This window comes from Kitasatospora sp. CM 4170 (assembly GCF_032110285.1).
Classification (GTDB): Bacteria; Actinomycetota; Actinomycetes; order Streptomycetales; family Streptomycetaceae; genus Kitasatospora; species Kitasatospora aburaviensis.
This window is the reverse complement of sequence record NZ_CP134877.1, coordinates 1,536,490-1,997,862: the sequence shown is the minus strand read 5'-3', so window position 1 is coordinate 1,997,862 and position 461,373 is coordinate 1,536,490. Positions and strand designations below refer to the sequence as shown.

The 461,373-nt window shown below is 74.2% G+C and carries 336 protein-coding genes and 6 pseudogenes (2 of these 342 cut by a window edge); 161 read left to right on the top strand and 181 right to left on the bottom strand.

Annotated features, from left to right (window positions below; all coding sequences use genetic code 11):
* Positions 1-4,189: the 5' portion of an RHS repeat-associated core domain-containing protein gene (locus tag RMN57_RS07920; RefSeq protein ID WP_313762676.1), read on the bottom strand. 2,915 nt of this gene lie to the left of the window's left edge; only the first 4,189 of its 7,104 coding nucleotides appear in the window; the start codon lies at positions 4,187-4,189; its stop codon lies beyond the left edge, outside the window.
* 485 nt (positions 4,190-4,674) lie between these two features.
* Between RMN57_RS07920 and RMN57_RS07915 the strand changes: the two genes are divergently transcribed.
* Positions 4,675-9,069, top strand: coding sequence for a LamG-like jellyroll fold domain-containing protein (locus tag RMN57_RS07915; protein WP_313762675.1), 4,395 nt, complete (start codon positions 4,675-4,677; stop codon positions 9,067-9,069).
* Between the two features lie 229 nt (positions 9,070-9,298).
* Positions 9,299-10,192 (top strand): CHAD domain-containing protein, encoded by an 894-nt coding sequence (locus tag RMN57_RS07910; RefSeq protein WP_313762674.1) that lies wholly within the window; start codon positions 9,299-9,301, stop codon positions 10,190-10,192.
* A gap of 39 nt (positions 10,193-10,231) precedes the next feature.
* Here the strand turns inward: RMN57_RS07910 and RMN57_RS07905 are convergent, their stop codons facing one another.
* Entirely contained in the window at positions 10,232-11,083 is an 852-nt protein-coding gene (locus RMN57_RS07905; RefSeq protein WP_313762673.1) for a uracil-DNA glycosylase, read from the bottom strand.
* Positions 11,084-11,315: 232 nt separating this feature from the next.
* Between RMN57_RS07905 and RMN57_RS07900 the strand changes: the two genes are divergently transcribed.
* Together RMN57_RS07900 and RMN57_RS07895 are read left to right on the top strand one after the other, a co-directional pair.
* Positions 11,316-12,419, top strand: a complete 1,104-nt coding sequence (locus tag RMN57_RS07900; protein ID WP_313762672.1) for a slipin family protein — start codon at positions 11,316-11,318, stop codon at positions 12,417-12,419.
* Positions 12,420-12,544: 125 nt separating this feature from the next.
* Entirely contained in the window at positions 12,545-13,015 is a 471-nt protein-coding gene (locus RMN57_RS07895) for a CBS domain-containing protein (RefSeq protein WP_313762671.1), read from the top strand.
* A gap of 52 nt (positions 13,016-13,067) precedes the next feature.
* Here the strand turns inward: RMN57_RS07895 and RMN57_RS07890 are convergent, their stop codons facing one another.
* The 4 genes from RMN57_RS07890 to RMN57_RS07875 form a co-directional block, all read right to left on the bottom strand.
* Positions 13,068-13,478, bottom strand: coding sequence for a PaaI family thioesterase (locus tag RMN57_RS07890; protein WP_313762670.1), 411 nt, complete (start codon positions 13,476-13,478; stop codon positions 13,068-13,070).
* A 138-nt stretch (positions 13,479-13,616) separates the two neighbouring features.
* Complete coding sequence (gene fxsT / locus RMN57_RS07885) at positions 13,617-17,456, bottom strand: FxSxx-COOH system tetratricopeptide repeat protein (RefSeq protein ID WP_313762669.1); 3,840 nt, start codon at positions 17,454-17,456, stop codon at positions 13,617-13,619.
* Between the two features lie 104 nt (positions 17,457-17,560).
* Positions 17,561-18,106, bottom strand: a complete 546-nt coding sequence (locus RMN57_RS07880; protein WP_380233820.1) for a hypothetical protein — start codon at positions 18,104-18,106, stop codon at positions 17,561-17,563.
* A gap of 193 nt (positions 18,107-18,299) precedes the next feature.
* Positions 18,300-21,269, bottom strand: coding sequence for an FAD-binding and (Fe-S)-binding domain-containing protein (locus RMN57_RS07875; protein ID WP_313762667.1), 2,970 nt, complete (start codon positions 21,267-21,269; stop codon positions 18,300-18,302).
* Between the two features lie 198 nt (positions 21,270-21,467).
* Here RMN57_RS07875 and RMN57_RS07870 point away from each other — a divergent pair, with 198 nt between their 5' ends.
* Positions 21,468-22,091, top strand: coding sequence for a hypothetical protein (locus RMN57_RS07870; RefSeq protein ID WP_313762666.1), 624 nt, complete (start codon positions 21,468-21,470; stop codon positions 22,089-22,091).
* A gap of 54 nt (positions 22,092-22,145) precedes the next feature.
* On the opposite strand, the gene RMN57_RS07865 is transcribed toward RMN57_RS07870, so the two are convergent.
* Both RMN57_RS07865 and RMN57_RS07860 read right to left on the bottom strand, forming a co-directional pair.
* Complete coding sequence (locus RMN57_RS07865; RefSeq protein ID WP_313762665.1) at positions 22,146-23,162, bottom strand: glycosyltransferase family 2 protein; 1,017 nt, start codon at positions 23,160-23,162, stop codon at positions 22,146-22,148.
* 219 nt (positions 23,163-23,381) lie between these two features.
* Positions 23,382-25,091: an MFS transporter gene (locus RMN57_RS07860; RefSeq protein WP_313762664.1), complete on the bottom strand. Its 1,710-nt coding sequence runs from the start codon at positions 25,089-25,091 to the stop codon at positions 23,382-23,384.
* 108 nt (positions 25,092-25,199) lie between these two features.
* Between RMN57_RS07860 and RMN57_RS07855 the strand changes: the two genes are divergently transcribed.
* Positions 25,200-25,817 carry a TetR family transcriptional regulator gene (locus RMN57_RS07855; protein ID WP_313762663.1) on the top strand — a complete coding sequence of 206 codons (618 nt, stop codon included), beginning with the start codon at positions 25,200-25,202 and terminating at the stop codon, positions 25,815-25,817.
* Between the two features lie 168 nt (positions 25,818-25,985).
* On the opposite strand, the gene RMN57_RS07850 is transcribed toward RMN57_RS07855, so the two are convergent.
* The 3 genes from RMN57_RS07850 to RMN57_RS07840 form a co-directional block, all read right to left on the bottom strand.
* Positions 25,986-26,696 carry a transglycosylase SLT domain-containing protein gene (locus RMN57_RS07850; RefSeq protein ID WP_313762662.1) on the bottom strand — a complete coding sequence of 237 codons (711 nt, stop codon included), beginning with the start codon at positions 26,694-26,696 and terminating at the stop codon, positions 25,986-25,988.
* 567 nt (positions 26,697-27,263) lie between these two features.
* Entirely contained in the window at positions 27,264-28,274 is a 1,011-nt protein-coding gene (locus RMN57_RS07845; RefSeq protein ID WP_380233785.1) for an EI24 domain-containing protein, read from the bottom strand.
* Between the two features lie 195 nt (positions 28,275-28,469).
* Complete coding sequence (locus RMN57_RS07840; RefSeq protein ID WP_313762661.1) at positions 28,470-29,930, bottom strand: amino acid permease; 1,461 nt, start codon at positions 29,928-29,930, stop codon at positions 28,470-28,472.
* Positions 29,931-30,295: 365 nt separating this feature from the next.
* On the opposite strand from RMN57_RS07840, the gene RMN57_RS07835 reads away from it, so the two are divergent.
* On the top strand, positions 30,296-31,498 hold the full coding sequence (locus tag RMN57_RS07835) for a metallophosphoesterase (RefSeq protein WP_313762660.1): 1,203 nt from the start codon (positions 30,296-30,298) through the stop codon (positions 31,496-31,498).
* Between the two features lie 86 nt (positions 31,499-31,584).
* Here RMN57_RS07835 and RMN57_RS07830 read toward each other — a convergent pair whose 3' ends face one another.
* Positions 31,585-31,809 carry a hypothetical protein gene (locus RMN57_RS07830; protein ID WP_313762659.1) on the bottom strand — a complete coding sequence of 75 codons (225 nt, stop codon included), beginning with the start codon at positions 31,807-31,809 and terminating at the stop codon, positions 31,585-31,587.
* A 192-nt stretch (positions 31,810-32,001) separates the two neighbouring features.
* Here RMN57_RS07830 and RMN57_RS07825 point away from each other — a divergent pair, with 192 nt between their 5' ends.
* Together RMN57_RS07825 and RMN57_RS07820 are read left to right on the top strand one after the other, a co-directional pair.
* Positions 32,002-33,087, top strand: a complete 1,086-nt coding sequence (locus RMN57_RS07825) for a Ku protein (RefSeq protein ID WP_313762658.1) — start codon at positions 32,002-32,004, stop codon at positions 33,085-33,087.
* 53 nt (positions 33,088-33,140) lie between these two features.
* A complete protein-coding gene (locus tag RMN57_RS07820) occupies positions 33,141-33,422 on the top strand; it encodes a hypothetical protein (protein WP_313762657.1) in 282 nt (93 codons plus the stop codon).
* 96 nt (positions 33,423-33,518) lie between these two features.
* On the opposite strand, the gene RMN57_RS07815 is transcribed toward RMN57_RS07820, so the two are convergent.
* Positions 33,519-34,907, bottom strand: coding sequence for an NADP-dependent succinic semialdehyde dehydrogenase (locus tag RMN57_RS07815; RefSeq protein ID WP_313762656.1), 1,389 nt, complete (start codon positions 34,905-34,907; stop codon positions 33,519-33,521).
* A gap of 284 nt (positions 34,908-35,191) precedes the next feature.
* A complete protein-coding gene (locus tag RMN57_RS07810) occupies positions 35,192-35,476 on the bottom strand; it encodes a DUF6158 family protein (RefSeq protein WP_313762655.1) in 285 nt (94 codons plus the stop codon).
* Between the two features lie 327 nt (positions 35,477-35,803).
* Between RMN57_RS07810 and RMN57_RS07805 the strand changes: the two genes are divergently transcribed.
* Positions 35,804-36,901 (top strand): hypothetical protein, encoded by a 1,098-nt coding sequence (locus tag RMN57_RS07805; protein ID WP_313762654.1) that lies wholly within the window; start codon positions 35,804-35,806, stop codon positions 36,899-36,901.
* Here RMN57_RS07805 and RMN57_RS07800 read toward each other — a convergent pair.
* From RMN57_RS07800 to RMN57_RS07780, 5 genes are all read right to left on the bottom strand, one after another.
* Positions 36,853-37,446: a dihydrofolate reductase family protein gene (locus tag RMN57_RS07800; RefSeq protein WP_313762653.1), complete on the bottom strand. Its 594-nt coding sequence runs from the start codon at positions 37,444-37,446 to the stop codon at positions 36,853-36,855. The two genes, RMN57_RS07805 and RMN57_RS07800, sit on opposite strands and share 49 nt — an antisense overlap.
* A gap of 59 nt (positions 37,447-37,505) precedes the next feature.
* A complete protein-coding gene (locus RMN57_RS07795) occupies positions 37,506-38,147 on the bottom strand; it encodes a vitamin K epoxide reductase family protein (protein ID WP_313762652.1) in 642 nt (213 codons plus the stop codon).
* Complete coding sequence (locus RMN57_RS07790; RefSeq protein ID WP_313762651.1) at positions 38,144-38,938, bottom strand: thioredoxin domain-containing protein; 795 nt, start codon at positions 38,936-38,938, stop codon at positions 38,144-38,146. Before RMN57_RS07790 ends, RMN57_RS07795 begins: the two co-directional genes overlap by 4 nt.
* A gap of 144 nt (positions 38,939-39,082) precedes the next feature.
* Positions 39,083-39,745 (bottom strand): hypothetical protein, encoded by a 663-nt coding sequence (locus tag RMN57_RS07785; RefSeq protein WP_313762650.1) that lies wholly within the window; start codon positions 39,743-39,745, stop codon positions 39,083-39,085.
* A gap of 154 nt (positions 39,746-39,899) precedes the next feature.
* Positions 39,900-40,382, bottom strand: a complete 483-nt coding sequence (locus tag RMN57_RS07780) for an SRPBCC family protein (RefSeq protein WP_313762649.1) — start codon at positions 40,380-40,382, stop codon at positions 39,900-39,902.
* A gap of 215 nt (positions 40,383-40,597) precedes the next feature.
* Here RMN57_RS07780 and RMN57_RS07775 point away from each other — a divergent pair, with 215 nt between their 5' ends.
* Positions 40,598-41,467 carry a DNA-formamidopyrimidine glycosylase family protein gene (locus RMN57_RS07775; protein ID WP_313762648.1) on the top strand — a complete coding sequence of 290 codons (870 nt, stop codon included), beginning with the start codon at positions 40,598-40,600 and terminating at the stop codon, positions 41,465-41,467.
* Between the two features lie 124 nt (positions 41,468-41,591).
* Here RMN57_RS07775 and RMN57_RS07770 read toward each other — a convergent pair whose 3' ends face one another.
* Complete coding sequence (locus tag RMN57_RS07770) at positions 41,592-42,446, bottom strand: SAM-dependent methyltransferase (protein WP_313762647.1); 855 nt, start codon at positions 42,444-42,446, stop codon at positions 41,592-41,594.
* Between the two features lie 555 nt (positions 42,447-43,001).
* Between RMN57_RS07770 and RMN57_RS07765 the strand changes: the two genes are divergently transcribed.
* The 5 genes from RMN57_RS07765 (at position 43,002) to RMN57_RS07745 (ending at position 48,342) form a co-directional block, all read left to right on the top strand.
* On the top strand, positions 43,002-43,625 hold the full coding sequence (locus RMN57_RS07765; protein WP_313762646.1) for a polysaccharide deacetylase family protein: 624 nt from the start codon (positions 43,002-43,004) through the stop codon (positions 43,623-43,625).
* A gap of 160 nt (positions 43,626-43,785) precedes the next feature.
* The gene (locus tag RMN57_RS07760) at positions 43,786-44,112 is read left to right on the top strand and encodes a hypothetical protein (RefSeq protein WP_313762645.1); all 327 of its coding nucleotides are present in this window, start codon (positions 43,786-43,788) and stop codon (positions 44,110-44,112) included.
* A gap of 450 nt (positions 44,113-44,562) precedes the next feature.
* Positions 44,563-45,642 carry a methyltransferase domain-containing protein gene (locus RMN57_RS07755; protein WP_313762644.1) on the top strand — a complete coding sequence of 360 codons (1,080 nt, stop codon included), beginning with the start codon at positions 44,563-44,565 and terminating at the stop codon, positions 45,640-45,642.
* Between the two features lie 130 nt (positions 45,643-45,772).
* Positions 45,773-46,645, top strand: coding sequence for a sulfurtransferase (locus RMN57_RS07750; RefSeq protein WP_313762643.1), 873 nt, complete (start codon positions 45,773-45,775; stop codon positions 46,643-46,645).
* Between the two features lie 155 nt (positions 46,646-46,800).
* Complete coding sequence (locus RMN57_RS07745; RefSeq protein ID WP_313762642.1) at positions 46,801-48,342, top strand: M1 family metallopeptidase; 1,542 nt, start codon at positions 46,801-46,803, stop codon at positions 48,340-48,342.
* Between the two features lie 67 nt (positions 48,343-48,409).
* Here RMN57_RS07745 and RMN57_RS07740 read toward each other — a convergent pair whose 3' ends face one another.
* Positions 48,410-49,789, bottom strand: a complete 1,380-nt coding sequence (locus tag RMN57_RS07740; RefSeq protein WP_313762641.1) for a condensation domain-containing protein — start codon at positions 49,787-49,789, stop codon at positions 48,410-48,412.
* A 122-nt stretch (positions 49,790-49,911) separates the two neighbouring features.
* Complete coding sequence (locus RMN57_RS07735; RefSeq protein WP_313762640.1) at positions 49,912-50,868, bottom strand: hypothetical protein; 957 nt, start codon at positions 50,866-50,868, stop codon at positions 49,912-49,914.
* A gap of 151 nt (positions 50,869-51,019) precedes the next feature.
* Here RMN57_RS07735 and RMN57_RS07730 point away from each other — a divergent pair, with 151 nt between their 5' ends.
* Positions 51,020-51,598, top strand: a complete 579-nt coding sequence (locus tag RMN57_RS07730; RefSeq protein WP_313762639.1) for a hypothetical protein — start codon at positions 51,020-51,022, stop codon at positions 51,596-51,598.
* 17 nt (positions 51,599-51,615) lie between these two features.
* Here RMN57_RS07730 and RMN57_RS07725 read toward each other — a convergent pair whose 3' ends face one another.
* From RMN57_RS07725 to RMN57_RS07715, 3 genes are all read right to left on the bottom strand, one after another.
* On the bottom strand, positions 51,616-52,428 hold the full coding sequence (locus RMN57_RS07725; protein WP_313762638.1) for a class I SAM-dependent methyltransferase: 813 nt from the start codon (positions 52,426-52,428) through the stop codon (positions 51,616-51,618).
* 112 nt (positions 52,429-52,540) lie between these two features.
* Positions 52,541-53,953, bottom strand: a complete 1,413-nt coding sequence (locus tag RMN57_RS07720) for an MFS transporter (RefSeq protein ID WP_313762637.1) — start codon at positions 53,951-53,953, stop codon at positions 52,541-52,543.
* A gap of 156 nt (positions 53,954-54,109) precedes the next feature.
* A complete protein-coding gene (locus RMN57_RS07715) occupies positions 54,110-55,135 on the bottom strand; it encodes a hypothetical protein (RefSeq protein ID WP_313762636.1) in 1,026 nt (341 codons plus the stop codon).
* 423 nt (positions 55,136-55,558) lie between these two features.
* On the opposite strand from RMN57_RS07715, the gene RMN57_RS07710 reads away from it, so the two are divergent.
* Positions 55,559-58,660, top strand: a complete 3,102-nt coding sequence (locus RMN57_RS07710) for a BTAD domain-containing putative transcriptional regulator (RefSeq protein ID WP_313762635.1) — start codon at positions 55,559-55,561, stop codon at positions 58,658-58,660.
* A 172-nt stretch (positions 58,661-58,832) separates the two neighbouring features.
* Here RMN57_RS07710 and RMN57_RS07705 read toward each other — a convergent pair whose 3' ends face one another.
* From RMN57_RS07705 to RMN57_RS07630, 16 genes are all read right to left on the bottom strand, one after another.
* Entirely contained in the window at positions 58,833-59,072 is a 240-nt protein-coding gene (locus RMN57_RS07705) for a hypothetical protein (protein WP_313762634.1), read from the bottom strand.
* Between the two features lie 198 nt (positions 59,073-59,270).
* Positions 59,271-60,173, bottom strand: a complete 903-nt coding sequence (ddaH, locus tag RMN57_RS07700; protein WP_345330168.1) for a dimethylargininase — start codon at positions 60,171-60,173, stop codon at positions 59,271-59,273.
* Between the two features lie 35 nt (positions 60,174-60,208).
* Positions 60,209-61,495, bottom strand: a complete 1,287-nt coding sequence (locus tag RMN57_RS07695; protein WP_313762633.1) for an MFS transporter — start codon at positions 61,493-61,495, stop codon at positions 60,209-60,211.
* 6 nt (positions 61,496-61,501) lie between these two features.
* Positions 61,502-74,893 carry a non-ribosomal peptide synthetase gene (locus tag RMN57_RS07690; RefSeq protein WP_313762632.1) on the bottom strand — a complete coding sequence of 4,464 codons (13,392 nt, stop codon included), beginning with the start codon at positions 74,891-74,893 and terminating at the stop codon, positions 61,502-61,504.
* Positions 74,894-74,937: 44 nt separating this feature from the next.
* Complete coding sequence (locus RMN57_RS07685; RefSeq protein ID WP_313762631.1) at positions 74,938-75,933, bottom strand: TauD/TfdA family dioxygenase; 996 nt, start codon at positions 75,931-75,933, stop codon at positions 74,938-74,940.
* 7 nt (positions 75,934-75,940) lie between these two features.
* Positions 75,941-76,150, bottom strand: coding sequence for an MbtH family protein (locus tag RMN57_RS07680; protein WP_313762630.1), 210 nt, complete (start codon positions 76,148-76,150; stop codon positions 75,941-75,943).
* Positions 76,151-76,284: 134 nt separating this feature from the next.
* Positions 76,285-77,472, bottom strand: coding sequence for a cytochrome P450 (locus tag RMN57_RS07675; RefSeq protein WP_313762629.1), 1,188 nt, complete (start codon positions 77,470-77,472; stop codon positions 76,285-76,287).
* A gap of 82 nt (positions 77,473-77,554) precedes the next feature.
* Entirely contained in the window at positions 77,555-78,385 is an 831-nt protein-coding gene (locus RMN57_RS07670) for a thioesterase domain-containing protein (protein WP_313762628.1), read from the bottom strand.
* Positions 78,382-80,211: a non-ribosomal peptide synthetase gene (locus RMN57_RS07665; protein ID WP_313762627.1), complete on the bottom strand. Its 1,830-nt coding sequence runs from the start codon at positions 80,209-80,211 to the stop codon at positions 78,382-78,384. The genes RMN57_RS07670 and RMN57_RS07665 overlap by 4 nt, the downstream gene beginning before the upstream one ends.
* A 133-nt stretch (positions 80,212-80,344) precedes the next feature.
* Positions 80,345-84,790, bottom strand: a complete 4,446-nt coding sequence (locus RMN57_RS07660; RefSeq protein WP_345330163.1) for an amino acid adenylation domain-containing protein — start codon at positions 84,788-84,790, stop codon at positions 80,345-80,347.
* Positions 84,791-84,825: 35 nt separating this feature from the next.
* Complete coding sequence (locus RMN57_RS07655; protein ID WP_313762625.1) at positions 84,826-89,637, bottom strand: non-ribosomal peptide synthetase; 4,812 nt, start codon at positions 89,635-89,637, stop codon at positions 84,826-84,828.
* Positions 89,638-89,847: 210 nt separating this feature from the next.
* Positions 89,848-91,134, bottom strand: coding sequence for a glutamate synthase-related protein (locus tag RMN57_RS07650; protein WP_313762624.1), 1,287 nt, complete (start codon positions 91,132-91,134; stop codon positions 89,848-89,850).
* Between the two features lie 124 nt (positions 91,135-91,258).
* On the bottom strand, positions 91,259-92,290 hold the full coding sequence (locus RMN57_RS07645; protein WP_313762623.1) for an asparagine synthetase A: 1,032 nt from the start codon (positions 92,288-92,290) through the stop codon (positions 91,259-91,261).
* Positions 92,291-92,483: 193 nt separating this feature from the next.
* Complete coding sequence (locus RMN57_RS07640; RefSeq protein ID WP_313762622.1) at positions 92,484-93,788, bottom strand: methylaspartate mutase; 1,305 nt, start codon at positions 93,786-93,788, stop codon at positions 92,484-92,486.
* Positions 93,785-94,231 carry a cobalamin-dependent protein gene (locus tag RMN57_RS07635; RefSeq protein WP_313767739.1) on the bottom strand — a complete coding sequence of 149 codons (447 nt, stop codon included), beginning with the start codon at positions 94,229-94,231 and terminating at the stop codon, positions 93,785-93,787. The genes RMN57_RS07640 and RMN57_RS07635 overlap by 4 nt, the downstream gene beginning before the upstream one ends.
* A 308-nt stretch (positions 94,232-94,539) precedes the next feature.
* A complete protein-coding gene (locus RMN57_RS07630) occupies positions 94,540-95,877 on the bottom strand; it encodes a helix-turn-helix domain-containing protein (protein ID WP_313762621.1) in 1,338 nt (445 codons plus the stop codon).
* 420 nt (positions 95,878-96,297) lie between these two features.
* On the opposite strand from RMN57_RS07630, the gene RMN57_RS07625 reads away from it, so the two are divergent.
* From RMN57_RS07625 to RMN57_RS07565, 13 genes are read left to right on the top strand one after another with little or no spacing between them, the layout of a single operon-like run.
* A complete protein-coding gene (locus RMN57_RS07625; protein ID WP_313762620.1) occupies positions 96,298-96,933 on the top strand; it encodes a hypothetical protein in 636 nt (211 codons plus the stop codon).
* Positions 96,930-97,217: a LysM domain-containing protein gene (locus RMN57_RS07620; protein WP_313762619.1), complete on the top strand. Its 288-nt coding sequence runs from the start codon at positions 96,930-96,932 to the stop codon at positions 97,215-97,217. The genes RMN57_RS07625 and RMN57_RS07620 overlap by 4 nt, the downstream gene beginning before the upstream one ends.
* A 5-nt stretch (positions 97,218-97,222) precedes the next feature.
* Positions 97,223-98,425 carry a hypothetical protein gene (locus RMN57_RS07615; RefSeq protein WP_313762618.1) on the top strand — a complete coding sequence of 401 codons (1,203 nt, stop codon included), beginning with the start codon at positions 97,223-97,225 and terminating at the stop codon, positions 98,423-98,425.
* A gap of 6 nt (positions 98,426-98,431) precedes the next feature.
* Entirely contained in the window at positions 98,432-99,139 is a 708-nt protein-coding gene (locus RMN57_RS07610; RefSeq protein ID WP_313762617.1) for a phage baseplate assembly protein V, read from the top strand.
* Positions 99,140-99,553 carry a GPW/gp25 family protein gene (locus RMN57_RS07605; protein ID WP_313762616.1) on the top strand — a complete coding sequence of 138 codons (414 nt, stop codon included), beginning with the start codon at positions 99,140-99,142 and terminating at the stop codon, positions 99,551-99,553. It abuts the gene before it with no gap.
* Complete coding sequence (locus RMN57_RS07600; protein WP_313762615.1) at positions 99,550-102,243, top strand: hypothetical protein; 2,694 nt, start codon at positions 99,550-99,552, stop codon at positions 102,241-102,243. Before RMN57_RS07605 ends, RMN57_RS07600 begins: the two co-directional genes overlap by 4 nt.
* Positions 102,243-104,987: a baseplate J/gp47 family protein gene (locus RMN57_RS07595; RefSeq protein WP_313762614.1), complete on the top strand. Its 2,745-nt coding sequence runs from the start codon at positions 102,243-102,245 to the stop codon at positions 104,985-104,987. Before RMN57_RS07600 ends, RMN57_RS07595 begins: the two co-directional genes overlap by 1 nt.
* Positions 104,984-108,517, top strand: coding sequence for a hypothetical protein (locus tag RMN57_RS07590; protein WP_313762613.1), 3,534 nt, complete (start codon positions 104,984-104,986; stop codon positions 108,515-108,517). The genes RMN57_RS07595 and RMN57_RS07590 overlap by 4 nt, the downstream gene beginning before the upstream one ends.
* Positions 108,518-108,530: 13 nt before the next feature.
* Complete coding sequence (locus tag RMN57_RS07585) at positions 108,531-112,832, top strand: kelch repeat-containing protein (RefSeq protein ID WP_313762612.1); 4,302 nt, start codon at positions 108,531-108,533, stop codon at positions 112,830-112,832.
* A 5-nt stretch (positions 112,833-112,837) separates the two neighbouring features.
* The gene (locus tag RMN57_RS07580) at positions 112,838-113,656 is read left to right on the top strand and encodes an aminoglycoside adenylyltransferase domain-containing protein (protein ID WP_313762611.1); all 819 of its coding nucleotides are present in this window, start codon (positions 112,838-112,840) and stop codon (positions 113,654-113,656) included.
* Positions 113,650-115,407 carry a glycosyltransferase family 2 protein gene (locus RMN57_RS07575; protein WP_313762610.1) on the top strand — a complete coding sequence of 586 codons (1,758 nt, stop codon included), beginning with the start codon at positions 113,650-113,652 and terminating at the stop codon, positions 115,405-115,407. The genes RMN57_RS07580 and RMN57_RS07575 overlap by 7 nt, the downstream gene beginning before the upstream one ends.
* Positions 115,397-116,230, top strand: coding sequence for a glycosyltransferase family 2 protein (locus RMN57_RS07570; protein ID WP_313762609.1), 834 nt, complete (start codon positions 115,397-115,399; stop codon positions 116,228-116,230). Before RMN57_RS07575 ends, RMN57_RS07570 begins: the two co-directional genes overlap by 11 nt.
* Positions 116,227-121,899: a DUF4157 domain-containing protein gene (locus tag RMN57_RS07565; RefSeq protein WP_313762608.1), complete on the top strand. Its 5,673-nt coding sequence runs from the start codon at positions 116,227-116,229 to the stop codon at positions 121,897-121,899. Before RMN57_RS07570 ends, RMN57_RS07565 begins: the two co-directional genes overlap by 4 nt.
* Positions 121,900-121,956: 57 nt before the next feature.
* Here the strand turns inward: RMN57_RS07565 and RMN57_RS07560 are convergent, their stop codons facing one another.
* The 7 genes from RMN57_RS07560 to RMN57_RS07530 all read right to left on the bottom strand — a co-directional run bounded on the left by RMN57_RS07560 (position 121,957) and on the right by RMN57_RS07530 (position 130,736).
* On the bottom strand, positions 121,957-122,238 hold the full coding sequence (locus RMN57_RS07560; RefSeq protein ID WP_313762607.1) for a hypothetical protein: 282 nt from the start codon (positions 122,236-122,238) through the stop codon (positions 121,957-121,959).
* Positions 122,235-124,514, bottom strand: a complete 2,280-nt coding sequence (locus RMN57_RS07555; RefSeq protein ID WP_313762606.1) for an ATP-binding protein — start codon at positions 124,512-124,514, stop codon at positions 122,235-122,237. The genes RMN57_RS07560 and RMN57_RS07555 overlap by 4 nt, the downstream gene beginning before the upstream one ends.
* Positions 124,511-125,956 carry a DUF4255 domain-containing protein gene (locus tag RMN57_RS07550; protein WP_313762605.1) on the bottom strand — a complete coding sequence of 482 codons (1,446 nt, stop codon included), beginning with the start codon at positions 125,954-125,956 and terminating at the stop codon, positions 124,511-124,513. The genes RMN57_RS07555 and RMN57_RS07550 overlap by 4 nt, the downstream gene beginning before the upstream one ends.
* A gap of 1 nt (position 125,957) precedes the next feature.
* Positions 125,958-126,497 (bottom strand): hypothetical protein, encoded by a 540-nt coding sequence (locus RMN57_RS07545; RefSeq protein WP_313762604.1) that lies wholly within the window; start codon positions 126,495-126,497, stop codon positions 125,958-125,960.
* 758 nt (positions 126,498-127,255) lie between these two features.
* A complete protein-coding gene (locus RMN57_RS07540; RefSeq protein WP_313762603.1) occupies positions 127,256-128,116 on the bottom strand; it encodes a hypothetical protein in 861 nt (286 codons plus the stop codon).
* Positions 128,117-128,215: 99 nt separating this feature from the next.
* Positions 128,216-128,725 carry a phage tail protein gene (locus tag RMN57_RS07535; protein WP_313762602.1) on the bottom strand — a complete coding sequence of 170 codons (510 nt, stop codon included), beginning with the start codon at positions 128,723-128,725 and terminating at the stop codon, positions 128,216-128,218.
* Between the two features lie 37 nt (positions 128,726-128,762).
* Positions 128,763-130,736 carry a phage tail sheath C-terminal domain-containing protein gene (locus RMN57_RS07530; RefSeq protein ID WP_313762601.1) on the bottom strand — a complete coding sequence of 658 codons (1,974 nt, stop codon included), beginning with the start codon at positions 130,734-130,736 and terminating at the stop codon, positions 128,763-128,765.
* A gap of 603 nt (positions 130,737-131,339) precedes the next feature.
* Between RMN57_RS07530 and RMN57_RS07525 the strand changes: the two genes are divergently transcribed.
* The 7 genes from RMN57_RS07525 to RMN57_RS07505 all read left to right on the top strand — a co-directional run bounded on the left by RMN57_RS07525 (position 131,340) and on the right by RMN57_RS07505 (position 137,687).
* Positions 131,340-132,914: an IS1182 family transposase gene (locus RMN57_RS07525; protein ID WP_313767715.1), complete on the top strand. Its 1,575-nt coding sequence runs from the start codon at positions 131,340-131,342 to the stop codon at positions 132,912-132,914.
* 76 nt (positions 132,915-132,990) lie between these two features.
* Positions 132,991-133,521, top strand: a complete 531-nt coding sequence (locus RMN57_RS37020) for a hypothetical protein (RefSeq protein ID WP_380237750.1) — start codon at positions 132,991-132,993, stop codon at positions 133,519-133,521.
* Positions 133,418-133,750, top strand: coding sequence for a styrene monooxygenase/indole monooxygenase family protein (locus RMN57_RS37015; protein ID WP_380237747.1), 333 nt, complete (start codon positions 133,418-133,420; stop codon positions 133,748-133,750). The genes RMN57_RS37020 and RMN57_RS37015 overlap by 104 nt, the downstream gene beginning before the upstream one ends.
* A complete protein-coding gene (locus RMN57_RS37010; protein WP_380237752.1) occupies positions 133,632-134,138 on the top strand; it encodes a hypothetical protein in 507 nt (168 codons plus the stop codon). Before RMN57_RS37015 ends, RMN57_RS37010 begins: the two co-directional genes overlap by 119 nt.
* Positions 134,139-134,316: 178 nt before the next feature.
* The gene (locus RMN57_RS07515) at positions 134,317-136,293 is read left to right on the top strand and encodes a DEDDh family exonuclease (protein ID WP_313762600.1); all 1,977 of its coding nucleotides are present in this window, start codon (positions 134,317-134,319) and stop codon (positions 136,291-136,293) included.
* A gap of 71 nt (positions 136,294-136,364) precedes the next feature.
* A complete protein-coding gene (locus RMN57_RS07510) occupies positions 136,365-136,874 on the top strand; it encodes a DinB family protein (protein ID WP_313762599.1) in 510 nt (169 codons plus the stop codon).
* Positions 136,875-137,255: 381 nt separating this feature from the next.
* A complete protein-coding gene (locus tag RMN57_RS07505; protein ID WP_313762598.1) occupies positions 137,256-137,687 on the top strand; it encodes a VOC family protein in 432 nt (143 codons plus the stop codon).
* A 137-nt stretch (positions 137,688-137,824) separates the two neighbouring features.
* Here RMN57_RS07505 and RMN57_RS07500 read toward each other — a convergent pair whose 3' ends face one another.
* From RMN57_RS07500 to RMN57_RS07490, 3 genes are all read right to left on the bottom strand, one after another.
* Positions 137,825-138,364, bottom strand: a complete 540-nt coding sequence (locus RMN57_RS07500; RefSeq protein WP_313762597.1) for a hypothetical protein — start codon at positions 138,362-138,364, stop codon at positions 137,825-137,827.
* Positions 138,365-138,654: 290 nt separating this feature from the next.
* On the bottom strand, positions 138,655-140,337 hold the full coding sequence (locus RMN57_RS07495) for a CehA/McbA family metallohydrolase (RefSeq protein ID WP_313762596.1): 1,683 nt from the start codon (positions 140,335-140,337) through the stop codon (positions 138,655-138,657).
* Positions 140,338-140,627: 290 nt separating this feature from the next.
* Positions 140,628-141,584: a helix-turn-helix domain-containing protein gene (locus RMN57_RS07490; RefSeq protein ID WP_313762595.1), complete on the bottom strand. Its 957-nt coding sequence runs from the start codon at positions 141,582-141,584 to the stop codon at positions 140,628-140,630.
* 82 nt (positions 141,585-141,666) lie between these two features.
* Here RMN57_RS07490 and RMN57_RS07485 point away from each other — a divergent pair, with 82 nt between their 5' ends.
* Together RMN57_RS07485 and RMN57_RS07480 are read left to right on the top strand one after the other, a co-directional pair.
* Positions 141,667-142,260, top strand: coding sequence for an MBL fold metallo-hydrolase (locus tag RMN57_RS07485; protein WP_313762594.1), 594 nt, complete (start codon positions 141,667-141,669; stop codon positions 142,258-142,260).
* 102 nt (positions 142,261-142,362) lie between these two features.
* Positions 142,363-143,316, top strand: coding sequence for a polysaccharide deacetylase family protein (locus RMN57_RS07480; RefSeq protein ID WP_313762593.1), 954 nt, complete (start codon positions 142,363-142,365; stop codon positions 143,314-143,316).
* Between the two features lie 105 nt (positions 143,317-143,421).
* Here RMN57_RS07480 and RMN57_RS07475 read toward each other — a convergent pair whose 3' ends face one another.
* From RMN57_RS07475 to RMN57_RS07440, 8 genes are all read right to left on the bottom strand, one after another.
* Positions 143,422-143,748 carry a hypothetical protein gene (locus RMN57_RS07475; protein WP_313762592.1) on the bottom strand — a complete coding sequence of 109 codons (327 nt, stop codon included), beginning with the start codon at positions 143,746-143,748 and terminating at the stop codon, positions 143,422-143,424.
* A gap of 121 nt (positions 143,749-143,869) precedes the next feature.
* Entirely contained in the window at positions 143,870-144,523 is a 654-nt protein-coding gene (locus tag RMN57_RS07470) for a 4'-phosphopantetheinyl transferase superfamily protein (protein WP_313762591.1), read from the bottom strand.
* Between the two features lie 156 nt (positions 144,524-144,679).
* Positions 144,680-147,097, bottom strand: coding sequence for an arylsulfatase (locus RMN57_RS07465; RefSeq protein WP_313762590.1), 2,418 nt, complete (start codon positions 147,095-147,097; stop codon positions 144,680-144,682).
* Positions 147,094-148,974, bottom strand: coding sequence for an ABC transporter ATP-binding protein (locus RMN57_RS07460; RefSeq protein ID WP_313762589.1), 1,881 nt, complete (start codon positions 148,972-148,974; stop codon positions 147,094-147,096). Before RMN57_RS07460 ends, RMN57_RS07465 begins: the two co-directional genes overlap by 4 nt.
* Positions 148,971-149,828, bottom strand: a complete 858-nt coding sequence (locus tag RMN57_RS07455; RefSeq protein WP_313762588.1) for an ABC transporter permease — start codon at positions 149,826-149,828, stop codon at positions 148,971-148,973. Before RMN57_RS07455 ends, RMN57_RS07460 begins: the two co-directional genes overlap by 4 nt.
* 4 nt (positions 149,829-149,832) lie before the next feature.
* Positions 149,833-150,780: an ABC transporter permease gene (locus RMN57_RS07450; protein WP_313762587.1), complete on the bottom strand. Its 948-nt coding sequence runs from the start codon at positions 150,778-150,780 to the stop codon at positions 149,833-149,835.
* A gap of 3 nt (positions 150,781-150,783) precedes the next feature.
* Complete coding sequence (locus RMN57_RS07445; protein ID WP_313762586.1) at positions 150,784-152,370, bottom strand: ABC transporter substrate-binding protein; 1,587 nt, start codon at positions 152,368-152,370, stop codon at positions 150,784-150,786.
* 112 nt (positions 152,371-152,482) lie between these two features.
* On the bottom strand, positions 152,483-153,442 hold the full coding sequence (locus RMN57_RS07440; protein ID WP_313762585.1) for a TauD/TfdA family dioxygenase: 960 nt from the start codon (positions 153,440-153,442) through the stop codon (positions 152,483-152,485).
* Between the two features lie 828 nt (positions 153,443-154,270).
* On the opposite strand from RMN57_RS07440, the gene RMN57_RS07435 reads away from it, so the two are divergent.
* Positions 154,271-154,519, top strand: a complete 249-nt coding sequence (locus RMN57_RS07435; protein WP_313762584.1) for a DUF6059 family protein — start codon at positions 154,271-154,273, stop codon at positions 154,517-154,519.
* A 78-nt stretch (positions 154,520-154,597) separates the two neighbouring features.
* On the opposite strand, the gene RMN57_RS07430 is transcribed toward RMN57_RS07435, so the two are convergent.
* Positions 154,598-154,819 (bottom strand): hypothetical protein, encoded by a 222-nt coding sequence (locus tag RMN57_RS07430; RefSeq protein ID WP_313762583.1) that lies wholly within the window; start codon positions 154,817-154,819, stop codon positions 154,598-154,600.
* A gap of 294 nt (positions 154,820-155,113) precedes the next feature.
* Between RMN57_RS07430 and RMN57_RS07425 the strand changes: the two genes are divergently transcribed.
* Complete coding sequence (locus RMN57_RS07425) at positions 155,114-155,596, top strand: cysteine/serine endopeptidase inhibitor (protein ID WP_313762582.1); 483 nt, start codon at positions 155,114-155,116, stop codon at positions 155,594-155,596.
* Between the two features lie 128 nt (positions 155,597-155,724).
* Here the strand turns inward: RMN57_RS07425 and RMN57_RS07420 are convergent, their stop codons facing one another.
* Positions 155,725-156,648, bottom strand: coding sequence for an NAD(P)-dependent oxidoreductase (locus RMN57_RS07420; RefSeq protein WP_313762581.1), 924 nt, complete (start codon positions 156,646-156,648; stop codon positions 155,725-155,727).
* 318 nt (positions 156,649-156,966) lie between these two features.
* On the opposite strand from RMN57_RS07420, the gene RMN57_RS07415 reads away from it, so the two are divergent.
* The 3 genes from RMN57_RS07415 to RMN57_RS07405 all read left to right on the top strand — a co-directional run bounded on the left by RMN57_RS07415 (position 156,967) and on the right by RMN57_RS07405 (position 159,698).
* Positions 156,967-158,379, top strand: a complete 1,413-nt coding sequence (locus tag RMN57_RS07415) for an FAD-binding oxidoreductase (RefSeq protein WP_313762580.1) — start codon at positions 156,967-156,969, stop codon at positions 158,377-158,379.
* A 423-nt stretch (positions 158,380-158,802) separates the two neighbouring features.
* Positions 158,803-159,132: a hypothetical protein gene (locus RMN57_RS07410; RefSeq protein ID WP_313762579.1), complete on the top strand. Its 330-nt coding sequence runs from the start codon at positions 158,803-158,805 to the stop codon at positions 159,130-159,132.
* On the top strand, positions 159,129-159,698 hold the full coding sequence (locus RMN57_RS07405) for a thioesterase family protein (RefSeq protein ID WP_313762578.1): 570 nt from the start codon (positions 159,129-159,131) through the stop codon (positions 159,696-159,698). Before RMN57_RS07410 ends, RMN57_RS07405 begins: the two co-directional genes overlap by 4 nt.
* Before the next feature lie 269 nt (positions 159,699-159,967).
* On the opposite strand, the gene RMN57_RS07400 is transcribed toward RMN57_RS07405, so the two are convergent.
* Positions 159,968-160,639 carry an NAD(P)-binding domain-containing protein gene (locus RMN57_RS07400; protein ID WP_313762577.1) on the bottom strand — a complete coding sequence of 224 codons (672 nt, stop codon included), beginning with the start codon at positions 160,637-160,639 and terminating at the stop codon, positions 159,968-159,970.
* 122 nt (positions 160,640-160,761) lie between these two features.
* Here RMN57_RS07400 and RMN57_RS07395 point away from each other — a divergent pair, with 122 nt between their 5' ends.
* Positions 160,762-161,118, top strand: coding sequence for a helix-turn-helix domain-containing protein (locus RMN57_RS07395; protein ID WP_313767738.1), 357 nt, complete (start codon positions 160,762-160,764; stop codon positions 161,116-161,118).
* A gap of 114 nt (positions 161,119-161,232) precedes the next feature.
* Here the strand turns inward: RMN57_RS07395 and RMN57_RS07390 are convergent, their stop codons facing one another.
* From RMN57_RS07390 to RMN57_RS07370, 5 genes are all read right to left on the bottom strand, one after another.
* Entirely contained in the window at positions 161,233-164,298 is a 3,066-nt protein-coding gene (locus RMN57_RS07390) for a glycoside hydrolase family 38 C-terminal domain-containing protein (RefSeq protein ID WP_313762576.1), read from the bottom strand.
* Between the two features lie 57 nt (positions 164,299-164,355).
* A complete protein-coding gene (locus RMN57_RS07385) occupies positions 164,356-165,630 on the bottom strand; it encodes a glycosyl hydrolase (RefSeq protein WP_313762575.1) in 1,275 nt (424 codons plus the stop codon).
* 67 nt (positions 165,631-165,697) lie between these two features.
* On the bottom strand, positions 165,698-166,606 hold the full coding sequence (locus tag RMN57_RS07380) for a carbohydrate ABC transporter permease (RefSeq protein WP_313762574.1): 909 nt from the start codon (positions 166,604-166,606) through the stop codon (positions 165,698-165,700).
* A gap of 3 nt (positions 166,607-166,609) precedes the next feature.
* Complete coding sequence (locus tag RMN57_RS07375; protein ID WP_313762573.1) at positions 166,610-167,482, bottom strand: sugar ABC transporter permease; 873 nt, start codon at positions 167,480-167,482, stop codon at positions 166,610-166,612.
* A gap of 97 nt (positions 167,483-167,579) precedes the next feature.
* Positions 167,580-168,866, bottom strand: coding sequence for a sugar ABC transporter substrate-binding protein (locus tag RMN57_RS07370; protein WP_313762572.1), 1,287 nt, complete (start codon positions 168,864-168,866; stop codon positions 167,580-167,582).
* A 332-nt stretch (positions 168,867-169,198) separates the two neighbouring features.
* Between RMN57_RS07370 and RMN57_RS07365 the strand changes: the two genes are divergently transcribed.
* From RMN57_RS07365 to RMN57_RS07355, 3 genes are all read left to right on the top strand, one after another.
* Entirely contained in the window at positions 169,199-170,278 is a 1,080-nt protein-coding gene (locus RMN57_RS07365) for a LacI family DNA-binding transcriptional regulator (RefSeq protein ID WP_313762571.1), read from the top strand.
* Between the two features lie 348 nt (positions 170,279-170,626).
* Positions 170,627-173,077 carry an endo-beta-N-acetylglucosaminidase gene (locus RMN57_RS07360; protein WP_313762570.1) on the top strand — a complete coding sequence of 817 codons (2,451 nt, stop codon included), beginning with the start codon at positions 170,627-170,629 and terminating at the stop codon, positions 173,075-173,077.
* Between the two features lie 37 nt (positions 173,078-173,114).
* On the top strand, positions 173,115-177,326 hold the full coding sequence (locus tag RMN57_RS07355) for an NEW3 domain-containing protein (protein ID WP_313762569.1): 4,212 nt from the start codon (positions 173,115-173,117) through the stop codon (positions 177,324-177,326).
* A gap of 163 nt (positions 177,327-177,489) precedes the next feature.
* Here the strand turns inward: RMN57_RS07355 and RMN57_RS07350 are convergent, their stop codons facing one another.
* The gene (locus tag RMN57_RS07350) at positions 177,490-181,608 is read right to left on the bottom strand and encodes an FG-GAP-like repeat-containing protein (protein ID WP_313762568.1); all 4,119 of its coding nucleotides are present in this window, start codon (positions 181,606-181,608) and stop codon (positions 177,490-177,492) included.
* A 613-nt stretch (positions 181,609-182,221) separates the two neighbouring features.
* On the opposite strand from RMN57_RS07350, the gene RMN57_RS07345 reads away from it, so the two are divergent.
* Both RMN57_RS07345 and RMN57_RS07340 read left to right on the top strand, forming a co-directional pair.
* A complete protein-coding gene (locus tag RMN57_RS07345) occupies positions 182,222-188,032 on the top strand; it encodes an RHS repeat-associated core domain-containing protein (protein ID WP_313762567.1) in 5,811 nt (1,936 codons plus the stop codon).
* 97 nt (positions 188,033-188,129) lie between these two features.
* Positions 188,130-188,582 carry a hypothetical protein gene (locus tag RMN57_RS07340; protein ID WP_313762566.1) on the top strand — a complete coding sequence of 151 codons (453 nt, stop codon included), beginning with the start codon at positions 188,130-188,132 and terminating at the stop codon, positions 188,580-188,582.
* Positions 188,583-188,601: 19 nt separating this feature from the next.
* Here RMN57_RS07340 and RMN57_RS07335 read toward each other — a convergent pair whose 3' ends face one another.
* The 4 genes from RMN57_RS07335 to RMN57_RS07320 all read right to left on the bottom strand — a co-directional run bounded on the left by RMN57_RS07335 (position 188,602) and on the right by RMN57_RS07320 (position 193,124).
* On the bottom strand, positions 188,602-189,951 hold the full coding sequence (locus RMN57_RS07335) for a GH1 family beta-glucosidase (protein ID WP_313762565.1): 1,350 nt from the start codon (positions 189,949-189,951) through the stop codon (positions 188,602-188,604).
* Between the two features lie 62 nt (positions 189,952-190,013).
* Complete coding sequence (locus tag RMN57_RS07330; protein ID WP_313762564.1) at positions 190,014-190,856, bottom strand: carbohydrate ABC transporter permease; 843 nt, start codon at positions 190,854-190,856, stop codon at positions 190,014-190,016.
* Positions 190,853-191,809 (bottom strand): sugar ABC transporter permease, encoded by a 957-nt coding sequence (locus RMN57_RS07325; protein WP_313762563.1) that lies wholly within the window; start codon positions 191,807-191,809, stop codon positions 190,853-190,855. Before RMN57_RS07325 ends, RMN57_RS07330 begins: the two co-directional genes overlap by 4 nt.
* A gap of 1 nt (position 191,810) precedes the next feature.
* A complete protein-coding gene (locus RMN57_RS07320; protein ID WP_313762562.1) occupies positions 191,811-193,124 on the bottom strand; it encodes a sugar ABC transporter substrate-binding protein in 1,314 nt (437 codons plus the stop codon).
* 277 nt (positions 193,125-193,401) lie between these two features.
* Here RMN57_RS07320 and RMN57_RS07315 point away from each other — a divergent pair, with 277 nt between their 5' ends.
* The 3 genes from RMN57_RS07315 (at position 193,402) to RMN57_RS07305 (ending at position 197,880) form a co-directional block, all read left to right on the top strand.
* A complete protein-coding gene (locus tag RMN57_RS07315; RefSeq protein ID WP_313762561.1) occupies positions 193,402-194,700 on the top strand; it encodes an ROK family transcriptional regulator in 1,299 nt (432 codons plus the stop codon).
* A 440-nt stretch (positions 194,701-195,140) separates the two neighbouring features.
* Entirely contained in the window at positions 195,141-197,378 is a 2,238-nt protein-coding gene (locus RMN57_RS07310) for a discoidin domain-containing protein (RefSeq protein WP_313762560.1), read from the top strand.
* A gap of 130 nt (positions 197,379-197,508) precedes the next feature.
* On the top strand, positions 197,509-197,880 hold the full coding sequence (locus RMN57_RS07305; protein ID WP_313762559.1) for a hypothetical protein: 372 nt from the start codon (positions 197,509-197,511) through the stop codon (positions 197,878-197,880).
* Positions 197,881-197,941: 61 nt separating this feature from the next.
* On the opposite strand, the gene RMN57_RS07300 is transcribed toward RMN57_RS07305, so the two are convergent.
* Positions 197,942-199,264: a cytochrome P450 gene (locus tag RMN57_RS07300; protein WP_313762558.1), complete on the bottom strand. Its 1,323-nt coding sequence runs from the start codon at positions 199,262-199,264 to the stop codon at positions 197,942-197,944.
* Between the two features lie 232 nt (positions 199,265-199,496).
* Between RMN57_RS07300 and RMN57_RS07295 the strand changes: the two genes are divergently transcribed.
* Complete coding sequence (locus RMN57_RS07295) at positions 199,497-200,162, top strand: hypothetical protein (RefSeq protein WP_313762557.1); 666 nt, start codon at positions 199,497-199,499, stop codon at positions 200,160-200,162.
* Positions 200,163-200,461: 299 nt separating this feature from the next.
* Entirely contained in the window at positions 200,462-201,106 is a 645-nt protein-coding gene (locus RMN57_RS07290) for a hypothetical protein (RefSeq protein WP_313762556.1), read from the top strand.
* A gap of 94 nt (positions 201,107-201,200) precedes the next feature.
* Here RMN57_RS07290 and RMN57_RS07285 read toward each other — a convergent pair whose 3' ends face one another.
* Positions 201,201-204,386 carry a M28 family peptidase gene (locus RMN57_RS07285; protein ID WP_313762555.1) on the bottom strand — a complete coding sequence of 1,062 codons (3,186 nt, stop codon included), beginning with the start codon at positions 204,384-204,386 and terminating at the stop codon, positions 201,201-201,203.
* 386 nt (positions 204,387-204,772) lie between these two features.
* On the opposite strand from RMN57_RS07285, the gene RMN57_RS07280 reads away from it, so the two are divergent.
* Positions 204,773-206,263 carry a helix-turn-helix transcriptional regulator gene (locus RMN57_RS07280; RefSeq protein WP_313762554.1) on the top strand — a complete coding sequence of 497 codons (1,491 nt, stop codon included), beginning with the start codon at positions 204,773-204,775 and terminating at the stop codon, positions 206,261-206,263.
* A 104-nt stretch (positions 206,264-206,367) separates the two neighbouring features.
* Positions 206,368-206,868: a rhodanese-like domain-containing protein gene (locus RMN57_RS07275; RefSeq protein ID WP_313762553.1), complete on the top strand. Its 501-nt coding sequence runs from the start codon at positions 206,368-206,370 to the stop codon at positions 206,866-206,868.
* Positions 206,869-206,999: 131 nt separating this feature from the next.
* On the opposite strand, the gene RMN57_RS07270 is transcribed toward RMN57_RS07275, so the two are convergent.
* Positions 207,000-208,019, bottom strand: coding sequence for a hypothetical protein (locus RMN57_RS07270; protein WP_313762552.1), 1,020 nt, complete (start codon positions 208,017-208,019; stop codon positions 207,000-207,002).
* A 380-nt stretch (positions 208,020-208,399) separates the two neighbouring features.
* Here RMN57_RS07270 and RMN57_RS07265 point away from each other — a divergent pair, with 380 nt between their 5' ends.
* The 6 genes from RMN57_RS07265 to RMN57_RS07240 all read left to right on the top strand — a co-directional run bounded on the left by RMN57_RS07265 (position 208,400) and on the right by RMN57_RS07240 (position 213,484).
* Positions 208,400-208,762: a MarR family transcriptional regulator gene (locus RMN57_RS07265; protein WP_313767737.1), complete on the top strand. Its 363-nt coding sequence runs from the start codon at positions 208,400-208,402 to the stop codon at positions 208,760-208,762.
* Positions 208,759-210,192, top strand: a complete 1,434-nt coding sequence (locus RMN57_RS07260; RefSeq protein WP_313762551.1) for an MFS transporter — start codon at positions 208,759-208,761, stop codon at positions 210,190-210,192. The genes RMN57_RS07265 and RMN57_RS07260 overlap by 4 nt, the downstream gene beginning before the upstream one ends.
* A 35-nt stretch (positions 210,193-210,227) precedes the next feature.
* Positions 210,228-210,521, top strand: coding sequence for a DUF1330 domain-containing protein (locus RMN57_RS07255; RefSeq protein WP_313762550.1), 294 nt, complete (start codon positions 210,228-210,230; stop codon positions 210,519-210,521).
* Positions 210,522-210,698: 177 nt separating this feature from the next.
* Positions 210,699-211,517 carry a CPBP family intramembrane glutamic endopeptidase gene (locus RMN57_RS07250; protein WP_313762549.1) on the top strand — a complete coding sequence of 273 codons (819 nt, stop codon included), beginning with the start codon at positions 210,699-210,701 and terminating at the stop codon, positions 211,515-211,517.
* 21 nt (positions 211,518-211,538) lie between these two features.
* Entirely contained in the window at positions 211,539-212,888 is a 1,350-nt protein-coding gene (locus RMN57_RS07245) for a sensor histidine kinase (protein ID WP_313762548.1), read from the top strand.
* Positions 212,840-213,484 carry a response regulator transcription factor gene (locus RMN57_RS07240; RefSeq protein WP_313762547.1) on the top strand — a complete coding sequence of 215 codons (645 nt, stop codon included), beginning with the start codon at positions 212,840-212,842 and terminating at the stop codon, positions 213,482-213,484. Before RMN57_RS07245 ends, RMN57_RS07240 begins: the two co-directional genes overlap by 49 nt.
* A gap of 15 nt (positions 213,485-213,499) precedes the next feature.
* Here the strand turns inward: RMN57_RS07240 and RMN57_RS07235 are convergent, their stop codons facing one another.
* From RMN57_RS07235 to RMN57_RS07225, 3 genes are all read right to left on the bottom strand, one after another.
* Complete coding sequence (locus tag RMN57_RS07235; protein WP_313762546.1) at positions 213,500-214,039, bottom strand: GNAT family N-acetyltransferase; 540 nt, start codon at positions 214,037-214,039, stop codon at positions 213,500-213,502.
* Positions 214,036-215,373 (bottom strand): DUF6271 family protein, encoded by a 1,338-nt coding sequence (locus RMN57_RS07230; protein WP_313762545.1) that lies wholly within the window; start codon positions 215,371-215,373, stop codon positions 214,036-214,038. Before RMN57_RS07230 ends, RMN57_RS07235 begins: the two co-directional genes overlap by 4 nt.
* A 765-nt stretch (positions 215,374-216,138) precedes the next feature.
* Positions 216,139-216,801, bottom strand: coding sequence for an NAD(P)H-dependent oxidoreductase (locus tag RMN57_RS07225; RefSeq protein WP_313762544.1), 663 nt, complete (start codon positions 216,799-216,801; stop codon positions 216,139-216,141).
* Between the two features lie 170 nt (positions 216,802-216,971).
* Between RMN57_RS07225 and RMN57_RS07220 the strand changes: the two genes are divergently transcribed.
* From RMN57_RS07220 to RMN57_RS07210, 3 genes are all read left to right on the top strand, one after another.
* A complete protein-coding gene (locus tag RMN57_RS07220; RefSeq protein WP_313762543.1) occupies positions 216,972-217,820 on the top strand; it encodes a helix-turn-helix transcriptional regulator in 849 nt (282 codons plus the stop codon).
* 334 nt (positions 217,821-218,154) lie between these two features.
* Positions 218,155-218,592, top strand: a complete 438-nt coding sequence (locus RMN57_RS07215) for a hypothetical protein (RefSeq protein ID WP_313762542.1) — start codon at positions 218,155-218,157, stop codon at positions 218,590-218,592.
* 139 nt (positions 218,593-218,731) lie between these two features.
* Positions 218,732-220,426: a GMC family oxidoreductase gene (locus tag RMN57_RS07210; RefSeq protein WP_313762541.1), complete on the top strand. Its 1,695-nt coding sequence runs from the start codon at positions 218,732-218,734 to the stop codon at positions 220,424-220,426.
* 85 nt (positions 220,427-220,511) lie between these two features.
* On the opposite strand, the gene RMN57_RS07205 is transcribed toward RMN57_RS07210, so the two are convergent.
* Together RMN57_RS07205 and RMN57_RS07200 are read right to left on the bottom strand one after the other, a co-directional pair.
* Positions 220,512-221,183: a response regulator transcription factor gene (locus RMN57_RS07205; protein ID WP_313762540.1), complete on the bottom strand. Its 672-nt coding sequence runs from the start codon at positions 221,181-221,183 to the stop codon at positions 220,512-220,514.
* A complete protein-coding gene (locus RMN57_RS07200) occupies positions 221,180-222,496 on the bottom strand; it encodes a histidine kinase (RefSeq protein ID WP_313762539.1) in 1,317 nt (438 codons plus the stop codon). Before RMN57_RS07200 ends, RMN57_RS07205 begins: the two co-directional genes overlap by 4 nt.
* Before the next feature lie 132 nt (positions 222,497-222,628).
* Between RMN57_RS07200 and RMN57_RS07195 the strand changes: the two genes are divergently transcribed.
* Positions 222,629-223,549, top strand: coding sequence for an ATP-binding cassette domain-containing protein (locus RMN57_RS07195; RefSeq protein ID WP_313762538.1), 921 nt, complete (start codon positions 222,629-222,631; stop codon positions 223,547-223,549).
* Entirely contained in the window at positions 223,546-224,367 is an 822-nt protein-coding gene (locus RMN57_RS07190) for an ABC transporter permease (RefSeq protein ID WP_313762537.1), read from the top strand. Before RMN57_RS07195 ends, RMN57_RS07190 begins: the two co-directional genes overlap by 4 nt.
* A gap of 63 nt (positions 224,368-224,430) precedes the next feature.
* Here the strand turns inward: RMN57_RS07190 and RMN57_RS07185 are convergent, their stop codons facing one another.
* Positions 224,431-224,637, bottom strand: a complete 207-nt coding sequence (locus tag RMN57_RS07185) for a DUF397 domain-containing protein (protein ID WP_313762536.1) — start codon at positions 224,635-224,637, stop codon at positions 224,431-224,433.
* A complete protein-coding gene (locus RMN57_RS07180) occupies positions 224,627-225,463 on the bottom strand; it encodes a helix-turn-helix transcriptional regulator (RefSeq protein WP_313762535.1) in 837 nt (278 codons plus the stop codon). Before RMN57_RS07180 ends, RMN57_RS07185 begins: the two co-directional genes overlap by 11 nt.
* Positions 225,464-225,577: 114 nt before the next feature.
* On the opposite strand from RMN57_RS07180, the gene RMN57_RS07175 reads away from it, so the two are divergent.
* The 3 genes from RMN57_RS07175 (at position 225,578) to RMN57_RS07165 (ending at position 226,638) form a co-directional block, all read left to right on the top strand.
* On the top strand, positions 225,578-225,784 hold the full coding sequence (locus tag RMN57_RS07175) for a hypothetical protein (RefSeq protein WP_313762534.1): 207 nt from the start codon (positions 225,578-225,580) through the stop codon (positions 225,782-225,784).
* A complete protein-coding gene (locus tag RMN57_RS07170) occupies positions 225,784-226,023 on the top strand; it encodes a hypothetical protein (RefSeq protein WP_313762533.1) in 240 nt (79 codons plus the stop codon). Before RMN57_RS07175 ends, RMN57_RS07170 begins: the two co-directional genes overlap by 1 nt.
* Before the next feature lie 126 nt (positions 226,024-226,149).
* Positions 226,150-226,638 (top strand): NUDIX hydrolase, encoded by a 489-nt coding sequence (locus tag RMN57_RS07165; protein ID WP_313762532.1) that lies wholly within the window; start codon positions 226,150-226,152, stop codon positions 226,636-226,638.
* A 50-nt stretch (positions 226,639-226,688) separates the two neighbouring features.
* Here RMN57_RS07165 and RMN57_RS07160 read toward each other — a convergent pair whose 3' ends face one another.
* Positions 226,689-227,837 (bottom strand): hypothetical protein, encoded by a 1,149-nt coding sequence (locus RMN57_RS07160; RefSeq protein ID WP_313762531.1) that lies wholly within the window; start codon positions 227,835-227,837, stop codon positions 226,689-226,691.
* An 84-nt stretch (positions 227,838-227,921) separates the two neighbouring features.
* Here RMN57_RS07160 and RMN57_RS37005 point away from each other — a divergent pair, with 84 nt between their 5' ends.
* Positions 227,922-228,149 (top strand): DUF899 family protein, encoded by a 228-nt coding sequence (locus RMN57_RS37005; protein WP_380233589.1) that lies wholly within the window; start codon positions 227,922-227,924, stop codon positions 228,147-228,149.
* Here RMN57_RS37005 and RMN57_RS07150 read toward each other — a convergent pair.
* Entirely contained in the window at positions 228,092-229,081 is a 990-nt protein-coding gene (locus tag RMN57_RS07150; RefSeq protein ID WP_313762530.1) for a helix-turn-helix domain-containing protein, read from the bottom strand. The two genes, RMN57_RS37005 and RMN57_RS07150, sit on opposite strands and share 58 nt — an antisense overlap.
* A 350-nt stretch (positions 229,082-229,431) precedes the next feature.
* Here RMN57_RS07150 and RMN57_RS07145 point away from each other — a divergent pair, with 350 nt between their 5' ends.
* Both RMN57_RS07145 and RMN57_RS07140 read left to right on the top strand, forming a co-directional pair.
* Positions 229,432-230,061 carry a DUF899 family protein gene (locus RMN57_RS07145; protein WP_313762529.1) on the top strand — a complete coding sequence of 210 codons (630 nt, stop codon included), beginning with the start codon at positions 229,432-229,434 and terminating at the stop codon, positions 230,059-230,061.
* 236 nt (positions 230,062-230,297) lie between these two features.
* Entirely contained in the window at positions 230,298-230,720 is a 423-nt protein-coding gene (locus tag RMN57_RS07140; RefSeq protein ID WP_313762528.1) for a hypothetical protein, read from the top strand.
* Positions 230,721-230,837: 117 nt separating this feature from the next.
* Here RMN57_RS07140 and RMN57_RS07135 read toward each other — a convergent pair whose 3' ends face one another.
* Complete coding sequence (locus tag RMN57_RS07135; RefSeq protein ID WP_313762527.1) at positions 230,838-231,584, bottom strand: TetR/AcrR family transcriptional regulator; 747 nt, start codon at positions 231,582-231,584, stop codon at positions 230,838-230,840.
* Positions 231,585-231,709: 125 nt separating this feature from the next.
* Here RMN57_RS07135 and RMN57_RS07130 point away from each other — a divergent pair, with 125 nt between their 5' ends.
* Positions 231,710-232,417 (top strand): NAD(P)H-binding protein, encoded by a 708-nt coding sequence (locus tag RMN57_RS07130; RefSeq protein WP_313762526.1) that lies wholly within the window; start codon positions 231,710-231,712, stop codon positions 232,415-232,417.
* Positions 232,418-232,580: 163 nt separating this feature from the next.
* On the opposite strand, the gene RMN57_RS07125 is transcribed toward RMN57_RS07130, so the two are convergent.
* A complete protein-coding gene (locus RMN57_RS07125) occupies positions 232,581-233,942 on the bottom strand; it encodes a PQQ-binding-like beta-propeller repeat protein (protein WP_313762525.1) in 1,362 nt (453 codons plus the stop codon).
* 250 nt (positions 233,943-234,192) lie between these two features.
* Between RMN57_RS07125 and RMN57_RS07120 the strand changes: the two are divergent.
* The 6 genes and pseudogenes from RMN57_RS07120 to RMN57_RS07095 all read left to right on the top strand — a co-directional run.
* Positions 234,193-234,388: pseudogene (locus RMN57_RS07120) on the top strand (IS5/IS1182 family transposase); the annotation flags it as partial.
* A gap of 285 nt (positions 234,389-234,673) precedes the next feature.
* Positions 234,674-234,871 (top strand): transposase, encoded by a 198-nt coding sequence (locus RMN57_RS07115; RefSeq protein WP_313762524.1) that lies wholly within the window; start codon positions 234,674-234,676, stop codon positions 234,869-234,871.
* A gap of 300 nt (positions 234,872-235,171) precedes the next feature.
* The gene (locus RMN57_RS07110; protein ID WP_313762523.1) at positions 235,172-236,812 is read left to right on the top strand and encodes a PQQ-binding-like beta-propeller repeat protein; all 1,641 of its coding nucleotides are present in this window, start codon (positions 235,172-235,174) and stop codon (positions 236,810-236,812) included.
* A 120-nt stretch (positions 236,813-236,932) separates the two neighbouring features.
* Positions 236,933-237,535, top strand: coding sequence for an HAD family phosphatase (locus RMN57_RS07105; protein WP_313762522.1), 603 nt, complete (start codon positions 236,933-236,935; stop codon positions 237,533-237,535).
* Positions 237,536-237,658: 123 nt separating this feature from the next.
* A pseudogene (locus RMN57_RS07100) lies at positions 237,659-237,808 on the top strand (IS701 family transposase); the annotation flags it as partial.
* Between the two features lie 147 nt (positions 237,809-237,955).
* A complete protein-coding gene (locus RMN57_RS07095; protein WP_313762521.1) occupies positions 237,956-238,873 on the top strand; it encodes a hypothetical protein in 918 nt (305 codons plus the stop codon).
* Positions 238,874-238,913: 40 nt separating this feature from the next.
* Here RMN57_RS07095 and RMN57_RS07090 read toward each other — a convergent pair whose 3' ends face one another.
* Both RMN57_RS07090 and RMN57_RS07085 read right to left on the bottom strand, forming a co-directional pair.
* Complete coding sequence (locus RMN57_RS07090; RefSeq protein WP_313762520.1) at positions 238,914-239,549, bottom strand: hypothetical protein; 636 nt, start codon at positions 239,547-239,549, stop codon at positions 238,914-238,916.
* 98 nt (positions 239,550-239,647) lie between these two features.
* Positions 239,648-240,637: an oxidoreductase gene (locus tag RMN57_RS07085; protein ID WP_313762519.1), complete on the bottom strand. Its 990-nt coding sequence runs from the start codon at positions 240,635-240,637 to the stop codon at positions 239,648-239,650.
* Positions 240,638-240,750: 113 nt separating this feature from the next.
* Here RMN57_RS07085 and RMN57_RS07080 point away from each other — a divergent pair, with 113 nt between their 5' ends.
* Both RMN57_RS07080 and RMN57_RS07075 read left to right on the top strand, forming a co-directional pair.
* Positions 240,751-241,371: a TetR family transcriptional regulator gene (locus tag RMN57_RS07080; protein WP_313767736.1), complete on the top strand. Its 621-nt coding sequence runs from the start codon at positions 240,751-240,753 to the stop codon at positions 241,369-241,371.
* Positions 241,372-241,710: 339 nt separating this feature from the next.
* The gene (locus RMN57_RS07075) at positions 241,711-244,302 is read left to right on the top strand and encodes a glycosyl hydrolase family 28-related protein (RefSeq protein ID WP_313762518.1); all 2,592 of its coding nucleotides are present in this window, start codon (positions 241,711-241,713) and stop codon (positions 244,300-244,302) included.
* 144 nt (positions 244,303-244,446) lie between these two features.
* Here RMN57_RS07075 and RMN57_RS07070 read toward each other — a convergent pair whose 3' ends face one another.
* From RMN57_RS07070 to RMN57_RS06935, 28 genes are all read right to left on the bottom strand, one after another.
* Positions 244,447-245,808: a carotenoid oxygenase family protein gene (locus RMN57_RS07070; protein WP_313762517.1), complete on the bottom strand. Its 1,362-nt coding sequence runs from the start codon at positions 245,806-245,808 to the stop codon at positions 244,447-244,449.
* A 71-nt stretch (positions 245,809-245,879) separates the two neighbouring features.
* On the bottom strand, positions 245,880-246,323 hold the full coding sequence (locus RMN57_RS07065) for an SRPBCC family protein (protein WP_313762516.1): 444 nt from the start codon (positions 246,321-246,323) through the stop codon (positions 245,880-245,882).
* Positions 246,324-246,566: 243 nt separating this feature from the next.
* Positions 246,567-247,133: a TetR/AcrR family transcriptional regulator gene (locus RMN57_RS07060; protein ID WP_313762515.1), complete on the bottom strand. Its 567-nt coding sequence runs from the start codon at positions 247,131-247,133 to the stop codon at positions 246,567-246,569.
* A gap of 127 nt (positions 247,134-247,260) precedes the next feature.
* Positions 247,261-249,378: a molybdopterin-dependent oxidoreductase gene (locus RMN57_RS07055; protein ID WP_313762514.1), complete on the bottom strand. Its 2,118-nt coding sequence runs from the start codon at positions 249,376-249,378 to the stop codon at positions 247,261-247,263.
* Positions 249,379-249,439: 61 nt separating this feature from the next.
* Positions 249,440-250,228 (bottom strand): DNA alkylation repair protein, encoded by a 789-nt coding sequence (locus RMN57_RS07050; protein ID WP_313762513.1) that lies wholly within the window; start codon positions 250,226-250,228, stop codon positions 249,440-249,442.
* Between the two features lie 137 nt (positions 250,229-250,365).
* Positions 250,366-251,067 carry a hypothetical protein gene (locus RMN57_RS07045; RefSeq protein ID WP_313762512.1) on the bottom strand — a complete coding sequence of 234 codons (702 nt, stop codon included), beginning with the start codon at positions 251,065-251,067 and terminating at the stop codon, positions 250,366-250,368.
* 82 nt (positions 251,068-251,149) lie between these two features.
* The gene (locus RMN57_RS07040; protein ID WP_313762511.1) at positions 251,150-252,859 is read right to left on the bottom strand and encodes an MFS transporter; all 1,710 of its coding nucleotides are present in this window, start codon (positions 252,857-252,859) and stop codon (positions 251,150-251,152) included.
* A gap of 148 nt (positions 252,860-253,007) precedes the next feature.
* A complete protein-coding gene (locus RMN57_RS07035) occupies positions 253,008-253,607 on the bottom strand; it encodes a class I SAM-dependent methyltransferase (protein ID WP_313762510.1) in 600 nt (199 codons plus the stop codon).
* Entirely contained in the window at positions 253,604-254,182 is a 579-nt protein-coding gene (locus RMN57_RS07030; RefSeq protein WP_313762509.1) for a hypothetical protein, read from the bottom strand. The genes RMN57_RS07035 and RMN57_RS07030 overlap by 4 nt, the downstream gene beginning before the upstream one ends.
* 99 nt (positions 254,183-254,281) lie before the next feature.
* Positions 254,282-254,917, bottom strand: a complete 636-nt coding sequence (locus tag RMN57_RS07025; protein ID WP_313762508.1) for an NAD(P)H-dependent oxidoreductase — start codon at positions 254,915-254,917, stop codon at positions 254,282-254,284.
* A complete protein-coding gene (locus tag RMN57_RS07020; RefSeq protein WP_313762507.1) occupies positions 254,914-255,153 on the bottom strand; it encodes a ferredoxin in 240 nt (79 codons plus the stop codon). Before RMN57_RS07020 ends, RMN57_RS07025 begins: the two co-directional genes overlap by 4 nt.
* Positions 255,150-255,773 (bottom strand): hypothetical protein, encoded by a 624-nt coding sequence (locus RMN57_RS07015; RefSeq protein WP_313762506.1) that lies wholly within the window; start codon positions 255,771-255,773, stop codon positions 255,150-255,152. The genes RMN57_RS07020 and RMN57_RS07015 overlap by 4 nt, the downstream gene beginning before the upstream one ends.
* A 6-nt stretch (positions 255,774-255,779) precedes the next feature.
* Positions 255,780-256,709 carry a carbon-nitrogen hydrolase family protein gene (locus RMN57_RS07010; protein ID WP_313762505.1) on the bottom strand — a complete coding sequence of 310 codons (930 nt, stop codon included), beginning with the start codon at positions 256,707-256,709 and terminating at the stop codon, positions 255,780-255,782.
* A 21-nt stretch (positions 256,710-256,730) separates the two neighbouring features.
* Entirely contained in the window at positions 256,731-257,690 is a 960-nt protein-coding gene (locus RMN57_RS07005; RefSeq protein ID WP_313762504.1) for a carbon-nitrogen hydrolase family protein, read from the bottom strand.
* Positions 257,691-257,790: 100 nt separating this feature from the next.
* Positions 257,791-258,552, bottom strand: coding sequence for a class I SAM-dependent methyltransferase (locus RMN57_RS07000; RefSeq protein WP_313762503.1), 762 nt, complete (start codon positions 258,550-258,552; stop codon positions 257,791-257,793).
* Entirely contained in the window at positions 258,539-260,038 is a 1,500-nt protein-coding gene (locus RMN57_RS06995) for a coproporphyrinogen-III oxidase family protein (RefSeq protein ID WP_313762502.1), read from the bottom strand. Before RMN57_RS06995 ends, RMN57_RS07000 begins: the two co-directional genes overlap by 14 nt.
* 15 nt (positions 260,039-260,053) lie before the next feature.
* Complete coding sequence (locus RMN57_RS06990) at positions 260,054-260,734, bottom strand: class I SAM-dependent methyltransferase (protein WP_313767735.1); 681 nt, start codon at positions 260,732-260,734, stop codon at positions 260,054-260,056.
* 5 nt (positions 260,735-260,739) lie between these two features.
* The gene (locus RMN57_RS06985; protein WP_313762501.1) at positions 260,740-261,879 is read right to left on the bottom strand and encodes a BtrH N-terminal domain-containing protein; all 1,140 of its coding nucleotides are present in this window, start codon (positions 261,877-261,879) and stop codon (positions 260,740-260,742) included.
* Positions 261,876-262,697 carry an NAD(P)-binding domain-containing protein gene (locus RMN57_RS06980; RefSeq protein ID WP_313762500.1) on the bottom strand — a complete coding sequence of 274 codons (822 nt, stop codon included), beginning with the start codon at positions 262,695-262,697 and terminating at the stop codon, positions 261,876-261,878. The genes RMN57_RS06985 and RMN57_RS06980 overlap by 4 nt, the downstream gene beginning before the upstream one ends.
* The gene (locus RMN57_RS06975) at positions 262,694-264,028 is read right to left on the bottom strand and encodes an AMP-binding protein (protein WP_313762499.1); all 1,335 of its coding nucleotides are present in this window, start codon (positions 264,026-264,028) and stop codon (positions 262,694-262,696) included. The genes RMN57_RS06980 and RMN57_RS06975 overlap by 4 nt, the downstream gene beginning before the upstream one ends.
* On the bottom strand, positions 264,025-265,077 hold the full coding sequence (locus RMN57_RS06970) for a zinc-binding dehydrogenase (RefSeq protein ID WP_313762498.1): 1,053 nt from the start codon (positions 265,075-265,077) through the stop codon (positions 264,025-264,027). The genes RMN57_RS06975 and RMN57_RS06970 overlap by 4 nt, the downstream gene beginning before the upstream one ends.
* Positions 265,074-266,534, bottom strand: coding sequence for a B12-binding domain-containing radical SAM protein (locus RMN57_RS06965; RefSeq protein ID WP_313762497.1), 1,461 nt, complete (start codon positions 266,532-266,534; stop codon positions 265,074-265,076). The genes RMN57_RS06970 and RMN57_RS06965 overlap by 4 nt, the downstream gene beginning before the upstream one ends.
* Positions 266,531-267,766: a tyrosine decarboxylase MfnA gene (gene mfnA / locus RMN57_RS06960; protein ID WP_313762496.1), complete on the bottom strand. Its 1,236-nt coding sequence runs from the start codon at positions 267,764-267,766 to the stop codon at positions 266,531-266,533. Before mfnA ends, RMN57_RS06965 begins: the two co-directional genes overlap by 4 nt.
* Positions 267,711-268,640: a deoxyribonuclease gene (locus RMN57_RS06955; protein WP_313762495.1), complete on the bottom strand. Its 930-nt coding sequence runs from the start codon at positions 268,638-268,640 to the stop codon at positions 267,711-267,713. The genes mfnA and RMN57_RS06955 overlap by 56 nt, the downstream gene beginning before the upstream one ends.
* 7 nt (positions 268,641-268,647) lie before the next feature.
* Complete coding sequence (locus RMN57_RS06950; RefSeq protein ID WP_313762494.1) at positions 268,648-269,490, bottom strand: sugar phosphate isomerase/epimerase family protein; 843 nt, start codon at positions 269,488-269,490, stop codon at positions 268,648-268,650.
* 69 nt (positions 269,491-269,559) lie between these two features.
* Complete coding sequence (locus tag RMN57_RS06945; RefSeq protein ID WP_313762493.1) at positions 269,560-270,198, bottom strand: class I SAM-dependent methyltransferase; 639 nt, start codon at positions 270,196-270,198, stop codon at positions 269,560-269,562.
* A 171-nt stretch (positions 270,199-270,369) separates the two neighbouring features.
* The gene (locus RMN57_RS06940) at positions 270,370-271,479 is read right to left on the bottom strand and encodes a 2-deoxy-scyllo-inosose synthase (RefSeq protein WP_313762492.1); all 1,110 of its coding nucleotides are present in this window, start codon (positions 271,477-271,479) and stop codon (positions 270,370-270,372) included.
* Between the two features lie 237 nt (positions 271,480-271,716).
* Positions 271,717-273,039: a TrpB-like pyridoxal phosphate-dependent enzyme gene (locus tag RMN57_RS06935; RefSeq protein ID WP_313762491.1), complete on the bottom strand. Its 1,323-nt coding sequence runs from the start codon at positions 273,037-273,039 to the stop codon at positions 271,717-271,719.
* 319 nt (positions 273,040-273,358) lie between these two features.
* Between RMN57_RS06935 and RMN57_RS06930 the strand changes: the two genes are divergently transcribed.
* The 23 genes from RMN57_RS06930 (at position 273,359) to RMN57_RS06820 (ending at position 303,753) form a co-directional block, all read left to right on the top strand.
* Positions 273,359-274,015 carry a GyrI-like domain-containing protein gene (locus RMN57_RS06930; protein WP_313762490.1) on the top strand — a complete coding sequence of 219 codons (657 nt, stop codon included), beginning with the start codon at positions 273,359-273,361 and terminating at the stop codon, positions 274,013-274,015.
* Between the two features lie 416 nt (positions 274,016-274,431).
* A complete protein-coding gene (locus tag RMN57_RS06925; RefSeq protein WP_313762489.1) occupies positions 274,432-275,301 on the top strand; it encodes a helix-turn-helix domain-containing protein in 870 nt (289 codons plus the stop codon).
* A gap of 365 nt (positions 275,302-275,666) precedes the next feature.
* Positions 275,667-277,187, top strand: coding sequence for an MFS transporter (locus tag RMN57_RS06920; RefSeq protein WP_313767734.1), 1,521 nt, complete (start codon positions 275,667-275,669; stop codon positions 277,185-277,187).
* 260 nt (positions 277,188-277,447) lie between these two features.
* A complete protein-coding gene (locus RMN57_RS06915) occupies positions 277,448-278,338 on the top strand; it encodes a BTAD domain-containing putative transcriptional regulator (protein ID WP_313762488.1) in 891 nt (296 codons plus the stop codon).
* A gap of 73 nt (positions 278,339-278,411) precedes the next feature.
* Entirely contained in the window at positions 278,412-280,022 is a 1,611-nt protein-coding gene (locus tag RMN57_RS06910) for a DUF4157 domain-containing protein (protein ID WP_313762487.1), read from the top strand.
* A gap of 144 nt (positions 280,023-280,166) precedes the next feature.
* Positions 280,167-281,804, top strand: coding sequence for a phage tail sheath C-terminal domain-containing protein (locus RMN57_RS06905; RefSeq protein ID WP_313762486.1), 1,638 nt, complete (start codon positions 280,167-280,169; stop codon positions 281,802-281,804).
* A gap of 34 nt (positions 281,805-281,838) precedes the next feature.
* The gene (locus RMN57_RS06900; protein WP_313762485.1) at positions 281,839-283,920 is read left to right on the top strand and encodes a phage tail sheath C-terminal domain-containing protein; all 2,082 of its coding nucleotides are present in this window, start codon (positions 281,839-281,841) and stop codon (positions 283,918-283,920) included.
* Between the two features lie 59 nt (positions 283,921-283,979).
* Positions 283,980-284,486 (top strand): phage tail protein, encoded by a 507-nt coding sequence (locus RMN57_RS06895; protein WP_313762484.1) that lies wholly within the window; start codon positions 283,980-283,982, stop codon positions 284,484-284,486.
* A 4-nt stretch (positions 284,487-284,490) separates the two neighbouring features.
* The gene (locus tag RMN57_RS06890; RefSeq protein WP_313762483.1) at positions 284,491-285,309 is read left to right on the top strand and encodes a hypothetical protein; all 819 of its coding nucleotides are present in this window, start codon (positions 284,491-284,493) and stop codon (positions 285,307-285,309) included.
* Positions 285,310-285,977: 668 nt separating this feature from the next.
* Positions 285,978-286,274: a hypothetical protein gene (locus RMN57_RS06885; RefSeq protein WP_313762482.1), complete on the top strand. Its 297-nt coding sequence runs from the start codon at positions 285,978-285,980 to the stop codon at positions 286,272-286,274.
* Positions 286,271-287,500 (top strand): DUF4255 domain-containing protein, encoded by a 1,230-nt coding sequence (locus RMN57_RS06880; protein ID WP_313762481.1) that lies wholly within the window; start codon positions 286,271-286,273, stop codon positions 287,498-287,500. The genes RMN57_RS06885 and RMN57_RS06880 overlap by 4 nt, the downstream gene beginning before the upstream one ends.
* A complete protein-coding gene (locus tag RMN57_RS06875; protein ID WP_313762480.1) occupies positions 287,497-290,094 on the top strand; it encodes an ATP-binding protein in 2,598 nt (865 codons plus the stop codon). Before RMN57_RS06880 ends, RMN57_RS06875 begins: the two co-directional genes overlap by 4 nt.
* Positions 290,085-290,516, top strand: coding sequence for a hypothetical protein (locus RMN57_RS06870; RefSeq protein WP_313762479.1), 432 nt, complete (start codon positions 290,085-290,087; stop codon positions 290,514-290,516). Before RMN57_RS06875 ends, RMN57_RS06870 begins: the two co-directional genes overlap by 10 nt.
* Positions 290,513-291,172: a hypothetical protein gene (locus RMN57_RS06865; protein ID WP_313762478.1), complete on the top strand. Its 660-nt coding sequence runs from the start codon at positions 290,513-290,515 to the stop codon at positions 291,170-291,172. Before RMN57_RS06870 ends, RMN57_RS06865 begins: the two co-directional genes overlap by 4 nt.
* Positions 291,169-291,531, top strand: a complete 363-nt coding sequence (locus RMN57_RS06860; protein ID WP_313762477.1) for a LysM domain-containing protein — start codon at positions 291,169-291,171, stop codon at positions 291,529-291,531. Before RMN57_RS06865 ends, RMN57_RS06860 begins: the two co-directional genes overlap by 4 nt.
* The gene (locus RMN57_RS06855) at positions 291,524-292,660 is read left to right on the top strand and encodes a hypothetical protein (protein ID WP_313762476.1); all 1,137 of its coding nucleotides are present in this window, start codon (positions 291,524-291,526) and stop codon (positions 292,658-292,660) included. Before RMN57_RS06860 ends, RMN57_RS06855 begins: the two co-directional genes overlap by 8 nt.
* Positions 292,657-293,229, top strand: coding sequence for a phage baseplate assembly protein V (locus RMN57_RS06850; RefSeq protein ID WP_313762475.1), 573 nt, complete (start codon positions 292,657-292,659; stop codon positions 293,227-293,229). The genes RMN57_RS06855 and RMN57_RS06850 overlap by 4 nt, the downstream gene beginning before the upstream one ends.
* Positions 293,230-293,383: 154 nt before the next feature.
* Complete coding sequence (locus RMN57_RS06845; RefSeq protein WP_313762474.1) at positions 293,384-293,710, top strand: hypothetical protein; 327 nt, start codon at positions 293,384-293,386, stop codon at positions 293,708-293,710.
* Positions 293,707-294,102, top strand: a complete 396-nt coding sequence (locus RMN57_RS06840) for a GPW/gp25 family protein (RefSeq protein WP_313762473.1) — start codon at positions 293,707-293,709, stop codon at positions 294,100-294,102. The genes RMN57_RS06845 and RMN57_RS06840 overlap by 4 nt, the downstream gene beginning before the upstream one ends.
* Entirely contained in the window at positions 294,099-296,801 is a 2,703-nt protein-coding gene (locus RMN57_RS06835) for a hypothetical protein (RefSeq protein WP_313762472.1), read from the top strand. The genes RMN57_RS06840 and RMN57_RS06835 overlap by 4 nt, the downstream gene beginning before the upstream one ends.
* On the top strand, positions 296,798-299,593 hold the full coding sequence (locus RMN57_RS06830; protein WP_313762471.1) for a putative baseplate assembly protein: 2,796 nt from the start codon (positions 296,798-296,800) through the stop codon (positions 299,591-299,593). The genes RMN57_RS06835 and RMN57_RS06830 overlap by 4 nt, the downstream gene beginning before the upstream one ends.
* Entirely contained in the window at positions 299,590-302,274 is a 2,685-nt protein-coding gene (locus RMN57_RS06825) for a hypothetical protein (RefSeq protein ID WP_313762470.1), read from the top strand. Before RMN57_RS06830 ends, RMN57_RS06825 begins: the two co-directional genes overlap by 4 nt.
* A 114-nt stretch (positions 302,275-302,388) precedes the next feature.
* Positions 302,389-303,753: a DUF6519 domain-containing protein gene (locus RMN57_RS06820; protein ID WP_313762469.1), complete on the top strand. Its 1,365-nt coding sequence runs from the start codon at positions 302,389-302,391 to the stop codon at positions 303,751-303,753.
* A 60-nt stretch (positions 303,754-303,813) separates the two neighbouring features.
* Here the strand turns inward: RMN57_RS06820 and RMN57_RS06815 are convergent, their stop codons facing one another.
* Together RMN57_RS06815 and RMN57_RS06810 are read right to left on the bottom strand one after the other, a co-directional pair.
* Positions 303,814-306,822, bottom strand: a complete 3,009-nt coding sequence (locus RMN57_RS06815; RefSeq protein ID WP_313762468.1) for a DUF4157 domain-containing protein — start codon at positions 306,820-306,822, stop codon at positions 303,814-303,816.
* 279 nt (positions 306,823-307,101) lie between these two features.
* Complete coding sequence (locus RMN57_RS06810) at positions 307,102-307,851, bottom strand: FCD domain-containing protein (RefSeq protein ID WP_313762467.1); 750 nt, start codon at positions 307,849-307,851, stop codon at positions 307,102-307,104.
* Between the two features lie 346 nt (positions 307,852-308,197).
* Between RMN57_RS06810 and RMN57_RS06805 the strand changes: the two genes are divergently transcribed.
* From RMN57_RS06805 to katG, 6 genes are all read left to right on the top strand, one after another.
* Entirely contained in the window at positions 308,198-309,655 is a 1,458-nt protein-coding gene (locus RMN57_RS06805) for an amino acid permease (protein WP_313767733.1), read from the top strand.
* Positions 309,652-311,010, top strand: a complete 1,359-nt coding sequence (locus tag RMN57_RS06800; RefSeq protein ID WP_313762466.1) for a glutamine synthetase family protein — start codon at positions 309,652-309,654, stop codon at positions 311,008-311,010. Before RMN57_RS06805 ends, RMN57_RS06800 begins: the two co-directional genes overlap by 4 nt.
* Positions 311,011-311,024: 14 nt before the next feature.
* Positions 311,025-311,759 carry a gamma-glutamyl-gamma-aminobutyrate hydrolase family protein gene (locus RMN57_RS06795; RefSeq protein WP_313762465.1) on the top strand — a complete coding sequence of 245 codons (735 nt, stop codon included), beginning with the start codon at positions 311,025-311,027 and terminating at the stop codon, positions 311,757-311,759.
* Entirely contained in the window at positions 311,756-313,129 is a 1,374-nt protein-coding gene (locus tag RMN57_RS06790) for an aldehyde dehydrogenase family protein (RefSeq protein WP_313762464.1), read from the top strand. Before RMN57_RS06795 ends, RMN57_RS06790 begins: the two co-directional genes overlap by 4 nt.
* 5 nt (positions 313,130-313,134) lie before the next feature.
* Positions 313,135-313,902 (top strand): 3-oxoacyl-ACP reductase, encoded by a 768-nt coding sequence (locus RMN57_RS06785; RefSeq protein WP_313762463.1) that lies wholly within the window; start codon positions 313,135-313,137, stop codon positions 313,900-313,902.
* Between the two features lie 252 nt (positions 313,903-314,154).
* Positions 314,155-316,380 (top strand): catalase/peroxidase HPI, encoded by a 2,226-nt coding sequence (gene katG / locus RMN57_RS06780; protein ID WP_313762462.1) that lies wholly within the window; start codon positions 314,155-314,157, stop codon positions 316,378-316,380.
* Positions 316,381-316,531: 151 nt separating this feature from the next.
* Here the strand turns inward: katG and RMN57_RS06775 are convergent, their stop codons facing one another.
* The 7 genes from RMN57_RS06775 to RMN57_RS06745 form a co-directional block, all read right to left on the bottom strand.
* A complete protein-coding gene (locus RMN57_RS06775) occupies positions 316,532-316,816 on the bottom strand; it encodes an antibiotic biosynthesis monooxygenase (RefSeq protein WP_238862046.1) in 285 nt (94 codons plus the stop codon).
* Positions 316,813-318,384: an AMP-binding protein gene (locus RMN57_RS06770; RefSeq protein ID WP_313762461.1), complete on the bottom strand. Its 1,572-nt coding sequence runs from the start codon at positions 318,382-318,384 to the stop codon at positions 316,813-316,815. Before RMN57_RS06770 ends, RMN57_RS06775 begins: the two co-directional genes overlap by 4 nt.
* Complete coding sequence (locus tag RMN57_RS06765) at positions 318,368-319,327, bottom strand: aromatase/cyclase (protein ID WP_313762460.1); 960 nt, start codon at positions 319,325-319,327, stop codon at positions 318,368-318,370. The genes RMN57_RS06770 and RMN57_RS06765 overlap by 17 nt, the downstream gene beginning before the upstream one ends.
* Positions 319,328-319,459: 132 nt before the next feature.
* Positions 319,460-320,221, bottom strand: a complete 762-nt coding sequence (locus RMN57_RS06760) for an SDR family oxidoreductase (RefSeq protein WP_313762459.1) — start codon at positions 320,219-320,221, stop codon at positions 319,460-319,462.
* A 2-nt stretch (positions 320,222-320,223) separates the two neighbouring features.
* Positions 320,224-321,867 (bottom strand): FAD-dependent oxidoreductase, encoded by a 1,644-nt coding sequence (locus RMN57_RS06755; protein ID WP_313762458.1) that lies wholly within the window; start codon positions 321,865-321,867, stop codon positions 320,224-320,226.
* The gene (locus RMN57_RS06750; RefSeq protein ID WP_313762457.1) at positions 321,864-322,508 is read right to left on the bottom strand and encodes a dTDP-4-dehydrorhamnose 3,5-epimerase family protein; all 645 of its coding nucleotides are present in this window, start codon (positions 322,506-322,508) and stop codon (positions 321,864-321,866) included. Before RMN57_RS06750 ends, RMN57_RS06755 begins: the two co-directional genes overlap by 4 nt.
* Complete coding sequence (locus tag RMN57_RS06745) at positions 322,496-323,656, bottom strand: nucleotide disphospho-sugar-binding domain-containing protein (protein ID WP_313762456.1); 1,161 nt, start codon at positions 323,654-323,656, stop codon at positions 322,496-322,498. The genes RMN57_RS06750 and RMN57_RS06745 overlap by 13 nt, the downstream gene beginning before the upstream one ends.
* A 197-nt stretch (positions 323,657-323,853) precedes the next feature.
* On the opposite strand from RMN57_RS06745, the gene RMN57_RS06740 reads away from it, so the two are divergent.
* The 4 genes from RMN57_RS06740 to RMN57_RS06725 all read left to right on the top strand — a co-directional run bounded on the left by RMN57_RS06740 (position 323,854) and on the right by RMN57_RS06725 (position 328,608).
* Complete coding sequence (locus RMN57_RS06740) at positions 323,854-325,020, top strand: nucleotide disphospho-sugar-binding domain-containing protein (RefSeq protein WP_313762455.1); 1,167 nt, start codon at positions 323,854-323,856, stop codon at positions 325,018-325,020.
* 89 nt (positions 325,021-325,109) lie between these two features.
* Positions 325,110-326,387 carry an acyltransferase gene (locus tag RMN57_RS06735; protein ID WP_313762454.1) on the top strand — a complete coding sequence of 426 codons (1,278 nt, stop codon included), beginning with the start codon at positions 325,110-325,112 and terminating at the stop codon, positions 326,385-326,387.
* Positions 326,384-327,586 carry a nucleotide disphospho-sugar-binding domain-containing protein gene (locus tag RMN57_RS06730; protein WP_313762453.1) on the top strand — a complete coding sequence of 401 codons (1,203 nt, stop codon included), beginning with the start codon at positions 326,384-326,386 and terminating at the stop codon, positions 327,584-327,586. Before RMN57_RS06735 ends, RMN57_RS06730 begins: the two co-directional genes overlap by 4 nt.
* Complete coding sequence (locus RMN57_RS06725; protein WP_313762452.1) at positions 327,583-328,608, top strand: NAD-dependent epimerase/dehydratase family protein; 1,026 nt, start codon at positions 327,583-327,585, stop codon at positions 328,606-328,608. The genes RMN57_RS06730 and RMN57_RS06725 overlap by 4 nt, the downstream gene beginning before the upstream one ends.
* A gap of 78 nt (positions 328,609-328,686) precedes the next feature.
* Here RMN57_RS06725 and RMN57_RS06720 read toward each other — a convergent pair whose 3' ends face one another.
* Both RMN57_RS06720 and RMN57_RS06715 read right to left on the bottom strand, forming a co-directional pair.
* Entirely contained in the window at positions 328,687-329,913 is a 1,227-nt protein-coding gene (locus RMN57_RS06720) for a class I SAM-dependent methyltransferase (RefSeq protein ID WP_313762451.1), read from the bottom strand.
* Positions 329,914-330,130: 217 nt separating this feature from the next.
* Positions 330,131-332,605, bottom strand: coding sequence for an excinuclease ABC subunit UvrA (locus tag RMN57_RS06715; RefSeq protein WP_313762450.1), 2,475 nt, complete (start codon positions 332,603-332,605; stop codon positions 330,131-330,133).
* Between the two features lie 64 nt (positions 332,606-332,669).
* On the opposite strand from RMN57_RS06715, the gene RMN57_RS06710 reads away from it, so the two are divergent.
* The 3 genes from RMN57_RS06710 to RMN57_RS06700 are packed head-to-tail and all read left to right on the top strand — an operon-like array spanning position 332,670 to position 335,089.
* The gene (locus tag RMN57_RS06710) at positions 332,670-333,347 is read left to right on the top strand and encodes a PadR family transcriptional regulator (RefSeq protein WP_313762449.1); all 678 of its coding nucleotides are present in this window, start codon (positions 332,670-332,672) and stop codon (positions 333,345-333,347) included.
* Entirely contained in the window at positions 333,344-334,321 is a 978-nt protein-coding gene (locus RMN57_RS06705; protein WP_313762448.1) for an ATP-binding cassette domain-containing protein, read from the top strand. The genes RMN57_RS06710 and RMN57_RS06705 overlap by 4 nt, the downstream gene beginning before the upstream one ends.
* 12 nt (positions 334,322-334,333) lie before the next feature.
* Positions 334,334-335,089, top strand: coding sequence for an ABC transporter permease (locus RMN57_RS06700; RefSeq protein ID WP_313762447.1), 756 nt, complete (start codon positions 334,334-334,336; stop codon positions 335,087-335,089).
* A 94-nt stretch (positions 335,090-335,183) separates the two neighbouring features.
* Here RMN57_RS06700 and RMN57_RS06695 read toward each other — a convergent pair whose 3' ends face one another.
* The 7 genes from RMN57_RS06695 to RMN57_RS06665 form a co-directional block, all read right to left on the bottom strand.
* Positions 335,184-336,458 (bottom strand): AMP-binding protein, encoded by a 1,275-nt coding sequence (locus RMN57_RS06695; protein ID WP_313762446.1) that lies wholly within the window; start codon positions 336,456-336,458, stop codon positions 335,184-335,186.
* Positions 336,451-337,434 carry an aldo/keto reductase family protein gene (locus RMN57_RS06690; RefSeq protein WP_313762445.1) on the bottom strand — a complete coding sequence of 328 codons (984 nt, stop codon included), beginning with the start codon at positions 337,432-337,434 and terminating at the stop codon, positions 336,451-336,453. The genes RMN57_RS06695 and RMN57_RS06690 overlap by 8 nt, the downstream gene beginning before the upstream one ends.
* Before the next feature lie 6 nt (positions 337,435-337,440).
* On the bottom strand, positions 337,441-338,994 hold the full coding sequence (locus tag RMN57_RS06685; protein WP_313762444.1) for an FAD-dependent monooxygenase: 1,554 nt from the start codon (positions 338,992-338,994) through the stop codon (positions 337,441-337,443).
* Positions 338,995-339,005: 11 nt separating this feature from the next.
* Positions 339,006-340,184, bottom strand: a complete 1,179-nt coding sequence (locus RMN57_RS06680) for a nucleotide disphospho-sugar-binding domain-containing protein (RefSeq protein WP_313762443.1) — start codon at positions 340,182-340,184, stop codon at positions 339,006-339,008.
* A 16-nt stretch (positions 340,185-340,200) separates the two neighbouring features.
* On the bottom strand, positions 340,201-341,226 hold the full coding sequence (locus tag RMN57_RS06675) for a methyltransferase (RefSeq protein ID WP_313762442.1): 1,026 nt from the start codon (positions 341,224-341,226) through the stop codon (positions 340,201-340,203).
* Positions 341,227-341,314: 88 nt separating this feature from the next.
* Complete coding sequence (locus RMN57_RS06670) at positions 341,315-342,052, bottom strand: NAD-dependent epimerase/dehydratase family protein (RefSeq protein ID WP_313762441.1); 738 nt, start codon at positions 342,050-342,052, stop codon at positions 341,315-341,317.
* Between the two features lie 8 nt (positions 342,053-342,060).
* The gene (locus RMN57_RS06665) at positions 342,061-343,095 is read right to left on the bottom strand and encodes a class I SAM-dependent methyltransferase (protein ID WP_313762440.1); all 1,035 of its coding nucleotides are present in this window, start codon (positions 343,093-343,095) and stop codon (positions 342,061-342,063) included.
* A 470-nt stretch (positions 343,096-343,565) separates the two neighbouring features.
* On the opposite strand from RMN57_RS06665, the gene RMN57_RS06660 reads away from it, so the two are divergent.
* Positions 343,566-344,468 (top strand): AfsR/SARP family transcriptional regulator, encoded by a 903-nt coding sequence (locus RMN57_RS06660; RefSeq protein ID WP_313762439.1) that lies wholly within the window; start codon positions 343,566-343,568, stop codon positions 344,466-344,468.
* Between the two features lie 13 nt (positions 344,469-344,481).
* Here RMN57_RS06660 and RMN57_RS06655 read toward each other — a convergent pair whose 3' ends face one another.
* Entirely contained in the window at positions 344,482-345,234 is a 753-nt protein-coding gene (locus tag RMN57_RS06655; protein ID WP_313762438.1) for a TylF/MycF/NovP-related O-methyltransferase, read from the bottom strand.
* A 206-nt stretch (positions 345,235-345,440) separates the two neighbouring features.
* On the opposite strand from RMN57_RS06655, the gene RMN57_RS06650 reads away from it, so the two are divergent.
* Genes RMN57_RS06650 through RMN57_RS06635 form a run of 4 tightly spaced genes read left to right on the top strand, consistent with a single transcriptional unit; the run spans position 345,441 to position 349,982 of the window.
* Positions 345,441-346,508, top strand: coding sequence for a glucose-1-phosphate thymidylyltransferase (locus RMN57_RS06650; protein WP_313762437.1), 1,068 nt, complete (start codon positions 345,441-345,443; stop codon positions 346,506-346,508).
* Positions 346,505-347,497, top strand: coding sequence for a dTDP-glucose 4,6-dehydratase (gene rfbB, locus RMN57_RS06645; RefSeq protein WP_313762436.1), 993 nt, complete (start codon positions 346,505-346,507; stop codon positions 347,495-347,497). Before RMN57_RS06650 ends, rfbB begins: the two co-directional genes overlap by 4 nt.
* Positions 347,494-348,762 carry a beta-ketoacyl-[acyl-carrier-protein] synthase family protein gene (locus RMN57_RS06640; protein ID WP_313762435.1) on the top strand — a complete coding sequence of 423 codons (1,269 nt, stop codon included), beginning with the start codon at positions 347,494-347,496 and terminating at the stop codon, positions 348,760-348,762. The genes rfbB and RMN57_RS06640 overlap by 4 nt, the downstream gene beginning before the upstream one ends.
* Complete coding sequence (locus RMN57_RS06635) at positions 348,759-349,982, top strand: ketosynthase chain-length factor (protein WP_313762434.1); 1,224 nt, start codon at positions 348,759-348,761, stop codon at positions 349,980-349,982. The genes RMN57_RS06640 and RMN57_RS06635 overlap by 4 nt, the downstream gene beginning before the upstream one ends.
* Positions 349,983-350,064: 82 nt before the next feature.
* Here the strand turns inward: RMN57_RS06635 and RMN57_RS06630 are convergent, their stop codons facing one another.
* From RMN57_RS06630 to RMN57_RS06610, 5 genes are all read right to left on the bottom strand, one after another.
* Positions 350,065-350,496: a nuclear transport factor 2 family protein gene (locus RMN57_RS06630; protein WP_313762433.1), complete on the bottom strand. Its 432-nt coding sequence runs from the start codon at positions 350,494-350,496 to the stop codon at positions 350,065-350,067.
* Between the two features lie 106 nt (positions 350,497-350,602).
* Entirely contained in the window at positions 350,603-351,856 is a 1,254-nt protein-coding gene (locus RMN57_RS06625) for an FAD-dependent oxidoreductase (protein ID WP_313762432.1), read from the bottom strand.
* On the bottom strand, positions 351,840-352,613 hold the full coding sequence (locus RMN57_RS06620; protein ID WP_313762431.1) for an NAD(P)-dependent oxidoreductase: 774 nt from the start codon (positions 352,611-352,613) through the stop codon (positions 351,840-351,842). The genes RMN57_RS06625 and RMN57_RS06620 overlap by 17 nt, the downstream gene beginning before the upstream one ends.
* A gap of 9 nt (positions 352,614-352,622) precedes the next feature.
* Positions 352,623-353,603 carry a Gfo/Idh/MocA family oxidoreductase gene (locus RMN57_RS06615; protein ID WP_313762430.1) on the bottom strand — a complete coding sequence of 327 codons (981 nt, stop codon included), beginning with the start codon at positions 353,601-353,603 and terminating at the stop codon, positions 352,623-352,625.
* Entirely contained in the window at positions 353,591-355,006 is a 1,416-nt protein-coding gene (locus RMN57_RS06610) for an NDP-hexose 2,3-dehydratase family protein (RefSeq protein WP_313762429.1), read from the bottom strand. Before RMN57_RS06610 ends, RMN57_RS06615 begins: the two co-directional genes overlap by 13 nt.
* A 192-nt stretch (positions 355,007-355,198) precedes the next feature.
* Here RMN57_RS06610 and RMN57_RS06605 point away from each other — a divergent pair, with 192 nt between their 5' ends.
* The 5 genes from RMN57_RS06605 (at position 355,199) to RMN57_RS06580 (ending at position 359,668) form a co-directional block, all read left to right on the top strand.
* On the top strand, positions 355,199-355,450 hold the full coding sequence (locus RMN57_RS06605; protein ID WP_313762428.1) for an acyl carrier protein: 252 nt from the start codon (positions 355,199-355,201) through the stop codon (positions 355,448-355,450).
* On the top strand, positions 355,450-356,196 hold the full coding sequence (locus RMN57_RS06600) for an SDR family oxidoreductase (protein ID WP_313762427.1): 747 nt from the start codon (positions 355,450-355,452) through the stop codon (positions 356,194-356,196). The genes RMN57_RS06605 and RMN57_RS06600 overlap by 1 nt, the downstream gene beginning before the upstream one ends.
* Before the next feature lie 99 nt (positions 356,197-356,295).
* A complete protein-coding gene (locus tag RMN57_RS06595; RefSeq protein WP_313762426.1) occupies positions 356,296-357,075 on the top strand; it encodes a cyclase family protein in 780 nt (259 codons plus the stop codon).
* Positions 357,076-357,455: 380 nt separating this feature from the next.
* Positions 357,456-357,701: a hypothetical protein gene (locus tag RMN57_RS06590; protein WP_313768091.1), complete on the top strand. Its 246-nt coding sequence runs from the start codon at positions 357,456-357,458 to the stop codon at positions 357,699-357,701.
* 542 nt (positions 357,702-358,243) lie between these two features.
* A complete protein-coding gene (locus RMN57_RS06580) occupies positions 358,244-359,668 on the top strand; it encodes a diaminopimelate decarboxylase (RefSeq protein ID WP_313762425.1) in 1,425 nt (474 codons plus the stop codon).
* A gap of 38 nt (positions 359,669-359,706) precedes the next feature.
* Here RMN57_RS06580 and RMN57_RS06575 read toward each other — a convergent pair whose 3' ends face one another.
* Positions 359,707-361,332, bottom strand: a complete 1,626-nt coding sequence (locus RMN57_RS06575; RefSeq protein ID WP_313762424.1) for an ADP-ribosyltransferase domain-containing protein — start codon at positions 361,330-361,332, stop codon at positions 359,707-359,709.
* A 253-nt stretch (positions 361,333-361,585) separates the two neighbouring features.
* Between RMN57_RS06575 and RMN57_RS06570 the strand changes: the two genes are divergently transcribed.
* Positions 361,586-362,281 (top strand): macro domain-containing protein, encoded by a 696-nt coding sequence (locus tag RMN57_RS06570; protein WP_313762423.1) that lies wholly within the window; start codon positions 361,586-361,588, stop codon positions 362,279-362,281.
* Positions 362,282-362,345: 64 nt separating this feature from the next.
* Here RMN57_RS06570 and RMN57_RS06565 read toward each other — a convergent pair whose 3' ends face one another.
* The 5 genes from RMN57_RS06565 to RMN57_RS06545 form a co-directional block, all read right to left on the bottom strand.
* Positions 362,346-363,428 carry a DUF3048 domain-containing protein gene (locus tag RMN57_RS06565; protein WP_313762422.1) on the bottom strand — a complete coding sequence of 361 codons (1,083 nt, stop codon included), beginning with the start codon at positions 363,426-363,428 and terminating at the stop codon, positions 362,346-362,348.
* A gap of 171 nt (positions 363,429-363,599) precedes the next feature.
* Entirely contained in the window at positions 363,600-363,896 is a 297-nt protein-coding gene (locus tag RMN57_RS06560) for a hypothetical protein (RefSeq protein ID WP_313762421.1), read from the bottom strand.
* Positions 363,896-364,429 carry a nucleoside-triphosphatase gene (locus RMN57_RS06555; RefSeq protein ID WP_313762420.1) on the bottom strand — a complete coding sequence of 178 codons (534 nt, stop codon included), beginning with the start codon at positions 364,427-364,429 and terminating at the stop codon, positions 363,896-363,898. Before RMN57_RS06555 ends, RMN57_RS06560 begins: the two co-directional genes overlap by 1 nt.
* A gap of 220 nt (positions 364,430-364,649) precedes the next feature.
* Positions 364,650-366,014, bottom strand: coding sequence for a serine hydrolase domain-containing protein (locus RMN57_RS06550; protein ID WP_313762419.1), 1,365 nt, complete (start codon positions 366,012-366,014; stop codon positions 364,650-364,652).
* A 261-nt stretch (positions 366,015-366,275) separates the two neighbouring features.
* Positions 366,276-366,968, bottom strand: coding sequence for a DUF998 domain-containing protein (locus RMN57_RS06545; RefSeq protein ID WP_313762418.1), 693 nt, complete (start codon positions 366,966-366,968; stop codon positions 366,276-366,278).
* A 307-nt stretch (positions 366,969-367,275) separates the two neighbouring features.
* Between RMN57_RS06545 and RMN57_RS06540 the strand changes: the two genes are divergently transcribed.
* From RMN57_RS06540 to RMN57_RS06520, 5 genes are all read left to right on the top strand, one after another.
* Positions 367,276-367,515 carry a hypothetical protein gene (locus RMN57_RS06540; RefSeq protein ID WP_313762417.1) on the top strand — a complete coding sequence of 80 codons (240 nt, stop codon included), beginning with the start codon at positions 367,276-367,278 and terminating at the stop codon, positions 367,513-367,515.
* An 87-nt stretch (positions 367,516-367,602) separates the two neighbouring features.
* Positions 367,603-368,178, top strand: a complete 576-nt coding sequence (locus RMN57_RS06535) for a hypothetical protein (RefSeq protein ID WP_313762416.1) — start codon at positions 367,603-367,605, stop codon at positions 368,176-368,178.
* Between the two features lie 2 nt (positions 368,179-368,180).
* Entirely contained in the window at positions 368,181-370,163 is a 1,983-nt protein-coding gene (locus tag RMN57_RS06530) for an ABC transporter ATP-binding protein (RefSeq protein ID WP_313767732.1), read from the top strand.
* A complete protein-coding gene (locus RMN57_RS06525) occupies positions 370,160-370,642 on the top strand; it encodes a S26 family signal peptidase (protein ID WP_313762415.1) in 483 nt (160 codons plus the stop codon). Before RMN57_RS06530 ends, RMN57_RS06525 begins: the two co-directional genes overlap by 4 nt.
* Positions 370,639-371,163, top strand: coding sequence for a MauE/DoxX family redox-associated membrane protein (locus RMN57_RS06520; RefSeq protein WP_313762414.1), 525 nt, complete (start codon positions 370,639-370,641; stop codon positions 371,161-371,163). The genes RMN57_RS06525 and RMN57_RS06520 overlap by 4 nt, the downstream gene beginning before the upstream one ends.
* A 160-nt stretch (positions 371,164-371,323) precedes the next feature.
* Here the strand turns inward: RMN57_RS06520 and RMN57_RS06515 are convergent, their stop codons facing one another.
* Together RMN57_RS06515 and RMN57_RS06510 are read right to left on the bottom strand one after the other, a co-directional pair.
* Positions 371,324-372,190 (bottom strand): AfsR/SARP family transcriptional regulator, encoded by an 867-nt coding sequence (locus RMN57_RS06515; RefSeq protein ID WP_313762413.1) that lies wholly within the window; start codon positions 372,188-372,190, stop codon positions 371,324-371,326.
* 301 nt (positions 372,191-372,491) lie between these two features.
* Complete coding sequence (locus tag RMN57_RS06510; protein ID WP_313762412.1) at positions 372,492-373,055, bottom strand: CGNR zinc finger domain-containing protein; 564 nt, start codon at positions 373,053-373,055, stop codon at positions 372,492-372,494.
* Between the two features lie 420 nt (positions 373,056-373,475).
* On the opposite strand from RMN57_RS06510, the gene RMN57_RS06505 reads away from it, so the two are divergent.
* On the top strand, positions 373,476-373,670 hold the full coding sequence (locus RMN57_RS06505; RefSeq protein WP_313762411.1) for a hypothetical protein: 195 nt from the start codon (positions 373,476-373,478) through the stop codon (positions 373,668-373,670).
* 74 nt (positions 373,671-373,744) lie between these two features.
* Here the strand turns inward: RMN57_RS06505 and RMN57_RS06500 are convergent, their stop codons facing one another.
* From RMN57_RS06500 to RMN57_RS06490, 3 genes are all read right to left on the bottom strand, one after another.
* Positions 373,745-374,449 carry a TNT domain-containing protein gene (locus RMN57_RS06500; protein WP_313762410.1) on the bottom strand — a complete coding sequence of 235 codons (705 nt, stop codon included), beginning with the start codon at positions 374,447-374,449 and terminating at the stop codon, positions 373,745-373,747.
* Positions 374,450-374,704: 255 nt separating this feature from the next.
* On the bottom strand, positions 374,705-376,009 hold the full coding sequence (locus tag RMN57_RS06495; protein WP_313762409.1) for an RICIN domain-containing protein: 1,305 nt from the start codon (positions 376,007-376,009) through the stop codon (positions 374,705-374,707).
* A 157-nt stretch (positions 376,010-376,166) separates the two neighbouring features.
* Positions 376,167-377,588: a hypothetical protein gene (locus RMN57_RS06490; RefSeq protein WP_313762408.1), complete on the bottom strand. Its 1,422-nt coding sequence runs from the start codon at positions 377,586-377,588 to the stop codon at positions 376,167-376,169.
* A 592-nt stretch (positions 377,589-378,180) separates the two neighbouring features.
* Here RMN57_RS06490 and RMN57_RS06485 point away from each other — a divergent pair.
* The 3 genes from RMN57_RS06485 (at position 378,181) to RMN57_RS06475 (ending at position 382,073) form a co-directional block, all read left to right on the top strand.
* Positions 378,181-379,773 (top strand): sigma-70 family RNA polymerase sigma factor, encoded by a 1,593-nt coding sequence (locus RMN57_RS06485; protein ID WP_313762407.1) that lies wholly within the window; start codon positions 378,181-378,183, stop codon positions 379,771-379,773.
* 252 nt (positions 379,774-380,025) lie between these two features.
* Positions 380,026-381,432, top strand: coding sequence for a sensor domain-containing protein (locus RMN57_RS06480; protein WP_313762406.1), 1,407 nt, complete (start codon positions 380,026-380,028; stop codon positions 381,430-381,432).
* A complete protein-coding gene (locus tag RMN57_RS06475; protein ID WP_313762405.1) occupies positions 381,417-382,073 on the top strand; it encodes a response regulator transcription factor in 657 nt (218 codons plus the stop codon). The genes RMN57_RS06480 and RMN57_RS06475 overlap by 16 nt, the downstream gene beginning before the upstream one ends.
* Positions 382,074-382,180: 107 nt before the next feature.
* On the opposite strand, the gene RMN57_RS06470 is transcribed toward RMN57_RS06475, so the two are convergent.
* The 8 genes and pseudogenes from RMN57_RS06470 to RMN57_RS06435 all read right to left on the bottom strand — a co-directional run bounded on the left by RMN57_RS06470 (position 382,181) and on the right by RMN57_RS06435 (position 393,677).
* Positions 382,181-383,389 carry a glycosyltransferase family 4 protein gene (locus RMN57_RS06470; protein WP_313762404.1) on the bottom strand — a complete coding sequence of 403 codons (1,209 nt, stop codon included), beginning with the start codon at positions 383,387-383,389 and terminating at the stop codon, positions 382,181-382,183.
* Complete coding sequence (locus tag RMN57_RS06465; RefSeq protein WP_313762403.1) at positions 383,386-384,849, bottom strand: glycosyltransferase 87 family protein; 1,464 nt, start codon at positions 384,847-384,849, stop codon at positions 383,386-383,388. The genes RMN57_RS06470 and RMN57_RS06465 overlap by 4 nt, the downstream gene beginning before the upstream one ends.
* Before the next feature lie 234 nt (positions 384,850-385,083).
* A complete protein-coding gene (locus RMN57_RS06460) occupies positions 385,084-385,494 on the bottom strand; it encodes a carbohydrate-binding protein (protein WP_313767731.1) in 411 nt (136 codons plus the stop codon).
* A pseudogene (locus tag RMN57_RS06455) lies at positions 385,474-386,274 on the bottom strand (Tat pathway signal sequence domain protein); the annotation flags it as partial. The gene RMN57_RS06460 and the pseudogene RMN57_RS06455, both read right to left, overlap by 21 nt.
* Before the next feature lie 159 nt (positions 386,275-386,433).
* Complete coding sequence (locus tag RMN57_RS06450) at positions 386,434-388,518, bottom strand: PIG-L family deacetylase (protein WP_313762402.1); 2,085 nt, start codon at positions 388,516-388,518, stop codon at positions 386,434-386,436.
* 103 nt (positions 388,519-388,621) lie between these two features.
* Complete coding sequence (locus RMN57_RS06445) at positions 388,622-389,494, bottom strand: hypothetical protein (RefSeq protein WP_313762401.1); 873 nt, start codon at positions 389,492-389,494, stop codon at positions 388,622-388,624.
* 63 nt (positions 389,495-389,557) lie between these two features.
* A complete protein-coding gene (locus RMN57_RS06440) occupies positions 389,558-391,384 on the bottom strand; it encodes an aminotransferase class V-fold PLP-dependent enzyme (protein ID WP_313762400.1) in 1,827 nt (608 codons plus the stop codon).
* 46 nt (positions 391,385-391,430) lie between these two features.
* Positions 391,431-393,677 (bottom strand): MMPL family transporter, encoded by a 2,247-nt coding sequence (locus RMN57_RS06435; protein WP_313762399.1) that lies wholly within the window; start codon positions 393,675-393,677, stop codon positions 391,431-391,433.
* Positions 393,678-393,807: 130 nt separating this feature from the next.
* On the opposite strand from RMN57_RS06435, the gene RMN57_RS06430 reads away from it, so the two are divergent.
* The gene (locus tag RMN57_RS06430) at positions 393,808-394,431 is read left to right on the top strand and encodes a TetR/AcrR family transcriptional regulator (RefSeq protein ID WP_313762398.1); all 624 of its coding nucleotides are present in this window, start codon (positions 393,808-393,810) and stop codon (positions 394,429-394,431) included.
* 114 nt (positions 394,432-394,545) lie between these two features.
* Here RMN57_RS06430 and RMN57_RS06425 read toward each other — a convergent pair whose 3' ends face one another.
* The 3 genes from RMN57_RS06425 to RMN57_RS06415 form a co-directional block, all read right to left on the bottom strand.
* Positions 394,546-395,607, bottom strand: coding sequence for a Dyp-type peroxidase (locus RMN57_RS06425; RefSeq protein ID WP_313762397.1), 1,062 nt, complete (start codon positions 395,605-395,607; stop codon positions 394,546-394,548).
* A gap of 255 nt (positions 395,608-395,862) precedes the next feature.
* Positions 395,863-396,273 (bottom strand): hypothetical protein, encoded by a 411-nt coding sequence (locus RMN57_RS06420; protein WP_313762396.1) that lies wholly within the window; start codon positions 396,271-396,273, stop codon positions 395,863-395,865.
* Positions 396,270-405,161: an RHS repeat-associated core domain-containing protein gene (locus tag RMN57_RS06415; protein WP_313762395.1), complete on the bottom strand. Its 8,892-nt coding sequence runs from the start codon at positions 405,159-405,161 to the stop codon at positions 396,270-396,272. Before RMN57_RS06415 ends, RMN57_RS06420 begins: the two co-directional genes overlap by 4 nt.
* Between RMN57_RS06415 and RMN57_RS06410 the strand changes: the two genes are divergently transcribed.
* Positions 405,160-405,375, top strand: a complete 216-nt coding sequence (locus RMN57_RS06410) for a hypothetical protein (protein WP_313762394.1) — start codon at positions 405,160-405,162, stop codon at positions 405,373-405,375. The genes RMN57_RS06415 and RMN57_RS06410 overlap by 2 nt on opposite strands.
* Before the next feature lie 55 nt (positions 405,376-405,430).
* Here the strand turns inward: RMN57_RS06410 and RMN57_RS06405 are convergent, their stop codons facing one another.
* A complete protein-coding gene (locus RMN57_RS06405; RefSeq protein ID WP_313762393.1) occupies positions 405,431-405,592 on the bottom strand; it encodes a hypothetical protein in 162 nt (53 codons plus the stop codon).
* Between the two features lie 501 nt (positions 405,593-406,093).
* On the opposite strand from RMN57_RS06405, the gene RMN57_RS06400 reads away from it, so the two are divergent.
* A complete protein-coding gene (locus RMN57_RS06400) occupies positions 406,094-406,984 on the top strand; it encodes an MBL fold metallo-hydrolase (protein WP_313762392.1) in 891 nt (296 codons plus the stop codon).
* A gap of 81 nt (positions 406,985-407,065) precedes the next feature.
* Here RMN57_RS06400 and RMN57_RS06395 read toward each other — a convergent pair whose 3' ends face one another.
* Entirely contained in the window at positions 407,066-407,770 is a 705-nt protein-coding gene (locus RMN57_RS06395) for an alpha/beta hydrolase (RefSeq protein WP_313762391.1), read from the bottom strand.
* Between the two features lie 444 nt (positions 407,771-408,214).
* Here RMN57_RS06395 and RMN57_RS06390 point away from each other — a divergent pair, with 444 nt between their 5' ends.
* Positions 408,215-409,096 (top strand): class I SAM-dependent methyltransferase, encoded by an 882-nt coding sequence (locus RMN57_RS06390; protein ID WP_313762390.1) that lies wholly within the window; start codon positions 408,215-408,217, stop codon positions 409,094-409,096.
* Between the two features lie 42 nt (positions 409,097-409,138).
* Here RMN57_RS06390 and RMN57_RS06385 read toward each other — a convergent pair whose 3' ends face one another.
* From RMN57_RS06385 to RMN57_RS06375, 3 genes are all read right to left on the bottom strand, one after another.
* A complete protein-coding gene (locus RMN57_RS06385) occupies positions 409,139-409,960 on the bottom strand; it encodes an alpha/beta hydrolase (RefSeq protein WP_313762389.1) in 822 nt (273 codons plus the stop codon).
* A gap of 69 nt (positions 409,961-410,029) precedes the next feature.
* The gene (locus tag RMN57_RS06380) at positions 410,030-410,773 is read right to left on the bottom strand and encodes a response regulator transcription factor (protein WP_313762388.1); all 744 of its coding nucleotides are present in this window, start codon (positions 410,771-410,773) and stop codon (positions 410,030-410,032) included.
* Complete coding sequence (locus RMN57_RS06375) at positions 410,770-412,068, bottom strand: histidine kinase (protein WP_313762387.1); 1,299 nt, start codon at positions 412,066-412,068, stop codon at positions 410,770-410,772. Before RMN57_RS06375 ends, RMN57_RS06380 begins: the two co-directional genes overlap by 4 nt.
* Positions 412,069-412,223: 155 nt before the next feature.
* On the opposite strand from RMN57_RS06375, the gene RMN57_RS06370 reads away from it, so the two are divergent.
* From RMN57_RS06370 to RMN57_RS06325, 10 genes and pseudogenes are all read left to right on the top strand, one after another.
* Positions 412,224-413,393: a serine hydrolase domain-containing protein gene (locus RMN57_RS06370; RefSeq protein WP_380233691.1), complete on the top strand. Its 1,170-nt coding sequence runs from the start codon at positions 412,224-412,226 to the stop codon at positions 413,391-413,393.
* 236 nt (positions 413,394-413,629) lie between these two features.
* Positions 413,630-415,234: pseudogene (locus RMN57_RS06365) on the top strand (AMP-binding protein); the annotation flags it as partial.
* Between the two features lie 6 nt (positions 415,235-415,240).
* Entirely contained in the window at positions 415,241-415,657 is a 417-nt protein-coding gene (locus tag RMN57_RS06360) for a thioesterase family protein (protein ID WP_313767729.1), read from the top strand.
* 47 nt (positions 415,658-415,704) lie between these two features.
* The gene (locus RMN57_RS06355) at positions 415,705-418,263 is read left to right on the top strand and encodes an FAD-dependent monooxygenase (protein WP_313762386.1); all 2,559 of its coding nucleotides are present in this window, start codon (positions 415,705-415,707) and stop codon (positions 418,261-418,263) included.
* Between the two features lie 14 nt (positions 418,264-418,277).
* Complete coding sequence (locus RMN57_RS06350) at positions 418,278-419,363, top strand: carbon-nitrogen hydrolase family protein (protein ID WP_313762385.1); 1,086 nt, start codon at positions 418,278-418,280, stop codon at positions 419,361-419,363.
* Positions 419,360-420,472 (top strand): cupin domain-containing protein, encoded by a 1,113-nt coding sequence (locus tag RMN57_RS06345; RefSeq protein ID WP_313762384.1) that lies wholly within the window; start codon positions 419,360-419,362, stop codon positions 420,470-420,472. Before RMN57_RS06350 ends, RMN57_RS06345 begins: the two co-directional genes overlap by 4 nt.
* Positions 420,473-420,483: 11 nt before the next feature.
* On the top strand, positions 420,484-421,479 hold the full coding sequence (locus RMN57_RS06340; protein WP_313762383.1) for a fumarylacetoacetate hydrolase family protein: 996 nt from the start codon (positions 420,484-420,486) through the stop codon (positions 421,477-421,479).
* Positions 421,476-422,366, top strand: coding sequence for an Asp/Glu racemase (locus tag RMN57_RS06335; RefSeq protein ID WP_313762382.1), 891 nt, complete (start codon positions 421,476-421,478; stop codon positions 422,364-422,366). Before RMN57_RS06340 ends, RMN57_RS06335 begins: the two co-directional genes overlap by 4 nt.
* A 72-nt stretch (positions 422,367-422,438) precedes the next feature.
* Positions 422,439-423,296 (top strand): PaaX family transcriptional regulator C-terminal domain-containing protein, encoded by an 858-nt coding sequence (locus RMN57_RS06330; protein ID WP_313762381.1) that lies wholly within the window; start codon positions 422,439-422,441, stop codon positions 423,294-423,296.
* Positions 423,297-423,387: 91 nt separating this feature from the next.
* A complete protein-coding gene (locus RMN57_RS06325) occupies positions 423,388-425,025 on the top strand; it encodes an amidohydrolase (RefSeq protein WP_313762380.1) in 1,638 nt (545 codons plus the stop codon).
* Here RMN57_RS06325 and RMN57_RS06320 read toward each other — a convergent pair.
* Entirely contained in the window at positions 424,994-425,434 is a 441-nt protein-coding gene (locus RMN57_RS06320) for a VOC family protein (protein ID WP_313762379.1), read from the bottom strand. The genes RMN57_RS06325 and RMN57_RS06320 overlap by 32 nt on opposite strands.
* Before the next feature lie 245 nt (positions 425,435-425,679).
* On the opposite strand from RMN57_RS06320, the gene RMN57_RS06315 reads away from it, so the two are divergent.
* The 4 genes from RMN57_RS06315 (at position 425,680) to RMN57_RS06300 (ending at position 432,383) form a co-directional block, all read left to right on the top strand.
* Entirely contained in the window at positions 425,680-427,725 is a 2,046-nt protein-coding gene (locus RMN57_RS06315) for a hypothetical protein (RefSeq protein WP_313762378.1), read from the top strand.
* Between the two features lie 174 nt (positions 427,726-427,899).
* Positions 427,900-428,568, top strand: coding sequence for a cutinase family protein (locus RMN57_RS06310; protein WP_313762377.1), 669 nt, complete (start codon positions 427,900-427,902; stop codon positions 428,566-428,568).
* A gap of 201 nt (positions 428,569-428,769) precedes the next feature.
* Positions 428,770-431,250 (top strand): penicillin acylase family protein, encoded by a 2,481-nt coding sequence (locus RMN57_RS06305; protein ID WP_313762376.1) that lies wholly within the window; start codon positions 428,770-428,772, stop codon positions 431,248-431,250.
* Positions 431,251-431,321: 71 nt separating this feature from the next.
* Positions 431,322-432,383, top strand: a complete 1,062-nt coding sequence (locus RMN57_RS06300; protein ID WP_313762375.1) for an alpha/beta hydrolase-fold protein — start codon at positions 431,322-431,324, stop codon at positions 432,381-432,383.
* 27 nt (positions 432,384-432,410) lie between these two features.
* On the opposite strand, the gene RMN57_RS06295 is transcribed toward RMN57_RS06300, so the two are convergent.
* From RMN57_RS06295 to RMN57_RS06270, 6 genes are all read right to left on the bottom strand, one after another.
* Positions 432,411-433,502: a BTAD domain-containing putative transcriptional regulator gene (locus tag RMN57_RS06295; protein WP_313762374.1), complete on the bottom strand. Its 1,092-nt coding sequence runs from the start codon at positions 433,500-433,502 to the stop codon at positions 432,411-432,413.
* A gap of 126 nt (positions 433,503-433,628) precedes the next feature.
* A complete protein-coding gene (locus tag RMN57_RS06290) occupies positions 433,629-435,029 on the bottom strand; it encodes a serine/threonine-protein kinase (protein ID WP_313762373.1) in 1,401 nt (466 codons plus the stop codon).
* A 7-nt stretch (positions 435,030-435,036) separates the two neighbouring features.
* Positions 435,037-435,804, bottom strand: coding sequence for a serine/threonine protein kinase (locus tag RMN57_RS06285; RefSeq protein ID WP_313762372.1), 768 nt, complete (start codon positions 435,802-435,804; stop codon positions 435,037-435,039).
* A gap of 336 nt (positions 435,805-436,140) precedes the next feature.
* A complete protein-coding gene (locus RMN57_RS06280; protein WP_313767728.1) occupies positions 436,141-437,526 on the bottom strand; it encodes a hypothetical protein in 1,386 nt (461 codons plus the stop codon).
* 95 nt (positions 437,527-437,621) lie between these two features.
* Entirely contained in the window at positions 437,622-439,154 is a 1,533-nt protein-coding gene (locus tag RMN57_RS06275) for a peptidoglycan DD-metalloendopeptidase family protein (RefSeq protein ID WP_313762371.1), read from the bottom strand.
* An 11-nt stretch (positions 439,155-439,165) separates the two neighbouring features.
* A complete protein-coding gene (locus RMN57_RS06270; RefSeq protein WP_313762370.1) occupies positions 439,166-439,294 on the bottom strand; it encodes a hypothetical protein in 129 nt (42 codons plus the stop codon).
* 609 nt (positions 439,295-439,903) lie between these two features.
* On the opposite strand from RMN57_RS06270, the gene RMN57_RS06265 reads away from it, so the two are divergent.
* Positions 439,904-440,263: a UBP-type zinc finger domain-containing protein gene (locus RMN57_RS06265; protein WP_313762369.1), complete on the top strand. Its 360-nt coding sequence runs from the start codon at positions 439,904-439,906 to the stop codon at positions 440,261-440,263.
* Between the two features lie 6 nt (positions 440,264-440,269).
* On the opposite strand, the gene RMN57_RS06260 is transcribed toward RMN57_RS06265, so the two are convergent.
* Positions 440,270-441,214, bottom strand: coding sequence for a DUF5996 family protein (locus RMN57_RS06260; RefSeq protein WP_313762368.1), 945 nt, complete (start codon positions 441,212-441,214; stop codon positions 440,270-440,272).
* A gap of 155 nt (positions 441,215-441,369) precedes the next feature.
* Between RMN57_RS06260 and RMN57_RS06255 the strand changes: the two genes are divergently transcribed.
* A complete protein-coding gene (locus tag RMN57_RS06255) occupies positions 441,370-442,056 on the top strand; it encodes an alpha/beta hydrolase (RefSeq protein ID WP_313762367.1) in 687 nt (228 codons plus the stop codon).
* Between the two features lie 80 nt (positions 442,057-442,136).
* Here the strand turns inward: RMN57_RS06255 and RMN57_RS06250 are convergent, their stop codons facing one another.
* From RMN57_RS06250 to RMN57_RS06240, 3 genes are all read right to left on the bottom strand, one after another.
* Positions 442,137-444,272, bottom strand: coding sequence for a SpoIIE family protein phosphatase (locus RMN57_RS06250; RefSeq protein WP_313762366.1), 2,136 nt, complete (start codon positions 444,270-444,272; stop codon positions 442,137-442,139).
* Between the two features lie 360 nt (positions 444,273-444,632).
* Positions 444,633-446,249 carry an alpha/beta hydrolase gene (locus tag RMN57_RS06245; RefSeq protein ID WP_313762365.1) on the bottom strand — a complete coding sequence of 539 codons (1,617 nt, stop codon included), beginning with the start codon at positions 446,247-446,249 and terminating at the stop codon, positions 444,633-444,635.
* Positions 446,250-446,344: 95 nt separating this feature from the next.
* Complete coding sequence (locus tag RMN57_RS06240) at positions 446,345-446,764, bottom strand: hypothetical protein (protein WP_313762364.1); 420 nt, start codon at positions 446,762-446,764, stop codon at positions 446,345-446,347.
* A 608-nt stretch (positions 446,765-447,372) separates the two neighbouring features.
* On the opposite strand from RMN57_RS06240, the gene RMN57_RS06235 reads away from it, so the two are divergent.
* Complete coding sequence (locus tag RMN57_RS06235) at positions 447,373-448,602, top strand: cytochrome P450 (protein ID WP_313762363.1); 1,230 nt, start codon at positions 447,373-447,375, stop codon at positions 448,600-448,602.
* 147 nt (positions 448,603-448,749) lie between these two features.
* Here the strand turns inward: RMN57_RS06235 and RMN57_RS06230 are convergent.
* The 3 genes and pseudogenes from RMN57_RS06230 to RMN57_RS06225 form a co-directional block, all read right to left on the bottom strand.
* Positions 448,750-453,490: pseudogene (locus tag RMN57_RS06230) on the bottom strand (KR domain-containing protein); the annotation flags it as partial.
* Between the two features lie 30 nt (positions 453,491-453,520).
* Positions 453,521-455,113 (bottom strand): annotated as a pseudogene (locus tag RMN57_RS37000) (type I polyketide synthase); the annotation flags it as partial.
* A gap of 35 nt (positions 455,114-455,148) precedes the next feature.
* On the bottom strand, positions 455,149-461,373 hold the end of the coding sequence (locus tag RMN57_RS06225; protein WP_313762361.1) for a type I polyketide synthase. The gene runs 7,956 nt beyond the window's last position; only the last 6,225 of its 14,181 coding nucleotides appear in the window; the start codon falls outside the window, past its right edge; the stop codon is at positions 455,149-455,151.

The window sequence follows — 461,373 nt, the reverse complement described above, 5'->3', positions numbered from 1 at the left end:
CGTAGGTGCGGGTGGAGACGCCGGTGTCGGGGTCGTCAGCGCGGACCTGGCGGCCGCGCTGGTCGTAGCCGTAACTCCAGGAGTTCCCGGCCGCATCCGTACGCGTGGCAGCCTGCCCGCCCGCCGTGTAGGTGTACGTGGTGACCTCGGCGTCGGTCTGCTTGCCGGTCGCGTTCGGGGTGCGGTACTGCCACAGCTGGGCGGTACGGCCACGCGCGTCGGTGACCATGCTGGTCGCGGTCGCCCCGCCGGGCGGGGTCACGTCGACACGGTCCGCGCCTGGATAGGCGGTGGTCGTGGTGTTCTGCAGCACCCCCAGGGCGATGAACTGCGAGCTCACCGGACGGCCCATCCCGTCGAACTCGGTGTAGCTCTGGCCCGGGACCTGCGCCGCGGTCGCGTTGAACCGCACCGCGTTCGGCGCGGAGGTGTCGTCGTAGTAGGTGGCGTAGGCGCGGTTGGTGCGGCCCTGGGAGTCGTAGAAGGTGTCGGTGACCAGCCGCCCGTGGTAGGCGGAGATCGCCGGGTCGGTCTGGGTCTGCACGACCCGGCCCAGGCCGTCCATGATCTGCGTGGAGACGGCGTCCTTCCCACCCGAGCGCAGCGTGCGGCTGGTGACCGCCGAGGGCCTTGCGGTGCCGTCCACGCTGTAGTCGAAGGTGTAGTTGGCACTCTCACTGGTCGCCCGACCCGGCGTCCACACGGCCTTCAGCCGGCCCAGTCCGTCGTAGGACTGGGTGACGGTACGGGCGTTGGGGTCGGTGGTGGTGAGCGGCAGCGCGCGGGCCGGGTTCAGCGTGACCGTGGTGGTGCGCTTGGCGCCCGCGTCCGGCGCACCCGCCGGAGCCGGTGTGCCGGTGACGGTCTGATTCGGCAGCTCACCCGGGTTCGCCGAGCCGTAGCTCGTCGTGGCCGTGGCACCGTTCGGGTTGGCGCTGTCCGTTGACGTCACATCGGTCGCACCGATCGTGCGGCCGTAGCCGTCGTAGGCGGTGGTGCCGGTGGTCACCCACTGGGCATTGGCGCCGTCGTAGCGGTCGAGGACCTGGGCCCCCGTCGCCTCGCCCTTGGCACCGGCGTTGCCGAACGCCTGGCCGTCGTAGAGGGCGCGTGATCCGGAGACGGTGTTGGTGGACGTGGCCGTCACGGTGCAGGCGTTGGCGCCGGAGACGGTCAGGACCTCGGAGACCAGCCCGGTCATCTGCGCGTTGCCGCCGGTGGCATAGGTATTGCGGGTGCAGATGTCGGGTGTGCCGTCGGCGGTGCTCAGTGAACTGACGACCCGATTGCCGTGGTCCTTGTCGGTGGTGGTCACCGTGGACGTCGAACGGGTGCCGGTGGTGGTCTTCGCGGTGCTCACGCTGGTCGAGGTGGTGGCCGCGTAGCGGGCCACCAGGTCCGGCAGGCCGGTGCGCTTGTGCGTGGCCGTGTCGGACGGTCCGCTGCTGGTGTTGACCGTCCACGACTCCGGCGAGGTGGCGTCCGCGTCGGCGTAGACATCGGACTCCAGCACCCGGCCGGACAGCCAGTCCGAGTCGGTCTTGGCACCGCTGGTCGGACCGGAAACCGTCAGGGAACGCTTGCTGCCGTCCGCCTTCAGGTCCCCGTCCATGCCCTGGTAGTAGCTGGTCGAGGTCTTGGACTTCTTGCCGTCCTGACCCGAACCGGTAACCGCGGTAACCTTCGCGAAGCCGCGGAACTGGTCCCAGGTCCGGGACTTGTCGTCCACCAGCGCGCCGTCGTTGCGGTGCCAGGCGGCATCGCCGTACTCGTAGGCGGTGGTCTTCGTCAGCGCGCCCGTGATCAGGTTGGAGTTCGGGTCCACCGTCACCGAGGCGACCGGGTAGCGCAGGAACCAGTCGTCCACCATCGCCGCCACACCCGTGTCGTACCACTTCACGTTGTAGCAGGCCATGGTGTTGCTGTCGGCGGAGGCCGGCATCTTCCCCGTCGTGCGCTGGCAGGAGTTCTGCTTGTACTCCACGCCGATCGTGCCACCGGTCTCGGTGGTGATCAGCTCCATGCGCGGCCGGTTGTAGCGCGGCCGGGCCGGCACCAGACCGTCCACCCGGTTGGGCAGCAGCAGGTCGGCGAACGTGACCGCCGGCAGCTCCTGCTCACTCTGGCCGTTGAACGTGTCCTTGCCGAACCGCTTCACCGTCTGCAGCCACGGGATCTGCGTGTTCTCACCCGAGTTGGACGGAGACTTGAACACGTGGGTGAGCTCGTAGCGGTCCACCGGACGGTAGGAACCGCCCGAACGGATCGAGGTGGTGATGGAGTTCAGCCACTGCGTCGACCAGTAGCTCGGCCCGTAGTTCGAGCACGTGCCCTGCTGCGCGCACTGCTTGTCCAGCGGAACGTCCGGCCAGTTCGAAGCATTGGCCGCCGTACGCTGCACGGGCGCGCAGGCCGCCTCGCCTGCCACGCACCGCTCACCGATGCCGAAGTCGACCTTCGACGCCGCCTGGTAGGCGCCATTGGCACCCAGCTGGTCGGAGAGCAGCTGGCCGTAGCCGATCGAGGCGAGCGTGCCGCCGCGGGTGTACTCGGTGTTCGTGCCCGAGCCGCGGTTCTGACCGCCGCCACGCGCGTACCAGTTGGTCTCCGGCGCATACGCGTAGGTGGTCAGGTTGTTGTGGACGTCCACGACGTAGTCGAGGTTCCAGCGCCACGCCGTCTGGCACCACGAGCCCTTGCCCTTGGCCGCGTCGTAGCACGGGTCACCCGCGTTCGGCGAGTACACCGGCACCGTCCACACCGACTTCGACTCCGGACCGACCGTGGTCGGGGCGCCGGCGGCGGAGGGCAGGTGGTTCAGACCGAAGTAGTAGACCGTGCCGGCGGTGTCGGTCACCTTCAGGTACGAGTCGTTCCAGGTGCCGTTCGTGGCACCGGTCAAGAACTCGACCTTGGTGCCGTCGTCGTTCTTCAACCGCCACGTGCACTTGGACTGCTCGTCCTTGGCATTACCGGACACGCAGGAGGCGTCGTGCGGGACCAGCTCGCCGGAGTGGCCGCCCAGTGACAGGGTCAGGTTCGCCCCGCCCCAGCACTGGTCACCCGAACCCGCGATCCCCGCCTTGTCACACGGCTTGTAGGAGCGCTCCACGAACCCGGAGTTCAGGTCCCAGCCGTCACCGATCCAGGAAGCCTGAGAGTTGGTGGACGACGTCCGGCCGTCCACCGACGCCGAGTCATAGCCCAGCGCGACCTGCGGCGCGGAACCGCCCAGCGTCGGCGGGGACTGGATCGGATAGCTGTAGGTGAACGACCCGGACGAGCTGCCCGCCGTCCACGCCTGACTCGGCGACAACGACGTCGCCGAGTACGTGCCCAGACCACTGGACGGGGTACCCTCGGCCGCCAGCACCATCGGCGCCGAAGCCCCGGCGGCGAACCCGCCCGACGGCGCAAGGTCAGCCGACTTGGCGTCCGCCTGCTGGCCCTTCGTCAATGCCGCATCCACCGCGGGCAGGTCGATGTCCGCGACGAGCCGCTTCGCCCGCGCGTCGTAGTGCGAGGGTACGGGCGTGCGCTCCAGGCAGCCCGCCACCTCCGGCGTGGTCAGCGAACACGCGGGAAGCGAGACGAGCCGCGCCCGCTGCGCGAAGTCACCACCGAAGCCGACACCCGACAGATCCAGGCCCACCCGGACCTTCGCCGCATCCGCCTGCTCGTTCCGGGCCAGCGACACCAGCGCACCCTGCACACCCGCCGCCGAAGCCACCTTCGCATCCGCCACGCTCACCTTCACCGGCGGATTGGCCGGGGCGGCATCGGCGGCCGGTGCGCCAGCCGCCTTAGCCCCGCCGTCCGGCGCGACCGGAGCCAGCCACACCGGCAGCTCACCGGCCTGCTTCGACGCCCCCGCCGCCGGCTCCCGCACCTCGACGCCGTCCGCGCCCTTGCGGACCGCCTGCGCGCCCGCCGACGGCGCCGCGTCCAGCAGCGCGACCGCCGAACCCGCAGCCACCTTCGCCGCGGCCTTCGGCGGCACCCAGTCCGGCGAACCCTTCTTCGCCGGAACCGACTTCGGCTTCTCCGCCGAACCCGCCACCGACGGCGTCTTCGGCAGCGGCGTGTTCGGCGGCGACCACACCTTGTCCTTGTTCTTGTCCGCCACCGGCGCAGCCAACGCCGGCGCGACCGGCGCCACCAGAGCACCGAGCAGCGCCAGCGCACTCACAAAAGCAACACGAGAGCTTCTCGACGCTGGCGGTGGCGCCCCCCTCCCCGCTGACCACGGCAAACGGGCACGACGAACAGGCACTGTTACCCCCACGGATGCTGACGGCGCCTCAATTTAGGCGCAGGTGTTCGACTGTGGCGGAGAGTAGGCCTTCGAACACGATCGGGTCGAGCGAATTGTCGATCTATCTCCCCGGTGACAGACATCACACGGCGGCCAAACCGGTTCGCCTGCCATCAAATCGGACGTCTGTACGAACTAAATGAATTGACGAACCGTCGGCTGGTCCGGCAGCTTGCCTTGCGACCTCTGCTCCAGATCTCCACAGATCGCCCGTGAGCAGCCACTTCACCATTGCGTGGGGGACTTCACCAATGTCTGCAGCTCCGCCCGGGGGCCGCTCCGGCGCGCGCCGCCGTTCGAGAATTCCGTCGCCGCGCGCATCCGCTACGGCCGTCGGGCTCGTCCTGGCCCTGACCTCCGTGGCGCCCGTCGCGTTCGCCGACTCCGTGCCCGCCGCCAAGCAGTCCGGCGCCGCCGTCCCGCCGAGCCTCGCCGCCACCATGGCCGCCGCCGATGCCAAGCGGGCCAAGGACAAGCCCGCTGTCACCGCGGCTGACAAAGCCATCGCCCAGGCCAAGGCGACCAAGAAGCCGGTCCCCGTGCCGGAGCTGACGGACGAGTTCAGCGAGACGGTGGCCACCCCCGAGGGGCACCTCTCCCGCACTCAGCACCCTGACCAGCAGCGTGCCAAGCAGCAGGACGGCACCTGGGCCACCCTGGACGCCACGCTCGTCGCCGACCCGGCCGGCGGCTTCCGGCCGCGCAACGCCGCTTCCGGCGTCCACCTCTCCGGTGGCGGCAGCGGGCCGCTCGGCACCCTGACCAGCGCCGACGGCGAGACCCTCGCGATCGACTCGCCGTTCCCGCTCACCAAGCCGACCCTCGACGAGGACGGCGACGGACTGGTCTACCCGGAGGTCGCGCCCGGCATCGACCTGAAGGTCACCGCCGACAAGTCCGGCGGCCTCAGCACCGTCCTGATCGTCAAGACGGCCGAGGCGGCCAAGAATCCGAAGCTCAAGAAGGTCCGCTTCGGCACCAGCGGCAAGGGCGTGTCGGTCAAGGCCGACGCAGCGGGCAACCTCACCGCCACCACCAAGGACGGCGCGACCCGCTGGCACGCCCCGACCCCGCAGATGTGGGACAGCTCCGCAGGCACCGTCACCCCAGCGTCCCCGGCCGAAAAGGGCGCCAAGGCCGCGCCGGCGGCCCCCGCCGGTCCGGACGGTGGCGCGCCGACCGCGGCCGCCCCAGCGAAGTCGGGCAAGGTCAGCACTGCCGACGGCCCCGCCGCGGGGGCCAAGGTCGCCACCATGCCCACCACCACCACCGGTGACGCGATCGAGCTGACCACCGACGACTCGGTGCTCGGCAAGGGCCAGGGCCCCTGGTTCATCGACCCGGGCTGGATCCCCGACCGCCGCGAGGGCAATGCCTGGACCTGGACCCAGTCGGCCTACCCGGGCACGTCCCGCTTCGGGCAGACCACCGCCACCAACGGGCAGTACGCCCGCCCCGGTGTCGGCTACCAGGGCTACCTGACCGACAAGGGCGTCGAGCGGTCCTACTTCCAGTTCGACACCCGCGGCTACGGCGGGACCGTCGTCAACAAGGCCACCCTGACGGCCTGGGAGTACGAGTCCTCGAACTTCTCGTGCACCGACAAGTACTGGCTGGACCTCTACCTGACCGGTCCGATCAGCAACGAGACCACCTGGAGCAAGCCGCCGGGCGTGGTCGGCGGCGGGCGGATCGGTGAGGCGCAGGTGGCCGGCTCCGGCGGCCAGGGCTGCCACGACAACGTGCCGTTCAGCTACGACATCACCTCTACCTTCCGGGACTACGCGCCGTCCCGTGACACCCTCACGTTCGGGGTGTTCGCCCGGGACGAGGTCAACCGGCTGGGCTTCAAGCGGCTCGACTACCGCCCGGTGATCACCGTCGAGTACGACCGCGTCCCCGACACCCCCACCAACCAGGCCGCCTGGCCGGCCCCGGCTACGGCGGTTCCGTGGGCGGAGAACCAGGGCTGTGACGGTTCCTCGCTGGCCTGGATGAGCGCGGGCAGCAACTTCAACGGCGCGGTCACCCTCAACGCGACCGTGCACAGCCCCGTGCAGAACAGCCTCTACTCCTGGACGCACATCTGGGACTACACCCTGCCGGGCGTCCCCGACGTCGACTCCGGCTTCTCCGGCGAGGTCGGCAACGGCGGCAACGCGGCCTTCGGTGTCCGCGGCGACGTGATCAAGGACGGCCACGTCTACGGCTGGAGCGCGCACGCCACCGACAAGCTGATCGGGATGTCCGACTCGACTCCGACCTGCCGTTTCGGCGTCGACCTGACGCCGCCGAGCATCTCCGTCCCGGACGTCTACAGCACGCTCTCGGACGCCGAACTGGCCGACCGCTTCCCGCCGTCGGGCAACGGACAGGCCACCAAGAAGCGCGCCGGCGAGTGGGGCATCGTCCCCTTCACCGCGGTCGACAACGCCCCCGACGGCGGCACTCCCTCCGGTGTGATGTGCGCCCGCTTCGCCTGGGAGCCCCAGTTCGCCGGCGTCGACTGGCAGTGCGGCAGCAGCCTGTCGCAGGGCGGCATCGGCATCTACGCCGGCCGCTGGGGCACCAACATCGGTTACATCCAGGTGATGGACAACGCCCGCAATGTCTCGCCGGTGGCGCAGTACGCGTTCTACGTGCCGTGGAACCCGGACGGCCCGCCGCCGGTCTTCGGCGACGTGACCGGTGACAGCGCACCCGACATCGTGACGCCCGACCAGGCCGGCGACCTCCGCGCCTACACCGTGCCCGGCAACCCGCAGGCGAAGAGCCCGGCGGTCTCCCTGGTCGCCAAGCGCGAGGACTCGCCGACCGGCCAGGGCTGGGGCGACATCCAGTTCGCCCACCGCGGCACGTTCACCGGCGGCAACAACATCGACGACATCGTCGCCCACGCCCCCGGGGACAAGAACCTCTGGCTCTACGGAAACCCCGGTAACACCGGCTACTACGGCCGCGTCGACTCCAGGACCCTCCTCGCCAAGCCGAAGTGCGCCACGACGGCCACCGAGGACTGCTCCTGGCGGACCGCGGCCGACTACAACGCCACCGACTGGTCCAGGACCCTGCGTGTGGCCTCGCTCGGCGACCCGGTCAGCACCGACCTCGACTACAAGCTGCAGTTCAAGAACAAGAGCGGCCTGCTCACCGTCGAGAGCACCAACAACGGCACCGACGCCGCGCTCTGGTACTACCCGGCGACCGCCGGCAACGTCCTCGGCAAGCCCGTCCGCCTGGCTGCCTCCGGCTGGAAGGACAAGGAGCTCATCACTCCCGGCGACTGGGCCAAGCAGGGCCACCCCGGCCTCTGGAGCCGCAACCTGGAGGCGGCCGCGGACGGGGCCAAGGGCGATCTCCTCGCCCACACCTTCACCACCGGCACGGTGCCCGCGACCGACGGCAACGGGCGTCCGATGGTCGACGCGACGGGCCGGCCCGTCACGGTGCCGACCCTGACCGGGATCGCCACCGCGACGAAGATCGGTGGCGTGCCGGTCGACGGCTGGCCGACGATGGGCTCCGACGGCGACCTCACCGGCAAGGGCTTCCCGACCCTGTGGGGCAAGGGCGGCGACGGCCGGGTCGACATCTGGTGGGGCGAGACTGCCAACCCCGGCACCGCCAACGCCGGCTTCACCTGGCAGGTCGGGCCGCAGACGGTCGCCAACACCGGGGTGAACCCGCTCTGGTACGCGCTCGACGCCCAGAACAAGGCGGACTCCAACTACGCCGATCCCGCCAGGCCGAGTGCGAAGCCGGAGAACCCGCTCTACCCGAACGCGTTCACCCGCACCGCCGACCACAACGGCGCGGCCGACCGGGCGACCGTCTTCGACGGCTCGTCCACCTTCTACCGCTCCACCAACCAGGCCAACATCGACACCACCCAGAGCTACACCGTCGCGGCCTGGGTCAAGCTCAACAACCGGAACGGCTACCAGAACGTCGTCACCCTGACCGGTGCCGAGCGCAGCCCGTTCTACCTGCAGTACTCGGCCGCGTTCGGCAAGTGGGCGCTCGTCCTGCCGCACGAGGACTACCTCAACACCGGTGCCTACTACAGCGCGGTGGACGACCACGAGCCGGACCTCGGCGTCTGGACCCACCTGGTGGGCACCTACAACGCCCAGGCCGGGACGATCACGCTCTACGTCAACGGGCGGGCCACCGGCTCGGCCCAGGTGCCCAACACCTGGAAGGCCACCGGCAGCCTGAACATCGGCGGTGCGGTCACCTCCCGGTTCACGACGCCGGAGGGTCTGCTGAACGGCGCGATCGGCGACGTCCGGGTCTACCCGTACGCGTTCACCGAGACGCAGGCCAACGCGCTGGCCACCACGGGTTCGCGGGTCCAGCTCCACAGCTCGTACAACCCCGGCAAGTGCATCGACGACTGGGGCGGCGCCGTGGGTGCCCTGGTGGCCGTCCACGACTGCTGGAACGGCGACTCGCAGCACTTCACGCTGACCACCGACAGCAGGATCAAGGTCCGCGGGGACGACAACCGGTGCCTCGGCATCGCCGACAAGCCCGCCCAGTGGGGCTCGAAGGTCCAGATCCAGGCCTGCAGCGGCAGCGACCCGGGCCAGATCTGGGTGCGGCGCTTCGACGGCGCGCTCTACAACCCGGGGGCCAACAGCTGCCTGGAACTCCCCGGGTGGAACACCGCGAACGGCACCGCCCTCGGGATCTGGGAGTGCAACGCCAACCCGAACCAGCGCTGGTTCGCCCGGGCGCAGCTGCCGTCCTGACCGCTCGGCGCCGATCCGGGTGAGACCGGGCCGGCGCCGACCGCAGCACCACCGTGGCCTCCTCCGAGCACCCGCTCGGGGGAGGCCACGGCCGTTCGTGCCGGGTGGTCGTGTGCCGGCCGGGTGTCCCCGGGGCGGTCTTATGCCGGGAACGGGGGGAGGACCTAGCCTGGAAGGCGTTCCGGCGGCCCCGAGGCAGTCCCGGCGGCCCCGAGGAAGGGGTGAGCGCGTGGGTGCGCAGAACCGCAGCCGCACGGTCGGTGCGGCGGTGCTCGACCGGATCGGGACGCAGGCCGCCGTACTGGACGCACTGGACGAGGCGGTGCGGGTGGACGAGCCGGACGCCGTGCACCGGATGCGGGTGGCGTGTCGGCGGCTGCGCAGTGCGCTGCGGACCTTCCGGCGGGTGTTCGCGGCGGGGGCCACCGACGAGCTGGTGACCGAGCTGCGGTGGCTGGGGGCTGCGCTCGGGCGGGCGCGGGACCGTGAGGTGCTCGGCGAGCGGCTGGTGGCGCAGGCACGGGAGCTGCCGGCGGCCTGCGGACCCGACCGGGTGGCGGGGGAGCTGGAGCGGTGGTCGGCGGAGGAGTACCGGCGGGTGTGGCCGGAGGTGGTCGCGGCGCTGGACAGCCCGCGGCGGCGCGCGCTCGGGGACGGCCTCGCCGCGCTGCTGGCCGACCCGCCGCTGCGCGGCCGGGCCGGGCGGCCGGCCGGGCCGGAGCTGGCCCGGATCGCCGCGCGCGAGCAGCGCCGGACGGCGGAGCGGGTGCGGGCGGCACTGGCGGAGGGTCCGGCGGACGGGCCCGCGCAGGACCGGGCGCTGCACGAGGCGCGGAAGGCGGCGAAGCGGGCCCGGTACGCCGGGGAGACGGCGGTGCCGGCGGTCGGCCGGAGGGCCGAGCGGTACGTCGAACGGATGAAGGCGGTCCAGGAGGTGCTCGGGGAGCACCAGGACGCCGTGGTGGCGGAGGCCGCGCTGCGGGAGCAGGCGGAGGGTTCGGGCGAGGCGTTCGGGTACGGCGTGCTGTACGCGTGGCAGCTGGCGGCGGGCGCGGCGGCGCGGCGGGAGCTGCCGGCGGTCTGGGCGGGGGCGTCGGGCCGGAAGCTGGCGCGGTTCGGCTGAGGGGACGCCGGGGAGCGCCGGCGCGGGCTGCCGCCGGCGTCACTCCTCGGCGGGGGCGGGGCCGGTCGGCTGCAGCCCGGCCGAGCGGGCGGCTGTGCGGAGCAGGTCGTGCAGCATGGCGGTGGTCAGTCGGCCGGTGTTCGTGTTGCGCGGGCTGACGTGGTAGCACCCGTAGAGCTCCAGCGGCGGGCCGCCGTCGGCGGCGGGCAGGACGACGTGGGCGCCGTGCCCGAACGCCGGCCGGGGGCGCGGCGGCTCCCATCCGGCCGCGGCGAGCACCGGGAGCACGGCCTGCCAGGCGAACCCGCCGAGGGCGACCACCGTCCGGACGGTGGGGCGCATGAGTTCCAGCTCGCGGACGATCCAGGGGCGGCAGGTGTCGCGTTCGGCGGTGGTCGGCCGGTTGTCGGGCGGCGCGCAGCGCACCGGATCGGTGATCCGGACGCCGTGCAGCTGCAGCCCGTCGCCGTGGCGGACGGACTCGGGGCGGTTGGCGAGCCCGAGGTGGTGCAGCGCGGCGTAGAGCAGGTCGCCGGAGGGGTCGCCGGTGAAGATCCGGCCGGTGCGGTTGGCGCCGTGGGCGGCGGGGGCCAGGCCGACCAGGACGAGCGGGGCGTCCGGCGGGCCGAAGCCGGGGATCGGGCGGGCCCAGTAGTCCCAGTCCAGGTAGGCGCGGCGCTTGGTGCGGGCGGCCTCCTCGCGCCAGGCGACCAGCCGCGGGCAGGCGCGGCAGCCGGTGACCACGCGGTCCAGCGCGGTGAGCCCGCCGGCCCGGGCGGCGGCCGCGGCCGGGTGACGGGGGTCGCCCGGGTCGGCGGCGGCGTCGGCGATGCGGCCGGCGGCCGGGCCGGGGCTGCGGCCGGGGGCGAGGCCGTGATCGGCGGGCTGCATGGCTCGATCGTAGGCCTGGCCTGATCGGTTTCCGGGCGTCCGGGCGGGGTACGCGCGGCGCGTCCGGCGCCCGTCCCGGCGCCTCGCCGCCGGGCCCGCCCCGGGCGCCCGGCCCGGCGCGCGTCCCGGTGCTGCGCCCGCAGGCGTAGCGTGGAAGGTGCTGCTCCGGCGGCCCCCGGCAGGGCCGGGACGGCGACGGCCGGGACTTGCCGGTGCCCGCGAGGAGGCCGTGATGGTCGTCGATATCGTGGTGGGGGTCATTGTCGGAGTGCTGCTGGTCGGCGCGGTGGTGGCCGGTCTGAGCGTCCGGGTCGTGCAGCAGTTCCAGCGCGGCGTGGTGTTCCGGTTCGGCCGCGTGCGGGACGAGATCCGGCAGCCGGGTCTGGTGGCGCTGATGCCGGTGGCCGACCGGTTGCGAAAGGTGAACGTGCAGATCGTGACGTTGCCGATCCCCGCGCAGGAGGGCATCACCCGCGACAACGTGACCGTGCGGGTGGACGCGGTGGTCTACTTCCGGGTGGTCGACCCGGTGAAGGCGACCGTCAACGTGCAGGACTACAAGTTCGCGATCTCCCAGGTCGCGCAGACCTCGCTGCGGTCGATCATCGGCAAGAGCGAGCTGGACGACCTGCTGGCCAACCGCGAACCGATCAACCAGGGACTGGAGTTGATGATCGACAGTCCGGCGCTGGGCTGGGGCATCGAGATCGACCGGGTGGAGATCAAGGACGTCGCCCTGCCGGAGTCGATGAAGCGCTCGATGTCGCGGCAGGCGGAGGCCGAGCGGGAACGGCGGGCGCGGATCATCACGGCGGACGGCGAGTACCAGGCCTCCGCGCGGCTGTCGGAGGCGGCGGCGGTGATGAGCGAGACCCCGGCGGCGCTGCAACTGCGGTTGCTGCAGACCGTGGTGGAGGTGGCGGCGGAGAAGAACTCGACGCTGGTGCTGCCGTTCCCGGTCGAGCTGCTGCGGTTCCTGGACAGCGCGGCCGAGGCGCAGCAGCGGCGGCCGGGACCGGTGGACGCCGCGGCGGACGGCGCGGCGGACGGCGCGGGGGAGCCGGCCGGGGCCGCCGCGGGCGAGCCGGAGCTGCCGCGGGTCGAGCAACTCGAACTTCCGCCACTGGAGGAGCTGTTGGATCGTTCGCCACTGGACCCGCAGCCCGACCGGGCCGGCGGGCCCCCGGCCGGTCAGCCGTCCGAGCGCTCGGTGGACGGGTCGGTGAACGGGGCGACGGGCGCGGCCCGCGTACCGGACGGGCCCGGCGAACGGGCCTCGGGTGAACGGGCCTCGGGCGAACGGGACCGGGAGGAGCGGCCCGCCGGGGAGGCGTGACCGGGACCGGCGCCCGATCCCGGCGGCCGTCCCTGCGGCCGGAGCCCCGGAGCCCGGTGGCGAGGCCTGCGGGGCCGGACCAGGATGGAGTGAGCGCCAGTGGCAGGTACGTCAGGAGGCCGATCATGATCAGAGCCAGCGACATCATGCACCCGGGCGCGGAGTGCATCCGCGAGCACGAGACCCTCGCCACGGCAGCCCGGATCATGCGGGACCGCGGCGTCGGTGCCCTGCCCATCTGCGGCGAGCGGCAGCGGCTGCTGGGCATCGTGACCGACCGCGACATCGTGTTGAAGTGCGTCGCCGAGGGCCGCGACCCCGAACACGTGACGGCGGGCGAACTGGCCCAGGGGCGGCCGATGACGGTGGAGGCGGACGAGGACGCCGAGCAGGTGCTGCGGGTGATGGAGCAGTACAAGGTGCGCCGGCTGCCGGTGATCAACCACCCCGAGCACGAGCTCGTCGGGATGATCAGCGAGGCCGACATCGCACGCGGCCTGCCGCAGGCGCGGCTGGCCGAGTTCGTATCGGCGGTCTGTGAGGAGGAGAACCCGAAGTCGAAGGAGATGGAGCAGCCCTACCCGACACCCCTGTAGCACCCGCCCGCCGCAGCACCCGCCCGACCGCCGGGCGGACGGGGCGCCCCGGTCACGCCAGCGCGTACACCGCGGTGGCGTGGGCGGCCGGTTCGTCCTGCCCTTCGGCGGTCAGGGCGATGTCCAGGAAGGCGATCCGCCGACCGAGCTTGGTGACCCGGGCGTGGACCAGGACGTCCTGTCCGGTGACGGCCCGCTGGAAGCTGGTGGACTGCTGGACGGTGGTCATCGGGCCGAAGCCGCCGCGCGCCGCCGACACCGCGATCACGCTCGCGGTGTCGGCGGCGGCCATCATGGCCTGACCGGACAGGCCGCCGCCCTCCCGGGCGAGTTGGTCGGACCAGGGCAGCCGGAGCACCGCGTGCTGGGGGCCGGTCTCGGCCACCGAGAGGCCGAGGGCCTGCACCCAGGGGGCGAAGTTGTCGGCCAGGATCTTGTCCGCCTCGGCGGTGGTGAGGGTCATCCCGCCATTGTGGCGGCCGCGAGCACGCGCTGTCAGCGGCTCACCCGTACGTGTGTCGAGCCGGGCGCCGGCCCCGCCCCGCCCCCGCCCGCGGCCCCGCCCGTCGGCCCGGCGCCCGCCCGACGGGGCAGGGCGGACTCAGATCGGCTGGGTCTCCAACTCGCGGTCGAGCGGGCGCAGTTCCCGGGCCGCCCGGGTCTCCGGGTGGTTCTCGCCGAGGTGCCGGGCCAGTGCGGCCACGGCGTTCCGGTGCGCCGCGGGGCCGTTCGGGTCGGCCCCCCGCAGCAGGACGGTCAGGGCCAGGTCCGCCGCGGCGGCGAGCACGTCGTGGTGGTCGGGCCCGTAGCGGCCCCGCAGACCCTCGACCGCCGCCCGGTGGAGCCGTTCGGCTTCCGCCCAACGGCCCTCGTCGGCGAGGGCGTTGGCGAGGTTGGCGGTGATGGTCAGGGTGAACGGGTGGGTCGCTCCGACCGCCGTGGTCAGCGAATCGAGCGCGGCGCGGCCCGCCCGGGCGCCCGCCCCGGGGTCGCCTGTCCGGCGCAGGTAGACGGCGACGTTGCCGGCGCAGGCCAGGGTGAACGGGTGGCTGTCACCGAACGTCCCGCGATAGGCGTCGTGGACGCGCACGGCCAGGTCCAGGGCGGCGTGGTGGTCGCCGGCGGCGCTGTGGTCGGCGGCCCGGCTGAGCCTGCAGACCAGCATGTCGGGCGTGTCGGAGCCGTACCGCCGGAGGTAGCGCTCGTAGGCGTCGCCGGTCAACCGGCTGCCCTCCTCGGGCCGCCCGGCCCGCCGCAGCACGGCGCCCAGCAGGGTGGTGTTGCGCAGGTGCTCCGGCAGGTCCGGCTCCAGCACGGCTTCGAGGTCGGCCATGGCCTCCCGCAGGAGTCCGATCGCGGGCTCGTGGCGGCCGAGTTCGTGCAGGTCGCGGGCGAGGCAGGTCTTGGTGGACAGGGTGTACGGGTGGTGCCGGCCGAGTACGGCGGTGCGGCGCTCCAGGTTCTGCTGGTCGAGTGCGCGCGCGGCCTCGCTGTCGCCGACCAGCCGGTAGCAGATCGCCAGGTTGTTGGCCATGGCGAGGGTGCGCGGGTGGGTGTCCCCGAACAGGTCGGCCGAGTGCCGGTGGGTCGCGCGGTCCAGGTCGAGTGCGGCCGCGAACCGGCCGAGGGTGCGGAAGTCCGCGCCGATCGACCCGGCGGTCTGCAGGGCGTCGGGGTGGTGCTCACCGAGCAGTGCCCGCTGGCGTTCCAGGGTCGCCTCGTTCAGCGCCAGCGCCTCGGTGTAGCGGCCCTGCCCGCGCAGCACGTTGGCGAGCTGGAAGCGGAGCAGCAGGGTCTGCCGGTCGTCCCCGCCGAGCTTGCGGGTCCAGTCCTCGTCCAGCGACCGGCCGAGGGAGAGCGCCTGCGACAGCTCGCCGCGCTTCCACAGGTAGCGGACCCGGTCGATCAGCAGTGTCCGGGTCTCGGGCTCGTCGCAGAGATGCGCCTCGGAGGGGTAGAGGTGCGGCCAGATCTCCTCGAAGGAAGGCCAGTTGGTCGGATCGTCGGTGTCACCCACGGCCGGGCGGGCCCGGCTGAGGATGCGGTGGACGGTGTGCTTGGCCCGGAGCTGCCCTCCGCCGCCCTCGACCTCGCCGCGGACCACCGCCTGGACCAGCCGGTGGAGTTGGAGGCAGCCGGCCTCCGCGTCGACCCGGACGAGCGAGTAGCGGCCGAGCGCCCGGACGGCGGCGGCCACCGCGAAGGCGTCGGTGGCCGCCGGATCGGACTCGGCCAGGGCGGCGATCATCTCCTCGCCGTAGAGCAGGCGGGCCGCGATCGGCTCCGGTGCGCAGTACGCGCAGAGCTGCAGCAGCCGGGCCGCGGCAGGGGAGCGGTCCCGCAACCGCTCGATCGAGACGCCCCAGGCGGCGGCCACCGACCGCGGGTAGTCGAAGGCTCCCTCGGAGGAGAGCGCCTGCTCCAGTCGGGACAGGTAGGCGGCCACCGGCATCGCCGTGGCGTCCAGCCAGGCGGCGGCGACCTCCACGGCGAGCGGCAGGTCACCGAGTGCGTCGGCCACCGCGTGGGCGTCGGCGGTGGAGAGTCCGCGGACCCGGCGGCGCAGGTGGTCGGCGCTCTCCTCCCGGCTGAAGACGTCGACCTCCAGGGCGCTGGCGGCCCTGGTCCAGCCCAGGTTCCGCGAGGTGACCAGGATCCGGCCGGGGCCGTCGGGGAAGAAACGGCGGATCTCGGCGGGCTCGTCGGCGTTGTCGAAGACCAGCAGCCAGCGGTCGGACGGGTTGCCCCGGCCCAGCGCCTCGCGCGCCGCCTCGGCGGCCTCGGCCACCGAGTCGCCGACCGGGAGCCCGAGCCGCCGCGCGAGCCCGGCCAGGGCGAGGGCCGCCGACTCGGTCTGCTCGGCGTCGATCCACCAGATCAGGTCGTACTCGGCCCGGTAGCGGTGGGCGTACTCCAGGGCCAGCTGGGTCTTGCCGATGCCGCCGAGCCCGTAGAGGGTCTGCGAGGTCGGCAGGACGGCCGCCACGCCGGCGCCGAGCTGGCGGTGCAGGTGCTCCAGCACGGCCCGGCGGCCGGTGAAGGACGGGTGCCGGGGCGGCACCTTGAAGTGCGCGGGGACGGAGCCGGGGTAGCGCAGGCCGGTCAGGTCGGGTGCCCGGGGTGTGCCGCCGACCGCGGCGAGCAGGGCCGCGGCGGCCGGCTCGGGGCCGAGCCCGACCAGGTCGACCACCGGGCCCTCGACCGGTACCGGCTCGATCCGGAGGGCCACCGTGGTCCCGTGGCCGAGGTCCGCCGCGGCGCCGGGTTCGGTCGAGGGGCCCGCCGGGGACCCGTCGGGGCTGTGCGCGCCGGATCCGTCGGGGGCGCACGGCCCGGCGGATCCGCGGCCCGCCCTCAGGAACGCGGGGGAGAGCAGGGCGACGGTCCGGTCCCCCGCGTCCGGGAGGACGTGCAGGCCGGCGCGGCGCAGCACCGCCTCGGTCCAGCCCGCCCAGAGGGCGTCCTCGGGTGCGTGGCGCAGGGTGACCGTCGTGCCCTCGGAGGAGAGCCGGCACAGCGCGCACTCGGCGGTTCGGCGCGGCTGTGCGCCCGCGTGCAGCGGCCGGAGCCAGGGCGCGGCCCCGGGATCGGCGACGAGCCGTCCGGCCGCGTCGGCGATCCCGGCGGGCAGGCACCCGTGGTGGGCCGCGAGCCCGCGCAGCTCGGCCTCGGGCGCCGACAGGTCGTGCACGGCCAGGCGGTCCGCCAGGTAGGCGGCCGCCTCGGCCGTGGTGAAGGCGTCGACCGCGACCAGCCGGCGCCTGCTGGTCCGCAGGCTCCGGTCCGCGCGGCGGGTCGTGACCAGCAGGAGCCCGGTGGCGCTCGGGGCGGGCCAGAGCCCGGCCAGGTCGGCCGGGTCGGCCAGGCCGTCGAGCACGATCAGCCAGCGGCGGTCGGTGGTGTTGAGCCACGTCAGCAGGCGCCGGTCGGCCGCCGCGGCGGCGCCGGGCCCGCCGCCCACGCCGTCCCCGTCGACCCGGGTGACCCCGCCGGCCCCGGTGCTCCCGCCGAGGCCGAGACGGTCGGCGGCCAGCGCGTAGGCGTGCCGGATCGCGGCGGCGCTGCTCGCGTCGATCCACACCACCAGGTCCACCGCGCGGGTGCGCAGGGCGAGTTGGACGTGGTGGACGGCCGCCTGGGTCTTCCCGGTCCCGGCCGGTCCGCTGAGCACGACCGAGCGCAGGCTGTCGACCGAGCGCAGGCTGTCAACCGGGCGGAGGCCGTCGACCGGGCGACGGGCGGCGGCCGGACCGTGGCCGCCGGCCCCGGCCCCGGCCCCGGCCCCGGGGAGGCCGTCGGCGGTGACGGAGCCCGGGACGGCGAACGAGCCCTCGACGGCGGCCCGGTGCCGGAAACAGTCCGCGAGCAGCGGGACGGTGCCGACCTGGACCGGCCAGTCGACGGTGGCCGCCGCGCCGGCCGGCCGACCGTGGAGATGCACGTCGCGGACGGAACCGGCGACGACACCACCGGAGTTGAGGAGGTCGCGCGCGCTGCGCACCCCGTCGTACGGGGTGTCGGCGCCGGGCCCTGCCCCGGAGGCGGTCAGCGCGGGGCCGCCCCCGGCGGGGTAGGGCGGTCGGGGGCTCCGGCACGGCCCGAGGCGCCCGTGCCGTCGGCGGTGCCCGGGCTGTCCGGTGCGCCGCCGATGGTGACCGGGCCACCGAAGTCCCGGCCGATGGCGCCACCGTGGTTGATGACGTCGCCGCCGGCCGTCACGCCGCTGTGGGACGCCTCGATCCGGACGGTGGTCGGCGCAGCCGCGCCGACCCGCTCCAGCAGCTCCCGGAGCCGGGCGCCGGCCTCCGCCTGCTCGGCCGGATCGAGCCCTTCCAGGAAGTCCTCCAGCCTGGTCTGCCAGGAGGCCTCCTGACGCTCGGCGACGAGGGCGCGCTCCTCCGGCGCGGCCGCCTCCAGAGCTGCGCCGGTCCGGTCCAGGCGTTCGAGCGCGGCCTGTTCGGCGGCCGGCCGCCCCCGGCCCAGCAGACGGGCGACCCGGTTCCGGACCTCCGTCCAGACGTCCGTCCCGGCGGCCTGGACGATCCCCGCCCCACCGGCCGCGGCCAGTGCGGTCAACGCCTCCACCAGCATCCCCCAACCCCCGGAGTCCCTGCGTGCTCGACGAACCTCGCCGGAATCTTCTGACACCCATTCAATGGCACCGGTTCCCGGCTAGGGAAGGCCGCGACGCGATCAATCCTGGTACGCGGCGGGGCTGGTGGGGCCGAGGGGACGGGGGCGACCGGGGAGGCAGCGGAGGTGCCGGCCGTCCGGCCCCCGCCGATCAAGTCCGTTGCTCGCGGAGGGCGCGGGCGATCAGCTCGGCGAGGTGCAGGGCGCGGCGGCCCTCGGCGAGTTGGGAGATCTGGGTCCGGCAGCTGAAGCCGTCGGCCAGGATCACGGTGTCCGGCGACGCGGCCCGGACCTCCGGGAGCAACACGCGCTCGGCGATCGCCTCCGACACCTCGAAGTGGCCCTGCTCGAAGCCGAAGCTGCCGGCCAGCCCGCAGCAGCCGGAGTCCAGCACCCGGTTCTGCAGCCCGATCCGGGCCTCGACCCGCCGGTCCGCGGCGGTGCCGAGGACGGCGTGCTGGTGGCAGTGAGTCTGGGTGACGGCGTCGGCCGACAACCGGGGGAGCGGGGCCCCGGGGGCGTACTCGTCGAGGAACTCGGCGAAGGTGCGGGTCCGTTCGGCGAGCGGACGCGCGGCGGCGCCGAGCAGGCGCGGCACGTCCTCGCGCAGGGTGGCGGTGCAGCTCGGGTCCAGGCCGACCACCGGGGTGTCGGGGGGCAGACCGGCGTCGGCCAGCGCGCGCAGGCTGCGCCGCACCACCCGCCGGGCGGTGCCGAGTTGGCCGGTGGAGTACCAGGTGAGTCCGCAGCACACGGGCCCGGACGGCAGTCGGACGTCGAAGCCCAGGTGCTCCAGCACCTCGACGGCCGAGCGCAGCACGCTCGGCTGGAGGTGGTCGGAGAAGGTGTCCGGCCAGAGCAGCACCGGCCGCGCGTCCGCCGGGGCGGGCCCGGCGGCGCGGCGGCGGAACCAGCGGGTGAAGGTCTCCGGCGGGAAGACCGGCACCACCCGGCGCGGGTCGATCCCGCCGAGCCGCTTCAGCGGACCGGCCGCCGGTGAGCGGGCGATCAGGTTGGCCGCGGCGGGCGCCAGCGCGACGGCCCGCAGCCAGAGCGGCAGCCAGCCCATCGAGTAGTGGGCGACGGGCCGCGGCCGGCGCCGGTAGTGCTGGTACAGGAACTCGGTCCGGTAGGTGGCCATGTCGACGTGGACCGGGCAGTCGCTCGCGCAGCCCTTGCAGCCGAGGCAGAGGTCCAGCGCCTCGCGGACCTCGGGCGAGCGCCAGCCGTCCGGGACGGCCTCGCCGCGCAGCATCTCGGCGAGCAGCCGCGCCCGGCCGCGGGTGGAGTGCCGCTCCTCGCCGGTGGCCATGTAGCTCGGGCACATCACCCCGGTGGCGGTGTCGACGCAGGCGGCCACGCCGACGCAGCGCCGCACCGCCCTGGCCAGGCTGCCGCCGTCCTGCTCGTAGGGGAGGGCGAGCGGCAGTTCGCGCACCGGGCCGGCCTGGCGGAGGTCGGCGTCGAGCGGGCGCGGGTCGACCAGGGCGCCCGGGTTCAGCAGGTTCTCCGGGTCCCAGATCCGCTTGAACCCGGCGAAGAGGTCGATGATGTCGGGCGGGTACATCCGGGGCAGCAACTCGGCGCGGGCCTGCCCGTCACCGTGCTCGCCGGAGAGCGAACCGCCGTACGAGACCGCCAGATCGGCGGCCTGCTCCATGAACTCCCTGAACACCAGGACGCCTTGGGGCTCGGCGAGGGGGAAGTCGATCCGCAGGTGGATGCAGCCCTCGCCGAAGTGCCCGTACGGGACACCGCGCAGGCTGTGGCGGCGCAGCAGGGCCCGCAGGTCGCGCAGGTAGTCGCCGAGCCGCTCGGGCGGGACGGCCGAGTCCTCCCAGCCGGGCCAGGCCTCGGCGCCGCCCGCCCCGGCAGGCCCGCCGGCCCCGGCAAGGCCGGCGGCCGGTCCACCGCCGGACCCGGCGCCGGCGTCGCCCGCCCCGGCCGGCAGGCGGGTGACGATCCCCGCGCCCGCCTCGCGCACCGCCCAGAGCTGCCGCTGCTCGCCCGGGTCGGTGACCACCGCGACGGTGGCCGAGCGCTCGCGCCGGACGGCGTCGGCCAGTCCGCGGGCGGCGTCCAGGGCCTCGGCGGCCGTGTCGCCGCCGGTCTCCAGGAAGAGCCAGCAGGCGCCATCGGGCAGCCGGTCCAGCGCGGGCGGGCGCGGCCCGGCGGCGAGCAGGGCCGCGATCAGGTCGGCGGCCATCCCCTCGGCGGTGAGCGGCCGCAGCGGAAGCAGGGCCGGGACGGCGTCGGCGGCGGCGGTCTCGTCGGGGTAGCCGGCCACCACCAGGACGCGGGCGGCGGGCTCCGGGACCAGGCGGACGGTGGCGCCGAGCAGCAGCGCGCAGGTGCCCTCGGTGCCGGTGAGCGCCCGGGCGAGCTGGTGGCCGCGCTCGGGCAGCAGGGCGTCCAGCGGGTAGCCGGAGGTGCGGCGGGGCAGGTCCGGCATGCCCCGGCGGATGGTGGCGAGGTTGCGGTCGGTGAAGTCCTGCAGCTCCCGGTGGAGCGCTCCCGCCCGCCCGGGGAGCTCGCGCAGGGCCGCGCGCTCGGCCGGTTCGAGCGGTCCGCCGACGGTCAGTTCGGTGCCGTCGGCGAGCAGCAGGTCGAGCGACTCGACGTTGTCGGCCGTCCGCCCCCAGGCCAGCGAGTGGGAGCCGCAGGCGTCGTTGCCGATCATGCCGCCGAGCGTGCAGCGGCTGTGCGTGGACGGGTCCGGTCCGAATCGCAGCCCGTACGGGCGGGCCGCCCGCTGCAGGTCGTCCAGCACGACGCCGGGCTCCACCCGGGCGGTGCGGCGCTGCGGGTCGACGTCGAGCACCGCGCCCAGGTGGCGCCGGAAGTCCAGGACGACGGCGCCCGGGCCGACCGCCTGCCCGCCGATGCTCGTACCGGCCCCGCGCGGCACCACCGGCACCCGGTACCGGCGGCAGAGCGCGAGCGCGGTGCGCACGTCGTCGAGGTCGGCGGGTTTGACCACGCCGAGCGGCAGGTGGCGGTAGTTGGACGCGTCGTGGCTGTAGACGGTGCGCTCGGCGGCGCCGAAGCGGACGTCGCCGCGCAGGGTGGTGGCCAGCTCCCGGGCGAGGTCGGCGCCGGGCGTGGCGGACGGTCGGCTCACGTGGGTCCTCCCGGGTGCGGGGCGGGGCGGGGCGAGCGGTGCGGCGGGGGCCGGCGGGACGGCGCGAGGCCGCGCGGTGACGCGGACCGCCGCGGTCACGGCCGGTGCACCCCGCGATCATCGCAGCCGGGCGGGACCGCGCGGTACCGGCACCCCGGTGTGTACCCGACGAGGTGTCATCTGGCACGCTCGGCCGACATGACGATCACGAATCCGGCCGGCGGCTCCGCCGGAGCCGACTACGTCGCCGGCCTGCCGATCGGCGAGCGCCCGCCGTTCCCGGCCGACGGCGCGCCGTCCTGGGACATCTTCCCGTACGAGGGGGACCTGAAGGTCCGGGTCCTGCAGGCACCCGAGCTGCCCGAGCCGCCCCGCCAGGGCGAGGACGGGCCGGAGGGCTGCGCCCAGTGCGCGCGCCCGGACTCGGACTTCCTCTGGACGGACGCGCACTGGCGGCTGAGCACCACGAACGAGCCGGCCGGCCTGCCCGCCGTCGTGCTGCTCCAGCCGCGCGCCCACCACGACCTGCTCGACCTCCCGGCGGATCGCGCCGCGGAGCTGGGTCCGATGCTGCAGCGGGTGGAGGCGGCGCTGCTGGCGCTCGGCGGCATCGGCCGGGTCCACGTGAACCGCTGGGGCGACGGCGCCGCGCACCTGCACCTGTGGCTGATCGCCCGGCCCGCGGGCATGGCGCAGCTGCGCGGCTCCACCCTGCCGCTGTGGATGGACGTCCTGCCGAAGCCCTCCGACGAGGCGTGGGCCGCGACGGCGAGCCGGATCGCCGCCGCGATGGCCGCCGACGGCGGCACGGCCCACGTCTGAGCGCCGGACGGCCCCGGGCGCAGTCCCCGGTCCCGGCCGGGGACTGCGTGCGCCCTAGGCCTTGCGCCGGGCCGAACCGGTGAGCGTGCCCTTGGCGATGTGGGAGAGCTTGGCCACCTCGAACGCCGGGTAGGCGCCGCCGGCCAGCAGCGAGAACTTCACACCCTCGCGCCCTCCGGGCCGCCGGTGCCCGGCCGGCAGGAACCGGCGGTGGTGCTCGGCGGCGCGGTGGAAGAACTGCGGGCGCTCGGCGCGCGCCACGCACCCGGCGAGGTCGAAGACGAAGAGGTAGTGCCGGATCATCCGGACGAACAGCGCGTCCCGGACGGCGTCCGCGCCGGGGAGCTCCTCCAGCAGCGCGAAGCTCCGCTCGTACTGGTCGAAGATGTCGAACACGCCGCTGCCGGGCGAGCCGGTGGGGTGCACGGTCTCCCGGCGGCGCAGCTGGACGCAGGCGCGCGGCAGCGCGGCGACCCGCCGGGCCGTCAGCATCGCCGCGTGGACCACCGGGACCTCCTCGTACCGGCCGTCGGGGAAGACCAGGCCCTGGGCGCGCCAGTGCTCGCGGCGGACCAGCCGGTCCCAGATCAGCGCGGGCGCGCCGAACACCTCCGGCCGCTCCAGCGGCCCGAACGGCTCCGGGCCGGCCTCGGCGAGCAGCGCCTCGGCGCCGCCCGGCCAGTCCCGTCCGCCGTGCCGGCGGGTGTGCCCGAACAGGAGCACGTCCACCGGCCCGGTCTGCCCGAGCCGGTCGGCGAGCGTCTGCAGGGCGTCCCGGGCGAGCAGGTGGTCGGCGTCCAGGAACAGCAGGTACTCGCCCGCCGCCCGGGCCGCGCCCGCGTTGCGGGCCACCCCGACCCCCACCGACGCGTCCAGGTGGAGCGCCGAGACCTGCGGGTGCCGGGCCGCGTAGGCGTCCGCGATCCCGGCCGCGGAGTCGGCGGAGCGGTCCGCGACGACGATCACCTCGAAGTCGCGGAAGGACTGGGCGAGCAGCGAGTCCAGGCACTCCGGGAGCTGTTTCTGCTGGTCATAGGCGGGGACCAGGACGCTGAGCAGGGGTGAGGGCATGAGGCCGGAGCGTAGGAGCGCTCGCCGGAGGTGGCAAAGCCTTGACAGCCCGTAATTCTGAGCAATACCCGTCAAATCGTACGGGCGTGCGCCATATCTTCACGTGTCGTTCCGGACGCGTCCACGTCAGTGCGGGTGTACGCACGGTCCCGCCGTCGCCCGGCGCGGTGGCCGGGCGACGGCGGACGCCCGCGGAACGGCGCCCCCGGCGCCCCCGGCTCAGCGGTCGCCGGCCGAAGGCCGGGGCAGCTCGGTCACCACCCGCAGGTCGGCCCCCGGCCCGGCCGGTGCGGCCGGCCCGCCCGCGGACCGCCGCAGCAGGACCGCCACGGCGACGGCCGCCAGCAGCGCGGCGCCCGCGCCGGTCAGCAGCGTGACGTGCATGCCGTCCACGAACGCCGCCCGGGCGTGCTCGGCCACCGGTCCGCCGAAGTGGGAGGCCGCCGCGAGGGAGGACCGCGCAGCGTCGGCCACCTGCGGCGGCAGCCCGGTGACGTCGAGTCCGGCGCGGTAGCCGGCGCCGAGGACGCTCCCCAGGACGGCGATGCCGAGGGCGCCGCCGAGCTCGCGGGAGAGGTCGTTCACCGCCGAGCCGACGTTCTGCAGGGACTGCGGCAGCGCGTCGGTGATCGCGGTGGTCGCGGGCGTCATCGCCAGCCCCGCCCCGGCACCGAGCAGCAGCAGGCCGCCGGCGAACAGCGCGTACGGGCTGTCGGCGTCGAGCCCGCCGAACGCGGCCATCGCGGCGGCGATCAGCACCAGGCCCGTCACCCAGGGACCGCGGGCGCCGAACCGGTCGGTCAGCCGGGGGCTGAGGCGGGACATCGGCACCATCGCGAGCGCCATCGGCAGCACGCTCACGGCCGCCACCAGGGCGGTGTCCCCGCGGACCAGCTGCAGGTACTGCATGATCACGAAGATGTAGCCGAAGAAGGCGAAGAACTGGCAGGTGATGGAGAGCGAGCCGGCCGCGAACCGGCGGTTGCGGAACAGCCGCGGGTCCAGCAGCGGGTGGCGCCGCCGCAGCTCCCAGCCGACGAAGCCGGCCAGCACGGCGAGCCCGACCGCGATCCCGCCGAGCGTGAGCGGATCCCCCCAGCCGCGGGTCGGGGCCTCGATCACCGCGTAGACCAGCACGCCCAGGCCGGTCGCGGCCAGCACCGCCCCGCCGAGGTCCAGCCGCGGCGCGTCCGGATCGGCGGACTCGGGCACCACGAGCAGGGTCCCCACCAGCGCGGCCACCGCGAGCAGCACGTTCAGCAGGAACACCGAGCGCCAGGACCACAGCTCCAGCAGCGTCCCCGAGGCCAGCAGCCCGACCACCGCACTGGCCCCCGCCACGGCCGCCCAGACGCTGACCGCCTTGGTCCGCTGCGCCCGCGGGAAGGTCCCGGTGATGGTCGACAGGGTGGCCGGCATCACGAGGGCCGCCCCCACGCCCAGCAGGCCGCGCAACGCGATCAGCGCCGTGGCGTCGGTGGTCAGCGCGGCCAGCCCCGAGCCGCCGCCGAACAGCGCCAGACCGACGAGCAGTGCCCGGCGCCGGCCGAACCGGTCGCCGAGCGCTCCCGCGGGCAGCAGCAGGGCGGCGAACACCAGGCTGTAGGCGTCGATGATCCAGGAGAGCTCGGTCTGGCTGCCGTGGGTCGCCCGGGCGATCTCCGGCAGGGCCACGTTCAGCGAGGCCATCGCGGCGACCACGGTGGCCAGCGCGAGGCAGGTCACCAGGAGGACCAGGTTGTGGCGGACGCCCGCGGTCCCCCGGGCCGCGGCGGAGCCGGTCGAACCGGTCGAACCGGCCGAACCGGCGGACCGGGTAGACCCGGCCGCCCCGCCGGCGTCCGGGGGCGTGGTGGCGGCTCGCGGTCCGGTGGCGCCCGGCGCGGCCGGGGCTCCGGGCCCGGCGGCTCTGGGGTCGGTAGCGGTCATGGCGGGCCTTCTCTCCCTCGTGTTCTCCCACCCGCCGCGGACCGGTCCGGCCGTCCGGGGGTGGCTCGATGCCGCCAGAGTGGGCGCGCCGCGCCTAGGATTTCAACCATGATGAATAAGCCGCCGCGCCGCGGCCGGCGGGCCGGCAGCCCGGACACCCGCGCCCAGATCCTCGACGTCGCCCGCCGCCGGTTCCTCGCCGAGGGCTACCAGGCCGTGACGATGCGCTCGATCGCCGCGCAGGCGGACGTCGACCTCGCCCTGATCAGTTACTTCTTCGGCTCCAAGAAGGGCCTCTTCGGGGCCGCGCTCGCCCTGGCCACCAACCCCGCCGAACGGCTCGCCCTGATCCTGGAAGGCGAGGTCGAGACCCTGCCGGACCGCGTCCTGGCCGAGGTCCTCGACGTCTGGGGGAGCCCCGTGGCGGCGGACCCGCTGCGCGCCATGCTCGGCGGAGCCGCCCAGGACCCGGCGGTCGGCACCCTGGTGAGCGAGGTCCTGCAGCGGGAGATGGTCGACCGCATCGCGGCCCGGATCGGCGGCGCGGACGCCCGGCGCCGCGCCTGCGACTTCGCGGCCCACCTGGCCGGCCTGATCATGGCCCGCTACGTCCTGCGTCTCGAACCGCTCGCCTCGCTGCCGCCTGATGAAATCGCCCGCACCCACCTCCCGCCGCTCCGTCTCGCCCTCCGCCCCCGCCCGGCCTCCCCCCGGCCGGGGAGGTAGCGGCCCTCAGGGCGCGGCGGGCGCGGCGGGTGCGGCTGTGGCGCGGGGCTCCGGGCCTCCGGTCCCCGAGGGGAGGGGCGGGCCGGGAACGGCCGGAGGCCACCCGCGCGGCTTCGCGGGTGGCCTCGGACGAGTCCTGGGTGCGCTCGGGGCGGCTTCAGGGACGGCTCAGTACCAGTGGTGGGTCTGCCAGAAGGACCAGGCGGCGCAGGGGCTGCCGTAGCGGGAGTTCATGTAGTCGAGGCCCCACTTGATCTGGGTGGCCGGGTTGGTGCGCCAGTCGGCGCCGGCCGAGGCCATCTTGGAGCCGGGGAGGGCCTGGACCAGGCCGTAGGCGCCGGAGGAGGCGTTGACGGCGCGCGGGTTCCAGCTGCTCTCGTGGGAGACGATGTTGCTGAAGCACTGCAGCTGGCCGGCCGGGACGATCTGGGCGGCGATCTCCCGCGGGCTGCCCGAGTAGCCGGGCTTGGCGTTGAGGGCGGAGCGCTGCTGGGAGCGGGAGGCGGCGGCCTGCGCGTCGGCCTTCGCCTTGGCCTCCGCCTGGGCCTTCGCCGCGGCGTCGGCCTGCGCCTGGGCGGCCTGCGCCTGGGCGGCCGCTGCGGCCGCCGCGTCGGCCTGCGCCTGGGCCTGGGCGGCCTGCGCCGCGGCCTCGGCCTGGGCGGCGGCGGCAGCGGCAGCGTCGGCCTGGGGCGCCTGGTCGGCGACCGGCTGCCCGTCCGCGGAGACACCGGTGGTGCCGGTGACGCCGGCCACCGGGGCGGCGGCCTCGGCGACGCCGCCGCCCTGCGGGATGGCGAGGGCGGCGGTGGCCGCGCTCGCCACCACGAGGGTGGTGATGCCGGTGATCAGGGAGTTGCGGCGGGCATGGCTGAGCTGCATGGAGCTGGCGATCCTTTTCCGTCGGGGGCCGTGTCGGGAGCGCGGGGCATCCGGCACGCGGGCTCGGGTGAGCAGGCCCGCAATGCCGTCCGGGACGGCCATGGCACCCCGGCGGTGACGGCGGGGCGGGCGGGATGCGCGGCGGGGGACAGGTCCGCAGCGCTGCCTGGCGACGGGCCATTCTTGGCAGGGCGCGGGACGGGCGGCAAAGCCGCCCGCTACTACGCGGGGTAGTGGCTCAGTGGGCGGAAACGGCGAAGCGCCCGGCCGGAGCCGGGCGCTTTCGTCCGATTTGTTCTATTTGTCCAATCGTCGGCCGGATCGGCCGTTCCGTCGACGAACGATCGGCCGCAACCCGCCGACGGCCTGCGTTCTTCCGGGTCGGCGGCGCCGTGGGCGCCCGCTGTGCCGCGCCCGGGGCCCCCGCCGCGGGCATCCGCGCGGGGGTGTCCGCGGTCGGTCCACTATCGACGGCAGTAGGACGAGAATCCCGTGTGGGCGGCTTCACATCCCGGCGGACGGTCGATGGACGCAGGGTGAACGGACGGTCACCCCCGACGCTCCTCGTCAGCTGCGGTACGGGTTGTCCGCGTACGGGTTCTGCGCGTACCGCCCCTCGGGGGCGTGCGTCGCGGGGTGCCGGGCCTCAGCGGGGTACCGGCCCTCGGCGGGCCGGCCGCCCTCGGCGGCGTACGGGTTCTGCGCGTACGGGTTGCCGGGCACCGGCTGCGGGCCGCCGTACGCGGGGTACCCGGGCTGCGACGGGTGGGAGGGGGCGCCCGGTGCGGCGGCGGCCTCGGCCGCCGGCTCCGCCGCGTCGTCCTCGTCGGCCGGCTCCTCCTCGACCGGGACCAGGTCACGGGCCAGCAGGGTCGCCCCGGCGACCGCGCCGGGCATGGCCAGGACGGTCACGAACGGGATCAGGAAGGCCAGGACCAGCGGCACGCCGAAGCCGAGCGCGAGGCCGAGCCGGGCGCGCAGCAGGCGGATCCGCTCGCGCTGCGGCACCTCGCGCCGCTGCAGCGCGACGGCCGTCAGCTCGACCGCGAGGAAGAAGCCGGACACCAGGAACCCGGCCACCGGCACCAGGGTCTGCCCGATCACCGGGATGAACCCGCAGGCGAACAGCAGGATGCCGAAGCCGGCCACCCGCACCAGCACGAAGAGGCTGTCGCGGGCCGAGACCACCAGCTCCCGCCAGAGCGGGACGTCCGGCGGGGTGGGCGCGCCGCCCTCGGACTCGTCCACCTTCTCGCAGAGCGACTCGTAGAACGGCTGGCCGACCAGCAGCGTGACCGCGGTGAAGGTGATCAGTGAGATCAGCAGGCCGCCGCCGAAGACGATCGCGGCGAGCGCCGTGCGCATCATGCCCTGCCAGGGCGAGCCCCAGTCGTCGGCGAACGGGGTGGCCCAGGTGGCGAGGTCCTCCGACCAGCCGCCGAGGAACAGCAGCGCCACCACGTACCCGATCAGGGTGACCAGTGCCGGGATCATCCCGAACGCCCACCAGCGGCCGTGCCGCGCCACCCACTTCTGGCCCTTGGCCAGGTACCCCGTCCCCGCCACAAGATCTCGCATAGGGGGAAGGGTAGGGGTTGGCCGTCGGCAGGTCATCTCGGAGACGTCGGGGTTCGGTACCGGCCGCGCGGACGCGTACGGAAACGCACGGGACCCGGTCCGGAGACGCCGGACCGGGCCCGGAAACGCCGCACCGGGCCCGGGAGCCTCCGCAACGGCTCCCGGGCCCGGCGTTCGCGGCCGGTGTGCCCCGGATCAGGCAGCCGGTTCCACCGCCGCGGCCCGTCGCCGTCGGCCCACCACGGCCGACGCCGCCAGCACGATCGCTGCAGCGACCAGCGACAGGTACATCTGCTTCCGCCCGTCGGCGTCGGTGAACATGTACGCCACCACGAAGCCGATCATGCCGATCGCGGTCCAGGTGAGGTAGGGGTACAGCCACATCCGGACGGTCAGCCGCTCCGGCATCTCACGCTCGATGATCTTCCGCATCCGCAGCTGGGAGAAGCAGATCACCAGCCAGACGAAGAGCGCGACGGCGCCGGAGGAGTTGAGCAGGAAGGAGAAGACGGTGTCGGGGGAGGTGTAGTTGAAGAAGACGGCGATGAAGCCGAACACCACCGAGCACAGGATCGCGACCCGCGGCACGCCGCGGTCGGTCACCGAGGCGAAGACCTTGGGGGCGTCACCGCGCTGGCCGAGCGAGAAGGCCATCCGGGAGGCGGTGTACATCCCGGAGTTGAGGCAGGAGAGCACGGCGGTCAGCACGATGACGTCCATCACCTGGCCGGCGCCGGGGATGCCGATGTGCTCCAGCACGGCGACGTACGGGCTGCCCTTGACGGCCGCGGAGTCCCACGGCAGCAGGGCGACCACGAGCAGGATGGAGCCCAGGTAGAAGACGCCGATGCGCCAGATCACGCTGTTGGTCGCCTTGCTGACCGCCTTCTCCGGGTCCTCCGACTCGCCGGCGGCCAGGGTGACGATCTCGCTGCCCATGAAGGCGAAGACCACTGTCAGCATGCCGGTGAAGACCGCGCCGATGCCGTGCGGGAGGAAGCCGCCGTGGCCGACCAGGTTCTCGGTGCCCACCGCGTGGGTGCCGGGCAGCAGGCCGAACGCGGCCAGGGTGCCGATCACCAGGAAGGCGGCGATCGCCACCACCTTGATCCCGGCGAACCAGAACTCGAACTCGCCGTAGGAGGCCACCGAGAACAGGTTGGTCGCGGTGAGCACCGCCATCACGATCAGCGCCCACCCCCACTGCGGTACGCCGGGCACCCAGTGGTTGAGGATCTTCGCGCCGGCGGTGGCCTCGACGGCCAGCACCACGACCCAGAAGAACCAGTACAGCCAGCCGATCGTGAAGCCGGCCCAGCGGCCGAGCGCCCGGTCCGCGTACGCGGAGAAGGAGCCGCTCTGCGGGTCGGCCGCCGCCATCTCGCCGAGCATCCGCATCACCAGCACGACCAGCACGCCGGCGAGCGTGTAGGAGAGCAGGATGCCGGGGCCCGTGGAGGCGATGCCCGCACCGGAGCCGACGAACAGGCCGGCGCCGATCACGCCGCCGATCGCGATCATCGACAGGTGGCGGTTCTTGAGCCCGGCCTTGAGGTGGCCGTCGCCACCGTGGCCGGGCCCGCCGTGCTGGGGCTGCTGCTTGGTGGCGGCGTCGGCCGGGGGAGAGACGGCCGACGTTGTGGTTTCCGCACTCATGGAGGGTGTCCTGTTGCCTTTCCGGCGCGGCCTGCCCCTCGGCTCGTTCGCCCGAGGGTGGGGGACGGACCCGCGCAATGCGGTGCAACCTAACTTCTACCTACGAGTATCGGAACAACGTCCCGGAAATCGTTCGCTGAGCGGACACGAAAGCCCAGGTCAGCATGGGTGAAGAACTGTCGTGGAAAGCTCAAATCTGACACATCGCCAGGCGTTTCGGGTGCCCTCGGAGTGATCCCGCGGCCGCTCCGGACCGAGGTCGGAGCGACGCCGGACCGCCCCCGGGCCCGCCCCGGTCCGGCCTGCGGCGGCCGCCCGGACCCGGCGGCGGACGGGACCGGCCGGGCGGACATACTGTCCGCGTGATGATCGTCCTCGTCCTGCTCGGCCTCCTCGCGGTGCTCGCCGTGCTGGCCCTCGCGCACTGGTACCTCTGGCGGCGCCTGGTGCGCGACGTGTCCGCGCCCGGCGGGTGGTGGCGCCGGACCGGCACCGTGCTCGCGGTGGTCCTGCCGCTGCTCTCGGTGGGGGCCCTGCTCGGCGGGCGGAAGTTCCCGCTCTCCGTCGAGCGCTGGTTCGCGTGGCCCGGCTTCCTCTGGCTCGCGGTGCTGCTCTACCTGCTGCTGGCGCTCGCGGTCGGCGAGGCGGTCCGTCCGCTGCTGCTGCGGCTGCCGCGCCGGAAGGCGGCGACTCCCGCGGCCGCCACCGAGTCGGACGACCGGCCGCCGGTGGCGGTGCCGTCGCCCGAGCGCCGGCTGTTCGTCGCCCGGACGGTCGCGATCGGCGCCGCCGGCGCGGCGGCGGCCGTGGTCGGCAACGGCGCCTACGGGGTGCTGCGCGGGCCGCGGCTGAAGCAGGTCACCGTGCCGCTGGCCAAGCTGCCCCGGCAGGCGCACGGTTACCGGATCGCGGTGGTCAGCGACATCCACCTCGGACCGATCCTCGGCCGTGCCCACACCCAGCGGATCGTGGACACCATCAACCGCACCCAGCCCGACCTGATCGCGATCGTGGGCGACCTGGTGGACGGAACGGTGCCCGAACTCGGCGCGGCCGCCGAGCCGTTGGCGCAGCTGCGGGCCCGCGACGGCGCCTTCTTCGTCACCGGCAACCACGAGTACTTCTCCGGCGCGGCGCCCTGGGTGGACTTCGTCCGCGAGCTGGGCGTCCACCCGCTGCAGAACGCGCGGGTCGAGCTGTCCGGCTTCGACCTGGCCGGGGTCAACGACCTCGCCGGGAAGGGCGAGGGCGACGGGCCGGACTTCGCCAAGGCGCTCGGCGACCGCGACCGGGCCCGCACCTCGGTGCTGCTCTCGCACCAGCCGGTCACCGTCCACGACGCCGTCCGGCACGGCGTGGACCTCCAGCTCTCCGGCCACACCCACGGCGGCCAGCTCTGGCCCGGCAACTACCTCGCCGAACTGGCCAACCCGACCGTGGCCGGGCTGGAGCGCTACGGCGACACCCAGCTCTACGTGACGCGCGGCGCCGGGGCCTGGGGGCCGCCCGTCCGGGTCGGGGCGCCGTCCGACATCACCGTCGTCACGCTCGCCTCGCTCCAGGCCTGAGGCCGCGGCCGGGCGGCGCTCCGGGCCCTCGGCCGCCGGGCGGCGGCCTCACCGCTCGCGCCCGCGTCCGGCCCGGTGCGCCCGCCTCACCGCTCGCGCACCTCCAGCAGGACGATCCGCCGTCCGTCGGCCGGGTTCCCGGTGAGGCGGGCGGCCAGGATGCGGGGGATGTCGCTCTCCTGCGAGTAGCCGGGCACCACCGCCACCTCGGCCCGGTGGACGGCGCGCTCCCCGGCCAGGGTGTACGCCACCCGGTAGACCGTCCGCTCCGGCGGCGGGGCGGGCGGCCGGGGTGCCCCGGTCCTCGGCATGACGGCTCCTCCTCGGGTCCGCGCCTCCCCCGGCGTCCCCCCGCCGCCCATTCTGCGCCGCCCGTTCCGCGCCGGCCCGGCCCCGACCGGATCCTGTGGCCGATCCGGGCAAACGCGGGCAGAGTGGAAATCCCCGGAGCGGGACTCCGGTCGGCGCGAACCCCGGGACGGCTCCGGAGAGGGGCGACCCCCATGCAGACCACCTGGAAGGGGACGATCAGCTTCGGGCTGGTCAGCATCCCCGTGCACCTGTACTCCGCCACCCAGGAGCACGACGTACCGCTGCACCAGGTGCACGCCAAGGACGGCGGCCGGGTGCGGATGAAGCGCTACTGCGAACGGGAGGAGCGGGAGGTCCCGTACGCCGAGATCGCCAAGGGCTACGAGTCGCCCGACGGCCGCACGGTCACCCTCACCGACGAGGACCTCGCCGACCTGCCGCTGCCCAGTAAGAAGATCATCGACGTGCTGGCCTTCGTCGACGCCGGCGAGATCGATCCGCTGATGTTCTCCAAGGCCTACTACGTCGGGGTGGCCGACAAGGCCGCCGCCAAGCCGTACGCGCTGCTGCGCGACGCGCTCACCGAGTCCGGTCAGATCGCGGTGACCAAGATCGCCCTGCGCACCAGGGAGTCCCCGGCGGTGCTGCGGGTGCACGACGGGACGCTGGTGCTGCAGACCTGCATCTGGCCCGACGAGGTGCGGTCGGCGGCCGGGATCGCACCCGAGGAGGAGGTCACCGTCCGGCCGCAGGAGCTGAAGATGGCGCGCTCGCTGATGGAGACGCTCTCCGAGGACTTCGACCTCGCCCAGCTCCACGACGACTACCAGCAGGCGCTCCAACAGGTCATCGAGGCCCGGCTGCAGGGCGTCGAGCTGCCGCACGAGGAGGAGCCGGGCGAGGCGCCCGACAACGTCATCGACCTGATGGAGGCGCTGCGCAGCAGCCTCCGGGAGGCGAAGGGCTCCCGGCGCGGCCACCCGGGTGAACCGGCGGAGGACGCCGGGGCGGCGGCGGCCGGGCCGGAGGCGGCGAAGCCGGCGCCCCGCAAACGTGCCGCCGCCCCCCGAAAGCCGGCCGCCACCCGCACGGGTGCCGGCAGCGGCACGCGGACCGCGGCCGGGAGGAGCACGGCGGGCAGGACCGCCGCCACGAAGACCACCGCGAAGAGCACTGCGAAGACCACCGCGAAGAGCACCGCGAAGAGCACCGCGAAGGCCACCGCCGGCGCCAGGGCCGGCACCAGGAAGTCCGCAGCTCCCCGCAAGGCCTCCTGAGGCCTCGTGAGCTGCTCACCGGCAGTCCCGACGACCTCCGGAGGCGATCACAGATGGACCTGCTCACCTACAAGGCACTCGACACCGGCCCCGGGGCCCCGCAGCACCCGAGCCTGGCGCACCGGGCCTGGCACGGCCTGCTCAGCATCACACCCACGGCCGTGGTCTTCCTGGTCGGGCTCTCGCTCGGACTCGGCGCGGTCGGTGCCCAGATCACCTCGATACCGTGGCTGATCGTCTTCAGCGTGATCTGGGGCATCACCCTGATCGTCCTGATGGGCATGGTCGCGCGCTGGGCGAAGCACGCCCGGGGCGCCCAGCGGCTGGCCACCTGACCGGGCCGGAGCCCCTCAGTCCCCGGCCGGGGACTGAGGGGCTCCGGAAGGCTGCGCGGGGCCGAAGCGCCGCCGAGCCGCTGCCGAACCGCTGCGTTACGCGACCCAGACCGTGGTCACGTTGCAGAACTCCTTGATCCCGTGCCCCGACAGCTCCCGCCCGAAGCCCGAGCGCTTGACCCCGCCGAACGGCAGCGCCGGGTGCGAGGCGGTCATGCCGTTGAAGAAGACCCCGCCGGCCTCGATGTCCCGGACGAAGCGCTCCTGCTCGGCCGGGTCGTCGGTCCACACGTTGGAGCTGAGCCCGAACGGCGTGTCGTTGGCCATGGCCACCGCCTCGTCCAGGTCGGCGGCCCGGTAGACGGTGGCGACCGGGCCGAAGGTCTCCTCCTGGTGGATCCGCATCGCCGGGGTGATGCCGGTCAGCACCGTCGGCTCGTAGAACCAGCCGGCGTCGAACCCCTCGGGGCGGCGGCCGCCGCACTCCACCCGGGCGCCGTGCTTCTTCGCGTCCTCGACCAGCTCCTCCAGGTCGTCCCGGCCCTGCCGACTGGCCAGCGGGCCGACCTCGGTGGCCTCCTCCATCGGATCGCCGACCTTCAGCGCCCGCATCGCCCCGGCGAACGCGGCCGTGAACGGCTCGTACACGTCCGCGTGCACGATGAACCGCTTGGCCGCGATGCAGGACTGCCCGTTGTTCTGCGCCCGGGCCCGGACGGCGGTGCGCACCGCGGCGTCCAGGTCGGCGCTGGGCAGGACCACGAACGGGTCGCTGCCGCCCAGCTCCAGCACCGCCTTCTTCACCTCGTCGGCCGCGGTGGCGGCGACCGCGCGACCGGCCGGCTCGCTGCCGGTCAGGGTCACCGCGGCGACCCGGCGGTCGCGGATGACGCCGTCCACCGCGCGGGAGCCGATCAGCAGGGTCTGGAAGCAGCCCTCCGGGAACCCGGCCCGCACGAACAGCTCCTCCAGGGCCACGGCCGTCCGCGGCACGTTCGAGGCGTGCTTCAGCAGACCCACGTTGCCCGCCATCAGGGCCGGCGCCGCGAACCTGATCACCTGCCAGAACGGGAAGTTCCACGGCATGACGGCGAGGACCGCGCCGATCGGGCGGTAGCGGACGTAGGCGCGGGCGGCGCCGGCGTCGGCGACGTCCGCCGGGTCGGGGTGCTCGTCGGCGAGCAGCGCCTCGGCGTTCTCGGCGTACCAGCGCATCGCCTTCGCGCACTTCGCGGCCTCGGCGCGGGCGGCCGTCAGCGGCTTGCCCATCTCCTCGGTCATCGTGCGGGAGACGGCCTCCCGGTCCTCGTCGAGCAGGTCGGCGGCGCGCCGCAGCAGCTGGGCGCGGTGGGCGAAGGAGGTGGTGCGGTAGGTGCGGAACGCGGCCTCGGCGCGGGCCAGCCGCTGCTCGATGCCGGCGGCGTCCAGCTCCTCGAAGGTCTCCAGGGTCTCGCCGGTCGCGGGGTTGACGCTTGCGATGGGCACGGTCGGGCCTCCCGGGTGTCCGTTGGGGTCGGGGTTGGGCTTCGGGGTCCTGCTCGGATTCTGCTCGGGTCCTGCGGCGGGGCATTGCGGCGGGGCTCTGCGTCGGGTCGGGCTGCGCCGGGTCGGGCGTCGGGCTGCGCGGACGGATCGGCGGAGCACGGGCCGGCGGTCCGACTCCACCCTGGCCGACGGCCCGGCCGTGGGCACGCCTCCACCGCCCGGCGTGTCCCGTCGGGCGGTGGACGAAACGGGGGACGCGACCTGGGGCCCGATCCACGAGGCCCCTACTCCGGCAGCGACTCCACGCGGGCCGCCGCCTCCCGGGCGCGGGCGCCGGCCCTGGTCCGCCCGGCCGTGACCAGCCGGTTCGGGAACCGGTGCAGGTACTCCGCCTCCAGCTGCCCGGTGCGCAGGGTGTGCCGCTTCAGCGCCTCCTCCGACCCGTACAGGAACGTCTCGTGCCGGGTCCGGTGCAGCTGCTCCAGCTCGTGCAGCAGTGTGTCGTTGCCGAGGGCGTGTGGCGAGATGCCCTCGGGCCTGATGTGCGGAGCGTCGGTGGGGTGCCGCATGTCCACTACCTCCTCGGCCGGTCCCCCCGCTTACCCGGTGCCCGGCCCCCGTCGCCGGTACACCCGTTCGAGTAAGGGGACCTGTCCTCGCCGACGGCCCTTCCGACCGCCGACCGGTGATCGGATCGTACGACGGTCACCCCGTCCGCGTCGCGACCGGAACGCACCGACGGCGAGGACCATGGGCCGGCCTCGGTTGATCACGTGCGTGTCCCGCGGAGGCGGGCGCCGAGGCTAGTACCGGCGCCGCCGGCGTCCGACGGGCCGCAGGGCGACGGGTTGGCCGAATCCCGCTCCCCGGCCGGCGCGCGTCGCTAGCCTGTCCGGGTGACCACGCCTCCAGCGGAGCACCCTGCCCAGCTCGGGCTGCTCGACCTGACGGTCGACCTCTCCGTCCCTCAGGTCTATTCGGGCACGGACTTCACGGTGTACCTACACATCAAGAACCCGTTCGCGGTGCCGGTGTGGGTGGACTCGGTCGAACTGGCCCTACCGACGCAGCTGTTCCAGCGACTTACGGAGTCCCCCGAGCCGACGCCGGAGGAACGGGCCGTCCCGGCCGAGACGGCGGCTCTGCAAGCCTCGGTCGACCGACGGACGGAACGGATCGCCTCGCTGGAGCGGGAGCTCGGCCGGTTGCCGGCCGACGACGTCACCGAACGTGAGTCGATCCGGCGGGAGACGGCGCGGCTGGAGGACGAGAACTCGCGTGACCGGGAACGGCTGGACAGAGCCGGCGGTCCGCTGAACGTCAACACCTACAACGGGTCGCAGGTCAACGTGCTCGGGCCGATGCGGCGGATGAACATCAACGCCTACGACGCCTCGACCGTGAACATCCACACCCCGGCCGAGGGAGGCCGCGGGCGGGTCCAGCTGGTGGGCTCGCTGCCCCCCGGGACGGCGCTGGAGCCGGGGTGTACCGACGTCTGGACCATCCGGCTCGGCACGGGCCGAAGCCCGTTCTTCGTCCCCGCAAGCTACCGCCTCCAGTTCACGGTGATCTACGGCCTGGCGCCGCGGCGGACCGACCTGGAGGACCTGGCGGCGTCCACCGGTGCCGATGGGGCACCCGGCCGTCGGCCGGTCTTCTCCAACACCACCGCGCTCACCGTGCCGCTCAAAGCCGCGCTGTGGAACGTGATGACCGGCGGTGCGCTCGGAGGTGCGGTGGGCAGCATCGGGCGGTCGCTCCAGGAAGCGCAGAGCCTGAGCGCGCTGGTCCACCAGCACGTGGGGACGACCATCGGCTCGCTGCTCCTCGCGGTCATCCTGAGCACCGCAGCGATCGTTTTCGCTGCACGCAAGTCCGAGGCGCAGTCCTTCGTCACGGTCGAGGACTTCTGGGGCGGGGTCTTGGTGGGCTTCCTGATCGGCTACTCGGGGACTGCGGCGTTCGCGGAGCTCACGGGGGTGCGGGCGTAGTGGAGGAGGACCACGCCGTTGGGGAAGGGGCGGGTCTCCAGAAGGGTGAGGTCGGTGGACTCCGTGGTGGCGGGGAAGAGCCGGCGTCCGCGGCCCAGGCGCACGGGGTGGACGTAGAGCCGGTACTCGTCGATCAGGCCGAGGCGGAGGAAGGTCTCGGCGAGGTTCGCGCCGCCGAGCGCGAGGTCGCCGCCCTTGCCGGCGGTGAGGGCGGCGACGGCGGCCGGGGTCACCTCGTGGAGGACGGTGGTGTTCCAGTCCGCGTGGGTGAGGGTGCGGGAGAACACCGTCTTCGGCAGTTCGCGCCAGATCCGGGCGAACTCGACCACCGCGGGGCTCGCGTCCGGGGCCTGGTCGGCGGTCGGCCAGAAGCCGGCCATCCGCTCATGGGTGACCCGGCCGCTGATCAGACCGCCCAGCGGGGCGATCACCCGGTTGAGGTGGAGGTGCAGCTCCTCGTCGACGCGGTGCCAGCCGATGTCGCGCTCCGGGCCCTCGAAGTAGCCGTCGAGGGACACGGACATGAAGAGGACGACCTTGCGCACGGTGGCCTCGCCGGGGGTCGGGCGGCGCCGCCCCCGCGCCGGCGGGGGCGGCGAGCCGGTCAGATCAGCGTGCTCCAGTAGTACCAGAACCGCTTGAGGATCATCAGCGCGATCACCGCGTACCAGAGCGCGGGCACCACCCAGTGGTAGCGGGCGGCCTCCCGGACGACCGGGCGCAGCCGGCGCCCCACCGGGATCACCCCGGAGCGCAGGTTGTGCAGGGTGGTGTACCAGAACAGCGGGATCATGGCCGCCCAGACCACCATGCAGTACGGGCAGAGCGCGCCGATCCGGTACAGCGCCTGGTACATCAGCCAGGTCACGAAGCCGATCCCGAAGACCGCCCCGGCCTGCAGGCCGAGCCAGAACCAGCGCCGGTAGGAGGCCCCCGCCAGCAGCCCGGCGCCGACCGCGATCACCACGGCGAAGCCGACCAGGCCGAGCAGCGAGTTGGGGAAGCCGAAGGCCTCGGCCTGGTCGCTGCGCATGATCGAGCCGCAGCTGATGATCGGGTTGATGTTGCAGTTGGGGACGTACGACGGGTCCTTCAGCAGCCGGATCTTGTCCAGCGTGAGGACGACCGACGCGAACAGCCCGACCGCCCCGCCGATCACCAGCAGGAGGGCGAACGGCCGGCTCGCGCCGTGGCTGCGGGCGCGGGCGGCCTCGGTGGAGGCGGTGGCGGTGGTGGCGGCGGTCATCCGGTCACCTGCTTGACCATCGCGGTGAACTGCTCGGGCGGGACGGGGGCGCCGTTGGTGAACACGTCGAGCTTGCGCCCGTCCAGCTTCACCGTCGGCGTGCCGGTGACGCCGCTCTTGTCGAAGGCCTTGTTCACCTGGTCGGCCCAGGGCAGGTAGGTGCCGTCCTGGACGGCCTTGACGAAGCCGTCCGTCTTCAGCCCGGGGACCTGGCCGGCGAGGTCGAGCAGGTGGTTGACGCTGCCGAAGCCGTCCTCGCGCTCGTCCGGCTGGTTGGCGTAGAGCACGTCGTGGAACTGCTTGAACTTGTCCACGCCCTCGTTGAGCGCCGCGCCGGCGGCGGCCAGCGCGGTGCGCGAGCCCTTGCCGCCGAGGCCCTGGTCCAGGAAGGTCGCCAGGTGGTACTCGACCTTGTAGGTGCCGGCGTCCGCCAGCTGCTGAACGGTCTTGCCGGTGGTCGTCTCCAGCCGCTCGCAGTACGGGCAGCGGAAGTCCTCGTAGACCTCCAGCGTGTGCGGGGCGTCGGCCCTTCCGTAGGTGATGACGGTGCCGTCGGCGCCGCTCGCGTTGGCGGGGACGACCAGCGGTCCGCCGGCGCCGGACCCGCCGCCCACCGCGAAGGCGACGCCCGCGGCGAGGGCGAGGACGGCTCCGCTCGCGGCGCCGACGACGGTCCGGCGGCGGATCCGGGCCGACCGCTCGGCGCGCTCGCGCTCCTCGCGCATCCGCTCGGTGGCGGCGCGGGCGGCGGCGTTCTCGGCGGGGCGGGAGGTGTGGGGCTGCTTGCTCATGGGGGTGTCGTCCTGTGCTCTCGGTCGGGTGCTCGGGCGCGGGACGGGGCAACGGGTGCCCGTCGGCGCGGAGCGGGGCGGGCGCGCAGGGGCGCGCGGCGGGACGACCGGCGGAGAGACCGCGGATGCGGGAGGCGGGGGTTCTCAGCAGGCCGGTGCGGGCACCGGCGGGCCGCGGCGAACGGCGGGGCTGAGCAGGACGTCCTCGGCCGGGATACGGACCCGACTGGCGCGCGGGAACGGTACCCGTGCCACCGGGCGGGCCGGGACGGGGGCGGCGATCAGCAGCAGCAGCCGGCGCCCGGCCGCGGCGGGGAGGCGCTGGGCGAAGTCGGCGAGGATGTGTGCCGAGCGGGCCAGGCCGGTCAGGGCGGCGTCGGCCCGGCGCAGCCAGAAGGCCGCCGCCAGCGCGATCGCCGTGTGCAGGGCCAGCAGCACGAGCACCCCGGTGGAGTGCGCGAGGCCGTGGCCCGCCAGCAGGCCGCCGAGCGAGCCGCCGCCGCAGAGCAGCGGTTCGAATCCGCGGGCGGAGCCCGGTGGGAGGGTGGGACAGGTGCTCTGGGCGACGTCGAACAGCACGCTCAGCCCGAGCTCCAGCGGCAGGAAGACCGCCGCGATCGCGGGGTAGCCGCGCTCGGAGCCGGCGAGGGCGAAGGCCACCGCGAAGACGGCGGCGCCGGCGACGGCCAGCGTGCCGAGCGGCAGCGGACGGCCGGTGACCAGCACCTGGCCGAGCCCGGCGAGCAGCACGACCAGCGCGGCGAACATCGCCGCGCGGAGCGTCCTGGGGGCCGGGTTCGTGGTCACAGCATTCGAGTCTGCCACAGGTTGAATCGTGGACGACCAGCCCGGCGGCCCGCTGTGAAGATCCTCACCACCTGCTCTGACCTGCGCTTATGCGCTGCTTACCCGGCCGGTGAGGGAGTGGCCCCGGCAGTGTGCGGCGGCCGGGCCGGGGTGGTCAGGCCGGTCCCTCGGCCTCCTCCGGCTCCTCCGGACCCGGGTCGGCGGCCCGCACCCGGGCCTCCACCAGCTCCCGGAAGTGCGCGAGGTCCGCCCGCACGGTCCGCTCGACGGCCCCGGCGAGCGCGAAGCCGCGCGGCCCGCCGAACGCCTCGTGCACCGTCTCCGGGTCGTACTCCACCCGGATCTGCACCCGGGTGTGCCCCCGGTCGAGCGGCAGCAGGGCGAACGCGCCCTGCAGCTGCGGGCCGTCCAGCGTCCGCCAGGCCATCACCCGGCCGCGCCCGCGGTCGGTGATCTCGGCCTCCACCTCCCAGCGGACCCCGTCGACCTCCACGCCGAGGTGCGCGAGGTTGCGGCCGTGCGGATGGGCGCTGCGCACCCCGTCGACGAAGGACGGGTAGTCGTGGACCCGGTGCAACTGCTCCCACGCCGCCAGCACGGGGGCGTCGACGTCGATCTGTTCCTCAAGCGTGCTCATCGTGGGGCCGGACCTCCTCGGACGGCCTGGAGCCTGACGTGTCGCGGCTCCCTCCAGCCTGCGCCCCGGGGCGCGCCCGGGCAATGGGCCGGCGGCCGGGGCCCGGCCCGGGGAGGGGGCAGGCCCCGGCCGCCGGACGCCGGCCCGGCTGGCCCGCGCCGCCGGCCCGATCCGGACGGTGGGCGGAAGCCGCCGGGCTGCGCGAGACTGGGCGCATGCCGGAGCTGCCCGAGGTCGAGGCCCTCACCGCCTTCCTGTCCGAGCGGCTGTCCGGGCGGGAGATCGCCCGGGTGCAGCCGGTGGCGATCAGCGCGCTCAAGACCTACGACCCGCCGGTGACGGCGCTCGAAGGCCGTGTGGTCGGCCCGGTCACCCGGCACGGCAAGTTCCTGGACATCGAGGCCGGCGGCCTGCACCTGGTCCTCCACCTGGCCCGGGCCGGCTGGCTGCGCTGGAAGGACCACCTGCCCGACGAGCCGCCGCGGCCGAGCGCGAAGAACCCGCTCGCCCTGCGGGTGCGGCTGGCCGGGGAGGCCGGCGACGGGTTCGACCTCACCGAGGCCGGGACCAAGAAGGGCCTGGCCGTGTACGTGGTGCAGGACGCGGGGCAGGTGCCCGGCGTCGCCCGGCTCGGTCCGGACCCGCTGGACCCGGGGTTCACTCCCGCGGACTTCGCCGCCCTGCTGCAGGGCGAGCGGCGCCGCCTCAAGGGCGTACTGCGGGACCAGAGCGTGCTGGCCGGGGTCGGCAACGCCTACTCGGACGAGGTGCTGCACGCGGCGCGGATGTCCCCGTACAAGCTGGCGTCGAGCCTGACCGAGGAGGAGACGGCCCGGCTGTACGAGGCGCTGGTCGGCACGTTGCGCGAGGCGGTCGAGCGCTCCCGCGGGCTCGCCGCGGGGGAGCTGAAGGCGGAGAAGAAGCTCGGGCTGCGGGTGCACGGGCGCACCGGTCAGCCGTGCCCGGTCTGCGGGGACACCGTGCGCGAGGTGTCCTTCGCCGACTCCTCGCTGCAGTACTGCCCGACCTGCCAGACCGGCGGCAAGCCGCTGGCGGACCGCCGGCTCTCGCGGCTGCTGAAGTAGCGCGGCGGGCCGCGGCCCGAGCCCCCGCCCGGTCCGCGGCACGGGCCCGCGACCGCGCCCGTTCCGTCCACGGCCTTCCGGGCGGCCGGGCCCGCCGGTCGTACGGCTACGGCTACGGCTGCGGTTACGGCTTCCGGGCGACGGCGCCCCAGTAGTAGGCGGCGTGCGGGTCGGCCGGCGGCTCGCTCTCCGGGTGCCAGGCCATCACCGGGGCGATGCCGGGCTCGATGAACTCCCAGCCGTCGAAGAACCGCTCGACCTCCTCGCGGGAGCGCGGCACCAGCGTCATCCCGCCGGCCCGGGCGGCCGCGGTGACCTTGGCGACGCTCTCCGGGTCGAAGTCCTGGGTGGGGTGGGTCAGCGCGAGGAAGCTGCCGGAGGGCAGCGCGTCGCGCAGCGCGGCGACCTTGCCCCACGGGTCGTCCTCGTCGGCGACCAGCATCAGGACGGCGATCATCAGCAGGCCGACCGGCCGGTCGAGGTCGAGGGTGGCGGTGAGCGCCGGGTCGCCGAGCAGCTCGGCGGGCTTGCCCAGGTCGGCGTGGATGTAGGTGGTGCGGCTGTCCGGGGAGGAGACCATCAGGGCCCGTGCGTGGGCCAGCACGATCGGGTCGTTGTCGACGTAGACCACGCGGGTGCCGGGGCTGACCGACTCGGCGATCTCGTGGGTGTTCGGCGAGGTGGGAATGCCGGTGCCGAGGTCGAGGAACTGGCGGATGCCGTACTGCTGGGCGAGGTGGCGCACGGCGCGCTTCTGGAACGCCCGGTTCTCCCCGGCCATCGCCTTGATGCTGGGCACGGCCTCCTCGATGGCCAGGGCCATGGCGCGGTCCGGCGGGAAGTTGGTCTTGCCGCCGAGCCAGAAGTCGTACACGCGGGCCGAGTGGGGGGTGGTGGTGTCGACGCCGAAGCGTTCCCACTGGCTCGGCTCGGCCTCCCGGTCGGCGGGACCGGCGGGGAAGTCCTGACTCGTCGTCATGGCCACGTCCTCTGAGTGCAGATCATCACACTGGGGATCGTCAGCGTAGCGGTCCAGGTCGGCGGGCGGTCACCGGGTGTGCGGGCGAGGGTGGTCGCCGTGCGCCCACCGCCGTCCGGTGTGGGCCGTCGGGGTGACGCTGGGGGCCGTCGGGGTTGCCCGTGGGAGGCGCGGAGGTGGACGGGGGAAGCATCGAAGATGCTGTCTGATCGTCAGATTACTTCGCGAAGGTTGCTGCTGGTCGCCGCCGGGATGTCGCTGCTGGGCGTCGCCGGCTGCCGGGGGGTCCAGGACGGGGGCGGGGCGCCGGAGGCCGGGGCCCCGGGCGCTCCGGAGACACCCGGAGCCGCTCCCGGCCCCGCCTCCGGGGCGCCGTCACCGTCCGGCTCGTCACCGGCGGGCTCGCCGTCGGCGCCCGCACCTCCGTCCGCCCCGGTGTCGTCCGCCGCGTCGGCGCCGCCCGCGTCGGCGCCGCCCGCGTCGGCGCCGCCCGCGTCGGCGCCGCCCGCGTCGGCGCCGCCCGCGTCGGCGCCGCCCGCCGCGGTGGGCGCGCCGGTGGCGGCGCCGCGGGTGCTGACGGCGGACGAGTCCAAGCCGGTGTACGAGCTCGACGCCCAGAAGAAGGTGGTCGCGCTCACCATCGACGACGGCCCGGACCCGCGTCACACCCCGACCGTGCTCTCCCTGCTGGAGCAGTACGGGATCCGGGCCACCTTCTTCCTGGTCGGCGAGAACGTGGCCCAGTACCCCGAACTGGTGCGGGAGATCGCCGCCCGGGGCCACCACATCGCCAACCACACCTGGACCCACCCGGACCTCCGGCAGCTCAGCGAGGGAAAGGTCCGCGACGAGCTGGAACGCACCTCGGACCTGCTGCACCGCACCACCGGGAGGCAGCCGACGTGGTTCCGGGCCCCGGGCGGGGACTGGTCCTCGGCCTCGCTCAAGGTGGCCGCCGACCTCGGGATGCGGAACATGGCCTGGTCGGTGGACCCGCGCGACTGGGCCCGCCCGGGCACGAGTGTGATCACCGACCGGGTCCTCAAGGACGTGCGTCCGGGCGCGATCGTGCTCAACCACGACGGCGGCGGCGATCGTTCGCAGACGGTGGCGGCACTGAAGGCGTACCTGCCGGTGCTGATCGACTCGGGGTACTACTTCACGGCGCCGCCGAACTGACGGAGCGTGAGGGGCGAATGCTACGGGTAGCGGGATTGATGGCTAAACCACTCGAACGAGTGGATTGGAAGAAGCGTTTCTGCGGATTTTGGGCTTCTAGGGTGATCTCGCACCAATTCCCCCGGTGCCGCTGAGTACCGCCCCGAAAGGCCCCTTCCCCATGCGTCTCCGCAACGCCACGATCGCCGCCGCCAGTGCGGTCGCCCTCGTCCTCGCCGTCCCCACCTCCGCCAACGCGGCGACCGGCGACTTCCTCTACAAGGTCGGCCCCGGAATCCCGGCCGGCCTGGCCGACCCGGCGAGCGGCGAGTGCATCAACCTGTTCGGCGCGACCGAGGCGAACCCGGCGTTCGCGCCCGAGAACTTCACCAGCTCGACCGCCACCGTCTTCCTCGACTTCGACTGCGACGGCGACGTCTTCTACGTCATGAACCCGGGCAAGCGGCTCGGCGACCGGCTCAAGCTGCGCTCTGTGGTGTTCTCCTGAGTCGAATTCGGGAGCTGTTCCGGCGAAGCCCGGGACAGTCCGGCGATCGGTGGAGACCGTTCCGGTGGCTCGACACCGGGAGCGGCCTTCCTCCCACCGATCGCCGGGCCGCCCGCCCGGATGCGCAGACCGGTGATCCTCCTCGTCGCTGATCCTCCTCGTCGCGCCGGTGCTCGTGACGGCCGGCTTCGGCGCCCACCGCGTGCTCGGGGGCGAGGGCGCCGCCTCCGCCCGGGCCGGTCGCGACCGGCGGGCGCACCGGCGGGCACCGGCCGGCGCACCGGGGACCGGATCGTCCCCGCACCGCTCTCCGTCACCGCCCCGGCGCTCCGAGGTGCCCCGGCCGCCGGGGCGGTAGCGGGCCCCGGCCGGCGGCGTGCCCGGGGCGGGGCTGCGGCGTAGCGTGACGAGGGGAGGGTTCGTGAAGGTCCCGCCGGCGGAGGAGGAACGATGTCCGTTCGGGAACCGGACCCGGCGAAACAGGAGGAGTTCGCGGGTCGCACGGTGCAGGTGCTGAACGACGCCTGCCTGGGATTCATGACGAGCCTCGGCCACCAGACCGGGCTCTTCGACACCATGGCCGGGCTCGAACCGTCGACGAGTGCGGAGATCGCCGACGCCGCCGGGCTCAACGAGCGCTACGTCCGCGAGTGGCTGGGCGGGATGGTCGTCGGCGGCTTCGTCGAGTACGACCCCGAGCAGGCCCGCTACCGGCTGCCGCCCGAGCACGCGGCCTCGCTGACCCGGGCCGCGGGCCCCGAGAACATGGCCGGCCTGATGCAGTACCTCGCGCTGATGGGCGAGGTGGAGCAGCAGATCGTCGAGGCGTTCCGCAAGGGCGGCGGCCTGCCGTACTCGGCGTACCCGCGGTTCCAGGCCCTGCAGGCCGAGGAGAGCGCCCGGGTCTACGACCTGGCGCTGGTGGACGGGATCGTCCCGCTGGTGCCCGGGCTGGCCGACCGGCTGCGCGCCGGCATCGACGCGCTCGACATCGGCACCGGTGAGGGCCACGCCGTCAACATCCTGGCCCGGGCCTTCCCGGCCAGCCGGTTCACCGGCGTCGACATCTCGGAGAAGGGCATCGGCGCCGCCAAGGCCGAGGCCGCCCGGCGCGGCATCGACAACGCCCGCTTCGAGGTCGTCGACTCGGCCGAGCTGACCGGCGCCTACGACCTGGTGACCGCCTTCGACGTCATCCACGACCTGGCCCGCCCGGCCGAGACGCTGGCGGCGGTCGCGGGGGCGCTGCGGCCCGACGGGATCTTCCTGATGGGCGACATCGCGGCCAGCAGCAGGCTGGAGGAGAACGTCGACCACCCGCTGGCACCGGCGCTCTACGCCTTCTCGACCTTCTACTGCATGACGGTCTCGCTCGGCGAGGGCGGTGCGGGGCTCGGCACGGTCTGGGGCGAGCAGACCGCCCGCCGGATGCTGGCCGAGGCCGGCTTCGGCTCGGTGGAGGTCAAGCAGGCGGAGGGGGACGTGCTCAACCTGTACTACCTGGCGCGCCGGGACGGCGCCGCGGCGTGACCGCAGCGGGGCGGCCGCCGAGGCGGCCGGGGGGCCGGGGGCGCGGTACGGCGTGCCCGCGGGTGGCCCCGCCGGACGGTCGGACGTAGGTTCGAAGGTGTCCGGGCTCCGCACGTGAAGGAGGGCGGCGATGACCGGCAGCGGCTACGCGCACCCCGAGGCCCTGGTCCCCACCGAGTGGCTGGCCCGCCACCTCGACGACGGGACGATCCGCGTCGTCGAGGTGGACGAGGACACCACCGCGTACGAGCAGGGGCACATCCCCGGCGCGGTCGGCTGGAACTGGACCACCGACCTGCACAGCCGGGTGGGGCGCGACTACACCGACCGCGACGGCGTGGAGCACCTGCTGCGCGCGGCCGGCGTGGAGGACGACACCACGGTGGTGCTCTACGGCGGCAACAACAACTGGTTCGCGGCCTACGCCTACTGGCTGATGCGGCTGCGCGGCTTCGAGCCGGTGAAGCTGCTCGACGGCGGGCGGAAGAAGTGGGAGCTGGAGGGCCGCGAGCTCACCGAGGAGGTGATGGACTACCAGCACAGCGGCTACCGGCTGGCGGGGCCGGAGCACCCCGAGGTGCGGGCCCTGCGCGACGAGGTGCTGGCCAAGGCGGAGGTGTTCGCCAAGCCCGGTTCGGACGCGGTGCTGGTGGACGTCCGCTCGCCGGCCGAGTTCCGGGGCGAGGCGCTGGCGCCCGCGCACCTCCCGCAGGAGCAGGCGCAGGTGCCGGGACACATCCCCGGCGCGGTGAACATCCCCTGGTCGCAGGCGGCCAACGACGACGGCACGTTCCGCTCGGCGGACGAGCTGCGGGCGCTGTACGGCGGGCAGGGCGTGGAGTCCGAGCGCGAGGTGATCGCCTACTGCCGGATCGGGGAGCGCTCCGCGCACACCTGGTTCGCCCTGACCGAGCTGCTCGGGTTCCCGCACGTCAAGAACTACGACGGCTCGTGGACCGAGTACGGCTCGCTGGTGCGGGCGCCGGTGGCGCTCGGGGCCTGATACCGGCCCGGCGGCCGGCGCCGCGTGGCGGGCGGGCGGCCACGCCATTTCGGCCTGTTTCTTCGCATGAACATTTCAGAAGACAGGAGTGCGCCCGGGCTCACCGGGACAGGGATCGTTGCGACCCACTGTCCCAGTGACCCTGGAGGACCACCGTGCGCAAGAGGCTGATCGTCTCTGCTGCCGCCAGCGCTCTCGCCCTGCTGCTCGCCGTCCCCGCCTCCGCCGCCCAGGCCGGACCGGGCGCCGCGGGCATCGGCGACGCCTACTACCCGAACGCCGGCAACGGCGGGTACGACGTCTCGCACTACGACCTGCGCCTCAAGTACCAGCCGGCCACGGACGAGCTGGAGGGCACGGCGACCATCCTGGCCACCGCGACCCAGGACCTCACCCGGTTCAACCTGGACTTCGTGCTCGGGGTGAAGGAGGTCCTGGTCAACGGGCGCACCGCCAAGTTCGCGAGCACCGGTGAGCAGGAGCTGGAGATCACCCCGGCCCGGACGCTCACCAGGGGCAGCACGCTGACCGTGGTGGTCCGCTACGCCGGCAAGCCCGGCGAGGTGGAGCGCGGCGGCTACTCCGCCTGGCTGCGCACCCCCGACGGCGGCGTCGCGGCGAACGAGCCGGAGGGCTCGGCCTGGTGGTTCCCGAGCAACGACCACCCCACCGACAAGGCCACCTACGACGTCTCCGTCCTGGTGCCCGACGGCACCCAGGCGATCAGCAACGGCCGCCTGGTCGGCCAGAGCTCCAAGGCCGGCTGGACCCGCTACAGCTGGCGCGAGACCGACCCGCAGGCGACCTATCTGGCCACCCTGGCGATCGGCAGGTTCGACATCCGCACCGACACCACCCCGAGCGGGCTGCCGGTCACCACCGCGTACAGCAAGGACCTCGGCGACAACGACGGCGCGGCGCGGGCCAGCGTCGAGCGCACCGGAGAGCTGGTGGACTGGCTGAGCGAGTACTTCGGCCCGTACCCGTTCAAGTCGGCCGGCGGCTACGTGCCCAACGTGCCCACCGGCTACGCACTGGAGACCCAGACCCAGATCTTCTACAGCCCGGCCCAGTTCGCCCGCGGCTCCAACACCTCGGTGGTGGTCCACGAGCTCGCCCACCAGTGGTACGGCGACAGCGTCTCCGTCCAGCGCTGGAGCGACATCTGGCTCAACGAGGGCTTCGCCCGCTACTCGCAGTGGCTCTGGTCCGAGCACGAGGACGAGGGCACGGCGCAGGAGCTCGCCGACTACGTCTACGCCACCTACCCGGCCGGCGACGCCTTCTGGACCGTCAAGCCCGGCGACCCGGGCCCGGACCACCAGTTCGCGGGCGCCGTCTACGACCGGGGAGCGGTGGCCGTGCAGGCGCTGCGCAACGCCGTCGGCGACGAGAAGTTCTTCCGGATCCTGAAGGGCTGGCCGACCGAGCGCCGCTACGGCAACGCCACCATCCAGCAGTTCCAGGCGTACGCCGAACGGATCTCCGGCAAGCCGCTCGCGGAGCTGTTCCAGACCTGGCTGTTCACGCCCGCGAAGCCGGCCGTCTCCTCCGCGGGCGTCCCGGCGGCCGTGGCCGCCGCGGCCCCGGGCACGGGCGCGGCGGGTCTCGCGCCGGGGGCCGGGGAGCAGCCGCAGGAGCCCAAGTCGTGGAAGAAGATCCAGGAGACCAACTCGGTGCACGAGCACCGGCACTGACCGGCTGGCGGTGCGGGGCGCCGCCGGGAGGCGCCCCGCACCGCGTGCCCGGGTTCGGAGTCGGGCCCTACGCCGGGGTCATGGAGCGGGCCTCGGTGACGATCAGGTCCTCGATCCCGTAGAGGAACCGCTCCATCCCGGCCCGGGGCAGCACCGAGCCGTCGGCCGTGAGCGCCAGCCGCAGGGCGTCCGCGGTCCGGAGGGCGTCCAGGGCGTAGGTGAGCCCGGGGCGCGGCTCGAACTCCCGGGGCCAGTCGAGGGTGGTCCGGGTGAGCGCCTCGGCGAGGGTCTCGCCGGCGGCCGCGCCCCCGGCGGGTGCGGCGGGGGTCATCGGCAGCAGGTCGCGGGTGTCGTTGACGATGCACGAGCGGTCGGCGAGCGGGCCGTGCTCGGCGGTCAGCCGGGCGATCTCCTCGTCCAGCAGACGCTTGTCGAAGTACGCGTGCCGGTAGGTGGCGATGGCGGCGGCGTGGGTCCGCCGGACCAGGGCACCGAACTCGCCCCCGACGTCCGGGAGGTGGAGCAGGCCGTCGCCGGCAACCACGCTCACCGCGTGGGTGAGCCCGGGCAGGAAGCGGTTGTCGACGATGACCTGCAGGACGGCGTCCGACGATCCGGACAGGCGCGCCGTCATCGCCGCGACCGCGGCGAGCAGGACGGAGGAGCCGCTCGCCCGGTGGCCGGCCGCGACGAGGTCGACGGCGCGCAGCAGCGCGGGCGAGTCGAGCACGGCGTTCGGGAAGGGCGGCGCCGCGTCCTCCGCGGCCGGCGGGAAGAGCCGCGGCGGGCCCGAGCGCAGCTTGCGCAGGGCGTGCGCGCGGGCGTTGGCGTCGCGCCGCAGGCCGCGGGCGGAGGTCTGGAACTCGGCCTCCTCCAGCGGCTGCCGGGCCGGCCGGCGGTCGCGGATCCCGGCCGGCGGCGCCCCCAGGGAGAGCTCGGTGAGGTCCGCCACCAGCAGGCCCATCCCGGCACCGTCCACCGCGGTGTGGGAGAGCACGAGCGAGATGTGCCGGACGGCGCCGTCCTGCTCGACCAGGCCCACCCGGATCGGCCACTCCCGGGCGCAGTCGAACGGCAGCGCCGCCAGCTCGTCGTGCAGCGCGGCGCCGGCCGCGGCCGCCCCGTCGGCGCCGCCGTCGGCGCGGCGGAGGTGCACCGCCAGCCGGCCCGCCGGGTCGACGGTCTGCCGCAGCCGGCCGTCCGCGTCCGGGTGGAGCCGGGTGTGCAGCGAGTCGTGCAGGTGGAGCAGTTGCTCCAGGGCGCCGAGCACCACCGGGAGCGGCAGGCCCGGGTCCAGCGGGGCGGCGGTGGTGATGTTGTAGCGCGGCGCGTCGGCGGGCGCGAGCCGGCGGACGGCGTCCCAGACGGCCTGCTGGCCCCAGGTGGCCGGCCCGGTGCCGGACCGGCCGGACGAGAAGGTGATCTCCAGCTGCTGACTCGTGGTCACGTGTGCTCTCCGATGTGCGGTTCTGGACGCGGTCGGTGCCGGTGCGTGGGGAGCGCAGGTGTCGTCGGGGAGCAGTCTGGCGCACCGCCGCCCGGGCGTCGAGAGCCGGGGCGGCCCGCCGGTCAGAGCCAGCCGCGCTCCTTCGCGCGCAGGGCGGCCTGGAACCGGGTGGCGGCGCCGAGCCGGCCCATCAGCTCGGCCACGTGGGCCCGGTACTTGCGGACGGACATGCTGAGCGCGCGGGCGGCGGTCTCGTCCTTGTCCTGTTCGGCGAGCGCGCGCAGGACCAGTGCCTCGGTCGCGCTGAGGCCGAGCCCGTCGAGGTCGGCGGCGCGCGCCCACATCCGCTCGAACAGGTCGACGAGCATCGACACGATCCCGGACTGGCGGATCATCAGGGCCGCCGTCTGGTCCGGTTCGAGCCGGACGAACGCCACCCGGCGGTTGATGACCAGCAGCGGGGAGAACGGCTCCGCCGTCACCCGGTGCAGGTCGCCGAGCCCGTGCCAGTGCCGGGCGTAGGCCAGCTGGTCGGGCAGGCCCAGGGCGGCCGTGCCGACCAGCGTTCGGCTGGCCATGCCGCTGGCCAGCAGCCGGCGGTAGCGGCTCTCCCAGCCCTCCTCGTGCAGCGGGCTGCGCGGCAGGTGTTTGGCGTTCATCGTCTCGGTGCGGTCGAGCATCGCATTGACCAGCCGGTTCACCTCCAGGCCGTCCTCGATCCGCTCGACGAGCTCGACCGGACGGCCGCGGCGCGCCTCCTCGGCCAGGTCGCGCACCACGTCGAAGGCGGCGTCGATCCGGGACAGTTCGCGGGTGGTGTGCTCCACCCGGCGGCGGACTAGCAGGTCGACGGCGGCCGCGGGCGGCAGGGGGAGGCCGCCGGCGTCGACCACGCCCAGCGCCTGCAGCTCGGCCAGCACCGCTCGCAGCAGCCGCTCCGGCAGCCCGAGTCCGGCCGCCGCGGCGGGGTCGGCCGGGCCCGGTGTGCGCAACAGGTAGCGGTAGAGGCGTTCCTGGTCGCGCGTCAGCCCGAGGTTCTCCAGGCTCATCGATCCCCCGATCCGTGCAGCTTCCTGCACGGAGTCTTGCACCTTCTCCCTCTGTCGGGCGCCCGCGCGCGACCGCGAGGATGGGCCCGGCACGCCGGGCCGGACGCCGTCCGCGCCCGCTGCCGGACAGCACCGGGTCGCTCCGACCCCGAACGTACGCACAGCAGAGGAACCACCGCCCATGGGTTACATCCGCAGCTTCGTCCCGTGGATCGCCGTCGCCGTGCTCACCGGCACGGTCGACATCCGCTGGGCCGCCCTCGCCGGCCTCGTCCTGGCCGTCGGCCTCGTCATGGTCCAGCGCCGGGCGGGCCGCGGCTGGGACGCCCAGGTGATCGAGGTCAGCGCCGTCGTCTACCTCGCCGGCTTCACCGTCGCCGCCGTCCTCGCGCCGCACTCCGCGGCCGTCGCGCACTACGGGTCGGCGCTCTCCTCCCTCTGGCTCGCCGCCACCGCCTGGGGCTCGCTCGCCGTCGGCCGGCCGTTCACCCTCGGCATCGCCCGTACCCAGGTGCCCGAGCAGCTGTGGCGCAGCCCGCTGTTCCTGCAGGTCAACCGGACCATCACGGCCGTGTGGGCGGTCGCCTTCACGCTCTCCGGCGCCGGCGCCGCGCTGCTGCGCCACTACCGGCCGGACGACTCCTCGTCCCGCACGCTGCTGACGATCGCCGCGTTCGTCATCCCGGTGATGTTCACCATGCGCTACCCCGAGATCGCCCGCACCCGCCACGCGGCCGCCCGCGGAGCCGTCGCGGAGTGACCGGCCGGCCGGGGGCTTCAGGCCCGGTCGGCCGTGACCAGGTGGTAGTCGATCAGGCCGTCCTTCCAGGCCGTCAGGAAGTGACGCGTCCAGTGGCCGGGCGGGACGGTGTCCTCCAGGTAGCGGTCGAGGCCGGGCCAGACGTCGGCGCCGACGGACTCGGCGGCGACGCCGGTGAACCCGGCCGCGGCGAGGTCGGCGGTGAAGGGGCCGAGCGGGTGGGCGACGTCCAGGCCGTCGGCGAAGCTGCCGAGCAGGATGGCCAGGCGCTCGGCGGCGTCGGGGCCCTCGGCGGTGAAGAAGGTGGTGACGACCAGGCGGCCGCCCGGGCGCAGGACCCGGGCGGCTTCGTGGGCGAAGCCGGTGAGTTCGCGGAAGTGCTGGGCCGCCTCGACGGAGTAGAGGCCGTCGAGGGCGGCGTCGGGGAAGGGGAGTTCGTCGGCGGCGCCGAGGGCGTAGGCGAGCCGGTCGGGGTAGGTGGCCAGGGCTTTGGCGTTGACGGCCCGGGCGCGCTCGATCTGGTCCGGGTGGATGTCCACGCCGGTCACCGCGGCGAAGCGGAACTCCCGCAGCGCCAGGGCGGCGCCGAGCCCGCGGCCGCAGCCGACCTCGGCCAGTCGCAGCCGCTCGTGGGGCTCCGGGAAGCCCCGCAGCACCCGCCGGTAGAGCTGCTCCTGGCTGCGCACCCGGTCCTCCGGGCCGAGGGTGGTGAGGTCGATGCCGCTCCAGTCGCCGAAGTTGATGAAGCCGCCGGCGAAGCTGGCCGCCTTGGACAGGTCGTCCACGCCGTAGGTGCGGCGCACGGCTGCGGGAATGCGGTCCTGGTTCATGGGCTGCTCGGCTTCCTCGTCGGTCGGTGCCCGGCCCCCGGGCGATGACGTACGTACCCAAACCGGTACGCGTCCGAACACGCCCTGTGACGGGTGGGGCGCGGGTGCCGGATCAGCCGGCCGACCGCGGCGGCGTCGTGGTGCGGGCCGTCCGGGAGGCGCGGGCGACGACGAGGAGGAAGAGGCCGCAGGCCGCCACGAGCAGCCAGCCTGGGCGGGAGGCCCCGGCGAGGCCGGCCGGGTCGGTGCCGGCGACCAGGGCGCCCGCGACGGCGATCCCGACCGCCGAGCCGAGCTGGCGCGCGGTGGAGGTGATCGCCCCGGCCACGCCCGCACGGGCCGGCGGGAGCCCGCCGACCGCGGTGTTGGTGATCGGCGCGTTGGCGAAGCCGAAGCCGATGCCGATCAGCAGGAGGGCGACCACCAGCAGCGGGGTGGCGGTGTCCGGGCCGAGGACGGCGAGGCCGAGGCCGCCCGCGGCGGTGAAGGCGCCGGCGAGCAGCAGCGGCGGCCTGGGGCCGTGCCGCGCCACCAGGGTGCCGGACCACGGGGCGCAGACGGTGGCCCCGAGGGCCATCGGCAGGGTGGCCAGGCCGGTGGCGAGCGGCGTCCAGCCGCGGGCGTGCTGGAGGTAGAGGGTGTTGAGCAGCAGGGCGGCGCTCAGTGCGGTGAACACGGCCACCGCGCCCAGCGCGGCCGCGGCGAACGGCGGCCGCCGGAACAGCCCGAGGTCCATCAGCGGTTCGGTGCGGCGCAGTTCGACCCGGACGAACCCGGCGGTGGCCAGCGCGGCCAGGGTGCAGCCGGCCACGGCCCAGGGCGAGGTCCACCCGAGCCGGGGGCCCTCGATGAGCAGGCCGACGACGGTGCACAGGGCCACGGTGAGGAGCGCCTGGCCGGGCAGGTCGAGCCGCCGGGTGCGCTCGCCGTGGGACTCGGGCACGTACAGCGCGACCAGCACGAGGGCGGCGGCGACGACCGGGGCGTTGATCCAGAACACCGACCGCCAGCCGAGCGCCGCGATCAGCGCGCCGCCGGTGACCGGGCCCGCCGCCAGGCTCAGCCCGAACACCGAGGCCCAGATCCCGATCGCCCGGGCCCGTTCCCTGGGGTCGGGCAGCGCGGCCACGACGATCGCCAGGGCCACCGGGCTCAGCATCGAGGCCCCGATGCCCTGGAGGGCCCGGGCCGCCACCAGGACGCCGAGCGACGGGGCGACCGCGCAGGCCAGGGACGCGGCGCCGAAGACCAGCAGCCCGCAGCGGAACACCCGCCGCCGCCCGAAGCGGTCCGCGAGCGCGCCGGAGCCGATCAGCAGGCTGGCCAGGACGACCGTGTAGGCGTCCACGACCCACTCCAGGCCGCGGGTGCCGGTGCCCAGGCCCTCGCCGATCGCGGGCAGGCCGACGTTGACGATGGTGGTGTCCAGGCCCACCAGGAACATGCTGAGTGCGCAGACGGCCAGCACCGTCCAGCGCCGGCGCGCGTCCGATGCAGGTGGCGCCGCCGCGATCGTCGTGGTCAAGGGTGGTCCTCCGGTCCGTGACGGGGTGTCGCCCCATGCTCGGACGGCCCGGCGGCCCGGGCCCAGAGAGTTTGCCGCGACAGCAAATCGGCTTTCTGCAATGCGCCTCACGGGGCGCCGGCGGTCGGACCCGGCCGGGCGGTCGGCGGAGGGTGGTCAGCAGCGGGCGTCCCAGTGGTGGAGGGCGGCGAAGGCGGCGGTGCGCTGGGCGGCCGTGGTGCTCCCGGGGGCGTCGGTCAGCAGGTAGTCGGCGACCGGGGTGAGCAGCAGCGTGGCGTCCGGGGCGGGCAGCAGTCGTGCCTCGTCCCAGTCATGGCGGAGGACCGTGCGCCGCAGCAGGCTGCCGTGCCGGGCGGGCAGGCGGTGGGCCGCGGCGGCCTCCGTGCGGCGGCGGTGCTCGGGGGCGAGCTCGGCCTCCAGGGCGGCGCGGACCGGGGCGAGCCGGCCGAGCGGGGTGTGGGCGGCGGCGAGGTCCAGCAGCGCGGCGGCCTCGGGGGCGACGCGGTAGGCGGCGATGACGGCGGCGGTCTCGTCCGGCTCGAAGGGCTGCGCGGCGAGCGCGGCGACGTCGACCACGTCGTCCGGGCGGAACGCCCGGGTGAGGCCCTCCTCGGCGAGCGCGATCAGGCACTCGACGTGGTCGTCGGCCACCAGGTACGGGCGCACGGGCACGCCGGCGCCGTCGCCGGTCAGGGCGGCGGTGACCAGCCGGACCCGGTACCACGGGTCGACCAGCGGGTCGTCGGCGGGCCAGTGGACGGTGACGGCGGTGTGGTGCGGGCGGTCGCCGAGCAGGGTGACCTCGATCCGCTCCACGGGGTGGTCGGTGACCAGCCGGACCACCGCCTGCCAGAGCGCGGCCTCGCCGGGGGCGACGAGGTCGAGGTCGTTCTGCGGCCGGAGGAGGCCGGGCGGGTAGTACCCGGCGAGCGGCAGCCCGCGGATGGCGCGGATGCCGGTGGCGCGGGCGAGGTCGCGGGCGAGCCGGGCGTAGTGGTCGGCGCGGGCGCGGGCGCGGCGGAGCTCGGCGCGGGCGGGCTCGCCCATCCGGACGTCGTCGCGGGCGAGGGAGGAGAGCACCAGGTACGGCAGGCGGCGGCTGGCGCGGGCGCGGCGGAGCAGTTCGGCCGGCCCGTCGGCCGGGTCGACGTCGAGCAGGTGGTACAGCAGTGCGGTGTTCACGGACGTCCGCCTCCGAAGATCTCGTCATGGCCCGATGCCACCGGCGGCCGACGGCGGGGCGGGCGGATCCGGGGCCCGGGCCCCCGGCCGTCAGGGCGGCGGCCGGGGCGGGGTGTGCCGACCCGAGGCACAGCGGCCTTGGGCGGTGGGGGAGTTCGGGGCGCGGGGGTTCTCCCCGCGCCGGGGGTCAGGGCGGTGCCGGGGCCGGGCCGGACCGTCCCCGGCGGCCCCCGGCACGGTCCGATTCTGCCGGGTGGGGTTCAACGTCCGGTCACCGCACGCTCAACGGTGTCTCGACACCGGGCGTGACGCTGTGATTAATAGGTGGCACAAATGTGACGTGTGCACGAGCGGGGGCGGGCACGGTCCGGGGTGGCTGGGGGCTGGATTTTGGGCGATCTCCGTTTTTCGTTACTCGGTCTGATGCGCGCTCACCGCGGCGCGGCGGTGCTCAAGGTGGGCAGTCCGCAGCAGCAGGCCATGCTGGCGGTGCTGCTGTTGCGGCCCGGCCGTGCGGCGAGTGCCACCGATCTGATCGCCGCACTGTGGGGCGAGGAGCCGCCGAACGCGGCGATGACCACCGTGCGCACCTACGCCTGGCGTTGGCGCAAGATCCTCGACGAGGGCGCCGAGGGCGGTGCCGGCGGGGAGGACCGGACCGCGCCGAGCGTGCTGGTCTCGATGGGCGACGGCTACCGGCTGCTGCTGCCGAAGCTCGCGGTGGACGCGGCGGAGGCCGAGTCGCTGGCCGCCGAGGCCGAGCGGACCGCGGCGGCCGGACAGCCGCTGCGCGCCCGCGACCTGCTCAACCAGGCCCTCGACCTCTGGCAGGGCGAGCCGCTGGCGGGCATCCCGGGGCCGTTCGCGGAGCGGCACCGGCAGCGGCTGGAGGAGCTCCGGCTGACCCTGCTGGAGGAGCGGATCGGCCTGGACCTCGGGCTCGGCCGGTACTCGCGCTGCATCCCCGAGCTGACCGCGCTCACCACCGAGCACCCGCTGCACGAGCGGGCGTACGGGCTGCTGATGCGCGCGCTCTACCAGGCCGGGCGGCAGGCCGACGCGCTGGCGGTGTTCCGGGGTGTGCGGCAGTTGTTCCTGGCCGAGCTGGGGGTCGGGCCGGGCGCCGAACTGGAGCTGCTGCACCGGCGGATCCTGGAGGGCGACCCGGCGCTGGCCGCGCCCGAGCAGGCGCGCGCCGAGTCCGCGACGGTGGGGAGCGCGGTGCCGGCGGCGCCCGCCGCCGAGGCCGGGCCGGCGGATCCTGCGGCGGAACCGGAGGGGGCCGGCCGGGCAGCCCGGCCGGCCGCCGTGCCGCGCCCGGCCCAACTCCCGCCGGACGCAGCCGACTTCACCGGCCGGACGGCGACCGTCCGGGTGCTGGACGAGGCGCTCGGCACGCCCTCGGCCCAGGCCCTGGTGGTGGCCACGGTGGTCGGCATGGGCGGGGTCGGCAAGACGGCGCTGGCCCTGCACGTCGCGCACCGCGTCCGGGACGCCTACCCGGACGGCCAGTTGTACGTGGACCTGCGCGGCTCCGACCCCGTCCCGGCCGACCCGGAGGCGGTGCTGAGCGGGTTCCTGGTGGCGCTCGGCGTGGCCGCGGACGCGGTGCCGGACGGGCTGGACGCCCGCTCCGCGCTGTTCCGCTCGGTGGTGGACGGGCGGCGGCTGCTGATCGTCCTCGACAACGCCAAGGACGCCGCACAGATCCGGCCGCTCCTGCCGGGCGCGGTGGGCTGCGCGGTGCTGACCACCGGCCGTACCCGGCCGGCCGGGCTGCCCGCCACCGTCCAGGTCGACCTGGACGTCTTCCAGCCCGACGAGGCGCTGGACCTGCTCGGCCGCACCATCGGCGCGGAGCGGCTGGCCGCCGAGCCCGAGGCGGCGCTGGAGCTGGTGGTGGCCTGCGGGCACCTGCCGCTGGCGGTGCGGATCGTGGCCGCCCGGCTGGCGGCCCGGCCGGGCTGGACGGTGGCGACGCTCAGCCGCCGCCTGCAGGTGGAGCGCCGGCGGATCGACGAGCTGCGGATCGGCGACCTCGCCGTCGCCGCCGCCTTCGAACTGAGCTACCGCCAGCTGACCGCCGACCAGGCCAGGGCCTTCCGGTTGGTCGCCTCGGTGGACGGGCCGGACATCGGCCTGCCGGCCGCCGCCGCGCTGCTCGACCTCGACGAGTACGACGCGGAGGACCTGCTGGAGGCGCTGGTGGACGTGGCGATGGTGGAGTCGCCGTTCCCCGGCCGCTACCGCTACCACGACCTGCTGCGGGCGTTCGCCCGGCGGCGGCCGGCCGAGGGCGCCGGTCCCGGCCCGGCGGACGGCGAGGCGGAGGCGCCGGCCGCCCGGGACCGGCTGCTGGACCACCTGCTGGCCACCGCCTGCACCGCGTTCCAGCACGCCGTGCCGGGCGACCCGGCGGCCGGCGCGCTCGGCCCGGCCCGGTCGGCGGGCGTGCCGCTGGCCGGCCGGGAGGCGGCGCGCGAGTGGGCGGCGGCCGAGGGGGCGGGTGCGGTGGCGCTCGCCGCCCAGGTCGCGGCGCTCGCCGCCGGCCGGCCGGCCGGGGCCGGGCAGGACGGCGCAGCCGCGGTGGAGCCGGCCGGGCCGGGGGGTGCCGACGGGCAGGCGCTGCGGGCGGCGATCGACCTGCTGATCGCGCTCACCCCGTTCGTGCTCACCCCGCCGAGCCGTCAACTGGCCGCCACGGCGGAGGCGCTGGCCGCGGCGGCGGCCCGGAACCAGGACGCGCGCGCCGAGGGGCGGGCGCACTTCCTGCGCGGCAACGTCGCGCTGGCCGCGACCCGGCTGGACGCCGCCGAGGCGGCCTCCCGGCAGGCGGCCGAGCGGGCCCGCGCCGCGGGGGACACCGTGATCCTGCGGCAGGCGCTCAACGACCTGGGCCTGATCTGCCAGTTCCTCAGCCGCTTCGACGAGGCCGTGGACCACTACGACGAGGCGCTGCTGCTGGCCAACCGGCTGGGGCACCGGTCGGGTGCGCTGGTGACGACGGTGAACGCCGCACTGGCCAGGGTCCGCAGCGGCCGGGCGGACGAGGCGGTGGCGATCTGCCACGAGGTGCTGGCCGAGCTGAGCACCCGGCAGGACGATCCGGGCCGGGCGTACACGCTGTACGTCCTGGGGCTGGCGCTGCACGGGCTGGGCCGGCACGAGGAGGCGGTCACCTGGTTCGGCGAGTGCCTCGCGGTGGCGGTGGCGGCCGGCCTGCGGGACCGGGCCGCGCACGCCCGCTACCGGCTGGCGGACAGTCTGCGCTCGCTCGGGCGGGCGGAGGAGGCGCTGGAGCAGGCGGGGCAGGCGCTGGAGCTCTGCGAGGAACTGGGCGCGGAGCGGGACCAGGCGCAGGCGCTGGTGGTGCTGGGCCGCTCGCTGGCCGAGCTCGGGCGCGGGGCCGAGGCGGGTGCGCGGCTGCGGCAGGCGTTCGAGATCTTCCGCCGGCTGGGGCTGCCCGAGGCGGCCGAGGTGGCCGGGCTGCTGCGGGAGCCGGAGTTCGCGCTGGCCGATCCGTAGCGGCCGGACGGGCTCCGCGGGGCCGGGCGGGCGGCTGGGCGGTCGGCCGGGTTGTCTGCCGGGCGGACCGCGCAGGAACGATTCTCTGCGGTGGGCCCGGCGATCCGGGTGGGCCGGGCGGACCGCGGCGGGTCGGGGAGTGTGACGGAACGGGTCGGGACGGCGCCGGTGCTCAGGAGCCGGTGCTGTTCCAGTCCCCGTGACCGCCGCCGTTGCCCGGGTCGGTGGTGCCGGTGCCCGTCGAGCCGGTACCGGTGGACCCGGTGCCCGTGGTCGTCGTGGTGGTGGTCCGGCCGGTGCCGGCGGTGTCGTCCGCCGCCGCGGTGCCTGCGGTGCCGAGGGCGATCACCAGGCCGAGGCCGGCGGCGGCCAGGCGGATCCGGGTGCTGCCGAGGACCGAGTGCTTCGCCATGACGTCTCCCTAAGGTGTCTTCCCTGCTGGGAAGGGGTCTTCCGGGCTGATGGGACCAGCATGGCAAGCGGCGTTCAACGGCCGATCGACGCACGAGCAGCGTGCGTCGACCGGCCTCGTTGATCGGCCCGTCGACCGTTCGTCGACGCGCCCGGCCACCCGTCCGGGGCCGGCCCCGCGGGCCGTCGGGGGACCGGCCTACTCGCGGATCTCCAGCGTGCAGCACTTCACGCTGCCACCGCCCTTGAGCAGCTCGGAGAGGTCCATCGCGATCGGCCGGAAGCCCCGCTCGCGCAGCCGGGCGGCCACTCCGGTGGCCGGCTCCGGGTGGATGACGTGCAGGCCGTCGCTGACCACGTTGAGCCCGAACGCCTCCGCGTCCGCCTCGTCCACCAGCACCGCGTCCGGGAAGAGCTGCTGCAGCACCCGCCGGCTGCCCGCGGAGAACGCACCCGGGTAGTACATGATCTCCTCGCCGTCGAGCACGCTGAGCGCGGTGTCGAGGTGGTAGAAGCGCGGGTCGACGAGGTCCAGCCCGATCACCGGCCGGCCGAGGAACTCCTGCGCCTCGGCGTGCCCGGCGGAGACGCTGCGGAAGCCGCGCCCGGCGAGCAGGTAGCGGCCGGTCAGCAGGATGTCGCCCTCGCCCTCGTTGACGTGCGCCGGGTCGTGGGTGGCGAAGCCCCGGGCGCGGAACCACTCCAGGTACGCCGGCCCCTCGGCGGCCCGCTCGGCGTTGCGGAACCGGGCGCCGAGCACCCGGCCGTCGACGACGGTGGCGCCGTTCGCCGCGTAGACCATGTCGGGCAGGCCGGGCAGCGGGTCGATCAGGTCGACCCGGTGGCCCAGTTCGCGGAAGAGCCGGTACAGCCGCTCCCACTGGGCCACCGCGAGGCCGGTGTCCACCGGCTCGGCCGGGTCCATCCACGGGTTGATCGCGTAGCTGACCTCGAAGTGGGTCGGACGGCACATCAGGTACCGGCGCGGGCGGGCGGCGCGGGCCGCGGCGGCGGGAGCACCGGAGGCGTCGGTGGCGGCGTCGGCCGGGGTGGACGCGGTGCTGGCGCTCGCGCCGGGACGGCTCAGCGTGGTGGCGGTCATGGCAGGCTCCGGAGGACGAGGGTGGGAGGGACGGGTCAGGAGGAGGCGGGGCGCTCGGGGAAGTTCCGCAGGCCGCGCAGCGGGCTGGCCAGCAGCACCCCGCCGGCCGACATGAGCACGCAGGCCATGATCCAGATGGTGGTCCGGGCGCCGAGCACCTCGCCCAGCCAGCCGCCGAGCAGGGCGCCCAGCGGGATCGCGCTGAAGTTGACGGTCGAGGCGCTGGCCCGGATCCGGCCGATCATGGCGGGCGGGCAGTACGCCTGGTAGAAGCTGCCGGCGATGACGTTCCCGGCGATCACACCGCAGACCGCGACCGACCAGGCGACCGCGCTGACCGCCAGCGGCAGCCGCTCGCCGGCCAGCGGCAGCAGGAGGATGAACGGCGCCACCACCAGCTCGCAGAGCAGCAGTCCGCGCGCCGTGCCCAGCCGGCGGGCGATCCGCCCGGCGAGCGCGGCCCCGGCCAGGCCGCCGATCGACACCACCGCGAAGACCGCGCCGACGCCGCCGGGCGTCACGCCCACGCTGCGGACCAGGAAGACGGTCTGCACCGCCTGGATGCCGTTCAGGCCGAGGTTGCCGACCGCGGCGAAGGAGGCGAGCGTGCGCAGGTACGGGTCGCGGACCAGGAACCGGACGCCCTCGCCGATCTCGCGCAGGATGCCGCGCCGCTCGGAGGCCGGCGGCGGCTTCTCCTCGGTCTCGATGGTGGCCACGCAGAGCGCGGAGACCAGGTAGGTGACCGCGTCGGCGAGCAGCCCGCTGGCCGCGCCGAACACCTGGGAGAGCAGGCCCGCTACACCGGGCCCGGCGATCTCGGCCGCGGACTCCCCGGAGCGCAGCTTGACGTTGGCCTCCAGCAGGTCGGGCTTGGCGACCAGCGAGGGCAGCGCGGCGCTGTAGGCGGTGGAGAAGAACACCTTCACCGACCCGGCCAGCAGCGCCACCGCGATCAGGTGGGCCATCGTCAGGGCGTCGAACCAGCCGGCCACCGGCACGCTGCCGAACAGCACCAGCAGCAGCAGGTCGCAGACCAGCATCACCTTCAGCCGGGGCCAGCGGTCCACCCAGGCGCCGGCCAGCAGGCCGAGGAAGAGCCAGGGCACCCAGGCGGAGGCGGTCAGCACGCCGACCATGAACGGGCTGGCGTCCAGGGTGACGACGGCGACGAGCGCGAGCGCGACGTTGCCGACGGCGGTGCCGAGGCCGCTGGTGGTCTCACCGATCCAGAGCTTGCGGAAGTCGCGGTGCGCCCAGAGGCCCCAGCGGCTCTTCGGCCGGTCCGCCTGCGCGGGCGGCTCGACGGAGACAGTGGTCATGACGGTCTACTCTCCAAGCTTCTGGGCGAGCACGGCGGCGATCCGTGCGACGGGCTCGGGCTGGGTCATCGCGCCGTGCTCGCACGCGACGCGGTGGTGCTCGATGCGGCCGTCGACGTACGGCCGCCAGGCCTCCTCGTAGGGCCAGTCCGCGGGCTTGCCGACGGTGGCGCCGAAGAAGACGGCGTCCCCGCGGTAGCGGTCCGGCACGTGCTCGGCCATCAGCTTGCGGTGGTGCTCGAAGACGTCGGGCAGGACGGCGGCGGCCTCGCCGAGCAGGGCGGTGAGGTCGGCCTGGCCGCGTCCGTCGGCCGGGTCGTAGCCGAGCGAGGCGAGCAGCTCGGCGAGGGTGTCCACGGGGTCGTCGGAGGGCGCGGCGGGGCGGGTGGTCCGGGCGGCCGGCGCGCCGTCCAGCAGGGCGAGCAGGGCGACCGCGCCGCCCTCGGCCTGGAGCCGGACGGCCATCGCCTGGGCGACCACCGCGCCGAAGGACCAGCCGAGCAGGTGGTAGGGCCCGTCCGGCTGGACGGCCCGGATCTGCCGCACGTAGTCCTCGGCGATCTCGGCGACGTCGGCGGGGGAGCCGCCGCGCAAGCCGCGGGCCTGGAGGCCGTAGACCGGCCGGTCGGCGCCGAGGTGGCGCAGCAGGCCGGAGTAGACCCAGCTGATGCCGGCGGCCGGGTGGACGCAGAACAGCGGGGCCTTGCCGCCGGTGCCGTCGGTGCGCCCGTTGCCGTCGCCGCGGTGCGGTGCGGCGGTGCGCAGCGGGAGCAGGACGTCCAGGGCGTCGGCCGCCGGGCCGGCGGCGTCGAGGCGGCGGGCCAGGCCGGCCACGGTCGGTGCTTCGAAGAGCGCCCGCATCCCGAGGTCGGCGCCGAGCGCGGCGCGGATCCGGCCGAGCAGCTTCATCGCCAGCAGCGAGTGGCCGCCGAGGTCGAAGAAGCCGTCGTCGACGGAGACCGCGGGCAGGCCGAGGACCTCGGCGAAGAGGCCGCAGAGCAGCTCCTCGCGGGCGGTCCGGGGTGCCCGTCCGGCGGGCGCGGCGGTGAAGTCCGGTGCGGGCAGGGCGCGGTGGTCGACCTTGCCGCTGGCGGTCAGGGGCAGGGCGGCGAGCGGGACGAACGCGGCCGGGAGCATGTACCCGGGCAGCGACTCGGCGGCGAAGGCGCGCAGGTCGGCCGGGTCGAGCGGGCCGTCGGCGACCACGTAGGCGACCAGCCGGGGACCGGCCGTGCCGTCCTCGCGGGCCACCACGGTGGCGGCCCGGACCAGCTGATGGGAAGTCAGCACGTGCTCGATCTCGCCGGGTTCGATCCGGAAGCCGCGGATCTTGACCTGGTGGTCGGTGCGGCCGAGGTAGTCGAGGCCGCCGTCCCGGGTGCGGCGGACCAGGTCGCCGGTGCGGTACATCCGGGCGCCGGGCGTGTACGGGTTCGCGACGAAGCGCTCGGCGGTCAGCGCGGGGCGGCCGAGGTAGCCGCGGGCCAGGCCGGCGCCGCTCAGGTAGAGCTCGCCGGGGACGCCGGCCGGGACCGGCGCCAGGTGCTCGTCCAGGACGAGGGCGCGGGTGCCGGGCACGGTCCGGCCGAGCGAGGGGCGCCCGGTGTCCGCGAACGGCTGGGTGAGGGCGTCGACGGTGGACTCGGTGGGGCCGTAGAGGTTGTGGCCGGCGGTGTGCGGGGCCTCGCGCAGGCGGGTCCAGAGGGCCTGGCCGACGGCCTCGCCGCCGAGCAGCACCAGCTGCGGCGCCGGGGCGTCCAACAGGCCCTCGTCCACGAGCAGTTCGGCGTAGGAGGGGGTGACCTCCAGGACGCCGATCCGCTCCGCGCGGACGTGCCCGACCAGTGCGGCGGCGTCGCGGCGGACGTCGTCGGCGACCAGGTGCAGTTCGTGGCCGGCGATCATCCAGAGCAGGCCGTCCCAGGAGGCGTCGAAGCAGAGCGAGGCGGTGAGGGCGACCCGGAGGCGGCCGTGGGCGCGTTCCGCCGCCCCGATCGGGCCGGCCCGGTGGGCGGCCAGCAGTGCGGCGATCGAACCGTGGTCCACCACCACGCCCTTGGGGCGGCCGGTGGAGCCGGAGGTGTAGATCACGTAGGCGGCGTCGGCCGCGGTGGCGCGCGGGGCCGGGTCGGCCGTGCCGGTTCCGCCGTCGGCGGGGTGGCGGGTATCGGCCCGGTCGAGGCGGTGGACGGGGAGGCCGTCCAGCAGCTCGGGCAGCGGCCAGCGGTCGTCGGTGAGGACGAGGGCGGGCGCGGCGTCGGCCAGCATGGCGGCGGTCCGGTCGGCCGGGTACTCGGCGTCCAGCGGGAGCGAGGCGGCGCCCGCCTTGAGCACCGCGAGCAGGGCGACCACGGTCTCGGCGGAGCGCGGCAGCGCCAGGGCGACCACCGCGTCCCGGCCGGCGCCCGCCGCGATCAGGCGGTGGGCGAGGCGGTCGGCGCGGGCGTCCAGCTCGGCGTAGGTCAGCGCGGTCGGGCCGGCGACCAGCGCGACGGCGTCCGGGGTGCGGGCGGCCTGCGCCTCGAACGCGGCCGGCAGCAGCGGCAGCCGGTCCGGCAGGCCGGGCCCGGGGGCCAGCAGTTCGGTGCGCTCGTCCTCGGCGAGCAGGTCGGCCCGGCCGATCGGCTGCGCGGGGTCGGCGGCCACCGCGGCGAGCAGGCGGCCGTAGCGGACGGCGATGGACTCGGCGGTCTCCCGGTCGAACAGGTCGGTCGCGAAGTCGATCGCGCACTCCAGGCCGGCGGGGGCGCCGTCGGCGTCGAAGGACTCGCCCATGCCGATGGAGAGGTCGAACTTGGCCGCGTACCCGCCGACCGGTTCGACCTCGGCCCGCAGGCCGGCCAGGTCGAGCGGCTCCGCGCCGGTGCCGCCCTGGAGCAGCAGCATCACCTGGAAGAGCGGGTGGCGGGCCAGCGAGCGGGCCGGGTTGAGCTCCTCGACCAGCCGCTCGAACGGCACGTCCTGGTGGGCGTGGGCGTCCAGCTGGGTCTCCCGGACCCGGCGCAGCAGGTCGGCGAAGTCCGGGTCGCCCGAAGTGTCGGTGCGCAGCACCAGGGTGTTGACGAAGAAGCCGACCAGGTCGTCCAGCGCCTCGTCCGAGCGGCCGGCGACCACCGAGCCGATCGGCACGTCGGTGCCGGCGCCGAGCCGGGTGAGCAGTGCGGCCAGCCCGGCCTGCAGCGTCATGAACATCGTCACCCGGTGCTCGCGGGCCAACTCGACCAGCGAGCGGTGGAGTTCGGCGCCGAGCGGGACGACCACCCGGTCCCCGCGGTGTCCGCTGTCGGCGCGCCGGGGCCGGTCCACCGGGAGTGCCAGCTCCTCGGGGAGGTCGGCCAGCACCTCGCGCCAGTGGGCGAGCTGACGGGAGATCAGGCTCTCCTGGTCGGCCTCGTCGCCGAGGAGTTCGCGCTGCCAGAGCGCGTAGTCGGCGTACTGGACCGGGAGCGGCTGCCAGGCCGGCGGCTCGCCGCCGAGGCGGGCGGCGTAGGCCTCGGCGAGGTCGGCGAGCAGCGGGCCCATCGACCAGCCGTCGCCGGCGCTGTGGTGCAGCACCAGGAGCAGCAGGTGCTCGTCCTCGGCGAGCGGGAGCAGGTGGGCCCGGATCGGCAGATCGGCGGCCAGGTCGAACGGGAGGCCTGCGCAGTCGGCCAGCGCGGCGGCGAGGTCGGCCGGCGCCCCGGTGCGGCGGTCGAGCGGGACGCGGGCCGCGGCGGGTTCGACGATCCGCTGGTGCGGCTCGCCGTCGTGCTCGGCGATCACGGTCCGCAGGCTCTCGTGCCGGGCGGCCAGGTCGCCGAGGGCGGCCGCCAGCGCGTCGGCGTCGACGGCGCCGGTCAGGCGCAGGGCGAGCGGGAGGTTGTAGAGGGCGCTCGGGCCCTCCATCCGGTCGATCAGCCAGAGCCGCCGCTGGGCGAAGGAGAGCGGCACCCGCTCGGGGCGCTCGGCGGCCGCGGTGAGCGGCAGGCGGGCCTCGGCGCCGTCCAGCCGCTGGGCCAGGCCGGCCACCGTCGGCGCCTCGAAGACGTCCCGGATGTCCAGCTCGGAGCCCAGCGCGGTACGGACCCGGCTGACCAGCTTGATGGCGAGCAGCGAGTGGCCGCCGAGGGTGAAGAAGTCGTCGTCGATGCCGACCGCGGCCAGGCCGAGGACCTCGGCGACGAGGCCGCAGAGCAGTTCCTCGCGGGCGGTGCGGGCGGCCCGCCCGCCGGCGAAGAGCCCGAAGTCCGGGGCGGGCAGGGCCCGCCGGTCGACCTTGCCGCTGCCGGTCAGCGGCAGCGCGGCGAGGGTGACCACGGCGGCCGGGACCATGTGGCCGGGCAGCGTCTCGGCGGCGAACCGCCGCAGTTCGAGCGCGAGTTCGGGGCTCGGTGCAGCCGTCGCGCAGTAGCCGACGAGCCGGCGGTCGCCGTCGGCCTCGTGCAGGACGACCACCGTCTGGCGGACGGCCTCGTGGCGGGTCAGTACCTGCTCGATCTCGCCCGGCTCGATCCGGAAGCCGCGCACCTTGACCTGGTGGTCGGTGCGGCCGAGGTAGTCGAGGCCGCCGTCCCGGGTGCGCCGGACGAGGTCGCCGGTGCGGTACATCCTGCTTCCGGCTTCGAACGGGTTCGCGACGAAACGCTCGGCGGTCAGGCCCGGGCGGCCGAGGTAGCCGCGGGCGAGGCTGTCTCCGGCCAGGTAGAGCTCACCGGGGACGCCGACGGGGACGGGGTTCAGGTGCTCGTCCAGGACGTGGGCGCGGGTACCGAGCACGGTGTGGCCCAGGGAGGGGCGCTCGGAGCCGGCGTAGGCCTGGAGCAGGGTGTCGACGGTGCACTCGGTGGGCCCGTACAGGTTGTGGCCGGTGGTGTGCGGGGCCTCGCGCAGCCGGGTCCAGAGCGCCTGGCCGATCGGCTCCCCGCCGAGCAGCACCACGCGCGGCGCGGGGGCGTCCAACAGGCCCTCGGCGATGAGCTGTTCGGCGTAGGACGGGGTGAGGTTGAGGGCGTCGACGCCGACCGCCCGCAGGTGCCGGACCAGCGCTGCCGGATCCCGGCGCAGATCGTTGCCGATCAGGTGCAGCTCGTGGCCGGCGACCATCCAGAGCAGGCTGTTCCACGAGGCGTCGAAGCAGAGCGAGGCGGTCAGCGCGGCGCGGAGCCGGCCGTGCATCCGCTCGGGCTCGCCGAAGGTCTCGGCCCGGTGCGCGGCCAGCAGCCCGGCGATCGAACCATGGCTCACCACCACGCCCTTGGGCAGGCCGGTGGAGCCGGAGGTGTAGATCACGTAGGCGGCGTGCGCCGGGCCGACCCGGACGGGGGGCGCGTCGGCGGGCTGCGCCGCCCACAGCTCCTCGTCGGTGCGCAGCACGCGCAGGCCGTCCAGGACGTCGGGCAGCGGCCAGCCGTCGGTGGTGAGCACCGCGGCGGGGCGGGCGTCGGCGAGCATGTGGGCGGTGCGCTCGCGCGGGTACTCGGCGTCCAGCGGCAGGAAGGCGGCGCCGGCCTTGAGCACCGCCAGCTGGGATACCACGGTGTCCACCGAGCGGGGCAGGGCGAGCGCGACCACCGACTCCGGGCCGACCCCGGCGGCCGCCAGGCCGTGCGCCAGGCGGTTGGCCCGGGCGTCCAGCTGGGCGTAGGTCAGCCGGGTGCCCTCGAAGACCAGGGCGGTCAGCCCGGGGGTCTGTGCGACGCGCTCGGCGAAGGCCGCCGGGACCAGCGGCAGGCCGGCCGGCAGCGGCCGGTGGCCGCCGAGCAGGGCGGCGCGCTCGTCCTCGGCGAGCAGGTCGACCCGGCCGATCGGCTGCGCCGGGTCGGCGGCCACGGCCGTGAGCAGGCGTCCGAAGCGGGCCGCCAGCGACTCGGCGGTCTCCCGGTCGAACAGGTCGGTGGCGTAGTCGATCGCGCAGTCCAGGCCGGCGGGTGCGCCGTCGGGCCCGAAGAACTCCTCCAGGGTCACGTTGAGGTCGAACTTGGCGACCCCGGTGCCGGCCGGCAGCGCCTCGGCGTGCAGCCCGGCCAGCTCCAACTCGGCCTCGGCGTTGGACTGCAGGACCATCGCCACCTGGAAGAGCGGGTGGCGGGCGAGCGAGCGGGCCGGGTTGAGCTCCTCGACCACCCGCTCGAACGGCACGTCCTGGTGGGCGTAGGCGCCGAGGCCGGTCTCCCGGACGCGGCCGAGCAGTTCGGCGAAGGCCGGGTCGCCCGAAGTGTCGGTGCGCAGCACCAGGGTGTTGATGAAGAAGCCGACCAGGTCGTCGAGTGCTTCGTCGGAGCGGCCGGCGACCACCGAGCCGATCGGCACGTCGGTGCCGGCGCCGAGCCGGGTGAGCAGCGCGGCCAGGGCGGCCTGGAAGGTCATGAACAGGGTGACCCGGTGCTCGCGTGACAACTCCACGAGCCGGCGGTGCAGTTCGGCGTCGATCGGCAGGGCCACCCGGTCGCCCCGGTGGTCGGAGCGGGTGCCGCGCGGGCGGTCCACCGGGAGTGCGAGCTCCTCGGGGAGGTCGGCCAGCGTCTCGCGCCAGTAGCTGAGCTGACGGGAGATCAGGCTCTCCTGGTCGGCCTCGTCGCCGAGGAGTTCGCGCTGCCAGAGCGCGTAGTCGGCGTACTGGACCGGCAGCGGCTGCCAGGCCGGCGGCTCGCCGCCGAGGCGGAGCGTGTAGGCCTCGGCGAGGTCGGCGAGCAGCGGGCCCATCGACCAGCCGTCGCCGGCGATGTGGTGCAGCGCGACCACCAGCACGTGGTGCTCGGGTGCGATCCGCAGCAGGGTGGCGCGGATCGGCGCCTCGGCGGCCAGGTCGAAGGGGCGCCGGGCGAGCCGGTCGACCTCGGCGTCCACCGACTCCGGTGCGCAGTCGAGCAGTTCGAGCGGAAGCGCCGCGGCGGGCGGCAGGATCCGCTGGTGCGGCTCGCCGTCGTGCTCGGCGATCACCGTGCGCAGGATCTCGTGCCGGCCGGCCAGGTCGCCGAGGGCGGCCGCCAGCGCGCCGGTGTCCGGCTCGCCGGTCAGGCGCAGGGCGAGCGGCATGTTGTAGAGCGCGCTCGGGCCCTCCATCCGGTCGATCAGCCAGAGCCGCTGCTGGGCGAAGGAGAGCGGCGTCCGCTCCGGCCGGGCGCGGTCGGCGGTGAGCGGGAGGCGGGCCTCGGCGCCGTCCAGCCGCTGGGCCAGGCCGGCCACCGTCGGCGCCTCGAAGACGTCCCGGATGCCCAACTCGGCGCCGAGGGCCGCGCGGACCCGGCTCAGCAGCTTGGTGGCGAGCAGCGAGTGGCCGCCGAGGGCGAAGAAGTCGTCGTCGACGGTGACGCCCTCGACGCCGAGGAGTTCGCCGAAGAGCCCGCAGAGGATCTCCTCGCGCGCCGTGCGGGGGGCCCGGCCGCCGGCGGTCGCGGTGAAGTCGGGGGCCGGCAGCGCGGCCCGGTCCAGCTTGCCGTTGACGGTCAGCGGCAGTTCGGCCAGCACCACCACGGCGGAGGGCACCATGTAGTCGGGCAGGGCGGCGCCGGCGTGGGCGCGCAGCGCGGCCGGGTCGAGGTCCGGGGTGCCGACGGCGTAGGCGACCAGCCGGGTACCGGCGGTGCCGTCCTCGTGCGGCAGCACGGCGGCCTGCAGGACGTCCGGGTGGGCGGTGAGGACGGCCTCGATCTCGCCGAGCTCGATCCGGAAGCCGCGCACCTTGACCTGGTGGTCGGTGCGGCCGAGGAACTCGATCGCGCCGTCGGGGCGGCGGCGGACCAGGTCGCCGGTGCGGTACATCCTCCCAGCTCCGGGCGTGTGCGGGTCGGCGACGAAGCGTTCGGCGGTCAGTGCGGGGCGGCCGAGGTAGCCGCGGGCCAGGCCGGCGCCGCTCAGGTAGAGCTCGCCGGGGACGCCGGCCGGCACCGGCCGCAGGGCCGCGTCCAGGACGTGGGCGCGCAGGTTGGGCAGCGGGCGGCCGATCAGCGGGCGCTCGGCACCGCCGAGCCGGTGGAACACCGCGTCGACGGTGCACTCGGTGGGGCCGTACATGTTGAGCGCCACGGTGTCCGGGGCGGTGGCCAGGGCGGTCCACAGGGCCTGGCCGACGGCCTCGCCGCCGACCATCACCAGCGCGGGCCGGCAGCGGGTCAGCAGGCCCTCCTCGACCAGCCGCTCGGCGTGGCCGGGGGTGAGGTCGAAGACGTCGAGGCCGGTCCGCTCGGCGTGGCGCACGACGGCGGCGGGGTCGCGGCGCAGCTCGTCGTCGAGCAGGTGGAGCTCGTGCCCGGCGACCATCCAGAGCAGCGATTCGAGCGCGGTGTCGAAGGACAGCGAGCCGACCTGGGCGAACCTGAACCGGCGTCCCGGGTGGGCCCGTTCGGCGGCGCCGACGGTCTCGGCGCGGTGGAAGGCGAGCAGGTTGGCGAGGCCGCCGTGGCGGACCACGACGCCCTTGGGGCGGCCGGTGGAGCCGGAGGTGTAGATGACGTAGGCGGCGTGGTCGGGGCCGATGTGCACCGGCAGGGCGCCGGTCGGCCGGTCGGCCCGGGCCGAGTCGTCGGCCCGGGCCCCGGCGTCGGCGGGGAGCACCGGCAGGCCGTCCAGGACGTCGGGCAGCGGCCAGCGGTCGGTGGTGAGCACCGCGGCCGGGCGGGCGTCGGCCAGCATGTGGGCGATCCGGTCCCGCGGGTACTCGGCGTCCAGCGGCAGGAAGGCGGCGCCGGCCTTGAGCACGGCGAGCACCGCGACCACCGACTCGGCCGAGCGGGGCAGCGCCAGGGCGACCACCGCGTCCGGCCCGACCCCGGCGGCCGCCAGGCGGTGCGCCAGCCGGTCGGCCCGGGCGTCCAGCTCGGCGTAGCTGAGCCGGGTCTCCCCGAAGACCAGGGCGACGGCCTCGGGCGTGGCGGCCGCCTGCGCGGCGAAGGCGGCCGGGACGAGGGTGTCGGCGCCCGGCCGGTCGGTGTCGTGCCAGCGGGCCAGGGCGGCCCGGCCGTCCTCGTCCAGCACCTCCAGGTCGGCGACCGGGCGGTGCGGGTCCGCGGCGACCTGCCGCAGGATCAGGGCGAGCGCGGCGGCGAGCCGCTCGGCGGTACTCCGCTCGAACAGGTCGGCGGCGAACTCCAGGCCGCCGTCCAGACCGGCCGGGGAGCCGTCCGGGTGGTGCCGTTCGGAGAGGTTGAGGGTGAGGTCGAAGGCGGTGGTGGGCAGGCCCAGCGGCTCGTACGCGGCGCGGGTGCCGGGGAACTCCGGGCCGCCGCCGGCGGTGTTGTCGAAGGCGATCATCACCTGGAAGAGCGGGTGCCGGGCCAGCGTGCGGGCCGGGTTGAGCTCCTCGACCAGCCGCTCGAACGGCACGTCCTGGTGCGCGTAGGCGGCCAGGTCGGCGTCCCGGACCCGGCCCAGCAGCTCGGCGAAGGCCGGCCGGCCGGAAAGGTCGGTGCGCAGCACCAGGGTGTTGGCGAAGAAGCCGACCAGCTCGTCCAGGGCCTCGTCCAGACGGCCGGCCAGCGGGGTGCCGATCGGCAGGTCCTCGCCGGCGCCGAAGCGGTGCAGCAGGGTGGCGAAGGCGGCCTGCAGCACCATGAACAGGGTCACCCCGTGCTCGGCGGCCAGCGTGGCCAGCCGGGCGTGCAGGGCCTCGTCCAGCTCCAGCGGGACGACGTCGCCGCGGTGCGAGGCGACCGGCGGGCGGGGGCGGTCCAGCGGGAGCGCCAGCTCGTCCGGCAGGCCGGCCAGGGCCTCGCGCCAGTGGGCGAGCTGACGGCCGAGCAGGCTCTCCGGGTCGGTGTCCGCGCCGAGCAGCCGGTGCTGCCAGAGGGTGTAGTCGGCGTACTGCACCGGCAGCGGCCGCCACACCGGCAGCTCGCCGCCCAGCCGGGCCGTGTAGGCCTCGGCGAGGTCGCGGAAGAGCGGGCGCAGCGACCAGCCGTCGCTGGCGATGTGGTGCATGACCAGGAGCAGGACGTGCTCGTCCGGGCCGACCGGCCGCAGGTAGGCGTGCAGCGGGACGTCGGCGGCCAGGTCGAAGGTGTGGCCGACCAGCTCCTCGGCCGGGCGGTCGGTGACCGTGAGCAGCGGCGCGGGCGGGGCGGCCAGCACCCGCTGGTGGGGGACGCCGTCGTGGGCGCCGAACACGGTGCGCAGGCTCTCGTGCCGCCCGACCACGTCGCCGAGGGCGCGTTCGAGGGCGGCGGCGTCGAGCGGGCCGGTCAGCCGCAGGGCGAGCGTGACGTTGTAGGTCGCGGCGGGGCCCTCGGCCTGGCCGAGGAACCAGAGCCGGCGCTGGGCGAAGGAGAGCGGCAGCCGCTCGGGCCGGGGCTCGGGGCGCAGCGCCGGGCGGGCCGGCCCGGTGGACAGACGGGCGGTGAGGGCGGCGACGGTCGGGGCCTGGAAGAGGTCGGCGATGGCCAGCTCGGCGCCGAGTTCGGCGCGGGCCCGGCCGACCAGGCGGGTGGCGAGCAGGGAGTGGCCGCCCAGCTCGAAGAAGTCGTCGTCGATGGTGATGCCCTCGATGCCGAGGATCTCGCCGAACAGCTCGCACAGGGCGCGCTCGCGCTCGTCGCGCGGGGCGCGGCCGGCCGAGTCGCCGCCGAGGTCGGGGGCGGGCAGGGCGCGGCGGTCGACCTTGCCGTTGGCGTTGAGCGGCAGCGCCGGCAGGACCAGGACGGCGGCGGGGACCATGTAGCCGGGGAGCGTCCGGGCGGCGAACTGCCGCAGCTCGGCGGCGAGTCCGGGGTCGTCGTCCGCGGCCGCGCAGTAGCCGACCAGCCGGGTGTCGCCGGGGCGGTCCTCGCGGGCGACGACGATGACCTGGCGGACGGCCGGGTGGCCGGAGAGGGCGGCCTCGATCTCGCCCAGTTCGATCCGGAAGCCGCGCACCTTGACCTGGCCGTCGATCCGGCCGAGGAACTCGATCGCGCCGTCCGCGCGGCGCCGCACCAGATCGCCGGTGCGGTACATACGGGCGCCGGTCGTGTACGGGTCGGCGACGAAGCGCTCGGCGGTCAGTCCGGGCCGGCGCCAGTAACCGCGGGCCAGGCCCGCCCCCGCGACGTACAGCTCGCCGGGCACACCGGGCGGCACCGGCCGCAGCCGGGCGTCCAGGACGTGGGCGCGCATGTTGTCGAGCGGGCCGCCGATCGGGGCCCGGGCGCCGGCCAGGTCGGCGGGGACGAGGTGGTGGTGGGTGGCGAAGGTGGTGGCCTCGGTGGGGCCGTAGACGTGGGCGAGCAGCAGGTCGGGGCAGTGGTCGAGGACCCGCTGCATCAGGGTGCCGGAGGCGGCCTCGCCGCCGGTCAGCACCACCCGCAGGGCGCGGAAGGTCTCCGGGGCCTGCTCGGCGACCAGGTCGAAGAGCGCCTTGGTGAGGAAGACCGCGGTGACGCCGTGCCGGGTGGCGACGGCGTGCAGCGCGGCGGCGTCCAGTCCGCCGGGCGGGGCGACGACCACGCTGTTGCCGGAGAGCAACGGCGTCCACAGCTCGTAGGTGGCGGCGTCGAAGGCGTGCGGGGAGTGCAGCAGGATCCGCTCGTGCCGGCCGTCCTGCCAGCGCCGGTCGGCGGCCAGGTCGACCACGTCCCGGTGCCGGACGGCGACGCCCTTGGGCGTGCCGGTGGAGCCGGAGGTGAACATCACGTAGGCGAGCCGGTCGGGGTGGACGGGCAGGCCGGGGTCGTGCCCGGGCGCGCCCGCCTCGTCGCCGGGGCGGACCACGGCGGCGGCGTGCGGGAAGCCCGGCTCGGCCCGGTCGGTGAGCAGGACGGGTGCGCCGGTGTCGGCGAGCAGCGCGGCCATCCGCTCGGGCGGCAGGCTCGCGTGCATCGGGACGTAGCAGCCGCCGGCCTTGAGCACCGCGAGGGTGGCGACGACCAGGTCGACCGAGCGCTCCATCAGCAGCGCGACCGGGCTCTCCGGGCCGACGCCGCAGGCGATCAGGTGGTGCGCGAGCCGGTTGGCACGGGTGTTGAGCTCGGCGTAGCCGACCGTGCCGCCGTCGTGGACCAGCGCGGCCGCGTCCGGGGTGCGGGCCGCCTGCGCCTCGAACAGCTCGGGCAGCGAGCCGGCTCGCACGGGCGCCGCGGTGGCGTTCCAGTCCTCCAGGATCCGGGCCCGCTCCTCGGCGCCGAGGACGTCCAGGGTGCCGATCGGGGCCTGCGGGTCGGCGGCCGCGGCCGCCAGCAGCCGACCGAGCCGCTCGAACAGGGTGGTCACGGCGGCCCGGTCGTACAGGTCGGCCGCGTACTCGACCGAGCCGGTCAGGCCGGCCGGGGCGCCGTCGGCGTCGCGCTGCTCGGTGATGCCGATGTTCAGGTCGAACTTGGCGACCCGCAGGCCGAGCGGCTCGGACTCCGACTCCAGCCCGGGCAGGCCGAGTTCGCCCTCCTCGTGGTTCTGCAGCACGAGCAGGGTCTGGAACAGCGGGTGGCGGCCGAGCGCGCGGGCCGGGTTGACCTCCTCGACCAGCCGCTCGAACGGCACGTCCTGGTGGGCGAAGGCGTCCAGCTGCGCCTCCCGGACCCGGTCGACGAGTTCGGCGAAGGACGGGTCGCCCGAGGTGTCGGTGCGCAGCACCAGGGTGTTGACGAAGAAGCCGACCAGGTCGTTCAGTGCCTCGTCCGACCGGCCCGCCACGCCGGTGCCGAGCGGGATGTCGGTGCCGGCGCCGAGCCGGGTGAACAGGGCGGCCAGGCCGGCCTGGAGGACGGCGAACAGGGTGGCGCGGTGCCGGCGGGCCAGGCCGAGCAGCGCGGCGTGCAGCTCCGGTCCGTAGCCGAACGCGACGGCGTCCGCGGCGCCGGTCGGGGCGGCCGGCCGGGGGCGGTCCACCGGCAGCTCAAGCTCCTCCGGGATGCCGGCCAGGGCTCCTCTCCAGTAGTCGAGTTGACGACTCATCAGGCTGTCCGGATCGGCCTCGTCGCCGAGGAGTTCGCGCTGCCAGAGCGCGTAGTCGGCGTACTGGACCGGCAGTGGCTCCCAGTCGGGGGCGGTGCCGGCCAACCGGGCCCGGTAGGCGGTGGCGAGGTCGCGCAGCAGCGGGCCGAGCGACCAGCCGTCGCCGGCGATGTGGTGGAGCACGACGAGCAGCACGTGCTCGGTCGGTGCGAGCGAGAAGACCGTGACCCGGATGGGCAGTTCGGCGCTCAGGTCGAAGGTTCCGGCGGCGGCCCGGTCCCGCAGGGCGGGGTAGTCCGCCGGCGTGCAGTCCACCGTCTCGAAGGAGGGCTGCGCCTGCGCGGACGGCAGGATCCGCTGCACCGGGACGCCCCCGTCCACCGGGAACACCGTGCGCAGGGCCTCGTGCCGGTCGACCACGTCCGCCGTCGCGGCGCGCAGCGCGGCGGCGTCGAGCGAACCGCGCAGGCGGACCGCGAACGGCAGGTTGTAGAGCGCGGTCGGTCCTTCGATCTGGTCGATCAGCCAGAGACGCTGTTGTGCGTACGAAACCGGGATCACGGTGCTTCCTCTGCTCACGTCATGGCGCGGTTGGTGGTGGGGCGTCAGGCGGGCACTGCCGTGGGCAGCACGGTGGGGCGGCAGTCCAGGACGTCGACCGGGCGGCCCATCGCGACGGCGATCTTCCGGTCGCCGCGGTACGGGTCGCGGCCGTGCGCGCAGAGCACGTTGTCGACCAGCATCACGTCGCCGACCTGCCAGGTCTCGCGGACGGTGGCGGCCTCGTAGGCGGCGTTCAGCGCGTCCACGTCCTCCCGGGAGAGCGGCTCGCCGTCCCCGAGGCCGGTGTTGAACGGCAGGCCGTCCGGGCCGAACTCGTCGACCATCGCCTCCCGGATGTCCGGGTCCAGCGACCACTCGTTCCAGAAGGCGAGGTGGTTGAACCAGACCTCCTCGCCGGTCTGCGGGTGGTGGATGGTGGCCGGCCGCAACTGGCTGGTGCGCAGGTTGCCGTCCGGCTGCCACTGCCAGGAGATGCCGTTCTCCTTGCAGTACAGCTCCACCTCGGCGTGGTCCTCGGTGCCGAAGGCGGTCCGCCAGCCGAGCGAGACGTAGTCCGAGTAGTTGCGGGTGAGCGTCCAGCCGGACGACCGGCCGCGGGCCGCCAGGTGCTCCGGCAGGTGGGCCAGGACCTTGCGGACGTCGGCGGTCGGGGTGGCGCCGCCCTCCTCGGGGGCGGTGAGGCAGGCGAAGAGCAGCCGGCCGGGGAAGGTCAGGGTGTAGCTGTTCTCGTTGTGCATCCGGATCGACTGGGCCGGCGGCAGGTCGGTCGACGAGAAAACGCCGTGGCCGAAGTCGCTGCGCGGGGTGGCCTTCTCCCGGTACGGGGTGGGCTCGGGGATCAGCACGTCGCGGACGGCGGCGACGTCCTCGGTGGAGGCCACCGGCAGGCCGCGCAGGAAGATCGTGCCGTGCTCGTGCAGCGCGGCGGTCAGCTCGGCCTCGTTCTCCTGCAGCCAGGCGCAGCCCTCGGCGAGGTCGGCGCCGGCCGGCACCCGGGTGAGGGCGGGGCGGCCGGGGGTCAGCTCCCAGGTCGGCATCGCGCGCTCACCGGTCCAGGGCGGCCAGCAGGCCGGCCGGGCGGATGTCGGTCCAGTTGGTCTCGATCCAGTCGAGGCACTCCTGGCGGGACGCCTCCCCGTGGACGCTGGTCCAGCCGGCCGGCACGTCGATCCAGACCGGCCAGAGCGAGTGCTGGTTCTCGTCGTTGACCAGCACCAGGTAGCCGGCGTTGTCGTCCTCGAACGGGTTGGTCATGATGCTCTCCTCGGTGTGGTGTGGACCGGTGGGGCGCGGCCCCCGGTGTGCTTCGAAGCTATCGGCGGCTCGGCGGCCGGAGCGGCACAAGGCCCGGCAGGTGGGCGGCAGTTAGCGCCTGCCCGTGCGCGCGGTCAGCGCGGGGTGAGCCGGACCGGGAAGCGGTCCAGGCCGAAGTTGATGATCGAGCGGTTGTACTCGACCGGACCGGCCGGCTCGATGGCGGCGGCCTTCTCCAGCGCCGCCGAGTACAGCGCGCTCAGCTCGGCCTTGGCCAGCGGGGCGCCGATGCAGTAGTGGGCGCCGAGCCCGAGGGCCAGGTGCTTGTTGGGCGAGCGGTCGAGCAGGATCTCCTCGGGCCGCTCGAAGGCCTCCGGGTCCCGGTTGGCCGACCAGACCCAGACCGCGACCCGGTCGCCGCGGCGGATCTGCCGCCCGGCCAGCTCGACGTCCCGGCTTGCGGTGCGCAGCGTGTGCAGGCCGACCGAGGTCCACCGCAGCAGCTCGTCCACGGCGGAGTCCATGTCGACCTCGCCCTGCTGGAGCCTGCGCCACAGGTCCGGGCGCTGGACCAGGGTGTGCAGGCCCATCGCGGCGGTGTGGCGGACCGTCTGGACGCCGCCGACCACGATGTTGTCCAGGTTGAGCACGACGTCCTCGACCGGCAGCAGCCGGCCGTTGACCTTGTAGGTCGCCATCATCGAGATCAGGTCGTCGCGCGGGTCGCTGCGGCGCAGCATCACCTGGTGCAGCAGGTACGGGATGAGCTGCTGGTGGCCGGCCCGGCGCTCCTCGGGGGTGCGGCCGAGGAAGGCCACGTCGCAGACCCGGACCACCATGTCGCGGTCCTTCTCGGGGACGTCCAGCAGGTCGCACATGACCGCCAGCGGCAGCGCGGAGACCACGTCGACGAGGTCCACCTCGCCCTGCTCGACGGCCCGGTCGAAGAGTTCGCCGGCCCGCTCGGCGATCGAGCGGGCGGCGCCGCGCACCCCGCCCTTGGAGAAGAACGGGTTGGCGGGGGCCCGCAGTTCGCGGTGCCGGGGCGGGTCGGTGAGGGCCATCATCCGGCCCGAGCCGACCGGCACCTTGCCCTGGCCCGAGCCCAGCAGCGAGCCGGACTCCGAGCTGAACACGGCGGCGTTGCGCAGCACGTCCGCGGACTCGCGGTACGTCAGCACCGACCAGACCGGGCCGTCGTCCACGGTCTCGGTGCGGTGGACCGGGGCGGTCCGGCGCAGTTCGGCGACCAGCGCCGGGGTGTCGGGGCGGGCCCACAGGGCCGGGTCGGTGAGGTCGACGGAGGTGGTGGTGGTCGTCAAGACTGCTCCCTGGGGGCGGCCTCGGGCCCGCGCCCGAGGGTCGGAGTGGGCGGGGCGGGGCGGGGCCGGGTGCGGTCGGCCCTCATGGGCGGGGCCGGACGGCGGGCCGCAGCGGCGGCCGGGCCGGCGCCGGGGCACGGACCCGGTCGGCCGCGGGCCGGGCCGGGGCGGCGGCCAGCAGCGAGGACAGCAGGGCCACCGGGCCGGGCCGGTCGACGGTGGCCAGCAGGTGCCCGCCGGGCAGGACGTGGTGGCCGAACGCGCCGCCGGTGAAGGCGGCCCAGCCGGTGAGGTCGGTGGTGCCGAGCATCGGGTCGTCGGCGCCGGCCAGTGCGTACAGCGCGGAGCCGATCGGCGGGTGCGGGCGGTGGCGGAAGGTGGCGCTGACCGCGAGGTCGGTGCGGATGCCGGACAGCGCCAGCTCGACCAGGTCCGGATCGGCCCGGACGAGCTCCTCCAGCCCGGTGAGGCGCAGGAGTTCGGTGGCGTCGAGGTCCTTGCCCTCCCGCTCGGCCCACTCCGCGGGGCACGGCGCGCCGGCGGCGACCACCAGGTCGGGGCGCCGGTCGGCGGGCAGCGCGCGGGCCACCTCGTAGGCCAGCAGGGCGCCGAAGCTCTGCCCGTAGAAGCCGAACCGGCCGCCGGCGAGGTGCGGGGTGATCGCCTCGACGACCGCCGCCACCAGGGTGTCGAAGTCCGGCGGCATCCGGTCCCGGCTGCGGCCGCCGCGGGCCGGCGGGCGCAGCGCCCAGACCTCGGCGGCCGGGGCGAGCGCCCGGGCCAGCGGGGTGAAGGCGGTGGCGTCGCCGCCGGCGTGCGGGAAGCAGAACAGCCGCAGTGGGCGGTGGGGTTGGGGCACGGGGACGAGGAACCAGTCGCCCTCGATCCGCGGCCGGGCGGCGGTGGCGCTCATCGGGCGGCCCGGCGGGCGGTCAGGGCGGGCCGCGGCGCGGCCGGGCCGGCCTCGGTGGCCCGGCGCACGGCGGCGGTGAACGCGGCCAGGTCGGCGGCGTCCAGCAGGTGCCGGAGCTGGAGTTCGACGTTCAGCTTGCGGCGCAGCAGGTGGACGACGCGCAGCGCGGCGAGCGAGTGGCCGCCGAGGGAGAGGAAGTCGTCGGTGGGCTCGACCGCGGGGACGCCCAGCACGGTCCGCCAGACCTCGGCGACCTGCTCGTCGATGCCGCCGGCCGGGGCGGCCTCCTCGGCGGCGGCCGGCGCGGGCAGCGCGCGGTGGTCGACCTTGCCGTTGGGGGTGAGCGGGAGGGCGTCCAGCACGGTCACCGTGGCGGGCACCAGGTGGGCGGGCAGGGTCCGGCGCAGCGCGACGAGCAGCGCGGCGGCGTCGGCCCCGGCTCCGGCGGTGGTGACGACGTAGCCGGCCAGCCGGAGGTCGCCGGGCGCGGCCTCGTGCACGGTGACCGCCGCGGCGGACACCCCGTCCAGGGCGGCCAGGGCGTGCTCGACCTCGCCGGGCTCGATCCGGAAGCCGCGCAGCTTGACCTGGCGGTCGACCCGGCCGACGTACTCCAGCAGGCCGTCCGCGGTGCGGCGGGCCTGGTCGCCGGTGCGGTACATCCGGGTGCCCGGCGTGAACGGGTCGGCCACGAAGCGGCCGGCGGTCAGCCCCGGGTGGCCCGGGTAGCCGTGCGCCACGCCCGGCCCGGCGAGGTACAGCTCGCCGACCGCCCCGGGCGCGGTGACCGGCGCCAGCCGGTCGTCCAGCAGGTGGGCGCGGACGCCGGGCAGCGGCTCGCCCAGGTGCGGGCCGGGGCCGGTGATCGGGGCGGTGATCGCGTCGACGGTGCACTCGGTGGGCCCGTACAGGTTGAACGCGTCGATGCCGCCGTCGGCCAGCTCGCGCCAGGTCCGTTCGGGGACCGGCTCGCCGCCCATGAACAGTCGCGGCACCCGGGCGCCGGCCAGCGGCTCGCGGAGCAGCTGCCAGTGCGAGGGCGTCAGGTCGAGGTCGGTGACGCCGTGCTCGGCCAGCAGGACGGCCAGGCGGGCCGGGTCGGCCCGGCGGGCGTCGTCGATCAGCACCAGGGTGTCGCCCCGGCAGATCCGGACCCACTGCTGGACGGAGGCGTCGAAGGAGACGCTGGCGTTCCAGCCGACCACGGCCGGCTCGGGCCGGTAGGCGCCGCTGCGCTCCAGGGCGGCGGCCAGGTGGGCGACGGCGCCGTGCGGCACCTCGACGCCCTTGGGGCGGCCGGTGGAGCCGGAGGTGTAGATGACGTAGGCGGAATCGAGCGGGTCCGGGGTGAAGTCGGGCGCGGCGTCGCCGGCGTCCACGCTCTGCGGCGCCCCGGCGTCCGGGCGGAGCACCGGCACGCCGGCCGGGACGGGCGGCGCGGCGTCGGTGCTGACCACGGCCGCGAGGCCGGCGTCGGCGGCCATGAAGGCGATCCGCTCGGCCGGGTAGGCCGGGTCGAGCGGGACGTACGCGGCGCCGGCCCGCCAGGCGGCGAGCAGCGCGACCGGCAGGTCGGCGGTGCGGGCCAGGTGGACGCCGACCCGGTCGCCGCGCCGCACGCCCCGGGCGCGCAGGGCGCGGGCGAGGGCGGCGGTCCGCCGGTCCAGGGCGGCGAAGTCGAGGCTGCCGTCGACGGCGTGCACGGCCGGCCGGTCGGGGTGGGCGGCGACGGCGGCGCGCAGCCGGGTGAGCAGGTCGGCGGGGGCGGCGGGGCCGGTGGGGCCGGTGGGCTGGACGGTGGCGGCCGGTTCGGCGGTGGTGGTCATTGCGGGGGTGCTCCTCGGTCGGGATGGGTGGTGGCGCGTCGGGGCCGACGCGGTCGTACGGGGTCGCGGGGTGCGGCCGGGGGCGGGCGGCCGGCCGGGCGCCCGGGTCGGGGCCGACCCGGGCGGCGTGGCGTCAGACCGACGCCGCCAGGGCCGCCAGGGCCGCCGCGTAGGCGTCGATGAACTCCTCGGCGGTGGCGTCGTCCACCACCGCCCGCTGGTGGTCCACGGCCAGCAGCACCCGGTCCGAGACCGGGTCCTGGATCAGCGAGGCGCCGAAGGCGAAGCTGTTGGGCTCGTGCCGCAGGGTGGGCTCGCAGCCGATCCGGCCGTCCTCGATCCGCGCCGAGCTGAGCCGGCCGAGGGCGTGGAACCGCAGGTAGCCGAACTGGCTGTCGAGCGCGGTGTCGGCCATCAGCCGGGCCAGCCGGGCGAACGGAACCCGGCGGTGCGGCATCACGTCCAGCTCCTCCCGGTGCACGTGCCGGACCAGCGCGGCGAGGTCCGCACCCGGTTCGGCCACCAGCGGGACGGTGTTGAGGAAGAGCCCGTAGACCTCGGTGCCGCCGAGCCGCTCCAGCCGGCCGTTCATCGCCAGGCCGGTGGTGACCCGCTCCCGCCCGGTGATCCGGGCCAGGGCGTGCAGGTGGGCCGCGAGCGCGACGGACTTGACCGGCACGGCGAGCGCGTCGGCGACGCCGCGCAGCTGCCGGGGGGCGTCCGGCAGCACCCGCTCGACCGTGCGCGGCAGGTCGTGGACGTCCTCGCTGCCGGGCCAGAGCTGGCCGGTGGCGCCGTCCAGCCGCTCGCGCCAGAAGGCCAGCGAGGCCGGCTCCTCGGCCGCCGCCCGCTCCACGGCGACGAAGTCGCGGAAGGCGGTGCGCGGCGGCGGGGTCGGCGCGGACGCCGGGTCGGCGGCCAGCGCGGAGTGCCGTTCGAGGATCTCGGTGAGCAGCGAGGTGAAGCTCCAGCCGTCCAGGATCGCGTGGTGCTCGGAGATGGTGAGCTGGAACGCGCTCGCCCCGAGCCGCTGCACGGTGATCCGGAACAGCGGCGGCTCGGCGAGGTCGAACGGCCGGTCCCGGTGGTCGGCGAAGACGGCCCGGACGGCCGCGTCCTGCGCCTGCTCGTCGGCCCCGCGCAGGTCGGCGAACTCGACCGGGGCGGGCAGCGTGCCGTGCACCAGCTGGAGCGGCTCGCCGTAGCCGGAGATGTCGAGGCCGGTGCGGAGCACGGCGTGCCGGGCCATCGCCTCGTTCACCGACCGGACGAAGGCGGTCTCGTCCAGATCGCCGGAGATCCGGTAGGAGTTGACGTTGTGGTAGCTGTCGGTGCCGCCGGCCACCTCCATGTGGAAGACCATGGACAGCTGCATCGAGACCATCGGGTAGGCGTCGACCACCTCGGGCGGCAGGTCGGCCCGGTCCTCCTCGGCGATCAGCGTGAACGGCCGGTCCGCCCCGGGGTCCGCCGCCACCGGGCAGGCCGCCGGCAGCAGCGCGGCGACGGTGGGGGCGTTGAAGACGTCCCGCAGGCTGACCTGCCAGCCGCGGTCGTGCAGCGCCCCGGCCAGCTGGACGGCGCGGATGGAGTCCCCGCCGAGGTGGAAGAAGTCGTCGTGGACGCCGATGCCGGGCAGGCCGAGCACCTCCGACCAGACGGCGGCGAACAGCTCCTCCTCCGGGGTGCGGGGCTCGACGTGCCGGCCGCGGGCGGCGGGCGCGGCCCGGCCGGGGGCGGGCAGCGCCGCCCGGTCGACCTTGCCGTTGACGGTGAGCGGCAGCGCGTCCAGCACGGTGACGCTCGCCGGGATCATGTACTCCGGCAGTGCGCGGCCCAGGAAGGCCCGCAGGTCGGCGGGCTCCCGCCCGGTGACGTACGCGGCGAGCCGGTCGTCGTGCACGGTGACCACGCAGGCGTCCACGTCCGGGTGGGCGGCGACGGCGTTCTCGATCTCGCCCAGCTCGATCCGGAAGCCGCGCAGCTTCACCTGGAAGTCCGCCCGGCCGACGTACTCCAGCCCGCCGCCGGGCAGCCGCCTGGCGACGTCGCCGGTCCGGTAGAGCCGGGCGCCGGGCGGGCCGTACGGGTCGGCCACGAAGCGGCCGGCGGTGAGGCCGGGGCGGCCCCAGTAGCCGTGGGCGAGGCTGCCGCCGCCGATGTACAGCTCGCCGGGCACGCCGGCCGGGCAGGGGCGCAGCCAGTCGTCCAGGACCGCCGCGGTGAGGTGCGGCATCGGCTCGCCGATCAGGCTCCGCTCGAAGCCCTCGCCGCCGTCGGCGACGTCGTGGACGGTGACGTGGACGGTGGTCTCGGTGATGCCGTAGAGGTTGCAGAGCCGGGCGGGCGGCAGCGGGTCGAGGCCGAACCAGCGCTGCACCACGCCGGGGTCGAGCGCCTCGCCGCCGAGCATGATCCAGCGCAGCTCGGGCAGGGCGCGCGGGTGGCGGCGCAGCGCCGGTTCGAGCTGGCGCAGCGCGGACGGGGTGAGGCAGAGGTGGGTGACCCGCTCCCGGTCGACGAGTTCGGCGAACTCGTCGGGCGAGCGGCTGGTCAGGTAGGGCACGACGACCAGCCGGGCGCCGTGCAGCAGGGCGCCCCAGAGCTCCCAGACGGTCCAGTCGAAGGCGTAGCTGTGGAAGAGCGTCCAGACCGCGTCGGGGCCGAAGCCGAAGTGCGGCCGGCCGGAGTCGAGCAGCCGGCTGACGTGCTCGTGGGCGACGGCCACGCCCTTGGGCCGACCGGTGGAGCCGGAGGTGAAGATGAGGTAGGCGACGTCGCCGGGGCGGCCGACGGCCGGCGGCCGGGTGGCGGGCAGGGCGGCGAGCTCCTCGGCGCCGGCCACCAGGTCGAGGGTCTGCCAGGGGCCTTCCGGGGCGCGGTCGGGCCGGTCGGTGACCACCACGGTGACGGCGGTGTCGCCGAAGACCAGGGCGGCCCGGTCGGCCGGGGCGGCCAGGTCGACCGGCACGTAGGCGGCGCCGGTCTTGAGCACGCCGAGGATCGCCGCGGGTACGGCCGCGGTGCGCTCCAGCAGCAGGCCGACCCGGTCGCCGGGGCGGACCCCGCGGGCGCGCAGCGCGTGCGCCAACCGGTTGGCGCGGCGGTCGAGTTCGGCGTAGTCGAGGGTGCCCTCCGGGTCGCTGACGGCGGGTCGGTCGCCGTGGGCATCGGCGGCCTGCTCGAAGAGGTGGTGCAGGCAGTGGCCCGGGTCGAGCCGGGCCGGGCGGTGCGGCGCCCCGGCGGAGGTGAGCCGGAGCACGGAGGCGTCCGGATCGGCGAGTGCGGCGTCCAGCAGCGCGGCGTAGTCCGCGGCGAGCCGGCGGACGGTACCGGGGTCGAAGAGGTCGCTGCTGTACTCGGCCTCGCCGCGCAGCTCGGTGCCCTCGCCGCCGTCGAAGACGGACCAGGTGAGGTCGAACTTGCTGGTGCCGTTGGAGCGGACGGTCCGCTCGGCGGTGGCCGCGCCGAGGACGAGCGGGGCGCGGTCCTCGGCGTGGGCGCCGAACACCACCTGGACCAGCGGCGGGTGCTGGGCGGTGCGGGCGGTGCCGAGTCGGTCGACCAGCTGGTCGAAGGGCACGTCGAGGTAGCCGAAGGCGTCGAAGGCGGCGTCCTGGACCTGCTCCAGCAGCGCGCGGAAGCCCGCTCCCGGCGAGAGCCGGATCCGCAGTGGCAGCAGGTTGACGAAGTAGCCGATCAGGTCGGCGAGTTCGGGCCGGTTGCGGGTGGTCACCGGGGTGCCGACGAGCAGGTCGTCGGCGCCGGTCCAGCGGCCGACCAGCAGCGCGAAGGCGGCCAGCTGGACGGTGAACGGGGTGACGCCCTCCTCCTCGGCGAGCGCGCGGACCCGGGCCGCGGTGCCGGGGGAGAGGTCGAACGGCTCGGTGGCGCCGCGTTGCCCGCGCTCGGCCGGGCGGGGCCGGTCGGTCGGCAGCTCCAGCAGGGTGGGAGCGCCGTCGAGCCGGTCCTTCCAGTAGGCCAGGTGCTCCTCGTAGGAGGTGTGCTGCTCCTCCCGTGCCCAGTCGGCGTACTGGGTGGCGAGCGCCGGCAGCCGCGGCTCCCGCTGCTCGGCCAGGGCGGCGTACAGCTCGACGAGTTCGCGCTCGAAGAGGTCGGCCGACCAGCCGTCCCAGACGATGTGGTGGACCACCAGCAGCAGGGTGGTGCGCTCGTCGGCGAGCCGGACGGCCTCGGCGCGCAGCAGCGGGCCGGCGGCCAGGTCGAACGGCTCGGTGGCCCGCTCGGCGAACAACCGGGCGGCGTGGTCGGGCCGTTCGGCCTCGGGCAGGCCGCGCAGGTCGGTGACGGCGAGCGGAACGGTGAGGCCGAGGTGGATCCGCTGGCGCGGGCCGTCGGGGTGCAGTGCGAAGGTGGTGCGCAGCGCCTCGTGCCGGGCCACCACGCCGTCCAGCGCCCGCTGCAGCAGGTCGAGGTCGAGCGGGCCGGTGACGTCGTACGTCCAGGGGGTGGTGTAGGTGGCGGCCTCCGGGTTCAACCGGTCGAGGAACCAGAGGCCGCGCTGCAGCCCTGACACGGGGGCGGTGCGGGCCGGGTCGGCGGACGGGCTCACGGCCATGTTCCCTTCGTTCGGGCGATCGGTCTGACGGTCCGTCATCGTGCGGCCAGCCGTTCCGCGATGGCGCCGACGGTCTTGCCGCGGAAGACCACGTGCGGCGGGACGCGGGTGCCGGTCTGCTGGGAGAGCCGCATGGCGACCCGCACGGCGGCCAGCGAATTGCCGCCGACCCGGAAGAAGTTGGCCTCCGGTCCGAGGTCCTCGGTCAGCTCCAGCACGGCGCGGACGGCGTCGGCGACCAGCCGCTGGTCCGGGGTGAGCGGGTCGGCCGGCGCGGCGGCCCGGCGCCCGGCGGGCGCGGGCAGGGCGCGCCGGTCGACCTTGCCGTTGGGGTTGAGCGGCAGGGCGTCCAGCACGTCGAGGGTGGCGGGCACCATGTGCTCGGGCAGCAGTGCGGCCAGGTGGTCGAGCAGGGCGTCCGGCCCGGGCGCATCGGGCCCGGTGGTGACGTAGGCGGCCAGCCGCCGGTCGCCCGGGGCGGGCTCGTGGACGGTGACGGCGGCCTCCCGGACGGCGGGGTGGCGGGTGAGCGCGTCCTCGATCTCGCCGGGCTCGACCCGGAAGCCGCGGATCTTGACCTGGTCGTCGATCCGGCCGGTGATCTCCAGCACGCCCCCGGCGCCGCGGTGCCCGAGGTCGCCGGTGCGGTAGAGGCGCTCGCCCGGGGCGCCGAACGGCGAGGCGACGAAGCGCTCGGCGGTCAGCCCGGGCCGGCCGACGTAGCCGTACGCCAGACCGCCGCCGGCCGCGTACAGCTCGCCGGTGGTGCCGTCCGGGACGGGGCGCAGCTGCTCGTCCAGGACGTGGACCGCCTTGCCGTGCAGCGGGTGGCCGATCGGGATGGCGGCGCCGGCGGCGTCCTCGGCGGTGGCGCGGTGGCAGGTGGTGAGACCGAGGCTCTCGACCGGGCCGTAGCCGTTGGCGACGACCAGCTGCGGGTACTGCTCCAGGGCCTTTCCGACGTGGGTGACCGAGGCCCGCTCGCCCGCGGTGAAGGCCACCTTGAGGTCGTCGTAGGTGTCCGGGAATTCCTCCAGCAGGAAGTTGAACAGGCTGGCGGAGAGCTGGAGCTGGGTGACGCCGTGGCGGCGGGTGAGCTCGGCGACGGCCTGCGGGTCGGGCCGCTGGCCGGGCTGCAGGACGCAGACGCCGCCGAAGGCCAGCGCGCCGTAGAGCTCCAGGGCGAAGGCGTCCCAGGAGACCGGGGAGCACTGCAGCCAGACCTCGTCGGGGCCGAACCGGGCGTAATCCTGGCCGAGGTAGGTGGTGGTGAGGGCGCGGTGCGGGACGGCGACGCCCTTGGGACGGCCGGTGGAGCCGGAGGTGAACATCACGCAGGCGAGGTCGGCGCCGGTGACCGGCAGCCCGGGGTCGTGGGCGGGCCGGGCGGCGACGGCCGCGGCCTCCGCGTCGAGGTCGAGGTGGTCCGCGACGGGGAACGGCGGGCTCGTGTGGCGGTGGGTGACCAGCAGGGCGGCGCCGCTGTCGGCGACCGCGCCGGCCAGCCGCTCGGCCGGGAAGTCGGGGTCGAGCAGGGTGTAGGCGGCGCCGGCCTTGAGCGCGGCGAGCAGCGCGGTGACCAGGTCCGGCCCGCGCTCGACCAGGACGGCCACGGTGTCGCCCCGGCCGATGCCCCGGGCGGTCAGGTGGTGCGCGAGCCGGTTCGCCGCGGTGTTCAACCCGCCGTAGGAGACGTGCTGTTCGCCGGCGATCAGGGCCGTGGCGGCCGGCTCCCGGTCGGCCCGGGCCTCGACCAGGGCGTGCACCGGCACCTCGACCGTGGCGGCCAGGGTGCCCAGCCAGTCCTCGCACAGGCCGGCCATGGTGGCGGCGTCGAAGAGGTCGGAGTCGTACTCGAAGCGGCCGGTGAAGTCGGTGCCGCGGTCGTCGACGGAGATCGACAGGTCGAAGCGGGAGACCGGGTTGGAGTGGAGCTCGCGGGTGACCTCGGTGCCGCCGATGGTCAGCGGCCGGGTGTCCAGCGGGTGCAGCTCCAGCAGCACCTGGCAGAGCGGGTTGCGGTTCTCGGCGCGGTCGTCCGGACGGTCCTCCAGCACCGTGGTGGCGATGTCGTCGAACGGCGCCTCCTGGTGGCGGTAGCCGTCGATCGCCACCTCGCGCACGTGCCGGACGAGTTCGCGGAAGTCCGCGCCCTCGTCGAGGCGCACCCGCAGCGGCAGCAGGTTGACGAAGTAGCCGATCAGGGCGTCGAGTTCGGCCCGGCCGCGGACGCTCACCGGGGAGCCGAGCACCAGGTCGCGCTGTCCGGTGCGCCGGTGCAGGGTGAGCGCCAGGCCGGCCAGCAGCACCATGAACGGCGTGGCGTCCTCGCTGCGGGCCAGCGCGCGGACGGCCTCGGCGACCGGGCGCGGCATGGCGAAGCGGTGGAACGCGCCGCGGAAGGCCTGCACCTCGGGCCGGGGGCGGTCGGTGGGCAGGGCGGGCTCGGTCGGTGCGTCGCGCAGGTGCTCGCGCCAGTGGTCGAGGTGGCGTGCGGCCGCGGCCGCGTTGTCCTCCCGGTACTGCCAGGCGCTGTAGTCGGCGTACTGCACCGGCAGTTCGGGCAGCGCGGGGGCCCGGCCGGCGGCCAGCGCCTCGTACAGCTCGGCCAGTTCGGCCTCCAGGACGGGCAGCGACCCCTCGTCCCAGACGATGTGGTGGCAGAGCAGCAGCAGGGTGGACGTCGCGCCGGTCCGGTAGAGGTGCGCGCGCAGCAGCGGGCCGGTCTCCAGGTCGAACGGGACCAGCGCGGCCTCCGCGAGCAACTCGCCGACCTGCTCGGGCGCGGTCTCCACCACGGCGAACGGCAGCTCGACGGACGGGTGGACCACCTGCCGGGGGCCGTCCTCGCCGAAGGCGAAGGTGGTGCGCAGGCTCTCGTGCCGCTCCACCACCCCGGCCAGCGCCCGCCGCAGCAGCTCCGGGTCGACCTCGCCGGCGAAGCGGAACACCCACGGCACGATGTACGTCGGCGCGTCCGGGTTCCACTGGTCGAGGAACCAGAGCCCGCGCTGGAAGGTGGCGAGCGGGGCCTCGGCGGCGCCGGTGCGGGTCAGCTCCGGGCGCTCGCCGCCCGCGGAGGCGGTGACGGCGGCCGCGAACCCGGCCAGCGTGGGTGCGTCGAAGATGGTGTACGGGGAGATCATGCCGAACACGTCGAAGACCCGGCCGACCACCCGGACGGCGGTGAGCGAGTCCCCGCCGAGGTGGAAGAAGTTGTCGTCGGCGCCGACCTCGGGCACGCCGAGTACGTCCGCCCAGACGGCGGCGATCAGCTGCTCGGCCGGGGTGCGCGGCGGGCGCCGGCCGCTCGGTGCGGCGGCGGGCGCGGCCTGCGGCTCGGGCAGCGCGGTGCGGTCCACCTTGCCGCCGGCGGTCAGCGGGAAGGCGGCCAACGGGGTGACGGTCGCCGGGACCATGTGCTCGGGCAGCCGCTCGGCCAGGAAGGCGCGCAGCTCGGCGTAGTCGGGTGCGGCGCCGGTGACGTAGGCGGCCAGCCGGGCCTCGTGCGCGACGACGACCGCGCCGGCGACGCCCGGGTGGCCGGCCAGCACCTGCTCGACCTCGCCGGGCTCGACCCGGAAGCCGCGGATCTTCACCTGGTGGTCGGTGCGGCCGACGAACTCCAGCGCCCCGCCCCCGGCGCTCGTCCGGACGACGTCGCCGGTGCGGTACATCCGGGCGCCCGGCCCGGCCGCGAACGGGTCGGCGACGAAGCGGCCCGCCGTCAGGCCGGGCCGGCCGTGGTAGCCGAGGGCCAGCAGCGGCCCGCCGAGGTAGAGCTCGCCGGGCTCGCCGGGCGCCACCGGCCGCAGCCGGTCGTCCAGCACGTAGGCCCGGCGGTCGCCGAGGGGGCTGCCGATCGGCACCGCGCCGGCGTCCGCGGCGGTCCGCTCGGCCCGGTGGACGGTGGCGGTGACCACCGTCTCGGTCGGCCCGTAGGCGTTGAGCAGCGGCACCCCGGTGGCGTCCCACCAGCCGGCGGCGGCGTCCGGGTGGAGCCGGTCGCTGCCGGAGATCATCAGCCGCAGGGTGCGCGGGGCGCGGCCGCGCTCGCGGACCGCCGCCACCACCTCCTGGAAGTACCCGGCGGCCACGTTGGCCACCGTGACGCCCTCGGCGTCGAGCAGGTCGAGCAGGGCGCCCGGCGCGACCAGCTGCTGCTCCGGGACCACCAGGCAGGCGCCGGCCGAGAGGGCGGTGAGCACCTGCTCGACGGCCACGTCCACGGTCGGGCGGGCGAAGTGCAGCACCACGTCCTCGGGGGTGAGGGCGAAGGCCTCGACGGCGGCCGCCAGGTGGCCGGTCAGCGCGGTCAGCGGGACGTGCACGCCCTTGGGGCGGCCGGTGGTGCCGGAGGTGTAGACGAGGTAGCCGGCGGAGGCCGGCACGGCGTCGGCGTCCGCCGCGGTGGGGGCGCCGTCGCCCGGTGCGGTTCCGTCGGCGGCGGCTGTTCCATCGGCTGCGGCGGGCGAGGTGCCGGCGGGCGAGGTGCCGGCCGGCGAGGTGCCGGCCGGCGCGCCGAGGTCGACGAACTCGCCGTCGAGGTAGCCGAGGGTGGCGCCGGCGTCCTCGCGGATCCAGCGGTTGCGCTCCTCGGGGGCCTCCCGGTCCAGCGGCAGGTAGGTGGCGCCGGCCCGCAGGGCGGCGAGCAGGCCGACCACGTGGTCGAGCCGGTCGCGGCCGGCGACGGCCACGGTGCGCCCGGGGGCGAGCCGGGCGGCGAGCGCGCCGCTCAGCTCGTCCAGCTCCCGGTAGCGGACCGTCCGCCCGCCCAGCCGGACGGCCGGCCGCTCCGGGAACCGGCGCGCGACGGATATGAAGGGGAAACCGCGTGATTCCATCATTTAACCCCGATGAATGAGCGACGCTGGTGGCAGTGGTTTCGACGATAGGGCGGGCCGTCCGACCCGATCGGCAGAATGTCCGGAAGACCATCGGCAGTTTCAACTGCCGCTTGGGTCAAGTCACTTGAGTGAAATGCGAGAGCCCGCCGGGGAGCCTGTCGGCGCCCCGGCGGGCTGCTGGGAAATGCGACGGAGAGGTGGGGGGAAGGGTTACGGCAATTCCGCCGGCGCGGTCTCCGGAACGGACAGGCGGCCGTCCGCGGACCACACGTCGGAGAGGTCCAGCGCAGTCGGCGCGTACTTCCCGAGCGCGCTGATCAGCAGCCGCAGCTCCAGGGCGAGGCACTGGGCGAACCGGACCAGCCCGTCCTGCGGATCCTCGGCGGAGGCCAGCACGGCCGCCCGGCCCAGGCCCACCGCGCGGGCTCCGAGCGCCAGGGCCTTGACCGCCCGGGCGCCCTCCCAGATCCGCCCGGAGACCAGCAGGCAGGGCGGCGGCCCGGCGACCGCCAGCCGGCGCAGGCACTCCGCCAGCGGCAGGCCGACCTGCGCGGGGAAGGCCTCCGGCGCCCAGCCGGTGCCGCCCTCCGCGCCGTCCACCGTGACGGCGTCCGCCCCGGCCCCGGCGGCCACCCGGGCGGCCTCGGCGACGTCCCGGCCGGGGTGCAGCTTCACCCAGACCCGGGCCCGCGGGAAGTTGTTGCGCATCAGCCGGACCTGCTGGCGCAGGATCTCCGCGGTGAAGGTGCCGGGGGTGCTGGAGCGGAGCACCCGGCCGTCGCCGAACACCGGGTCCAGCCCGTACCGGTCGCCGAGTCGGGCCGCCGCCTCGGGGTCCAGCACGGTCATCCCGCCCAGTCCGGGCTTGGCGCCCTGGCCGACCTTCAACTCGAAGGCCAGGCGCCCGGTTTCGAGCAGCGGCAGGGCGGCCGGGTCGCTGTAGACGAGGTTCCAGACCTCGGCGTCCGCGTCCTCGGTGGACTGCTGGACGGCGACCCCGCCGAGCCCGTCCGGCAGCTCCGCGGCGTACGCCCGCAGCCGGCCGAGCAGCGCCTGGTCGGCGGCCTCGCCGAGCCGGCCGTAGCCGTTCACCGGGACGACGTTCTCGCCGATCACCATCGGGACGCCGAGCGCCCCGGCCTGGCGGGAGAGCGCCTGCCCCAGGTCACCGCCGGCCGCCCTGGTGGAGCCCAGAGCGGACACGTACACCGGCAGTGCGGAGGTGAACCCGCCGATGTCGGTGGTGAGTTCGACGTCCCGGTAGTCCGGCTCGCGGCCCAGGTCGATCAGCCGGGCCAGCCGCTGCGGCATGAAGACCGGCGGCACCAGGCGCAGCGCGTCCAGCGGGTCCCGGAGGTCGGCCGGGCCGTCGGGGCGTTCGGCGCCGAACAGCACCCGCCCGTACTCGCCCGGCGGCGGGAAGGCCGCGGCCACGCCGGCCCGGGCCCGCCGGCGGACCTCCTCCTCCGGGAACCCCGGTGCGGACAGGTCGCTCATGCGGCCACCCCGCTTCGTCCGGCGCCCGCGCCGCGGCCGGCGTTCGGGCCGGTCCGGCGGGTGCCCGCGGCGGGGGCGCGGAGGCGGGTGGCCGCGCCCGGCACCGCCCGTTCGTCCCACCCGGTCACGGCGACACCACCCCGGCCAGCTTCGGGAACGCGCTGGCCTGCCAGACCGCGTCCAGCCCGGCGACGTAGCGGGTCAGCCGCTCGACGCCGATGCCGAAGCCGGCGCTGCCGGGCACGCCCTCGCGCACCAGGTCCAGGTACCAGCGGTACTTCTGCGGGTTCTCGCCGGTCTCCCGCATCCGGGTGACGATCTCCGCGTAGTCGTTGGTGCGCTGGCTGCCGCTGCACAGCTCGCCGAAGCCCTCGGCCGCGATCAGGTCGAAGTTCCGGAGCAGGCCCGGGTCCTCCGGGTTCTCCCGGTCGTAGAAGCCGCGCGAGCCCTTCGGGTAGTCGGTGACGAAGAACGGCCGGTCCCGCTGGGCGGAGAGCAACGCCTCACCGGCCCAGTCGAGTTCGGCGTCCGGGCTCTGCGGGTGGCCGAGGCCCTGCAGCTCCGAGACCGCCTCCGCGTGCCGCATCCGGCCGAACGAGCCCTTCAGCAGCTCGGTGAACGCGGCGACGTCCCGGCCGAGTTCGGCGAAGTCCTTGGGCAGCTCGCGGACCGCGCTGTCGACCATGTGCACCACCAGCTCCTCGACCAGCTGGACGGCGTCGTCCCGGGTCGCGCCGGCCACCTCCACGTCGAGCTGGTGGAACTCGGCGAGGTGGCGGCTGGTCCCGGCGGTCTCCAGCGGCTCCAGCCGGACGTTCGGGGCGATGCAGAAGATCTTGTCGAAGGCAAGCAGCGAGGCCTGCTTGTAGAGGATCGCGCTGGTCATCAGCTTGTAGCGGTGGCCGTAGAAGTCGACGTCGACCTGCTTGGAGCCGCGCGCGCCCGGGTCGGTGACCGGGCCGATGATCGGCGGCAGCAACTCGGTGAACCCCCGCCCGCGCAGGAACTCGCGCGCGGCGGTGAGGAGTTGGTGCTGGATCCGGAGGGCGCTGCGGGTGGTCGGCGCGGTCAGGTGCCGCCCCGGGTCCACCGGCGCGGTGGCGGCGGCGCCGGCGGCTTCGGTGGCGGCCGGTGCGGTGAGCCCGTCGTCGGTCATCGGATACCTCCAAGAAGGCCCCGGCCTCTGGGTCGGGGAGGAACTGGATTGCCCGCGTGGCGGGTCAGGGATTGCCGGACCGCCGGGCGGGCGGTCGTCGGTGAAGCAGGAAGTGGTCCCACTGCCGCGCTCACGCGCGGCGGCTCAGCTGCGAGGCTGAGGGGAAATCCCCGTCCTGAGGACGGAGAGGAAGTCAAGATGCGTTTAGTCCCATCTCTCGTCGTGGGGCGGGGGTTCGGGGCGGGCCGGGGGTGGCGGCGCGGGCGTCGTACGTCCGCTGGACGTACGAGAGCGCGGTGAGCAGCTCGGCCGAGCCGAGGATCGGCGGGCGCGCGCCCCCCGTCAGGCCGGCGATCGGCATCGAGCCGACGCTCGACCAGTGCAGCCGGCCGTCCGGCCCCAGGGAGCTGCGCGCCCGGCCGGCGTTGTCGGGGTGGAGGCAGTACGGGATGTCCAGGTAGCCGGCCGCGAAGGCCCGGACCAGCGCCCGGCCCACGTCGGAGTCCAGCTCCAGCACCGCGCCGATCAGTGCCCGTGCCTCCGCCTCGATGCCGGTGTCGGGCACCGCGCTGAGCGGCGGCCGGTCGCGCTCGTCGGCCGCCGCCGCGGCGGCCGTCTCCAGCGCCCGGACGTTCTCGCCCACGGTCGGGATCCGGTGCGCCTCGGCCGTGGTCTTGACGATCAGCCGGGCGACCCCGGTCCGCACCGCCAGCCGGGCCGCCTCGGTCAGCAGCAGGCGGGCGCCGCCGGGCGTCCGCGGGTAGACGCCCATGTAGGCGTAGAGGACGAGGTGGCGGTCGACGTCCGGCAGCAGTTCGTCGGCCAGCCGGCCGAGGACGGTGAGCGCCTCCTCGTCCTGCCGCAGGTCGGCCTGCTGGGCGTAGCTGAGCGAGACGCTGCGCAGCCCGTGCTGCCGGAAGAACAGCGCCTCCAGGACGCTGACCGCGATCAGCAGGCTGGGTGGGCAGAGCTGCCCCATCAGACAGCCGCCGAAGGTCTCCAGGTGCGGTTCGGCGCCGAATTCCTGGATCGACGCCAGCACGTCGCAGCTGCGCTGCCAGGCGGCCACCGCCTCGTGCAGCGGCGTCCGGCTGTACGGCAGGCAGTACGAGACCGGGCCGCCCTCGGTGGCGTCCAGGCCGACCGCCAGCAGCGCCCGCACGATGTGCTCCGGCGACGCGGAGCCGTGCCGGACCTGCACCGGGAAGCCCGCGTCGGCGACCCCGCGCAGCACCGCGCGGGTGACGTCGGCCGGGTGGGTGGCGATCGGGTAGCCGTTCAGGCCGGCCCCGTCGGCCAGCGCGCGTCGGGCGGCGGCGAGGTCGCCGGTCCGGGTGTAGCTGTCCAGGGTGATCGTGCCCACCGTGACGGCGGTCGCGTCCCGGGTGGCGATCAGGCCGTCGCGCTGGCGGAGCGGATCGGCCATGCCCATCCGGGGCTGGACGACCAGGGCGCCGGCGGCTCTGGCCTGGGCGACGAAGGTGCCGAAGCCGGTCACAGCAGTACCCCGGCGGAGAGCGACCCGACGAAGGCGCGGAAGTCCGTCACGGCGCCGGCGTCCTCGAAGACGCCGTCGAAGCCGGCGGCCAGCAGCACCTCCTGCCGGGTCGGGTCGTCGGAGCCGGCGATGCCCAGCTTGCCGCCGATCACGGTCGGCGTGCGGCGCAGTTCGGGGCAGGCGCGCAGGGCGGCGATCACCCGCAGGCCCTCCTGCTGGCCGTGCCCGTTGACGCTGCTCAGCACGATCAGGTCGGGCTCGATCCGGCGGCACTCGGCGACCAGGAGTTCGTCGGGCACGCAGGCGCCCAGGTTGGTGACCCGGTGGCCGAGCTCCTCCAGCAGCAGCTGGAGGAAGACCAGGTTCCAGGTGTGCGAGTCCGAGGCCATGGTCGTGACCACGACCTCCAGTCCGGCCGGCTCGGCCTTTCCATGCTGCTCCAGCTGCTCCACGGCATGCTGCTCCACGGCGCAAACCCTCTGTGTCGGTTGGTGGTGGGGAGTCCCGGCCGGTGGTGGTGGGTGTCCGGGGCAGTGGGTCTCGGGATTCCGGCTCGCCCGGCCGTGGACAGAACGCTAGGGAGGATCCGCTCGTCGGACCGGCAGCTTGCCCGGCAAGTGACGGGCAGTATCGGTGCGGGCCAGGGCGGGCCAGCTCGGGGCGGGTCGGGGCGGGCCCAGGGCGGGCCGGGCCAGGACGGGGCGGACGGGGCGGCCGGTGGCGGGCCGGGCGTCGGAGGTGCGGCCGCCGGTCAGCCGGCCGCCGCCAGCACCGGCTGGGCGTCGCAGAGCCGCCGGCACAGGTTGAGCACGGAGAACCGGACCCCGTCGCGGGCCGGGACGCTGCGGATCAGGCCGCTGGCCAGCAGCTCGTGCAACGCCAGCAGGCACTCCTGCGGCGGCCGCCCGCTCAGCGCCACGGCGTCCTCGCCCGACCAGTCGCCGGGCTCGGCGGCGAGCCGCTCCAGCAGGTAGCGCTGGCTCAGCGTCAGCCGCTCCAGCGCCGCGCCCAGCGCCGCGCCGACGTCCCCGCGCCCGCCGAACCCGGCCGGCGGCGTCAGGTGGAACGGCCCGTCCGACAGCCGGGCCACCAGCTGCCCCGGCGACAGCACCGTCGACCAGCCGGCCGCGAGCTCCAAGGCCCCGGGCAGGCCGTCCAGTTGGCGGCAGAGTGCAGCGACCGCCGGCGCCTCGTCGCGCTCCAGCCGGTAGCCCGGACGCAGCCGGCGCAGGTGTGAGAGCAGCAGCCGGACGGCGCCCACCTCGGCCAGCGCGGCCGGGTCGTGGTCGAGTTCGGCCCCGGGGGTGGGCAGCGGGGCGAGCGGGATCACCTGGCCGCCCGGCAGCGGCTGCGCCACCCGCGCGGTGATCAGCACCCGCAGGCCGGGGCAGCGCTGGAACAGCTCGTCCAGCAGGGCCGTGTCCACCCGGCCGTCGGCGCCGTCCAGCACCAGCAGGGTGGGCCGGTCGCCGATGGCGCGGGCGAGGTCGGCGCGGCCGTCGCGGGCGCGGCCGAGGTCGGTCCGGCCGCCCTCGGTGCGTCCGAGGTCGATCAGGGTCGGACCGGAGCGGGCCGGCTCGGGGTGGTACTGGGTGCCGACGGCCACCGAGCTGGCGCAGTCGATCCAGCGCACCGACCAGCGGGCGGCCAGGTGCAGCCGCCGGGCCACCTCCAGCACCAGCCGGGTCTTGCCGACCCCGCCGAGGCCGGTCACCGTGACCAGCCGGTCGCCGTGGACGGCCAGCGCGTCGGCCAGCACCTCGACCTCCAGCTCCCGGCCGACGATCGCGCCCCGGGCCACCGGCGGCGCGGTGGGCTCGTCGCGCGGCTCGTCGGCGAGCGCCTGCCGGCGCGCGGCCGCCTCGAACGCCGAGCGGTTGCGGCCCTCCAGCCGCAGCGCGTCGGCCAGCAGCCGGACCGTCTCCTGCCGGGGGCGCTGCACCCGGCCGCTCTCCATGTCCCGGATCGCCCGCACGCTCAGGGTCGCGTGATCGGCGAGCACCTGCTGGGTCAGGCCGACCCGTTCGCGCCGGATCCTGAGCAGCTCTCCGAAGCCCACCGTCGTCTGCAGCGACTGACCGCTGTCCATGTCTCGTCCGCCTTCCGTGGGTTGGCCAACTACCGGGGACCGGATCGGGTCCGTGCGGCCGCCGGCACGCCGAGGGCGGCGCCGGCTGTGGCCGTCGAACCGTGCTCCCCCCGCTGCCGATGGTCCACGGCCCTGCTCTACGGGCGATCAACGGTCGATCACCGTAGGTTCACGGACTCTCCGCATCGTCCACGAAGTGTCCGCCGGAGATCCCCGCCGCTCGGCCGCCGCTCGACGGCCGATTCGCGGGCTCCCCGGCGCCGCGTCGACCGAAACGAGCGATTTGCGCCTTTCGCGTGTACCTCGGCGCGGTCCGTTGCGGCGGGCGGTTCGGGTACGTCAAGCTGACGCCCACTCAGCGGCCCCGGCGGCGAACCGGCCGGCGGGCCGACCGCATCGCATCGAGACAGGGGCTGCGTGGTGCCGGCACTCAAGGGGGCCTTCGTCAAGTTCGACGCGGGGCTGCTCGGGGGGCTGCCGAACATCGTGCTGTTCCAGTTCAACCCGGAGACGGTGAGCCGGACCCCGGGCCTGGCCTTCCCGCCCGATCCCCCCGACGGTTCCGGCCCCGCCCCCGTGAACCAGCCGGGCGAGCCCGACGAGGCCATCTCGTTCACGCTGCGTCTCGACGCCACCGACCAGTTGGCCGGCGGCAACCCGATCGCCCTGGCCAGCGGGGTGCTGCCCGCGCTGTCGGCGCTCGAACTGCTGATGTACCCGCAGGAGTCGCTGGCGACCTCGCTGTTCGGCGGCGGACCGCAGCCGTACCGCAGCCCGCCGGCACAGTTGCCGACCGTGCTGTTCTTCTGGGGCCCGTACCGGCTCATCCCGGTCACCGTCACCAACCTCTACGTCACCGAGCGCGAGTACGACCGGATGCTCAACCCGATCCGGGTCGAGGTGAACGTCTCCCTGCGGGTGCTCACCCCGGTCCGGCTCCCCGCGGACGCCAAACTCGCCATCGGCGCGTACAAGTACACCCAGTCCGTGCGCGAGGTGATGGCCGCTCTCAACCTGGCCAACGTTGCCGGAGACCTGCTGGGGGCCCTTCAGTGACCGATCCCGGCAGCCGGTACGCCGAGGCCGCACGGCGCAGCCGCCTCGTCACCACGGAGGACGGCCGCGTGCACGCGGTGCTGCCGATCCGCTTCGTCCCGCCCACCAGCGGCTGGTACCGCCACACCGTCATCGAGGGCGACCGGCTCGACCTCCTCGCGGCGCGCTACTACGGGCGTGCCGACCGGTTCTGGCTGATCGCGGACGCCAACCCCGGCGTTGATCCCGAGGACCTGCTGACGCCCGGGGCCCGGATCACCGTCCCGCCGGACCGGGCGGGGTGACGGCGGTGCCGGAGAAGGCCTTCCAACTGCGCTGCGGCGGTGCGCCGGCCGTCGACCTCCACCCCGACGTCGAGTTCGTCGAGGTGGACGACAGCGTCGACGGCAGCTTCTTCACGGTCCGCCTGCGACTCACCGCCGGGCCCGACGGCGAATGGAGCCACCTGTCGGACGAGCGGTTAACGCCGTTCGCGCCGTTCGGGGTGGACCTCGGTTTCACCGGTGGCGGTGGTCCCGCCGGAGCCGTCGGCGGCCTGCTGGGCGGTGGCGCCCCGGGGCCGGAGCCGCTGGCCGAGGGCTACGTGGTCGGCGCCACCGTGCGGCTGACGGGCCGTGACGCCCATCTCGACGTGTTCGGGCAGGACCCGTGGGCCGTCCTCGGCCAAGAGGAGAAGGCGGTGGCCTGGCCGGACCTCGCGGACTCTGACATCGCCAAGCAGATCCTTGAGGCGGCCGGCTTCGAGGCCGACATCACGCCCACCGCCCCGCTGCGCGAGGCGGCCGGGACGACCGTTGTCCAGCGTGGCACCGACGCCGCCCTTCTGCGGGCGATCGCCCGTCGCAACGGCTTCGAGGTGCGGTTCGTCGCGGGGAAGGGCCCGGCCCGCTGCCGGTTCGGACCGCCCGCGCTCGGCGGCTCGCCGCAGCCGGACCTCGCCGTCCGGTTCGGCGCGGCCGGCAACCTGCGCTCCTTCGAGGCCACGCTCGACGGACGCCTGCCGCTCGCGGTCCGTGCCGAGCAGGTGGCCCCGGAGACCAGGGGGACGGCCGTCGCCGAGGCGGCCCTCCCCGCCCAGCGCCTCACCGGCCGGACCACCCTGGCCGACCTGGCCGGGGGCGCCCTGGCCCGGGCGGTCCGGCCGCTGCGCGCTCCCGGCACCCTGCTGCTGACCGCCACACCGACCGCCGACCCGTCCGAGCTGAGCCGGCAGGCCCAGGCGGCCCGGGACGAGGCGGCCTGGCTGGTCGACGCGGTCGGCGAGATCAACAGCGACGCGTACGGGCACGTGCTGCGGGCCGGCCGGACCGTGCTCGTCAAGGGCGCCGGATCCCTGCACAGCGGCCTGTACTACGTGACCCGGGTCGTCCACCGGATGCGGCCGACCGGCGAGTACCTGCAACGTTTCGAGGCCCGCCGCAACGCGGTCGGGCTGGACGGCACCGAGGCGTTCGGCGGCGGGGCCCCGGGCCTGCCACTGCCGGGACTGTGAGGCGCGGTGGAACCCCTGGAGCACGTGGTCGCCCGGTTGGTCGAGCGGGTCGAGGGACGGTACTTCGGCAAGTACCGGGGCATCGTCAGCGACGTCGACGACCCGCGGGCGCTGGGCCGGGTCCGGGTGCGTGTGCCGCACCTGACCGGGGACGTCGAACTGGGCTGGGCCCTGCCGTGCCTGCCGTACGGCGGGCTGCCCGGTGAGGGGCTGTTCACCGTCCCCGGCAAGGGCGCGGGGGTCTGGGTGGAGTTCGAGGGCGGCAACCTCGCCTACCCGGTGTGGACCGGCAGCTGGTGGGCCACCGGCGAGGTGCCGAAGGGCGCGGGACCGGCGCAGAAGGTGCTGCGCAGCGCCAAGGGCCACGTCGTCGTGCTCGACGACGAGGAGGAGACCCTCACCGTCACCGACGCCAACGGCAACAGCGTCACCATGGACTCCGCCGGAGTCGTGATCGAGGACGTCGGCGGCAACACGATCACCATGGACGCGGGCGGCATCACCATCGGCGGCTCCACCGTGACCATCGGGGAGCAGGCCACCGACCACCTGGTCGGGCATGCGGCCCTGAACACCGCGCTGCAGGCGCTGGTGCAGGCCCTCGCCACGCACACACACGGCTTCAGCGGGCCCGCCGGGTTTACCAGTCCGCCGGTCGTCCCGATCGTCCTGGGCCTGGACGCGGCCAAGTCCCGGCACGAGGTGGAGCTGTAGATGGCCGTCACCCCGGAGCGTCACCTCGCCGTCCCGTTCGACCTCGCCCCTGGCGGCGGCCTGCGCACCTGCGGCCCGGAGCAGCACCTGCGCGACCTCGTCCTGCAGGTCCTGCTCACCGAGCCGGGCGAGCGCGTCAACCGGCCCGACTTCGGCTGCGGAGTGCGGCGCCTGGTCTTCGCCGGCGGCGACGAGATCCAGCGCGCCACCACGCGGTTCCTCATCACCCAGAACCTCGACCGCTGGCTCGGCGACCGGCTGCGGGTGGAGCAAGTCGATGTCCGGGCCGATCCGGGGGCCGAGGAGGTGCTGCGCGTCACGATCGTGTATGTCGTGAAGCAGACCGGCACCCGGCAGGCGCTCTCCGTGGCCGCCGGCGCCGGCGGCCTCGTCGCGACGGAGGCCGGGCTGTGAGCGGGCGGCCCGCGGGACCGGGCAGCGCGAGGGTTCCGGCGCCGCCGCTGGCGGGCGCCCGTCCGCTGCTGCGCGCAGGCATGGTGGGGATCGCCCGGGTCGACGTCGTGGACGCCGACCCGGCCGCCGGTAAGCCGCCGCTGCTGGTCGTCCGCCTCCAGCCCGCCGACGCCGCCGACCGGGCGCCCTGGCTGCTCGACCGCGCGGGGTACGCCCTGTCCGGCGGTGCCCGGTTGCACCCGCGCATCACCGACGTCACCCCCACACCCGGCCGCCGGGACGAGGTGACCCTGCGGCTCGACGCCGAGGGCGACCGCGACGGCTACACCCTGGCCCTGGTGGGGGAGAGCGCCGACCCGTTCCACGGCACCGCCGGCCTGCGGTTCCGGCTGGACTGCGCCGGCACCGACTGTGCCACGGAACCCGCGACGGCCGCTCCGCCTGCGCCCGCCACCGTGCGGATCGACTACCTGGCACGCGACTTCGAGGGGTTCCGCCGCGCCCTGCAGGACTTCGTGCCGACCCGGGCCCCCGGCTGGGCGGAGACCAACGAGGCCGATGCCGGCGTCATGCTGCTGGAGCTGTTCGCGGCCACCGCCGACGGCTTCAGCTACGTCCTCGACAGGGTGGCCAACGAGGCCTTCCTGGACACTGCGACCGAACGGCGCTCGGTGGCCGGACACCTTGCCCTGATCGGGTGCCCGCTGGACGAGGGCGCCTCGGCCGAGACCGTGCTCCAGTTCCGGGTGAGCCACTCCCACCTGCTGGTGTCGGGCTTCGCCGTCCGGCAGCAGGACACTGCCGGTGCGGGGCCGGGCGGCGACGGCGACGGCCGGGACGGCGCGGTGTTCGAGACCGTGGCGGATGCCCTGCTGCTGCCCGCGCACAATGAGCTCACCCTCTACGACTGGGACAGCCCCGACGGCTACCTCCCCTCCGGCGCCACCTCGGCGCACCTGGTAGGCGACCTCCCCGCGCTGGTGGCCGGCGATCTCCTCGCCCTGTGCGACACGGTGACCGGCCGGGCCGAGGTGGTCCGGCTCGACCGGGCACCCGACCGGCTCCCGCCGTCCGCCTTCGGCGCCAACGGGACGCCGGCGCTCACCCGGGTCACCTGGAGCCGCGACACCGCGCTCCGGCGCGACCGCCCCGTCCGGCGGACCGTCGTCCGGGGGAACCTCGTTCCGGCGAGCCACGGCCTCACCCGGCGCGAGCGGATCGTGCTCGCGGCGCCGGGCCGGGGCGGCGGCGGGACCACCGCCGGAGCCGCCGGGACGAGCGCGTGGGCGACCGCCCGGCCCGCGGTGGCGGTCCCGGCCGGCGTCGTCCTGGTGACCGTCTGGGGGCTGGCGGACGGTCAGGACGTCGTCGTGGTGGTGGTGTCGCCGCTGGGCGAGCGGACCGTGCACACCGTCGACCAGGACGGCCCCGGCGGAGTGGACGGCTTCCCGGTGCCCATCGTCCCGGACGCCCCGGCGGGGCCGTGGCGGGCCCTGATCGGCCGCACCGTCGAGGAGGCGCTGACGGCTCCGCAGGCCGTAGCCCGGTGGGAGGTCCGGCCCGCAGGCGCCCCGGCGGCGCCGGACGCCCCGCCCCCGCGGCTCCGCGTGCCCGTTCCCGGCGCCCCGCTGGGCATCGACGCCGCCGGCCGGCCGCAGCTGCAGGTGGTGATCGACGGCACCGAGTGGCGGTGGGCCCCGACCCTGCTCGACAGCGGCCCGCGCGACCGCGTGTTCACCCTGGAGTTCGGCGACGGCGGCACCGCGACGATGCTGTTCGGCCAGGGCGGGGCGGAGCCGGCCGGCCGGGGCGCGTTCGGACTGCGCCCGCCCGACGGCGCCGTCGTCGACCTGCGCTTCCGGGTGGGACTCGGGACCGGTGGCAACGTCCCCGCGGGAACGCTCACGGTCCCCGCGGACCAGGAGGCGGACCAGGCCGGTGCCCGGACCGGGCTCGGCGGTTGGCTGCTCTCCGTCGACAACCCCGTTCCCGCCACCGGCGGCCGCGACCCCCAGGACCTGGACGACGCGCGCCGGGCCGGCCCGGCCGCCGCGGGCCGTCGCGAGGTCGCCGTCACGGCGCGCGACTACGCCGACGCCGTCGCCGAGTTCGACCGCTCCGCGGGCGGCGGGCTGATCTCCCGGGCCGGTGCCGAGTTCCGGTGGACCGGTAGCTGGGTCGCCGTCGACCTCGTCCTGGACCTCGCCGGGGGTACCGAGCTCGACGACCGGCTGGCCGCCGAGCTGCTCGCCTTCCTCGACCGGCGGCGCCTGGCCGGCTACGACCTTCGGCTGCTGCCCGCCCGCGACCTGCCGCTCCAACTGGCCCTCACCGTCTGCGTCGAGCCCGGATTCCTGGCCGGCGCGGTCGGGCAGGACGTCGCGGCGGCCCTGCGCCCCGGCGTCCGGGCCGACGGTTCGCGCGGCCTGTTCGACCCGGAGCACCTGAGCTTCGGCGACCCGGTGCTGCTCAGCCGGCTCCACCTCGTGCTGTCGGCCGTGCCCGGCGTCCGGTCCGTCACGGTCGATGTGCTCGCCCCGCTCGACTCCGCCACACCGGACGCGGACACCGCCCTGGTGAAGGCGACCGGGCAGCTCACCGTCGGCCGGGACCGGATCGCCCGGCTCGACGACGACCCCGCCCGCCCGGAGCGCGGCCGGCTCACCCTCGTCACCCGGGGAGGCAGCTGATGGCGCGGACCGACGGCTCACCCGTCGCCGGCGCCGCGGGCGTCCAGGCCCGCCGGCCGGAGAACCTGCCCGGTCGGAGCCGGGTGAACTACCGCCTCGGCACGTTCGAGACCTTCCGCCGGGCCATGCTCGACGACCTGTCGCTCCAACTGCCCGGCTGGCACGAGTCCGAGTCCGCCCCCGACCGCGCCACCGCGCTCGTCGACGCCTGGGCCTACCTGGCCGACAGCGCCTCCCTCTACGCCGAACTGGTCGCCAACGAGGCCTTCGTCGGCACGGCCACCCAGCTCGACTCGCTGCAGCGCCTGGCCCGCCTGGTCGGCTACCGGCCGGGCCCGGGCTCCGCCGCGCGGGTGCTGCTCGCCCTCACCATCGACCCGGCGCGGGCGGGGGAGGCGGTCACCGTCCGCCGGGGCACCCGGGTGGGAGGGCGGGCCGCGCCGGACCGGCTGCCGGTGGTGTTCGAAACCGATCAGGCGGTGGCCGCACGTGCCGAGCACAACAGCATCCCGCTGGCGGCCGCCGGTCCGGCCGACCAGTTCGCCCCGCTCGGCGCGCTCGCGGCGGTTGCGGCGCTGACCACGCCCGGCGCGCCGGGCCCGTCCGCCGGCCAGACGGCCGACTTCAACCGGATCGCCAACGACCTCGGGCTGGTCTTCCCACTCCTTGCCGGGGCCCTGCTGCAGACGGGGCGCCACCCCGCACCCGGTCGGCCGCCGACGCCCCCGCCCGACCCGGCGGAGCAGGCCCTGCCCGACGCAACGAGCGACCTGCGCCGCACGGTGCACGTGGCCGGCACCGGGATGCGGCTCCGGGCCGGCGGCCACGTGCTGGTCTTCGACCGTTTCGACGAGGACGGAGTGCCGGTCGGGGAGGGGCTGCTCCGCGAGATCGCCGAGGTCCGGGAGGACCGGCGGGCTGGGCTCACCGCACTGACCTGGGTCGAGGACGGGACCGTCTACGCCACGGCACCGGGCACGGCCCCGGCCGTCTACGCGCTGCGGGAGACCGCGCTCCCCTTCGGCGCCGGCGCCCCACGCTTCGCCGACATGCCGAAGCCGCCCCCGCAGGGCTTCACGGACTGGGACGTCGACCCGGGCCGCTGGCTGCCCGACGAGGCCTTCGTCCTGCACCTCGACACCGTCGTCGCCGCCGCGGCGGCCGGGAACGACGCCGACCCCCGCTTCGCGGTCCTGCTCGACGTCAGCGGCGCCCGCCGCCTCTACCGCACCTTCCGTCTGACCGGCGCCGACACCGTCATGCACCTCGACTTCGCCCTCCAGGGCCGGGTCACGCGGCTCCGGCTCGCCTCCGCCGTCCCCGCGACGCGGTTCCTGCGGCGGGCGACCACCGTCCTGCTCTGCTCACAGCGGCTGCCGCTCGACGACCGCCGCCCGCTGCCCGAGCCGCTCGGCGGCGACCGGCTGCTCCTGGCAGGCCAGTACCCGGACCTCACCCCGGGACAGTCGGCCGTCGTCACCTCGACCGTCGCGGGCGAGCGCGGTGAGAGCACTCTCACCGAGGCCGTGTCCGTCGAGGAGGTGAGGGTGCTGGACGCCTCGAACCTGACCCTGGTCACGCTTCGCGCCCCGCTGACCCGTCTCCACCAGCGCTCCCGCACCGAGCTGCTGGCGAACGTGGTGGCGGCGAGCCACGGGGAGACCGCGCCCGCCGAGACGTTGGGCAGCGGGGACGGCACCGCCTGGCAGACCTTCCGGCTGCGCCGCGGCCCGCTGACGTACCTGCCGGACAGCGAGGGCATGCTGCGCAGCACCCTGCAGGTGAGCGTCAACGGGGTGCGGTGGACGGAGCGGGCCACCTCGGCCGACGACGGAACCTCGGAGGGAGCCGCCTTCACCGTCGAACACCCGCCGGGCGACGCCCCGGGCGCCGTCGTCCGCTTCGGCGACGGAAACTCCCGCCCGCCCACCGGCCGGGACAACGTGGCCGCCACCTACCGGTGCGGGCTCGGGTCCGACGGCGCCGTCCCGCCCGGGGGCGTGACCCGGCTCGTCGATGCGGTCCCCGGCCTGCGCGCGGTCACCAACCCGTTGCCCGCCGAGGGCGCCGCCGACCCGGAGACCGCCGACGGTATCCGCCGCAACGCTCCCGCCTCGCTGCGGACCCTGAACCGGGCGGTGTCCGTCACCGACCACACCGAGCTCGCCCTGGCCTTCCCCGGTATCGCCCGCGCCCGGGCGAGCACCGCCCCGGCCGGCGGCGAGGGCCTCGGCGTCGGCACCGAGATCCGCCTGACGGTGGCCCGGGCGGACCGGCAGCCGCTGACCGGCGACCACCTCACCCGGCTGCGCCGCTACCTCGACGCCCGCCGGGACGCGAACCAGCCGCTCCGGATCGTCGACTTCACTCCGGTCCCCGCCGACGTCACCGTGGTGGTCGACCTGGACGACCGCTACGGACGCCGGACCACCCTGGCCGCCGTCCGGGCCGCGCTCGTCCAGCGCACCGGCCCGGACGGCAGCCCCGGCCACCTCGCCACCCTCGGCTTCGGCGAGGCGCTGCGGGTGAGCGGGGTCTACGCGGCCGCGCAGGCGGTCCCCGGGGTGACCCGGGTCGTGGTCACCCGCCTCTGCGCCGCCGGTGCGGCCGGCGAGCCCGCCCCGCTCGACGTGCTGCCCGTCCCCGCGACCGGCCTCGTCCTGGTCGCGGACGACCCCGCCGACGGCGCCGGGCTGCGCGGCAGGCTCACCGTCCTGCTCGGCACCGGGGGGTACGCGGAATGAGCCACACCCGCGAGTTCTGGCTGGAGCGCCTCTACGCGCGGGTGCCGGCCTTCCACCGCGAGCAGGACCTGGCGATCGCCCGGCTGCGGTCGCCGGGCCTCGACGACCGGCAGGCCGTCGAACGGGCGCCGCTGCGCAGCCTGCTGCGGACGATCGCCGCTCAGGTCGCGGCGGTGCGCCAGGACCTCGACGACCTCTGGGACGACTTCTTCCTGGAGACCGCCGAGGACTGGGTGGTCCCCTACCTGGGCGCGCTCGTGGGGACGACGCTGCTGCCCAACCCGGTCGGGCAGAGCAACCGTCAGGACGTCCGCAACACCCTGGCCTGGCGCCGGGCGAAGGGCACGCCGGCGATGCTCGCGGGCCTGGCGCGCGGCACCACCGGCTGGGGCGCCGAGGTCGTCGAGGGCTTCCGCACTCTGGCCTGGACGCAACACGCCGCGCACGTCCGCCTCGACCGTCCGCTGACCGCCGACCTGCGCGACCCGGTGGCGCTCGCGAGGCTCGGCACCGCCCATGACCCGCTCGCGCACCTGCCCGACTTCCGCACCCCCGGGCGTGCGGGAGCGAGCGGGCAGGGCGGGCGGTACGACCTCGGCACGGCCGTGACGTTCCTCCGTCCGCTGCAGACCTTTCCGCAACGCGGGGTGACCCCTGCCGCGGCGGCGCCGGGGGAGCCCGCCCCCGACCGCGCCCGGGCCTGCACCTTCGACACGCTGCACGAGGAGCTGCCGCTGTACGGTGCGGACGGGCTGCCGGTCGACCCGGTGGCGTTCGCCGCGGACCCGGCGGCCGTCTTCGGGCCGGAGCGCGCCTTCGTCGTGCGGCGCTCCGGAGTACCGCTCGCACTGGCCCCGGCCCGCGGCGGCGGGGACGGCGAACCGGACGCCGGCGGCCGCGGCCCCGGCGCAGCCGCGGACTCCGAGCCCGAGGAGGACTTCGCCTTCGGCGCCCCCGAACCGGAGACCAGGCTCCACCCGACGGAGGGGATGCGCGTCCTGGACCCGACGGTGTTCCGGCGGCCCGCCGAGCACTTCACGGTGTCGGCGCTCTGGTACCCCGACGGCCCGGGCCCGGTCGAACCGGTCCGGCTGGGCGCGGTCGCGACCTCGCTGCTGCCCGACAGCGCCCGGGCCTTCCGCACCGACCGGCCGCTGGGCGGAGCCGGCCGGTTGGTGCTGCGCATCGAGACCGGCCGCCCCGACCCGCTGCCCGGTTGGGCCGGCCTCGGCACGGCCGATGCGGGCCGTTTCCCGGCCTGCGAGCTCGCCGTGCGCGACGACCGGCCGCCGCGCGCCGCCCGGCACGGCGGGGTGCCCTCGGCCGCCGGCCGCTACGCGGGCGCGGTGACCGTCCACCTGCCGGAGGTGTTCGTCTGGCCCGGCCGACCGGTCGACCTGCTGGTCGCCTCCGACGGTTCGACGTACCGGGCCGAGCCGCCGGCCGACCCGGCTGCGGGTGGCCCGCCCGGCCGGGGACGGCTCGCCCGTGCCTCGGACGGCCAGGCCTGGCCGTCCGCCGGGGCCGCCCGACCGGTGTCCTGGCCCCACCGGCCCGACGGCGGCGTGCACCGGGTGCGCGGGCTCGCGGTGGCCGACCGCACCCGGTTCACCGGGCTGCCCGGCTTCGTCGTGGAGGTCCACGAGCTCGCCGCCGTACCGCAGCTGGCCGGAGCCCTGGTGACCGCCGACACCCCGGTGACGGACGAGCACCGGGCCCGGCTCGCCGTCCCGCCCGGACTGACCGACTGGCCCGCCTTCACCTTCCTGCCGAGCCGCGACGCCGTCGCCGACCGGATCCCGGTCGAGCGGACGGCGCTGGTCGTCCTGGAGATCCGCCCGCTCACCGCGCCCGGCCCGGGGGAGGCACCCGCGGTGTGGCCGATGTGCGAACTGGTCGTCACCGACCGGGCCGGCGGCGCGCTGCTCGCCTACCTGCCCGAGGCCGACCCGGTCACAGACGGCGACGGCGACGGCGACGGCGGCCCGGTGGCGCGGTTCGCGCTCGGCGCCGACGGCTCCGGCTGGACGGTTCCCGGCGGGATGCGGCCGGGCGCCCCCGGGATGCTGCCGCCGGGCTCGGTGCCCGCCCGCGCGGCCCAGGGACAGGTCCTGCCGCTGGAGGGCGCCGTGCCGCTGCGCCGCCGTCGCGTCGTGCACGGTCCCGCCCGCTCCGGGGAGCTCGGGGTCGACCCGGCCCGCGGCGTGTTCTGCCTGGCACCGGACGACCCGCTGGTCGCCGTCGCGCCGGACGAGCGCGACCTCACCGTCGACTACATCGAGGCCTACAGCGGCCCGGTCGGCGCCCGCGGCGTCCGGACCGCGCCGGCCGCGGCGGAGGGCGGCGAGTCCGGGGCCGCACCCACCCGGATCGTCTCCGCCAGCGGTGACGCCGCGGTCCGGCTGCCGTTCGGCCGGATCCACCGCACCCCGGCCGAGGCGGTCGCCGCGGCCGACGCGCTGTGGGCGGCGACCAGGGCCCCCGTCGACGAGGTCATCGAGATCGTCGACAGCGCGAGCTACGCCGGTCCGGTCACGCTCGACTTCGGACGGCTCGGCCCCGCGGCGGCGAGGCTGCGCAGGCACGTCACCATCCGCGCCGGCGGCCCGGCCGGGGCGGCCCGGCCGTGCCTGCTACCGGACGCCACGGCCGCCGACGCCGCGCTCGTGACGGTGCGCGGCACGACCGGCGTCGACGCCGTCCGGGCGCTCTCCGTCGACCACGAGCTGCACCTGTCGGGGCTGCTGATCGGCGGCCGGATCCGGTTGGCCGACGGCTTCCTGACGGCACTGCGGCTCGACGCCTGCACGCTCCACCCGCCGTCCGACGGCCCGCTCGGCGAGGCCGCCGTCCGGTGGGACGACGCCGACCCCGACCACCAGGCCGAACTCGCCTTCACCGCTTCGATCCTGGCCGGGGTCCGCACCGGCCCCGGGGTGGCGCTGGTGACCGGGACGGACTCGGTGCTCCACCGGACCGCCCCCGGACAGCGGCCCGGCCTGGCCCTCGGCGGTCCGGACGCACCCGGCCGGACCCCCGCGGAGGAGGCCGGCGATCCTGCGGGTGACCGCCCGGCCCGGCTGGTCCGGCTGCACCGGGTGACCGTGCTGGGCCGGCTGCGGGCCGAGGAGCTGGAGGCGGACGAGGCGCTGCTCGCCGGTGTGGCCGTCACGGACACCCGGCAGAGCGGCTGCCTGCGGTTCAGCCGGGTCGAGCCGGGATCGGTGCTGCCGCGCCGCCACCGGTGCGTCCCCGGGGACGACGATCTCGCCCGCGGCGACACCGCGGCGCCGTCCTTCGGGTCGCTGCGGCCGCGCTCGGCGCTGTTCGCCTCACTCGGTGACGCCTCCTCGCCCCTCGTCCTCACCGCCTCCGGGACCGGGGACGAAGTGGGCGCCCTCGCCGGGAGCCACAGCGGTCTGCGGCGCGCCAACCTCGCGGCCAAGCTGGCCGAGTTCCTGCCGGCCGGACTGCGGCCGGTGATCGTCGTCGAGGACGGGGCCTCCGTCCGTCCTCCCGGGACCGTCTAGAAGGAGCCGCAGCATGAAGGCCGATTTCTCCCGACTGCGTGTCGACGACGTGTCGGGGGACGAGTGGTTGCAGCAGCAGGGCCGGGTCTGGCTCGACTCCGACTGGAACGAGGCTGCGCTCGCCCGTCTGCGCCGCCTCGAACACCACGTGCGCGACCTGGTCGGCCGCCGGGGGCGCCCCGCGGCGGGGCGCGCGTTCCAGCTGGGCGACGGCGGGAACGGCGTGCTGACCATCGGCGGCGGCGCCGGGGTGGCCGGCCGTTTCTACCTCGACGGACTCCAGGCCGCCAACCCGGCCCCCACCACGTACACGACCCAGCCGGACTACCCGAACGCACCGCCGCTGCCGCTGCCGACCGGGCCGGCCACGGGCTGGGAGCTCGTCGGCGACCTGGCCGCGCCGCGGGCCGGGCACGGCTCGGCGCTGGTGCACACCGACCCGGACGACACGGAGGGCCACGGCATCGTCCTGGTCTGCGGCGGCACGGTCGCCGGAGCGGCCACCGCGACCGCGGAGCTGTTCCACCCGGACACGGCGCTCTGGTCGGGGACCGGGGCGATGACCAGCGCCCGGACCGGGCACTCGGTCACCGACCTGTTCGATGGGAGGGTCCTGGTCGTCGGCGGGATCGGGCCCGCCGGTGTCACGCTCGCGTCCGCGGAGATCTACGACGCCTTCGAGGGCACCTGGACGGCGGTGGCCGCGCCCGAGATGGCCCGCTCCGGCCACACCGCCACCCTGCTGAGCGGAGGCCGCGTGCTGGTCGCCGGCGGTCTCGGACCTGCCGCGGGTCCGCTCGGCGGCGCTCCCGGAACCCTCGGCGACCCCGTCGCCGAGGCCGAGATCTACGATCCGGACAGCGACACCTGGACCACGGCGGCCGCCATGACCGTGCCGCGCGGCCGCCACGCCGCCGTCCGGATCGGCCGCACCCCGGGCCCCGACCAGGTCCTCGTCTGCGGCGGCTTCCGCGGCGGCGGTGCCGTCGCGTCGGCCGAGATCTACCATGCCGCGGCCGACGAGTGGCGGGCCGTGCCCGACCTCGCCACGGCGCGGACGGGGCACACGGCGACCGTGCTGAGCGGCGGCCACGTCCTCGTCGTCGGCGGTGCCGCGGCCGAACTGCCGCTGAACTCCTGCGAACTGTTCGACCCGGACGCCGGCGCCTGGCGATCGGCGGCCCCGATGGCCGCCAACCGCACCGGGCATGCCGCCGTGCGGCTGGCGGGCGGGCAGGTCCTGGTCACCGGCGGGCACCGCGGCGACCGCCCGCTGGCCTCGACGGAGCGCTACGATCCCGGCGCCAACCACTGGACGGCGGGCAGCCCGCTCGCCGAGGCGTGCGCCTGGCACCAGGCCACGGTGCTCGACCACGGTTCCGTGCTGGTGAGCGGCGGGACCAGTGAACCGTCCGCGGCGATCGGTGCCGGAGGGGAGATCCCGACCACCGAGCTGCTCGACCCGGTCGGGACCACCACGGCCGTCGCCTACCTGGAGGTCTGGCGACGCCTCGTCGGTTTCCTCCAGGAGGACCGCCGGGAGTCCGCGCTCGGCGGTGCGGACACCACCGTGCAGCTGCGGACGGTCGCCCAGGTCAAGGTCGTGCGGGTGCCTCCCTCCCACCTGCCCGACGAGCTCGACTGCGAGCACGCCGTGGGCTACCTGCCGGACGACGGCGCCGCGAGGCTCTCCACCGTCGTCGCCGCGGCCACGCAGGTGAGCGACCCCTGCGACACCGCCGCGGACGGCGGGTACTCCGGGCGCCAGAACCGCCTCTACCGGGTCGAGATCCACGACTCCGGCGAGATGCTCGGCGCGCTGGCCCCCGGGGCCGTCCCGCTGGCCGCCGACGCGTCCGGCGGCGAGCGGGAACTGAAGGTCGGCGAGCTCACCGCGGTCCAGCGGGCCGCCCTGCTGGTCGGCAGCTGGGAGCTGGTCGACAAGTCCGCCTTCCTGGAGGAACGCGAGGTGGTGTCGATCGCCGAGGTGGACGCCACCGGCCGGGTGCGGCTCAGGACGCCGGTCCGCCGCGGCTTCTACCGGGCGGCGGACGGCGCGGCCCTCGTCCCCCGGCGGGACGTCGCACGGCTCGCCGAGCCCGCTGCCGCCGGGGCCCTCTCGCTGCGCCTGGTAGTCGGGGAGGGGCCGAGCCCCGCGGAGTCCGCGGCCGGCCGGCTCACCCGCCGCGGCTGGTTCCTCCGCGACGGCCAGACCACCGAGCCGGTGGCCGTGACGAGCTACGACCAGGTGACCGGCGTGGCCAACCTGGCCGAGCCGCTCCGCACCGGGCACGGGGTGAACGCCGAACTTGTGCCCCGGGCCCGCTACAAGTGGTCGGCGGACAACGCTGGGTTCGCCACCGCGGTCACCGCCGTGCTGCGCTCGGACCTCACCGCGGCGAGCACCACCGTGCGGGTCGGCAGCCTGGGCCGTGACCGGGCCGGGCAGCTGCGCGTCGGGGACCTCGTCGAGATCGCCGGCGACTCCGACGAACTGGGCCCGGGCCGCGGCCTGCTGTGCCGGATCGCCGCCGACCCGGACCCCGACACCCTCACCGTCACCCTGGACGCGGCCGACCCGCTGCTCGTCCCGGAGCGCGGCGCCGGGATCCGGGCGGACCACGTCGTGTTGCGCCGGTGGGACGGCGTCGGGTTCGTCGGACCGGAGGACGTCGACCTCGGCGAGGGGGTGAAGATCGGCTTCAGCGGCTACGACTTCCGGGCGTCCTCCTACTGGTGGTTCACGACGCGGGCCCGCGACGCCTCGGTCGAGGCCCTGGACGGCGTCCCGCCGCACGGCGTGCGACGGCACCGTACGCCGCTCGCCGTCCTGCACTGGCGCAGCGACGACCAAGGCGGGGTCGTCCTGGACCGGGTGGTCGACTGCGCGCCGGTGTTCGACCCGCTCACCGGCCTCCAGGCCCGTCACATCGCCTACGACCCCCGGCGTACCGGCCTCGGCGACACCGTCCAGGAGGCCATCGACGCGCTCGCCCCGCAGCACCACGCCCGGGTGGCGCAGAACGGCATCAGCTGGCGCAACGACCGGACGCTGCCGCTCACCCGGCTGAACGACGGCCTCACCGTGGACTTCACCGAGCCAATGGCCGAGACCACGCTCACCGACCGCACGGTCGAGCTCTGGCTGCACGTGCCGGACGACGACGACCCGCTGGTCCACGCGGTGCGGGTGCCCTGCGTGGTCACGCCCGGCCGTCGGCAGCCACCTCCCGTGGGGGGCCTTCGCCCGACCGGCGCCGACCGGGTCACCTTCCGCCCCAGGACTCCGCTCGACCCCGTCCGCGTCGGGCAGTGGCTGGGCCGGCTGCGGGCGATCCAGGGCAGCCCGGCGCTGCGCGTGGACGTCGTCCTGCACAGCGCGAAGATCCTCGACGCGGCACGGAAGCGGCCGCTCGACGGGACGGTCTTCGGGCGGCTCGTCCAACAGGGGTACGACACCGTGACCGCCCTGCGCCTGCCCTCCGGGAACGGCCGCCCGGGTGGTGACTTCGAGAGCTGGTTCTTCGTCGCCGCGCCCCCGGCGCCGGTCCGGGTCACCCGGCTCGACCCGCCGAACCGGGAGCCCGTGGACCGCTTCCCGGAGGCGGTCCACGTGATGTTCAGCAAGGACGTGCTCCTGGCCGACGTCAGGGCCGCCGGCAACGTCGTCATGCGGGGGCCGAACGGCGCAGCGCTCGCCGTCCGGGTCGACCCGTTCCCGTTCGACGCCGCGGCCGAGACCTGTTCGGGCATCACGATCACCCCGACGGACCCGAAGTGGGGCGGTCAGGGCAAGCACGACCTGACCCTGTCGAACCGCATCCACGACGTCGACGGGCTCGCACTCGACGGGAAGCGTGACGGCACCTCCGGCGACTTCACCGCGACCTACTTCTTCCTCCCGCAGACCCCCGTGGGGCCGGTGCCGGTCCGCGTCGCCTCGATCCGGCCGGCCGGCGGGGTGACGCTGGAGCAGTTCCCGGCGGTGATCCGGCTCGAATTCACCAAGCTGGTGCGGTTGGACACCCTGAACCGGCAGACCGTCGAGATCCTGCAGACCAATCCCGACGACCCGCTCGGTCTCGGTGATGTGGAGGGCAGCATGGTCCCCTTCGGGGAGGCCCGGCCGGGCCTGGTCAAGGGCTTCACCTTCGCGCCCGCGGACCGCGACTCCCTGATGTCGCCCGGGCTGTTCATCGTCGACCTGCGCCACGACCATGGCACGGTCATCCTCGACGAGGACGGGCTCGTCCTCGCCGGAGACAACGAGGTTCAGCCGTTCAGCTCCGACTTCACCGTGCGGCCCGAGCAGTGAGGGTGGTGCGCGGCCGTCCGCCGCTCATCGGGCTGCTCGACCCGGCCGCCGACCGGTACCTGAGGGCCTGCGTCGAGCTCCTGCGGCGCGCCCCGGGCACCGAGCTGATCGGGGCCTACCTCTACGGCTCCGGGGTGATCGGCGAGTTCCACCCCGGGCGCAGCGACCTCGACGTGGTGGCCGTGGTCGCCGACCCGCTCCCGCGCGGGGCCGCGCTCGCGCTCGGGCAGCAGATCGCGGAGGAGCCGCGTCCGTTCGCGGTGAAGGGGATGGACCTGGTGGTCGTGACCGGGGCCACCGCGGTCGGAGGGTTCCCCGTGCCCCGGTACGAGCTGAAGCTGCTCACCTTCCACGGCCGGGCGCGGACGGCGGAGGACGAGCCGGGCGGCGACCGGCGGCTGGTGATGCACTTCGCCTGCTGCCGCGACCACGGGATCGCCCTGGCGGGCCCGCCCCCCGTCCAGGTCTTCGCCCCGGTCGACCGCCGGACCTACCTGGGCGCACTGCGGGCCGAGCTCTCGCTGCGCTGGATGCCCTCGCACTACCGGGTGCTCAACGCCTGCCGGGACTGGCGGTACGCCGCCGAGAGCGTCATCTGCTCGAAGGTCACCGGCGGCCGGTGGGCGCGCGAGCGGATCCGCGATCCCTGGCTCGTGGACGCGGCACTGCAGTGGCAGATCGACGGCGCGGGACCGGTCCTGGACCTGGTCGAGGTGGAGGAGTTCCTGGCCGAGACGGCCGGCCGCCTCGGCGCGGCCGCGGCACCGCCGGCGGTGGTCCGGTCCGGCGCCGTGCCGCCCGGCGGAAGGGGAGCGGCATGGTGACGGACGAGCGCCTGCGGCCCGAGCAGGTGGCCCGGCGGCTGGCGGGTGCCCTGGAGCTCCCCCCGGCCGGGCCGGGCGCTCCGCGGGTCTCGTGCGTCCTGGTCGGCGGCGACCCGGCGGCGACCGCCCGGGCGATCCGGCTGTTCGCCGAACAGGACTATCCGGAGCGCGAGTTGGTGCTGGTCCTGCCCGGCGGAGAGGGGCCCGGCGGGCGCGTCGCGGAGCACGGCGGCGGAGCGCCCGTCCGGACGGTCGCGGTGCCCCGGGGCGCGGAGGCGTCCGCCGCCCGGGACGCCGGCTGCGCGGCTGCTCGCGGGCCGCTGATCGCGCTGTGGGAGTCCGACACCTGGTACCCGGCCTGGCGGCTGCGCTACCAGGCCGCCGCGCTGTCCGGCACCGGGTGGGAGCTGTCGGCGACCGCCTCGGCCGTCGTGTGGGATCCGGTCGCGGGCGAGAGCTGGGTCGGGGACGCCGCGCCGTGGTTCTCCCCGCCGGTCCTGTTCGGCGCGACGATCTGCCTCACCCGGCAGGCCTGGGCGGCCCGTTCGCTCGCCGCGCGCGGCGGGGCGGTGGCCCGGGCCGGCGGTCACTTCGTCCTGGGCCTCCCCGGGACGGCGTTCCACGTGCCGCGCGGCGCGCACCTCGCGGTCCTGGTCCGCCCGGGGGGCCATCAGCCCGAGGCGGGCCATGCGGCCTACCCGCGGGGCAGCGCCGAGCTCCTGCTGGGCGCGGCCGCGGCGCTCGACTGGGGGACGGGTCCGAGCCCGGCCGTGCGCCGGCCGGCACCGCCCGTGCAACCCGCGTCGCCCGTGCCCGTGAAGCCCGGGCGGGACGAGCCCGGAGCCGGGAGGGTCGTGCCCGGGGAGCCCGCGCCCGACGAGCCCGCGCCACCGCGGGCCCGGCCGGTCGCGCCGGTGGCCCTCGGCGGAACGGCCCGGCCGCTGGTGTCCTGCGTCATGCCGACGTTCAACCGGCGCCGCTTCGTCGAGCAGGCCCTGCGCAAGGTGGCCCGACAGGACTACCGGCAGCTCGAACTGGTCGTGGTGGACGACGGATCCGAGCCGATCGAGGACCTGCTGGCGGGGCTGGGGTGGGCGCGGTACGTCCGCCTCGGTGAACGGGCGACGATCGGGCGCAAACGGGACATCGCATGCGAGACGGCCCGGGGCGACGTCATCGTCCAGTGGGACGACGACGACTGGTACGGCCCGCAGCGGGTGAGCCGGCAGGTCGAGGACATCGTGCGCGGGACCGCCGACGTCTCCGGGATCGGGATCAACCTGATGCTGGAGGTGCGGACCATGCAGCTCTGGTCGACCAGGGAACAGGCTGCGGCCGCACCGCGCTACGCACCCGTCGACTCGCTGGCGGGCGGAACCCTCGCCTTCACCCGGGACTGCTGGCGGGAGGTCGGCGGCTACCCCGACGCGTCGGTCGGCGAGGACCTCGGCCTGCTGCGACGCTTCGCCGACGCCGGGGCGCGCATCCAGGGCGTCAGCAACCGGGACGCCTACGTCTACATCCGGCACGGGCGCAACTCCTGGCGGTTCGACTTCACCCCGGACGACGGGCCGGCCGGCTGGCGCCGTTCCGACGGCTTCGGCCCGCTGACCACCGAGGACCTCGCCTTCTACGCCTCGCTGGACTCGGCCGGAACCCTTGAGGCGGCCGACTCCGCGGCGACCCCCGACACCCGCCCCGACGCCGATCCCGAAGCAGTGCCCACCGGGAGTGCCGCCGATGCCGACTGAACCGCCCCTGGTCACCTGCGTCATGCCCACCCGGGACCGGCGCGGGTTCGTCGCGCAGGCCCTCGCGTGCTTCCTCGCCCAGGACTACCCGGCCCTGGAACTCGTCGTGGTCGACGACGGGCGGGACGCGGTGGCCGACCTGATGCCCGACGACCCCCGCGTGCGCTACCTCCGGCTGCCGCACACCCGGTCGATCGGAGCCAAGCGCAACATCGCGGTGCAGGGCGCGCGCGGCGAGATCGTCGTCGGCTGGGACGACGACGACTGGCACGGGCCGGGCCGGATCTCCGCCCAGACCGCCCCGTTGCTGGCCGGTACGGCGGACCTCACCGGCCTCGGCACCCCGGTCTTCCTGGACACCCGGACAGGGTGGTTCTGGGAGTGCGACGACCCGCAGTGGTGCCTCTTCGCGGGGCAGGTGATCGGCGGAACGCTGGCCTTCCCGCGCAGCTGGTGGCTGACCAGCGGAGGGTTTCCCGACACATCCCTCGGCGAGGACGTGCACTTCGCGGCGGCGGCGCTGCGTCGGCACGCCCGGCTCGTCGCGATGCCGGCGGACGGCCGGTTCCTGTGCGTGCGTCACCCGGGCAACACCTGGGGCTTCGACGCGGGCGGGCTCGGCGACCACGACGGGCGCGGCCCATGGCGCCGCGTGCCACCACCGGACTGGCTGCCGGAGCCGGACCGCGGCTTCTACGAACGGCTGCGGCCCTCCGGCGGGACCGCGGACAGTTCGCCCCCGGCGGCACCACCCGCGGTCGCCACCCTGGCCGCCGCAGCCTCGGCGGCACCGGTGGGCCGGCGTAGGGGCCCCCGCCGGTGACCGGCGAACGGGCACCCCGCGCCTACGACGCCGCGCCGTCCACACACCGCCACCGTGCGGAGGCCGTCGCGGACCTCCTGCGCGCCGCCCCGCGCGGGGCGGACGGGGAGGCGGCCGAACGGCACGCGGACGCCGTCGCGGAGGCCCTGCTCCCGCTCGTCGAGACCGCCCTGCTGACCGGTCCGCAGCCGGCTGCGCCCGCCGCCCCGCCCACCCGCCGGGCCGACGGCCGCGAACGGGATCCGGTCCCGCCCACCGGGCGACCCGCCGAACCCGAGGCCGCCGCCGGCATCGGCACCCCTGGTGAACCGCTGTCGCCCCCGCTGCGGGAGGCGGCGCAGGCCGCGCTCGGGGTGGACCTGGAGCCGGTACGCCTCCACCGCGGCGCGGCGGCGGAGGACACCGCGGCGGCGCTCGGTTCCCGGGCCTACGCCTTCGGGGCGCACGTCGTCCTCGGCGCAGGCTGGGACGGCCCCGGAACGGCATCCGGCCGTCGACTGCTCGCCCACGAGCTCGCCCACGTCGCCGTCCAGGCCCACCAGTGCCAGGCCCGCGTGCAGCACGAGACGGCCGCGGCGGTGCGGGCACCGGCGGAGGACTTCGATCCGGCCGACACCGGCAGCGACCCGGCGAGGCTCATCGGAGCGATCCCCGGGATCTTCTCCGGCCTGAAGACCATCAGGCTCGACGAGAATGCCCGGGCCGCCGGTGTGTCGCGAAGCGTGCTGCAACCCGCGGGGTGCTTCGTGTACACGGAGAACTACATCGTGGTCCTCCGCCCGGACGGTGCCGTGCGCGAGGTGTTCGAGCAGGACACCTCGAAGTCGGTGATGTTCGACGCACCGGTCCTGCTCCTGTCGGAGGCACGGACCGGGCTGATCTGGTTCGTCGGCCTTCGGGGCGGGACCATCGCCATCCAGTCGTTCCGCCGCTACGCCACGGTGCCGAAACCCGACCGCCCGGGCGGGGAGAGCGTGCTCCTTGCCTTCCTGCCCGGCGTCATGATCTCGTCGGAGCTGGCCCGTTCGCTGCGCCGCCGTGCGCGGGGCGGGTCCGGCACCGGGGCGGAGGCCCCGGAGTGGGCGCGGGGCGCGACGGCCAGCCTGCGCAAGCGCCGGACCGGGGGTGCCGGGACCGCTGGCGAGGGTGCCGGTGGGGGTGCGCGCGGGGAGGGCACCGGCGGCGGGGGCACCGCCGACCGCTCCACCGGCGCGGGTTCCGGTGCCTCCGGATCCGGCACCGGCCCGGCCGCCGGAACGCCGGCCGACGCCACGCCGCTGCGCGGTCCGGCGACGTACGAGGCCGGCGTGAGCCGGACCGGGGTGCCAGAACTCAGGATCACGATCGATCGGGCGTCCACCACGGTCCCGCTCCGTCAGGACGAGTCGGAAGCCTCCCTCGACCGGCGGGTGAAGGCCGCCGAGCAGGCGCTGCAGGAGTCCCGCGACCCGAGCCGGCCCGGGCGGGTCGCCGGCCGGGCCGACACCTCCAACTTCGCGCCGCCACCCCCGGGCACGACCGGGGTGGTGGTACCGCCGGAGGACGCCCAGGACCAGGCGCGCGCCTCGGCCGGCCCCCGGACCCCCGGGGAGCACCCGCCGGGTGGGCGCGCCGGCGCGAACGCCCCGGGCTACCCGGCGAAGATGACCATGGTGGGCACGCCGGCCGAGGAGGCGGCGGTCAGCAGCCCGGCGGCGACCAACCGGTTCGCCATGGAGCTCGACTACGCGGCCCTGTCCAACGGCGTGCAGGACGAGGTCTTCAACCGGATGCAGACCGTCCAGTTCTACTGGGAGATCATCGAGGTCACTGGCAGGCCCGACGCCGCCGAGAAGAACCGGACCACCCGGGTCGGGGAGGGCAGCGCGAAGTCGGAGTGGGACGCCCTCGGAGCCAACCTGACCCGGGACCAGGCGGCGATCGCCGAGGACCAGGCGAACGACCTCGCCATGATGCGCGATCAGCAGTGGCCCTGGCCGGCCCGCGCCTCCTACCTCGCGGTCATCGGGCTGTCGAACAACGTCCGCCTGCTCGGGTCGGTCGCCGGGAGCTTCCTCGACACCGTCACCAAGCCGTTGGAGGAGCGCGCCATCAGCTTCGACCACGAGGGCGACTTCCTGGTGCGGTGCGTCGCCACCCCGCAGTGGTCGGACGCGGCGGTCGCCGATCCGGAGCACCACGTGCTGCGCGCGTCGAGCTTCGCCGTCAAACCGGTCCGGATCTCCTCCCTCGGCAGCCGAGCCGCCGAGGGCGCCGACCGTGAGGCGAGCTCGCTCGCCGCGGCCCGGGCGGAGCTGGAGAAGGCGCTCGCCTCCGGCGACCCTCGGCGCATCGCGAGGGCCCGGGCCGAGCTCGCCCGGCTGGTCGCCGCCGCCCGGGTGAGCGGCTTCGAGACCTACACCAGGACGGTCTCCGCGCTCCGCGGCCGGCTGGACGCCGCCCGACGGCTGCGGGACCACCGCGCGCGGCACACCCCGGTGTCGGAGCTGGCGGACGACGAGGTGACGCTCGACATCGAGCTCATCCAGACCGGCAGGCTGGTCGACGACGTCATCGCCGAGACGGAGCGGCAGCTCACCCACGTCGCCGGCGAGGGCGGCTCGCACGAGCGGTGGGTGCGGGAGCAGTACGGCCGGTTCTCGCCGGTCGGCGGGGTCACCGACTTCCGGCCCAGACTGGCCCTCGCCAGCGAGGAGAACGGCCAGGTCACCGAAGTCCGGACGATGCTCGGCGAACTGAGGGAGTCGCGCGAGGGTGACCGGCGGTGGGCGCTGGTCGACATCACCTCCGCCGGCGGCCGGGACGTCCACGTCGGGTGCAGCGCGCTGCCCGGCCACGCCGGCCAGGTGGCCGCGATCCGGGACGCCTTCCGGGTGCTCGCCGAGAACTCCGGGTACGGTCGCGGCACGCTCGCCATCCGGCTTCCGCAGGAGCTCACGGCGGCCCTCGGTGCGCCCGTCCCGATCGAGGCCGCGATGCGGTCTGCGCCGGGTGCCCACGACCGGGTCATGCAGCGGCTGCGCGACCTCGCGATCGTCGCGGAGATCGCCGGGGTCTTCGCGACCGGGGGCCTGGCCCTGGCGATCGGCGTCGCCGGCGGCCTCGCGGGTGCCGTCACCGCCATCGACTCGCTGGCCCGGCGCTACCGGACCGACCACACCTGGGAGCTCTCGACGGTCTTCGACGTCCTGGGCGTGGTCGGCGGCATCGCCTTCACCCTCTCCGTGGGCACGGTGATCGCCCGGAACATCGCCGAGACCGGTGGGGCGGCCGGAAAGCTGCCGAGCTGGATCAACCGGGTGGAGCGGACCGAACGGGGCCTCCACATCCACGGGGTCCTCACCAACGGCCTCCAGATCACCGTCCTCATCCCGCTCCAGCTCGCCCTGGAGTGGAACGAGATCGACCACGCCGAGGGCCTGTCCGAAGGCGAGCGCGACTCACGGCGGGCGCGGGCCCTGCTCGGCGCGCTCAGGTCGGGGGCGATCACCGTGGTGACCGCGGGTGGCGGGCTCGGGCTGGACAGGCGGCCGGGCGCCGGCGGTGCCGAGGCACCGCTGCCCCGCGGCACCGGAGCACCGGAGGCGCAGCACCTGGCCGACGGCAGCGGACCGCCCCGCCCGCCGGTGCGCGAGGGCGCCGCCCCGGGCGCCCGCCCCGAGGCGGGCCCGGCGGCCCGGGCGGAGGGTGGTGCCCCCGCCGGGGCGGGCGGGCCGGCGGAGACGGCCGTCGCCGACCAGGTGGCGCGGGCCCGCGAACTGGCCGCGGGCCGGCTCGCCGCCGACCGGCGGGCCGCCGCGGCCGCCGAGCCACGGGCGGCCGGCCCGGAGCACGAGCAGGAAGGGGCCGGCGAGCCGCGGACGGCGGCCGGCACCACTCGGGGGACACGCCCCCCGGTGGAGCGCCCGGGCGACGTGAACACCGCCGAACGCGACGCCGCCGTCCGCATCCTCGGCGTGCGGCTCGGGCAGGAACGTCCGCCCGGGCCGGCCGACCCGACGGCCCCGCGGCCCCGACCCGGAGCCTTCGGCGGCCGGACCACCTCCGGCGAGCAGGCCGTCGCCACCTACGACCAGGCGGTTGCGGCCGCCCGGGGCGCCGAGGTGGGTCTCTTCTTCAACCCCAACACCGGCGAGTTCGCGGTGCAGACCGGGACGGAGTTCTCGGTGCGGGCCCCGGCCGGAGACGGCTGGCAGGCGCTCGTCCACCTGCACCCCAACCCGGGGAACGTCATCGTCCGCCGGATGCCGGCCCCGGCCGACGTCGCGCTGGCGGTCCGTGCGGCCTTCCGAAGCGGCAGCCACACGGAGTTCGTCCAGTCGACCCGGCCCGACGGCTCGACCGGCATCACCCGGGTCACCGTGACGACGGACCCGGTGCGGATCGTGGTGGAGGTCCCGGCTGCGCCCGGCGAGCCCGCGCAGCGGATCGAGGTGGACTCGCCGGAGGCGTACAGCCGCGAGTACGGCGAGCGGACCACGTACGTCGATCCGACCAGCCCGGACTACCAGTGGATCGTGCAGGACCTCCACGACTACTACCGGCTGCGGGAGGAGGACGCCCGGAGCGAGGCCGGCCTCGGACCGGCCGAGTCCGCCGAGGCCGAGCCCGGGGAACGCACCGCCGCGGGGACGGCCAAACGTCGGAAGGCCGCCGAGGCGGCCGAGGCGGAGGCCCACGAGAAGACCGCCGCCGAGGCCAAGGCCGAGGCCACCGCGGAGATCGCCCGGTTGCGGGCGAGGCTCTACTACTGGCGGAGCACGGCCGGGAACGACCCGGCGGCCGCCGCCCACATCGACCACCACCTCGCCGTGCTGCGCGATCTCGCCGAGGCGGTGCGCCGCGGGCAGCCCGTGGAGGGCGTCCTGGCCGGAATCCGCGAGGACCTGCCGGAGCAGCGCAGCGCCCTGCGCCCCGTCGACGCCCCCCGGGCCAGGTCGCTGGCGGCCCGCGCCCGGCGGACGGCCCGCCGCTCGCGCGACCCGGAGGCGGTGGCGGAGCTCACCGCGATCGCGGCGGAGGCGGACCGGCTGGCGGCCAGGTTGGCCGCCGGCCCGGACCAGGACGTCCGGACCGCCTACGACATGCTCAACCGGCGGGCCAACCGGGCCACCAAACGGGACTTCGAGGTCTACATCGCCCTCGACCAGCCCGGCGAGCGGGCCCGCATGATGGCCTGGTTCGAGGAGAACCTCACACCCCTGAACGCCACCCCGGTGGGTGAGCTGTTGGTGCGCGACATCATGAGCCACCTGGAGACCGCCGACGCGCTGACGCTCGCGCAGTCCCCGCGCGCCGCGGGCGACAAGGTCGCGAGCACGGCGGCCATGCGCCGCCGGGTCCGCGAGGGGATCGAGGCCGGCGCCTACAGCGACCAGTACACCGCCCTGTTCCGGGCGGCCGTGCGGGACGCGGAGGCCCAGGGCTTCACCGACGGGTGGCCGCGCACCGCCGACGGGCGGGTGTGGGAGGTGGACCACGTGGCCGAGCTCTGGCTGGGCGGCGCGGACGACGCCTCGAACTACCTGGCCCTGCCGCCCGCCGTCCACGACCAGAAGTCCACGATCCTCGGGCGGTTCCGCAAGGAGTTCCGTACCCGCAGTACCGCCGACGAGAGCGTCGACCTCCGGGAGACCGATGAGCCCGAGCCGCCCTCCCGCACGGACTGACCCCGGTGCGCCGATCCCGGCCGGCCCGCCCGGGCCCGAGGGCGGGTCGCGCCGCCGTCAGCCGAGGGCGAGGCGCAACGTGTCGAGCCATGCCCGGGCGATCCGGCCGGCGACCTCCTCGTCGCCCTCGCGGGCGAGGTCGACGGCCACCTCGCCCCCGGACAGCGTGTCGAGCCGCGCACGGCCGCCGTGTGCGCCCAGCCGGACCAGCTCCGCCCGGGCGAGCGTCTCGAAGACCGCCAGGGCGCGGTGGGTGATCCCCTCGATCCGGTGCCGGTGCTCGGCCGGCACGTCGGCACCGAGGACGAGGCGGTCGATGCGCAGGTCCAGGCCGCTCACCGGACGCCGGCCCGGCAGCCCGCGGCGGCGAAACGGGCGACCTCGGGCCAGTACGGGCCGAAGTCGCCGGGCCCGGCGGTCCGGCCCAGTTTCTCCAGCTCGCGCCGCAGCCCGGCCAGCAGAGCGACCGTGCCGATCGGACGGGAGGCGGCAGCGGACCGGTACGCCGCGTGCAGGACGGCCCCGCGGATGCTGCCGCCGGCGATCGGGAAGGAGGCCAGCAGCTCCCAGTCGACGACGGGTTCGAGCGGCGCGCCGGGCGGGATCTGCACCTGCCAGATCCGCTGCCGCTCGGCGGCCCCCGGGAACGGGAACTTCACCGAGAAGGCGAGCCGCCGCAGGAACGCCTCGTCCAGGTGACGCTCCAGGTTGGTGGCGAGCACGACCACGCCGTCGTGCGCCTCGATCCGGCCCAGCAGGTAGCTGATCTCGATGTTGGCGTAGCGGTCGTGGGCGTCCTTCACCTCGCTGCGCTTGCCGAACAGGGCGTCCGCCTCGTCGAAGAACAGCAGGCCGTCGGTCTCGGCGGCGGTGGCGAAGACCCGGCTGAGGTTCTTCTCCGTCTCGCCGATGTACTTGCTGACGGCGGCGGAGAGGTCGACGGCGAGCAGGTCGAGGCCGAGCTGCGCGGCGATGATCTCGGCGGCCAAGGTCTTGCCGGTTCCGGGTGGTCCGCTGAAGAGCGCCGCGATGCCCCGGCCGCGCGGATTGCGGTCCCCGAAGCCCCAGTCCGAGAGCACCCGGCTCCGGCTCCGGACGGCGTCGGCGAGCTCCCTGAGCTGTCCCCGCTGGTCCGGCGGCAGGACGAGATCGTCCCAGGTGAGCGCGGACCGGATCCGCCGGACGGCGGAGCCGAGCGTCGAACCCGAGCCGTCCCGGGCGGCCGCTTCGACGTCCGCCAGTCCGGCCGGGCGGGCGAGCAGGCGGGCGGACGCGGCGGCACCCGCGACCACCCGGGCGATATCGGCGGGCCCCACCCGGAACCGTGAGGCGAGCGACGAGGCGCCGGCTGCGTCCACGGCGAGCCCGGCGGCGGCGAGTTCGGCCTGCCAGCGCCGGGCCAGCTCGCCCGGGCCGGCCTGGGCCACGGCGACGTTGACCCACGGCGTCGCCGTCCCGGCGGGCGCCGCGAGCGGGTGGGGGGCCGCCACCAGGGTGAGCCGGCCGGCGGTGTCCAGGACGGTCGCCAGCTCGCGGACCGCCCCGTCGAGGTCGGCGGTGGACGACTCGGCCGCCGCCGGGTGGCCCACCGCGCCCGCCGGCCCCGGACCGGGGAGCAGGACGAGCAGCACCGCCGGCTCGACCCGTGCGACGAGGGCGGCCTCTCTCACGGCGTCGGCCGGCGGACGGAGCTCGCGGTCGACGGCGGCGAGGTCGAGCACGACCACACCGATGCCCAGCAGCGCCGCGATCCGGTGTGCGGCGTCGCGCAGTTCGGAGTCGGGTGCGCCGTGCAGGCAGGCGACCAGGCGGTCGTCGGCCGGGCCGTTCCCCCAGGCGCCGGTGCGGACCAGGCCGGCGGCGGCGCGGGCCAGCGCTCCCAGGGCGGGGGCCGGCGTGCCGGGTTCCTCGGCCTCGCCGGGTACGGGGCCCGGTGCCGCCGTCCGCAGCCACGGATGCTGCGCCGCCGGCCGGCCGAGCAGCAGGTCCAGCACGTGATCGGTGAGCGCGAGCGACTGCCCGGGGCCGTTGTGCGGATCGGGGAGCAGGCGGAGCACCCCCGCGCCGACCAGCGGGCCGGTCGGGCGCAGGGCGGCCCGGCCGGCGGCCCGCTCGGCGAGCCCGCCGCCCAGCAGGTCGAGGGCGAGCAGGGTGCCGGGCCGGCCGCGCGCGGGATCCCCCTGGAGCAGCCCGCACAACCGGCCGTAGCGCGGGTCGAGTTCGACGCCGAGGCAGAGGACGGCGAGCGTCACCTCCCAAGGGGTGAGCGCGGCGGCCGTGGTCAGCCGGGCGAGGGGCAGCCGGACCTGCGCCGGGGTCGCCGCCACGCGTTCGTCGGCCAGGGCGCGCAGCTCGGCGAGCGCGCCCGCCCGCCCGCTCGTGTCGGCGTGGGCGTCGGCCGGCCCCTCGTCCGGGGGGCGCGCCTCGCCGGGGAGCGGCGCCCGGCTTCGCCGCGCCACCTCCTGCAGGGCGTGGTCGAGCAGGGTGAACTCGGCCCGCAGGTGCTCCCAGTGGTCGGCGAAGCCGCGCACCGTGCCACCGGGCCCGAGGTCCGGTCCGGTGCCGGTGGGTTCGGGGCCCGGTCCCGTGCCGCCGTCGTCCCGCGGGCCGGTCACGCGGAGACCTCGATCGCGTCGGAGCGGATCCCGTCGACCAGCACGTCGACGGTGTGGCCGCCGGGCGGGAGCGGCCGGGCGAACCGGTGCGTGAAGGAGGCCGGTTCGGGCTGCCCGCCCAGCTCGTACTCCACGCCGTCGACCCGCAGCCGGACGTCGAGCCCGTCCAACCGGGCGCCGCGCAGCGTCAGGGTGCGCTGCGAGGGGTCGTACCCGGATCCGTCCGCGGCCCCGGTGACCGGCTTTAGCAGTGGGACCACCAGGAACGTCCGCGGGTTGGTGAGCGCCCCGTCGGCGAGTCGGACCCGCAGGTCGTAGCGACCGTTCGGCACCGCGCCGGGCCCGGGCCCCGCCGGCTGCCCGGAGGGCAGGTCGGCGGCCGCCGTCGTCCCGTCGGTGCGGGCCGGGTCGACCGGGATGCTCCAGCGCACCGTGTCGGCCGCGTCGGTGGCGACCAGTTCGACCGCGCCGGCCAGACCGCTCCCGGTGACGACGACGGAGGTCGCCGAAGTGCCGAACGCCGTACGGACGGGGGTGACCGCGGCGGCCCAGGGATCGATGCGGAAGGGCGGTGACCCGCCGCTCGGAAGGCCACCGAGGTCCACCCGGACCTCGGCCCGTGGTCCGGTGGGCAGAGTGCGGGGGATTTCCACGATGAGGGCCTCGGCGGACGCCGGGCCGACCAGGCGGGCCGCCGCCCCGGCGACCGTGACGGCGGGCATGAGGCCGGGTGCGGCGAGGCCCGCGCCCTGGAGCCGGACGCGGCCCGGGACGACGGCGCCGCCGCTGAGGGTGGCCGCCGCGCCGTGCGCGGGCACGAGGGTGGCCACCCGCGGCACGCCGCGCGTGCCGACCACGGCCCGGGCCCGGGCGACCGGGGCCACCGCGACGGCCGGCTCCGCGCCGCGCAGCTGCACGAGCGACACCTGGTAGGCGGCCGAGAGCCGGTAGGGCCTGCCGATCGTGCTCCAGATCCGCGAGAGGTCCTCGACGGACAGGGGGTGCGGGCGGACCCGCAGCTCCTCGAAGGAGTCGCGCAGGACGGCGGGCAGGTCGGAGTCGGCGTCGAACCCGCTGCGGTGCACGTGGTTGAGGACGGGTGTGTCGTGCAGGGCGAGCATCGCCTCGCCGAGCGCGCCGTGGGCTTCGTCGGACGCATCGTCCGCGCCGGGGGTGGGGCCGAACGGCGTGATCAGGTAGGAGAGTTCGAGTGAGAGGACGGGCTGTTCCCGGGGCGGGGCGCCGGCGCGGTCCCCCGGGAAGGAGGAGTTGCGCAGGTAGGGGCTCTCGCTCACCTGGTACAGGTAGACGTTGACGCCGCTGCCGTTGACCGGCGGGTCCTCCCCAGGCGGCAGTAGGGTCACCGAACGGCCGTTGGACAGAGCGGACTTGAGGAAGCCGCGGAGGGCTCCGGTGGTGGCGAAGATGGCCTGGGCGCTCATGTCAGCGGCCCAGCCGGGTGCGGTCGAACGGCGACATCGCGAGCCCGGTCCGCGGAGTCGGGCCCTGATGGCGCTCCGGCCCTGCCTGGGCCCGGGGCGCGACCGCCGGCCGCTGGACGACGGTGACCTCCATCCGGCCGATGCTGACGGTGACCGGCGGAGGCGGCAGGCCGGGCCGGGCCTGCGCGGCGCCGGGGTCACCCGGGCGGCCCCCACCGGGGGCGGGTGCGGCGTTGGCGGACCGCCGGCCGGGCGGCTGCTCGCGGTCGGTCGTGCCGGTCGGCGGCTCCTCGCCCCGGCGTCGTGCCTCGGGCGCCTTGAAAGGCCCGGTGGCGCCCGGTTCGCGGGGCTCCGCGGCCGCGTTGCCGGTGGGCCCGGCGCCGCGCGTCGCGACGGTTCGGCGGATCGGCCAGGCGGTGGCGTTCGCCCGTTCTCCGGTGTCCGGGGACGGCGCGTCCGCAATCCTCGGCGCGACCGGGGCGGGTGGTTCGGGCGGAGCCGGCGCGGCGGCGTCCTCACCCGCTACGAGCAGCGGACGCACCGGCGCGACGGCAGGGGGGCCGGTCCGGACCGGGCGGTCCGGAGCAGGTGGCGCGGCGGGGGCGGGGCGAGCGGACCGGTCCGGGCCGTGCGGCGCGGGCGCCACCGGCCCCGCCGAACGGGCGCCGTGGGGCGTGAGGACGTCCGGGCCGCCGCGGGCGCCGGACGACGGGGCCGGTGGCAGGGCCGGACGGCCGGGTGCCTCCGCTCCCGGACGAGGGGCCTGTCGCCCGGTGCGAGGCACCCGCTCGTCGGGGGCGGCGAAGCCTTCGACGCTGCCGGAACCCTCGAACCCCTCGAACCCTTCGAGCGGCCCGGCCGCCCGGTCGCGCGACCGGCCGCCGGTGCCGCCGGGGGGTGCCGCGCGGCCGCCGGTCCCCCGGGTCAGCGGCGCCGCCTCCGCGGCGCCACCCAGGGGCCGGCCGTGGTCCGCCGGACCGGGGCGGTGCACCTCTCCGGGATCGGGCCGGTCACGGTGGGCGGCCCCGCCGTCCCCTCCGAGCCACCGGGCCTGGTCTGAGTGGCGCGGCCCGCCGGGGTGGCCTGCGTCCGGGTCCGGCTCGGCTGCGAACAGGGCCCGCCCGTCGCCCGTGGCCCCGCATCCCACGGCCCCGTCGCCCCCGGCCGGGCCGTCCCCGTACGGCGGCACGCCGCCGGGCGGACCGCTCCGGGCGATGCGGACCGCTGCGCTCTGGCGCATCGTCGGAGCGGATCGCCAGGGCCGGGAGCCCGCCGCCGCCGACCGCTCCAGGTAGCCGCTCACCCGCGCCCCTGGGCCCGCAGGTCCTGCGCGACGAGGCCGGCGAGGGCCCGCCGGCGCGGGCTCGGCATGCTCATGATGGCGTGTTCGCTCCAGTGGTAGGTGGTCGCGAGCAGGTGCAGCTCGTACAGGACCGTGCCGGTGGGGGCGAGGAACTCGTCGAGCACGTAGCCCGCGAGGTCGAGATCGGCCTCGAAGCCGACCCCGCACTCGGGGCAGCTGAGGTCCATCGCCAGTTCGACCTTGGCGCTCGCCTCGTCCACGGCGGCGGCCAGCGCTCCGCGGGTCGGCACCGGCAGCCGCTCCCACCCGTCCGCCCCGCCGGGCCCGCCGTCGACGCCGACCAGGCAGCGCTGGAGCAGCAGGTCGACCGGCGGGGTGGCGTCGCCGCCCGCGGCGGCGACCGCCACGGCCTCCTGGTCCCGCCCGTTCGGCGGGCGCAGGGCGACCTCCAGTACGCCGCCCAGGCCGTCCGGGAGGGTGCTGAGCAGGGGAGCGCCCGGCGTCCGGCGGGGCAGGACGGGGATATCGGTGGCGGTGAAGGAGACGTCCATGGGCTGCTCGCAGGCGGTGCAGGAGAGCACCACGTCGAAGCGGTGGCCGTAGGTCGAGGTCCGGACGGCGAGCAGCAGGAGGTCCCGGTCGGCGATCGGCAGGTCGAGCAACCGCTCGGGCGGCGGGGGTGCCCACGGGCCGAGCCGGACGACGGCGCGCGCGAGCAGTTCGCTGACGACGGAGGCGCCGGAACGGGCCGGCGGCTGGGCCGCCAGCCACTCCTCGTCGTCGCCGTTGAGCGGGCGCACCCAAGCGGTGGTGACGAGCTCCCCGCCGGCCAGGGGAAGGCCGGCCGGCAGGGTCACCGGCTGGTGGGTGTGGTGGGCGGGGCGCGCCGTCGGGTCGGCCGGGCCGGGGACTGTCGCTGGCGCACCGGCGGAGACGGGGAGCACGGGCGCGACCGGTCAGGCGATCCGGGCGGGCCCGCGGTCGGCGGCCTCCGTCACCGCGACGTCGCGCTCGAACCACTCGAACTCGAGCTTGACGGTGGTGATCGCGACCGCGTTGGCCGAGGCGTCGAGGTCCGGCACGGCCTGGTAGTCGGCGACCCAGGCCCGGTAGAGGTTGTAGGAGAGGGCTTTGACGCCGGCTTCGTTAAACATGTCGACGGTGACGTTCTTGCGGAAGTCGCCGAGGTCCATCCGGCTGTGGCTGGCGAAGTCGTTGACGAGGTTGGCCCAGTCCTCGAAGGCCGTGTCGTAGGTGATGCCCGCTTCCAGGGTCACCGCCTCGTACTTCGTCTTGCCGGGGAGCTTGCGGGCGACGATGTTCTCGCCCGCCTCGCGCCACTCCGTCATCTCCGTGGAGCGTTTGAGACCGGTCATCTTCGACAGACCGGCCACGTAGAGCCCGTCCCACTTGATCTTGAACCGGAAGTTGCGGTACGGGTCGAACCGGTTGGTGCTCGCACTCATGCGCATGGGATCCGGCCTCTCCTGTCTCGGCCGACGGTCACACCGCCGACTGGTCGACCTTCTGGCTGAGGGTGAACACGACGAACTCGGCGGGTTTCAGCGGGGCGAACCCGACGTGGAGGTTGACCACCCCGTTGTCGATGTCCTGCTGCGTGGTCGTCGTGGCGTCGCAGGCGACGAAGAACGCCTCGGCCGGAGTGGCCCCCTGGAAGGCGCCGGCCCGGAACTGCGTGAGCATGAACGCCCGGACGTTGAGTCGCAGTTGGGACCAGAGCGGCTCGTCGTTGGGCTCGAATACCGCCCACTGGATGCCCCGGTGGATGCTGGCCCGCAGGAAGATGGCGGTCCGCCGGACCGGGATGTAGCGCCAGGCGGCGTCCGTGGCCGACGTGCGGGCGCCCCAGGCCACGATGCCGTACCCCGGGAAGCGGCGCAGCGCGTTGAGACCGACCGGATTGAGGACGTCCTGGTCGGCGTCCTGGAGGTCGTCGCAGAGCCCGATCGCCCCGGCCAGGCCCGCCTCGGTGCCGGCCGGCGCCTTGAACACACCGCGGCTGTTGTCGATCCGGGCGTACAGCCCGGCGACGGCGCCCGAGGGCGGCACCGCGATGGTGGGATTGCGGCCCTTGCCGATCGGGTCGGACACGCGGAGCCAGGGGTAGTACGCGGCGCCGTAGTCGCTCGGCGTGGACAGGGCGCGGACAAAGTCGCGGGCCTCGGTCCTGTCCCCGACGTCGGGCCGGGCCCCGGGCACCCGTGCGTCCGCCGGGGTGAGCACACCCACGTCGGCGACGAAGAACGCGTCCTGGAGCGGGCGGTTGCGGCAGTACGCCATGCCTGCGCTGACCGTGAGGTCGTTGCCCGAGCCCGGGATGGCGATGATGTTCACGTCGGTCACGCCGTCGAAGGCGTGCAGGCCCGATCCGCGGTCGGCCCGCCCGACGAAGTGGCTGTCTCCCGGCGCGGGCACCCGGCCGTCCGAGCCCGCCCCGGCCGACACGGCGCCGCCGGGGAAGGCGATGCCTGCGGGGAAGGCCGGCTGGGTGAAGGCGGCGGTGGCGTCGGCCGGCCGGGAGCCGGGACCGGCCACCGCGGGATCGGCGGCACGGACCACCAGGTGCCGGGAGGCCGCGTTCACCTTGCGCTCGACGAAGTTGCCGAGCGCCGGATCCATGCTGAGGTTCTCGTGGCTCTCCACGACCCGGTCGTCCCGGAGCACCTGGAGGGAGAAGGTCGGGGGGTCGTCCGTGGCCGAGCCGACGGTGCGCACGCTGAGCGGTTGGCCGAGCGAGACGTGCGCCGACGCGGTGAAGAGGGCGGTGCCGTCCTCGGCGGTGAAGGTGAGGAGGTTCGACGTCGCGGTGGCGGCCGGCCGGGCGTCCGCGAAGGAGACCCCGTCCGGGACGACCGACTTCACGTACACGTACTGCGAGGCGCCGTTGACCGTGGTGTCGACGAATCGCTCGCCGGCCGGGTCCATGCCGAGCCCGTCGAAGGACTCGACCGGAAGGCCGGCATCGTACACGGTGAGCCGGAAGAGGTTCTGCGGGTCCGTGGTGCTCTCGGTGACGGCCAGCGCCACCGTGTTCGCCCAGGCCCCCGGCGAGCGGGCGACCACGGCGAGGGTCGGGCTGGTCCGCTCCTCCCGGTCGAGCAGACCGACGCCGGCCAGCCGGGCGTTGCCCGTGCCGGGGCCGTAGCCCTCGTCGGGTTCGCCGTCGGTGACGACGCGGACGATGTAGGCGCGCCGGCCCCCGTTGTCGAAGAACGCCTGAACGGCGTAGGCGAGGTAGCTGTCGGTGCGGAAGCCGCCGAACAGACGGGTGAACTCGGCGAAGCTGGTGACCAGCGGCGGCTGCGGCGGCTCGCCGAAGGGCATCACGAACCCCGGAACGGGCCCTTTGTCCGCGACCCCGACGAAGCCGGCCGTCGACGTGCTGACGCCCTCGATCGGCTTGACCGCCGAGGGCGCTTCCAGCACGTACACGCCCGGATGCAGCAACTCGGGCATCGGCCCTCCTCGGGCGCGGACTGCGGGCCTGGCGCCGGATGCAGGCCTGGGTGACGCAGTGCTGACGCTCCGTGAGCAGGCTGTCAAAGCCGCCCCGCAGAGTCAACGCTCGCCCTCGGCGCGGCGCCACCGACCTCGCGCACCGCCCCGGCCCGGCCGACCTGCGCGAACGGACGGCTGTCCGGGTGCGTGGGTGCGTGGAGGTTCCGGGTCCGGCGCCGGGTCGGCCGATGTCGACCACCCGGGCCCAGGCGGACGGCCCGGCCGGGACGTAGCCCGGGTCGTCCGCGTGTCCGGGTCTCCCGGTGGGCGTCGGCCGGCGGTACCGTGGCGCGGAACACGGGCGGTCCGGCAGTGTGCGAAGCATGTGTGGCAGGGGCTGCCGGAGCCGCGCCGGGAGGGGGACGGTCTCCCCGACGCCGTGTCACGGCACGGCGGACGAGCAGGAAGACGGGCGCGATGCGCAGGATTCTGATCGTCAGCGCCGGCCAGGCCGGCCTCCACCTGGCCCTCGGGCTCCAGGCCAACGGCTAGAAGTCTGATGAAGATGTTGGGTTCTGGCCCCACCGTCCGTGTGGTGGGGCCAGACTCGTCTCTGTGGCGATGGGGGAATGGGCCGGGGAGCTGGTCGGGCCGGATGTGTGGGAGACCTGCCGGGAGTTGATCCCGGCGGGGAGTGTCTTCGCGTTCCTGGCCGAGCACCGGGAGGCGCTGTTCCCGGGTTCGATGTTCGCGGACATGTACCCGTCTCGGAACGGACGGCCGAGCATGCCGCCGCAGGTCCTGGCGGCGACCGTGGTCCTGCAGAGCCTGCACGGGTTGTCGGACTTCGAGACGGTCCAACAGCTGCGGTGTGACCTGCGGTGGAAGGCCGCGTGCGGGCTCGGCCTGTACGACACCGCGTTCGACCCGTCGCTGCTGGCCTACTTCCGCCGCCGGCTGCAGCGCTCGCCGGATCCGAACCGGTTGTTCACCAGGGTCAGGCAGGTAGTGGCGGCGACCGGCGTCCTCAAGGGCAGGCAGCGGCGGGCGCTGGACTCCACCGTGCTGGACGACGCGGTGGCCACCCAGGACACCGTCACCCAGCTGATCGCCGCGATCCGCCGGGTGATCCGGGACGTCCCCGACGCCGGGCGGACCGCCGCCACCTGGTGCACCGCCCACGATTACACCGACCCGGGCAAGCCCCGCATCGCCTGGAACGACGAGCGGGCCCGCGCCGACCTGGTCGACGCCCTGGTCACCGATGCCCTCAACCTGCTCGGCCGCCTGCCCGAACGCCAGCTGGACGAGAAGGCCGCCAACGCGGTCGGGCTGCTGGCCCTGGTCGCCGGTCAGGACGTGGAGGTCGCCGACGGCTCCGACGGTCGCGACGGCCGTTGGCGGATCGCCCGTGGCACCGCTCACGACCGCATCGTGTCCACCGTCGACCCCGAGGCCCGGCACATCCACAAGACCCGCACCCGCCACCAGGAGGGCTTCCGCGCCCACGCCGCGTTCGAGCCCGAGACCGGCCTGCTCACCGAAGTCGAGCTCACCGCCGGCACCGGAGCGCAGAACCACGAGGCCGCCGTCGCCCAGGACCTGCTCGCCGACGAGAGCGAGACGCTGACCATCCTCGGCGACACCGCCTACGGCACCGGCGACCTGCGCGAAGCCCTCGAAACCGACGGCCACACCCCGGTCGTCAAGCCACCGCCGCAGCGGCCCGCCGTCCCCGGCGGCTTCACCAGTGACGACTTCCACGTCGACACCCGGGCCGCCACCGTCACCTGCCCGGCCGGCCACACCAAGGCCCTCGGCCGCCCTGACGCGGCCGGCGCCCGCACCGCCCAGTTCAAGAAGCTCTGCACCCACTGCCCCCTGCGCGAGCGGTGCACCCGTTCCAAGACCGGCCGCGCCCTCCAGGTCCACGCCCACTACGACCGTTTGAAAGCCGCCCGCGACCAAGCCTCCGACCCCACCTGGCAGGCCGAATACCGCCGCTGGCGGCCACCGGTGGAACGCGCCATCGCATGGCTCACCGCCCGGGGCAACCGCCGCGTCCCCTACCGAGGCGTCCTGAAGAACAACACCTGGCTCCACAACCGCGCCGCCGCCCTCAACCTCCGCCGCCTCATCAACCTCGGACTCACCCGCACCGGCCACACCTGGACCATCGCCCCCGCAACCACATAGCGCTGGAGGGGCTGTCCCAGACAGGACAACCCCTCCAACAGCAAGATCTTCATCAGGCTTCTAGGACGTCACGGTGATGACCGACCGCACCCCCGAGGAGATCCGCGGCGGGCGGGTGATGTCGAGCCAGTGCATGTTCGCCACCGCGCTGGGGCACGAGCGCGCGCTCGGCCTCGACCGCTGGGCGGACGAGGCCCCGCAGATCGCCGCTCTCGGCATGTCGGTGGGCGGACCGGGCGGGGAGCGGTTGCTCGACTGGGTCGGGCGCCTGGACGGCAGCGCGCAGTCGGTCGACCAGCGGGCCAAGATGCCCGCCTGGCTGGAGACCTTCGCCGACCGCGGCGGGCGGGTGCTGGTCGGCGCGGCGACGGTGGCCGAGCTGGACCGGCTCTCGCCGTCGTACGACCTGGTGCTGGTCGCGTCCGGCCGGGGAGCGCTCGCCGAGCTCTTCACCGCGCGACGCCGGGCGCTCCCCGTACGACCGGCCGCAGCGCGCGCTGGCGGTGAGCTACGTGCACGGCCTGGCGCCGCGGCCCGAGCACGACTTCGAGGCTGTCCGCTGCAACGCCGTGCCCGGCGTCGGCGAGCAGTTCGTGATGCCCCCTGATGGCCTCGGGCCCGTGCGACATCCTGCTCTGGGAGGGCATCCCGGGCGGCCCGCTGGACGTCTTCGACGGCGTGCGGGACCTTGCCGAGCACCTGCGGCTGACCCTGGAACTGATGCGCACCTTCACCCCCTGGGAGTACGAACGCACCCGTGGTGGCGTGGAGTTGGCCGACGCGGGGGCCTTTCTGGCCGGGCGCGTCACGCCGGTGGTGCGCCGACCGGTCGGTGAACTGCCGAGCGGCGGATCGGTGTTGGGCATCGCGGACGCGGTGGTCGCCAACGACCCGATCACCGGGCAGGGCGCGAACAGTGCCGCCAAGGCCGCCGCGGTCCACCTGGAGGCGATCCTGGCGCACGGTGACAAGCCGTTCGACCGGGACTTCCAGCAGGCCGTGGCCGACCGCGTCTGGGACGACGCGCGGCACGTGGTGCGGTGGACCGGGGCGATGCTCGCCCCGCCGGAGCACGTCCTCGGCCTGATCGTCGCCGCGGGCGAAGTCCTGGCCGTGGCCGACCGGTTCGCCAACGGCTTCGACACCCCGGCCGACTTCGAGCAGTGGTTCCTGGAGCCGGAGGGCGCCGCCGAGTACCTCGCGTCGCTGACCCCGCAGGGGTGAGCCGTCGGGTCGGGAGCCGGGACCGGGGAGCCGCGCGGTCGGTGACGCTCCGCAGTGCGGGCGGCGCGGCCCGTGGCTCCGCCGACGAACCGCTCGGACGGGGAAGGGCCGGATCGTGCGGTAACGGGCAGGTCACACGGGTTGTGGTGGGTGCCGGAACGCGAGCATCCTTGTCGTCATGACTTCGGCCCCCGCGCAGCACACGTACGGTTTCGACACGGCGGAGGAGGCGGTCGCCGGGTACGCCCACCCCTGGGCCCTGGTGGACGTCGAGACCTCGGGGCTGAGGGCGGGTCAGCACCGGGTGCTCTCGATAGCGGTGATCACCGTCGACGCCGACGGCCGGCAGACCCGGGAGTTCTCCACCCTGCTCGACCCGGGCGTCGACCCCGGGCCGGTGCACGTCCACGGTCTGACCGCCGAACGGCTGCGCGGCGCCCCGGCCTTCGAGCAGGTGGCCGGGCGGATCGCGGAGCTGCTGGACGGGCGGGTGATGGTCGCGCACAACGCCCAGTTCGACTACGACTTCCTCAGCCACGAGTTCGCGCTCGCCCGCTCCTGGCTGCCGGTCTCGCAGCGGCTCTGCACGCTGGCGCTGAACCGGCGGATCGACACCCCCACCGAGGACCTGCGGCTCGGTACGTTGGCCGCGCACTACGGCGTCGAGCAGCGGCACGCGCACGACGCGCTGGACGACACCCGGGTGCTGGCCGGGGTGCTGCGCGGCTCACTGGTCGAGGCGCGGCGCCTCGGCGTGCCGCTGCCGCTGGTCGCCTGCCCGCCCCGGCGCACCTCGGAGTTCCGCCCGCGGATCCCCAAGACGCCGTGCGCGTACCGGAACCCGGGCCGGCCGGCGCCGGGCGGGCCCCTGGTGCAGGGCATGAAGGTAGCCATCACGGGGGAGACGGCGACGGCCCGGGAGGAGCTGGTCGCGCGGGCGGTGGCCGCCGGGCTGAACGTGGTGGGCTCGGTGAGCCGGCACACCAGCGTGCTGGTGACGAACACGGACGGGTCGGGCCAGCCCTCGGCGAAGGCTCGGCGGGCGGCCGCGGAGGGCGTGCCGGTGCTCGACGAGACGGCGTTCCTCGCGTTGCTCGCCGACGTGCGACCGGGCGAGCGGCACGAGGCGGCCGGTACGGCTGCGGTGCCGGCGCCCGCTCAGGTGCCGGCGGTCGAGGTCGCGGCCACCGTTGCCACGGAGGTCGTGGTCGCGGAGGCCGTGCTCCCGGCGGAGCCGGCGGCCCCGACCGCTGCCGAGGTGACCACGGCCCCCGACGCGCCCACCCTCCCCGACGCGCCTTCCGCCCCGGTGGCGGTGCGCCCGGCGGCCCGGCGCGGTGCCGTGCGGGAGCGCCGGGCGCTCACCGGTCGGCGCGTCCTGGTCCTGGGGGGCCGGCACGTCGAGGCGGTGGCGGCCCGCACGGCGGTGGTCGGCCTGGGCGGGGCCGCGGCGGTGAACCTCTCGGCCAACGTCACCGACGTGCTCACCCTCACCGGCGCCACCGGCGACCGGCGGATGAAGCGGATCGAGTGGCTGGGCCTGCCCGTCCACGACGACGGCTGGCTGCGCACCCTGGAGCAGACGCCCACCGCGGCGGCCGACGAGCGCCCGGCGGACCCCGCGACCCCGGTGCTCCCGCGCGGCGGCGTGATCGACCTGCCGATCGCCACCGACGGCGCCCGCTGGACCGTCCACGCGTCCTGGGGCCAGCAGACCACCTGCGAGGTCGACGTGGTGGCCTTCAGCCTCGACGAGGACGAACAGGTCTCCTGCGACGAGGACTTCGTCTTCTACGGCGCCCCCGAGAGCCCCGACGGCACCGTCCGGCTCGCCTTCGACGGGCCGCAGGAGCAGGCGGTCGCCGTCGACCTCGGCCCGCTCGGCGGCGCGGTCCGGAAGATCGTCGTCGCCGCCGCGATCGACGGCTCGGCCACCTTCGGCGACGTCGGAGCGGTGGAGATCACGCTGGCCGCCGGCGACGGGGCCCGCCCGATCGTCCAGGCCACGCTGGACGCCGCCACCACCGAGCGGACCCTGCTGCTCGGCGAGATCTACCGCCGCGGCGGCTCCTGGCGCTTCCGCGCGGTGGGCCAGGGCTTCGACCACGGCCTGGACGCGCTGGCCCGCGGATATGGAGTGGACATCGCGGAGTGAGGGGCAGTAGTGCTACGGGGACGGACGGCGCCACGGGGGCGCCGCCACGGAGCACGGGGAGAGGCACCACCATGACGGCCACCGAACGGATCGCGCCGCCGCTGACCGGCGGCGAGCGCGAGATGCTGCGCGGCTTCCTGGACTACCACCGGGCCACCCTGGCCATGAAGTGCGACGGGCTGACCGACGAGGAGCTCCGGCTGCAGTCCAGCCCGCCGTCCACGCTCTCCCTGCTGGGCCTGGTGCGCCACATGGCCGAGGTGGAGCGGACGTGGTTCCGGCGGGTCGTCAACAAGGAGGACGTCCCGTTCGTCTGGTCCCCCGAGGGTGACTTCCAGGCCGCCTACGACGCCCGCGAGGCCGACCGGGCGGAGGCGTTCGCCGCCTGGGAGGCGGAGGTCGAGCACGCCCGCCGGATCGAACGGGAGGCGGAGTCGCTCGACGTGACGGGCTACATGCCGAAGTGGGAGTCGGACGTCTCGCTCCGCCTGGTGATGCTGCACCTCATCCACGAGTACGCCCGGCACAACGGCCACGCCGACTTCCTGCGCGAGTCGATCGACGGCGAGGTGGGCGCGTAGGCCCGGTCCGGGGCCCGGGCCCGGGGCGGTCGCGGCGACCGGGTCCGGGACGCTCCCGACCTGCCGATTCGTCGCGGCACCGGTGAACCATGCGGGTGGTGCCGTCCGTGTCCCCGAGCGGCGGCACCGCCGGCCGGCGCCCGGATCCCCCGTACGGGCGCCGGTCCCCGCTCCTGATCGGCTGAGGGTTCTCCCGTAACCGATCTTTGGCAGCACGAGCGTGGCCGGCCAGGATCGCATCCCAGGTTCCCCTTGGGGGCGCTGACCTCGGTTCACCCCTGCGGCCGCACGACACGGCAGCGGGTAGCAGGTGCCTCCTCCCGACAGCGCTCGGACCTCCCGACCTGGGGAGATGACCAGGGCCCCTGTTATTGTGCGCCGATGTCAACGATCAAGCAGTTCCAAGTGACCTTCGACTGCGCGGAGCCTGCGCGCCTCGCCGCCTTCTGGTGCGAGGTACTGGGGTACGTCGTGCCGACGGTCCCGGAGGGCTTTGCCACGTGGGAGGAGTACCACCGCTCACTGCCGCCCGAGGACGAGATCTACTTCGCGTGCACTGATCCCTCAGGTGTGGCCCCGCGCCTGCTCTTCCAACGAGTTCCCGAGGGCAAGGTCGTCAAGAACCGGGTGCATCTCGATGTGCGGGCCGGCGCCGGGCTCGTGGGTGACGAGCGCCTGGCCACACTCGAGGCCGAATGTGCACGGCTGATGGCGCTCGGCGCGAAACACGTGCTGACGCAGCGCGCCGACGGCGTCAACGAGTCGTGCATCACGATGCAGGACATCGAGGGCAACGAGTTCTGCCTCGCCTGATTCTCTTCCGAGACTGCGAGGTGGGGGAGCCGTCTCCCGGGGACGGAGGCGGCCACGGCCTTGGGATGGGGATTCTCCACTCTCGTCGTGGCCGGGTACACCGGACTCATCCGGAACCAGTGACCCGCCGCCGGCCGTCACCAGCCGAGCAGGAACGTGCCCTGGGACAGGCCGGTCAGCACGGTGGCGGCGGTCGAGGCCGGGTCGGCCGCTCCGGCGCCCCCGTCGGTACCCTCGGCATCGGCGGGGGAACCCACCGCATGGCGCTCCAGCGCCCCCAGGTCGGCGGGCGCGCCCGGTGCGCGCAGGACCACGTAGTGCAGGGCCGCGCCGGTCGCCCGGCTCTCGCGGCGGAAGGAGTCCAGGGCCGACGGCGCGACCGCGGCCTCCACGACCACCTGGTACCCGCCCGTCGCGAAGGCGAACGCGGCCTGGGCCGCGGCCGCCAGGGCCGTCGCGTTCTGCCGCCGCGCCTCCGGCAGGTGCGCCGGCACGAAGCCCTGCCGCACCGCCCGCTGGAAGTCGTCCGCCCGCAGGTGGACGCTCGGGTGCAGCGCGTCCGCCAGCAGGGGCGCGACCGTGCCGCTCCCGGACCCGGCCGGGTCGGCGAGGACGACGACGCCGCCGGCGCCCCGCCCGCCACCGATCTCCGGCCCACCTACGGTCGTACGGTTCACGGCTGCTGATCCCTTCGCGGGCCGGGGACGGACGGGGCGCCGGGGCGGGGCCGGCCGGCGTGCAGGGACGGCCGGACCCGGGTACGGACAGCCGAGCGCCTCGTCCCGACGAGTGACTGCTGTCGGAGATCAACCTAGTCCACGGTGGTGCTCCGAGTCGTCCCCCCACCCTTCCCGGCTCCTGGCCCCGGGGATCGCGGCTGGTCGCAGCCCTTGGGACGGCCGGGTGGCCACCCCCGGTGGCCACCCCTTCACGGTTCGTCCGACGACCGACCCGCAAGTCTCCCCGTCTACTGCTCGTCCCCGTGGCCGGCCGCGGACCGCTCCGCCGTGCGCAGCACGATCGGGTTGGTCAGTGCGGCCATCGGGCCCCACGGCAGGTCCGGCCCCATCGCGTTGCCGCGGCCCGGCGAGCCGTCCGCCTTGGGGTGGCGGACCTCGGCCCGGACGAAGGCGGCCAGTGAGGCCGTCGTGCGCCAGACCACCGTGCCCGCGCCGTCGGCGGGCAGCGACTCCTGGTGCAACTGGCCCTCGTCGGTCAGGAACCGGACCGTCCCGCCGGGCACGCCGGAGACCGCGAGCCGGACGTCCACCGGCGCGTCCGCCGGGACGGTCAGCCGCTCGCCGATGCCCGCCTGCCGGCCGTGGCCGGTGGCGGTGAACTCCAGGTGAACGCCGGCCGATTCGGCCAGCCAGCTGCGCCCTGCGCGGAGGCCGTCGAGGATCGCGTCCCGGGTGAGGTCCTCGGCGAGGACCGCGGTGTGCGGGGAGCCGATCACCTGCGGCGCGCTGTGCGCGTCGCTGTTGCCGACGGCCGGCAGCCAGGAGCGCCCCTCCCGCAGGGCGACGGCGAGCTGGGCGTCCCAGCTGTCCACGGCCGACTCGTCGTCGTACGTCCACGGACCGTTCCAGACCTCGACCGCGTCGGCGTCCGCGTAGCCGAACTTCCACTGGCAGGCCACGTACGGGCAGTACGGGTGCGCGGGCACCACCAGGCCGCCCTGTCGGCGGACCTGTCGGGTGAAGCGCGGGATCGCCTCGTCGCGGGCGCGGTAGCGCCAGTCGACGAACTGGCCGGCCTGCAGGCCCAGGGCCAGCCAGTGGCCGTTCCGGGTGGTGACCTCCTCGCCCAGCAGGATCAGCAGGTCCGGGCCGGCCAGCGGGCCCCAGACGGCGTGCGAGGAGGTGGTGTTGTGGTCGGTCGAGACGATGAAGTCCAGTCCGGCCTCCCGGGCGCCGGCCGCCACCTCGCTGGGCAGTCGGCGGCCGTCGGAGTGCACGGTGTGGAGGTGGCAGTCGCCCCGGTACCAGGCGCGGCCGCGCCCGCGGGCCCGCTCTGGCGGGTAGGACGGCGTGAACTCCGGCCCCGGCGCGCCGGATCGGAGGGTGATCTCGACGTGGTAGTCCAGCCCCTGCGGCGCGACCTGGTAGGGGCCGAGGACGACGTGCCAGGTGCCCGGCCGGATCGGCCCGGGCAGGTAGCCGGGGGTCGCCCGGTCGCGGGCCACCGCGAACTCGGTGCGGAACCCGCCGGACCAGCCGCGGAACCCGCGCCCGCCGAGGTCGGTGCCGCGTTCGTCGAAGAGGCCGATGTCGCAGGAGTTGCCCGGGGTGCCCGCCGGAACGGGCGGCTTGTCGTAGCCGTAGGAGACGGCGATCTCCCGCACGCCGTCCGGGACTTCGAACGGGAGATAGACGAAGTCCGGCGCGCCGGTGGGGAGATGGCCGGTGAGGGTGAGCCGCCGATCGGGCGCCGGTGCGGGCGCGTCCTGGGCGGCGGCGGTGCCGGTGGCCGCCAGGCCGAGCGCGGTGGCGGCGCCGGTCGCCAGGCCGGTGCGGAGCAGCTCGCGGCGGGCCGGCAGCGGCGACCGTCCGGGCTGCGGTTCCGGCCGGTGGTCCGGCCGACGGTCCGGCCGGTGATCCGATTGCGGGTCCGGCTGCCGGTCGGGCCGTGCGTCGGCGGGGTCGTTCATCGGGTCCTCCGGTCTCGGGCGGCGGACGCCGGCGGCGGGTGGACTCCCGGCCGGCTCGCGGCCTCCCTACCCGCCGCGGTGAACCCGCGGTGAGCCGGGCCCCACCGGGGCGGGGCGGGTCGGTGAAGGTGCCCGGGCGACCATCATCGGCGCCCGGGGGAGCGGACGCCCGGTGGCAGGGGCGCCACAGCTCGCGGAACGCAGCCCACCGGGCGCACCTCCTCACACGGGCCTCACCCGGGCGCACCTCACAGCGCCCACCTCACCGGACCCGCCTCACCACACGCGCCTCACGGGACGCGGGTGAAGGCGCGGCGGTAGGAGCGGGGCGGCACCCCGCGGCGGCGGACGAACTGCTCGCGCAGGACGGCCGCGCTGCCGTAGCCGACCAGCCGGGCGACCTCCTCGATCGGCAGGTCCGTGGTCTCCAGCAGCTCCTCGGCCCGGCCGAGGCGCAGCCCGAGCAGCCAGGCGTGCGGCGTGGAGCCGGTCGCGGCCGAGAACCGGCGGGCGAAGGTGCGCCGGCTCATCAGGGCGCGCTGCGCGAGCTCGGCGACCGGCAGCGGCTGGTCGAGGTGCTCGCGGGCCCAGGCCAGTACGCCGGCCAGGCGCTCGTCCTCGCAGTCCTCGGGTACGGGCGCGGCCAGGTACTGGGCCTGGCCGCCGTCCCGGTGCGGGGGCAGTACGAGGTCCCGGGCGACGGTGTTGGCCGCCGCGGCCCCGTACTCGCGCCGCAGCAGGTGCAGGCAGAGGTCGAAGCCGGCCGCCGCGCCCGCGCCGGTGACGACCCGGCCCTCGTCGACGTACAGGGCGTCGGGATCCACGGCGACGTCCGGGTGGCGGGAGGCCAGCAGCCCGGCGAACCGCCAGTGGGTGGTGGCCCGGCGCCCCGCGAGCAGCCCGGCGGCGGCGAGCGCGAACGCGCCGACGCAGTGCGCCGCGACGACCGCGCCGCGTTCGTGGGCGGCCGCCAGCGCGTCGAGCACGGCGGCCGGCGGGGGCGTCCGGAAGTCGGCCCACGGCAGGGCGAGGACGAGGTCGGCGGCGGCCAGCCGGTCCAGCCCGTGGTCGACGGTCAGCGGCACGCCGAGATCGGTGGGCACCCGGCCGGGCCGGTCGGTGCAGAGCGCGAAGTCGAAGCGGGGCAGGCCGGGCGCGACGCCGCTGAACACCTCGGCGACCACCCCGACCGCGAGCATCCCGACACCGGGCGGTGCGTAGGCGGCGACGGTCGTGAAGGGCGGCATGCCGGCATTGTGGCACGATTCCTGCGATCGGTGGCAGAAGGGCCACTCGTGGGCCGCCGGCCGGTTCGCGAGGATTACCGGCATGAACGACGCACCGCACGGCCGCAGCGCCGACTGGACGATCCTGACCACCGGTTACACCCTCTCCACCGGCCCCGGAGTGGCCGCCACCGTCTCCTTCGTCTCCGACGGGGACCGGCGGGTGATCGTCGACCCGGGCATGGTGGCCGGCCGCGACCGCATCCTCGGCCCGCTCCGGGAGCTGGGCTTCGGCCCGGAGGACATCACGGACGTCGTCCTCAGCCACCACCACCCGGACAACATCATGAACGTCGGGCTCTTCGGCGAGGCCGTCGTCCACGACCACAAGGCCGAGTACCGGCACGACCAGTGGACGAGCCGGGACGCCGAGGGCTACGAGCTGACCTCGTCCCTGCGGCTGATCCGCACCCCGGGCCACAGCCGCGAGGACATCACCCTGCTGGCCGGCACCGCCACCGGGGTGACGGCCTTCGTCGGCGACCTGTGGTGGCGCCCGGACGGCCCGGAGGAGGACCCGGTGTCGCCGGACCGCGAGTTGCTGCGCGCGTCGCGACTGCGGGTGCTCAAGGCCGCCGACCTGATCGTGCCCGGTCACGGGCCCGCCTTCCCGGCCGACGACCGCGCACCCCGGTAGGGGCGTCCGGCCCTGCCTTCCCCCGGCCAGAAGTTGCGGCCGACGGCCGATCAGGGTTCATAGAGGTGATGGGCGGATGAACGGACGAGTACGGAGGCGGGCGTGTCGCTGAGTCGGCGGAGGCTGCTGCTGGTGGCCGCGGGAGGCGCGCTGGCGGGCTGTCAGGCGGCCGGGCAGCAGCGCGGCGCCCGCCCCCTCCCGGCCGGCGAACCAGCGGTCAGGCTCTCTCCGGCGCCCTCCCCGCTGCTCTCTCCCGGGCCCTCCGCTCGGCCGTTCGAGTCACCCGCCGAGTCGCCGCCCGCACCGGTGGCCTCCGTCGCACCGGTGGCGCCGGTCGCCCAGGAGGCCGCCCCCGCCGGCCGGGCCGTGGCGGCCCGCTACGCCGGTGTCGAACCCACCACCTGGGGCCTGGACGTCCCGGGGGTGATCACCGCGCTTCCGGACGGCACCCGGGCCACCGCACTCACCTTCGACGCGTGCGGCGGGCCGGGCGGCTCCGGCTACGACGCCGCACTGATCGAGTTCCTGCGCGCCCACGGTGTCCCGGCCACCCTCTTCCTCAACGCCCGCTGGATCGACGCCAATCCGGCCGAGTTCGAGCAGCTCGCGGCCGAGCCGCTCTTCGAGATCGCCAACCACGGCACCGCCCACCGCCCCCTCTCCGTCACCGGTCGCTCCGCCTACGGCATCGCGGGCACCCGGGACCCGGGCGAGGTCTACGACGAGATCGCCGGGAACACCGCCAAGCTCACCGCGCTCCTCGGCCGCCCGCCCCGCTTCTTCCGCTCCGGCACCGCCCACTACGACGACGTCGCCACTCGCATCGCCGCCGACCTGCACACCCGGGTGGCCGGCTTCACCGTCAACGCCGACGGCGGCGCCACCTTCACCGCGGCCCAGGTCCGCGCCGAGGTCGCCGCCGCCCCACCGGGCGCCATCCTCATCGCCCACATGAACCACCCCGCCTCCGGTACGGCCCCCGGCTTCGCCGCCGCCCTCCCACCCCTCCTCACCGCCGGCCGCACCTTCACCCGTCTCTCCGACGCCCTCCACTGAGCGCGGCACCGTCACCCGTCAACGCCCACCCGCCCGAGTGCCCCGGACCGATCCCGGTCCGGGGCACTGGCACCTCAGGCTGACATCAGCGGCGTGCCGCCGTGGTCAGGGGAGGGCGACGTAGGCGGTGTGGATGACCCGCGCCTTGGTGTCGCACCAGACGGTGGACTTGCCACCGCGGGGGTCGGCCCAGGCGGGCTGGCCGTCGTGGCGGTACTCGTAGCCGTTGTCGATGCGCTTGCAGGTGACGGCGGCCTGGAACCGGGAGGTGCCGTCACCCTTGCAGGTGACCGTGGCTCCCTTGTTGTACTCGGTGCTGATCAGCTTGTAGGTGCAGCCGGTGATGGTGGCGCCGGCGGGCGGTGCGAGGGTGATCGCGGCGGCGATGCCGATGGCCGAGACCGAGGCCGCGGTGATGAGACGCTGTCGCATGCGCACAGGGAGTACTCCTGTCGTCGAGGCGTGTGCGTTCCTTGACGCAAGCATGACAGTGTCGGGGTGGCCGCGGACCGGAACGCGGCAAGCGAGGGGGCGCGTTCCGGTCGGGCGGCCGTCAGGGCAGGACGGTGATGGCCGTCGCCAGGTGGCCGTCGCGGACGATCCACCGGCCGGTGAAGGACTGGAGCCGGCGGCCGTCGACGACGGGGCCGGGGACCTGGAGCTCGGCGTGGAAGGTGCCGTTCGGGTCGAGGGTGATGTCGGCGCCGTCGAAGTCGAGGAAGACCCCGGTGAGCGGGAACCAGGTCTTGTAGACCGACTCCTTGGCGCTGAAGAGCAGCCGGTCCCACGGGATCTCCGGGTGCTCCGCGAGCAGTTCCGCGTTGCGCTTCTGCTCTCCGGGCAGGGCGATGGTGTCGAGGACGCCCTCGGGCAGGACGTCGGCCGGCTCGGCGTCGATGCCAAGCGAGACGACGTCGCCGGCGCGGGCCACGGCTGCGCCGCGGAAGCCGGCGCAGTGGGTCAGGCTGCCGACCACGCCGTCCGGCCAGCTGGGGGCGCCGCGCAGGCCCGGGACCAGCGGGCGGTAGGGGACGCCGAGCCGGGCGAGCGCGAGCCGGGCGCAGTGGCGGACGGTGGTGTACTCGCGGCGGCGGCCGTCGACGGCGCGGGCGACGGCCGGCTCCTCGGCCGGCTCCAGCCGGGCCTGCGGCGGATCGTCGTACGCGACCTCCACCATGACTGCGGCGGGCAGCAGTTCGCCGATCACAGGTTCCCCCCTGTCGATGTCTGTCGCTGGGTGCCGACGTACGCCCGGTGCGACGTGCGCCCGGTGCGACGTGCGGACCGGCCGAGCCTAACCCGTGCGGCCCCGGCCCCGCGGGGAAGGGCGGGAACCGGGGCGCGGGCGGGGAGCCGCCGAGGGTTACTCGAAGGCCGCCGCGGCCTCCCGGAGCGCCCGGGCGACGGTCTCCGGGTCGTACGGCGCCGGCTCGCCGGGGAGGTAGGTGACGGCCCGCAGGCCGCCGGTGTACCGGAAGGAGCGGTGGCGCTGGTGGACCGGCCAGGAGACCGGGGACTTGCGGTCGACGCCGACGCTGATGCCCTGGAAGGGCGCCATGCCGATCAGCTGGTGGACCGGGCCCAGTCGGCCGCCCTCGGCGCCGTCCACCAGGAGCCGGAACTCCCACTTGAGGTCCGCCACCGCCGTGGCCTCCAGGGTGATCCGGTGGGGGCCGGGGGCGAGCCGGCCGCCGTCGGCCTCCAGCAGGTCGCCGTACTGGTTGTAGGCGAACCGCAGCCGGCCGTCCTCGACGTAGAGGCTGTAGCCGCCGCCCTGGTCGCCGTGCGAGACCAGGACGCCCTGGTCGGTGGCCCCGTGGGCGTCGAGTTCGACCTCCACGGCGAAGGAGCGGAAGGCGATCAACCGGGACGAGCGGTACCGCTCCAGCTCCGGGGTGCCGGGGAGAAGGGTGACGGGGCGGCGCAGCCGGTCGGCCTCGGGGCCGCGCAGGGCGAGGGCGCCGCTGCCGTCCGCGAGCGGGAAGACGCCGTTGCGCCACGCGGCGGCCTCCCAGGCGGCGGACAGCTCCTTGACGAGGTCCGGGTGGTCGGCGGCGACGTCGTGGATCTCGGTCGGGTCGGTGCGCAGGTCGTACAGGGCCCACTCGCCGTCGTCGTACGGGGCGCCGGAGCGGTGCAGGGTGACGAGCTTCCAGCCGTCGCGGTAGTAGCTGCGGTTGCCGGTCATCTCGCAGTACTGCTCGGTGTGGGTGGAGGCGGCCCCGGGGGAGCGGAGCACGGGGGCGAAGCTGACGCCGTCGAGCGACTGGACCGGCTGCCCCTCGCCCGGGCCGCGGTGCAACGGCCTCTCGACGCCGGCGAGTTCGAGCAGGGTGGGCAGGATGTCGGTGACGTACTGGTACTGCGTCCGCACTCCGGGGTCGTCCGCGGCGCGGGGCAGTCCGGCGGGCCAGGAGAGCACGAACGGGACCCGGACGCCGCCAGCGTAGGTCTGGCCCTTGTAGAAGCGGAACGGGGTGTTCGAGGCCATGCCCCAGCCGCGCGGGTAGTGGACCAGGGACTGCGGGCCGCCGATGAGTTCGATCTCCCGTGCCACGTCCGGGTTCCAGTCGGCGGGCAGCGCGGGGTGGTGGACGAAGCGGCTGAAGTAGCTGCGGGTGCCCCCGGCGCCGCCCTCGCCGGTGCCGCCGTTGTCGGAGGTGAACACGATGATGGTGTTGTCGAGTTCGCCGAGCGCCGCGAGCGTGTCGGTGAGGCGGCCGAGGTTCTGGTCGACGTTGTCGACCATCGCCGCGTAGACCTCCATGTAGCGGGCGTACAACCTCCGCTGCACGTCGTCGAGTTCGTCCCAGGGGCCGACGTCGTGGCCGAGTTCTCCGTTGCGCGCGGGCAGTTCGGTGCCGGGTGGGAAGTGGCCGGCGGCCAGCTGGCGGGCGAACCGGGTGGTGCGCAGCTCGTCCCAGCCGGCGTCGTAGCGGCCCCGGTGGCGGGCGAGGTCCTCGGGCTTGGCCTGGAGCGGGCCGTGCACCGCGTTGTGCGCGAGGTAGAGGAAGAACGGCTTGTCGGCGTCGTGGGCGCGCAGCGACTTGACCATGGCGATGGCCTGGTCGGTGATGTCGTCGGTGTAGTAGTAGTCGTCGGGGAACTCGACGATGTCCAGCGGGCTGTTGTCGCGCACGAGTTGGTGCGGGTGGAAGAGGCTGGTGAGGCCCTCCAGGACACCGTAGTACTGGTCGAAGCCCTTCTGCAGCGGCCAGTTGGCCCGGTTGTCGGCCGCGTTTGAGGCGGAGTCGCGGGTGAGGTGCCACTTGCCGACGGCGTAGGTGGCGTAGCCGGCGTCGTGCAGCAGTTCAGCGAGGGTCGGGATGTCGCCGGCCACCTCCATGCCGTAGCCGGGGAAGCCGGGGTCGGCGTTGGCGACGAAGGAGTAGCCGACGCGGTGCGGGTTGAGGCCGGTGAGCAGGGCCGCGCGGGCGGGGGAGCAGAGCGGCATGGTGTGGTAGTTGGCCAGCTTGACGCCGGTCGCCGCGAGCCGGTCCAGCGTGGGTGTCGGGATCTCGGAGCCGAACGGGCCGATGTCGCTGTAGCCCATGTCGTCGATCAGCACGACGATGACGTTGGGGGCGCCTTCGCGGGGGCGGACCCGGTCCGTCCAGGCGGGTGTCGAGGCGCCGAAGGTGCGGCCGACGCTGCCGGGGAAGCCTTCGTAGGGGTCGCGCCGGTGCGGATCGCGGCCATCCGGATCGCGGTCGTCCGGCTTCCGGTCAAGCGGGTCGCGGTCACGCGGGTCGCGGTCGTGGGGTGCGGGTGTGGTGCTCATCGGGTGCTCCGGGCGGTGGGGAGGGCGGCGGGGAGGGCGGCGGGGAGGGCGGTGGCCTTCGAGGGTGGCACGGTCTCGTGCGGCAGGACGGCCCCCGGCCGTGAAGCCGCGTCCAATCGGGGGACGGCGGCGAGGAGTTCGGCGGTGTACGGGTGCTCGGGTGCGGTGACGACCCGGTCGGCCGGGCCGGTCTCGACGATCCGGCCGCGGTGCATGACGGCGATCCGGTGGCTGACCTGCCGGACCACCGCGAGGTCGTGCGCGATGAAGAGGACGGCCAGTCCGAGCTCGCGCTGGAGCCGGGCGAGCAGCTCGATCACCTGGGCCTGGACCGAGACGTCCAGCGCGGACACCGGCTCGTCGCAGATCAGCACGCTCGGCCGGGGCGCCAGCGCCCGGGCGATGCCGATGCGTTGGCGCTGGCCGCCGGAGAAGGAGCGCGGCTGCCGGTCGGCCCAGGACGGATCCAGCCCGACCTGCTCCAGGAGTTCGGCGACCCGGCGCTCACGGGCGGCGCGGTCGCCGAGGCCGTGGGCGATCAGCGGCTCGGCGATGATCCGGCCGGCGGTCAGCCGCGGGTTGAGCGAGGAGTACGGGTCCTGGAAGACCATCTGGATCTCACGCCGGGGCGCCCGCCCGGTGTCCGCCCGCCCGCCACCGCGCCGCACTCCGAACTCCTCGCCCCGGAAGCGGATCGAGCCGGCCGAGGGCGCGTGTACCCCTACCAGTGCACGGGCCAGGGTGGACTTGCCCGAGCCGGACTCGCCGACCAGGCCGAGCGTCTCGCCCGGGTGGAGCTCCAGATCCACGTCGGCCAGCGCCGTGACCGGCCGTCGCCGCGGCCCGTACGTCTTCCCCAGCCCGCGGACGGTGAGCAGCGGCTCCTCCCCCGGGGTGCTGTTGGCCGCCGCCCCGGAGGGCGCGTCCAGCCGCGGTACGGCGGCCAGCAGCTCCTTGGTGTAGGGGTGCCGGGGCGCGGCGAGGACCTCGGCGGTACCGCCGTGCTCGACCACCCGGCCACCGCGCATCACCAGGATCCGGCGGCAGGTCCGGGCGATCACGCCGAGGTCGTGGCTGATCACCACGAGCGCCGTGCCGGTCTCCCGGTTGATCCGGGCGAGCAGGTGCAGGATCTGCTGCTGGACGGTCGGGTCCAGCGCCGTGGTGGGCTCGTCGGCGACCAGCACCTCGGCGTCGTGGGCGAGCGCCAGCGCGATCATGATCCGCTGGCGTTGACCGCCGGAGAACTGGTGCGGGTGGTCGCGCAGCCGCCCGGCGGCGTCCGGGATGCCGACCAGGTCGAGAAGGCCGGCCGCGCGGGCGGCCCGTTCGGCCCTGGGGCCTGTCTTCAAACCCCCGTCTGCGGGTCGACGCCGGGGCACGCACCTCGCCGCGTTGTCGTCGGTCGCCGATGCTCCGCATGGACTCCCTCCTCCGCCTTGCGATGCACGCACCCCAACGCCGACCCGCCCGCCCTCCGGGCGGACGACGGGGGTTTGAAGACAGGCCCTGGGGGCGTCGCCGTGTGCCCGCAGCGCTTCGTCGAGCTGCCGGCCGACGGTGAGGACGGGGTTGAGCGAGGACATCGGGTCCTGGAAGACCATGGCGATCCGGCGGCCGCGCAGACCGCGCAGGGCCGGTTCGGGCAGGGCGGCGAGGTCCTGGCCGTCCAGTTCGACCGAGCCGGCGGTGATCCGGCCGCCGGCCGGCAGCATGCGCAGCAGCGCCAGCGCGGTGGTGGACTTCCCGGAACCGGACTCGCCGACCAGCCCGAGGGTGTCCCCGGCGGCCAGCTCGAAGCCGACGCCGTCGACGGCGCGGGTGCCGGCGAACTCCACGGTCAGGTCGCGGACCTTCAGGACCGGACGGCGGCTCATCGGCGGATCCCCCGGTTCAGGGCCTCGGCGATCAGGGTGAAGCCGAGCACCAGCGCGGTGGTCACGGCCAGCGGTACGGCCGCGAAGGAGGGGTCGGTGGAGAGGTAGGCGACGGACTGGCTGAGGATGGAGCCCAGGGTGGGATCCGGGGGCCGGACGCCCAGGCCGAGGAAGCTCATCGCGCCTTCGATGAAGACGCCGATGGAGAGGGCGACGGCGGTCTGCACGATCAGCGGGTCGGCGGCGTTGGGGACGACGTGGCGCAGCAGCACGCGCCGCCGGGAGGCGCCGCCGACGCGGGCGGCCAGCGCGTACTCGCGCTCCCGCTGGACCAGGATGCCGGCCCGCAACTGGCGTCCGAAGCCCGGAACTTCGGCGAGGGCGATGACGATCAGCACCGGCCAGCGGCCCGGTCCGAGGACGGCCGTGACGGCCAGCGCCAGGATGATCCCGGGGAAGGCGAGCAGCAGGTCGAACGCCCGCTGCACGCCGAGGTCGGCCCACCGGGACGAGGCGGCGAGCAGGGCGAAGGTGCAGCCGAGCAGTGCGCCGACCGGGACTGCGGTGAAGGTGATCGCGAGGTCGGTGGCGATCCCGTGCAGGACCCGGCTGAACAGGTCGCGGCCCATGTCGTCGGTGCCGAAGGGGTGTTCGGCGCTGGGGCCGGCCAGGGCCAGCGGCCCCTGGGCGTTCGGGTCGAGGTCGGTGAGCAGCGGGGCGAGCAGGCCGGCCAGGGCGAGGGTGCCGACCAGGGCGATCCCGGTCAGGCCGCGGCCGGTGAGCAGGCCGGCCAGGTAGCGGTTGCGGAGCCGGACGCCGGCGGCGGGCGCCGGGCCGGTCGTGATGGCGGTCATCATTTCACTCCCACCGGATCCGGGGGTCCAGCCACGCGTACACCAGGTCGGTGAGCAGCTGGACGGAGACGTAGACGGCGACGACGAGCAGGAGGAGGTCCTGGACGACCGGGTAGTCCCGGCGGACCACGCCCTGCTCGATCAGCTGGCCCAGCCCGGGCCAGGCGAAGATGCGCTCCACCAGGACGGCGCCGGCGATCAGTTGGCCGACCTGCAGGCCGAGCACGGTGACGGCGGACGGCAGCGCGTTGGGCAGCGCGTGCAACCAGACGATCCGGCGGCGGGAGACGCCGAGGGCGGTCGCGGTGCGGACGTAGTCCTCGGCGAGGGCCCGCTCGATCCCGTCCTTGAGGTAGCGGGCGAGGACGGCGGCGCTCGGCAGGGCGAGGCAGACGGCGGGCAGCAGGAGGTACTGGACGGCCAGGTCGGGCTGGTCGAGCAGTGACTCGTGGCCGCCGGCCGGCAGCAGACCGAGCGTGACCGCGAAGAGCAGCACCAGCAGGACGCCGGTGACGAACGGGGGCACCGCGAGGACGGCGGTGGTGAAGGCCTGGACGGCGGCGGCGGCGACCGGCCGGCGCCGGGTGGTGGCCCCGGCCACGCCGAGCGGCAGCGCGATCAGGACCACCAGCAGCAGGGCGCCGAGGGTGAGTTGGACGGTGGCCCCGAGGCCGTTGCCGATCAGGTCGGCGACCTGGCCGCCGATCGCGTAGCTGGGCCCGAGGTCCCCGCTCGCGAGGTGGCCGAGCCAGCCGACGTACTGGGTGAGGAGCGGCTGGTCGAGGCCGAGTCGGGTGCGGACGGCGGCGACGGCCTCCGGTCCGGCGTCGGGGCCGGCCAGCGAGGTGGCCGGGTCGCCCGGGATCAGCCGGAGGATGAGGAAGACCAGGAAGGAGGCCAGGGCGAGGACAAGCAGCCCGGAGGGCAGGCGTTTGAACAGGAAGGTGCGCATCGGTCAGGCCGTCAGGTAGGCGTCGTCGAGGTTGAGGTAGCTGAACTTGTTGAGGTCGGCGCCGCGGACCTTGCCGCCGGCGACCTCCACCAGGCCGCCGACGGCGAGGTCGATCACGAACTCCTCGTCCAGCAGCACGTCGGTGATCCGCTGGTAGAGCGCCCTGGCCTCGGGGCCGTCGCTGTCCGGTCGCTTCCACGCCTGCTGAACGACGTCGGTGTAGGCGGGGGAGGAGAAGCGCGAGCTGTTCCTGGCCTCGTTGAACGGGTACGCGCTGACCGCGAGGGTGGCCGGGTGGAGCTGGGCGAAGCCGTGGCTGAGCGTCCACAGGGCGGGCATGCTCTGCGCGATGAGCTGCTTCTGCATGGTCGGCGAGTCGGTGGGCTGGAGCACCGTCTCGATGCCGACCTGCTGGAGGTCGTACTGCAGGATCTGGGCGATCGCGGTGGAGCCGGGGTCGTTGGAGTGGGCGAACGGCAGGGTGACGGTGGTGAGGCCGGCCTCCTTGAGCAGGGCCCGGGCCTTGTCGGGGTCGTGGCGGTAGCGGGCGGCGTTCGTCTCGCTGTACGCGGGCGAGGACTTGGGCCACGGCACCGCGGAGACCGTGCCGTACCCGCCGAGCGCCTGCTGCACCAGCCGGTCGCGGTCGACGGCCCAGGCGATGGCCTGCCGCACCCGCTTGTCGCCGACGTGCTCGGCGGAGAGGTTGACGCCGATGTAGTAGGCGCCGGAGCCGGTGTCGTACTGCTTGATCCGGAACTGCGGGTCGCTCCTGAGGGTGGCGACGTCCTTGCCGCGGACCCGGTAGGAGAGGTGGGTCTGGCCGGTCTTGAGCGAGGAGAGCAGCGACTCGGCCTGCGGGATGATCCGGATCTCGACGCCGTCCAGGTAGGGGCGGCCCGGGTTCCAGTACTTCTCGTTGCGGGCGAAGGTGATCGAGCTGCCGGGTTTGCGGTCGGTGAGGGTGAACGGGCCGGTGCCGATCAGCCTGGTGCCGGCGACGGCGTCCTCGACGCTCGCCGCGTCCGGGATGATCATGAACTCGAAGAGGTCGAAGAGGTTGCTGACCGGGTGGGCGAGGACGAGCGTCAGCTCGAAGTCGCCGTTCTTGCGGAAGTCGGTGACGGCGGCCGCGGTCGAGCGCAGCTGGGCCGAACGGGCCGGGTTCTGCAGGTTCTTGACGGCGAAGACGACGTCGTCGGCGGTGAACCTGCGGCCGCTGTGGAAGGTCACGTCCTCGCGCAGCTTGAGGGTGACGGTGGTGCCGTCCGCGCCGACCTGCCAGGAGGTGGCCAGTTCGGGCTGCGGCTGGAGCCGGTCGTCGTATCTGGTCAGGGTGTTGAAGACCAGGCGCTGGACCAGGGTGTTGGCGCTCTGCGCGAAGAGCAGGCCGGGGGTGAAGTCGACGTCGGTGCCCACCGAGAGGACGCCGCCCCGGCGCGGACCCGCCGAGCCGCTCGCGGCGGAGGTGGCGGTGTCCGCCGCCGAGCGGCAGGCCGCCAGCGCCAGCAGGCCGGCACCGGCGAGGCTCCCGCGCAGCAGGGCGCGGCGGGAGGGGCCGGAGACGGAGGGGGTGGTGAACGCGGTCATGGCGGGTCCTTCGGGAGGGGGCGGTTCGGGTCGGCGGGCGGGGACGGGGCCGGGGCGGGGCGGAGCGGGGACGGAGCGGACGTCACGGTCGGGCAGTGGGGTGTCGCCGGGCTCACTCCGTCCGGTCGGCCTCCAGCTCCTCGGCCGGCACGAGGCCCGCCACCCGCGGCGGCTCGGTCGGCTCCAGCAGGCGGCTCGGGGTGCCGTCCACGCCGACCGGCAGGTCGCCGTCCAGGGTGATCCGCCGGACCAGGCGCGGCTCGTCGCCGTAGTCGTTCACGGCGTAGTGCTGGGTCGCCCGGTTGTCCCAGATCGCCACGTCGCCGACCTGCCAGTCCCAGCGCACGGTGTTCTCCAGCCGCTCGACGTACCGCTGGAACAGCTCGATCAGGGCCCGGCTGTCGGCGCCGGACACGCCCTGGATGCGTTGGGCGAACGCGCCGAGCAGCAGCGTCTTCTCACCGGTGACCGGGTGGACCCGGACCACCGGGTGCTCGGTCCGGAACGCGGTGGAGACGAAGACCTGGCGGAACAGCTCGGCGATCTCGGCGTTGTCGGCCAGCTCCGGGCGCAGGGCCAGGCTGGCCGCGTAGTCGTAGTCGTTGGTGTGGACGGCGCGCAGGCTCTCGGCCAGCACCTTCAGCGGCTCCGGCAGGTCCTGGTAGGCGGCGGCGGTGTTGGCCCAGACCGTGGAGCCGCCGGCCGGCGGGAGTTCGAGTGAGCGGAGGACGGACGCCTTCGGGTAGGACGGGACGAAGGTGACGTCGGTGTGCCAGTTGTTGGCGCGCACGCCCTTGGTGGCGTCCAGCTCGAAGATGTAGCGGCCGTCGGCGCTGGGCACCGTCGGGTGGCCGACCGGGTGCCCCAGCAGGCGGGCGAACGCCTCGTGCCCGGCGTCGTCGAGGTGCTGCTGACCGCGGAAGAACAGCACCTTGTGCTCGTACAGGGCGGCCTCGATCGCGGCGACGGTCTCGGCCGGCAGGTCGCCGCCGAGGCGGACGTCGTGGACGACGGCGCCGATCCGGCCGGCGGCCGGGGTGAGGCGGAGCTCGGTGAGGGGGGCGGTGGTCATGGTGATTCCTCGGGCTTTCGAGTGGAGGGACGGGACGGGCAGGCGCACGCGGCCCCTGGTCGGGTGCGGGCGGGACCGCGTGCCGCGGCGCGGCACGCCGTGGACGGACGCGGGGTGCGCGGTCCGGAGCACGGGTGTGCGGTGCGGACGGTGTGAAGGTGCCGCGCAGCGGCGTTCGGTGCAGCGGCGTTCGGTGCGACGGCGTTCGGTGCGGCGGCCTTCAGGGACGGCCGGCCGCGGGGCGGGCCGGGCCGGTGGCGCCGGACGTACGGCACGGCGGACGGCTGTCCGGCGGACGTACGGTCAGGGGCGGGCGCTCAGCCCGGCCACGGACGGGAGCGGGCGTTCAGCGACAACAGCGACCGCGGCCGTGGCCGCAGCAGGGTCGGGGACAGGTGGGGCACTGGCCCCGGAGAACGGTGGTCATCGGCCCTCCTTCCGGCGTGCTGCGAGTGGGCTCGGCGCTCATCGTGCTGAAGTCCGAGCCCTGCTGTCAATCGCCGTTCTGCCTGCTGAGCAGGGGTGTTGCGGCTCTGTGTCGCCCCGTTGCGGCCGGTGGCCGGGCGATGGCGGGTGTGCGTCGCGAGCGCGTTCGGCCTTGTGGCGGGCCCGGCGCAGTCGTTGACTCGCGGAGCGGAGGAAGCCCCGGCGGCGGCGTTCCGGCTCCACTCCCGGGCTGCGTTCGTCCGCTCCGGGACGCCGGAGCGGCCACGACCGCGCCGCCCGCCACGGCTTGAGCCGGATTCGAGGGCGGCGGTGGAGACTCGGCCGACCGCGGAGCGGCGGTGTGCCGGACGGCGCAGGTGCGGACGGGATGGGTGGGCGGCGATGAGGTGGTACTGGACCGGCTGGTTCGAGCAGCTGATCCCCGGGCTGAGCGCCCTCGCGTACGGGTGGGGCTACGGGGTCTGCCCGCCCGCGGGCGCCGACCCGGACCCGGCGGCCCACCCGCCTGCCCTGCCCCGCGCTCTGCCCCATGCCCTGCCCCGCGCGCATCCGGAGCGCCCTGCCGGCCACGTTCCGCCGACTCCCGCCGAGCGCGAGCTCTGGTCCCAACTCACGGACGTGGGGCGGTAGTCCCGGGCGGCATCGGCCTCCGGGCGGCGCGCCCGCGGTCTCGTGCGGGCGCTCTGGCCGACCGGCCCGCAGGCCGGTTCACCGGCCGAGGAGGCGGGCGAAGTCGAGGCCGAGGGTGGCGAGGACGGGGAGGGCGCCGAGGTCGGTGATGCCGCCGACGGGGATGCTGTGGCCCTGGTTCACCTCGCGGGGCTGGGCGGAGGCGGGGGCCGCGGTGCCGTTGAGCGCGGCGCCGGCGAGCAGGGTGCTGGCCAGGGCGGCGGTCAGGACGGTGACGGCGGTGCGAAGTGCGGTGCGCACGGGGCCTCCTGGGGGCGCGGATCGGGCGAGGTGACAACGCGCGACCCTGCCCCGCGGTCACGCATCGTCCCGCTTTCGGACGCGTTCGTAAAGCATGTTGCCTTGTGTTCATGACAACACATCAAAGGTCTGGACCTCACTCCCGCGCCCGGCATAGCGTCCCTCCAGGGCGAACCGGACGTGCTCGAACTCCGCTTCAGCGATTGCGACTTGACCTCGCATGAGGTGCGGTGGTCGGGCTCCGGTCCGCCCGTGCTCGGTCATGCCGTCCGTCTGTCGAACCGGAGGGAAACCATGCGAGTCGTCAAGAACCTCAGGATCCTGGCCGGCGCGCCGCTCGCGGCCGCCGCACTGATCGCTCTGACCGCGGGCTCGGCGAGTGCCGCGATACCGATCAACAAGCCGATGAGCGGGAAGGCCACGTACTACAACGACGCCGGCTTCGGCGCCTGCGGTACCCAGATCAACGCCGCCAACCAGATGCTGGTGGCCGTCTCGCACGCCTGGTGGACCGCCGCCAACCCCAACAACGACCCGCTCTGCAAGGGCATTTCGGTGAAGGTCACGTACCAGGGCAAGACCGTCACGGTGCCCGTGAAGGACAAGTGCCCGTCCTGCGACTCCACCCACATCGACCTGAGCCAGCCCGCCTTCGCCCGGTTCGCCCCGCTGGGCAAGGGCGTGATCACCGGTCTCACCTGGCAGTTCGTCAAGACCGGCCTGGCCGGCCAGAGCATCCCGCTGTCCGAGCCGATCGAGGGCTCGACGATCGACTGACCGACACCCGGGTACCCGGAGACCGCGGATCCCCCGAATCCCGCGGACACCGGGCCGACTGCGACCCCCGGAACCGCCGCCCGCCGCCCGCCACCCCCCTGCGGCCGGCGGGCGGCACCGGCGGCGGGTCACGCCACCGTTGCCCGCAGGCCCTCCCGGTGGTCGGCGTGGGCCGGGGTCCAGCCCAGCTCGCGCTCCGCCTTGGCGCCGGAGACGCGCATGCCGGTGTCCAGCATCATCGTGCCGAGGTAGGGCACCGCCAGGCGCAGCAGCCGGCCCGGGACGCGCAGCGGGCGGCGGTCCCGGGCGGCGGCCGTCGCGGCGGCGACCTCGCCCCAGGTCGACGGCCGGCCGTCCACGACGTTGTATGCCTCGCTGCCGCGGCCCCGCTCCAGCGCCGCCACGGTGGCGTCCGCCGCGTCGGCCACGTGCACCCACGCGGTCGGGCGGCCCCCGCTCCGGGGCACCGGCATCGGCATCGGCCGCGTCGCGGGTGCCGGGTCGAACCAGGTGCCGGGTCCGTAGAACACGCCGAACCGCAGCGCGATGCCGTCCAGCCCCTCGGCGGCGAAGGTCTGCTCCTCGGTCGACCGGAGCCCGTCGACCACGACGTCGCCGAGGTTGCCCAGCCGGACGCCGAAGGGGTCGGCCTCGGTGAGCATCCGGGCGCCGTGGTCGGTGTAGCCGTAGCCGAAGACCAGCGACTGGGTCACGAACCGGTGGGCCCCGAGCACGCGGGCGGCGGCCAGCAGGTTCGCCGTGCCCTCGATGCGCAGCCGGGTGCTGGGCTCGGTCTCGTCGACGGTGCGCCGGGGCTTCTTGAGCGCGGTGAGCTGGTGCACGACGGCGTCGGCGCGCAGCCCGTGGACGGCGGCGAGCAGCCCGTCGCGGTCCATCGCGTCCGCGCGGACCGGCCGGGCGCCGAGACCGGCGACCACGCGCTCGGCCTCCGCGCTGCGGGCGAGCCCGAGCACCTCGTGGCCGGCGGCGAGCAGCAGGCGGGTCAGCGGTCGGCCGATCGCGCCGGTGGCGCCGGCAAGCAGGACGATCATGGTGCACACTCCCGGGTCCGAATCCGTGGCTACGCAGGTCGGACGAGGTGGCCCGCCGACTTGTGACACCCGGGCGGTGTGAGGCGCGCCACGCCTTCGCCCCTTCCGCACCTTCCGGCCCGTCCCGCAGGCCGGGACCTGCCGACCCGCCGGACCCGGAGCCGGACCCGGACCTGCCGACCCGCCGCCCCGCGCACCCGAATCGGCCACCTGACACTGTGCAGGGGAGGGGCGGAGGAACCTGGCAGCGTGCGGGTGGTTCCGGCGGCCGGGCGCGGCGTAGCGTCCGGGGAGATCACCGAGCGAAGGCAGGTTCCCGTGGACCGCAACGGCGAAGCGTCTCCGGCCGTCAACGGCGGCGTCTCCTTCTGGTATGCGGAGGGCGGGCTGCCGGAGCCCCGGCCCGCGCTGCCGGGCGACGCCGACGCGGACGTCTGCATCGTCGGCGGCGGGTACACCGGCCTCTGGACGGCGTACTACCTGAAGAAGGCCGACCCCGGGCTGCGCGTCACGGTGCTGGAGCAGCGGTTCTGCGGTTACGGCGCGTCCGGGCGCAACGGAGGGTGGCTGTACAACGGCTTCGCCGGCCGGTCCGCGTTCGCCCGCCGGTACGGGCCGGAGCGCGCCGCCGCGATGCAGCGGGAGATGGACCGCTCGGTCGGCGAGGTGGCCGACACGGCCGCCGCCGAGGGCATCGAGGCGGACATCGTGCGCGGCGGCGTCCTGGAGGTCGCCCGTACGCCGGCCCAGCTGGCCCGGCTGCAGGCCTTCGCCGAGGCCGAGGCCGCCTACGGCGCCGACCGCGTCCACCTGCTCTCGGCGGGGGAGACCGCGGCGCGGATCCGGGTCGCGGGCGCCCTCGGCGGCACCTGGAGCTCGTACGGCGCGCGGATCCAGCCGGCCGGGCTGGCCCGCGGACTGGCCCGGGTGGTGGCCGGGCTCGGGGTCCGGATCCACGAGCGGACCGCCGTCACCGAGATCCACCCGGCCGGGCCGGGCGGCCGCGCCCGGGCCGTCACCCCGCACGGCACCGTCACCGCCGACGTGGTGCTGCGCGCCACCGAGGGCTTCACCGCCGCGCTGCGCGGGGAGCGGCGCACCTGGCTGCCGATGAACTCGGCGATGATCGCCACCGAGCCGCTGCCGGCCTCGTTCTGGGCCTCGGCCGGCTGGGAGGGCCGCGAGGTCCTGGGCGACTTCGCGCACGCCTACATGTACGCGCAGCGCACCGCCGACGACCGGATCGCCCTCGGCGGGCGCGGCGTCCCCTACCGCTTCGGCTCGCGCACCGACACGGACGGCACCACCCAGCCGGCCACCGTCCGCCAGCTCCGCGCGATCCTCGACGACTTCTTCCCCGGCGCCGCCGGGGCCCGGATCGACCACGCGTGGGCGGGCGTCCTCGGGGTGCCCCGGGACTGGTGCGCCACGGTGGAGCTCGACCGCCGCACCGGCCTCGGCTGGGCCGGCGGCTACGTGGGCAGCGGTGTCACCACGGCGAACCTGGCCGGCCGCACCCTGCGCGACCTGGTGCTCGGCCGGGACACGGAGCTGACCGGGCTGCCCTGGGTCGGCCACACCGTGCGCCGCTGGGAGCCGGAACCCTTCCGCTGGCTGGGCGTCCACGCCCTGTACGCCGCGTACCACGGTGCCGACCGGCAGGAGGCCACCGGGCGCGGCACCACCTCGCCGCTCGCCCGCCTGGCCGACGCGGTCTCCGGGCGGCACTGAGGCGTCGCCGCAGGACGCGCCGGCCGTTCGCGTTCGGGAGCACCTGCCCTCCCGAACGCCGCCCCTCCCGAAGGGCGGCCGCCTCGAACGCCGCCCCTCCCGCACGGTGGCCCTTCCGAACGCCGCCGCGTCCGAACGCTCGCGTCGAGCCTCCGCCTCCGGTCCTCGAACACCCGACCCGTCGTCACGCGGAGTGACCGGCCGCGGAGGCGCGCGGCGCGCATTCGGCTGATGCGGCAGATTTTATGCCCCGCCAAACTACTCCAATGGTGGGCAGTTTTCCGTAGGCCATCGCAAACCTGTGGCGCGCTGCCCCGGCTGGGATAGCGTCTTTTCCGCCGGGGGGTTCCCGAACTGTTGACGAACCGCCCCGGTGGATTCGAACGCATTATGACCGTGCCGTATCTGATTCGGGAGTTAACCGTGCACAATTGCCTTTCGGAAATCCGGTCGGGTGCCGTCGACGAGCTGCGGCTCGCGGTGGACTCGCTCGCGTCGTTCCCGGCCCGCGGCGGGGCCGACGGGACCGACGTCGCCGTGCCCGAGCGCCTGGCCGCCGTGGCCGAGCTGTGCCGGGCGGTCGACGGGGTGCTCGACAGCCTGGTGGTGCAGGCCGCCGCCGAGGCCGCCGAGGAGGGCTGGACCGCCGCCCGGATGGCGTCCGAACACGCCGTTTACTACGCCCGGTTGCAGCGGGCGCTGCTGCCCGCCGCAGCCGGCGGCCAGGGCGACGCCGGGCTGAAGAAGCGGTGAGCGCGCCCCACCCCCACGCACACGTCCTGTCCTGCCCGACCCGGTGGAGCGACGTCGACGAGAACGGGCACATCAACAACGCCCGGCTGGTCTCCTACGTCCAGGAGGGCATCTACGACCTGTTCTGCCACCACCGGACCGCCGTGCAGGAATCCCTTTTCCCGTCCGGATTCCTGATCGCACGGCACGAGATCGATTACCTGGAGCAGTTGCACCACCACCCCGACCCATTGCTCGTACGGCTCACCGTGGAGCGGCTCGGGCGGAGTTCCGCGCATGTCGTGGTGAATGTGTGCCGCGATCCCCGCACGTATATGCGGGCGCGCACCGTGGTGGTCGCCCGGGACCGCGAATCCGGCCGGTCCCGCAAACTCAGCCCGAACGAGCGGCGGTTTCTCTCGGCATTCCTGCCGGGCGAGCACCCGGCCGACTCGCTGCCCACGGCAGAGCCGCCGGCCGGCCCGCCGCAGTGGCTGTCGGTGAAGGCCGCGCGCGCCGCGGGCCCGGCCGTTCCGGCGGTCGCGGCGCACCGTCGGCGCCGCCGCTGCCGCGCCTCGTCCCGCTGACCGCGCCGACCGGCCGGTCCGGCCGACCGCGCCGGGGCGACGCAGCCCCGCACCGCGGGCCGGGTGACGGCCCGCCCGACGCGCGGACGCCGTGAGCCCGGGCGGGACCGGGCCCGTACCGGTCCGCACCTGACTACTGGGGTACTCAGGTGCGGACCCGGAGTGGCGCCGGGCCGGCGCCACGCCCGCCCCCGACCGGCTGCACCCGCCCGCCTGCGCGGCCGCGGACCGCGGGTGGTGCGGGCGGGGCGGGTGCAGCCGGGGCACGCTCAGAGCTGCTCGTCGTCCACTGCTCCCGGGGCCAGTGCGGGAGCCGGGAAGGCGTGCCGGGCCTCGCCCCCGGACCACCAGATGCCGATCGCGAGGACGGCCGCCGACTCCAGCAGGCCGGCGCGCGCGAGGCCGCCGCAGGGCAGCGGCGTGCAGCCCATCGAGGCGACGAGCTCCGCGACGAGAGCGGCGGCCGCCGGGTCGTCCGTGCAGAACGGGACGGCGAGCGGCGCGCCGGCGAAGGCCGGCCGGTCGAGGGTCCAGATGCTCTCGTGGCAGATGCCGAAGACCTTGGCCACCCGGGCCCCGGGTGCCGCCGCGGCGAGCCGCGCCGCGACGGAATCGGGGCCGCCCGCGGTGGTCGCAACCGGCCCGTCCGGGCCCGGAGCCATCGGGACCGTGCAGTCCAGCACGGTCCGCCCGGCGAGTTCCGCTGCCAGTGCGCCGACCACCCGGTCCGCCGCATCGGCCGGCACGGCAACCAGGACGGCCTCGCCGAACTCCGCCGCCTCCGCCGGTGTGCCGCTGCGCGCGCCGCGGCCGACGGCGGCCGCCGCCCGGGCCGCCGCGCCGGGATCGCGGCCGCCCACCAGGACTTCGTGCCCGGCCCTGGCCCAGGCCCCGCCGAGGGCGGTGGCCATCGCCCCCGAACCGAGAATGCCGATCCGCATCGTCTGCTCCTCATCACGTCATGGACGGCGAACTGCCGTGCCGAGGACGGTAGGCGGGCCGAAACGCACCATCCGGTAGGCATCGGCCGGTGCAGGATGTCCCCGTGGAGGAGAACGACGGGATGGGTGGGGACGTGTTCGCGGCCGACTGCCGTGCCCGGATCGGCTTCGAGGTGCTCGCCAACCGCTGGGACAGCGTGGTCGTGTACGTCCTCGGGGGGCGCGGCCCGATGCGGCCGCGGGAGATGCTGGCCCGGATCGGCGGGATCAGCCCGAAGGTGCTCAACGAGGCGCTGCGGCGGCTGGAGTACAACGGCCTGGTCGAGCGCCGCCGGTACGCCGAGGCCCCGCCCCGCGTCGACTACGCGCTCACCGGGGCGGGCACGGCCCTGCTCGGCCCGATCCGTGCGGTCGGTGCCTGGGCCGCCGCCCACGGCGACGCCGTCCTCGCGGCCCAGGAGGCGTTCGACCGGGGGTAGGACGGGGAAGGGCGGCACGGGCGGCGCCCGTCGTGGCCGGCGGCCCGGACGTCGACGGGGCTGCTCGGGCGCCCCGGCACCACGGCCGGAACGCCCGAGCAGCCTGTGCCGGTCTCAGCCGGCCGCCGGCGTCAGGCGCAGCGTGACCAGCTCGAACGGCCGCAGCGCCAGCGACACGCCGTCACCGTCCGCCGCCACCTCGCCGCGGGTGCCGTCCCAGGGCCGCTCCAGCAGGTCGCAGGGCACCGCCGCGGCGAGCGGGAAGGAGGTGGCGAGCCGGCCCCGCGCGCGGCCGCCGTGGGCCTCGTAGACGCGGACGACCAGGTCGCCGCTGCCGTCGTCGGCCAGCTTGACCGCGCTGACCACCAGGGCGTCGTGGTCCGGCTCCACCAGCGGCCGGACCGCCTCCACCGAACCGGTGACCCGCCGCTCGGGCAGGCTGATCCGGTAGCCCTCGCGGACAGCGTCGGCGATGCCGGCGCCCGGCACCAGGGCGTGCCGGAACCGGTGCAGGCCCTGGTCGGTGCGCGGGTCGGGGAAGCGCGGTGCGCGCAGCAGCGAGAACCGGACCGTCGTGGTGGTGCCGCCGTCCGTGGCGCGCACCGTGCGGGTGACGTCGTGGCCGTAGGTGGAGGCGGTGACCAGCGCGACGCCCCAGCCGGGCTCCTCCAGATGGACGAAGCGGTGGTTGCAGGCCTCGAACTTGGCCGCCTCCCAGCTGGTGTTGGTGTGGGTCGGCCGGTGGAGGTGGCCGAACTGGGTCTCGGCGGCGTACCGCTCGGTGTGCAGGTCGAGCGGGAAGGCCGCCTTGAGGAACTTCTCGGTCTCGTGCCAGTCCACCTCGGTGTCGATGTCCAGCCGCCGCTCGCCCGCGCGCAGGCTCAGTGTCTGGACCGCGGTGGACGAGCCGAAGGAGCGCGCCACCCGGACCGTGACGGCCTCGTCCGAGTCGCGGACCACCGCGACCTCGTCGGCCCCGGTCAGGTCGGTGACGGTGTTGCGGTAGAACTGGTCCACGTCCCAGGCGTCCCACATGTTGGGGAAGTCCGGGTGCAGCTGGAGCAGGTTGGCGCGGGTGCCGGGGGCGACGCCCTCCCGGCCGCTCGCGGTGTCCACCACCGAGGTCACCAGGCCGTCGGCGTCGACGGTGACCGAGAGCAGGCCGTTGGCGAGCACGAAGCCGCCCTCGGGCCGGGCCGTCACCGTGCAGCCGGAGCCGGAGCCGGAGCCGGAGCCGGAGCCGGTCGACGGAGCGGCGCCGCCGGCCGGGACCGAGGAGCGGGCGTGCGGCGCCGCGTTGAACACCAGCTCGCGCCCGCCCGCCGCGTCCCCGGCCAGCGCCCGCTGGGCCCGGGCGATCAGGGCCTCCAGCTCCTCGGCCAGCCCCGCGTAGGTGGCTTCCGCCTCACGGTGTACCCAGGCGATGGACGAACCGGGCAGGATGTCGTGGAACTGGTGCAGCAGCACCGTTTTCCAGATCCGGTCCAACTCCTCATACGGGTAAGCCAGTCCGGTGCGCAGCGCGGCGGTGGCGGACCACAGCTCGGCCTCCCGCAGCAGGTTCTCGCTGCGCCGGTTGCCCTGCTTGGTCCTGGCCTGGCTGGTCAGGGTGGCCCGGTGCAGCTCCAGGTAGAGCTCGCCGACCCAGACCGGCGGGTGCGCGTACTCGGCCTCGGCCTTCTCGAAGAAGGCGGCCGGTCGCTCCCAGCGCACCGTGGCCGAGCCCTCCAAGTCCCGCAGCCGGGCCGCCTTGGCGACCATCTCGCGGGTGGTCCCGCCGCCGCCGTCGCCCCAGCCGGTCGGGGCGATCGAGTGCCGGGCGGCGCCCTTGTCCTTGAAGTTCCGGGCGGCGTGGGCGATCTCGCTGCCCTTCATCGAGCAGTTGTAGGTGTCGACGGGCGGGAAGTGCGTGAAGATCCGCGTCCCGTCGATGCCCTCCCAGAGGAAGGTGTGGTGCGGGAACCTGTTGACCTGGCTCCACGAGATCTTCTGGGTCAGCAGCCACTTGGAGCCCGCGTTGCGGATGATCTGCGGCAGGCCGCCGGTGAACCCGAAGGTGTCCGGCAGCCACGCCTCCTGGTTCTCGATCCCGAACTCCTCCAGGAAGAACCGCTTGCCGTGGACGAACTGACGGGCCATCGCCTCGGAGGAGGGCATGTTGGTGTCGGACTCCACCCACATGCCGCCGGCCGGCACGAACCGGCCCTCGGCGACGGCCTTCTTCACCCGTGCGTACACCTCGGGGCGGTGCTCCTTGATCCAGGCGTACTGCTGCGCCTGGGACATGGTGTAGACGAAGTCGGGCTCGTCCTCCAGCAGCGCGGTCATGTTGGCCGTGGTCCGGGCCACCTTGCGGACGGTCTCGCGCAGCGGCCAGAGCCAGGCGGAGTCGATGTGGGCGTGGCCGACCGCGCTGATCCGGTGCGCGGACGGCGCGGCCGGCGCCGCCAGCACCCCGGCCAGCTGCGAACGGGCCGCCGCGGCCGTGCCGTTGACGTCCTGCAGGTCGATCGCGTCCAGCGCCCGCTCGACGGCGCGCAGCACCTCCCAGCGGCGGGCGCCGTCGGCCGGCAGCTCGGCCATCAGCTCGCCGAGCACCTCCAGGTCCATGACGAGCTGCCAGACCGTCTCGTCGAAGACCGCGAGGTCCATCCGCTCCAGCCGGTACTGCGGCTCGCTCCCGGCGGTCTCCCGGTCGCCCAACTCGGTCGGCAGGAAGGGGTGGTAGTCGAGGATGACCGGGTTGGAGGCGGCCTCGACGTGCAGCAGCACCTGCTCCCCGCCGGCCGCCGGGGCGGCGATCCGGACCCACTGGTTCCGCGGGTTGAGTCCCTTCACCGGGGTGCCGTCGGGCCGGTAGACCAGGCCCTCGCACTGGAAGCCGGGCATGTTGGCGTCGAAGCCGAGGTCGATCAGCGCCTCGACGGTCCGCCCGGCCCACGCCCCGGGCACGGTACCGGCGACGGTGAGCCAGCTGGTGCCCCACGGCGCGCCCCAGGCGTCGCCGACGGCGATCGGGGTGCGCGGCGCGGCCAGGCCCTCGGCGACCGGCACGGGTTCACCGGGCGCCGTCCAGATCGAGACCTCCAGCGGGACGGACTCGGGGTAGACGGCCGGGCGGATGCGCTCGTCCAGGACGCGCTTGAGGCGGGATTCGACCAGGCTGCGGTCATCGTGCATGTCAGCGGGCTCCGTTGCGTTACCGAAGGGGTGGATCACAGGGAGGTTCGGACGTCGTCAGCGTACGTCGTCGGGGTGGACGACCTCGGTGATGCCGCGGGCGGCCAGGTGGGCGGCGTCGTCGGCGTGTTCGGCCAGGACGGCGGTGGGCCGGGCACCGTCCGCGGTGAGCCGCATGAACGCCTCGAAGACGGGCCCGCCGGGGCCGCAGACCGACCGCTTGGGCGCGGTGACCGCATCCCCGGTGGCGACCACCACTGCGGTGGTGCGCGGCCGCGGCGGGCGCCGGTCGGCCCGCGCCTCGCGGACCGCCTCGGCGAGCCGGGCACCGGCCGGCTTGACCCGGCGGTCGGTGGTGAGCAGGCCGAGGCCGTACTCCAGCTCGGGGAAGTCGGCCAGTGAGCGGTCCACGTCGTGCGAGCACCACCAGGTGACGCCCCAGAGGTCCGGGCAGTCCAGCACGGCCGCGATCGTGTCGCCGGTGAACCGGGCGGCGTCCTCGGCGGGGATGTGCGGGGCCGGCGCGCCGACCTCCTGGAGCCACACCGGGCGGTGCGGGTCGTCCGCCCAGGCCTTGGCGAGCTCGACCAGGTAGGCGGCGTGCTGGGCGGTGGCGGTGGAGCGGGCGCCGTAGCGCTGCGCGGTGCCGTTGAACACCCAGGAGTGCACGGCGGTCGCGGCGCCGATCCGGGCCGAGTGCCAGGGCGTGAACGGGTGCTCGTCCAGGTACCAGGCGGCGTCGTAGGAGGCGTGCAGGTGGAGCCGGCCGGGCGCGCCCCGCTCACAGGCGTCGACCATCCGGCGCAGCCAGGCGTCGACCTGTTCGGGCGTGGCCCGGTCGGGGTCGGGGTGCGGCTCGCCGGAGAACTGGTTGACCTCGTTGCCGACCGTCATGCCGAGGAAGTTGCCGCGGGGGTGCAGCGCCTCGGCGAGGGTGTGCAGGTAGGCGGCCTGGCCGGCCACCACGTCGGGGTCGGTGAACATGTTCCGCCGGTGCCAGGTCCGCGTCCAGGAGGGCTGGAAGTCGAAGCTGGACAGGTGGCCCTGGAGGCCGTCGACGGCGACGTCCAGCCCGCGCTCGCCGGCGGCGTCCACCAGGGCGCCGAGCTGTTCCACGGCGCGCGGGCGGATCAGCGTGCGGTTGGGCTGGAACACCGGCCAGAGCGGAAAGACCCGCACGTGGTCCAGGCCGAGGCCGGCGATCGAGTCGAGGTCGGTGCGGACGGTGTCGAGGTCGAAGTCGAGCCAGTGGTGGAACCACCCGGCGGTCGGGGTGTAGTTGACGCCGAAGCGCGGGGCGGCGGCCGGCGGGCGGGCGGGGGCGGCGGTCATGCGGCGGTGGCCTCCTCGGTCGGTGCGGCCGTCGCGGTCGCGGCGGCGGGGCGGGCGGGTCCGGCGGTCACCCCTTGACGGCTCCCTCCTCCACGCCCTGGAAGAAGAAGCGCTGGCAGACCGCGAACACCAGCACGATCGGCAGGAAGGCGATCATGGTGCCGGCGGCGATCAGCCGCGGATTGGCGGAGAAGGTGCCGTTGAGGTACTGGAGGCCGACGGTCAGGGTGTACTTCTGCGGGTCGTTGAGCACGATCAGCGGCCAGAGGAAGTCGTCCCAGGCACCGATGAACGTGAAGATGACGATCACGCTGAGCATGCCGCGCACGTTCGGCAGGCCGACGTGCCAGAGCCGTTGCCAGACGTTGGCGCCGTCCACCAGGGCGGCCTGGTCGAGCTCCGGCGGGACGGCCGCGAAGGCGGTGCGCATCAGCAGCACGTTGAGCATCGCGAGCGCGCCGGGCAGGGCGACGCCGACCAGCGAGTCGGCCAGGCCGAGGCTGCGCACCGTCACGTACTGGGAGACGATGGTGGCCTCGCCGGGCAGGATCAGGGTGGCCAGGAAGAGGCCGAGGACCAGCCGGGCGCCGCGGAACCGCAGCTTGGCGAGGGCGTAGCCGGCCAGGGTGCACCCGACCACGTTGCCGAGGATCGCGATCGCGGCCACGACCAGCGAGTTGGCGGCGTAGGTCCAGACCGGGACGGTGTCGGCGACCTTGGCGTAGTTGGCGAGGGTCGGGCTCTCCGGGAGGAAGTGCGGGGTCGCGGTGTAGACGTCCTCGTCCGCGCTCTTGAGCGAGGTGGAGAGCTGCCAGAGGAAGGGGCCGATCACCAGGAACAGGACGGCCAGCAGGAGCAGGTAGCGCAGCGCCGTCCGGGCGGGGGTGGCGGAACCGAAGGCCCGGGAGCGGCGGCGGGGTGGCGCGGCGGCCGGTCCGGGTGCGGCGGTCCGGGGCGGGGCGGCGGTCGGGGTCACGGGTCAGGCCGCCTTCCGGTTCAGGCGCGTCAGCAGCAGCATCGGGCCGAGGGTGAGGAAGAACAGCAGCAGGCTCAGCGCGGAGGCGTAGCCGAGGTGGCCGGTGAAGCCGCGGCTGTACATCTGGATCAGCATCACCACCGACATGTCCCTTCCGCCGGGGCCGCCGGTGCCGTTGGAGAGCACGTACAGCTCGGAGAAGACGCGCAGCGAGGAGACCGAGATCAGCACCGAGACCAGTACCATGGTCGGCCGCACCCCGGGCAGGGTGACGTGCCAGAACCGTCGGACGGCGCTCGCACCGTCCACGGCGGCGGCCTCGTGCAGGTCGCGGCCGACGTTGGCCAGCGCGGAGAGGTAGATCACCATGTAGTAGCCGAGCCCCTTCCAGGTGGTCAGGGCGATCGCGCTGAGCAGCAGCAGCCAGCGGTCGGTGAGGAAGGAGACCGGGGAGTCGGTGAGGCCGCTCTGCCGGAGCACCCCGTTGACCAGGCCGCGGTCGTCCAGCGCCCAGCCCCAGATCAGCGCGACCACCACCGCGGAGGCGACGACCGGGGTGTAGAAGGCGGTGCGGAAGAAGGTGATGCCGGGCAGCCTGCGCTGGACCAGAAGGGCGAGCAGCAGCGGCAGGAAGGTCAGCAGGGGCAGGCAGACCAGCAGGTAGACGACGGAGTTGAGGAGGGCGTCGGCCAGCTGCTCGTCGTCCAGGATCCGCCGGTAGTTGGCCAGGCCGGTGAACTGCCCGCCGCCCAGGGGCTTGGCGTTGGTGAACGAGAGGATCACCGTGTTGACGGCCGGCCAGAGGTTGAAGACGGCCAGCCAGAGGAGCGCGGGCCCGGCCAGCAGCCAGGGGGTGAACCAACGCCGGTGGGTCATACCGTGCCTTCCTGGGGAGCGGGTGGTTCCCGGCGGGCGGCGGCCCGGGGGGGCCACGGGGGTGCCGCCGCGCCACCGGTACCGGCGGCCGGTGCCGTCAGCCCTTGAGCAGCTGGTTGCAGCGCTCGACGGCGGTGTCCAGGGCCTGCTTCGAGCTGGTCTCGCCGCTGATCGCCAGGGCGATCTGCTGCTTGACGACGGTGCTCATCGCGTCGTCGACCTGGACCGGTTGGAGGATCTTCGCCTTGGCCAGCGAGGTGAAGGCGACCACCTTGGCGTCGCCGGCGTTGGTGCCGTCACCCTTGCTGAAGAAGGGGTCGCTCGCGGACGCCTTGGTGGACGGGAAGATGCTGGTCAGGTGGGCGAACCTGGCCTGGTTCTCCGGGCTGGTGACCCAGCGGGCCAGGGCCACCGCGGCGGCCGGGTTCCTGCTGCTCTTCGGGATGGACAGGCCCTGCACGTAGAGCGGCGGGGTGCCCATCGCGGGGGAGGGGACGATCTTCGGGGCGAGGCTGGGGTTGTCGGTGCCGACACCGGTGATGAAGTTGGCACCGCCGGTGGTCCAGGCCGCCGTACCGGCGTTGAAGAGCTTGGAGTTGCCGGCGTAGGTGTCGGTCAGGACGTCCTTGGGAAGCAGCCCCTCCTTGAACGCGGCGCGGTACTTGTCCAGCAGCGCGGCGGCCTCGGGGGTGTTGAAGGTGAAGGACCTGCCGTCCTCGGCCATCACCTTGACCCCGGCGTCGACCAGGTCCCCGAGGCCGGGCTTGCGGCTCATCAGGTAGGTGTCGCCGCCGGCCTTCTCCTTGAACACCCGGGCCTGGGCGATCAGTTCGTCCAGGGTGGTGGGGAGCTTCTTCGGGTCCAGGCCGTTCTTGGCCAGCAGGTCCGCGTTCCAGTAGTTGACGTCGGTGTTCAGGTACCAGGGGTAGCCGAAGGTGCCGTCCTGGCCGGTGAAGCGGTAGGCGTCGACGCCGCCGGCCACGTACTCGTCGGCGAGCTTCGGGTCGGCCTTGGCGACGTCCAGCAGCAGGTTCTTCCTCGCCAGGGGGAGGGCGAAGTCCGGCGGGAGGTTGACCACGTCCGGGAGGGTGCCGGCGGCGGCCTGGCTGAGCACCTTGTCCGAGTAGCCCTCGCCGGGTTGGTCCAGCCACTCGACCTCGACGCCCGGGTACTTCTGCTTGAAGCCGTCGATCACGCCCTGGACGTACTCGGTGAACTTCGGCTTCAGCGCCCAGGTCTGCAGCGAGACCTTGCCCTTGACCTCGCCGGTGGCGGCCGCGCTCGCCACGGTGTCGTCGCTCTTGGTGTCGGAGCTCAGTCCGCAGCCGGTGAGTGCGGAGGCGGTGATGGCCGCCGTCGTCAGTGCCGCCCAGATTCTTCGCATGAGGGTCTCCCGGTCCAGGTGGGTGGGTGGGGGATGGTGCGCGTTCCGGAACTGGTGGGTGCCGCTGAGGGTGCCGTGGTGGGTGGTGCCGTCGGTGCCGTGGTCGGTTTCGCGGTCGATCGCGGCCGGTTCGCGGTCGATCGCGGCCGGTTCGCCGTGGGTCGGGCAGGGGCCGGGCAGTGGGTGTCGCCGTGCGTCGGGGCGTGGGATCCGCGCTGGGGGACGCGGTGGGTTCCGTCGGGCTTTCGCAACCTGCTGTACTAAACCGGTCTAGCTATGGCAGGGACTATGCTCCGGCCTAAACTTGGCTGTCAAGAGAGGAGTCGGGTTCTGTGGGCAGACCGACCATCGCCGACATCGCGCGCCGGGCCGGGGTCTCCAAGGGCGCGGTGTCCTTCGCGCTCAACGGGCGCCCCGGGGTGAGCGAGGCGACCAGGGCCCGGATCCTGCGGGTCGCCGACGAGATGAACTGGCGGCCGCACAGCGCCGCCCGCGCCCTGGGCGGCGCCCGGGCCGACGCCGTCGGCCTGGTGATCGCCCGCCCCGCCCGCACCATCGGCGTCGAGCCGTTCTTCAGCCAGCTGCTCTCCGGCCTGCAGGCGGTGCTCTCCGCGCACTCCGTGGCACTGCACCTGATGGTCGTCGAGGACACCACCGCCGAGATCGAGGTCTACCGGAACTGGGCTTCCGAGCACCGGGTGGACGGCTTCATCGTGGTCGACCTGCAGGTCCGCGACCCGCGGCTGGAGGTGCTGGAGGAGCTCGCCCTGCCCGCCGTCGTCCTCGGCGGCCCCGGGCGGGGCGGCGGCGGCCCGCTGCGGATCTGGGCCGACGACCGGGAGGCGATGCTCTCGATCGTCGACTACCTGGCGGCGATCGGCCACCGCCGGATCGCCCACCTGGCCGGTCTGCCGCACTTCCAGCACACCCAGCGCCGGATCCGCGCGCTGCGCGACGCCTCGCGCCGGCTCGGCCTGGAGGAGGCGGTCTCGGTGCCGACCGACTTCAGCGACGCCGAGGGCGCCGCCGCCACCCGGACGCTGCTCTCAAGGCCCCGGCGGCCCACCGCGATCGTCTACGACAGCGACGTGATGGCCGTCGCCGGGCTCGGGGTGGCCGGGGAGATGGGCGTCGCGGTGCCGGGCGAGCTCTCCATCGTCTCGTTCGACGACTCGGTGCTCGCCCGGATCGTCCACCCGCCGCTGACCGCGCTCAGCCGGGACACCTTCGCGCTGGGCGAGCAGGTGGCCCGCAGCCTGCTGGCGGTGGTCGACGAGACCGGCCCCGGGCGTGACCTGCAGATGCCCACGCCGCGCCTGACCGTGCGCGAGTCCACCTCCCCGCCGGCGGCCGGCTCACCCGTCCGGGCGGGCGTTGCGCCGACCGTTGACAGCGGCTCTGAACCGGTTTAGCCTCGCAGCGCCGAGCGGGCCCCGCCGTGCCCGCAGCTCCGCCGGATCCCGCGCCGGAGCCCGGCAGCACCGCGTTCCTGAGCACCGCGCAACAGCACCGCGTTCCTGAGCACCGCGCACACAGCACCGCGTTCCAGCCCTTCCCTGCACCGGGATCGCCGCACCTTCTCCTGCACCTTCCCCCGCACCGCCGGCGGCGGCCATTCGTGCCGGCAGGACTCGCAGCCTGCCCGCACCCACCGCCGCCGACGCCCCTGCACCCGTACAGCGCCACGCCGCATGCAGCCGGGCCGCGTCCCCGCCGGGGCGGCCCGCCCCCACCCTCCTCCGCTCGATCGGAGCCACCGCATGTCACGACGCCTCCCGCTGTTGCTGAGCGCCGCCCTCGGGGCCGCCGTCCTGGGCGCCGCCCCGGCCACCCACGCGCAACCCCCGGCCGCCCCGGCCCCACCGGCCGCCACGGCGGCCTCCGGCACCCAGCCCTACGCCTCGTACTGGTACCCGAACACCATCCTGGGCTGGGATCCGGCCACCGACCCCGACGCGCGCTTCAACCGCTCCCGCGTCCCGCTCCAGCCCCGCACCAGCGACCCGGCCCTCAGGGCCAACCCCAACGCCCGCGCGGGCGAGGGGAAGGTGGCCTCGCTGGTCTCCTTCGGGCCGACCTCCAACAACCCCTCCCAGGGCTCCGCAGATCCCAACTACTACGCCTTCGGCTACTGGCAGTACGTCGACAAGCTGGTCTTCTGGGGCGGATCGGCCGGCGAGGGCCTGATCCTCGCCCCCAACCCGACCGTGATCGACGCCGCCCACCGCAACGGCGTCAAGGTCTACGGCACCGTCTTCTTCCCGCCCGCCGCCTACGGCGGCCAGCTCCAGTGGGTCCGCGACTTCGTCCAGGAGTCCGGCAGCCGCTACCCCGTCGCCGACAAGCTCGTCCAGGCGGCCCAGTACTACGGCTTCGACGGCTGGTTCATCAACCAGGAGACCGGCGGCGGCGATTCGGCCCTCGCCACCGAAGTGCGCAACCTCATGCAGTACACCAAGGCGCAGAGCGGCACCGAGTTCATGTGGTACGACGCCATGACCGAGTCGGGATCGGTGAGTTGGCAGAACGAGCTGACCTCCGCCAACGACTCCTTCCTCCAGGAGGGCGCCAGGCGGACCGCCGATTCGATGTTCCTGAACTTCAACTGGAGCGCCGGCGGCCTCGACTCCTCCCGCAGCCTGGCCCGCGGCCTCGGCCGCAGCGAGTACGAGCTCTACTCCGGCATCGACACCGAGGCCAACGGCTACAACACCGGCGTGGACTGGAACGCCCTCTTCCCCGCCGGCAAACCGCACACCACCTCGCTCGGCCTCTACCGCCCCGAGTGGACGTGGAAGTCCGCCACCGACCGTGCCGACTTCTACGCCAAGGACGCCCGCTACTGGGTCGGCGCCAACAACGACCCCTCCAACACCACGACGTCCTCCGCCTGGAAGGGCCTGTCGACCTACGTCGCCGAGTCCTCACCGATCACCGCCAAGCCCTTCGTCACCAACTTCTCCACTGGGCAGGGCGACTTCCACAACGCCGCCGGCACCCGGGTCGCCACCGGGGGCTGGAACAACCTCTCGCTCCAGGACGTCCCGCCCACCTACCGCTGGCTGGTCGCCTCCGGCGGCAGCAGGCTCACCCCGTCCGTCGACTTCACCGACGCCTACGAGGGCGGCTCCTCGCTGCGCCTCAGCGGCAGACTGGACGCCGCCAACACGATCCGGCTCTACCAGACCAGGCTGCCGGTGGCAGCCGACTCCAAGCTCTCGGTGGTGCTCAAGACCCCGGCCGCCGGGCCGACCTCCCTCAAGGCCGCGATCTCCTTCACCGACGCGCCGACCGCCTTCACCACCCTCGACCTGGGCGCCAACTCCGGGACGGGGTGGGAGCGGCACACCCTCGACCTCTCCGCCTACGCGGGCCGGACCATCGCCCAGATCGGGCTGCAGGCCGAGGGCTCGAACCCCGCCTACGACCTGCGGGTCGGCCAACTCGCCGTATACGATGGCGCCGTGGACGCTCCGGCCGCTCCGAGCGGCCTCACCGTGCTCGGTGCGAGCGACGTGGTGGCGGGCAGCAGCCAGTCGCTGCGGCTCTCCTGGACGGCCTCGGCGGGCGGCGCCCCCGTCCACCACTACGAGGTGTATCGCCGCAACGCTGACGGCACCCGGGGCTACCTCGGGGCCACGCCCTCCGACGCGTACTTCGTGAACAAGCTGGACCGGGCGGGCGGTGAGAGCAGCACGACGGTCGAGGTCGAGGCGGTCTCCACCGAGTACGGCCGCTCCGCCGCGGCCGCCACCACGGTCTCCTGGACCGGCACCCCGCCCACCGGCACCAACCTGGCGCTGGGCCGCCCGGCCACCGCGTCCGGCCAGTGCAACGCCAACGAGACGGCCGCCAAGGCGGTCAACGGCACCGTCAGCGGCGGCAACGGCGACAAGTGGTGCACCCTGACGTCGAGCAAGTGGCTTGAGGTCGACCTCGGTTCGGCCCGGCCGCTGTCGAAGTTCGTGGTCAAGCACGCCTCGGCGGGCGGGGAGAGCTCCTCCTACAACACCCGCGACTTCACCGTCCAGGTCCGCTCCGCGAGCACCGATCCGTGGACCACGGTCGCGACCGTGACCGGCAACACCGCCGGCACCACCACCCACCCGGTGAACACCACCGCCCGCTACGTGCGGCTGGTCGTCACCAGGCCCACCCAGACCACCGACCCCGCCGCCCGCATCTACGAGTTCGAGGCCTGGGGCGTGTAGGGCGCGCCCCGGCCCCGTCGGAGGAAGGACCACCCCCGTGTCGGTCACCATCACCGCCGTCGACAGCACCGACCTCTTCACCGGCCCCGAGGACGCGCCGCGCCAGCTGCTGCGCGTGACCCTCGACGGCCCGTCCGCCCGGATCACCGTCACCGGCCCCGGGGTGTACGGCGAGGCGGTCGGCACGGGGCCGGTCGAAGTCCCCCTGGAGATCAGCGCGGCCGCCGCGCCCGGGCAGCGGCTCCCGGTCGAGGTGCGGGCCGGCGGCGCCCGCGCCGAGGCCGAGGTCGAGGTCGCCGAGCCCGGCTGGACCATGTACCTCGTCCCGCACTTCCACTACGACCCGGTCTGGTGGAACACCCAGGCCGCCTACACCGCGCCGTGGGAGCTGCTCTCCGGCGACGCCACCACCCGGCCGCTCTGGGAGCACAACGGCTTCGCCCTGGTCGACGCCCACCTGGACCTCGCGCTGCGCGACCCGGTGTACCGCTTCGTCCTCGCCGAAGTCGACTACCTGAAGCCCTACTTCGACCAGCACCCGGAGCGCCGCGAGACGCTGCGGCGGCTGCTGGAGCGCGGGCAGGTGGAGCTCGTCGGCGGCACCTACAACGAGCCCAGCACCAACCTCACCGGGGTCGAGAGCACCATCCGCAACATCGTCCTCGGCATCGGCTACCAGCGCGACGTCCTCGGCGGTGACCCGCGGACCGCCTGGCAGCTCGACGTGTTCGGCCACGACCCGCAGTTCCCGGGCCTGCTGGCCGCCGCCGGGCTCACCGGCAGCGCCTGGGCACGCGGGCCGTTCCACCAGTGGGGGCCGATCCAGAAGAACTTCGGTGCCGCCAAGGACGACGCCCGGGTGATGCAGTTCCCCAGCGAGTTCGAGTGGATCGCGCCCTCCGGCGAGGGCGTGCTCACCCACTACATGCCCCACCACTACTCGGCGGGCTGGTGGATGGACTCCTCGCCCGACCTGGCCGCCGCCGAGCAGGCCGTCCACGAGCTGTACCGCAAGCTCAAGCCGGTCGGCGCGACGAAGAACCTGCTGCTGCCGGTGGGCACCGACTACACCCCGCCCAACCGCTGGGTCACCGCGATCCACCGCTCCTGGGCCGCGAAGTACCTCTGGCCGCGGTTCGTCTGCGGCACCCCGCGCGACTTCCTGGACGCCGTCCGCGCCGAGCAGGCGGGCCAGGGGCGGCGGCCGAGCCCGCAGTCCCGCGACATGAACCCGGTCTACACCGGCAAGGACGTCTCCTACATCGACACCAAGCAGGCGCAGCGGGCGGTCGAGGTGGCCGCCGTCGACGCCGAGAAGCTGGCGTCCCTGGCCGTGGTGCACGGGCTCGGCCGGTATCCGTCGGCCGCGCTGGACAAGGTCTGGCGGCACCTGGCGAGCGGCGCCCACCACGACGCGATCACCGGCTCGGAGTCCGACCAGGTCTACCTCGACCTGCTCGGCGGCTGGCGGGAGGCGTACGACCTGGCCGCCGACGTCCGGGACCGGGCGCTGGCGGCGCTGACGGCGCGGATCGACACGACGGGTGTGGGCGAGGCGGTGGTCGTCGCCAACACGCTCTCGTTCGACCGCACCGACCTGGTCGCCGTCCGGCTGCCGGCGGAGCTCCGGTCGGTGCGGGTGCTGGACGACACCGGCTCCACCGTGCCGAGTTCGGTCGACCGGGGCACGCTGCGGTTCCTGGCCGCCGACGTGCCGGCGCTGGGGTGGCGGACGTGGCGGCTGGTGGCCGGTCCGGCCGGGGACACCGCCCGGTCCGGCGGAGGCACCGCCGGCGCGGACCGGGACACCGCCTGGTCGGCGGCCGACGGCCACAGCATCGCCAACGCCCGGTACCGGGTCACCGCGGATCCGGCCCGGGGCGGCGGCCTGACGTCGGTCCGGGATCTGCTGCACGGGCGCGAGTTGATCCAGGACGGCCGAGTCGGCAACGAGCTGCGGGTCTACGAGGAGTACCCGCAGCACCCCGACTTCGGCGAGGGCCCGTGGCACCTCGTCCCCAAGGGGCCGGTCCGGGGCTCGGCCGAGCAGCCGGCGGGCGTCCGGCGGGAGACCGGCCCGCTGGGGGAGCGGCTGGTGGTCGCCGGGACGGTGGACGGGATCCGGTACGAGCAGACCGTGACCCTCTGGCACGGCCTCGACCGGGTCGACTGCCGGACCAGGGTGGTCGACCACACCGGCGCCGACCGCCTGCTGCGGCTGCGTTTCCCGGTCGACCTGCCCGGCGCCCGCCCGGTCAGCGAGGTGGCCGGGGCGGTCGTCGGCCGCGGCTTCGCGCGGCCCGAGGCCGACGCCGCCGAGGCGCCGTGGACGCTGGACAACCCCGCCCACACCTGGTTCGGCCTCGGCTCCACCGCCCGGGTGGTGCTCACCGACCCGGCCGGTGCGGTGGTCGGCGAACGGGCGCTCGGCGTGGCCGAGGTGGTCGTCCCCGAGCTGGACGCCGCCGCCGACGCCCGCGCGCTGGTGGTGGCGCTCGCCCGGGTCGGCGTGACCGCGACCACCTCCGCCGCCGACTGGGCCCGCTACGGGTGGCTGGACGTCGACTCCAACCTCCCGGACTTCCGGATCGTCGTGGGCGGGCCGGAGGTCAACGACGCGGCCCGCGAGCTGATCGAGCGCGCGGGCGAGGAGTACGCGGCCGCACTCAAGGCGCACGGCGCCGTCTGGGTTCCGGCCGCGCCGGGCGCCGGGACCGGCACGGACCTGCGCGACCTGCGGGCGCTCCCGGCGCTGGTCGTCACCGACCCGGACGTGCTGGCCGCGGACCTCGCGGACGCCCGGACCGGCGCCGTCTGCCCGGCCCCGATCACGGAGCAACTGGCCGACCACACCGTGGCGTTGCTCACATTCGGCCTGCCCGGCTTCGCGGTCGACGCCACCGGCGCCCTGCACCTGTCGCTGCTGCGCTCCTGCACCGGCTGGCCCTCCGGGGTCTGGATCGACCCGCCCCGGCGCACCGTCCCCGACGGATCCTCGTTCCAACTCCAGCACTGGACACACGAGTTCGCGTACGCGCTGGTGGGCGGCGCGGGCGACTGGCGGGCCGGGGCCCTGCCCGCCCGGGGCCAGGAGTTCAACCACCCGCTGTACGCCCGGCTCGCCCCGGCCCGGAACGGCCCGCTGCCGCCCGCCCTCTCCTGGCTGCGGGTCGAACCGGCGCGCGAGGTACTGCTCGGCGCCCTGAAGCCGGCCGGCAACCCCGTCGCCCACGGCTCGGCGGCGCCCGTGGGGGAGCGGCTCACGGTCCGGCTGGTGGAGGCCACCGGTCTCGGCCGCACGGCCTCCCTCGGCGGGGCGCTCGGCCTGTCCGAGCTGCACCGGGCCGACCTGCTGGAGCGGCCGACCGGCCCGGAGGACCTGTGCCTGGCGGGCTCGCAGATCGTCACCGTGCTGGCCCGGCCCGCCGTCATAGCCGATCCGGGCGGACCGGTCCTCGGCGCCGTCGCCGAGGCCGCCCAGCCGGTGCACGCCCGCTACTGGCTGCACAACCGGGGCCCGGCGCCGCTCGGCTACCTGCCGGTGTCGGTCGGCGTCTCGCCGGGACTGCTGCGGACGGCGGGCGAGCCCGTCGGGCTCTCGGTGGTCCTCGCCTCCCAGCTGCGGGACGCCGTGGTCGAGGGCACCGCCACCGTGCTGCCGCCCGAGGGCTGGACGGCGAGCCCCGACACCCGGCCCTACCGGCTGGAGGCCGGCGGGCACCTGCGGTTCCCGGTCGAACTCACCCCGCCGGCCGGGGTCGAGCCCGGCCTGTACTTCGCCGCCGTCCGGATCGCGCACGACGGGCAGCAGGTGGAGGACGTCGCCACCGTGGCGGTCGGCGACCTGCCGGAGCTGCTCCCGGCCGCCGGCGCGGCGCCCGAGGCCTGGACCGCCGCCCAGGGCACCACCTCCGCGGTGGGCCGCGACACCGGACTCACCGCGACCGTCCTGACCGAGTCCGTCCGCCTCACCCCCGGCGGCCGGGCCGTCCTCGACCTCCGCCTCGCCAACCGCACCCGGGGCGAGATCCGCGGCGAGCTCCAACTCGTCTCGCCCTGGGGCACCTGGGAGGCCGTCGGCACCCCCGTCCGCGGCTTCACCGTCCCCACCGGGGCCGTGCTGACCGCGTCCTTCGACCTCGCCGCCCCCGAGGACGCCGACCCGGGCACGTACTGGGCGCTCGCCAAGGTGATGTGGTTCGGCCGCTGCCAGTACACGCGGGCCGTCGACGTGGTGGTGGCGCCGTAACCGCCGGCCGCCGCCACCGAGCCGTGGCCGGGCTCCCGCACGGGGCCGAGCGGAAACGGCCTTCCCCCGGGCGCTCGGTGCGCCCGGGGGAAGGCCGTTGCAGGTGGAGCGGTGCGGCTACCGCGCCGTGGTCAGACGATCACCTCGTCATAGGATCGCGTCGTCAGAGGATCACGTCGAAGAACGACGTCCAGCCCGTGCCGACCAGGGTGCGCCCGCCGGGGAGGAAGTCGAAGAGTTCGCCGTTGCGGGTCACACCGACCTGCTCGGGCGTGCCGTCGCTGTCGAGGTCGGTGACGAACGGCTCCCACTCGCCGTTCCACCAGCCGTTCCCGTAGAAGTACCGCGAGCCGAAGCTCAGGTTCCCGGGGGTGCTGGTGTTGGGGTAGACGTACTGGTCGCCCTGGTCGGTGCGGCCGATGATGTCCGCCTTGAAGTCACCGTTGACGTCGGCGATCCGGATGGTCGTCCAGGCCGCCGGCCACCAGCCGTTCCCGGCGAAGATCCGGTCGCCCAGCGTCGAGGTGCCGGTGCCGCCGGTGCCCGGGTAGACCCAGAGGTCGCCGCCGCTGTCGCGCGCGATGACGTCGGTGCGGCCGTCGCCGGTGACGTCGCCGAACGCGAGCCGCTCGTACGACCAGCCGGTGCCGATCAGGACCGGGCTGCCGAACGGGTACTGGCCCTTGCCGCCGGTGCCCGGGTAGAGCATCAGTTCGCCGTTGTTGGTGCGCCCGACGATGTCGCTCTGGCCGTCGTTGTTGAGGTCGGCGGTGTAGGGCACCCAGTAGTCGCGCCACCAGCCGTTCCCGACGAAGTAGCGCTGGCCGAGGGTCGAGGTGCCGCTGCCGCCGGTGCCCGGGTAGACCCACATGTCGCCGTTGGCGTCGCGGGCCAGCACGTCGGTGCGGCCGTCGGCGTTGTAGTCCGGCCGGCTCTGGGTGCCGCTGGTCCAGATGCCCTGGCCGACGGCGTTGTAGATCACCAGGACGCCGTGTTCCAGGACCATGGCGTAGGCGTTCGGCTTGCCCCAGGTGTTGGCGTTCCACAGGGCCCGGGAGCCGTCGGCGCTGTACACGACGAAGTTGCCGTCGGCCTGCATCCGGGCCACCGCGCCGGGGTTGCCCGCGGTGTTGGAGGCCCAGAGCGTCTTGCCCGAGCGGGTCAGGACGAGGTTGCCGTCGGCCTGCATGACCAGCTTCGACGGGCCGGTGCTGAACTCCTGCCCCGAGGCGAGCTGGGTGCCGGAGGGGATCCGGGCACCGACGACGCCGTCGACGGTCCAGCCGCCGGAGAAGGAGTTGACGCTCCCGTCCCAGGCCTGGCCGGTCCAGGCGAAGAGGGTGTTGTCGGTCTGCCGGGCCCACAGGTCGGTGACGCCGTCGCCGCTGATGTCGCCGACCGAGCCGACGGTCGGGTAGAGCGCCTTGGTGACGCCGGTGCCGACGCGGGTGCGGCCCTGGGTGCCCCAGGTGGCGAGGTCGACCAGGCCGTTGGCGTCCTTGCGGCCGTAGGCCCGCAGGATGTCGCCGTTCTCCTCGTTCCGCAGCCAGAGGTCGGGAACGCCGTCGCCGTTGAGGTCGCCGGGGGCGATCACGGTGAACTTGTCCCAGTCGTCGCCGCCGACCAGCACGGGCTGGCGGTCGTCGTCCAGGTAGTCGTTGCGGGCGCCGAAGTAGGCCCACAGGTACTTGCCGTCGCGGACCAGCAGGTCGGGCCGCCCGTCGCCGTTGAGGTCGCCGGGGGAGAGGACCTGGGCGTTGTCCTGCTGCCAGTGGTCGTTGCCGGTGGGGCAGACGCCCTCCTCGTCGGCGACCGGGCAGAACAGTTTCTGCTCCTGCCGGCCCTTGCCGAAGGTGGCCGAGGCGGTGCCGAGGCCGTTGTTCTGGTAGGTCCAGATCTTGCGGCGCTTGTCGACGGGGTCGTACTCCAGGGAGACGAGGTCGTTGTAGCCGTCCTCGCCCCAGTCGCCCGAGTAGGCGATCCGCGGGTCGCCGAAGTGCAGGCCGCCGTTGGTGGCGGAGGAGAACCGGCCGTCGCCCTGGCCCGCGTAGGTGAGCAGGGTGCCGTTGGAGTCGACGCTCCAGATGTCCTTGTGACCGTCGCCGTTGAGGTCGTACGCCTGGTCGCGCTCCATCGAGCGGCCGGCGTAGAACAGGTAGGTCGCGGTGTCGGAGCGGTTGCCGGCGGAGTCCTGGCTGAACGCGTGGACGAAGTGCGGCCCGACGCCGGACGGCGTGAGCTGGATGCTCGCGGTGCCGCCGGGCGGCACCTCGGCACCCTTCACCGCCGGGTCCCAGTCGGTGTAGTAGAAGTACCGCACCACGTCGTCGACGCCGTTGGCCTCGATGGTGAAGCCGCCGGGGGTGCGGGCCTTGCCGGTGCCGGCCGGCCAGCCGTTGTCACCGTTGGGGAACGCGGAGGAGTCGATCTTCGGCGGCCGGGCCGGGCGCGTCCGGTCGACGGCGAACCGGCAGGTGGTGCTCCAACCGGAGTACTCGCTCTGGTCGTACGCCCGGACCTGCCAGGTGTAGTCGCCGGTGGGCAGTTCGGAGTCCGGTACGACCAGCGTGGAGACCCGGCCCTTGAGCGCGGGGATCCACTTGTCGGCGACCAGGTTGCCGCCGCGGAAGATCTGGAACTGCGCGGAGAGGTTCCCGGCGTTCGGGTCGTCCACCAGCGCGTACAGGCTGACCGTCGTGTTGCCGATCAGGCCGCCGGTGGCGCAGTCGGTGTGGGGGTTGGTCCCCAGGTCCGTCGGTGTCAGCGGCGGGTCGTTGTACTTGGTCTCCAGGACCACCGACTTGGGGTCGAACTTCTTCCACCCGTAGGTGTCGTTCTCGTTCTCGGCGTACAGACCCACCGTGATGTTCGGGTCACCGGCCGCCGCGACCCGCTGGATCTTCCAGGTCACGTCCCATTCGAGGTTGCCACCGGGGCAGTTGGAGCTCCAGCCCTTGGACTGGTTGACCGTCCCGAGCCAGTCGATCCGGTCCGGCTGGTGCTCCCAGGTGGTGTTCCGGTCGATGCCCTTGGTGTGCCAGAGCTGGACCGGGCGGGCCTGGCAGGACCAGGACCAGGTGTTGTCGATCCGGAAGGTGGAGGAGATCACCTTCGCACCGCGGATGTTGCCGGTGTCCATCTGGAAGAACGACCGGGAGAGGCCGTTGGTCTCGGACTCGTAGCCGACCCGGGCCACGTCGTTGGCGTTCCAGAAGCTGTCCTTCGGACGCTTCTTGTACACCCGGGTCCAGTTCTGCCGGCCGCCCCAGGCCCAGGAAGGGTCGATGTAGACCGGGTACTTGGTGTCGGCGGCCTTGAGCAGCGCCTGGTCCGGCGTGATCTGCAGCGTGTTGCCGCTGACCGCCGTCGGCATGACGGCTTCCTTGGAGCCGGCCGGTTGGTCGAAGGTGCTCGCGGGCGCGGTCGGTCCGGCCGGGGCCGCGCCGGCGGCGGCCGCCGCGAAGCTCATGGACTTGGCCGCCGGGGCGCCGGACGGCGGAGCGCTGGTCGCGGTCGTGGAGTCCCACATCACCGGGGTGGGGCTGGTGAACACCGGCTGGCCCGCCGGGTCCAGCGCCTGCACCACGCCGGTGGCGGCGTCGGTGGAGACCGTCACGCCCACCGTGGACATCGTGTACTTGAGCGTGGCCAGCTCCGGGTTGGCGGCCGCGGCCGCCGTCTTGACGACGACGAGCTGCGAGAAGCCCTCGACCTCGGCCTTCAGCTGGACGTCGACCCCGGGCAGGACCTCGGGGTAGGAGGCGACGTTGCCGGCCAGGGTCGGCTTCGGCAGGGGCTTCGGCCAGGACAGCGAGAGCGTACGGCCGTCCTTCACACCCGAGAGCAGCGGCGCGGTACCGCCGCCGGAGAACGCGATGGTGACCGAGGCGGCCTTCGGGCGCACCGAGCCGTCCGGGGCGAACTCCAAGGTGGGGTCGGTGGGCACCCAGGCCCCGCCGCGCAGGACGCGGACCGGAGCCCCGTGGCGGCGGATCGAGAACGTGCCGTCCGGGTTGGCCCAGGTGTCCGACAGCTCGGTGCGGGCGTTGACCAGCTCGACCGGGGTGTTGGTGGCCTTGGCCTCCTTGAGGGCCTTGTCCTCGGGGCTGACCGAGCCGTCGTCCCCGGGCTGTGTCACCGCGGGGGCGGCGGGTGGCAGCGGGGCGGCGGTGGCGAACGGGCTCACGGCGAGTCCGGCCGTGAGCCCTCCGGTCAGAGCCAGGGCTATGGCTCCGGACGTCGGCCGTCGTCGGCGGCCGAGTCGGCGGGAAAGTTTGGTCACACTGCTTCCTTCGGATGTTTGCTGTGTCGAAAGCGGTAGGACTCTATACCTCCTGATGGGGGGCTGGTGTGCGTCGATTCCCGCAAGGCCGCTGCCGTGCGCGAAGGTCTGGTGAGACGTCAGAAACCTCGCCAATCCTCTTCTTTGACGAACCATTTGGGCAAGTCCGGTTGATCATGACGAACGATCACGTATTCGGACATATCTGTGCACCGTCCGGAAATTCGGGAAAGCAATTCGATGGCGACCCTTGGTAGCCTTCGCCCGCTCGATCAGAATCTTCGAAGGGCGCGGAGTGAGGCACTACGCCACACGGTGGTTGGCGACCGCGGTCGCCACCACGGCATTGATAGGGGCGCTGCCGAGTGCGGCGTCAGCTGCGGATTCCCGCGGCAAGGGGCCGGATCTGCCGGCCCTGCAGCAGACCCGTCCGGTACCGGTGAAGCCGGTCAAGGCAGGCGGGGAGAAGCGGCCCAACCAGGCGGTGGCGCCGTCCGGGGCCGTTGCGGAACCGGCCTGGCCCGGACCGTCCGCGATATCGGCGACCGTCGTCGGTGCGGGCACCAAGTCCGGGAAAAGCACGGGTAAAGCGACGTTGGGGCTGAGCCCCGACGTGCGCAACGAAGGTCCGGTCGTCACCGTCGCGGACCGGCAGCAGACCCGGGCCGCCGGAATCGACGGAGTACTGTTCTCGGTCGCGGGGCAGAACGGGGGCGGAGGGGGCGGGAAGGTCGACGTCGCCGTCGACTACACCGCCTTCGCGAAGGCCTACGGTGGTGACTGGGCGTCACGGCTGCGGCTGGTCCGGCTCCCCGACTGTGCCCTGACCTCTCCGGGCAACCCCGAGTGCCGGACCCCGGTGCCGCTGGACTCGGTGAACGAGCCGGCGAAGTCGGTCGTCTCGGCCGTCGTGGACGCCCCGGCGGCGGCCGCGGCACCGAGGAAGTCCTCGTTCCTCGCCGCGCCCGCCGCGCTCACGGCGGCCCCGGCGGGCGGGTCGCTGGTCCTCGCCGCCACGGCCGGCACCTCCGGCCCCACCGGCGACTACGCGGCGACGCCGCTCCAGGCCTCCGGGACGTGGTCGGGCGGCGGCTCCTCCGGGGCGTTCGCCTGGTCGTACCCGGTCGGCGTGCCCGCCGTCCCGGGCGGGCTGCAGCCCACCGTCGCGCTGGGCTACTCCTCGCAGAGCGTCGACGGGCGCACCGGCGCCTCCAACAACCAGGCGAGCTGGATCGGCGACGGCTGGAACTGGGAGCCGGGCTTCATCGAGCGCCGCTACAAGCCCTGCGACGACGACAAGACCGGCGGCACCAACACCGCCAAGGTCGGCGACCTCTGCTGGTTCACCGACAACGCGGTGCTCTCGCTCGGCGGCAAGCAGACCGAACTCGTCTACCAGAGCGGCAAGGGCTGGCACCCGGCCGCCGACGGAGGTGAGAAGGTCGAGCGGCTGACCGGCGCCACCAACGGCGACAACGACGGCGAGCACTGGAAGATCACCACGGTCGACGGCACCCAGTACTTCTTCGGCCTGAACCGCCTGCCGGGCCACACGGCCGGGGCGGCGGAGACGAAGTCCGCCTGGACGGTGCCGGTCTTCGGCAACCAGTCCGGCGAGCCGTGCTACAACTCCTCGTTCGCCAACGCCTGGTGCCAGCAGGCGTGGCGCTGGCAGCTGGACTACGTGGTCGACCCGCGCGGCAACGCCATGGCGTACTACTGGAACACCGAGTCCAACAACTACGCCCGCAACTGGAACTCCACGACCGGCAAGGGCACCACCACCCCGTACGTGCGGGGCGGTTGGCTCGACCGGATCGAGTACGGCCTGCGCGCCGACTCCGTGTACACCGCGAAGCCGGCCGGCATCGTGGCCTTCGGCGTCGACGAGCGCTGCCTCACCGGCTGTGGCACCTTCGACGAGGCCAACGCCAAGAACTGGAAGGACGTGCCGTTCGACCTGTTCTGCGCCGACGGCGCCGACTGCAAGAACAACGCCTCCCCGTCGTTCTGGTCGCGCAAGCGCCTCGCCTCGATCACCACCAAGGCGCTGACCGGCGGCAGCCACAAGGAGGTCGACAGCTGGAGCCTGGTGCAGAGCTTCCCGCCCTCCGGCGACGGCCTCTCCACCCCGATGTGGCTGAGCTCCGTCACCCGCACCGGCAAGAGCAACGGCAGCCTGACGACGCCCCCGGTGACCTTCGCCGGCGAGCAGCTGGCCAACCGGGTCGACAAGACCGGTGACGGCCTCGCGCCGTTCATCCGACTGCGGCTCTCCGAGATCACCACGGAGACCGGCGGCACCATCGGGATCTACTACTCCCAGCCCGGCTGCACCGCAACCTCCCTGCCGGCCGCCGACGGCACCAACACCAGCCGCTGCTACCCGGTGAAGATCCGCGAGGGCAACCTCGTGAAGACCGACTGGTTCAACTCCTACGTGGTGGAGAAGGTCGTCGAGGGCGACAACCTGGTCGAGAGCCCCGACAAGGTCACCGAGTACGCCTACCTCGACGGCGCCGCCTGGTCGGTGAACGAGGACGAGTTCACCAAGGCCGACGAGCGCACCTACTCGGTGGGCCGCGGCTACGGCCGGGTCCAGACCCGCACCGGCGCCGGCTTCGACGCCCGCACCCTGACCGAGAGCCGCTTCTTCCGCGGCATCGAGGGCGCCGCCGTCGCCGACTCCGCCGGGGCGGTGGTCACCGACCGCCGCGAGTTCGCCGGCCAGCTCCGCGAGAAGGCGGTCTACAACGGCGACGGCGGTCCGCTGCTCTCCGCGACCTCCTACAGCCCGTGGCGCTCCGACGAGACCGCCACCCGCACCCGGGCCGGGCTGCCCGACCTGACCGCCCGCCACACCGGCGTGGCCGAGGAGCGGACCCGCACGACCGTCACCGGCGGCGAGCGCCGCACCTCCCTGGCCCGGACCTTCGACGCGTACGGCCTGATCGCCACGCTCGGCGAGCAGGGCGACGAGGCCGTCTCCGGCGACGAGCGGTGCACCACCACCGAGTACGCCCGCAACACCGCGACCTGGCTGCTCGACAAGGTCTCCCGGGTCGAGGTGACCGGCAAGGCCTGCGGTTCCCCGGTCAGCCGCCCGGCGGACGTTCTCTCCGACGACCAGACGCTCTACGACGGCACCACGGCCGTCGGCGCCGCGCCCACCGCGGGCCTGCCCACCGAGACCCGGGCGATCAACGGGCAGGGCACCGGCTACGACACCGCCGCCCGCACCGGCTACGACGGCTACGGCCGCGTGGTCTCGGTCACCGACGCGTACGGCAAGACCACCACCACCGCCTTCACCCCCGCCACCGGCGAGCCGGCGACCGGATCGGTGGTCACCAACCCGCTGGGCCACACCGTCACCACCGGCTACGAGCCGCTGCGCGGCCAGGCGGTCACCGTCACCGACGCCAACAACAAGGTCACCACCTCGCAGTTCGACGCGCTCGGCCGGATCACCAAGGTCTGGCTGCCGACCCGCTCGGCCGCCGCCTACCCGGACGCGCCGAACTACGGGTTCGACTACCTGGTCCGCAACGACGGCCCGGTCGTCGTCACCACCCGTACCCTGCAGCACGACTCCACCTACGAGACCGCGTACGCCTTCTACGACGGCCTGCTGCGCTCCCGGCAGACCCAGCGCACCTCGCCGGACCGCGCCGGACGCCTCGTCACCGAGCAGTTCTACGACACCCGGGGCCTGGCCTGGCGCGACTCCGGCCGCTACTACGCGGACGGCGCCGCCGAGGGCGTCCTGGTCACCGGTCAGGAGCTCAAGTACCCGGCGTCGAAGGACACCCTGTACGACGGCGCGGGCCGGGCGGTGGCCGTGGTCGACCGCCGCTTCGGCGACGAGACCAAGCGGACCACCACCACGTACCACGGCGACGCCGTCACCGTCGTGCCGCCCGCCGGCGGCACCGCGACGACCAAGTACGCGGACGCCCGCGGCAACGTGGTCGAGCTGAAGGAGTACACGGACGCCGGCCGCACCGCGAGCCAGTCGGTCCGCTACACCTACGACCAGCGCGGCAAGGTGGTCCGGATGGACGACCCGGCCGGCAACGTCTGGCGCTACACCTACGACGTGCGCGGCCGGCAGGTCAAGGTCGAGGACCCGGACAAGGGCACCAGCGAGCTGACCGTCGACGCCGGCGGCCGGGTCACCGACGTGAAGGACGGCCGCGGCGTCGTCCTGCACACCGACTACGACGCCCTCGGGCGGACCACCGCCGTCAAGCAGGGCGCCGCCTCGCTCGCCCAGTGGACGTACGACACCGTCGCCAAGGGCCGGTTGGCCACGGCCACCCGCTACGCCGACGGCGCGGCCTACACCACGGCCGTCACCTCGTACAACAGCCTCTACGAGCCGGTCGGCACCCAGGTGACCATCCCGGCGACGGAGGGCGCGCTGGCGGGCACCTACAAGTGGACCACCTCGTACAACGCCAACACCGGCCAGCCGATGTGGACCCAGCACCCCGCCATCGGCGGGCTGCCGCAGGAGCGCGTCACCAGCTCGTACACCCCGACCACGGGCCTGTCCGCCACCACCTACGCGGGCGGCGACGCCATCGTCGCGGCCACCACCTACGACCACTACGGCCGCACCCTCCGGGAGGAGTACGGACCCTTCGGCTCGCAGCTGTGGGGCTCCTACGAGTACGACGAGCACACCGGCAGCCTGCTGCGCGCCGTGACCGACCGTGAGAAGGCGCCGCAGCGGATCGACGACACCCGGTACACCTACGACGCCGTCGGCAACGTCACCGGCACCTCGACCCGCTCCGGGCAGGACGCCGCCGCCGTCACCGACACCCAGTGCGTGGTCACCGACGCCCTGCGCCGGATCACCGAGGCCTGGACCGCCACCGGCGACTGCACCGCCGCCCCCTCGGCGGCCACCGTCGGCGGCCCGGACGCGTACTGGACCAGCTTCCGCTACGACGCCGTCGGCAACCGCCGCGGTGAGACCCGCCACGGCCTGGCCGGCGCGGGCGACACCGTGCGCACCTACACCTCGGCGCCCGGCCGCCCGAACACCCTGGTCGCGGTCGACCAGACCGGCCCGGCCGGCACCCTGAAGGAGACCTACAGCTACGACGCCACCGGCAACACCACCGGCCGCACCATCGGCTCCGCCCCCGCCCAGACCCTGGAGTGGGACCAGCAGGGCCGGCTGGCCAAGCTGACCGGTGCCGGCACGGACAGCTACGTGTACGACGCCGACGGCCAGCGGCTGGTCCGGCGCGACTCCGCCGGCACCACGCTCTACCTGCCGGGCGGCAACGAGCTGAAGCTCGCCGGCGGCACGGTCACCGGCACCCGCTACTACACCCACGGCGGCAAGACCGCCGCGGTGCGCAGCGCGGGCAAGCTGACCTTCGTCCTCGCCGACAACCACGGCACCGCCACCGTCCACGTCGACGCGGCCACCCAGGCCGTCACCCGGCGCAAGACCACCCTGTTCGGCGCCGAGCGCGGCACCGCACCCGGCAGCGGCTGGGTCGGGGACCACGGCTTCGTCGGCGGGGTCGAGGACGGCGACTCCGGGCTGACCCACCTGGGCGCCCGCGAGTACGACCCGGGCATCGGCCGGTTCATCAGCGTCGACCCCAAGCTGGACAGCACCAGCTCGCAGGAGCTGAACGCCTACGGCTACGCCAACAACAACCCGCTGAGCACCGCCGACCCGTCCGGTGAGGCGCTGCCCGAATGCTGGTCCGGCCAGTACACCTGCACCAACGGGGGGACCAAGCCCACCGGGTACGGCAGCAACTACCTCAACATCACCCGCGCCGAGGGCGGCGAGCCGGCGCCCGAGTACTGCGCCACGCACGACTGCTCCCCGCCGCCGCCGCGCAGCAACGTCTTCGGGAAGCTGAGCAAGGACGAGCGCAAGTCGCGGGCCGGCTGGCTGCGCGAGGAGGAGAAGAGGCGGCCCATCCAGTGGGGGGCTCCCGACGAGAAGAAGCGGAAGGAGCTCGACCGGAGCTTCAACTTCACGTTCAACTCGGCCGAGGCGTACGAGTGCGTACAGGACCTGAACGAGTGCGCGGTCTACGTGACCGAGAGCGTCTGGGCGATGGAGCAGACTCTGGAGTACACCGGGGAAACCAAGGGCGAGAAGGCTAACGCCTACCGCCACGTGCTCTGGCAGGGGACCCTGACCGCCCGGCTGGGGAAGGAGAAGGCGGACAAGTGGGCCGCCGCGCATGAAGCCTTCTACCCGGCGGACGAGGAGTCGGACCACACCATCGACCTGCTGAACAATGAGTACGGGCAGGCGCTCGGCGAACGGGCGGCCCGGGAGGCGAACGGCAACAAGGCCGTGACCAACCTGCTCATCAAGCGCGGTGCGAGGGAGTACCTCACCTCGAACTCCTACGGCCGCAAGGAGGACGTCGAGTAGCGACCGGATTCCCGTCCTCGTAACACCAGTGCCCGCCGGAACGGCCTCCGCCGATCCGGCGGGCACTGCCGCCCCCCCCGACCTGGAGAATGGACCGATGACCGCTTCGCTTCCCACTGTTCCCCCCGCCGCGCCACCCGGCGGGGCCGCCCCCGACCGCTGGCGGCTGCTCGTCTGGGCGCGGCTCGTCGGCGCGGGCGGGGTCGTCGGCGGCGTGTTGGCCACGACGGTCACCGTGCTCGGCTACAGCGTCGTGCTGGTGCCGTTCGGCCTCGTGGTGGGGGCGGTGCTCGGCACCGTCCTCGCCCTGGTGACCGCCTCGGTGCTGGCCTGGCTGCCGCCGAGGGCTGCGCTCAGCGGCTGGATCGCGCCGCCGCTGGGCGCAGCCCTGGCCTTCGCCGGGGAGTTCCTGCTGCTCGGCTTCGTATTCGACGAGCCGGCGGCCTTCCTGGAGCCCGAGATCGCCGCCGTCGCCGGGGCGACCGTGCTGCTGGTCGCCGCCGGCTTCCACTGGGCCGTCCGCGGCCTGCGCCCGGCCGCCGGGGTCTGACCGAGCCGGGCCGCGGCCCTCACCGTCCGCGGTGGGTGGTGATGAGCTCGGCGTAGCGGTGGCCGCTGGTCTTGATGGTGCGGCGCTGGGTGGGGTAGTCGACGTGGACCAGGCCGAAGCGCTTGTCGTAGCCGTAGGCCCACTCGAAGTTGTCCAGCAGGGACCAGGCGAAGTAGCCGGCCAGCGGGGCGCCCTGGGCGGTGGCGCGGGCGCAGGCGGCGAGGTGCCGTTCGAGGAAGGCGGTGCGCTCGGGGTCGTGGACGGTGCCGTCGGGGGCGACGGTGTCGCGGTAGGCGGAGCCGTTCTCGGTGACGTAGATGCGCCGGGCGCCGTACTCGCGGGTGAGCCGCAGCAGCAGCTCCTCCAGGCCGGGGGCGTGCACCTCCCAGGGCATCGCGGTGTGCTCGGGGTTGGGGCCGGGCACCTGCCGGAAGTACGGGGCCGGGCCGGTCGGGTCGGCGGTGACGATCTGGCGGAAGTAGTAGTTGAGGCCGAGCCAGTCGAGGGGAGCGGCGATGAGGTCGAGGTCGCCGTCGCGTTCCGGCAGGTCGACGCCGTAGACCTCGCGCATGTCGTGCGGGTAGCCGCGGCCGAGGACGGGGTCGAGCCACCAGCGGTTGACGTGCCCGTCGGCCCGGACGGCGGCGGCGCGGTCGGCCTCGGAGTCGGTGGCCGGCCGCACCGGACTGAGGTTGTTCACCAGGCCGATCCGGGCGCCGCGGACGGTCTCGCGCAGCACCCGCACGGCGAGGCCGTGGCCGAGGTGGAGGTGGTAGGAGGCGCGGACGGCGGCGGTGAGGTCGGTGAGGCCGGGGGCCATCGCACCGTCGAGGTGGCCGATCCAGGCGGAGCAGAGCGGTTCGTTGAGGGTGGCCCAGTCGGTGACCCGGTCGCCGAGGCGGGCGGCGACGGCGGCGGTGTACTCGGCGAACCGTTCGGCGGTCGCGCGTTCCGGCCAGCCGCCGCGGTCCTGCTGGGCCTGGGGGAGGTCCCAGTGGTAGAGGGTGGGGAACGGCCTGATGCCGGCGGCGAGCAGGCCGTCGACCAGGCGGTCGTAGAAGTCCAGGCCGGCGGGGTTGACCCGGTCGTCGGCGTGCGGCACGACGCGGGGCCAGGCGATCGAGAACCGGTAGGCGCCGAGGCCGAGCCGGCGCATCAGCGCGATGTCCTCGGGCCAGCGGTGGTAGTGGTCGCAGGCGGTGTCGCCGGTGTCGCCGTTGGCCACCCGGCCGGGGGTGCGGGCGAAGGTGTCCCAGATGGACGGGGCGCGGCCGTCGGCGGCCGCCGCGCCCTCGATCTGGTAGGCGGCGGTGGCCGCGCCCCAGAGGAAGTCGTCGGGCAGGGAGCTCAGCGCGCTGAGGTCGGTCACGGGGGGCCTTTCGGTCACGGCGGGTGCTGCGGTCACGGCGGGGATCGGGGGCGGGGAGTCCGTCACTTGACGGCTCCGGCGGTGAGGCCGGCGACCAGGTAGCGCTGCAGCAGCAGGAAGCCCGCGACGACGGGCACGCTCACCACCAGCGAGGCGGCCATCACCTGGTTCCAGTAGACGTCGCTGAGCGTGGCGTAGCCCTGGAGGCCGACGGCGAGGGTGCGGGTCTCGTCGTTCGTCAGCACCGAGGCGAACAGCACCTCGCCCCAGGCGGTCATGAAGGCGTACACGGCGACGGCGACGATGCCCGGCACGGCGGCCGGGACGACGATCCGCACCAGCGCCCCGACCGGCCCGCAGCCGTCGACCAGGGCGGCCTCGTCGAGGTCCCGCGGGATCGAGTCGAAGTAGCCGACCAGCATCCAGATCGAGAACGGCAGCGAGAAGGTCAGGTAGGTGAGGATCAGGCCGCCCCGGCTGCCGTACAGCGCGACGCCGGTGGCGTTGCCCACGTTGACGAAGATCAGGAAGAGCGGGAGCAGGAACAGGATGCCGGGGAACATCTGGGTGGAGAGCACCGTCACGGTGAAGAGCCGCCGGCCGCGGAAGCGGTAGCGGCTGACCGCGTACGCCGCGAGGACGGCGACCAGCACCGAGCAGACCGTCGCGCCGCCGGCCACGATCAGCGAGTTGACCAGGTACCGGCCGAGCGGGACGGTGCGCCAGATGTCCAGGTAGGGGCGGAGCGTCACGGTGCTGGGGAGCCAGCGGAACGGCCCCTGGACGTCCCGGAGCGGTTTGAGCGAGCTGCTGAGCATCACCAGGACGGGGGCGGCGCTGAAGACGGCGAGCGCGGTCAGGAAGATCCGGCGGAGCCGGCGGAAGGACGCGGGCGGGTCGATCATTCCGCACCCCTTCGGCGTGAGGTGGCGAGCAGGTGGACGGCGGTCACCAGGAGCAGGAAGAGCAGCAGCAGGACGGACATCGCCGAGCCGGCGCCGAAGTTCCAGGTGACGAAGGAGGACTGGTAGATGTGCACGGAGATCAGGTCCGCCGCCTCCGGGGCCGACCGCCCGAACAGCACGTACGGGGTGTTGAAGTCGTTGAACGTCCAGAGGAAGAGCACCAGGACGAGGACCGTGTTCACCGGGCGCAGCGACGGCAGGGTGATCCGGAGGATCTGCTGCCGGACGCCGGCGCCGTCCAGCGCGGCGGCCTCGTAGAGCTCGCGCGGGATGTTCTGCAGGCCCGCGGTGAGGGTGAGGAAGGCGAACGGCCAGCTGCGCCAGACCGAGACGGTGACCAGCGCGGCGAAGCTGTTGTCGCCCAGCAGCCAGAACGGCTTCTCGTCGACGAGGTGCAGCTGGTCGTGGAGCACGTGGTTGATCAGCCCGGTGTCCCGCTGGAACATGAACGACCAGGTGATGACGGCGGCGTAGACCGGCAGGGCGTACGGCAGCAGGAACAGCGCGCGCAGGGCGCCGCGGCCGCGGAAGGTGTCCTGCATCATGATCGCGGCCGTGGTGCCGAGCAGCCAGGCGAGGCCGACGGCGAGCACGGTGAAGGTGCACGTGACCCAGAAGGAGTGCAGCAGCGCCCGGCCGACGGGGGCGTGGAAGTCCACCGCCATACGGTAGTTGGCGAGTCCGGCCCAGGGCGCGGCGGACCAGTCCCGGACGAAGAACTGGGTGAGCCGCTTGAGGCTCATCACGATGCCGACCAGCATCGGCGCCAGGTGGATCAGCAGTTCGAGGGCGAGGGCGGGGAGCAGCAGCAGGTAGGGGAGGGCGCCCGGTCGGAGGCGGAGGCGGAGGCGGGCTCGGAGCCGGGTTCGGGGGCGAAGGCGGGTGCGGAGCACGTCAGTTGGCCGGCATCTGCTGCTGGGCCTTGGTGAGTTCGGCCTTCACGGAGTCGTCGGTGGCGGGCCGGCCGGCGGCGGCCGCGGCGAGCAGGTTCTTCACCGCGGTGCCGACCAGGGTCTCGAACTGGCTCTCGTCGGGCACCTGCGGCAGCGGCCGGGCACTGGCCGCGAGCACCTCGGTGAGGGCCTTGAGCTCGGGCGTGGCGAAGGCCGGGTCGGCCTGGGCCTCCTTGACCGGGGGGATCGAGCCGTACGCCTTGTTGAGCCTGGTCTGCTCCTCCGTCCCGGTCATGAACTCCACGAACTTCAGTGCGCCGTCGGTGTTCCGGGTGCTGCGGAAGACGGCGAGGTTGATGCCGCCGACCATCGAGGTGGTGGCGCGGTCGCCGGTGGCGCCGGCCGGGGCGGGGACGGGTGCGACGCCGTAGTCCTCGGGCTTCATACCGTGCGAGGTCAGGTTGGCGCCGGCGGTCTGCCACATCAGCATGGCGGCCTTGCCGGTGGCGAAGTCGGCGACGGACTGGTTGTTGGCGTACTCGGCGTTGCCGGGCGCGGCGATCCGCTCGGTGCCGAGCAGGTCGACGTACTGCTTGACGGCGGCGACGGCGCCGGGGCCGTCGAAGGCCGGCTTCCCGGCGGCGTCGAAGAAGTCGGCGCCGTGCTGCTTGGCGAGGACGAACGCGTGGTGGACGTTCTCGTTGACGTTGCCGCCCTCGACGACGAGGCCGTACCGGCCGCCGGCGGTGAGCTTCCTCCCGTCGGCGACCAGCTCCTCCCAGGTGGCCGGGGGCTTGTCGAGCCCGGCCTCGGCGAAGAGCTTCCGGTTCCAGTACAGGCCGTAGGCCATCGAGTAGAGCGGGACGGCGGCCGGGTCCTTGCCGGGGGCGCCCGCGGAGGCGAGCGCGGCGGGCAGGAAGCGCTCGCGGCCGCCGATCCGCCCGAAGGCCGCCTGGTCGAAGGGCAGCAGCGCGCCGGTGGCCTGCAGCGAGGCGGACCAGGTGTTGCCGATGTTGAGGACGTCCGGGCCCTGGCCGGAGGTGGCGGCGGCGAGGATGCGGTTGAGCAGGTCGGACCAGGGGACGATCTCCAGCTTCACCTTGATGCCGGTCTGCTGTTCGAAGCGCTTCAGCTCCGGCTCCAGGACCTGGCGGTCGTTCTCCAGACTGGTGCCCTGGTTGGAGGCCCAGTAGGTGAGCGTGCGGGGGCTGCTGTTGTCCCCGCCGCCGGCGGTGGAACCGCCGCCGCAGGCGGTGGCGGTGAGGACCAGGGTGGCGACCAGGGCGGTGGCCGCGGCGGCTCGGCTCATGGGCATGTCCGATGTGCCCCTCTCGGGCTGGTGGGCTGCTTCCGGGGGTGGGGTGAGGGTGGGGTGTTGCGAGGGCGGGGTGCGGTGAGGGGGTGCTGTGAGGACAGGCCGCGCCGGGGACTGCCCGCTCCGGCGCCGGGCTGCTTACGGGTGAACTGCGGTGAGTGTCGGGTGCAGTGAAGTGCGGTGCTGGACGGCTTACTTCAGGCCGTGATTTAACGTGTGAGAAAAGCTTCCGTCAAGGGTTCGGACAGCGATAGATTCGGGTCAGGAGGGAGATCCCATGACCGTGCGGGGCAAGAAGACGGTGCGTGACCTGCGCAGAGGCAGCCGGTCGGCACTGCTGCGGCGGCTCTACTTCGACGGGCCGCTCAGCCGGCAGGAGCTGGGCGCGGTCACCGGCCTGAGCGCCGGATCGATCAGCAACGTGACCGGCGAGCTGCTCGCCGACGGGCTGATCGAGGAGTGCGGCTCGGTGGAGTCCGACGGCGGGCGGCCGCGGATCCTGCTCCGGGTCGCGCCCCGGCGGGCCTTCCTGGTCGGGGTGGACGTCGGCGAGACGCAGGTCCGGGTCGCGCTGTTCGACCTGGCCCGGACGGAGCTGGCCGCCAGCGACCGGCCGCTCTCCGACCAGGGCCACGACGTGGACCACGTGGTCGAGCTGATCCTCGCCGGGCTCGCCGAGGTGCTGGAGCGCACCGGCACCGACCCGGCCGCCGTGCTGGGCGTGGGCATCGGCGTGCCGGGCATCGTCGAGCAGGGCGCCGCCGACCGGGGGGGCGCCGAGCGCGGCGCCACCGAGCACGGCGATCCCGGCCGGGACGGTCTCGGCATCGTCGTGCACGGTCAGACCGTCGGCTGGGACGCCGTGCCGCTGGGCCGGCTGCTGCGGGCCGGGACCGACCTGCCGCTCTTCGTCGACAACGGCGCCAAGACGCTCGGCCAGGCCGAGATGTGGTTCGGCGCCGGGCGGGGCGTCCGGCACGCGGTGGTCGCCCTGTTCGGCTCCGGCGTCGGCGCCTGCGTGATCGCCGACGGTGCCCGCTTCCGCGGAGCCACCAGCAGCGCGGGGGAGTGGGGCCACACCAAGGTCCACGTGGGCGGCCGGCGCTGCCGCTGCGGTGCGCGTGGCTGCCTGGAGGCGTACGTCGGGGCGGAGGCGCTGCTGGAACGGTGGGGAGCGGCACCGCCCGGGGGCGAGAAGGCCGGGCTGGCGGCGCTGCTGGCCGCCGCCGAGGCGGGCGAGCCGGCCGCAGCCGGCCTGTTGACGGAGGCCGCCGAGTACCTGGGGGCGGCCATCGCCGACCTGGTCAACCTGTTCAACCCCGAGCGGATCGTGATCGGCGGGTGGGCGGGGCTGCTGCTCGGCCCCCGGCTGCTCCCGGGCATCCGGGCGGCGGCCACCGAGTACGCGCTGCGCTTCCCACGCGAGCAGACCTCGATCGTGCTCGGGACGCTCGGGCCGGAAGCGGTCACCGTCGGCGCGGCGACCCTCCCGCTCTCGGACTTCCTCGACTCCGGCGGGGAGTTCCCGCGCCGCGCCGCCGAGCGGCCGACGGTGCTGCGGTCGGGCGGTCGCTGAGCCGTGGACGGTGCTGCGGTCGGGCGGTCGCCGAGCCGCGGACAGTCGGCCCGCCGCGCCGCGGACAGTCGGCCCGCCGCGCCGCGGACGGCCGGGCCGCCGTGCCGAGGCTGACCAGGGGATTCGGCCGAATCCGTTGGCGCACCGCCGAGTTCACGCCGTGAGGAAAGTCTGCGCACGGGGTTGACACTCCCGATCGGCAGCCCCGAGACTCCCGATCGGGGGCGCTCCCCGGGCCCGGACGGCGGGCCGGTGGCGCTCCGCCGCACACCCCGGTGACCGGCCCCCGCGGCGGTCCGTGCTGCCCGCACGACCGCCCGGGCTCCACCCGGACGCCGGCCCGTCCCGCCGCTCCCCACCGCCCGGCGCCTGCGCTGCGCCGGGTGCGGTCCCCGGTGTGCCGCCCCCGCACCCACCCACCCCCACCGCAGGAGTAGCCCATGAGGCTGACCTCAGCACGCCCCCGCCGGGGCCCCACCGCCCTGCTCGGCCTGGCGGCCCTGCTGGCCGGCACCGCCCTGGCCCTGCCCACCCCGGTCGCACACGCCACCCCGGCCGCACAGGCCGCCCCGCCTGCCCAGGCCGCGCCGGCCGCGGAGGTCCAGGGCCGGGCCGCGGCCGCCGCCGACTGCGGCACCGACGACGCCGCCCGCGGCCGGCCCGCCACCGCCTCCTCCACCGAGAACGCCGCCCTGGCCGCCGGCAACGCCGTCGACGGCGACCCGGGCACCCGCTGGTCCTCCGCCTTCGCCGACCCGCAGTGGCTCCAGGTCGACCTCGGGTCCGTCCGCCCGCTCTGCCGCGTCGTACTCAACTGGGAGACCGCCTACGGGCGTTCGTACCAGATCCAGGCCTCCGACGACGGCACCACCTGGCGGACGCTCTACGCCACCGACAGCGGGGCCGGCGGCACCGAGACGCTCGCCGTCTCCGGCAGCGGCCGCTTCGTCCGGCTGAACGGCCTCACCCGGGCCACCGGTTGGGGCTACTCGCTCTGGAGCCTGCAGGTCAACACCGGTGACGGCGTCCCGCCGGTCCAGGGCGGCGGCGACCTCGGCCCCAACGTGCTGGTCTTCGACCCGGCCACGCCCGGGATCCAGGCCAAGGTCGACGAGGTCTTCCGCAAGCAGGAGGCCAACCAGTTCGGCCCCGAGCGCTACGCCCTGCTCTTCAAGCCGGGCAGTTACAGCAACCTCAACGTCCAACTCGGCTTCTACACCACGATCGCGGGCCTCGGCCTGAAGCCGGACGACACCGCCGTCAACGGGGACGTCACCGTGGACGCCGGCTGGTTCAACGGCAACGCCACCCAGAACTTCTGGCGCTCCGCCGAGAACCTGGCGCTCACCCCGGTCAACGGCACCGACCGCTGGGCCGTCGCCCAGGCGGCGCCGTTCCGTCGGATGCACGTCCGCGGCGGCCTCAACCTCGCGCCGGACGGCTACGGTTGGGCCAGCGGCGGGTACATCGCCGACAGCCGGATCGACGGCAGCGTGGGCAACTACTCGCAGCAGCAGTGGTACACGCGGGACAGCGCGATCGGCGGGTTCTCCAACGGCGTCTGGAACCAGGTCTTCTCCGGCGTCCAGGGCGCGCCCGCGCAGACCTTCCCCAACCCGCCCTACACCACGCTGGACACCACCCCGGTCTCCCGCGAGAAGCCCTTCCTCTACCTGGACGGCGGCCAGTACAGGGTGTTCGTCCCGGCCGGGCGGACCAATGCCCGCGGCGTCTCCTGGGACGGCACCCCGCAGGGCACCTCGCGCCCGCTCGACCACTTCTACCTGGTCAAGCCCGGTGCCACCGCCGCCACCATCAACGCCGCGCTCGCCCAGGGGCTCGACCTGCTCTTCACCCCGGGCGTCTACCACGTCGACCGGCCGATCGAGGTCACCCGGCCGGACACCGTGGTGCTCGGCCTCGGCCTGGCCACGGTCGTCCCGGACAACGGGGTGACGGCGATCAAGGTCGCGGACGTCGACGGCGTCCGGCTGGCCGGTCTGCTGATCGACGCCGGGGCGGTCAACTCGCCCTCGCTGGTGCAGATCGGCCCGGACGGCGCCGCCGCCGACCACGCGGCCGACCCGACCACCCTGCAGGACGTCTTCATCCGCGTCGGCGGGGCGGGCCCCGGCTCGGCGACCGCCGGAGTGGTGGTCAACAGCGACGACGTGATCATCGACCACACCTGGATCTGGCGCGCCGACCACGGCGCCGGCGTCGGGTGGACCACCAACCCCGCCGACTACGGCCTGCTGGTCCGCGGCGACGACGTGCTCGCCACCGGGCTGTTCGTCGAGCACTTCAAGAAGTACGACGTGCAGTGGTCCGGCGAGCGCGGGCGGACGGTCTTCTTCCAGAACGAGAAGGCCTACGACGCCCCGAACCAGGCCGCGGTGCAGAACGGCGCGACCAAGGGCTTCGCCGCGTACAAGGTCGACGACGGCGTCACCGTCCACGAGGGGTGGGGCCTCGGCAGCTACTGCTACTTCAACGTGGACCCGACCATCCGGATGGACCACGGATTCGAGGCGCCGGTCCGGCCGGGCGTGCGGTTCCACGACCTGCTGGTGGTCTCGCTCGGCGGCAACGGCCAGTACGAGCACGTGATCAACGGCACCGGCGCCGCGACCTCGGGGACGTCCACCACCCCGTCGACGGTGATGTCATACCCCTGACGGCCCGCCGCCCGCCGGCCCGACGGCCTGATGGCCCGGCGTCCCCGATCCGTCGAACACCGGTTCCCTCCACGGCAACTCGACTACGCTGGCCGTGATCAGAGCCGAGATCGACCGAGGGGGTCCACCCATGCCGTACCAGCCCGGTGCGAAGGTGAAGCTGACCAGGGACACCCAGGTCACCGGAGACGGCCCGGCCGGTAGGCCCGGCCTCCCCGGTCCGCTGTTCCTGGCCCAGGGCCTGGAGGGCATCGTCACGGGCGTGGCGGAGGGGCCCGGCGGCGTGGCCGAGGCCGCGCTCGCGTCCTTCGATCAGCAGATCGGCGGCGCCCGGTTCGACGCCTTCACGACCCACATGCTGGAGAATCTCCGTCAGCAGGTCATCGGGAACGGGGCGTTCGCCGCCGGAGCCGGATCCGGAGCCAGGACCAGGTACCGGGTGCAGTTCGTGAACGGATTCGTCCTCGACGGTCTTGAGGAGGACTGGCTGGCCGGAGCCTGAGCACCCGGCACCGCGCGCCCCCGCCGCCGGCGGGGGCGTCGCGGTCTCCGTGGCGCCCCGTTCACCCGCCGGCCAGCACCGCCGGCGTGGGCCCGTCGGGGCGGACGGTGATGCTGTACGCGGCGCCGGCCGGGGTGCTCAGGAACCGGGGCCGGTGCGCGGGGAGCAGGAGTTCGAGCAGCGCGGTGGTCTCCCGGACGGCGAACTGGGTGCCGAGGCAGGCGCGGGCGCCCAGGCCGAACGGGTAGTAGGCGCCCAGGTGCGCCGGGCGGGCGCCGGGCGTGGTGAAGCGGGCGGGGTCGAAGCGTTCCGGGTCGGGCCAGAGGGCCGGGTCGCGGTGGGTCAGGTAGGGGCTGACGATGACGTCCGTACCGGCCTCGATCCGGTGGCCCACCAGGGTGTCCGCCTCGGCCGCGTGCCGGGGCAGGATCCACGCGGACGGGTAGAGCCGCAGTGTCTCGCCGACCAGCGCCTGCACCGCCTCCCGCCGCTCGGCGGAGCCGGTGGGGCCGGCCGCCAGCACCCACGCGCGTGCCTCGGGGTGGCGGTCGAGCAGCAGGAAGAGCCAGGTCAGCGTGGTGGCGGTGGTCTCGTGGCCGGCCACCAGCAGGGTGACCAGCTCGTCGCGGATCAGCCGGTCGGTGTACTCGGGGTGCTCCTCGCCGGCCTCGACCAGTACGCGCAGCAGCCCGTCCCCCTCCGGGGCGCGCCGGGCGGCGTCGATCGCGGCGTGCGCGACGGCGTCGATCCGCGCCAGGTCGGCCCTGACCGCCTCCGGGATACCGGCGCCGTCCGCGGGCAGCGTCGGCATCGCGGCCACCACCCGTGCCACCGCGGCCAGTTCGCGGTCGGTCCGGTCGTCCAGCGGGTGCCCGGTCAGGGCCCGCCAGATGGTGTCCAGCGCGAAGTACCGCATCTCCTCGGCGACGTCGAACCGCTCGCCGGTGCGGGCGTACTGCGCCCAGCGGTCGGCGGTGCGGCGCGCCGCCTCGGCGATCCGCTGCTCGTAGCGGCGCATCCCGGTGCCGGTGAACTGGGACTGCAACAGCCGCCGCTGGCGCTTCCAGGCCTCGCCGGTGGCGGAGAGCACGCCCTCGCCGGCCAGCATCCGGGCCCGGTGCGAGCGCTTGACGTACCGCTCGGGGTGGCGCCCGAGCACGTGCTGGACGGCCTCCGGGTCGGTCACCAGGACGGTCGGCCGCGGCCCGAGCCGGACCGCGGCCACCCCGCCGAGCTCGCGCTGCGCCTGGGCGAACAGCTCGACCAGGTCGGCCTGCTCGGCCTGCCAGCGCGCGACGGCCCCGGCCGGCAGCTCGGGCACGGGCCGCCCGGCCCCGGCGGCGGCAGGCGGCGGAGCGGGGGCGGGGTGGGCTTCCGTGGCCACGGGGAACTCCTCGTCAGGCCGGCAGGGACGGGGCGCTGTCGCGCCTGACTGTACGTCACCGTGCTCTCGTCGGTCACCGGTAACCCGTACGGGCGACCGCGCACATCACTCGACCCCGTTCGCGGCGCTATTCCACTCGGCCGGCGGGCAGGCAAGTCGTGTGCGAACGGGTAGCCTTCGGCGTGGCCTGCCCGGCCGTCTACTCGGTTCGCCCCTTCGGATGGGAGATCGCATGCCCGGGACCGCGTTCACCACGCCCCGCAGCACCGCCGGCAGACCGGCCCGGTGGCTGGCCGCGGCGCTGCTGCTGCCGGTGCTGGCCGCCTGTGGCGGAGGAGGCGGATCCGGCTCCGGATCGGGTGCGCAGAGCTCGGCGGCCGGCGCCGCCGAGCTGGGGGACACGCCCCAGACCGAGGGATCGGGGCAGCAGCCCGAGGACAAGCGGACCCAGGCTGGCGGGAACCAGGGCGGGTTCGCCGGCGCGGGCAACGTCTCGGCGAGTGCCACCGGGGTGTGGCCCGGCAACATCAACATCACCCTCAAGAGCACGGTGACGAGCACCTTCACGGCCACCGTCAAAGGGGTGCACGACTGTGCAGGTGGTTCGAGCTCCCCCGACTCCAAGGACGTGACGTTCAGCGGGGGCTCGGGGTACGTCAAGTTCGAGCTGGAGGGGCCGAAGCCCAAGTCCGACATCCAGATCTGCTTCACCGTGGTCGCCGGAGGGAAGAGCCAGTCGGTGAAGGCCGCCGGAACGGTGCAAGTTCCGGATGGCGCCAACGCCAACGGGGGCGGCGGGAACGGCGGCCAGAACGGGGGCACCACCTCGGGCACCACCTCCGGTACGACCTCGGGCACGACCTCCGGCACCACCTCCGGCAGCGGGAGCACCCCCTGAGCCCTGCCGCGGAGGAGCCGCCCGCCCCCGAACCGCCGGCCGAGGCCGAGGAGCCCGAGCCCGCCGCCGAGCCCGCGTCGGCCCCGGGGCCTTCCTCCGGCCGCTCGTGGAGTAGCTGGCTCGGCCTGATCGCCTCCTGGATCGGGCCGACCACCCTCGTCACCGCGCTGCTGTTCTTCTTCGGCTTCGCCTACACCGACTCGCTCTACAACTACTTCGGCCTGGACGCCGCGACGCTCGGCTTCGGCACCCAGGACCTCCTGCTCCGCAGCTCGCCCGCGCTCTACCTCCCGGCCGGGGTGCTGCTCTGCGGAGCCCTGCTGGCCGCGCTCGCCTACCACCTGGCGACCCGGGCCGTGCGGACCGGACCGGATGGCCGCCGGGTCGTCGGCCGGGCCTGCTGGGCCGCCGTGGCGCTGGTCGTCCCGCTGGTGGTGCTCGGCTTCCTGGCCGGGTTCGAGGTGATCGACGCGGGGCCGATGGGGACCCCACTGCTGCTCGGCGGCGCGCTCCTGATGGTCGTGCTCGCCCGGCTGCTCGCCGTCCGCACCACCGACGCCCCTTACCCGCTCACCGGGGAGCGAGCGGCGCTCGGCGTCAGTCTGGCGCTCATCGTGCTCTGCTCGTTCTGGGCCGCCGGCGGCTTCGCCCACCAGAAGGGGGAGAACGACGCCGAGCGGCTCGCCGACAACCTGGCGCTGCGCCCGGCCGTCGTCCTCGACACCACCGAGCGGCTCTACCTCCAGTGGTCCGGGGTGGACGAGCGGGCCCTGCCGGACGGAGGAGCGGGGCAGCGGTTCCGCTTCCGCTACCGGGGCCTGCGCCTCCTGGCGCAGGCCAACGGCAAGATGTTCCTGATCCCCCGTAATTGGACGTGGGACGCGGGCAACGTCCTGATCCTCCCGGTCGACGCCAACGTCCGGATCGTCTTCCACCCGGGGTGACGCCCCCCGCGCGGACGCGGCTGTGCCGCGGGCCGTCCCCCTCGACGACTCCGCGGCACAGCCTGTCCCGCCGTTCGGCAGTGGATCCGTCCGCTCAGATCCGCTGCCAGAGCGCCGGGACGATCGGGGGCTCCCAGCCGACCTGGGCCGTGTGGCCCTGGATGCAGCGGTAGCTCACACCGTTGAAGGTGACGACGTCACCCGCCCGGTAGGTGGTGCCCGGCGTCCAGCTGCCGCCCGGGTCGGGGTCGGTGCCGACCACCAGCGAGTACGTGGTGCTGTGGGTGGCCGAGCCGGTGCCGGTCACGGTGAGGGTGTAGGTGCCGGCCGCGGTGCCGGAGCCGACCGCGACGTTCAGCGTCGCGGACCCGCCGGACTGCACCGAGGAGGGGCTGACCGAGGCCGTGACCCCGCTCGGCGCGCCCGAGACGGCCAGGTTCACCGTCTGCGCCGAACCGGAGCTGGTGGCCGTGGACACCGTGGCGCTGACCGAGCCGCCCGGGGTGGTGGTGCCGGTGGCCGGGTTCACCGCGATCGAGAAGTCGCTGGTCGGCTGTCCGCCGCCCACCGAGGTCTTCCACAGGGTGTACGAGACGCCGTCGGCGCTGCGGTCCAGCGCGGTGGCGTTGATGTTGGCCGTGGTGTCGCACGCCGAGTGGTAGCAGGAGTCGTACGCGCGGCCCGCGGTGCCGCCCCACTTGGCCGCCTGCGCCGAGGTCTTGGTGGCGCTGGCGCCGGCCGCGTAGCCCGAGGTGGGGATGCCGGCCTGCTGGAACGAGTAGTCGTCCGAGCGGCCCTGGCCCTCGACGTTCTCCTCGGGCTGCAGGCCCAGGGATTCCCAGTAGGCCTTCATCGGCGCCGAGGCCGCGGAGTTGAGGTTGTTGACGAAGTAGCCGGCGTTGGGCGAGCCGACCATGTCGAAGTTGTAGTAGCCCTTGATCGCGCTGCGCTGGCCGGAGCTCAGCTGGCCGACGTAGTACTGGGAGCCCTGCAGGCCCTGCTCCTCGCCGGTCCACCAGGCGAACCGGACGTGCCGGGTCAGGCCGGGGTTCTGCTGGGCGAGCACGAGCGCGGTCTCCAGCAGGACGGCCGAGCCGGAGCCGTTGTCGTTGATGCCCGGGCCGGCGCCGACGCCGTCGAGGTGGGCGCCGAACATGGTGACCTGGTCGGACGGGCCGCCCGGCCAGTCGGCGATCAGGTTGTTGGACTGGTAGGTGCAGGAGGTGCAGGTCTGCTCGCTGACGGTGTAGCCGGCGGCCTGCAGCTTGCCCTTGACGTAGGCGAGCGACTGGCTGTGCCCGGCCGTGCCGGCCCGGCGGTTGCCGCCGTTCTGCGAGGCGATGGTGTTGAGCTGGGCCAGGTGCGCCTGGACGTTGGCCACGCTGACGTCGGGTGCGTTGCCGCCGGGGTTGCCGCCGCCGACCGTCAGCGTGTACTGCGCGGTGTGGGTGGTGGCGCCGGTACCGGTGACGGTGATCACGTAGCTGCCCGCGGGGGTGGCGGCCGAGGTCGCGACGGTCATCGTCGCGGAGGCGCCGGCCTGGACCGAGGACGGGCTGAACGAGACCGTGGCGCCCGCCGGCGCACCGGAGGCGGTCAGGTCGACCGTCTGCGCGGAGCCGGAGACGACCGAGGTGTTGACCGCCGCGGTGGCCGAGGAGCCGGGCTGGACCGAGCCGGAGGCCGGGTTCAGCGTCATCGAGAACTCGGGGCCGGTGCTGGTGCAGGTCGGGTCGCCGCTCTGGGCCGGCACGCTGACCGCGTCCCAGGCCGCCTTGGTACGGGTGAAGAGGTTGCAGCTCGGGTCGAGGCTCCTGGCCGCGGTCAGGGTGGCGGTGCGGTACCGCTTGTAGGTCATGCCGCTGGTCTTGAGCAGCATGCCGCCGTAGAAGATCCGCCCGGCGTCCTTGATGCCGATGCCGGTCACCGAGGAGTTGTTGCAGGTCGGACTGGTGGGCTTGCCGCCGCCCGGGTTCGAGCCCTCGGCCAGCAGGTAGAACCAGTGGTTCAGCGGGCCGGCCGCGGCGTGCACCTCGGTGCTCGGGATCGAACTCGAGTAGCAGTTGGGGTCGTTGTTGACCTGGGAGGGGTTTGCCATGTTCCGGATCGGCCCGCGGCCGACCAGGTTGATCATCTCGCCCACGGTGTAGTCCGGACTGTCGTACGGCGAGGGCTCGTTGGCGTAGGCCTCGGTGAGCGCGCCGAAGATGTCGCCGGTGCCCTCGCCGAGCCCGTTCTCGTTGTTGGCGCCGCCGGGGGTGTACTGGTCGATGCCGTGGCCGAACTCGTGGCCGACCACGTCGATCGCGGCGATCCACTCGTTGGCGTTGTTGTGGCCGATGGAGACGGAGCTGCCGTCCCAGTAGGCGTTGACGTCGTTCAGGCCGACCTTGACCGGCCAGCTGCCGCCGTTGCCGTTGTGCCCGTTGCGGCCCAGCCAGTCGCGGAGCATGTCCCACTCCTTCTGCGCCGCGAACATCACGTCGGCGCAGCCGGTCTCCTTGCTGGTCGGGCTGCCGTTGCCCCAGGAGTCACTGGACTTGCTGAACACCTGGCCGCTGCTGTAGTCCGCACAGCTCAGGCCGGGCCGGTTCGGGTCGCGCAGCGAGTACGAGCCGCCGGAGGCGGTGGTGCCGATGGTGACCGGGGCCGGGCCGTTCCACTTGCTGTTCGCGGTACCGGCCTTGACGTCGTCGTAGCTGTCGATCACCTCGCCGCTGCGGGCGTCGACGAAGACGTGCAGCCGGCTCGGGGCAGTGGCGGTGCGGCCGCCCAGGACGGTCTCCCAGGCGAGCCGGCCGGTGCCGTCCTTGACCCGGACCACCAGGCGGCGCAGCTCGACCCCGTCGACCGAGGCCAGCCTGGTGCGGGCGGTCTTCTCCGCCTTCGCGGCGCTCACCAGCGGGGTGGTGGAGCCGCCGACCGGCCCGGTGGCGGCGGCCTGCAGGCCCCGGACCCGGCCCTGGCCGTCGGCTATCACGACGGCGTCGCCGCCGACCACCGGCAGGCCCTGGTAGCTGCGCTCGTACGCGACCGAGTAGAGGCCGCCCAGCCACGGGGTGACGGACTGGCGCTCGTAGGTCTCGCCTGGCCCCTTGGCCAGGGCGTCCAGGCCCGCCGCGGCCGCCTGGTCGGCGGCGTTGACGGCGGCGGCCAGCGCGCTCGGCGGCGCGGCGGCGGCCGGTCCCGGGTCGGCGGCGGCCTGCCCGACCGCGGTGGCGGTGAGCATGCCGGCCAGGACGGTCAGGGTGGTTCCCGCCGTCAGCAGTCTGCGTTTCATTTCCGAGGCTCCTCGAACGTGGGGGTGCTCGACCGCGGACCGCGCCTGACTGGCGCTCACCGCGGGCCGCAGGGGGACGGCCGTGCGGTGGTCCGCGCTCGGGTGCCGGAACCCTCACACGCCGTCATGCCACCGTCAACGGCTGGAGCACGGCACTCGTGCGGTTGGCAAGTTCTGTCAAGCTGCGGGTTTCGTGGAGAGGTTGAGACCAAGAGGTTGAGACCAGTTGGCGGGATCGGATGTACGCGGCGGCTCCGGTCGAGTACCGTCCTCAGCAAGGCCCCCGGGCAAAGGCCCTCGGCGCGGTACCCGGCAGCGGGAGAGCCGGACCGGGCCGGGAGAGCGCGCGAAGGATCGACCGGGAGCGGACTCGGGAGGGCAGCCCCGTGCACCGGAACCACGCCACTGCGCCGGACGCGGCCGGCGCACCGCCCGTCGAGCGGCCGCCGGCTGAAGCGCCGCCCGTCCCCGCACCGCCCGCCGCCGTCCCACCCGTCGCCGTCCCGTCCGCCACCGCACCGCCCGAACTGCTCTGGCGGGCGTTCGGCGCCCGGTTGCGGCACTGGCGCCGCCGGGCCGGTCTCACCCAGGCGCAGCTCGGCGCCGCGATCGGCTACGACCACACCGCCGTCAGCAAGTTGGAGCACGGCACCCGCCGGGCCGCCCCGCGGCTCGCGGCCCGCCTCGACGACCTGCTCGCCGCCGACGGCGACCTGCGCGCCGCCTGCCGCCGGGCCGAGGAGTGGGACCGGGAGGCGCCCGCCGCACCGGCCGACTGGGCCCGCCCACCGCTGCCCGGCACCCCCGGCGCCGGCCCCCGGCCGCGACCCGCACCACCGCTCGTACCGCCGCCGCTCGTCGTCCACCCGCCCAGCCGCCTCCCCGACTACGGCCTGCTCTGCCCGCTGCACGGCGCCGACGGCTGCGCCGTCCCCGCACCCGCCGACGCCGTCGCCCTGCACGCCGTGTTCTGCGCCGCCGACCCCGACACCGCCCCGCCCCTGGACGCCGACACCGCCCACGCCCTGGCCGGCCTGCTCGCCGCCCGGCTGCGCGCCGGCGAGACGCCCGCCGTGCCCGGCACCGCCGCCGTCGAGGAGACCCTGCGGGCCGTCCTCCGCCGGCTCGCCCGCACCCGCTCCGCCCGCGCCCGCCGCCCGCTCGCCCGGCTCGCCGCCGAGTACGCGCACGCCGCCGGCGGCCTGCGGATGCAGGACGGGCGCAACGCCACCGCGATGGCCTGCTTCGACCGCGCACTCACCTGGGCCGAACTGGCCGACGATCCGGCCACCCAGGTCGCGGCGCTCAGCGACATGAGCACCCTCGCCCGGCTCGACGGCGACCCGGCCGCCGCCCTCGGCTACGCCGTGGAGATCGGCCGTGCCGCGCCCGGCCGGCACTGGGCCGGTGCGATGTCCCAGGTCGGCCGGGCCCGCGCGTACGCCCTGGCAGGCGACGTCCGGGCGACCGTCCGGCACATCGCCCGCGCCCGGCTCCACCTCGACCACATCGGCGAGCACGACGAGTCCGACGCGCCCTGGCTCTCCATCGCCTCGATGCGCCTGCGGGTCGAGTCCGGCGCCGCGGCCGCGCTGCGCGACGCCGCCGTCGCCGTCGACGACCCCCGTTTGGCGCTGCGCGCCGTCGACGCGGCCGGTACCGCGCTGCGGCTCCTCGCGCCCGACCAACTCCCCACCGCACGGCTGCTCTTCACCATCCGGATCGCCGACTGCCACCTCTGCGCCCACGACCCGCGCACGGCCGCCGAGCTGGTCGGGCCGCTGCTGGAGGATGCCGCCGCCCTGCCGGCGCTGGTCCGGCACGAGCTGCGCGGACTGCACCGCCGACTGGCCGCCGCCGGGCTGGCGGGATCTTGACGATCGTCGGCGATCACGCCGCTCGCGGGCGCTGCCGGGCAGGCGCGAGGATCGAGGCACCGCCGAACAGGGCGGGCCCCGGTCCCACCGTCGAGGAGCACCCCATGGCTGTCACCACCGCTGCTACTGCCGCCGCCGCCGCGACCGCGAGCGCCGTGCTGAGCGTCCCCGCCGCCGACCCGGCCGTCGCCGCCGCCCACTACCTCGCCCGGCTCTCCTTCGAGGCCGACGTCTCGGACGTCCACGCCGACCTGGCGGCGGGCGTGCCCGGCGTGGTCGTGGTCGACTCCCGCAACGACGCCGCCTGGTCGCAGGGCCGGATCCCGGGCGCCCTGCACATCCCCACCGCACGGATCGCCGAGCTGGCGCCGCAGCTGATCGGCCGTGACACCACCGTGGTCACCTACTGCTGGGGGCCCGGCTGCAACGGCGCCACCCGCGCCGCCCTGGCCTTCGCCCGGCTCGGCTACGCGGTCAAGGAGATGATCGGTGGCTTCGAGTACTGGGCGCGCGAGGGCTTCGCCTACGACACCGACCACGGCACCGACCGGCGCGCGATCGACGACCTGACCGCGCCGCGCTCCGGTATCTCCTGCGCGTGCTGACACCCGCCGCGGCGCCCGGTGCCGAACCCGGACCAGCACCGGGCCCGGGCGTCGCCGCCCGGGCCGGCGGGTCGGCGGCGTACGGCACTTCCTACCCGGCGGTCTGGCCGAGGGCTTCGACCGTTCGTGTCTCAGCCGCGCGGTGTCGCGGACCGTCGCAGGTCGGCCGGTGACAGCCGCCACGAGACGGCACCGACGTCGCCGACGAGCTCGTACGACACCTCTCCTTGCGGTCGCTTCACCGCGACCCGCTCGCCGTGGCCGTTGCACAGGATCCGGTGTTCGCTGCTCACGCCGTTGACGGTGAGGGTGACCCCGACCGCCGCGCCGCGCCCGGCGCAGCCGACGGACAGGAGGTAGTCCTTGTCCGGATCGAGGGCCCCGACGGTGCGCCGGATCCGTCCGGGGAGGTCATGGGCACCCTCGTCCAGGGGCTCGTCCGGGCGGCCGTCCAGGTCCGCGTCGGTGTAGATCCCGTCCAGCGCCGCCTGTCGGTGGACGTTCTGGGCGGAGGTTGCCGCCAGCAGCCGCCGGACGTCGGCCAGCGTCTTGCGGTTGTGCGTCTCGTTGACGGCGAACCGGGCGACCGAGTCCCTGGGGAGCTCGCGGAGGGCCCGGTAGTACTCGATGGGATCGACCACGCGGCCCTCGATCTCGCCCTTCCCGAAGGTGGCGTCGTCGTAGGGCACGGCCGCCTCGTCGCCGATCGGACGCAATCCGCCCGAGGTCTCGGCGAGGCCGACGAGGTAGGTGTGGCCCGGCTCCAGGCGCGGGGCGGCCCGCGCCGCGTCCTCCTGCTCGCCGCCCAGCAGCGGGTCGTACCAACCCCGGACGGGCAGCATGACCGCCCCGGGCAGCCGTACGGCACCCGGCCTGGACCAAATGACTTCGGAGACGGTCGCACTGACGGTCCGTGGGACGTAGTCCTCGCTGTTCGGATCCGGCCGCCCCCGCACCTCGTCCGTGACGGTGATCACGGCGGCGTGGTCACCGTAGGCGACCCACTCCTCGGCGGCGGCCGAGCCCCCGAACGAGCCGTACGCCCTCGGCGGTCCCACCCGGCGGCCGTCGTCCAGCGCGACCGCCGCCAGACACCCGGCGACCACCACCCCGACCACGACCCCGGCCTTCACCCGCCCGCGCAACGCCACCGTGCCCCCTGCCTCTACGTCGCCTTCGCGGTGTCCCCGCCTCCACGTCGCCGAAGAGGACGCCCCGCCCGCCGGTCCGGTTGCGACCGGCCCGGCGCGGGAGCGGCCCGGCCCATCGGGCGGTTCTCCCAGGGTTTGTGCTGTTCGGCGTGATTCCGGAATCCGGGGTTCACGCCGAGGGGGCTCGTCGCCTCCGACGGACCCGCGAGGCGGTCGCCCGCTCCCTGCCGAGCGGAAGCCGTCATTTCCATAAACTATGAATATAAAAGCGCTATGCTTCGAGCATGAGTCGTCAAGACACCACTCCTGGCGCGTCCGCCGCCATCGGGGCAGCCCTTTACGGCCTGGCCACCAGGGCCGCGAGACGCCTGCCCCGGGACATGAGCCTGACGTCCGCAGCCACCCTGGCCACCCTGGACCGGACCGGTCCGCGGCGCATCACCGATCTGGCCGTGGTCGAGGGCGTCACCCAGCCCGCGATGACCGCCCTGGTCCGGGTGATGGAGGAGTCCGGCATGGTCGAGCGGCGCGGCGACGCGTCCGACAAGCGGGTCACGCTGGTGTGCCTGACCGAGGCCGGCGCCTCCTATGTCCGGACGCGGCGTCAGGCGGGCGTCCACGCGTTCGAGCGGTTGATCGGCGAGCTCACCGGTGACGAGGTCGAGGCGCTGGTGGCTGCCCTTCCGGCGCTGAAGCATCTGGCAGAGCTCGAAAGCCAGGACCGCGAAGGGCCGAAGCAGTGACCGGGCCGCCGGTCGGCGGGGCCGCGGTGGAGACGTTCCCGGTGGCGCGTTCCGAGGCGCGGCCGCTGGTCCCCGCCCTGATGTTCGTCGCACTGGTCGTGGCGGCGGTCGGCAGCCTCGGGACGCCGCTCATCACCAGCGTGGCGACCTCGTTCCACGTCTCGCTCGGCAGCGCGCAGTGGACGCTGACCGTCGCGCTGCTCAGCGGCGCCGTCGCCACGCCGGTCCTGGGCCGGCTCGGAGCCGGCCGGCACCGGCGGGCCGCGATCCTCGCCACGCTGGCGGTCGTCGTCGCCGGCAGCGCGCTCACCGTGCTGCCGCTGCCGTTCGCGTGGCTGCTGGCCGGCAGGGCGGCCCAGGGCGTCGGGCTCGGGCTGACGGCCCTGATGATGGGCGTGGCCCGGGACCACCTCCCCGAGGAGCGCAGCGCGGCCGTGATCGCCCTGATCTCGGTGGTCTCCATCATCGGGGCCGGTGTCGGCTACCCGCTGGCCGCACTGCTCGCCGAGCTCGGCGGGGTACGGGCCGCCTACGGCCTCGGCCTGGTCGTCACCGCCGCCGCCCTGCTGACCGCGTGGCGCTCCGTGCCCGAGGCCCCCGACGGCCGCTCCGCCCACGTGGACGTGGCAGGCGCGGTCGTCCTGGCCGCTGCGCTGCTCCTGGTGCTGTTCCTCGCCGGCGAACGGAATCTGTGGAGCCGGCACCTCGCCGTGGCGGCGGGCCTCGCCGCCGTCGCGGTGGTGCTGCTCTGCGTCTGGGCCGTCATCGAGCTGCGCAGCGCGACGCCCCTGGTCGACGTGCGGGCGGTGCGGCACCCGGCGGTCGCCGGGGCGAACCTCGCCATGTTCGTCGGCGGGATCGGCATGTACCTCCTGCTCACGCTCATCACCCGGTACGCGCAGACGCCGCACGGCGCCGGCTACGGCTTCGGGCTGACGACCTTCGTCGCCGGGCTGGTCCTCATCCCGTTCTCGGTGCTGGGGTTCGTCGCCGGCAAGCTCACACCGCGGGTCCGGACGCGGATCGCCGACCCCCTGCTCCTGGCCGGCAGCGCAGTCGTGGTCGGCGGCGGGTTCGCCCTGTTCGCGGCGGCCCGGTCGGACCTGGCCGAACTGTTCGCGGCGATGGGCGTGCTCGGCTTCGGCGTCGGCGGCTTCTCGGCCGCGATGCCCGGCGTCATCCTGGCCGTCACCCCCAAGAGCGAGACGTCGAGCGCCATGAGCTTCAACTACGTCGTCCGCAGCGTCGGGTACTCCCTGGGCAGCGCCATCGGCGGACTGGTCCTCGCCGCGGGCACCGGCCCCGGCCACCTCTTCCCCGACGACAGCGCCTACACCACCGCGGCGCTGGTCGGCGTCGGCGCCATGGCGGTCACGACGCTGACGAGCCTCGCGCTCGCCCGCCGACGCTCGTCCGAGAGCAACCCGTAAGTCAGATGCACCTCATCCCGACACCGGAGGTTTCCATGCCCAAGGGCTACTGGGTCAGCGTCTACCGCACCATTTCGGACCCTGAGAAGCTGGCTGCCTACAACGAGCTGGCCGCACTGGCCGTCAAGGCCGGGGGCGGCCGGACCGTCGTCCGTGGCGGTCGGGTCGCGGCGTACGACGCCGGAATCGCCGAGCGCACCGTCCTGGTCGAGTTCGACAGCTTCGAGCAGGCCGTCGCGACGCGCGAGAGCGCGGCCTACCAGGAGGCGCTGGACGCCCTCTCCGACGGCGTCGAGCGCGACTTCCGCATCGTCGAAGGCCTCGACTGACCGAGCTCCGGGCGGATCCTCACTGAAGATCCGCCTTCTTGGTTCTCGCTGGTGCGGCTGCTGGTGTGGCGGGGACGGCCTCCCGGACCGGACCGGCCGGCGGGGGTGCAGCTACCTGCACCCCCGCCGGGCAGCTGGACGCAATGGCCGGGAGCGGCCGGCGCGGAAGAGTCGACGGTGACGGGTACGGAACCGAGCACCGGAAGGCTGGGCGGCATGCGGGAGTGGAAGGCGGAGGCGGGGGTGTTCCTGTCCGTCGCGTTCGTGGCGGCGGGCGTGCTCGGGGCGGTGCAGCCCGGCACGGGGATACCGACCGGGGTCGTGCAGTTGACGCAGTTCGGTCCGGCCGCCGGGGTGGCGGTGCTGGCGCTGCTCCGGCCCGCGCGGACCCGGCGCAGGCTCGCCGGCGCGCTGCCCGGTCCGCGCGGGGCGGACGGCAGCGCGGGCCGGGAGGCGCTGCTCCTGCTCACCGCACCGCTGATCGTCGTGCTGGGCGCAGGCACGTACGCGCTGTTGGGCGGTGACGCCCGGCTGACCGACCCGCGCACGCTGGAGCACCCGTTCGCGCTGGTCGTGGCGGCCCAACTGGTGGGCGCCTGCGGGGAGGAGATCGGCTGGCGCTGCCTGCTCCAGCCGCTGGTCCGGAGCAGGTTCGGCCCGCTCACCGCCTCGGCCCTGGTCGGCCTGGTGTGGGGCCTGTGGCACGTGCAGGTCCTCGCGCAGGCCCCGGCGTACGCGGCCGGCTTCCTGGCGGCCACCGTGGCGATGTCCGTGGTGCTCGGCCTCGGCCTGGAGCGGGTGCGGGCCAACCGGCTGCTGCTCGCGGGCGGCTTCCACACCCTGGTCAACCTGGGGATGCTGCTGACCATGGACGAGGAGTCCGGCGCGGTGCTGCCCATGGTGCTGTTCGGTGCCGCGTGCCTGGTGGCGGCGGTGCCGTGGGTGCTGCGCGGGCCCGCGGTCAGTATTCTGACGCCTGCGCACGGGGCGCGCTGAGGCGAGGGGCGGCGGGCGGTCATGGCCGAGGGGGACTGGCGCCCGGGCGCCGGCGGCTGGGCGGCCGTGTGGCGCTGCCAGCTGCTCTCGCTGGCCGGTTTCGCGGTGGTCGCGGTCGGCGGACTGGTCCTGCTCGCGCTGCTCCTGGTCCCGGTCGGGGCGGGCTTCCCGCTGCTGCCGCCCGCCGCTCGGGCGCTGCGCCGGCTCTCCGACCGCTACCGGTCCTGGACCGCCCGCTGGACGGGCACCCCGATCAGCCCGCCGGAGCCGCTGGCCGACGCCGGGGCCGGCCCGGAGCCGCTGGCCGACGCCGGGGCCGGCCCGGGTCCGGGCGTCGACGTCGGCACCGGCGCCGGGAGGAGGCGGCGGGCGGCCGGCATCCTGGGCGACGAGGGCTTCTGGCACGACCTGCGGTGGGCGTGGCTGGAGCCGTGGGTCGGCGGCCTGCTGGTGGCGGCGCCGCTGGCGCTGGTCGAGTACGGTCTCTTCGGCGCGCTGGTGCAGCCCTTCGTCCGGCCGCTGCTCGGCGACGGCAACTGGTACGCCTTCGTCCCCGTCGACTCCACCGCCACCGCGCTCGCCGCCGCGCTGCTCGGCCTCGGCCTGGTGGCGGCGGGCCTGCGCTTCGCCCCCGTCGCGCTGGACCTGCACGCCGCCTGGAGCCGGCGCCTGCTGTCCGCGCCGCACACCACCGAGCTGGTCCGCCGGATCGAGCACCTGACGGACACCCGGGCCGCGGCCCTGGACACCCAGGCGGCCGAACTCCGGCGCATCGAACGGGATCTGCACGACGGCGCGCAGGCCAGGCTGGTCGCCCTGGGCATGACGCTGGAGGAGGCGACCCTGCGCCTCGACACCGATCCGCACGCCGCCCGCGAGCTGCTGCTGGAGGTGCGGGCGACCTCGGAGCGGGCCCTCCAGGACCTCCGCGACCTCGTCCACGGCATCCACCCGCCGATCCTCGCCGACCGCGGCCTCGGCGACGCCGTCCGCTCCCTGGCGCTGGACGGCTTCCTCGACGTCCACGTCGAGGCGCGGCTGTCCGGCCGGCTCCCCGGACCGGTCGAGTCGGCCGCCTACTTCGCGGTCGGCGAGCTCCTCGCCAACGCGGGCAAGCACTCCGGAGCGCGCGAGGTCCGCGTCCACCTGGAGCACACGGGCCCCGCCCTGCGCGTCACCGTCGCCGACGACGGCCGCGGCGGCGCGGATCCGGCCCGGGGGAGCGGCCTGCACGGCATCCGCCGCCGGCTGAGCGCCTTCGACGGAACCCTCGCCCTGGACAGCCCACCGGGCGGTCCGACCACCGCAACCCTGGAGATACCGTGCGCGTCGTCCTCGCCGAAGACCTCTTCCTGCTCCGGGACGGGCTGACCCGCACCCTCCGGGAGCACGGCTTCGAGGTGGTCGCGGCCGTGGACAACAGCCCCGCCCTGCTCCGCGCCCTGGCGGAGGAGGCCCCGGACGTCGCCGTGGTCGACATCCGCCTGCCCCCGACCTTCACCGACGAAGGTCTGCAGGCGGCCCTCCAGGCCCGCCGCACCCGCCCGGGCCTGCCCGTCCTGATCCTCTCCCAGTACGTCGACCAGCTCTACGCCCACGAGCTGCTGGCCGGCGGCGAGGGCGCGATCGGCTACCTGCTGAAGGACCGCGTCACCCACACCGCCCAGTTCATCGACGCCGTCCGCACCGTCGCCGCCGGCGGCACGGTGATGGACCCGCAGGTCATCGCCAAGCTCCTGGCCCGCAGCGACGCCCGCGGCACCACCGCCGAACTCACCCCGCGCGAGCACGACGTCCTCAAGCTGATGGCCGAGGGCCGCTCGAACGCCGCCATCATGAGCACCCTGCACATCGGCGAGAGCGCCGTCGCCAAGCACACGGCGAGCATCTTCGCCAAGCTCCGGATCGAGGCCTCCGCCGACGACAACCGCCGCGTCCTGGCCGTCCTCGCCTACCTCAAGCGGTAGCGGCGCGGGGTCGGCTCAGATCGCCATCGACATGTAGACCGCGCGCGGGCCGTAGCACGCGGGGACGGGGACCTCGCGGTGGGTGCGGTAGCCCAGCATGGCGAGCAGGACGTCGGTCCGGCGGACGGCCACCACGGAGATCCGCTCGAAGCCCTGCCGCTGCGCCTGCGCCCGGACGTGCCGGACGAACCGCAGGGCCACGTCCCGGCCGCGCAGCTCCTCGGCGATCACCAGGTCGTGCAGGTGCAGGTTGCGCGAGTGGTGGCCGCCCTCCTCGTGGCTCCGCTCCTCGTGGCTCCCCTCCTCGTGGCTCCGCTCCTCGGCCCGGGTGAGGTCCGGGCACCGGTAGAGGGGGTAGGGCAGGCTGAGCACGTAGCCGCGGACGCGTCCCCGGTGCTCCAGCACGTAGCAGGTGCCGGGGGAGGGGCGGGCCCGGGACTGCAGGGCCACCCGGCCCTCGGAGAGGCCGTCGGCCGCGTAGGCGTCGTGCTCCAGCTCCACGACCGCGTCCCAGTCGCCGTCGGCGAGCAGGCGGAATGCGATGTCCTCGCTCATCCGGTCGGGGCCTCCGTGCTCGGCGCCCCCACGCCCGAGGGGTCCTCGGCCCGGGCGGCCGCGACCAGCGGGCCCCAGGCCTCGATGAGGCGGGCGAAGTCCTCGGCGTCCGCCTGCGCCTCGTCCAGCAGCCGCTCCCGGATCGGCACCAGGTGATCGGCGAACTCGGCGTACTTGCCGCCCAGTTGCCGGTAGGAGCGGTCGAGGACGGCGAGCCGGTGGTGGTTGTCCGCGCGGTCGGTGCCCGTGCTGCGCCGGACCATGTCCAGGACGGCGTCGACGCGCACCCGGTGCCGCTCGTCGAGCAGCGCCCCGGCGGTCACCGTCATCTCGCCGTAGACCGGGTAGAGGTAGAGCATCGACAGCAGGAACTTGACGAACCGCACCTGGTAGGCGGTGAATCCCGCACCGGTGCGCCGTTCCGGGGTGTAGTGGTTCACGATGTGGCGGTTGTGCACCACGCCCGGCAGGGTGGCGTCGAGGACGACGTGCAGGAGGAAGTAGTCGCTGCCGATGGTGTCGGGTGCCGGCGGCAGCGGGATGCGCTCGTAGACCTCGTGGTGGAGGGCGAGGTTGCACATGTCGATCCGCCGGATGTCGGGCGCGCCGAGCACGGACTCGTCCCGGGTGAACGGCTCGGTGCCGCCCCCGGTGAAGGACTCCGCCACCAGCTCGCGCGTCTGCTCCTCCGTCCAGACCGGCGGCGCCCACAGGCTCACCACGTCGTAGTAGAGGTCCGGATCCAGCGCGCGGATCTCGCTGACGTCGACCGAGAGTTCGCCGATGAAGGAGCCGCCGACCAGCGACACCGGCTTGGCCGCATCGGCCGGCTCCAGCAGGGACTTCGAGACGTCCGGCACCACGTCCGCCGCCCGTCGGCCGAGCGAGCGCAGCTCGTGGTGGATCGGGAACACCGGTTTCCCGTCCAGGAGTTGGTAGGTGCTGTCGGAGTCGCGCCGGTGCACGGAGGTGCAGCCGAGGGCGGCGGCGACCAGGAACGCCCGGTTGGTGCAGGCGCCGTAGGAGACGGCGTCCGGGAGCAGCAGACCGAGCACCCGCTCCGGCTCGGCGACCCCGGCCCGTCGGACGGCCCGCCCCAGGAAGTCGGCCTGCCGCTCCTCGTCCAGGTGGTGCACGACCACGCCCGGGGCGGGCGGAAGCGCCCGGACGGTGCGGGTGTGCTCCGCCAGCGCGTCCGGGTCGGAGGAGTCCAGGACCAGCAGGTGCACCTCGACGCCGAACTCCGCGGCCGCGTGGGCGGCTTCCTCGGCGACGTCCGCGATCGTGCCGGCGCAGGCCCGGTTGGTGGGGAGGGCCAGGCAGATTCTTCTCATGGGAGATGAGCTCCGATGCATCGTCACATCAATGTCATGACAGGACCATTGGGCTGTTCGGGCATGCCGAGGGCGCGTCCGGAGGCCACCGGACGGGTCGAGCGTGAGGGGAGAGGAGGAGAAGGCGCGGCCGGCCCTCTGCCCGGGCCGGGCTCCGGTCGGGCTCCGCACCGCCGCGACCTTGCCTCCGCAACACCGTGGACCAGACCAATCCGCGGTGTCAACGCAGTCGTGGACGAAGGGGGCCGGCGCCCCGCAGCCCTGCCCGATGGGGCAACCCCGCCATGCCCCCACCGGGTAGGGCGAGGGGCGACAGGAGAAGGCAGTGGCCCACGTGCGGGGCGGGCCTTGGTCCGCAACGGCCATCCCGAATGAGTACTGCTACTCAGGCGCCGGCGTGCCGGGCCGGGTGAGAATCCCGGACATGATCCCATGGCCGGTGGACGTCCTGCTCGGCGTGCTGCTGCTCGTCCTGGAGGCCGGCGCGGCCCTGTGGTGCGTGCTCAAGGTCGCCTTCGACCAGTGGCCAAGCCTCGACGCCGTGGCACTTCACTGCCGACCCCGACCCCGTTGTCCGCGCCGTCGGCCGGTGGACGGGCAACGTCCCCCGCGCAACAGCAGAGAAGCCGCGCCGGTCGGAGCCGGCGCGGCCACTGCTCATCCGTTCGCGACCGACGGGCGATCAGGTGCGATCGGTAGTGATGCGCGCCGGCCGGATCGTCATCCGCCGGCACCCCATCGGCCGGCACCCCATCGGCCGGCGCCTCATCGACCGGCGGTGAAGGGGCGGTCGCGGCGGGCGTCGTGGAGGACGGAGCCCCACCAGAGCAGCTGGTCGAGCATCACCTTCGCCGCGCCCTCCGGCTCGGCCGGCTCGCGGAGCGTGCCGTCGGCGTCGAACAGCAGGTAGTAGCGCGGGAAGGACACGTAGTCCCGCACGGTGTGCGCCTGCAGCTCGTTGAAGACCTGCCGCAGCTGCTCGATCGCCAACAGGCCGCCGCTGGCGCCGCTGTAGCCGACGAAGCCGATCGGCTTGGCCTGCCACTCGGCGTAGTGCCAGTCGATGGCGGCCTTCAACGAGGCAGGGAAGCTGCGGTTGTAGTCGGGCGTCACGACGACGACCGCGTCGGCGGCCGCCAGCTTCCGCGTCAGCTCGGCCACTCCGTCGGGTCGGACCAGGTCCGGGTTCATCGCCGGCGGCACGGCGGGCAGTTCGAGCGGGATGTCGAAGTCCGCCAGGTCGAGCACGTCCACGTCGAACTGGCCGTGCCGATCGGCCTGTTCGGTGAACCAGCGGGTCACGACGGGGGCGAAACGGCCTTCCCGGACGCTGCCGACGAGCACGGCGAGCTTCAGCGGCCGGGACTGGGCCTGCGGCTGGGGCTCGGCCTGCGGCCGGGACTCGGACTGCGGCTGGGACTGGGACATGGTGGTGCTCCTCGGAATCGCGGGTCGGCAGGGAATGCCATCGGTTTGGCCGCCCCGATCGGGGCCGGCTCCACCAAACTGCCGGTCCGGCGGAACCGGAGGAAGGCCGGGCGGAGAGTGGTAGTGGCAGGGCCACGATCCGTGCGGGGCATGGGTGTTAGGTTCGCCGGGTGAGCGACAACGAACTGGGCCTGTTCCTGCGCCTCCGCCGGGAGGCCGTCACCCCCGCCGAGGTCGGCCTGCCCACCGGCGCGCGCCGCCGCACCCCCGGGCTGCGCCGTGCGGAGCTGGCGACGCTCGCCGGGGTCAGCGTGGAGTACCTCACCAGGCTGGAGCAGGGCCGGGACCGCCGGCCGTCGCCGCCGGTGCTCTCCGCACTGGCGGACGCGCTGCGCCTCACCGCCGCCGAGCGCGTGCACCTCTACCGGCTCACCAAGGGCGCCGACCCCGGCTTCAGCTGCACGGGCGCCTCCGGCCCCAACCGGGTGGTGCGGCCCACCGTGCAGGCGCTGCTCGACCGCCTCGAACCGTCCCCGGCCGTGCTGTTGAACCGGCTGAGCGAGGTGCTGGCCTGCACGGACGGCTACCGGCAGCTCGTCGGGCCGATCGGCCTGCTCGACGGCGCCCGGCCGAACCTCGCCCGCTTCGTCTTCACCGACCCCCGGGCCCGCACCGCCTACCCGGACTGGGGCCGCGTCGCCGACGAGCAGGTGGCCGCGCTCAAGCAGGGCCCGGGTCGTTCCAACCCCCACATGGACGGCCTGATGGACGAGTTGACCGTCTCCTGCGGCGCGGAGTTCGCCGACCGCCTGGAATCGCTGCCCGGCCTGCCGAAGGCCAGCGGGATCACCCGGCTGGTCCACCCGGAGGCGGGCGAGCTGCGCCTCGCGTACGAGACGCTGGACCTGCCCACCGACGACGACCAGCGCCTCCTCGTCCACCTCCCGGCCGACGAGGCCACCGCGGCGGCGCTCGACCGGCTCACCGGCCTGCGCCCCGGCGCCCTCCGCGCGGTCTGAGAGCGCCGAGCGGCCGGACAGCGCGGCTGCGGGGCGGTCCGGACCGCTTGAGCGCCCGGTTGCGACGCCATGAGTCGTGTACGAATATTCACGGCAGTGCGCACCGTGCGTGACGCCGTGGCCACCCGGGTGTCCCCGCAGGCGTCGCGGCCGCCGGACGGGTGCGTGAGCATGTGGTCATCGCCCGCCACCCGGGGCCCGGCTCGACCGGGACCTCGCCCGGGCAGTCCGATGTCCGGCATCCGTGATCCGTGCGGGCGCCGACCGGGCCGTCACCCGAACGCGGCGGTGTTCGCGTCGAGGCGGCCCTTCCACCGAGCCGGAGCGACCCGCGATGACCGATGCCCCCGACGTCACCGACGCCGCCGATGCCACCGAGTTCCTCGACCTCACCCGTCTCCTGACGGCCGAACCCGCCCCCGACCCGGCGGTCGGTGACGCCTACCGGCAGCGCCTCACCCGGGCGTTCCCCGGCGATCTTCCCCGGCTGCTCGACGCCCACCGGAAGGCCGCCACCCAGCCCGACCCGGCCGCCGCGCTGCAGTCCGCGCTGGACGGCGACCCCGGGCTGGCCCGGGCGGCCCGGGAGACGATCGCGGTCTGGTTCACCGCGGAGTTCACCCGTCCCGACGGGGCCATCGATCCGCCCGGCAGCGCCGAGCAGTACCAGTCCGGCCTGATCTGGCAGGTGATCCGGGCCCACCCCATCTCCCACGCGCCCGAGCTGCCGCCCCCGCTCGGCGGCTACGGCTACTGGGCCCAGCACCCGTGACGGCCCGGCCCGGGTCGAATGCCCGGCCCGGGTCGAGTGTCCGGCCCGGGCCGGATGCCCACCCGCACCGGGACCACCGGCCCGCGCCCCGTGGTTCGACCACCTCCGACTCGAACACCTCCGACCCGAGGACACGCCCATGGACAGCCCGTACGACGTCGTGATCATCGGCGCGGGGGTGGCCGGCGCGCTCTGCGCCTGCGAGCTCAAGAAGGCCAGGCCCGACGCCCGCATCCTCCTCCTGGAGGCCGGCGCCAACGGCGTCGACCTCACCGAGCGGGCCGAGTACGTCGAGGCCTACCAGGTCTCCGCGACCCAGCCGACCACCTCCCCCTTCGCCGACCTGCCCAACAACAAGGACCGCTGGGCGCCCTCCTCCGACGGCACCGGCGATCCGTTCACCATGAACAACTACTACGTCGAGACCGGCCCCGACCTCTTCAAGAGCGGCTACCAACGGATGGTCGGCGGCAGCACCTGGGCCTGGCGCGGCAACTGCCCCCGCTTCCTGGCACCGGACTTCGCGCTCAAGTCGACGTACAAGGTCGGTGCGGACTGGCCGCTGGACTACGACGAGCTGGAGCCCTTCTACGCCCGGGCCGAGACGGAGCTGGGCGTCTCCGGCAACCGCGCCGAGTGGGACGGCCTCACGCCCCGCTCCACCGACTTCCCGATGCCCGGCATCGTGCCCAGCTACGGTGACGAGGTGGTGCGGCGCGCTCTGGCCGCGATCCCGGCCATCGACGACACGCCGGTGACCCTGATCACCAACCCGCAGGCCCGCAACTCCAAGGTGTACCAGGCACGGCCCGCCTGCCGGGGCAACTCCAGCTGCGTCCCGATCTGTCCCTCGGGCGCCAAGTACGACGCCGGGGTGCACATCAGGCAGGCCCGGAAGCTCGGCGTGGAGTTCCGCACCGGCAGTGTGGCCGTCAAACTGCTGGCCGCCCGGGACGGCGGGCCCGCCACCGTGGTCTTCCGGGACTGGACCACGGCCGACCGGGCGGAGGAGAGGGTGGACGGGCGGCAGGTGGTGCTGGCGCTGGGCGCGATCGAGACGGCCAAGCTCTGGCTGCTCTCCGAGCTGAGGGACGACAGCGACCAGGTCGGCCGCAACCTGATGGACCACCCCACCGAGGAGGTCGTCGGGCTGCTGGGCGAGCCGGTCTTCCCGTTCCGCGGCCCGCAGACCACGCTCAGCATCGAGACCTTCCGCGACGGCGCCTTCCGCAAGGCCACCGGCGGCTTCCGGATGACCGTCGGGAACGACGGCTGGGGGCGCACCGAGTCGCCGGCGGCGGCACTGGACAAGCTGATGTGGAACGCGGACGCGCAGCGGATCAGGACCTTCGGGCAGCCGCTGCGCGATGCGCTGGAGCACAAGGTCACCCGGATGCTGCGTTTCAGCTACTCCACCGAGCAACTGCCCGACCGGGACAACCGGGTGACCCTCTCGGCCGAGAAGGACGCCCTCGGGGTGCCCCGACCCAAGATCGCCTACCGGATCGACGACTACTCCAAGCGCTCCCTCGCGTACGCCCACAGCGTGGCCCGCCGGATCTGGCAACACCTGGAGGACACCGCCGGCGCCGACCAGGTCGACCCCAAGCAGCCGTCCCTCGGCTTCAAGGGCTCCGGCCACACGATGGGCACCATGCGGATGGGCAAGGACCCGAACCGGTCCGTGGTCGACCCGGACGGCCGCGCGCACGGATTCGCCAACCTGTGGGTGATCGGCGCCTCCGTCTTCCCCACCGGCGGAACGGCCAACCCGACCATCACCGTCGCGGCCCTCACGATCCGGACCGCCGAGAAGCTCGCGGCGGCGCTGTAGGGCTCCGGGGCCGGCCGTCGGGGCCGGCCGTCGGGAACCGGGTCGGCCGGGGTTCCGGGCCGCCCCGGAACCCCGGCCGGCGCGCTCAGCGGGGCGGCACGACCAGCCCCAGCTCGTACGCGGTGATCACGAGCTGCACCCGGTCCCGCGCGCCCAGCTTGGTGAACAGCCGGGACACGTGGGACTTGGCGGTGGCCACCGAGATGACCAGGTCCTGCGCGATCTCGGCGTTCGAGCGGCCGAGCCCGACCAGCGTCAGTACCTCCCGCTCCCGCTCGGTGATGCCCTCGACCGGCTGCGGCGACGGCGCGGTGGCGCGCGTGGCCGCCGGCTGCCGGACGAAGTCCGCGATCAGCCGGCGCGTCACGCCCGGCGCGATCAGCGCGTCGCCCGCGGCGACCACGCGGACGGCCGCGAGGATGTCGTCCAGCGCCATGTCCTTGACCACGAAGCCGCTCGCGCCCGCCCGCAGCGCGCCGTGGACGTGGTCGTCCTCGTCGAAGGTGGTCAGGACGAGGACGCGGGTCGTGCCGCCGTCGGCGGTGATCCGGCGGGTGGCCTCGATCCCGTCCATGCCGGGCATCCGGATGTCCATCACCACGACGTCCGGGGCGAGTTCGCCGGCCAGACGGACCGCCTCGGCGCCGGTCGCGGCCTCCCCGACGACCTCCAGATCGGGGTGGTCGGCCATCAGCACGCGCAGGCCGGAGCGGACCAGCGGCTGGTCGTCGGCCAGCACCACGCGGACGGGCGTCACCGGGCCGCCTCCGCCGTCATCGCCGGGGCCTTGGCCGCAGCCGCGGCCGGAGCCGCCACGGGCTCGGGCAGCGGAAGCCGCGCCGCCACCCGGAAGCCGCCCTCCGCCCGCGGCCCGACGCTGAGCCGGCCGTGCAGCAGGGCGACCCGCTCCCGCATGCCGACCAGGCCGAAGCCGTGCTCGTGGTACATCCCGGGGGCGGGGCCGGGAGCACCCGGCGCACCGCGTCCGTCGTCGACGACCTCCACGGACAGCTCCTCGTCCCCGTACCCGACGGCCACCCGGCAGTGGTCGACGGCCGCATGGCGGACCACGTTGGTCAGCGCCTCCTGCACGATACGGTAGGCCGACAGGTCGAGTTCGGGCGGCAGCGGACGCTGCTCCCCGCTGCGGTGGACCTCGACGCGTACGCCCGCGTCCGCGGTCGCCGCCACCAGCCGGTCGAGGTCGGCGAGTCCCGGTGCGGGTGCGGGCGGCTCCCGCCGCGCGTCCGAGGCGCCCGAACTCCGATCGGTCCCGTCCGGATCGGTCCGGCGGAGTGCCACCAGGGTGCGGCGCAGGCCCGCCAGCGTCTCCCGGCTGGTGGCCTCGATCGCCTCCAGCGCCTCCCGGGCCGCCGCAGGCTGGGTGTCGATGACCCGGCTCCCCACGCCGGCCTGGATGGCCACGATGCCGATGCTGTGCGCCACCATGTCGTGCAACTCCCGGGCGATCCGGAGCCGTTCGGCCGTGACGGCCTCGGCCACCTCCTGCGACCGCAGGGCCGCCGCGTGCTCGCGGCGTTCGCGGCCCAGCAGGCCGGCCGCACCGGCCGCGGCGAGCGCGAGCAGCGCGATCACCACGTTCACGGTCAGGTTGTCCCCGTGTGCGAACGCGGCGACGACGAGGAGCTGCACGGTGAACGACACCGCGCCGGCGACGACGGCCGCCCGCCGGGCGCAGGTGGCGACGATGAAGCCGAGGACGGCGTCCACGGCCAGGTAGGAGAGGAACTGCCCCTGGTACCCGACCACCGGCCGGGTGGGGGCGGCGCCGGAGGTGGACAGCACCACGGCGGTGGCCCCGACCAGCGTGAGGGCCAGCGCCGGCAGCGGCTGCCGTCGTACCACCCCGATCAGCAGGGTCGCGGCCAGCAGCGAGCCGATGGCCGGCACCGTCGCGGGCGCTCGCGTCGAGCCCCCGATCAGCAGGAGGACCACGAGGAGGTAGAGCACGCCGCCCGCCCAGGACACGGCTGCACGGCCGGTCAGCGGGGGTGCGACCCTCCGGCCGGAGGGTCGCGGGGGCTCGGCGGTCGGTGCGGCGTCGTCCATACGGCGAGACTAACCGGCCGTCATGCGCGCGACATCGGCCCGGGGATGTAAGCCCGTGGGCGAATGCGGGCGGATCGGGTGCCGCCCCCGGGCCGATGCCCGGGCCGGGGTCCCGGCGGCAGAGTCGTCGGCGTGATCGAAGTCAACGAACTCACCAAGCGATACGGCGACAAGACGGCCGTGGACCGGCTCTCCTTCACCGTGCGGCCGGGCCGGGTCACCGGATTCCTCGGCCCCAACGGTGCGGGCAAGACCACCACCCTGCGGATGATCCTCGGCCTGGACGCGCCCACCGGCGGGGCGGCCACGGTGGGTGGGGTGCCGTTCGGCAGTCACCCGCGCGGGCTCCGGCACGCCGGGGCCCTCCTCGACGCCCACCAGGTGCACGGCGGCCGCAGCGCGGCAGCCCACCTCTCGGCGCTGGCGCGCAGCAACGGCCTCCCGCTGCGCCGGGTGGAGGCGGTGCTGGGGGAGGTCGGCCTGACGGAGGCGGCGGGCCGCCGGATCGGCGGGTTCTCGCTCGGGATGAAGCAGCGGCTGGGGATCGCCACCGCGCTGCTGGGGGACCCGCCGGTGCTGATGTTCGACGAGCCGATCAACGGCATGGACCCGGAGGGTGTGCTCTGGGTGCGCCGACTGTTCCGGCGGCTGGCCGAGGAGGGGCGGACGGTCTTCCTCTCCAGCCACCTGATGTCGGAGATGGAGAACACCGCCGACGACCTCGTGGTGATCGGCCGGGGCCGGCTGATCGCCGCCGAGCCGGTCCGGGACTTCGCGGCCCGCAGCGCGCGGCGCAGCGTCGTGGTGGGCACGTCGCGGGCCGCCGAACTGTCGGCGGTGCTGACCGGCGCGGGCGCGTCGGTCGAGCCTGAGGGCTCGGCGGGTGCGGAGCGGATCACCGTGACGGGGTTGCCCGCGGACCGGATCGGCGCACTCGCGTCCGAGCACGGGATCCCGCTGACCGAACTGACCACCCGCACGGCTTCGTTGGAGGAGGCCTTCATGGAACTCACCGCGGACAGCGTCGAATACCTGGCAGGAGAACGCCGATGACCACTCTCACCGTTGCGCCGCCGGCCCGCTTCGGCGACCTGATCGCCGCCGAGTGGATCAAGCTGCGGTCGCTGCGTTCGACGGCGTGGACGCTCATGCTGACCACGGTGTTCGTGGTCGGGTCGGCGGCGGTGGCGGCGCTGGCCGACGTCCGGAACCTCGCGGGCGGGGCGGCCGGTCGGGCGTGGCCCGACGGCTTCATGCCCTTCGACGCGTACCCGCCGGCCGGCTATCTGACGCTGATGCTGGTGGCGGGGAGTGCGGGGGCGTTGACCGTGGTGAGCGAGTACGGCACGGGGTTGGTTCGGACGACGACCGTGGCCGTGCCGGCGCGGGGGTCGGTGGTGCTGGCGAAGGCGGTCGTGACGGGGGTGGTGTGGACGGTGGCGGGGGCGGTGATCTCGACCGGGTCGTTCCTGGTCGCGCAGGCCGTCCTCGACGGGGAGGGGGTGGGCGTGTCGATCACCCACCCGGGGGTGGCGCGGGCGCTGGTCGCGTCGGCGTTGCTGGCCCCGGTGTGCGGGGTGGTCGGCGTGGGGCTGGGGGTGCTGATCCGGCAGAGCGCGATGACGATGGTGACGAATGCGTTCCTGTTGCTGATGCTGCCGATGTTGTTCTCGACGAGCTCGCGGTGGTCCGCGGACGTGAACCACGTGACGCTCTTCGCGGCCTGGAAACGGCTGGTCCAGAACTGGGGCGACTCACCGGACAACCTGGAGTACACGGCCACGGTGCCCGGCGCGGTCGCAGTGTTCGTCCTCTGGCCGCTGGTGGCAGTCGTACTGGCGGTGCTCGCAGTACGGCGCCGCGACGTGTGAGCGGGGGAGAGACGGAGGGAGTGGGAAGTCGGTCATTCCGACTTCCCACTCCGAGCATTCTGATCAGATCGTGTCGAAGTCCCCGGCGCGGACGGCATCGACGAATGAGTGCCAGGCGGCAGAGGGGAAGATGAGGGCCGGCCCGTGGGGGTCCTTGGAGTCTCGGACAGGGACGACATCGGTGAAGCCATCGGCGACCTCGACGCACTGGCCGCCTTGGCCACTGAACGTACTCTTGCGCCAGCGAGCGGCGGATAGGTCAGCATGCACTTTCAAACTCCTTCCGCACTATGCGGATCAGCTCAAGGGACGCGGCCAGTGGCAGCGCTTCAACCTGTAGCCGATCGTAGTCCCTGGCCCAGCTGGCTACGGTTTCAGGATCTCGTTCCAGAAAGCCACGTTGATGACTCTCCGTATAGCCGAGCATGGTCCGGTTGGGCATGGTGAGGAGGGTTACCGGATGGGCGAACGGACGATGTTCGCCGAGGCGAATCGGTGCCACCTGGATGGTCATGTTGGGCTTGCTGGTGAGCAGTTCCAGATGCCGGAGCTGGGCAGCCATCACCGCAGGGCCGCCGATCGGCCGACGCAGGCTCCACTCGTCGATTACCGCGTGCACGAGAGGCGGTGAGGGACGTTCCAAGAGGGCTTGCCGTGCGAGAAGGAACCTGATTCGCTCGTCCGCCTGCTGTTGGGTGGCAGTGCCGCGCTGTACGGGAGCCGATTCGTAGGCCGCCGCGTACTCGGCGGTCTGTAGGAGACCTGAGATGACGCCGATCTCGAAGAGCCGAATGTGGAGTGCCTCGGCCTCCTTCTCGGCGTACTCGGGGAAGCCTTCTATCAGGATGCTGTGGTCGAGCTGATCAAGCATCAGAGCAAGCGTGCCGCCGGTTGCAAGCAGCTTGTCTGCGAGCTCCACGAACTTCCGGCTCGGTGGCCGTACTCCGCGCTCGACGCTGGAGATGTATGCACCGGAGTACCGCATCTCCGAGCCCAGACCGGTCTGGGTCAGCCCGCGCGCCTCTCGCGACCTGCGAAGCTGCACCCCAAGGGCCGCATAGGGAGATGACGTGGGGTCAAGGTCCTTGCGGTTCATGGCGCTCCTCAACTGAACCGATCCCAAGTGGCGAGTTCAGATTCTTCCCCGGCGTGGGTTCGCTGCGCAAGCATGGATGCACAGAAAGTGAAATCCCAACTCCGGAGGGTGTCCATGACGCCGCCTGCTCGCATCCAGCCATCGCCCGGACTCCACGGGTACGGGGTGCGCTGGGATCACGCCGCCCGGCTCTACCGGGTGCGGAACGAGGTCACGGGGGAGTGGTTGCGGGGGCCGGGCGGGGAGTTGGCCGGCTTCTCGCTCCTCTCGGCCGCCACCTCGGCCTGGCGGGCCTTCGAATGCCACAGCAGGAGCGTCTGATGGGGTCCATCCTCACCCGCGTCACCGAGGAGCAACGCCGTGCTGCCGCGTGCGCGCTCGAAGACCTCCTCGCGGTCCTCGCCCTCGCCGGAGCCGACCTCCCGGACGCCGAAATCGACTGGCACTACGGCCGGTTGACCGGCTCCTACCTGATCGACCTCGGCTGCGCCCCGCCCGACCGCATCGGCCGTATCGCGGACCTCCTCCGCAAGGGCCTCCGCTTCGAGCAGCAGGCATGAGCTCCACCCACGCCTTCGCCCTCGCCGGGCGCCTGCTCTGGTGGTTGTTGTTCGCCGCCTCGCTCCTCCCTGGCCTCCGTCGTCTCACCAGCACTGCCACCCCCACCACCGAAAGAGACCGTGACCGTGCGCACCGTCCGTGACCCCCGACTCCTCGCCAAGCCGCCGGTCTGCCGACTCGGCTGCCTCGCGCTCCTGCGCGACCAGGCCGGGCACGTCCTCCTCGTCGACCCCGACTTCCTGGACGGCCTGATCCTCCCCGGCGGTGCGGCCAACACCAACGAGCCGCCGCACCTCGCCGCCTCCCGACACCTCCAGGCCCAGACCGGCATCGTCCGCCGGATGACGCACCTGCTCGCCGTCGACTTCGCGCCCGCCGACCGGTACCTCGAACGCCTCAACCTCGTCTTCGACGCGGGCGTCATCACCGGTCCGGCCGCGCAACGACTCGCCGTGCCGCCGCAGCACCACAGCAACCTCCTCGGTGCGCGCTTCGCCGACCCCGCCCACCTCGGCAACCTCATGAGCCCGGCCCAGAACGCCCGCGTCCAGCAGGCCCTCGCCAACCTCGGCCGTTCCCTCCCGCTCCTCACCCACGGGCAGCGCTCGGCCTGAGCGGAGGTGTTCGCCGATCGGCACGGAAACCCCCGTTCAGGAGGCGTTCACTACAGCACGGCACTCGCCGACGGCTGCTCGCCGTTCTGGGCCTGCTGGGCTCGATCGGCGAGCAGGCGGGCGAAGGCGAGCAGTTTGCCGTCGTCGACCTTCTTGTAGCCGCCGTCGTACGAGACCCGGCCGATGACGGTACCCACGCGCAGGTACACGACGGCCGTGTACTGGTATTCCGAGCCGGTGTAGGTGCGCCCGGAGAAGGCGGAGCTGGCGTCGCCCACCGTGCCGAGCGACATGGGGGCCAGGTTGTTGTTGACGGTCCGCTGCGCACCGTCGACTACCTTGCCGTACCCGGTCTCGGCGGTCTCGGCGCCGTCGAAGGTCGCGTACTGGAACGAGATCCTGGTGTCGCCCGCGGAGTCGGCGACCCTCACCTCGCCTTTGGCCAGCCGCCCCTGGCAATCCTCGGTGCACCCGTCCAGTTCCGGCGAGCTCTTCAGGTTCCACCCGGACGGCATGGACCGCAGGTCCGGGGCAATGCCCTTCGCCAGCGTCGGGTCGGTCACCGCGGCCACTCTGTTCCGGCCGCCGCCCGAGGACCAGGGGCTGTCGTCGCCCTCCACCGTGTGGATCACCCCGTTGAGGGCGAGCGACAGGGCGACCACCACCACAAGCGCGGCGACGGCCACGACGCCGGGGCTCTTGCGGATCGTCACCGGGCCGATGGTGATCACGCCGTTGCGGACGTTGCCGCCGATGTTGATGTTGTTGCTCGCCGGTGGTGCAGCCGGCAGGCCGGCGGCCTGCCGGATCCGGTGGGCGAAGTCCGGGTCGCCCTCGATCAGCAGCAGGAGCCGGGCCCGCAGTTCGTCGGCGGTCCCGGGCGCGGCCGGATCACCGTCGAGCCTTTCCAGAGCCTGTCGGCCGTCCTCGTCCAAGCCGAGCCGCTCGCGTGCGACACGGCCCACCTGGGCCGCCACGGCGGTAGTCGTCGCTCCTGCCACCCCGCTGGCAAGACCGGTGAGCACCGCCGTGACCCACGCCGCCAGCACCGCGCTTTCCATGGTTCCCCCACCCCACATCGACAGCCGGTTCGTGGGGCCAGCATGGCCGTCGCTCCGTGCGCCGACAATGCCCCGGACACGGCCGTGACGATCCCGTACCCGACCGGGCGTGGGTGACTCAATCCCCTTCTGCACCAACTGACTTCCTCTGCCACTGGCGCCGCGGCCGGGACAGGCGGGCCGCGGCGCCCCGACTGTCAGTCCCCGCGTCACAATCCCCGCATGGAGAAACCCGCGATCGTCTCGGCCGAGGAGTGGCAGCTCGCCCGCGGCGAGCTGCTCAAGGCCGAGAAGGAACTGACCCGCGCGCAGGACGCGCTCGCGGCCCGGCGCCGCCGCCTTCCGATGCGGAGGGCCCTCGTTGGATCAGGTCCTCGATGCGGGCGGCCTGCTCAGCGCACCGGGGAGTCGCACGCTGCGCGGCGGAAGTCCCGGGGCGCCATGCCATAGGCCGTACGGAACGCGCGGGTGAAGTCCGCGGCACGCGGGAAGCCGCAGCGGGACGCAATGGTGTGAATGGGCGTCAGAACCGCGGCGGGGTCGGCGAGCTCGCGCCGAGCACGTTCGACGCGCTGGCGGCGGATCCAGGCGGCGACCGTCTCCTCCTCGCCCTCGAAGATTCGGTGCAGGTAGCTGACCGAGATGTGGTGCGCGGCGGCGATCACGCCGGGGCTGAGCTCCGGATCGTCCAGCCGGCTGCGGACGAACGCCTGGACGCGCAGCCGCAGCGTCCGCTGCCGGCTCTCCGGCGCGACGGCCTTCTCGGCGTCGAGGGCGTGCCCGAGCAGCGCGGACACCAGGTCGAGCGCGACCGTGCCGAGCCGCGGGCCGTCGGAGGGCCGGTACGGGCCGCAGTCGTCGGTCAGCTGGGCGAGGAACTGCACGAGCAGGGCACCGATCCCCTCCCGGCCCGACAGTCGCCGGTTGAACAGGAGGTCCACCCGGCTCGCCGGGAACGGCAGCAGCTGCCGGGGGATGGACAGTCCCGTGCTGCGGATCCGCTCCTGCGGGCGGTCGCCACGGGAGTGCATCACCACGGGCCGGGCGGTGTTGTGGATCACCAGATCGGAGGGCCCGTACCCGATCTCGGCATCGAGCCCGGCGACCTCCAACCTGCCGCGCAGCGGCAGCGACAGGTGATAGAGCCCAGGGTCGCCGTGCTTGATCAGCCCGGGGGTGCGATGCAGGGTCAGCGGGGGGTGTTCCTTCGTCCAGAGCTGTACGCCGCCGAGATCCAGCGCCCGGGACTCCGCGGGGAAGTTCGCCATGTCCTCGCGCCGGACCTCGGCGGGCGCGTACATCGACGAGATGTGCTCGCACAGGTAGTCGAAGCGGTCCGCGGCGGGAACGGCTTCGGTTCGGAACACCCTCTCGGTCAGCACCGGGCCTCCTCGTGCCACGTGGACGCTCACGCTCATGTCATGGACACTCTTGCATCGTTTATGAGGCGAGGCGCGAGGGGGGCTGGATTCGCTTCCGCTCCGGTGTCGACTCCCGCCCACAGCGCCTGTCGCTGTTTACGCCCCCGGGCCCTCGCGCGCCCGAGCTCGCGGCCCCCGGCCCCCGGGAAGCCGTGCCCACGTGTCCCAGCGAACCGACCAGGCGCGTGCTGAGTTCGAGGCCGACGTCCGACGACGTGGGCCTCGGTGTTCGGGCGTGGTCTCGGGTGACTCCTTGACGGTCGGTCAAGTCGTCGGCCCGGATTGTCAGTCCCACCCGCCACAATCCCCGCATGGAGAAACCTGCGATCGTTTCGGCCGAGGAGTGGCAGCTCGCCCGCGACGAGCTGCTCAAGGCCGAGAAGGAACTGACCCGCGCGCAGGACGCGCTGGCGGCCCGGCGCCGCCGCCTTCCGATGGTGAAGTTCGCCACCGACTACGCCTTCGACACACCCACCGGCACCAGGAGCCTGCTCGACCTCTTCGAGGGCCGGAACCAGCTCGTCGTGTACCAGTTCATGGACGGGGGGCCGGACCACCTCTGCCCCGGCTGCAAGGGGTTCACCGACAACATCCCGGTTGGTGCGCTCGGCCTGCTGGCCGAGCGCGGGGTCACCTGGGTGAACGTCTCGAACATGCCGCTCGCGCAAATCGAGGCGCACCGGGAGCGCACCGGGTGGACGCTGCCGTTCGTCTCGTCCCACGGCACCACCTTCGCCGCGGACACCGGTGCGGGTGGTGGCTTCCTGCTCAGCGTGTTCCTGCGCGACGGGGAGGACGTCTACCGCACGTACAGCACCTACTCGCGCGGGGTGGACCGGCTGGTCTTCCGCAACAACATCCTCGACCTCGCCCCGTACGGCCGGCAGGAGGAGTGGGAGGATTCCCCGGCCGGTTGGCCGCAGCGGCCCACCTACGGGTAGCCGGCGCCGTAGGCCCGGGTGGGCGGGCGTGTCACCCACCCGATCCTCGCACGAGCGTTCGCCATCCGGTTCGGCGTTCGTAGCCGCCCACCCGTTGGGGTGGGCTCGCGGCGGGTGGTCTGTACCCGCACCGCTTGTTTGGCTTGAATCGACCCACTTCGCCGGAGGGTGGTGCCGCGCGGCACCACCCCCGGTCTCCAGCGTTCACCAGTGAAGTGGAGTCGACCGTGACGCCTTTGCACGATGGCATCTACGCGATCGCCAAACCCGATGAGCAGTTGCTCACCCTCCAGGCCGCCAAGGAGTTCGTGGTCCTGCTGGCCCCGACCGGCGAACCGGGCGAGCAGGAGTGGGAGGTGAGCGGCGTCGCCAACGGGAACGTCGTCATCAAGAACCTGCGGCACGGCAGCTACATCGGCCTGGACGGTCCGGTGGAGGAGAACCAGCAGGTCCGCGGCACCGCCGAGCCCTTCGAATGGGCGCTGCGCGAGACCGCCGAGCGGTTCGCGTTCAACATCGTCGTCCCGGGCGGCCCGGTCGAGGGCCGCGAACTGGCGCTGGACCTCAGCGTGCTGGACATCTTCCCGCAGCGCACCGCGCTGCGACCGCTGGAGGCGTACGACCAGGCGCAGGCCTGGCTGTTCCAGTTCCGCGAGTAGGGCCTGTTCCCTCGGTCGTCCGCGGATCGGGACGTGGATGACCGAGGGGTGGAGTGCGGCCCGGCCGGTGGGTGACGGCGAGTCTGCCGGTGCGCCCGGCCGGGCCGCGCCCCTGCTTCAGGCGGGCCGAGGGATGCCCAGGGTGCGGACGAGCTGGTTCAGCTCCTCCTCGAACAGTTTGTCAGGGTGGGCCAGTTGGCCGCGCAGGTGGCCGTAGATCTCCAGGGAGACCAGGCCGTGGAGGTGGCCCCAGAGCCGCAGGGCCAGTGCGACGCCGGCCGGGGGGAGGTCGGGGAACGCCGGGCGGATCTTGTCGAGCAGGCCGGGGTCGAAGTCGGACCAGGCGAAGTCGCTGTCCGCGTAGTGCTGCCGGGCGTGCGGCCAGGCGGCCGCCGCGAGGGCGGCGAGGCCGGTGCAGGTGCGGCGGGCCGCATCGGGCGCGGCGCCGCCCTCGGGAGCCCGGTAGCCGGGGACGGGGTCGCCGTAGACCAGGCGGAAGCCTTCGGGGTTGGTCAGGGCCCACGCGCGGAACGCGTGCGCCCAGGCGCTGATCCGGACGGCGGGGTGAGCGGCGGCGGACGACTCCCACGCGGCGTCCACGGCGTCGGCGAGCGCGGTGTACACGTCGTTGATGAGTGTGGTGACCAGCTCGTCGCGGGTGGCGAAGTAGCCGTAGATGGCGTTGGCGGTCATGCCCATCTCGCGGGCGATGGCCCGCAGGGTGATCGCGTCGGGACCGCCGGTGGCCATCAACTCCAGGGCCGCGCTCTTGATTTCGGCGGTCGTCTCGGCCCGCAGGCGCTCGCGCCGGCCGGTGCTTCCCCGCCCTGCCGCGCCCGTCGTCTTCCCGGTCGTTGCTGCCACGTGGACACTCTACAGCGTCACCTGGATTGACTCCGTATCTAAACTTCACGGCGTATAGTTTTGACACGGCGTCACCGAATCGACGGGGCGTCCATGTCCGCCTGCACAGGTACAAGGGGAGAACCATGCACATCGGCGTCATAGGTGCCACGGGGACCATCGGCAGCAGGGTCGTCACCGAGGCCCTCGACCGGGGGCACCGCGTCACCGCCATGAGCCGCGACGCGTCGACGGCCGGGCTCGGCGAGAGCCGGGAGAACATCAGCTGGGCCGGCGTCGACGTCCTGGACGCGGAGAGCATCGCCGCCGTCCTGCCCGGTCTGGACGTGCTGATCAGCGGCTACCAGCCCGGCAACGCGGCCCGGGACTTCGCGGACACCGTCGAGCGGTCGATCGCCGACCCCACCGTCTACGTCACCGCGGCGCGGGCGCTGCTGGCCGCGCTCGACCGGCACCCTCGGACCAGGCTGATCGTGATCGGCGGCGCGGGCAGTCTGGAGACCTCGCCCGGCGTAACGCTGGCCGACGACGAGGAACTGCTTCACGCGACCCTCGACCGGTTGGGCCTTCCCCGCGGGTACGCGGCCTCGGTGCGAGGCGCCCGGGACGGCCTGAACGTCCTGCGCACCTCGAACCGGTACTGGACCTACTTCAGCCCGGCCGAGTTCATCGCCCCGGGTGAGCGCACCGGGCGCTTCCGGATCGGAGGCGACCAGACGGTCCGGGACGCCGACGGGCTCTCCCGGATCTCGGCGGAGGACGCGGCCGTGGCGCTCGTGGACGAGGCGGAGCTGCCGCGCTTCGTCCAGCGCCGCTTCACGGCCGCTTACTGACGGCCGGGGCGTGGGGTCGCCGGTGGCGGCGGCGACGGCGTCGTTCGGGAGTGGATGGCACGATCGGTCGGGCCCACCCCACCTGACACCGCCCCCACCGGGGGGGCCGGTGTCCCCTCGCGGGATCCGCCGGCCCCTGAACCGGGGGCGGTGCGCCCGTCCGTCAGGCGACGGGCTGGGTGGCGAAGACGAAGATGCCCCCGGCGCTGCGGACGGCGGCGTACCCGTTCGTCGTGAACTGCGGCATCGCCTCGATCCCGGATGCCAGCACCTTCTTGTCGCGGGCGTCGAGCGCGGCTCCGGTGCCGTCCAGGTACGCGTAGAGGACGCCGTTGCCCGGGAGGGCGCGCGGCATGATGTTCTTCTCGTTCGTGGCCTGGCGCCACAGCTCCTTGCCGGTCTCCGTGTTCCAGGCGACCGCGCCCTTGCCGTACTGCACCACGGCGGTCTTGCCGTCCGGGGAGATGGCGAGGCCGTCGTCCTCGACGGTGCCGTTGGTGTCGATGCCCGGCCCCTCGGCGAGCCGCTGGCCGCTCTTGACGTCGACCAGCGTCATGACCGCTTCGGAATCGCCGTACGAGGACCATTCGAGCAGGGCTTTGTCGCCCTGGTACGGCATCAGCCGCGCACTGGTCGCCTTGGCCGGGGTGATCAGCTTGGCGACGGCGGCCGGTGGCGCGAGGTCCTTGGTGTTCCAGACCTTCTTGCCCGTGCGGATGTCCGTGGCGGTCAGCCAATTGGCGTACGGCTGGAAGGAGGTGTCCTTCTGCGAGGAGTAGCCGAGACCGGGACCGACCGCCCCCTGGAGGTCGATGTGCGAGGCTTGGGTGGTCAGGGTCTCGCCGTCGCCGATCGGGATGAACTTGGCGCCGCCGGAGCTGCTGGTGTCCACCAGGTAGCCGTTCCTGACCGGGGTGGACATGTGGGTGTCCCCGTCGAAGGACGAGCTCCCCAGCTTCTCGCCGGACGGCGCGTACATGGTCAGCACGGTCTGGGTCGAGGCCTTCTTCAGGGGGTCCGCCGGGGTGTCGACGCGGTTGCGGATCAGCAGGGCCGGCGAACCGTCCCGCCACTCGCCCACCTGCGCGAGGGCCACCGCCGGGGTGGACCCGCCGCTCTTCTCGGGGAGGGCGAAGTCGAAGTTCTTGCGCAGCTTGCCCGTCTTGGCGTCGAAGAGCCGGGCGGTGAAGGTGCTCGTGCCCGACTGCCCGTCGCGGTAGCCGGTGACGATGACGGCGTCCCCGACCGTGCAGACGTCGCGCTGCGACGAGTCCTTCTCGGACGCCTTGCTCGCGCAGTTCCCGGCCTCACCGTCCGTCAGGCTCCAGGCCGGCTGCGCTGTTAGCCCGGGCACCGGCTTGCCCTGGTAGACCGGGCTCTTCGGCGACGCGGACGCGGACTCCGCCGCCTTTCCCGTCTCCCCGCCGCCGGCCTTGGCACCGGCGTCCGCCCCTCCGGAGCACCCGGTCACGAGACCCGCGGACAGCACCAGACCGAGCACCATCGTCGTACGTATGCGATTCAACTTCTTTGTCCGTCTTTCCTCTTGAATGATCACTCCCGACGGACCACCCTACTTTGATCATGACCCGCCCTTGTCCGGCTCGCCTGCGCGCCCCGATGCCGACCACGGAACGCGGTGGCCGGTCGCGGCCTGGATGCGGCCGGGGCAGCCTCGCGTTGAGAGCCTCACCCGCCTGGTCGTGGTGGTCGGCCGGCCGCTCCCGGGGAACCGCAACGACTGCCTGGCATGATCAGCCTGGTGCCCAGATGGCCGCCGTCCGCGAGGCGAGGAACTGCCCGACTGGAAGGAGGCCCACAACAAGAGCCACAAGCGGGTTCGCGCCCGCGTCGAGCACGCCTTCGCCCATGAAGACCTGGAAGATCCTGCGCGACTGCCGCTTGAGAGGCGACGGTGTGCGCCACGCGATGCACGGCGTTGCCCGCCTACACAACCTCGCTCTCACGGGAGACCGTCCTTGGGGAACATCGGGGCAGCCGATATCGGCTGCCCCGATGTTCCCCAAGGGCGGAGACGGCTCCCCACCTCGCAGTCTCGGAGGAGAATCAGGTGAGGCAGAACTCGTTGCCCTCGATGTCCTGCATCGTGACGCACGACTCGTTGACGCCGAGGTCAGTGCCTCCCCAAAGGGAACCTGGGATGCGGTCCCGGCCAGCCACTCTCATGCTGCCAAAGATCAGTTACGGGACAACCCTTAGGCAGTTTCGTTTGGATCACCGCTCGTTGGTCTGGGTGTGCCGTTGACTGACGCGAAGTGGGCGCGGATTGAGCCGTTGCTGCCGGACCGGACGCCGAAACGCGGCGGCTGGTGGCGTGACCACCGTCAAGTGATCGACGCGATCGCCTTCAAGTTCCACGCCGGGTCCCAGTGGGTGCACCTGCCGGAGAAGTACGGCAACTGGCGAAGTGTCTACAACCGGCTGCGGATGTGAGCCGTCGACGGGACCTGGGAGCGGGTGTTCACCGCGCTGATGGCCCAGGCCGACGCCGACGAGGGCCCTGGACTGGGCGGTCTCGGTGGACTCCACGATCGTCCGAGCCCACCAGCACGCGGCCGGGGCCATGGCGATGTGGAAACGCCAGGGTGTCGAAGCTGTCTCCAAGGTGATAGCTCGGGCTGACCTGAGCGTCGCGGGCTGTGGTTACAGGTTGCGGTTGGATATCTTCGCGTTTCGGTGGTGCGTCGCCAGGGAGCATGTGCGTGACGTCATCGTCCATGGGGGACTTCTTCAATGAACGCGTTAGACGATCTTGCGTCTGCGGCGGTCCAGCTGTTGTCGACTGCGGGCACAGCAGCAGCCACCAGTACGGGCACCGCTGCGGCGACCATGGTGGGGGACCTGATCCGCAGCCGGCTGACTGGCGCGGGCCAGGGCCAGACGGTGGCCGCATTCGAGTCGGCTCCGCAGGACCCCGCCGCCCAGGCAGCTCTTCATGGCGCCTTGGTCGCGGTGCTGGCCGCGGACCAGCCGTTCGTCGTCTACCTGACCAGCGTCATGCCGGCGCCGGAGACCACACCAGAGTCGGCACAGACGGCACCAGCGAACATGGCGTCAGGTGGGGGCGTCACCGTCCAGGGGAGCAGGAACAAGGTCCGGGGCAATTTCGCCGGCCGGGACCAGATCATCAACAACATCCGCAAGGGCGACGCGAAGACGCTGCTCCTCCTGGCCCTGGTCGTCCTCGTGGTCCTGACGCTCGCCTTGTACGGCGGGGCCGAACTGAAGGGGGCGTTGGCACCGGAGGCCGGCGTGCCGGAGCCGGCGCGGATCGCGTGGGACGCGCCGGCGGCCGAGACCGGGAAGCCGCTGGGGGTCATCGGGAGTGTCGCGGTCTTCGAAGCCGAAGACGTTGTCGGAGGCAGGGACGTCGAGACGGGCAAGGTCATGTGGACCTACCGGCCGAAAGGAGACGCGTTCACCCTGAGGGGGCTGGTGGATCAGACCACCCAAACGGTCGTGGTCACCGAAGCGGCGGGGGACGTCCTGGCTCTCGATCCGGAGACCGGAAAGGCCGTGTGGACCTACACCATCCCCCCACAGCAGCACCCGCTGTCGAGCGGAAGCGACCTGAAGCTCGCCGGAGGCACCGTCTACGCCGCCGGGTTCGACAAGGTGGTGGCGCTGACCGCCTCCACCGGCAGCGAGCTGTGGACCTGGACACGGCCGGACTCCACCTACGACACCATCAACACCATCAAGACCGACGGCACGACCGTCCTGGCCCGCGGCTACGGGACACACGGTAACGGTGACGTGTTCTTCGCTCTCGACGCCCAAAACGGTCGGCCGCTCTGGCAGAAGAACGGTCACGTCCCCGCCGCGATGGCCGAGGGATCGGTGCTCATCCCCGGAGACGGCGTGACGGACGTGTTCACAGCGGCCACCGGCCAGAAACGCTGGACCGTTCCCACCACGGACAGCATCGACGTTTACAAGGACGTCGTCCTGGTAAACCACGACGCCTCGATCGAGGCATGGTCACTGGAGACCGGCGGCAACCACTGGAGCCTCGACTTCGGCCTCATCGGCGAGCCCGTCCAGGTCGGCGACCTGCTCATCGCGCAGATCCACCAGTACCCCAGCGACATCGTGGCGGTGGACCTGCACACCGGGAAGGTGACCTGGCGCCAGCCCGGAAGCCTGATCGGCACCCTCCGCGGTGCACCTCTCATCCAGGTGGAGGGCTACACCCTGCACCGGCTCGACCCGGCCACCGGCACCTCCCAGTGGTCCTTCCCCGTACCCGAAGCGATCCTGCCGATGGCCACACCCGCCCAGAATTGGCTGCTCCTCACAAGCATGGGGCTGAACGCGGCCGGCGAGCCCCATGAAGAACTTGAGCGCACCTACGCGGTCAAGACCCTCTTCTAGTAATCCAGCTGCAGATCGTGATCAAGGGTTGGCTGGCGTTGCGACCAGGAGGTGGGCCAGCTCTGCAGGAGCATCGAAGCAAGGCCGCTTTCGTGACGGCGGTGCAGCTATCGTCAGCGCATGCAGCCAAAGGTGATCTTCTTCGACCTCGGGGGCGTCGTCTGCCGCTTCCATCCAGAGCGACGGCTTGCCGCGCTCGGTAGGGCATGCGGACTCACGCCCGAGCAGGTGGAGAGCAGACTGTACGCATCAGGGCTCATCTCGCGGTGGGACCTCGGCCTTGATTCCCCGTCGGAGATCCACCGCACGATTCAAGAGAGGCTGGGGTTCCAGGGAAGCATCCGGGTACTCCAGGAGATCTGGTGCCGTGCCTTCGAACCCGATCCAAAGGTGCTCAGGCTGGCGGACACTGTGCGTCCTCTCCACACCGCTCTGCTCACGGACAACGACCCCCTGCTCCTGGAAGCGTTCCCGGACTTGTTCCCTCAGGTCGCCTCCCGTTTCGACGCCTTGCTCTTCTCCTGCCGTCTTGGCGCTACCAAGCCCGAACCCGTGGTGTTCACCCAGGCCCTCGACATGATGGGTGTCGCCCCCGCGGAAGCCGTGTTCATCGATGACAGGGCTGCGAACGTCGCTGCCGCCCGCGAGTTGGGCATCGCCGCGATCCACTTCCGCAACGCCGTCGGGCTCGGTGCGGCACTGGATGCGCTCCTGCCGCGGTGACCGTCACAACGCGTGAGAAGATCGCAGTTTGCGGTCTTGATGGGGGTCGGAGACGAGTGCAGCCACCGTTGATCATCGTGAGTTGTGTGGACTTACGAAGAGACGGTGGCCGCAGGTCACAGCATGGATCCCGCGCGTTGGCGGGAGGCGTTCGAGGTGGCGATGGGCCGTATTGCAGGCCGGTTCGCGCGGGTTGAACCCCGGCTGCGGGCAGGCCGGCTGGTGCTGGGCCTGCTGTCGGACCTGCAGCGCAAGAACTGCTGGACGATCGCAAGGGGGTTTCGGTCTGCACCGCATCTGCTCACGCCCGGGACTGGCCGATCTCCTGCACGTGACCCTGCGGGATCGCCCGAAATCCGTTGGTCGCGGGACCCGGTGGAATGATCGACTCACCAGAGACGCGTTCCCCGGGAAGGAATCATGCACTTCACCCTCGTCGTCGCTCTCCCCTCCGCCGCGCGGGGCGGCATCGGCGCCGCGCTCGCCACGGCGCTCGCCCCGTTCGACATCGAGCGGGAGGTGGCGGAGTACCCGGACTACGAGGCCGCGGCCCCGAGCGGCACCGCGTGGGTCGAGGCCGCGCGGCACCGTGGTGAAGTGCCGGACCGCGACGATCTGACGTGGGCGGAGGTCGCCGAGACCGTCAACCGCGTCCGCGGCTACGAGCCGGGCGGCGACAACCACCTCTACGTCGACGACGAGGGCCGTGCCTACTTCCTGAGCACCTACAACCGCGACGGGAAGTGGGACGGCTACCGGATCGGGGGCCGGTGGTCGGCCCACTTCCTGCACCGCCCGGAGGCGGCCGGCGACCCTCGGCTGATCACCACGGAGTACGGCGACTCCGGCGAGGAGGGCCAGGCCGCCGCACTGCGCTGCGACGGCGGGCCGCGGGCCCTGCTCGACTTCGACGCGCTGCGCGAGCACGAGGGGCGCGAGGCCGGCGAACGCCACGACCGGTGGACGGCCCTCGTCGAGGGACTGCCCGCGGCCGAGCCCTGGGACTTCTTCCTCGCCCGGCACCGGGCCGACGGGAGCGGCTACCCGCTCGACCGTGCGCAGCAGGACTACGACGCGCAGCCGAGGCGCCGGGCCGCCCTGGGAAGCGAGGAGTTCGGCGGCTGGCCCGGCGAGTTCGCCACGAGCCGCGAGCAGTACGTGGCGCAGGCCCGCGACGCGGCCGTGCCGGGCGATGCCCTGTTGCGGTCCGACGGCACCTGGCTGGAGCCCGGCCGCGGCGTGGAGAACGGCCGCGCCGCCTACCTGCGGGCCGCGAACGCGTACCTGGACGGCCTGGCCGGGGACGTCGTCGTGGTCGCGGTGCACTGCCACGGCTGATGCGCGCAGCGGCCGCCGCCGGCCTCCGTCGCGCCGGCGATCACGAGCCGGCCCGGCGCAGGCGCCGGGCCTCCGTGCGCAGGCGGGACCAGCCCCCGACCAGGACGATCGCGCCGGCGCCGAGGGTGGCGGCGGTGTAGCCGACGAGGGCGAGCAGCGGGTGGTCGGCGATCTCGCCGGTGTTCGGGCTCATCCACATCTCCTGCGGCTGGCCGTCGGGCCGGCTGTCGGCGGCCCCGCGCCGCTCGCTGCGCGGCTCGCCGCGGAAGGTCCAGTGGTAGACGCAGCTGTGGTGCTCGGAGCCGAGCGTGTCGGGGCCGTGGAAGGCGCCGTCGAGCCGGCACTCGGTGAGGGTGGCGGTGATCGCCTGCGGGGTGCGGGCCCAGTCGCGGATGCCGGTGACGGAGAGGTCGGCGGTGGCCGCGCCGATCCAGAGCGTCAGGGTGAGCAGGGCCGTGCCGATGGTGGCCATCGGCGTGCCGTCGCCGTCCCGGATGCCGAGCGAGGCGGCCACCGCGACGGCGAGGCCGGCGGCGCCCGTGATCCAGAGCGGGAGGACGGGCAGGACGGGCATCGCCGAGCCCCAGGACCAGAAGAACAGCGCGCCGGCGGCGGCGCCGACCAGCGCCGCCGCCACCGTGAGCCCGCGCCAGAACACCGTCGATCCCCCGGACATCGCCCCTCCCCCTGCCGAACGGTACCCCCGTACCCTTCCGGCTACCTCGATGCTCCCGGGCGGGGAAGCGGTTCCCGGCGGCCCTGGCGCGCCGCGGCTCAGCCGCCGGCGGTGCCTGCGGTGCCGACAGTGCCGGCGGTGCCGATCGCCGGGAGCCCGTACCGCACCCCGGTCAGGCCCTCCGAGAGCTCCCAGAGGCGGCGGCCCGTCGCGACGTCGGCGGCAGCGGGCGCGAGCTCCACCCGGGTCGGGGCGCCGCGCAACTCTCCCGGGCCGTCCGGGCCGATGAACTCGCCGCTCCGCACGCCCGGATGGGTGGCCGCGTAGAGCTGCGGCAGTGCGCCCCGCTCCGGACTCTGGGCGAGCGGCCGGGCGAGGACGCCGAACAGCAGGCGGTGGAGCGGGGTGGGTGCGCCGGTCACGATGTTGGTGGCGCTGTAGCCGGGGTGGGCGAGGAGGCTGCGCACCGGGCTGCCGGCCTCGGTGAGCCGCAGGTGCAGCTCCCGGCCGAAGACGGCGTTGGCGAGCTTGGACTGGTTGTAGAAGGCCATCGGCCGGTAGCCGCGGCTGCCGTCGAGGTCGTCGAAGCGGATCCGCCCGCGACGGTGGTTGATCGAGGTCACCGTGACGACGCGCGGATCGTGCCCGGCGGCCAGCAGGTCGAGCAGCAGGCCGGTGAGCGCGAAGTGGCCCAGGTGGTGGGCGGCGAACTGGAGTTCGTGGCCCTGCGCGCTGAGCGTGTGCGGCGGGGCCATGATCCCGGCGTTGTTGACCAGGACGTCCAGCCGGGGGTGGTCGCGGCGCAGCTCGTGGGCGAACGCGCGGACCGAGTCGAGGTCGGCGAGGTCGAGCCGGCGCACCTCCAGCCGGGCGCCCGGCTGGAGGCCGGCCGGTAGCCGGGCGGTGAGCTCCCGGGCGGCTCGGCGGCCCTTCTCCTCGTCGCGCACCGCGAGGACGACCGTGGCACCGCGGCGGGCCAGCGCGCGGGTGGTGGCCAGGCCGAGGCCGCTGTTGGCGCCGGTGACGACGAAGACCCGCCCGGTCTGGTCCGGGACGTGTTCGGCGGTCCACTTCTGAGGCTCAGTCATGAGTCACATGCTGACTCCGATGGCACTTGGTGTCAACATGCCTCCAGGTGTCACCCGGGGCATCGCGCTACCATGGCGCGGTGAGCCAGGTGACCTCCCGCCCCGAACAGACCATGACCATGGCCGAGCGCAAGCGCAGGCTCGTCGCCGACGAGCTGGCCGCGGCGGCGCTGGAACTGCTGGCGCAGAAGGGGTTCGACGCCGTCACGATCGACGAGATCGCGGTCGCCGCGGGCGTCTCGAAGCGGACCTTCTTCCGGTACTTCGCCTCCAAGGAGGACGTGGTCGTCCAGGTGCTGACCGATCTCGGCCCCGTGATGCGCACGGAGCTGGCGGCCCGGCCGGCCGGGGAACGGCCCTCGCTCGCGCTGCGGAACGCCGTCTGGATCTCCGTCGCGGCCTGCGCCGACCGGGCCGAGCACGGCGGGGCCTCCGAACGCGCCCTGCGGGTGGTGCAGTTGATCCTCGGGACGCCCGCCCTGCTGGCCCGCTTCCTGGAGCGGCAGGCACAGTGGCGCGACGAGCTGGCGGCCGAGCTGGCGCACCGCCTCGGGCTCGACCCGGCCACCGCGATGTATCCGCCGCTCGCGGCCGGGATGGCGCTCTCCGCCTTCGACGCGGTGCTGCGCCGGTGGAGCGGGAGCGACGGGGCGGAGGATCCGGCCGCCCTGCTGGACCAGGCCTTCGCCGTGCTCGCCCCGGCCCTGGACGCGGTGGTCGGGCCGGCTTCCTGACGCGCGGACTCGGGGTACCGGACGCGCCGAGCCGGGACGTGGACGAGGGGCCTGAGTTCATGGATACGAGGGCGTCGCGTACGGGCGCGTTGGCGTCGTCGTTTGCTGTGCCCGGGCCAGGCACCCCGGCGGTAATGCGCGCCCTCCACGGGCCGCCTCGGATCGTCGGGAGGACCTGGCGCGCCTATCCTTGGGGGAGGTGGCTGTAGAGGATTCAGTAATACCTCCGGCGCCGATCAGCCCGGGCCATCGCCCGGCCTCCGCTGAGGTCGCTCCCGGAACTGGCGTGTTCCCTGGGCCTACGTTTGCCAACGAACTCTCAACGGAAGAGAAGTTCCGATGGACACCGTCACCGTCACCATGCAAGCCGCACAGGACGTCAAAGCCGGCCAGGCGGTCCGCATCACCAGATTACCGGCCACCCCCGGATCACCGGCCACCCCCGTCACCCCTGCCGTCGCTCCTGCTGTCCCGCAGAGCAACAACCCCAACCCCAGCGACGAGACGTTGCAGACGTTGCATACCCTTCCGTTCTTTGGGGTTGCTCTGCAGGCGGCGGCCGCCAAGGCGAAGGTCGACGTTCAAATAGGCGGTGTTGTTCTCCGAATAGGTAGTGCTGCTTTCGACCTGGGCCCCGGAAGAGCTGGTGCGGTTGGCGTCAACAGTTCAGGGAAACTTGTGCGCGCCAACGCTCCGAAAGAAGACGCCTGCATCAGCGCTCCGAACTGGATCGGTGACTGTGACGCTTCGGGCAAGGTGACAATCCGGCCCCGCCGTGACACGCGGCTGAACGTGCTCGACTTCGGAGCGGCAGGGGATGGAAAGGCAGACGACACGGACGCGCTCCAAGATGCCTTGGACTGCGCAATGCGGCTCGGAACGATGACGAATGACCCGTTGTCCGATGGCAAAGCCGTCTACCTGCCTCCGGGCGACTACCTGATTACGAAGCCTCTTGTCGTCTCGAACGGTTGCATTCTGGAGGGAGCCGGCTTTGGCTCCAGAGGTACTTCTCGCATATTCGCAGATGTTAAAAGCGGCGATTTCAACCTCTCCACCAGGACCAATCCCCGGGAACCCGCTCCACATGTCCCCCCAGTCCCTCCAGGTATCGGCGGAAGTATCGGCCAGGTCGCCGGAGAGACCGTTTACTGCGCAATTGCTCTGTCGGGTTCTTGGACTGGACCGCCCGATCGCGGTCGTGCGGACTATGCTGTGCTTCGCCAGTTCACCATCGAGTCGAAACCCCTACAAGGGCCGGATACCGCCGAGCCTTATCAGGCTCCACAGATGGATGGCGTACGAGTTCTGGCACACGGCCCGTGGATCGAGAAGGTGCGGGTTGCCGGCTTCAGGCGCAACGGAATAACGATATACGCAGGCGATGCGCCTGGCTTCATGCCGCAAGTTAATTCCAACCTCACGCAGATACGTGATTGTCTTATCTATGGCCATGGGCAACATGGGCTCGACATCGGCAGTGCGGGTAAAGATGAGACCAATGCCATGCTGGTCATGAATGTCTCTGCCACGGACAATGGGCGCGACGGAATTCATGACTATTCGTACCTTGGCTGCACCTTCGTTTCGTGCCACACCTCGACAAACAAACACCGAAACATCAGCTCCGAACACGATGCTGCATGGTCTGTGTACGTCGGTTGCTACGCCGAAGGGGATGCGCCTGTGGTATTCAAGGGGGGGTATACCGCTGTGGTCGGGGGGGACATGGATATCACCCCGGACTCAACATACTGGGGCTATGGTGCCGTCAGAGGAGGACCTGGACCCTCTGCCCTGAAAGTGACAAACAACTTCTCCAAAGTGCAGTTGTATCGGATCGTCACCGGTGGGATCTATATAGACGAGGGTGAGCAGAAGACGCCGCCCGAACCCCCTCCAGGGGAACCACCCTACCCCGCACAAGGGTACCTATTTCGAGCAAAAGTCGGCGGGCGTACTCGCGGATATGATAAGGAACTTTACCCGACCGGCATGCCTGATGATTGGTCCACAACAACCCCGACGGTAGGGGGCGTGACGAGAGATGGTGAAGTGATATGGGAATGCTTGGGTAAAGTGGTGCCGGGTATCGGCGATGTCCCAATGGTAATAACGTCCAATACCATCGGAAACAATTCGGATTCCACGATCATTCGGGATTTTGATTCTGTCCCGCTGGACAGTCATTTGAATCCCGTCGGCAGCGGGTCCTCCCTCTTCCGCACCCAGGTCCGGAAGGCTCCTGACTTCCTCAAGGGCAGGATTGAAACGTCCCTGCTGAGTGGAACACCTTTCCATACGTACTATCAAACCGCGTACGAAAACGGTCCGTGCCCCGGCGCACTGATGCTTCCGGAGGCGTGGGTTGGAAAGCCTGACTACGGCGAGCGGCGAATCGGTGTTGTTCATGGCGGAACTCCCTACGATGCTGCTGTGGGTAGCTGCAACTTCTACCGCCCGGGTGATCTGATCCTCAATGCCCTCGATAATTCAACGCGCCGAGGCCCGATCGGGTGGGCGGTAAGGGCTGCGTGTGGAAGGAGTTCAGCGCGTTCTTGTCTTGACTGGGCTCCCGGGAAGCACTACAGCATAGGGCAAACCGTCAAGCCGACGCCCGCCAATGGCTTCTTGTATAGACTGAAGGCGTATAAGGCCGATGGCCCGTTGGACCCGCACCTCAACATCTCCGGTCCAAGTCAGCAGCCGCACTGGAGCCAAACTGTTGGTGGTACGACTGAGGACAACTGCCTAGAGTGGGAGACGCTCCATGACTTGGATTTTCCCGGAAACAGAAAGTGCCTTGAGGCGATTCCGCAGAGCGTGCCAGATCAGAAGGACTCGAACGCGATGGACTTTGCCAAGCTGAAGGATGATTTCAACGCACTTCTTGCCAAGCTGAGAGCGGCGCACCTGTTGGAAGGAGAATGACCGGAGGCGTGGCAGGCTGAGGCCCCGCCGACGCGCCGGGCCCGCCTCGGCGACGGGGCCGGAGGCGGGCTCGGTGGCGAAAGGCCTGGTGGCGAAGGGCTCGGTGGCGAAGGGCTCGGGAGGGTGTCGGCGCCGGGTGAACGATCAGGCGAGGTCGGCGTCCGCGATCCACGACCCATGGATCATCGCCGGCACGCGGCGCGGCAGGTGGACGGTGGCGACCGGCGGGAGGGACAGGTCGGAGGCGTCCAGCACCAGCAGCTTCGAGGCGTTCACGTTGAGGTCGGACACGACGGTGAGCAGGTAGCCGGCGTCCTCCTCGGAGGCGTCCGCGGCCGGGACGAACACGGCCTCGCCGGGCAGCTGCCCGGTGCCGACCGGCAGCAGCTGCCGGGCGCCGGTGCGGCGGTCGTACTTGACCAGGGTGTGGTTGCCGACGCCGCGGTCGTCCGGGAAGGAGAGCGCGTACTGGTAGCGGTGCTCGCGGCCGGTGAAGGCGTCGTTGATGGTCGGGAACTCGACGGTCAGGTCGTCGGTCTGCTCCTCCCGAACGGTGCCCGCGACCAGGTCCACCGTCCACCGGCGGCTGCGCGAACCGGAGTTGGGCTCGGCGCCGCGGTCGGGCGCGCCGACCCACCAGTTCCAGGAGCGCTGCCAGCCGTCCCGCCCGACGCTCGGCCCCTCGACCACGATCCGGCCGGCGCCGTCCTCGTAGGCGTTGGCCAGGTGCATGGCGTAGCCGGGCGGGAGCGGGAACCAGCGGACCTTCGCCGCGCCGTCTGCGCCGCGCGGCATGACGCCGATCCGGGCGGCCTGCGCGTCGTCCCAGGCGTAGGGGATGCCCGAGTGCTCGGACGGGTCGAAGGTGACCGACCCCTCCAGGAAGACCACGTGGTTCTCGGTGATGGCGAAGTCGTGCTTCAGCGCGGCGCTCGCGCCGGGGACCTCCTGGCTGGTGAGCACGGTGCCGTCGGGGGAGGAGACGTGGTGGATCAGGTAGGGCGGCAACGGTGACGAGGCGAAGAAGTGCAGTTCGCCGGTGGCCGGGTCCTCCTTGGGGTGGGCGGTCATCGCCGAGGTGAGCCGGCCGTTCCAGTCGAAGGCGCCGACGGTCTCCAGTTCGGGGGTGAGCTCGAACGGGAGGGCGGACTCGCAGAGGGCGAGCAGGCGGCCGCCGTGCTCGATGACGTGGGTACCGGCGGTGGAGGCGGTCAGGTCGGGGCCGTGGTCGGTCAGGTAGGGGGCGCCGTCCAGGGCGGGGGTGTGGACCCAGCGGTTGCGGTACCACTCGGCGCGGCCCTCGCGGAGCCGGATGCCGTGCACCATGCCGCTGCCCTTGAACCAGTGGGTGGGGGTGATGCCGGGCTTGGGGTTGTGGCTGTTGCGGACCAGTCGGCCGGTCAGCTCGGGCGGCAGGGTGCCCTCGACGGTCAGCCCGGTGGCGGTGAGCTCGTCGGGGACGGGGGTGTAGTGGCCGGTCAGGTAGGGCTTGGCGGTGGCGGTCATGGCGCGGTCCTCGGTGGTGGGTTCGGGCGGCGGTCTCGGGGCGGTGGTGCGCAGGGGATGCCCGCGGCGGGTCAGCGGCGCTCGGCCTCGGCCTTGAGGTGGCCGAGCCAGGCCTCCAGGGACGCCCGCAGCGCGGCCTCCAGCTCGGCCGGCTGCGCCTCGACCGGCGCGCCGGCCCAGGACTCCTCGGTGTGGACGGTCACCGCGCCGTCCGCCTCCTCGAAGGTCCAGACGTGGACGCCGTCGATGCCGTTGGCCGGGCCGCCCCAGACGATCCGTCGGCCGGGGACGAGCTCCAGGACGGTGGAGGTGATGTCCAGGCCATGGGTCAGCCACCGGAAGGAGGCGCCGGGGGCGAGCGGGCCGTCCAGGCGGGCCCGGTCGACGTCCGGGAGCCAGGCGGCCCAGGAGTCGATGTCGGTGTGCAGGGACCAGACGACGGCGAGCGGTGCGTGGATCGTGGTGGTCAGGCGGACGATGGCGGGGGCGGTCTCGTCGATGGTGTGGACGGTCATGGCGGGCTCTCCTTCGGTGGAATGGGCGGCCCGGCGAGTGCGGCGCCGGGCCGTGAAGCGCTGTTCGTGCCGGTTTCCGTGCGGGGTGTGACCGCTCGGGACTGCGTGTGTGGTCGACCACTCACTCTTGCGGCCAAAGGGTGGGCGAGGCGGCGGCCCGCCGGGGGAGTGCGGGCCGCCGCCCCGCCGCGGCGGGGTGTGGCTGTGGGGGCGCGGAGCCCGGTGTCGCGGTGGTGCGGTGCGTCAGTAGTGCGTGATCCCGGCCGACAGGGTGCGCGTCCAGGGCGCGTCGACCTCCTCGGCGCCCATCGACACCAGCAGGTGGCAGAGCATGCCGGTGGCGAAGAACTCCTGGATCTGTCGCTCGTCGCCCCCGGAGGCTCCCCGGACGTACTCGACCGTGCGGGCGTAGCCCGCCCGGACGGCGTCCCGGATCGCCGGCTCGGAGACCGCCGCCGCCTGGGCGTGCAGCTGGACGAGCATGAGGTCGTTGTCGCTGATGAGCTTGGCGTAGGCGTCCCCCATGGCGTGCAGGACGGCCTCCGGCGCGCTGCTCGCGGCCTGCGCCGCGCCCTCCTCCAGGCTGGCCCGGACCCGGGTGAAGCAGTGCTCGACGACGGCGACGAACAGGGACTCCTTGTTGGGGAAGAGGCGGTAGACGTAGGCCTGTGAGATGCCGGCGGCCTTGCCGACCTCGGTGGTCGTGGTGCCGAAGTACCCCCGCGAGGCGAAGGCTCCGATCGCGGTGCGGAGCACCGTCTCCCGGCGCTCCTCGGCCGTGGACAACTGGCGGGGGCGTTCGTTCTTCATGTGAGTACTCAATCACTCACACCTGCGTGAGTCAACCCCCCGTCAGATCCGGCGACCTTCCGGCGATCACCCGGCGGCGCGGTGCCACCGGCCCGGCCCGCGTGGCCCGGGCCGGGCCGGTGGCGGCTCAGGGAACGCGGGTCACCGTGCAGCGCAGGCCGCGGAAGGTGGACGAGCCCATCTCCGGGTTCTCGTCCTCGTTGCTGGTCAGCAGGTTGACGTTGGCCTCGCGCCAGCCGCCGTCGGCGCCGCGCTCGGGGTACCACCAGGCGGCCGGCGCCACCACCACGTCGGGGGCGATCTTGTCGGTGACCCGGACCCGCAGCCGGATCCGCCCGGTCCGGGTGGCGAGTTCGGCCCAGTCGCCGTCGGCCAGGCCCTCGCGGGCGGCGGCCTCGGGGTGCATGTCGAGCAGCGGTTCGGGCTCCTTGCTGCGCAGCGAGGGCAGGTCGCGGAACTCGGAGTTGAAGTAGAACGGGGAGTGCGCGGAGGTGAGTAGGTAGGGGCCGTCCTCGGGGCTGCCGACAGGGGGGCCGGCGACCGGCAGCAGCGGGTAGCCGAAGGCGCGGAGGGCGTCGCAGCGCAGGCCGACCTTGCCGCTGCGGGTGCCGAAGCCGCGCTCGCGGTACTTGTGGTAGACCAGCGGGGTGGCCCGGTAGTGGATCTCGGCCAGCTGCCGCCAGTCCATCCCGATCGGCTCCAGCCGGGTGTCCAGGGAGTCCCGGGCGTCCGGCCAGAAGTCGGCGGACAGGCCCAGCCGGTGGGCGAGTTCGGTGAGGATCCACTCGTCCGAGCGGCTGTCGCCGACCCGGGCGAAGGCCCGCCGGGCCGCGACGTAGTGGGCGTGCTCGACGATCTGGTCCCGCTCCAGCCAGCCGCCGACCGGGAGCACCACGTCGGCCATGGCCGCGGTCGGGGTGAGCCGGAGGTCGGCCGCGGCGAGGAAGTCCAGCCGCTCCAGCGCCTTCCGGATGCGGTCGGAGTCGGCGTAGTTGAGCAGCAGGTTGCTGCCGTGCACCAGCATCGTGGTGACGCGGTGCGGGGCGGCCGGGTCGAGCACGGCGTCCCAGACCGAGCCGGGGTGGGCCCAGCCCGACATGGCGAGGATGCGGTGCCGGTCGCCGCCGAGCCGCTTGGCGGCCTGCTCCGGCGGCAGCAGCTCGGCGCGCGGGAAGGAGCGCCGGCCGTCGATGCCCGGCGGGTCCCAGAGGACGTCGCCGCCGGGCCGGTCGAGGTTGCCGCAGATCGCCGAGAGCAGCAGGACGGCCCGGCAGGTGTGGAAGGAGTCGCGGTGCTGCTGCGGTCCGGTGCCCAGCTCGATGGCGGCGCTCGGCGCGGCTGCGTACGCGAGGGCGGTCGCCCGGATCTCCTCGGCGGGTATGCCGGTCCGCTCGGCGACCGCCTCGGGGGTGTAGTCGGCCACATGGGCGGCGAGGTCCTCGAAGCCGACGGTGTACTTCTCGACGAACTCGTGGTCGTAGGCGTCGGCCTCGATCACGGTGTGGATCATCGCGAGTGCCAGGGCGGCGTCCCCGCCGGGCCGGACCTGGAGGAACTTCTCGGCGCGCGAGGCCAGTTGGGTGCGCCGCGGGTCGATCACGATCATCCGGGTGCCGTCCCGGACGGAGGCGAGCAGCCGGGTGCCGATCACGCCGTCGCCGTGGGTGAGCGCCTTGTTGGAGCCCCAGACCAGCACCAGGTCGGGCCGGCCCTCGTAGTCGCAGAAGGTGAAGCCGCCCGCGGTGAGGATGCCGGCCATCACCCGCGGGTAGAAGCAGACGTGAGCCGGCCCGAGCACGTTGGGCGTGCCGAAGCTGTTGGCGAACCGGAAGACCCACTCCTGGTAGTTGCGGTCGGTGCCCTGGGCCAGCACCACCGACTCGGGACCGTGCTCGGTCCGGGCCCGGTCGAGGGCGGCGGCGATCCGGTCCAGCGCCTCGTCCCAGCCGATCTCGCGGAACTCGCCGCTGCCGCGCGGTCCGGTGCGCAGCAGCGGCGTGGCCAGCCGGTCGGGGTGCTTGAGGTGTTCCAGCGAGGCCCGCCCCTTGGCGCAGAGGAACCCGTGGTTGTTCGGGTTCTCCGGGTCGCCCTCGATCGCCGTGAGGTCGCCCCCGTCGACGGTCACGATGGCGCCGCAGCCGCCGTGGCACATCCGGCAGATCGTCCGGTGCCGGCCGTCCTCGGCGAGCACCTGGACGACCGGGAGCGGCCGGCGGTGCCGGTCGGCGGGACTCTGCGTGGTCATGCGGTCCTCCGTGGTCGGGGGCGGGTCGAGGTGGGGCGGGGCCGGGGGCGGTCGGGGGACGTCAGGCGCGCGGGCGCCGCCCGGTGTACACGGCGTGGTCCGCCAGCAGCGCGCGACAGGTCTCGTCGTCGATCGGCCGGATCGCCTCGCGCAGGGTGAGCCCGGAGACCCGCGGCAGCCGTTCGCGCAGCCAGCCGGCGACCTCCTCCGGGTGGTGCTTGGCGCCCTCGCGCAGCGCCCAGCCGAGCGCCTTGCGCACGAAGAACCGGGTGTCGGTCAGCAACGGGTCGGCGAGTTCGCCGAAGTCCTGGAAGTAGTGCGGGAACTCGCCCCGGTCGCGCAGGGCGAGCAGGTAGGAGAGGATGCCGCCGCGCCGCACCCACTGGTGGTCGTCCCGGCTCCAGCGCAGGAAGTCCTCGCCGGTCTCGGGCAGTCGCAGCAGCAGGGCGCCGGCGCCCTTCGGGGCGATCAGGTCGACGTGCGCCCACGTCCCGCACTCGCGCAGCAGCTGCTCCAGGTAGGCGACGTCCTCGCGGACGAGCAGGTCGGCGCGGTTCTCCAGGAGGAGGGCGGCGCAGGAGCGGGACTCGTGGACGGGCGGGGCCCAGAGCTCCTCGGTGAGTTCCAGCAGGGTCTCGCGGTCGAGGCCGGGGTGGCGGCGGACGAAGTTGCGCACCAGGGTGCGCATGGCGGGCAGGGGCACCCCGAGGTGCTCCAACTCGCTCTTCAGATAGGCCTTCTCGCCTTCGGCGCGGCCGGGAACGGCACTGTCCTCCAGCTCGGACCGGAGCCGGTCGGCGAGCACGGGGGCGGGCGGGGCGTCGAGGGACTGCGGGGGCTTGCGGGTCACCGATGGTACTCCGGGTCGGACGGGGCCGGACGGGCCGGGCGCTGGGGCCCGACCCGTCCGGACGCGGGTGGTTCTGGTTCTCTGACGTTACGTCAATTCAGTTCGGACGCAGGCGTCAGTCCTGCTCGCCGACTGCGTCAGCTGGCGTCGTGGTAGGGGAACTTGAGCTCGCCCGCCCACAGGTACTCGGAGGCCGGGCGGCCGCTGCGGCCCTCGGTGTAGCGGAAGACGTCCTGCCAGATCGCGCTGACCTTGTCGTTGCGGTAGGCGATGCTGGGGCCCTGCTGGTCGTACCAGCGGACGACCTCCAGGAAGAACGGGCCGGTGGCGTCCTCGCCGAAGTAGACGACCGCCCGGTCGCCGGTGGTGAGCTTCTCGTCCCGCAGGGTCGGCCAGTCGCGGGCCATCAGCTCGTGGAACTCGGCGACCTTGTCCGGGCGGACCAGGTAGTGGGCGAGCCCGGTGTAGGCGTCCTCCTCCGGGAGGTCGGGCTCGTCCTGGTGGTAGCCCATCCGGTGGACGATCGGGTAGTCGACCGGCGGCCGGCCCTCGCGGGCCTCGGTGATGGCGGCCATCTCCTGCCAGATCGCGTTCACCTCGGGTGTGTTGAAGGCGCGGCTGACCGCGTTCTCGTCCACCCAGGTGACGATCTCGAAGAACACCGGGCCGTGCTCGCTCTCGCTGTGGTACACGGTCGCGGGCTCGTCGGTGACCAGCCCGTGGGCCTTCAGGGTGGGCCAGTGCTTGGCGATGATGTCACGGGCCTGCTCGGCACAGCCGGGCTTGACCATGTACGTCGCCATCATGTGGGTGGACAGCACCACGGGGGACTGGGACATCGGATGACTCCTTGGTTCTGGTGACTACAGGTGCGGAGATTGGTTCCGGGGGCGGCGCGGTGCCGCCGGTCGGGCGGCCGGGTCAGGCCGTTCCGGGCTGCTGGGCCTGCCCGGTCGGTCCGGCCGTCTCGGCCTTCCCGGCGCTCTCGGGCTGCTTGGCGGGTGCCGCCTTCTTGGCCGCCGGGGCGCTGCCCGTGGTCCGGGCGGGGGGAGGCTTCGGCGGGCCGAAGGACGGGGCGGGCGTGTCGCGGATCAGCAGCAGGGCGGTCACCCAGCCGAGGGCCAGCAGACCCACCGGCAGCAGGAGCCCGCTGTGCATGGCACTGGTGAAGGCGTCCGCGAAGGCGTCCTGCACCTTGGCGGCCTGCGCCGGGTCGGCGCCGGCCACGGCGGGCGGCGGGCCGCCGCTGCCGATCTTCACGGCACCGTCGGTGAGCGGCGCGAAGGCCTGCTTGAAGCCCTCCCGCGCCTCCGCGGGCAGCGCCTCGGCCTGCTCGTTCACCCAGCTGCGCAGCCCGCTGGAGAGCCGCAGCGACAGGACGGCGCCGATCGCCGCGCTGGCCAGCAGCCCGCCGACCTCCTGCGAGGTGTTGACCAGCCCGGACGCCACGCCGGCCTGCGGCGGCGGGACCTGCCGCATCCCGACGCTGAACAGCGGGGAGAAGACCAGGCCCATGCCGAGGCCGGCCAGCAGGAACGGGCCGACCAGGTCGAGGGTGCCGGTGTCCGTTCCGGTGACCAGGATGAACGAGCCGAGGCCGGCGGTGAAGCAGGCCAGCCCGGTGAGGATGACCGCCTTGCCCGAGCCGCGGTCGGAGAGCTTGCCACCGATGCCGGCGACCAGCGCCGAGGTCAGCGGCATCACCGCGATGGTGAAGCCGGCCCGCAGCGGGGTCATCCCGAGCACGGTCTGCAGGTAGAGCGAGATCGGCAGGAAGGCGCCGAGCATCGAGAAGCCCATGACGGCGGCGACGATGTTGGCCGAGGCGAAGTTGCGCAGCTTCAGCAGGTCGAAGGGGAGCAGCGGGCCGGAGCGCTGGTGCCGCCGCTGGTCGAAGCCGAAGTAGACCAGGATCAGCAGGCCGGCGGCGATCGACGCCCAGGCGGTGGCGTCCCAGTCCAGCCGCTCGCCCTCGATCAGGCCGAAGGCCAGCGCGCTGAGGCCGAGGATGAGCAGGGCGGTCGGCACCAGGGCGAGCGGTTGCCGTTTGCCCGGCCGGTAGTCGTGGACGTGCTTCAGTACCAGGTAGGCGGTGGCGAGGCCGATCGGCAGGTTGAGGTAGAAGATCCAGCGCCAGTCCAGGTAGCTGACGATCACCCCGCCCAGCGTCGGACCGGTCAGCACCGCGAGCCCGGAGAGCGCGCCGGTGAAGCCGAAGGCCGCACCCCACTTGGACGGCGGGAAGACCATGGTGACGATCGGGAGGATCTGCGGGGCGAGCATCGCGCCGCCGACGCCCTGGGCGAAGCGGGCGCCGATCAGGACGCCGGCGTTGGGCGCCACGCCGCACAGGCAGGAGGCGGCCACGAACAGCGCGAGGCCGTAGAGGTAGACCCGGCGCGGCCCGAAGAGGTCGCCGAGGCGGCCGGCGACGACGAGCAGGGTGGCGTAGCCGAGGATGTAGGCGCTGAAGACCCACAGGCCCTCGTCGAGGGACGCGTGCAGGCCGGACATCACATGGGGCAGCGCGATATTGACGATCGTCATATCGAGCAGCGTCATGAAGAAGCCCATGCTGAGCACGCCGAGAATCAGCCAGGGACTTTTGTCCCCGGTCTGCCGGTCGGGCATAGGTGGCTCATTTCTTGGAGCGCCGGAAGCCGAGGGCCGGAATGCGGGCACCGGGCTTCGGGAATGGGGAAGCGCGGAATGTCCGCCGGCTCGGCAGGGCCGGCGCGGAGCGGTCGCGGCGGTGAGGCCGCGAATGGAGGGGACGGGGTCAGTCGGCGCGCCGCAGGAGCACCGCGTTGGCGTCGACCTTGAGGACGTCGGTGTGGAGCTGGAAGGGCAGCAGCGGGCCGCTGCTGAACCGGTCGGCCGGGAAGTGGCGCTCGATCGAGGGCGCGTCCACCGGCTTGAACGGGAACATCTCCTGGCGGCTGCCGCGCAGGTAGAGCAGGCCGCCCGGGTGCAGCAGCCGGGCCACCTCGGCCGCGTAGCGGTCGCGGTCCTCCGGGCCCAGGTGGTGGAAGCAGCCGCGGTCCACCAGCAGGTCGAACTCCTCGTCGGGAAGGTCGAGTTCGCGGACGTCGCCGACCCGCAGCTCGACCTCAAGACCGAGCCCGGCGACCCGCTCGCCGGCCAGCGCGACCGCCTCGGCGCTGATGTCCACACCGGTGGTGCGGTAGCCGGCGCGGGCCAGTGCGACGGTGTCCCAGCCGGTGCCGCAGCCGAGGTCGAGGGCGCGGGCGCCGGGGGCGGGCGGGGTGGCGGCGAGGAATCCGACCAGGTCGGGGGAGGGGGCGCTGAGCTCCCAGTACTGGTGGTGGTCCCCGACCTTGTAGGCCCGGTCCCAGTCCAGGGTGGTCGTGGTGGTCATGGTCGTAGACCCCTTCCGGAGGCGCGCCGGACCGCACCGTGCGGTCGGCGGGGCACGCCGGCCGGCGTGCGCGGGGGGAGGTGGCCGCCGCCCGGGCCGCCCACCGCGCCGCCGAGGGCGGTGGCCGAGGGGGTCGCGGTGGCGTACCAGCCGACCACCTCGGGGCGCCCGGGCGTCAGCACCGGCGAGCCCCGGTAGACCTCGTAGCGCGGCCAGTTGGCGCGCAGCGCGAGGCCGGCGGCCGGGGTGACGTGGCGGTGGCGGACGGGCGGTTCGGCCTGGGCCGAACCGCCCTGCCAGAGCATCAGCCGCTCGCTCAGGACGGGCAGCACGCGGATACCCAGGCTGTCCCGGCGCGGATCGAGCAGGGACAGCCCGGCGACCCGGTCCCGGGGCACCGACAGGCAGGCGTCGAAACGCCGGCGGTCGGGCGCCGTGGACTCCGGGTCGTCGTACAGGATTTCGATGCCGACGGTGCGGTCGTCGGAAATCCCGCGATTGAACAGGAATGCGGTGAGGCGAAGCCAGGTCGCCTCCCGCGGAGTTCCGTTCGCCGGATGCCTGAGGCTGATCACGAGAAGTGGTCGGGGGAGCACCGGGAACCATTCGCCGGTCCCCTGGAATTGCCCGCCCAATGTCTGCGGCCTATTCACAGGGGTGACGCTACCAACGGGTCAGTGTTCGCGTTTGACTGTCCTGGACACGTTCAGGGCGGATTCCGGACCGAGCGGCTCCGCTCCCGGGCCGTCGGTGCGCGGCCGCAGCAGCGCCGCCGCCCTGGCCACGCTCCGGGCGAGCTCGTCCACCCGGGCCCCGAGCTCGGGATCGGCCGGCTCGCCGCCCGGCAGGGCGCTCCGGGCCTGCGGGACGGCCACCTGCTCGGGCACCATCCAGGCCCGGTACCAGCGGGCCACCAGGCGCAGGTGGTTGAGGGCGTTGGAGTTGCTGCGGCCGCCGAGCGCGCAGATGGCGCCGAAGACCTTCCCCTCGACGTGCTCGAAGTCCAGCAGGTCGAGCGCGTTCTTCAGGGCCCCGCCGATGGTCCCGTGGTACTCCGGGCCGGCCAGGATGACGCCGTCGGCGGCGCGGAACTCCTCCCGCAGCAGCTTGACGTCCGGGCGGCTCGGCCACGGGTCCTGCTTGTCGCCGTTGCAGAACGGCAGGTCCAGCTCGCGCAGGTCCAGCAGGGACGTCCGGCAGCCGTCCGCCTCCAGCAGGGAGACGGCGCGGCGCAGCAGCAGCTGGCTGGTCGAGCCGGGACGCATGGAGCCGCCCAGGCCGAGGATCCGGGGCGGCGCGGCGGCGCTCACGCGTCCTCCTCGCAGATGGCGTCCGCCGGGCAGCAGTCCATCGCCTCGTACACCAGCTCCTCCTCGTCCTCGTCGACCGGCTGGCGGGCCACGTAGGTGTAGCCGGCCTGGTCGTTGCGGACGAAGGAGTCGGGGGCGATGCACCGGCAGGTGTCGCAGTCGGTGCACTCGGCGTTGACGAAGAACCGCCCGGGCACGTTGTCCGGCAGCCTGGCCGGCACCGGGTAGCCACTCATGCGTGGCTCCGACCCGCGTGGACCAGCTCCAGGACCCGCTCGGTGTCGGTGCGCAGCAGGTGGCCGTAGGTGTGGCCGAGCTCGTCCTCCGGCGCGTACGCCAGCAGTTCGACGCTGTCGAAGCCGGCCAGGTAGTCGAGCACCCGGCGGACCTGGTCGGCGGTGTCGACGCTCAGCCCGAGGTGCGACATCAGCGAGCTCTTGCGGTCGGCCGGCAGGCCGGCCCACTCGCCGTAGGCGCGGCAGGTGAAGAACTCCACCTCGGTGCCGCGCTCGGTGGTCAGGTTGATCCAGTGGCCGGGGGTGCCGTGCACCCGCGGGGCGATGTGCGAGGGACCGGAGGAGACGCGGCTGAGGCCCGGGTGCTCCCGGACGGTCTCCAGCCAGGCCTCGAAGTCCTCCTCGCGCCGGTAGTCGCCCAGGTAGACGGCCACGTGGTGCAGACCGGTCAGCCGCAGGGTGCGGGCGTCCAGCGGCTGGCCGAAGAAGGAGAGCAGCGCGTCGTCGGTGGTGGTCGCGGCCGCCCGGTCGGCCCAGTCGAGGACCTCCTTGAGCGCGGGCTCGCGGTCGGCCCCGGTCGGCAGGTACTCGGCGGCGGGGTACAACAGGCTGGGTGCCATGGCGAATCAGCTCCGTCGGGCGGTCAGGTAGTCCGTGATCAGGGTCTCCAGGTCCTGGTGGCCGGCGTAGGGCTTCAGCAGGTCCTGGTAGAGCTCGGGGCGCCGGCCGTGCAGGCAGAAGTAGAGGCTCTTGCGGAACGAGAGGTCGACCTCGCGCAGTTCGCGCACCCGGTCGAGGTCGAGCTCGGCGATCAGCACGCCCTCCTCCTCGTCCAGCGTGCCGACCAGCTGCTCGGGGGCCGCGACTGTGCTGTGGCCGGCCACCGAGATGGACACCTGCCGGCCGGCCCGTTCGCCGGTGACCTCGCCGACGGCGCTGGCCAGCAGGGTGTAGCAGACGTTGAAGGAGGAGTTGGCCTGGATGCACGGCCGGGTGATCTGGATGTTGCCGCGCAGCGCCGCGCCGGGCACCGCGATGATCTCGGCGCCGCGCATGGCGAGCGTCCGCGGCACCTCGGGGATCCAGAAGTCGGAGCAGACGCAGATTCCCAGCCGACCGAACGGCGTGTCCACGATGACGAGTTCGTCGCTGGGCGAGACGGTGACCATCTCGGCGGCGAAGCGGTGGGTCTTGCGGGCCTTGGCGGCGATCCGGCCCTGGTCGTCCAGCAGCACCGAGGTGTTGTAGTAGCGGTCGCCCTCCCGCTCGACGACCGTGCCGCAGAGCAGGTAGCAGCCCTTGGCCCGGGCCACCTCGCCGAGCCGGTCGAAGACCGGGCCCGGCACCGGCTGGTCGATGACGCCCTTCAGGTGGGCGCGGCCGGGGAAGTAGAACGGCGGGCCGAGGAAGAACTCCGGCAGGATGATCAGCTCGACGTCCTGGACGGTGTCCAGCAGGGCGAGCGTGCGGGCCAGGTTGACCTCGGGGTCGTGGTCCCAGAGGGTCTGGATCAGCGCGACCCGGGGCCGGCTGGTGGCGAGCGTGCGGTCGGTCATCGGTCAGGCTCCATCCGGGGCTTACGGGGTGTCCGGGGTGTCCGGGGTGCTCTCCGGGGCCGACGCGTCCTCCGGGTCCCGCCCGGCCGCCGCGGCCCAGTCGGGCAGCGGCCCGTCCGGGTGGGTGGCGGTGGTCAGCGCCAGGCCCAGCGGCGAGCGGCGGAAGTCGGCGGCGAACGGCGCGGCCTCGCGCATCCGGCGCAGCTCGTGCAGGTCCAGGTCGGCGCTGAGCAGCACCTCCTCGCGGTCCGCCTCGGCGAGCACCGGCTGCTGCTTGCGGAAGTCCCGCGAGTAGGCGCCGATCGCCAGCGGGCTGCGCAGGATCGCGCTGCGGCCCATGTAGGTGAGGCCGGCCAGGGTGTTCTCGCCGGTGGCGCTGGCGAACAGCACGTACGCGCAGTTCTCCGCGGCCCGGGCGAGCAGCATCTGCCGCACCGGTTCGGCGAACGGCCGCAGCAGCACCGAGGGCGCGACGATGATCTCCGCCGAGGCCGCGAACAGGCCGCGCAGCACCTCGGGGAACTGCACGTCGTAGCCGAGCGCGAAGCCGATCCGGCCGAGCGGGGTGTCGAAGACGCGGGCGCCGGTGACGCCGGTGATGAAGTGCGCCTCCAGGTCGTACACCATGGTGCGCCGCGCGGTGCCGGCCAGCTCCCCGGTGTCGTCGAGCAGCACGGCGGTGCTGTGCACGTGCTCGCCGGAGCGCTCCAGCACGCCGGCGGCGATCCAGATGCCGAGTTCGCGGGCCAGGCCGGCCAGCCACTCGGTGAGCGGGCCGGGCACCGGCTCGGCGATCTCGTGGCTCTTCGGCAGGTTCAGCGCGGTGGCGAACACCTCGGGCAGGACGACGAGCCGGCAGTCGTCGTCGGCCGCGGCGCGCACCAGCTTCTCGGCCCGCTCCAGGTTCTCCGCCCGGCGGTTGGTGGCGACGGACAGCTGGACGACGCCGACCCGGTACCGGCGAAGGTCTGCGGTGGGCATGGTCGTGCTCCTTCCGGTGTCGGGGGCGGTCGGGACGGCGGGCCGGGCGCGGTGCCCGCGCGGGGGCGGGCACCGCGCCCGGCCGGTGGCCGGCGGACCGTCAGTCGAAGATCCGCTCGTAGATGCCGGGCTCGCCGACCGTGTACCCGGTGTCCCGGGGCTTGGAGGAGACCACCAGGTTGATGCCCTCCTTGCTGACGCTCCAGCCGTCGAGGCCGAGCTGGTCCAGCAGCTCGCGCATCTCGTCGGTGGAGTAGGAGGCCCGCAGCGAGCGCATGAACTGGTTGGCGTCGCCGCCCGCGTACTGCAGGACGAAGGAGACCATGCCCTCGTCGGCGTCACGCGCCAGGTCGTACAGCAGCACGGTGCCGCCGGGGCGGCAGACCCGGTTCAGCTCGGGCAGGATGCGGGCCGGCTTGTCCCACCGGTTGATCGCGCAGAAGCTGAACACCACGTCGAAGCTGTCGTCCTCGAACGGCAGCCGGGTGTACCGGGCCCAGTCGCAGGCGAAGTCGCCGCCGTAGGAGACCAGGTTGGCGAAGATGGTGTTCTCCCGGGCCACCTCCAGGAAGGCGTCGTTGCTGTCCAGCCCGGTGAAGGTGGAGTCGGGGTGCTGGGCGGCCAGGCGCAGCGACAGCAGGCCGCTGGCGCAGCCGATCTCCAGCACCTCCTTGTCCGGACCGCAGTCCGGCCCGATCAGCTTCATCATGTGCTGCATCGGGATGATCATGGAGGTGCGCACGCTCCGGTCGTACGCGCGGCACTCCTCGGTGTCGTCGAACGGGTCCCCCTGCGGGGTGCGCTCGGCGAGGTCGAAGATCCGGCCCCGGCGGGCCCGGCGGGTGGTCTCAGAGCTGGACAATGGGGAGTCCCTTCCGGCCGTCGGTGCGGTCGATCTGCCACTTCAGGATCTCGGTGCTCGCCGAGGTCGGCTGCGGGAGCCGGTAGTTGGCGTCCGAGTAGAAGCTCTTGGAGATGTTGTCGATGTAGTACCAGCCCTTCGGGTAGGTCACCTGGATGGCCTCGTCGTCGACCTCCAGGAGCCCCTTGGCGACCAGGTCGTCGACCTTGTCTTTGAAGTACTCGTACGGGTCGACGCCGTGCCGCTCGCGGTAGACCGAGCGCTTGACCCGCAGCAGCTTCAGGCCGAGGACGAGGCTGCGGCAGCGCTGCTCGTGCTCGTCGGTGTAGGCGCCCATGACGACCGGGAGCCGACCCTCGTTGCACCGGCTGATGTACGACTCGATGTCCGGCTCGTTGAGGTACATGTGGTTGTTCAGGTACCCGTAGGCCCCGGAGCCGATGGCCACCATGTCCCCGCACCGGCCCCAGATCTGCGACAGGTGGTCGGTCAGGTAGAAGGTGTCCGTCTCCAGGCCGCGGTACGGCTTGCTGCCGTCCTTCAGCACCGGGTACGTCTTGACGCCGGCCGCCTCCCACTCGGGCTTCATCGGCTCGATGAAGTCGTTGTAGGTCAGCGCCAGGTAGCCCGCGTCCATCAGCGTGGTGTGCAGGTACTGGTACATCTCGTCGGCCTCGCGGGTGCTCGGGCACGGCGGGGTGGCGCCGCTCTGCAGCGCGAAGAACACCTCCGAGCCCGGCATGACCGCGTAGTTGTAGACCGAGAACGACGTGACCGGCAGGTCCATCAGGGTGCGGATGTCCTGCGCCCAGAGGTCGGCGGTCTGGCCGGGGATGCCGATCATGTAGTCGATGCAGAGGTTCTCCAGGCCGCTGCGGTCGATCAGCTCGATCGTCTTGGTGGCCGACTCGCCGGTGTGCGCGCGGGCCCGGCCGAGGTAGCGCAGCAGCGGGTCGTGGAAGGTCTGCACGCCCAGGCTCATCCGGTTGACGCCGTGCTTGAGCAGCACGTCCAGCTTCTGCTGGTCGACGTCGATCGGGGTGGACTCGATGGTGATCGAGCAGTCCGGGCTGAAGTTGAGGCGCTGCTTCATGAAGCCGAGCAGGTCGTCCAGCTCCTCGGCGCGCAGCGTGGTCGGCGTGCCGCCCCCGAAGTAGCCGGAGGTGAACACGGTGTCCCGGACGTGCGGCAGCTGCGAGTACAGGTCGATCTCGTTCTTCAGCGCCTGGATGTAGCGCTGCACCAGGGTGTTGCGGGTGGAGAACTTGTTGTACGGGCAGCTGGTGCAGACCTGGTTGCAGAACGGGATGTGCACGTAGAACGACGTGGTCTTGGGGAACTTCTCCCGCGTGGCGTAGATCTGCTCCGCCGACAGGGGCTTGACGTCGCAGGGGTACCAGCGGACGAACTCGATGTCCCGCTCCGGGTAGTCCCGCCAGAAGCTCGGGGTGTCGAGGAAGTTCCGGGTGATCGATTCTTGGGTCATCTGCCTCTCCGGTCGTCAGGGGGCGCGGTGGTGCTCGACGGTGAGTGCCATCGGGCCGTCCGGGTCGACCACCCAGTCGGCCATCTCCGCGGCGTCGAGCCGTGCACGCAGTTCGGCGCAGGTCCAGGCGCCGCGGAGGGAGTCCAGGTAGGTGCGCAAGCGGTACTGGCCGTCGGGCGAGTCGTCGGCGGCCATCTCGCGCAGCGTGTACTCGAGGATGAACGGGTCGGGGTCCCGGCGCAGGTCGTTGACCAGCAGCCGGCCGCCGGGGGCCAGTGCCCCGGCAAAGCCCCGCAGCAGCTCGGCGGGTTCGGTGCACTCGCCGAGCGCGTGGACGCTGTAGACCAGCGCGTACCCGCCGGCCGGGCCGTCCGGCAGCGGGCCGCCGGGCCGCCAGTGGCCGACCGGCACCGCCTCGCCGAGCCGCTCGCGCAGCGGGGCGACGGCGTTCGGGTCGGTGCACAGCACCCGCAGGTCCACCGGGCGGCGGGCCAGCAGGAGGCCGGCGAACCCGCCGTAGCCGGGTCCGACCTCCAGCACCGGGCCGTCGGTGCAGGCGGCCTCCAGCAGGTCGAGGAACTCCTCCTTGTACTGGTTGCGGGCGGCCACGTACCGGTCGTACGCGAGCCGGTCCGCCTCGTCGGCGAGCCGATGGCGGGTCGGCGTCCGGACGTCCGGCAGCAGGCCGGTGGACATGCTGCTCACACCTCCCTCAGCAGGGCGTACAGCTCCCGCTCGGTCTCGGCGACGGCCCGCAGGGCCTCCCGCAGCTCCCCGGCGAGGCGTTCGCGGACCGGGCCGAGCCCGTCCGCCGCGGCGGCCCGCAGCCGGGGCAGCCGCTCGCCGAGCAGGGCGGCCCGGGCGAGGGCGGCGGCTCCGCCGTCCAGCAGCTCCGCCTCCCGTGCCCGGTAGGCCGCGCCGAGCTCGGCGAAGTCGTCGGTCCAGTCGGGCAGCAGCAGCGCGATCACCCGCGCCCACTGTGCCGCGCTGTCGGCGCACAGCAGCGCCGCGTCGGCCAGCCGGTGGTCGCCGGTGAGCTGCGCCGCCTCGGTCAGGAACTCCTGGAAGAGGTTGCGGAAGGCGTTCCCGCCGGTGCCGGCCAGCTCGAAGTCGACGAAGGCGCCGGCCAGTTCCTCGACCACGGAGAGCGCGGGGGCGTCGCTGCGCAGCAGGTGCTGCAGCCCGGCCCCGTAGGAGTCGAGGCCGCGCAGCCCGAAGGTGGGCACCGGCGGGTGCAGCATCGCCCGGCAGGAGTACCGGATGCCCTGGCGGACGTCCTCCTCGGTGGGCTGGCGGGCCGTCTTCCAGTCGGCCCGCAGCAGCGCGTGCCGGGGCGGGAACGGCTGGTGGGCCGAGGCCCGGGCGGTGGCCAGCTCGGCCGTGGTCAGGGTCTGCGGCCGGGCGGGCCGGTCCGAGACGGTGACGGTGCCGGCCTGCGGGTCGTGCCCGAGCACCACGATCGCGTGGGCGCCGAAGTGCCGGGTGGCCTGGAAGTACGGCAGGTGGAAGAGGTCCACGTAGACCACGGCCGGGCGGCCCTGGTCGAGCTCGCCCCGCAGCTCCGCCCAGGCCCGGTCCGGGTCGTCGTCGACCGCGACCTCCACGTCCAGGCCCACGCCGGCGGCCATCCGCCGGGTGAACTCCGGGAACGGGCCGTTGCGGCCGCCGGTGAAGCCGCGCCCGCCGGGCGGCGGCGGCAGGTGCATGAAGCTGATGCCGCCGGCCAGGCCGAACAGCATCGCCTCGCTGACCGGCAGGCCGTGCGCGGCCAGCTGCTTGCGCAGCGAGGCGGTCTCGCAGTGCGCGCCGCCGTACAGCGGCTCCGGGTCGGTGGTGCTCATGCGACTCCTCCCGGGGAGACGGGCCGCTCGGCCCAGGCGGCCCAGGCGAGCGCCTCCGGGGGGACGGCGCCGGCCGGTGCCGCCTCGGCGGCCTTCGCCTCGGCGGCGATCTCGTCCAGGACCGAGCGGGTGTAGGGGTTGGCGTCCGAGGGCGGGTAGTCCAGCGCCGTCCCGACCAGGACGTTGCGGATCGCGGCCCGCACGATGTCGGTGGGCAGCCCGCGCCCGGCCAGTTCGGCGGCCAGCTCGGCGCAGGCCTTGAGGGCGACCTTGGTGGCGGCCCGGTTGGCGGGGCCGACGACCTTCTCCGGCCCGAGGACCACCTCGCCGAGGTCGGCCGCGAGGGTCCGCAGCAGCCCGATCCGGCGCGGTGCGGAGGTCACCAGGACGGTCTTGAGGCCGAGCGCCACGGCGGTGAACTGGCAGACCGGCTTGAGCCCGACCACCTCGACGTTCAGCTCCGGCAGCTGGTCGGTCGGCACGCTGGTCGCCAGGTTGACGAAGAGCGGGCGGCGGCCGACCTCCTCGGTCAGCGCGGCGAGCCGGCGAAGTGCGGCCTCGGTCTCGTGCGGCGGGACGCAGATCAGCACGGTGTCGGCGGCCGACAGGATCTCGCGCTGGTCCATGTCGGGCAGCGAGAGGGCGGCGGCCACCCGCCGGGCCACCGCGGGGTCGCTGTCGTTGAGCAGCACCGGGAAGCGCTCGGCGAGCCGGTCGGCCAGGACCGCGCCGAGCCGGCCGAGGCCGACGACGGCGATCGTGCCGGGGTCGTTGTGCCGGGGCTCCGCCGGATTGCCGGGGCGCAGACCGAGTGTCACGAAACCGCCTCCAGGTCCTCGATGGTGAGACTGCCGGGCTTGAGCATCCGGTCCATCGCCCGCCGCACCTGGGCCCGGTCGATCGGGGCGACGTGCGCCGGCACCCCGAACTCCGCGGTGACCCGCTCGGCGACGGCCGCGCAGAGCGCCTCCGGGTCGCCGCCGTCGGCCTCGACCCGGATCTCCACCCGGTCCCCGGCCGGGCCGGCCGCCCAGTAGAGGCCCGCGCCCTCGGTGGAGAGCACGGTCTGCTCCAGCGCCAGCTTGTTGATCCGCCGCCCGCCGACGATCAGCTGCTCGCTGACCCGCCCGTGGTGGGCGAGCAGCCGGCGGGGGCTGCCGCAGGCGCACGGCTCGGTGGAGACGGTGACGAAGTCCCCGCTGCGGTAGCGCAGCAGCGGCATGGCCCGGCCGGCCAGCGAGGTGATGACCAGCTCCCCGGCGGTGCCGTCCGGCACCGGCTCGGTGGTCTCCGGGTCGATCACCTCGAACAGGTGCCGGTCCTCCGTCAGGTGCAGGCTGCCCCGCTCGCAGACCAGCCCGAGCGAGTTGGTCTCGGTGGAGCCGTAGGCGTTGGACAGCTGCACGCCCCAGAGCGCGGCGATCTTCTCCAGCTTGGCCGGCGAGCAGGTCTCGCCCACGTACAGGAAGGTCTTGAGCCCGATCTCGGCCGGGTCGCGGCCGGTGTCCTTGAGCATGTCGTACAGCCGCAGCGCCCGGCTCGGCGTGCAGACCAGCGCGGTCGGCCGGACGGTCCACATCATCTCGACCATCCGCTCGAACGGGCAGACCAGGCTGAGCGTGCCCACCGGGACCACCGCGGCGCCGACCTGCTCCAGCGCCCGGTCCAGGTCGTACGAGGCGAAGGCCAGCTCGTAGGGGATGGCGATGAAGACGAGGTCGCCGGGGCCGAGGAGGTGGCCGACGGACTGCTCGACCGCCACGTTGCCGCGGATCCAGTCCTCGTAGGTGATCATCGAGGAGGTCGGGCTGCCGGTGGTCCCGGTGGACTCGCCGTAGCGGATCAGCTCCTCGCGGCCCACCGCGAGCAGGCCGAACGGGTAGGCGCCGCGCAGCTCCGCCTTGGTGGTGAAGGGCAGCGCCCGCAGCCCGGCGGCGTCGGTCGGCCGCACCGGGCCGAACTCCCCGGCCCACTTCTCCCGGTAGAACGGCGAGTTGGCGAAGGCGTGGTCCAACTGGCGGCGCAGCAGCGCGAACTGGTGGTCCGGCACCTGGTCCGGGCTGAGCTTCTCGAACGCCGCCAGGTCGGCCAGCGCGGCCTCGCGGATCTCCGGATAGCGCAGGTGCGGCGGGCGGTCGGCGGTGGTCACCGGGCATCCTCTCCAAACGTCAGCTGGGTCTTGATCCGGGTGCGGGGGTCGAGCCCGAAGGCCTCCTCCGCCCGTTCGGCCGGCAGCCGGTGGGTGACCAGCAGCCCGGCCTCCTCGCGGTGCCCGGCCAGGAACTCCTGCGCCCGGGCGAAGCCGCCGGTGCCGCCGATCGAGCCGACCAGGGTCAGGGCGTTGGCCACCAGCAGGTCGGTGCGCAGCGCCGCGCTGCGCCGCAGCCCGAAGCAGAGCACCCGGCCGCGCGGCACGGCGCAGGCCAGCGCGGTGGCGAGGCCGTCGGCGCCGCTGGAGCAGTCGACCGTGAGGTCGTAGCGGGCGGCGGCGGTGAGGGCGGCGTAGCCGCCGGCCGACCGGGCGGCCGCGTCCGGCTCGGGTGCCTCGGTACGCACCCGGGCGCTCGGCAGCAGCTCGGCGACGGCCGCGGCCTTCACCGGGTCCGCCTCCAGCAGCTCGACGTCGGCGGCCCCGTGGGCGCCGGTGAGCAGCAGGTACGAGGCGAGGCCGAGGGCGCCGGCCCCGATCACCAGGATCCGCTCGTCGGGCCGCGGGGCGACCCGGTGCAGGCCCTGCGCGGCGACCGCGAAGAACTCGGAGAGCGCCAGCAGCCCGGGCCCCAGGCCGTGCCGGTCGGGGTAGAGGTAGCGGCGGTCGACCGTCCGCAGCCGGGTGGAGAAGCCGTCCACGGTGAGGCCGAACTTCTCGATCCGGGCGCAGACGTTGCGGTCGGTGCCGCACCGCGGGCAGTCGCCGCACCAGCGCGAGCAGTCGCCGGTGACCCACTGGCCGAGCAGTTCCCGGCCGCCCAGGCCGGTGTCGACCACCCGGCCCGCCCACTCGTGGCCGAAGCGCAGCGGATAGCTGCTCGGCCCGCCGTAGGTGCCGTCGTACAACGCCTGGTCGCTGCCGCACAGGGTGACCCGGTCGACCTCGACCAGCACCTCGTCCGGGCCGAGCGGCGCGGTCGGCGGCTTGGCCTCGTCGACCGAGAGCCGCCCGGGGGCGGTGAGCCGCAGGTCCGGTCCGGCGCTCATCGCGCACCCCCGGCGGGCGGCGCCGGGCGCGGCGGCAGGTGGTCGTTGAGTTCGGCCTCGATCCGCTCGCTCTCGGCGCGGGCCATGGTGATGCGGTCGCGCAGGCTGATCGAGTTGAGGCCCCACCACAGGTACCAGTTGTCATTGGCGAGGACGCGGGCCTGGATCTCGTCCAGGAGCGCGTCGTCCTCGATGACCGCGCGGGACGCGTAGTACTTGGGCACGATGAATCGCTCCGTTCCGGTGATCATTCCCTCGGCGACGGCGGTGGCGTGCAGGGCGGTGCCGCGGCATACCCGCAGTCCGAGGGTCCAGAAGGCGTGCACGTCGGGCGTGGCCGGCGGCACGAGCTGCTCCATCACGTCGAAGGTCTCGCGGACCGAGTCCCGGTCGTCGCCGGGGCTGCCGATGAACAGGCAGTGCTCGACCCGGATGCCCGCCTCCACGAAGCGGCGGTGGGCGTCGACGATCTGCCGCTGCCGGAAGTTCTTCTTCAGTCCGCGCAGGATCCGGTCACAGGCCGAGTCGGTGCCGAACTCCACGTAGTAGCAGCCGGTCCGGGCCATCAGGTCGACCAGCTCGGCGGTCACGTTGCCCGGGTTGACCATGCAGGACCACGGCATCTCGATGCCGCGCCGGACGAACTCGCGCAGCACCTCCAGCGAGTAGTTCAGCGGCAGGTTGAACACCCCGTCGACGATCTCCAGGACCTCCAGGCCCTCGTCGCGCAGCCGCTCCACCTCGTCGGCCACCCGGGAGACCTCGTCGAACTTCACCCCCGTGCCGTCGACCAGGAAGTTGCTGCAGAAGACGCACTCCAGCACGCAGCCCTTCTTGGTCTGGATGGTCGCCGGCACCTTGAGGCTGCGGTCGTGCGTCTCGTACGAGTAGCTGAAGTAGCGCTGGTCGTAGAGCGCCGGGTCGGGGCGGGCCGCCTTGCGGTAGTCGATCCGGAAGACCGGGTCGCGCCGGTGGTAGCCGCCGTCCGGCAGCGGGCGGATCACCCCGGGCACGTCCAGCGGTTCCTCGCCGCGGGCCAGGTGCTCCAGCAGCGGCTGGACCGACTCCTCGGCGAAGCCGGTGATCCCGTAGTCGGCCTGGACGAAGTCCATCAGGTCCTCCGGCACGGTGGAGAACCCCGGTCCGCCCAGGAGCACGGTCACGCCCGGCAGTTCGTCGCGCGACCAGTCGGCGACCTCGCGGGCGAGCGGGGTGTAGACGACCGGCTCCAGCATGCTCTGCGAGTCGACGTTGCGGATCGAGATCCCGACCACGTCCGGCTTGAAGGACTGCACCGCGGCCCGCACCACCGGCTCGTCCTCCTCCTCCCACATCAGGTCCAGCGTCTCGACCTGGTGCCCGGCCTCCCGGGCCTGGGTGGCGATGGTGACCATGCCGATCGGCAGGACCGGCCGGAAGGACTTCAGCTTGTTGATCGACACGAAGAGCACCTTCACGGCCGGCCTCCGTCGACCTCGGTGAGCACGGCGACCAGGCAGCGCAGCTGCTGCTCACTCTGGTGCCAGTGCACGACCAGCCGCAGCAGGCCCAGCCGGCGCGCGACCGAGGCGATCAGACCGCGCTCCTCCAGGGCGTCCACCAGCTTCTCCGGGCTCGGGTGGCGCACCGTCACCACGGTGAGCTCGGGCTCGGGGGCGACCTGGAAGCCGGCCCCGGTCAGCAGCCGCACCAGCAGCGCCCGGCGCTCCCAGAGCTCGGCCACCGCGCTCCGGTAGCCGCTGCGGCCCTGGGCGCGCAGCGCCGCCCAGGTGGCCAGCACCGCGCCGCCCGGCCGGGTGCCGAGCAGGGCCTGGTGGTCGAAGGTGCCCCGGTAGTGCGAGGAGGTGCGCAGCGCCGCGCCGTCCTCCGCGTCGCGGAACAGGACGTGCCCGGCGGGGATCGGCGCGCCGCCGTACTTGTGCGGGTCGAGGGTGACGGAGGTGACGCCGGGCACGGAGAACCCGATCGGCGGCAGCGGCTCGCCCGACTCGCGGGCGAACGGCACCAGGAACCCGCCGGTGGCGGCGTCCACGTGGACCGGGACGCCGAGCGGCGCGGCGTGCGCGGCGATCGCCGGCACGTCGTCCACGGCGCCCGACTCGGAGCTGCCGGCGGTGGCCACCACCAGGGCGGTCTCCGGGGTGACCAGCGGCAGCAGCCGGTCGAGGTCCACCCGCAGCCGCTCGTCCGAGGGGACGCGCACGACCTCCACCGGGAGCAGCGCGGCGATCTTGTCGAACGAGAAGTGGGCGCTGTCGCCCAGCAGGATCCGGGCCGGGGCGTCCGGGCCGAACCGCGCCCGGTGGCGCCGGACGGCCGCCTGGACGGCCAGCAGGTTGGCCTCGGTCCCGCCCGAGGTGGCCACGCCGGTCGCCCCGGGCCCGTCCATCAGGTCGGCCAGCATGGCCGTCACCTCGCGCTCGGCGCGGGCCAGCGACGGGAAGATCCGGTTGTCGCCGAGGTTGGCCTGCTGGTGGGCGGCGAAGACCCGCTCGGCCACCGGGAGCGGGGTCGAGCAGATCGAGTTGAAGACGGTGCCGTCCCGGTAGTCGTGGTCGTCCGCACAGAGCCCGGCGACCTCGGCCAGCACCTGCTCGACGGGTGCGCCCCGGTCGGGCAGCCCGGCGGCGGGCTCACCCGGCGGCGGGGACCCGGTGGGGGACGGCGAAGAACTGGGCAGCGTTGCCATGAGCGAGAGCCCTCACGATCTGCTCGGGGACACCATGGAGTCGGAGCCGGTGCACCGTCCGGGCCAGACCCAGCGGGTCGGCCGAGCCGAAGTGCAGGCCGGTGTTGAGCATCAGCCGCTCCGGGCCGAACCGTTCCAGCAGGCGCAGCACCTCGCGGTGCGACTGCTTCTCGCGGATCTGGAACAGCGCGTCCTGGCGCGGGGCGACCGCGATCCCGTACCCGCCGAGGCCGTGCAGCGCCGGGTGCTCGGCGAGCAGGTCGATCCGCTGCTCGTCGAGGTCGAGCAGGGCGATCGAGGCGGGGTCGATGCCGGCCCGCTCCACCGCGCCCGCCAGCGGCGCCAGCATCTCCCGGAACGGCGCGAGCGCGGGCGGCGACTCGACCAGCACCGGCACACCGCGCGCCGAGGCCAGCTTCAGCTGCCGCTCCAGCACCTCCACCTCGTCCGGGCCGCCGCTGCGCAGCGACAGCTCACCCAGCGCCCGGACCCTCGGGTGGTCCAGGTACTCCTCCAGCGCCTCGATCCCGGCCAGCGCCCCGGACAGCCCCGCCATGTCGGCCGCGTGCACCGCGAGCGCCACGTGCAGGTCGATCCCGTACGCGGCGGCGCGCGCGGTCTCGGCCACCGCGAGCCGCTCGAACCGGGCGGCGAAGGCGCTGCCGGTGTCCCGGGCCTCCAGCGAGGCGGAGCACGGGGCGAGCGCCGTGAGCACCCCGCTGACGGCCATCAGCTCGTAGTCGTCGGCGTTGCGCAGGTCGCTGTGGACGTGGTGGTCGAACAGCGGCGTCAGGCCGGTCCCGTCCAGCGCCCGCGGGGCGAGCGGGGGCGGGGGCGGGGGCGGCGGCGGTCCGGGGGCGCGGCCGGCGGGCACGGCGGCCTCAGCCCCGGAGACCGTCGGCGGCGGCGATGGCGGCGGTCAGCACCTCGCGGCTGCGGCGCAGCGCGTGCTCGTACTGGTCGGCGTGGTTGTACAGCTCCACGCTGACGAACCCGTCGTAGCCGCCGCGTCCGAGCACCGAGAAGAAGCCGGCGAAGTCGATGTCGCCGTCCCCGGGGATCTCGTGGTGGTGCACCCGGCCCTTGATGTCCTCGACCTGGATGATCCGGGTGTACGGCAGGTTCCGCTCGACCGAGCCGAGGTAGTCCTCCTCCACCACCCGGCAGTGGCCGAGGTCCTGGGCGAGCGCGAAGCGGTCGGAGGCCAGCTTGTCGGCCAGCCGGGCCACCCCGTCGTTGGTCTCCAGGAAGAACTCCGGCTCGGGCTCCATCGCCAGCACCGCGCTGCCCGGGCCGTCCAGCACCTGCTGGATGCCCTCCTCCAGCCACTGCCGGGCCTGCTCCTCGGAGACCTCGGCCTTGCGCTTGCCGGTGGCGAAGTTGACGTAGGGGATGCCGAGTTCGTCGGCGATCCGGACCGACCGGCGCACCAGGTCGACCCGGCGGGCCCGGCCCTCGGCGCTGGGGTGGATCAGCGAGGGCTCGAACCGCTCCTCGCCCAGCAGGTTGTCCGCGCCGGCGGCCAGGCAGCAGGCGGTCAGGCCGGAGCGCTCCAGCGCCTTGCGGATCGGCGCGGCCTCGGCGGGGCCGAACGCGAACGGGTCCAGGTGGGCCGGGTGGAGCGAGAGTTCGATCCCCTCGTAGCCGGCGTCGGCGACCGCCTCGATCGCCCGCTCCACCGAGATCGTCCGCAGGCCGTTGGCGTTGTAGGCAAGCTTGACCACAGCAGTTCTCCTTGTCTCGGCCGGTGCTGACCGGCCGTCGGGTCCGGTGGGCTCACACCGGCGGATGGGTCACTTCTCGGCGGTGGCGTGCACGTGGAAGTCGTGCCAGGTCCGCAGCTCGATCCGGTGGAAGCCGGCGGCGCGCAGCATCTCCTCCAGCTCGCCCAGGGAGAAGCGCAGGTGCACCTCCTCCGGGCCGGCGCCGTCGGGCTGCCGGGCGTACCAGGCCTCGATCTCCCGGTTGCGCTCCTTGTCGGCCGTCTTGCGGTAGTCGGCCAGCGCCACCCGCCCGCCGGGGCGCAGCACCCGGTGCATCTCGGCGATGGCGGCCGGCGCGTCGTCGGCCAGCTCGTGCAGGACGTAGGTGGAGATGACCAGGTCGGCGCTGTCGTCGGCGGCGGGCAGCGGCACCACGGAGCCGACGGTGCGGGTGACCCGGTCGGCCACGCCCTCCCGGGCGGCCCGGGCGGCGAGCACGTCCAGCAGCTCCGGGCTGCCGTCCACGCAGTGCACCGAGCCCTGCGGCCCGACCGCCCGGGCGGCCGGGACGGCCGCGTAGCCGGTGCCCGCGCCGACGTCGATCACCTGCTGGCCGGGCGCGGCGCCGACGGTGCGCAGCAGGTCCTGCACCTCGCCGAGCGCCCAGCGCAGCGGACCGTCGAGCCGGTAGACCGTCTCGGCGATCTCCGGGGAATGCGCGGTGTTCATGGCATGACTCCTTCGGGGGCCGAACGGGCCGTCCGGCCCTGCTGGTTCGGCGGTTCGGCGGTTCGGGGGGTCGGCGGTTCGGGGCGGGCACGGGCGTGCGCGTTGCACGCGCGGGGCGGTCGGGCGCACGGGGGCGCCCGCGGGGGCGCCCGCCGGGCTCGGGCGCCGGGCTCAGGCGTCGGCGAGGACGCTCTTCAGCAGGGGCTCGGGCACCGGCGTCTCGTGGTCGCCGTCCACGGTGTGCACCCGGCCGATCTCGGGCACCAGCACGAACCGCACCGCGCTGCCGGCCCGGCGCTTGTTGTCGCTGAGGATGACCTCGACGATCCGCTCCGGCGTGAACTCCTCCGGCACCGACGTCGGGCTGCCCATCAGGGTCCCGAGCACGTGCTCCTGGCGCTCCAGCACCTCCGGGTCGGTGACCCCGAGCCGGATGCCCAGCCGGGCCGCGGCGCACATCCCGATGCCGACCGCCTCGCCGTGCAGCAGCCGGCCGCCGGAGAGGAACTCCACGGCGTGGCCGACCGTGTGGCCGTACTCCAGGATGATGCCGGTGCCGCGCTCGCCCGGGTCCAGCTCCAGGATCCCCAGCTTGCTGCGGACCACCTCGTGGCAGACCCCGAGCAGGTCGTCCCGGATGCCGCCGACCCCGTCGGCCAGCAGGCCCTCCAGCCGGTCGAACCAGGCGGCGTCGTTGACCAGGCCGTTCTTCAGCGCCTCGACCAGCGCGCTGCGGTGCTGGCGCTCCGGCTCGGTGCGCAGCATCGCCACGTCGGCCCAGATGAAGATCGGCGCGTGGTAGACGCCGAACTGGTTCTTGCCGAGCGCGCCGTTGATGGCCTGCTTGTTGCTGAGGGTGCCGTCGGTGAGGTTGAGCATGGTGGTCGGGATCTCGACGAAGCGCAGGCCCCGGTAGACCATGGCGGCCGCCAGCCCGGCGAGGTTGCTGATCATGCCGCCGCCGAGGGCGCCGACGATCGAGTCCTTGGTGGCGCCGGCGGCGACCAGCCGCTCGCACAGGGCGGTCAGCTGCGGCCAGCCCTTGACCTGCTCGCCCTCGGCCACGGTGATCAGGTTGACCGCGACGCCGGCCCGGCCGAGCTTGTTGGCCAGGTCCCGGCCGAAGCGCTCGTACAGCGGCTCGCTGGTGACCAGGTAGAACTCGTCGAAGTCGTAGCGTCCCAGGTACTCGGGCAGGCGGTCGCCGATCGCGTCGCCGAGATAGAAGGGGCAGCTCGGCCTGGTCCCGCTGGACAGCTCGATGATGGTTCCGTCGGACACGTCGGTCCTTTCGTGCAGGGTGTCGGAACGGGGGTGTCGGAACGGGTGGTGCGGGAACGCGGGTGGTTCCCGGTGGTTCCGGGTGCGCCCGCGCGCGCCCGCGCACGACCGGCGCGCGGGCCGCGGAGCGTGTGGTCGGTGAGTGTGCGGTGGTCGGTGCTGCGCGGCCGGTGCCGCGCGGCCGACGGTGCGGTGCCGGTGGTGCGGTGCCGGTGGTGCGGTGCCGGGCGCGGGCGCTCAGCGGTGGGCGAGGTAGCCGTCGAGGTCGAGCAGCCCGTTGCCGCTGACGCAGGCCACGATCACCTCGGACCGCCCGGTCTCGCGGGCCAGCACGGCCCGATCCACCGCGGCGCGCAGGGCGTGGCAGGACTCCGGGGCGATCAGCATCCCCTCGGTGGAGAGCACCAGCCGCCCGGTCTCGAAGGCGTCCGCCTCCTCGTACGCGGTCGCGTCGAGCAGCCCCTCGCCGCGCAGCACGCCGATCAGCGGCGAGCCGCTGTGCTGGCGCAGACCGCCGACGTGCGTCTCCGGGAGCTCGTAGTCCCGGCCCAGGGTGTACGACTTGCTGAGCGGGGTGACGCCCTCGGGGTCGGCGTGGTCGTAGCGCAGCGTGCCCCGGGTGAGCCGCGGGGCGCTCGCCGACTCCGCGCCGAGCAGCAGCAGCCCGTCCCCGCGCTCCGCCTTCTCGGCCAGGAACGGGCCCATGAAGCCGCCGAGGTTGCTGCCGCCGCCGACGCAGGCGATCAGCGCGTCCGGCTGCTCGCCGAGGGCGGCCAGCTGCGCCTTGGTCTCCTGGCCGATGACGGTCTGGTGGATCAGCACGTGCGCCAGGTTGCTGCCGGAGATGTAGCGGGTCTCCGGGTGCAGCGCGGCGTGGCTGATCGCCTCGCCGATGGCGGTGCCGAGCGAGCCGAGCAGGTGCCGGCCGTCGCGCAGCAGCGCCTTGCCGACCGGGGTCTGCTCGCTCGGGGAGGGGTAGACCTCGGCGCCGAGCATCTCGATCAGCGCGTTCCGGCCGGGCTTCTGCCGGGCCGAGACGCCGGCCCAGTAGATGACGGCCTTGAGGCCGAAGCGGCGGGCGGCCCAGGCCACCGCGTGGCCCCACTGGCCGGCGCCGGTCTCGGTGACCAGCGTCCCGACGCCCTGCTCGGCCGCGTAGTGGGCCTGGGCGATCGCCGAGTTGAGCTTGAAGCTGCCGGTCGGCAGGACGTCCTCGCGCTTGAGGTAGATCCGGGCCGGGGTGTCCAGGTAGCGCTCCAGGGCGCGGGCGCGCAGCAGCGGGGTCGGCCGCCCGATCGAGGCGAGCTCCTCGCGCACCCGCTTCGGGATCTCCAGGAAGGGCTCGGTGGCGGCGTCCTGGGCGCGGACGGCGTCGAGCCGGATCCGCTGCTGCAGGGCGATCCGCGAGCCCCAGTCGTCCTGCTCGGCGCCTTCGGGCTCGCGCGGCGGCGGCACGGCGCCCGGCAGGCTGGGGACGAGGTTGAACCAGTGCGACGGGACCGAACGGGGGTCCGCCGCGGCCGGTACCGGTACGGGGGTCCACGGGGCGGCTGGAGTCACGATGCATCCCTCTCGTCATCCGGATGGGGGAACCGTGCACGTCAGTCTCCGCAGCCGGAGGACCGGGTGAGAAGCGGATCGAGCGTTGTTGACCGGCTCAGTCAAGCTTCGGATCGGTTGCCCGGGTCGGACTTGACCGGAACGGTGGGAAAGCGGTCCCCGGCCCCGGATCCACCGGTTTCGCGGCCCGGACCGCGCGGCCGGGCGCGCGGTGACCGATTCCGCGCCGCCTCGTTCGCCCCTCCGGGGGCCTGCGGCCGCACTGACCCGCGGGCGCCCCACGCGCCTCGAACCAGCAGCCGTACGGGAGTTCGGAACCATGAGTACCACCGGCAGGGCAGAGAAGACCGACCACCGCAAGCTCGGCGGCGCGCTGTACAGCGCGAAGTCGGTCCCCCAGGTCGTCGACGTCCCCGAGTTCGCCTTCCTCGCCGTCGACGGCGTCGGCGACCCCCAGCAGAGCCCCGACTTCGGGCCCGCCATCGCGGCCCTGTACGCCACCTCCTACGCCCTCAAGTTCGCCGTCCGGGCCGAGACCGGCCTGGACTACGCGGTGATGCCGCTCGAAGGGCTCTGGCACAGCAACGACCCGCACTTCGACGCGGTCTCCGCCGACTCCTACGGCCCCGGCGCCCGGTCCGGGTGGGAGTGGACGCTGCTGATCCGCCAGCCCGTGCCGTACACCGACGCGCAACTCGCCGCCGCGCTCGCCAAGGCGGAGGCCAAGGCCGAGGGCGGGGCCGGCGCCGACGCGGTCGGCCGGGTCCGCCGGGAGTCCTTCGCCGAGGGCCGCTGCATCCAGGTGCTGCACAAGGGGCCGTACGAGACCGAGCCGCGCACCGTGAAGCTGCTGCACGACTACCTGCACACCGAGCGGCTCGCGGAGGCCGGCCGGCACCACGAGATCTACCTCTCCGACCCCACCCGGACCGCGCCCGAGCGGCGCCGCACCATCCTCCGGCAGCCGGTGTCCTGACGCCCTGGTACGTCCGGACCCGGACGGTGCCCCCGTGGCCGCCGTGGCGCGCACCCGTGCACCGTCCGAGTGCCGCCGGTTGCACCGGTGGGCCCGCTGGACAGCCCCGGAGGGCCCCCCTAGCATCGGGAGAATCCCCGACCGGGTTCGGTACCCGCCGGGGTCCGTCTTCGCCCGGTTTTCGGGCCTGCCCCCGGGGCGGTGTCCGCACGGACCCGCCCCGGGACGACGACGACTAGGGACGTCCGACCCTGGCGCGCACGGGGGGTGATCGCGCAGGTTTGCAGTGATGTGCGATCGATCGGCGTGCGTGTCAGCGACCCGTCCGTCGCCAGGTGTCGGCCCCGCAGGCCCGGACTCGGCTCCGGTGGCAGGCCCGCGCGACGGACCCGAGAACCGGAGGGCATCAGTCCGCTATGAAGATCGACACGCTCAGCAGCCACGACGAGCGACTGCGCCGGGCCATTCCGCACATCGTGGCCCAGGTCAGGGACGGTGAGGCGGCCGTCTCCCTGGAGGAGCTCGCGATGGCCACCAACACCTCGCCCGACTACCTGCGCCGGGTGTTCCGGCACCAGGTCGGCGAACCCATCCACCGGTACGTGCGCAGACTCAGACTGTCCCTGGCGGCCTACCGGCTGGTGTACGGAGACCGCACGATCATCGACATCGCGGTGAGCGCCGGGTACAACTCGCACGCGGCCTTCACCCGCGCGTTCCGGTCCGCGTACGGGATCTGTCCCACCGACCTGCGGACCAACCCGCAGAACACCACCTGGAACACCGCCGGCGCGGCGGGCACGGACATCCGCCCGGCGGCCATCCCGCAGCGCCGGGTCGCCTTCTACTCCCACCTCGGCCCGATCGACAGCGCCAACACCGCGTGGGAACGGCTGCGCGGCTGGCTCACCACCCAGGGGCACTGCCCCGCCCGCTCCAAGGCGCTGGGCGTCTCCTACGACGACCCGGACTTCTTCATCGGCGCCCGGACCAGGCACGACATCTGCGTCCCGGTCTCCGACCGCTTCGACCCGCAGGCCCGCGACGGCATGGGGGTCCAGGTGGTGCCCGCCTCGACCGGGCTGGCGATGCGTCACGTCGGGCCGCCCGAACTGATTCCGTTCACCTATATGCACCTGGCGGTGAGCGCCGCCACCAAGGGCATGCAGCGCACCGAACGCCCGCCCCTTCCTTATTACTTGGAGTTCTCCTCGTTCCCGTCCGCCCACCCGGAGCGCCAGGTCGCGGTGGACGTCTACCTGATGCCGCACGCCCGCCGGGCCTGATCCGCGACGGTCCGGTGCCCGGGCAGTGGGCACCGGGCCGCCGGCGGTCGGCCGATCGTCGACCGCCGAGCGGGCCGGGCAGGCGGGAGCACCGCGCGCTTCCCCACCCCCAGGGCGCCTCCGACGGTTCGCAGCCGATGCGATCCGGAGGAGGCGCCCTGGGCCGTCCGGGTGACATAGTGGCCCGCGAACGCGGCACGGTGCCGCGTCAGATCGCGGCACGGGCAAGGTCGTACGGGGGGATTCCCGCAGGTCGTCGCCCGGTCGCTCGGAAACCAAGCAAAGGATGGTTACCCGTGCGGTCCGAGAAGGCTTCGGCCACCTCCGCACCCGTGGCCGCCAGTCAGTCGCTGACGCTGGCGGGCATGCTCTTCGCCGTCTCGATGACCTTCATCGACCAGACGATCATCTCCATCGCCGCCCCGGACATCATCCGCGAGCTGCACCTCTCCTCCATGGGCATGCAGTGGGTGGTCAACGCCTACCTGCTCGCGCTGGCGGCCTTCTTCGCCCTGGGCGGACGGCTCGCGGACGTCCTCGGCCACAAGCGGATGATGGTCGTCGGCACGCTGACCTTCGTCATCGCCTCGGCCCTCTGCGGCGCGGTGCCCTCGGGCGGTGCGGCGCAGACCTGGCTGATCGCCTTCCGGGCGCTCCAGGGCGTCGGCGCCGCGTTCATGTTCCCGGCCGCGCTCGCGGTCGTGGTCGAGGTCTTCCCGGTGGCGCGGCGCGGCCGCGCGCTGGCGCTCTTCTTCGGCGTGGCCGGCGGCCTGACCGCGATCGGCCCGATCCTCGGCGGCTGGCTGACCAGCTGGACCTGGCGGGCGATCTTCTGGGTCAACGTGCCGGTCGCCGTGGTCGCGCTGGTCCTGACCGCGCTGGCGAAGATCCGCAACACCCCGCGCAGCGAGCCCATCGACTGGGTCGGCGCGGCCCTGGCGGCGCTCGGCATGGGCCTCAGCGTGTGCGGCCTCCAGCAGGCCGCGACCTGGGGCTGGGACAGCCCGGCGACGTGGCTCTGCATCGGCGGCGGCCTCGCCGTGCTGGTCGTCTTCGTCCTGGTCGAACTGCGCAGCGCGGACCCGCTGATCAAGCTGCGGGTCTTCGCCGACCGCGCCTTCGCGGCCGACAACGCGGTGCTCTTCTTCGCGATGATCGCCTTCGTCCCGGTGTTCTTCTTCGCCTCGGTCTACGCCCAGGTGGCCCTCGACCAGTCGGCCAACGACGCCGGCCTGTACCTGCTGATCTTCTTCGCGGGCTTCGGCCCCGCCTCGCAGATCGGCGGCAGGCTGCTGGACCGCCGCGGCGCCAAGCTGCCGATGATGCTGGGCACCGCGCTCTCCGCCGCCGGCTTCGCGCTCTGGGCCGGGAAGATCACCGACCTCTCGCTCGGCGCGCAGTGGCCGTACATCGTGATGGCCGGCGCCGGTATCGGCCTGCTGCTCACGGCCGCCTCGACCGACGCCGTCAACCGCGCCATCGGTGCCTCCTACGGTGAGGTCACCGGCATCACCCAGACCGTGCGCAACTACTCGGCCAGCCTGGGTCTCGCCGTCCTCGGCACGGTCCTGCTGAACAGCACCACCGCCAACATCGAGAAGACCCTGCAGGGCCAGGGCCTGCCGGTGGACGCCGCGCACAGCACCGCCGAGATGATCACCAAGAGCATCACCGGTCACGGGGAGGCGGGCAGCGCCCCGTCCGACGCCCCGGCGGCGCTCATGGACGCCATCCGCCACGACTTCGCCGCGGCCAACGGGCCGGTCCTGTACGGGATGGCGGTGGCGCTCGCGGTCGCGTTCCTCTGCGCGCTGCTCCACCCCGGCACCCGGGTGACCGCCGAGGCGGAGCAGACCGAGAAGGCGACCGCCGAGACGGTCGCCTGACGGCCGGTCAAAAGCGCGGGGCCGTCGGGTCGCGGGACCCGGCGGCCCCTCCGTGTGCCGTCGTCCCTCCGCTTCGTTGCTCTGCTCCGTTGCTCCGCTTCGTTCTTCTGCTCCGTCGCTCCGACTCGCGCCCCTCCGACGGCAACCCGGAACTTCCCGGTCACTCGTACGGATTGATCTGCGGGGCGGCGCGGTTGCCCGGGCCGGGATGCGTGCATCAGCCGTCCGGTCGGACGGATCCGGGACGAACGGAGTTGCGCATGGTGAACCCCACCACCACGGCGGCGTGTGTGGCAGCGGCGGGTACGGCGACGGCCGGTCGGGCGGCGGCCGGTGCGGAATCGGCCGGTGTGACGGCGGGCGGTGCGGCAGCGGGCGGTGCGGCAGCGGCCGGTGCGGCGGTGGCTGGTGCGGCGGTGGACGGCGGCCCGGAGGCGGGACGACCGGAGCGCCCCCGCCTCCGGCTCTTCGGCGGCTTCGACCTCTGCTGCGGGTCCGAGCGGCGGGCGCTCCCGCTGAACAGCCAGCGCCTGGTCGCCCTGCTCGCGCTCCGGGTGACGGCCAGCAGGAGCCAGGCCGCCGGCATCCTCTGGCCCGAGGTGTCCGAGCGCCAGGCGAGCGGTCGGCTCCGCACCACCCTGTGGCGGCTCCAGCGCACCGACCGGACGATCCTGGACTGCCGGGGCCGCTTCGCCCTCGCCGCCGGAGTCGAGGTGGACGTCACCACCTGGGCCCGCGGCGCCCGCCGGCTGCTCGACGACCCGGACGCCGCCGGCCCCGCCCTCCCCGCCCTCCGGCCGGTGGGCGACCTGCTCCCCGGCTGGTACGAGGACTGGGTGCTCGCCGAGCGCGAGCGCCTCCGGCAGCTCCAACTGCACACCCTGGAGACGCTCTCCGGCCGGCTGCTCGACCAGGGGCGCCACGCCGACGCGCTGGACACCGCGTTGCGGGTCGTCCAGCTGGATCCGACCCGGGAGAGCGCCCACCGGGCCGCGATCCGGGTCCACCTCGCCGAGGGGAACCTCGGTGAGGTGGTCCGCCAGTTCGACGCCTGCCGGACGCTCCTCCGGCGCGAGCTCGGCGTCGGCCCGTCACCGCAGCTCCTGGCCCTGCTGGGCACGGGAGCCCCCGGACCGGAGCGCGACGATTAGGCCCCGATCTGCGACGGTATGGGTAGCAGGACGGCGCCACCGCGCGCCCGCACCACCGAGAGGCGGCGATCACATGGGCCGGGCGACTCACCGGGTGACCCACGGGGCCGGCCCGGCCCGGCGCGCCGAGGCGGCGCCGCCGCTGCCGCGCCCCGCCTCCGTCCGGCCCGCTCCGTCGCCGCACGGCGCACCGGTCGCGCTGCCGCCGGGCCTGCTCGGCGGAGACTTCGCCGGCGTCCGGGTGCACACCGACCGGGCCGCCGTCCGCTCCGCCCGGTCCGTCGGTGCGCTCGCCTACGCCCACGGCAACGACATCGTCGGCGAGCCCCTGCTGCTCGACCCCACCCCAGTCGGACGCGCCCTGCTCGCGCACGAGCTCGCCCACGTCGCCGAGCAGCGCCGCAGCGGGCGGGCCGTGGTGCAACGCCGCTCGCGCGCCACCGAGACCGGCGACCTGCTGGAGTGGTGGGACTCCGCCGCCGACGCCGTGCAGGCGCTCGGCCTGCTGGAGGCGATGACGCCCGCCGACTTCGACGACACGCTCGGTGACATGCTCGCCGGGGGCCAGGTCGCCAGGCTGCTCGGCCGGCTGCCCGGCCGGGCCGAGGTGGTGCGGTTCCTCCGACTGGTCGGGGAGCGCGCGAGCGCCGCCCACCAGGAGGCCGTGATGGCCGGCTACCCCTTCGCCAACCTGACCCCGGAGAGCCAACTCATCGTCTTCGGGAAGAAGTTCGAGGCTGGCCGCGGCGCCCGCCCAGCCGCGCCGGATCCCGCGCTGCGCCGCCTGGTCTCCGCGGACCCGAGCGCCCCGTTCACCGGCAGCGGCGCCACCGGGACGGTCTCCGCCGACGCGCCGATGTCGCTCGGGGAGATGTGGTCCATGCGCGGCCAGGTCAAGAAGGCCAAGGAGCTCGGCATCTCCGTCGAACGGGCCAAGTACAAGAGGATCCCCGGCCTGGAGATGCTCCACGACTGGTCCAACCCCGTCAAGGGCGACCTGACCGGCCCGGGGAGCTGGCTCGAAGGCCTCGGCGCCGCCGACCGGAAGGGCCAGGCGGAGCTGCTCCTGCGGCAGCCGATCGCCACCCGGTACCGGGGCGCCTACGCCGGCGCCCTGCCCACCCGGGCGGAGGTGATCAGGTCGGCCGCCCGCGCCCACCGGCTCAGCCCCGAGCTGGTGGCCGGCATCATCCTGGCCGAGCAGCGCGACCAGTCCAAGCGGGAGGACGCGGTCGACTACCAGAGCACGATGTGGACCGGCCGGACGTCCTCGATCGGCCTCGGGCAGGTGGAGGTGAAGACCGCCCGGGAGAAGAACCTCTTCGCCGACCAGGTCTCGCGCTCGATGCAGACCTGGCTGGCCGGCAACACCGAGACGTCCAACCAGGCGATCGCCGGGCTGCTGGCCTCCGACGAGTTCAACGTCTTCGCCGTCGCCCGCTACCTCCGGCTGGTCGCCGACGCCGGCGCCCGGCAGTCCGCGGCCTCCCTGCCCAGGACGGCTGCCGAGTTCCCCGGCCTCGACTTCGCCCGCTTCGCCGCCGACGCCTCGACCTGGACCGAGGACCACGTCTGGCTGATCGGCTCCGAGTACACCTCCTCGCCCTGGGACGACACGCTCAACCCCTGGGGCCAGTTCGTGCTGGAGGCCTACCGGGATGTGAAGGCCGCCGGCGTCTTCTGACCGGTGCCGGGGCCCGGGTGTGCTCAAACCACCCTGACGGGCGACACCGATCCGGCCCTGCGTGACGCAGCGGTGACGCGACCGTGACGACCCTCCTGCCACGCTGTGCCCGACTCGCTGTCAGGGCGGCACAGAGGAGGGGCGATGGGCGCGCAGCTCAGCTATCCGGGCGTCTACGTCGAGGAGATCCCGAGCGGCGTACGGACGATCTCCGGCGTCCCGACGTCCGTCACCGCCTTCCTCGGCCGGACGCGGCGCGGCGTGCCGAACACCCCCACCACCGTCTTCGGCTTCGAGGAGTTCACCCGCCTCTTCGGCGGGCTCTGGAGCGAGAGCCCGCTCGGCTACGCCGTCCAGGACTTCTTCACCAACGGCGGCGGCCGGGCGGAGATCGTCCGGCTGGTCTCGGAGGGGACGACCCCGGCCCGGTTGGAGGTCGGCGGCCTCACGCTGGCGGCCGTCGAACCCGGCCGGTGGGGGATCGTGCTGCGGGCGGAGACCTCCACGCAGGACACCGACCAGCAGGTCGCCGACGAACTCGGCGTCGACAGGGCCACGTTGTTCCACCTGACGATCCGGGAGGCCGCGCCCTCCGGACGGACGGAGACCTTCCACAACCTCTCCACCGCGGCGAACGCGCGGAACGTGACGTCGGTGCTGGAGGCCGGCTCGGCCCTGGTGCGGGTGGTCGGGGACCCATCCACCGCCCACCCCGGGGACGGCGACCGCGACGCGCTGGGCGCGGCCGAGGAGACCGTCCGGACGGCCCGCACCCAGTACCAGAAGGACGGCAACCGGGCGCCGCTCGACGCCGCCGAACTCGCCCTGCGCCAGGCCGTCGACAAGGCCCTCGCCGCGATCAGCGACGGCGACCCGCTCACCGCGGCCGACTACCTGCCCGCCGACGGCGAGACCGCCCACACGGGCCTCCACGCGCTCGACCGCCTCGACCTGTTCAACCTGCTCTGCATCCCCCCGCACCGGCGCGAGGGCCACGACCTGGAGCCGGGTCTGCTGTCCGCCGCCCTGGCCTACTGCAAGACCCGCCGCGCCGTCCTGCTCGTCGATCCCCGCGAGGACTGGACGTTCGCCACCGCGCCCGACAGGTGGCTGGAGCCGATCGACGGGCCGCGCGAGAACGCCGCCGCCTACTTCCCCCGGCTGCGCCGGCCGGACCCGGAACAGGGCGGCCGGATCGCCGATTTCGTGCCGTGTGGGGCGGTGGCGGGGGTGTTGGCGCGGGTGGACGGTGCGCGGGGGGTGTGGAAGGCGGGGGCGGGTTTGGAGGCGGGTCTGGTGGGGGTGCCGGAGTTGTCGGTGCGGGTTTCGGATGGTGGGAACGGGTTGTTGAATCCGTTGGGGGTGAATTGTCTGCGGTCGTTTCCGGTGGTGGGGCGGGTGGTGTGGGGGGCGCGGACGTTGGCGGGGGCGGATGTGTTGGCGTCGGAGTGGAAGTATCTGCCGGTTCGGCGGTTGGCGTTGTTCGTGGAGGAGTCGTTGTTCCGGGGGACGCAGTGGGTGGTTTTCGAGCCGAACGGTGAGGCGTTGTGGGCGGAGGTTCGGTTGAACGTGGGGGCGTTCATGCAGCAGTTGTTCCGGCAGGGGGCTTTGCAGGGGCGTTCGCCGCGTGAGGCGTATTTCGTGAAGTGTGACGGGGAGACGACGACGCAGGCGGATCGGGATCGGGGGGTGGTGAACATTCGGGTGGGGTTCGCGCCGTTGAAGCCGGCGGAGTTCGTGGTGGTGCAGGTGCAGCAGCTGTCGGAGCAGCTCCCGGCCTGACCGGCCGGGCGGAACAGCGGAACAGGAGAGGGCCGTGCCTGAGCAGCTCGCCCAGCCGGGCGTGTACATCGAGGAGATCCCGAGCGGCGTCCACACCATCACCGGCGTGGCCACGTCCGTCACCGCCTTCGTCGGCCGGACCGCCCGGGGCAGCGTCGATCGTCCCGTCACCATCACCGGATTCGACGGCTTCGTCCGCGAGTTCGGCGGGCTCTGGTCCGGCAGTCTGCTGGGCTTCGCCGTGCGCGACTTCTTCCTCAACGGCGGCGGCCAGGCCGTGATCGGCCGGCTCTACCGCGAGCCCGCGACGCCCTCGAAGGGGTACGCCGCGCTGGCGTTCGGCACCGGCGACCAGCAGGTCTCGCTGAGGGCGGCCTCCCCCGGGGCCTGGGGCAACGCCCTGCGCGCCCGGGTGGAGGTCACCGGGGCGCCCGCCGGTGAGCTCTTCACCCTCGTGGTCCTGGACCGGGGCACCAACCGGTCCGAGCGGCACGCCGGGGTCTCCCTCTACGCCGACCACCCCCGCTGCGTCCGCACCGTGCTCGAACGCGAGTCCGCCCTGGTGCGCTGGGCGGTCCCCCCGCTCACGCCGCCGGCCCCGGGAGGGGCGCGCGTCCGCCCGCTGCCCGGGCCGGACCCGACGGCTTGGCAGGACGCGGCCGGCCGGGCGGAGGCCGGGGCCGCAGAGGCGGAGGGCCCGTTGAAGGCCGCCGTCGCCGACCTCGCCAAGGCCTCCGCTGCCAGGAGCGCCGCCGAGGCCGAGGCCGCCCGTGCCAAGGCCGAGCACACCGTCGCCGAGTCCGCGAAGCGGTCCGCCACCGACGCGGGCACCGCGGCCGAGGCGGAGCGGGCCAGGGCCGAGGACGGCGTCAAGAGCGCCGGCAAGGAGGTGGACGACGCCAAGAAGCTGGACCAGAACGTCCCGGCCAATCGGCAGAAGCTCGCCGACGCCCAGGCGAAGCTCGCCCAGGCGCAGACCGCGGCCGCCGGGGCCGGGCAGGCCGCCGACCGGGCCGCGGCCGCACTGGCGCAGCGGACCACCGAGGCCGCCGCCGCTGCGGACCGGGAGACCGCCACCGCCAAGGCCGCGGACGACGCGCGGGCGGCCGCAGCGAACGCCGCGACCGCTGAGCAGGGGGCGCGGACCGACTTCGCCACCGCCAAGGCCGCCGCCGCCGATGCCGCCGACCAGCTGGGCGGCGCGGACGGCGCGGACCTGACCGACACCGAGGAGGTCCGCCGGCAGTGCGAGCGGCTGCTCGACCAGGTCGACCTCTTCAACCTGCTCTGCATCCCCCCGTACCGGCAGAACGGCGCCGACGTCGAGCCCGTCCTCTACGACCAGGCCGCCGCCTACTGCAAGCGCCGCCGCGCGATCCTGCTGGTCGACCCGCCGTCCGGCTGGAGCACGGTCGACCGGGCCGTCACGGGCTTCCGCGCCGAGGCGGACGAGCTCGGCGGGCGGGGCCCCAACGCGGCGGTCTACTTCCCGAGGCTGCGCCGGCCCAACCCGTTCAAGAGCGACGCCCCGGAGGACTTCGTGCCGTGTGGGGCGGTGGCGGGGGTGTTGGCGCGGGTGGACGGTGCGCGGGGGGTGTGGAAGGCGGGGGCGGGTTTGGAGGCGGGTCTGGTGGGGGTGCCGGAGTTGTCGGTGCGGGTTTCGGATGGTGGGAACGGGTTGTTGAATCCGTTGGGGGTGAATTGTCTGCGGTCGTTTCCGGTGGTGGGGCGGGTGGTGTGGGGGGCGCGGACGTTGGCGGGGGCGGATGTGTTGGCGTCGGAGTGGAAGTATCTGCCGGTTCGGCGGTTGGCGTTGTTCGTGGAGGAGTCGTTGTTCCGGGGGACGCAGTGGGTGGTTTTCGAGCCGAACGGTGAGGCGTTGTGGGCGGAGGTTCGGTTGAACGTGGGGGCGTTCATGCAGCAGTTGTTCCGGCAGGGGGCTTTGCAGGGGCGTTCGCCGCGTGAGGCGTATTTCGTGAAGTGTGACGGGGAGACGACGACGCAGGCGGATCGGGATCGGGGGGTGGTGAACATTCGGGTGGGGTTCGCGCCGTTGAAGCCGGCGGAGTTCGTGGTGGTGCAGGTGCAGCAGCTGTCGGAGCAGCTCCCGGCCTGACCGGCCGGACGGGCAACCCGGGCGGCACGGCCGGGACGAGACCAGGAAGCGCAGAAGAAATGGCCCAGTTCACCGTCAACACCCAGCGGTTCGACCCCTACAAGAACTTCAAGTTCCGCGTGCGCTGGGACGGTCGGTACGTCCTCGGCGTCAGCAAGGTCGGCGGCCTGAAGCGGACCACCGAGGTGGTCCGGCACCGCGAGGGCGGCGATCCGTCGAGCAGCCGCAAGTCGCCCGGCCGCACCGAGTACGAGGCCATCACCCTGGAGCGGGGCGTCACCCACGACCCCGAGTTCGAGCAGTGGGCCGACAAGGTGTGGAACTACGGCTCCGTCGGCGCCGAGTCCGCCCTCAAGAGCTTCCGCAAGGACGTCACGATCGAGCTGTACAACGAGGCCGGACAACTCGTCATCGCCTACAAGGTCTACCGCTGCTGGGTCTCCGAGTACCAGGCCCTGCCGGACCTCGACGCCAACGCCAACGCGGTGGCCATCCAGCACATCAAGCTGGAGAACGAGGGCTGGGAGCGGGACGCCGAGGTCCCCGAGCCGCAGGAGCAGGGGTGAGGGCATGACCGACCCCGGTACGGCGTGGGCGGACGACGCGGCGCTGCGTCCGCCCGCGGACCGGCTGCTGCTCGACACCTGGGAGCGGGCCGGCGAGCTCACCCCTGCCGCCCGTCCGCTCGCGCTGCTGGCCGCGGCCTGCCCGCAGTACAGCTGGGAGCAGCTGGCCGGCGCGCCGCTCGGCCGACTGGCCGGTCTGCTCGCGGCGCTGCGCCGCGCCCTGGTCGGCGACGCGGTGGAGGCGGTGGCCTGCTGCCCGGCCTGCAACGGCCTGGTCGAGGTCGGCTTCGCGCTGAGCGGGGTGTATCCGCAGGGTGGGCCGGTTCCGGTCGCCGCCGCGGAGCTCCTGGTCAGCGCGGACGGTCACGAGGTCCGCTGCCGGCCCGTCACCACCGCGGACGTCCTCGCCGTCCGCGGCGCGGCCGACCCGGCCGCCGCCCTGCTCGCCCGCTGCGTCACGGCGGCCGCCCGGGTGGCCGTGCCGGAGGACGACGGCGCGGGTGGGAGCGAGGGCGCGGGCGGCGGTGGTCCGGTGGCCGCCGGTGAGCTGCCCGTGAGCGTGCGGGCCGCGGTCGAGGCGGCCCTGGCGGCGGCCGACCCCCAGGCCGAGGCGCTGCTCGGCCTCGACTGCCCCGGCTGCGGCACCCCGTGGTGGGAGCCGTTCGACCTGGGCGCCTTCCTCTGGGCCGACGTCGAACGGATCGCCCTGCACACGCTGGCCGAGGTGGACACCCTCGCCCGGGCGTACGGCTGGCGGGAGGCGGACATCCTGGCGCTGGGCCGGCGCCGGCGCCACCGCTACCTGGACCTGGTGACGACATGACGGAACAGCCGGGGCGGGCCGGGCCCCCGACCACGGCCGCCCGAGGGGCCGGCACCGGCGGCTTCCTGACGCGGATCGCCGCGCGCGCCGCAGGGGCGAGCGGGGCGGGCCGGCTGCGCCCGCGTCCCCTCTCGCGGTTCGAGCCCGTCCCGCACGGTGCGGGAGCGGAGCTCGACGGCTTCCCGGCCGGAGCGGCCTTCGACCTGGCGACGGGCCGGGTGGCCGATCCTGCGGGCCGCTCGTCCGGGTTCGGCGGGGCGGCGGCGGAGGGCGTCCCGTCGGTCGCGCGGCCGGGCCGGGGCCCGTCGCCGCTGCCCCCGGCAGGCGGGTCCGCGGACGCTCTCCCGCCGGGCACCGGTAGCCCGGGAGCGGGCCCGGATCCGGACCGGGTTCCGGACCGGGCCGAGGCCCCGGCTCGGTCCTGGTGGGTCGAGGCCCCGGCCGAGGCGTGGTCCGGCCGCGCCGGTGTCGCGGAGGAGCCGCCGCCGTTCGCCGCCCCTCCGGGGGAGTCCGCGCCGTCCACCGGTGCCGGCCGGCCCGGTCCGGCGCCAGCGGGCCGTAGCGCCCAGCCCGCCGACGCCCGGCGACTGGCCGACGGCGGCCGGGACGCCGGAGACCCCGAGGCCGGACCGGCGGCCCGGTCCGGGCGCACGGGAGGCCCCCCGGTCGTGGCAGCCGGCGGCGCGTTCGACGGGCGCGGACCGGCGGGCGCCGAGGGCCCGGCGTTCCCCGGGCTCGCCGAGTCGGCCGGTCCGGCCGATCCGGTCGGCCGCCGCGAGCGGTGGGCACCCCCGGGCCGTCGGCAGGCACCCGCGCCCGCCCCGGTCGTGCACGTCACCATCGGCCGCGTCGAGGTGCGGGCCGTCCCGGCTTCCGCGGCCCCGGCGGAGCGTGTCCGCCCCGAGGAGCCCGCCGTGGCCACCCTCGACCAGTACCTGCGCAACCGGGCCAGGAGCCGCGGATGAGCACCGGACGCGCCATCGAAGCGGTCACCCAGACCCTGCGGTCCGTGCTGGGGCCGGTGACCGCGCTGGTCACCGCACGCCCGCCGGACCAGGCCCGGGGCGCGGGCGCCTCGGGGGACCAGCTCAACCTCTTCCTCTACGACGTCGCGCCGAACGCGGCCTGGCGCAACCTCGAACCGCCCGCGCGGTCCGGCGGGGGCGGCCTGCACCCACCGCTCGCCCTCGACCTGCACTACCTGCTCACCGCCTACGCCGACCACCAGGACGAGACCACCGCGCACCGCCTGCTGGGCCAGGCCATGCAGGTGCTGCACGACGGTGCGGTGCTCACCCGGGCGAAGCTCGGCGGGGTCCTCGGCGACGCGGGCGTCCACCTGCAACCGGAGCGGGTCCGGTTGACGCCGGTCCACCTCGGCCTCGACGAGCAGTCCAAGCTCTGGTCGGGCTTCCAGACCCCGTACCGGCTCTCGGTCGCCTACCGGGCGTCGGTGGTGCTGATCGACACCGGCAGACCGTCGGAGGCGCCGCTGCCGGTGCTCAGGCGTGGCCGCGGCCCGCTCGACGCGCTGGGCCGGGACGAGGGCGTGCCCGCCTCCGCCGGCAGCACCGCACCCCGGCTCGACCGGATCACCGTGGCCGCGTGGCGCGGCAACGCCTCGCTCCCCGCCCGGTCCGGTGACCAACTGGTGCTCGACGGCGCCGGGCTGGCCGGCGGACCGGTCCGCGCGAGGTTCGACCACCCCCGGCTCGCCGAGCCGGTCTGGGCGGCGGCCGGACCGGGCTCCACGGCCGAGCAGGTCCGGGTGCCGCTGCCGGGCACGCTGCCGGCCGGCGTCGCCACCGTCACGGTGGCCGTCGGACCGGCCGCCGGGCCGGCGCTCACCAGCAATGCGCTGCCGCTGCCGGTCGCGGTCCGGCTGGGGCGGCCCGTTCTCGGGGCGGCGGGGGCGCGGGACGTCCTGGTCACCGTGCCCTGCGACCGGCTCCAGGAGGGCCAGTCCGTCCTGCTGCTCGCCGGTGGGGACCAGCTGGCGCCGGTCCAGCCCGCCCGGGCCGGCGTCGCCCCCTCCTTCCGGGTGCCGCGTCCGGCCTCCGGCGGTGCGCGGCTGACGCTGCGGCTGCGGGTGGACGGGATCGACTCGATCCCGCTGGCGGATCCGGACCCGGACCCGGCCGAGCCCCTGCCCACGGTCTTCGACCCCGCCCAGCAGGTGGTGCTGCCATGACCGCGATCGACGGAGCCGACGTGATGGACGGAGCCGAGGTGCTCGACGGAGCCGACGTGAGCCGGGCGACGGACGGGCCGGGCGGGGCGGCCGCGGCCCGGTGGGCCGGCACGCCGGAGGATCCGGCCGCCTTCGCCGCGGAGTGGGAGCAGGGCAACAACGCCTACCTGGCGGCGTCCCTGCACTGGCTGCGCCTGCGGCTGCAGGCCCTGGCCGCCGGGGAGCTCCACGCCGTCCAGGCCGCGGCGGGTACCCCGACCGAACCGGTTACCCCGACCGCGCCGGGTGCCGCGCCGGGACCGGCGGAATCGGCCGGACCGGCCGTAGCCGTAGCCGTAGCCGTAGCCGTAGCCGTAGCCGTAGCCGCAGCCGCCGGCCCGGAGACCGGGGGCGACGGGCGCGGCCACGGCTGGCCGTTCCGCCGCCGCACCCGCACCGACCGGCCGGCGGCCGTCGCACCCGCGCCACCACCGGCCGCGACACCCGATCCCGCCGAGGTCGACCCCGCCCTGACGGACCCTGCCGCGCCGAACCCCGCCGCGCCGAACCCCGCCGAGGACGCCGCCTCCGAGCCGGACCCCGCCGCTCCCGACCCCGCCGCTCCCGACCTCGCCGCGGCCGTGGCCCGGGCCGCCGAGGCACGCGAGGCGGCGGCAGCGGCCGTCCACCCGGCGCACGTCGAACTCGTCGACCGGCTGGGCCTGACCGCCTTCGAGAGCGACGTCCTGCTGCTCGCCGCGGCGCGCGAGTTCGACCCCGCGGTGGACGTGCTGTGCGTTGCCGCCGGTGCCCTGGGCCGCGAGCCCGGTCCGACCTTCGGCCTCGCCCTGCGCCTGTTCGAGCAGCCGGCCTGGGACGCCCTCTCCCCGGAACGGCCGCTGCGCCGGCTGCACCTGCTGGAGCCGGAGGGCGCCGGTGGCCTGACCACCCGGGTGCTGCGGGCGGACGAGCGGATCGTCAACTACCTCAAGGGCCTCGGTCACCTGGACGCCCGGCTGGCCGAGACGGTCCTCCCGCTCGACGACCCGAACGGCGTCGCGGAGCTGACGGCCTCGCAGCTCGCGGCGGCGCGCACGCTGCGGGCCGGTCTGCGCCGCGCGGCCGCCGACGGCCGGCCGCCCGCCGTCAACCTGGTCGGCCCGGACCAGGTGAGCAAGCAGTTGCTGGCGGCCCGGGTCGCGGCCGGGCTGGGCCGGTTGCTGGTGCGGGTCCCGGTGGGCGCGCTCCCGGTGCAGCCCGACGCCGCGGCCCTTGCTGCCCGGCTCTGGGAGCGGGAGACGCTGCTGGCGCCGCTCGCCCTCTACCTGGACGCGGGCGAGGACGGCGCCGAGCACGGCCCGGAGCGGGCGGCGGCCGTGGGGCGGCTGTCCGCCCGGGTGCACGGCCCGGTCTTCCTGGACAGCCGCGAGATCTGGCCGCAGCTGGGGCCGGGCGCCCTGGTGGTCGACGTGGCAGGCCCGACCACCGGCGAGCAGCGCGCGGTCTGGGCCGAGGCGCTCGGTCCCGGCCGGGAGGGGCTGGCCGGCGAGCTCGCGGCGCAGTTCGACCTCGACCCGGTGGCTGTCGGCCTGGCCGCCCGGGCGGTGGCCGGCGGCGATCCGGACGAGCCGCCGGAGGAACTGCGCGCACGGGTGTGGGGAGCCTGCCTCGCGGCGACCAGACCGCGGCTCGACCGGTTGGCCCAGCGGCTGGAGGTCCGCGCCCGCCGTGCGGACCTCGTGCTGCCGGCGGCGCTCGCCGAGCAGTTGGACCGGATCCGCGACCAGGTGCGGCACCGCGCCGTGGTGTACGAGGACTGGGGCGTGGCCCGGCGGACCTCCCGGGGGCTCGGGATCACCGCGCTCTTCGCGGGGGAGAGCGGCACCGGCAAGACCACCGCGGCCGAGGTGCTCGCCCGTGAGCTCCACCTGGACCTCTACCGGATCGACCTCTCGGCCGTGATGAGCAAGTACATCGGCGAGACGGAGAAGAACCTGCGGCGCCTCTTCGACGCGGCCGAGCGCGGTGGCGCGGTCCTCCTCTTCGACGAGGCCGAGGCGCTCTACGGCCGCCGCAGCGAGGTGAAGGACAGCCACGACCGGTACGCCAACGTCCAGGTGGGCTACCTGCTGCAGCGGATGGAGTCGTACCGGGGCCTGGCGATCCTGGCGACCAACATGAAGGGCGCGCTGGACCAGGCGTTCACCCGGCGGCTGCGGTTCGTCCTGGACTTCCCCTTCCCCGGCCCGGCCGAGCGCGAGGAGATCTGGCGGCGGGCCTTCGCACCGGGTGTGGCCACCGACCTCGACCACGCCCGGCTGGCCGGGTTCGGGCTGGCGGGCGGCAGCATCCACTCCGTCGCGATGAACGCCACCTTCGCGGCCGCCGCGGACGGCCCGGTCGTCGACATGCCCACGGTGCTGGCCGCGCTGCGGATGGAGTGCCGCAAGCTCGGGCTCGTCGTGGACGAGGGCGAGTTCACCTGGACCGCGGGCCGGGCCACAAGCCGGGCCACGGGCGGGACCGCGGACGCGCGCGCGGGCATCGACGGCAACGCGGACGGCGACGCCGGCGTCGGGGCCGCCGAGCGGGACGGGAGCGGGCCGTGGAGGTGACGGTGCACATCGAACGGTTGGTGGTCGAGGGCGTCGGGCTCGGCCCCGGCGGTGCCGACCGGCTGCGGGCGGAGCTCGCCCGGGCGCTGGCGGCCGCGCTCGCGCAGCCGCCGGACGGCGGGCCCGCCGAGCTGGATCCGGCCCAGGCGCATCCCGCCGACGCCGGCCCCGGCCCCTCGGCGGCGCCCCCGGGCACGGCGGCCTCCCCGGGTGGGCCGGTGGTCGTGCTGCCGACGGCCGGTCCCGCCGGCGGCGCGCTCGGACCGGGGCAGGCGGCAGCCCTCGGCCGCGACACCGGCCGGGCGCTCGCCGCCGCCCCCGCCTTCGCCCCCGTACTCGCCGCGGCGCTCCGTGCTGCCGGTCCGGTCGCCGCCGCGCCCGCCGCCACACCGGCCTCCGCTCCCCGGGGAGGTGCCCGATGACCGGATTCCCGCGGTCCCCCCGCCTGATGCGCGGCGGCATCGTCCAGCTGGACCAGGCCTCCGGCGCCGTCCTGCGGATGATCGCCCTGCAGTACAACCCGGACAGCCTGAGCCGCAGCTTCCAGGTCCAGGACACCGGGGAGGAACGCCACCAGCGTTCCCGCCCGGTCCGCTTCACCGCGCCGCCGGTGGAGACCGTCAAGGTCGAGGCCGAGCTGGACGCCGCCGACCAGCTGGAGTTCCCCGACGCCTACCCGGACGCCGGCCAGGTCGGGGTGCATCCGCAGCTCGCCGCGCTGGAGCTGCTGGTCTACCCGCGGGTCGACCAGCTCGTCGCGGCCGACCGTTCGGCCGCGGCCGGCTCGCTGGAGATCCTCCCGATGGAGGCGCCGGTCACCGTCTTCGTCTGGAGCCCCAGCCGGATCGTGCCGGTGCGGATCACCGAGCTGTCGGTCACCGAGGAGGCCTTCGACCCGGCTCTCAACCCGCTGCGGGCCAAGGTCCAGCTCGGCATGCGGGTGCTCACGGTCAACGACGTCGGCTTCCTCCACCGGGCCGGCGGGCTCTACCTCGCCCACCAGCGCCGGCTGGAGGCACTGGCCGCCCGGGCCGGCACGGTCGGCTTCGCCGCGTTCGGAATCGGAGGCATCACATGACGGTCCCCGCGCTCTTCCCGGCCGGTCTGCCGCAGGCGCCGGAGGCCCCGGCGTTCCCGCCCACCAGCCGGTACAGCGGGCTGCCGCTGCTCACCGTGGAGCTGGACGGCCGTCAGGTGCGGTGCGTGAGCCGCCGGTTCGTGCCCCCGCCGGAGCGCTTCGCCCTGCTGCGCGAGCACCCGGTGGCGGACGGGGAGCGGCCGGACACCCTGGCCGCCGCGGAACTGGGCGACCCCGAGCGGTTCTGGCTGCTCTGCGACGCCAACGGCGTGCTGGACCCGGCCGAGCTGACCGCGGACGTCGGCCGGCGGCTGCGGATCACCCTGCCCGAGGGCGTCCCGGGAGCCGCCGATGCCTAGCGGGCCGGTCCACCTCACCCTGCTGGTCGGCCCGGCCGTGCCGCTGCCGGTGCCGCGGTTCGTCCTGGACGCGCTGACCGGCGTCACGGTGCACAGCACCGCCGAGCCGGGCCGGCAGAGCGCGTTCGAGCTGACCTTCGAGGTGGCGAAGGACTCCCTGCTGCCCACCGTCTTCCTGCTGGTCGGCGGCGGCCTGCCACCGGTGCTGCGGGTGGTGGTCGCGGTCACCGTGGGCAGCCTGCCCGAGGTGCTGATCGACGGAGTGATGACCTCCACCAGCCTCACCCCGGGCACGGGCGGCGCGCCCTCCGTGCTGACCGTCCACGGCATGGACCTCACCGCCCTGATGGAGAAGATCGACGGCACCGGAACGCCCTTCCCGGCCATGCCGGTCGCGGCCCGGGTACTCACCGTGCTCGCCAAGTACGCCGTCCTCGGGGTCGTCCCGGCGGTGGTGCCGGCCCTGGTCGCCGACGTGCCGAACCCGCTGGAGCGGATCCCCGTCCAGCACGGCACCGACCTCGCCTACCTGCGCCGGCTCGCCGCCCGCTCGGGCTACGTCTTCACCCACATCCCCGGGCCGGTGCCCGGCGCCAGCATCGCCTACTGGGGACCGCAGGCGAAGCTCGGCCTGCCGCAGCCCGCGCTCAACGTCGACATGGACGTGCAGACCAACGTCGAGTCGATCGCCTTCGGCTTCGACGCGGAGGCCGCCACCCAGCCGGTGATCTTCGTTCAGCATCCGGAGACCAAGGCGGTGATCCCGGTGCCGATCCCGGACGTGTCCCCGCTCAACCCGCCGCTCGGCCTGCTCCAGCCGGCCCCGCACAGGATCCGCTACATCCGGGAGACGGCGAAGCTCGGCGTCGCCGAGGCCGTCCTGCTCGGCATGGCCAAGGCCTCCTCGGCGGCCGACGTGGTCAAGGCCCGGGGCAGCCTCGACGTCCAGCGGTACGGGCACGTGCTGCGCCCGCGCGCGCTGGTGGGCGTGCGCGGCGCGGGCACGGCGTTCGACGGCCTCTACTTCGTCCAGTCGGTCGACCACCGGCTCGAACGCGGCTCCTTCACCCAGCAGTTCACCCTGGTCCGGAACGGACTCATCTCGACCCTCCCGGTGGTGCCGGTATGACGACGACCGACGACAGCGACCACCTCGTCCCGCTCGGCGGGACCGCCGAAGACGGGGACGGCGGCCCGCGCTTCTACGGCAAGTACCGCGGGACGGTGGTCAACAACGTGGACCCGCTCGGGATCGGCCGGATCCAGGCCTTCGTCCCCGACGTCTCCGCGGTGCTGCCGTCCTCCTGGGCGATGCCCTGCGTGCCGGCCGCCGGACCGCAGTGCGGGGTGTGGAACGTTCCGCCGGTCGGGGCCGGGGTCTGGATGGAGTTCGAGCAGGGCGACCCGGACCACCCGGTCTGGACCGGCGGCTTCTGGGGCAGCCGGGCCGAGGTGCCCGCCCTGGCGCAGGCCGGTGTGCCGGCGAGTCCGAGCATCGTCCTGCAGACGCTCGGACAGAACACGCTGGCCATCTCGGACGCGCCCGGACCGGCCGGCGGCATCCTGCTCAAGGCCCGCAGCGGCGCCTCGATCAGCGTCAACGATCAGGGCATCGTCATTCAGAACGGCCGGGGGGCCAGCCTCGTGCTCACCAACAACCAGGTCCTCGTCAACGTCAACGCGCTGATCGTGCAATGAGCGCCAGAGCGCGTGAGAGTGCGCGTGAGCGCCCGCGGCCGCTTCGGCGCCACCCGCGAGACCCGCGAGACCCGCGAGATCCATGTGACCCGTGAGACGTGACAACCCCGAGACCAGCGACGCCAGCGAGACCAGAGAAGTGGGGGAACCGCCGATGCCGGGACCGATCCTGCACCAGGGCGCGGTCGTCCAGTGCGCGCACGGCGGACGCGCCGTGCCGGCCAGCACCTATCCGCGGGTGCTGGTGAACAACCTGCCCGTCTGCGTCCAGCAGGTGCCGCACCTGGTGGCCGGATGCCCGCTGCCGCCGCCGCCCGCCGCCAACGGCCCCTGCGTGACGGCGGCCTGGCTCACCGGTTCGCTGCGGGTGCTGGCCGGCGGGGTGATGCCGCTGGTGCTCCTCGACAGCCGGGCGACGGCCGCGCCGAGCGGCACGCCGCTGGTGGCCGTCTCGGCGCAGCAGCGGGTGGTGGCGGTATGAGCAGCCCGGTGGCCGGCCCGGGGCGGGTCGACCTCGCCTTCCCGTTCGGCTTCGACGCGCGCGGGCGCACCGCCGCGCCCGCCGACCACCCGCAGCACGTCCGCGAGTTGCTGGAGCAGTTGCTGTTCACCTCGCCGGGCGAGCGGGTCAACCGGCCGGACTTCGGCTGCGGCCTGCTCCAGCTGCTGTTCGCCCCCAACAGCCCCGAACTCGCCGCCACCGTCGAGTACACCGCCCGCGCCGCCGTCCAGCGCTGGCTCGGCGACGTGCTCGACCTGCTCGAACTGCGCGCCACCGCCGACGAGTCGGTGCTGACCGTGGACGTCCGGTACGTGGTCCGGCGGACCGGTCGGGAGACCGGGGCCCGCTTCGTCCGGGAGGTGTCCCGATGACCGCCGACCCCGACCTGCGCCACGCCACCGACCTCCGCCGCGCCGGGCCGGATCGCGGGCCCGACCGCGGGGGTGACCCGCACTGTGCCACCGACCTGCACTGCGCCACCGACCACCGCCGGGAGCTGCTGGTCCGCCGGGGCCTCAACGGGATCGACGCCATCGAGGTGGCCGATCCCGACCCCGCGGACGGCACGGTCGCCCTCTGCGTCAGCCTGCTCGGGCCCGTCCCCGCCGGGCTGACGACCCACCACCTGCGGATCGACGCGGTGCCCGGCGCCCGCCGTCCCCACGTGCTCGCCGTCCGGGCGAGGCCGCCGCACGGTGAGGACGAGGACGGCTGCCTGGAGGTCACCCTCGACCGGGCCGGTGACGGCACCACCTACCACCTCGCCCTGGTCGAACCCGGCCCGCACGGCCACCCGGGCCGGCGGCCGCTGCACGGCTTCGACGTCCGCCGCCACCGGGCGCCGTTCGGCTTCTGCGCCGGCCGCCCCACCGACACCGACTGCCCGCCCGGCCCCGGCTGCCCGCCGGCCCCGCCGCCCGCCCCCGCGCTCGACTACCTGGCCAAGGACTACGCCTCGTTCCGGCGGCTGATCCTCGACCGGCTCGGTCTGCTGGTGCCGGGCTGGACCGAACGCCACCTGCCCGACCTCGGCGTCACCCTGGCAGAACTGCTCGCCCACACCGCCGACCTGCTGAGCTACCACCAGGACGCGGTGGCCACCGAGGCCTACCTCGGCACCGCCCGCCGCCGGATCTCGGTGCGCCGCCACGCCCGGCTGGTCGACTACCTGCTGCACGAGGGCTGCAACGCGCGGGCCTTCGTCCACCTGCGGGTTGAGGCCGAGCCGCACCCGCCGTGGCGGGCCGGCGACATCGCCCTGTTCACCGCCTTCGACGGCGCACCGCCGCCCGGCCACCCGCTGCGCTGGGAGGAGCTGCCCCCGCAGGCCCTCGACGGCACGCACGGCTTCGAACCGCTCACCGACGACCCGGACCGCCCGCTGCGGCTCCTCCCCGCCCACAACGAGATCCGCATCCACGACTGGGGCGACGGCGAGTGCTGTCTCCCGGCCGGCTCCACCGCGGTCACCCTCGTCGACGCCCCGCCGGGCCCGCACCGCCTGCGCCTGCAACCGGGCGACCTGCTCCTGCTGGAGGAGGTGCTCGGCCCGCGCACCGGCCGCCCGGGCGACGCCGACCCGACGCACCGGCACGTCGTCCGCCTCACCCGCGTGGAGCCCGGGTACGACGAGGTCTGCCGCACCCACGTGCTGGACGTCGGCTGGGGCGAGCCGGACGCCCTGCCCTTCCCGCTCTGCGTCTCCGCCCTCGGCCCGGCCCCGGACTGCCGCCCGCTCACCGGGGTCAGCACGGCCCGGGGGAACGTGCTGCCGGTCGACCACGGCACCCGGGTCGAGGAGCCGCTCGGTCCGGTGCCGGGCACCGCGGAGGCGCCGCGCTGCGCCGGCGAGTGCCGCCCGGCCGAACAGGCGCCCGCCGCCGGCCGGTTCCGCCCCCGGCTCGCCCGGCCCGACGTCACCCACGCCGAGCCGCCGCCCGCGCTCCCCGGCTCCGGCCCCGCCCCCGGCCCCGGCTCCGGCCTGGGCTCAGCCCCCGGCGGCTGCGCCTGCCCGCCGTCCGCCGCCGATCTGCTCCGCCGCGACCCGCGCGCCGCCGCCCCCGCCGTCCGGCTGACGGAGACCGTCGGCGGAGCGGTCTGGCTGCCCGCCCAGGACCTGCTGGCCGCCGGGCCCGAGGGCCGGCTCTTCGTCGCCGAGACCTACGACGAGCGGGTCACCGCGATCAGGTTCGGCGACGGCCGCACCGGGCGGCAGCCGGACCCGGGGGCCACGTTCACCGCCCGCTACCGGATCGGGGCGGGCCCGGCCGGGAACGTCGGGGCCGAGACCATCACCCACCTGGCGCTGCGGCGCGGTGTCGGCGGGCACGACCTCGTGGTCCGCCCGCGCAACCCGCTGCCGGCGGTCGGCGGCACGGCGCCCGAGACGCCCGCCGCCGCGCGGCAGGCCGTCCCGCAGGCCTTCCGGGCCGTCCGCGAACGGGCCGTCCTCCCCGAGGACTACGCCGAGCTGGCCCGCCGGGCCGGCGGCGACCGCCTGCAGGGCGCCGCGGCCGACCTGGTCTGGACCGGCAGCTGGTACGAGGCCGACGTCGCGCTCGACCCGCGGGTCGGCGCCGCCCCCGGCCGGTGCGGCTGCGCCCCGGCCGGGGGCGGCGGGGACGAGGAGTGCACCCGGGCCCGGATCACCGCCGCCCTGGAGCAGGCCCGCCGGCTCGGCCACGACCTGCGGGTCACCCTCGCCACCGGGGTGCCGGTGGAGCTCGAACTCACCGTCTGCGTCGAGCCGTTCCACGTCCGGGCGCAGGTCGCCCGGACGCTGCGGGAGGAGTTCTCGGCCGGGGTGCTGCCCGACGGGCGGCTCGGCTGGTTCCACCCGGACCGGTGGACGTTCGGCGAGGGCGTGTACGTCAGCCGGGCGCTCGCCGCGGCCCAGGCGGTGTCCGGGGTCGCCGCCGCCGAGGTCACCGTGCTGCGCCGGCAGGGCGAACCGGACCGGGGCGCGATCGGGCGGGGCGTGCTGCCGATCGGCCCGCGCGAGATCGCCGTGCTGGACACCACCCGGCCGCAGGGCGGCCGGTTCACCGTCGTCGCGGGAGGCGGCCGATGACCGAACGGACCTGCGGTTGCTGCGAACGCACCGGCGGCCCGCCCCCCGGGCCGGTGGCCAACCCGCCGGGGCTGCCCGCCCTGCGCCTGCGCGTGGGCACCCACCCGACCTTCCTGGCCGCGATGCTCGACCGGCTCGCCGCCGCCGACCTGCCGGGCCTGGCCGGCCTGACCACCCGGGCGGCCGACGACCCGGCCGTCGCGCTCTGCGACGCCTGGGCCGCGGTCGCCGATGTGCTGACCTTCTACCAGGAGCTGCTCGGCAACGAGGGCTACCTGCGCACCGCGCGCGAGGACCGCTCGGTGCACGAGCTCACCGGGCTGATCGGCTACCGCCCCCGCCCGGGCGTCGCGGCCGGTACCCACCTGGCGTTCACCCTGGAGGCCGGGCACCGGGAGCTAATCCCGGCCGGCACCAAGGTGCAGAGCCTGCCCGGCCCGGGCGAGTTGGCCCAGGCGTACGAGACGAGCGCACCGCTGCCGGCGCTCGCCGCCGCCAACCGGCTGCCGATCCGGATGACCCGCCCGCAGGTGATCGACTCCTGGGAGGCCGCCCGCCTGCCGGAGCTCTGGCTCGACGGCGTCGCCACCCGGCTGAGGGCCAACGACCTGCTGCTCTTCCGGATCACGACCGACGAGGAGCCGATCTACACGCCCCGCCGCGTCAGCGCCGTCGAGGAGGACCCGGAGCACCGCCGCACCAGGGTCGTGCTGGCCGGCGGCCGCACACCGGAGCCGCCGGCCTGGAACCGGGTCAACGATCTGGGGCGGCTGATCGACCTGCTCGTCAACACCCCCGAGCCGGATCGCGGAGACAGGTCGCGGGGACCGGTGGACGACGGCATCCTCCGGCTGGTCGAGTTGCTCCACCCCGAGCTCGCCGGTCTGCTGCACGACGCGTGGGCCGGCGCCACCGTCAGCGGGCCGCCGACCGTCGAGGTGTACGCGCTGCGGGTGGCCGCCCCGCTGTTCGGACACAACGCCCCCCTCATGCCGGGATTCGACGACGGGCGGCCCACGCCCATGGACGACTGGAACGACTGGGTCCCCCAGGAGACGTCCCGAACCATCTACCTCGACAACGCCTACCAGGAGATCCGCTCCGGCACGGTCGCCGTGGTCGAGGTGATGCCATTGGGCCGGTCGGACGAGCGCCGGGGCCGGCCGGGGCGCCGGGACGTTCCGGAGGGCGAACGGTTCACCGTGGTCGGTGACGAGGCACCACTCACCGTCGACCTGCAGTCCCGGGCGGAGTACGGCCTCTCGGCCAGGTCCACCCGGATCAGGCTCGGGGGGAACGAGGAGTGGCCGGTCCCGGACACGATGAAGCAGCTGCGCGCCATCACCGTCCACGCAGCTCCCGAGCTGCTCCCACTGGCCGAACTCCCCATCGCCGATCCGGTGTTCGGATGCGTGCTGGAGCTCGACGGACTGGTGGAGGGGCTGGAGGCCGGGCGGCTGCTGGTGGTCGCGGGCGAGCGCGTCGACCTGCCCGGTGTCGCCGACCTCGCCGCCGCCGAACTCGCCCGGGTCGCCGAGGTCCGCCACGGCACGGTCGGCGGCGATGTCCCCACCGCCCGCGAGGACCCGGGCGGGTTCGGCAGCCCCGCCCCCGGCGAGCGCAACCACACCTTCCTGTACCTGGAGCGCCCCCTGACGCACCGCTACCGGCGTGACACCGTGGTCGTCCACGGCAACGTCGTGCACGCCACGCACGGGGAGACCCGGGCCGAGGTGCTCGGCAGCGGCGACGCCGCCGTGCCCGGCCAGCGCTTCGCCCTGCGCAGCGGCCCGCTCACCCACGTCTCCGCCCCCACCCCGACCGGCGTTGCGAGCACCCTGGAGGTGACCGTCGACGCCGTCCGCTGGCCGGAGCAGCCCCGGTTCCTCGGCCTCGGCCCGGACGACCGCGGGTACGTCACCGAGACCGACGAACGCGGCGCCACCACCGTGGTCTTCCCGGACGGGACGGCAGGCCGGCGGCCGCCCACCGGCACCGAGAACATCCGCGCCCGCTACCGCACCGGCATCGGCGCGGCCGGCAACACCGCGGCCGGCCGGATCACCCTGCTGGCCACCAAGCCGCTCGGCGTCCGGGACGTCGTCAACCCGCTGCCCGCCACCGGTGGCACCGACCCGGAGGGATCGGACCAGGCCCGGGCCAACGCGCTGCTGCCGCTGAAGACCCTCGACCGGCTGGTCTCGCTGGCCGACCACGCGGACTTCGCGCGGGCCTTCGCCGGTGTCGGTCGGGCCGCCGCCGACCGGCTCTCCGACGGGCGGGGCGGGCTCGTCGTGGTCACCGTCACCGGTGTGGACGGTGCCGTCCTGGACCGAGACTCCGACGTGGTCGCCAACCTGCGTACCGCTCTGCGCCGTCACGGCGACCCGTCGGTGCGGATCCAGGTGCTGCCCGCCGAGCGACTGGCGCTCAAGATCCGGGTGTCGGTGGGGCTGCAGCCCGACCACGGGTGGAGCACCGTCGAACCGCGGCTGCGGGCGGCCCTGCTGGACGCCTTCGGCCCGACCCGTCGCGAACTCGCCCAGCGCCTCACGGCCTCCGAGGTGGTGGCCGTCCTGCAGGCCGTCCCAGGCGTGCGGTTCAGCCGGGGCCTGGGACTGCAGTCGGTCAACCCCGACGGCGTGTTCGACGACGGAGGCGGCCACCCGGGCCCCTGGCTCCCGGCCCTCGGTGCCCGGCGCGGCGAGCGGAACGACCTGCTGCCGGCCCAGCACCTGTGCACCGCAGCCGAGCTGCCCGAACTCCTCGACCTCAAGGAGGACGCCGCATGACGCCCCGAGGCCCGCAACCCGCCGCCGACCGCCTGTTCGACCTGCTGCCGCTGGTGCACCGGATGCGCGACGAGGCGGCCGGCCACCCGCTGCGCGACCTGCTGCGGGTGGTCGCCGAGCAGGTGCAGGTGGTCGAGGAGGACATCGCCCGGCAGTACGAGAACTGGTTCGTGGAGACCGCCGAGGACTGGGTGGTGCCCTACCTCGCGGACCTGGTCGGCTGGACGCCGGTCCCGGACGCCGGCTGGACGGCCGCCGGGCTCACCGGCCGTGACCTGGCCCGCCGTTCGGCCCTGGCGCCGCGCCAGGACGTCGCCGACACGCTGCGCCACCGGCGGCGCAAGGGCACCCGGGCGCTGCTGGAGGACCTCGCCCTGGACGTCGCCGGGCTGCCCGGCCACGCCGTCGAGGCCTACCGGCTGCTCGCCCGGCACCAGCAGCTCAACCACCAGCAGGCCGATCGCGGCCGGACCGCCGACCTGCGCGCGGGCACGATGCTCGACCGCCTCGGCGGGCCGTTCGACGCCCTGGCGCACACCGTGGACGTCCGGCGCCCGGGCTCGCACCGCACCGCCGGGCTGCACAACATCCCCGGGGTGGGCCTGTACGTCCCACGGCTGCGCGCCTACCCGGTGACGCACAGCCAGGCCGGGCAGGTGGAGCGGGTCGGGCGGTGGGCGTTCACCTTCGACCCCGCAGGGTTCCCGCTCCAGCTGTTCGGCCGCGGTGCCGGTACGGGTACGGGCGCGGTCACCGGGACGGGCCCGGGCGCGCCGGGCGCCGGACCGGACGGTGACCGCAGGCGCCATCCGCAGGAGCCGGCCGACCTGCCCGCCCCGATCGACCGGCGCGCCCTCGGGCGGCTCGGCCGCGCCGACCCGCGGTACTACGGCGAGGGGCGGTCCCTGGTGATCCACGCGCCGGACTGGCCGCGGCGCGGCGAGGGCAGCCCGGTGCCGGCCGACCGGGTGGTCCCGGCGGACCTCGGAGACTGGGACGCCTACCGCCCACTGCCCGGCACCGTCGCCGTCGACCCGGTGCTCGGCCGGATGCTCTTCCCCCGGCGCAACCCGCCGCGCCACGTCCGGGTCGGCTACCACTACGGCCGGGCCGCCGACCTCGGCGGCGGGGAGTACCCGCGGCCCCTGCCGGAGCCGCCCGAGGCCGACACCTACCGCGTCAGGGCGGCCGACCTCGCCGACCCGGCCGCCCTGCTGGCGGCGGTCCGGGCGGGCGACCGGCCGGAGGCGGCGCTGGTCCGGCACCACTGGTCGGGCGTGGAAACCCCCGCGGCGCTCACCGAGGCGCTGAACGCAGCGCTCGCCGACGAGGAGCTGTTCACGCTGGCCCACCCGGACCGGCCGGCGCCCGCCGGCGGTCCGCTGCTGGTGGCCAACCGCGGGCACCTGGAGGAGCTCTGGCCGGAGCTGATCCGGCCCGCCCGCTGGTACCGGGGCGTCGCCACTGCGGCGGAGTTCAGGGCCGCCCTGCACGACTGGAAGCGGGACCGGCCGAGGTTCGCGGTCGTCGAGATCACCCGGTCCGAGGTGCTCGGGGTGACCGCGGAGCTGTCCCTCGGGCGGCACCAGCACCTGCTGATCCGCGCCGCCCGGCGGACCCGGCCGGTGCTCTGGCTGGCCGACCGGCACGCGGACGGGCCGGACTCGCTGGCGGTCCGGCTGGCCCCGGGCAGCCGGTTCACCCTGGACGGGCTGCTGATCGGCGGCCGGTCGGTCCACCTCGCCGGCCGCCGACCGGACCACCACGGCCAGGGCGACTGTGCCGGCCACGACGTTGACCGTCACATCGGCACCGGCCACGACGTTGACCGCCACCACGGCGACGGCGACGGCCACGACGGCGACGGCCACGACGACCGGGACCACACCCCCTGCCGCGACCGTGACCGCGACTGCGGCTGCGCCGGCGACTGCCGCCCGCCCACCCGGGTGGTGATCCGGCACTGCACGCTCGTCCCCGGCTGGGCCCCCGGCGTGCCGTGCAACGACGACCGGCCCGCCCCGCCCTCGCTGGAGCTGTCCGCGCTGCCCGGCGCCGAGGTCGAGATCAGCCACTCCGTCCTCGGCCCGGTGCAGGTCGAACCCGGCCCCGGCCCCGACCGTGGCGAGCCGATCCGGCTCACCGTGGCCGACTCCGTCCTCGACGCCACCCACCGGGACCAGGAGGCCATCGGCGGGGGCGGCCCCGCCCCGGCCCGTGCGGTGCTGGACATCGCCCGGACGACCGTCCTGGGCACCGTCCAGGTCCATGCGGTCGGACGCGGCGAGAACACCGTCTTCACCGGCCGGGTCAAGGCCGCCCGGCGCTCCCACGGCTGCCTGCGCTTCTGCTGGGTGCCGACCGGCTCCCGGACGCCCCGGCGCTTCCACTGCCAGCCGGACACCGCGATCGCCGCCCTCGGCGACGCGCCGGCGCCCGATCTCGCGGCCGCGACCGAGCGCCGGCTGAACCCGCGCTTCACCTCCGTCCGCTACCCCGACGCCGGGTACGCCCAGCTCGCCGCCGACTGCGCCGAGGAGATCCGTACCGGCGCCGACGACGGCTCCGAACTCGGCGTCCACCACGACCTCTTCCTGCCCCAGCGGCTGGCCGCGCTGCGCACCCGGCTGGCCGAGTACGTCCCGGCCGGCCTGGACGCCGCCGTCCTCCTCGCCGACTGACCGCGCGGGCCTGCGCGGGCCTGCGCGGCCCGCCGCGCCCGGCCCGCCCCCCGCCGCACCCCCGCCTCCCGCCCCTTCGCCCCCATCGATCCCCCTTGTGAAGTGAGGACCCGCATGCACGCCGACGTCGAGCGGTTCAGCTTTGACCCGCGCCGGCACTTCCTGCGCGTGATCCAGCAGCAGGGCCGGGTGACGCTGCCGGCCGACGGCAACGAGCAGGTGGCCATCCTGCTGCACCACCTCCAGGCCCTCGCCGAGGACCTGATCGGCCCGCACGGCACCGCCTCGCCCGACGGGACGGCCCGCGGCTCCGCGTTCGAGATCGGCCTGCCACGGATCGGCGAGGCGGGCGGGGTACTGCGGATCGGCCGGGGCCGTTACTGGGTCCACGGCTGGGCCTGCGAGAACGAGACCCCCGACCTGTTCTACACCGCCCAGCCGGACCTCCCGGACGTCGTCGCGCCACGAGACGGCGATTACCTGGCCTATCTCGACGTCTGGGAGCAGCACGTCTCCGCCGCGGAGGACGACACCATCCGTGAGGTTGCCCTCGGCGGCCCCGACACCTGCAGCCGCACCCGGCTGGTCTGGCAGGTCCGGCTCACGCAGACCGTCCCGCCGAACCGCACGCTGACCGCCGCCGACATCGGAGCGCACTGGCCCGAGTGGGAGGCCCTCCTCCAGCCGTCCGACCGGGGTGGGCTCACCGTCCGGGCCGACCGCGGCACCGGGCCGGTGGAGCCCTGCGCGGCCGACCCGGCGGCCGGCTACCTGGGCCCTGAGAACCAGCTCTACCGCGTCCAGATCCACCGCGGCACCGGTGGCGACGGCCTCCCGACCTTCACCTGGTCCCGCGACAACGGCTCGATCACCCACCCGCTGCTGCACGCCGAGGGCAATACCGCCGTCCTGCGTGACCCGCCCCGGGACAAGCGCACCGCACCCGCTGTCGGCACCCTGGTCGAGGTGGTCGACGACCACGCCACCCTGCTCGGCCAGCCTGGCCGCCTGGCCCGGGTGGTGGACGTCGACGACGAGGGCGAGGAGTACGTCGTCCATCTCGACACCTGGCTCGACGGCCCGCTCGGCGCCGACCGCCACCCGCTGCTGCGCCTGTGGGACCACCCCGGGACGCCGGGCGGGCCGGACACCCCCCTCCCGGCCGACGACGGGGCGCTGTCCCTCGACGCGCCGTCCGATACCGGCTGGCTGACCCTGGAGGACGGCATCCGGATCCGCTTCCGCCCACCGGCCGGGCCGAAGGCCCACTACCGTACCGGCGACTACTGGACCTTCCCGGCCCGGACCGCGATCGGCGACGTGATCTGGCCCCGGGGAGCGGACGGCCAACCCGCCGAGGTGCCCCCGCACGGCACCGACCACGGCTACGCCCCGCTCGCCCTCGTCACCGTCACCGGCGGCCACGCCACCGCGGTCTCGGACCTCCGCCTGACCTTCAAACCCACCCGCGTCCCCTGACGCCCGGTCCGCTGCCACCCTCACCGCCCGGGCGAACCCGCCCAGGCGGTGACGGTGCGGCTACCTGCCCAGGAAGGATCCGAACCTCGCCTCGATCGCGGCCCGGGCGAGCCGGTCGGCCTCGCGGAGGGCCTCGGCGATCGCGGCCGGCAGCGGGCGGCCGTCGGCGGCGCGGCGGGCGATCCACTCGTTGACGGTCCAGTCGCTCTTCGAGAGGTTCGCCTGCTTGCTCATCGGGAGGTAGTTCTCCGGAACGTCCAGCAGTATCGAGTCCTGCTGGAGAGGGGACAGCCGGGCGAAGCGCGGATCCCGGGCGATCTCCGCCCGCGGCACCAGATGGTCGACCTCCCAACTCCCGGTGAGAGGTTGACCGGTGGTGACGTCGACGGGCGTACCGTTCACCGGTCGGAGCGGCGTCGGGAGCGCCTCTGCGTTGCGGAGCGCGGGCGCCCGCCCGGCCCGGCCCGGTGCCGCGGCCGCCACCCGATCAGCAACGCTACGCCTCAGGCCCTGGACTTCGGTGGCCAACTCCCCTTCCACCGCGGCTAGTTCGGCCGTGAGGCGACGGTACTCGGCGCCGGCCGGGCTTCCCGTCGAGGGCACCACGCCGGCCTTGCGCCCGGCGCGGACCTGCTCGGGGGTGAACCCCTGCGGCGGGTGCAGCTCGGCGGTGATCTCCCGGATGAGTCGGGCTTTGGCGGTCTCCAGTCGAACGATCTTGCTCTGGGCCTGGGCGGCTGCCGTGGCCTCGGCACGCGCGGTAGCCTCGCCGGCCATCAGCCGGGCGAGCCGGTTCTCCGCCCGTCGCAGGGCGTCCTGCGCCTGTCGGGCCGTCGGCCCGCCGGGCCGTCGGCCGGCCTGCGCGCTCTGGAGCTCGCTGGTGGCCGTGGCCACCTCCGCGCGGGCCAGTGCGGTCTCCCGCGCGGCGGCCGTGAGCGCCTGCTGCGTCTCGGCCACCCGGACTCCGGCGGCCGTGGTCTTCGGGGTGACCGGCGCCGGGGCGGGCGGCAGGGCAGGCACGGCTGCGGTGGGCGCGGCGGAGGGTTTGACGGTCGAGCCCGGTTCGGTGGGCGGCGCGGGTTTACTGCCCGGTGCGGGAGGTTCGGTGTGCTGGGGCAGTGCGGGCGGGCGGTCGGCGGCGGCTCCCGGCGCGCCGGGAGCCGCCGGCTTCGCACCCCCGGCCCCCGCGCCCGCGACGGAGCCCGGTGGGCGAAGCGGTCGCCAGGCCCGCGACGCCGGGTCGTACACCAGGTCGACCGTTGTGGAAGGCGGTGGAGCCGGTGGCGGGGTGCGCAGCCCCGCCACCGGCTCCAGTACCACCTGCCCCTCCGGGGTGATGGCGACGATCCGCAGGTCCTCGCCGTACGAGGTGGTGACGGTCGAGCCGATCAGCTTCTCGTTGCCCAGTCGTACGGCCCGGGCGCCCGCCGCCGCTCCGAGCACGATGCCGAGCGGGATCGCGAGCGCCCACTCCGTTCCGGAGGGCATTCCCCGCTGCCAGATCGCGCGGCCGGCGGGGCTGGCGAAGTGGTTCTGGAGCGCGGTGGTCAGGACGGCCTGGGCGCCCAGGGTGGCCGCCCCGGCGGCGCCGCCGGCCACCCCGCCGGAGAGTAGCCCGGCTCCCACCGTCCGCGGGGCCAGTCCGGCGGCGCGGGTCGCGGCCGCGCCGAGTCTGCTGGTCGCCGCCCCGGCGCCGCGGGTGATGGCTGCCGTCAGGACCGCGCGCCAGGCGGCGTTCCAGAGGATGCTCTCGCCCTCGTTCCAGGAGATGTCGCCCCGGGTGTAGGCCTCGGAGACGGCCGTCGCCGCGTCGTGGTACCCGAAGGACAGCAGCTGTTCGCCGGCGTCGACCAGCGCGATTCCGCCGGCCCCGACGAAGGCGGCCGCACCCCGGAGGTAGTACCAGCCGCCGCGCTCCCAGTCCGCGAGGGCGGTGCCGGCCAGCGAGGTGCCCAGGGCCTCGTTCCGCATGCCGAGGCTCTGGCCGGCCGGATTGGCGGTGTGCCACTGCTCGGCCTGTGCAGCCACAGGCGTGAGTCGGTCCACCAGGCGCTGCACCCGGGTGGCTGCGGTCCGGGCCGCGGGTGCCGTCGCGCCACCCTGGGCGGCGAACTGCCGGATGAAGTCCTGGTCCCCTTGCGCTCGCTTGAGGACACCGCGGACGGTGTTCAGCGCGTGGTCGCGTGGGTGTACGGGAGCGTCCGCGATGATGTGGAGCGCCAGGGGTTCGAGCTGGACGAGCTCCGACTCGACTGCGGCCAGCGTCTCGTAGGCCAGGGGCGGGGTGGGCTGCGGCTCGTCCGCGGTGGAGCGCCGGGCGCCTGCGAGTGCGGTGTAGCGCTGGAGCAACCAGGTGTGCTCCCGGCCGAGTTCGGCCCGGTACGCCTCGGTGATGACGAGCGTCGAGGCCTCCCGTTCGTTCTCGGCGATGCGGGCGGTGAGCTGCGGTAGCAGCAGGACCGCGATCTCCGCCCGGGACAGGGGAGCGGCCTGGACGCCGACCGATGCGGGCGGACCGGCGTGCACGGCGCGGCGGTGCACCGGCCCGCCGCTCACTGCGGCCAGGGCGGCGGCGTCGGCCGCGGCTTCGTGCGCCGGGGATGCGGGCCCGGCCCCGGTGGCGGTGCGCTGCTGGACGGCATGAGCCAGCTCGTGGGCGAGCAGGCCGCGGCCCGTCGAGGAGTCGGGGCGGTAGTGGCCGTCGTTGAAGACGATGTCCCGGCCGATCGTGAGCGCTCGGGCGAGGTGGCGCGTGGCCAGCCGGTGTGCGGCGGGGTTGTCGTGTACCCGCACGTCGTCCAGCGGGAGGCCGAATCGGGCCTCCTCCTCCGTGCGCACGGCAACGGGCAGCGGCGTCCCGCCCCCGAGCAGGGCGCGCACTCCGCCGGCGGGCGCGTGGGTCGGGACCAGCGCCAGGTCGCCGCCGAGCCCGGCGCCGAGGCGGGCCGCGGTTTCCAGGGCGGCGGCCCGGAAGTCGGCGTGCCGCTCGGCCGGGACGGGTGGCGGGCCGGAGGCTGCCCGGACCGCCCGTTCGGGAGTGTGGACATGTGCTGCGTTCGGAGCGGTCACGGTCCCTCCAACAACGGACGTGGCGTCGCCGAGGCTACCGAGACCGCGTCACCATGGCGTCACCATTTGGTCACCTGGGAGCCGGTGCCCCTGACGCCCGCCCGGCCGCCCCTGACGCCCGCCCGGCCGCCCCTGACGCCCGCCCGGCCGCTCCCGACGCCCGCCCGGCCGCCCCTGACGCCCGCCCGGCCGCTCCCGACGCCCGCCCGGCCGCCCCTGACGCCCGCCCGGCCGCTCCCGACGCCCGCCCGGCCGCCCCCGGCCCCGCGGGACGGAACGCTAGGCCAGGAATCCCCGCAGGAGGGCGGCCGTGGCGGCGAGGTGCTCGTCGGTGGCGCGGCGGGCGGCCTCGCCGTCGCCGTCCAGGATCGCCCGGGCCATCGCGCGGTGCTGCTCGGCGGCGTGCTCGATGTTCCGCTCCAGCATCGGGATCGCGTTGAGCAGGTCGTTCAGGCGCATCCGGGCCTCGGCGATGCCGGCGGCCAGCGTGGGGGAGCCGGTGAGCTCGGCGATGGCGAGGTGGAAGCGCGAGTCCAGCTGCCGGTACTGCTCCGCCGGGGCGTCCTCCAGGTCGGTCAGGCGGCTCTCCAGGTAGGCCTGCTGCTCGGGGGAGAGGGCCCGGCGCGCGGCCGCCTCGGCGGCGCCGGTCTCCAGCACCTGCCGGTAGGTCAGCGCGTCCTCCAGCTCGCTGCCGAGGTCGCGGGCGGCCCGCCGCAGCTCGGCGACGTCCGGCGCGGGCATCCGGTAGGTGACGAAGGTGCCGCCGTAGCGGCCGCGGCGGGACTCGACGCACTCGGCCTGCTGGAGGGTGCGCAGCGCCTCGCGCAGGGTCTCGCGGCTGACGCCCAGCCGGGCGGCGAGCTCGCGTTCGGCCGGCAGCCGGTCGCCGAAGTCGAAGACCCCGAGCTTGATCGCCTGGAGCAGCCGCTCGACGGTCTCCTCGAAGGCGTTGCCGGTCCGCACCGGGCGGAAGATCGCCCCGGCCTGCCAGTCCAGGCGCGCCCGTGCGCGTGCTTCGTCGACGTCCACGCCGGAATCGTACCCACGGGTGACCGGGCGGACCGGCCCCGTCCGTTCTCCGCTCGGCTCTTGACGCGGGGCGAGCGCGGGGTGAACGATGCTGCCCACCACCCCAATGGTCTGGTTCCAGTCCATTGCAGAGCCGTCCGACCGTCGATCCCCGCCGGGAGCGGCGGGCCACACCGCCGTGGCCGCCCGCCCCCTCGGCACACCTCAACCCCCAGGGGTGCCCATGACTGACGCACGCTCACCCGACCACCCTGCCCCGTCGGTGTTTCCGGCGGACACCGAGGCCGTTTCCGCCGACGAACAGCGGCTCCGCGAACTGGGCTACACCCAGGAGCTGGCCCGCTCGATGTCGGGCTTCTCCAACTTCGCCGTCTCCTTCTCCATCGTCTCGATCCTCTCCGGCTGCCTCACCCTGTACGGGACGGGGATGAACAACGGCGGCCCCGCGATGATCATCTGGGGCTGGCCGGTGGTCGGCCTGCTCACGCTCTGCGTCGGGCTGGCCATGGCCGAGATCTGCTCCAGCTACCCCACCGCCGGCGGGCTCTACTACTGGTCCGCCAAACTGGCCCGCAGCCGCGGACCGGCCTGGAGCTGGTTCACCGGCTGGTTCAACTTCCTCGGCCAGGTCGCCGTCACCGCCGGCGTCGACTACGGCGCGGCGTTCTTCACCAACGCCTTCCTCTCGCTCCAGTTCGGCTTCGAGGCGACCCCCGCGCACACCGTGGAGATCTTCGCCGCGATCCTGCTGATCCACGGCCTGCTCAACACCCGGGGCGTGAAGCTCGTCGCCCTCCTCAACAACGTCTCCGTCTGGTGGCACCTGGTCGGCGTCGCCGTCATCGTCGGCGCGCTCGCCCTGCTCCCGGAACGGCACGCCTCCGCCTCCTTCGTGTTCACCGAGTTCGTCGACAACACCGGCTTCCACAACCAGCTCTACGTGGCCATGCTCGGCCTGCTGCTCGCCCAGTACACCCTCACCGGCTACGACGCCTCCGCGCACATGACCGAGGAGACCCACGACGCCGCCCGCTCCGGCCCGCGCGGCATCGTCAACGCCATCACCGTCTCCCTGGCGGCCGGCTGGATCCTGCTGCTCGGCCTCACCTTCGCGATCCGCGACTACGACGGCGCCCTCGCCAGCGACACCGGCGTCGCCCCCGCGCAGATCTTCATCGACGCCATCGGCACCGGCGGCGCGGAGTTCCTGCTGCTGATCGTGATCGGCGCCCAGTTCTTCTGCGGGATGGCCTCCGTCACCGCCAACTCCCGCATGATCTACGCCTTCTCCCGCGACGGCGCGCTGCCCGGCTCCGCCCTCTGGCACCGCATCGACCCGCGCACCCAGACCCCGACGAACGCGGTCTGGCTGGCCACCGGCGGCGCCCTGCTGCTCGGCCTGCCCGCGCTCTGGAACACCACCGCCTACACCGCCGTCACCTCGATCTCGGTGATCGGCCTGTACATCTCCTACGTCATCCCGGTCTACCTCCGGCTGCGGCAGGGCGACGCCTTCCCTCGCGGCCCCTGGCACCTGGGCCGCTGGAGCCGCCCGATCGGCGCGATCGCCGTCGGCTGGACGGCGTTCATCAGCATCGTGTTCATGCTCCCCACCGTCAGCCCGATCACCGCCGAGTCCTTCAACTACACCCCCGTCGCCGTCCTGGCGGTGGTCGGCTTCGCCGGCCTCTGGTGGCTGGCCTCGGCCCGGCACTGGTTCACCGGCCCGATCCTCACCGCCCCCGCCGCCGACGCGGCACCGCCCGGACCCACCGCACCGGACCCCGAGATGGAGACCCGTTGAACAGCGCCCGGCTCACCCTCGACGAGCTGCGCACCCGCGTGGCCGACGGCTCCGTCGACACCGTCGTCCTGGCCATGACCGACATGCAGGGCCGCCTCCAGGGCAAGCGCGTCGCCGCCGAGTACTTCCTCACCGACGTCGTCCCCAACGCCGCCGAGGGCTGCGGCTACCTGCTCGCCGTCGACGTCGACATGAACACCGTCGACGGCTACGAGGTCTCCTCCTGGGAGAGCGGCTACGGCGACCTGGTGCTCCGCCCCGACCTCGACACCCTGCGCGCGGTGCCCTGGCACCCCGCCACCGCGATGGTCCAGTGCGACGTCGCCCACCACGACGGCCGACCGGTCGCCGTCTCCCCGCGGCAGGTCCTGCGGCGCCAGCTGGAGCGGCTCGCCGCCCGCGGCTGGCACGCCTTCGCCGCCACCGAGCTGGAGTTCATCGTCTTCCGGGACAGCTACGAGCAGGCCTGGGACAAGGACTACCACCGGCTCACCCCGGCCAACCAGTACAACGTCGACTACTCCATCCTCGGCACCGGGCGGATCGAGCCGCTGCTGCGCAAGCTGCGCAACGGCATGGCCGGCGCCGGCCTCACCGTCGAGTCCGCCAAGGGCGAGTGCAACCTCGGCCAGCACGAGATCGCCTTCAAGTACGCCGACGCCCTCACCACCTGCGACGACCACTCCGTCTACAAGACCGGCGCCAAGGAGATCGCCTCCCAGGAGGGCTGCAGCCTCACCTTCATGGCGAAGTACGACGAGCGCGAGGGCAACTCCTGCCACGTCCACCTGAGCCTGCGCGACGCCGAGGGAGCACCGGTGTTCGCCGGCGACCGGCCGCACGGCTTCTCCCGCACCATGGAGCACTTCCTGGCCGGCCAGCTCGCCTGCCTGGCCGACTTCGCGCTGCTGCTCGCCCCCACCGTCAACTCCTACAAGCGCTACGTCCCCGGCAGCTTCGCGCCCACCGCCATCGCCTGGGGCCGCGACAACCGCACCTGCGCGCTGCGGGTGGTCGGCCACGGCCCCTCGCTGCGCTTCGAGAACCGCGTCCCCGGCGGCGACGTCAACCCCTACCTCGCGATCGCCGCCCTGATCGCGGCCGGCCTGCACGGCGTCGAGCAGCAGCTCGAACTCGAACCGGAGTTCACCGGGAACGCCTACGCCTCCGACGCGCCCCGGGTGCCCGCCACGCTGCGCGACGCGGTCGACGCCTTCGAACGCAGCGCCGCCGCGACCGAGGCCTTCGGCAAGGACGTGGTCCGCCACTACGCCCACGCCGGACGGACCGAACTCGCGGCCTACGACCGGGCGGTGACCGACTGGGAGCGTCGTCGCGGATTCGAGCGGCTCTGAGGGAGGCTCCACCCATGACCCGCGAACCGCACCCGATCCGCGAACCGCACCGCCGCCCCCTGATCGGCATCACCAGCTACCAGGACGAGGCCGCCTGGTCCGTCTGGCGCCAGCGCGCCTCCCTGCTCCCGCAGACCTACGTCGACGCCGTCGTCAGGGCCGGCGGCACCCCCGTCCTGTTGCCGCCCCAGCCCGGCGGCGCGGAGCACCTGGTCGATGCGCTGGACGGGCTCGTCCTGGCCGGCGGCCCGGACGTCGACCCGGCCCGCTACGGCGCCGCCGCCGACCCGCGCACCGGCCCGCCCCACCCCGCCCGCGACGACTGGGAGGACCGGCTGCTGCACGCCGCGCTCGCCCGCGACCTGCCCCTGCTCGGCGTCTGCCGCGGCATGCAGCTGCTCAACGTCGCCCTCGGCGGCACCCTGCTCCAGCACCTGCCGGAGCGGAGCCACCAGATCGTCCCGGCCGGCTTCGTCCGCCACCCGGTCGCGGTCGAGGACGGCAGTCGGCTCGCCGGCGTCCTCGGCGGCGCCACCGACGTCTCCTGCTACCACCACCAGGCCGTCGACCGGATCGGCCGCGGACTCCAGGTGACCGCCCGGAGTGCCGATGGAACCGTCGAGGCGCTCGAACTACCCGGCCACCGCTTCGTGCTGGGCGTCCAGTGGCACCCCGAGACCGACCCCGACGACGACCGCCTGTTCCACGCGTTCCTGACCGCCAGCCAGCCCAGGGAGACCACCCGATGACCGAACCGGACCTCTACGAGGTCGTCAACCCCGCCACCGAGGAGGTGATCACCACCGTCGAACTGGCCGGACTCGCCGAGACCGACGCCGCCGTCGCCCGCGCCCGCGCCGCCTTCGACACCTGGCGCCGGGTCGCCCCCGCCGACCGGGCCCGGCTGCTGCGCGCCTTCGCCGCCGCCGTCGACGCCGACCGCGAGCACCTCGCCGCCCTGGAGGTCGCCAACGCGGGCCACACCATCGGCAACGCCCGCTGGGAGGCCGGCAACGCCCGCGACGTCATCGAGTACTACGCGGCCGCCCCCGAACGGCTCTTCGGCCGCCAGATCCCGGTGGCCGGCGGCCTCGACGTCACCTTCCAGGAACCGCTCGGCGTGGTCGGCGTCATCGTGCCGTGGAACTTCCCGATGCCGATCGCCGCCTGGGCCCTCGCCCCCGCCCTCGCCGCCGGCAACACCGTGATCGTCAAGCCGGCCGAGCTCACCCCGCTCACCGCGCTGCGCCTCGGCGAACTCGCCCTGCAGGCGGGCATCCCGGAGGGCGTGCTGCAGATCCTGCCCGGCCGCGGCACCGTGGTCGGACAGCGCTTCGTCAGCCACCCGGACGTGCACAAGGTGGTGTTCACCGGCTCCACCCGGGTCGGCAAGGAGATCATGGCCGGCTGTGCCGCCCGGGTGAAGCCGGTCACCCTCGAACTCGGCGGCAAGAGCGCCAACATCGTCTTCGCCGACGCCGACCTCGCCAAGGCCGCCGCCACCGCCCCCTACGCGGTCTTCGACAACGCCGGCCAGGACTGCTGCGCCCGCTCCCGGATCCTGGTCGAGGCCTCCGTCCACGACGAGTTCATGGCGCTGCTGGAGCCCGCCGTCCGCGGGGTGCGGGTCGGCGACCCGGCCGACGAGAAGACCGAGATGGGCCCGCTGATCTCCGCCGCCCACCGGGCCAGGGTCGCCTCCTACGTCCCCGACGCCGCGGCCGTCGCCTTCCGCGGCACCGCGCCGGACGGGCCCGGCTTCTGGTACCCGCCGACCGTGCTGGCCCCGGTGCGCCACGACGACCGGGCCTTCACCGAGGAGATCTTCGGCCCGGTGGTCGCCGTCGTCCCGTTCCGCGACGAGGAGGACGCCGTGCGCATCGCCAACGCCACCGAGTACGGCCTCTCCGGCTCGATCTGGACCCGCGACGTGGGCCGCGCCCTGCGGGTCTCCCGCGCGGTCGAGGCCGGCAACCTCTCCGTCAACTCGCACTCCTCGGTGCGCTACACCACCCCGTTCGGCGGCTTCAAGCAGTCCGGCCTCGGCCGCGAGCTCGGCCCGGACGCGCTCGACGCCTTCACCCAGACCAAGAACGTCTTCATCTCCACGGAGGAGTGATCAGCATGACCAAGCGACTCGACGGCCGGGTGGCCGTCATCACCGGCGCGGGCAGCGGCATCGGCCTGGCCACCGCCCGCCGGTTCGCCCAGGAGGGCGCCAAGGTGGTCTGCGCCGACCTCGACCCGGAGACCGGCGCCAAGGCCGCGAACGAGGTGGGCGGCCTCTTCGTGGAGGTCGACGTCACCGACGAACGGGCCGTGGAGGCCCTCTTCCAGAAGGCCGTCGACACCTACGGCCGGGTGGACATCGCCTTCAACAACGCCGGCATCTCCCCGCCGGACGACGACTCCATCCTCACCACCGGCCTGGACGCCTGGAAGCGCGTCCAGGAGGTCAACCTGACCTCGGTCTACCTCTGCTGCAAGTACGCGATCCCGCACATGCAGCGCCAGGGCAAGGGCTCGATCATCAACACCGCGTCCTTCGTGGCCGTGATGGGCGCCGCCACCTCGCAGATCTCCTACAGCGCCTCCAAGGGCGGCGTGCTGGCGATGTCGCGCGAGCTGGGCGTGCAGTTCGCCCGCGAGGGCATCCGGGTCAACGCGCTCTGCCCCGGCCCGGTGAACACCCCGCTGCTCCAGGAGCTGTTCGCCAAGGACCCGGAGCGGGCCGCCCGCCGCCTGGTGCACATCCCGCTCGGCCGGTTCGCCGAGCCGGAGGAGATCGCCGCCGCGGTGGCGTTCCTCGCCTCCGACGACTCCTCCTTCATGACCGCCAACACCTTCCTGGTGGACGGCGGCATCTCGGGCGCGTACGTCACCCCGCAGTAGCCGGGAGCCGGCGCGGCGGCCGGGCGGACCCTCGGGACCGCCCGGCCGCCGCCGTGCGCGGAGGCGCGGTGGGGATCCCGGCGATCCCGCCGGGCGGGACAGCTGCATCCGGCGTGTTGCGGACGGTCGCAGCGCTAGCCTGGGGACGGAAACACCCCAGTACGGCAGGGGACGGCCGGGGCCCGGCGCCCCGGAGGTTCCACCCGCTCGAGTTCTAGAACACCGTGATCCGCCTGGTACGGAAGGATTCCCATGTCTGAGAACCACGATGCAAAGGTCGTAGCGGCGGAGGAGGCCGGCGGCTGCCCGGTCGTGCACGGGCGCGCCCCGCACCCGACCCAGGGCGGTGGGAACACCCAGTGGTGGCCGGAGCGGCTCAATCTGAAGATCCTCGCCAAGAATCCCGCCGTGGCCAATCCGCTCGGAGAGTCGTTCGACTACGCCGAAGCCTTCCGCGGCCTCGATCTGCCGACCGTGAAGCGGGACATCGAGGAGGCGCTCACCACCTCCCACGACTGGTGGCCGGCCGACTACGGTCACTACGGCCCGTTCGTCATCCGCATGGCGTGGCACAGCGCCGGCACCTACCGGATCAGCGACGGCCGCGGCGGCGCCGGGGCGGGCCAGCAGCGCTTCGCCCCGATCGACAGCTGGCCGGACAACGCCAACCTCGACAAGGCCCGCCGCCTGCTCTGGCCGGTGAAGAAGAAGTACGGCCGCAGCCTCTCCTGGGCCGACCTGATGATCCTGGCCGGCAACGTCGCCCTGGAGTCGATGGGCTTCCGGACCTTCGGCTTCGGCGGCGGCCGGGCGGACACCTGGGAGCCGGAGGAGGACGTCTACTGGGGCCCGGAGACCACCTGGCTGGGCGACGAGCGCTACACCGGCGACCGCGAGCTGGAGAACCCGCTGGGCGCGGTCCAGATGGGCCTGATCTACGTCAACCCGGAGGGCCCGAACGGCACCCCGGACCCGCTGGCCGCGGCCCGCGACATCCGCGAGACCTTCCGCCGGATGGCGATGAACGACGAGGAGACCGTCGCCCTGATCGCCGGCGGCCACACCTTCGGCAAGACCCACGGGGCGGGACCGGCGGACAACGTCGGCGCCGAGCCGGAGGCCGCGCCGCTGGAGCAGCAGGGCCTCGGCTGGAAGAGCACCTTCCGTACCGGCAAGGGCGGCGACGCGATCACCAGCGGCCTGGAGGGCGCCTGGACGCCCACCCCGGTGACCTGGGACAACAGCTTCTTCGAGACGCTGTTCGGCTACGAGTGGGAGCTGACCAGGAGCCCCGCCGGGGCGTACCAGTGGAAGCCGAAGGACGGCGCCGGCGCCGGCACCGTGCCCGACGCCCACGACCCGGCCGCCAGCCACGCCCCGACCATGCTCACGACCGACCTCTCGCTCCGCCTGGACCCGGTCTACGAGCCGATCTCGCGGCGCTTCCTGGAGAACCCCGAGGAGCTGGCGGACGCGTTCGCCCGGGCCTGGTTCAAGCTCACCCACCGCGACATGGGCCCGGTCGTGCGCTACCTCGGCCCCGAGGTCCCGACCGAGCAGCTGCTCTGGCAGGACCCGCTGCCGCCGGTGACCCACCCGCTGGTCGACGCCGCGGACGTCACCGCGCTCAAGGCGAGGGTGCTCGACTCCGGCCTGGCGGTCGCCGACCTGGTCTCCGCCGCGTGGGCCGCGGCCTCCTCGTTCCGCGGCAGCGACAAGCGTGGCGGTGCCAACGGCGGGCGGATCCGCCTGCAGCCGCAGAGCGGCTGGGAGGTCAACGACCCCGACCGGCTGGCGGGCGTGCTGCGCACCCTGGACGGCATCCGGACGTCCTTCAACGCGGACCAGACCGGCGGCAAGCAGGTCTCCTTCGCCGACCTGGTCGTCCTCGCGGGCTGCGCGGCGGTCGAGCGGGCGGCGCGCGACGCCGGCTTCTCCGTCGAGGTCCCGTTCGCTCCGGGCCGGGCGGACGCCTCCCAGGAGCAGACCGACGTGGAGTCCTTCGCCGCGCTGGAGCCGGGCTCCGACGGGTTCCGCAACTACGTGGCCAAGGGCAGCCGGCTGCCGGCCGAGTTCCTGCTGATCGACCGGGCCAACCTGCTGACCCTGAGCGCCCCGGAGATGACCGTCCTGGTCGGCGGCCTGCGCGTGCTGGGCGCCAACCACCAGCAGTCGTCGGTCGGCGTGCTGACCGCCACCCCCGGTGCCCTGACCAACGACTTCTTCGCCAACCTGCTCGACCTGGGCACGACCTGGACGCCCACCTCCGAGGACGCCACCGCGTTCGAGGGCCGCGACGCCGCCACCGGCGAGCTGAAGTGGACCGGCAGCCGGGTCGACCTGCTCTTCGGCTCCAACTCCGAGCTGCGGGCCGTCGCCGAGGTCTACGCGAGCGACGACGCGAAGGAGAAGTTCGTGACGGACTTCGTCGCGGCCTGGGACAAGGTGATGAACCTCGACCGGTTCGACCTCCGCTGACCGGCTGACCGGCTGACCCGCGTGGCCGGGCCGACCCCACCCGGGCCGGCCCGCCCGTGCGAGCCCCGGACCGCCCGCCGCACGTCCGACTGCCGCGCCCCCGGATCTCCTCCGGGGGCGCGGCAGTCCGCGTTGCGACGGGGCCGGCGGGTCAGTCCTCCTCGACGGTCTCGAACGCGTCGGGCTCGGGGGTGGCGAGCCCGCCGAGGTCGCGGACCTTCTCGCGGAACGCGTCGGCGCTCATCGCCGCCCGGTGGGACTCCGCGTCGGTCCAGCGCGCCGTCTCGACGAAGACCTCCGGCCGGCGGAGCGAGCGGTAGAGGGTGTGGCTGAGGAAGCCGGGCTGGGCGCTCATGTGCTCGGTGATGCCGGTGAGGACCTTGCGGAAGGCCTCGACGTCGCCGTGCACGGTGAGCCGGTTGATGACGGTGATCATGTCCTGTCTCCAGTGGGTCGGTCCGGGCGGGCCGCGCCGGTGGCCCGGCGCAGGTTGCGGCGGAGGATCTTGCCGTTCGGTGAGCGGGGGATGCGGTCGACCGCGTCCAGGTACCGGATGTGCTGGTAGTAGGGCAGCCGGTCGTTGACGAAGGCGGCCAGCTCGTCGAGCGAGGGGCCGCCGCCCTCGTCCGGGGTGAGCACGACGAAGGCGTGCGCCACCGCTCCGGTCGCCGGCTCCGGGTGGTCGACGACGGCGCAGTCCAGGACGGCCGGGTGGCGGATCAGCACCTCCTCGATCTCGGTCGGGGAGACCAGCCAGTTCTCGTGCTTGAAGACGTCCTTGAGCCGGTCGACCAGGAACAGGTGGCCGTCCTCCGTCTGGTAGCCGATGTCCCCGGTGGAGAACCAGCCGTCGGCGTCGGTGGCCGGGCCGTCGGCGTGCAGGTAGCCGGCCATCAGCTGGGGGCCGCGGACCTGGACCTCGCCGCGCTCCCCGGCGGGCAGCGGGGCCCGGGTCTCCACGTCCACCACCCGGCACCCGGTCCCCGGGACGGGGCGGCCGACCGAGCCGGGGCGCGGATCGCCGGGCCGCTCGCAGTGGGTGAGCGGCGAGGTCTCGGCGAGTCCGTAGCCCTGCACCACCGGGATGCCGAACTGCTCGCCGAGCACCCGGGCCTGGGCCGGCAGCAGCGCCGATCCGCCGGACAGCACCGCGCGGACGGTGTCCAGCCGGAGCTCGCCCAGCCCCGGGTCGGCGGCCAGGGCCGCCAGCCGGACCGGCAGGCTGTAGAGGTGGGTGGCCCGGTTCCGGTTGGCCGCCGCGACGGCCGCGGTGGGCGCGGAGTCGGGGCAGAGCACCTGCGTCGCCGCGGCGTGGACGGCCGAGTTGAGGTGCATCGGGTGGAACAGCGGCAGGTGGTTGAGGGTGACGCTGTCGCCGTCCAGGCCGTGCACGGCGGCGATCTGCGCCGCGTTGACGACCAGGTTGCGGTGCGTCAGCCGGACGGCCTTCGGATCGCCGGTGGTGCCGCTGGTGAACTGGATGCACGCCACCGCGTCTAGGTCGGGCGCCGGTCCGCGCTCGCCCGGTGGCAGCAGCCCGGTCGGCAGCCGCTCGGCGGTGATCACCCCGCCCAGCTTCGGCAGCCGCGGGCGCAGCCGCTCCAGCCGTTCGGCGACCTGCGGCGGGGCGACCACCGCGGCCACCTCCGCGGTGCCCAGGGCGTGCACCATCGCGTCGTCGCCCATCAGCGGGTTGACGACGGCCACCGTGTGGCCGGCCCGGACGGCGCCGTAGTAGGCGACCACGAACGGCACGTCGAGGGCGGCCACCACGCCCACCACCGCGCCGGTCCCGCCGACCGCCGCGGTGAGGGCGCCGGCCGCGGTGTCCACCTCGGCGTCGAGGTCGGCGTAGGTGGTGTCGCCGAACGGGGTGCGCAGGGCGACCCGGTCGGGGGCCTCGGCGGCGGCCCGGCGCAGCAGGCCGTCGAGCGGGAGCTCGGGCACCAGGCCGGGGACGAGTCCGGTGTCGGTGTCGGGGGCGGTGTCAGGCACGGGCCGCACGGAGGCGCTCCTCGGCGAACTGCTGCGCGTAGCGCAGGGTCTGCAGGCTGTTGGTGCTGAGCACCCGGCGCAGGTAGGCGCGGGCGTCGGCGACCGTGGTGCCCTCGCCGAGCAGGTGGAGGGCGGAGGGCTTGATGGTGGCGGTGTGCCGGGCCCGGGCGATGACGCCCTCGGGCGTCTCCTCGAAGACCCAGTGGCCGGTGTGGCCGTCCAGCAGGGCGGGGAGGTTGATCTGCTTGTAGATGATCTTGTTGATCTCGGGCAGGCAGACCCGGACCGACCGGGTGGTGTGCTCGCTCCCGTCCGGGGTGTGGGTGTGCATGTCGAAGAACTGCACGCCCGGGACCTCCTCGGTCATGTCGAGCTTGGTGACGTGCGGGACGCGCTCGGGCCACTTGTCCGCGGCGTACAGGAACTCGTAGACGTCCTCCAGCCGGCCGCCGATGAACAGCGGGTCCTCGAAGGAGATGACCCGGGGCTCCAGGTCGTCCCACTGCTCGGCGCTCTCGCGCAGCGACTCCAGCTGGGCCGGGGCGCGCTCCTCGTGCTCGGCCGTGATGCGGGCGGCCGCCCCGGGGTCGTCGCCGGCGGTGCTGAAGGTGTGGACGAGCTCCACCGCGGTGGCGCCCTCGCCGTGCGGGGTGAACGTCCAGGTGGCGGTGGCCGACGCGAGCGGGGCCGGCGGCGCCACCTGCTCCAGGGCGATCCGCAGCCCGGCGCGGTCGAGCCGGCGGCGGGCGTCCCAGGAGTGCACGCCGGTGCCGCCGGTCAGCGCCCAGCGGCGGACCAGCTCGGCGCCGTCGGAGTCCCGCTCGACGATCTCGCCGTGCACGGCGGGGCCGAAGTGCTGCACCCAGGCGGCGAGGTCCGCCGTCAGGTCGAAGCAGAGCTCGGCCGGCGCCTGGACGATCGCGTTGTGCCGGACGGTGTGCGTGGTCGACATGCTGTTTCCTCTCTCAACGGGGGAGCTCGACGGGGAGCTCGGCGGGCCGGAGCCCAGGGCTGACGGAGCGCCGGTGGCGCTTCGGGGTGAAGGCGGGGTCGGTCGGGGCGCTGGGGCCGGACGGGCGCCGGATCAGCGGCCGCCGGAGACGTCGACGACGGCGCCGGTGATGTTGCCGTTCGCCTCCGAGCAGAGGAAGGCGACGGTGCGGGCCACGTCCTCGGGGGCGCTGAGCCGCCCGGTCGGGGTACGCAGCCGCTCCCGCTCGCGGACCTCGGCCGGCAGGTCGGCGAGGACGCCGTCGGTCCGGGTCAGACCGGGGCTGACCACGTTGACCAGGACGCCGTCCGGCCCGGCGTCCCAGGCGAGGCTGCGGGCGAAGCCGTGCAGGGCTGCCTTGCCCGCGGCGTAGAACTCCTGCCCGGGCGCGCCGTCCCGGACGAGGTGGGAGGAGACCAGCGCCACCCGGCCCCAGCCGCGGGCGCGCATCCCGGGGAGCGCCAGCTGCACCGTGCGCAGGGTCTGCTCCAGGTTGTCCCGCAGCAGCGGCTGCCACTCCGCGGCCGGCACCTCCTCGGTGCGGCTGCCCGGCGGCCGCCGCCGGCCGCGCCGGAGCGCGTTGGCCACCAGGACGTCGACGCCGCCCCACCGCCGCTCCACCGCGGCGAACGCCGCGGCGACGGAGTCCGGGTCGCCCAGGTCGTACGGCACGGCGAGGGCCCGGCCGGCCGCGGCGCCGAGCTCCTCGGCGAGGGCCCGGGCCCTCGCCCCGCCGGTGCGGTAGGTGACCGCCACCCGGGCGCCCTCGGCGGCGAACGCCCGTGCGGTGTGCCGGCCGATGCCGGCGGAGGCGCCGGTGACCAGGACGGTCCGGCCGGTGAGCCCGAGGTCCACGGTCACACCTCCCGCGCGGCGCGGCGCCGGCCGCGCAGCACGTCGAGGGCGGCGGCGAGGCCGGCCGGGGTGAGGCGGTCGCCGCGGGCGCAGAGGTAGCCGTCCGGCCTGACCAGCAGCCAGCCGCCGGGCGGCAGGCCGAGGTCGGCGCGGAGCGCACCGCCAGGGTCGGGCAGCGCGCCCGGGCCGTCGCCGGCGACGGTGCGCACCGACAGCCAGTCGCCGTGCTCCGCGCGGGCCGCCGCGGCGGCCTCGGCCGCGTCCGCGGGGCCGGCGGCCACCAGCAGGCTGGGCCGCAGCTCGCGCAGCTCGTCGAGCAGGGCGCTCCAGCCGGGGCCGTCCGCCCGCTCCGCGGTGACCTGGCTCAGCCGGCTGCCGGCGCGCGGTCCGGCGGCCTCCGCCGGGCGGCGGTCGGGCACGGTGAGCGGGCTGTCGGCGTAGTCCAGCGCCAGGGCGGACATCGAGCCGATGATCTTCCGCTCGATCCGGCCGCGCAGCGGTGCGAAGGTGCGGACGAGGGCGAACACCACGGGCAGGGCGGCGCCGGCGGCGGAGTTGCGCAGCTGCACCAGGCGGGTGGCCTTGCGGGTGGAGCCGAGCAGCGCCCGGCCGACCGGCACCCGCTCGGCCGAGTAGCTGTCGAGCAGGGCGGTGTCCGCGTGGCCGTGCTCGACCAGGGCGAGCTTCCAGGCGAGGTTGTAGGCGTCCTGGAGGCCGGTGTTGAGGCCCTGGCCCGAGGCGGGGCTGTGCACGTGGGCGGCGTCCCCGGCGAGCAGGCAGCGGCCGCTGCGCATGGCCGGGATCATCCGCTGCTGGATGGTGAAGACCGACACCCAGCTGGGCCGGTGGACGGTGACGGGCCGGCCGAGCCCGCGGCGCAGCTTGCCGGCGAACCGCTCGGCGACGTCCCGCGGGTCGCCCTCGTAGGAGGTGTCGGCGGTGTCCAGCAGCCGCCACTTGCCCTCCTGCGGGAAGGGGATGGCCATGACCGTGCCGCTGCCGACCTTGATCCAGTGGATGCTGTTCTGCGGCAGGTCCACGTCGACCTCGGCGTCGGCGATCAGCCAGGTCTCGGTGGAGTCGCCGATCAGCGGCAGCCCGAGCAGCCGGCGGACGGTGCTGTGCCCGCCGTCGCAGCCCACCAGCCAGCCGACGGTGGCGCGTTCGGGGCCGGCCGGGCCGCTCAGTTCGACGGTGACGCCGTCCTCGTGCTGCTCGAAGCCGTCCAGCCGCACCCCCCACTCGATCTCCACGCCCTGTTTGGCGACGGCCTGGCGCAGCACGTCCTCGGTGGCGGCCTGGTCGATCATCAGGGTCATCGGGTACCGGGTCGGCACCCGCGAGTAGTCCGGGCCCAGCACGGCCAGCCGGCGGCCGTCGCGATGCATGGTGAAGCGCTGGATCACCCGGCCGCGCGGCATCATGTCGGCCAGCACGCCCTGCTGGTCGTACACCTCCAGCGACCGGGCGTGCGTCGCCATCGCCCGGCTGGTGGCGGCGGGGCCGTCGGCCGCGTCGACCAGCCGCACCGGCACGCCGCGCCGGGCCAGTTCGAGCGCGGTCGCCAGGCCGACCGGGCCGGCGCCCGCGATCAGTACCCGCGGCCCGTCCGGCGGCGCCGCCGGGCCCTTCTCCGCCGTCGTCATGTCCGCCTCCTGGCAGTCTCGGTGGGGCCGGCCGGTCCGGTGGGGTCCGGGGCGGGACCGGCGGGGGAGCCGGCCGCACGGGCGGCCGGGGCGAGCGGGAGCAGCCCGGCGCGGCGCGCCTCGGCGAGCGTCGGGGCGAGGCGGTCGCGGTCGGAGAGCAGCCGGCCCGGGGTGTCCGGCCACGGCAGGGCCAGCTCCGGGTCGAGCGGGTGGACCGCCCGCTCCAGCTCCGGCCGGTAGGGCGCGGAGCAGAGGTAGAGCACCGTGGCGTCCTCGGTGAGCGCGGTGAAGCCGTGCCCCAGCCCCGGGGCGAGCTGGACGGCCCGCCAGTGGCCGGGTCCGAGCCGGACGGAGTCCCAGCGGCCGAAGGTGGGCGAGCCGACCCGGAGGTCGACCACGACGTCCAGCACCTCGCCGGCCACGCAGGTGACGTACCGGGCCTGCCCGGGCGGGGTGCCGACGTAGTGGATGCCGCGGACCACGCCCCGGCGGGAGACCGAGAGGCCGGCCAGCGCCACCGGCATCGGCCCGTCCCGGCCGACCGGCCGCTCCACCGAGTACAGCTCCGCGAAGGCGCCGCGCTCGTCGTGGTGCGGCCGCAGGGTGACCTCCCACGCCCCCTCCACCGCTAACGGACGCATGCCGCACGCTCCTTCCGCACCAGCTCCGCCAGGACCGGGACGACCTCCGCGGGCGCGGGCAGTCCGGCGATCTCCCCGGCCAGTCCGGCCGCGGCCGTCCGCGCCGCCGGGTCCGCCAGCAGCGCCCGCACGCCGTCCGCGACGCCCGCCGCGTCGGCCCGCTCGGGCGGCAGCCAGCGGCCCGCGCCGAGCCCCGCCAGCCGCTCCGCGTACGCGGTGGTGTCGGACAGGTAGAACGGCAGGACCAGTTGCGGCAGGCCGTGCACCAGGGCCGTCATCGCGGTGCCCGGGCCGCCGTGGTGGACCACCAGGTCGCAGGCCGGCAGCACGGTGTCCAGCGGGAGCCAGCCGGCCGCGCGCACCGAAGCGGGCAGCGCTCCGGTGTGCGGGGCGGCGCCGGTCGCCAGCACCGTCTCCACGCCCGCCGCGTCCAGGGCGGCCGGCAGCGCGGCCAGCAGGTCGGCCCTGGCGGTCGGCGCCATCGAGCCCAGCGTCACGCAGACCCGGGGCCGCTCGCGCGGCTCGCGGAGCCAGGACGGCACCCGGGCCGGCCCGTTGTACGGGACGTAGCGGATCCGGTGGACCGGCCCGGCCGGCCCGGCCGGGAGCTGCAGCCGCGCCGGGCACGGGTCCAGCCGCAGCCGCGGCGCCGGCAGCCCGGGCAGCCCCAGCGCGGCCAGCTCCGGCGCGAGCTCCTGCTCCGCCGCCTCGGCGTAGAGCCCGGAGAGCCGCAGCCCCCAGCCGTGCTCCACCCAGGGCAGCCCGAGCCGTGCGGCGGCCAACCGGCCCGCGTACTCGGTCGGTTCACTGACCACCAGGTCCGGGTGCCACCGCTCGGCGACCCGCAGCGTCCGCTCCAGGACGTGTGCGGCCAGCCGACCGAAGCCGCGCCCGCTGCGCCGCACCCGCCCCTGCGGGTCGGCGGGCCGGGCGGCCGGCGTGCCGTCCCGCTCGAAGCCGATCATCCCGCCCATCGACACCGCGCCGGCGCTGGCGACCGCGGGCAGGCCCGCCTCGCCCGCCACCCCGGCGAATTCCCCGGGCGCCGCCAGCAGGACTTCGTGGCCCGCCGCCCGCAGTGCCCAGGAAAGGGGCACGAGCGGCAGGACATGCCCGTACAGGGGCGCCGTCGTGAGCAGAATCCTCATGCGCCCCACGATGGCAGAGCGGGGCCGCCCGGAATAGGCCGGAAGCCGCTCCTCGATTCAGGGTCGAGCCGGACTCGACCGCTTCTCAGGTCCGCGCGCGGGAAACTGCGGGCGGGCCGTACCGGCCCAGGAATCGGAGGGACCCGAAAATGCGCGTGCTGTTCACGACTTTCCCCTCGCCGTCCCACCATTTCCCGATGGTGCCGCTGGAATGGGCGGTGCGCTCCGCCGGCCACGAGGTGTGCGTCGCCAGTGCGCCCTCGCTCACCGCGGCGGTGCTCGGCTCCGGGCTCCCCATGGTGGAGGTCGGCTCCGCGGTGGACCTCGGCGGCAGCGCGCGCAACCGAGACCTGTCCGCCTGGCACGACCACGACCGCTGGCCGGCCCGCTGGCCGGTCGAGCCCGACCTGCTCGACGACTCCCGCAAGCAGCTGCTGGAGGCGCTCGGGCAGCGGCAGTTCGCGATGGCCGCCGGCATGGTGGACGACCTGTTGGACTTCGCCCGGCACTGGCGGCCCGACCTGGTCGTCCACGACGCCGTCTCCTACGCCGGCCCGGTGGTCGCCGCCGCCCTCGGCGTGCCGAGCGTCAGCCACCTCTGGGGCAGCCCCGGGCTGCAGAAGCTGGAGATGAAGGGCTTCGGCGACGAGCCGCAGGACGGCTACGTCGAGCTCTTCGAGCGGGTCGGCGCCGAGGTGCGGCTGCGGCCCGCCGCCTGGATCGACCTCTGCCCGCCGAGCATGGGTTTCGGTCCCGCGCCGGACGTCCGGCAGGAGCGCTACGTCCCCTACAACGGGCCCGGCACGCTGCCGGACTGGCTGCTCGAACCGCCGCAGCGCCCGCGGGTCTGCGTCACCTGGGGCGCCACCACCGCCAAGCTGCTCGGCCCGGCCATGACGGACCTGCTGCGCAAGGCGGTCGAGGCGGTCGCCGCCCTGCCGGTCGAGGTGGTCCTGGCCACCACGGCCGACCAGCGCGAGCTGCTCGGCGACCTGCCGGACCCGGTGCGCACCGCGGTCTCGCTGCCGCTGCACCTGCTGCTGCCGGGCTGCGCCGCGGTGGTCCACCACGGCGGGTCCGGGACCACCCTGACGGCGGCCCGGGCCGGCGTCCCGCAGGTGACCGTCACCCGCCGGCCCGAGCCCACCCTCAACGCCGAACGCCAGGCCGCCACCGGCGCCGGCCTCCACCTCACCTACGGCGAGCTGGACCGGGAGGCCGACCCGGTGGCCGCGATCCGCGAGCGGGTGGCCGCCGTCGTGGCCGGCGGTCCGTACCGCGAGGCCGCCCGGCGGCTCGCCGCGGAGATGGCGGAGCAGCCCGCCCCGGCGGAGGTCGTCACCGAACTGGAGAAGCTGGTCTGAATTCCCCGGCGGTCGCCCCCGCCCGGCCGTTCCGCGGTACCGCCGAAAACGCCGTCCCAGGCACTTCCCCCCAGCAGAGAGAGGCATTCATGAGAAAATCACCGTCCGCCGCCACGGTTTCCCCCGGGTCGGCCGTCGACCACCTCGTGTCGCTCACCGGACTGCGCGGAATCCTCGCCCTCACGGTATTCGGCGCGCATTTCTTCCTCTCCTTCAGCTTCGCCGGCGGCACCTTCGACTGGAAATTCCAGCAGGACGTCTTCCACGCTCTGTTCTCCCGCTCCGGCGGGCCCGCCGTGGCCTGCTTCTTCCTGCTCAGCGGCTTCGTGCTGACGTACATCGCGCGGCCCGGGGACACCGCGCGCTCCTTCTACCGGCGCCGGATCGCCAAGGTCTACCCGGTGCACCTGGTCACCGCGGCGATCGCCTTCACCCTGGTCGCCGTCCGCTACGGCGTCCCCGGCACGAAGGTCACCCTCTCGCACGTCTTCCTGGTGCAGAACTGGGTGCCCAGCCAGTGGTACTACCTGACCATGACCGGCCTCGACTGGTCGCTCAGCTGCGAGGCCCTGTTCTACCTGTGCTTCCCGGTCCTGATCTTCGTGCTGGCCCGGGCGCGGAACTGGCAGCTCTACACCGCCGCGGCGGTCTGCACGGTGCTCGCCTTCGTCCTGCCGTACGTGGTCTCGCACACCTTCACGCTGACCAGCCCCGACCCGATGGAGATGGTCCCCACCCAGGACTACGGCGGCCCGATGGGGTACTGGTTCGCCTACATCTTCCCGCCGATGCGGATGGCCGAGTTCGTCATCGGCATCGCGCTCGCCCTGCTGGTGCGCCGCGGCGCCTGGCGCGGCCCGAACGCCGCCGTCGCCCTGCTGCTCACCGCGGCCGGCTGGGGCGTCAACCTCCACCTCCCGAGCTACCTCTCCCTGGGCGCCGGAATGGTGATCCCGTTCGCGCTGCTGATCGCGGCGCTCAGCACCGCCGACATCAGCGGCGGCTGGTCCCCGCTGCGCTGGAAGCCGCTGGTGTGGTTCGGCGAGATCTCGCTCTCCTTCTACCTCACCCACCTGCTGGTGCAGGAGGAACTGTTCAGCCGGCTCTGGCAGTTCGGCGTCGACCGGGACTGGCTGCCGGTCCCGCTGCCGGTGCTCTCCTGGTGGGTCGGACTCCTCTCCTTCGCCGCCCAGTTCCTCATCGCGCTGACCGCCGCCTGGCTGCTCTACCGGCTGGTCGAGCGCCCGATGGTGCGGCTGCTGCGCCCGCGGGACGTCCCGCCCCTGCCGATCACCACCGCCGCGCACGGGGCGCCGCAGCCACACGCCGCCGAGCGGGCCGCCGAGACCCAGCTGGTGGAGAAGTGACCGAGCTGCGCGTCCTGGTCACCGCCTCCGGCTGGCCCACCCACTACATGGCCATGGTGCCGCTCGCCTGGGCGCTGCGCGCCGCCGGCCACGAGATCCGGATCGCCGCCCAGCCGTCCATGCGCCCGGCGATCGTCCGCTCCGGCATGCCGATGGTCCCGGTCGGCCCCGACGTCGACTACCTGGCGGTGCGCCGGCGGACGCTCTCCCAGGAGAAGGCCGACGGCACCCCCGGCACCACCGAGGAGATCCGCGAGGCGGCCGCCGCCGACGACGGCGGACTCTTCGGGGCCTGGGCCGAGGCCACCACCGCGGCCCTGGACGACACGGTCGCCTTCGCCCGCGCCTGGCGGCCCGACCTCGTCATCGGCGACACCATGGCCCCCGCCGGCCTGGTGGCCGCCCACGTCCTCGGCGTGCCCGGTGTCCGCCACCTCTGGGGGCCCGACGTCCTCGGCTCCGAGGGCGGCGAGAAGCTGCTGGACATCCTCCCCGGCTACTGGGAGCCCTACCAGCGGTACGGCCTGGACCTGCGCGGCCAGGACCCGGCCCACCGCACCGTCTCGCCCTGCCCGCCCAGCCTGCAGGCGCCGCCCGCACCGACCCGGCTGCAGCTGCGCTGGCCGCCCTACAACGGCCCCGGCACGGTGCCGGACTGGGCCGACCGGCCCGCCGGGCGCCCGCGGATCGCCCTCACCTGGGGCACCTCCACCACCGGGGTCCTGGACGGCGCCGGCACCAGCCTGGCCGACGTCCTGGCCGGGCTGGCCGGGCTCGACGCCGAGATCGTCGTCGCCGTCACCGCCGAGGAGCGCGAGCGGCTCGGCACCCCGCCGCCCGGCGTCCGGGTGCTGGAGAACCTGCCGCTGCACGTCCTGCTGCCCGGCTGCGCCCTCCTGGTCCACCAGGGCGGCTTCATGACGGCGCTCACCGCCGCCCACCACGGCGTGCCGCAGCTGCTGCTGCCGCAACTGCCCAACCAGATCAGCGACGCCGAGGTGCTGGCCGGCTCCGGCGCCGCCCGCGTCCTGCCCGCCGGGCGGACCGGCGCCGAGGACGTGCGCGCCGCCGCCGAGGCCCTGCTCGGCGACGACTCCCACGCCGACGCCGCCCGGCGCCTGCAGCAGGAGATCCTCGACCAGCCCACCCCGCGCGAGGTCGCCGCCACCCTGGCCGACCTCGCCGCCGCCGGGACGTGAGCGCGGCCCCCGGCGACGGCCGCGCACCGCTGGTCGTCGTCCTCGGGGCCTCGGGCTACATCGGATCGGCCGTCGTGGCGCAGCTCGCCCGGCGGCCGGTCCGGCTGCGCCTGGTGTCCCGGCGGCCCGCGGCGCCGCCCGCGGCCCGCGGCGCGGTGGTCGGGCGGGCGACGGTCGAGCAGGTGGTGGCCGACCTCGCGGTGCCCGGCGCGGCTGCCCGGGCCGTGGCCGGCGCCGACGCCGTCCTCGACCTGGTGGCCCACCTCGACCCGGCGGTCGGCTGGCGGGCCGTGGAGGGCGGCGGCGAGGAGCTCGGCGAACGGCTCGGCGCGGGCCTGGTCCGCGAGATCGCCGGCGCCCTGCGCGCCGGGCGCCGCCCGGCCGCCGCACCGCCCCCGCTGGTGGTCCTGGCCGGTTCGGCCTCGCAGGCCGGCCGCGGCGGCGGCGTGGTCGACGGCACCGGTCCCGACCGGCCCGCCACCGTGTACGCCCGGCAGAAGCTGGCCGCCGAGAAGGAGCTGTTGGCCGCCGGCGCCGAGGGCGTGCTCCGCGGGGTGTCGCTGCGTCTGCCCACCGTCTACGGCAGCGGCCCCGGGCCGGACGGCCACGGGGTGGTCGCCGCGATGGCGCGGCGCGCGCTGGCGGGGGAGCCGCTCACCGTCTGGGGCACCGGGAGCGTGGTGCGCGACCTGCTGCACGTCACCGATGCGGCGGCCGCGTTCACGGCCTGCCTCGACCACGGCGCCGAACTCGCCGGCCGGCACTGGCCGGTGGGCACCGGGCGGCCCGTCCCGGTCCGGGAGCTGTTCACCGCGCTGGCGCGGGCCGTCGCCGAGCGCACCGGCCGCCCGGCCGTCCCGGTCACCTCGGTGGCGCCGCCCGCGGCGGCCACGGCCGCGGACGCCGCCGGCACGGTGGTCGACGCCACGGCGTTCCGCGCCGCCACCGGCTGGCGGCCCCGCCGGGAGCTGCCCGAGGCCCTGGCCGAGCTGGCGGCCGCCCTGGCCGACCGCAGCCTCTGAACCCCGCCACGGGCAACGGGCCGGCCCCGCTCGACGATCGAGCGGGGCCGGCCCGTTGCCGCAGTGCGTCGGCGTGGCTCAGACCACCTTCACCTCGGGCACGTAGACGATCCACCGTCCGCCCGCGCGCCGGAACCCCTCCTCCTTGGCCATGATCTCCTCGGCGTGGTTCCAGGCGAACAGCACGGCGTAGTCGGGGTAGTCGGCCGCGAACTCCTCCGGCGAGCGCACCGGGATGTGCGAGCCGGGGCTGAGCCTGCCCTGCTTGGCCGGTGTGCTGTCGGCGACGTACGACACCAGCTCGGGGCCGATGCCGCAGTAGTTGGTGAGGGTGGCGCTCTTCGCGGTGGCGCCGTACGCGGCGACGGTGGCGCCCTCGGCCTTGCAGCGCTCCAGCACCGCGCGCAGGTCGTCGCGCACCTTGTCGACGGCGGCCGCGAACCGGGCCAGGGTGTCGCGCTCGGTGATCCGGGCCGCCTTCTCGCGCTCCAGGAACAGGCCGACCGCCGGGCTGGGGGTGCGGGCGCCGCGGCGGGCGACGGTGTAGCGGATCTCGCCGCCGTGCACCGTCAGGTGCTCCACGTCGACCAGCTCGAAGCCGTAGTGGGCGGCCATCGCCTGTACCGAGCGGACGGTGAAGAAGTAGAAGTGCTCGTCGTAGATCTGGTCGAACGAGGTCTGCTCGATGATGTCCGCCATGTACGGGTCCTCGAAGACGAAGACGCCGTTCGGGGCGAGCAGGGCGTCGACGCCCCGGAAGACCGAGTCGACGTAGGAGATGTGCGAGAAGGTGTTGGCGGCGTACACGACCTGGGCGGGCCCGTCCGCGGCGGCGATCTCGGCGGCCGTCGACTCCTCGAAGAAGGCGTTGCGCACCCGGATGCCCTTGGCGGCGGCGGCCTCGGCCACCCCCTTGCACGGCTCGACGCCGAGGTGGCGCCGGCCGGCCCGGTGGACCGTGTCGAGCATGATGCCGTCGTTGCTGCCGAACTCGACCAGGAACGCGTCGGGGTCGCGCAGCTCGGTGTCCAGGAAGTGCCGCGCGGTGGCCCGGAAGTGCTGCTGCATCACCGTCGAGCCGGACGAGTGGTACGGGTAGTCGGTCCGGAACATCCGCTCGCGCGGGACGTCCTCCAGCAGCTGGACCATCGTGCAGGACTCGCACTGGGCGACCGCCAGGCGGTGGAAGAACTCCTCGGCACCGCCGTCCGGGTCGACGAAGGCGTCGGCCAGCGGTTGTCGGCCGAAGTCGAAGAACTCGTGGACGGCGCCGCCGCAGATGCGGCATTCGGACGTGTCAGACATGATGGCTCCTCAACTCCTGTCGATGACGCGGACCCGCCGGCCGGTCGGGCGGTGGCCCCGGGTCGGACCGCCCGCGCCCGGGGCGGTCCCTTGATCGGGATCGTCCCGGACGCGACTCGACAAACGGTTGAGGTGTGCTGGACGAGGACGCTCCCGGGCCGGCGCGGCGGGCCCGGGGCCCCCGGCCCGCCGCGCCGTCAGGCCGGGACCACCCCGCTCAGGCCGGGACCACCCGCCGCAGGTACTCGCCGGTGACGCCCGGGCCCGCGGCGATCTCGGCCGGCGTGCCCTGGTTGACCACCCGCCCGCCGCGGTCGCCGGCGCCCGGTCCCATGTCGATGATCCAGTCGGCGCAGGCGGCGACGTGCAGGTCGTGCTCGGCGATCACCACCGAGTTGCCGCTCGCCAGCAGGGTGTCGAAGGCGTCCACCATCTTCTGAACGTCCGAGGGGTGCAGCCCGGTCACCGGCTCGTCCAGCAGCACCAGGCCGCGCCCGCGCCCGGTGGTGCCGAGCAGGATCGCGTTGGCCAGCTTCAGCCGCTGCGCCTCGCCGCCGGACAGCTCGGTGCCGCTCTGGCCGAGCTGGAGGTAGCCGAGACCGGCCCGCTGGACGGCGCGCAGCGTGGTGGCCAGCCCGGCGGGCTCGGTGAGGAACTCCGCGGCCTCGTCCACGGTCAGCGCGAGGATCTCGTCGACGGCCTTGCCCCGGTAGGTGACGCTCAGCACCTCGGGGGTGAACCGCCGGCCCTCGCAGACGTCGCACTCCACCCACATGTCGGGCATGAAGTGCAGGTCCACCTGGCGCCGCCCGTAGCCGGTGCAGGTCTCGCAGCGGCCGCCGGGGGAGTTGAAGGAGAACGCGCCGGGGCCGAGACCGAGCGCCTTGGCCCGCGGGGTGGCCGCGAACAGCTTGCGGACGGTGTCGAAGGCCTTGGTGTAGGTGGCCGGGTTGGAGCGCGGGGTGCGGCCGATCGGGTCCTGGTCGACGACGGTCACCCAGCCGAGGCGCCCGGCGCCCTCGACGCCGGCCATGGCGGCCGGGCGCTCGCCGCGCAGCACCGCGTCCATCCCGGCGCCCAGCGCCTGGTGCAGCAGGCTGCTCTTGCCGCTGCCGCTCACCCCGGTGATGCAGGTCAGGGTGTTCAGCGGGATGTCCACCCGGTCGAGCCGGACGTTGTGGACGTCGACGCCGAGCAGGCTCAGGCGCGCGGCCGCGCCGGCGTCGAACCGCTTGGCGCGCCGCACCCGCGGGCCGCGCCCGGCGAGGTACGCGCCGGTGACCGACTCCGGGTGGCCGCTGAGCTCGGCGGTCGGCACGGAGGCGACCAGGGTGCCGCCCTGGCGGCCGGCGCCGGGCCCGAGGTCCACCACCCAGTCGGCGAGGGCGATGAGTTCGGGGTCGTGCTCGACCAGGAGCACGGTGTTCCCGGCGTCGCGCAGGTCGGTCAGGATCTCGCGCAGCGGGTGCTTGTCGGCCGGGTGCAGGCCCGCGCTCGGTTCGTCCAGGACGAAGATGATGCCGCTGAGGTCCATGTTCAGCTGCGCGGTGACCCGGGCGCGCTGGAGCTCGCCGCCGGACAGCGAGGGTGCGGTGCGGGTCACCTGGAGGTGGCCCAGCCCGAGCTCGACCATCAGCCGGACCCGGCGGGAGAAGTCCGGCAGCACGTTGACGGCGACCTCGCGCTGCATCGGGGTGAGGGTGGCGTCGATGCCGTCCACCCAGGTGCGCAGCTCCTCCACCGGCAGCTTGACGACCTCCGGGTAGGTGAGGCCGCCGAGTTCGAGGGTGCGGGCGGTCTCGCCGAACCCGGTGCCGTGGCAGGCGGGGCAGGGCACCCGGACCATGAAGCGGGCGTAGGTCTCGCGCGCGGTGTCGGTGCCGGAGGCCTCGTAGAGCCGGGTGACCTCGCGGACGGCGCCGACCAGCGGGACGCTGCGCTCGATCACCGTCTCGGTGCCGGACTTCTTGTGCTTGCTGGTGATCTTGAAGGTGACCGCCTCGCCGTCCGTGCCGTGCAGGACGGCGTGCCGGAACGCCTCCGGCAGCTCGCTCCAGGGCCGGTCGAGGTCGGCGGCGTGCCGGGCGGCGAGGGTGGGCAGCGCCAGGTGCTCGCCGGAGTTGGTGCGCTGGAACCACTCGCCCGCGCCGCCGAACAGCGGGAGGTCGGGCCGGGTGATGATCCGGTCCGCCTCGGCGCTGTCGGTGTGGCCCATGCCGGCGCACCGCTTGCAGCGGCCCTCCATGCTGTACCGGTCGAAGTAGGCGCTGGTGAGGTTGCGCAGCTCGGGGTGCTCGACGGCGAGCGGGCCGAGCGCGGGCATCCGGGCGAAGAGCAGCCCGAGGAAGTCGTTCAGCCCGCTGATGCTGCCGAGGGTCGAGCGGGGGCTGCGGTTGAGCCGGCGCTGGTCGACCGCGAGGGTGACGCCGAGCCCGCTGATCCGGTCCACCTGGGGCCGGTCCTTGGGGGAGATGAACTGCCGGAAGAACGGCGAGATGCCGTTCAGGTACCGCAGCTGGGCCTCCGCGTGGACGGTGTCGATGGCCAGCGACGTCTTGCCGCTGCCGCTCACACCGGTGAAGGCGACGATCCGGTTCTTCGGAAAGGTGACGTTGACGCCCTTCAGGTTGTGCGTCCTGGCGCCGACGATCTCGATGACATCCCCGCCCGGGACGTGATCCGTGTGGCTCACTGCTGCTCCTCCGATGCCGCCCGATGAACTTGACTCGCGATACTACTCTCACGATACTAAAGCCGTGAATCTAACTCGACTGATGGTGCTCGGGACGCTGCAGAGCAGTGGTCCGCTGCACGGCCACGAAATCCGCCGCATCGCCGAGGTGACGAGCGTCAGCAGCTGGGGCGGCGTCAGCGTCGGCGCCCTCTACCGCGAGCTCCGGACGATGGACGAGACGGGCCACGTCGAGTCCGTCCGGACCGAGCAGGTGGGCAGGCGGCCGGCGAGAACCGTCTACCGCATCACCGCGCTCGGCGAGGCCGAGCTGCGCGGGCTGCGGGAAGAGGCCGTCACCGAGATCCACCACGGCACCGACCCGTTCGGCGTCGCGCTGCTCTTCACCCGGACCGACGACCTGCCGACGCTGCTCGGCCTGCTCAAGCGTCGGCGCGACGCGATCCGGGCGATGCGCGACGGCATCGCGGCGGAGGGCGAGGCCTTGCACCGCGCCGGCACGATCGGCCCGCTCGACGCGGCGATGTTCCGCCGCCGGGTGATCCAGCTCGACGCCGAACTCGCCTGGCAGGACGACCTCGACCGGGTCATCGAGCAGGCCGTCGCGGACTCCTCCGGCGCCCGCCCGACGGCCGGCGCCGAGGAGCCCGGCGCGGCCGACCCGGCAGCCCCGGCCGACCGGGACGGCGAGACCGACCAGGCCGACGAGACCGACGATCCGACCACGGAGGTCCACACATGAACATGATCGAAGTCCACGGGCTCGCCCGGACGTTCCAGGCGCCGCACGGGGAGGTGAACGCGGTGCGGGGCGTCGACTTCACGGTGGCCGCCGGCGAGATCGTCGGCTTCCTCGGCCCGAACGGCGCCGGGAAGACCACCACCCTGCGGATGCTCACCACCCTGCTGCGGCCGACCGCCGGCACCGCCACCGTGGCCGGCGCCGACCTGCTCGCCGACCCGGTCGGCGTCCGCCGCCGGATCGGCTACGTCGCCCAGGGCGGCGGCGCCAACCCGGCCGAACTGGTCGCCAACGAGCTGATGCTGCAGGCCCGGCTCTACGGCATGTCCAAGGCCGAGGCGCGGTCCCAGATCGACTCCCTGGCCGCCCAGTTAGGCCTGGCGGAGCTGACGACGCGGCTCGTCGGCAGCCTCTCCGGCGGCCAGCGGCGCCGGCTCGACATCGCCCTCGGCCTGGTCCACCGGCCGCCGCTGATCTTCCTGGACGAGCCCAGCACCGGCCTCGACCCGACCAGCCGCAGCAACCTCTGGGAGCACATCCGCCGGCTGCGCGACGACCTCGGCGCCACCGTCTTCCTCAGCACCCACTACCTGGACGAGGCCGACGCGCTCTGCGACCGGATCCTCATCATGGACCGCGGCACCATCCTGGTCGAGGACCGCCCCGAGGAGCTCAAGCGGCGGGTCGCGGGCGACGCCGTCACCATCGAGGTCGCGCCCGGCGGCGTGCGCGAGGCCGCCGCCGTGGTCGAGGGGCTGGACGGCACCTACGGGCTGGCCACCACCGGCGACATCCTCCGGTTCCGCACCGAGCACAGCAGCCGGACCATGATCGACCTGCTCCGCGCCCTGGAGGCGCGCCAGGTCGAACCGGTGTCCGTGCAGGTCGACCGTCCGACCCTGGACGACGTCTTCCTCACCCTCACCGGCCGCTCCGAGGAACCCGCCGCTGCCGCCACCGCCGGCGCCGTCTGAACAGAGGCCGACATGCAGACTCTCCGCGACACCCTGCTCGTCTTCGACAACCAGGTCCGCTTCACCTTCCGCAACAAGATCACGATCGTCCTCGGTCTGGTCCAACCCGTCCTCTACCTCCTGCTGTTCGGCCCGCTGCTGACCAAGGTCGGCGGCATGGGCGGCGACGGCGACACCTGGCAGACCTTCGTCCCCGGCGTGCTGGTCTACCTCGCCCTGTTCGGCGCCGGCTTCTGCGGGTTCGGCATCATCTCGGACGTCCGCTCCGGCGTGATCGAGCGCCTGCGGGTCACCCCGGTCAGCCGCTTCGCCCTGCTGATGGGGCGGGTCGGCCGCGAGGTCGCGATCCTGCTCACCCAGTCGGCGATCATCGTCGTGGTCGGCGTGCTGCTCGGCCTGCGGGCCGGCGTGCTCGGCGTCCTGGCCGCCGTCGTCCTCGTCGTCCTGCTGGGCATCGCGCTGGCCTCGCTCTCGCTCGCGCTCGGCGTCGCCCTCAAGTCCGAGGACCAGTTCGCCCCGCTGCTCACCTCGGCCGCCCTGCCGATCATGCTGCTCGCCGGCATCCTGCTGCCGATGAGCCTCGCCCCGACCTGGCTGGACGTCATCTCCCGGCTCAACCCGCTGCGGTACGTGGTGGAGGCCATCCGCGACCTGTTCGCCGGCCACTACACCACCGCGGCCGTGCTGGAGGGCACGCTCGTCTCCGTCCTCCTGGCCGCGGTCTGCGTCTACGTCGGCACCCGCACCTTCGCGCGCGAGAACGCCTGACGGGGGACGCCGGCACCGGCACCGCGAAGGAGCCCGAGGAGCCGTCCAGGCTCCTCGGGCTCCTTCGCCTCGCCGCCGGCCCGGGCGGCGGCGCTCACCCCGGCAGGCGGCCCTCCAGGTAGAGGTACCCCTCGCGGTCGACCCGGCCGACGTCCCCGGTGCGCAGCCAGCCGCCGTCCAGCGCCCGCCGGGTGGCGGCGGGATCGCGCCAGTAGCCGCTCATCATGTGCGGGGCGCGCAGCCGGATCTCGCCGGAGCGGCCGGCCGGCCGCCGCTCGCCGTCCGGGCCGCAGACCCGCACGTCGACGGCGGGCAGCGGCTGCCCCACCGAGGCGAGCAACTCCGGCCGCGGGCCCGCCGCCGCCCGGTGGTCCTCCTGCCGCAGCAGGCTGATCGCGCGGATCTCGCTGCTCACGTAGTTCTGCGAGAGGATCGGCCCGAACGCCGCCACCGCCCGCCGCACCACGGAGGCGGGCACCGGCCCGTTCCCGTACGGCAGGTAGCGCAGGCTCGACAGGTCGGTGCGGTCGAGGTCCGGGTGGGCGACCAGCTCGGTGAACCGGTGCGCCGGCAGGTAGGTGCTGGTGATCCGCTCGGCCGCCACGGTGGCCAGCACCCGGCCGGCGTCGAAGCCGTTCATCAGCATGACCGTGCAGCCCGCGCGCATCAGCATCAGCGCGACCTCGCCGCCGTTGCCGGCCAGCGGGCTGACCGCCAGCGTGGTCACCCCGGCCGGGAAGTCGCCGAGTTCACCCTCGTGCGGGCGCCGCCAGACGACGTTCATCGCGGCGAACCGGTGGACCGCGCCGCGGCGCGGTCCGGTGGTGCCGCGGGAGTACGCCACCAGGGCGACGTCCTGCTCCCGGGCGCGCGGGCGCATCGGCCCGCCCGGCATCCGCGCCGCCAGGGCGGACAGGTCGGTGCCGAAGCCCGGCACACCGAGGGAGAGCACGCCGGGCTCCGGCGCGCCCAGCGCCGCGGCGCCCCGGCGGTCCACGACGAAGACCGCCGGCCGCTGCTCGGCGGCCACCGCGCGGGCCGCCGCCACGTCCGCCGGGTCGCCCGCGTGCAGCGGAACGAACCGGCAGCCCAGCAGGTGGGCGGCCAGCCGCACGGCGACGTGCTCGGGGGAGTTGCCGGCCAGGCAGACCACGCCCTCGCGGTGGGTCATCCCCATGTCCTCCAGGGCCCGGGCGATCCGGCTGCTCTGCTCCACCAGTTCGCCGAAGCCCACCAGCCGGTCGCCGTCCCGCAGCGCGGTACGGCCGGGCCACCGGCGCAGGCCCTCGAAGAGCTCGGCCGCGTAGCGGGACGGCTCGCCGCGCCCGGTGCGCTCCTCGGTCAGCAGCGACCGCCGCGGCTCAGCCATCGGAACCCCCGTCGGACACCACCGGGCCGAGGATGTCGTCGATCCGCGCCATCAGCTGCGGTTCGAGCTTCACCCCGGACGCGGCGGCGTTCTCCCGGACCTGCTCCGGCTGGGAGGCGCCGATCACCGCGCCGGCCACGTTCGGCCGGTGCAGCACCCAGGCCACCGCCAGCTGGGACGGCGTCAGGCCGGCCTCGGCGGCGACCGGCTCCAGCCGGGCGACCCGCTCCAGCACCTCGTCGGTCAGCAGCCGGCGCATGAACCTCGCCCGGCCGCCGACCAGTTCGGCCGCGCCGCGGGAGCCGTCCGGTGCGGGGGCGCCCGGCCGGTACTTCCCGGTGAGCACCCCCTGGGCGAGCGTGAAGTACGGGACCTGGCCGATCCCCAGCGGTTCGCAGGCCGGGATCACCTCGGCCTCCGGCTCGCGCCACAGCGCCGAGTACTGCGGCATGTTGTAGACCAGCTGGACGTTCATCGCGCGGGCCAGCGCGGCCGCCTCGGTGATCTGCGGGGCCGTCCACTCGGACACGCCGATGTAGAGCACCTTGCCCGCCCGGACCAGGTCCGCGAAGGCGGACACGGTCTCCTCCAGCGGTGTGTTCGGGTCGTACCGGTGCGCCGTGTAGAGGTCGACGTAGTCGGTGCCGAGCCGGCGCAGCGAGGCGTGCAGGGCCTCGCGGACGTGCTTGCGGGACAGGCCCGAGCCGTTGGGCCCGGTGCCGGTGGGGAAGAAGACCTTGGTGCAGATCACCACGCCGTCCCGCGGCTCGCCGGCCAGGGCGCGCCCGAGCAACTGCTCGGAGCGCCCCATGCCGTAGATGTCCGCGGTGTCGAAGGTGGTGATCCCGCTGTCCAGGGCGGCCCGCAGGCAGGCGAGCACGCTCTCGTCGGGCGTGCTGTCCTGCGGGTAGAGCAGGTTGCCGAAGACGATCTCGCTGATCCGCAGCCCGCTGCGGCCCAGGTGCCGGTGCTCCATGCCGGGTTACCTCCAGTCCTGTGGTCCGAACCAGCGGGCCAGTGCCGCGGTCAGCCCGTCGGTCGCCGCCGCTCCGGGCTCCGCCGCCCAGGCGACGTGGCCGTCCGGGCGGACCAGCAGGGCCGCCGGTGCGCCGCCCTGCGGGGCCCGGGCCGCGGTGACGTCGATCCGCCCGCGCCAGGGGGCGGCCGCCCGGGCGGGCGCGCCGTCGGCGGTCAGGTCGACCAGCACCCCGCGGCCGCGGCGCAGCAGTTCGGTGGGGCGGGTGGTCAGGCCGTCCGCCTCCAGTTCGAGATCCGGGGCGAAGCGGCCCACCAGCGGATGCCGCCGGGCCGCGCCACCGTCACCGTCACCACCGCCGGTGCCGCCGTCCGCCGCCGCGCCGCCGTCCGGGCCCTCCTCGTCGCCGTAGCGCAGGTCGAGCCCGTTGAGGGTCGCGGTGAGGTGCCGGTTGGTGTCCTCCAGGAACAGCAGTTCCTCGAAGACCTCGCGCAGCGCGGTGACGTGGTGCTCGTCCGGGTTCATCAGCGCCAGCTGCGCCCGGGTGTACAGCAGCACCCGCTCGACGGCGCGGTGCCGCTCCCGGTGGTAGCTGTCGAGCAGCCCGGGCGGCGCCCAGCCGTGGATCTCGGCGGCCAGCTTCCAGCCCAGGTTCACCGCGTCGTGGACACCGGTGTTCAGGCCCTGGCCGCCGATCGGGAAGTGGATGTGGGCGGCGTCCCCGGCCAGCAGCACCCGGCCGGACCGGTAGCTCTCGGCGAGCCGGGTGGCGTCGCTGAACCGGGACATCCACAGCACCGGCTCCACCAGGTCGAGTTCGCGGCCGTACACGCGGTGCGCGGCGGTCCGCAGCTCCTCCAGCGTGACCGGCTCGCCGGCCGGCGGGTGGGGGCGGCCGTACTCGATGACGACCACCCGGCCGATGCCGCCCTCCGGCGGGAAGGCGAGCACCACCACGCCGTTCCCGGTGCGCTGCCAGCGCTTGGGCACGTTCCGCTCGGTGAGCGTGACGTAGCCGATCAGCGCGCTCACCGACGGCGCGAACCCGGGGAACCCGATGCCCGCGAGCCGGCGCACCGTGCTGCGGCCGCCGTCGCAGCCCACCAGGTAGCGGGCCCGGACGCGCCGCTCGCCGTCCGGGGTGGCCAGGGTGACGGTCACCCCGTCGGCGTCCTGGGCGAGGCCGGTGAGCTCGTGGCCGCGCCGGACCTCGGTGTCCAGGGCGGCGGCGTGCTCGGCGAGCAGCTCCTCCGTCCGGGACTGCGGCACCAGGAGGCTGTACGGGTGCCTGGTCTCCACCAGGGTGTGGTCCAGGCCGCGGCTGAAGATGCCGCCGAACGGCAGGCCGGAGACGGTGGGCATGCCGTCCTTGAAACGCTCCAGCAGGCCGCGCATGTCCAGGTACTCGACCGTGCGGCTGTGCAGCACCCCCGCCCGGTCGTGGCCGGCCGGCTCGGTGAGCCGCTCGACCACCAGGACGCGGACGCCGGCCAGGCGCAGTTCCGCCGCGAGCATCAGGCCGACCGGCCCGCTGCCCGCGACGACGACGTCGTACTCCATGGTTCCTCCTCTCAGCCGGTGATGTCCCGGGCGGCGCCGTCGCGCAGCCACGCCTCGATCCGCTCGACCGCCGACGCCAGCGGCGGCATGGCGAGGATCTCCTCGCGCAGCCCGCGCGAGGCGGCGAGCTGCGGCGCGTCGGGCCGGACCAGCCCGGCCACCGCCGAGCGGATCGCCGGGACGTCCGCGTGTTCGGCGGTCAGCTGGACGCAGGCGCCGGCCGCCTCCAACAGGTCGGAGTTGAGCCGCTGTTCGAACAGGTGCGGCATGGTCAGCTGCGGCACGCCGAAGCGGGCCGCGGAGAGCACGGTGGTGGCTCCGCCGTGGTGGACCACCGCCGAGCAGCCGGGCAGGACGGTGTGGATCGGCAGGTCCTGCACGATCCGCACCCCGGGCCGGTCGCCGAGCAGCTCCCGCTCGGCGGCGGTGACCGCCAGCACCGGCTCCACGTCGAGCCCGGCGAGCGCGTCCAGGATCTTCGGGACGAGGAACATCTCGGGCTGGTCGGTCGCGGTGGAGGTGAAGGTGCCCCAGGTGATGCAGACCCGGGGCCGCTCCGGCCGCTCCAGCGCCCAGGGCGGCACCGTGCCCGGCCCGTTGTACGGCACGTACTCCATCGGCAGCGACGGACCGGGCGCGGTGATCCGCAGACTCGGCGGCGTCGGGTCGACGGCGAGCCGGTCGAAGGCCTCCGGGGCCTCGGCCCCGTACGCCGCGTACGTGGGGCCGAGGCGTTCCAGGACGTGGTGGGCGAGCCACTTGCCGGGGTCGGTGCCGTAGAGGTCCGGACCCCAGGCGTGCCGGACCACCGGGGCGCCCGCCACCTGGCCGGCCACCGAGGCGGCGAACGCGACCGGGTCGCGGACGACGAGGTCCGGCCGCCAGGCGTCGGCGAGCGCGACCACGTCGGGCGCCATCATCTCGGCGACCCGGTGGAAGATCGTGATGATCGCGTCCCGCGTCCGGTACAGCGCGGGATCGGTCTCCGCCACGAACTTGCGGTGCAGCCGGGCGAAGTCGAGGTCCGGCCCGACCGGCACGGCGGTCATCCCGGAGGCCAGGACGGTCTCCACGACGTGCGGCTGGGCCGCCACCCGCACCTCGTGGCCGGCGGCGCGGAAGGCCCAGGCGAGCGGGGCCATGAACATGTAGTGCGACGGCCAGGCCGCCGTCGTGAACAGGACGCGCACAGCGACTCCGCGGGGGTCAGGAGGGCTTGGCCGCGATCAGGACGCGGTCGCCGGTCAGCGAGTCGACCGGGTCGGCCGACACGAAGGTGAAGCCGGCGTCCTCCGCGTAGCGGCGGCACTCCGCGACCGTGTACTCGGAGCCGCCGTCGCGCATGATCCCGCAGTTGAGGCTCTGCAGCAGCGAGACGGCGTCGGTGCGCCCGTCGTCGAGCATCGCGTCGTAGACGACGACGATCCCGCCGGGGTTCACGGCCTCGAAGACCCGCTTCAGCAGCTCGGCGCGGGCGGCCGGCGGCCAGTCGTGCAGGACGTGGCCGATGATCGCCACGTCGGAGGCCGGGGCGGTGTCGGCGAAGAAGTCGCCGCCGACGAAGCGGACCTGCTGGGCGGTGCCGAGGGCGGCCATGTGCTCGTCGAACAGCGGCTCCACCTGCGGCAGGTCGAACACCGCGCCGCGCAGGTGCGGGTGGACCCGGACCAGGTGGGCGGCCACGTTGCCGCGCGCCCCGCCGACGTCGACGAAGGAGGTGTGGCGGGACCAGTCCACGCACCGGTCGAGCTCGTGGGCGACGAAGCTGTTGAAGGCGTCCATGTGGCCCATCAGGCCGCGCACGCCGTCGAGGTTCTCGAAGTCCTTGCGGAAGTCCCGCTGGACCTCGGCCGGCTCGTTGCGCAGCACGTCGGTCAGCGAGGCCCAGGAGCGGTAGTGCAGCCGGGAGTGCTGGGCGATCGAGCCGCCGAGGTAGCGCGGGCTGCCGGGGACGAGGAACTCGGCGGCCTCCGGGTGGTTGGCGTACCGGCCGTCGCGGCGCTCCAGCAGGCCGAGGCCGACCAGCGAGTCCAGGAAGTCGCCGCCCGGCCGGGCGCGCAGGCCCAGCCGGTCGAACAGCTCCTCGGCGGTGGCCGGGCCCTCGGCGAGCAGTCCGAAGAGGTCGAGCTCCACGGCGCTCTGCAGCACCTTGGCCTGGAAGTAGGAGGTGTTCAGCCGCAGCAGTGCGCGGGCCACCGAGGCCGGGCCGGAGGTCTGGTCGAGGACGGTCATGTCATGCCTTTCGCATCAGCGTGGGTCAGCGTGGGTCAGCGCGGGTCAGCGCGGGTCGGGGCGGTCAGGGCGGTCAGGGGGGCGCGGGTCAGGGGGTTTCCAGGTAGCGGTCGATGACCGTCCGGAAGTAGTCGGGCCCGAAGGCGGGCCGGGCCTCGGCGGGCAGCAGTCGGAGCAGCTTCTCGTTGGAGACCGAGTGGTCGTCGGCGACGTCCACGGTCTGCTTCGCGGCGACGGTGCCCAGCCGGGCCTCCAGATGGGCGATGATCTCCTCGATCGGCACCGCGTGCCCTGAGGCGACGTTCACCACCTCGCGGGAGACACCGGCGGTGAGCAGTGCGTCGATGACGGAGACCACGTCGAGGACGTGCACCACGTCGCGCCGCGCCCCGCGGTGCACCCGCACCGAGCCGGCGCGGATCTGCGCGACCAGCGAGGGCAGCAGCTGGTGGCTGCGCTGGGCCCGGCCCACGGTGTAGGCGAGCCGCAGCACCAGGGTGTCGACGCCGGAGGCGCGCAGCACCCCCTCCATCGCCAGCTTGTGGCGCCCGTAGGGGGAGTTGGGGAAGACCGGCCGGTCCTCGCGGCTGCGGTGGCTGCCGGCGCCGTACATGCCGCTGGCGCAGGTGGAGAAGTAGACCAGCCGCCGGTCGTCCCGTTGGCAGCGGTCGAGGACCCGGTAGAGCAGCTCGGCTTCGCGGGCGAACTCCGCGTCGGCGGTGCTGTGCCCGCTGGACACGCCGGCCGCGAAGACCACCGTGCCCGGGTGGGCGGACGCCAGCGGCTTGAGGCTGCCGGCGAGGAAGCCGCGTCCGACGATCTCCATGGCACTCCTCAGCGGCGTTCGGCGATCAGCACCCGCAGCGGGTTGTGCGGCAGGGTGTGCTGGGTGGGCCGGGTGAAGCCGGCCGCGACGACCATCTCTTCGTACGCGGAGACGGGGTGCACCTGGCCCTCGGAGGTCCAGGCGAGCATCAGCGCGGAGAACAGGTGGGGGACCGGGTCGCGGTGCGGCGCGGTGTCGTCGGTGCTGATGGCGATGGCGACCAGCTTGCCGCCGGGCCGCAGGGCGCTGCCGGCGCGGGCGAGCAGCTCGGTCGCGCGGGCGGTCGAGAAGTGGTGCAGGACGTTGGCGACCACCACGACGTCGTACGGTCCGCCGAGCGGGACCTCGAACATGTCGCCGGGGACGAAGTGGGCGCGGTCGCGGACGCCGAGGCGCTCGGCGTTGCTCTCGGTGACGGCGAGCACGTTGGGCCAGTCCAGGGACCAGACCTGGGCGCGGGGGTCGCGGGCGGCCAGGGTGTAGCCGTAGAGGCCGTGCCCGCAGGCGACGTCGAGCACCCGGGGGGCGTCCTCGTCCGGGGCGCTCGGCTGCGGTAGCACCGCGTCGGCGACCAGCTCGGCGATCGGCCGGGTGTTGAGCGTGCCCAGCGCGGCGAAGTCCTCCCAGAAGGTGTAGGAGGGCGTCTCGGCGTTCTGCTCCATCACCGTGCCGCCGTTGCGGACGGCGTCGCCGAGGCGCTTGACGGCGTCCCACTCGTAGTCGCTGGCGGCGAGGCGGACGGCGTGGCCGTAGTAGTCGGGGTGGGTGCTGACGAGGATGCTGTCGGCGCCCGGGGCGAGCCGGAACCGGTCACCCTCCGTCTCCAGCAGGCCGATCGCGGCGAGGGCGTTCAGCAGGATGTGGACGGCACGGGGGTCGGCCCCGCAGGCGGCGGCGACCTCCTTGGGCACGGCCGGGCCGTCGGCGAGGGCGTCGAAGACCTTGAGGTCGACGCCGGCGCGCAGGACGCCGGTCTTGCGGACCGCGGACATCATGGCCAGGAGGTCCTGCCTGGTGACGGTCGGTACTCGGTCGTCGGTCATCCGGTCTCCCCGGGTTGGGCGGGCACTGACGGTTCGCCAGAGCATCGTGTGGCTGCGGGCTGGCGATCCGCTTGAGCCGCGGTGGAGGCCGTCGGCGCGCAGGGGAGGCCCCCGAGGTGTGATGCAGATCACAGTGACATGGTCATGATGTACGCCGGGTGATCGGGCGCGAGGGTCGTCAAGGGGTCGCCCGGGGCCGGGCCAGCGGTTTTGCCAAATCCACACATTTGTGACCCGCGGTTTGCCTGAGCCTCGTGGATACGCTCCGTGCCCGCACCGTCGGAGTGTCGGCCGGGCCGCCGGGGGCGCCCGTTCGGGGTGGTTGACCAGCGGCTTTGCGGGAATGGCCATAGAGGTGGCCGCGCCGGACGGGCTCGGTGGCCCTCGGAGAACAATCTTGACGTGGACAAATAATCTCATGACACTAGTCTCACGAGAGTTTGATCGCCGACGGAATTCCCGGGGTTGAAATGATCACGAGCGACCGTTCCGAGTGCTTCACGATCCAGGTGCTGGGCGCCCTGAAGCTCCGCGCCCCCGGCGGGGCCAACATGGTGGACGACCTCACCGCACCCAAGCCGCGCAAGATCATCGCGCTGCTCGTCATGCAGGCGAACCGCGTCGTCCCGACCGCCGCGATGGCCCGCGAACTGTGGGGCGACAACCCGCCCGCCAGCGTCCAGACCACCCTCCAGACCTACGTCCTCCAGGTGCGCCGGATGCTCAGCCGCGCCCTGGGCATCTCCGCCGCCGAGGTCGCCCGCACCGTGCTGGTCACCAAGTTCGGCGGCTACCAACTGATCATCCGTCACGGCGACATCGACGCCCACGAGTTCGAGCGGCTGCTCGCCGAGGGCCGGCAGGCGCTCGCCGACGGCAGCGACGAGACGGCCGTCCGGCTGCTCACCGAGGCCCTCGAACTCTGGTGCGGCGCACCGCTGGTGGACGTCAAGCCGGGCCCGCTGCTGGACGCCGAGATCCGCCGCCTGGAGGAGAACCGCCTCACCGCGCTGATGCAGCGGGTCGACGCGCGGCTGCGGCTCGGCCGCCACCACGAACTCCCCGGCGAACTCGCCTCGCTCGTCGGCCAGTACCCGATGAACGAGAACCTGCACGCCCAGTACATGCTCGCGCTCTACCGCTGCGGCCGCTGCCCCGAGGCGCTGGAGGTCTTCCGCCGGCTGCGCGACCACATGGTCGGCGAGCTCGGACTGGAGCCCTCGCTGCGGATCCAGAGCCTGCACCGCGCGATGCTGGCCGCCGACCCCGCCCTGGAGTACGGCCCCGACCGCGCCGACGGCAACCTGCTGCTCGACCGGCTCGGCGGGGCGCCCGCGGCACCCGGCCCCTGGGCGTCCCGCCTCGCCAGCTGAGGCGATCCGATCGCTACGCCTCCCGGCGCCAGTGGACGCCGTGTCCGTCGATCGGCACGATCGGCTCCCGCACCCCGTGCCGCTCACGGAAGTCCGCGACCGCCTGCCGGCACGGCTCGATGTTGTAGTCGTCCACGATCACGAAACCCCCCACCGACAGCTTCGGGTACAGGTGGGTCAGCGCGTCCGTGGTCGACTCGTAGAGGTCGCCGTCCAGCCGCATCACCGCCAGCGCGTCGATCGGCGCCGACGGCAGCGTCTGCTCGAACCACCCCTCCAGGAACCCCACCTGGTCGTCCAGCAGCTGGTAGCGGGCGAAGTTCTCCGCCACCTCCTCGCGCGTCACCTTGAGCACCCCGTTGATCCGGTGCAGCGCCATCTCGCGGTCCAGGGGGTGGCTCCCGGAGTGCACCACCGGAACGCCCTCGAACGAATCCGCCACCCAGACCCGGCGGTCCCGGACGCCGTACGCCTCCAGCACGGCCCGCATCAGGATGCAGACCCCGCCGCGCCACACGCCCGTCTCGATCAGATCGCCGGGTACGCCGTCCTCCAGCACCCGGGCGACACACGACTGGACGTCGTCCAGCCGCCGCAGCCCCACCATCGTGTGCGCGGTCGTGGGCAGGTCCCGCCCCGACGCGCGCAGGTCCGTGTCGTAGCCGTCCACGTCGCCGTACCAGCCGACCGGCGCGTCCTCGTAGATCACGTTCGCGAGCACCCGCTTCATCAGGTTCAGGTACAGCTCGCCGCCCTGTGGAACCACGTCTCCTCCTAGAGCCGAAATGCGGCCGATGAACCGGGGGTGCCGGTCACCGGGGGCAAGAAACGTACGGCGGGGCACTCGAACTCCACTCGAAAGTCGGGGCACTTGCGGACCGGGGCGCTTCGAGTGCGACTCGACCGGGCCTGTGGGGGCGGCGGGATACCAAGGGGAGGAACGCGTCCCGGCCCGCAGAGAGAGGAACCGCCTTGAAAGCTCTGGTCCTGGCCGGCGGCATGGGCACCCGGCTGCGCCCGCTCACCCATGCCATGCCCAAGCAACTTGTCCCCGTCGTCAACAAACCGGTCCTCTTCCACGGTCTGGAGCAGATCGCCCGGGCCGGCGTCACCGAGGCCGCCGTCATCGTCGGCGACTGGCACCGGGAGATCCGCGAGGCCGTCGGCGACGGCTCCCTCTTCGGCCTGGAGATCACCTGGATCCAGCAGGAGGCGCCGTTCGGCCTGGCGCACTGCGTGCTGCTCGCCCGGGAGTTCCTCGCCGACGACGACTTCGTCATGTACCTGGGCGACAACGTCTTCTCGGACGGCATCGCCGACCTCGCCGACGCCTTCCGCCGCACCCGCCCCGACGCCCAGGTGGCGGTGGTCCGGGTGCCGAACCCCGAGGAGTACGGCATCGTCGAGGCCGGCCCGGACGGCCGGGTCACCGCGCTCCGGGAGAAGCCCCGGGCGCCGCGCGGCAACCTGGCGGTCGCCGGCGCCTACTTCTTCTCCCCGCTGGTCCACGACGCGGTCGCCCGGATCGAGCCCAGCCTGCGCGGCGAGTGGGAGATCACCGACGCCATCCAGCTGATGGTCGCCGAGGGCCGGGACGTCCGGGCCGCGGAGATCACCGGCTGGTGGCGGGACACCGGGCGGATCGACGACATCCTCGACTGCAACCGGCTGCTGCTCGACCGGCTGGAGACCGCCGTGGCGGGCACCGTCGACGAGGCCAGCACCGTGCTCGGCGCCGTCGTGGTGGAGCCCGGCGCCCGGGTGGTCCGCTCGCACCTGCGCGGCCCCCTGGTCATCGGGGCCGGCAGCGTGGTCGAGGACAGCTACATCGGCCCGCACACCTCGATCGGCGCGGACTGCGTGCTCACCGACGCCGGCCTCTCGCACACGATCGTGCTCGACCGGGCCACCGTCACCGACGTCAACGGCATCCACGGCTCGGTCATCGGCCGCTCCGCCCGGGTCGGGATCTCCCCGCCGGGCGACGGACGGCACCGGCTCGTCGTCGGCGACCACACCGAACTCCGCGTGCTCGCATGAGGATCCTGGTCACCGGCGGTGCCGGGTTCATCGGCTCCCACTACGTGCGCAGCCTGCTCGCCGGGGCCTACCCCGGCTACGAACGGGCCGACGTCACCGTGGTCGACAAGCTCACCTACGCGGGCAACACCGCCAACCTCCCGTTGGCCGACCCCCGCCTGACCCTGGTCCGCGCCGACGTCTGCGACCGGTCCGCCCTGCTCGACGTCCTGCCCGGGCACGACGCGGTGGTGCACTTCGCCGCCGAGTCGCACGTCGACCGGTCCATCGCGGAGGCCTCGGTCTTCGCCCACACCAACGTGGTCGGCACCCAGACCGTGCTGGACGCCTGCCTGGGCGCCGGCGTCCCGCGGATGGTGCACGTCTCCACCGACGAGGTGTACGGCTCCATCGCCCGGGGCTCCTGGACCGAGGAGCGCCCCCTGCTGCCCAACTCCCCGTACGCCGCCTCCAAGGCCGGCGCCGACCTGATGGCCCGCGCCTACTTCCGCACCCACGGCCTCGACGTCTCGGTCACCCGCTGCTCCAACAACTACGGCACGCACCAGCACCCGGAGAAGGTCATCCCGCGGTTCGTCACCGCCCTGCTCGACGGCGGAGACGTCCCGCTCTACGGCGACGGCCTCAACGTGCGCGAGTGGCTGCACGTCGACGACCACTGCCGGGCCGTGCAGCTCGTCCTGGAGAAGGGCGAGCCGGGGGAGGCGTACAACGTCGGCGGCGCCGAGCTCACCAACCGGGAGCTCACCGGCCGGCTGCTCGACCTCTGCGGCGCCGGCTGGGACCGCGTCCGCACGGTGCCCGACCGCAAGGGCCACGACCGGCGCTACTCCGTCGACGACACCCGCATCCGCACCCGGCTCGGCTTCGAACCGCGCACCCCGCTCGACCAGGGCCTGGCCGACACCGTCCGCTGGTACCGCGACCACCGCGACTGGTGGCGGCCGGCTCCGCCCCCCACCCCGAACCCCGGGGAAGGAGAACGATGAACAGGCGCGTCGTCATCACCGGCATCGGGCTGGTGGCCCCCGGTGGAACCGGCACCAAGGCCTTCTGGGAGCTCATCACCTCCGGCCGGACGGCGACCCGGCCCATCTCCCTCTTCGACGCCACCGCCTTCCGCTCCCGGGTCGCCGCCGAGTGCGACTTCGACCCGGTGCTGCACGGCCTGACCCCGCAGGAGACCCGGCGGATGGACCGGGCCACCCAGTTCGCGGCGGTCGCCACCGACGAGGCGGTCGCCGACGCCGCCCTGGCGTTCGACGTCGTCGAGCCGGGCCGGCTCGGCGTCACCGTCGGCAGCGCCGTCGGCTGCACCACCAGCCTGGAGCGCGAGTACGTCGCCGTCAGCGACGGCGGGCGGAACTGGCTCGTCGACCACGGCTACGCCGTCCCGCACCTCTACGGCCACCTGGTGCCCAGCTCGATGGCGGCCGAGGTCGCCCGGCGGGTCGGCGCCGAGGGCCCGGCCGCCGTCGTCTCCACCGGCTGCACCTCCGGCCTCGACTCGGTCGCCCACGCCCGCGAGCTGATCGCCGAGGGCAGCGCCGACGTCATGGTGGCCGGCGCCACCGACGCCCCCATCTCCCCGATCACCCTCGCCTGCTTCGACGCCATCCGGGCCACCACGCCCCGCAACGACGACCCGGAGCACGCCTCCCGGCCCTTCGACGTCACCCGCAACGGCTTCGTGCTCGGCGAGGGTTCGGCGATGTTCGTCCTGGAGGAGTACGGCCACGCGGTGCGCCGCGGCGCCACCGTCTATGCCGAGATCACCGGCTTCGCCTCCCGCTGCAACGCGTTCCACATGACCGGACTGCGCCCCGACGGCCGGGAGATGGCCGAGGCGATCCGGCTCGCCCTGGCCGAGGCCGGCGCCCGGCCCGCCGACATCGACTACGTCAACGCGCACGGCTCGGGCACCAAGCAGAACGACCGGCACGAGACCGCCGCCGTCAAACTGGCCCTCGGCGCCCGCGCCTACGAGACGCCGATGAGCTCCATCAAGTCGATGATCGGCCACTCCCTCGGCGCCATCGGCGCGATCGAGATCGCCGCCTGCGCCCTCGCCCTGCGGCACGGCGTCGTGCCGCCCACCGCCAACCTGCACACCCCCGACCCGGAGTGCGACCTCGACTACGTGCCGCTGCACGCCCGGCGCCAGGACCTCGACACCGTCCTGACCGTCGGCAGCGGCTTCGGCGGCTTCCAGAGCGCCATGGTGCTCGCCCGGCCCGGGGAGCGCGCCGCATGACCGCAGTCGTGACCGGCCTCGGCGTCCTCGCCCCCAACGGCGTGGGCCTGGAGGCCTACTGGGCCGCCACGTTGCGCGGCGAGAGCGGCATCGACCGGCTCACCCGGTTCGACCCGGAGCCCTACCCGTCCCGCCTGGCCGGCGAGATCACCGGGTTCGACCCGGCCGCGCTGCTGCCCAACCGGCTCCTCCCGCAGACCGACCCGGTCACCCGGCTCTCCCTGGTCGCCGCCGAGTGGGCGCTGGCCGACGCCGGCCTCGACCCCGCGGAGCTGTCCGAGTACGACATCGGCGTGGTCACCGCCAACACCGCCGGCGGCTTCGAGTTCGGCCAGCGCGAACTGCAGAACCTCTGGTCCAAGGGCGGCGCCCACGTCAGCGCCTACCAGTCCTTCGCCTGGTTCTACGCCGTCAACACCGGCCAGATCTCCATCCGGCACGGTATGCGCGGCCCCAGCGGCGTCGTGGTGGCCGACGGCGCCGGCGGCCTGGACGCACTCGCCCAGGCCCGCCGGCTGATCCGCAAGGGCACCCCGGTCGTGGTCAGCGGCGCCGTCGACGGCTCGCTCTGCCCCTGGAGCTGGACGGCCCAGCTCACCAGCGGCACGCTGAGCACCCGGGAGGACCCGGCCGACGCCTACCTGCCCTTCGACGACCGGGCCTGCGGCCACGTCCTCGGCGAGGGCGGGGCCATCCTGGTCCTGGAGGACGCCGGCGCGGCCGCGGCCCGCGGCGCCCGGATCCACGGCCGGCTCACCGGCTACGGCACCTCCTTCGACGGCCACACCGCGCCGGAGCGCGGCGCGGACCGCGGCGCCGGCCTCGGCCGCGCCGCCCGCCAGGCGCTCGACCAGGCCGGCTGGCGGCCCGCCGACGTCGACGTGGTCTTCGCCGACGCCTCCGGGACGCCCGCCGCCGACCGCGCCGAGGCGGCCGCGCTGGCCGACCTGTTCGGCCCGCATGGGGTGCCGGTCACCGCACCCAAGACCATGACCGGCCGGCTCGCCTCCGGGAGCGGCCCGCTGGACGTCGCCACCGCCCTGCTCGCCCTGCGCGACCAGGTGATCCCGCCGACCGCCAACGTCCGCCGCCCGGCGGCCGGGTACGCGCTCGACCTGGTCACCGCGCCGCGCCGGCAGCCGCTGCACCGCGCCCTGGTGCTCGCGCGCGGGCACGGCGGCTTCAACTCGGCGGTGGCCGTCGAGGCCCCGGCCGCCTGAGCGGCGACGCCGAACGGGCCGGGCCCCCACCCGCGAGTGGGGGCCCGGCCCGTTCGGCCGTGCTGCGGCAGAGGAAGGGCCGTCAGTGGCCGTCCCGGGTCACCACCCGGGTGCGCACCCGCCAGCCGCCGTCCGCGCGCACCAGCACGTCCTCGCAGACACAGGCGCGGTGCAGCCGCGGCTCGCCGCCGCGCGGCGTCAGGTACACCAGGGCGTAGCAGCGCACGGAGACGCTGCCGTCCGGCCGCGCCTCGACGTCCAGCATGCCGTGCCAGTGCCGGTGGGTCTCGCCCGCCGCCTCCTGGGCGGCCCGGGCCCTGCGGGCGCCCTCGGCCAGCTCGGCGCGGCCGCGGCTCGGTTCGGGCCGGCCGGGCAGCCGGAAGGTGCCGTCCTCGGTGAATGTGGCGGCCCACTCCTCGGCCCGGCCGCCGTCCAGCAGCTGCATGTGCCGGGCGTAGAACTGCTCGATGTCGGCGCGCAGCCGCTCCAGCGGCACCGTCGTGGTCTCGTTCATGGGGTGAACTCCTGTTCCTCTCGGGGTGTTCGGTGGAACCGGTGGCTACGGGCGGGCCAAGGCACGGGCCAAAGCACGGGCCAAGGCGCGGGCTACGGCACGCGTGCTACGGCGGGGGCTGCGGCGCCGGGGTGAACAGCTCGGAGCGGACCTGCGCCGCCGGGTTGCCGAAGGCGATCCGGGCGGTGAGCTTCGCGCCGATCGGGGTGTGCTGGACCAGCGAGGCCAGCCGGGGCCGGACCACCCGGGCCACCCGGCCCTGCGAGAGCATCGCCCGCGCCTGCATGGTCTGGATCCGCATCACCTGGTCGATGTCCCGCCCCCGCGGCTCGGCGTAGGCGCGCAGCCGCCCGGCCGTGACGTCGCCGGCCCGCACCGCCGCCACCAGCACCGGGTGCAGCAGCGCGGCGTCCTGGATCGCCAGGTTGATGCCCTGCGCACCGAGCGGGCTGTGGGTGTGCGCGGCGTCGCCGATCAACACCAGGCCGTCGCGGACCCACTCCCGGGCGCGGCCCGCGAAGACGTCCAGCAGCGTCAGGTCGGTCAGCGCGGTGATCCGCTCGCCCACCGCGTCGGCGTACTCCGGTACGGCCCGCCGGATCTCCTCCTGCACGTAGGCCAGTCCGCGCTGCGCCAGCCCGGCGTAGCCGCGGTGCGGCAGCGTCCAGCCGAGCTGCACCGTGTCCGGGTACGACGGGTACGCCAGCACCGGGCGGCCGCCGTCGCGGAACACCCGGACCGCCCGGCCGGGCACCCCGGTGCCGGGCAGCTTGAACCAGAGCACGTCGAAGTCGAACACGTCGTCCCGGTTGGCCGGGATCCCGGCCAGCCGGCGCACCTTGGAGAAGCGGCCGTCCGCGCCCACGGTGGCCGCGGCGCGGACGGTGTGCCGCCCGCCCCGCCCCTCGGCCACCGCGCCGCGCACCGCCCCGTCCTTCTCGACCAGCGCCGTCACCCGGCACCCGGCCAGCAGTCGGAAGTCCTCGAACTCCTCGCAGCGGGACTGCAGTTCGGCCAGCACGTGCTGCTGCGGCAGGCTCAGCAGCCGCGGGTACGGGCCGGGCAGCCGGGTGTAGTCGATGTCGAGCAGCGCCCGGCCGCGCTCCACCAGCTGGAACCGGTCCAGCCGGTGGCCGCCGCGGGCCTCCGCGGGGGCCAGCACGCCCAGCTGGTCGAGCAGCGCCAGGCCGCCGGGCTGGAGGATCTCGCCCCGGTACTCGCGGTCGAGCGAGGCGGACTTCTCCACCACCGTCACCCGCAGGCCGGAGCGGAGCAGCAGCAGGGCGAGCGTCAGACCGGCCGGTCCGCCGCCGACGACGCAGACGTCCGCGGTGGTCTCGGTCTCAGGGGGTGCGGTCATCGCGGGGCTCCTCGGGGAGTCGGGTCCGGGCGAGACAGGCGTCGATCACCCGGCGGTAGTAGTGCGGGCCGAAGCCCAGGCCGGCCGCGGCCGGCACCAGCCGCCGCAGCCGCTCGGTACAGACCGGGTCCTCCGGCGGCACCTCGACGACCTGCCGGTCGGCCCGGACGCCCAGCCGGCGCTCGATGTGCCCGACGATGTCCTCCACCGGGACGGACCAGCCGGAGGCGAGGTTGACCACCCCGCCGGGCGTCCCGACCCCCAGCAGCGCGTCGATCAGCGCCACCGCGTGCCCGACGTCGATCAGGTCGCGCCGGGCCCCGCGGTGCACCCGCACCCGGCCGAGCCGGACCTGGCGCACCAGCGAGGGCAGGAACTGGTGGGGGCGCTGCGCCCGGCCCACGGGGTAGGCCAGGCGCAGGATCACGTGCTCCGCGCCGGAGCTGCGGATCACCTCCTCCATGGCCAGCTTGTGCCGCCCGTACGGGGAGGACGGGCGCACCGGCCCGTCCTCCCGGCAGGGCCGGCGCAGCACGCCGTACAGGCCGGCCGAGGAGGTGGAGAAGTAGACCAGCCGCCGCCCGTCGCGCCGGCAGCCCGCGAGGGCCTCGTAGAGCAGGTCGGCCTCGCGGGCGAAGCCGGCGTCCGCCTGGCTGGTGCCGCTGGAGACGCCCGCCGCGAAGACCACGGTGTCGGGGTGGCGGGCCACGAGGGGCCGGAGGCTCTGGGCGAGGAAGCCGCGGCCGACGATCTGCATCGAGCGCTCCTAGGCAGCGGGAGGGGCCGCGGCGGCGGCCCGGCGGACCTGGTCCAGCAGGTCGGCCTGACGGAGGATGCGGTCGCCGTGGCCGGCGAAGCCGCGCCCGGCGAGGGCGGTCCGGGCGAAGGCGGCCACGATGTTGGCGAAGTGGTCGTCGGCCGGGAGCAGCAGCTCCTCGGCGCCCTCCCGGCGCTCGACGCGCACCACCGGCCGGTGGTCCGGCGGCGGGGTGAACGCGCGGTCGAGGGTCACCGTCCCCTCGCTGCCGGTCAGGCTGTAGCGGCAGCGGTAGTGGTGCTCCATGCCGAAGGAGAGCGCGGCGGTCAGCCGCGGCGAGGTGAGCAGGGCCGCGCCGGCGGTGTCCACCCCGGTCGCCGGGTCGTGCCGCAGCACCGCGCCGGCCACCTCCAGCCCGGGGCCGCAGAAGAGCTGCGCCGCGCGGACGGTGTAGGCGCCGAGGTCGAGCAGTGCGCCGCCGCCCAGCTCGGGGCGGTGCCGGATGTCGCCCTCGGGGAGCCGGGGGATGGTGAACTCGGCCGAGAACGAGCGCGGTTCGCCGATCCGCCCGGACTCCACGAGGTCCCGCACCCGGCGGTGGGCGCTGTGGTGGAGGAACATGAAGCTCTCCATCAGCAGCAGTCCGCGCCGCCGGCTGAGCTCGACCACCTCCCGGGCCGGGGCGGGGTCGGTGGTGAGCGGCTTCTCCGCCAGGACGTGCTTGCCGGCCTCCAGCGCCCGGACGATCCACTCCGCGCGCAGCCCGGCGGGCAGCGGCACGTAGACGGCGTCCACGTCCGGGCGGTCGAGCAGCGCCTGGTAGCCGGCGACCGGCTCGGTGCCGAACTCGGCGGCGAACTCCCCGGCCCGCTCGCCGGAGCGGCTGGCCACGGCGGCGACCCGGGTCAGCGGGCTCGTCGTCAGCGCGGGCAGCATCTTGCGCCGGGCGATGGACGCGCAGCCGAGCACGCCGACGTTCAGGCGTTCCACCGGGCCCCCCGATCGCGCAGCGAGCCGAGGCAGGTGACCAGGGTGCGGGCCTCCACCGTGAAGTGGTTGCCGAACTGGATGAAGCGCTGCACCTGGTCGGCCGTCACCCAGCGGTAGTGGTCGGGCAGCTCGGTGGGGAAGTCCTCGCCGGCGGCCGTGATCAGGTACCGGTTGGCACGCCGGAAGAAGCGGCCGCCCTCCTCGGAGAGCACCGCCGAGTAGAGCACCCGCTCCGGCGGCGCGGCCAGCACCAGGTCGAGGAACGGCACCGGCTCCGGCAGGTCGGAGAACCCGTCGGAGACGCACTGCACCGTCGGCGCCAGCTCGACCGCGTCGAAGGTGCCGGGCTGGGACAGGCCCTGCAGCAGCAGCTGCGGTCCGGCGGGGGTGGGGCGCACCACCAGGGCCGCCAGCCCGGTCCGTTCGGCGGCCAGGAGCGGCTGCGTCCACCGGGTGACCTCGCGGTTGCCGGCGACCACCGACACCGCGACGACGCGCTGGTGGCGCCGCCCGGTGTGGGCGATCTCGGTCTCCGTCCGCCGCCACCGGTCCACCCGGTCGAGCGGCACCAACGCCGTTTCGCGGCCCTGCTGGGTCTTCAACTCGTTGAGCCAGCTGAGCACTTCGGTGTCGGAGTGGACCCCCGGAGCGTCCGTGGCGTCCGGGGCGCCCTCGGTGGCGGGCGGCCGCAGCGGCAGCGAGGACAGCACCGTCCGGGCGTCCATGTTGACCAGGTTGTCCACGGCCAGCAGCCGGTGGATCTGACCCAGTGTCAGCCAGCGCCAGTCCGGGCGCACCTCGACCTCGCCGGTGACCTCGACCACCAGGTTGCGGTTGCGCTTGCGCAGGAAGCTGTCGCCCTGCTCGGACTGGAGCACGTCGGTCAGGACGGTCCCGCGGCCCGCGGCCAGGAAGTACTCGATGTACGGGGTGGCCAGGCCCCGGTGGACGCGGGTGTAGTTGCTGCGGGTGGCCTGGACGGTCGGGCCGAGCTGGATCGTCCCGATGTTGCCCGGTTCCATCTTGGCCTGCATCAGGAAGTGCAGGACGCCGCCGATCTCCTTGGCCAGGATGCCGAGGATGCCGGTCTCCGGCTGGCAGATGATGGGCTGCGACCACGCCCGCCCGTCCTCCTCGCGGACCTCCAGGCCGCGGATCGCGAAGAACCGGCCGGTCTCGTGCACGAGGTCCCCGGTGCCGGCCTCGGTGTGCCACTTCTCCAGGCGGTCGAACGGGATCCGCTCGACCCGGAAGGTGCCGGCCCGCCGCCGGTCGGCCAGCCAGCCGGGCACCTCCTCGGCCCCCTCGACGGCCGCCGCCGAGCGGGCCAGCCGGGCGGCCGCCTCCGTCGACGGGTGACGGGCGGGCCGGTCCGCCGTCCTGGTCTCTGCTGCGCGGGCCATCACGGTCCCTTCCGAGCGCGGGTGTGGAGGGGCCCACCGTCCCGCGGCGGCGTCGAGACGGCATCGAGGAGGCGTCGAGGCGGGCTCGAAGCGGGCTGGAGCGGCCTTCCACGCCGATTCGAGCGGCGCTCCGGCGCCGGCGGCCAGGCTCGACGGGTACCACCTCCATCACGACCCGAGGAGTGAACGACCATGATCACCGAAGCCGATCTCAAGCGGATCATGCGCGAGGGGGCCGGCCAGGCCGAGGGGATCGACCTCGACGGCGACATCGCCGACGTGCTCTTCAGCGACCTGGGCTACGACTCGCTCGCCGTCCTGGAGACGGTCAGCCGGATCGAGCGCGAGTACGGCATCCGGATCCCCGAGGACGCCCTCAGCGCCGTCCGGACCCCCGGCGAGTTCCTGGCCCTGGTGAACCGGGCCACCGCCGAGGCGGCCTGATGACCGAGTGGGAGCACCGGACGGCCCTGATCGCCGGCGGCACCCGCGGGGTCGGCCTGGCCGTCGCCCGTGAGCTCGCCGGCCGCGGCTGCCACGTCTACCTCAACCACGCCCGCGACGACGCCGCCGCGAAGGACGCGCTCGCCGCACTCGCCGACCTGCCCGGTCGCGCGACCGTCCTCAAGGGCGACGTCACCCGCCCCGACGCGCTGCCGCGCCTGCTGCGGCGCGTCCGGGAGGAGCGCGGCCGCCTCGACGCATTCGTCCACAGCGCGGCCTCGTTCCACCCGATGGACGCCGCCCGGCCGGACGCCGAGCTGTTCCGGCAGGACGTCACCACCGCGCTCGCTCCGCTGCTCCTGGGCGTCCGCCCGCTGGTCGGGGCCATGGCCGGCGGGCCGGGCCGGATCGTCGCCGTCTCCAGTAACGGCGCCCGGCGGGTCGTCCCGCGCTACCTCGCGGCCGGTGTGGCGAAGGCCGCCCTGGAGGCGCAGATCCGCTACCTCGCCGTCGAGCTGGCACCGCTCGGCATCACCGTCAACGCGGTCGCCGCGGCCAAGCTCGACAAGGGCCCGGGCGGCGCCGACGCCGGCGTCCTGCGCGTCCTCGCGGAGCGCACCCCTGGCGGCCGCCTCACCACCCCGGCCGACCTCGCCCGGACGGTGGCCCTGCTCTGTGCCGACGAGGCGTCCTGGATCCACGGCCAGGTGGTCACCGCCGACGGCGGCCTGAGCCTGCGCGCCTGAGCCTGCGGGCCTGAGCCAGCGCACCTGAGCTCCGCCGTTCAGCCCCCCACGATCACGCGGGCCGTCCGCACGGCCCGCGCCCCACCCCCGAGGAGACCCGTGCGCATCATCGACCTCTCCACCCCGATCGACGCCGCGGGCTGGGAGCCGGAGCCCGTCGAGCACCGCATCATGTCCGCCGCCGAGGGCGCCAAGCACATGAGCGAGGAGATGCTCGAACACTTCGGCCTGGAGTTCGACCCCTCCGTCCTGCCGGACGGCGAACTCCTCACCATCGACACCCTCACGCTCACGACCCACACCGGCACCCACGTCGACGCCCCCTCCCACTACGGCTCCGCCGCCCGCTACGGCGACGGCCGCCCCCGCCACATCGACGAGCTCCCGCTGGAGTGGTTCCACGGCCCCGGCGTCGTCCTGGACCTCTCCACCGCCGCACCGGGCGCCGTCGACGCCGCCCACCTGCGCCGCGAACTGGACCGGATCGGCCACGCCCTGGCACCCGGCGACATCGTCCTGCTGCGCACCGGCGCCTCCCGGCTGGCCGGCACCCCGGAGTACTTCAGCCGCTTCACCGGGCTCGACGGCTCGGCCGTCCACTTCCTGCTCGACCAGGGCGTCCGGGTGATCGGCACCGACGCGTTCAGCCTGGACGCCCCGTTCCGGATCATGATCGAGGGCTACCGGGAGACCGGCGAACGCAGCCTCCTCTGGCCGGCCCACTTCGCCGGGCGGGAGCGCGAGTACTGCCAGATCGAGCGGCTCGCCCACCTGGAGGACCTGCCGGCCCCGACCGGCTTCACCGTCAGCTGCTTCCCGGTGAAGATCACCGGCGCCGGCGCCGGCTGGACCCGCGCGGTGGCCGTCCTCCCGGCCTGACTGCCCTCGTCTCTCGGCACCCCTGCCTCTCCCGCCTGCGCCGTGCGGACGCCGTCGCCGGACTGCTCGCCGACGACGGGCGGTGGATCGGCGGGACCGAGCTGACGCGCAGCGCCGAGGCCCGGTTCGAGCGGCCCGTCGGCGGAGGCGCCGGCCCCGGCGCGATCTGGAGCGGCTACCAGGACCTGCGGATCCGCACCCGTGCCGCCGGCCCGGACCCGTCCGCCACCGCCGCAGGAACGTCCTCCCCCGGGGCCGCCGCCTCGACGGCCCCCGCCGCCGACCCGCGCACCGAGGTCCTCTTCGAGGCCGTCGCGAAGGCCACCAGGACCCGCTTCCAGTTCCGCGACTGGACCTTCGACGAGGCGGCGTACAGGTCGATGCTCGACGACGACCTCGCCAACTCGCTGCCCTACCACGCCTACTTCGGGGCGGAGGACGACGCGCAGAACGCGGCCGCCGCGCTCGCCCTGCTGCCCGGCGTGGCGACCAGGCTGTCCGCCGAGATCGCCACCTTCGCGCACACCGACGGCGACTTCGGCCCCCGGCGCGTGCTGGCCGACCTCCTCGGCCTCCTCGACCTCGACCCTGCCCTCCTCGCACCCCCGGGAGCCCCCGCGTCCTGACCCCTCCACCGCCCGCGCCGGGACCGCCGACCGGTGGACGGCTTCCCACGGGAAGTCCCGGCGTTTCTTATTGACGCTCCGTCTAGCCGGTCGGAGACTGCAAGGACACGAGGGTCGAACAGGACGAGGTGGCGTTCCACGGTGAGGGCCGGCTCCGCGTCCCAGATCACCGCGCCCGGCTCCGTCGGCGCGTCGCGCCAGAAGCCCTCCCAGGCATCGCGGTACCGACTCGTCACGCTCATGGCGGGGACCTCCGGGTGTCACGCACGGTGTTGAGGTCGTGTCTATCGGTGCCGGGGTCCGGGCGGCAAGCATCCGGCGGTCGGCCCGTCGCGCGGTGTCGCCGCCGCGGCCGGGGGTCGGGACCGGGTCCGGGGGCGGGACGGGGGCCCCGTCGGGTGCCGGCCCGCCGAGTGGATCGTCCGGCACGGGGAAACCGCCCGGAGGACGAGGACGCGGGGGCTCGCCGCCCGGCAGCCTGGTGGTGCGCTCCGGGGAACCGCCCCGGGGCCTCCACCGACGATCCGACGGAGCGTGGCCTCATGACCGTCCATCAGCCGAGCAGCCCCGAGCCCTCCGGACCGGAGCCTTCGAGCCCCACCTCCTCGACCCCCGACCCCTCCGCCCCCGAGCCGACCCGCCGCGGTGCGGGCCCCGGTGGTGCGGGCCCCGGCGGTGCGGCGGAGCGGCGCGAGCTGGTCCTGCGCGCAGCCGTGCGGCGCGGACTGCTCGACCCCGAGGACGCGCTGCTGGCGGCCTTCGTCGACCTCGACGGGGTGGCGGCGAGCGTCGCGGCGCTGCACCGGGCCTTCCCCGCGGACCTGGACGTGCTGCACACCTTCGCGGCGAAGGCGAACTGCCTGGTCCCGGTGCTGGCCAGGCTGCGCGGCCTCGGCATGGGCTGTGAGGTGGCCGGGCCCGGCGAGTTGGCCCAGGCGCTGGCGGCCGGCTTCGACGCCGGGCGGATCGTCTTCGACTCACCGGCCAAGACCCGCCGGGAGCTGGCCCGGGCACTGGATCTCGGCATCGCGGTGAACCTCGACAACTGGCAGGAGCTCGCCCGGGTCGACGCGCTCCTCGACGCCCGCGAGTCCCCGACCCGCTCCCGGCTCGGCGTCCGGATCAACCCGCAGGTCGGCGGCGGGGCGATCGGGGCGATGAGCACCGCCACCGCGACGTCCAAGTTCGGCATCCCGCTCGCCGACGAGGGCAATGCGGACCGCCTGCACGAGGCCTTCCGGGAACGGCCCTGGCTCGGCTGGCTCCACGTGCACGTCGGCTCGCAGGGCTGCCCGCTGGACCTCATGGCCCAGGGCGTCGGTGAGGCCGTCGCCTTCGCCGAGCGGCTGAACGCCGAGCCCGGCCCGCGCCGGGTGGTGGGCATCGACATCGGCGGCGGACTTCCCGTCAACTTCGCCGGCGAGGCGACCGATCCGACCTTCGAGGCGTACGTGGACCGACTGCGGGCCCACGCGCCGGCCCTGTTCGGGGGCGGCTACCGGGTGGTCACCGAGTTCGGCCGCTCGCTGCTGGCCAAGAACGGCTTCACCGCCGCCTACGTCGAGTACACCAAGGTGTCCGGGGGCCGGCACATCGCGGTCACCCACGCCGGCGCCCAGGTCGCCACCCGGACCGTCTTCATGCCCGACGCCTGGCCGCTGCGGATCACCGCCCACCACCCGTCGGGCGGCGCGAAGGCCGGGGAGCCGGTGGCGCAGGACGTCGCCGGGCCGTGCTGCTTCGCGGGCGACGTGGTCGCCCGGGCCCGGCCGCTGCCGCTGCTGGAACCCGGGGACCTGGTCGCCCTCCTCGACACCGGTGCCTACTACGCGACGACCCACTTCGAGTACAACAGCCTGCCCCGGCCGGCCGTGCACGGCTTCACCGTGGACGCCGCGGGCGGCGTGCACTTCGAGCCGTTGCGGCCGGCCCAGGGCGTCGACGAGCTGGTCCGGGCCGACCGCTGACCCCCGGGGCCCGCGGCGGTCCGGCGGGGTGTCCGGGATCAGGAGACCAGGGTCTGCTCCGCCAGCTCCGTGAGCCGGACGGTGCAGAGGCCGCCGCGCTCGGTCCGGACGTCCGTCACCTGCAGCTGGGTGCCGGGCAGCAGGATGAACTCCTCCTCGCCGGTGAACGCCGAGAACTCGCGGATGCCCACGGCCCGGGCGGGCACCACCTCGAAGAGCGTCCGCTTGCCGCGGCCGCCGAGGAACGCCCGGGCCACACCCGGCTCGGAGGTGCAGGAGGACACGCCCCACCAGGTCACCGTCCGGCCGAGCGGGTACTGGCCCCGCAGGTCGAGCGGCACCCCGCGCCAGAGCGGCGCCGTGCGGGCGGGCAGCTGCGACACGGCCGCGAACAGCAGCCGCAGGTAGGGCAGGTAGGGGGTGAGCCGGCTCCGGTCCGGGGAGCGCAGGACGGCGTTGATCTCCCGGTAGAACGCGGACTCGCAGGTGTAGAGGTAGAGCGCGGCGATCGCGTCGGCGGACAGCCCGCCCGCCGTCCCGTCCGCCCGCCGCTTGCCGAACTCGTGCGACCGCGTGACGTGCCGGTCCAGCCCGGACAGCAGCTCGGCGACCGGGCCGACGGCGTCCCGGAAGTCCATCATCGGCGTGTCGAACACCCCGGTGATCTCGGGGAGGACGAGGCCCTCGTCCTTCACGCTCGCCAGGCGGTCGAGGTAGAGCTGGTGGAGTTCCATGGTGGAGGCGATGAAGGCGCCCATGCGCTCGGCGGTGTCGCCGTCCGCCCGGCCCTCCTCCGCCGCGCGCTCGTTCCACCCCGTGCTCGGCAGCCAGTCGATCCCGTCCGCGCCGAGCGAGGCGAGGGCCGCGTTCACCGTGCCGAAGTGGTCGCCGTCGCAGAAGATGTCGCCCTGCGCCGCGGGGTTGGCGTGGTCGATGTGCCGGACCTCGACCGCGGGGTACTTCTCCTGGAGCTTGAGCACGACCTTCTTCAGGCTGCGCGCGTGCGCGCCCCACCACGCGAAGACCACACCGCGGTCCTCCTCGGCGGCGTCCTGCTTGGCCTTGAGGATCTCCTCGACGATCCGCTCGGCGACCGGCCGCCAGAACGCGGTGTGCCGGTCGGTCCCCGTCGAGCCGTCGCTGCCGGCCGTGAGCGCCGCGTTCAGCAGCAGCACGCCCTGGGTGAGCATCGCCTGGAACCACTCCGGCGGCTGGACGGTCTCCCGCTCCTTCAGCAGCGCGCGGACGTCGGCGATCGGCGTCTTCTTGACGATGCCGTACTTCCACATCGCCGCCGCCTTGATGATGCAGCGGATGCTGACGACCCGGCCGAACTGGCTGTCCTTCCAGTCGTGGAAGGTGTTGTCGAACATCGCGATGCCGGTGGCGCTCTCCGGCCTGGGGTAGGGGTTCTGCCCGAAGACGACGACCTTCCACTTGTGCGGCGCGTTCGGCTTGAGCGCCTGGAAGGTCAGCTCGCGGACCGGGACGACCTCCGGGCCGCGGCCCGGCCCGATGAACGAGGCCGCGTCCGGCTGTGCCTCGATGACCGGCTTCAGCAGCGGGAGCCAGGGCTCGCCGCCGCCCTTGAAGAGCTCCGTGAGCGCCAGCGGGTCGTGCGGGTCGGGCGTCGCGGGGGTGGCGGGGGTGGTGGCGTCGGTCATGGTGGCGGGCTCCGAAGGTCGAACCGTGCGTGCGCAGGGCGGGGCGTGCTCGTGAGGGGCTGCTGATGATGGGCCGTCAGGCACTGCTGACCGCCACTCACAGTCCTACCGCCCGGGTCCGACAGCCGGCCCCGGCGCCTCCGCCCCTCCCGCGCGCCGTCGGAACCCCGGCCCCCGCCCCCGACCCGTCCTGTCAGTGGCAGCCGTTAGCGTCGGTGGTGTCGGACGAACCGCAGCTCGATCGGAGTGAAGTATGACCATGGCCCCCGTGGACCTCGTGGACCGCGTGCAGTCGCCGCTCAAGGTCGTGTTGACCGACGTCAACGCGACGGTGGTGGAGGCGTGGCGGGCGGCGTTCGCCGACACCCCGGGGATCGAGATCCGCCGGGGCTCGATCCTCGACGAGCAGGTCGACGCCTGGGTCAGCCCCACCAACTCCCGTGGCCGGATGGACGGCGGCGTCGACGCGGTGGTCAAGCGGCACCTCGGAGCGGGCATCCAGCTGCGCGTCCAGCGGGCGATCCGGGACCGGTTCGCCGGCCGGCTGCCGGTGGGCAGCGCGGTGTGCGTCCCGTCCGGGGCGACCAACCCGACGTTCCTGATCTCGGCGCCGACGATGGAGGAGTCCTCGCAGAACGTGAGCGAGACCCTGAACGTGGCGCTGGCGTGTGCCGCCGCGTTCCAGGCGGTGCACCAGCAGAACCGGAAGACGCCCGGCAGCATCACCTCGGTGGCGCTGGTCGGCATGGGCGCCCGGACCGGCCGGGTGCCGGCGCGGGTCTGCGCCAACCTGATGTGGACCGGCTACACCCTGTTCCAGGACCACTGCTTCGAGGACTACGACGACCTGCGCGCCACGATCACCGCGCAGCTCGACGACCTGGAGAGGGCGCCCGCCGAGCAGCGGGTGCGGATAGCCCCGCCCGCGCGCCGCACCTCCCGTCGCTGACCGGCGCCGACGACCGGTGCCGCCGACCGGCCCGGCCACGGTCCGGTCGGCGACGGGAGCCGCCTCACGCGGGTTCGAGGACGATCCAGACCTGCCCGGGGTGGAAGGCCATCGGCTGCCCGGCGTAGCTGAACTCCGTGCCGCCGGCCGGATCCGGCCGGGACCAGCTGCCCCGGTACGCCGCGCCGTCGCGCAGGACGACCGCCTCGCCGCTGCCGACCGTCGGGGCGAACGGCACCAGGTGCCCGAAGGAGTCGACCAGCCCCCGCGGCGAGGTGGTCTCGGCGACCTTCTGCACCACGATCGTCGGTGCGCCCATCTGCCCGGCGTCCGTCGTCATCGCCGGCCTGCCGTCCACCGCGACCAGGTACTTGCCCTGCGCGGCGGACCAGGTGAAGGTGAACGAGGCCGCCGGCATCCGTGCGGTGAACGACCCGGTCGGGACACCGCCGGCCGGTGCGTCGCCGAAGCGGAACCCGATGTCCCGGGCCGCCGCCGCGTCCGGGAAGTGGTCCAGGATCCCGGACGGCACCACGTACTCGTTGAACGGCGGCACGTTCCACTTCCCGCGGAAGAAGGAATCGTCCTGCTGCGGCGAGCAGTTGAACAGATCGGCCCGGGCGAGCACGGGCAGGAACGCGGTCTGCGCGCCGGAGTAGGCGAAGTCCACCCGCCCGTACTGCTGCAGGAGCGGCAGATCCGTCTCCCGGGCGCTGCGCACCGGGCCGATCCGGTCGCCCTGGGGCAGGTGGTCGGAGTCGTACACCGCCAGGAAGCGGGAGAGTCCGCCCTCGACCTCGATCGCGTAGACCACGTCGGCGGAGTTCACGCCGGTCTGCGGGCGGGCGGCCGGAGCGTTGTCGATCTTGACGGCGAGGATCCGGCCGGCCCCGCCCGGGAGCCCGGTGAGCGGCGACACGCCGGCCCGGGCCGGGGGAGGGGCGGTCGGCGAGGCCGACCCGGCGGCCGGTGGAGCGGCGGGCGGACCGGCCGCCGGGTGCCCCGGGGAGCCCCCGCCGCCGACGGTGAGGACGGCCGCCAGCACCGTCGCGAGGAGGACGGCGGCGCCGCCCACGACCAGGGCCGCGATCCGCTGTCGGAGCGACAGCGCCCGCCACCGGCCCCGCGCACGTTCGAAGTACCGCATCCGGGCCCACCTCCGTGCCCCCGGCTCTCAGGACCCCGCCATCTGGGAAGACGAACCGGCTGGCCCGCCCGGTTCCCTCCGATGCGCGACAGTTCGTCCGGTTTGCCGTCCTGGTTCGCCCTGCGTTCGCCCGAGCGCCGCGCCGGCCCGCTTCGCCCGCCGCACCCGCGGTCAGAGCGCGCGGGCGAGGCCCCGGCACGCCAGCCCGGCCAGACGGCACCAGGCCCGTGCCACCCCGCCGGGCACCCGGTACCAGGCCAGGCCGAACGGCAGGGCGATGGCGAACCAGGACGGCGGCGCCATCTCGCCCGGCCGCTGCGCGCCCTCGCGTGCCCACCGGCGACACCGCTCGACACCGCGGCCGGTCCAGTCCGCGCAGCGGTCGGCCCGCCCGGCCCAGCGCGCCGCCGCGTCCAGCAGCCGGGCGCGCCGGTCACCGCGCCGCCGCTGCACCGCGGGGCCGGTCATCACCGCTCCAGCCGCGCCGCGAGCCACTCCGGGAGGGCGTCCCGGTTCGCCCGGCTCACCTGGAGGAGCTCGACGTCGGCGCGGTGCTTGAGCTCGTCGGTGAACGGGCCGGGCTGCGCGTGCACGGTGGCGACCACGTCGACCTCACCGGCGAACAGGTCCCGGACGGCCTCCTGGAACGGCGGGTACGCCAGCTCCATCCGCCCGAGTTCGTCGACGAGCACCAGCCCCTTCGCCGCCCCGGACGCGGCCGTCGGTTCCCACACCAGGGACGGCACCGCCAGCCGCTCCATCACCCCCAGGTCGACCCCGTACCGCCCGACCCGCGGCGGGCCCGGGAGCCCGACGTGGGCGAGCACGCCCCGCCGGCCCGCCAGCGTTTCCAGGGCGAAGCCGACCCGGGTGCCGCCCTCGCGGATCTCCTCGGTGGTGAACCCGACGGCCTCGCCCGCGCGCAGCAGTGCCGCCAGCCGGCGGATCGCGGTCGTCTTCCCGCTGCCGGGGCGCCCCTCCAACAGAATCCTCGTCGCCATCGCGTGCTCCGCGCCGGGCAGGGGGTGGGTGGCTCGGGCCCTCGTTCCCGCGGACCTGTTCCCAGGCTCCCACCGCGGCGCCCGGCCGGGCCACCGGACGGTGGCGGGGCGGCTGCGCCCGGCGGGCCCCGCGCGGGCACACGGCGGCCCGCCGCCGGCGCCCGGTAGCGCCGGTGGCGGGCCCGACGGCTCGCCGCCGCCGAATCCTTCGCCGCGAGAGCTACTTCGTCGGCATCGGGAGGAAGAAGACGTTGTTCGGCGTCACGACGTTGGTGATGGCCTGACCGAAGAGGGTGGTCGGCTCGTGCCCGTCGGTGAGGATGTCGGTGTTGAGCACCACCACCAGGGTCGCGTCCTGCTCGGGCAGGTAGAGCACGAGGCTCTCGTACCCGGGCAGCGAGCCGTTGTGGCCGATCCAGCCCTGGACGTTGAACAGACCGAGGCCGTAGCCCGCACCGGGGATGCCGGCGCCCAGGAACTTGGTGCGCTCCGCCTGCGTTTCGGGCGAGAGCAGCGTGCCGGTGGCGAGGTCCTTGGCCCAGCGCTTGAGGTCGTGGACGTCGGAGATCATCGCCCCGGCCGCCCAGCCCCAGCTGGGGTTCCAGTCCGTGGCGTCCACCGTCGCGCCGTTGAGGGTCTGGTTGGTGTAGCCGTGCGCGTGCGGGTCCGGGAACTCCGCTCCCTCGGGGAACAGGGTGTGGCGCAGGCAGCTCGGGTCGAGCACCCGGTCCTGGATGAACTCCTCCAGGGTGATGCCGCTGACCTTCTCGACGAGCAGGCCGAGCAGGATGTAGTTGCTGTTGTTGTACAGGAACTGCGTTCCCGGCTCGGAGACGTTGGGGTGCTTGTAGCCGTAGGCGAGCAGCTCGTCCGGGGTGAAGGGCTTGGTGGGGTTCGACTCCAGGGCCTTGGCGAAGTCCGGGTCCGCGGAGTACGGGAACAGGCCGCTGCGCATCTCGGCGAGGTTGCGCACGGTGATGTGGTCGCCGTTGGGGACGCCGGCGATGTACTTCGAGATCGGGTCGTCGAGCCCCACCAGTCCGTCGTCGACCAGCTCCAGCACGGCGGTCGCGGTGAAGGTCTTGGTGACGCTGCCGATCCTCGTGAAGAGGTCGTCGGTCATCGGGGCGCCGGTCTTCTTGTCGGCGACGCCGAAGGAGCGGAGGTAGTGGCCCTTGCCCGGCAGCCAGAGCCCGACGGTCACGCCGGGCACGCCCGTCTTGGCCATCGTCTGCTGGATGGCCGCGTCGAGCTTGGCCGCGACCTCGGGGCTCAGCTCCGCCGACAGCTCGTCCGCGTCGGCGCTGACCTCCGCGTCCTGGCGGTGGTCCTCGCGCTGCTCGTGACCGCGGGCGTGGTCGTGGCCGTGGTGTCCGTGCCCGTGCCTGTGGTGGTGCGGGTGGCCGCGCCCGTGCTCGTGGTCGGCTCCGTGCCGGTGGCCGTGGCCGTGGGCGGCGGCCCTCCCGGGCGTCGCCGCGTTCGCCGGGGTCGCCGCCACCGGTATCAGTCCCGCGACGGCTATGGCCGTGATGGCCAGGCCGCGGCGGGCTCTCGTGTTCCGACGGTGGGGCAGCGCTCGGGTCATCTCGAATGTCCTCGTTCCGATGTGGGTCCAGCTCTTGCTGCGATCGTCGGCGGCGGAACCCGCCGGGACGACTCTGACGAGCTGTACGGGTGACAAGGCATCGGATGGCCGGGGCGCCCCCGTCCGCGGGCCGGCCCGCGCCCCGGTGCGACGCGCCGGCCGGGCCGCCACCGAAGGGGTTCACTCGTTCGAGTGTGGTCCCTTCGGTGGCAGCGCCTCCGGCGGCGTCGCGGGCCGGGACGGGGAGCGCGGCGGTCGGGGTCAGCCCTCCGCGGCCGCGGAGGGTGCGCCGCGCGGCGCGAGGGCGGCGGCGACGGCCTCGCTCTTGACCAGCCACGCCACGCCGAACGCGAAGACGGAGACCGCCTCGCCGAGGTACATCAGGGTGAGCGGCGAGTCCCAGGTGAGGTGGAGGACGGCCCCGACCGCGACCACGGCGAGGCACGCCACGATGGTCCAGCCGCAGACCAGGTACACCCAGTCGGCGGCGGTCCGGCGCCCGCCCGCGCTCCGGGAGTCGGCGAACAGCCGGAGGCAGAAGTAGGCGAGCACCCCGAACAGCCCTGCCGCGAAGCCGAGGTGGAGCGTCCCGACGACCGTCTGCGTGGTGGTCGGGTCCGGTGTGACCGACGCCGGCGGCTCGGCGGGGAAGAGCGCCACCAGGACCGCGAGGACGCCGGCCACCGAACTGAGCCGGTCCTCGCGCCGGTCGTGGCGGTAGCAGATCAGGAAGACGCCGATGGCGCAGAGGCCGCCGACGAAGACGTTGCGCATGTGGGTGTAGTAGGAGGCGCTCATCGAGCTGAGCAGGGCGACGTGGGAGGACGTGAGGATGTTGCCCACGGGAAGGACGATCGGCAGCAGGAACCCGATGACGCCGACGCCCCGGCGCAGGCGCCGCACGGTCGCCCCGTCCTGGGCTTGGAAGTTGACGAGGGGAGATCGATCGGCCATGACGGCCCCCTTGACGGCCTGAGGCTGGGTGGGTCGCGGCCGGACGGGGCCGCACACCAGGCACGGTGGTCGCTGCGGGATGTACCCGCACAACCGGTCCGGGAACCCGCGAGCACCCGACCGTTCGGCAACCGTGACGGGGCGTCGCCCGGCGGCCGCGCGCCCGACGCGCTTGCGGATGCGGTGCCGGGGCTCGCCGTGGAGCTCCGGCCGGGGACCGCAGAGCCGATGAGGAGCCGATGGAGAGAGCGCCCGGACAGCATGGTGGAGCGACTCGAACAGCGGGTCGAACCCACAAGGAGGTCACATGACCAGGACCCTCACGTCGCTCGGCGACAAGATGCTGGGCGCGCTGCTGAAGCAGAAGAAGGCCGGCGCCTGCGTGCCGCCGGACTACTGCGGTGTGGTCGCCTGCAACTCGCGGGGCGGCTACTGCTCGGGCGGTTGGTGGTGGCAGCCGATGTGTAACGGCTACTACAACTGCCAGGGCGTCTGCAAGGGCACCGGCGGTCTCCAGTACAACAAGAAGGTCGCGTACGGCTGCTGACGACCCCGGGGGCGGGGGCCGTTCCCGGCGGCCCCCGCCCCCGGACAGGCACTGAGTCGCCTTCGCCCGGCCCAGAGAGGAACCGACATGCTCACCGCCCTCATCGTTCTCGCCGTCGTGCTCGGCATCGCCACCGCGGCCAACCTCGTCCTCACCTTCGCCGTCATCCGCAGGCTGCGGACGCTGGAGGAGGGCGGCGGCACGGGAGCCCCCGACGCCCTGCCGGCGGTCGGCACCGCCGTCGGCGAGTTCACCGCCGTCACGACCTCCGGGGAGGAGGTCTCCGCCGCCGACGTGGCCGCCGGCGACGCCTTCGCCGGCTTCGTCATGGTCGGCTGCACGCCCTGCGGCACCCTGATCGAGTCCCTCGCCGGCGGCGCCGCCACCGGGGCCGCCGACCCGCTCTTCTTCGTCGTCGGCGACCCGGAGAGCCCGGAGACCCGCAGGATGACCGCCGCCCTCGGCCCCGTCGGCCGGGTGGCCGTCGTCGCCGAGCGGTCCGCGGCCACCGCCGCGTTCGGCCAGGTCAGCGCCTTCCCCACGCTGCTCAGGATCAAGGACGGCGTGATCGCCGCAGCCGGCCACGAGCTGGGCGACGTCGTGCCCGCCGCGGCCCACCACGCGGCGCCCGCCCGCCCGGCTCTGGTCGGGGAACGGGTGTGACCATGACCGTCCTCGGGCGGGTCCGGACCGCGGCCGCCGCGCTGCGGCTCGGCTGGCGGGCCTCCCGCGGCGGGATCCTGCTCCAGCTCCTGCTCGCTCTGCTCACCGGCGCGCTCCCGGCCGCGATGGCCTACGTCACCAAACTGCTCGTCGACGACCTCGCCGGCGCGGGAGGGCCCGGCGCGGCCGACGGCACCCGGGTGGCGTGGCTCGCGGCCGCGGGCGCCGCCCTCGCCGGCGCGACCGCCGTGCTCAACCACGTCACGGCGCTGATCACCGCCACCCTCGGCCGGGCCGTGAACATCGAGGTGCAGGACCGGCTCTACGAACGGGTCAACGCCTACCGCGGGCTGCGCCCGTTCGAGGACCCGGCCACCCAGGACCGCATCCGGCTCGCCGAGACCGCGGCCCAGGGCGCGCCGCACGACGTCCTCGACTTCCTGCTCGACTCGGTCCGCAGCACCGCCACGATCACCGGGTTCCTCGGCACCGTGCTGGTCTTCTGGCCGCCGATGGGCGCGCTGCTGGTGCTCTGCGTCGCGGTCTCCGTCGCCGGCCACCTGCGCACCTCCCGGGGCATGGCCGACACCGCCGCCGCCGTCGTCCCCGCCGCCCGCCGGCAGTACTTCTACCGGATGCTGCTCACCGACCCCCGGGCCGCCAAGGAGCTCCGCCTCTTCGGCACCGGCCAGCTGTTCCGGCAGCGTGCGCTCGACGGGCTCCGCGAGACCTCCGGCGCCGGCCTGGCCGCCCTGCGCCGCAGCGTGCTCGTCCAGTCCGGGCTCGCCCTGCTCACCGCGGCCGCCGCCGGCACCGCGGCGGTCGTCGTCGCCCGCCAGGTGCTCGCCGGCCGGATCACCCTCGGCGACATGACGCTGTTCACCGCCGCGGTGGCCGCCGTGCAGGGCGCCCTCTCCTCGATCGTGATGCAACTCGGGCGCGCGGAGGAGGCGTTGCGGCTCTTCGGCCACTACCTGGCGCTGCTCGGCTCGCCCGCCGACCTCCCTGACGGCACGCACGTTCCCGCCCCGCTGCGGGAGGGCATCACCTTCGAGGACGTCTGGTTCCGCTACACCCCCGACGCCCCCTGGGCGCTGCGCGGCGTCGACCTGCACCTCCCGCACGGCCGCGCGGTCGGCCTGGTCGGCGTCAACGGGGCCGGCAAGAGCACCCTGGTCAAGCTGCTCTGCCGGTTCTACGACCCGGAGCGCGGGCGCATCCTGTGGGACGGCGCCGACATCCGCACGATGCCGGTCGACGAGCTGCGGCGCAGGATCGGCGCGACCTTCCAGGACTTCATGACGTACGACCTGACCGCCGCCGAGAACATCGGCCTGGGCGCGCCCGAGCACCGCGAGGACCTCGACCGGATCCGCGCCGCCGCCGCCCGCGCCGGCATCGACCGCAGCCTGGAGCGGCTGCCCCGCGGCTACCGCACCCTGCTCAGCCGGACGTTCACCGACGAGGACGAGCAGAACGGCGTCTCGCTCTCCGGCGGCCAGTGGCAGCGCGTCGCCCTCGCCCGGTCGCTGATGCGGGAGGACGCCGAACTGCTCGTCCTGGACGAGCCCAGCTCCGGCCTCGACGCGCTCGCCGAGCGGGAGGTGCACCAGGCGCTGCGCAGCCACCGCGCCGGGCGGACCAGCCTGCTGATCTCGCACCGGCTCGCCGCCCTGCGCGAGGCCGACCTGATCGTGGTGCTCTTCGAGGGGCGGGTCGTGGAACGCGGCGGCCACGACGAGCTGGTGGCCCTCGGCGGCCGGTACGCGGAGCTGTTCGCGGCGCAGGCCGAGGGCTACCGCGAGGCCGGGGACGCCGCCGTCGACGGCGAGGGCACCGCGGCCGCGGTCGGGCCCGGCGCCGTTCCGCGCGCGGATGCGGCTGCCCGTGCCGGTACGGCCGTCCGTGACGGTGTGACAGTCCGGGCCGGCGCCGACGCCCGGCCGCCGCGCGTTGCCGCGGCCCGAGCCGAAGGAGTGCGATGAACGCCCTTCCCCTGACCGCCGCCGTCACCGTCGGGGCGCTGGCCGGAGCCGCGGCGACGGCGCTGCTGCTCCGCCGCTCCTTCGAGCTGGTGGACGTGCAGGGCGGCAGCATGGAGCCCACCCTGCGCGACGGCGACCGGGTGCTGGTGCGCCGCACCCGGGTGTTCCGCCGCGGCGACGTGGTGGTCTTCCCCGTGCCGGACGGACCGCGCGACCCGGCGGACGCGCCCTGGCTGGTGAAGCGGGTCAGCGGCGTGGCGGGTGATCCGGCCGCGGACGGCTGCCCGGCGGTCCCGCCCGGACACCTCGCGGTCCTCGGCGACAACCCGCGCAGCCTGGACTCACGGACCTTCGGCACCGTCCCGAGCCGCACCGCCCTCGGTGTCGCCGTCCGCCGGATGGCCCGCGACGGGCGGCCCGCGCAGTCCCTGGGCCGATCGGGGCACGGAACGAACCACGGTTCGAGGAGGACCGCATGACGATGCTGCAACTCGCCGCCCGCGCCCTGCTGGTGGTGGTCTTCGGTGCCGCCCTGATCAGCAAGGCGCGCAGCCGCGCCGCGCTGGCCGCGTTCGCCGCCGACCTGGCCGACTTCCGCTGGCTGCCCGCCGCCCTGCGGCGGCCGACCGCGGTCGGAGTGATCGCCGCCGAGGTGGCGGCCGTGGCACTGCTGGCGACCGTACGGCAGCTCGGAGCGGTGGCGGTGCTGGTGCTGCTGACCGGGTTCACCGCCGCGACCCTCCAGGCCGGGCGGGCGGCGGACTGCCGCTGCTTCGGCGCGGCGAAGCCCGCCGCCCGCGGCACCGCCCGGGGCTTCGTCCTGCGCAACTGCCTGCTCGCCGCGGCCGCGCTCGCCGTGGCGCTGGCCCCCGGCGGTGCCGTGGCCCCCGCCCTGGCGGCGGCCGCCCTCGCGGTGGGCGCCGGCGTGGGCGCTGTGATCGTCCGGTGGGACGACATCGCCTACCTGTTCCAGGGCCCCGCCGCGCCGCGCCGCTCCTGAGGTCCCGCCGCCGCGCCGCCGGTCAGGGCGGCGCGACCGTTCCCGGTGCGTTGGCGGAACGTCGCGGCGGCCGGTCACGGTGCCGCGGCCGTTCCCGGCACCGCCGCTCCCGACCCGGCCGCCGCTCGGTGGCAGGTGCCGGGAGCGGCGGCCGGACCGGTCAGCGGCCCGTACGCCGCCCGTCCGGGTGGGTGCGCGCCGGCTGGCGGCAGAGCCGCGGGAGCCGGGGGACGCACGCACGGGTGTGCCGGCGCGGGCCGATCAGGGCCGGGTCGGCGCGCAGGACGGCGTTCTCCAGCTCCACCAGGGCGGCTCCCGGATCCAGCCCGAACTCGTCGGCGAGCAGGGTCCGCAGCCGGCGGGCGGCGGCCAGCGCGTCGGTCTGCCGCCCGCTGCGGTAGAGGGCGAGGACCAGCCGTTCCACCAGCCGCTCGCGGTCGGGGTAGCGGTCCACCATGGCGGTCAGCTCGGGCACGAGCTCCTGGTGGCGTCCGGCGCCGAGCTCGATGTCGGCCAGCAGCTCGTAGGCGGCGAAACGTTCCTCCTCCAGGCGGGCCCGGAACGGTTCCACGAACGGCGCGTCGATGCCGGTGAGCGCGGCGCCGCGCCAGAGGCCGAGACCCGTCCGTAAGTGCTGGACGGCCTGGGTGTGTTCACCCAGTGCCGTGAGTCGCCGTGCCTCGGCGACCTCCCGCCAGAAGTCCATCGTGTCCAGGTCGTGCCGGCCGACCGAGAGCCGGTAGCCGCCCCCTCGTGAGGCCAGCGGCCCGCCGTCGTCCGCCGTCCCGTGGCCGGTGGCCGCTCCCGGAAGGAGCTTGCGCAGGGCCGAGACGGCGGTGTGCACCTGCCCGCGGGCGCTGCGCGGCGGCCGCTCGCCCCAGAGCGCGTCCACCAGCTGTTCGATGCAGACCTGGTGGTTGGCGTTGAGCAGGAGAAACGTCAGTACCGCCCGCCGTCGCGGCCGGTCGATGGGCACGACGGTGCCCTGGTCGAAGACTTCCAGCGGTCCAAGAACTGTGTAGCGCATGCATCCCCCGTGCTATGGACCTTCAGGGCAGCTCGCGTCAACTCCCTTTTGACAAACAGGAGTCAACAGCTCGCGATGCGCGTGATCATAAGCCGTCGTCTCAGCTATTGGAACAGCGTTGCCGAAAGACCCTGACGGCACGGCCGGGGGTGGGGCCGGGGGTGGGGCGGCGATGTCGGGCCTGCCGCCCGGGGAGCTCGCCGAGGGGCGCCCGTCACCGCACTGACTGGTGACGCGTGAGGCTGCCATCGGCTCGTCGTCACTCCGACGGGGCCGCGCCCGGCTCCGCGAGGGTGCACACCTACCGCGTGCCGACGGCGGGCGGGGTCCTCTTCCGCGCGCGGTAGGCGGCGGCCTTGATCCTGTTGCCGCAGGAGTCCATGCCGCACCACTGGCGCCGCATGCCCCGGGAGCGGTCGAGGTAGATCCGCGTGCACTCCGGGTTGCCGCACTCCTTCATCAGGGAGGCGTCCGAGCCGCTGAGGAGTTCGACGGCCTGCCGCGCGACGGTCGCCAGGGCCTGCGCCGGCGTGCCCTCGTTGTGCCGCCCGGTCAGGGTGAGTTGTGGGGTCACCGGGATCCCGCGCGCGGCGCCGTTGACCACGGCGAGCGCCTCGCGGTCGAGCTCCTCGCCGAGGAGGCGGTTGGTCACGAGGCGGTGGACGGCCTCGCGCACGGTGGTCGCCTCCCGGACGTCCCGCTCGTCGGCGGGCGTGATCGAGTCCACGAGTCCGCAGGCCAGGTACCAGGCGTTGAGCCGCTCCGGGGTCGCGAACATCTCGAACCGCGTCGAGCGCCGCGCGCGGAGGGTGGCCGCGAAGTCGAGGGCAGGGTGACCGCAGACGAAGACGTGGTCGAGATTCACGTCACCATCCTGGCAGGTGACTGTTGCGAGTGGCAAGAAGCCTCCGGCGCAGGGGCGTCCCTCGACTCGGGGCGCCCCGCGTCGGTGTGCCCGGAAGTCCAGCCGTGTGTGCGCCCCTTCCTGACGGCCCGTCCCCGCTCCGTCGACGGCCCGGGGCGCGCCTACGACCGGGCACGGGCCCGCCGTCTCCGCCCAGGCTGGCGGCCACGCCCTCCGTCACCTTTCAAGACGGTGACGAATGGGCGCGGGGTTCTCCGGTCTAGATGGCTGAACGGTGCTGGGAGCGCCCGCACCGCACCTGGGGCGGCAGGCCGCTGCAGGCGTCACCGCCTTGACGGGTGACGGCTGGGGGTGCACGCTGGTGGTCGTCCCCGGTGACAATGAGGACGCCAGTCGTGATCGACGAGGTGGAGGACGCTCATGGTCGAGGAACCCGCGCGCGATCCCGCGGCCGAAGCGCGGCACGCGCGCTACGGCCGGCTCCCCGAGCGGATCCGCTTCGAGGACATGACCGAAGAGGTGGAAGCCCGCCCCCGCGGCACCGCCACCGGCTCGGACCACCCGGCCCGCTCCTGGACCTTCTACTCCTGCCTGATCCTCGACCTGGGCCTGTAGGCCCCCCGGGGCGCCCGGCCGCCCCGGGCGCCCCCGCACCGCTGACGGATCCGGGCCGGCCCCGACGGGGTCGTTCAGGAGCCGCTGGCGCAGCGCTCGGGCGGGGCGTCCTGCAGGTACTGGTGCTTGACGAGGTTGGCGACGTTGTACGTCTCGGAGTCGGAGAAGTCGGACGGCTTGAGGGCGGGGTCCAGCCACTGCTGGTAGCCGAAGCCGGGCTGCGCGAAGGCGGCGGCGATGTGGCCCGTCTGGACGCTGAAGTCACGGTTCACGACGTAGCAGTGGTAGTTGAAGCCGGTGCCGTTGAGCGAGTCCGGGGGCAGGGCGCGCTTGGCGTAGGGCGTCCCGCCGGTCGCGAGGTACTTGCCCGTGTCGGCGCCGAAGCGGTCCAGGGTCCTGCCCGGCTGCACCGTCTGCCGGTGCATGTCGAGGACGCCGTTCAACTCGGCGAAGCCCCGGTTGTCGGGGTACTTCCACTGGTCACCGCTGCGGTACCAGTCGAGGAACTGGGTCGGCTGCAGGCCGCCGAGGCGGTGGTAGCCCACGAGGAGCGCAGCCACCGGCCCCTGCGTCGGCAGGACGGCCGGGCCGAGCTCACGACGGCCGCAGTAGTAGACCGCCGGGTCGTCGGGCGGGAGCAGGTCCGGGCAGTCCGCGGGCAGAGCCCGCTGGGTGCTCGTCCGGACCGGTGCGGCGGCCACGGCGTCACCGGCGGCGGCGAGGAGCGTCAGCGGCAGCGCGGCCGCCATGGACATCGAGACGAGCGTGAGGGAACGCATGGGCGGCTCCAGGGGGACCGGGGGAGGGTGGCGACCCGAGTGCGGCACGGCGCAGCGGTCGCAGGGCACCGTCATTGCACACGCAACCCGGTCCGGATACGAAGGACCGCGGCGATCGGCAGCGTGGACAGCACGCGGGCGGGCTAATCGGTATGACGATCAGTCCCATCGGCCGTCCGTGACTGGCACCGGCACCGGCACCGGCACCGGCACCAGCACCAGCACCGCCGGTCGCCGTTGGAGGTATCCCGCCGGTCAGCTCGTGGTGAAGAGGAAGTCCTCCTTGTTGTCGTAGTTGGGCTGGTGGACGAGCGGGGAGCCGTACGTGGCCGGGCCGGGCCAGATGTCGCCGGGCCCGAGCAGGTGGTCGGCGTAGCCGCTGGACGCGACCGGCGAGGCGAGGTGGATGCGGAACACGGTCGGACTCCTGTCCGCGACGAGCCTCCAGAGTTGCTCCCGGTGGTCGGCACGGCAGTCCCGGAGGAGGACGGTGACGGTGTCGCCGCCACCGGTGGTCCCGTCCAGGCACCGGCCGTCGGCCGCATTGCGGATCCGGTACAGCCCGTTGCCGTCGCCGATGAACTGCCAGCGCTGCGGGTCGCCGTCGGTGCAGGCCTGCAGGCGGACTCCGGCACCGGTGCCGTCGCCGGGGCTGACGCAGAGGTTGGCGCGGAGGTTGACGAGGCGGAGTCCGGCGGGCCGGTCGGCGGGTGACGCACCTGACGGGGACGGGGACGGGGGCGACTGGGCGGACCGCGGGGCGGACGTCCGGACCGACGCCCGGTCCGACGGCCGGATCGGCGGGGGAGCCGAGGGCGGGGCCGACTGCGCGGCCGCGCCGTGCGGACCGGACCGACCGGGCGCGACGGCTGCTGCCGTCGCGACGGTCAGCGCACCGACGCCCAGCACGACGAGGCCGAACAGGACGGTCCGGTCGGAAGGTCGCAGGCGCCGGACGGTGGCGGCCAGGGAGGACAGCGGAGCGGCCCGAGGGGCGTGGACGGGTGGAGCCGGCGGCGGATCCGGTACCGGCGGGGTGGCGGCAGGAGAGGGGGGAACGGCCGCGGCGGCCGGCGGAACCGGATCCGGGGTGCCCGTCCGCACCTGCAGCGCGGCGCGCAGGACGGGCCGCTGCCAGGTGTGCACGGCGGTGAGCTCGGTGCGGGCGCGGGCGCAGTCCGGGCACCGGGCCAGGTGGCGTTCGAGGCCGTGGTCGCGGTCGTCGCCGCGCCGTACGGCGTCGCCGAGCCTGGCGGTGAGCTGGCGGCATTCGCGGCGGGGCGTGTGCAGTGCGTGGACCTGCAGGTAGGCGTCGAAGAAGCCCTGGACGTGCCGGAGCGGCGGGAGCGCGAGGGTGTCGGCGTCGGAGGTCGACGCGGACGGGTCCGGCTCGCTCGTCATCTCCAGATTCCGCCGCAGGTCGGCCTGGACGGTCGCCGGAAGCCTTCGGAAGGCCTGGAGGGCGGTCGAGGCCTTCGGCCGGAGGGTGTGGTCGGAGCGGGCGCGGTCGGAGCGGGGGTGCTCGGAGTCCGCGGGCAGGCCGGCGGCCGGGTCTGACACTGTCTGGTCCCATTCCTCGGGCGTGTGGGCGGCTGTCCGGGCCGGCCCGCTGCCCGCCGCACGCCTCCGGGGCGGCGGGCGGGCAACGGGCCGGCGCAGGATTCTCGGCGGCGGCGGCGGCGGTCCGGCCTGGCCGGGGTGGCCAGTGGGACCGGGTTCAGGGCCTGCGGCGCCGGGCCACGGTGACCGCCGTGGTGCCGCCGACGAGGATGAGGAGGCCGCCGACGACGGCGGTGACGGTGGTCGTGGCGCCGGTGTGGGCGAGGGAGTCCGGGCCCGTGGCGGCGGCTCCCGCAGCCGTGGCCGTGGCCGTGGCGTCGCCGGCCGAGGTGCCGGTGGACGGGGTCGGGAGGCCGGTGGCGCCGATGTCGGTGGTGACGTCGCCCTCGCGGGTGGGCTGGACGGGTGCCGGTGGGGTGGGCGACGTGCTGGTGCTGAGGGTCGGGGCCGGGGTCGTACCGGCGCCGGGCTTGGTGGGCGACGCGCTGGACGTCGGGCCGGGGACGGTGCCGAACCCGATCCGGACATCGGCGCCGCCGGCGGTCGCGTTGGTGATGCTGACGGACAGGCCGCTCGCGGTGTCGCTGAGGGCCTCAGCGCCCTTGAGCGAGCCGGCGATCGTCTTGTCGTCCTGCTTGCCGTTGCTGATCATGACGGCGTGGTCGTACTGACCCTTGGGCACGCGGTAGACGACGACGCCCTGCGCGACGTCGCGGTCCGGCGTGCTGGCCTCGGGCGTGCGGTACTCGACGACGACCCGGTCGCCGCCGCTTCCCAGGGGGAGGTCGATCGCGCGTGCACCGGCGGTGCTCGCGGCGGCGTGCAGCGGCGTGAGGTGCACGGTGGCGGTGGAGCCGGGCGTGACGATCTGCTCGCCGGGCAGCCACTTCTGGGCCAGCAGCTCGGGCGCGGAGAGGCCCTTCTTCTCGCCGCCCGCGCCCATCGGCGTCCGCCTGCTGTAGCCGTCGGCGGTGCAGGCGGTGAAGCTGCCCGGGGTGCACACCTGGCGGTCCTGATGGGCGAAGCCGAGGTTGTGGCCGATCTCGTGGGCGATGGCGGCCAGGTCCTTGACGGCACCCTCCTGGAACCAGGTCGTGTCCCCCGGCTGGTTGCCGAGGCCCCACCACTCGCACGCCTTCGTGCTCGGCATCACGATCGACAGGTGGTCGTAGGTCACGTCCTGGACGGCCTTGCGGGCGAGCGCGGCCATCTTGCCGGTGTCGCAGGTGGAGTTGTCCATGTCGAGGTCGAACGGTCCGAACACACCGTCCCCCTTGGCCGGCACCACGCTGAGGCGGCCCCCGGAGTTGGCCGCGTAGTACGAGGTCAGCGAGTCGGCCGGGCCGAAGAAGTGGCTGCGGGCGTCCTGGCGGTCCGCGTCGGGGCCGGCGAGCTTGGCGTTGCGGAAGTTGACCAGGACGACGGCGTGGTGATGGGTCTTCTGCGGCCCGGGATCGGCCGCGGCCGGCATGGTGAGGACCGTCGCGGAGAGCGTCAGGGCGCTCGCGGCCGTGACGGCGAGGAGGGCCGCGGCCGACGAACGACGGGTCGCGTCACTGCGGGAGGTGTGGCGTGCCATGCGTGGGGTCCCTTGGTCGTGGTGGTTGCGGTCGGTGCGGTGTCCCGCGGAGGTACCCCGGCAGTCCGCGATGCGAGGGGAGTGGGCGGACTGCCGGGGTGGGTGTGCCGGCGGGCGACGGGGGAGGCCCACCGGCACGACGGGAGGGAACGCGGGCTCGGGGGGCGGCGCGGTCCGTGCGACGGCGGCGGGCCGGACGGTTCGCCGACTGGTCGTCATGGTGCGTGCCTCCCTGTCTCTCGGTTCCTGAGACGGAGACCGCCCAGGCCACCGGACGTCCCGCGACTTTGCCAAGTCTTTACCTGAACCGTTTCGCGGTGGGCCGGTTCGAAGGCGGTGCGTATGCGGAGGAGGTCGGCGTCAGGCCTCCACCCGGGCGTGGGGCCGCGTCGGCGGGCGCTCGTCGGTCCAGGGCCCGTCCTGCCCCGCCGGGCCGTCGCGCGCGGCTCCGCCGCCCGTCGCGCGTTGACCTGCACGTGGACGGTCGTGGCACACTTTCGCGCTGTCCGGCCGGGACGCAGTCCGGCTGCACGGGCGGGACCGTCGCCCGCCCTCGTCCGACCGGCTGTCAACGAGTAGACGGGAGCGTGCCTTGAGCGCCCTGACCACGGCATTTCGGGTCGATCTCACCGACCTGACCGATCCCGAGCTGGCCGCACTGCTGCGCGAGCCGACCACCACGCGGGGGCCCGCCGTCCGCGACGTGATGGGTGAGGTGTTCGCCCGCCACCACGCCGCCGTGCTCGCCTACGCCCGCACCTGTTGCCGGGACGCCGCCACCGCCCACGACCTCGCGGCGGAGGCCTTCGCCCGCACCTGCCGCGCGGTCGCCGCGGGAGCCGGACCGCAGTACGCCTGGCGCCCCTACCTGCTGACCTGCGTGCGCCACGCCGCGATGGACTGGGCCCGGGAGGGCGCCCGCACGCAGCTGTCGGACGACTTCGAGACCTGGGTCGACACTCTGCCTGCCGGGCAGGACGTCGAAGGCGCCGTTCTCGCCGCCGAGGAGGGCTCGCTGGTCCTGCGCGCCTTCCGATCGATGCCCGAGCGCTGGCAGGCCGTGCTGTGGCACGCCGTGGTCGAGCGCGAGCCCGCCGCCGTGACCGCCCGGCGGCTGGGCATGACCGCCGGTGGTGTCGGATCCCTCGTCGCCCGCGCTCGCGAAGGCCTGCGCGAGGCCTACCTGCGCGCCCACCTGGACCAGGCCGTCAGCGAGGAGTGCCGGCACTTCGGCGGCCTGCTCGCCGCCTCGATCCGGCGACCGGACAAGCGCGCCGCCCGCGACCTCGCCCGCCACCTCCGGTCCTGCGCGGACTGTGCCCGCGCGGAGGGCGACCTGCGCGACCTGAACGGCCGCCTCGGCGCGATCCTGCCCGCGGGCATCCTGCTCTGGAGCCCCCACGGCCTCTGGGCGTCCGCCGCAGGGCACGGCCTCCAGCTGACCGCCGCCAAGCTGGGTGCCGCCCGCCTCGCCACCGCCAAGGCGGCGTGGACGGCTACGGCCGTCGCCGGTGCGACCGTGGTTGCCGTCGCCGTCGTGCCGCAGGTGGGATCCGCCCCGAACCAGGACGCCTCCCCGCCCGCCGCCGCGCCGGCCCAGGTGCCCGCGGGCCAGCTGTCCACGAGCCAGGACCCGACCGTCCCGGCCGCGCCCACCGTGTCCGTCGCCCCGTCCGTCACCGCGGCCCCGGCCTCGCCGTCCGCCTCCCCGTCCGGCTCCCCGTCCGGCTCCCCTTCCGGCTCCCCTTCCGCCTCCACCCCGCCTCCGGGCGCGCGGGCCATGGTCAACGCCATGACCGGCCTGTGCGCCCAGGCCGATCCCGGCGGCGCCCTCACCCAGCGCGGCTGCGACCGAAGTGCCGGCCAGACCTGGATCCTGCTCCCGGTCGGCGGCAATGCACGGATCAAGAACGCGGGTACCGGCCGATGCCTCGGCAGCGGCGGCAGCGCGGCGGACGGTGCTCCGCTCGTCCAGGAGGACTGCGCGACCGGAAGCAAGGGCCAGGTCTGGACGCTCTGTGACAACGGCATGATGATCAACACCGTCAACGGCCTGTTGATCGGCCTGAAGCACTGGCCCAAGGCGGACCACCCCGGCCCCGGAGATCAGCTGACGCAGAGTCAGAACTACTACGACAGCCAGGCCTTCCGCTGGCAGCAGCGCCCGCTGGATGCCGGTGCGTGACGGACTCGGGACCGCCGGCCGGGTCCGCAGCCCGGGCCGCTGCCGGGCCCGGGACCGGCCCCGGAACCGGTCACCCGAGTACACCGGGAGAACGCCCCGGCCGGAGCCGTCCGGCCCCGAGCCGCGTCCCGCGCCGGCCGGATCCGGCCCCGCGGAGACGGCCGAACGCCCAGGTCGCGCCGTCCTCGCCGCCTTTCGCCCGGGACGTCCGCCGCCCCGAGGGGGTGTCAGCCGGTCGGTTAGAGTGAGCGGATGGGCAAGGGGCGGGCGGACGAGCAGGTGGGCGGGGCTGCAGCGACCGAACCGGCCACGGCCCTCCAGGCCGAGCCCGCCGACGACGGCCCACCGGTCGCCGTCTGGTCCGCCCTGCGGGCCCACCCCTTCCGCTTCCCCGTCACCCGCCACTCGCTGCGCTGCGGGGCGTACCTGCTGAGCGGCGCCGTGCTGGGCCTGCTGGTGACGGTCCTGCTCGTCGCGCTCACCCTCGCCGGCCTCGGGCTCTCCGCCGTCGGCATCGGCCTGCCGCTCCTGCTCGCCGTCGCGCTCGCCGGGCTGCCGGCCGGTGCCCTGGAGCGCCGCCGGCTCCGGCTGGTGGAGCCGCACCCCGTCCCCGACCCGCACCGCGCGCTGCCCGGGGCCGGGCTCCGCGCCCGGCTGCGGACGCGGCTGCGCGAACGCGCGACCTGGCGCGAACTCGCCCACACCGCGCTGGTCGGCCCGGTGCTCACCGCCGCCGGACTGGGCTTCACCGCACTGCTGCTCTTCTCGGCGGCCCTGGCGGTCAGCCCCGTGATCGTCTGGGCGCTCGCCCCCGAGACGGTGATGCTGATCCCCGGACACGCCGTACCCGGACCGCTCCACGCGCTCCCGGCCACCGCCGTCGGCCTGGCCGGGCTGCTCCTCGCCGGCTACGCGGGCGCGCTGCTGACCACCGTCCAGGTACGGCTGGCCCGGTTGATGCTCGGCCCCCGCGAGGACGACCTCGGCCGCCAGGTCCTCGAACTGACCCGCTCGCGCGCCCGGTTGGCCGACGCCTTCGAGGCCGAACGCCGCCGGATCGAACGCGATCTGCACGACGGCGCCCAGCAGCAGCTCGTCGCCCTCACCATGACCCTCGGCCTCGCCGCCCACGAACTGCGCGAGCGCGCCGCCGGGAGCCGCCCGCCGGACGGGCAGGCCGCCGAGGACGGCGCGCTCGTGTTGGTCGACCGCGCCCGCACCGAGGCCCGGCGCGCGCTGGAACAGCTGCGCGACCTGGTCCGCGGCATCCACCCCCAGGTGCTCACCGACCACGGACTGCCCGCCGCCGTCGCCGAGATCGCGCTGCGCCACCCGGTCCCGGTCGAGATCGACCTCGACCTGCCCGGCCGGCTGCCCGGCCCGGTCGAGACCACCGCGTACTTCACCGTCACCGAGGCGCTCACCAACGCCGCCAAGCACAGCGGGGCCGGTGCGATCGCCGTCCACGGCCGGGTCGAGGCCGGCCGGCTGGTGCTCCAGGTGACCGACGACGGCTGCGGCGGGGCCGACCCGGCCGCCGGGGCCGGACTGCAGGGACTGGCCGACCGGGCGGCGATCCTGAGAGGAAGACTGATGGTGACCAGCCCGAGCGGCGGACCGACGAGGCTCCGGTTGGAGGTGCCGTGCTCCGGCTGGTGATCGCCGAGGACGCCGTGCTGCTCCGGGCCGGCCTGGTCGAACTGCTCACCCGCGGAGGTCACCGGGTGGTCGCCGCCGTCGGCGACGCCGCCGCGCTCGCCGCCGCCGTCGACGCGGAGAGGCCGGACGCCGTCGTCACCGACGTCCGGATGCCGCCGGGCTTCAGCGACGAGGGACTGCGGGCCGCCCTCGAACTCCGCGAGCGCCACGCCGACCTGCCCGTGCTCGTGCTCTCCCAGTACGTGGCGACCCCGTACGCCACCCGGTTGCTCGGTGCGGCCGGCGCGCAGCGGGCCGGCCTCGGCTACCTGCTCAAGGACCGGGTCGGCGAGGTGGGCGACTTCCTGGACGCGCTGCGCCGGGTGGCGGCGGGGGAGACCGTGATCGACCCGGAGGTGGTCCGGGTCCTGCTCCGTGCGCAGTCCGCCGACCGCCCGCTCGCCCGGCTCACCCCGCGCGAGCGGGAGGTGCTGGGGCTGATGGCCGAGGGCCTCAACAACCAGGCCGTCGGCGTCCGGTTGAGCATCACCGAGGCCTCGGTGGTCAAGCACTGCGGGAACATCTTCATGAAGCTGGACCTCGACCCCGCCGAGGGCAACCGCCGCGTCCTGGCGGTCCTCGCCCACCTGCGCGGCGAGTAGCCCCCGCCCGGAGACGACCCGGCCGGGCCGACGGACGGATCGCCGCCCGGGTGCTGTCCCCGGCGCCGCGCCCGGGGCCGTCGGCCACGCGGTCCGGCAGGGGGCCGTCAGTCCCCGGCGCGCTGCGGCCCGACGGTCCGCGGGAGGAGCCCCGGCGGGTACGCCGCGTCCGACTCCCCCGGGGCGGGGGTGAGGAGGGCGGCGAGACGGTGCGCGGTGGCGTCCCAGGACCACTGCTCGCGCACCCACCGCCGCCCGGCGGCGCCCGTCCGCGCCCGCTCGGCGACCGGGGCGCGGAGTATCCGGGTGATCGCCCGGGCCACGTCGGCCGGGTCGCGGCCGTCGACGACGGCGCCGTTGACGCCGTCGAGGACGGCGTCGGGCGCCCCGCCGGATCGGCCCGCGACGACGGGCAGACCGGCGGCCGCAGCCTCCAGGAAGACGATGCCGAGGCCTTCCTCCTCCAGGCCGGCGCGCCGGGTGCGGCACGGCATCGCGAAGACGTCGGCCGCCGCGTACTCGGCGGGCGTCTGCGCGTGCTCGCGCCCGCCGGCGAACACGACCGCGCCGGGTTCGGTGTGCCGCCGGGCCAGCTCGCGCAGCCGGCGTTCGTCCGGTCCCCGGCCGACCAGGACGAGCACCGCGCCGGGGACGGTCCGCCGGATCAGGGGGAGCGCGCGGATCAGGGTGTCCTGGCCCTTGCGCGGAACCAGCCGCGCCACGCAGAGGATCACCGGACCGGCGGCCGTGGAGTCGCCGTCGCCGCCGGGTTCCGGCCGTGGCCGGAACAGCTCGGCGTCGACACCGGGGACCAGGCGCTCCAGCCGGGCCGAGGGCCCGAGCGCGGGAGCGATCCGGTCGCGCGTGTAGGCGCCGAGGTAGGTGACCACGTCGACGCTGTCGCCGATCCGTCGCAGCAGGCGGCGGGCGCCGGGGGTGCGCGCCCACCAGATCTCGTGGCCGTGGGTGGTGGCGACCGTCCGCCGGACACCCGGGGCCAGGCGGCGCAGTCCGGGGGTCATCGCGGCGAGCGGGGCGGCGGCGCCGAACCAGACCCGGTCGCAGCCGTGGGCCCGGGCGAGTTCGGCGGCCCGGCGGGTCACCCGGCCGGTGGGCAGCAGCAGCCCGGACCGGTCCCGGATCACCGGGAACGGGAGCGCGGCGTCGTGCCGGGCGGCGCCCGGCTCGGCCGAGGTGTAGACGACGACCTCGCTGCCGGACACCCGGGGCAGCCGGGAGGCCATGGCCTGGACGAAGGTCTCGATGCCGCCCTGCCGGGGCGGGAAGTCGTTGGTGACGATGAGCGTGCTGGTCATGGGGCGGGTACGACCTCGGTTCGGTGGGCGAGTACGGACGACGACGGGGCGAGTACGGACGACGGGGCGGGTGCGGTGGTCGGGCGGGGCACGACGCGGGCGGCCGGAGCGACTCCGGCGGACCGCCGACCGGCCGCCGCGGATGCGGACGCGGCTCCGGCGCCGGCGGGCACCGCGAACGGGCCGACCGCACGCCCCGGGCCCACGGCGCCGCCGACGGTCGGGTCGACGGCGGTCGGGTCGACGGCGGACCAGAGCCGGGCGAGCAGCCAGAGGAGCACCGGCAGCGCCAGGTAGCCGAAGCGTCCGGCGGGTGCCAGCAGGAAGGCCAGGGCGAGCCCGAGCGCGAGCCGGTCGGCGGCGGACACGCCGTCCCGGGGCGGGTGTAGGACGAGCGAGACGGCGACGGCGAGTCCGGCGAGCAGCAGCAGCGCGGCTGCGGCGTACCAGCCGGCCGGGCCGAGGTCCGCGAGCAGCCGGCCGGGCAGCGGGCTGCTCGCCGGCGTGGGCAGCTCGCCGCGACCGGTGGGGAAGGCGAACACCTGCCGCAGCAGTGCCCCGGGCGAGCGCAGCGCCGAGGGCAGGACGAGGGCGGCCGCGCCGACGACCGCGGTGGCGGCGGCGCGCACGGCGGACCGGCGCCCCGCGGTGGCGGCCAGCAGAGCGGCGGTGACCGCCACCGCGGGCCAGGCCGTCCACTTGAGCGCGCAGGCCAGTGCCAGGGCCAGCCCGGAGCCGAACGGACGGTCCCGCCCGGCCAGGGCGAGCGCCAGGCAGCAGAGCCCGGTCATCGGCAGATCGATCCCGCTGACGCAGAGCGGCAGCGCGACCAGCGGCGAGGCGACCAGCGCGACGACCGGTACCAGGGCCGTGCGTCGCCACGTAGGGGCACCGCGTCGCCCCGTACGGGCGCCGCGCCGACGCGATCCGGCGGCAGCCGCCGGCAGGCAGCCGAGGAACACGGCGGCGCACCACACCCGGGGGTCGCCGAGCAGCCGGGCGGGCGGGCTGTCCGCGCCGACCAGCGCGTGGGGCAGCCCGAACAGCGCCATGCCCGGCAGGTAGGGCGTGACCTCGGTGACGGTGTGCGGCTCGGCCAGGTACGGGGTGCCGTGCCGGAGCAGCAGGTCGCCCGACCGCTCGACGACGGTGACCTCGCTCTGCCCCTGCCCGGCCGTGACCAGGACCAGCAGCGGCACCACGACCGCACCGGCGAGCGCCACGGCCGCCGCGCCACTGCGCGCCCACTGCGGGGGCAGCACCAGCACGGCAACTGCCGCGCCCAGGTAGCCCGCTGTGGCGATCAGCCCCCAACTCCGGTGCGGGCCGAGCGCGGAGAGCAGCGGGAACGCGGCGGCCCACCCGGCCGCGACCAGCCAGCCGCCGGACCACAGCAACCGCCGCCCGCCGGGAGGGCGGCCGGTGGCGCGTTCCGGGCGGGAGACGCGGTGGAGGCGCACCTGCGAGAGGTGACGGCGGCCGGCGGCGGGGTGGTGGTCTCGGGTACGGGAAAGTCCCTGACGGGCACGGTTGATCTGCACCACTTCATTGCAGCGGCGCTGGTCAGCCGGGTCATGACGGCCAGGTCGAGTCCTCTGGTCGGGTTTCCCCTACCACCGGACGCCGTACGGAACCCACGACACGGCCATGGCACGGCCGCGGCACCGCCCCCCGGCGGCGCCGCGGCCGTGGGGTCAGCGGACGGTGATCCGGTCGAGGTTGGGGCCGCCGTCGGCGGTGGTCGAGGTGACCCGGACGGTGTTGGCGCCGGCCTTGAGCGGGATCGGCAGCGAAGTGGTCGACCAGGTGGCCCAGTCGGCGGTGGGCGGGAAGACGTGCCCGGTGGCGACCCGGGCCCCGTTGACGGTGACGTCCATCGGCCGGTCGGCGCCGGTGCCGTTGGCGTAGGTCAGGTCGAGGGTGGCGGCGGAGGCGGCGGAGGCCGGCACCGTCCACTCTGCGTAACTCCCCGCGGAATTGGCCAGGTTGAGGAACCCGCTGCCGCTGAAGCCGGCGTGGTCGGTGTCGATGGTGCCCTGGACGATCCGGGCCTCCGCTGCCTGGTAGACGCCGGAGGCGCCGGAGACCAGCTGGTAGCCGCGCATCGCGGTGGTGAGCAGGTAGCAGTCCTGGAGCGAGCCCGAAGTGTCGCCGAGCGAGCGGTAGATGCCCCACTTGGGCCGCACCCGGTCGGCGAGGAAGGTGTCGACGCCGGTCTTCGAGACGTCGATCAAGGTGTTGCCCGCACTGCGCAGGATCCACCGCACCGAGCCCGAACTGCCGTCCCCCACCTTGATCTGGAAGTCCACGTCCACCCAGCGGTCGTGCAGCGGGTCCAGGCTGGTGCGGCCCACCAGGACGCCGCTGATGGGGAGTTGGAGCTCGATCGTCTGCGCGCCGTTCCCCCGGCGCAGGGACTGCACGACGATCGGCGAGGTGCCGTTGCCGGGCTGCTTCATCTGCATGATGTGGGTGAAGGTGGTGGTCGCCTTCAACGAGGAGGGGATGTACATCGAGTAGGTGGTGCGCCAGGTCTGGCCGGGCCGCCACTCCAGGAAGGCGCCGCCCGCCGGACTGCGCATACCGGTGACCTCGTGGCGCTGCCGGTCGGTGGCGGAGTCGCGGTCCACGGTGTGCATGTTCCAGCGGTAGTTGCCGTTCTCGACCCGGATGTGCGGATGGCCGGCCGGATGGGAGTCGGCGCGGTCGTCCTCGATCGTCTCGAAGGCGGCGAGGCCGTCGGCCGCGGCCGACGGCGCCCAGCGCTGCTGCCAGCTGGAGACGGACAGTGTGGTGGCGGCCGCGGCGCCGGTGCGCGGAAGCGCGGCGGTGGCCGCCGCGGTGAGGGCGGCGCCGAGGACGGTTCGGCGGGAAGGCCTGTTCACGGGGGCTCCTTGCGGTCGGTGGGCGGTGTCGGCAGCACGAACCTGAGCGGGGCGGGCGCCGGCGGAGCGGATCCGCCGGCGCCGGGCGTCCAGAATCTCGACATGAGGGAGCACGGTCAAGAGCATTCGTTAGGAAAGTTTCCCAACCAACAGGACGTCTCAGCCCATCGGCGCCCAGCCGCGGAAGGAACCGTCCGGACGCTGGCGGTTGTGGTAGAGCAGCCCGTTGGTACCGGTGATCACCAGGTCGGCCAGGCCGTCCCGGTCGACCCCGGCGGCCGGCACCCCGACCATGCTGCCACCCAGGTCCGTCCACCCACCGAACGGCCCGTTGGGTGCGTCCTGACGGCTGATGCTGACGCCGCCGCCCCGGTTGCGGACGGCGGTCACCATGCGTCCGTCCCCGGGCGTGACCGCGGCGGGCGTGCCGTACCCGCCCTGGTCGGCGGCCCCGCCGAGGGCGCCGGAGGCCGGGGACCAGCCGCCGCCGGGGCTCAGCTGGTGGAGCGACATGGTGGAGGACCGGGTCGTGTCGGTCGGCTTGGGTTCGAGGCCGTCGAGCTGACGGTAGAGCAGTTCGAGCCGGCCGTCCTGGTCCATGCCGATGGCGGGGTCGCTGGTCGGGGCCACCTGGGGGAACGTCTCGTCGAACCGGAACGGTTGGTTGGGGGCGGGCTGGTACCAATGCAGCACGCCGATCCGAGCGCTCGGCGCGGTCCACGGGCCGGCCTCCGGATCGGTGGCGGCGGTCCAGGCGAACAGCTCGATCCGGCCGTCGCGGGTGGTCATGGCGGAGGGCGTGCCCTGGACATTCACGCCGAGCATGTCGGCCCATGCGGCGGTCCAGCCGCCGTTGGGCGCGGTCTGCCAGATCGAACTGACGCCGCCGCCCGCATTGCGGACGAAGAGCTGGAGGCGGCCGTCACCGTTGGAGGCGACCGCCGGTGCGCTCACCCGCAGTGCGTCGTTGGTCAGGGCGCTTCCCGGTCCGGCGCTGACGGTGTTGGGGCTGCCGAGCGACTTCCACGCCCATCCGGTCACCGTCTGGTAGTGGGCGATGACTTCCCCGGTGTCGGCGTTCCGGGTGAACACCTCGATCCGGCCGTCCTCGTCCCGGCCCACCGACAGGCCCTCCGTGAGCGGGGAGGCGGGACCGGCGACGAGGTAGGGGCCTTGCCAGCTCTTGAAGTAGTCCTCGACCCACTCGTACAGACGGCCGCCCCGGACGGCGTAGGCGTGCAGGGCGCCGTTGCGGTCGCTGGTCACGGAATTGGGCAGCCGGGGCGTGCGCTGACGGATCCGGTTCGCGTAGCAGAGGTAGATGCCGTCGCCGTCCCTCCGGCATTCGCGCTCCTTCTGGAGGGTGGCGTCCAGCAGTGCGTCGCGGGGTACGTAGACCTCCTTGAACACGTGGTTCTTGTCCCGGGTGTCGGCGGCGTCCAGGTCGGCCGGACCGTCGGCGATGTTGTAGTCACGGTAGTGCTCGGTGACCACCTGGGGCCTGCTCCGCGCGTACCGGCGGACGGCCTCGTCGGCGAACCACGCGGTGGTGATGTGGTCCTGGTGGTCGTGTTCCACAAGTCCCAACCCCGTCAGGAGCTTGAAGTCCGGGGCGGGATCCTGCACGCGGACGAGGGTGGCTCCCTGGCGCGTCAACAGGTTGCTCAGAACGTCGAAGACGTCGTCCCTGGTGTACTTCCGCTGCTCGAGCGGCGCCTGCCCCATCGGGAGTGCCTCTGTGGAGGCTTCGTCCTGCCACACATCCCGCAGGTGCTGCCCGGGCATGGCCGGGTCGCCGTTCTCCGGAAGGCTCAGGAAGAGGAGGGTGAGTGCGGTGCCGGGGAGCTCGAACATCTCGACCGCGTGGCCGTTCGCGACGATCTCAGTACGGGTCCAGCAGCTCGTGGACTCCCCCGGTTCGGGCCCGAGCGTCGCGCACGGGACGCCAGCCATGGCTGCATAGGCGAGTTGGACCCCGACCTGCCTGTTTCGTGCGTAGGGTTCGGCCGGCTTCCTGTTCGACTCCCCGGCTGTCACGTAGATCGTCGTCGTCTTCGTCCCGGACCTGATGCTGTTGAGCAGATCCGGGTTCATGAACAGCAGGTCGTCGTCCTGGTGGGCGACGATCTGGACGACACTGGCATTGACGGACGTCGACTCCGCCGCCGCCGGCTGCGTCGACCAGACCGGCAGCGCCGCGGCAAGCGTGGTCAGCAGGGCGACCGCGCTCCTTCGCCTTCGCATGGGGGATCCCTCCGAGATGCCGCCATGGAGGGTCCATGGCGGCATCCGGCACCCTCTCACGAGGGTCAGACGTGGCGGGTCGCCCTTCGGTGGGCCGACCCTGTCACCTCGTCAGCGACGAGCGACGAGCGGCGCGGCGGCGGCCGGCGTACACGGCCGCGCAGCCGGCGGCGACCAGCGCGGTCGCGCCGACCGCCGTGGCGGCCAGCAGGCCGTCGTCGGCTCCGGTGGCGGCCAGTGCCGGAGCGGCGGTGGCCGTGGTTGTGGCGGTGGCCTGCGCCGGGGCCGGGTGCTGCGTCGAGGCCGGTGCTCCGGAGGAAGGGGCCGGCGCGGCCGAGGCGGTGCCCGCCGCCGTGGGCGTGGCCGTCGGAGTGGCGGAGGCCGGGACGGCGGCGGTCGTCGTGGCCGGGCTGGCCGTGGCCGGGCTCGTCGGGGCCGGGCTGGTCGGGCCGGCGGTCGGCTTGGGCGGGCAGGCCGTACCGCCGTTCCACGAGGCGATCTGCAGGCCGGAGAACGGCTCGTCCGGGTAGTGCGGCAGCGGGTGGTCCCCGTCGTTCCCGTCGTACTTCTCGCCCACTCCGTAGAGCGCCAACTCGCCGAAACAGCGCGGCAGGTGGCCGCTGACGTCGAGCGTGTCGCGGTAGTGCTCGCGGGTGAGCGTCGTGGTGGCCCAGCCGAGGAAGGTCTGCCGGCCCGAGGTGGCCCAGGTCGCGCCCTGCGTCTCGTACGACCCCAGGGAGACGTGGTAGTCGCAGCCCGCGGTGGGCTGGCCGGCCAACCGGACCTGGACGGTGCCCGAGAGGGCCGGGAACGTGGCGCTGTTGGTCCAGTTGGCGCCGCCGTCCACGGAGTACTGGACCGGCGGCCGGCCGCAGGCGGGTTCGGCGTGCGCGGCGGGCGCGGCGAGGACCGCGGCCCCGGCGGTGAAGGCGAGGGCCGTGAGCGCCGGCAGGGCGCGACGGAGGTTGCTGTGCAAGGGATGTGCTCCTGGTGCGTCGGGTTGGAGAACCGGTGGATCGGTACGGAGGGGGCGGAGGGCTCAAGAGCCGTGCCCGTGACGCACGGCGGCGTCCGGGGGGAGGAGGTTCACGGGCAGCAGGGGGAACCAGCGCAGCGCCTCGAAGCCGACGGGAAGCCCGTTCGGGGCGCCCGTCGAGGTGTCCGGTGCGGCCTCGGCCGGGGGCTCGGGCCGCTCGGCGAGCAGCGCGCGGGCCTGCTCCAGCTGCTCCGGCAGCGCACCCGGCGGCCGCCCCGGCGCGGTCGCCGTCCAGCTCCGCCGCCACGGCCGGTCGCGGAAGTCGGCCAGCCGGACGCCGGGCTCCCCGGCCGGGCGGGAGCGGTGGCGCCAGAGCCCGGTGCGGGGGTCGAACGCGTAGTCCGGCAGCAGGCGGTGACCGTCGGAGGCCACCAGCTCGACAGCGGCCAGGACGTACTCCAGCGCCTCGTCCGTGGTGAAGTACGGGAAGCTCACCCGCGTCCACCCGGGCTTGATCCCCTCGAATCCCTGACGGACGATCACTTCGTGGAATCCGGACGACCGTTCGGCATCGATACCGAGCAGTCGGTGGCCGTACGGGCCGGCGCAGGAACAGCCGCCGCGCGCCTGGATGCCGAAGAGGTCGTTGAGCACGGCCGTGACGAAGTTGTGGTGCAGGTAGCGGTCGGGTCGGTGCCGGTCCCGGACCAGGAAGGACACCACGGGCAGGCGGGGCACGTCGGTGCGCCCCAGCAGCCGCAGGCCGGGGTGGCGGCCCCAGCCGTCCCGCACCCGGGCCCAGGCGGCCTCCTCCCGCTCCTGGATGAGCCGGGTGCCGACGTCCTCCTTGAGGGCGAAGACCAGGCCGGCGCGGATCGACTCGACGACGGCCGGGGTGCCGCCCTCCTCGCGGGCGACCGGATCGCCGACGTAGTCGTGGTCGACCGGGCCCACGTAGGACACCGTGCCCCCGCCGGGCACGGTCGGCACCGGCCCGACCAGCAGGTCCCGGTGGACGACCAGGACGCCCGGCGTCTGGGGACCGCCGACGAACTTGTGCGGCGAGAGGAACACCGCGTCCTTGTGGTCGCCGCGACCGGGGGCGGACTCGGCTACGCGGATCGGCAGGTAGGGCCCGGCCGTCGCGAAGTCCCAGCAGGCCAGGGCTCCGTAGGCGTGGAGGAGGGCGGATATCCGATCCGTGTCCGCCAGGATGCCGGTGACGTTGGACGCCGCGGAGAAGCTGCCGACCCGCAGCGGACGGTGGGCGTGGAGCAGCAGTCGGGCGCGGAGGTCGTCCTCGTCGAGCCGGCCGTCGGCGCCCTCCCGGATCACCACGACGTCGGCGGCCGACTCCCGCCACGGCAGTTCGTTGGAGTGGTGCTCGTGGGGGCCGACGAAGACCACCGGGCGGTCGTGCTCCGGCAGTCCGGCGCCGTAGCGGCGGCTGCGCCGGGACGGGCTGCGCAGGTCCAGCAGGGCCACCAGACGGTCCACGGCGCCGGTGGCTCCGGACCCGCAGAACAGCACGGCGTGGTCGTCTCCCGCCCCGACGGCGCGGTGGATCAGCGCGCGGGCCTCCTCGCGGAGGCGGCCGGTGCGCAGGCCGTTCCCGGAGCTCTCGGTGTGGGTGTTGGCGTAGCGGGGGAGGACGGCGTCCCGGACGAAGTCCTCGACGAAGTCCAGGGGGCGGCCGGAGGCCGTGTGGTCGGCGTAGGTGATCCTGCGCGGGCCGTACGGGCCGTCGAGGAGGTCGCCCTCGCCGATCAGTCCGGCCTGGATGCGGGTGAGGAGGTCGGCGGCCGCCGTGTCGGCGGGTGCGGGGCCGGCGACGGTGGGTCCGACGGTCGGCCGGTGCCGCTCGCTGCAGTGAGAAGAAAAGGTGATCATCTGAACTTCATAGCTTGAACTGTGGCCGTGTCTCGTGAGGTTCGCCCTATCGGGCGGGCTCGACCGCCGGCCGGGGAGAGGCGTCGCCCTCGGGGGCGACGGGGTCCGCGGTGTGTCCGTCGCCCTCGATGTCGAGGTGCGGCAGCAGGCGGTCGAGCCAGCCGGGCAGCCACCAGTTCCGGTCGCCGAGCAGGACCATGGTGGACGGCACCAGCAGACCGCGGACCACGGTCGCGTCGAGCGCGACGGCGGTGGCCAGGCCGACGCCGAACATCTTGACCACCGGGTCGTCGGAGAGCAGGTAGCTCAGGAAGACCGCGACCATGATCAGGGCCGCCGAGCTGATGATCCGTCCGGTGCCGGCGAGGCCAGTCACCACCGCGCGACGGCTGTCGCCCTCCCGCAGGTAGCCCTCGCGCACGGCGCTGAGCAGGAACACCTCGTAGTCCATCGAGAGCCCGAAGAGCACCGCGAACATCAGCAGCGGGACGTAGCCGGGGATCGCCACGGCGCCCTCCAGGCCGATCAGTTCGGCACCCCAGCCGTGCTGGAAGACGGCGCTGAGCACGCCGTAGGCGGCGGCGACCGACACCAGGTTCATCACGGCCGCCTTCACGGCGACGATCGGCGAGCGGAAGGCGAGCAGCAGGAGCAGGCCCGCGACCGTCAGGACGAACCCGACCACGAGCGGCATCCGGTGCGCGATCCGCGCGTTGAGGTCGGCCTGGGCGGCGGTGGCCCCGCCGATGTGCAGCACCTGGCCGGTGCCGGCGGTGGCGGCGGGCAGGACGTCGGAGCGCAGGCGGTGGACCAGTGCGGTGGTGGCGGGGTCGGAGGGGGCGGTGGCCGGGGTGACCTGCCACCGGGCGGTGCGGCCGTCCGCGGCCACGGCGGGCGGGCCGACGGCGGCGACGCCCTCGGCGCCGCGCAGCGCGGCGGTCACGGCGGTCAGGCGAGGATCACCGGATCCCGCCCCGCCGGCCTGCGCCGGTGCCGTCGCCCCGCCGGCCTGGGCCGGGGTGGGCAGGACGTCGACGACCTGGAGCACGCCGTTGGAGCCGGGGCCGAACGCCGCCGCCATCCGGTCGTACGCGGTGCGGCTCATGGTGCCGGAGGCCTTGCTGCCGGCGTCCAGCTGGCCGAGGTGGAGGTGGACCGCCGGGGCGGCCAGCGCACCGAGCAGGGCGAGACCGGCCAGCAACAGGGGCCAGGGCCTGGCGGCGACCAGGGCGGCGATCCGGCCCCAGCCGCGCGGGCGCGCGTCCGGGGCGGGGGCGGACCGCGCGGGGGCCAGGCGCTTGCCCAGCAGGACGAGCACCGCGGGCAGGAGCGTGAGGTTCACGCCCACCGCCGTCACCACGGCGATCGCGGGGGCGAGGGCCAGGGCGTAGAGCAGCGGGAGCCCGCCGAGCGCGAGCCCCGCGAGGGCGGCGACGACGGCGCTGCCGGCGAAGGCGACGGACTTGCCCGAACCGGCCGTGGTGCGCACGGCCGCGTCCTCGATCCCGACCCCCGCGGCGCGCAGCTCGCGGAAGCGGCTGAGCCCGAACAGCGTGTAGTCGATCCCGACGCCGAGGCCGATCATGGCGGCGATGGTCTCGCCGGCCTCGGGGACGTCCATCAGGTGGCCGGCCAGGCCGACGACCGGCAGGGCGATGCCGAGGCCGACGATCCCGGCGAGCAGCGGCAGCCCGGCGGCGACGAGACTGCCGAGGGTGAGGGTGAGGATCACCAGGGCGGTTCCGAGGCCGATGGCCTCGCTGCGACCGGTGGTCCCCTTGTCGACCGCTGCGGCGAGGAATCCGCCGGGCGTCACCTCGATGCCGGCGGCGGTGGCCGGTGCGGCCGCGGCCAGCACGGCCTCGGTGGTGCCGGGTGTCACCTCCCGCCCGGTGAGGTCGAGTTCGACCGAGAGGTAGGCGGTGTGGCCGTCGGCGCTCATCGCCGCGGCGCCGGCCGGGTCGTACGGCGTGGTGACGGCCACCACGTGCGGCACCGCGGCCACGGCCGTCGCGGCCGCCCGGACCGCCGCGGCGGCCTCCGGAGCGGTGAGCGGCGCCGCGGAGGCGCCGGTGTGCAGCAGCACGGGCTGTCGGCCGGACGCCGAGCCGGGGAACGCGCGGTCGGTGACGTCCTGGGCGGCCTGGCTGTCGCTGCCGGGAATGGACACGGCCTCGCTGGTGACGCGCCCGAACGCCCCGAGGGCGGTGAGCGCGGTCGCGAGCAGCAGCAGCCAGGTCGCGACCACGCGCTTGGGTCTGCGGGCGCACCAGCGCCCCATGCCGGTGAACATCTGCGATGGACCGTCCTTCTTCGCGGCGGCGGGATCGCGGAGGCGCCCGGCCAAACTCATTGCACTCGCCGTGCAACGCGTACACTTGCACTCGCGGTGCAAGAATGTCAACGAGACGCCGGAGGGCCCCGTGAAACGGACCGAAGCCGCCACGCCCGTCCCGGACGGACGCACGGAACGCGGGCGTCAGACCCGTGAGAAGATCGCCGACGCGATGCTCTCGCTGCTCGACGAGAACCAGGCGCAGTTCCCCGCCGACAAGGTCGCCGAACGCGCCGGTGTTTCCCGGCGGTTGGTGTTCCACCACTTCGCGGACATGGCGCAGCTGGCCGAGGTCGCCGTCGGCCGCCGGCTGGAACAGGTGATGGCGCAGGTCCGGCCGCTCCCCACCGACGGGCCGCGGGACGTCCGGGTGGCGGCCGTCGCGGAGCAGCGCGCCCGGATCCTGGAGGGCATCACCCCGGCCCGGCTCGCCATCATGCGGCTGGAGAACCCGTCCGCCCGCGTCCAGGAGGGCGTCCAGCAGATGCTGGACTTCGCGCGGCTGCGGCTCACCCAGATCTTCGCCCTGGAGCTCGACCCGCTCCCCGAACCCGCCCGGACCGACCTGCTGAACGGCCTCGACGCGGTCACCACGTGGAGCACCTGGTACCACTGGCGCAGCTCCGGCCTGAGCCCGGAGCAGGCCCGCCACACCATGGCCGCCACCGTCCACGCCCTCCTCGCCGCCGCGGACGGCCCGGCCGGGGAGTGATCCGACCGGCCCCGAGGGCGGGCGTGCGGTGGCCGTCGCCCCGCTCCCTGCACGAGGGGCGGCGCACCGGCCGCACCGGATGCCCCGCCCCCGCCTTCCGCCCTCGCCTTCCGCTCAGCCCGCGGCGGCCAGCAGGGCGGCGCCGAGGTGGTCCCCACCGTTGCCGGCGCCGGTGCCGGCACCCGCGCCGGGGAGGGTGAAGTAGTAGCCGCCGCCGAACGGGAGGACGTACTTCTCCAGGGCCTCGCCGTGGAGGCGGCGCTGGACGGTGGCGAAGCCCTGCTCGACGTCGTGCTGGTAGCAGACGAAGAGCAGGCCGGCGTTGTCGTGGCCGGTGGCGTCGCGGTCGAGGCGGTAGGAGTAGCTGCGGCGCAGGATGCGGCTGCCGTCGGTGTCGGGGGTGCGGGGGTTGGCGCGGCGGATGTGGGAGTCGAGCGAGATGGTCCGGCCCTCGGGGTCGTGGGCGTAGTCGGGGGTGTCGGTCTCGCGGGTGGCGCCCAGGGGTGCGGCGCTGTCCTTGTGGCGGCCGATGACGGCCTCCTGCTTCGGGACCGGGTCGGCGTCCCAGAGTGGCATGGCGAAGCGGATCAGGCGGATGACCTGGTAGGTGCCGCCGGCGGTCCAGGCGGGTTCGTCGGCGCCGGGCCGGACCCAGACCTGTCGGTCCATCAGGGCGGTGTCCTCGGCCTCCAGGTTGCCGGCGCCTTCGCGGAAGCCGAACAGGTTGGTGGTGAAGGCGCGGCCGCCGCGGCCGGTCTCGTTGCCGGGCCGGAAGCCGGGCATCCTCCAGGTCCGCTCCAGCCCCGGTACCCGGGCGGCCTGTGCGGCGAGTTCGGCGGCCCGTTCGGGGGTGGCGGCGCAGGCCTGGACGGTGAGGTCGCCGTGGCACCAGGCGGGGTCGAGGACGTCGCTGGGGAAGGCGGGCATCTCGGTGAGGCGGCGCGGGCGCAGTGCGGCGAGTCCGTAGCGCTGGTCGAAGAGCGAGGCGCCGGCGGAGACGGTGAGGCTCTCGCCGGCCCCGGCCCCGGCCGCTTCGGCGCCGAGCCGGCGCAGGACGTCGGCGAGCCCGTCCCGCCCGGCGGCCGTGACCCGGTAGGCGGCCACTTCGGCGGCCGCAGGCGGCACGGTGGTCACCCCGGCCTGGTGCGCGGCCGGGACGCCGGGGGTGGGGGGCACCGGCGGCGTGGTACGGGGTGCGGCGGCGTCGGCCGTACCCGTGGTCCCCTGATCGGGCCCGCAGGCCGCGACCGTGAGTGATCCGACGAGGCCCGCCAGTATTGAACGCCTTTGCACCGATCGGCCGTTCGGGTCCATTCGTCCACCTCCGCGGTAGGGGCCCCGAACTGTCGAGACCTTCCTGATCGGGCTTGTACGGCTCGGTCCGGGTGTGCGCGACGTTGCCGCGCACACCCGGACCCGGTTCTGCTGGTGCTACTTCTCGACGAGGGCGTGGACGCCGAGTTCCGTCAGCCGCCGGCGGAGGAACTCCGCCTCGACGTCGGTGCACCGGTATCCAGTGGTGCCGAGTTCGGCGAGTGCTCGGCGTGCCCGGTCAAGTGGCCAGCCGAAGGTACTGCGGAGGACTTGGAGGAGTTTGATCCGGCCTTTGGGGTCCTCCACGCGGAGCCGGGCCGGTCCGTGGGTGGCCAGCAGGGCGTCGCGGATGTGGGCGGGGGCTTCCCCGGGGTCGAAGTCGCAGCTGGTGAGTCCGCAGTTCAGGCACTGGAAGTTGATCTCCCAGAGGAGCTCTCCGCGCCGTACGGCCTGGCCTTTCCAGGCCGCCCCTGGTGTGCCGCAGTTCTGGCACACCAGGGGGAATTCGACGGATTGGGCGATGGTCACTGCCAGCCTCGCATGCGCATGTAGCGGTCGACCGTCCCGTAGAACTTGGATGAGAGTCCGGAGCCGTCGCGCGGGTGGTGTTCCTCGAAGATGCCCCGTGCGAACCACCGGTGGTGGAGCTCCTCGTGGACCAGCGTATTACGAAGATCGTTCCTGCTGCCGAATCGCTTCCACCCGACCTGGGTGCCGGTGAAGGGCTTGGCGATTCCGGTGTTGACCCAGGGGCTGTAGCGGGCGGTGAAGGTGAAGTTGAGATCGGGGAAGTCCTGCTTGATGAGGGCGTCGATGGTTCGGTTCCTCGCCCGGGTGGTCTTGCCCGAGGCTACGGACAGGTCTGCGGTCCAGACGTTGCCGTCGCGGTCGCCGAAGTATTCGAGCCCGGGCTGGCCCGCCGAGGCCGGCTTGAAGCCGGTGGGGTCGGTGAGCGAGGTGGGCCGGTTGGCGGCGTAGGCGTGGAGGTTGATGCCGCCCTTGAAGCCGATCGGGTCCTCGCTGATGAAGCGCTGGAGGGCCGGGCTGTAGTAGCGGGCGCGGTTGTAGTGGAGGCCGGTGCCGTCGTCCTCGCGGCCGGTGTAGCGGCGGGCGTTGCCGTTGTCGTCACCGCTGACCTTGGCGGTGCCGAACGGGTCGTAGAGGTAGCGGGAGTTGACGTTGCCGGCTTCGTCGGCGAGGGCGACGGTGCTGCCGAGGGCGTCGGTGAGGTAGCGGGTTGTGGTTCCGCCGCTTTCGCGTAGCAGGAGGTCGTCGGTGCCGCCGTCGATGACGGTGGTGACGGTGGTGCCGGTCTTCTCCTGCAGGGGGTTGGCGCCGTCGTTGAGGTAGGTGGTGGTGGTTGCGCCGACGGTCCGACTGGTGCGGCGGCCGTGGGCGTCGTAGGCGAAGGCGGCGGTGGTGCCCGGACCGTTGAGCGCGACGAGTTGACCGCGGGCGTTCCAGGTGTAGGCGGTGGTGCCGTCGCTGGTGAGGTTGCCGTCGGCGTCGTAGCCGACGGCCTTGCCTCCGACGGTGGCGAGCTGGTTGGCGGCGTCGTAGGTGGACGCGGCCGTCGTGCCGGGGACGGCGGTGCGGGCGTAGCTCCCACCGATCCGGATCGGCAGGCCGGCCGCGTCATAGGTGTAGGTGAGGTTGCCGAGGTCGGCGCTGCCCTTGCGGTAGACGATCTCGGTCAGTTGTCCGGCCGCGTCGTAGGTGTAGTCCTGGTGGACGCCGTCGCCGGGGGCACCGGAGCGGGTGACCCGTCCGGCGTCGTCACGGGTGTAGGCGGCCGCCTCGGTGCCGTTCCTCCTGATCGAGCCCAGGGTTCCGGTGCTGTCGTACAGGTGCTCGACCAGTGGCTGGCCGTTGACCAGGGTCTGTCGGGTGCGGCTGGTGGTGCCGTAGCCGTAGCCGACGGTGCCCTGGGCTCCGGTCTCCTCGACCGGGCGGTCGAGGCCGTCGAACTTGGCGGTGCTGACGCCGCTCGCGCTGTCGTCGATGCGGACGACCCGGTCTCCGGCGTCGTAGGTGAGGGTGGTGTTGCCCTGGTCGGTGCCGCCGGCCACGGCGTAGCGGGTCTTGGTGGGGCGGTCGAGCTGGTCGTAGTCGACGGTGGTGACGTTGCCGCTACGGGCGGTGCGCTTGGTCGGGTTGCCGTTGGGGTCGTGGTCCTGCTTGCTGGTTCGGCCGAGCTGGTCGGTGACGGTGGCGACCCGGTCCATGGCGTCGTAGTCGGAGACGGTGGTCCCGCCCCGAGGGTCGATGACCTTGGTGCGGTTGCCGTTGGGGTCGTACTCGTAGCGGATGCTGCGGCCGAGGCCGTCGGCGACGGTGGTGACCTGGCCGAGGCGGTCGTAGCCGGTGGTGGTGCGGTTGCCGAGCGGATCGGTGGTCTCGGTCAGGCGGCCGCCGGAGTCGAACAGGCTCCGGTGGACCCGGCCGAGTTGGTCGGTGGTGCTGACCTGGTCGCCGAACTCGTAGCCGAGGGTGGTCTTGCGTGCGGTCGGGTCGGTGATGCCGGTGACCTGGCCGGCGTCGTTGGTGGTGTAGGTGGTCTGCTTGCCGAGTCCGTCGGTGCTGGTGAGGATCGCGCCGCGGGCGTCGTACGTGGTGCGGGTCGTGGTGCCGTAGGCGTCGGTGGACGCGGTGACCTCGCCGAAGGGGCCGTTGCGCTCGACCGTCTCGGCGCGGGCGTCCGGGGTGCCGGCGAGAACCGTGGTGCGGTTGACCTGGCCGTTGGCGTCGTAGCCGAACTCGGTGCGCCGGCCCAGCGCGTCCACCACGGCGGCCGGTCGGCCGACCCCGGCGGTGGTGGTCTGCTGGTCGTTGAGCGGCTCGTACTCGGTGCGGGTGGTCTGCTCGACCGGGGTGCCGAGGGCCTTGGTGTGGCTGGTGGTCAGGCCCTGGGCGTTGAAGGTGAAGCGCTGGACGTCGCCGCGCGCGTCGGTCATCCGGGTCTCGGCGATCCTGCCGTCGGTCCCGGTGGTGTAGTCGAACCTGGTGACGCCGCCGTCGGCGGCGGTCTGGGTGGCGACACGGCCGAGGCCGTCGTAGCCGTTGGTGAGGAAGACCGTCCCGCGCGGGTCGGTGATGGTCTTCATCCGGCCGGACTCGTAGGTGTACCTGGTGACGCCGCCGGCCGGGTTGGTGACGGTCTCCAGGTGGCCGTCGGCGGTGTAGGTGTAGCCGACGGTGCGTCCGAGGTTGTCCTCGGCCCTGGTGATCCGCGGCGGGGTGGCGGTGTCGTACGAGAACTTGATCCACTTGCCGTTCGGCGAGGTCACCTGGGTGACCGGACCGCGCAGGCGCACCTTGCCGTCGGAGTCCGCCGGCGCCGGGGCGCGGGTGATCGTGGTGGTGTTGCCGAACTTGTCGCGGATCGCCTGCAGCGGCGCCTCGTCACCGAGCACGTAGGTGGTGCCGTTGCGGAGCTTGACGTCCCAGCCGTTGCCGTTCCAGCCCATGGTGGCGCCGGAGAACTCGGTGGGCGTCGGGTCGGCGAGGAAGAGCGCGTCCTCGTACGTCTTCTCGCCGGGGGTGATGCGGCGGAAGTGGACCTTGCTGCCGTCCGGCTGGACGAGGTCGACCTCCAGGTAGCGGTAGTAGCCGATGTTGCCGGTCGACCACGGGAAGTGGCCGAAGTTGAAGTTCATCCCGACGCCGAAGGCGCGGGAGTCCTGGTCGCCCTGCTGGTAGGTGCGGCGCAGGGTGAGCGGCATGACGTCGTCGAGGGCGAGGTCGGTGTTCTCGTCGACCAGCAGACCGGTGGCCGGGTCGACGGGGTCGCCGACGCGCGGGCCGGGCCGCGGGGCGACCGGCGGCGGGTTGTGGCCGGGGACGGCGGTCATGGCGCCGGTGAAGCGGTAGACCTTGACGTCCGGGTCGGGCACGACCTGGTTGCCGTCGGGGGTGACGGTGCCCTTGCCGTAGATGTGCCAGCCCTGGCCGTCCGGATCGTAGTTCCAGAAGATCATCCGCGTGCCGGGGGCCTCGCGGGTGTAGTTCGGGTAGACGATCTGGGCGCCGTCGGGGAAGAGGTAGCCGCTGCCGGGCTGGACGGTGAAGTAGATCGGCACCTGGGTGGGCGGCAGCGGGAAGGGCGTGCGGTCGATCGGGATGGGCGTGATGGACAGCTCGGTGGCGAGCTTGCCGTCGCCGTCGCGCACCACGGCCCCGGCCGGGATGTGCACCTCCAGACCCGGGATGGCGGGGGTCTTGAGGACGGTCTTCTCGGTGGTCGGGGAAGCGATGCGGACGGTGGTGGAGGTGTCGGTCTGCGGCAGGAACACGGTGTCCGCCACCCGCAGGGTCTTTCCGGCGGGGACGTCGACGCCGATGTCGAAGACGCCGTAGGTGCGGTCGGCGCTGCCGGCGGTGCGGCCGTCCACGCGCAGCACGCGGTGGCCGGCATCGGTGCCGGTGACCAGGAACCGGCCCTGGGCGTCCGTCCGGGCGGTGGCCTTACCGATGCCGACGGTGACGCCCGCGAGCGGGCTGCCGGCCACGGTGCGGATCTGGCCGGAGACCGCGGTGGTGCCCTTCGGGGCGTCCGCCGGGTACTCGGGCCTGGGGGCCGCGCCGTAGCGGGTGTACCAGCCCTTGCCGGCCAGGTTGTCGGCGTCGGGCTTCCAGACCGTGTCGGTGGGCTTGGACTCGGTGCCCGGGGCCTGGCGGGGGAAGCCGCAGGCCGCCCAACCGGCCGCCGGCTCACCGGTCTGCGGGGTCTTCCGGGTGCTCCCGGCCGCGACCGGGACGGCGCGGCCGGTGCCGGCCGGGAGCTGCGCGGTCGTGCCGCACTGCTCGGGCGTCGGCGTGGCCGCCGCCTCGTCGGCCGCCGCCGCGGGGGCGCCGCCGGCAGGGGCTTCCGCCGTCGGAGCCTCCGCGGGCCCGGCCTCCGCAGCCTTCGCCTTCGCCGCCGCCGCTGCGCCGACCCGGCCGACCGCGACGGTGGTGGAGCCGGTTGCCGCGGACCGCGGGTCGATGACCACCCGGTAGGTGCCGGCCGTGGTCAGCGCGCTCGCGAGCTTGTACGGGCTCTCGTCGAAACGGGTGGTCGGGCCGGCCAGGACGGAGCCGTCCGGCTTCAGGACGGTGAGCCGGAAGCCGTTGCCGAGGAAGGTGGTGCCGGTGAAGGCGAGCTGCAGGTTGTCACCGGCGGCACCGGTGAAGGTGAACGTCCCGTCCTGGCCGGGCCGGTTGAGGGCGAGCGCCGCGCCGGGGCCCCCGACGGTGACGCCGCCCGCGTCCACGGAGGTGGAGAGCGTCCAGGTGACCGTGCCGGTGGTGCCGGAGTCCGGGTCGTCGACGATCTCGTAGCTGCCGGTGGCCGGCAGGTCGGGCAGGGTGAAGCTGTCGTTGGCGGTGAGGATGTTGAGCGACCCCAGCGGGCTGCCGTCCGGCTTGGAGATCCTCAGCGTGTGGCCGCGGAAGCCGGCCGTGGCACCCGTGAGGGCGAGGCTGAGCCGCTGCCCCGCCGTACCGTCGAAACGCACCGAGGCGTTCTGCGCGGCGCGGGCGACGGTGACGTTCTTGGCGTCGCCGTCCACGGCGAGCGTGCCGGCGTTCACGGTCTGCGAGAGCTGGACGGTGTAGTCGCCGAGCGCGGAGCTGTTCGGGCTCGCCAGGATCTCGTAGGTGCCGGTGGCCGTGAGCGGCGGGAGGTCGAGGCCGCCGGAGTTGCGGGAGGCCACCTCCTTGCCGTCCGGGCCGGTGACGGTGAACGCGACCGTGCCGGTGTAGCCCTTGGCCAGGTGGCCGAGGCTCAGCTTCTGACCGGCGGTGCCCTGGAAGGTCATCCGGGCGTTCTGGGACGCGCGGGTGATGGTCACCGGCTTGTCCTCGCCGACCGCGAGGGTGCCGGCGGAGACGTCGTTGCTGAGCCAGACGGTGACGGTGCCGGTCGCGGAGCCGCCGCCGACGATCAGGTCGTACCGGCCGTCGGCGGTGATCTTCGGCAGGTCGGCGCCCTCGCCGTAGCTGTACAGGCTGCTCTGGGTCCGGTCGGGCCGGATCAGCGAGACGCCCGGCAGGTAGAGCCGGTTGCCGATCTTGAGGTTCAGGTCGGTGTAACCGAGGCCGAGCCGCTGGCCGTCGGTGCCGTCGAAGCTCAACCGGACCTGCTGGCCGGGGCGCGCGAGGGTGATCTGCTTCGAGGCTCCGTCACGGTCGACGGTGCCGCCGTCGGTCTCCTCGGAGAGCCAGGCCTTGGCGCCGCCCACGCTGGCGTCGGTGAAACCGATCACCAGGCGGTAGGTGCCGGGCGCGAAGGTCTTGAGCCGCAGGTAGCTGTCCAGGCTGAAGCTGCGCCAGGTGGTGAACTTGGCGCCGCCCGGCTCGTACAGGGTGGCCGAGGCGTACTTGTACTGGGCGGAGGCCGTCACATCGGTGAAGGCCAGCCCGTACCAGCTCTCCTTCCTGCCCTCGAAGGAGAGCTCCAGGAACTGCCCCGGCTTGGCGAGGTTGAACCCGAAGCCCTGGTCGGTGGCGTTGGTGGCGCCGGTGACGTTCCTGGTCAGCGTGGTGGTGAGGGAACCGCTGCCGGTGCCGTCGGGGTCGATGACGAGCTGGTGGACGCCGGTGGTGGTCAGGGCCGGCAACGGGACGTTGCGGCCGGTCCGCGCGTCCAGCGGCCACGGCGTGTCGTACTGGTCGGCGGCGAAGGAGCGTCCGAACGGGTCGTACAGGCGGAAGGCCGAGCGGGTGCCGATGGTGTTGCCGGACATCCCGAGGCCGAGCTTGTCGCCGGCCTTGCCCTCGAAACGCAGGACGAGGGCCTTGCCGGAGGCGATGGTCGAGGTGACCGCCTCGCCGTCGACGGCGAGCGCGCCGCCGTCGACCAGGCTGCCGGGTGCGATGCCGGTCGGCGGCACGACGAAGTCGCTCCCGCTGGTGGCGGTGCCGCCCGGGGTGCGGACGGTGATCCGGCCGGAGGAGACGGCGCCGGGCACGACGACGGTGAGCCGGGTGGGCGTGGCGCTGACGACCTTGGCGAGCGTGCGGTGGAACAGCACCGCGTTGCGCGCCGGGTCCGGGTCGAAGCCGCTGCCGTCGAGGGTGACGGTGGTGTCGGGGGCGCCGACGGAGGGCGCGAAGCCGGTCAGCGCGGGGGCCGGGCGGGCGGCGCCGATCCGGAACCTCTCGGTGCCGGTCGCGCTGGTGCTGCCGACGGTCACGGTGACCGGCCCGTCGGTGGCGCCGGCCGGGACGACGACGGTGAGGCGGTTGCGGTCCGCGGCGGTGACCTGGGCCGGGGTGGCGGTGCCGGTGAAGGTCACCTTGTTCGCGGCCGCGTCGGCGGCGAAGGCGGTGCCGCTGATCTCGACCTTGGCGCCGGCCGGGGCCTGGTTGGGCACGGTGGCGAGGACGGACAGCTCGGACGACGCGTACTTCTTGGTGGAGAGCGTGTTGCCCGCGGCGTCGTACTCGTAGCGGGCGGTCTCGCCGGCCGGCTGCGAGACGCCGACGAGCTGGCCGGCGGCGTCGTAGAACAGGTCGTGCGGGTCGCCGGAGGCGAAGGCGTCCACCACGAAGCCGTACGCGGCCGGGGTGGACGCGGTGCCGGTGGCGTCGATCGCGCGCACCGTCAGCGTGCGGCGGCCGGCCGAGGTCGGGGTCAGCGTGACCACGGCGGAGCCGTCGGCGCCGGCCGGGACCTCGGTGGCCTTGGCGTCGGTGTCCAGCTGGTAGCTGTACTTGGCGATCTGCTCGGCGCCGCCGGGCTTGAGGGTGAAGGTGCCGGCCCGCCCGACGCCGCCGTGCGACTGGCCGTCCGCCGGGTACTCGGCGGAGGAGACCGACGGGGTGGCCGGGGCGTTGGCCGCGTCCTCGTAGGAGACGGACAGCACGGGGGTGGTGGCGTAACGGGCGAACTGGTTCTTGTCCGCCTCGTTCGCGCTGCGCAGACCGAAGGTGAGGCGGGCCGCGCCCGTCGTGAGGAGCGGCGTGACCGCCGACGTGACGTCGAAGTCACGGTTCTGCGCGCCGCCGCCGCCCGCGGTGCAGGCGCCCGGGCCGTTGGAGGAGCCGGCCTGCTGGGTCTCGGCGGGCCGGTTGTTCCAGGTGGTGGTCGGGCCGATGGGGCCGGTGAGCCAGGCCTCGACGGTCCTCGTCTGGCAGGTGGAGGCGAAGACCTCGGTAGCCGACAGCCGGGCGCTGAGCACGCGCTTGCCGGTCAGACCGGCCGGGACGCCGACCTGGAAGTAGCTGCGGTGGATGCCGGACGGGGCGGTCCAGCCCTGGTAGCCGACACCCAGCCCGCTGCCGCTGCCCACGGTGTTGAAGTAGGCGGAGGTCGGGTACTCCGCCTTGACCTCGGCGTATGCCTGGGTCGTGGCATCGGCGAACATCGGGTCGATGTACACCGGGTAGACGGTGTCGGCCGCCTTGAGCAGGCCGGCGTCGGGGGTGATCCCGATGGCGCCGTCCTGCACGCTGGTGCCGACCCCGGCCTCGTGGGCGCCGGTGCCGGGCCCGGCGGGGCCGGAGCGGGTGTCCGGGCGGGCGTCCTGCGCCGAGGGCTGTTCTGCGGCGGGCTGCCCGGCCGCCGCCTTCGGGCCCTTCGCCGCGGTGGGCGCGGCCGCGGGCGCTCCGGCGGAGTCCCACATCCGGGCGGGCGGGGCCTGGAACACCGCCCGGCCGGCGGCGTCCTTCACCGCGAGCCCGGCACCGTCCTCCTGGCCGAGCGTCAGGCCGGCGCTGGTCCTGGTGACCAGCTTGAGGGCGGCGAGGCCGGGATCGGCGGCCGCCGCGGCGTTCTTGACGACCAGGACCTCCTGCACACCGCCGGCCGGGGTGACGGTGAGCCGCAGGTCGACGCCGCTCGGTAGGACGTCGGGGTAGGTGAGGCCGGCCCCGTCGGCGGTCGGGGTGGGGAGCTTCTCCGGCCAGAACAGTTCGAGCCGCTGCCCGCCCTCGACGGTGAGCACGGCCAGCGGGCCGGAGCCGCCGCCCGAGAGCTCGACGGCGTTGGCGGTGGCCTGCGGCACGTAGGTGCCCTCGGCGGTGCGGTGCAGCGTCGGGTCGACGGCGGTCCAGCCGTCGCCCTTCCTGGCCCAGCGGGGCTGGGGGGAGAGCTCGGTGGTGAACGTGCCGTCCGGGTTGGCGAAGGTCTGTGCGGCCGCGGTACGGGCGGCGGCGACCTCGACCCGGCCGTGCTGTTGGCGGGCCGCCCGGCTCGCGGCCGCGGCGTCCGGGGCGGAGTCGACCCGGTCGGCCTGCGGAGCGGCGGCCCGGGCGGGCGCCTGCGCGTTCACCGTCGTCAGGACGACCGAGAGGGCGATCGCGACGGTACCGGCGACCCGGGCCAGCCGGCCTCCGGTCCCCCTTGACGCGGCACCACCCGGTGGTGTGGAGCCACCGGGCTCCGCTGTGGACGAGGCGGGCAGCCGTGGCGTGCCCTGACCGTACGAAGACATGGCTGGGAGAACCCCCGATTTGTTCGCGGGCGGCGCATCGGCACCGCGCATGATCGCGAACACAATCTCTTCACTGGTGATGCACTGTCAAACGCCTTACTGTCAGCGCGTCCTGATCGCACCGAAGCAGCCGCCGAAGTCCGATCTGCACCAATGTGATGGTGTGATGGAGACGGTCGTTGCTGCGCCGATCGCCGTCGCGACCGCGGGCTGATCGGTGCTCCCGGTGCGGAGTCGTCGCGGAGCCGTCGCGGAGCCGTCGCCGGGGATCAGAGACGGGTGGTCGGCAACAGGCTGCCGTCCGCGACATAGGCCTCGACGGTGGGCTTCTCGGCGCCGGGCCGGGACAGGGCCGTCTCTGCGCAGTAGGCGACCCAACCCGGGGAGCCGGCCAGGGTGTACAGCCGGGCCTGGAGGGTCCGGCCGTCCACCGAAAGAGTGATCCTGGACGGCGTTCCGGGTCCGCGGTAGACGCCGGCCCACACACCGCCCGAACCGCCGCCCCGTGCCACTCCTCCGAGTCGTCCGGCGGGCGTGTCCGTGACCAGGACGGAGGTCGCAGCGGAGCCGGGGTGATCGGCAGAGGTCGGGAACAGGCCCTGCGCGGTCAACCGCAGGGAGGTGCCCGACGGGCTCGTGGCGCCCGGAGGCCGAACGCTGCTCCGGCCACCCGAAAGGGCACTGTGATGCGCGTCACGGGCGCCGGGCGCCCGCGGTCTGCACGGGCGCGGACGGCCCGCCGGTCGGACGCGTCGGCGAGCCCTTTCGGCGATGCGGCGCCAGGGCGGGCGCTCTCGTGAGAGCCCGGTGCGCAGGGCCACGCACGCCACGTGGTGCGGGCGGGCCGCGGGCCCGGGAGAGTGGAGACATGCGTGGTCGAGCCTCGCCAGGAGGTCGGAAGGCGCGATCGCAGGCATGATCGGAGGAGCACCGTGACCACAGACACCGCCCTCGGCTACGACGTGTTCGTCGTCGATCCGTCGCCGCTGACCGGGTCCGAGCTGCCCAACGGGGAACCCCGCCGCTACCAGCCCATCGCGGTCACCCTCGTCCACGGCCGGCAGGACGCCGTCCTCGTCGATCCGCCGCTGACCACCGAGCAGGCGCAACAGGTCGGGGACTGGGTCGAGTCGAGCGGGAAGCGGCTGACCCACATCGTCGCCACCCACGGGCACGGTGACCACTGGTTCACCGCGGAAACCCTCGCCGAGCGCTTCGGTGCCCGGGTGGTCGCCTCCGCCGGAACCATCGAGCAGATGCACACCAACGTGTCGGCCCGTGAACTGCTCTGGGACGTGATGTGGCCGGACCAGATCCCGGTGACCCCGGTCACCGCCGAGACGGTCCCCGGCAACCGCCTCGCCCTCGAAGGGCACGAGCTCGGCATCGTCGAGGTCGGGCACGCGGACAGTGACGACTGCACCGTGGTGCACGTGCCGGACCTCGGCCTGGTGGTGGCCGGTGACGCGCTCTACAACGGCGTGCACCTGTACCTCGCCGATGCGGCCGCCGGGGAGTTCGGCCCGTGGCGCAAGGCCATCGACACGGTCGCGGCGCTGCGGCCGCGCCACGTCGTCGCGAGCCACCAGTACAAGAACCTCGACGACGACGCCGGACGCATCATCGCCGAAACCCGCCAGTACCTCGACGACGCCGAGGCCGTCCTGGCCGCGCAGGCGACGCCGGAAGGGTTCTTCTCCGCGATGCTGGAGCGCCACCCCGACCGGCTGGGCAGGACCGTCCTGTGGGTGAGCGCACGGGCGCTGTACTTCGCCCGCGAGGGCGACGACCCCTGGCAGACCCTCCTGGCGGCCTGGCTCTGACCGTCGGACCCCGCCCGGGAGCCCCGCCCGGGAGCCCCGCCCGGGAGCCCCGCCCGGGAGCCCCGCCCCGGGAGCCCCGGCTCAGGGCGCGGCCGCACTCCCGGGGCGGAGCTGTTCGGCGATCCACGTCGCCGCGAACGTCGTCCAGGTGGCCGCGTCGCCGGAGCCGTGGGCGAGGCCGAGGCTGTGCGGGCCGTGCGGGAAGACGTGCGCCGTGTGCGGGACGTCGTGCGCCGCCAGGGCCGTGGCGAGGCGGTAGGTGTGCTCCGGCGGGACGTAGACGTCCTCGGCGGTGTGCCAGAGGAAGAACGGGGGCGACTCCGCGGTCACCAGGGCGTCGAGCGAGGTCGCGCGGCGCAGCTCCGGCGGGGCGTCCTCGCCGAGCAGGATCAGCTGGGCGGGCCGGTAGGTCGCGGTCTCCATCGACGTGACCGGGTAGCCGAGGACGGCGAACCGGACCGTCTCGCGCGGGTCGCTGCTCGGGGCGAGGGCCGCGTGCCCGGCCAGGTGCCCGCCGGCCGAGAAGCCGATCAGCCCGATGTGGTCGGCGCCCTGCTCGCGGAGGCGCCGGATCTCGCCGCGCAGCGCCAGGAGCGGAGCGGGGTGCCGTACGTTCACCGGGTACCGGAAGACGCTCGCCGACACGCCGAGGCCGGTGAGCCAGTCGGCGATCGGTTCCGCCTCGTGCTCCGCGTGCGTTCCGTAGCCACCGCCGGGCAGCACGATCATGTGCGCCGCCGGGGCGGGCCCGCCGGCCACCCCTGGTGTTCCGGCCCGAGCGCTCATCGCCGTCCTCCGTCCTGCGGGCCGGCCGGACCCGTTGCGTCCACGCGGCCGGCGGTCCTGGTCCCGGTCACCGGAATCGGTTGTACCGCGTCCTCCACGGTGTGTTCCTCACAGCAAGGGTGCGTGCCCGGACGGCCGCGGCGCGACCGGAACCCGCCGGGCACGGTGCGCGTGCCGTGCCCCTTGGGCCGATCGGCCCACGCGCGGCGCGCCTCGGCCGGGCGCGCGGGCGCCGGTGCAGGATCGGTGCGGCGGCGCCCTCGGGACGTCCGCCCGGCACCGTCCGGCGGCCGACACCGTCCGGCGCCCGTCACGTCCCCCCACCCGACACCGTCCCCCCGCTCGACACCCCGCGCGTGAAAGGTCGGCCATGGATCTGTTCGACGACCCGCTGCTCCGGCTCCCCGGGCGCGACGACGCCCTCGGCCGCACGCCGGCGTCGTCGTGACCGCCGACCCGCGCGGGGACGCGCCGGGCGGCGGTCGCTACGGCGAGGCCGTCTTCCGACCCGAGCAGGCCGGTGAGGGCGAGCGGACCGACCTCGGCGCCCTCGCCTACGACGACGTCACCGTCGCGCGGCTGCGGGCACTCGGGGTCGGCCCGGGCTGGCGCTGCCTCGATCTGGGGGCCGGCACGGGCACGGTCTCCCGACGGCTGCTGGACGAGGCCGGGGTGGCGAGCGTGCTCGCGGTGGACCGCGACGTCCGTTTCCTCGACGGACGCTCCCTCCCCGACCGGCCGCCGGCCGAGCCCGGGCTCGACGTCCTGGAGGCCGACATCACCGCCCCGGGCTTCGCCCCCGGCCGGTTCCGGCTCGTCCATGCGCGCTTCGTGCTGATGCACCTGCCGGAACGCGACCGCCTGATCACGGAACTGGCCGAACTCGTGGAGCCCGGTGGGGTGTTGGTGCTCAGCGATGCGATCGACCTGACGAGCGGCCGCACGCCCGGCACCCCGTACGGCGCGGCGATGCGGGCGATGTGGCAGGGGCTGAGCGCCACCATCGGTACGGACGCCGCCTCGGCGGCGTCCTACCCGCACCTGTTGCGCGAGGCGGGGCTCGTGCGCGTCGCCGCCGAGATCCAGGTGCCGCCGCTGCTGCCGGGCAGTGCCATCAGCCGGTTCTGGGCGGACACCTGGGAGCGCAGCAGGGCCGCGATGCTCGCCACCGGCCTGGTCGACGACGCGGCCCTCGACGAGGCCGTCCGGTACCTGGGCTCCGACGAGTGCGCCGACCTGTCGGCCGGCATGCTCACCGCCTGGGGATGGCAGCCCGGGGGAGCGTCGGCGCAGGCCCCCGACGGCCGGGGGCGGGAGTCCCGATGACCCGCCGTGACCGCATGCGGGGCCGTGGTCGCCGTCCGGGCGTCAGGATCGGGCCAGGTGCGCCAGCAGGAGCTCGGTGAGGCGCTCGGGGGTGCGCAGGGGCAGGTAGTGGTCGGCGTCCGGGATCCGCCGGGCGTGGGCGACCGGGAGGTCGGCGGCGAGGCGCTCGGCGATCACCCCGATCTCCGGGTGATCGCGGTCGCCGTGGACGACCAGCGTCGGCGCCGTGATCGTGCCGAGGCGTGCTTCGGCGTCGCTCTCCGCGGAGGGGGCGAGGTGTAGTTCGCTGATGATGCGCCGCTCCGCGTTGTGCGCCACCATCGCCTCGATGAGCTCGCCCCCGGGGGCCGTGCGGCCGAGGGAGGCCCAGATCGACAGCTCCAGCTCGGCCAGACGTGCCGTGTCCCGTTCCCTCCGAGCCACGGCGTAGGCCGACAGCTCGGGAGTCGTCGGCCAGCTGTGGCCGCCCACCGAGGCCCCGACCAGGGCCAGGGCCGTCACCCGGTCGGGGTGGGCGAGGGCGAAGTCGATCGAGGTCTCCCCGCCCATGCTCAAGCCCACCAGCGCGGCCCGCCGGTGACCGAAGTGGTCGAGGACGCTGCGCAGGTCCTCGACGTCGCTGAACGGCGCCCCCGGCTCGGTGGAGCGGCCCAGGCCGCGGGCGTCGAACCGGATCACCTCATGGCGACCGGCCAGCCGGGGAACGACCGGGTCCCACAGCCGGGAGTCCATCCCGGCGCCGTGCAGCAGCACCACGGGACTCCCGGTCCCGTTGCGGTCGGCCCAGAGGTGTCCGCCACCGGGGACGGGGATGCGGACTCCGTCCGTGGGCACGGCGCCCGGGTCGGTCGTGTTCGTCGTCATACCGTGATGATCTCAGAGCGTGCTCCGGTCAGGTCCGCCCGGTCACCGCACACCTGACGCCGGGTCGGGTCAGCCGCCCGATCCCGGTACCACCAGGCCGGACTCGAAGGCGATCACCACCGCGTGGGTCCGGTTCTGCGCGCCGAGCTTGGTCAGCACGTTCCCGACGTGGGTCTTCACCGTCTCCAGGCTCACGACGAGCGACTGCGCGATCTCGGGGTTGGAGCGGCCGGTGGCCATCAACCGCAGCACCTCCTCCTCCCGTCCCGTCAGTGCCGCCGCCGGCAGGGCCTCGGCGGACTCCAGCGGGCGGGCGGTGACCATCCGGCGCAGGGCCGCGGGGAAGAGGATCGCCTCGCCCGCCGCCACCACCCGTACCGCCTCCGCGATCTGCCGGACCGGAAGCCGCTTGAGCACGAACCCGCTGGCCCCCGCGCTGAGCGCGGCGGTGACGTAGCCGTCGTTCTCGAAGGTGGTGATCACCACGATCTTCGGTGGTTCCGGGGACTCGGCCAGCAGCTGCCGGGTGGCCTCGATGCCGTTGCGGCGCGGCATCCGTACGTCCATGAGGACCACGTCCGGTCGCAGCCGCAGGGTCCGCTCGACCGCCTCGACGCCGTCGGCGGCCTCGCCGAGCACGGTGATCCCGGGCTGCGCAGCGAGCAGGGTGCGCAGACCGCTGCGGGTCACCTCGTCGTCGTCGGCGATCAGCAGCGTGACCGGGGGGCCGGCGGGAGTCGCGGCGGGGGCGCCGGTGGCGCTGACGGCGGCGACGCCGGCAGGAACGGCTTCGGTCGCGTCGGGTCCGGTCATGCGGGCAACCGTACCGGCAGCCGGACCGCCAGCCGCCAGTGCCGCGGTCCGTGCGGGCCGGCCTCCACCTCGCCGTGCAGCAGCCGCACCCGCTCGGTCAGCCCGGGGAGGCCGTGCCCGGACGTCGGGAAGGCTCCCCGGCCGTCGCGGCCGCCCGCCCCCACCCGGTTGACCACGCCGAGTTCCAGCGCGTCCGCCGACGCCGCCACCCGGACCTCGATCGGACCGCCGTCCCCGTGCCGCAGCGCGTTCGTCAGCCCCTCCTGGAGGATCCGGTACGCCGCCCGCGAGAGCGTCCCCTGCACCTGCGCCCACTCGCCGGACAGCTCCGGCTCGACCACCGCGCCCGCGTGCCGCAGGCGGTCCAGCAGCGCGGGCAGGTCGACGAGGCTCCGGGTCGGGGCCGTTCCCGCCTCCTCCTCGCGCAGCACGCCGAGGACGTAGTCGAGGTCCTCCAGTGCGGCCCGGGCCGACTCCTCGATGCTGCGCATGGCGGCCCGCGCCGCCACCGGGTCGGCGGAGAGCACCTCGCCGGCCACCGCGGCCTGGATCGTGGCCGCCGTCAGCGTGTGACCGATCGAGTCGTGCAACTCGTGGGCCAGCCGGTTGCGTTCGGCGAGCCGCAGCTCCCGCTCGGCCGCCAGCGCGAGCCGCTCGGCCGACGAGGGCCCCAGCAGCCTGGGTGCCGACCAGCGCAGCGCGGTCGTCACCGCCGCGCACAGGGCCGCCGCCAGCAGCAGGCAGCCGAGCGCCACCGCCCAGCTCTGCCAGCCGTCCTCGGCCCGCAACGACCAGCCGAGCAGGTCGATCCTCGCCTCACCCCGGAACCAGCCCCCCGGGAGCGTCAGGGCGATGAGGAGGAGCAGCCCGCCCACCAGCGCCACCGTCCAGCCGAGCGCCACGTGCAGCAGCAGCCAGAGCGGAGTCCGCCAGCGGTCGGCGCCGGCCCGCCCGGTCTGCGCAGCCGCGGGCGCGGCCGGACGGGTCGGGCCGGTACCGGGTGGGCCCGCGGGCCGGCGGACGGCCGCCGGGTCCGGCAACGGCAGCTTCAGCAGGCGACGGGCGGAGACGACCAGCACCCGCCGGGTCGTGCCGGCCTGCCCGATCAGACCGATCAGCGCCGCCCAGGCCAGCAGGACCAGAAGGAGCTGCAGACCCTCCGGGGCGGATCGCCACATCAGCGCCGGCAGGAGGGCGAACGGTAGCAGTGGAAGGCTCGCCAACGCGCCGCAAGAGGCGAAGAGCGCACCCGTGTACGTGGAGCCGCGCAGCAGCGGCCGGAGTCCCCTGATCATGATCGCCAGTATGGCCGGGCAGCCCATCGGCGACCTCCCCCGATCGAGGGAGCGCTTTCTCCCGCCTTGCCGCGATGCGCGGCCGAGCGCCCGGAAGCCAGCATCGTCCTGCGGCACCTGCCGCCATCTGCCCGTGAATTCATTGGAGTTGACACATGCGTGAGCACTCGGACCGGCGAGTCCGTTCGTCCTGGCGGCAGTGGGCCGGTCGGCGGGGGGCCGTGGCGGTCGTCGTCGGGGTGGCCGTCGGCGGCATGACGATGGGTGTCGCGGCGCCGCCCGCGGCGTTTGCCGCCGGCCGGCCGGACGTCGTCCAGCAGGGCCTGAACGCGCTGGTGCGCGATGACGGCATGCCCGCCGCACTGGCGAGCGTCGTGGACCGGGACGGCCGCACCCGGACCTACACGGCCGGGGTCGGCGACGTGGCCAGGGGTTCGAAGGTGCCCGGGGACGGTCAGGTCCGGATCGGAAGCAACACCAAGACGTTCACGGCGGTGGTCGCGCTGCAACTGGTCGGTGAGGGGAGGATCGACCTCGACGCCACCGTCGACACCTATCTGCCGGGCCTCGTGCGCGGCGACGGGATCGACGGACGCCGCATCACCGTCCGGCAGCTCCTGCAGCACACCAGCGGGATTCCCGACTACGAGGGCCGCCTCGACGAAGCCGCCCTGCAGTACCAGTACTTCGAACCCCGCGACCTGCTGGACATCGCCCTCCGGTACAAGGCCGACTTCGCCCCGGGGGACCGATTCGCGTACAGCAACACGAACTACGTGCTGGCCGGCCTGATCGTCCAGAAGGTCACCGGCCGCCCCGTCGCCGAGGAGATCGATCGGCGCGTCGTCCAGCGCATCGGACTTCGCCACACCTACTTCCCCGCCCCCGGGGACAGGACCGTCCGCGAGCCCCACCCCCACGGCTACCGCAGGGATTCGGCCGACGGGCCCCTGCGCGACTTCACGGAGATGGATCCCTCCGCGGGCTGGGCGGCCGGGCAGATGATCTCCACCAACTCCGACGTCAACCGGTTCTTCACCGCCCTCCTCGACGGCCGGCTCCTCCCGGCGGCCCAGCTCGCCCAGATGCGCACCACCGTCCCCATCGGCGACACCGGCGCCGGCTACGGCCTGGGGATCATCAGCAGGCCGCTGTCGTGCGGCGGTGTGTACTGGGGTCACGGCGGTGACATCCCGGGATACGAGACCCGCGGCGGAGTCACCGACGGCGGCCGCGCCGTCAACGTCGCGGTCACCACCGTCCCGCCCGACGCGGCAGCCACGAAGCACGTCGACGGTGTCGTGGACGCCGCGCTGTGCCGCTGACCCCTCCGGGGGCGGCGGCGCGGCCCACCCTGCCGGCGGGCCCGGCTGCCGGCAGGAGGCCCCGGGGCGCGGCACGCCGCGCCCCGGGGCCGGGCCGGCGGTCCTGAGGCGTGGCCTGGCGGACGCAAGGCATGGCCGTGCGGCGCAGGCCGCGCGATGCTTGTATCGATCTCTTGACTGGCGTCAGAAGAGCGCCATACTGGCCTCACTCCCCCCTCGCGAAGAGGTGCCGCCGTATGGAGCTCACACCCTCAGCGCATCTGGACACGTTCTGCCGCGACAACCTGCCGCCGCTCGACCAGTGGCCGGAACTTCTCTTCGAACTCCCCGAGCTGGCCTATCCGGACCGGCTCAACTGCGCACACGTGCTGCTCGACGAGTCGATCGAGCGCCTCGGCCCCGACCGGCGCTGCCTGCTCACTCCGACGGAGCAGTGGAGCTACGGCGAACTGCGCGAGAACGCGGACGCGGTGGCCCGGGTCCTGACCGAGGACCTGGGCCTCGCGACCGGCAACCGGGTGCTGCTGCGCGGCCCCAACACCCCCTGGCTGGTGGCGTGCTGGCTCGGGGTGCTGAAGGCCGGCATGGTGGCGGTCACCACCATGCCGCTCCTGCGGGCACCCGAACTCACCGCGATGCAGGAGATCAGCCTGCCGGCGGCGGCGCTGTGCGACCACCGCAGCCTGGCCGAGCTGGAACGGGCCGCCCCGCCGGACCTGACCGTCCTGGCCTACGGCGGCCCCGGACCGGACGACCTGATCGCCCGCTGCGCCGCCCGGCGCGGCCGCTTCACCGCCGTGCCGACCGCCGCCGACGACGTGGCGCTGATCGCCTTCACGTCCGGCACCACCGGCCGGCCCAAGGCCACGCTCCACTTCCACCGCGACGTCCTCGCCAACGCCGACACCTTCTCCCGGCACGTGCTGCGGCCCACCCCGGAGGACCTCTTCGCCGGCACCCCGCCGCTCGGCTTCACCTTCGGCCTCGGCGGGCTCGTGGTCTTCCCGCTGCGGGCCGGCGCGGCCACCCTGCTGCTGGAGCAGGCCGGCCCGGAGGAGCTCACCGAGCAGGTCGCCCGGCACCGGGTCAGCGTGCTGTTCACCGCGCCGACCGCCTACCGGGCGATCCTGGCCGCCGGGCTGGCCGGCCGGCTGGCGGGCGTACGGCGCTGCGTCTCGGCCGGCGAACACCTGCCGGCCTCCGTCTGGGAGGCCTTCCGCGCGGCCACCGGGCAGCGGCTGGTCGACGGGATCGGGGCCACCGAGCTGCTGCACGTGTTCATCTCGGCCGCCGACGGTGACATCCGCCCCGGCGCGACCGGCCGGCCGGTCCCCGGCTACCGGGCCGCCGTGCTCGACGCGGACGGCGCGCCGGTGCCCGACGGCACTCCGGGGCTGCTCGCCGTCAAGGGCCCCACCGGGTGCCGCTACCTGCGCGACGAGCGCCAGCTCGGCTACGTGCGCAACGGCTGGAACCTCACCGGCGACACCTATGTGCGCGACCGCGAGGGCTACTTCTGGTACCAGGCGCGCACCGACGACATGATCGTGTCGGCCGGCTACAACATCGCCGGGCCCGAGGTCGAACAGGTGCTGGCCGACCACCCGGACGTGCTGGACAGCGCGGTGGTCGGCGTGCCCGACGAGCGGCGCGGCAGCGTGGTCAGGGCGTACGTGGTGCTGCGCGAGGGGGCGACGGCCGGGCCCGAGACCGTCCGGGCGCTCCAGGAGCACGTCAAGCGGACCATAGCGCCGTACAAGTACCCGCGCGAGATCGAGTTCGTCACCGATCTGCCGCGCACCGCCACCGGCAAGCTGCACCGGGCCGAGCTGCGCCGACGGGCGGCCGTGCACCCGGCCAGCGTGGCGGTGGAGCGGCGGGTGGAGTGGTCGGACACCGACGCGGCCGGGCACTACCACTTCTCGGCGGTGCAGCGCTGGGTCGAGGCGGCGGAGGCGGTGCTGCTGCGCCGGCTCGGGCTGGCCGGGCTGTTCGGCCGGATCCCGCGCGTGCACTTCGAGGCCGACTACCGCGAGCGCCTCTGGTTCGGCGACCAGGTCCGCACCGAGCTGCGCGTCCTGCGGGTCGGCGGTTCCTCGCTGCACTACGCCTTCGAGGTGCACGGCCCGCTGGGCCTGGCCGCGGCCGGGCGGATGTCGGTGGTGCACGCCGCCGCGCAGGGCAAGGGTGCCGAACCCTGGCCCGCCGAGGTGCGCCGGGCGCTCGCCGAGTCCGGTCCGCAGCAGCCGGAGGGCTACCGGTGAGCGGCGGGGGGCTGTTGGTGGGCGGGCTGCCGGGGGGCGGCCGGGGCGTGCCGGCAGGCTCCGCGGTGCGGCGGATCGCGGTGGTCGGCGCCGGGCCCGGCGGCCTCTACTTCGCCGCCCTGGCCAAGAAGTTGGCGCCGCACCGGGAGATCACCGTGTGGGAGCGCGACGCCCGCGACGACGCCCAGGGCTTCGGCGTGGTCTTCTCGGACGAGACGCTGGACGGCATCGCCCAGGCCGACCCGCCGGTCTTCGCCGCGCTGTCCGCCGAGTTCGCCCGCTGGAGCGACATCGACGTCCGGTACGCCGGCCAGGTGCGCACGTGCGGCGGGCACGGCTTCGCCGCACTGGACCGCAACCGGCTGCGCGCGATCCTGCAACAGCGCTGCGCCGAGCTGGGGGTGGACGTGCGCTACCGCACGCCCGCGCCACCGGTCGCCCGGCTGGCGGCCGGGTACGACCTGGTGGTGGCCGCCGACGGCGTGCGCTCGGCCACCCGGGCGGCCCTCGCGGAGGCCTTCCGGCCCGAACTGGACGAGCGCCACTGCCGCTACATCTGGCTCGCCACCGACAAGGTCTTCGAGGCCTTCACCTTCATCGTGGAGCAGTACGACTTCGGCGCACTGCAGGTGCACGCCTATCCGTACAGCCGCCGGCGCTCGACGTTCATCGTGGAGATGGCCGAGGAGGCGTGGCGCAAGGCGGGCTTCGAGGAGCCGGCCGGGCGGGAGCCGGGGCGGGGGGAGAGCGACCTGCCGAGCGTGCGGCGGTGCGAGCACCTGCTCGCCGCGCACCTGGACGGGCACCGGCTGATCCCCAACGCCTCGCGCTGGATCCGGTTCACGACCGTGCGCAATGCGAGCTGGCACCACCGCAACGTGGTGCTGCTCGGGGACGCCGCGCACACCGCCCACTTCTCGATCGGATCGGGCACCAAACTGGCCCTGGAGGACGGCCTCGCGCTGGCCGCCGCGCTGCACGAACACCCCCTGCTCGAAGGTGCGTTGGCGGCCTACGAGGGCGAGCGCCGGCCGGTGGTGGAGTCCGCGCAGCGGGCCGCGCAGGCGAGCCTGGAGTGGTTCGAGACCGTCGGCCGGCACACCGGCCAGGGCGCCGGGCAGTTCGCCTTCAACCTGCTCACCCGCAGCCGCCGGGTCACCTACGGCAACCTGCGCGCCCGGGACGCCGCCTTCGTGGACGGCGTCGACGCGGCCTTCGGCGGCGCTGCGGAGCGCGAGGCGGAGGGCCGGGACGCACCCTCCGACGACACGGTCCCCGACGCTGGCGCGGCGGGCGTCCCCCCGATGTTCCGGCCGCTGCGGCTGGGCCGGCTGCGGCTGCGCAACCGGATCGTGGTGCCGCCGCTGGCCACGTTCACCGCCGTGGACGGGATGCCCAGCGGCTTCGACCGGGCCCAGCTCGCCGCACAGGTCCTCGGCGGCGCCGGTCTGGTCTTCACCGGCATGACCGCGGTCAGCGCGCAGGGCCGGGCCACCGAGCGCTGCCCGGGCCTGTGGACGGACGCCCAGGAGGCGGCCTGGCGTTCGGTGGTGCACGCGGCCCGGCAGCTCGGCGACACGCCGCTGGGCATCCAGCTGACACACGCCGGGCGGCGCGCGGCGAGCGCCGTGCCCGGCCCGGACGGGATCGGGCGCCCCCTCGCGGACGGCTGGCCGACGCTGGCGGCCTCGCCGCTGCCCTGGGAGCCGGGGGCCCCGTCGCCGCGCGCGGCCGACGCTGCCGAACTGGCCGGTGCGGTCGCCGACTTCGCGGCTGCCGCGACCCGCGCCGACCGGGCCGGTTTCGACGTGCTGGGGCTGCAGTTCGGCCACGGTCACCTGGTCTCCGGGTTCCTCTCGCCGCTGACCAACCTCCGCACCGACCGCTACGGCGGACCGCTGGAGCACCGGTTGCGGCTGGCCCTGGAGGTGCTCGCCGCGGTGCGGGCCGCCTGGCCGGCCGACAAGCCGATCGTGGTCCGGATCTCGGCGGCCGACTGGGCTCCGGGCGGCACCACCGAGGCGGAGGCGGTGGCGATCTGCCGGGCGCTGGCCGGCGCGGGCGCGGACGCGCTGGACGTCTCCACCGGCGAGGTGGTCGCCCACCAGAAGGTGCCCTACGGGCGCGGCTACCAGGTGCCGTTCGCCGACCTGGTCCGCAACGCGACCGGGATCCCGACCATCGCGGTCGGCGCGATCTCCGGCCACGACGACGCCAACTCGGTGCTGCTGGCCGGCCGGGCGGACCTGGTCGCGGTCGGCCGGGCCCACCTGTACGACCCGCTGTGGACGCTGCACGCCGCGGCCGAGCAGGGCTACGCCGGCCCCGGGGCGCGCTGGCCGCAGCCCTGGCAGCCGGGCAGCCGCCGGCCGCCGGGGCCCGGAGCGGACCGGGTCGCGCCCCGGCTGCGGCTGCTGCCCGAGGCGGCCGCCCCGGTGCACCGCCGCTGGCTGCCGCCGGACCACCCGGCCGCCGGCCGGCCGGTCGCCGACCGGCCCGACGGCGCGCCTGGCGACGGTCCGCCCGGCGACCTGCCGTCCGCCCCTCCCACCGGCCGGCAGGACGAGCTCCCCGGCCGGAAGCCCACCGAACCCGTGCCGAACTGAGGGAGGACCGGAGGATGCCCCACCTGCCCCGCTTCACCGCCGCCGCCGTCCAGGCCGCGCCCGTCTACCTGGACCCGGACGCCACCGTCGACAAGGCCGTCGCCCTGATCGCCGAGGCGGCCGCGCACGGCGCCGAACTGGTGGTCTTCCCCGAGGTCTTCGTGCCCGGCTACCCCTACTGGAACTGGACACTCAACCCCGTCCAGGGTTCGCCCTGGTTCGAACGCCTCTACCTGGCCTCGATCGACGTCCCCGGCCCGCACGTGGACCTGCTCTGCGCGGCCGCCCGCCGGACCGGCGTGGTCCTGGTGATCGGCGTCAACGAGCGCGGCGGGCCCGGCCTGGGCACCCTGTACAACACGCTGCTCACCATCGGCCCGGACGGCCGGCTGCTCGGCGTGCACCGCAAGCTCGTACCGACCTGGGCCGAGAAGCTGACCTGGGCCCCGGGCGACGGCAGCTCACTGGTGGTGCACCGGACGCCGATCGGCCCGCTCGGAGCGCTCGCGTGCGGTGAGAACACCAACCCGCTGGCCCGCTTCACGCTGCTCGCCCAGGGCGAACTGGTGCACGCCGCAAGCTACATCGCGCTGCCGGTCGCGCCCGACGACTACGACATGGCGGAGGCCATCGCGCTGCGCGCGGCCGCGCACTGCTTCGAGGGCAAGGTGTTCACCGTGGTGTCCTGTTCGACGATCTCGCCCGAGATCGTCGACCTGGTGGCCGGCGAGGACCAGCAGGTGCGCAAGCAGCTCGCCCGCCCGCGCGCCGCGCTCTCCGGCGTCTTCGGCCCGGACGGGCGCCCGGTCACGGAGCCGCTGGTCGACGAGGAGGGCATCGTCTACGCCGAGATCGACCTCGCGCGCTGCGTCCAGCCCAAGCAGATGCACGACATCGTCGGCCACTACAACCGCTTCGACGTCTTCCGGCTGCACGTCGACGCCAGCCCGCACCGGCCCGTGCACGTCGAGGGCCACCGGTCCGACGGCCACCGGCCCGACGGGTACCCAGCCGGCGCGAACCGGCCCGACGGACACCGGCCCGGCGCCGACCGCCCCCGCCCCGAGCAGGAGAGCGGCACCCACCAGGAGGAAGCGTGAACGACTACGACGACACCCGGCCGGGCCGGGCCCGGGTCGGGGACAGCCCCGAACTCGCCGCCTACTACGAGGAGCTGGCCAAGCACGAGGCCGGCGCGCTCTGGACGGTGGCGAACGAGATCGAACCCTGGTACCCGCAGCCCAGGTCCGTCCCGGTGCTCTGGCGCTACGCGGACCTGGCACCGCTGGTCCGCAAGGCGCTGCCGCTGGTCCGGGCGGACGACGCCGGACGCCGGGTGGTGATGCTGGTCAACCCGGGCCGGCGTGAACTGAGCGCGGCCGTCGGCCTGTTGTACACCGGCCTGCAGATCATGGGCCCGGGCGAGGCGATGACCGCGCACCGCCACCAGGCCGCCGCACTGCGCTTCGTCCACGAGGGCACCGGCGCCTGGACGATCGTGGACGGCCAGAAGCTCAAGGTCGGGCCGCGCGACTTCGCGATCACGCCCAACAACACCTGGCACGAGCACGGCAACGAAGCCTCGGACGAACCGGTGATCTGGCAGGACGGACTGGACATCCCGCTGGTCAACGCGCTCGACGCCGGCTTCTACGAAGTCCACCCCGAGCTCTACCAGCAGCCCGGCACGGTGGTGAACTCCTCGCTGCTCAGCTACGCCGGCACCCTGCTGCCGTACGGCGTCGAGACGTGGAGCCGCCCGTACTCCCCCCTGCTGGGCTGGCCCTGGGAGCCCAGCTACGAGGCGCTCCGCCGGCTGGCCCGGGCGGGCGAAGGATCCCCGTACGACGGCGTGATCATGGAGTACGCCAACCCGGTCACCGGCGGTTCGGTGATGCCCACGATGAGCGCCCACCTGCAACTGCTGCGCCCGGGCCAGGCCACCCTCGCGCACCGGCACACCGGCTCGGTCGTCTACACGGCGGCGAAGGGCCGCGGCGTCTCGGTGATCGCCGGGCAGCGCTTCGAGTGGCAGCAGGGCGACGTCTTCGTGGTTCCGTCCTGGGCCTGGCACGAGCACGCGAACTCCGACCCGGGCGAGGACGCCTGCCTCTTCTCGTTCAACGACTTCCCGGTGATGCGCTCGCTCGGCATGTACCGCGAGGAGGCCCACCCGGACAACGCCGGCCACCAGCCCGTCCTCTCGTAAGGAGCCCTTCGATGCACCTGCTCAGCTTCCACGCCGGCGGCAGCGACACGCCGCGCCTCGGCGCGCGGACCGGTGAGCGCGTGGCCGACCTGGCGGCGCTCGCCACCGCCGCCGGTGCCGACCTGCCCGGCGACCTGGCCGCGCTGATCCGGGCCGGCGAACCCGCCCTGGCCACCGCCCGCGCACTGCTGGCCGCCGCGCCGGACGACGCCTGGCTGCCGCTCGCCGGGGTCACGCTGCGCGCGCCGCTGCGCCCCGGCAAGATCGTCGGAGTCGGCCTCAACTACGTCGAGCACGTCGAGGAGTCGCACCGCTCGCTCGACACCGAGCGCGAACTGCCGGACCGCCCGGTGCTGTTCGGCAAGCCGGCCACCGCCGTCACCGGCCCCGGCGGGCCGATCCTGCACAACGCCGACCTCACCAAGCAGCTCGACTGGGAGTGCGAACTGGCCGTGGTGATCGGCCGGACGGCCCGGCGGGTCACCGAGGCCGACGCGCTGCGGCACGTCTTCGGCTACAGCATCGTCAACGACGTCAGCGCGCGCGACCAGCGCCGCTCCGGGCAGTGGTTCTTCTCCAAGGGCCAGGACTCCTACTGCCCGTTCGGGCCGGTGGTGGTCACCGCCGACGAGATCCCCGACCCGCAGAACCTCGACCTCTCGCTCAAGGTCAACGGCGTGACGAAGCAGGACTCCAACACCCGCCACATGCTCTTCGGCGTCGCCCGGCTGATCGCCGACATCTCCTCCGGCATGACCCTGGAGCCCGGCGACGTGATCGCCACCGGCTCGCCGTCCGGTGTCGGCGCCGGCCTGGTCCCGCCGCAGTTCCTGCAGCCCGGCGACCTGGTGGAGGCCACCGTCGAGCGGATCGGCACGCTCGCCAACCCGGTCGTCGACGCCCGCGGGTACGACGCCGGCGAGTACGACGCCGACGGGTACGACGCCGGCGACTACGACGCCCGCGCACACGGAGCCCGCGGCCACGGCGAAGGGGCGGGTGCATGACCACCTACCGGATCGGCCAGATCGTCCCGAGCTCCAACGTCACCATGGAGACCGAGGTCCCGGCCCTGCTGCGGGCCAGGGAGACGGTCGCCCCCGAGCGCTTCACCTTCCACTCCAGCCGGATGCGGATGACCAGGGTCACCCCCGAGCAACTGCGCGCGATGGACGCCGACTCGGACCGCTGCGCGCTCGAACTCTCCGACGCCCGGGTCGACGTGCTCGGCTACGCGTGCCTGGTGGCGGTCATGAGCAACGGGCCCGGCTACCACCGGGAGTCCGAGCGGCGGCTGCACCGGCGCACCGTCGAGAACGGCGCCCCGGCGCCGGTGGTGACCAGCGCGGGCGCCCTGGTGGCCGGGCTGCACGTCCTCGGGGCCAAGAAGGTCGCACTGGTCGCGCCCTACCTGCGGCCGCTCGCCCGGACGGTGGTGGACTACCTGGCGCACGAGGGCATCACGGTGACCGACCACGCGGCCCTGGAGATCCCCGACAACCTGGCGGTCGCCGCCCACGACCCGGCCCGGCTGCCCGGGATCGCCGCCCGCCTGGCGCACGACGAGGCGGACGCCGTGGTGCTCTCCGCCTGCGTGCAGATGCCCTCGCTGGCGGCCGTCGAGGAGGCCGAGCAGCGGCTCGGCAAGCCGGTGGTCTCCGCCGCGATCTGCACCGTCCACCAGCTGCTGTGCGCGCTCGGGCTGCCCGCCTTCGCACCCGGGGCGGGGGCGCTGCTCTGCGGCGCCTACGACGGGAGCACCTCCCCGCTCCTGGGTTCGGCGCCCGCCGCGCCGCCGTCCCGGTCACCGGCGGCCGTCCCGCAGCCGCCCGCCGTGCTGCAGCCGCCCGTCGTGCCGCCGTCCGGACCACGTGGCTGCGCTCCGACAGTATGATCACGCCGGACGGCCGCCGCGGACGCCGGCGCGGCCGCGCGCCCGCGAGGCCACGACGGGAGGAGGGCCGCCATGCCGGAGAACACGCCACGCCCCAGCTCCCTGATCCACACCATCTACGGCGAGTTCGTGCGACGGCTCGGCGGCTGGATCTCGATAGCCGACCTGATCGCGCTGATGGCCGAACTGGACGTCGACGCGCCCGCCGTCCGGTCGGCCATCTCGCGGCTGAAGAAGGCCGGCACCCTGCTGCAGGAGCGGCGCGCGGGCACCGGCTACCGGCTGAGTCCGGCGATGGGCCCCGTCTTCGACGAGGGCGACCGCCGGATCTTCCACAGCCTGGCGCCCGCCGAACTCGCCGACGGCTGGGTGGTCGCGGTCTTCTCCGTCCCCGAGTCGGAGCGGGCCAGCCGCCACCAGCTGCGGTCGCGGCTGGGCTGGCTCGGTTTCGGCAACGCCGCCCCCGGGGTCTGGCTGGCGCCCGCCCGGGTACTGCCGGACGCCCGCCGGCTGCTGGAGCGGCTCGGGCTGAGTGCGTACGTCCACCTCTTCCTGTCCGAGTACGCCGGGTTCGCCGAACTGCGCTCGGCGGTCGGCTCCTGGTGGGACTTCCCGGCGATCGAGGCGCAGTACGCCGAGTTCACCGAGGCCTGGGGGCAGGTGGCCGCCGGCGTGCGCCCGCGCGGGCCCGAGCGGATCGAGCCGGTCGAGGCGTTCCGCGCGTACGTCCCGATGCTCACCCAGTGGCGCCGGCTGCCGTACCTCGACCCGGGGCTGCCGGCGCCGCTGCTGCCGCCGGAGTGGAACGCCGTCGCGGCCCGCGCGGTCTTCACCGAACTGCACGAGCTGCTCGCCGAACCCGGCCTCCGGCACGTCGAGCAGCTCACCGGTCTGGCCCGCCCGGAGCCCGACGCCCAGCCGTATCCGTAGCCGAATCGACAGCCGTATCCGTACCCGGAGCCGACTCCGGAGCCCCACCCGCCGCCCGACCGGGCGCCACGACGTCGGAGGAGATGCCGCCGTGACCGACCACGCCCCCGCCGACCTGCTGATCCGGTCCGGCGCCGTCCACACGCTCGTCCCCGGCGAGGCGCCGCGTCGTGCGCTGGCCGTCACCGGTGACCGGATCACCGCGCTGTCGGCCGCGGCCGACGGCCTGGACCACCTGATCGGCCCGGCGACGGAGGTGCTGGACCTGCCCGGCGCCACCATGCTGCCCGCCTTCGACGACACCCACACCCATCTGATCCTCGCCGCGCACAGCGTCCACGACGTGCCGGTCCACCGGGCCCGCGACCTCGGCGAGTTCCTCGCCCTGATCCGTGAGCGGGCGGCGGACACGCCCCCCGGGCAGTGGATCCGCACCACGATCAACTGGCAGGAGGTCAACCTCGCCGAACAGCGCCTGCCCCGCACCGCGGAACTGGACGCGGCCACCGACCGGCACCCGGTGCTGGTGCGGCGCGGCGCCTACAACATGGTGCTCAACACGCCCGCGCTGCGACTGGCCGGCATCACCGACGCCACCGAACCCCCGCCCGGCGGCGTGATCGAGCGGGACGAGCAGGGCCGGCTGACCGGCCGGCTGGTCGACAAGGCGGTCGCCCTGGCCGAACGGGTGCTGCCGCGCCCCGCCCTCGCCGACCGGATCGACGGCCTGCGGGCCGCCTCCGCCGACTACGCCGCGACCGGGATCGGCACGGTCCGCGACTGCCTGGTCCCGGTGGAGGACCTCGACGTGCTGCGCGCGGCCCGGCAGGCCGGTGCGCTGGGCGTGCGGGTGCGCGCCCTGGTCTCCGGCTTCGGCGCCCGCACGCCCGCGCAGGTGGACGAACTGCTCGACCGGATGGAGCCCTGGCGCGCCGAGGGCGACGCCTGGCTGAGCGTCTGGGGCGTGAAGTTCGGCATCGACGGCGGCATCGAGGCGGGTGCGCTGGACGAACCCTACGAAGGCCGCCCGTGCTACCACGGCACCCTGCTCTGGGAGCCGGAGGAGCTGGCGGCTGCGGTCGACCGGGTGGTCGCGCGCGGCTGGCGGGTCGGTGTGCACGCCTGGGGGGACCGCGGCCTCCGCACGCTGCTGGACGTATTCGAACGGGTGCTCAAGGACCGCCCCGGCCTGGCCCCGGGCACCCTGGTGGTCGAACACGGCGGGCTGGCCCGGCCCGACCAGCGGGCTCGCGCGATCGCGCTCGGCATCCCGGTCACCGTCCAGCACCCGCTGCTGCACGATGCGGCGACGGCCCAGATCAGGGCCTGGGGCGCCGAGCGGGTGCGCGGCATCTTCCCGCTGCGCGAGTGGCTGGACGAGGGTGCGCTGCTGGCGGCCGGCTCGGACTTCCCGGTCGGGCCCTACGGTGCGATGGTCTCGGTCTGGGGCATGACGACCCGGCAGACCGTGGCCGGCGCGCAGGGCGCCGAGAACGCGATCACCCGGGCCGAGGCGATCGCCCTGCACACCGTCGACGCGGCCCGGTTGCTCGGCGAGAGCGGCACGCGCGGGAGCCTGCGCCCCGGCGCGCTGGCGGACCTCACCCTCTGGCCCGCCGACCCGCTGGACTGCCCGCCGGAGGAGCTCGCGGCGCTGAGGCCGATCCGCACCGTACTCGGGGGCCGGACCGTCCACCTCAGCCCAGCTGTTCGGCCAGCGCGAGGATGATTCCGCTCGGCCCGCGGAGGTAGCAGAGCAGGTAGCTGTCCTCGTAGCGCGCCACCTCGCCGACGAGTTCGGCGCCGTGCGGGCGCAGGCGGGCGAGGGTGTCCTCGATGTCGTCGACGGCGAACATGACGCGGTGCAGGCCCAGCGTGTTCGCCGGGGTGATCTCCGGCTCGGGGGTGATCGCCTCCGGGGTGTGGTACTTCGCCAGTTCGAGTCGGCCCGGGCCGTCCGGGATCCGCATCATCGCGATCTCGCTGCGCATGTCGGCGAGCCCGACGACGCTTCCCGCCCAGCTCCCCTCGATCGGCATCCTGCCCTCCAGCTCCATGCCGAGCTCGGTGAAGAAGGCGATGGCGGCGTCGAGATCGTCGACGACGATGCCGACGTTGTCCATGCGGTGAATCGTCATGCCCCCGAGGATAGAAGCCGGGTCCGACGCCGCCGGGCAAGCACGGCCCTGACGTGCCCGCGGGCCCCACCGGCCCGCGGGCACGTGCCCCGGTGGGGGCGGCAGCGGCCCCGGCAGCGGCCTCGGCCTCCGGTAGGCCGGATGCACTACGTCACCCGTGGTCCGGATTGCCGCCGGACCGGGCCCGTGCGGTGATTGCTCTGGCGTCTCGGATGCCCGCACCGACGGTCGGCTGGAGGACTGGGATGGCACAGCAGGCGGCTTCGGCCACGGGCGGACGAAGTGCCCTGGCGAAGATCGTGTTCGCGCTGGGGCTGGTGCTCTTCGTGCAGGCCCTGCTCGCGTTGTGCCTCGTCAGCGCCCAGCAGCTGCTCGTGCCACGGAACATGCCCTTCGGCGTGGCCGGGCCGCCCTCGCCCGTGGTCGCCGAGGTGGCGTCGCGCGTGGGGCTGGCGCTGACCTCCTACGAGGACCAGTCCGCCGCGACGGCCGCCGCGGACCGGGGCGAGCTGTACGGCGCCTACGTCAGCGGCGGCTCGGCCGACACGTTGATCGTGGTCCCGTCGAAGAGCTTCTTCGCCCAGACCGAGCTGGAGCCCGCGTTCGTGGCGGCGGCGCACAAGCTGGACCGACCGCTGACGGTGCAGACCGTCAAGCCGCTCGCCCCCACCGACCCGGTCGGCGCCGTCACGTCGCTGTTGCTGCTGCCCCTGCTGATCGGCGGATACCTGGCCGCCGTGCTGGTCTACAAGGCGGCCCACGGCGTCGCCGCCGCGCCGTGGCGTGGGGCCATCCTGGTCGGCTACGCGCTGGTGGGGGCGCTGCTGACCGACCTGATCGCCGGCTTGGGGATCGGCGCGTACTCCAGCAGCCATTTCTGGTCGTTGCTGCCGTGCTTCTGGCTCATCACCTCGGCGGTGGCGCTGGCCGCTGCCGGGTTGCAGGCCATGGTGGGCAGGATGGGCACCCTGATCGTGGCGTTGCTCTTCATCGTCATCGGCGGCCCGCCGGCCGGGGGGTCGGGCACGTACCTGCTTCCGGTGTACTGGCGCAACATCGGGGTGATCTTCCCGGCGCAGAGCGCAGTCAACCTGATCAATCACGTGCTCTACTTCGGCGGGAGCGACATCTCCACCCCACTGATCGTGCTGTTCCTCTACGCATTCGCCGGAATGGCCGTCATCGGCTGGTACGGCCGTATCCGCCCGGCCAGGGCGGCGGCCCGGGCCGCCGGCGGGGAGAGCGACGCCACCGGACCGACGGCCCCCGCGGCGGCTCCCCCCGACCGCCGGCGCGCGATGATCGGAATCCTCGCGGCGCTGGGCATCTGCGCCGTCATGCAGTGCCTGTTCGCCACCAACTACATGAGCGCCTCGCACGCCCCCAAGGCCACCGACCTGCCGTTCGGCGCGGTCGGCACCTCGCCCGTCCTGGCCGCGGCCGAGCAGAACATCTCCCTGAAGGTCACCCAGTACCCGGACGAGGCCGCGGCCAGGACCGCGATGGACGAGGCCCGGATCTTCGGCGCGCTGATCTCCTCGGGCGCCTCGAACACGCTGATCGTCGTGCCGTCGATGAGCGATCTGGCACCGCTCGACCTCGCGGTGAGGTTCGAGGACGCGGCCAAGGCCACCGGCCAGACCGTGACGGTGCAGCAGTACGCCCCGACACCGCTCGCGGCCAAGGACCCCTTCGGCCTCGTCCAGGGGCTCATGCTGGTTCCGCTGCTCATCGGCGGATACATGAGCTCGACCCTGCTGATGGCCGCGACCGGCAGGGCGGCAGGCCGGTGGCGCGCCGCCCAGCTCGCCGGGTTCGCCGTCGTGAGCGGCCTCGTCATCGATCTGATCGTCTGCTACTGGCTGCAGGGGTTCCCCAGCAGCAAGTTCTGGATCACCTGGCCCATCTGCACGCTGATCGTCGTCGTGGTCGCCTTCGTCGCCGCGATCCTGCAGAAGCTGCTCGGGCCGGTGGGCACCCTGCTGACGGTCGTCGTGATCATGCTGTTCGGCAACCCGTCCGCCGGCGGCGCAACCGGCGTGCCCTACCTGCCCGCCTTCTGGCGCGACATCGGCCCCTACCTGCCGCCCCGGAACGCCTACATCCTGCTGCACCACACGATCTACTTCGACGGCCACGGAACCGGCCGGGCACTGACCACCCTGCTCATCTACCTGGGCGTCGCCGCCGCCGTCCTCATCGTGCTCGACCTGCGCCGCCAGGAAGCCGCAGTGCCCGCCGACGCCACCGAGGCCGCGGCCATGGCCGTCCCCATCGGCGCCACCCCGTGACACCCCCGGCGAAGGCGGAGGAGACCGGCCCCCCGGTCGCCGCCGGCGTGGGCGTGCTGATCCGCGACTTCATCGGGCTGTCATCGACCGCTGCCACTGTCGTCCGGTGATCTCGGCGGAGCGCCCGCCGCATCGGAGAGCGGGCGCGTGGGCCGACTGCGTGGGGAGGAACGAATGCGAGCACGAAGGATCGCGGCCGCGGCGGCCGGAGTCCTGCTGACGGTCGGGCTGACGGCGGCCCAGGGTGCCACGGCCCGGGCGGCCACCACGCGCGTGACGGCTCCGTGCGAGGGCACCTACACGATCGTCGTCGGGGGCACCGGCAGCTCGTGGAACAACGACGGGTTCACCGGCAACATCCAGCAGCACGTCGGGTATCCCACCCAGATCCCCAACGGTGCGAGCACGCGGGCGGGCGTCAACGAGCTGAACCGACTGGTCCGTGACCAGCGCGCCGCCTGCCCGGGCCAGCACGTCAAGATCGGCGGGTACTCGCTGGGGGCCGGGGTGGTGCACGTCTGGGTCACCGAGAACTGGCAGACCTTCGGCAACGTCAACGCCGTCCTCGTCTCGGACCCCAAGCGCCAGGGCCCTCCCGGGGCCAACGGCGGGGCCGTGCCGTTCGGCGGCTTCATCGGAGCTCCGCTCGCCGGCGCCGACAAGTTCTTCGGCAACGTGCCCGTCAAGACGATCTGCCACTGGGACTACGTCTGCGACGAGTCCGCCGGCATCTGGACCTACCCGTACAACCACGTCCACAACTACCCCGAAGACTTCAACATGGATCACCACAACGACAGCGCCAACGAGGTCTGGTACAACGGCGCCTGGTATCCCGCGTAAGCACGGAACGACCGGCGGCCGGGTCGCGTGGCCGAACTCCTTCACCGCCTGTCAACGGCCGGCAGCGTCCGCCGCTGACAGGCGGTGACCCGTTTCCCGCGGCTCGGCGCCCCGGGGTGCGACCGCTTCATCGGGATGTCATCGGCCCTCCCTAGCCTGGCCGCGCTCAGTCAAACGGACCGCAGGGGGAAGGACGACTCGATGGCACGGAGGAGACTCGAAGCGAGGCTGCCGATCGCGGTCATGGCCGTGGCGGCACTGATGAGCACGGTGGCGGCGGCCGGAGCACCGGCCACCGGCACACCGGCCGCCGTCACGGGGCCGGACAAGCCGACGATCCGGTACACCGAGTACGGGATCCCGCACATCATCGCCTCGACGATGGAGGGGCTGGGCGAGGGGTACGGATACGCGGCGGCCAAGGACAACATCTGCACCCTGGCCGACACCTACCTGATGGTCAACGCCCAGAGGTCCCGCTACCTGGGGGCCGACGGCAAGGCGAGCCCCGGCCAGAACCAGAACAGCACCACCAATCTCAACAGCGACCTGTACTTCCAGCGGATGAACGACGACCGGGTGGTGGAGCGGCTGCTCGACCAGCCCGCCCCCAACGGGCCGGAGCCGGAGGTCAAGGAGGCCATCCGCGGCTACGTCCAGGGGTACAACCGCTACCTGGCCGAGACCGGCGTGAACAACCTCTCGGACCCGGCCTGCCGCGGCGCGGCCTGGGTGCGGCCGATCACCGAGCTGGACGTCTACCGGCACGCGCACGCCGAGATCATCATGGGCAGCGCCGATCCGCTGCTGGACGGCGAGGTGAACGCCGCACCCCCGGGAGCCTCGGCCGCCGCGCCGTCCGCCGCCGCGGCGCCCGCGGCCTCCGCGGAGGAGACCGCGACGAAGATCCGCGAGGCCATGGCCGCGAGCCGCCAACAGGGCAGCATGGGCAGCAACGCCCTGGCGGTCGGGTCGCAGGGCGTGGCCGCGGGCACCGGCACCAGCATGCTGCTGGCCAATCCGCACTTCCCGTGGCAGGGCAAGAACCGGATGTGGCAGAGCCAGCTGACGATCCCGGGAAGGTTCAACGTCTCCGGGGCCAGCCTGCTCGGACTCCCCGCGGTCAACATCGGGCACACCGACGACGTCGCCTGGAGCCACACCGTCGCCACGGTGGCCCCGTTCGGGCTGTTCGACGTGCAGGTGGACCCGCTGCACCCGACCAACTACCTGGTGGACGGCGCCTGGCAGCAGATGACCTCGCAGCAGGTCGGGGTCGACGTACTGAAGCCGGACGGCTCCATCGGCAGGGTCACCCGGACGTTGTGGTCCACCCGTTACGGCCCGATCACCACCTCGGTGCACGGCGTCGCGCTGCCCTGGGTGGTGAGCGCGCACGCGGTGCGCGACGCGAACACGGACAACCTGCGGGCGTTGAACACCTGGTTCCACCTCGACCAGGCCAAGGACGTCAACGACGTGGTGAACACCCTGGAGACCACGCAGGGCGTGCCGTTCTTCAACACCGTCGCCTCCGACCGCAAGGGCAACGCGCTGTACGCGGACATCCAGGCCGCCCCGAACATCACCGACGAGCACGCCCGGTCCTGCCTCACGCTGACCGGCCAGGTGCTGTTCAACCAGCAGCTGCGGCTGCCCAACGTGCCGCCGGTCTCCGTCTTCGACGGCAAGCGCAGCGAGTGCGACTGGCCGAACGACCCGAACGCCGTCGCGCCGGGCCTGCTGGACCCGCACAAGCAGCCGCGCCTGATCCGGTCCGACTTCGTGGGCAACGCCAACGACAGCGCCTGGCTGGCCAACCCCGAGCAGCCGCTGTCCTTCCCCAGGGTGATGGGCGACACCGCGGCGCCCCGCTCGCTGCGCACCCAGGAGCTGATCCTGACCGCGCAGAACCGGATCAGCGGCAGCGACGGCCTGCCGGGCCGGGGCTTCACCCCGGAGACCATGCGGCAGTTGCTGTTCGCCGACAACAGCAGGGCGGCCGACCTGGCCCTCAACGCCACGGTGAGCACGTGCCGCAGCCAGCCCTTCGGGCTCGTCCTGGTGGACGGCAACCTGGTCAACGTGAGCGAGGCCTGCCCGATCCTGGCCGCCTGGAACCACAAGTACACCGCCGACAGCCGAGGGTCCTGGCTGTTCGAGAACCTCTGGTACCTCCTGACCAACGGCCAGGCGATCGAGAAGCTGCCGTGGCGGGTTCCCTTCGACCCCAAGGACCCGGTGCACACGCCCAACTCGCTGGACCCCGGCAGCTCCGCCGTCCGCGACGCGCTCGCCCGGGCCGTCCTCGCGCTGCGCAATGCGGGCATTCCGTTGAACGCGTCGCTGTCGGAGGTCCAGAAGATCACCCGCAACGCCGAGCAGATCCCGATCCACGGGGCGGTCCACGAACTGGGCGTGCTGAACGTGGTCACCCCCGGAACGGTCGACGGCAAGCTGGACATCACCTTCGGCTCCAGCTTCGTCCAGGAGACGCGGTTCACCGCCGACGGCCCGCCACAGGCCGCCTCGCTGCTGGCCTACTCCCAGTCGGCCAACCCGAACTCGCCCCACTACTCGGACCAGACCAGGCTGTTCTCGGCCGGCCAGTGGGTGACCGAGCGGTACACCGAGGACCAGATCGCCGCCTCACCGGCGCTGGAGATCAAGGTCCTGGACTGATGCTCCCGATCCGCACAGCGACAACACCCACGAGGGGGAACACCGTGACGAGGACATGGAGTCGGTGGCGCATGGTGGTGGCCCTGCTGGCCGCCGTCGTGGCAACGGCCACGACGGCGGGCACGGCGCGGGCCGCCGGCGGCACCGGGGCGCCGCCGCCGATGGCGAACGGGTTCGGCCTGACCCAGGTCGAACCGGCCGTGGGCGGCCCGACCAACTTCTACCTCACCGTGACCACACCGGAGGTCACGGGCCGGCACCACATCAAGATCATCCTGCCGGGCGGGTACTACGACGACCCGACCAGGCGCTACCCCGTGCTGTACTTCCTGCACGGCTCACCCGACGACCCCGTCCAGCAGAACTATCCGGCGCTGACCATGTCCGACTCGATGATCACCGTCATCCCGGACGGCGGCGCCCGGGGCTGGTACGCCAACTGGCTCAACCAGAACACCCAGCTCGGAGCCCAGAACTGGGAGAACTTCCACCTCCAGCAGGTGATCCCGTTCATCGACGCGAACCTGCGGACCGTCGCCACCAAGAAGGCCAGGGCCGTCGCGGGCGTCTCCATGGGCGGCTTCGGGGCCCTCCACTACGCCCAGGACCACCCCGAACTGTTCAGCCAGACCGCGTCCCTGTCCGGGGACATCGACCTGTCGGCCGACTCCATGGACCTGCGGCTGGCCGTCGTCGCCTCCCTCATCGACGCGCAGGGCGCGATCTGCGGGTCGGCCTCCGGATTCTGCGGCGACCCCACCAACGACCCGTACAAGCCCGGCGTGGACAGCGACGCCCTGTTCGGCTCGCCCTACCCGGTGTTCAACGTGGACTGGCGGTGGAACGCGGCCGACCCGTCCCAGCACATGGACAAGCTCAAGCTCGCCGGAGTCGGGGTCTCCATCTACGTGGGCAACGGGGGCGGCGTCCCCACCGACCTGGAGTTCTGGCTCGAAGGCGCGTCCAAGCACGTCAAGGACCGCATGGACGCCCTGGGCATGTCCTACCACTACGTCGACTACGGCGACGGCTCCGGCTGGGGCACCCACTGCAACGGCGGCCACAACGGCGGCTGCTGGGAACAGGACCTCCGGGACCTGATCCCCCGGCTGGAACGGGCCTTCGCCTCCTGAGCGTGACCCGTGGAGCCGGCCCGGGCCTCACCGCACGGCCGCGGTGCGGCCCGGGCCGGCCTCGGTCCGGAAGACGAGGCTCTGGTCCCCGGCGAGGATCAGCCGGCAGGTCTGCTGCAGCATCCGACTCGGAGCGACCCCCAGGTCGTCGGCCAGCCGGCGGCGGGCGCGGTCGAACACGGCCAGGGCGTCGGCCTGTCGGCCGCTGCGGTACAGCGCCCGCATCAGCATCGCGGCGACCGGCTCGTTCAGGGGGTGCTCCGCGGACAGGGCGAACAGCTCGGCGGTCGCCTCGGAGCACTGGCCCAGCCGCAACTGCCACTCCAGCTTCCGCTGCGCGACGGCGATCCTGCGCTCGGTGAGCCGCAGCCGCTCCAGCTCGGCGAGCGGGCCGGGCAGTCCGGCCAGGACCTCCCCGCGGAACAGGTCCAGCGCCCGGGCGCAGAGGCGGACCGCCTCGGTCGGGTCGCCCGCGCGATGGGCCGTCCCGGCGTCGGTGACCAGGGTCTCCATGCGCGCCAGGTCCACCTCGGCCGCGCCGGACACCAACCGGTAGCCGCACCGGTCGTGCTCGATCACCGAGTCCGGGCTGGCCCCGAGGCGCAGGGTCTTGCGGAGGCGGTAGACGTGGACCGGCACCACGTTCGTGACCGGCTGCTCGGACCCCCAGACACCGTCCAGCAGCTCCTGCTGGCTGACGGCCCGCCCCGCGTGCAACGCCAGTGCCGCCAGTACGGCCTGCTGGCGCAGGTGCCCCAGGTCGAGGGCCCGCCCGTCCCGCCAGGCCCGCAGCGGTCCGAGGACGGAGATCTGCACCCGCGGTCCGGCCGCCCGGCCGGCGGCGCTCCGCGGCACCGGGCCCGGCACCCGCGTACGGGGGCCGCAACCGGGCGCGACCACGCCGCAGTCGAAGGCGTGGACGATGGCGGCGGCCCGGTCGCGCAGCCCGAACTTCCCGAGGATCCGCGCGAGGTGCCCGGCCACGGCCTCCTCGGAGATGGCGAGGGCGGCGGCGATCTCGTCGTCCCGCAGGCCGCAGCCGACCGCGTGCAGCACCTCGCGCTCCTGGGACCCGAGCGCGGCGGCGCTCGGCCGGCTGGTGGTGACGGTCGTCGGCATCGCTGCTCCCTGGACTCCGGGCCGGCCGGTCCGGCGGACGCCGTCGACGCTAGTGACGGGAGTCCGGGCCGCGGAATCCGGAAAGATCCGGAGGAGCCCGCGCGGCACCGCGGCCCGGACACCCGGTCAGGGGCAGCGCACGAGGGTGGGGCGGTCCTTGGTGCGGACGGCGGGGAGCCAGGCGGTGGTGGGGCCGGGGAGGTGGACGCGGTACCAGAGGGTGGAGGTGCGGTCCTCCTCGTCGATGACGGGGAGGCCGGTGGGGAGTTGGCAGTCGGCGTCGAGGAGGTCGTCGTGCCAGACCCGGGTGGGGATCACGTTCTCGGCGGTGTAGGGGCGCAGGGGGTCGACGGCGAGGCCGAGGCTGCACCGGGGGTCGCGGTCGGTGCGGTCCTGGCAGCCGCGTTCGGCGTTGAAGACCCGGACCCGGGTGGGGTGGTCGGCCGGGCCGGGGTGCGGCCAGAACACGGCGGCGGTGACGGCGGCGGCCGCGGCGCAGCCGGCGAGGGCGAGCAGGGCGGTGCGCGGTCGTGGGCGGTGGGAGCGGCGGCCGGACCGGTGGGCACGGATGCGGGCGAGCAGGCTTTCGGCGGTGTGCGGGGCGCGGGCCGCGTGGGTGGGGGCGAGGCAGTCGGCGGCGAGGGCGCGCCAGAACGGCGGGACGCCGGCGGCCAGGCGCAGGTCGGCGCGGCCCTCGGCGTACTGCTGGGCGGCGGCGCTGCGGGCGGTCGGGGTGGCCCCGGGGAACGGCGGGACGCCGGCGGCGAACACCTCGTGGATCACGATGCCGAGCGCCCAGATGTCGGCGGTGGAACGGATCCTGACGCCGTGTTCGCCCAGCGGTTCCTTCCAGCGTTCCGGCGGGAGGTAGTCGGGGGTGCCCATGGGGGCGGAGTGGCCGTGGGTGCCGGTGAGTTCGATGGCGAGGCCGAAGTCGGAGAGGCGGACCTCGCCGTCCCGGCCGATGAGGACGTTCTCGGGCTTGAGGTCCGTGTGGACCCAGCCGGAGCGGTGCAGGTGGGCCAGGCCCTCGCAGATGCCGGCGATGATCCGGCCGCCCCGGTCCTCGTCGACGCCGGTGGCGAGCAGGTCGCGCAGGGTGCCCCGGGCGCGTTCCATGACCAGGACGGTCGCGCCGTCGAGCGCGGGGTGGTCCGGAGCGGCCAGGGTGAGGGTGTCGAGCAGGCGGACCAGCCGGGGGTGCGGGGCGGTCCGGGCCAGCTCGGCCTCGCGGCGGGCGGCCTCGGTGACCTGGCGGGCCTGGCGGGGGGCGAGTCCTGCGGTCGGCAGCACCTTGAGGGCCACCGTGTCGTCGGCACCGACCGGGCCGACCGGGCCGTCCGTGGGGTGGGCACCGCCCGGGCCGTCCGTGGCGGCGGCGCCGGTGGCCTCCTCGGCCCGGCGGGCGGCGTAGACGGTGGCCCAGCCGCCCTCGCCGATGGGCTCGGTGACGATCCAATCGCCGACCCGGTGGCCGGCGGGCAGCAGTTCCTGGCCGGACCCGCGGAAGGCCGGGGCGTGCACCATCGGGCCCCTACCTCCGGTGCTCGGAGGCTTCGGGGCGCGGCAGGAGGGCGAGGTGCTCCTCGCGAACGATGCCGAACTTCAGGGCGAGTCCCACGACGGCCTCGCGCTTGCCGTTGCGGCGGTCCGCACGGCCCGCGTCGTCGGGCAGGTCGATGCGGAGCTTCTCGTCGGCGAGGTAGTCGAGGTGCGAGCTGACCGCTCGGGCGGTCAGCCGGGCGCAGGCGGGGTGGTCGCGCAGCCGCGCGACCACCTGGGGGGTGGTGGGCACGGCGGCGGGGGAGCGGTCGCGCAGCCACGGTTCGCAGAGCGCGACCAGGACCAGGAAGTAGGTGGCGGTCTCGTCCAGCGAGTACGCCGTCATGGTGCGGCTCTCCCGGGAGCCGCCACCGCGGGCGTGCGGGTCCAGGTAGACGTGGTCGGGCGCGAACACCTGGAAGGACAGCGGTGTTTCACGCCGTGAGGGCAGCACCACCCGGGAGAACTCGAACGGGATCGGCGCGCCGATGCGCCGCGGCGGCACCCGCAGGTACTCGCCGGCGCCCTCCGGGTTCTCCACCAGGTAGGCGTGGGTGTTGCTGAGGTTGCTCAACTGCCAGTGGTCGTCGGTCGCGTGGATCTCGCCGGCCAGCCGGGAGACCGTCTCGTCGCCGAGCCGGAGCTCCACCGGCGTGCCGGCGGAGCCGCGGCCGAAGCGCGCCCGCTCTCCCGGACCGAGCCGCAAGGTCACCGCGTCCTCGCCGTTCCCCTCCGGCAGGTGGACGAGAATCCCGCTCACCGTTCCTCCGTCCCGCGCACCGCTTCCCCGTTTCGCCTGCCGAGCGTTGTCGGACGGACGGAACGTTACCTCCTTGAGCATGACAATAAACCGTATGGTGGCGCAGGCCACGTGACGGGGAGACCGGGGAGGTCGGGAGGTCGGGGCGTGCAGGCGGACGGGCGGTCAGCGCATCGGCGCCCCCGGGTCCGAGCGAAGCGAGGCGGAGGCGCCGGTGGCTGCCGCGGGTGCGGTACGGCCCGCGAGCGGGAGCACGAGTGCTCCCGCTCCGGCCGCCCGCCGCAGGCCGCGCCTGCCGATCGGGGACATCGTCGTTCTCCAGGAGTGCCGGCGTGGTCAGGGGAGGGCGGGTCCGGCGGTGGTGTTGAGCCAGGCCCAGTCGGACCAGGTGGCGAAGCCGGTCTGCCACTTGTGGTAGACGCCGGCGCTGCTGGTGCCGAACACCTCGATCCGGCCGTCGGCGTTGGCGGTGGCGACGACCTCGGTGCCGGCGCCGCCGAAGGTGTCCCACCGGCCGTACGGAGCGTTGACCCCGGTCTGCCAGAGGTGCTGCGCGGTGCTGCCGTTGATGGCGAACACCTCCACCCGCCCGTCGGGCGAACGCTCACTGGTCAGTTGGGAGTCGGCGGGTCCGTCGGCGGGTTCCCAGTCGGACCATGTGGTGGGGCTGGTCTGGTACTTGTGGAAGACGCCGGCGGGGCCGGAGGCGAAGACTTCGAGGCGGCCGTCCTGGTTGTGGTCGACGGTGAGGTCGTGGCCGCCGCCGCCGAAGGTCTCCCAGGTGGACCAGGCGCCGTTGACGGCGGTCTGCCACTGGTGTTGGAAGGTGGTGGCGTTGAGGGCGAAGACTTCGAGTCGGCCGTCGGGGGCCTTGCCGAGTGAGATGCGGCTGTCGGCGGGGCCGCCGCCGGCCGGTTCCCAGTCGGACCAGCCGCTGTTGGGTGCGGTCTGGTACTTGTGGAAGATGCCGGCGGGGCCGGAGGCGAAGACTTCGAGGCGGCCGTCCTGGTTGGCTCCGGCGGCGATGGAGTGGCCGCCGCCGCCGAAGGTCTCCCAGGCGGACCAGGCGCCGGAGGGCTGGAGTTGGTAGCGGTGCTGGAAGGTGGTGCCGTTGATGGCGAACATCTCCAGGCGGCCGTCCGGGTTCGAGCCGATGGCCAGCTCGGCGCCGCCCGGTCCGCCGAGGGTCTCCCAGTCGGACCAGGCTCCGCTGACGGCGGTCTGCCAGGCGTGCGAGACGCCGCCCGCACCGGCCGCGAACACCTCCAGCCGGCCGTCCGCCGACCGCGCCGACACCACCTTGCCCGACTGCGCCGGATACACCAGCGGTGCCGGTCCGGGCTCGTGATGGCCGAGCCGGTCCGCGGCGGCCCGCGCCGCGTCCATGTACCGCAGGTGGGCGCCCGCGTTGTAGGTCGACCAGGGCTGCCAGTTGGTGCCGCCGTTGGAGATGCGGAAGGTCGCGTCCGCATTGCACTGGGCGTTGTAGGCGCAGGCGTCGGTGACCTCGGAGTGCCAGTAGTCGTTGATCTCCCACAGTCCGCGGTCGGTGGACGGCGGGGTGTTGTTCTGGACGTTGGACGCCAGCGGGTTGCAGCTGGACTCGGCCATGCCGACGGCGATCGCGGTCACCAGGGCGTCGCCCCGGAACCCCGCGTTGTAGCCGACCTCGGCGCACAGGTCGATGCCGGTGGCGGCCGGCGCGGGCGTGGCACCGACCATCAGGCCCGCCGCCACGCCGAGCGCGGCGAGTGCGGACAGCAGGATCCGGTGGGGCGCCCGGCGGGAGTGTTGCGTGCTGGTCACGTGATGGCTCCTCAACTGACGGCGGGTCCGGCGGTGGTGTTGAGCCAGGCCCAGTCGGACCAGGTGGCGAAGCCGGTCTGCCACTTGTGGTAGACGCCGGCGCTGCTGGTGCCGAACACCTCGATCCGGCCGTCGGCGTTGGCGGTGGCGACGATCTCGGTGCCGGCGCCGCCGAAGGTGTCCCACGGGCCGTACGGCGCGTTCAGGTTGGTCTGCCAGGTGTGTTGTGCGGTGCTGCCGTTGATGGCGAACACCTCGATGCGGCCGTCCGCGGTCGGCTGGCTGGTGAGTTGGGAGTCGGCGGGTCCGTCGGCGGGTTCCCAGTCGGACCATGTGGTGGGGCTGGTCTGGTACTTGTGGAAGGCGCCGACGGGGCCGGAGGCGAAGACTTCGAGGCGGCCGTCCTGGTTGTGGTCGACGGTGAGGTCGTGGCCGCCGCCGCCGAAGGTCTCCCAGGTGGACCAGGCGCCGTTGACGGCGGTCTGCCACTGGTGTTGGAAGGTGGTGGCGTTGAGGGCGAAGACTTCGAGGCGGCCGTCGGGGGCCTTGCCGAGTGCGATGCGGCTGTCGGCGGGGCCGCCGCCGGCCGGTTCCCAGTCGGACCAGCCGCTGTTGGGTGCGGTCTGGTACTTGTGGAAGAGGCCGGCGGGGCCGGAGGCGAAGACTTCGAGGCGGCCGTCCTGGTTGGCTCCGGCGGCGATGGAGTGGCCGCCGCCGCCGAAGGTCTCCCACGCGGACCAGGCGCCGGAGGGCTGGAGTTGGTAGCGGTGCTGGAAGGTGGTGCCGTTGATGGCGAACATCTCCAGGCGGCCGTCCGGGTTCGAGCCGATGGCCAGCTCGGCGCCGCCCGGTCCGCCGAGGGTCTCCCAGTCGGACCAGGCTCCGCTGACGGCGGTCTGCCAGGCGTGCGAGACGCCGCCCGCACCGGCCGCGAACACCTCCAGCCGGCCGTCCGCCGACCGCGCCGACACCACCTTGCCCGACTGCGCCGGATACACCAGCGGGGCGGGGCGGGGGCCGGTCCCCGGAGTGCAGGGCATGGTCATCCCGCGCTCCGCGAGGTAGGGGATCGGGTCGGTGCGCACGGTCGCGTCCGGGTCGGCCCAGACCCGCAGGTGCAGGTGCGGTCCGCTGGAGGTGCCCTCGCTGCCCATGTAGGCGATCAGCTGACCCGCCGTCACGTGGTCGCCGGTGGCCACGTCCCGCTCGCGCATGTGCCCGTACTCGGTGATGGTTCCGTCGGGGTGCAGGATGCGGATCCACTGGCCGTAGCCCTGCGCCGGGCCGGAGACCAGCACCCGGCCGTCGCCGACCGCGTAGATCGGGGTGCCGTAGTCGTTGGCGATGTCGATGCCGTTGTGCTCCGGGGTGTAGCCCTGGGAGATGTAGCCGGCGGCCGGGCAGGACGCCGCGAACCCGGCGATCGCGGCGGGAGCGGCCGAGGCGGGGGCGGCCGGCACGGTGAGGGGCAGCAGCAGGGCGGCCGCGGCCAGGGTCAGGCGCGAGGCGTGGCGGGAGGCCCGGCGGGTGATGGAGGCGAACACCGGTGCGCCCCTCACGCCGTGCGCAGGCGGTCGATGACGCCGTCGATCGCCGACGAGCCCGCGGCGCCCGGTGCCGGTGCGGCGCCGAGCCCGCCGGCGGACCTGGGGATGCTCCTGCGGGTGGGGTGGTGCGCGGTCAACGTGACCTCCTGAGGGCGCGTGACGGCGGCCTGTCCGGACCGCCGGGTGTCGAGCGGTTGGGACGGTAGCCACGCGCCGCGCGGCGCAGAACCCGGAACCATCCGGACTGACAGGAGCGGACCGGTCGAGGAGACTGCTGTCCTTCGGGGCCCCGGCTGCCCGGCCGCGCGCGGGGAACCGAACAGGACGTCCGCTCAACCCCGGGGCGCGCTGAACCCGAGGCACAGCACGAGGAGTTCACCCGTGATCCGGATCACCACGGTCTGGGCCCGTCGACGTGAAGGTTCAATCTCTGTCCGGGGTCGGGCCGCCGGTGTCGGCGAGCCGGCGAGCCGATGCGCTGCAGGACGCGTTCCGCATCCTGGCCGGGCCTGCGCAGGCGCTCCCCGGGCGGGTTGTCCACGACGAGGCGGCGGACGTCGGCGACGTGCGCAGGTGCGGCCGCTCACGTCATGAAGGCCTGCCCCTGCGGGCCGGTGGGCCATGCCGGTGCTCGTCACGGAATCTCCGTGCGAACCGGCTGGTTGAGGTTGGCAGAGAGTCGACGGCTTCGGCGTCGGCGTGCCGAACCGGTACCCGGGCCGAGCCTTCATCGGGAGGTGTGTCCGATGGCTGACAGCCCGATCCAGGGGATCGATCCCGCCGTGCGGCCGAGCGGCGAGGGGTGTGTGGAGTGCCTGGCCGGGGACGGGCCGGGGTGGTGGTTCCACCTGCGGCGCTGTGCCGCGTGCGGGCACATCGGCTGCTGCGACTCATCGCCCTCGCAGCACGGGACGAGGCATGCGCGGGAGGCGGGGCACCCCTTCCTGGCCAGTTTCGAGCCCGGTGAGGCGTGGCTGTGGAACGTCGAGACCGAGCAGTACTACGAGGGACCGGAGCTGGCGGCGCCCGCCGCGCACCCGGTCTCCCAGCCGACCCCCGGCCCGCACGGCAAGGTTCCCGCCGACTGGCAGCTGCACCTGCACTGAGCCGCTTCAGAGCGGCGGGATCGGCAGCCGCGGATCGGTGATGCCGCCCGGGCAGGCGAGGCGGTCGACGTCCCAGGCGGCGCGGTGGGCTCCGGCGCGGTAGGCGCTCTCGTAGAAGGCGAGGACGGTCGCTCGGGGATCGGCCTCGGCACGGGCCGCGTCGTAGGGCAGTACCGCCAGGTGGCTGCCGCCCAGCTCGATCCACCGGGCGGATGCGGGTGTCAGCGGGTCCTCGGCCAGGTGCTCGGGCTCGGGGGCCGTGTAGGAGTAGAACGCCGCTTCGCCCAGGTTGGCGTCGCCGAACCAGAACCCGAAGCTGATCAGCTCCCGCGAGTACGCCTCGCGGGTCACGGGGTCCACTTGTGCCGGCTGGTCGAGGGCGCGTTCGGAGAACCGGGTGTGGGCGATGTCGAACGAGTGCCAGAAGAGGTGGACGGGGCTGACCTTGCCCGAGAAGCGCGCCGCGAACTCCTCCAGCACCAGCGAGACCTGGGCGAGCACCTGCCAGTAGCGATTCGCCCAGACGGGATCGTAGGCCGCGTGCTCGAAGTCCTCGGCGAACGGCCGGTCGGCGTCGGCCAGCCGGTAGGGCCGGGGGAGTGGAAGCTCCACCCGGATGCCCAGCGCCGCCAGCGTCTCCAGGGTCTGCCGGTAGAACGAGGCGACGGACTGGCCGACGAGCGGGAAGGACGCCGACCTGCCGTCCGCCGTCGAGACGACCAGCCGGTGGGCGACGAAGTCGAAGTCGACGGTGAAGATCGGGTTGCCGTCGACCTGTCCCATCGGCCGTGTGGTGATTCCGCGCCCGCTGAGGTGGAAGGGGACGTTCCACCAGTGGTTGCGCCGCACGCTCGCCGCAAGGCGGACCTTGCCCACCACCTGCGTGAAGCGGTGCAGCGTCTCCTTCGTGTCCCGCCACTCGGCGAGTGGCATCGCCGGGAACAGCTCCATCGCGTTGCCCTCCTGCCCGTCGGCCGCAGTTCCATGATGGCCACGATGGCCCGGATGCGCAGACCTGCGGACCCGTACGGCTCGCCGCGAAGGGTGACGGCGTGAATACTCGGTGTAGTTCTCGCCGTCGTGGCTTGACGTCCTAGGAGGAACTCATGGCCAACAAGGCCAGCATCGTCTTCGCCCACGGGCTCTGGGCCGACGGGTCGTGCTTCAACAAGCTCATCCCCGCGCTCCAGGCCGAGGGGCACGAGGTCTACAGCTCGCAGCACGGCCTCGATTCACTCGAAGGCGACGTCGCGTGCGTCACCCGCGCCATCAACCACGTGCCCGGCCCGGTCGTACTCGTCGGTCACTCCTACGGCGGGACCCTGATCACCAAGGCCGGCGTCCACGACCGCGTGGGCGCTCTGGTCTACATCGCGGCGCTCGGCCCGGACGAGGACGAGACCTCACAGGACCAGCAGAACAAGTTCCCCCGCATGCCGGTCTTCGACCACATCGACGTCGCCGACGGCCGCATCTGGCTCCTGGAGTCGGGCGTCGGCGACTTCTGCGGCGATCTGCCGGCGGCCGAGCAGAAGCTCGTTCTCGCAACGGGCGCCGTGCCCGTCCCCGACCTGTTCGACCAGCAGGTTCCCGGTACCGCCTGGCGCACGACGCCGAGTTGGTACATCGTCGCGAACGACGACCGCACCGTGAACCCGGACCTGCAGCGGGCCGCCGCCGAGCGCATGGGGGCGAAGACCCATGACGTCGACAGCAGCCACGTGCCCATGCTCTCGCACCCGGGCCTCGTGCTCGACGTCATCCGCGACGCCGCGCAGTCCCTCGCGGCGTAGAGCAGCCGTCGAAGACCGGGTTCCCGACGACGGCCAGGTGGATCGACGAGGGACCGCACACGTGGACCGTCATCAGACGCTCAACCCGCCAGCGGGAATTCGCACCAGACGTTCTTGCCGCTGCCGAGCGGCTCCACGCCCCAGCTCCCGGCGAGGGCGTCCACCAGCAGCAGGCCGCGGCCGGAGGTCGCGGTCTCGCCGGGGACCCGGCGGCGCGGCAGGACGCTGGAGCGGTCCTGGACCTCCAGGCGGATGCAGGCGGTGGTCCCGGCCCGAAGTTCCACGGTGAGCAGCGCGCCCCCGTCGGTGTGGACCAGGGCGTTGGTGATCAGTTCGTCCGCAGTCAGTTCGACGTCGGACAGGAGCTCCGCCGCACCCCACGCGGCCAGGGCCTGGCGGAGCATGGCCCTGGTCTCCGCCAGCCCTTCCGGGTCGGCCTGGTGGACGTGCTGCGTCAACTGCCGGGTGGCGCGGGCGCCGGGCACGGCGGCGCGGTGCAGCAGCAGGAGCGCCATGTCGTCGCTGCTGACGAGGCGGTCGGGGTGGCCGCCGCAGAGGTGGTCGGCGAGCGCCTCGGTGTCGATCGGGCCGGCGCGCATGGCGGCGGCGAGGGCCTCGATGCCGTCCGCGATGTCCCGACCGGGGTGTTCGACCATTCCGTCGGTGCACAGGAGCAGGGTGTCCGAGGGGCCGAGGTCGAGCCGGGTCTCGGGGTAGCCGTCCTGGCCGAACACCGTGGCCACGCCGAGCGGCAGGCCACCGCGGACGCTGGCCCAGCCGGTACGGCCGGTGCTGTGCCGCACGAGTGGTTCGAGGTGGCCGGCCCGGACCAGGCGCAGCGTTCCGGTCTCCAGATCGGCGTCGACGTAGATGCAGGTCGCGGACCGCTCGGTGTCGAGATCGGCGAGGAACCCGGAGGCGCGGGCCATGACCGTGGCGGGAGCGTGCCCCTCGGTGGCGTAGGCCCGCAGCGCGATCCTCAACTGCCCCATGACGGCGGCCGCGTGGCTGTCGTGCCCCTCCACGTCGCCGACCACGAGACCCACCCGCCGGCCGGGCAGCGGGATGACGTCGTACCAGTCCCCGCCCACCTCGCGGCCGCTGCGGCCGGCGCGGTAGCGGACGGCCACCTCGCCGCCGTCGATCTCGGGGATGCGGCGCGGCAGCATGGTGGTCTGCAGCGTGGTCGCGAATTCGCGTTCCTGGTCGAACAGCATGGCGCGTTGCAGGGACTGCGCGACGGCGCTGCTGAGCGCGATGCAGATGTTGCGGTCCTCGGTGCTGAAGTGGTGCCGGTCCCGGTAGAACAGGCCCAGTGCGCCGATGGAGCGGGCCTGCGCGGCCAGCGGCAGGAAGGCCGCCGCCTCGATCCCCATCTCCTCGGCGTAGGGCAGCAGGCGGGGGTAGCGGGTGGTGAGCTCCTCCCTGGTGCTGACGAATCGCGCGTGCCGGGTGAGCACGGCCTCGGACAGCGGCAGGCCGTCCCCCAGGTGGGTCAGCGACAGGTCGTCCTGGGCCCTGAGCTCCGCGGACGGTTGCTCGGTCACGGCGACGAGGCGCATGACGTCCCCGTCCACCAGCCCGAGGGCCAGCCCGTCCGCCCCGAAGCGTCGCAGCCCTTCGCTGTCGGTCAGCACGTTGGTCACGTCGCGCACGGTGATGGCGCGGGCGAGGGCTTCGGTGGTGGCGCGTACGGAGTCGGTCTGGCGGCGCCGGTCGGCGGCGAGCGTCCGCATCCCCTCGGCGTGGGCCAGCTCCTCCTCGGCGTTGCGGACGATGCCGACGATGCGGTAGGGGTGCGCCTGCTGGTCGCGCAGGATGCGTCCCTGCGTGTGCGCCCAGCGCAGGGACCCGTCGCGGCAGACGATGCGGAAGTACGACGCGAAGGTCAGGTGCCCCTCCCGCAGCGCGAGCGACACGGCCTGGTCGAGGCGCTCACTGTCCGTCGGGAGCACCCTGGCGGAGAGTGACGTGGGCAGTCCGTCGAACTCGTCGGCCCGCAGGTCGAACACCTCCAGGCCCACGTCGTCGAGGTGGTAGGTGCCGCTGTCGAGGTCCCAGTCGAAACTGCCCATGCCGTTGAGCGCCAGCCGGTCGTTGGCCGCGGTCGGCTCGGCGTCCCCGGGCGAGCGTGGTGACGGCGAGGTCGCGCGGGCGGACACGGGGCGGGTGGTTCCGGGGCCGTAGCCGCCCGGAGACCTGGACGTCTTCGCCATGGCAGGGCTCCCGTCCGATCGATGGCCCGCTGCCGATCATCCGCGACAGGCCTGCCGCCGCCGCGCGATCACGGAGAGTGTCGTGCGAGTGCGACGACGAGGCGCCTGAGTGCTCCGTCGCCCGCGTCGGTCCGGTCCTGGAACACCTGGTCAGTCTATCCAGGGGCCGACGGCTCGGCATCGATGTGTGCCGCGGCTCGGGCGTCCTCGGCCGCACCCGGGGTGGGGAGCCCTCACCGGCGGCACTCGGAGCCGGGTGTCTCCCCGGTCCGTCCCGTCAGGGCATGGTCGGACGGACCGGGGAGGGGGCGCCGGGCCGGAGCGGGGGGGGGGTTCGCTCCGGCCCGGCGGGCTCGGGTGTCAGCCGGCGCAGCGGGTACCGGGGGCGGGCATCGCGCCGGACACCAGATAGGCCTCGTACGCCGCGTCGATGCAGGTGTTGCCCCGGCCGAAGGCGCCGTGCCCCTCGCCCTCGCGGGTGAGCAGGGTGGCGTGGGCCAGGCCCTTGGCGAGGTTCTCCGCGGCGGCGTACGGCGTGGCCGGGTCGCCCGTGCTGCCGACGACCAGGATCGGGGTGCTGCCCTCGGCCCGGACGACGTGCGGCTTCTCGGGGGACCGGAAGGGCCAGTTCTCGCACCTGCCGTGCTGGTAGTCCTCGACGGAGACACCCTGCGTGACCAGCGGGGCCTCGGCCTTGAGCTTGGCCACGACCTGCTGCGCGCGTTCCGGGGACGGCGCGGCGGCGGCCCCGTCGGCGCAGGAGATCGCGTTGTGGGAGTCGCTGAGGGTGGTGTAGTGGCCCTTCTCGTCACGGCCGTGGAAGCGGTCGGCGGACGCGAGGAGGAGGTCGCCGCGCTTCCCGACCATGGCCATGGTGAGCGCGGCGCGCAGGGCCGGCCAGGCGTCCGTCTCGTCGCCGTAGAGGAGGGCCTGGGTGCCGGCCCAGCCCAGGTCGCTGGTGAGCCTGCGGCCGTCGGCGGTGTCCAGCGGGCGGTCGTGCAGGCCCTCCAGGTAGTCCGCGGCCTTCTTCGCCGCGGTGTCCGGGTCGCCGCCGAGCGGGCACTCGGCGGCGTGGGTGCGGACGCAGTCGTCGGCGAAGCGCCGGAGGGAGGACTCGAACCCGATGATCTGGTCGGTGGACTCCTCCAGGGCGTCGGCGGCGGGGTCGACCGCACCGTCCAGGATCAGACGACCGGTCCGGGCGGGGAACTCCTCGGCGTAGAGCGCCCCCAGGTAGGTGCCGTAGGAGATGCCCAGGTAGTTGAGCCTCGGGTCGCCGAGCGCCTGGCGCAGGACGTCGAGGTCGCGGGCGGTGCTGCGGGTGCCGACGAAGGGGAGCAGCCTGCCCGACTTCGCCGCGCAGGCGGTGGTGAGCTCCGTGTCCCGCTGTTCGAGCACCGCACGACGCTTCGCCGGGTCGACGGGGAGGTCGACCTGGTCACGGTCGTCCCGCTGCCGGTCGGTGAGACACGTCACCGGGGAGCTCGCCCCGGAGCCCCGCGGGTCGAACCCCACGACGTCGAAGCGGTTGTGCAGGGCGCCGTCGAAGAGCTTTCGCCCCATGGCGACCATCTCCACGCCGGACCCGCCCGGTCCGCCGGGATTGACCACGAGGGAGCCGACCCGCCGGGTGGGATCGGCCGCGGGCAGCCGGACCAGCGCGACGCCGAGCGCGTCGGCGGCGGGGTCGGCGTAGTCCAGCGGAACGCGCAGTTCGCCGCACTGCATGCCGGTCAGGTCGGCCGGTGGGCTCCCGGCGTCCGGCCGGCAGGCGTGCCAGCCGATGTGCTGGCCGTAGAAGGTGCCGAGCCGGGGGTCGTCGGCTCCGGCGGGCTTCGCGGCGGCGCCGGCCGAGCCGACGGCCCCGGCGTCGGCCGGCTGGACGGTCGCCAGGTCGTTGCAGGCGGTGGCGAGCAGCAGGTTGCCGACGACGAGTGCCGCCAGCACGAGGCGGCGGCCGGTCCGGTGGGTGGTCATGGTGGTTCCTGTCGAGCGGGATCGGGTGTGACGGTGGTGCGGTGCGGACGGCTCCGGCCCCGGCCGCTGTCGCGCCGGTCGCTGCCCGGCGGGGGTCAGCGCCGTGCGGCGGCCGCGTCCAGGTCGGCGGTGAACCTCGCGAACTCCTTCCACCAGGCCCGGCGGACGTGCATCCGGGTGGGGGCGTCGTGCCCGGGGAGGGCGAACGGGAAGGAACTCCAGAGCAGTTGGCGGCGGACCTCGCCCATCCGGCGGGCCGTGTCGTCCCGGTCGAAGCTGTGGACGAGGCCGCCCGGCCGCTGCCCCACGCCCCTGGTCCTGACCTGGTGGAAGTGGACGGACCGCGCGGTGGCGGTGACGAAGTAGGTGTCGGCGTCGAGGCCGCCGCCGAGGCAGGAGAGCCACGGGCTGTCGTCGAGGAACACGCCGAAGACGACGAGCGCGGGATCGGTCGGATCCATCGCGAGCACCGTCTGCTCGACCTGCTTGATCGTGGCGGCCTTGCGCACTGCCATCCGTCCGTCCTCCCGCCCCGGTCGGCCCGGCGTCGGGGCCGGCCTTGTCCGTGACCGCTCGGGCGTCGACTGTCGCCCGGGGTGGCCGGGGCGCATCCCGTGCCCCGGCCGTGGCCCAACGTAGGGCTGCGGGGCGTCGGCGTGGATGACGGTCGGCACCGAAAGATTCAGGGCGTCCGGGACCCTGCGGTCCGTAAGGGTGGGCCCGTCGGCCCCGTCGGATCGCCCCGTCTCGTCGAATCCCGAGGTGTTCCGCCGGGGTCGATGCGCCGGCGGAACGACGCGTCTTCCAGAAGGGGCCACCCGTTCGAGCTATGTGGTCCAGCACTGCCGCTGACCTGGCGCGGTGCCTCGGTGGCCGGCCGCACCGCGCGGCCGCAACCTGCCAGGAGCCCGGGTTCTCCACCGCACGGTGGCAGCTTGTTGCCGAACCGCGCACGGTGAAGCGCCAGTTCGACTGATCCCCATCACGACAGCCGCCCTGACAGTAGGCTCGGGAGCTGTGCCGAGTTGCCTGGGGGGGCGGGTGTTGACTGTTCGTCAACGGTTTCTCACACCACCGTGAAGTCCCCGCCAGAGCAGAGGGACTGACGACAAGGAGAAGGCCGATGACCGACGTCCTGACGGAACAGGAAGAAGCCGTCCCGTTCTACCCGATGGAGCGCGGCGGCTCCTGCCCCTTCGACCCGGCGAACCAACTCGCCGCGCTGGCGGAGGAACAGCCGATCACCAAGGTCAGGTTGTGGAACGGGAACCATGCCTGGCTGGTCACCCGGAACGCGGACCTGCGCGCGGCCATCAGCGACCGCCGGCTCAGCTGTGACCCCCGGCTGCCCGGATTCCCCCATGTGACCGCGTTCGTCGAGACCCGACGGGGGGACGCCCCGCGCACGCTCATCGAGATGGACTTCCCCGAGCACACCACCTACCGGCGCATGCTCACCAAGGACTTCCTCTACAAGCGGGTCGAGGCGATGCGGCCGCGGATCCAGGAGATCGTCGACGGGCTGATCGACCGGATGCTGGAGTCCACCGGCCCGGTGGACCTGGTCGCTGAGTTCGCCCTGCCGGTGCCGTCCCTGGTCATCTGCGAACTGCTCGGGGTGCCCTACGACGACCACGAGTTCTTCCAGATCCGCAGCAACGTGCTCTTTGCCCGGGACGCCACCGCCGAGCAGGCGATGAAGGCATTCCAGGAGCTCGCGGTCTACCTCGGCGGAATGATGCAGAAGAAGGCGGCCCAGCCCGGCGACGACCTGACCAGCCGCCTGGTCGCCGAGCAGTTGACCACGGGTGCGATCGGCCCGGACTCGCTGGTGGCCATGCTGATCCTGTTGCTGACCGCCGGTCACGAGACCACCGCCAACATGATCTCGCTGAGCGCGCTGACCTTGCTCCAGCATCCCGAGCAGATGGCGCAGCTGCGGGACAAGCCCGAGATGGTTCCCGACGCGGTCGAGGAACTGCTGCGCTACCTCACCGTCGCCCAGAGCGGCGCCCGGCGGGTGGCGACCGAGGACATCGAGATCGGCGGACACCTGGTGAAGGCCGGCGAGGGCGTCATCCTCGCCTTCGACACCGCCAACCGCGACACCTCGGTCTTCGCCGAGCCGGAGGTCTTCGACATCCACCGCGACGACACCGGGCAGCACGTGGCTTTCGGCTTCGGCTCGCACCAGTGCGTCGGGCAGCAGCTGGCCAGGGCGGAACTGCAGATCGCGGTCAGGACGCTGGTCCAGCGCGTCCCGACGCTGCGACTGGCCCAGTCGGTGGACTCGCTGCAGTTCCGCAAGGACATGGCCGTGTACGGCGTCCAGGAGCTGCCGGTCAGCTGGTGACCGACTGACCGACTGACCGGCCGGCCACGCCCTGACCGGGCGTGGCCGTGACCGGCCGGCGGCCGAACCGGTGACGGTTCCGACGAAGGTGCCGCCCCCGCTCGTCGCGGGGGCGGCACCTTCGGTGTCAGCCCGGGGAACGCCCGGTCACAGAGTTTCCAGGATCCACTCGTGGACGGCCCTGCCGGTGGCCGCGCCGTGGTCCGTCATCATGGTGCAGTGATCGCCCGGCACCTTGAGCCCGGTGTGCGGCAGGTGCCACCACCCGCGCCAGTCGGCACCCTCCATCGTCTCGCCGGACAGCAGCGGTACGCAGTCCTCCGGTCGGACGATCAGCGTGGGCGCCTCGATCTTCCGCGGACCCCAGCCGCCGAACACGTCGAGGTAGCGGGTCATCGCGGTCAGGCTGGAGTAGTCCACCGTCGCGAAACCCTCCCGCTTCTCGAACACCTCGTGATACAGGGCGCGGGCCAGCGGCCGGGCGAGTGAACCCGGCATGTAGGTGTCCAGCAGCACCACCGCGGCCACCGGGACGTCCATTCGTTCCTCCAGGGCCGTCGCCACCGCGTGCGCCAGCAGACCGCCCGAGGAGTAGCCCATCAGCACCACCGGATGACCGGAGGCCCGCGCGGCCACCGCGTCCGCGTGGATGTCCACCGTGGCGTCGAGGTTGTCGGGGATCCGCTCCCCGGCGGCGAAGCCCGTGGTGGGGATGACCGAAACGCCGCGCAGCCCGTCGAGCGCCGCCGAGAACGACGCGAACTGGAGATTCCCGGGGACGGGCACGAACGGCGGGAAGCACAGGATCTCCGGCCGCTCGGGACCGGTCGAGAGCCGGGTGAACCGCGGCAGCCGGTCGACGTCCCCACGCCCCTTGAACGACGGCCGCACCAGCGCCGCGGCTGCGAGCAGGTTGCCCGACGCCTCCAGCTCGCCGAGCCGGTTGATCTGACGGTACAGCGTGGTCAGCGTCTGGTCGTCGACCACCGGGACACCGGCGGCTCCCGGGGCCGTGGCCGTGGCCGCGGCACCGCCCGTGCCGGTCACGGCCGTTGCGGCGGCCTGCCGGCCGGCGTCCGTCAGCATCCCGGAGGCCGTGAGCTGAGCGAGCACGTGCTCGGCCAGCGCGACCGGCGTGGGATGGTCGAAGGCCAGCGTGACGGGCAGCCGTAGTCCGGTCAGCGCGTTCAGCCGGTTGCGGAGCTCCACCGCCATCAGCGAGTCGAACCCGAACTCCTTGAACGGGCGGTCGATGCCGACGGTCCCGGTCGAGGAGTGCCCCAGCACGGCTGCCACCAGCGCCTGGACCTCCTCCACCACCGCAGAGGCGCGCTCCGTCTCCGCGAGCCCGGCCAGCCGTCGGCCCAGCGACGGCCCCACCTGGCCTGCGCTCACTCCGACCGCCCGGCGTAGCGGTGCCCGGACCAGGCTGTGGAGTAGTGGGGAGATGGGTGTGGAGGTGGCCTGTGTGCGGATCTTTGCGAGGTCGAGGTTGAGTGCGATGAGGAGTGGGGTGTTGGTGGTGAGTGCGGTGTCGAGGAGTGCGAGGCCGTCGTTGGTGGTCAGTGGGGGCATGCCGGCGCGGGTCATGCGGTGGATGTCGGTGTCGTTGAGGTGGTTGGTCATGGTGCTGGTTTCGGCCCAGAGGCCCCAGGCGATGGAGGTGGCGGGTAGGCCTTGGGTGTGGCGGTGGTGGGCGAGGGCGTCGAGGTAGGTGTTGGCGGCGGCGTAGTTGGCTTGTCCGGTGGCGCCGAGGATGCCGGAGGCGGAGGAGAAGAGTATGAAGTGGTCGAGGGGGGTGGCGGGTGAGGTGGTGGAGGTGGGTGGCGGTGTTGATTTTGGGGGTGAGTGTGTGGGTGAGGTGGTCGGGGGTTTGGTGGGTGAGGGTGGCGTCGTGGAGTGCTCCGGCGGTGTGGATGACGGTGGTGAGGGGGTGTTGGTCGGGGATGGTGTTGAGCAGGTGGCGTAGGGCGTTGGGGTCGGTGGTGTCGCAGGCGGTGATGGTGACGGTGGCGCCGAGTGCGGTGAGTTGGGTGTGGAGTTGGGTGGCGCCGGGGGCGTTGGGGCCGGAGCGGCTGGCCAGCAGCAGGTGGCGGGCGCCGTGGTGGGTGGTGAGGTGGCGGGCGATGTGGGTGGCGAGGGTGCCGGTGCCGCCGGTGATCAGGATGGTGCCGTTGGGGTTGATGGGGGGTTGGGGGGTGGTGTTGGTGGTGGTGTGGTGGGTGAGGTGGGGGGTGTGGGGGGTGCCGTTGCGGAGGGCGTGTTGGGGGTGGGTGGTGAGTGTGGTGGGGAGGGTGTGCCAGCTGGTGGGGTGGTTGTCGGTGTCGATGAGGGTGATGCGGTGGGGGTGTTCGGATTGGGCGGAGCGGGTGAGGCCCCAGAGGGGTGTGTGGGGGAGGTCGGTGATGTTCTCGTCGGGGTGGGTGGCGATGGCGTGGTGGGTGAGGAGGACGAGTCGGCTGGCGGCGTAACGCTCGTCACCCAGCCACGACTGCAGCAGCCCGAGGGCATCGACCGTCCGCTGCCGCGCCGAGGAGTTGACCGCCGCGACCTCGTCCGGCGACGTGAGGACGGACGGCACCGCCGAGACGAACGGCACCACCACCACGGCCGGCACCGGCACACCGGAGTCGACGGCCGCATCCAGCGCCGCCAGATCCGCGTACGACTCCACGGTCACCCCGGCGCCTCGCAACGAGCCCGCCACATCCAACACCGCCGACGCCGCGCCCGTACCGGCGCGCTCCAGGACGGCCCACCGCCCCGGCTCCACCGGGGCGGCGCCGGTGACCGGCACCGCGCTCCACTCCAGGCCGAACAGCGGGGACTTCCCCGCCGCGCGCGCACCGGCCAACTGCTGGGCGGAGAACGGGCGCGTCACCAGAGCGTCCACCAACGCCACCGGCCGACCGACCGCATCGGCGACGGTCAGCGAGACCGTGTCCTCCCCGGCCGGCGACAGCCTGACCCGCAGCGCGGTGGCGCCGGTCGCGTGCAGGGAGACGCCGCTCCAGGAGAACGGCAGGCCCACACCGCCGCGCCCGGTCCCCTCGACCAGGCCGAGGGCGTGCAGCGCCGCGTCGAGCAGCGCGGGGTGCAGTCCGAACCTCGCGGCCGCGGCATGGTCGTCCTCGGCCAGGGCTACCTCGGCGAAGACGTCCCCGCCCACCCGCCAGGCGGCCTGCAACCCTTGGAACACCGGACCGTACCCGTAGCCGACCTCGGCGAGCCCGTCGTACAGACCGGACACGTCCACCGGTTCCGCCCCCTCGGGCGGCCAAACGGACAGACCGCTCCCGTCCGGCTCGGAGGAGGCCACCGGGTCCGGGACGAGAACGCCGACCGCGTGGCGGGCCCAGGCCCCCTCCGCCGAGGCGATGTCCAGCGTCGACGGCTCGATCCGGGAGTGCACGGTCAGCGACCGTCGTCCCGTGTCGTCGATGCCCCCGACCGTCACCCGCAGCTGCACGGCCCCCTGCTCGGGGATCAGCAGCGGCGACTCCAGCACCAGCTCCTCGACCCGCCCGCAACCGAACTCGGCCCCAACCCGGGTGGCCAGTTCGACATAGGCGGTACCGGGCAGCAGCACCGTCCCGAAGACGACGTGATCCGCCAGCCACGGCTGTGTCCGCACCGAGACGCGGCCCGTGAAGACCACCCCTTCGCCCTCGGCCAGCGCGATCGTCGCGCCGAGCAGGGGATGGTCCGCCGGGACCAGTCCGAGCCCGGCCGGATCGCCCGTACCTGAGGCCGCCGAGTCCAGCCAGTAGCGCTGGTGCTGGAAGGCGTAGGTGGGCAGGGCGAGGTGATCGGTGTGGGGTTGGAGGTTGAGGGTGGTCCAGGTGGGGGTGGTGCCGTGGGTGTGGGCTTGGGCGAGGGAGGTGAGGAAGCGGGTGGGGCCGGGTTCGTCGCGGCGCAGGGTTCCGATGGCGGCGGTGGTGGTGTTGGTGGTGTTCTCGATGGTGTCTTGGGTGGGGGTGGTGAGGACGGGGTGGGGGCTGGTTTCGATGTAGAGGGTGTGGCCGTCGTGGAGTAGTGCGGTCAGGGTGGGGTGGAAGCGGACGGTTTCGCGGAGGTTGGTGTACCAGTACTCGGTGGTGAGTTCGCGGGTGTCGAGAAGGGTGCCGGTGACGGTGGAGTAGAAGGGGATGGTCGAGGTCTGGGGTGTGATGTCGGCGAGGAGGGTGGTGAGTTCGTCGTGGAGTTCTTCGACGTGGGTGCTGTGGGAGGCGTAGTCGACGGGGATGGTGCGGGTGTGGATGCCGTCGCTTTCGCAGGTGGTGAGGAAGTCGTGGAGCGCGGTGGTGTCGCCTGAGATGACGGTGGAGGTGGGGCCGTTGAGGGCGGCGACGGACAGGCCGGGCCAGGCCGTGAGTCGTTCGGTGACCTGGTCCTGCGGCAGCGCCACGTGTGCCATGGCGCCCTTGCCGGTGATGCGGGTGATGGCCTGGCTGCGTAGGGCGGCGATGCGGGCGGCGTCGTTCAGGGTGAGGGCGCCGGCGATGTGGGCGGCGGCGATTTCGCCCTGGCTGTGGCCGATGACGGCGGAGGGTTCGATGCCGTGGGCCTGCCAGAGGCGGGCGAGGGAGACCATGACGGCGAAGAGGACGGGTTGGACGACGTCGACGCGGTCCATCGATGCCGCCCCGGGCAGGCCGCGGAGGGTGTCGGTGAGTCGCCAGTCGGTGTGGGGGGCGAGGGCGCGTTCGCAGGCCTCGATGTGCTGGCGGAACGCCGGGGAGACGTCCAGCAGGTCGAGGGCCATGCCGGCCCATTGGGAGCCCTGGCCGGGGAAGACGAACACCGCCCGCCCGTCCAGGCTGCCCCTGGTGCCGCGTATCACGCTGGGTGTGTCCTGGCCGTCGGCGAGTGCCGCCAGCCCGGCCATCATGTCCGCGCGATCGGTTCCGAGGACGACGGCGCGGTGGTCGAAGTGGCTACGGCCGGTGGCCAGCGACCAGCCGACCTCACCCAGCCCCACCTGGTCCTCGGGATGCGAGGTGAGGAAGTCCCGCAACCGCCTGGCCTGCGCCCGCAGCGCCGCGTCCGACTTCCCGGACAGCGTCCACGGCACCAGGGCGGTGGTGATCAGAGGTTCGGTCGCTGTGGTGGAAGGGTCGGTGTCCGGGTCCGGCGCCTGTTCGACGATGACGTGGGCGTTGGTGCCGCTGACGCCGAAGGAGGAGATGCCGGCTCGGCGCGGTTCGCCGGTTTGGGGCCAGGGTGTCTGTTCGGTGAGGAGGGAGACGGCGCCGCTGGTCCAGTCGATGTGGGGGGAGGGTTCGTCGGCGTGGAGGGTGCGGGGGAGGATGCCGTGGCGCATGGCCATGACCATTTTGATGATGCCGCCGACGCCGGCTGCGGCCTGGGTGTGGCCGATGTTGGATTTGAGGGAGCCGAGCCAGAGTGGTTGGTCGGGGGTGTGGTGTTTGCCGTAGGTGGCGAGGAGTGCTTGTGCCTCGATGGGGTCGCCGAGGGTGGTGCCGGTGCCGTGGGCTTCGACGGCGTCGATCTGGGCTGCGGTCAGTCCGGCGTTGGTGAGGGCGTGGTGGATGACGCGTTGTTGGGAGGGGCCGTTGGGGGCGGTGAGGACGCTGCTGGCGCCGTCTTGGTTGATGGCTGAGCCGCGGATGACGGCGAGGATGTGGTGTCCGTTGCGTTGGGCGTCGGTGAGGCGTTCGAGGAGGAGCATGCCGGCGCCTTCGGACCAGCCGGTGCCGTCGGCGTGGGCGGAGAAGGATTTGCAGCGGCCGTTGGTGGCGAGGCCGCGTTGGCGGCTGAATTCGATGAAGACGCCGGGGGTGGCCATGACGGTGACGCCGCCGGCGAGGGCGAGGGTGCAGTCGCCTTGGCGGAGGGCTTGGGTGGCGAGGTGGAGGGCGACGAGGGAGGAGGAGCAGGCGGTGTCGATGGTGACGGCGGGGCCTTCGAGGCCGAGGGTGTAGGAGATGCGGCCGGAGGCGATGCTGCCGGAGTTGCCGGTGCCGAGGAGTCCTTCGACGTCGTCGGGGACGTGGTTGAGGAGTTGGACGTAGTCGTGGTACATGACGCCGGTGTAGACGGCGGTGCGGGTGCCGCGGAGGTGGGTGGGGTCGATGCCGGCGTGTTCGAGGGTTTCCCAGGTGGTTTCGAGGAGGAGGCGTTGTTGGGAGTCCATGGCGAGGGCTTCGCGGGGGGAGATGCCGAAGAAGTCGGCGTCGAAGTGGGTGGCGTTGTGGAGGAAGCCGCCTTCGCGGGTGTAGCTGGTGCCGGGGGTGTCGGGGTCGGGGTTGTAGAGGGTGTCGGTGTTCCAGCCGCGGTTGGTGGGGAAGGGGGTGATGGCGTCGTGTCCGGTGGCGACGAGGTTCCACAGGTCGTCGGGGGAGCCGACTCCGCCGGGGTAGCGGCACCCCATTCCGACGATCGCGATCGGCTCCCGCGACGATGAGACGAACTCGTCGTGCTCCCGCTTGAGTCGCTTGTTCTCCAGCAGGGACGCCCGCAGCGCCTCGACGATCTTCTCGGTAGGCATGGTCATGATGTTTGAACTCCGTGTGTCAGAGCTGGTCAGGACTGGTCGTCGTCGCCGAGGGCCATCTGGACGAGCCCTGCGATATCCATGGTTGCGATCAGAGCCGCCTCGTCGGCGGGTTCGGGATTCTCGGGCTCGGTGTGTTGCGGGCCGGCCAGCCGCAGCAATGCCTCCATCAGGCCCGCCTCCCTGATCCGGGCCACGGGGATGGCCGCGATGGTCCGCCGCAGTGCCGCCTCGTCAGCGGCCGGTGCACCGGCGAAGGCGCCGTCGGCGGTCTCCTCGGGCAGCAGCTCGGCCAGCAGGTATCCGGCGAGCGCTTGCGGTGTCGGGTAGTCGAAGGTGAGGGTCGCCGGGAGCCGGAGCCCGGTTTCCGCGCTGAGCCGGTTGCGCAGTTCGACGGCGATCAGCGAGTCGAGCCCGAGCTCGCCCAGCGGGCGGTCGGGCACGACCGCCAACGGGTTGGCGTGCCCGAAGGCCGTGGCGATCTGCGCCGACACGAAGGTGAGCGCGGCCTTGTCGCGGTCGGATCCGGACACCCCGGCCAGGCGTCGCCTGAGCGCCTCGCCCGCGCCCGGAGCGGGCGCGGACCCGCCTCCGGCCGCGGAGCGCACCGGCACCCGGACGAGGCCCCGCAGTAGCAGCGGCACCGCCGCCGCACCCTGGGCCCGGACCTTCGCCGTGTCCAGCCGCATCGCCACGACCAGGGGCTGGTCGGTGGCGCGTGCCGCGTCGAAGAACCTCAGCCCTTCCTCCGTGGAGAGCGGCGCCATGCCGGCCCGGGACATCCGGCTCAGATCCGCGTCGCCGAGGTGGGCCGTGATGCCGCTGGTTTCAGCCCACAGCCCCCAGGCCACCGAGGTGGCCGGCAGCCCCAGGGCGTGCCGGTGCTGGGCCAGCGCGTCCAGCGCGGTGTTCGCCAGCGCGTAGTTGCCCTGGCCGGGGCCGCCGAAGGTGGCCGCCGCGGAGGAGAACAGGACGAAAGCGGCGAGGTCGTACTCCCGCGTGAGGTCGTGCAGATGGAACGCGGAGTCACCCTTGGGGGCCAGCACACCGTCCACCCGGTCGGGGGTGAGCGACTCCAGCACGGCGTCGTCGACCGCACCCGCCGTGTGGATCACCCCGGTGAGCGGGTGCTCGGCCGGGATGCCGGCCAGCAGGCGAGCCACGGCGGGTCGGTCCGCGATGTCGCAGGCCACGACGGTGACCTCGGCTCCCAGACCGGTCAGCTCCGAGGACAGGTCGGCGGCGCCCGGGGCGTCGGGTCCCCGCCGGCTGGTCAGCAGCAGGTGCCGCACACCGTGCCGCGTCACCAGGTGCCGTGCCACGTGCGCGCCCAGGGTCCCGGTGCCACCGGTGACCAGCACCGTGCCGTCCGGCGCGAAACCGGTGCCCGTCGCCCCGGATCCCGCGGCCTCCGCGGAGTCGGTGCCCGGGGCAGGAGCGGAAGCCACCCGCTCCAGGCGGGGGACGAGCGCGGCGTCCCGGCGGATGGCGAGTTGCGGCTCGCCCAGGTCGAGCGCCACGCCGAGGGCCGAGCGACGCAGCACCGCGGCATCACCGGACACGTCGCGGACCCCGACGGCGTCCACGTCCAGCAGCGTCACCCGCCCCGGGTGCTCAGACTGGGCGGAGCGCACCAGCCCCCACAGCGGGGCCTGCACCAGGTTGGCGAGCGGGTCGTCGTCACCGGTGCTGACGGCGCCCCGGGTGACCACGACCAGCCGGGTGTCGGCCAGGCGCTCGTCCGCCAGCCACCGCTGGAGCACGTGGAGCAGGCCGTGGGCGGCCTCGCGCACCGCGGCGGCGGTGGCGGGCGAGTCGAGCGCCTCCGTGCGACCGACCGCCGTCGGGGTGCCGTAACCCGTGTACGGGAGGAGGACCACGTCGGGCGCGGCGGCACCCGCCGAGAGCGCGTCCAGCAGCCCGTCGAGACCCGCGTGACGCTCGACCCGCGCGTCGCCGTCCGCCTCGTCGATCCGCAGACCCGACGGGTGGTCGTCGGGTTCGACGACCGCCCAGAGCCCCTCGTCCGCACCTTCGGCGTCGGCCTGCAGAGGGTTCCACGCCACCCGGTACAACCAGTCGCGTCCGGCCGCGCGCGCACCCTCCAGCTGCTGAGCCGAGACCGGACGCGTCATCAGGGACTCCACCGAGGCCACCGGAGCCCCCAAGGCGTCGGTGACCGCCAGGCGCACCGCGTTCTCCCCGGCCGGGGACAGCCGCACGCGCAGTTCGGCGGCACCCGCGGCGTGCAGGGTCACACCGCCCCAGGAGAACGGCAGACGTGCCTGACCCGAAGCGCGTTCCGCCTCGGACAGGAACGGGCCGAAACCCACCGCGTGCAAGGCGGCGTCCAGCAGCGCCGGGTGCAGCCCGAACGCCCCCGCATCAGCCCGGCGCCCGTGGGAGGACGCCGGGGCGTTCGGCAGGGCCAGTTCGGCGAACACCTCCTTGTCGGTGCGCCAGACCGCGCGCAGCCCCTGGAAGATCGGACCGTACTCCAGACCGGCCTCGGCCAGCCGTTCGTACATCCCGTCGATGTCCACCGGCTCTGCGTCCGAGGGGGGCCAGGCACCGGCCCACGCGGTCGGCGTACCCCGGTCTCCCGGGGCCAGCGCACCGCCGGCATGGCGGGTCCACGGCTGATCCGGGGCGGCGTCGTCGGGCCGCGAGTACAGGGCCACCGACCGCTGGCCGGACTGCTCGGCCGGCCCAACCGACAACTGGATCTGCACGGCCTCGCCTTCGGGCAGCACCAGGGGCGCTTCGATGGTGAGCTCGTCCAGGCGGTCGCAGCCCACCTCGCCCCCGGCGTGCAGGGCGAGTTCGACGAAGGCGGTGCCGGGCAGCAGGACCGAGCCCATGACGGTGTGGTCGGCCAGCCAGGGGTGGGTGCGTGGGGACAGTCGGCCGGTGAACAGGTGGCCGCCGTCGGCCAGGTTCACCGCCGCGCCGAGCAGCGGATGAGTGGTGGTGGTCAGTCCCAGAGCGGTCGCGTCGCCGGGTGTGGTGGGGGTGTCGAGCCAGTAGCGGTGGTGTTGGAAGGGGTAGGTGGGGAGGTTGGTGTGGGTGGTGGGTGTGTGGTTGAGGGTGGTGGTCCAGGTGAGGGGGGTGGTGTGGGTGTGGAGGTGGGCGAGGGCGGTGAGGAGGGTGTGGGTTTCGTTGCGGTTGTTGTGGAGGGTGGGGATGGTGTGGGTGGTGTCGGGGGTGTGGGGGGTGAGGGTGGGGTGGGGTCCGAGTTCGAGGTAGGTGGTGACGTTGTGGTGGTGGGTGAGGGTGGTGATGGCTTGGGCGAATTGGACGGTGTTGCGGAGTTGTTGGGCCCAGTAGGTGGGGTCGGTGAGTTGTTGGGTGGTGGCGGGGTGTCCGGTGAGGTTGGAGATGAGGGGGATGCGGGGTGGGTGGTAGGTGAGGGTGGCGGCGGTGTGGGTGAGTTGGGTGAGGGCGCTGTCCATGGCGGGGGAGTGGAAGGCGTGGCTGACGTTGAGGGTTTTGGTTTTGCGGCCTTGGTTTTCGAAGTGGGTGGCGATGGTGTGGAGGGTGTGGGGGTCGCCGGAGAGGACGAGGTTGGTGGGGCTGTTGATGGCGGCGATGCTGACGTGGTGGTGGTGGCCGTCGAGGTGGGGGCGGATTTCGTCTTCGGTGGCCTGGATGGCGGTCATGGTGCCGCCGGTGGGGGCGGCTTGCATGAGTTGGGCTCGGGTGGCGACGAGGGTGACGGCGTCGGTGAGGTCGAGGACGCCGGCGAGGTGGGCGGCGGTGAGTTCGCCGATGGAGTGGCCGAGGAGGTAGTCGGGGGTGAGGCCGAAGGTTTCGATGAGTCGGAAGAGTGCGACTTCGAGGGTGAAGAGGGCGGGTTGGGCGTAGCCGGTCTGGTGGAGGAGGGTGGCTTCGTGGGTGTCGGGGTCGGCGAAGACGAGGCTTTTGAGTGGCCGGTCGAGGTGGGTGTCGAAGAGGGCGCATGTCTGGTCGAAGGCTTCGGCGAAGACGGGGAAGCGTGTGTACAGCTCGCGTCCCATGCCGGCTCGTTGAGCGCCCTGACCGGTGAACAGGAAGGCGGTGCGCCCGCTCGTTGAGGTCGTGTGGCCGCGGATGATGTTCGGGTGGGTGTCCCCGGTTGCGAGGGCTCGTAGGCGGGTGAGGAAGTCGTCGCGGTGGTCGGCGAGGACGACCGCTCGGTGGTCGAATGTTGCCCGTTCCGCGGCCAGCGACCAGGCCACGTCGGCGAGATCGAGTTCGGGGTTGGTCTCGATGTGGCTGTGCAGGCGTTCGGCCTGGGCGCGCAGTGCGGCGTCCGTCTTCCCCGACAGCACCCACGGCACCAGGCCCGTGGCGGGAGTCGCCCCCTCCACCGGAGCCGGTGTCTCCACGGCCGGCGCCTGCTCCAGGATCACGTGCGCGTTGGTCCCGCTCATGCCGAAGGAGGAGACACCCGCCCTGCGGGGCCGTCCGGTCTCCGGCCAGGGGGTCTCCTCGGTGAGGAGGGAGACGCTGTCGTCGGTCCAGTCGACGTGTGGTGTCGGCTCGTCGACGTGCAGGGTGCGGGGGAGGATGCCGTGGCGCATGGCCATGACCATCTTGATGACGCCGGCGACGCCGGCTGCGGCCTGGGTGTGGCCGATGTTGGACTTGAGCGAGCCCAGCCACAGAGGTTGGTCCCTGGTGTGCTCCTGGCCGTAGGTGGCGAGGAGCGCCTGTGCCTCGATCGGGTCGCCCAGCCTGGTGCCGGTGCCGTGCGCCTCGACCGCGTCGATGTCGGCCGCGGACAGCCGTGCGTTGGCGAGTGCCTGGCGGATGACGCGTTGCTGCGACGGACCGTTGGGTGCGGTGAGGCCGTTGCTGGCGCCGTCCTGGTTGACGGCCGAACCCCGGACGACTGCCAGCACCCGGTGCCCGTGGCGCTGTGCGTCGGAGAGCCGCTCGACCAGCAGCATGCCCACGCCCTCACCCCAGCCCGTGCCGTCGGCCGCCGCGGCGAACGGCTTGCACCGCCCGTCCGCCGCCAGCGCCCGCTGCCGGCTGAATTCCACGAACGCGGCCGGTGTGGACATCACCAGCACGCCACCGACCAGCGCCGCCGAGCACTCGCCCTGCCGTAGCGCCTGCGCGGCCAGGTGCAGCGCCACCAGCGACGACGAGCACGCCGTGTCGACCGTGACCGCCGGCCCCTCCAGGCCGAACGAGAACGCGAGACGGCCGGACATCACACTGGCCGCGCCCCCGGTACCCAGGTGTCCCTCGGAGCTGTCCGCCGCGCCGAGCAGCAGGGCGCCGTAGTCCTGGCCGTTCGTGCCGACGAACACCCCGGTCCGGCTGCCCCGCAGCGTCACCGGGTCGATCCCGGCACGCTCGAACACCTCCCAGGACGTCTCCAGCAGCAACCGCTGTTGCGGATCCATGGTCAGTGCCTCACGCGGCGAGATCCCGAAGAACCCGGCATCGAAATCGGCCGCCTCGTGGAGGAAGCCACCCTCCTGCGTGTAGCTCGTGCCGCTACGTTCGGGATCGGGGTCGTACAGCTCGGTGAGATCCCAGCCGCGGTTCGTCGGGAACATGGACACCGCGTCGGTGCCGTCGAGGACGAGCCTCCACAGGTCCTCGGGGGAGTTCACGTCCCCGGGGAACCGGCAGCTCATCCCCACGATCGCGATCGGGTCGTCATCCGTGCCCCTGACCGCCGCCGGTGCCTGTGCGTCGCCGCGTGCCTTGGCACCCAGCACTTCTGCGCGCAGGTGTCCGGCCAGCAGGGCGGGGGTCGGGTAGTCGAAGACCAGGGTCGCGGGAAGCGCCAGCCCGGTGGCGGCCGTCAGCTGGTTGCGAAGTTCCACGGCGGTGAGCGAGTCGAAGCCCGACTCCCGGAAACTGCGCTCCGGTTCGACCGTGTCCGGCGAGGCATGGCTGAGCACCGCGGCCACATGGCCGCGCACCAGGTCCAGCAGGACGTCGTCCTGCCGGGCCGGCGGAAGGTCCGACAGCCGGTCCAGCAGCGCCTGGGTGGCTCCGGAGGACACCTCGGGGATCGAGTGGCGGGCCAGCGGAGTACCGAGCCAGTAGCGGTGGTGTTGGAAGGGGTAGGTGGGGAGGTTGGTGTGGGTGGTGGGTGTGTGGTTGAGGGTGGTGGTCCAGGTGAGGGGGGTGGTGTGGGTGTGGGCTTGGGCGAGGGCGGTGAGGAGGGTGTGGGTTTCGTTGCGGTTGTTGTGGAGGGTGGGGATGGTGTGGGTGGTGTCGGGGGTGTGGGGGGTGAGGGTGGGGTGGGG

Bases quoted from the DNA above. Each gene is read 5' to 3' on its own strand.
- RMN57_RS06460 (WP_313767731.1), bottom strand. From the start codon at position 385,494: ATGCGCGGCTACCAGCTGGTCTCCGGCGCCTCCGGCGTCTACCAGGCA.
- RMN57_RS06890 (WP_313762483.1), top strand. From the start codon at position 284,491: ATGACCGACCCCGGTACGGCGTGGGCGGACGACGCGGCGCTGCGTCCG.
- RMN57_RS06700 (WP_313762447.1), top strand. From the start codon at position 334,334: ATGCAGACTCTCCGCGACACCCTGCTCGTCTTCGACAACCAGGTCCGC.
- RMN57_RS06660 (WP_313762439.1), top strand. From the start codon at position 343,566: ATGATCACGAGCGACCGTTCCGAGTGCTTCACGATCCAGGTGCTGGGC.
- RMN57_RS06775 (WP_238862046.1), bottom strand. From the start codon at position 316,816: ATGATCACCGTCATCAACCGGCTCACCGTGCACGGCGACGTCGAGGCC.
- RMN57_RS06440 (WP_313762400.1), bottom strand. From the start codon at position 391,384: ATGATCACCTTTTCTTCTCACTGCAGCGAGCGGCACCGGCCGACCGTC.
- RMN57_RS07375 (WP_313762573.1), bottom strand. From the start codon at position 167,482: ATGACCCACCGGCGTTGGTTCACCCCCTGGCTGCTGGCCGGGCCCGCG.
- RMN57_RS07330 (WP_313762564.1), bottom strand. From the start codon at position 190,856: ATGATCGACCCGCCCGCGTCCTTCCGCCGGCTCCGCCGGATCTTCCTG.
- RMN57_RS07045 (WP_313762512.1), bottom strand. From the start codon at position 251,067: ATGTCCCAGTCCCCCGTGGTGCTGTCCACCCACATGATGGCGACGTAC.
- RMN57_RS07595 (WP_313762614.1), top strand. From the start codon at position 102,243: ATGGCGCGGACCGACGGCTCACCCGTCGCCGGCGCCGCGGGCGTCCAG.
- RMN57_RS07235 (WP_313762546.1), bottom strand. From the start codon at position 214,039: ATGAGCGAGGACATCGCATTCCGCCTGCTCGCCGACGGCGACTGGGAC.
- RMN57_RS06795 (WP_313762465.1), top strand. From the start codon at position 311,025: ATGACCCGCGAACCGCACCCGATCCGCGAACCGCACCGCCGCCCCCTG.
- RMN57_RS06520 (WP_313762414.1), top strand. From the start codon at position 370,639: ATGACGATGCTGCAACTCGCCGCCCGCGCCCTGCTGGTGGTGGTCTTC.
- RMN57_RS07535 (WP_313762602.1), bottom strand. From the start codon at position 128,725: ATGAGTGCGAGCACCAACCGGTTCGACCCGTACCGCAACTTCCGGTTC.
- RMN57_RS07845 (WP_380233785.1), bottom strand. From the start codon at position 28,274: ATGCGAGATCTTGTGGCGGGGACGGGGTACCTGGCCAAGGGCCAGAAG.
- RMN57_RS07820 (WP_313762657.1), top strand. From the start codon at position 33,141: ATGGACCTGCTCACCTACAAGGCACTCGACACCGGCCCCGGGGCCCCG.
- RMN57_RS07315 (WP_313762561.1), top strand. From the start codon at position 193,402: ATGACCGTGCGGGGCAAGAAGACGGTGCGTGACCTGCGCAGAGGCAGC.
- ddaH (WP_345330168.1), bottom strand. From the start codon at position 60,173: ATGACCGCCACCACGCTGAGCCGTCCCGGCGCGAGCGCCAGCACCGCG.
- RMN57_RS07670 (WP_313762628.1), bottom strand. From the start codon at position 78,385: ATGAGCGCCACCGCCGCCCGGCCGCGGATCGAGGGCGACTGGTTCCTC.
- RMN57_RS06625 (WP_313762432.1), bottom strand. From the start codon at position 351,856: ATGACCGCACCCCCTGAGACCGAGACCACCGCGGACGTCTGCGTCGTC.
- RMN57_RS07900 (WP_313762672.1), top strand. From the start codon at position 11,316: ATGGTCGTCGATATCGTGGTGGGGGTCATTGTCGGAGTGCTGCTGGTC.
- RMN57_RS37020 (WP_380237750.1), top strand. From the start codon at position 132,991: ATGACCGACCGCACCCCCGAGGAGATCCGCGGCGGGCGGGTGATGTCG.
- RMN57_RS06555 (WP_313762420.1), bottom strand. From the start codon at position 364,429: ATGGCGACGAGGATTCTGTTGGAGGGGCGCCCCGGCAGCGGGAAGACG.
- RMN57_RS06905 (WP_313762486.1), top strand. From the start codon at position 280,167: ATGGGCGCGCAGCTCAGCTATCCGGGCGTCTACGTCGAGGAGATCCCG.
- RMN57_RS07680 (WP_313762630.1), bottom strand. From the start codon at position 76,150: ATGACCAACCCGTTCGAGGACGACAACGCCGGCTACCTGGTGCTGGTC.
- RMN57_RS06290 (WP_313762373.1), bottom strand. From the start codon at position 435,029: ATGGTGCACGCCCCGGCCTTCCGCGGGTCCGGCCAGGAACTGCTGCCC.
- RMN57_RS07450 (WP_313762587.1), bottom strand. From the start codon at position 150,780: ATGCGCACCTTCCTGTTCAAACGCCTGCCCTCCGGGCTGCTTGTCCTC.
- RMN57_RS07360 (WP_313762570.1), top strand. From the start codon at position 170,627: ATGTCACGACGCCTCCCGCTGTTGCTGAGCGCCGCCCTCGGGGCCGCC.
- RMN57_RS06610 (WP_313762429.1), bottom strand. From the start codon at position 355,006: ATGGCCCGCGCAGCAGAGACCAGGACGGCGGACCGGCCCGCCCGTCAC.
- RMN57_RS07420 (WP_313762581.1), bottom strand. From the start codon at position 156,648: ATGATCGTCCTGCTTGCCGGCGCCACCGGCGCGATCGGCCGACCGCTG.
- RMN57_RS06675 (WP_313762442.1), bottom strand. From the start codon at position 341,226: ATGACCGTCCTCGACCAGACCTCCGGCCCGGCCTCGGTGGCCCGCGCA.
- RMN57_RS07515 (WP_313762600.1), top strand. From the start codon at position 134,317: ATGACTTCGGCCCCCGCGCAGCACACGTACGGTTTCGACACGGCGGAG.
- RMN57_RS07400 (WP_313762577.1), bottom strand. From the start codon at position 160,639: ATGCGGATCGGCATTCTCGGTTCGGGGGCGATGGCCACCGCCCTCGGC.
- RMN57_RS07215 (WP_313762542.1), top strand. From the start codon at position 218,155: ATGACCGATGCCCCCGACGTCACCGACGCCGCCGATGCCACCGAGTTC.
- RMN57_RS06915 (WP_313762488.1), top strand. From the start codon at position 277,448: ATGGTGAACCCCACCACCACGGCGGCGTGTGTGGCAGCGGCGGGTACG.
- RMN57_RS07425 (WP_313762582.1), top strand. From the start codon at position 155,114: ATGCGAGTCGTCAAGAACCTCAGGATCCTGGCCGGCGCGCCGCTCGCG.
- RMN57_RS07550 (WP_313762605.1), bottom strand. From the start codon at position 125,956: ATGAGCGCCCAGGCCATCTTCGCCACCACCGGAGCCCTCCGCGGCTTC.
- RMN57_RS07435 (WP_313762584.1), top strand. From the start codon at position 154,271: ATGAGGTGGTACTGGACCGGCTGGTTCGAGCAGCTGATCCCCGGGCTG.
- RMN57_RS07810 (WP_313762655.1), bottom strand. From the start codon at position 35,476: ATGCGGCACCCCACCGACGCTCCGCACATCAGGCCCGAGGGCATCTCG.
- RMN57_RS07370 (WP_313762572.1), bottom strand. From the start codon at position 168,866: ATGCGAAGAATCTGGGCGGCACTGACGACGGCGGCCATCACCGCCTCC.
- RMN57_RS06695 (WP_313762446.1), bottom strand. From the start codon at position 336,458: ATGGCTGAGCCGCGGCGGTCGCTGCTGACCGAGGAGCGCACCGGGCGC.
- RMN57_RS07445 (WP_313762586.1), bottom strand. From the start codon at position 152,370: ATGACCGCGTTCACCACCCCCTCCGTCTCCGGCCCCTCCCGCCGCGCC.
- RMN57_RS07870 (WP_313762666.1), top strand. From the start codon at position 21,468: ATGACGATCACGAATCCGGCCGGCGGCTCCGCCGGAGCCGACTACGTC.
- RMN57_RS07475 (WP_313762592.1), bottom strand. From the start codon at position 143,748: ATGCGACAGCGTCTCATCACCGCGGCCTCGGTCTCGGCCATCGGCATC.
- RMN57_RS06340 (WP_313762383.1), top strand. From the start codon at position 420,484: ATGCACCTGCTCAGCTTCCACGCCGGCGGCAGCGACACGCCGCGCCTC.
- RMN57_RS06235 (WP_313762363.1), top strand. From the start codon at position 447,373: ATGACCGACGTCCTGACGGAACAGGAAGAAGCCGTCCCGTTCTACCCG.
- RMN57_RS07710 (WP_313762635.1), top strand. From the start codon at position 55,559: ATGCGCGCTCACCGCGGCGCGGCGGTGCTCAAGGTGGGCAGTCCGCAG.
- RMN57_RS06580 (WP_313762425.1), top strand. From the start codon at position 358,244: ATGACCGTCCATCAGCCGAGCAGCCCCGAGCCCTCCGGACCGGAGCCT.
- RMN57_RS07645 (WP_313762623.1), bottom strand. From the start codon at position 92,290: ATGACCGACGACGGGCTCACCGCACCGGCCGCCACCGAAGCCGCCGGC.
- RMN57_RS06765 (WP_313762460.1), bottom strand. From the start codon at position 319,327: ATGTCGACCACGCACACCGTCCGGCACAACGCGATCGTCCAGGCGCCG.
- RMN57_RS06850 (WP_313762475.1), top strand. From the start codon at position 292,657: ATGACGACGACCGACGACAGCGACCACCTCGTCCCGCTCGGCGGGACC.
- RMN57_RS07005 (WP_313762504.1), bottom strand. From the start codon at position 257,690: ATGCCCACCGCAGACCTTCGCCGGTACCGGGTCGGCGTCGTCCAGCTG.
- RMN57_RS07175 (WP_313762534.1), top strand. From the start codon at position 225,578: ATGACGCCGCCTGCTCGCATCCAGCCATCGCCCGGACTCCACGGGTAC.
- RMN57_RS07275 (WP_313762553.1), top strand. From the start codon at position 206,368: ATGGCTGTCACCACCGCTGCTACTGCCGCCGCCGCCGCGACCGCGAGC.
- RMN57_RS06505 (WP_313762411.1), top strand. From the start codon at position 373,476: ATGGTCGAGGAACCCGCGCGCGATCCCGCGGCCGAAGCGCGGCACGCG.
- RMN57_RS06835 (WP_313762472.1), top strand. From the start codon at position 294,099: ATGACCGCCGACCCCGACCTGCGCCACGCCACCGACCTCCGCCGCGCC.
- RMN57_RS07770 (WP_313762647.1), bottom strand. From the start codon at position 42,446: ATGACGACGAGTCAGGACTTCCCCGCCGGTCCCGCCGACCGGGAGGCC.
- RMN57_RS07010 (WP_313762505.1), bottom strand. From the start codon at position 256,709: ATGACCGACCGCACGCTCGCCACCAGCCGGCCCCGGGTCGCGCTGATC.
- RMN57_RS06920 (WP_313767734.1), top strand. From the start codon at position 275,667: ATGCTCTTCGCCGTCTCGATGACCTTCATCGACCAGACGATCATCTCC.
- RMN57_RS06410 (WP_313762394.1), top strand. From the start codon at position 405,160: ATGGCTGGGAGAACCCCCGATTTGTTCGCGGGCGGCGCATCGGCACCG.
- RMN57_RS06525 (WP_313762415.1), top strand. From the start codon at position 370,160: ATGAACGCCCTTCCCCTGACCGCCGCCGTCACCGTCGGGGCGCTGGCC.
- RMN57_RS06575 (WP_313762424.1), bottom strand. From the start codon at position 361,332: ATGACCGACGCCACCACCCCCGCCACCCCCGCGACGCCCGACCCGCAC.
- RMN57_RS06375 (WP_313762387.1), bottom strand. From the start codon at position 412,068: ATGATCAGGGGACTCCGGCCGCTGCTGCGCGGCTCCACGTACACGGGT.
- RMN57_RS07865 (WP_313762665.1), bottom strand. From the start codon at position 23,162: ATGCCCTCACCCCTGCTCAGCGTCCTGGTCCCCGCCTATGACCAGCAG.
- RMN57_RS06550 (WP_313762419.1), bottom strand. From the start codon at position 366,014: ATGACCCGAGCGCTGCCCCACCGTCGGAACACGAGAGCCCGCCGCGGC.
- RMN57_RS07080 (WP_313767736.1), top strand. From the start codon at position 240,751: ATGACCATGGCCGAGCGCAAGCGCAGGCTCGTCGCCGACGAGCTGGCC.
- RMN57_RS06300 (WP_313762375.1), top strand. From the start codon at position 431,322: ATGGTGGTGGCCCTGCTGGCCGCCGTCGTGGCAACGGCCACGACGGCG.
- RMN57_RS07525 (WP_313767715.1), top strand. From the start codon at position 131,340: ATGGGGGAATGGGCCGGGGAGCTGGTCGGGCCGGATGTGTGGGAGACC.
- RMN57_RS07465 (WP_313762590.1), bottom strand. From the start codon at position 147,097: ATGAGCACCACACCCGCACCCCACGACCGCGACCCGCGTGACCGCGAC.
- RMN57_RS07385 (WP_313762575.1), bottom strand. From the start codon at position 165,630: ATGACCGCCGCCCCCGCCCGCCCGCCGGCCGCCGCCCCGCGCTTCGGC.
- RMN57_RS06335 (WP_313762382.1), top strand. From the start codon at position 421,476: ATGACCACCTACCGGATCGGCCAGATCGTCCCGAGCTCCAACGTCACC.
- RMN57_RS07575 (WP_313762610.1), top strand. From the start codon at position 113,650: ATGGTGACGGACGAGCGCCTGCGGCCCGAGCAGGTGGCCCGGCGGCTG.
- RMN57_RS06755 (WP_313762458.1), bottom strand. From the start codon at position 321,867: ATGACGACGGCGGAGAAGGGCCCGGCGGCGCCGCCGGACGGGCCGCGG.
- RMN57_RS06745 (WP_313762456.1), bottom strand. From the start codon at position 323,656: ATGAGGATTCTGCTCACGACGGCGCCCCTGTACGGGCATGTCCTGCCG.
- katG (WP_313762462.1), top strand. From the start codon at position 314,155: ATGTCTGAGAACCACGATGCAAAGGTCGTAGCGGCGGAGGAGGCCGGC.
- RMN57_RS07880 (WP_380233820.1), bottom strand. From the start codon at position 18,106: ATGCTGGTGGAGGCGTTGACCGCACTGGCCGCGGCCGGTGGGGCGGGG.
- RMN57_RS06480 (WP_313762406.1), top strand. From the start codon at position 380,026: ATGGGCAAGGGGCGGGCGGACGAGCAGGTGGGCGGGGCTGCAGCGACC.
- RMN57_RS07090 (WP_313762520.1), bottom strand. From the start codon at position 239,549: ATGTCCGGGGGATCGACGGTGTTCTGGCGCGGGCTCACGGTGGCGGCG.
- RMN57_RS07015 (WP_313762506.1), bottom strand. From the start codon at position 255,773: ATGGCACCCAGCCTGTTGTACCCCGCCGCCGAGTACCTGCCGACCGGG.
- RMN57_RS06720 (WP_313762451.1), bottom strand. From the start codon at position 329,913: ATGTCTGACACGTCCGAATGCCGCATCTGCGGCGGCGCCGTCCACGAG.
- RMN57_RS07780 (WP_313762649.1), bottom strand. From the start codon at position 40,382: ATGAGCACGCTTGAGGAACAGATCGACGTCGACGCCCCCGTGCTGGCG.
- RMN57_RS07035 (WP_313762510.1), bottom strand. From the start codon at position 253,607: ATGACCACCACGACCACCCTGGACTGGGACCGGGCCTACAAGGTCGGG.
- RMN57_RS07075 (WP_313762518.1), top strand. From the start codon at position 241,711: ATGGACACCGTCACCGTCACCATGCAAGCCGCACAGGACGTCAAAGCC.
- RMN57_RS07455 (WP_313762588.1), bottom strand. From the start codon at position 149,828: ATGACCGCCATCACGACCGGCCCGGCGCCCGCCGCCGGCGTCCGGCTC.
- RMN57_RS06825 (WP_313762470.1), top strand. From the start codon at position 299,590: ATGACGCCCCGAGGCCCGCAACCCGCCGCCGACCGCCTGTTCGACCTG.
- RMN57_RS07085 (WP_313762519.1), bottom strand. From the start codon at position 240,637: ATGACTGAGCCTCAGAAGTGGACCGCCGAACACGTCCCGGACCAGACC.
- rfbB (WP_313762436.1), top strand. From the start codon at position 346,505: ATGAGGATCCTGGTCACCGGCGGTGCCGGGTTCATCGGCTCCCACTAC.
- RMN57_RS06910 (WP_313762487.1), top strand. From the start codon at position 278,412: ATGGGCCGGGCGACTCACCGGGTGACCCACGGGGCCGGCCCGGCCCGG.
- RMN57_RS06895 (WP_313762484.1), top strand. From the start codon at position 283,980: ATGGCCCAGTTCACCGTCAACACCCAGCGGTTCGACCCCTACAAGAAC.
- RMN57_RS06540 (WP_313762417.1), top strand. From the start codon at position 367,276: ATGACCAGGACCCTCACGTCGCTCGGCGACAAGATGCTGGGCGCGCTG.
- RMN57_RS06490 (WP_313762408.1), bottom strand. From the start codon at position 377,588: ATGGCACGCCACACCTCCCGCAGTGACGCGACCCGTCGTTCGTCGGCC.
- RMN57_RS07510 (WP_313762599.1), top strand. From the start codon at position 136,365: ATGACGGCCACCGAACGGATCGCGCCGCCGCTGACCGGCGGCGAGCGC.
- RMN57_RS37005 (WP_380233589.1), top strand. From the start codon at position 227,922: ATGGAGAAACCCGCGATCGTCTCGGCCGAGGAGTGGCAGCTCGCCCGC.
- RMN57_RS06690 (WP_313762445.1), bottom strand. From the start codon at position 337,434: ATGGAGCACCGGCACCTGGGCCGCAGCGGGCTGCGGATCAGCGAGATC.
- RMN57_RS06240 (WP_313762364.1), bottom strand. From the start codon at position 446,764: ATGGCAGTGCGCAAGGCCGCCACGATCAAGCAGGTCGAGCAGACGGTG.
- RMN57_RS06865 (WP_313762478.1), top strand. From the start codon at position 290,513: ATGACCGGATTCCCGCGGTCCCCCCGCCTGATGCGCGGCGGCATCGTC.
- RMN57_RS06470 (WP_313762404.1), bottom strand. From the start codon at position 383,389: ATGACCAGCACGCTCATCGTCACCAACGACTTCCCGCCCCGGCAGGGC.
- RMN57_RS07695 (WP_313762633.1), bottom strand. From the start codon at position 61,495: ATGACCACTGTCTCCGTCGAGCCGCCCGCGCAGGCGGACCGGCCGAAG.
- RMN57_RS07570 (WP_313762609.1), top strand. From the start codon at position 115,397: ATGCCGACTGAACCGCCCCTGGTCACCTGCGTCATGCCCACCCGGGAC.
- RMN57_RS06255 (WP_313762367.1), top strand. From the start codon at position 441,370: ATGGCCAACAAGGCCAGCATCGTCTTCGCCCACGGGCTCTGGGCCGAC.
- RMN57_RS06565 (WP_313762422.1), bottom strand. From the start codon at position 363,428: ATGCGGTACTTCGAACGTGCGCGGGGCCGGTGGCGGGCGCTGTCGCTC.
- RMN57_RS07485 (WP_313762594.1), top strand. From the start codon at position 141,667: ATGAACGACGCACCGCACGGCCGCAGCGCCGACTGGACGATCCTGACC.
- RMN57_RS06260 (WP_313762368.1), bottom strand. From the start codon at position 441,214: ATGGAGCTGTTCCCGGCGATGCCACTCGCCGAGTGGCGGGACACGAAG.
- RMN57_RS07395 (WP_313767738.1), top strand. From the start codon at position 160,762: ATGGGTGGGGACGTGTTCGCGGCCGACTGCCGTGCCCGGATCGGCTTC.
- RMN57_RS07145 (WP_313762529.1), top strand. From the start codon at position 229,432: ATGGAGAAACCTGCGATCGTTTCGGCCGAGGAGTGGCAGCTCGCCCGC.
- RMN57_RS07055 (WP_313762514.1), bottom strand. From the start codon at position 249,378: ATGACCACGCAGAGTCCCGCCGACCGGCACCGCCGGCCGCTCCCGGTC.
- RMN57_RS07750 (WP_313762643.1), top strand. From the start codon at position 45,773: ATGACCGGCAGCGGCTACGCGCACCCCGAGGCCCTGGTCCCCACCGAG.
- RMN57_RS06985 (WP_313762501.1), bottom strand. From the start codon at position 261,879: ATGAGCACCACCGACCCGGAGCCGCTGTACGGCGGCGCGCACTGCGAG.
- RMN57_RS06545 (WP_313762418.1), bottom strand. From the start codon at position 366,968: ATGGCCGATCGATCTCCCCTCGTCAACTTCCAAGCCCAGGACGGGGCG.
- RMN57_RS06805 (WP_313767733.1), top strand. From the start codon at position 308,198: ATGTCGGGCTTCTCCAACTTCGCCGTCTCCTTCTCCATCGTCTCGATC.
- RMN57_RS07200 (WP_313762539.1), bottom strand. From the start codon at position 222,496: ATGGACGACGCCGCACCGACCGCCGAGCCCCCGCGACCCTCCGGCCGG.
- RMN57_RS06450 (WP_313762402.1), bottom strand. From the start codon at position 388,518: ATGCGAAGGCGAAGGAGCGCGGTCGCCCTGCTGACCACGCTTGCCGCG.
- RMN57_RS07285 (WP_313762555.1), bottom strand. From the start codon at position 204,386: ATGAAACGCAGACTGCTGACGGCGGGAACCACCCTGACCGTCCTGGCC.
- RMN57_RS06245 (WP_313762365.1), bottom strand. From the start codon at position 446,249: ATGACCACCCACCGGACCGGCCGCCGCCTCGTGCTGGCGGCACTCGTC.
- RMN57_RS07495 (WP_313762596.1), bottom strand. From the start codon at position 140,337: ATGAACGACCCCGCCGACGCACGGCCCGACCGGCAGCCGGACCCGCAA.
- RMN57_RS06605 (WP_313762428.1), top strand. From the start codon at position 355,199: ATGATCACCGAAGCCGATCTCAAGCGGATCATGCGCGAGGGGGCCGGC.
- RMN57_RS06310 (WP_313762377.1), top strand. From the start codon at position 427,900: ATGCGAGCACGAAGGATCGCGGCCGCGGCGGCCGGAGTCCTGCTGACG.
- RMN57_RS07040 (WP_313762511.1), bottom strand. From the start codon at position 252,859: ATGCCCGACCGGCAGACCGGGGACAAAAGTCCCTGGCTGATTCTCGGC.
- RMN57_RS07305 (WP_313762559.1), top strand. From the start codon at position 197,509: ATGCCGTACCAGCCCGGTGCGAAGGTGAAGCTGACCAGGGACACCCAG.
- RMN57_RS07245 (WP_313762548.1), top strand. From the start codon at position 211,539: ATGGCCGAGGGGGACTGGCGCCCGGGCGCCGGCGGCTGGGCGGCCGTG.
- RMN57_RS07725 (WP_313762638.1), bottom strand. From the start codon at position 52,428: ATGAACCAGGACCGCATTCCCGCAGCCGTGCGCCGCACCTACGGCGTG.
- RMN57_RS07760 (WP_313762645.1), top strand. From the start codon at position 43,786: ATGCGTCTCCGCAACGCCACGATCGCCGCCGCCAGTGCGGTCGCCCTC.
- RMN57_RS07850 (WP_313762662.1), bottom strand. From the start codon at position 26,696: ATGCAGCTCAGCCATGCCCGCCGCAACTCCCTGATCACCGGCATCACC.
- RMN57_RS06320 (WP_313762379.1), bottom strand. From the start codon at position 425,434: ATGACGATTCACCGCATGGACAACGTCGGCATCGTCGTCGACGATCTC.
- RMN57_RS06930 (WP_313762490.1), top strand. From the start codon at position 273,359: ATGAGTACCACCGGCAGGGCAGAGAAGACCGACCACCGCAAGCTCGGC.
- RMN57_RS06875 (WP_313762480.1), top strand. From the start codon at position 287,497: ATGACCGCGATCGACGGAGCCGACGTGATGGACGGAGCCGAGGTGCTC.
- RMN57_RS07890 (WP_313762670.1), bottom strand. From the start codon at position 13,478: ATGACCCTCACCACCGCCGAGGCGGACAAGATCCTGGCCGACAACTTC.
- RMN57_RS06515 (WP_313762413.1), bottom strand. From the start codon at position 372,190: ATGCGCTACACAGTTCTTGGACCGCTGGAAGTCTTCGACCAGGGCACC.
- RMN57_RS06635 (WP_313762434.1), top strand. From the start codon at position 348,759: ATGACCGCAGTCGTGACCGGCCTCGGCGTCCTCGCCCCCAACGGCGTG.
- RMN57_RS07830 (WP_313762659.1), bottom strand. From the start codon at position 31,809: ATGCCGAGGACCGGGGCACCCCGGCCGCCCGCCCCGCCGCCGGAGCGG.
- RMN57_RS07110 (WP_313762523.1), top strand. From the start codon at position 235,172: ATGAACGCGTTAGACGATCTTGCGTCTGCGGCGGTCCAGCTGTTGTCG.
- RMN57_RS07590 (WP_313762613.1), top strand. From the start codon at position 104,984: ATGAGCCACACCCGCGAGTTCTGGCTGGAGCGCCTCTACGCGCGGGTG.
- RMN57_RS06670 (WP_313762441.1), bottom strand. From the start codon at position 342,052: ATGGAGATCGTCGGACGCGGCTTCCTCGCCGGCAGCCTCAAGCCGCTG.
- RMN57_RS06250 (WP_313762366.1), bottom strand. From the start codon at position 444,272: ATGGCGAAGACGTCCAGGTCTCCGGGCGGCTACGGCCCCGGAACCACC.
- RMN57_RS06370 (WP_380233691.1), top strand. From the start codon at position 412,224: ATGCGTGAGCACTCGGACCGGCGAGTCCGTTCGTCCTGGCGGCAGTGG.
- RMN57_RS07020 (WP_313762507.1), bottom strand. From the start codon at position 255,153: ATGAGTGGCTACCCGGTGCCGGCCAGGCTGCCGGACAACGTGCCCGGG.
- mfnA (WP_313762496.1), bottom strand. From the start codon at position 267,766: ATGGCAACGCTGCCCAGTTCTTCGCCGTCCCCCACCGGGTCCCCGCCG.
- RMN57_RS06735 (WP_313762454.1), top strand. From the start codon at position 325,110: ATGAGAAAATCACCGTCCGCCGCCACGGTTTCCCCCGGGTCGGCCGTC.
- RMN57_RS07225 (WP_313762544.1), bottom strand. From the start codon at position 216,801: ATGTCCCAGTCCCAGCCGCAGTCCGAGTCCCGGCCGCAGGCCGAGCCC.
- RMN57_RS06845 (WP_313762474.1), top strand. From the start codon at position 293,384: ATGCCGGGACCGATCCTGCACCAGGGCGCGGTCGTCCAGTGCGCGCAC.
- RMN57_RS06640 (WP_313762435.1), top strand. From the start codon at position 347,494: ATGAACAGGCGCGTCGTCATCACCGGCATCGGGCTGGTGGCCCCCGGT.
- RMN57_RS07180 (WP_313762535.1), bottom strand. From the start codon at position 225,463: ATGAACCGCAAGGACCTTGACCCCACGTCATCTCCCTATGCGGCCCTT.
- RMN57_RS06395 (WP_313762391.1), bottom strand. From the start codon at position 407,770: ATGAGCGCTCGGGCCGGAACACCAGGGGTGGCCGGCGGGCCCGCCCCG.
- RMN57_RS07070 (WP_313762517.1), bottom strand. From the start codon at position 245,808: ATGACCGCCACCGCCAAGCCCTACCTGACCGGCCACTACACCCCCGTC.
- RMN57_RS06630 (WP_313762433.1), bottom strand. From the start codon at position 350,496: ATGAACGAGACCACGACGGTGCCGCTGGAGCGGCTGCGCGCCGACATC.
- RMN57_RS06295 (WP_313762374.1), bottom strand. From the start codon at position 433,502: ATGCCGACGACCGTCACCACCAGCCGGCCGAGCGCCGCCGCGCTCGGG.
- RMN57_RS06590 (WP_313768091.1), top strand. From the start codon at position 357,456: ATGCTCGACGACGACCTCGCCAACTCGCTGCCCTACCACGCCTACTTC.
- RMN57_RS07095 (WP_313762521.1), top strand. From the start codon at position 237,956: ATGCACTTCACCCTCGTCGTCGCTCTCCCCTCCGCCGCGCGGGGCGGC.
- RMN57_RS07230 (WP_313762545.1), bottom strand. From the start codon at position 215,373: ATGAGAAGAATCTGCCTGGCCCTCCCCACCAACCGGGCCTGCGCCGGC.
- RMN57_RS06280 (WP_313767728.1), bottom strand. From the start codon at position 437,526: ATGGTCGGTGCCACGCCCGCGCCGGCCGCCACCGGCATCGACCTGTGC.
- RMN57_RS07775 (WP_313762648.1), top strand. From the start codon at position 40,598: ATGCCGGAGCTGCCCGAGGTCGAGGCCCTCACCGCCTTCCTGTCCGAG.
- RMN57_RS06740 (WP_313762455.1), top strand. From the start codon at position 323,854: ATGGTGCCGCTGGAATGGGCGGTGCGCTCCGCCGGCCACGAGGTGTGC.
- RMN57_RS06530 (WP_313767732.1), top strand. From the start codon at position 368,181: ATGACCGTCCTCGGGCGGGTCCGGACCGCGGCCGCCGCGCTGCGGCTC.
- RMN57_RS06560 (WP_313762421.1), bottom strand. From the start codon at position 363,896: ATGACCGGCCCCGCGGTGCAGCGGCGGCGCGGTGACCGGCGCGCCCGG.
- RMN57_RS07860 (WP_313762664.1), bottom strand. From the start codon at position 25,091: ATGACCGCTACCGACCCCAGAGCCGCCGGGCCCGGAGCCCCGGCCGCG.
- RMN57_RS06860 (WP_313762477.1), top strand. From the start codon at position 291,169: ATGACGGTCCCCGCGCTCTTCCCGGCCGGTCTGCCGCAGGCGCCGGAG.
- RMN57_RS07790 (WP_313762651.1), bottom strand. From the start codon at position 38,938: ATGAGCAAGCAGCCCCACACCTCCCGCCCCGCCGAGAACGCCGCCGCC.
- RMN57_RS07390 (WP_313762576.1), bottom strand. From the start codon at position 164,298: ATGCACGATGACCGCAGCCTGGTCGAATCCCGCCTCAAGCGCGTCCTG.
- RMN57_RS06990 (WP_313767735.1), bottom strand. From the start codon at position 260,734: ATGTCCACCGGCCTGCTGCCGGACGTCCGGACGCCGACCCGCCATCGG.
- RMN57_RS07835 (WP_313762660.1), top strand. From the start codon at position 30,296: ATGATCGTCCTCGTCCTGCTCGGCCTCCTCGCGGTGCTCGCCGTGCTG.
- RMN57_RS06315 (WP_313762378.1), top strand. From the start codon at position 425,680: ATGGCACAGCAGGCGGCTTCGGCCACGGGCGGACGAAGTGCCCTGGCG.
- RMN57_RS06820 (WP_313762469.1), top strand. From the start codon at position 302,389: ATGCACGCCGACGTCGAGCGGTTCAGCTTTGACCCGCGCCGGCACTTC.
- RMN57_RS07905 (WP_313762673.1), bottom strand. From the start codon at position 11,083: ATGCAGCCCGCCGATCACGGCCTCGCCCCCGGCCGCAGCCCCGGCCCG.
- RMN57_RS06705 (WP_313762448.1), top strand. From the start codon at position 333,344: ATGAACATGATCGAAGTCCACGGGCTCGCCCGGACGTTCCAGGCGCCG.
- RMN57_RS06380 (WP_313762388.1), bottom strand. From the start codon at position 410,773: ATGACCGGACCCGACGCGACCGAAGCCGTTCCTGCCGGCGTCGCCGCC.
- RMN57_RS07255 (WP_313762550.1), top strand. From the start codon at position 210,228: ATGCCCAAGGGCTACTGGGTCAGCGTCTACCGCACCATTTCGGACCCT.
- RMN57_RS06995 (WP_313762502.1), bottom strand. From the start codon at position 260,038: ATGACCCAAGAATCGATCACCCGGAACTTCCTCGACACCCCGAGCTTC.
- RMN57_RS07265 (WP_313767737.1), top strand. From the start codon at position 208,400: ATGAGCCTGACGTCCGCAGCCACCCTGGCCACCCTGGACCGGACCGGT.
- RMN57_RS06945 (WP_313762493.1), bottom strand. From the start codon at position 270,198: ATGAACACCGCGCATTCCCCGGAGATCGCCGAGACGGTCTACCGGCTC.
- RMN57_RS07130 (WP_313762526.1), top strand. From the start codon at position 231,710: ATGCACATCGGCGTCATAGGTGCCACGGGGACCATCGGCAGCAGGGTC.
- RMN57_RS07650 (WP_313762624.1), bottom strand. From the start codon at position 91,134: ATGAGCGACCTGTCCGCACCGGGGTTCCCGGAGGAGGAGGTCCGCCGG.
- RMN57_RS06830 (WP_313762471.1), top strand. From the start codon at position 296,798: ATGACCGAACGGACCTGCGGTTGCTGCGAACGCACCGGCGGCCCGCCC.
- RMN57_RS07705 (WP_313762634.1), bottom strand. From the start codon at position 59,072: ATGGCGAAGCACTCGGTCCTCGGCAGCACCCGGATCCGCCTGGCCGCC.
- RMN57_RS06855 (WP_313762476.1), top strand. From the start codon at position 291,524: ATGCCTAGCGGGCCGGTCCACCTCACCCTGCTGGTCGGCCCGGCCGTG.
- RMN57_RS06840 (WP_313762473.1), top strand. From the start codon at position 293,707: ATGAGCAGCCCGGTGGCCGGCCCGGGGCGGGTCGACCTCGCCTTCCCG.
- RMN57_RS07605 (WP_313762616.1), top strand. From the start codon at position 99,140: ATGGCCGTCACCCCGGAGCGTCACCTCGCCGTCCCGTTCGACCTCGCC.
- RMN57_RS06435 (WP_313762399.1), bottom strand. From the start codon at position 393,677: ATGTTCACCGGCATGGGGCGCTGGTGCGCCCGCAGACCCAAGCGCGTG.
- RMN57_RS07825 (WP_313762658.1), top strand. From the start codon at position 32,002: ATGCAGACCACCTGGAAGGGGACGATCAGCTTCGGGCTGGTCAGCATC.
- RMN57_RS07855 (WP_313762663.1), top strand. From the start codon at position 25,200: ATGATGAATAAGCCGCCGCGCCGCGGCCGGCGGGCCGGCAGCCCGGAC.
- RMN57_RS07530 (WP_313762601.1), bottom strand. From the start codon at position 130,736: ATGCCCGAGTTGCTGCATCCGGGCGTGTACGTGCTGGAAGCGCCCTCG.
- RMN57_RS06970 (WP_313762498.1), bottom strand. From the start codon at position 265,077: ATGAGCGCCGGACCGGACCTGCGGCTCACCGCCCCCGGGCGGCTCTCG.
- RMN57_RS07655 (WP_313762625.1), bottom strand. From the start codon at position 89,637: ATGATGGAATCACGCGGTTTCCCCTTCATATCCGTCGCGCGCCGGTTC.
- RMN57_RS07170 (WP_313762533.1), top strand. From the start codon at position 225,784: ATGGGGTCCATCCTCACCCGCGTCACCGAGGAGCAACGCCGTGCTGCC.
- RMN57_RS07295 (WP_313762557.1), top strand. From the start codon at position 199,497: ATGCCCGGGACCGCGTTCACCACGCCCCGCAGCACCGCCGGCAGACCG.
- RMN57_RS06880 (WP_313762481.1), top strand. From the start codon at position 286,271: ATGAGCACCGGACGCGCCATCGAAGCGGTCACCCAGACCCTGCGGTCC.
- RMN57_RS07630 (WP_313762621.1), bottom strand. From the start codon at position 95,877: ATGGACAGCGGTCAGTCGCTGCAGACGACGGTGGGCTTCGGAGAGCTG.
- RMN57_RS07340 (WP_313762566.1), top strand. From the start codon at position 188,130: ATGACCGCTTCGCTTCCCACTGTTCCCCCCGCCGCGCCACCCGGCGGG.
- RMN57_RS07585 (WP_313762612.1), top strand. From the start codon at position 108,531: ATGAAGGCCGATTTCTCCCGACTGCGTGTCGACGACGTGTCGGGGGAC.
- RMN57_RS06535 (WP_313762416.1), top strand. From the start codon at position 367,603: ATGCTCACCGCCCTCATCGTTCTCGCCGTCGTGCTCGGCATCGCCACC.
- RMN57_RS06665 (WP_313762440.1), bottom strand. From the start codon at position 343,095: ATGACCGACGACCGAGTACCGACCGTCACCAGGCAGGACCTCCTGGCC.
- RMN57_RS07190 (WP_313762537.1), top strand. From the start codon at position 223,546: ATGACCACTCTCACCGTTGCGCCGCCGGCCCGCTTCGGCGACCTGATC.
- RMN57_RS06750 (WP_313762457.1), bottom strand. From the start codon at position 322,508: ATGCGTCCGTTAGCGGTGGAGGGGGCGTGGGAGGTCACCCTGCGGCCG.
- RMN57_RS06600 (WP_313762427.1), top strand. From the start codon at position 355,450: ATGACCGAGTGGGAGCACCGGACGGCCCTGATCGCCGGCGGCACCCGC.
- RMN57_RS07665 (WP_313762627.1), bottom strand. From the start codon at position 80,211: ATGACCACCACCGCCGAACCGGCCGCCACCGTCCAGCCCACCGGCCCC.
- RMN57_RS06790 (WP_313762464.1), top strand. From the start codon at position 311,756: ATGACCGAACCGGACCTCTACGAGGTCGTCAACCCCGCCACCGAGGAG.
- RMN57_RS07505 (WP_313762598.1), top strand. From the start codon at position 137,256: ATGTCAACGATCAAGCAGTTCCAAGTGACCTTCGACTGCGCGGAGCCT.
- RMN57_RS07795 (WP_313762652.1), bottom strand. From the start codon at position 38,147: ATGACCGCCGCCACCACCGCCACCGCCTCCACCGAGGCCGCCCGCGCC.
- RMN57_RS07660 (WP_345330163.1), bottom strand. From the start codon at position 84,790: ATGGCCGTGAGCCCGTCCGCCGACCCGGCCCGCACCGCCCCCGTGTCA.
- RMN57_RS07460 (WP_313762589.1), bottom strand. From the start codon at position 148,974: ATGAGCCGCCGTCCGGTCCTGAAGGTCCGCGACCTGACCGTGGAGTTC.
- RMN57_RS07440 (WP_313762585.1), bottom strand. From the start codon at position 153,442: ATGACCACCGCCCCCCTCACCGAGCTCCGCCTCACCCCGGCCGCCGGC.
- RMN57_RS06500 (WP_313762410.1), bottom strand. From the start codon at position 374,449: ATGCGTTCCCTCACGCTCGTCTCGATGTCCATGGCGGCCGCGCTGCCG.
- RMN57_RS07210 (WP_313762541.1), top strand. From the start codon at position 218,732: ATGGACAGCCCGTACGACGTCGTGATCATCGGCGCGGGGGTGGCCGGC.
- RMN57_RS06925 (WP_313762489.1), top strand. From the start codon at position 274,432: ATGAAGATCGACACGCTCAGCAGCCACGACGAGCGACTGCGCCGGGCC.
- RMN57_RS06265 (WP_313762369.1), top strand. From the start codon at position 439,904: ATGGCTGACAGCCCGATCCAGGGGATCGATCCCGCCGTGCGGCCGAGC.
- RMN57_RS06350 (WP_313762385.1), top strand. From the start codon at position 418,278: ATGCCCCACCTGCCCCGCTTCACCGCCGCCGCCGTCCAGGCCGCGCCC.
- RMN57_RS07310 (WP_313762560.1), top strand. From the start codon at position 195,141: ATGAGGCTGACCTCAGCACGCCCCCGCCGGGGCCCCACCGCCCTGCTC.
- RMN57_RS07320 (WP_313762562.1), bottom strand. From the start codon at position 193,124: ATGCCCATGAGCCGAGCCGCCGCGGCCACCGCCCTGGTCGCCACCCTG.
- RMN57_RS07060 (WP_313762515.1), bottom strand. From the start codon at position 247,133: ATGAAGAACGAACGCCCCCGCCAGTTGTCCACGGCCGAGGAGCGCCGG.
- RMN57_RS06305 (WP_313762376.1), top strand. From the start codon at position 428,770: ATGGCACGGAGGAGACTCGAAGCGAGGCTGCCGATCGCGGTCATGGCC.
- RMN57_RS06385 (WP_313762389.1), bottom strand. From the start codon at position 409,960: ATGACGACGAACACGACCGACCCGGGCGCCGTGCCCACGGACGGAGTC.
- RMN57_RS07490 (WP_313762595.1), bottom strand. From the start codon at position 141,584: ATGCCGCCCTTCACGACCGTCGCCGCCTACGCACCGCCCGGTGTCGGG.
- RMN57_RS07730 (WP_313762639.1), top strand. From the start codon at position 51,020: ATGGGTTACATCCGCAGCTTCGTCCCGTGGATCGCCGTCGCCGTGCTC.
- RMN57_RS06330 (WP_313762381.1), top strand. From the start codon at position 422,439: ATGCCGGAGAACACGCCACGCCCCAGCTCCCTGATCCACACCATCTAC.
- RMN57_RS06620 (WP_313762431.1), bottom strand. From the start codon at position 352,613: ATGCAGATCGTCGGCCGCGGCTTCCTCGCCCAGAGCCTCCGGCCCCTC.
- RMN57_RS06570 (WP_313762423.1), top strand. From the start codon at position 361,586: ATGACCATGGCCCCCGTGGACCTCGTGGACCGCGTGCAGTCGCCGCTC.
- RMN57_RS07755 (WP_313762644.1), top strand. From the start codon at position 44,563: ATGTCCGTTCGGGAACCGGACCCGGCGAAACAGGAGGAGTTCGCGGGT.
- RMN57_RS07895 (WP_313762671.1), top strand. From the start codon at position 12,545: ATGATCAGAGCCAGCGACATCATGCACCCGGGCGCGGAGTGCATCCGC.
- RMN57_RS06685 (WP_313762444.1), bottom strand. From the start codon at position 338,994: ATGGAGTACGACGTCGTCGTCGCGGGCAGCGGGCCGGTCGGCCTGATG.
- RMN57_RS07840 (WP_313762661.1), bottom strand. From the start codon at position 29,930: ATGAGTGCGGAAACCACAACGTCGGCCGTCTCTCCCCCGGCCGACGCC.
- RMN57_RS07685 (WP_313762631.1), bottom strand. From the start codon at position 75,933: ATGCCGACCTGGGAGCTGACCCCCGGCCGCCCCGCCCTCACCCGGGTG.
- RMN57_RS06785 (WP_313762463.1), top strand. From the start codon at position 313,135: ATGACCAAGCGACTCGACGGCCGGGTGGCCGTCATCACCGGCGCGGGC.
- RMN57_RS06415 (WP_313762395.1), bottom strand. From the start codon at position 405,161: ATGTCTTCGTACGGTCAGGGCACGCCACGGCTGCCCGCCTCGTCCACA.
- RMN57_RS07065 (WP_313762516.1), bottom strand. From the start codon at position 246,323: ATGACCGTCCACACCATCGACGAGACCGCCCCCGCCATCGTCCGCCTG.
- RMN57_RS07105 (WP_313762522.1), top strand. From the start codon at position 236,933: ATGCAGCCAAAGGTGATCTTCTTCGACCTCGGGGGCGTCGTCTGCCGC.